The organism is Nocardiopsis sp. KDC1DS13DA1 (genome assembly GCF_055632325.1).
Window position 1 is genome coordinate 1 of the sequence record NZ_JBVMUY010000014.1, and the last position, 445,186, is coordinate 445,186.

A 445,186-nucleotide genomic window follows, 5' to 3' on the forward strand; every position below is an offset into this window, starting at 1 on the left:
CCTCGGCCGTGGGCATCGGTGGCGACCCGATCATCGGGACCACGCACATCGACGCGCTGGCCGCGTTCGAGGCCGACCCCGACACCGACGTGATCGTGATGATCGGTGAGATCGGTGGTGACGCCGAGGAGCGCGCCGCCGACTTCATCAGGGACCACGTGTCCAAGCCGGTGGTGGGTTACGTGGCCGGGTTCACCGCGCCCGAGGGCAAGACGATGGGCCACGCGGGCGCGATCGTGTCGGGTTCCTCCGGCACCGCGGCCGCCAAGAAGGAGGCCCTGGAGGCCGTCGGCGTCAAGGTCGGCAAGACCCCCAGCGAGACCGCCAAGCTGGTACGCGAGCTGTTCTAGGACACCGCGCCGTGACGGCCCCGTCCCCCGTGTGGGGGGCGGGGCCGTCCGCCTATCCGCCCTCGACCTCGCCGCGGCCGCCACCGAGTTCGCGGCGCCGCCTCCTGGCACGGACGCCGCGTCTGGTGGCCACCGTCAGGCCGGGCACGACGACCAGGGCGAAGAAGGCCAGCCAGCCGACGATGGCGTAGACGTTGCCGCTGGCGATCGCGGGCACGCCCCACATCGCGAAGAGGAACCCGCCCCAGATCAGCACCGCGGTCGGCCGGGGTCCCCCGCGCCCGTCGTCGTCGGGGTCCGTGGACTCACCCGGGGTCGGCGCCGCCGGCTCGGCGGGCGCCACGTCGGCCGGCGGTCGTTCCGGGGCCGTGAGCGTGGTGGGGCGCAGGCGCGGGGGGAGGTCGTCGAAGAGCGGGGCCAGGTCGGCGGTGGTGGCCGCGTGCAGGGCCGCGTTCGAACGGGACTCGTGCTCCTCCAGCTCGAGACGCCCCTCCGAGAGGGCCGTCCGTAGCAGGTCCAGGGCCTCGTCGCGTTCGTCGTCGGACAGTCGGTAGTCGCGGTCGGGGCCGCTCATGGATGTTTCCTCCGGAAGGTGTGACGGGGGTGGCCCGCTTCTCACGTTAGGATGCCGCCCGTCGCCGTCGGGTTCCGGTTCGCTTACGCTTCGCCCCGGAGGGCGGGTCACCCGTCCCCGCTGCCTCCCCCGCCTCCGCCGCCTCCGCCGAAACCGCCGCCTCCGTCGCCGTCGAACCAACCACCGCCTCCGCCGTGGTGCCCGCCTCCGCCGCTGTGCCCGCCTCCGGACCGGACCCCGAGCCAGAAGATCACGGCGAAGCTGAGGAACGCGCACAGCATCAGGAACGGCCCCCAGGTGAACATGGCGAACGGGTTCGTGGCACCCACCGCCAGGAAGGCTCCGACCGACAGGAGGAACCCGACGAAGGGCAGCGCGGTGAGCCCCGTCGGCTTCCTCAGGACCGCGGGACGGAAGCGCCGGGGGAGGTCGTCGAAGAGCGGGGCCAGGTCGGTGACGGTGGTCGCACGCAGGAGCGCGTCCCTGCGGGCCTCGTACTGGGTCGTGACCAGCCGCCCGGCCGAGCGTGCCGTGTGCAGCGCTTCCAGGGCCCGGCGGCGTTGGTCTTCGGAGAGGGGGCGCTGCATGGGGCCGTCCTTTGGGGCGTCGGATGTGTCTCGGTTCCCATGATGGGACGGCGTCCCCGGGCGCGCGGTTCGGCTCCGCCCACGACACGCGACGCCGGGATACCCCGGAGCATTCCGGTGCCTGGCAGCATAAGTCGGGTGAGTACGCCAGGATCTCCCCCTGACCGAGGCCGGAAGCGGCCGAGCGGCACACCGGTCGACGCGCCCCGTGACCCCTCACACGGGCCGCGGCCGCTCTACCCGACCGGAGGGATCGCCGCCGCCAGCGCCTCGGGTATCGGCCTCGCCGTGATCGTCACGCTGACCATCGTCGGGTGGGTGGCCGCACCGCACTCGCCCTTCGGTGAGGAGGTCGTCGAACTCCTCCAGGGGGCCGTGCTGGCGTGGCTGGTGAGCCACCACGTGTCCTTCGCGATCGAGGGCGGGCAGTTCGGGCTGCTGCCGATCGGGCTCGTCCTCATCCCGGCCCTGCTCCTGTACCGGTCGGGCCGGTGGTTGGCGCGCAGCTGCGAGATCGGTCGGCTGCGGCACGTCTACCGGGCGGCACTGGCGATCGCCGGGCCCTACGCGGCGATCGCGGGCACGCTCGCCCTGCTGGCGCGCACCGACACCATGGAGCCCAGCATGCCGCGTGCGCTGGTGATGGGCTTCGTCATCGCCTTCCTGTCCGGGGGGCTGGGGGCGCTGCGCCAGATGATGCGGGACCGCGATGTGGCGGTCGGCGCACTGCTGGGTCTCATGCCGGGCCGTGCGCGCTCCCTGCTCGTGGGAATGGCCGCCGCCACCGGTTCACTGCTGCTGGGCGGCCTGCTGCTGTTCCTCGCCGCGCTGGCGGTGAACCTGCCCGAGGCGGTGGACGCGACCCGTGCGCTCGCCCCCGGGCTGGTCGGCGGGGCGCTGCTCCTGCTCGTGCAGATCGCCTATCTGCCCAACGCGGTCGTGTTCGCGGTCTGCTACGCGCTGGGACCGGGCTTCACGATGGGGGAGGCGACCATCGTGGCGCCCACGGGCGTGTCCGTCGGCGCACTGCCGATGTTCCCCATGCTGGCGGCCCTGCCCGCGAACGGCGCCGCGCCCGTGGTGTCGCTCGCGGCGCTGGCCGTCCCGTTCGTGGCGGGCGCGGTCGGCGGGGTGCTGACCCAGCGCAGCGCACCGGACGTGGTCAGCGAGGCGGCGCCGCTGTGGGGGTTCGTGTGCGGGGTGACCACGGGCATGGTCTGCGCGGCCCTGGGGGAGCTCGCGGGCGGTTCCCTGGGCGCGGGGCGGCTCACCGATATCGGCCCCTCGTCCTGGCAGGTGGGCCTGGTCGCCGCTCTGGAGGTCGGGCTGGCCGCGGCGATCGCGGCCTGGATCGCCAACTGGTGGTACACGCGCAGGATGCGCCTGGCCGTCGCGGCGGCCGCCGAGGCCCCGGTGAAGGAGGAGCCCGGGACGGAGACTGAACTGCCCGAGCCCGTGCCGGTGGGCGAGGGCCTGGCGACGGTGACGCCGCTGCGCCCGCGCGAGGACGACGAGGACGGGGCCGAGGAGAGGGAACCCTCCGAGGCCGAGCGCTTCACCGAACGTCAGCGCGTGCGGGAGAAGGCCAGGGAGGCGAAGAGGGCGGAGCGCGTCGCGCGCAAGGAGGCCCGTGCCGAGCTGCGCGCCCAGCGCCGGGAGGAGCGGCGGGCCCTGAAGGCGGAGAAGCGCCGGAGCCGCGGCAAGAGCGGGGACGAGGAGTCCGAGGAGATGTACGGAATCAGCTACGAGGCCGACCCGGAGGATGCCGACGCGCCGAGGTCCTGACCGGGAACCGCGACCCGCCGGGCCGAACCCCGTACACCGCGGGCCCCGCCGTGTGACGGGGCCCGGGAAGGTCAGCCCCTGGCGGCGGGTTTCCGGTCCGGCTCGAAGATCGCGTTGACCAGTTCGGTGCACCACGCCAGCAGTTCCAGGTCGCGCAGCGGCTTGCCGCCGATCCCGCCCGCCTTGGGCACCGGGACGAGCAGCGTCCTCGTCGCCTCCTTGCGCACGGACTTGGGGTACATCCGGCGCAGCCGCAGCTCCTGCGACTCGCGCAGCTCCACGGGGGCGAACCGGATCTGGTTGCCCTGCATGACCACGTCGGACAGACCCGCCGACTTGGCCAGCACCCGGAACCGCGCCACCGCCATGAGGTTGTCCACCGGCTGGGGCGGCGTGCCGTACCGGTCGGTGAGCTCCTCGTAGGCGGCGAGGATGTCCTCCTCGCTGGTGACGCTGGCGATGCGCTTGTAGGACTGCAGGCGCAACCGCTCCCCCGGCACGTAGTCGTGCGGGATGTGCGCGTTGATGGGCAGCTCGACCCTGGTCTCGACCTCCTCGGCGGCGCCCTGGTCGCCCTTGAGTTCGGCGACCGCCTCACCGACCATGCGCACGTACAGGTCGAAGCCGACCCCGGCGATGGTCCCGGACTGCTCGGCGCCCAGGATGTTGCCCGCGCCGCGGATCTCCAGGTCCTTCATCGCCACGTACATGCCCGCGCCGGTCTCGGTGTGCTGGGCGACCGTGGCCAGGCGCTCGTAGGCGGTCTCGGTGAGCGGCCGCTCCGGCGGGTACAGGAAGTAGGCGTAGGCGCGTTCCCGGCCCCGGCCGACCCGGCCGCGCAGCTGGTGCAGCTGGGACAGGCCGTAGGTGTCGGCGCGGTCGATGATGAGGGTGTTGGCGTTGGGCACGTCCAGGCCGGACTCGACGATGGTCGTGGAGACCAGGACGTCGAAGTTCTTCTCCCAGAAGTCGACCATCACCTTCTCCAGCTGCTGCTCGTTCATCTGGCCGTGCGCGTAGGCCACCCTCGCCTCGGGCACCAGCCGCTGGATGGCCGCCGCCACCTTGTCGATCGAGGCCACGCGGTTGTGCACGAAGAACACCTGTCCCTCGCGCATGAGCTCGCGGCGGATCGCGGCGGTGATCTGCTTGTCCTCGTAGGGCCCGACGAAGGTGAGCACCGGGTGGCGCTCCTCCGGCGGGGTGAGGATGGTGGTCATCTCCCGGATGCCGGTCAGCCCCATCTCCAGGGTGCGCGGGATGGGTGTGGCGGACATGGCGAGCACGTCCACCTGGGTGCGCAGCCGCTTGAGCGCCTCCTTGTGCTCCACGCCGAAGCGCTGCTCCTCGTCGATGATGACCAGGCCCAGGTCCTTGAAGCGGGTCTCGGCGGACAGCAGCCGGTGCGTGCCGATGACGACGTCGACCTCGCCGTTGCGCAGCCCCTCCCGGGTCAGCTCCACCTCGGCGTCGGTCTGGAACCGCGACATCGGCCTGACCGTGACCGGGAAGGAGGCGTACCGCTCGGTGAAGGTGGACAGGTGCTGTTGGACCAGCAGGGTGGTGGGCACGAGCAGGGCGACCTGTTTGCCCTCCTGCACCGCCTTGAACGCGGCGCGCACGGCGACCTCGGTCTTGCCGTAGCCGACGTCGCCGCAGATCAGCCGGTCCATCGGGACCGATCGCGACATGTCCTTCTTGACCTCGTCGATCGCGGCGAGCTGGTCGGGCGTCTCGACGTAGGGGAAGGCGTCCTCCAGCTCCCGCTGCCACGGGGTGTCCGCGCCGAACGCGTGGCCGGGGGAGGCCTGGCGGGCGGAGTACAGGCGGATGAGGTCGCCGGCGATCTCGCGGACGACCTTGCGGGCGCGGCTCTTGGCCTTGCTCCACTCGGCACCGCCCATCTTGGACAGCGTCGGTGCCTCGCCGCCGACGTACCGGGTGACCTCGCCCAGTTGCTCGGTGGGCACGAACAGGCGGTCGCCCGGCTGGCCGCGCTTGGAGGGCGCGTACTCGATGAGCAGGTAGTCGCGGGTGGCGCCCTGGACCTGGCGGCTGACCATCTCCAGGTAGCGGCCCACACCGTGCTGTTCGTGCACGACGTAGTCGCCGGGCTTGAGCTGGAGCGGGTCGACCGTGCCCCGCCGCCTGCTGGGCATCCTGCGCATGTCGCGGGTGGAGGACTTCTGCCCGACCAGGTCGGTCTCGGTGAGCACGACCGTGCGGACCGACCGCAGCAGGAAGCCGTGGTCGACCAGGCCGGTGGTCACGGTGGCCACGGCGGGGGCGGGCGGTTCGGTCAGGTCGGCGGCCAGGGCGGCGCCCAGTCCGGCGTCGCGCAGCATGGCCACGAGCCGCTCGGCGGGGCCGTGCCCCTGGGTGACCAGCACGACGCTCCAGTTGTCGTGCAGCCAGCCCTTGACGTCGGCCAGGGCGCGCTCGGTGTCGCCGCGGTAGGACTCGGCGGGGACCGCGCCCACGACGACGGCGTGGTCCTCCTCGGCGGCGCCCGCGCCGTCGGCCCCGAAGGGGGTCAGCCCCCACCAGGGCAGCCCCAGTTCGCCGGCGGTGGCGCGCAGGTCGGCGATGGACATGTAGGCCGACTCGCCCAGGTCGATGGGGGCCTCACCGCCGGAGGCGGCGTTGATCCAGGAGGCGTCCAGGAACTCGGCGCTGGTCGCCTCCAGCTCCAGGGCGCGGGTGCGGATGCGTTCGGGGTCGCAGCCGACCACGAGGGCGCCCTCGGGCAGGTACCGGAAGAACGGTTCCATGCGGTCGGCGAGCACGGGCGCGAACGCCTCCATGCCCTCGACGCTGACGCCGTCGGCGATCTTGGTGAGGATCTCGGCCAGGGAGGGGTGCTCGGCGGCCAGGGCGCGGGCGCGCTCGCGGACGGTGTCGGTGAGCAGCAGTTCCCGGCACGGCGGGGCGAACAGGCCCGAGGCGGCGTCGGCACCCTCGACCGGCTGGATGGAGCGCTGGTCGGCGACCTGGAAGTAGCGGATGTCCTCGACGGTGTCGCCCCAGAACTCCAGCCGCAGCGGGTGTTCCTCGGTGGGCGGGAAGACGTCCAGGATGCCGCCGCGCACCGCCATGTCGCCGCGCTTCTCGACCAGGTCGACCCGCGCGTAGCCGGCCATGGCCAGGTGGTCGACCACACTCTCCAGGGACACCTCGTCGCCGGGCCGGATACGCACCGGCTCCAGGTCGCCCAGGCCGCCGACGAGCGGTTGGAGGACACTGCGCACCGGGGCCACGACCACGCGCAGCGGAGCGGTCAGGGGGTCGGCGGGGTCGGGGTGGGCGAGGCGGCGCAGGACCGCCAGACGCTGGCCGACGGTGTCCGAGCGCGGGGACAGGCGCTCGTGGGGGAGGGTCTCCCAGGCGGGGAAGTGCGCCACCGTGGCGGCGGGCAGCAGGGAGCCCAGGGCGTCGGTGAGGTCGGTGGCCTCCCGCTCGGTGGCGGTGATCGCCAGGACCGGACGCGCGGCGCCCACGGGCGCGTCGGCGGCCAGCGCGCCCACCATGAAGGGGCGCAGCGCCGACGGGGCGATGAGGTCGGTGTGGGGATCGCGGCCGCCGCGGGCGGCCTCGATCGCGCTGTGCAGTGCCGGGTCCTTGCAGACGTCGGCGAGAAGTCCAATGAGGCTCATAGCACCAGAGAGATGGGAGTGGTCCGGATCAGGCGGTGGTCGCGGCCTGCACGGTGGAGAGCGGCCGTGTCGTGGACGGCGGCCCGGTCACCATCAGCCTAGCGACTCCGTCGGCTTCGCGCGGTCGGCTGTGGACGGCGGTGCCGGGCACACGCGCTCTGGACCGCTCAGTGGGAGCGAGACGGTACACAGGGAGTCAAACCCGCGCCGAACTGGTCCTATTCCGGGTCGGGTGGATCGGCGCCGAGGCTGTGACCGGTGCGGGCATACGCTGGACGCGTCGCGGACCGTGCAGCAGGAGAGGGAGCGTGTGGTGAGTGCCAACGGGTGGGGACGCACGCCGGTCGGGGGATCCGACCGGCCGGAGGCACGGGTGTTGACCCCGGCCAGGGACGAGCTCGCACACCTGGAGCTGATCCTCAACGGCGCCTGTCCGCTGCCCGGCTTCATGACCAGCGAACAGGTCGCGTCGGTGGAGCGTGACGGACGGCTGCCCGGCGGAGGGGTCTGGCCGGTTCCGGTCACCCTGACGGTTCCCGAGCACCTGGCCGACGCGGAGCGGCTGGTCCTGGCGGATCCGGAGGGCTTTCCCCTGGCGGAGCTGACGGTGACCGAGCGCTGGGAGTCGTCGGCCCCCGACGGAGGGGCCGGGCGCCGCCACCTGGCCGGTGACGTGGCGCTGACCAATCCGCCCATGGGCGGTGTGCTGCGCAAGCTGCGCGTTTCCCCGGCGCAGGTGCGCGGTCAGCGTGAACTCGGTCCCGACCACCCGCTCCTGGCCGTGGTCACCGACCGCCCGCTGCACCACCGCGCCCTCCACCAGATCCGTGACCGGGCCAAGGCGCTGGGCCACGCCGACGTGCTGGTGATCGTCGACGCCCCGCTGGAGGACGAGGGGCTGGCGCCGGCCGTCCTCGCGGCCGAGCCCCTGCTGTCGGCGCACACGAGGTTCGTCGTGTGCACGCTGCCGCGTTCGGCCGCGCGTGCCGAGGGGGTCCTCGGCGGGCGCTGGGGAGCCCGGGAGGTCGCCATGGCCGGGCACGTGGCCGCCGCCTACGGTGCCACGCACATGATGGTGGAGGCGGGCCCGGCGGGTGCCGACGTCCAGGGTGCCGCGGCCCTGGCACCGCCGGTGGCGCTGGTGGTCCCGGAGCCGTGGAGCTACGACGCGGTCGGCGCGATGTGGCGGCCCTCGGCGGAGGTCCCGGAGGAGGCCCGCCGCGCCGAACCCGACGACGCCGAGGTCGCGGCCGAGCTGGCGCACGGCCGTGAGCTGCCCGCCTGGTTCACCCCGGCCCGGGTGGGCGCGGAGCTGGCCCGGCTGCGTCCGGCGCGGACCCGGCGGGGGCTGACCCTGATGTTCACCGGCCTGTCCGGCTCGGGCAAGTCGACGATCGCTCAGCGCGTGCGGGAGGGCCTCAACCGCGCGGGTCGCACGGTGACGCTGCTCGACGGTGACGTGGTCCGGCTCATGCTGTCCAAGGGGTTGACCTTCTCGCGCGAGGACCGCGAGATGAACGTCCGCCGGATCGGCTACGTCGCCTCCGAGATCACCCGGCACGGAGGGGTCGCCGTGTGCGCCCCGATCGCCCCCTACGCGCGCAGCCGGGCCGAGGTCCGGGCCATGGTGGAGGAGTACGGCGACTTCTTCCTCGTCCACGTGGCCACACCGCTGGAGGTGTGCGAGGCGCGTGACCGCAAGGGCCTGTACGCCAAGGCGCGGGCGGGGGAGATCCCGGAGTTCACCGGGGTCTCGGACCCCTACGAGGAACCGACCGACGCCGACATGGTCATCCACACGGTGAACGAGGACCCGCACGAGTCGGCCGCGCGGGTGCTGGCCGCTCTGCGCGAGGGCGGCTGGCTGCCGGAGAGGGACAGGTAGGAGACGGTGATGCACGAGACCCGTGACGCGGACGGGCAGCGGGAGACGACGGGGGAGGCGCCCGCGCGGGACGCGCGCGCGGTTCCCGGGCACCGGCTGCCGTACCTGGTCGAGGTGATGGCCACCCTGCGCAGGGAGTGCCCGTGGGACCGCGGCCAGACGCACGAGTCGCTGGCCAAGTACCTGATCCAGGAGGCCTACGAGACCCTGGAGACCATCGAGGAGGGCGACCCGTCCCTGCTGCCCGAGGAGCTCGGGGACGTCCTGCTCCAGGTGGTCTTCCACGCGGCGATCGCCGCCGAGCGCCCCGAGGGGGACCCGGCGCGGTTCACCGTGGACGACGTCGCCGACGCGATCATCGACAAGATGACCCGCCGCCACCCGCACGTGTTCGGCGGGGTGGAGGTGTCCGGCGCCGACGAGGTCAAGAGCAACTGGGAGGCGATCAAGGCCGCCGAGCGCAGGGAGAAGGCCAGGGCGCGGGGGCACGACGGCCAGGGGTCGGTCCTGGACGGTGTGCCCTTCGCCCAGCCCGCCGTGCTGCTGTCGGAGGAGTTGCAGCGGCGGGCGGTGCGCAACGGCGTCCCGGCCGACCTGGTCGCCGACGACGGCGGCGCGGGCGGTGAGCTGTTCGCCGCGGTGGCGGCCGAGCGCGAACGGGGCCGCGACGCCGAGGGCGACCTGCGGTCGGCGGCCCGGCGGTTCGACGCCCGTGTGCGCGCGGCCGAGGCGCTGGCCGGGGCGGAGGGCCGGGAGCCCCGGGAGCTGTCCGAGGACGAGTGGCGGCGGTACTGGCGCCGGACCGGCGCCGCCGGGGAGGGGTAGGGGGCCGGAGGGCCGGTCGCCGCGCGGCGGGGCGTGTGTCCGACACACATGTCCCGGCGCAGGAAAGCGGTGGGGACGGGGCTTGACCCGCATGTGACGCATGGCACACAGTGCTCCGGTGTGGGCACACCCCCGGGCCCGGACCCCCCGTTCCCCGGGCCGGGGCGCCCGTCGATGGGAGTGTCATGCGCCGGTTCGGCAACGTCCTCGCCGCGTTCAGCACCCGCTGGGTGCCGGACGCCTTCGTGTTCGCCGTCTTCCTCTCCGTCCTCGTCTTCGGTCTGGCCCTGGGCCTGACCGACCGCACCCCGCTCGAACTGGTCGGTGACTGGTACGGCGGGTTCTGGAACCTCCTCCAGTTCGGCATGCAGATGACCCTGGTGCTGGTCACCGGGTACGCGCTCGCCTCCTCGCCTCCGGCCAGACGGGCGATCGGATGGGTGGCGGGGCGCACACGCGGGCCGCTCTCGGCGGTCGCGGTCACCGCCCTGGGCGCCGCCCTGCTGGGCACGCTGCACTGGGGGCTCGGCCTCATCGCGGGCTCCCTGCTGGCGGTCGAGGTGGCCAGGTCCTGCCGGGAGCGCGGTGTCCGGGTGCACTTCCCGCTGGTGGCGGCGGGCGGCTACGTCGGCCTCATGGTCTGGCACAGCGGCCTGTCCGGGTCGGCCCCGCTACTGGTCAACACCCCGGGGCACTTCCTGGAGGAGGAGATCGGGCTGATCCCGCTCAGCGAGACCGTCCTCCAGCCGTTCAACCTGGTCTTCCTGGCGGCCATGCTGGTCGGGGCGCCGCTGCTCCTGATGAGCATGCACCCGAGGGCGCGGGACAGCGAGGAGATCGGGGACGGCGGTGACGGCGGTGCGTCCGGTTCCGGCGGCGGTACGGGCACCGGAGTCGCGGACGGCGGCGGTACGGCCGGGGCGGGTACCGCGACCGCGCTCCGCGAGCTCTCCCCCGCGCAGCGCCTGACGCACAGCCGCCTGCCCGTCTACCTGGTGGTGGCCGTGGGGTTGGTGTACCTGGTGCCCGCGCTCGTCCGGGACGGTGTCGTGGGCATGGACATCAACCTGCTCAACTTCACCTTCCTCATCGCTGGGCTCGGGCTGCACGGCACACTGGCGGGCTACTCCGCGGCTGCGGCGGAGGGGGCGCGCAACGCCTCCGCGGTGATCGTCCAGTTCCCCTTCTACGCCGGGATCATGGGCATGATGGCGAGCTCCGGGCTGCTGGCGGTCGTCACCGAGGCCTTCGTCTCCTTCGCGACGCCGTTCAGCTACCCGTTCTGGGCCCTGACCAGCGCCGCCCTGGTCAACTTCGCGGTGCCCTCCGGCGGCGGCCAGTGGGCGGTGCAGGGCCCGGTGGTCATCGGTGCCACGGAGTCCCTGGGCCTCGACCCGGGGGTCGGGGTCATGGCGGTGGCGATGGGCGACCAGCTCACCAACGGCATCCAACCGTTCTGGGCGCTGCCCCTGCTCGCCCTGACCGGACTGCGGGCGGGCAGCGTCCTGGGCTACTCGGCCGTGGTGATGCTCTTCGGGTTCGTCGCCGCCTCGCTGTGTATCACGTTCCTCAGCTGACCCGTGAACGCGCCGCGTTTCCCCGCGGACAGCGGCTCACCCCTCGTGACGGCGGGGGCGGCGCGGCACCCGGCGCACGTCGATGACCTCGGTCGCGGGGTCGCCCGGTGCCAGGCCGGCGCTGAAGGTCTCCTGGGGGCGGCGCGCCTGTTCGCTGGTCACCAGCCACAGCCCGACGATCACCCAGTTGGCCATCAGCGCCGATCCGCCCGCGGACAGGAACGGCGTGGTCATCCCGGTGAGCGGGATGACCAGGGTGGCGCCGCCCAGGACGATGAACACGTTGAAGGCGAGGAGGAAGGCGTAACCCAGGGCGGTCAGCTTGAGGAACACGTCCCGGCAGGCCAGCGCGATCCGGAAGCCGCGTTCGGCGAGCAGGAACAGCAGGATCAGGACCGCCATGAGCCCGGTCAGCCCCAGTTTCTCGCCGACCGACACCAGGATGAGGTCGCTGTCGGCGGCGAAGATCTCCTGGGCGAAGCCGCCGTGGAAGCCCGTGCCGAGTACGCCGCCGTTGGCCAGCGCGAACATGCCCTCGACCACCTGGAAGCTGCCGCCGGGCCGCCCGTAGACCTCGGGATCGAAGGCGTTGAGCCAGATCTCCACGCGGTTGCGCACGTGCCCGAACAACAGGTAGGCGACGTAGGCCCCGGCGGAGAAGGCGACGAGCCCGATGGCCACCCACGACTTGCGGCCGGTCGCGGCGTACAGCACGGCGAGGAAGGTGCCGAAGAGCAGCAGCGACGTGCCCAGGTCGCGGGTGCCGACCAGGAGCAGGATCGCCATTCCCCAGCCGACCGCCATGGGGGCCAGGTCCCGGGCGCGGGGGACGCTGAACACCTTGACCCCGGCGACCTTGACGGTGCGGGTCACCAGGGACATCACGGTGCGCTGCCGACCCAGGTAGGAGGCGAGGAAGATGACGAGCAGGACCTTGGCGAACTCCGAGGGCTGCATGGTGAACGGGCCGATCCCGATCCACCGGCGCGCCCCCAGCACCTCGATCCCCAGGGGGGAGAGCGGCAGCAGGAGCAGCAGCAGGGACGTCACGGCGATGACGTAGGTGTACATGGTCAGACGGCGCGGTCGGCGCACCAGGACCACCGTGGCTGCGCACAGCACCGTCCCCACCACGGTCCACAGCAGCTGCCGGTCGGCGTCCCCGTGCGCCGGTTCGGCCTCGGCCATCTGGAGCGCCCAGATCATGGTGAGGCCGATCGCGTTGAGGAGCGTGGCCACCGGCAGGACCACCGGGTCGGCGTAGGGGGCGAGGAGCCGCAGCAGGACGTGCAGTGCGACCGCGCACGCGCTGACCACGACGATGGCGAGGGTGGCGGACGGGTCGACCGTCCCGGTGAGCGCGAGCGATGCCGCGAGCAGCCCGGCCGCGCCGGTCACCAGTGCGGGGACCAGCAGGTACAGCTCCGCCGATCTCTGGCGGACGGGCGGCAGCGCCCGTTCGGAGTCGTTCGTCTCTGTCTGAGGGATGCCCATGTCGTCGTGCCGTCCCGCTGTCCACGTGGGGGGCGGGGTGCCCCGCCGGAGCGCCCGCGCCTGGTCGGAGGAGGGGAGGTTCGCCGTGTTCTCGCACTATAGGCGTACGCGGTGTCGGATGGGCGTAAGGCGTGCCGGAACGGTGGTGAGACGTGTGCCCTCAGGCGGAGGCGGGCGAGGGCGCGTCGAGGTCGATGGCGTTGGCGACCCCGGCGGGTCCCCCGAACGCGGAGAGCCCCGGCGGCACGGGGACGGGGGGCTTCGTGCCCCGTGGCCGGGGTGAACGCCGCGCCGCGCCGCCCGTGGGGGACCTCCTCCGATGGTGTGGAGTAGACCAATCCGGCCGGGTGGGCGCGCGGTGCCGGGGGCGGGGTCGCTACCCTCGTGTCGGGTCCAGAACCAGTGGTCCGACCAACCAAGATACGGAGAGTGACCGTGGCGTCCATCGAGTCAGTACAGGCGCGGGAGATCCTCGACTCCCGGGGCAACCCGACAGTCGAGGTCGAGGTCCTGCTCGACGACGGCACCTTCGCGCGCGCGGGTGTCCCCAGCGGTGCCTCCACCGGGCAGTTCGAGGCCGTCGAACTGCGTGACGGTGGCGAGCGCTACGGCGGCAAGGGAGTGGCCAAGGCCGTCGCCGCCGTCAACGACGAGATCGCCGGTGCGCTGGAGAACATCGACGCCGACGAGCAGCGCCTCATCGACCGGGCCCTCATCGACCTGGACGGCACGCCCGACAAGTCGCGGATCGGCGCCAACGCCATCCTGGGCGTCTCGCTGGCCGTGGCCAGGGCCGCCGCCGACGAGGCCGGGCTGCCCCTGTTCCGCTACATGGGCGGGCCGAACGCCCATGTGCTGCCCGTGCCGATGATGAACATCCTCAACGGTGGCGCGCACGCCGACAGCAACGTCGACATCCAGGAGTTCATGATCGCGCCGATCGGCGCGGCCACCTTCTCCGAGGCCGTGCGCTGGGGCGCGGAGATCTACCACTCCCTCAAGTCGGTCCTCAAGGCCCACGGCCTGGGCACCGGTGTGGGCGACGAGGGCGGCTTCGCTCCGAACCTGGAGAGCAACCGCGCCGCCCTCGACCTGATCGTCGAGGCGATCAGGAAGGCCGGCTACACCCCCGGCGAGGACATCGCGCTCGCCCTGGACGTGGCCGCCACCGAGCTCTACTCGGAGGGCGTGTACACCTTCGAGGGCAAGCCGCGCACCTCCGAGGAGATGGCGTCCTACTACGCCGACCTGGTCGCGGACTACCCGCTCGTCTCGATCGAGGACCCGCTCGACGAGGAGGACTGGGAGGGCTGGAAGAAGCTCACCGCCGAGCTGGGCGACAAGGTCCAGCTGGTCGGCGACGACCTGTTCGTCACCAACCCCGAGCGGCTCAGGCGCGGCATCGACGCCGACACCGCCAACTCGCTGCTGGTGAAGGTCAACCAGATCGGCACCCTGACCGAGACCCTGGACGCGGTCAGCCTCGCCCAGCGCAGCGGCTACACGGCGATGATCAGCCACCGCTCCGGTGAGACCGAGGACACCACCATCGCCGACATCGCGGTGGCCACCAACGCCGGCCAGATCAAGACCGGTGCCCCGGCCCGCAGCGAGCGCGTCGCGAAGTACAACCAGCTGCTGCGGATCGAGGAGGAGCTCGCCGACGCCGCCGTGTACGCGGGCGTGTCGGCCTTCCCGAGGTTCGCCGACCGCGGCTAGTCTGCCCCAGTGTCCCGCGAATCCAAACAGCAGCCCCCAAAGACGACGAAGGCCACCAGAGCCGACGGGTCCACCGGGCGGGCTGCCCGGGACGCGGAGGCACCGGAGACGAGTGGGGGCCGCACCCGCCGGGTGCGGCCCATGCTCACCAGTCGCGCGGCGATCCTGGCCCTGGTCGTGGGCGTGATCGCGCTCAGCCTGGCCTACCCGCTGCGCGAGTACGTCCTGCAGCGCTCGCAGATCGCCGAACTCCAGGAGGAGCGCTCCCGCATGGAGCGGAGCGTGAGTGAACTCCAGGACCGCGAGGACCAGCTCACCCAGGACGAGTACGTGGAGCGCGAGGCGCGCACCCGGCTCCACTACCAGTACCCCGACGAGACCACCTACATCGTCATCAGCCCCGAGGGCGAGGCCGAGGACGGGCGCGAGTCGCCGCCCTCGGAACCGTGGTTCGAGACCCTGTGGCGCTCGGTCGTGGAGGCCGACAGCCCCCAGCCCGACGAGGGGCTCTGAGCGACCGGCCGCGGCGAGACGGGGACCGCGCCGGCGGCGTCGGTCGGGGGCGGCGGTGGGCATAGGCTGGGGCCGTCATGACTTCCGCAGATCAGCCCGCCCCCGGGCACCACGAGGACGCCGCGCGTGAGGGCGCCGAACGGCCCAAGGGCCAGGTCTCCGCGCGCGACGTCGCCGCCGTCGAACGTCAGCTGGGCCGTACACCGCGCGGGGTGCGCGCGGTCGCCCACCGGTGCCCGTGCGGCCTGCCCGACGTGGTCCGCACCGCGCCGCGGCTGGAGAGCGGCGAACCGTTCCCGACGTTGTACTACCTGACCTGCCCGCGCGCCGCCTCCGCCATCGGCCGGCTGGAGAACGAGGGCCGGATGCGCGAGATGCAGGAGCGGCTGGGTGAGGATCCCGCGCTCCGGGCCGCCTACACCAGGGCGCACGAGTCCTACCTGGCCGAACGGGCCGAGCAGGCGCGTGCCGACGGTGTCGAGCCGCTGCCCGAGGGCATGCAGAGTACCGGGGGTATGCCGACCCGGGTCAAGTGTCTGCACGCCCTGGTCGCCCACGAGCTGGCGGTGCCGGGGGCCAACCCCTTCGGCGCCGAGGCCCTGGAGGAGCTCCCGGACTGGTGGGACCGGGGACCGTGTGTGTGCGTGGACGAGGACGCGCCCGAGGGAGAGGACGTTTCATGAGCGGTGTCGCGGCCATCGACTGCGGAACCAACTCGATCCGACTGCTGATCGCCGAGATCGTGTACATGGACGGCGACGAGGTCGAGGTGATCGACGTCGACCGCCGGATGGAGATCGTCCGCCTGGGCGAGGGGGTCGACGAGACGGGGGCCTTCGCGCCCCAGGCCCTGGAGCGCACGTTCGAGGCGCTGCGCGGGTACGCCGAGGCGATCCGGGCGCACGGGATCGAACTCGGGCCGGACACCGTGCGCATGGTGGCCACCAGTGCGACCCGGGACGCCAGCAACCGGCAGGTGTTCGTGGATGGTGTCCGGGAGATCATCGGCGTCGAACCCGAGGTCGTCACCGGGCTGGACGAGGCGGAGCTGTCCTTCGTGGGCGCCACCGCCGAGTTTGAGGCCGAGGCGGAGGAGAACGGCTTCACCCCGCCGTTCCTGGTCGTCGACATCGGCGGCGGGTCGACCGAGTTCGTCCTGGGCGGCGAGGGCGGTCCGGACGGTGCACTCGTCCGGGCGTCGCTGTCGGTGGACGTCGGTTGCGTGCGCATGACCGAGCGGCACCTGCGCGACGACCCGCCCACGGCCGAGCAGGTCGCGGCGGCCACCGCGGACATCGAGGCCGCGCTCGACGAGGTGGAGAAGGTCGTTCCGCTGGGTGAGGCGGGTTCGGTCGTGTGCGTGGCGGGGACGGCGACCACGGTCGCGGGGATCGCCCTCGACCTGCCCGAGTACGACTCCGCGCGGATCCACCACACCCGCGTGGACGTCGCGGACCTGGACCGCATCACCGCCGGACTGCTCGGCTCCACCCACGACGAGCGGGCGGGGATCGGGGTCATGCACCCCGGCCGGGTGGACGTGATCGGCGCGGGTGCCCTGGTGCTGTCCCGGGTGCTGGCGCGCACCGGCGCCGACCACTTCACGGCGAGTGAGCACGACATCCTCGACGGTGTCGCCTGGAGCCTGGTCGGCTAGCCGGACGGGCACGCACGGGTGGGGGCCGCAAGGCCCCTGACCTGCCCCTCCAGGTGAGACGCGTCACCCGGGGGAGGCTTGTGAAAGCGTTCACAACCACTCTGACCTGCGCAAACGTCGTGGGCGTGGGCTGTAAAGTGGTCGGAAGGTGAACGGCTGTGAACCTTCTCTGTCGGTAGGTGCTTGTGAAAGAATGCACAAGCAACAGGGTCGTAACGCCCCAAGGGGCACACCAGGGTTCCTACCGGGTGTTACGGCCGGGCGACCGAAGACCGCGAGACTCTTCGCTGCCCTGGGCAAGGGCGCCACAGAATACCGTTAGGGCGGATATGCGATGACCGAGAGCAGGAACTACCGACTGGTACACGGCGGAGGGGACGAGGCGGAGATCCCGCACGTCCTCATCGTCGGCGGCGGTTACCTCGGGATGTACACCGCGAGGCGGCTGGAGAAGAAGCTGGGTGCCGGTGAGGCCCGTATCACCGTCATCGACCCGAACTCCTACATGACCTACCAGCCGTTCCTGCCCGAGACGGCGGCCGGGAACATCTCCCCGCGCCACGTCGTGGTCCCCCTGCGCAAGGTCTTCGACCGGGTCCGCGTCCTCGGCGGCCGCGTCGTGCGGATCGACCACGCCGAGCGCACCGTCCGCTACGAGCCCAACGTCGGCGAGCCCGAGACCATCCGCTACGACCACATCGTGCTGGCCGCCGGAGCGGTCTCGCGCACGCTGCCCATCCCGGGCCTGGCCGAGTGGGGCATCGGCATCAAGACCGTGGAGGAGGCCGCCTACCTCCGCAACCACGTCCTCAACCAGCTCGCCATCGCCGACTCCACCGACGACGAGGAGATCCGCGCCAAGGCGCTGCGCTTCGTCTTCGTCGGCGGCGGCTTCGCCGGGGCCGAGGCCATCGCCGAGCTGGAGGACCTGGTCCGCGACGCGGTCCGCATGTACAGCTCGATCGGCCTGGAGGACGTCCGGTTCTACCTCATCGAGGCGGCCGACAAGATCCTGCCCGAGGTCGGCCCCGAGGTCGGCACCAAGGCGCTCAACCAGCTCCGCCAGCGCGGCATCGACGTCCGGCTCAAGACCTTCCTGGAGTCGGCCGTCGACCAGCACGTCAAGCTCAGCGACGGCACCGAGTTCGACGCGGGCACGCTCGTGTGGACCGCCGGGGTCAAGCCCAGCCCGGTCGTGGCCGCCAGCGACCTGCCGCTCGGCCCCAAGGGCCACGTCGACACCAGCGAGAACCTCACCGTCAACGGTGTGGAGAACGCCTTCGCCGGCGGCGACAACGCCCAGGTACCCGACGGCAACGGCGGCTACTACCCGCCCAACGCCCAGAACGCCGTCCGCCAGGCGCCGGTGCTCGCCGACAACGTGATCGCCACCCTGCGCGGCGGCAAGCTCAAGCCCTACCGCCACAAGAACCTCGGCGCCGTCGCCGGGCTCGGCCTGCACAAGGGCGCCGCCCAGCTCTTCGGCAGGATCAAGCTCAACGGCCGCCTCGCCTGGTACGCGCACCGCGCCTACCACCTGTACGCGGTCCCGACCTTCAACCGCAAGATGCGGGTGCTGGCCGACTGGACGCTCGCCTTCCTCCTGCGCCGCGACTTCGCCGCGCTCCCGGAGATGGTCGAGCCGCGCCACGCCTTCGAGGAGGCCAGCGAGCCGCAGATCGTCCAGGACGGTCGCCTGCGCCGCGTCAGCTGACGCCGGCCCCCGCCGTACACGCACGAAACGACCGGCTTCCCCCGTGAAGCCGGTCGTTTCGTGTCCCCATCCGGCCAAGCTGAACCAAAGTGGGCAATCACCCCGGCCGGTATGATGGGCTCGCCCTCGTAGCCCAATGGAAGAGGCAGGCCCCCTAAAAGGGTCACAAGTGTCGGTTCGAGTCCGACCGGGGGTACTGCGCTTCCCACGTGCTCTGTGCGGGCTCGGGGCGCGGGGTACCGGGGTGTTCGTCCTCGGCGGCGCCTGTCGCTCGTTCCTCGCTTCGCGGCTGGCCTCGTCCTGCACACCCCGGTGCGCCCCTCGCTGTGTTCATGCGGCCTCGCGGGCTCGGCCGGGGCTCGGGGCGCGGGGTACCGGGGTGTTCGTCGTCGCTTTCGCCTGGCTCGTTCCTCGCTTCGCGGCTGGCCTCGTCCTGCACACCCCGGTGCGCCCCTCGCTGTGCTCATGTGGCCTCGCGGGCTCGGCCGGGGCTCGGGGCGCGGGGTACCGGGGTGTTCGTTCTCGGCTGCGCCTGTCGCTCGTTCCTCGCTGGCGGCTGGCCTCGTCCTGCACACCCCGGTGCGCCCCTCGCCGTGCTCTGTGCGCGCTCGCGTGGGGTGCCCCGGGGGTGAACCGGGCGGTCAGCCGACCGGGCCGTGGTGCTCCATCAGTAGCTGGAGCTGGGTGAACAGCCGCTCGCCAGGGTCGCCCAGATCGACACCGCTCACCGCCGCGGCCCGCCGCACCCGGTACCGCAGCGTGTTCGGGTGGATGTGCAGCCGCTCCGCGGCCGACCGCGCGTCACCGAAGGCCTCCAGGTAGGCCAGGAGCGAGTTCACCAGGTCGGCGCCGCCCGAGCGGTCGTACTCGATCAGACGGCTCACCCGGGGGTCCCGCAACGACGGATCCGCCCGCAGATGGGCGAGGGTCTCGCTGATCAGCACCCGCGAGCGCACGTCGGAGATGGTCGCCACCTCCCAGTCCAGCCCCCGGTCCAGGTCCCGGCCCATCGCGTCCAGCACCCGGTCGGCCTCGGCCCGGGAGTCGGGGACGTCGCCCAACCGCTCCACCAGCGACCCCACCGCGGCCTGGACCTCCAGGTCCAGGGCGGCCCGGGCGGCCGCCACGGTCTTGCGGGTCAGTGCGAGCACGGACTGCTCCACACCGCGCCACCCCTCCCGGCCGCGCACCAGGTCGGGCAGGAGCACGTACACCCGGCCGCCCAACTCCGTCACCAGGGCGCTGCGCCGGTAGGCCGCGGTGTGCACCGACACCAGGTCGATGAGCTGGCGACGGCGCAGTTCCCGCTCGGGCCGGTCGGGCGGCTCGGGCCGCTCGGTGTGCTCCTCGGCCTCCGCGTCCCCGCCCGGGGGCGGCGGCTGGGTGAGGGAGAAGGCCACGACCAGCGCGCCCCGGTCGGTGTGCACCTCCACCGTGTCGGCCAGCGCGCTGGCGTCGATCCGCCCCTCGAGCAGGCTCGAGAGCAGGTCCTCGCGCAGGCGCAGCCCCGCGTTGGCCTGGGTCCGCTGCCGGATCATCTGCAACGCGGTCGTGCGCGCCGCGCCCAGCAGTGCCTCCTCGGCGTGCTCGGCCAGCGGCTCCGATCCCTCCTGGACCCAGATCGACCCCAGCGGCTGGCGCCCGGCGTGGATGCCGACGGCCAGGCGGCGGCGGATACCCAGTTCGGGGTTCTCGTCGATCCGTACGACCTCCTCACCGGAGCGGAGTTTGGTGAACACCCCCCACTCCCGCAGGAGCGCCAGGTACGGCTCCGGCCCCCGGCGGCCCAGGACCGACAGGCGGCGCAGTTCGTCCACCTCGGAGCCGGACGAGTAGGCCAGCACCCGGCTCGCCGAGTCCTCGATGGCCACCAGGCCGTTGGTCAGCCGCGCGATCGTCTGGGCCATGGAGAACAGGTCGCCGGAGGTCTCGCCCAGGTCGTCGGGGTTGCTCGGCCGGGCGTCCTCCACGATGTTCTGGCACACCGACTGCAACTGGTCCCAGCGCACCTCGGGCCGCACCGCGAGCAGCGCGATCCCGGCTTCCTGGGCCTCCGCGCGCAGGACGGACAGCTCGTCCTTGCCCCCGGGACGGTAGGGTCGGCCACCCCGCGCACCGGCGGGCGGCGGCAGCACCTCCTCCGGGGAGCGGCCGCTCGTCTTGACCGCCACGGCCGTCGCGCCCCGCTCGGCGAGCGCCCGCACGAGCCGTCGGGCGGCCCCGCCGCGGGCACCGATCAACAGGACGAGATCACCCGACCGGGCCTCCGTGCGGTCCTCCGGATCGAGGATGACCACGTTGTCCACCTGAACATCCAGACCGGCGGGCGCCGCGGCGACGTCCATGATCGGGTCACCCACGACGAGCAGCAGCCGCCGCAGCGGGATGCCCGCCCCCCGGTCCTCGTCGGCTCCGGGTTGACCAGGCATGACGTCGGGGTGCGCGGCGGGGAGGCGAGGCTCGTCGTCTCCGGGGCGGATCGGTCCGGTGAGTGGGGCGTCTGTGCTCATATACGTACCATTTTGTCCTACCGGACAAATAAGCCTGGCAAAGAGTGGCCTGTCCCACAAGGATCCCACACGTTGGTTCTGAGAGCGTTGAATCAGATCAACCCTGTGCGGAACAGGGACAGACTTTCCAGGGAGGTGCCCATGGACGCCGTGACCAACGTCCCGCTGCCGAAGAACGAGCCCGTTCTGTCGTACGCGCCCGGCAGCGCGGAGCGCGCCGAGCTCGTGGCCAAGCTCGACGAACTCGGCCGGGAGAGCATCGACCTTCCGATGTACATCGCCGGTGAGCGCCGTATGGGCGGCGGTGACCGCATCGACGCCGTGCAGCCGCACCGCCACGCCGCCGTTCTCGGGACCATGGGCAACGCCACCCACGACGACGCCCGCGACGCGATCGCCGCCGCGAAGGCCGCGGCCCCGGCCTGGCGCGCGATGTCCTTCGACGACCGCGCCGCCATCATCCTGCGCGCCGCCGAGCTCCTGGCGGGTCCGTGGCGCGCCACGATCAACGCCGCCACCATGCTGGGCCAGTCCAAGACGGTGCAGCAGGCGGAGATCGACTCGGCCTGCGAGCTCATCGACTTCTGGCGCTTCAACGTCTCCTACGCCCGGCAGCTCATCGAGCAGCAGCCGCTGAGCGTCCCCGGCGTGTGGAACCGCATGGAGCAGCGGCCGCTGGAGGGGTTCGTCTACGCGATCACGCCCTTCAACTTCACCGCCATCGCGGGCAACCTGCCCACCGCCCCGGCCCTCATGGGCAACGTGGTCGTGTGGAAGCCGTCCCCGACCCAGCAGTTCGCCGCCGAGTTCACGATGCGCCTGCTGGAGGAGGCCGGCCTTCCCCCGGGTGTCATCAACATGGTGACCGGCGACGGCCTGGCCGTCTCCGACGTCGCCCTGAACGACCCGGAGCTGGCCGGTGTGCACTTCACCGGTTCGACCCGCACCTTCCAGCACCTGTGGAAGAGCGTCGGCGAGAACATCTCCAACTACCGGAGCTACCCGCGCATCGTCGGTGAGACCGGCGGCAAGGACTTCATCGTCGCGCACTCCTCCGCCGACCCGGAGGTCCTGCGCACCGCGATCGTCCGCGGCTCCTTCGAGTACCAGGGCCAGAAGTGCTCGGCCGCCTCGCGCGCCTTCGTCGCCCGCTCCGTCTGGGAGCAGGTCCGCGACGACCTCGTCGCCGAGGTCGAGGCGATCAGGATGGGTGACGTCACCGACCTGTCGAACTTCGTCGGCGCCGTCATCGACCGCCGCGCCTTCGACAAGCTCGCCAAGGTCCTGGAGGACGCCAAGTCCGACCCGACCCTGTCGATCATCGCGGGCGGCACCGCCGACGACTCCGTGGGCTACTTCGTGAGCCCGACCGTCATCGAGGGCACCGACCCCTCCCACGACGTGTTCCGCACCGAGTACTTCGGCCCGATCGTCGCCGTCCACGTCTACGAGGACGACAAGTTCGACGAGATCCTGGAGACCGTCGACCAGGGTTCCGCCTACGCGCTGACCGGTGCCGTGCTGGCCAAGGACCGCGCCGCGGTCGCCAAGGCCACCGAGGCCCTGCGCTTCGCCGCGGGCAACTTCTACATCAACGACCGGCCGACCGGCTCCATCGTGGGCCAGCAGCCGTTCGGCGGCGGTCGCGCCTCCGGCACCAACGACAAGGCCGGTTCGGCACAGAACCTGTCCCGCTGGGCCAGCCCGCGCGCCATCAAGGAGACCTTCGTCGCTCCGACGACCTCCTCCTACCCGCACATGGACTAGCCGGGTCGATCCCGCACGGTCCGCGTACCGTCCCGCGCCGCCGCCACACCGGCGGCGCGGGACGGCCCACCCCCCGAGGAGTTCACCGGTACGGCCGGTCATCTCCGGCAGTCACCGCAGTCCGCGCCTGCCCACCGGCTCGCGCACGTCTTCTTCGAGGTCTCCATGCTTCGTAAGCCCCTGCTGCTCGCCGCCAGGTCCAAGGCCTGCCGCACGATCGTCGAGCGCACACCCGTCACCCGGGGCCTGGTCTCCCGCTTCGTCGCCGGTGCCACCCTTGACTCGGCGCTGCCCGCAGTCGCCGCCCTGACCAGCGACCGCTACGTCACGCTCGACTACCTGGGCGAGGACACCACCGACCTGGGGCAGGCCACCGCCACGGTGACCGCCTACGAGGACCTGCTGGCCGCACTGGGCGAGGCCGGCCTGGGCGGGCGCGCCGAGGTGTCGGTCAAGCTGTCGGCGGTCGGCCAGTTCCTGAACCAGGACGGCGAGAAGATCGCCCTGGACAACGCCCGGCGGATCGCCGAGGCCGCCGCGGCGATCGGCACCACGGTGACCCTGGACATGGAGGACCACACCACCACCGACTCCACCCTGGGTATCCTGCGCGAGCTGCGCGAGGACTTCCCCTCCGTGGGCGCGGTCCTCCAGGCCTACCTGCACCGCACCGAGGCCGACTGCCGGGACCTCAGCGGCGCCGGTTCGCGCGTGCGCCTGTGCAAGGGCGCCTACGACGAACCCGCCTCCGTCGCCTACCGCGACAAGGCCGAGGTGGACAAGGCGTACGTGCGCGCGCTGCGCATCCTCATGGAGGGTGACGGCTACCCGATGGTGGCCTCGCACGACCCGCGGATGGTCGCCATCGCCGGGGAGCTGGCCAAGACCAACGGCCGCTCCGCGGACGACTACGAGTACCAGATGCTCTACGGCATCCGCGACACCGAGCAGGTCCGCCTGGCGGCCGAGGGCAAACGCGTGCGCGTCTACGTCCCCTACGGCGACGAGTGGTACGGCTACTACATGCGCCGTCTGGCGGAGCGCCCGGCCAACGTCCTGTTCATGGCGCGATCGGTGATCACCCGGAACTGACCGTCCGAACCCGTCTTCCGGGGCCGGTGCCCCTCTCGGGGCTCCGGCCCCGCGTCGTGTCGCAACGGTGACCTGGCGCGGGAACCCGGGGGAGGGCCGGTACGTTACTTTGTGGGCAGCAAACGACGCGTGAAAGGCCATGACGAGACATGAGGTTGCGGAGTTCCAACCCCGTCCTCAAGCGGGCGCTCAAGCAGTCCGGGACCGGCGGCTACGGCCAGCCGGGCTACGGCCAGCCGTACCCGCAGCAGGGCTACCCCCAGCAGGGTTATGGTCAGGCGGGTTACGGGCAGCCGTACCCCCAGGCCGGTTACCCCCAGCAGGGCTACGCACAGCCCGGATACCCGCAGCCCGGGTACCCCCAGGCTCCGGTCCAGGGCGCCGACGCCCAGCCGATGACCATCGACGACGTCGTCGTGCGCACCGGCATGACGCTCGGGGCGGTCGCCCTCCTCGGCGTCGTCAACTACTTCCTCTTCGGCTTCAACCCGGGCCTCGCCCTGCTGCTGACGTTCGTCGGTGTCATCGGCGGCCTCGTCCTGGGCCTGGTCATCGCGTTCAAGCAGAGCACCAACCCCGCCCTGATCCTGACGTACGCGGCCCTGGAGGGGCTGATCGTCGGTGGTCTGTCGGCCCTGCTCGGAGCCCAGCTGGCGATGAGCACCGGCGACGCCGGCGCGAGCGCCTCCCTGGTCTCCCAGGCCGTGGTCGGCACCGTGGCGGTGTTCGGTGTGATGCTGGCGCTGTACAAGTTCCGGATCATCAAGGTGACCGACGGCTTCGTCAAGGCCGTCACCTACGCGGTGCTCGGCGCGGCCGCCCTGATGCTGGTCAACTTCGTGCTGAGCTTCTTCGTCTCCGGCGGCCTCGGCCTGCGTGAGCCCACGCTGCTGGGGCTGGGGGTCAGCCTGGTGTTCGTGGTCATCGCGGCGCTGACGCTCGCGATCGAGTTCCGCGGCATCGAGGAGGGCGTCCAGGCCGGGATCCCGGCGAAGTTCGCCTGGCAGTTCGCCTTCGGCCTGACCGTCTCCCTGGTCTGGCTCTACATCGAGATCCTGCGCCTGCTCTGGATCCTCAAGTCGATGTTCGCCGAGTAGCGGCGTCGCATCGGACGTGGCGAGGGGCCGCCTCCCGGGTTCTTCCCGGGGGTGGCCCCTTCGCCGTCGGACGGGTCAGGTTCCGTCCCGGCGGGGGGCGGGAATGGAGCGGTTGCGGCGACGGCGCTCGTACTCGGTGACGATCGCCTGCGCGTACCAGTGCGGCAGTTCGTACTCGTCGGCGAGCCAGTTCGAACGGTCCGAGCAGCGAAGCAGGCTCGGCCCCCTGTCGAGGGCGTCGAACCATTCGGGGAGTCCGCGGCCGGTCACGGCCGGGACGCGTTCGATGAGCTTGGCGTGGATCTCCGGCGAGTGGGTTAGCGACATGGGCACCTCCGGAGGCGCGTTGGCGTGTGGCACTTACCTGCGACACTGCATCAGGATCACGCTTTGGACAAGCCCCGGTCACCAGCTTTTACCTTGTGGGATGGAGAACGTTGGTCCGCGGGTGCGCCGGCCGCCGCCGGGAACGGCTCCGCCCGGACCCCTGGCAGGAGGTCCGGGCGGAGCGGGTCGCGCGGCGCGGATCAGCTCAGGCGCTCGAAGACGGCCGCCATGCCCTGGCCGCCGCCGACGCACATGGTCTCCAGACCGAACGTCTTGTCGTGGAACTGGAGGCCGTTGAGCAGCGTGCCGGTGATCCGGGCACCGGTGCTGCCGAACGGGTGGCCGACCGCGATGGCTCCGCCGTTGACGTTCAGCTGGGAGTCGATGTCGATGCCCAACTGGTCCGCGGAGGGCAGGACCTGCGCGGCGAAGGCCTCGTTGATCTCGGCCAGGTCGATGTCGCCGATGGCCATGTTGGCGCGGGCGAGCGCCTGCTTGGAGGCCTCCACCGGGCCCAGGCCCATGATCTCCGGGCTCAGGCCGGTCACACCGGTGGACACGATGCGCGCCAGCGGGGTGATGCCCAGCTGGGCGGCGCGGGTGTCACTCATGATGACCAGCGCCGAGGCGCCGTCGTTCAGGGGGCAGGCGTTGCCCGCGGTGATGGTGCCGTCGGGGCGGAACACCGGCTTGAGCTGGCTGACCTTCTCGTAGGTCGTGCCGCGGCGGATGCCGTCGTCGGTGCTGACCACGGTGCCGTCCGGGAGGGTCACCGGGGTGATCTCGCGCTCCCAGAAACCGTTGTCCAGGGACTTCTCGGCGAGGTTCTGCGAACGGACCGCGAACTCGTCCTGCCGCGCACGGGAGACGCCGGTGATCTGGGCGACGTTCTCGGCGGTCTGGCCCATCGCGATGTAGGCGTCGGGCAGGGCGCCGTCCTCGCGCGGGTCGGTCCAGGCCTCGGCGCCGCCCTCGGCGCGCTTCTCGGTGCGGGCCTTGGCGTCGGCGAAGAGCGGGTTCTCGTTCTGCGGGTTGTCGCTGCTGCCGTGGGCGAAGCGGCTGACGGTCTCCACGCCGGCGGAGACGAACACGTCGCCCTCGCCCGCCTTGATGGCGTGGTAGGCCATCCGGGTGGTCTGGAGGGACGAGGAACAGTACCGGGTGACGGTGGTGCCGGGAACGGTGTCGAGCCCGAGCTGGACGGCGACGACGCGGGCCATGTTGAAGCCCTGCTCGCCGCCGGGGAGGCCGCAGCCCAGCATGAGGTCGTCGATGTTCTTGGGGTCGAGCTCGGGCACCTTGGCCAGGGCGGCGCCGACGATCTGGGCGGTCAGGTCGTCGGGGCGGATGTCCTTCAGGGAACCCTTGAAGGCGCGGCCGATCGGTGAGCGCGCGGTGGCGACGATGACTGCTTCGGGCATGTGCTTCGTCCCATTCGGTGTCGGGGTGCTGCGGGGACGCTCCGTCGGGTGGCCGGGCGTGTTCCTCGACCCCACGGCGCGTCTTGTTACTGACCAGTTAACATCTCGGGCCCTCGCCCTCGCCACCCGGGGTCGGCCTTGGCGCACCGTCCCGACCACCGGTTCCCTCCCCGTTGGCCCGACCGGCCGTCTCGACCGCCCGGTCGGCGGCGCCGGTCCGCTCAGTGTCCTCCACCCGGTTCCCGCGCGGGCGGAAGGGGGCCCGGATCAGCGCGGCCCAGCGGCCCCGCCTGCCCGGATGCTCGACGGGGACCCGGGACACCTCGGTGCCCGGGGTCTGCGCGGCCATGACCGCGGCGCGGTCCACCGGCAGGATCCCCTCGGCGCGGCCGATCTCCCCGGCCTCGGGCAGCAGTTCGAGCGCGGTGCACACCGAGGGCAGGACGGCGGAGGCGGCCTGGGCGTACCCGAGGGCTGACGGATGGAACCGGTCGGGCCCGAACATGGAATGCGGATCGGACCGGAAGTCGTCGGCGAGGAGGTCGCTCAACGACACCGTGCGCCCGCCGACCTCGGTGACCGCGATGGTCTGCGCGGCGGCGAGCTGGCGTGAGGCGCGGCGCGCGACCGACCGCAGCGGCCACCCGATCGGCCGGACCGTGCCCAGGTCCGGGCAGGTCGCCACGACCACCTCCGTGCCGTGGTCGACGAGACCGCGGGTGAGGTCGCGCAGCCGCTCGACGGCGTCGTTCGGTCGGACCCTGCGGATGACGTCGTTGGCGCCGATGAAGACGACCGCCACGTCGAAGCGGTCGCCGCCGCCGAACGCCCCGGCCCGCTCCGCCTGGGCGGCCAGGTCGGCGGAGGTGGCGCCGGGGGAGGCGGTGCACCGCAGCAGGACCGGCCGGTCGGCCGCGTTCGCGAGCCCCGACGCCAGCAGCACCCCGGGGGTCTGCGCGGCCTCGGCGACCGCGAACCCGGCCGCGGTGGAGTCGCCCATCATGAGCAACCTCAGCGGCGGTCCGTCGCCGCCGCCGTGGATCCCGTTCACCCTGGGCCGGGCCCAGTCGGTGATGCCGACCGCGCGTCGCGCGAGCCGGGCCTGGAGGTAGAGGAGGGCGACGGTACCCGCGCCCACGAGTGTCACCCCGCCGCCGCCGAACGCCGTGGCGGCGGCGATGCGCCGTGCGCGTGCGGCTCGCAGCATCGGACCACCCCCCGGGGCATCGTCTCCGTCCGCCCTGGGGCGGGCCGGTTCGATCCGAGGCTACAACCGGAGCGGTCGCGGGTCACGTACCCCCGGCGGCACACGATCCGGGCCCTCCGGTGAGCCGGACCGCGCCCGCCCGTGAGGGTCGGCGGTACCGACACCCGGTGTGAACGGCGCGAACGGCGTCGGGACGGATTAGGGTCGGGAGTGTGGTGGGCCAGACCGGCCCACGGCCCCGGAAGGCGCGACCGGGGCGAAGGACCAGGCGGACCGACGGATCCGGCCGCCACGATGTTGAGGGAGCCCACAGTGCGGGTACACGACTCACTGATCGACCTGGTGGGGGACACCCCGCTCGTGCGACTCCGGAAGGTCACCGAAGGGCTCGCGCCGACCATTCTCGCCAAGGTCGAGTACTTCAACCCCGGCGGTTCGGTCAAGGACCGCATCGCCCTGCGCATGGTCGAGGCCGCGGAGAAGAGCGGCGACCTCAGGCCCGGTGGCACGATCGTCGAACCGACCTCCGGCAACACCGGGATCGGGCTGGCGATGGTCGCCCAGGAGAAGGGCTACCGCTGTGTCTTCGTCTGCCCGGACAAGGTGGGCCCGGACAAGCTGTCGGTGCTGCGCGCCTACGGTGCCGAGGTCGTGGTCTGCCCGACCACGGTCGCTCCGGAGCACCCCGACTCCTACTACTCGGTCTCCGACCGGCTCGCCGAGGAGATCCCCGGCGCGTGGAAGCCCAACCAGTACGAGAACCAGAACAACCCCGAGTCCCACTACCACTCCACCGGACCCGAGATCTGGGACCAGACCGAGGGCCGCGTGACGCACTTCGTGGCGGGCATCGGCACCGGCGGGACGATCAGCGGCACCGGCCGCTACCTCAAGGAGGTCTCCGGCGGCCGGGTGAAGGTGATCGGCGCCGACCCCGAGGGCTCGGTGTACTCGGGCGGTTCGGGCCGCCCCTACCTGGTCGAGGGCGTGGGCGAGGACATCTGGCCCGGCACCTACGACACGGGGATCTGCGACGACATCGTGGCCGTGAGCGACAAGGACTCCTTCCTCATGACGCGTCGCCTGGCGCGCGAGGAGGCGCTGCTGGTCGGCGGGTCCTGCGGTCTGGCGGTCGAGGCGGCCCTGCGCGTCGCCCGGGACGCGGGCCCCGACGACGTCATCGTCGTCCTGCTGCCCGACGGCGGCCGCGGCTACCTCGGCAAGATCTTCAACGACGAGTGGATGGCCGACTACGGCTTCCTGTCGGCGGAGACCGAGGAGGCCACCGCGGGCCAGGTGCTCAACGGCAAGGGCGGTGAGATGCCCGACTTCGTGCACACCCACCCGCACGAGTCGATCGGCACCGCGGTGGCGATCATGCGCGAGTACGGCGTCTCCCAGCTGCCGGTGATGAAGGAGGAGCCGCCGGTCATGGCCGCCGAGGTGGTGGGCTCCATCGCCGAGCGCGACGTCCTCGACGCGCTCTTCGACGGTCGCGCCCAGCTGGACGACAGCGTGGAGACGCACATGGGCAAGCCGCTGGCCACGGTCGGCACGGGGACACCGGTCGGCGACTGCGTGCGGCTGCTGCGCGGCTCCGGCGCGCTGGTGGTGCTGCGCGACGGCAGGCCGGTGGGCATTCTCACCCGTCAGGACCTGCTGGCCCACCTGTCCGGCTGACCCGGTCCGCCCGCCGCCCCCGGGAGGGGCGTCCACGGAGCGGTACCCCGCCCGTCCGGCATCCACGGGGCCCCGGACCGCGTTCGACCGAGCGCGGTCCGGGGCCCCGCCGTGTGGCGGCCGGGCGAAGCGTCGCATACTCGGACACTGCTACTCTTCGCGACAACGTTACTGGCAGGTAATACATGGGAGCTCGCGTGTCGCGGCTGTTGTCCTGGATCATCCGCTCCGTCTGGTCCTACGCGCGGAGCAGCGCCGAAATCCGCGCGGACTCCAAGGCCGCGCGGAGGTTCGCGCGCTTCGGCGTGGGTTCCGCGATCGCCTTCCCCACGGCCACCCTCTACGGGGAGCCGTGGATCGAGATCGGCGTGCACACCGTGCTGGGCGGTGACATGACCCTCGCGGCGGGCATGGGACCCGACTACGACCTCGGCCCCGGAACCGTCGTCCGGATCGGCTCGGGCTGCGCGATCGGCCGCGGATCGCACATCGTCGCGCACAGGTCGGTGGACATCGGGGACCACGTCTACACCGGTCCGTACGTCTACATCACGGACCAGAACCACTCCTACGCCAACACCGAGATCCCCGTCGGCCTCCAGTGGCCCGTCGACGACCCGGTGAGTATCGGCGACGGCACCTGGATCGGTGCGAACGCGGTGATCCTGCCCGGAGTCCACCTGGGCCGCAACTGCGTCGTCGCGGCGGGCACGGTGGTCCGTCCCGGCCACTATCCCGACCACAGCGTCGTCGCCGGGGTCCCCGGCAGGGTCGTGCGCACCCACGACCCCGAACTCGGCTGGGACCCGCCGATGCGCGGGACCGGTACGCCCACCCGGGTGCCCACCCCCGCCGCGGGCCTGCCGCCCGAGGCGCCGACCGAGCCGCCCGAGCCGGGGTCGGCCACCAGGTTCCCGCCCGCCTGAGGGCCGCTTCGGTGACGTGGGGTTCCGCCTCACCCCGTCCCGTGTGAAACGTGGGGTTCGTGGGGAGAGCGGCGGCTATTGTGGCCCCATGACGTTCGACGGGTTTGAAACGCTGGCCATCCACGCGGGGCAGGAACCGGACGCCGGTACCGGGGCCGTGGTGGTGCCGATCTACCAGACGAGCACCTACGCCCAGGACGGGGTGGGCGGTCTGCGCCAGGGCTACGAGTACTCGCGCACGGGCAACCCGACGCGCACCGCCCTGGAGGAGTGCCTGGCCGCGCTGGAGTCCGGGGCCCGGGGACTGGCCTTCGCCTCAGGCATGGCCGCCGAGGACACGCTGCTGCGCACGGTCCTCTCGCCGGGCGACCACATCATCATCCCCGGCGACGCCTACGGTGGCACCTTCCGTCTGATCTCCAAGGTCGTCGAGCGCTGGGGCGTGTCCTGGGACGCGGTCGACCAGACCGACCCCGACGCCGTACGCGCGGCGGTGCGCCCCGAGACGAAGGTCGTGTGGACGGAGACGCCCACCAACCCGCTGCTCAACATCACCGACATCGAGGCGGTCGCGGGGATCGCCCGCGACGCGGGCGCGCTGTACGTCGTCGACAACACCTTCGCCTCGCCCTACCTCCAGCAGCCGCTGACCCTGGGCGCGGACGTGGTCGTGCACTCCACGACCAAGTACCTGGGCGGGCACTCCGACGTGGTCGGCGGTGCCCTGGTGGCCGCCGACGCCGAACTGGGCGAGCGGCTGGCCTTCCACCAGAACACCATGGGCGCCGTGCCGGGGCCGTTCGACTCCTGGCTGACGCTGCGGGGGATCAAGACCCTGGGCGTGCGGATGGACCGGCACAGCGCGAACGCCGAGCAGGTGGTCGCCGAGCTGGAGGGCCACCCGGCGGTCCGCAGGGTCTACTACCCCGGGCTGGACGGTCACCCGGGGCACAGGATCGCCGAGCGGCAGATGCGCTCCTTCGGCGGGATGGTCTCCTTCTCCCTGCGGGACGGGGAGAAGGCGGCGCTGCGGCTGTGCGAGCGTACCGAGGTCTTCACCCTGGGGGAGTCACTGGGCGGGGTCGAGTCCCTGATCGAGCACCCCGGGCGGATGACGCACGCCTCCACCGCGGGCTCCCCGCTGGAGGTCCCCGCCGACCTGGTCCGGATCTCCGTCGGCATCGAGTCCGGCGGCGACCTGGTGATGGACCTGCTGCGGGCGCTGGAGGACTAGGCGGTGCCTCCCGGGCCTCCGCTTCGCCTCGGCCCGTGCCCGGGCGCCCGCTCGGTGACTCCCCGCCGTGACCGTTCACACGGGGGTCAGACCGCGCTGGGGGTGTGGTCCGACTCGGTCCTGTGGTCCCGCGCGGGTGGGCGGGTGCCGTTGGCGAAGCGCAGGCCGACGATGAGGCTTCCGGTGCGGGAGAGGGCGCTGTGGTCGCCCTTCTCGCGCAGGGAGCGGTAGCCGCGGCGGCGGTCCTGACGGCGGATCCCGAGGGAGACGGCCAGGAAGAACCCCGTGGCCAGGCCCAGGAGGACGAGGCCGACGAACGCGATGACGAGGGGGATCATGTGTTCTCCTCACGGCTGACGGTGCAGTTCCGCTGACTCCCCTCTCACCTGCCGAGGGGGGAGTCCCGCGTGTGTCACGAGGTCGTTCCGCGGCGGGCGGCGGGGCGGCGACCGGGGGCCCGCTCCGGCTCCGGGGCTGGGGGCCGTGTACTGAGGGTGGCCTTCCTTTAGGATGGGTTCAGGTGACCGGGCTGTACATGTTCTGTTGGTGTTGCGATCACCTTGTTGGTACAAGCGAACGTGTTGGACTGATACCCCCCTGAGGGCGGACTTATGCGGGCAGAGAGCAGATACAGACAGATCGCCCGGGTCTTGCGCCGCGAGATCCAGGAGCGCACCCTTCCTCCCGGTGGCCAACTCCCCTCGGAGAAGCAGTTGGAGGAGCGCTTCGATGCCTCCCGCAACACCGTCCGCCTCGCCCTGGGCATGCTGCGCAACCAGGGGCTCATCCTCAGCAGGCCCGGACGCGGGCACTTCGTCCAGAACGTCGTCCCCGAGACCTTCTACGCCACCCGGCCCACCGAGGGCACGGGCCTCAACGAGTCCGCCCTGGCCGGTCAGACCCTGGAGGAGCTCCAGCTCCTGAGCGCCACCCCGGACGTGGCCAGCCGACTCCGCGTCCCCGAGGGCGACATGACGGTCGTCCGCCGCATGTACCGCTTCTCTGGGGACGTCTCCGGGTCCATCAGCTCGGCCCACTACCCCATGGAGCTCGTCCAGGGCACCGCGCTCATGCTCCCCGAGGACGTGGACAGCGCCCTGGCGGTCCTCATGGAACACGGCCACCGCCAGGCGGGCTGCGTCGACGAGGTGGAGACCCGCATGCCGACGCCCCAGGAGGCGTCCCAGCTCGAACTCCCCCCGGGCGTGCCCGTGCTGAACGTGCACCGCACCGACTACTCCGAGGAACGGCCGATCCGCGTGGTACACACCGTCTACGCGGGGCACAGCATCAGATACCAGTTCGAACACGGCAACCTCAAGGCCTACCACCGGGACTGACACACATGAGCACGTCGAGGAAGACAGTGGTCGCCGATCACCTGCGTGAGGCGCTGGCCAGAGGGGACTACAAGCCCGGTGAGCGGCTCCCCGGCGAGGAGGAGCTCGCCGAGCGGTTCGACGTCTCCCGTGCCACGGCGCGGATGGGGATGCGCATCCTCCAGGACGAGGGGCGCATCGCCATCCGCGCCGGACGCGGGGCCTACGCCGCCGACCACCGCCCCATCGTCCACCTGGCCACGCCGGTCTCCGGCGGCACGGACTCCGAACGCTTCCAGGAGGGGTACCAGCCGCACCTGCGCGACGCCGGGTACCACCACATCGACGAGAAGATCAAGGTCAGCCTCGACACCATGCGTCCGCGCGTGGCCAAGCGGCTGCGCCCCGACTCCGCGGCCTCACACGGCGGTCTCGTGGTCATCCGCTCCTGCGACCGCTTCGTCGAGGGCGGACTCTGGCAGTCCCAGGTCACCTACGTCCCGTTCACCATCGCCAACAACACGCCGCTGATGTCGCCCGAGCGGATCCCCAACGGCGTGGCGGCCCTGCTGCGCGAACTGGGCCACCAGGAGACCTGGAACTGGGACGTCGTGGGCGCCCGCATGCCCTCGCCGGACGAGGCGGAGGCCTTCGGTCTGGGCCCCGGTATCCCGCTGCTCGTCCAGGAGCGCGTCGCCTACGCCGGTGACCTGGCGCTGCGGTTCACCGAGACGATCATGCCCGCCAATCGCCACCAGCTCCTCTACTCCGGCGGCGACGCCCCGGAGGAGCTGCTCGTCCTGGCCTCCGACGTCAACGTCTTCGAGTTCTGACCGCCGTCCCCGCGCCGCTCACCCGCGACGCCCGAGGTACCGGTCGACCACCAGAGGACCCAGGGCCCCGGCGTCGGCGCGCACGACCCGTACCGCCCGCCGCCGGTCCACCTCGGCGGCGAAGTCGCGCAGCCGGGGGTCGTCGGCGAGCAGGAAGAACACCACCTCCGCGCCCTCACGCAGCACCCGGTCCAGCTCCCTCAGGGTGAGTTCGGCGGTCCGCGGGTCGGGCGGCCACGCGAACCGGGCACGGCCGTCCTCGTCCAGGTGGGCGGTGGGCTCTCCGTCGGTGACCGCCAGCACCAGGGGCCGGAGTCCGCGGTGGCGTCGAACGTGCCCCCGGGCCAGGCGCAGCGCGTGGTGCAGGTTGGTACCGGGGGTCCGCCGCCACGCGTGCGCGGCCAGCCGCGCGGGCGTGAGTTCGCGGGCGCTCTGCCCGAAGCCGACCAGCTGGATCCGGTCGTCCGGGTGGCGGGTCCGGACCAGGGAGTGCAGGGCCAGGGCGGTCCGGGTGGCCGCCGCGTGCAGCGCGCGCTCCACCATCGAGTGCGAGAGGTCCACGAGCAGCGACACCGCCGCCGCGCCGGCGGGTTCGGTCTCGGCGACCCGGAGGTCCTCGGTGAGCAGGGGAGACCCGGGGGACGCGGCACGGCGGAGCGCCGCCGCCCGGACGGTGGCCACCGGGTCGACGGGGCGGTCGTCGTCCGCCTCCCGGGGCGCGTGCGTGCCGGTGGGCTCCCCGCCGGAGGTGCCTCCGCCCGGATGCAGGCCGTCGCGTCCCCGTGCCGACCGTTCGATGTCGCGCAGGGCCGTGTCACCGAGCCGCCGCAGCTCACGGGGGGTCAGGCCGTGGCCGCTGCCGTCGGACGGGGCCAGCAGGCCGCCGCTTCGCGTTCCGCCCGCGGGGTGGGCTCCGGCGGCGTCACCGCCGCCGTCGCCGTCAGCGTCGCCCTCCTCCGCCCGCGGCCGCTCCGACGCGGTGACCTCGACCCGCTCCTCCTCCGGCGGCGGCTCCGGGTCGGCCAGCGGGTCCGGCCCCCCGGTGTAGGCCCGGTACTGGAACCTCACGCCCACCCTCCTCACGCGTGTGCGGCGCCCTGGGTCAGAAGCGGTAGACGCCGCCGTCGGGGACGGTGTCCTTGGCCAGGCGCCGCTCCAGGTACAGCCCCTCCAACGCGAACTCGACCACCGCGGCCGCCAGCCCGGGGGTGGGCGGGCCGTCCTCGGCCTCCGGTGCCGCCCGCGCGATCATCGCGGCCAGGCCCGGGACCGTGCCGACCCGGCGCAGCAGTTCGGCGGCCCCGACCAGGTCACCGGTCTCGACGGTGCCGCCTCCGGAGAACCGGTCGCTGAGCGGGGTCAGGTCGGCCTCCCCGAGCCGGGCGCGGAAGGTTCCGGCGACCGCCCGCCGCAGGAGCAGGTGGAGGGTCTCGGCCTCGCGCCCCTCGGCCTCCATCTCGAACTCGACCTTGCCCATCAGGGGCTCCACCGCCGGGGGGAGGTCGCAGACCCGGGCCACGGGGACCTCCTCACCGGTCAGCGCGGCCCGGCGCAGCGCCGACGCGGCCACGGTCTCGGCCGCCGCGACGGAGAACCGCACCGACACCCCGGACCGGCCGTCGACCTTCTTGGAGTCCCGGACCAGTCGGGTGAAGCGCACGACGGACTCCAGCAGGTGCGCGGGGACGACCGTGCCCTCGGGGATCGCCGCCTCCTGGCGCACCAGGGCCAGTTCGTCGTCGAGACCGGGCGGATAGTGGGTGCGCACCTGGGCGCCGAAACGGTCCTTGAGCGGAGTGACGATGCGGCCCCGGTGCGTGTAGTCCTCGGGGTTGGCGCTGGCGACCAGCAGCAGGTCCAGGGGCAGCCGCAGGGTGTACCCGCGCACCTGGAGGTCGCGCTCCTCAAGGACGTTGAACAGCGCCACCTGGGCGCGTGCGGGCAGGTCGGGCAGTTCGTTGACGCAGAACACGCCCCGGTTGGCGCGGGGGACGAGGCCGTAGTGGATGGTCTCGGGGTCGCCCAGCGACCGGCCCTCGGCCAGCCGGGCCGGGTCCACGTCGCCGACCAGTTCGCCGACCCCGGTGTCGGGGGTGGCGAGCTTCTCGCCGTACCGCTCGGTGCGGTGCCGCCAGACCAGGGGGAGGGAGTCGCCCTCGCGGGCCAGCCGCGCGCGGCACCCGGGGCAGACGGGCGCGAACGGGTGGTCGTTGACCGGGCATCCGTCGACGGAGGGGGACCACTCGTCGAGCAGCCCGGCCAGGGTGCGGATCAGCCGTGTCTTGCCCTGGCCGCGCTCGCCCAGGAGGACGATGTCGTGCCCCGCGATCAGGGCCCGTTCGACCTGGGGGAGCACCGTGTCGTCGAAACCGTGCAGCCCGGGGAAGCGGGGGCGGCCCGCGGCCATCCGGTGCAGCAGGTTGTCCCGGACCTCGGCGGCCACCGGACGGTGGACGTGCCCGGACCCGCGCAGCGCGGCCAGGGTGCTCGGGAGGTCCTTCGGCGGTGGAGGAGGAGTGACGGGACTCACCCGACGGAGTCTACGGCGCTGTGGGCCCGCCCCGGACACGCGGGCACCGCGCCACCGGGCGTTCGGACATGGGCGGGCACAGCACGGGCGCGAAACACCCCAGAGCAGGGCGCGGGGTGGAAGAATGGGAGGAGAAGGTGCGGTCCGAGGTCCGGCTGGGGCCGGTGAAGGCGGGGTGGCGGCTGGTGGCACGGTTCGGCGATGCTCTGACGACGGGGGCCGACCTCGTGAACGCGGCCGAACGTGCCGTGCTGACCGCTCTGGAACAGGTGGAGGGGCCGGTCGATCTGCTGTGCTTCTTCGTCAGCGGGGCCGATCCGGACGAGGTCACCCTCGCGGGGAAGCGCGTCATGGAACTCGCGCCGGGCGCCGTCACCCTGGGATGCAGCTCCACCGGTGTCATCGGCGGCGGCCGCGGGGTGGAGGACCAGGGCGCGGTCAGCGTGTGGTGCGCCCGCCTCCCGGGTGTGGAGCTCACCCCGTTCCGGCTGGACACCGTCCTGGACGACGACCACCTCGCCGTGGTCGGGATGCGCGAGCCCGGCCCGCGTGACCGGGTGGCCATCCTGCTCACGAACCCCTACGAGTTCCCCACCCAGGCCTTCGTCCGCGAGTCCACCACGGCTTTGGGCGGTCTGCCGCTGGTCGGCGGGATGGCCGACGGGATGCGCGGCGAGGACTCCGTGCGGCTGTTCCACGAGGGCGAGGCCGTGGACAGCGGTGCCGTCGGCGTGCTGGTCGGCGGTGAGGGGGTGCTCGGGACCGTGGTCAGCCAGGGCTGCCGGCCGGTCGGCCCGAACATGACCGTCACCAAGGCCGAGGGCAACCTCCTGATGGAACTCGCGGGCACGAACGCCTACGAGAAGCTGGAGGAGCTGGTGGACTCGTTGGACGACGAGGACCGCGCGTTGGCCGTCCAGGGGCTGCACGTGGGTATCGCCATGGACGAGTACGCCGAACAGCACGAGCAGGGCGACTTCCTGATCCGGGCGCTCAGCGGCGTCGACCCGGAGATGGGCGCGCTGGCCGTCGGTGACATGGTCGAGGTGGGCCAGACCGTGCGCTTCCAGGTGCGTGACGCGGGTACCGCCGACGAGGACCTGGCCCGCAGGCTGGCCGACTTCGGAGCGGAGCACCAGGTCGGTGCGGGCCTGCTCTTCTCCTGCAACGGGCGGGGCGGGGCCCTGTTCCCGCACGCCGACCACGACGTGCTGGCCGTCCGCCGCATCCTGGGCGTGGAGGCGGTGGCGGGCTTCTTCGCGGCCGGGGAGATCGGTCCGGTCAGCGGCGTCAACCATGTGCACGGCTTCACCGCCTGCCTGTTGGCCTTCGCCGACTGAGGGTTGCCTCAGGGGCCGGACTTTTACCGTCGTATCACCAACACCCGACGCAACCTCCTTGAGCGTGCGCACGCCAGGGCGCTTACTGAGAGTGACCGTATGCTCCTTCTCGGGTGAAGGAAGACGTGATGTCCGATCGACGGTGTCCGACCACCGCGCAGACCCTGGCCGCCTTGGGCGCTCTCGCCCTGATGGTCCCCGCGGCCCCGGCCCACGCGCGCACCGAGTGGATCGCGCAGGACCTGGCCTCGGCGGACCGGGCCGGTCTGCTGTTCGAGGACGGCGTGCTGCGGACCGGCGCCACGGGGACGGCGGACGGCGCCGGAGCCCGCCGGGAGTACGCGGAGACCGACACCGGACTGGCCACCTTTCCCGAACAGGACCTGGGCGCGCGCACCGACACGGTGGACGTACGCGTGCGGGCCGAGGGGGACGGCGGGGACGTGCTGGCCGAGGCGCGCGGTGCGCGCGCCGACGGTCTGTGGACCGAGTGGCACCCCGCGGGGGGCGGTGGCACGGTCACCCTGCCCGAGCACGTCTCCCGCGTGCAGGTACGGGTGGAGCTCGACGGTGACGACACCGCCCTGACCGGTCTGGGCCTGCGCGCGGCCGACCCGGGGGACGGCGGGCGGGGGGAGGACGTGCCGTGGGACCGGCCGGAGGGACACGGCGACCAGGAGGAGCCGGAGGGGGCCGACACGCGGGGCGAGCCGTTCTCGGCCCGTCTCTTCGCCACGCGGATCGGCCTGGTCGGCGGACGCACCGCCAACGGCCACGTCATCCGCCCCGACGACCACTTCGTCGCGCTGCCGTCGCGTCGGGCACTCGCGAACCGGGGCGGAGGGGAGTACACGGTGCGGGTGTGCACGACGGGGGCGCTGGGACCGGTCGCCCCCTCCAGCGCGCCCGAGGACCACGTGCCCCGCTGCGCCTACCTGCCCGTGTGGGACGTGGGCCCGTGGAACATCACCGACGACCACTGGAACGAGTCCCGGCAGTCCTGGCCTGACCTGCTCCACGGCCGTCCCCAGGCGCAGGCGGCCTACAGCGACGGGCACAACGGCGGACTCGACGGGTTCGGGCGCCGTGTCCGCAACCCGGCCGGGATCGACCTGGCCGACGGCGCGTTCCGGGAGGGGCTCCGGTTGCCCACCAACGGATGGGTGCGGGTCGACTACCTGTGGACCGCCGAGTACCGGTCCAAGGCCAGGATCACCACGCAGACCCGCCGCGACCCGGTGGTCGTCCGGGGCGGCCCCGGTACCGACCACGCTCCGGTCGGGCTGGCCGCGCACACGGCGGTCGTGGACGTGGACTGCCAGGCCGTGGGCGAGCAGTCCCGGGGGCCGTTCGGGACGGATGACGCCTGGTACCGGATCGGGGAGGGCAACTACGTGCCGGCGGTGTTCGCCGACGGAGGCGCCGACGCGCCCGCGTGCGAGGTGCTGCCGTGACGGACCCGCCCGTGCCCGGGCACGGGTCCGGAGGGTCGGCGGTGCCCGGAGGGCGGTCGGAGCGCCGGATCAGGTGCGGACCACGACCGTCCCCGCGACCCGGTCGTGCAGGGCCCTGCGCTGGTCGCCGAGTGCGGCCATGGACTCGCCCAGGGAGAACAGGTGCCCCAGGAACGGCAGCGACTGCGGGAGGCCGAACAGCGCGGACCGGCCCAGCGACTGCCCCTGGCTGAGCCTTCCCCCGCCGTCGGCGCTGACCACCCTGATCCCGACGAGCATCTTGCCCAGCGTGCGTCCCCACGCCACCAGGTAGAGCCAGTCGTAGAAGAACAACAGCAGACCCCAGCCGAACACGAACATCAGGGCCCACACCTCGGACTGGGCGTCGCTCGTGTCGCTACCACCGGTCAGTACCGAGACCAGGATGACGACGACGAGGAAGAAGACGACCGCCGCGACCGCCGCGAGGACGTAGTCGACCGCCCGGGCGGCCAGACGGCGGCCGAAACCGGCCAGTTCCGGGCCGCTGGGCCGACCCGGGGCCCCGGGCCCGGCGGATCCCCACGCGGCGGGGCCGTACGGCGGGGTGACGGGGCCCCAACCGGCCTGCCGGGCGGTCGGGGCGCTGTGCGCGGGGTCCTGCGGATTCCAACGGGGGGCGGACATGCGGTTCCTCGGGCGTCGGTCGTCGGGAGCGGGCGGGTGTGCCCTTCACAAGGTACCGACGTGACCGCGGTGGCTGGCGTTCCCCGAGGACCGCGCACCCGGATGGGAGGGTGGAGGGCGGACCGACGCCCCCCACCGGCCTCCGGAGTGTCAGGCCCCGCTGTAGGGCACGGCGTCGATGATCTCCACGCCCAGGCTCCTGCCGTTGGGCAGCTGGTAGCTCACGTTCTCACCGACACGCTTGCCGTTGATGGCCGCGCCGAGCGGGGACTTCGGGGAGTACACGTCGATGGGGGCCCCGCTCTCCTCCCGCGAGGCGAGGAGGAAGGTAACCTCCTCGTCGTCACCCTCGAACCGGATGGTGACCGTCATACCGGGGCCCACCACGCCCTCGGTCCTGGGAGCCTCGCCGACCCGCGCGGTGCGCAGGATCTCGGTGAGCTGGAGGATGCGGGCCTCCATCTTGCCCTGCTCCTCCTTGGCGGCGTGGTAGCCGCCGTTCTCCTTCAGGTCGCCCTCTTCCCGAGCCGCCTCGATCTTCTCCGCGATCTCGACGCGCCCGGGCCCCGTCAGGTGGTCCAGCTCTCCCTTGAGCCGGTCGTACGCCTCCTGGGTGAGCCAGGTGACGTTGTCGTCGCGGGTCTGGGTCACGGGAACTCCTTGGTGTACTCGTAGCAAAGGCCACCAGGCGGCCAGAGCTGAACTCACGAGAATATCACCGGGTGCCGACGCACACGGGTCCCGTGACTCCGCCCTGGTACCGGGCCAGGCAGGGGGAGGGTTCGGTGGATCAGTTCTGCGGGTCTTGTTCCCTGCACGAGGCCACTTCTACCGTGGAAGCCTCTCGAAGCGTGTCAACGCTCGTGGTCACCATCCGGTTCCCCGGCTCGACCGTGACGCTGTCCTGACCGACCTGCACCATCTGGTCGTCCCGTGCCGAGATGAGGCACTGGGCCCCGCCCCGGCTGTTCACCTCGAAGGTGATCCTCGCCTCGTCGGACGAGGGGACCTGGAACGACACCACCTGGTGGTACACCCCGCCGGCCAGCCCGTTGTAGTTCATGACGGAGTACCCCCACCCGATCGCCGTGAGGACGGCGAAGACGGTCCCGAAGAGGAAGAAGAGCGGGCCGTTGCCATGGCGCTTGCGGAGCGCTGGCGCGGCGTCGGCACTGTTCACGGTGGCTTCTTCCGGGGTCGCGGGCATCGGGAATCTCCGAACGAGGGGACGGTGTTGTCTAAGATATCCCCGACCCGACAACCCCCCTACTCGGCCCACACGTGAGTCGTCCATGCCGTGCATTCGGGGTGCCCGGACGGCCCACACGGCGAGCCGTTCACCGAGTCAAGGAGAAGCCTTCGTTGTCCGAGCGCCTGCGCCTCATGGCGGTTCATGCCCACCCCGACGACGAGTCCAGCAAGGGCGCGGCCACCATGGCGCGTTACGTGGAGGAGGGCGTCGACGTGCTCGTCGTCACCATGACCGGTGGCGAACGCGGTGACATCCTCAACCCAGCGATGGAACGTCCCGAGATCAGAGAGAACATCACCCAGGTCCGCCGTGAGGAGATGGAGCGGGCGAGGGAGATCCTCGGCATCCGACAGGAGTTCGCCGGTTTCGTCGACTCCGGCCTTCCGGAGGGCGACCCGCTGCCGCCCCTCCCCGAGGGCAGCTTCGCCACCCTCCCCGTCGAGGACGCCGCCGAACCCCTCGTCGCGTCGATCCGCCGGTTCCGTCCGCACGTCATCCTCACCTACGACGAGAACGGCGGGTACCCGCACCCGGACCACATCATGACCCACAAGGTGTCGATGCGCGCCTTCGACACCGCGGGCGACCCGGACGCCTACCCCGGCTCCGGCGACCCCTGGCAGCCCCTCAAGCTCTACTACTTCGTCTCCTTCCCGCCCGAGCGGTTCGACGCCCTGGCCAAGGTGCTCGCCGAACGCGGTCTGGAGAACCCGTTCGCCGAGTGGGTCGACCGGATCAAGGAGCAGGACCGGCCCCGCTGGGAGATCACCACCCAGGTGCAGGTGAGTGAGTACTTCGAGATCGCCGACGAGGCGCTCAAGGCGCACGCCACCCAGGTGGACCCCGACGGGTTCTGGTTCGCGGTGCCCAACGAGGTGCGGGTCGCGGCCTGGCCGACGGAGGACTACCACCTGGTCCGTTCCCTGGTCGACACGGAGGTCCCGGAGACGGACCTCTTCGCGGGTGTCACGGACGCAGTGAGAGTATGAGTGGTATGAACACGCTTCTGACCTCCGCGGCTGTGCTGGCGGAAGAGGTCCAAATGGACCGGACCCTCGTGACCCCGGGCGTACTCGGCTTCCTCATGGTGTTCGCGGTCGGTGTCGGGCTCTACTTCCTCATGCGCAACATGACCGGGAAGCTCCGGGCCCTGTCCGCCGACGCCGAAGGGGCCGACGAGAGCGGCACGTCCGTGGCCGCCGCCTCCGAGGAGGACGCGGAGAACGGTCGGAACTGACGGTCGGGTCCCCGCCGAGACCCAGCGGGGCCCGCCCGTCACCCTCAACGGACGCCTGCGGCGCGCTTCCTCCCCGGGTGGCAGAGTGGGGGTATGCCCAACCGCCTGAGCGACGCGACCAGCCCGTACCTCCTACAGCACGCCGACAACCCCGTGGAATGGTGGCCCTGGTGCGCGGAGGCGTTCGCCGAGGCGCGCCGTCGCGACGTGCCCGTGCTCGTCTCCGTCGGCTACGCCGCCTGCCACTGGTGCCACGTGATGGCCCACGAGTCCTTCGAGGACCCGGCGACCGCCGAGCGGATGAACGCCCTGTTCGTCAACGTCAAGGTGGACCGCGAGGAGCGCCCCGACGTCGACGCGGTCTACATGGAGGCGACCCAGGCCATGACGGGCCAGGGCGGGTGGCCCATGACCGTGTTCGCCACCCCCGACGGCGCGCCGTTCTACTGCGGGACCTACTTCCCGCGCGACCACTTCCAGCGGCTCCTGGAGGGCGTGGCCACCGCGTGGCGCGACCGGCGCGACGAACTCCTCCACCAGGGAGAACGGGTGGTGACCGCGCTCGGCGGGCCGCGCGCGCTGGCCGCCGGGCCCCCGCCCACGCGGGAGACCCTGGACCTGGCGGTGCAGGCGCTCGTCCGCGACTACGACCACGCCAACGGCGGTTTCGGCGCGGCGCCCAAGTTCCCGCCGTCGATGCTGCTGTCCTTCCTCACCGCGCAGCACGAGCGCACCCTGCCGTCCCAGTCCGCGGCGGAACCGACCCCCGCCGGGCTGATGGCCGGGGGCACGGCCGCGGCGATGGCGCGCGGAGGCATCTACGACCAGCTCGGCGGTGGTTTCGCCCGGTACTCGGTCGACCGGGAGTGGGTGGTGCCCCACTTCGAGAAGATGCTCTACGACAACGCGCTCCTGCTGCGCGCCTACACGAGGATGGGCCGTCGCCCGCCCGGCCCCGGTCCCGCCGAGCGCGACCACCACACCCTCCTGCGCAGGGTCGCCGAGGAGACCGCCGACTGGATGCTCCGGGACCTGCGCACCCCCGAGGGCGGCTTCGCCTCCTCACTCGACGCCGACAGCGAGGGTGAGGAGGGCACGTACTACGTCTGGACGCCCGCCCAACTGCGCGAGGTCCTCGACCCGGAGGACGCCGAGTTCGCCGCGGGCGTGTTCGGGGTCACCGAGGAGGGCACCTTCGAGCGCGGGGCCTCGGTCCTGCGGCTTCCACGGCCTCCGGCCGACGCCTGGCGCCACGAGCGCGTCCGCGCGGCCCTGCTGCGCGCACGCCAGGACCGCGTGGCCCCCGGCCGGGACGACAAGGTGGTGGCCGCCTGGAACGGCCTGGCCGTCGCGGCCCTGGCCGAGGCGGGCGCCCTGCTGGAGCGCCCCGACCTGGTGGACGCCGCCCGGGCCGCGGCCGACCTGGTCCTGGACGTCCACGTCCGTGACGGCCGCCTGATGCGCACCTCGCGCGACGGCCGTGTCGGCACCAGCGCGGGCGTACTGGAGGACTACGCGGACATGGCCGAGGGGCTGCTGGCCCTGCACGGCGTGACGGGGGAGGCCCGCCACGTACACGAGGCCGGTCGTCTGCTGGACGCGGTCCTGGACCACTTCGGTGACGGGGACGGAGGCTTCTTCGACACCGCGGACGACGCCGAGCGCCTGTTCAGCCGACCGCAGGACCCCACCGACAACGCCACCCCCTCGGGCCGGTCGGCCGCCGCCTCGGCCCTGTTGACGTACGCGGCGCTGACCGGGTCGCGGCGGCACCGCGACGCGGCCGAGGGCGCGCTGTCCCCGGTGTCCCTCCTGGCTGAGAAGGCGGCCCGGTTCGCGGGCTGGGGGCTGGCCACCGGCGAGGCCGTCCTGAGCGGTCCCGGGGCGGTCGCGGTCGTCGGTGATCCCGGTGACCCCGCGGTCGACGAACTGGTGCGCACGGCGCTGCGCTGGGCCCCCCTGGGAACGGCGCTCTCGCGCGGGGACGGTCGCGAGGACGGGGGAGTGCCGCTGCTGAGGGGGCGTGCGCCGATCGGCGGCAGTGCCACCGCGTACGTGTGCGAGGGCTTCACGTGCAAGCTGCCCGTGACCTCACCGGAGGAGCTGCGGCGGCAGCTGGAGGGCTGGGTGTACTGACCTGGGAGGTGAGGAACGGGGAGGGCGGGCGGGCGCAGTCCCCGCCTCCCGGGCGCCCGGTCCCGAACGCGGCGGAGGAGCCGGGAGGCACCGCCTAGCGCAGGACGATCGCGCCGATGATCTGGTCCACGAGGTCGGGCCGGTAGTCGGGCTGCCGGATCTCCACGTAGACGGTTCGGGGCTCTCCGGGCTCGTGGACGGCCGCGATGGTGAAGGAGCCGTTGCCCTCGCAGTCCGGCCACTCCCACACGGCGCCCTCCCACGTGTCGTCGTCGACGAGGCGTTCGGCGGGGGCGCCCCCGCACGGATCGGTGTCGGCGATCGAGCCCAGGGGCTGGACCCCCGGCATGATCGTCGCGAAGACCCCGTAGGACGGGGTGTCGGTGGAGTACCAGTTCTCGGTGTCGGTCGCCAGGAGCATGCCCGGCTCCGCGCCCGCCTCCAGTGCTGCGGGCCGGGCCTCCAGGTCGGTGTCGAACTCCTCGATCCAGACCAGGGGGACGCTCATCTCCAGCGCGTGGTCGTCGGACTTGACCTGCTTCAGCTCCATCCCGGGGTGGCCGACGGAGGCGGTGACGCCCATGGTCATCACGGCGAGGACGGCCACGAGGCCGCCCGCCTTGTGCCAGGGCATCCGGTACCGGCGCCACCACGGGTCCGCGGTGGGCAGATCGGGGGCCATACGGATCGTTCTCACCCGGTCGGTGAAGGTTTTGGCGTCCGCTGGACGGCTTTCCCGGTCCACCGAAAGTGCCGACAGGATGAGTTCGTCGAGCGTGGGGGGCAGTCCTGGCCGGATCCGGCCAGGTGCGATCCGCACCGGTGGCCGCGACGGCGGCCGACCGGTGATGAGCTCGTAGGCGACCGCGCCCAGCGAGTACACGTCCGAGCGAACGTCCAGGTCACCACCGGGGATGCTCTGCTCGGGCGACATGTATCCGGGGGTGCCCGCCGCCGCGGTGAACCCCGACGCCTCGTCGATCGACTTCGCGAACCCCAGGTCCGCCACCAGTACCCTCTGCCCCACCGGTGACGACTGGAGCAGCACGTTGGACGGTTTGATGTCGCGGTGGATCGTGCCGTGGTTGTGCAGCACGGTGATGCCCTGGCCGATCTCGGTCAGCAGCCGCAGAGCCTCGTCAAGGGGCAGTTGACCTCGGCGAACGAGGTCCGCGACGCTGCCCTGGTCGGCGTAGGTCATGACCATGTACGGGCGCCCGTCGGGCAGCACGTCGACGTCGTGCACCGCCACCAGCCAGGTGGAGTCGGTCTGGCGCAGGATGCGCGCCTCCTCCAGGAACCGGTGCTGGATGTCCATCTGGTGCGCCCAGTTCTCGGCGAGTACCTTGATGGCCACCGGATAGTTGAGCAGATCGTCCTGTGCCAACCAGACGGTCGCGAAGGAGCCGGAACCCAGGCGCCGGATGACGCGGTAACGTCCGAAGGCCTCCGGTTGGCTCATGTCCGCCTCGGTGTTCGGGGGTGGATACGCGGTCGTTGCCCACTAATACACCATCCAGACCCCCATGCCGCCTTCCGCGGATATGATCCCCACTCCGGACACCTCCGAGCGCCGAGGGGCATGGAAGACCGACCGGACTCCGACGGGGGACGTGTGCACCGAGGGGTGCGATTCTAGGGAGAGACCGACCATGGCCAACAGTGCCCGCCCAGACCGCGAAGAGACGCCCGCGCCCCGGCGCCGGGTGGCGAGCAACGTCGACGAGGAGCTGGAGGACCTCGCACGACGGGCCAGGGACGGCGATGCCGTGGCCCTGGACGAAGTCCTCCGCCGGATCCAGCCCGAGGTGCTGCGCCGCTGCTCCCGCTTCCTGCCCTACCGCCAGGACGCCGAGGAGGCGTGCCAGGACGCGCTGCTGCGGGTGGCCCGCAAGATCGGCAGCTTCAAGGGCGACTCCCTCTTCACCACCTGGCTGTACACGGTGGTGTCCAACTCCGCCCGCCAGACCTACCGCTCCATGAAGCGCCGCTCCGCCGAGTTCCCCACCGAGGCCGAGCGCATGCCCCACCAGAGCGACCCCCGCACCACCAGCGTCATCGCCGGTTCCCGGATCGACCTGCTGGAGGCCCTCGACCAGCTGGAGAAGGACCGCCCCAACCTCGTGGCCCCCCTGGTCCTGCGGGACCTGTGCCAGATGGACTACAACGAGATCGCCTCCGAGCTCAACCTGGCGCTGGGTACGGTCAAGTCGCGTATCCACCAGGGACGCAAGCACGTGCGCAAGTCCCTCGCCGTGACGTAGTCACCGTCGGCGAACTACTCTGGGGACACATCCCTTTCCGGCCGCCGATCCGGTGTGCGCCGGCCCTGCTCCAGCTCTGAGAGGTTTCGCCCATGGGGCTTCGTGACCCCCTGTACTGGTTGTACGAGCGACGTCTCGAACGTCATCTGACCAGCCGGGAGATACCGCGCCACGTCGGTGTGGTGCTGGACGGGAACCGGCGCTGGGCCCGGAGCAGCGGCAAGCAGGCCCTGGTGGACGGTCACCGGGCCGGGGCGGACAAGATCTTCGAGCTGCTGCGCTGGTGCGACGAGCTGGGCGTCCAGGTGGTCACCATCTGGATGCTGTCCACCGACAACCTGAGCCGTGACGACTCCGAGCTCCAGCCGCTCCTGCGCATCATCGAGGACACCGTCGTCCGCCTGCGCTCGGAGGGGTGGAACACCCGGCCCGTCGGGGCCCTCGACGTGCTGCCCGACACCACCGCCCGGGCCCTGAAGGAGGCGGAGGCGGCCACATCGGGCAACCCCGGCCTGGTTGTCAACGTCGCCGTCGGGTATGGGGGTAGACGTGAGATCGCCGACGCGGTTCGGTCCCTCCTCCACGAGGAGTCGGCCAAGGGCACCGGTATCCAGGAGCTGGCCGAGCGCCTGGACATCGAGGACATCGCACGGCATCTCTACACGCGCGGCCAGCCCGACCCCGACCTGCTCATCCGCACGTCGGGGGAGCAGCGTCTGTCCGGTTTCATGCTGTGGCAGAGCGTGCACTCGGAGTTCTACTTCTGCGAGGTCCACTGGCCTGCCTTCCGCAGGGTCGACTTCCTTCGTGCACTGCGCTCGTACGGCGCGCGCAACCGTCGCTTCGGCTCCTGACCCCCATCCCCTCCGCCCGTCGCGGCGAACCCCCTTAACGCGGTGTTCACCGCCTGTCGGGCCGGGGCTCTGGAAAACGGGTCGGTGTGCGCGTAGCGTCGGATCATGCGGGTGGTGTTCGTCCACCCGTTCGGGAGGCCCCAACTCATTGATCTCCTCCGTCACAGCGGAACATCAACGAGGAGGGCCGGACCCGGCCCTCAGGGGTCAGGTCCCGGTCCTCCATGATCCCGTGACAGTAGGGCGCCCTCGCGGTGCCCAAGGGGAGAACGAGTGGCTAGTTCCTCGACCGATCGCCGTGACACCCAGTCCCCCGCCACCCTCCACCCGGAGGTGACCGAGGGCACGCGCGTGTACGTGCTCGACACCAGTGTCCTGCTCGCCGACCCGATGGCGGTCACCCGGTTCGCCGAGCACGAGGTCGTCATCCCCGTGGTGGTGATCACCGAGCTGGAGAGCAAGCGACACCACCCGGAGCTCGGGTACTTCGCGCGTCAGGCGCTGCGCCTCCTGGACGACCTGCGGGTCGCCAACGGTCGGCTGGACGTCCCCGTACCGGTGAACGACCAGGGCGGGACGCTCCGCGTCGAGCTCAACCACAGTGACCCGGAGGTCCTCCCGGCGGGCTTCCGGCTCGGCGACAACGACACCCGGATCCTGACGGTGGCCCGCAACCTCCAGCTCTCGCCGTACGTCCACGAGGGCGCGGACGGGCGGACGGGTGCGGATACCGAGGGTGCCGAGGGCGACGTCGTGCTGGTGAGCAAGGATCTGCCGATGCGGATCAAGGCCTCCTCGATCGGTCTGGCGGCCGACGAGTACCGTGCCGAGCTCGCCATCGAGCACGGGTGGACGGGGATGGCCGAGCTGGACGTGCCCGCCCACCGGATCGGGGAGCTGTTCGACGGCGGCGCCAGCGACATCGAGGAGGCCCGCGACCTGCCGTGCCACACGGGGCTGGTGCTCGTGTCCGAGCGCGGCAAGGCCCTGGGCCGGGTGCGTCCGGACAAGTCGGTGCGGCTGGTGCGCGGCGACCGCGACGTGTTCGGCCTGCACGGACGCAGCGCGGAGCAGCGGATCGCCCTGGACCTGCTCACGGACCCGGAGGTCGGCATCGTCTCGCTGGGCGGGCGCGCGGGTACGGGCAAGTCGGCCCTGGCCCTGTGCGCGGGGCTGGAGTCGGTCCTGGAGCGCCGCCAGCACCGCAAGGTGATGGTGTTCCGTCCGCTCTACGCGGTCGGCGGCCAGGAGCTGGGCTACCTGCCCGGGAGCGAGAACGACAAGATGAACCCCTGGGGGCAGGCGGTGCACGACACCCTGTCCGCGGTGACCAGCGAGGACGTCATCGAGGAGGTCGTGGACCGGGGGATGCTGGAGGTGCTCCCGCTCACCCACATCCGGGGCCGGTCGCTGCACGACGCGTTCGTGATCGTGGACGAGGCCCAGTCCCTGGAGCGCGGTGTCCTGCTCACCGTGCTCTCCCGACTGGGTGAGAACTCGCGGGTGGTGCTCACCCACGACATCGCCCAGCGCGACAACCTGCGGGTGGGCCGACACGACGGGGTGGTCGCGGTGATCGAGAAGCTCAAGGGACACCCCCTGTTCGCGCACGTCACCCTGAACCGTTCCGAGCGGTCCCCGATCGCCGCCCTGGTCACGGAGATGCTGGAGAACTGACGTCGGCCGCGCGCGGCCCGGGGCGGGTCGCGCGCGGTTCCCTCAGCGCATCCCGGACACCAGCGTCCCCACGCGGCGCAGCCGGGCCAGGTTGGACTCGTAGCGCGCACCCACCACGAGCAGGACCGCGCCGACGACGGCGAACGGTACCCAGTTGGGCAGCCGGACCGTGAGGTCCCACAGCGGCGGACCGAAGGCCCGCAGCGACGACAGCAGCAGGGCCGCCGCCCCCAGGGCCAACGCCGCCTGGAGCCGTGCCCGGAGCCCCCACACGGCGACGGCCAGGCCCGCCGCGAGCACGGCGGGCACCCGCCAGAGCATGTCGGAGCCGGCGAGCAGCATCACCACGGACGGCAGGAGCAGCAGCGCGAGGCCGCCCCCGTGCGCCGCCCAGCTTGACGGCGGTGGGACAGTCCTGCGGCTCCACTCCCACCCCACGACCAGCGCGGCCACCGCGGGGACGACGGTGTACGCCTCGGGGACGGTCACGCGCAAGGCCCCCAGCACGGTCCACAGCGCGGCGAGCATGAGCGCCCCGCCGACCACGGCCAGCCACCGGCGGCGCGGGCGGACGGCACTGGCCAGCGCGATGACACCCACGACCGCCAGGGCGAGGCCGACCACCTCTCCGCGCACCCCCGCGGCGGTCGCCACGGCCACCGCGAGCACGGCCCACAGCCCGGCGGGGACCTCCGCCGCCTCCAGCAGGGGGCTCCGCAGCCGGGGGGCGACCGCGGCCACCGCCGCGGCCAGGGCGACGGGCGTGAGCGCGGCGTACTCCACGGGCGCGCCCAGCGCCAGCGGCAACGCCAGCGCGAACGCCCCGGTGGCGGTCGTGGCCGCCGAGGTGGCGGCCACCGCCACGACCGTGGTCCTGGCCAGTGCGGCGGCGACCGCCCACACCACCGCGACGGCCATGAGGGAGGCGGTGAGGGCGTACCGCTCGGGCAGGGACCAGGCCAGCCCCAGGAACAGGGTGAACAGTCCCGAGGCGCCAAGCGCCCAGGCGACCCGGTGGTCCCTCGACAGCGCCGAACCCGCGGTCAGGGCGGCCCCCACCACGAGGGTCCACACGAGCGCCACGGCGAACGGTGCGCCGAGCACCACCGGGACGGGGACCAGCGCGGACGGTGTCACGAGCGCGACCGCGTGCGTCGTCCACCTCCGGGCGACGAGGAGGACCGCCCCCACGGCGAGCGCGCCGGAGAGGACGAGCCCGGACGCCACGGCCAGGGCCGTGCCCGTGCCGGGCTGGGCCGGGAGGCCGAGGACCGCGTACGCGGGCCGGAGCAGGGCCTCCGGGGAGACGGCGGTGAGGAAGGGGATCCGGGCGAACCCGGCCAGCACGGGCGCGCCGCGCGGCCCCGCGAGCAGCGGAACGATGGCGAGCACGGCCAGCCCGACCAGGCTGAACGCCGACGTCTCCGGTCGAGGGTGTCCCACCCCTGGGCGGCGCCGCCCGTGCGGGCGGGCGCGGCCGACCGCCAGCATCGCCGTCCCGACCAGGAGCGCGGACACGGCGAGCAGCCACCGGGGGACCGGGCCTGCCGCGACGACGGCCACCGAGACCAGGCAGACCGTGCCGACGGCGGTGCCCAGCGCGCCCAGTGCCAGTGCCGTCCACCGGCCCCTGGAGATGCGCCCGCTCGGATCCGGGACGGCGTCCCGGGGCAGCAGCAGCGCGTTGGCCAGGGACGCGGCGGCCACCACCACGACCACGAACAGGGTCGCGTGCCGTTCCGGAAGAGCCCACAGCAACCCGAGCAGGAGGGTGAGGGCACCGGTGATCCCGGGGACCCAGCCGGAGCCGTCCGCGATCCGGGACGTGCCCAGGGTGAGCGCGGCGCCGAGCAGCGCCGTCCACGCGACGGCCGCGGAGAAGGGCAGCCCGAGGATCACCGGCAGGGGTACCAGCGCGGTGGGCGCGGCGAGCGCGAGGGCCGTCGCGGTCCACCGGCGGTCGACGAGCCGGGCGACCACGACGACCAGCGCACCCGTCGCGACGACGCCGAGGGCCGTGCCGACGGCCGCGGCGGTGCTCTCCCGGGCCGGTAGCCCCAGCACCGCGTGCGCCGGTTCGAGCAGCGCCGACACCGGCGCCGACCACGGCGGGTGGGGGCGGGACGGGCCGGGGAGGACGGGGGAGGTCTCGGGGCCGGTCAGCAGCGGGGCGACCGGCAGCAGGAGCAGACCGGCGCCGGTGAGCAGCGTCGGGAGGACGGAGTCGTCCCACCCGGGCTTGGTGAAGGGGCTCGGCAGTCGGCCGAACAGCAGGGCGGTCGCGGCGGAGACGAGCACGAGCGCGGCCAGCAGCCAGCCCAGCGGCGCGGTCATCGCCCCGGTCACGCGCGCCCAGGCCAGCAGCGCACCGCCCACGAGCAGCGCGAGCGCCCACAGCACCGCGCCGGTCACGTACAGGGGGCGGGCGGGGCCGTCCGGCTGCCCAGCACCCGTCCGGGCCCGGAGGAGCACGACGACGAACGCTGTCGCCGCCACCAGCAGGGCCGCCGCCACGGTGCCGTGGACCGTCGGCAGCGACCAGCACACGCCCGTGACCACGGTGAGGACCCCCGTGCCCGCGGGCACCCAGCCCAGGTGGCCCGAGCGGGTGAGGGACGTGCCGAGGACGAGCGCCGCACCGCCCAGGACCGCCCAGACGGCCGCGGCGACTGCGGGGAAGCCCAGGAGCGGCGGCACCGCCAGCAGGGCGGCGGGGGCCGCCACGGCGGCCGCGGGCAGGACGAGCCGGGGCACCAGCAGGGCGGTCGCCCCCACGGCCAGGCCGGCGCCGAGGAGGACGGCGACCAGATAGCCCGCGCCGAGCGGGGGCAGCGCCTCCGGTACGGGGATCCCCAGCAGCGCGGCGATCGGGGTCGTGACGGCCGCGTTCCCAGCCGGCCACGGCGCCGCCGGGATCCGGGGCAGGGCGGGCAGGGAGGCGGGACCGGCGGCCAGCGGCAGCGCGCCCAGGGCCGTGAGGGCCGCGCCGGAGAACACGCGGGGCGGCACGTCGGGGCCGGGCAGGGGGCGCCGGGCGAACAGGAGGCCGGTCACCCCGAGCAGGAGGAGGCTCACGGCCACGGCCCACCAGCGCTCCGGCCCGACTCCCGTGTCGCCGCCGAAGAGGACGAGGCCGGACGCCCCGGCGGCGCCCACCCACAGGAGCAGGGCGCACACCAGCAGGGTCCGGACCGGACGCCCGGGACGCGGGTCTTCGAGCCGACGGGCGACGAGCAGGTCGGCCAGAGCGGTGGCGGCGACGGCGGGCAGCAGCCACCACCAGCGGGCTCCGCCCGGAGCGGCCAGTACCGCCAGGACGGCGACCGGTTGGGCCAGCAGGACCGCGATGACACGCGGCCCGGCCAGCGGGACGGCCAGCGGGTACAGCGCCATCAGGGTGACGATCACGGCGAGGGAGCACGCCGCGTATCCCGAGGCGTTGCCGAGGTCGTCGGACAGCAGGAACAGGGCGAGGGCGTCGACCCCGAGCAGGGCCGCCGCCAGGGCGCCGAAGGTCTCGGCGCTCGCGCGCAGTCCGCGCCGGTACAGGGGGTGGGCCACCCCGGCGAACAGCAGTGTGGTGGTGCCGAGCACGGTCGCGCGCGTGCCGGTGCCCATGTCGCTCCACGTCCAGACGGCGAACACCAGCGCCGCGACACCCACGAGGAGCCCGCCCAGGCCGAGGATGACGTTCTGCGCGGAGCGGCGGGTGACCTCTCCCACGCGGCTCGGTGCCGGTCGGGGCGGCCGCGGTCCCTGGGGCGGCGCAGCGGACCCGGACACGTCGAGCGGCACGGGCACGACGGCCCCGGCAGCGGACCACTGGTCTCCCGCGGTGCCGGGCACCTGGACGGGCGCGAGGCGGTCGTCACCGCCGCCGTCGTCACCGCCGCCGTCGTCACCGACGCGGGCGACGACCGGAGCGGCAGGGGGGAGCGGTGCCGGAGCGGCCGGCCGCGCGGCGTGGTGCGACTCCTGTCGAAGCGTGTGCAGGACGGCGGTGCGTTCGGTGCGCAGCGCGCGTTCGCGGTCGGCGAGCCCGGACAGCGCGCTGTCGATCCGCCACAGGTGTGCGGCGGTGGGGCCCACGAGCAGGATCCCGCACCGGGCGCAGGCGCGGGGGCGGTCGCCCAGCGGCGCACGGCAGTCCGGGCACCGCGAACCCGGGACCGCTCGGTGCGGTGGAGGTCCTTGCTGGTTCATGCCGCCATCCTGGTCCGGTCGCGCCCCGACGGCATCCGTACGGGTACTCAGACGGTGTCGTTCCGGGCGTGCCGCCGCCCACCGGAGCGGTTCGGGAGAGACTTCCCACGACCTTCCCGGATTGACCCGCCCTTGACTCTTCGTGTCTCTTTGCTGGTCAGGAGGCCGCAAATACGACACATTCCGTAATGTGACCCAAGGCACAGTAAAAGTGGAGTCACTTTACCGTGACGGTAGTGCAGGCTGAATCCGCTGCACAGAGTGTCCCCGCCCCGCGCGGGACCCCTCGCCGCGGTGGGTCCGAACGGAGCGCTTCCTCCGTCCCCACCGTGCACGGCACGCGCCCCGAGGCCGCGTGTCCCCCCGCGAACGTGCGCGACCGCGCCACCTGTGCAGGCGACCACCCGTCCCACCAGGGATCTCCCTGCCGGACACCCCCTCTTGGGAAAGGCAACCGTGGTACTCAACCGAATGTCGCTGCGGATCGGTGCGGCGGTCGGTGCGGCGGCCCTCGTCGCCGGTGCGACCTTCACCGTCGTCGCCTTCGCCGACGACGACGTGGAACCCGGCGCGGCCGCCAGCGCAGCCGGCGTCGACGGGCCAGGTGCCGAGGCGCCCGCCGCCGACACCGACGCGGAGGACGACTTCTTCGCCTCCGAGGAACTGACCGACGAGGATCTCCAGAGCCGGCGGTCCCAGGCCGAGCAGGAGCGCGACACCGCTCTCGGCGCGGGCGTGCGCACCTCCCGGGCCCAGGGAAACGACATCGTCGAGGAGCCGGAGGAGGAAGAGGAGGACTCGGCCGACGCCCCCGCGTTCACGGGCGACCCCAAGACCATCGCGCTCGACATGGTTCTGGCCCAGGGCTGGGCGGAGAGCGAGTTCAGCGGCTGCCTCGAACCCCTCTGGGAGAAGGAGAGCAACTGGAACCACACGGCGCAGAACGCCAGTTCCGGTGCCTACGGCATCCCCCAGGCCTATCCCGGTGACAGGATGGCCAGCCACGGCGACGACTGGCGGACCAACCCCGCCACCCAGATCGCGTGGGGCATCGACTACATCAAGGGCACCTACGGCACCCCGTGCGAGGCCTGGGCCCACTCCCAGGCCAACGGCTGGTACTGACCGCCGCCTGCCGAGCGGACGCGGGCCGCGCCGCCCGCGTCCGCTCGGCCCCGGGTCACCGCGGGGCCGGGACGAAGGTCTCGACGACCTCCGCGGGGAGGTCGTCGTAGAGGTCGGCGTCGGCCCGCGGGACATTGACGCTCACGAGGTAGAAGAACCGCACGTCCCCGTCCTCGAAGCTGATCGCGACCCGCCAGAACCGCCGCTCGGTGGTGGCCCACTGCTCGTTGGTGAAGTCCGCCGCCACCCGCGCGACATCCCAGTCCTCGTTCCAGGAGTCGGGGAAGTCGCCGCTGTCGACCTGCTCCAGGTCCAGCTGCCGGTAGTCCCTCGTGACGTCGCCCTCCACGATGCTCGTCCCGCCCTCGGTCTCCTCCAGGAACTCCGCGCTGCCGCGGTCGTAGACCTGCTCCGTCCACGCGGCGACCTGGACCTGGTGGTCGTTGCCGGGAGCGGCGAAGAACACGCGGCCCTCGTCGATCTCGCCGTCACGGACCGTCCACCCGGACGGGTAGTCCACGGTGAACCACCGGGAGCTGAAGCCCGTCAGGTCGTCGTAGGACTGCGGGTGGCCGTCGTCGCCGTCGTCCCGACCCCCGGTCGCGGGCGCGCCGCTCCCGGGGGGTTGGGCGACCGCCGACGGATCATCGGTGGGCCGTTCGCCCGAACGGACGACGAGGGCGGCCGCGACCACCACGATGAGCACCACGGCCACACCGGCCGCACCCAGACCGATCAGTAGTTTGCCCGTCGAGCCCGTTCCGGGGCGGCGGCCGCCGTGCCCGCCCGAGGGGACGGGGCCGGTGTCCGAGCGGACGGGACCCGTCGTACCGGCGGGGGCGGGACCGTAGGGGGGACGCGGCGGATAGGCGGGACTGTGCGGAGCGGGTCCGTGCCCCGGGAAGGGCGTCGTCGGACCGTGGCTGTGCTGGGGGCCCGTGTACGGTCCCGCGGGCCCGGTGCCGGGTACCGGGTACCCGCCGCCGGGTGCGTGGTGGGGGGCTCCCGCGCCGGGGCCCGGGCGGGCGCCGCCGGGGTGACCCGCGGAGCCGGGCGCGGCCGCACCCGGACCCGCGGCCGGTGCGGCCCCCGCGCCGCCGACCGCTCCCGAGGGCTGCGCACCGGTGCCCCCGGCACCGCGGTCGCGCAGCAGGGCCAGTGCCCCGTCGGCGCTCAGCCGCCGGTCCGGATCCCGTTCCAGGAGCCCGGAGATGACCGGTTCCAGCCACCCGGCGCGTGTCATCGGCGGCAGCGGCGCGGAGACCACCGCGGCGATCGCGGCCGTGATGCTGTCGCGGCGGAACGGCGAGGCGCCCTCCACGGCCGCGAACAGGGTCACGCCGATGCTCCACAGGTCGCCCCGGTGTTCGGCGGGGCCGCCCTCCAGGCGCTCCGGAGGCATGTACTCGGGCGAGCCGATGAGGGCCCCGGTACGGGTGATGCTCGGTCCGCCCTCCATCGTGGCGATACCGAAGTCCGTGAGGAGGACCCGGCCGTCCGCGGACATCATGATGTTGCCGGGCTTGATGTCGCGGTGCAGGACCCCGGCCTCGTCGGCCGCCCGCACCGCCCGCAGGAGGGACTCGGCGACCGTCGCCACGGTGTCCGTGTCCAGCGGGCCGCGCTCGGCGAGCAGGTTCGCCAGTGATCCGCCCTCGACGAGTTCCATGACCACCCACGGGTCGCCCTCGAAGACGAACACGTCGTGGATGGTGATCACGGTGGGGTGGCGCACACGCGCCGCCGACCGGGCCTCCCGGCGGACCCGCGCGTGCGCGTCCTCGCGCTCCGACGCGGTGAAGTGGTCGGGCAGGAGCACCTGTTTGACGGCGACGACGCGGTCCAGAGACGGGTCGAAGGCCTCCCAGACGACGCCCATCCCGCCGCGTCCGAGTTCGCGGCGGAGGACGTAACGGTCCGCGACGACGCGCTCACGGTCGCTGTTGCTCGACATGTATCGCCCTCTCGGCGGGCTCAGTTCGGGTGCTCTGACACGAATGTCGGACGTCGCCCGAACCGAAAAGGTTCCTGGGAAGGGGAGGGAACCACACCCGGGAGGGCGGTCCCGGACCCAGGACGCGGGGCGCCCCGCCGAGGTGGGGCGCCCCGCCGCCGAGATCCGTGCCTACTGGCGCGCGTTGGTCATCTTCAGGACGTCGAGGGCCGCGTCGAGCTGCTCCTCGGTGAGCTTGCCGTCCTCGACGTAGCCGCGCTCGATGACCACCTGGCGGATGGTCTTGCGCTCGGCCAGCGACTGCTTGGCGACCTTGGCGGCCTCCTCGTAGCCGATGTAGCGGTTGAGCGGGGTGACGATCGAGGGGGAGGACTCCGCGTAGGTGCGGCACTGCTCCTCGTCGGCCTCGATCCCCGCGACGCAGCGGTCCGCGAACACGCGCGAGACGTTGGCCAGCAGGCGGATCGACTCCAGCACGTTGCGGGCGATCATCGGCAGCTGGACGTTGAGCTCGAAGTTGCCGCTCGCGCCGCCGAACGCCACTGCCGCGTCGTTCCCGACGACCTGCGAGGAGACCTGGAGCATGGCCTCGCACAGGACCGGGTTGACCTTGCCCGGCATGATCGACGAACCCGGCTGGAGGTCGGGGAGGCGGACCTCGGACAGGCCGGTGGTCGGGCCCGAACCCATCCAGCGGATGTCGTTGGCGATCTTGCAGTAGGCCACGGCGATCGTCCGCAGCTGGCCGGACAGCTCCACCAGCCCGTCGCGGGCGCCCTGGGCCTCGAAGTGGTCGCGGGCCTCGGTCAGCGGGAGACCGGTGTTCACGGCGATCTCGGCGATGACGCGGGCGGCGAACCCGTCCGGGGTGTTGATGCCGGTGCCGACGGCGGTGCCGCCCAGGGGCAGTTCGGCCACGCGCGGCAGGACGGCCTCCAGGCGCTCGACGCCGTAGCGCACCTGGGCGGCGAACCCGGCGAACTCCTGGCCGAGGGTGACCGGGGTGGCGTCCATGAGGTGGGTGCGGCCGCTCTTGACGACGGACGCGAACTCGATCGACTTGCGGGTGAGCTCGCCCTCCAGGTGCCGCAGCGCCGGGATCAGGTCGTTCTGGACGGCTGAGGTGGCGGCGATGTGGATGGAGGACGGGAAGACGTCGTTGGAGGACTGCGACGCGTTGACGTGGTCGTTGGGGTGCACGTCCAGGCCGGTGCGCTCCCTGGCGAGCGTGGCCACGACCTCGTTGGTGTTCATGTTGCTGGAGGTGCCGGACCCCGTCTGGAAGACGTCGATCGGGAACTCGTCGTTCCACCGGCCCTCGGCGACCTCCAGGGCCGCGTCGCGGATGGCCTTGCCGAATTCGTCGCTGATGACGCCGAGTTCCGCGTTGACCTTGGCCGCGGCGGCCTTGATCTGGCCGAGCGCGGCGACGTGGGCGCCCTCCAGGCCCTGGCCCGAGATCGGGAAGTTCTCGACCGCGCGCTGCGTCTGGGCCCGCCACTTGGCCTCGGCGGGAACCCTGACCTCACCCATCGAGTCGTGCTCGATGCGGAACTCACTCATTGCAACCCATCCCTCCTGGGAAAACCTGTGAGTCACAGACTGCCAGACGCGCGACCGGCCCCGGCCACTCACCCTGAGTTGGCGGTGTTGCGCGCGTCATGTCCGCGTCCGCGCGGGTTCAGGACCCGATTCCGCGCCGCCGGGGACGCCGCCGCCAGCCCAGGAACCGGCGCCTCCTCGGGGCCCGCACCCGGACGGAGCCCAGCAGGCTGAAACCGTCGATCTCCACCACGGGCGGGTGCGACAGGGCCGACGGGCGGGCCGACGTCGTGCGCAGACCGAGGAAGGACCAGCCGCGCAGACGCACCTCGACGCCCTCCGGGACGTCGATCTCGACGCGGCCCAGGACGGCGGTCACCGTCATCCGGTGGTGGTTGCGCAGCAGCAGGGCCTCGCGCATGTCCACGTCGACGCGTCCGGCGAGCGCGGCCACGTGCTCGCCGGGGACCGCGACCCAGCGGCCGCGTCGGCTGAGCGTGCCGAACAGGGCGAGGGCCGGCTGGGGCTCCAGACGGACGGGCTGCTGTTCGGCGGGGAGGAGGTCGGCGGTCAGTCCGGGGAGCTCACCGAGGGTCCGCGCCTCCTGCGCGCGTCCACTGCGCTCCTCGAACTCCTCCAGGTCCAGGCGTCCGTCGGCCGCGGCGTCGCGCAGCACCCCCAGGACCCGTTCCCGGTCGCTGTGGGAGGCGCGCAGCCGGGCTGGGGACACTTCCTCACTCACACCGCCAGACTAGGGGAGACGGGCACCCGGGCGGGACCCCGTCCGCCGGGCCGCCTGGCGGGCGGCACGGCGGACGGAGCGGGCCGGGGCGTGCGCCCTACAGGTGGAGGAGGGCCCGTCGCGGGACGGATCCGTCCGCCAGGGGGCGGACCGCGAGCCGGACCAGGGCGCGGGCGTTGTCGTCCCCCGCCACACGGTTGGCGCTGAGCTCTCCGCAGCGGACGCAGCGGTGGACGAGCAGCCACTCCCCGTCCGGTCGCGCGGCCAGGCTCAGCGCGGCCATCCGTCCCCGGCAGTCGGACCGGCGGTCGCCGGGGACCCGCCCGTCCACGTGCAGACTCGTCAGACAGTGCGGGCAGTGGTTGCGGTGCGCGGTGCCCGGTGCGTCGACCGGGATCTGGAGCCCGCACCCCGTACAGCGGAACGCCCGGGCCCGGCCGGACTCGCCGTGGACGTGCGTCACGGACTTGCGCCGCTGCGGACGGCGCCCGCGCGCGGTGTTGCGCCGGCCCACGGTCACACCTCCCCGAACAGGTCGAGCGGGAAGGGCGGGTCGGCGAGCGGACGCACGGCGATCCGCATGAGCACGAGGTGGTTGTCGTCCGCGCGGACGGTGCTCTCGGACATCTCGTCGCACAGCGTGCAGCGGTGGACGAGCAGCCAGGATCCGCCGCGCGGGACCGCGATCGAGATCGGCGCCATGCGCCCGCCGCAGGGCGGGGCGCCGCCGTCCGCCCGTTCGACGACGTGCCTGGAGCTCAGGCAGCTCGGACAGTGGTCGCGCGGGGTGCCGTCGGGATCGAGGGCGGACACGGTGAGGCCGCAGCGCACACAGGTGAACGCGGAGGCACTGGTGGTGTGGTCGGGTTCGGTGGTGGACACCCGGGAACTCCTTGCTGGGCGGTTCGGGACATCAGCAGGAGGAGCGCCGAGCGGTTCTCGACGGCGGGGCGGGTCGGGTCAGACGGCCGAACGGGGCCGGGGACGCGGACCGCCCGTACGTGTGTGAGGCGCGCTCGGCGCTGTCCGGGTCATACTCACCGTTCCTCGTCCCGCCGGGGCTCGGCCCGCGGGGTCGTCTGTCGTCACCGGGTGTCGATCGTAGGATCCCCGGTCGGCCGGGGCAACGGATTTTCTCCGCTGGCGGCGTGCGGTGGCGGGCGCCGCCCCGGCCGCCCGGCGCTCCGGCCGGGGTTGTCCACAGGCGGGGAAAAGTGCTGGATCTCGGTACCGCCCGATGCCTACGGTTGGCCCATGAGCACATCACTCCCCGGCCGCCGGGCGCCCGGAAGCGCCGCCATGAGCGGCCGGGACGCCCCGGCCGTGCCCGCCCTGCTCCTGCGCGGGGTCGTCAAGCGCTTCGGTTCCCTCACCGCCGTCAACGGCCTCGACCTGGAGGTCCCCCAGGGCATCGTCCTCGGTCTCCTCGGCCCCAACGGGGCGGGCAAGTCGACCACCATGCGGATGCTCACCGCGCAGAGCCTGGCCGACGAGGGCGAGATCCGCATCCTCGGGCACGGGATCCCGGCCGAGTCCAAGTGGGCCCGTGCCCGCATGGGCGTCGTCCCCCAGCACGACAACCTCGACGAGGAGCTCACCGTCGAGCAGAACCTGAGGATGTTCACGTACCTGTACCGGGTCCCGCGTCGGCACCGGGCGGAGTCCGTCTCCCGCGCCCTGCGCCTGGCCCAGCTCGTCGGCCGGGGCGACACCCGGGTCGACGACCTGTCCGGGGGGATGCGCCGCCGCCTGCTCATCGTCCGCGCCCTGCTGCACCGCCCCGAACTCGTCCTCATGGACGAACCCACCGTCGGCCTCGACCCCCAGGTGCGCCAGGACCTGTGGAGCGTCATCTCCGCCCTGCGGGACCAGGGGGTCACGGTCCTGATGTCCACGCACTACATCGAGGAGGCCGAACGCCTCTCCGACGAGGTCGCCCTCATGGCCAGCGGCAGGGTGGTCGAGCGCGGCACCCCCGCGGACCTGGTGGCCAAGTACGCGGGGGCGACCGTGGAGGAGTACACACCCGGGGCGGAGGGTGTCGACGCGCTCGAACGCCTCATCCACGGGCAGGGCTTCACCACCCGCCGTACCGGCACCACCCTGTCCGTGCTGCGCGCGGAGGAGCTGCCCGACTCACTGCGCGACCGGCTCGGCCAGCCCCAGCGCCGGGCCAGCAACCTGGAGGACGTGTTCGTGACCCTGACGGGAGAGACCTTCGAATGACCCTGGAACAGACCCGTGCGGACGCGCGCCCGGAGACGCACGCGCGGCCCGGGCGGTTCGAGATGGACGCGGTCATGGGCGTCGTCGCGCGCGAGTGGATCCTCTTCCGCGAGTCCTGGAGCTCGACCACCTTCGCCGCCGTGGTCGAACCCACCCTGTACCTGCTCGCCTTCGGCTTCGGTATGGGCGCCCTCGTCGGGACGCTCGCCGGCTACGACTACATCGACTTCCTCGGCACCGGCATCGTGGCGGTGTCGGTCATGTTCCAGTCGATGATGCCCGGCGTCATCAACACCTTCATCAAACGGAAGTTCCAGCACACCTACGAGGGGATCCTCGCCGCCCCCGTGGACGTGCGCGAGGTGGTGACCGGTGAGGCCCTGTGGCTGGCGGTGCGCTCCGGGACCTACGGCTGCGTACCGCTGCTCGTGGCGGTCTGCTTCGGGCTCAGGCCGGGCCCCTGGGCGTTGCTCGTGCCGCTCGTCGCCTTCGTCGCGGGCTTCGCCTTCGCCCTCTTCGGGATCTGGATCTCGGCGGTGATCAGGTCGGTGCGGTCGATGGACTACGTGTTCAGCGGGCTGTTCACGCCGCTGTTCCTCATGGCGGGGACGTTCTTCCCGCTCACCGAGCTGCCCGGGTGGGTGCAGGTGGGGGCCATGGCCAACCCGCTGTACCACGCGGTCGAACTCATCCGGGGCGCGGTGTTCGGGGACATCGCCCCGGGTGCCGTGCTCCTGCACGTCGCGGTGATGCTGGTGTTCATCGTGCTCATCTGGTTCCTGGCCGTCCACCAGCTCCGGCGCCGCGTCGTCAGCTGAGGCCCGGCGGGCGGCGCGGTCGGGACCGGGAAGGCCGACGGCGCGGGAGGGGCCCCTCCCGCGCCGTCCGTTCAGCTGCTCCGGCCGGGGGGCTACTCCCCGGCGCTGGGCGACCACCGCAGTTCCAGGCTGCTGCGGCGCCCCTCCTCGGTGACGCTCAGGGCCAGACCCACCGCGCCCCACTGGCCGGGATCGGCGACGTCCTCAGCGGGAACCACCTGTCGCAGGTCGAAGAACCCGGCGAGGACCGCGTCGTCCATGTCCTGCATGGTCTGCTGGAACACCGGGTCGTCGGCCAGCGCGCCCGTCCCGCTGGTGCCGCGCGAGACCAGCACGGTGTCGCCGTCGCTGCTCACACCGGGGGGTGTGGAGTAGGTGTCGGAGAACACCCCGTCGACGAGGTCGCCGAGCACCTGCTCGTCACCGCCCACGGCGCGGTACTCGAACGCGAAGTCCTCACCGGAGCCGCCCCCGTAGGAGGACCCGAAGAAGGAGTCCGGGTCGATGCTGGTGATCCCGAACGCGGTCGACGAACCGAGCAGGCCGCCGAGGCTCTCCGGCAGCGGCACGCCCAGGGAGTTGAACTCGCGGTCGATCTCGGTGCGCTCACCGCTGCTCATCGGCAACTGGTCGTTCTCGTAGGCCTCGGTCAGGGCCTGGTCCAGACCGTCGGCGCCCACCGCGATCACGGTGTCCTCGGGCAGGGTCCCCATGGCCTCCACGGCCGCCCCCGGGGTCTCCGAGAGCCACGACAGGTCGGCCTGCTCGAACTCGAAGTCGAAGAAGTCCGTCCGCGCCTCCAGGTAGTCGCCGTCCACCCGTACGGACGCGGTCATCCGGCCGCTCAGGCTCTCGACGTCCTCGCTGCCGAAGGACGAGCCCATGGCGTACCCCTCGGTGAACGCGTCGATCCGCGTCAGGGCGGCGCCGTCGGCCCAGGCCGCGGCCAGACTGCCGGAGGGCAGGTCGGACATGTCGGAGGAGAACACGTCGTCGCGCTCCAGCGGGCCGAACTCCGCCATCTGGTCCTGGAGGTCGTCCAGGCTGTCCGGGTCGGACAGGAGAGCGAAACCGTCCACGACCTCGTAGGCCATACCGTCCCCGTCCAGGTCGGAGAGGGTCTCCTCGGCCAGCTGCTCGTCGGTCACCGCCAGCGCGAACGCGCCGGAGACGCCTTCGTCGTTGGCGTCCGACGGCCAGACGGCGACCCCCGCCCGCTGGCCGATCCACTCCTCGACCTCGCTCTGGCGGGCGTCGGGGAAGATCTCGGTGAAGCTCTCCGCGAAGGTCTCGGTCATGTCGCCGTCGGGTTCACCCATCTCCTCGGTGATCTCGGCCGGGAGCCGGTCGACGAACCGGAGCAGCTCGATCGCCTGGGAACCGTCGATGGACAGGTCGATCTTGGCGAAGGCCGCCGCGCTCGCGGGCAGGACGGACTCCGGCTGCGGACCGCCGAAGTCGACCAGCGCCACCGTGGCCCAGACCGTGCTCGCCATGACCACGCCCGCCACGGCGATGGCCGAGGGGATCAGCCAGCGGTTCCGCCCGCCGCCCGACGGCGGAATCTGCCCGCCCGAGAAGTTGCCGCCCGGGTACCGCCCTCCGGGCGGCGGACCGCCCGGAGGCGGCCCACCGGGCATACCGCCGCCCGGGTACGGGGGCTGACCGGGTACGCCGCCCTGGGGCGGCGGGAAGCCCGGTGCGGGCTGCCCGGGCCGGGGCGGCTGCCACTGGGGCTGCTGCGGGGGATCGGGGTAGGACATCGGACCTCCGATGAGGGGAAACTCGGTGTGCGGCCGCACTGGGGGATCTGATGCGCGCGCACCCCGTCACGGTTCCCGTCGTCTTCGTGTTTGCTGTGTGACGGTTGCTGTACACAGCGGCGGGCCCGCCCCGAGCGGGGCGGGCCGGTGGCCGGTGCGGCAGCTGTCAGGGGGCGGACGTGAGGTCCACACCGCTGTAGGCGGACAGCTTGCTCAGCCGGTGCTCGCTGAGCACCTGCCGGACCGTACCACTGCGGCCGCGCATGACCAGCGAGTCGGTGATGACGCGGGAGGACTCGTAGCGCACCCCGCCGACGAGCTCTCCGTCGGTGATGCCGGTGGCGGCGAAGAACACGTCGTCGGAGGAGACGAGGTCGTCGGTGAGCAGCACGCGGTCGAGGTCGTGGCCGGCGTCGAGGGCCTTCTGGCGCTCCTGCTCGTCCTTCGGCCACAGGCGCCCCTGGATGACGCCGCCCAGGCACTTCATCGCGCAGGCGGTGATGATGCCCTCCGGGGTGCCGCCGATGCCGAGCAGCAGGTCCACACCGGTTCCGGCGCGGGCCGCCATGATCGCGCCCGCCACGTCACCGTCGCGGATGAACTTGATCCGCGCGCCCGCGTCCCGCACGTCCTGGACGATCTGCTTGTGGCGGGGGCGGTCCAGGATGACCACCGTGACGTCCTGTGGGGCCTTGCCCTTGGCCCGGGCGACGGCGCGGATGTTGTCACCGACCGGGGCGGCGATGTCCACGGCGTCGGCGGCCTCGGGCCCGGCGGCGAGCTTCTCCATGTAGAACACCGCGGACGGGTCGAACATGGTGTTCCGCGGGCTGGCCGCGATCACGGCGATCGCGTTGGGCATGCCCATGGCGGTGAGGGTGGTGCCGTCGATCGGGTCGACCGCGACGTCCCACTCCTGGCCGCCGCCGTCACCGACCCGCTCACCGTTGAAGAGCATGGGGGCCTCGTCCTTCTCGCCCTCGCCGATGACCACGGTCCCGTTCATCGACACGGTGCTGATCATGTGCCGCATGCCGCGCACGGCCGCACCGTCGGCACCGATCTTGTCGCCCTTGCCGACCCAGCGGGCGGCGGCCAGGGCGGCGGTCTCGGTGACGCGGACGAGCTCGAGCGCCAGGTTGCGGTCCGGGGTGGAGGAGGGCGCGGGCGAGCTGCTGGCCTGCGACATGGGATGACACCTTCCATCAGGGATCGGGGCGGGGCTTCGCCCCTTAGGGTAGTCACCCGACGTGATCCCCGGCTGCTGTGGGTGCGCCGCACGTGACCGCCGCTCCCGCGACGCGGCCGGTACCGTCTACCCTGGCGGGATCCGGACGGGAGTGAGGGCATGACAGTGGACAAGACGGACAAGCCCGCGCGGGTGTCCCCCCGCGGAGCCGCCACCCGCAGCGCCCTGCTCAGGGCGGCGTCCCAGGTCTTCCGTACCGTCGGCTTCGCGAAGGCGGGGGTGAGCGAGGTCGTGACCGTCGCGGGTGCCAGCGTCGGCAGCCTGTACCACCACTTCACGGGCAAGGCGGACCTCTACCTCGCGCTGTACGAGGAGTTCCAGCAGCGGCAGCAGGAGCGCACCCACCAGGCGGTCGTCGACGCACGCGCGCAGGGTGAGAGTGATCCCACACGGCTGATGAACCTCGCCGCGCGCGCCTACCTCCTGGGCTGCATCGAGGAGAGGGACACGGCGCGGCTGTTCTTCAGCGGCGACGGCCCGCCCGGTTTCGACTACCAGCTGCGGGCCCGGCTCACGCAGTGGACCGACCGCAACGTGGCGCTGTTCCGCAAGGCCGACGAGCCGGTGGACGAGGCGCTGCTGATCGTGGTGAGCGGCGCGATGCTGCTCGCCGTGGCCGAGGTGGTCCGCCGCGACGACGCGGACGCGCGCCGGCTCGCCGACGACATCACCCGGGTGCTCACCCAGTTGGAGCCGGGGCGCCGGGGATGAGATCCGGCGCACTGGACCCACCCCGGGTCGGAGGGCTCCCGGACCTGCGGCAAGCTTGATGGGGTCATGAGTGAGCACAGCCGGTCCAACGCGACCTTCGTCAACTACGCCATCTCACTGGGGATCGTCGTCGGCATCCTGCTGGTGATGGCGTTCGTGGTCTCCACCCGGTCCGGGGAGCACATCCCGTCGGTGAACTACCGGCCGGACGCCGACGTCCTGCGCGAGGCGGCCGACTATCCGGTGACCCTTCCGGCGGAGGAGCTTCCCGAACAGGGGTGGACGCCGACCAGTTCGACCCTCGACGTGACGGGCCCGGTCGAGTGGAGCGTCGGCTTCGCCACCGCGGCCGACAGCCACGCCCGGTTCATCCAGAGCGACGCCGACCCGGGAGCGGTCGTGCGCGAGCACGTCCGCGGCGCCGAGGAGGTCGGCACGGTCGCCGTGGGCGGACGCGAGTGGGACCACTACGAGTCGCCGGACTGGGGAGCGCTCGTCCTGCGTGAGGAGGGCGTGACCCTGGTCGTGGCGGGCAGCGCCGACCTGGACGAACTCGCCCACCTGGCCGAGGGCCTGGAGACGGACGAGAGCGCCGACACCGGCGTCGGCCCCGAGGACGGGGAGGAGGGCGCCGGGGAGGACGGCGCGGATCAGGATCCGGAGAGCGGAGCCGCTTCCGAGGAGGGCTCAGCGGACGCGTAGGCGCGGGCCCGGTACGCGCCCGCCCGAACACGGCGACGGCCCCCGCCGGATCAGGCGGGGGCCGTCGGTGGTTCCGGGACCTCCTACTCGGCGCGCAGGTCGCGGCGCAGCTCCTTGGGGAGCGAGAAGGTCAGCGTCTCGTCGGCGGTGGTCACCGGGGTCACCGTGCCGTAGCCGTGGCCGGACAGCTTGTCGAGCAGTTCGCGCACCAGGATGTCCGGCACGGACGCGCCGCTGGTCACGCCGACCGTGGTCACACCCTCCAACCAGGCGTCGTCCATGAGCGAGGCGTTGTCGATGAGGTGGGCGGCGTCCGCACCCGCGTCGAGGGCGACCTCGACCAGGCGGACCGAGTTCGACGAGTTGTCGGAGCCGACCACGATGACCAGTTCGCACTCGGGGGCCATGGCCTTGACGGCGTCCTGGCGGTTGGAGGTGGCGTAGCAGATGTCGTCGCTGGGCGGGTCCAGCAGGTTCGGGAACCGCTCGCGCAGCGCGTCCACGGTCTGGGTGGTCTCGTCGACGGACAGGGTGGTCTGCGACAGCCAGGAGACGTTGTCGGGGTCCCGGACCCGGACCTTGCCGACCTCGTCCGGGCTCTCCACGATCTGGATGTGCTCGGGGGCCTCACCGCTGGTCCCCTCGACCTCCTCATGGCCGATGTGGCCGATGAGGATGATGTCCCGGTCCTCGGACGCGAAGCGCTTGGCCTCCTTGTGGACCTTGGTCACGAGCGGGCAGGTGGCGTCGATCGTCTTGAGCTGGCGCCGCTCGGCCTGCTCGTGGACGGCCGGGGACACGCCGTGGGCGGAGAAGACGACGATGGCGCCCTCGGGCACCTCCTCGGTCTCCTCCACGAAGATCGCTCCGCGCTCCTCCAGCGTGCGTACCACGTGGGTGTTGTGCACGATCTGCTTGCGCACGTAGATCGGCGCGCCGTACTGCTCCAGGGCCTTCTCGACGGTGATGACCGCGCGGTCGACACCGGCGCAGTATCCCCGGGGGTTGGCGAGCAGGACACGGCGTTGGGTCGTCGCAGTCGTCGTCGCAGTCATGCACCCCATCCTAGGTGCCCTGTGCGGTCCCCGCGGCGTGTGTGTCCGAAGGCACCGGGGGCCGCGGGACCGGTCCGGGGTGTCACGGGTGCGTGGCGGAGTGTGTCGGGTTCGGCCGCGACGTGGCGAAATCGTTCACTTATCGCCTGCTCATGCTGATCGACCCTCCTCTATCCTGGTTCACCATCGCATCTTGTAGATAGGCGGTTCGCCCCAACTCGGCCTTGCCTGGTTTGCTGGACGCGCGCCGCTGGCCCACCCGCCGAGAGCATCAGGAGCCCCCGTCCTATGTCGAATCCGACCGTCGCCACGAAGCTGCTGACCCTGGTCAAGGGGATCTTCGGGCGCAAGGAGCCCGTGTCCGCCACCGGTTCCCCCCAGGCGGACGAGTCCGCGCAGCCGCGGAGTGCGGCCCCCGAGAAGACCGAGGCCGTCGAGACCACCACCGAGACCGCGGAGGCGGAGAAGGCCGGGGACGCCGAGAAGGCCGAGACCCCTGAGAAGGCCGAGAAGCCGGAGGCCACCGAGACCGCGGAGGCGGAGAAGCCCGAGGCCACCGAGACCGCGGAGGTGGAGAAGGCCGGGGACGCCGAGAAGGCCGAGACCCCTGAGAAGGCCGAGAAGCCGGAGGAGGCCCAACCGGAGTCCGCCGTTCCCGCCACGGTCGACCTCGGGGAGGAGGGCGCGCAGATCGCCGAGGAGATCGCGGTCGCCGAGGCGCACACCGAGGTCGCCAGTGACGCGGTCCTGGAGAAGGTCCGCAAGGACGCCGCCCCCTCGGCGGACGATCTCGCCGTGCCCACCTACGACGACCTCACGCTGCCGTCGATCCGCGCCCGCCTGCGCAAGCTCACCGTGGCCCAGGTGCGCGACCTGCGCGCCTACGAGGTCGCGCACGAGGGCCGGCCGGAGTTCATCCGCATGTACGACAACCGCATCGCCAAGCTGGAGTCCGGCGAGTGACCGACCCCGGTGTCCCGGGGCCGCCCCCTCGGTCCGGCGGCCCCGCCCGGGGCGCGGTCAGGCGCCCGTGATCGCCCTCAGCGCGGCCACATGGGCGCGGTAGGCCGTCCTGCCCTCCTCGGTCAGGGAGAGCCACACGCGCTGCCGCCGGTCCCGGGTGGCGCGGGTCTGGTGCAGGAAGCCCCTGTCCATCAGGACGCTCACGTGCTTGCTGAGGACCGACGCGCTCACCTTCAGCTGTCCCTGGACGGTCGCGAACTCGACCCGCTCGACGGCGTCGAGCATCGCGCAGATCCGCAGCCGCTGGGGGGCGTGGATCGTCGGGTCGAAACCGTCCTGTCCGGTGGTGCTCAAGCGTTCCCGTTCCCGCGGTAGTAGGGGCTGGTGCGGCGGTGGTAGGGCCCGAACAGGGCGACCGCGACGCCCAGGCCCGCCGTCGTGGCGACCCAGGCCCACGGGGTGCCGTGCACCAGGTACAGCCCGATCCCGCCGATGACCGGGAACAGGGACCAGACCGCGATCGGCCGCAACTCCCGGAGGGTCAGCCACCGGAACACCCCCATCTGGTTCACGCCGACCCGCATCAGCACCAGGGTCGCGGTGAGGAACGCGGCCAGGCCGAGCAGGTACGCCGCGAGCCACCACCCGTCGCGGGGGATGACGAACAGCAGTCCGTAGGGGGCGATGACCAGTCCGAGCACCGGGTAGTACCAGGCGGGCACCTTCACGGCCCGGGTCGACTCCCGCGCGGACTCCGCCTCGCGCAGCGCGGCCGCGGCCTCCTCGGGGGTGGGGCGGGGGACGGCAGGTTCAGTTTCCATGATGGAAACATAGCCGTTCACTTTCCATGTCGTCAACTCTGCCTCCGTCGCGTCCGGGGCCGCGTCGTGCCAGGTTGTCGGTGGCCTCCCGTAGGGTCGGTCGGTATGGGGATGGAGAGTTCCGCCGAGGCGCCGCAGCCGGTACGCGTGGTCCTGGGCGCCGTCGGCGGCTGGATCAACCGACTGGGCCGGATCTGGGTCGAGGGTCAGATCGCCGAGCTCAACCGGCGCGGTCGCATGGCGTACATGACGCTGCGCGACCCCGTCGCCAACGTGTCCGTGCGCGTCGTGTGCCAGACCGCGGTCCTGGACGCCCAGAGCCCGCCTCCCGAGGCCGGGGCGCGCGTCGTCGTCCACGCCAAACCCGACTTCTACGAGGTGCGCGGCACCTTCTCGCTGCGGGCGCTGGAGATCCGCCACGTCGGCCTGGGCGAGCTCCTGGCCCGGCTGGACCAGCTGCGCCGCACGCTGTCCGCCGAGGGCCTGTTCTCCGCCGACCGCAAGCGACCGCTGCCGTTCCTGCCCAACACCGTCGGCCTCATCTGCGGCCGTGACTCCGCGGCCGAACGGGACGTGTTGGAGAACGGCCGCCGCCGCTGGCCCGCCGTGCGCTTCGAGGTCCGTCCGGTCGCGGTCCAGGGCGACCGCGCCGTCCGCGAGGTCATGGAGGCGCTGAAGGACCTCGACTCGCACCCGGACGTCGACGTCATCGTCATCGCGCGCGGCGGCGGCTCCCTGGAGGACCTCCTGCCCTTCTCCGACGAGGCGCTGGTCCGGGCGGTCGCCGCCGCGGGCACACCCGTGGTGAGCGCGATCGGACACGAGCAGGACGCGCCCCTGCTCGACCACGTGGCCGACCTGCGCGCCTCCACGCCCACCGACGCCGCCAAGCGGACCGTCCCCGACGTGGGGGAGCAGTTGGAGATCGTGCGCCAGCTGCGCGACCGCGGCCGCCGGGTGATCCGGGGCGGGGTGGAGCGGGAGCTCGCCTGGCTGGCGGCCATCCGCTCGCGCCCCGCGCTGGCCAGCCCCGTGCGGGAGGTGGACCGCCTCACCGAGCAGGTCCTGGAGCTGCGCGACCGCGCGCGCCGGAGCCTGACCGCGTCCCTGGACAGGGAGGGGGACGGCCTCGCGCACACCCGCGCCCGTCTGCACGCCCTGTCCCCGGCCACCACCCTGGCCCGCGGCTACGCCATCGTGCAGCGCGCGGACGGGGCGGTGGTGCGCTCGGCGGGCGAGCCGGACGTGGGGGAGTCCCTGCGTGTGCGCTTCGCCGGGGACAGCCTGACGGCGACCGTGGACGAGGTCCACACCGACGACACCGACCACACCACAGAGGGGGAGTAGCCATGGCGGAACGGGGCAACGACGCGGGCGCCGCGGACACCGGGCCCGAACTCAGCTACGAGGAGAGCCGGGAGGAGCTGAACAGCGTCGTCCGCCGGCTGGAGTCCGGCGGTCTCAGCCTCAAGGACTCCCTCGCGCTGTGGGAGCGCGGCGAGGAGCTGGCCCGCGTGTGCGAGCAGTGGTTGGAAGGGGCCCGCGCGAAGCTGGCCGCCGCCATGGACGAGCGTCGGGGTGAGGCCGCCGAGGACGACGACGCCCCCTTCTAGGGGCCCGTCCCCGGGAGTCCGAGCGTTCCGCCCCGCGTGCCCTAGCGGCGGCCGTTGAGGTCGTCGCCCAGCTCGCGGATGTTGCCGGGCAGCCCCCGGAAGACTCCGATCACCAGGACCAGGGCCGTGCCCAGGAACAGCCAGGGGGCCACCTCGGCCAGGCGCGCGGCCAGTCCCAGCAGGACGACGCGGGCGAAGCCCTCGGTGCCCAGCGCGATCAGGCACTCGGCGACGGTCACGGCGGCGAAGTAGGCGATGGGCGGACTCACCGACAGCGACAGCAGGTCGCCCGGTCGGACCAGGGACGCCGTGACCAGGCACGCCGTGGTGAAGGCCAGGCCCGGGGCCGCCGGGGCGGACGTCCAGTGCGCGATCATGGTCCCGGCGAAGCTGAGTACGCAGATGAGCAGTACGCCGCCCCTGCCGGTCAGGCGGGGCGCTCGCCGGGCGGGTGCCTTCGGTGGTGGATCCGTACGGGTGGACTTCGTGGCGCGAGGGACGTCCCGTCCGCGGCCGCGGGGCCGTACGGAGTGCGGTGCGTGTCCGGGCCTCGGACCGTCCGCCTTCCGCGGGGGCATGACCGTGCGCCTCCCAAGTGTGTTACTCACGGTGTTCAGTGTGTCACTTCACGTGAGACTTCGGTGACTTTTCCTTGGATCGTGTCGTCATTTCGGCTGCTTGCCCCTTCCGCGACGAACACGTCTTCCAGCCCGTTGGACACCGGGTTGGGGCGTGATGGTTCCGCCGTGTTTCGGGACCCGGCTCAGTGCACGGTACCCCCGCGATCCATTTGGGTCCGGTCATGCGTGGCGTTATCCGCGTGCCGAATTCCGTCCACCACGGCGGCCTCCCGCAACATTTCGGAGGACATGTCGGGTTCGGCCAGCTCCGGGGAGGTCATCTCGGGGGCGGCCACGGTGCGGGGGCGCTCCTCCACCCCCGACGGCCGCTCCAGGTCCGTGTCCACCAGTCCGAGGTCGCGGAAGCGGCGGGCGGTCACCAGGACCCGGCTCTCCAGGGAGCCCACCGTCTGGTTGTAGGCGCTCACCGTGCGGGTCAGCGCCCTGCCCAGGCCCTCCACGTGCCCGCCCAGCGTGGACAGCCGGCCGTGCAGCAGCTTGCCGAGTTCGAAGACCTCCCGGGCGTTCTCGCTCAGGGCCTGCTGCTGCCACGCGTACTGCGCGGTCCGCAGCAGGGAGATCAGCGTCGTGGGGGTGGCGATGTGCACCCGCCGCGTCATCGCGTGCTCCAGCAGGCCCGGGTCGTGCTCCAGCGCGGGGGCGAGGAAGGCCTCTCCGGGGACGAACAGCACCACGAACTCGGGCGCGGGCGCGAAGGCCGCCCAGTACGACTTCGCCGCCAGCTGGCCCACGTGCGTGCGCAACTGCCTGGCGTGGGCGCGCAGCCGCTCCGCCGAGACCTCCTCGTCCTCGGTCTCCACCGCGTCCAGGTAGGCCGCCAGCGGCACCTTGGCGTCCACGACGATGTTCTTGCCGCCCGCCAGGCGCACCACCATGTCCGGGCGCAGCGCTCCGTCGCGGGTGCTCGCCTGCTCGTCGAAGTCGCAGCGCGCGGCCATCCCGGCCAGTTCGGCGACCCTGCGCAGCTGCAGCTCGCCCCACCGGCCGCGCGCCTCCGGACGCCGCAGCGCGGTCACCAGGGACCGCGTCTGGTCCCTCAGCCGATCGGAGCCCTCGCGCACCAACTCCACCTGCCTGGCCAGCTCCGCGTGGGCGGCGGCCCGGCCCGCGTCCGCCTCCCGCAGCTGGGTCTCCACCCGGTTCAGCGTGGCGGTCAGGGGCTCCACCATGCGCTCGACCGCGCGGCGTCGCTCGTCCAGGTCGCCTCCGGCCTCGGCGCTGACCGCCCGCAGACGCCCCTCGGCGAGTTCGAGGAAGCGCTGGTTGGTCTGGTCCAGGGCCTGGGCGGACAGTGCGCGGAAGCGGTCGGCCAGCTGTTCCTCGACGTAGGCGGCGCGTTCCCGCGCCGCGCGGGCGTCGGCGCGTTCCTCGGCCGTGCGGCCGCGGGCCAGGGCCCAGCCCACCGCCACACCGACGGCCAGACCGACCAGGAGCACGAGTACGAGAACGAGGGCGTCCATGGCCCTCCATGGTGTCAGTGCGGTGCGGGGTCCGTGGGCGCGCCACGCAGGACATCGGTGAGGAGTCCCATCAGATCCGGCATGTCCACGGAATCCGGATCGTACAGCCACTGGATCTGGAGGCCGTCCATGGCTGCGGTGAGCAGTGCGGCGGCCTGGTCGGGGGTCGCCCCGCCCGGGAGCCGGTCGCCGTGCTCGGCGCGCAGCGTGCCCGCGACCCTCTCCCGTACGCGGGTGTAGCGGTCGCGGACGTAGGCGGCGGCCGGATGGTCGCCGGTCAGGCCCTCGGCGGTGAGCAGCGTGTGCAGCCGGACCACGTCGGGGCGCCGCGTGTTGCGCTCGGCGAGCTCGGTGGGCACGGCGGCCCCGCCGAGTCCGTCCAGTTCGCGGAGGTCGACCTCGTCGCGCCGGTCGAGCACGGCGACCAGCAGGGCCTCCTTGCTGGCGAAGTGGTGGAGCAGGCCCTGCTGGCTCAGTCCGACCCTGCGTGCCACGGCGGCCAGGGACGCCCCCCGGAAGCCGGACTCGGCGAACTCCGCGAGCGCGGCGTCGAGGATCTGGTCCCGGCGCTCCGTGGCGCGCGGGCGTCCGCGCCCCCTGCGCGCGGGTGCGCCCGGGGCCGGGGCGTCCGGTGGGGTGGGTTCCTGCTCGCTCATCGCAGCAAGGCTACGCGGGGGTGCTTCACACGAGATGATTATGCGTTTAACCTGAGGTCAGTGTTTTCCCGAATGACCGGTAGGTCAATTCCTTCCGCGTCCCCCGACCCACCCCTGGGAGCGACATGACCGCACCGACCGACGCCGACCTGGCCCGCGAACGGCGGGTGGACGCCGCCCTGGCCGCCCTCGACCTCGACGCCAAGGTCCGTCTGCTGTCCGGCGACTCCATGTGGGCCATCGCCGCCAACCCCGACATCGGGCTCGGCCGCCTCGTCATGTCCGACGGGCCCGTCGGGGTGCGCGGCGAGCGCTGGACCCCCGACGACCCCTCCGTCCAGCTCCCCAGCCCCACCGCCATCGCCGCCACCTGGGACCGCGACCTCGTCCGCACCGCCGGGCACCTGCTGGCCCAGGAGGCACGCCGCAAGGGCGTCCACGTCCTGCTCGCCCCCGCGGTCAACATGCACCGCTCCCCGCTGGGCGGGCGCCACTTCGAGACCTTCTCCGAGGACCCCTACCTCACCGGTGAGATCGGGGCCGCCTACGTCCTGGGCGTCCAGGAGGGCGGGGTCGGCACCACCGTCAAGCACTTCGTCGCCAACGACTCCGAGACCGACCGCTTCACCGTCGACGTCCGCGCCGAGGAGCGCACCCTGCGCGAGATCTACCTCGCCCCCTTCGAGCGCATCGTCGCCCGGGCGCGCCCCTGGGGCGTCATGGCCGCCTACAACAAGGTCAACGGCACCACCATGACCGAGCACCTCGACCTCAACACGGTGCTGCGCGACGAGTGGGGCTTCGACGGCTTCGTCGTCTCGGACTGGACGGCCGCCCGCGACACCGTCCGCGACTGCCTGGCCGGGCTCGACGTCGCCATGCCCGGTCCCAACACGGTCTACGGACAGCACCTCGTCGACGCGGTCCGCGACGGCCGGGTCCCCGAGGATGCCGTGGACGCCCTCGCCCGGCGGGTGCTGCTGCTCGCCGCCCGCGTGGGCCTGCTGGAGGGCGCCGACCCCGTCGTGGCCCCCGGTGACCGGCCGTCCGGCCTCGACGGGCGCGCCGTCGCGCGGGAGGTCGCCACCCGGTCCTTCGTACTGCTGCGCAACGAGCGCGCCGCCCTGCCCGTCGACCCGGCCCGGACCGGCCGGATCGCGCTCGTCGGGCTGGCCGCCTCCGAGGCCCGGACCAGCGGCGGCGGCAGCGCCAGCGTGTTCGCCGAGCGCACGGTCACCCCGTTGGAGGGGTTGCGCGCCGCCCTGCCCGACGGCGTGGAACTCACCTACGCGGTGGGCGCCGACCCGCGCGCCAACCTGCCCGCCGTCGACGCGGCCATGACCGCCGCCTTCCTGGCCGCCGACGGGCGGGTGCTGGCCACCGAGGCCCTGCCCGACGGCACCGCCCGGTGGATCGGCGAGCTTCCCGACGGCGTGACCAACGCCGGACTGGACCGCGTCGAGGTGGGCGGGACCCTCACCCCGAAGGCGACCGGGGAGCACCTGCTCGGCATCTCGGGTGCCGGGCGCTACGTCCTCAGCGTCGACGGAAAGGTCCTCTTCGACGGCGAGCTCCACTTCGAGGGCGACGACCCGGCCGCGGCGATGTTCGACCCGCCCACGACCACCGTCCCGGTCACGCTCACCGAGGGGCGGGACGTCCGCCTGAGCGTGGTCAAGACCCACCAGGACCTGGGCATGGGGGACTTCGCGTTCATCGGGTTCACCCTCACCCACCGCGGGCCGATGGCCGACGACGACGTGCTCATCGAGGAGGCCGTCGAGGCCGCGCGCGACGCCGACGTGGCCGTCGTCCTGGCGGCCACGACCGCCGAGGTCGAGTCGGAGGGCTTCGACCGCTCCGACCTGCGGCTGCCCGGGCGCCAGGACGAGCTCGTCGCCCGGGTCGCCCAGGTCAACGACCGGACCGTGGTCGTGGTGAACGCCGGTTCCCCCGTGGAGATGCCCTGGCGCGAGGACGTCTCCGCGATCCTGCTCACCTGGTTCGGGGGCCAGGAGCTCGGCGGGGCGCTCGCCGACGTCCTGCTCGGGCACCGCGACCCGTCCGGGCGCCTGCCCACGACCTGGCCGGCCGCGAAGGAGGACGTCCCGGTGCTGGACGTGGTGCCCGAGGACGGCACCCTGGAGTACGCGGAGGGCGTGTTCGTCGGCTACCGGGGCTGGGAGCGCGCGGGGAGGGCCCCGGCGTTCTGCTTCGGGCACGGACTGTCCTACACGCAGTGGCGCTACGACGGTGTCGACGTCCAGCAGGTCGACCCCGGCGCCGACGGGGACACCCTCGCCACGGTGCGGGTCCGCGTGACCAACACCGGGGAGCGCGACGGCGACGAGGTCGTGCAGGTCTACCTGGCCCCGCGCGAGCCGGGGGACCGCCCCGCGCGCGTGCTGGCCGGGTTCGCGACCGTGCGCGCGGCCGCCGGGGCGACCGCCGAGGCCGTCGTCACCGTTCCCCGGGAGGCGATCCGCACGTGGGCGTCCGACGCCGACGAGTGGGAGTACGTCGCCGGTGCCTACGAGCTGCTCGTCGGCCGTTCGTACCGGGACACGCGACTGTCCGCCCCCGTCGAGCTGCGGTAGCCGTTCCCGTGCCCTGCCCTGCCCGACCGGCCGGGCAGGGCACGCCTAGGTCTCCCGCTCCACCAGGACCGGCGTCCACGGGGACAGGTGCACCGCCGTGTGCTCCCGGAGCGCCTCGACGATCCGCCGCGCCGTGGCCCCGGGCTCCTCGGACTCCAGCCGCACGCTGGTGAGCCGGGGCCGGAGCATCCGGCACAGCATGACGTCGTCCGCGCCCACCAGCCCGACCCGCTCGGGCACCCGCACGCCCGCGTCCAGCAGGGCGCCGAGCAGGAGTCCGCTGAACTCGTCGTTGTAGCCGAACACGCCGTCGGGCAGCCCCTCCTCCACCCACGTTCCGACCAGCTCCGCCGCGCTCTCCGGCGTCCAGTCCATCTCGTGGCGCCGTACGGACGCGCCGGACCCGGCCCGCTCCACCGCCGAGCGCACCCCGGCCAGCCGCCCCTCGCCCATCTGGCGCAGGGTGTCCTCGCGCGGTACGACGACGGCGATGTCGCGGTGGCCCCGTCCGAGCAGGTGCTCCCCGGCGCACTCGCCCAGCCCGCGGTGGTCCATCGTCAGCGTGGACACGCCCAGTTCCTTGGCCCGCTCCGGGGGAGTGCCCACCGCGAACACGTGGATGTCGGCCTTGCGCAGCAGCTCCACCCCGGCGGGGGTGAGGCGGTCGTCCCCGGCCACGACGGCGGAGGGCCGCATGGCCGCCCAGGCGCGTGCCGCCTTCACCCCCCGGCTGCGCTCGGCCCCGTACTGGAGGAGTGTGTAGCCCAGCTCGCGCAGGCCGTGTGAGAGGTCGTGCAGGAACCGCGACGCCAGCGGCCCCTGGACCACGTCCATCTGGACGTGCAGGACCAGGTCGCTGGTGCCCGTGCGCAGCGACCGCGCGCTGGCGTGCGGGACGTAGCCCAGTTCGTCGGCCACGGACCGCACCCGCTTGCGCGTCGCCTCCGGGATGCGGGCCCCCGGTGCGTCGTTGAGGACGTACGACACGGTCGCGGTCGACACACCCGCGCGCCTGGCGATGTCGGTGATGGTCGCGGGTCGGGGGCGGATCGAAGTCATGACCCTATCCTGCCTGCCTGTCGGGGCCGGTGCCCAAGGGAGGTCCCGGGCGTGGACCGGCGCGTGTGAACTCCTGATGACGAACCCATTGACAAGGTTAAACGCGTAACCTAGCTTAAACGCGTAACCGATGCCTGAACAGGCGTTTCTCCATCACACAGGTTCACGCCAGGGAGATCACATGTCCGAGCACCCCTCCCCCAGGCCGGACGCTCCGGAAGCAGCCCCAGCCCCAGCCCCAGCCCCAGCCCCCGGCCACGCGCCCACGTCCGGACGGCGCGGTCTCGGCCGCCTCATCCCGCTGCTCGGGGCGGGCAACCTCGCCGTCTACGCCTTCTACCTCGGCATCGGGGCGGTCCTGCTCCCCCTCCAGGTCCAGGGGCTCACCCCCGGCGACGAGGAGGCCGCCGTCGCCAACCTCGGCCTGGTCGCCGGGATCGCCGCCGTCTTCGGTACCGTGTTCAACCCGGTCGGCGGAGCGCTCTCCGACCGCACCCGCACACGCTGGGGCCGCCGCAACCCCTGGCTCATCGGCGGCGCGCTCGCCGCCTTCGCCCTCGTGTTCGTCCTGGGCTACGCCGACTCGCTGCTGATGATGGTGATCGGCTGGTGCCTGGCCCAGGGCGCCATGAACCTGCACCACGCGGCGCTCACCGCGATCATCCCCGACCGCGTGCCCCACGACCGGCGCGGCACCGCGGCCGCCGCCATGGGCATCGCGCTCTCCGCGGCCGGGGTCCTGGGCACCGGCCTGGCCGCCCTCTTCACCGCCCGGCTCCCGCTCGGCTACATCGTGCTCGGCGGCATCGTCGTCGCCGCGGCCGTCCTGGTCGCCGCGACCACCCACGACCCCAGAGGCGACGAGCTGCCCGAGCGCGGCCCCGCCCGGAGGACCCACCCCCTCGCCTCGGCGGGGCGCTTCCTGTCCGCGCTGGCCCACCGCGACTTCGCCCTCGTCTTCACCGGCCGGGCGCTGCTCTTCCTCGGCTACTTCCTCATCTTCGGCTTCCAGCTCTACATCCTCGACTACTTCGTCGCCCTGCCCGAGGGCCTGGAACCCGCCGCCGCCGTCACCGTGCTCACCCTGGTGACCGCCGCGGGCACCGTCCTCACCACCGCCGTGGGCGGACCCCTCTCCGACCGCCTCGACCGCCGCAAGCTCTTCGCCCTGGTCTCCGGGGTCGTCTCCGCGCTGGCGATGCTCATCCCCTTCCTCACGCCGACCTGGACCGGCATGCTCGTGTTCGCCGTGGTCAACGGCAGCGCCTTCGGCTGCTTCATGGCCGTGGACACCGCCCTGGCCACCCTCGTCCTGCCCAGCGACGCCGACGCGGCCCGAGACATGGGCGTCCTCAACATCGCCGCCGCCGGACCGCAGATCGTCGCCCCGTTCATCGCCTCGGCGATCATCCTGCACCTGGGCGGCTACGGATCGCTGTTCCTGGTCGGATCGGCCGTCGGCCTCCTCGGCGCGCTGGCCATCGTCTTCGTCCGCGGTGTCCGCTGACCCCGCCCACCCGCCCGGGCCGACCCCGTTCCCGGTCCGCGCCAGCCCCGCTCCCGACCCACCCCAGAGGAGGACCCCTTGAGACTCGCCACCCACGTGACCGGTGACGGCGACCGGACCGCCCTACTCGTCCACGGCGCCATGTCCGACCACGGCACCTGGCACGCCCTCGCAGCCGACCTGGCCGCCCGCGGCTACCGGGTGGTCGGCGTCGACCTGCGCGGCCACGGGAGCAGCCCCCGCGGCGACTACTCCGTCGCGGCGCTCGGCCAGGACCTCGTCGACACCCTGCCGACCGGCGCGGACCTGGCCGTGGGCCACTCCATGGGCGGCCTCGCCCTCTCCCTGGCCGTCGACCGGCTGCGCCCGGCACGCGCGGTCTACTCCGACCCGGCGTTCCGGTTCGCCGGGGCCTCGGCGGCCGCCCTCGGCGCCATGCGCCGCATGGTCGTCCAGGCCACCGAGGAGAGCGTGCGCGCGATGAACCCGCGCTGGAGCGACGCCGACGTCAGGGCGGAACTCGCCGGCTTCGCCGCCTTCGACCCGGACTTCTTCGACGTCATCGCCGAAGCCTCCGCGAAGGACCGCATGCCCGCGACCGCCGCGGTCCCCTCCCTGGTCCAGCTCGCCGACCCGAGCTTCACCGTGGACGAGGACGGCGCCCGTCTGCTGGCCGGGCGCGGGTTCACCGTCCGCACCGTCGGGGGCGCGGGCCACTGCATCCACCGTGACGACTACCCGGCCTTCCTCGCCTCACTGGAGGGCTGGCTGTGACCGCCGTGATCCGCCGCGCCGCCGCCGTCCTGGCACTGCCGCTGCTCGCCGCCTGCTCCGCTCCCGACACCGCCACCGACGGGACGTCCGACCGAGGCGCGGGCGCGGACTTCGCCCCCGCCACCCTCGACGGTCTGCGGGTGCTCCTGGCCAACGACGACTCCGTGCGGGCCGCCGAGGAGGACGGGTCGGACGGCCTGGGCCTGTACGCACTGCGGTCGGCACTGTGCGCGGCCGGAGCGGACGTGGTGGTCTTCGCCCCGTGGGACTACCAGTCCGGTATGGGCAGCGCCGTCTCGCACAGCGGCTCGTTCGGGCTGGGAAGCCCCTCCGGCCCGCCCGACGAGTACGCCGACGACTGCGCCGACGCCCCCGGCGGGGGAGCGGTCCACGGTGTCTGCGTCGAGGACGGCCCCTGCGGGGAGGACTCGCCCAGCGCCACACCCGTCGACTCCGTCACCTTCGCGCTCCACCACGGCCTGCGGGAGCTGGTCGGCTGGAGCGAGGCACCCGACGTCGTGGTCTCCGGCGTCAACTCGGGTCCCAACGTGGCCACCCAGATCCCCAACTCCGGCACGGTCGGGGCGGCCCTCGCGGGGCAGTTGGCCGGCGTGCCGGCCCTCGCCGTGAGCGCCTCCGTCGACGAGGACCTCGTGGTCACCCCCGAGACCTACTCCGCCACGGCCGCGTTCGCCGCCGACCTGCTCGCGCGCCTGCGCGGGGCCGATCTGCTCACCAGCGAGTACCTGGTCAACGTCAACCACCCGCACTCCGCGGACGGGGAGCCCGCCCCCGACGTCCGGTGGACCGAGGCGGGCACCGGAACCGTCCTGGTCCCCGAGTTCACCGGCGAGGACGGCTACGAACTCGGCGTGACCGTCTGCGGGCCGGACACACCGGGGTGCCTCCCGGAGACCAAGGAGGACGCCGACAGCACGGCACTCCTGGCGGAGGGCGCGGTCTCGGTCAGCGCCCTCACCTCCGACCGCACCTACGCCTCCGGTGAGGACCCGGCCGAGGTGGAGCGCCTGGCCCTGCTGGTGGAGTCCCTCGGCTCCCCCTGACCCGGAACGGCCCCGGGAACCCGCCCCGACCCCCGCCCGCCCCGCGCGGCGCGGGGGTTCAGGCGTCCCGGCGCGCGCCCGGGACACACGCCTCCAGGGCGCCCCGCCACGCGCCGACCGAGCGCCAGAACTCCTCCGGGACCGGGGCGGGGGTGAACATCCACATCCGTTCCCACGCGGGCGAGGCGCGCCCGGCGATCTCCTCGCACGCCTGGTAGGGAGGCGGCCCGCTCACCGGGTACCACGTGTAGCCGAGCGGGTCGAGCAGGGCCATGAGCCGCTCCTCCACCCCCCGGTCCGGGCGCACCTTCACCAGCATCCACGGCCGGTGGCGCCGCAGCACCTCCAGACCGCCCGCGACCACGTCCGGTTCGGTGCCCACGGTGTCCACCTTGACCACGGCCGGCAGGACCGAGGCGTCCTCGCTCCAGTGCGCCAGCGTCGTCACCTCCACCGGGACGTGCGCGAGGTCGGCGCGGGTGGCGTGCACGACCGTGTTGCACATGTCGTTGTGCCGCGCCCGGTGCAGTCGGGCGGTGCCGTTGTGGTTGCTCAGCGCCAGCTCCACGACCGCGAACCCCATCCCGCCGCTCCGGGCCACCGCCCGCGCCGCGGAGGCGATCTCCGGGGTCGGCTCGAAGGCGAACACCGGCCGCTCCGTCCGCGCGGCGGCCAGGATCGCGTAGACGCCCACCCCGGCCCCCACGTCGAGCACGGCGCCGGGCGGGGTGTGGTCCAGCATCGCCAGGAAGCAGGCGAGGCTGTCGGGCTCGTGCCGGGAGAGGCCGGACGCGGCCAGGCGCCGGGGCACGGTGAGGTCGCCGGGCAGCCGCAGCGTGATGCTGTCGGGTCCGGCCGGGGGCGTGTCCGAGTCGAGCCGGGGCAGGACGACGGTCAGGTCGCGGCTCCACGGCGGGACGCGTGCGGGGTCGAGCCCGCCCAGCCGTCTGGGAAGGCGCACACGGATCTGGCGGGTGGCGAAGCGCACCGCGGGATAGCGGCGTACGAACGCTCGTAGCTGGTCGGTGACCACAGTTGACTCCCCCCAGGAACGGGGTCGCGGCGCGGGCTCGGGGGGTGGGCCGCCCGGTGTCCCGTGACACGCGGGCGGCGGCGCGCGGCACCCCGTGTGCCCCCTCGGCTCCAGGACTCCGGTGACTGTGTCGAACCTACTGTGCGTGGTGATCCCTGTGCAGTGTGTTTCGGCGATTGGCCCGGATCCCCGCCGCGGGAGGATCGGCGTACTCGCGGGTCCGCATAGACTCTGACCTTGTGAGTCTGTCTATCGGGATCGTCGGCCTGCCCAACGTCGGCAAGTCCACCCTCTTCAACGCGCTGACCAAGAACGACGCTCTGGCCGCGAACTACCCGTTCGCGACCATCGAGCCCAACGTCGGGGTCGTGGGTGTGCCCGACTCCCGACTCGACACCCTGGCCGGGATCTTCGGCTCGGCGAAGGTCCTGCCCGCGACGGTGGACTTCGTCGACATCGCGGGCATCGTCCGCGGCGCCTCCACGGGTGAGGGCCTGGGCAACAAGTTCCTCGCCAACATCCGCGAGAGCGACGCCATCTGCCAGGTGATCCGGGCCTTCGAGGACCCGGACGTCACACACGTGGACGGCGACGTCGAGCCCTCGCGCGACATCGAGACGATCAACACCGAGCTGATCCTCGCCGACCTCCAGACCCTGGAGAAGGCGATTCCGCGCCTGGAGAAGGACGCCAAGCGCAACGCCAAGGACAAGGCCGCCCAGGAGCTGCTCCAGACGGCGCTGGCCGCCCGCGAGGTCCTGGACGGCGGCACGTCGCTCTACGCGGCCCAGGGCCTGGACACGCACCGGTTGCGCGAGCTGAGCCTGCTCACCGTCAAGCCGTTCATCTACGTGTTCAACCTCGACAGCGGTGAGCTGGCCGACGAGACCCTGCGCGCCAAGCTCCAGGAGCTCGTCGCCCCGGCCGAGGCGATCTTCCTCGACGCCAAGATCGAGGCCGAGCTGGCCGAGCTGGACGAGGAGGAGGCGCAGGAGCTCCTGGAGTCGATGGGGCAGACGGAGTCGGGCCTGGCGCAGCTGGCCCGGGTCGGTTTCGACACCCTGGGCCTCCAGACCTACCTGACCGCAGGGCCCAAGGAGGCCCGCGCGTGGACCGTGCGCAAGGGCGCCACGGCGCCCGAGGCCGCCGGAGTCATCCACACCGACTTCCAGCGCGGCTTCATCAAGGCCGAGGTGGTCTCCTTCGACGACCTGGTCGGCGCGGGCGACATGCAGGCCGCCCGCTCCGCGGGCAAGGTCCGCATGGAGGGCAAGGACTACGTGATGGCCGACGGCGACGTGGTGGAGTTCCGCTTCAACGTGTGACCGGGGACGATCGCTCCCGAGACGCTCGCGCGAAGGCCCGCACCGGAAGAGGGTGCGGGCCTTCGCGCGTCGCCGGGAGCTCAGCCGTGCTCCGGGACCGGGCACCCGTCCGGGCCGCAGGCCTCGGCCCCCTCGGCGGAACCGACCGCGGTGAGGGGCGCGTGGTCGGCCCACGCCCGATCCAGGGCCTGGCGGAACGCCTCGACGGGCTGGGCCCCGGAGACGCCGTAGGCGCGGTCGAGCACGAAGAACGGCACCCCGGTGGCCCCGAGCCGGGCGGCCTCGCGTTCGTCGGCGCGCACCTGGTCGGCGTACCGCTCGGGGTCGGTCAGGACGGCGCGGGCGTCGTCCGGGTCGAGCCCCGCCTCGACGGCCAGCTCCACCAGGCGCTCGACCCCCTCGAAGGCGGAGCGCTCCTCGACGAAGTTGGCCCGGTAGAGCACGTCGATCAGTGCGTTCTGGCGGCCCCGCTCCAGGGCGAGGCGCAGCAGCCGGTGCATGTCGAAGCTGTTGCCGACGTCCCGACCCGCCGTGCGGTACCCCAGCCCCTCGGCGGCGGCGTTGGCGGCGATCCGCTGCTCGGCCTCCTGAGCCTGTGCCTCGGTCATGCCGTACTTCCTCGCGAGCATCGGCAGGACCGGCTCCGTGGTGTCCCGGGGGAACGAGGGGTCCAGTTCGAAGGGGCGGTGGACGACCTCGACCTCGTCGCGGTGCTCGAAGCCGGCGAGCGCCTTCTCGAAGCGTGCCTTGCCCACGTAGCACCAGGGGCAGTTGATGTCGGTCCAGATCTCGACGCGCATGTGACGGCTTCTCTCTCGGGACGGCCCGGTTCGGGGCGCGCTCCCAGGAACGGTGTGGCAGCTTCCGAGGGGCGTCAACACGGGTCGGCCCCCCGGCATTCCGGTCGCGGCGCCGCCACCGATGTGACGTCGGGCCGGTCGCGCGGGAGCACCGGGTTCGGGACCGCCGGGACCGGAGCGGCACCGGGGGAACGAGACTCCGGTTACATCCAGCCAACGGTTTTCTCGTCCCGGGGGCGACAGCGTGCTTTCTGCCAGGTGACTAATCGCTGTCTTGGACAACCGGAATTGCTCTGACCTGCACCGTCGCCATCCTGATTACCTGGGAATTCGCCGTATTCGATGTCTTTCGCGAACTTTGACCGGTGTGCTGGTCCCCGCGTCGACACCGAAACACCGGACGCCCAAGGCCGCTCCCAACCCGCACAATGCCTCACTATAGGGATGGGGTAGACAAGGGCATGGCGGAAGGGCCGTCCGGACCGGACGGCGGAAACTGAGCGCAGGAGGCGGGGATGGCGAAGGCGTCACGGCTCGGTCGGACCGGGCGTGACCAGTCCGACGGCACCGAGGCGGAGTTCGGCGCCGCACGGCCCCGTGCGCCCCGCGCGGGCGCGGGCGGGCGCTGGTGGGTCGGCGTGGGACGCGCCGTGCTGTGGGCGTTCATCGTCGTCGTCGTCGTCAACGGCATCTGGTTCCCCCTGCGCGGCGGATTCGCCCTGCCCAGCGTCGACGAGGAGCCCCCGAGCACCGACGCCGCCACCTACCCCGAGACCGCCTCCGCCGCGTTCGCCCTCCGTTTCGCCGACGTCTACCTCGACACCGAGGACACCGAGGCGCGCCGCGACGAACTCGCCGCGTTCGTCCCCGAGGGTGAGGCCACCGAACTGGACGCCGCGTCCGGCAGCCTCACCGGCGAGAACCTCACGGTCGTCGCCGTGGACGTCCTCGACGACAACAACGCCGTCGTGGTGGTCCGCGCCGACGTCAACGGTGCGCCGATGCGCCTGGACGTGCCCGTCTACGCCGACGGGGACGCCCTCGTGGTCTCCGGGCGCCCGGCCCTGCTGGCCGCGCCCACCCAGGCCGCCCTGCCCCCCGGCGCGTCCTTCGAGACCGACCCGAACGCCGCCGAGCAGCTCGGCGAGGTACTGCCCGGCTTCTTCGAGGCCTACGCCGGAGAGCCGGACTTCCTGGAACGGTTCCTCGAACAGGGCGCCGCCATCACCCCGCTTCCGACGAACACCCTGGAATTCGCCGAACTGTCCGATATCACGGTGCCATCCCAGACGTCGACCGGGGATGATGACGTACGACAGGTGGCGGTCACCGTCCGCTGGAACGTCCCGGCCTCCGATGGCGGAGAGGCGGGCCAACTGGTGCAGGATTACCTGGTCACCGTGGTCAACTCGGGCAACGAGTGGCACGTGCGTGACATCCGGGGCGCCCCGCGTTCGTTCGGCGGCTGACGGGGCCCGTAGGCAAGGAGACGAGAAGGACCATGCGCACACCAGCGACGACACCGGAGGGCGGCGCCTGACATGCTCCCCCTGCTGTCTTCCACGACGGACGCCCTCGCCCAGGCGGGCGGCGCCGACCTCCTCCACCTCGCGGCGGCGGCACCGCCGTCACCGACGCAGGAGGCCCCCGACACGGGCGGCCTCGCTGACTTCCTCCGCGGCTTCTTCGGGCCGCTGTTCCTCGTCATCGTGTCGATCGTGGCGGTGTTCTTCCTGTTCACGCGTGAGATCACGCGGTTCGCGCAGTTCATCATCCTGGCGATCTTCATCGGGATCGTCTTCTACGTCCCCGGCATCATCGAGGTCATCGCGGTGGCGCTCGCGCGAGCGATGGGCGTATCGGCGGAATAGGCGAGGGAGGCCGGGAACGTGGATCTGCCCACGTACACCAATATCTGGCGTATCGAGAAGCGGCTGTACAAGCTCTACGATTTCCGGCTGCCCATGCCGCTCCCGGTGGGGACCTTCGGGGTCGCGCTGGGGGTCTTCGCGATCTGGGTGGTGCTGCTCAGCATCCTCAACGCCCCGTTCACCTTCGGCAACGGCTGGCACCTGGTGCTCTGGGTGGTACCGCCCGGGGTGATCACCGTGCTGGCCACCCGGCCGGTGATCGAGGGCAAACGCCTCACCGAGCTGCTCATCTCCCAGGCCCGCTTCCTCACCGAGGCCCGTGTCTACACCAGGCTCGCACCCGAGTACGAGCCGGACGAGGCCCGGGTGGTGGTGCGCGTGTGGCACCGCCACCCGGACGCCGGGCCGTTGCCCGCGTCCGGACGGCGCCGGGGTGAACGCGCCGAGGCGACGCCGGAGACCGACCGGACCGCGGTCGGGGAGCTCCCGACGCGTCCCTCCCCGGATTCCGCGCCGCCGCTCGTGGGCGTGGCCGCACCCGTTCCCGATCTTCTCTCCGGGCAGGACGCCGGACCCGTCCCCGAGGAGGAGTCCGAGCACACCGTGCCAGGGGCCGCCGCCGGGACGGAGGAGGTCCCGGCCGACACGCGGCCCCCCGAGGACGCCCCCGACACGCGCGGCGTGACCCGCCGTGTCCTGAACTACTTCGGCATCGCCCTCGAACCCGTCGCTCCCGTGCCGTCGCGGGGTCGCGGGGACGGGTCCGACGAGCACGTCCGGGGCTCCGAACGGGACGAACCCGGGCAGGAGCGGGACGGCGAGGAGTGGATCTCCGGTCTGCGCGCGCACTCCGGGCGGCCCCCCGTCGGTCTCAGCTCCAGGGCCGCCCACGAGGTCGGTGACACCGGTGCCCCGAGCCGCGCCGAGGTCGACGAGGCGACCGGTGGGCCCGAGTCCGAGGAGGAGGCTGGGGCACCCGGGGTCGACGAGACGGCGGAGGTGTCCGGGGGGCCCGAACGCGTACGCGAGCGCCGCCGGGCCGAGGAGGTCATGGCCGCGCCCGAACCGGAGGCGGAGGAGTCGGCCCCCGCGCGCCGCCTGCGCGGACGCGTCCAGGGCATCAGGGTCGCCAGGGAACTGGACGAGCGCCGCTCCGAAGGCGTTCGTGAGCGCGCCCCGCAGGACCCGCCGTCCGGGCGGGCCCGGGGCACCGCCCTGCCCGCGGACGAGCCGCCGCGCCCGCCCCGCCGCAGGGGCCGCCCGCACGCCGCCCCCTGGGAGTTGGACGAGCCCCGCCGCGACGGCGGTGCCGTGCCGGAAGCCGAGGACGGGCCCGCGGACCGGGCCGGGCTCGGTGACCTGTCCGACTACGCCGAGCGCTACGCGGCCGCCACCGGCCGTTCCGCCGTGCCGGAGACCCCCTCCACCCCCTGGCTGCCGCCCGCCGCCTCGGCGCCCAAGGACACGGCGGACACCGCCCGCGAGGCCGACCCCGACACCGAGGACGGCGCGGACACCCCGGACACCGCGGTCGCTTCGGGCGGTGCGGCCGCACCGCCCGAACCGGACGTCCCGGACTCCCCGGACTCCCCGGAGCCCCCGACCGGCACCGACCTCAGGCTCCCGGCCGGAGCACCGCCGGAGCTGGACCACGGGACCGGCGAGCAGGAGGCGATGCCGGTCCGCCCGAGCCACGACCACGGCGACCGCGGGACCGGGTGGAACGAGCACATGTCGGTGCTCGACCAGCACCTCAGCAAGGCGGACACCCCCGCGCCGCCGCGGCCCAGGTTCGCCGACGCCCTGCGGGGCGGTGAGCGCGACCCGAAGGCCGCGGACCCGGCGCAGTGGTTCGACGACGGCAAGCGGCGCCACCCCGACCAGCCCAAGGTCGGCGACCGGGGGAACCCGGTGATCCCGGCCAGCGAGCTGCGCGAGGAGAGCGCGGCCGAGAGCGAGGAGTCGGCGGACACCGCCGTCCGGCCGGACGACTCCGGCGGGGCCGACCGGACCCACGGGGGAGCGCCCGCCGAGGTGCCCGAGGCCGAGTCCTCCGAGACCGGGGCGCCGGGTGCCACCGGTGACGTCGGTGACTCCAAGCCGCCCACCCAGCTCGACCACGGAACCGGCGAGCTGGTGAGCTTCGCCGAGGTCAGGGGCGAGGCCAGGGGCGCCGCCGCCGACCGCGCCGCCCCGCGATCCACCGTCGGCTCCCGGGACGCGTCCGACGGGGCGCCCGCTTCCCGCCGCACGACCGCGGACCTGGAGGAGGCCGAGGCCGCCGCGCTGGCCCGACGCCGTGCGGACGCCCGGCGCGACCCCGACCCCGACCCTGACCCCGACCCGGACTCCGGCTCCGGTTCCGGCTCGGACGGGCGTCCGGCCCCGGTCCTCGACCCGCGGGCCAACCGCAGCCTCGCGGACGTGCTCACGGAGGAGGGCACCGCCTCCCCGACCACGCGGGCCGGTGACGACCGGGCCGCGACCGGAGCCGGCTCCCGCACCGGTACCGACTCCTCCGCCGGTACCGATCCGGACGCGTCCGACGGCCACCCGGGCGGCGACCCCCACGACGGTGTCTTCCACCGGGTCGCGCAGAACGCCCGCAGGCTCGGCCACCTCTTCGGCCAGCCCGTTCCCGGGGAGGAACCCGAACCCCCGCGCCGGGAGGAGCCCGAGCCGCCACTGGAGCTCGACCACGGCACCGGCGAGCAGGAGCGGCTCGGCGAGGCCCCGGACGGGGGCCCGGACCCCCGCCCCGTGCCCACGGAGCCCGAACCCCGGGAGGGCGACACCGAGTCCGGCGGTACGCGCGGCTGGCGCCGCCTGGCCAAGGTGGTCACCGGCGGCGCCGCACCGGTCCGCTCCGACCTGCCCGCGAGCGACATCGCCCGGCTGCGCACCCCCCTGCCGGAGCCGCGCAGCCTGGTCGTGCTCGGGTGCACCGGCGGCGCCGGCCAGACCGTCACCTCGCTCATGATCGGGCACACCCTGGCCGCGCACCGCGACGAACCCGTGGTCGCGGTCGACGTCAACCCCGGTCCCAACGGTCTGTCCCGCCGGGTCGGCGCGCAGGCCCCCGAGACCCTCACCGCGCTGCTCGCCAACGCGGACGAGGTCGACGACCACGCGCGGATGCGCGACTACACCAGCCGTGCCAGCACCGGCCTGGAGGTCGTCCAGACCCTCGACGACCCCTACGTCCAGACGCTCGACGACCGCGACTACGGCCAGCTCGCCGAACTGCTCGGCCGCTTCTACGCGGTGACGCTCCTGGACCCGGCGGCCACGGGAGTGGCCCGGGCCCTGCCGGTGGCGGACAGCCTGGTCCTGGTGGCCCCGGCCAACGCCGACGCCGAGCGCGCCGTGTCCATGACCTTCGAGTGGCTGGACGGCAACGGCTACGGCGCCCTGCGGGCGAACTCGGTGCTCGTGGTCAACGGGGTGAGCAAGCGCAGTCTGGCGGACGTGGACGCCGCCGAGCGGGTGGCGCGCGGGCGCTGCCGGGCCATCGTCCGCGTTCCGTGGGACGACCACCTCGGCTCGTCCTACACCAGGATCGACGTCGGGGCCCTGCGCCCCGCGACCAAGCGGGCCCACGGTGCCCTGGGCGGGGTCCTGGTCAACTCCCTCACCCGCTCCTGAACGCGTCGTGCGGGCGGGCACGTGCCCGCCCGCACGGATGCGCCGGGTGGCGGTCGGGGACGGCCGCCCCTCAGCGGCGGCTCAGCGGCCGACCGGGGTGAAGTCGCGCGCGGACAGGAACTCCGGTCGCGGGCTGCTCGCGGCGAACGGCTTCACGCACGCGTTCTCGACGCTGTTGAACACGATGAAGATGTTCGACCGCGGGTAGGGCGTGATGTTGCCGCCCGACCCGTGCATGCAGTTGGAGTCGAACACGGTCGCGTCGCCCGCCGGGCCGGTGAGCACGTCGATGCCGTGCCGCTCGGCCAGCATGGTCAGCGAGCTCTGGTCCGGTGTGCCCACGTGCTGGCTCTGCAGCGACGCCTGGTAGTGGTTGTCCGGGGTCCGGCCGACACACGACACGAACGTCCTGTGCGAGCCGGGCATGATCATCAGGGCGCCGTTGTGCGTGTAGTTCTCCGTCAGCGGGATGGAGATGCTGGCCGCACGCATCCGCGACATGCCGTCCTCGGCGTGCCACGTCTCGAAGTCCGAGTGCCAGTAGAAGGAGCCCCCGCCGAACCCCGGTTTGTAGTTGATCCGGCTCTGGTGCACGTACACGTCCGACCCGAGGATCTGCCGGGCGCGGTCGACGAGCCGGGGATCGTTCACCAGGTCGTGGAAGACCTTGCTGATCCTGTGCACCTCGAAGATCGAGCGGACCTCGTCCGACGTCGGTTCGACGATCACCCGCCGGTCCCCGCGCAGCGCGCGGTCGGAGCTGAGCCGTTCCAGTTCGGCCCGGTAGGCGCTCACCTCCTCGTCCGAGACGAGGGACGGGACCTGCGCGTAGCCGCGCGTGTCGTAGGCACTGATCTCGTCGGCGGTGAAGGGCCCGTCCTCCGCCGGTCCCCAGACGACGGGGTCCTTGCGGTACAGGAGGGCGGGCTCGGTGGCCTTCCGGGTCGGGTACTCGTCCGCGGTCGGAGCATCCATCTGCAGAGTCATGGCCGATCCCCTCGGTGGGGGTTCATCCTCTCTGAGGTCGACGGTCGTCCTTACGACACGCGAACTTAACAAATTTCCGGAGACCTTTATGAGGATGCCCACCGGCAGTGTGTTTAGTAATTATTTGACTGGGTATTACTGTCATACTATATGGGGCGGAGATGGAAGTTGGGCCTCTCTTTTTCCTTCTTTTCCGATCCCCTTTCCCGCTGATGGCGCGCCTCACCTGCGGAGTCGCGCCACGTGTCTTCAGGGTACGCCTCGAATCGATATCTTCCCAGGTCGTCCAGTTGCGGGCATGGTCGTCGCGCAGGGGTGCGCAAGCCCGGACTTTTCCTGTGCGCTAGATCACAGGGATCTGGTACAGCGGTGAGATCGGGGTTTCTGCCGGGACCCGTCTGTGTCACTTCGGATTACGCACGAATTCCCCTGGCGGGACTGGTCCGGAAACCGTTGTCGGCGCACTGTGGTGGGGTCCCTTCCCTCCACCCGCTCCAGAGGAGAGAACGTGCCCACCACCCCCCGCTCCCCGGGCAGAGCCCTGGCGGCCCTGGCCGCCGCCGTCCTGCTCGTCGTCCTCGGCTGGGCCTCCCCCGCCGCCGCCGACCACGTCCTGCCGCCGGGCATCCCCAGCACCGGGACCGCCCAGAGCCAGCTCAACTCCCTCACCGTCGCTCCCAAGGGTCCCCAGAGCGGCTACGACCGCAGCCTCTTCCCGCACTGGGTCGACGTCCAGGGCAACTGCTCGGCGCGCCAGGTCGTCCTCATGCGTGACGGCCACGACGTCGTCACCGACTCCCGCTGCCAGCCCACCTCCGGCAGCTGGTGGAGTGCCTTCGACAGTACGTGGGTCCACGACGACCCGTCCCGGATCAGCGTCGACCACATGGTCCCGCTCAGCGAGGCATGGAAGACCGGCGCGCGCTACTGGAGCACGTCCGAGCGCCGTGCCTTCGCCAACGACGTGAACTCCTCACAGCTGTGGCTGGCCACCCCCTCCAGCAACAGCAGCAAGGGCGACGACGACCCGTCCGAGTGGATGCCGCCCAACACGGCCGTCCACTGCGACTACGTCAAGTCCTGGGTGAACGTGAAGTACCGCTACGACCTCACCGTCACCTCCGCCGAGCGGTCCGCCATCCAGTCCACGATCAACAACCGCTGCTAGAGGTCCCCGCCGACACGCGGGAGGGCCCGTCCCCGGGTCGACGGTCCCCGGGGCGGGTCCTCGTGCGTGTCGGCCGCACGCGGAACCTGCGGACGCTCCGGTCCGTGCCCGAACCGGAGCCGCCCCGGCCCGGACCGGAGGCCCCGCCCCGGGCCGTCCGTCCCGGACCGGACACCCCGGGACAGCCGGACCGACCCGGACGGTTCGGGTCCGGCGATTCGGGCACGCCGGAACACCGTCCACTTCTCTGCCCCCAGACGATGCAGCACTATGGGGGGTGGCACAGGCGGGAGGCCCGGGGGCGGCCCCGGATCGGGCACGCCCCGCCGCGACGCGACCAGAAGGGCAACCAGATGACCGGCACCAGGGGAACCCGGGGCGCGACCCGCCTCGCGGTCCGCTACTTCGACGACCGCGTGCTGTTCAGCGACAGCGAGGCCTGGGCCTACTTCCGCCTGCCGACGGTGTCCTACGAGTTCACCACCCCTGAGGAGCGCCAGGCACTCGCCACCAACATCACCATCGCGCTCGCCGCCATCCGGATGAACGACGCCGAGGTCCACCTCCGCGTCGCCCACCGCACCTACCCGGCCGCCGCCTGGGCCACCCGCCTGGACGGCACCGCCGACTCCGGCCCCGGCTGGTACGACTACCTCGACGAGATGTACCGCCACGTCTGGGCCAAGGACTTCTGGACCAAGGAGGTCTACCTCGGCGTCCGCCTGGGGCCGCGCAACGCCGGGGGCGGCCTCGGCCTCTTCGCCCAGCTCCTGGGCGCCTACCAGCGCACCGAACAGGTCCTCGGCATCACCGACGACGCCGTCGACGACCGGGAGATCGCCCGCTGGACCGATCAGTCCGAACGCCTCGGCCGAGCCCTCGCCGCCAGCTCGCTGCACGCCCGCCACGCCACCTCCGACGAGATCGCCTGGCTCGTCCGCCACGCCGTCAGCGGCACCGTCGAGGAGATCCGCCCCTCCGCGGTCGGGCGCCGCACGTGGGGCCGCGGCGAGATCGAGGCGCTCGTCGACGGAGTCGTGCACAACGGCCGCTCGTCCCTGCGCCTCGAACAGCCCGCGGGGTCCACCCACGTCGCCTACCTGTCCTTCGCCCGCTTCCCGGACCTCATGCCCTTCCCGGACGGCGAACCCTGGATGCACCACGCCGACGCCCTGCCCTTCCCCGTCGAGATGTCCCTGCGGATGAAGCTCATCCCGCCCGCCAAGGCCAGCAAGGACGTCGGCCGCAAGCTGGCGCACGCCCGCGACATGGACGCCCACATCCGCGAGGCCGGGGTCGAGGCCCCCATCGCCCTGGCCGAGCAGATCGACGCCGCCCGGATGCTGGAGCACGGCATCACCAAGGAGCGCCTGCCGTTCGTCTACGGCTGGCACCGGCTCATGGTCTCCGCGCCCACCGAACGCCTCCTCGGCCAGCACGTCGAGGCGGTCATCGAGCACTACCGCGACATCGGCATCGACGTCATCAACTCCACCGGGGACCAGTTCGCCCTGTTCAACGAGGCGCTGCCCGGCGACCGCATCCGCCTGGGCGCCTACGCCCAGCGCCAGCCCCTGCGCACCATCGCGGGCGGCATGCCCACCGCCACCGTCGACGTCGGCGACCGGGTCGACCACTCCGGCGGCGGCTGGGTGGGCCCCTACATCGGCGAGAGCATCGGCCGCGCCCGCTCCATCGTCCACTTCGACCCCATGGTCGCCGCGGCCCGCAACCGCCCCACCGCCATCGCCATCACCGGCGAGCCCGGCGGCGGCAAGACCACCCTCGCCCTCCTGCTCATCTACCAGCTCGCCCTGCGCGGGGTCACCGTCGCCGCCATCGACCCCAAGGGCGACGCCGAGTCCCTCGTCGAACTCCTCCAGCGGCGGGGGCGCAAGGCCCGCGTCATGTCCCTGGGGTCCGCCCAGCCGGGCCTGCTCGACCCCTTCGCGTTCGGCGACGACCTGCCCTCCCGCAAGACCATGGCCACCGAGACCCTCCGCCTCCTCCTGCCGCGCATGAGCGAGGAGCGCGAGTCGGCGATGATCCAGGCCGTGGCGGCCGTCGCCAACCAGCCGCGCCCGTCCCTGGCCAAGGTCGTCGACCACCTCGTCTCCTCGCCGGGCGCCGCCTCCCGCAACCTGGGCGCGGTCCTGCAGTCGATGTCGGAGATGCGCCTGGCCAGCCTGTGCTTCGACCCCCAGGGCGACGCCCGGATCGACACGGAGGGGTGGACGACCGTCTTCACCCTGGGCGGACTCACCCTCCCCGACTCCGGTGTGGGCCGCGACGACTACTCCTACGAGCAGCGCCTGTCCGTCGCGCTGCTCTACCTGGTCTCCCAGTTCGCGCGCCGCCTGATGAACGGTCTGGACCGCCACCTGCCCAAGGCGATCTTCCTCGACGAGGCCTGGGCGGTCACCTCCACCCCGGAGGGCGCCAAGCTCGTCCCGGAGGTCTCCCGCATGGGCCGCTCCCGCAACACCGCCCTCATCCTCGTCTCCCAGAACGCCGGTGACCTGCTCAACGAACAGGTCACCAACTGCCTGTCCTCGGTGTTCGCGTTCCGCTCCAGCGAGCGGTACGAGGTGGAGAGCGTCATGTCCCTGATGGGCGTCGAGCCCACCGAGGACCACCTCGCGGTGCTGCGCAACCTCGGCAACGGCGAGTGCCTGTTCCGGGACCTCGACGGCCGGGCGGGCCGGATCGGCGTCGACCTGGTCTCGGAGAACCTCCTGCGCTGGCTCGACACCAACCCCACCCGACAGCGGCCCGCCGAGGGCGACGACCTCGTGTCCGCCTCCGGCCAGGAGGTGGCGGACCGACGCTGACGGACGTTCCCGCACGTCCACGCTCACCCGGGTGCGTTCGCGGTAGGAACGGACAAGTCGCCGCAAAGGGGATTGGCGGCACCAGGTTCGGGGTCCGTCCGGGGTGGGGATGACCTACTCTGTCGGGTTTTCCCGTCCCGGCGCACCGACTCCGCACCCCGACCGAGACCCACCACTCACGAGGGACCGCCCATGAGTGAGGACGTGCCGCGCCCCGTTGTCGACCCCACCCTCCCCGACGTCCTGCGCGAGCGGATCGCGCGGGAGAGCCGGACCCCGCAGCCGCCCCCGCGCCGCGCCAACGGGGAGATCGTCACCCGCCCCGTCCGCGTGCGCGAGGGCGCCGTCCAGGTGCTCGCCGCCGGATTCACGACCGCCCTCGCGACGGCCGCCGGAGGCTGGCCCCTGGGCCTGGTCATCACCATCGTGATCCTCCTGGCCCAGGTGCTCGTGCTCGTCTGTATCGAGGACACCCACCCCGTGACACGGGTGATGGGCGCGACGGCCGGGGCGGGCACCGTCGTCGCCACCCCCGCCATGGTCATGGCGGCGCCCGACGGGATCGCCGCCGTGCCCTGGCTCGTACTCGGCGTCTTCGTCTCCCTCATCGGGGCCGACGCCGCCACCGCGCGGGTCAGCCGGACCCCCGACGACCACGAGGGCCTGGTCGTCCTCCCCGAGGACGTCGGCGACCACGCCCACGCCCACCTGGCGGCCGTCCAGCGCACCATCGACCGGGTCGCCTCCGCCCGGCGCGAACTCGGCGGCGGAGACTCCCTGGACACCGACCGCGCGCTCGCGGTGCTGCGCGACCAGGAGTGGCGGATCGCCACGCTCCTGGTCCGCCAGCGCGAACTGCGCCGCGCCCACCTGCGCCGCTGGCAGCGCGCGGCCTCCCCCCGCGTCCGGGAGGCCCTCAAACCCCAGCGCGAGCACCTGAACACCGTCGACGCCGCCGTCCGGGCCCGGGTCGAGGAGATCACCGAGTACGGGCGGATGGTCGAGCGCGCGGTCGCCGCGCACCGCGAGTGGGAGCAGTGCCAGGAGGCACTCGACTCCACCGCCGAGTACACCGAGCACCTCGCCTCGGCCGCCTTCCTCGACACCCGTCCCGCCGACCTCGGCGCGCTGACCGCCACCGCCGAGGCCGCCCGGCGCGTCCGCGACGAACGGGTCCGGCTGCTGGCCGGCCACGCCCTCACGGCCGGTGTCGCCCCGGAGTGGCCGGAGCCGGTCGGCCGCGCTCCGGGGGCCGTGACGCGAGTGCCCGCCGAATCTGACAGATTGGGCGCATGAGTGAAGTCTCCCAGCCCCTCGCCGCCGCCCGCCGTGACGCGATCGCCGACGTGGTGTACGGGAGGGGCGGATTCGTCGAGATCTACCGCAGGGCCGTCGAGGACCTCGCCCGCCCCTCCGGGCCGGACACCGGTCAGGAGGGCCCGGAAGCCCCGGAGGAGCCGGGGGCGGCGGTCCGTACCGCACTCGCGGCGGCCATCGACGACGCCATGGCGGAGCACGCCCAGAAGCAGCGCCGCTGGCCCGTCCGTACCGACGGCGATCGGCTCACCCGTGCCTTCCGCGCCCTCGACGAGTCCGGAATCCTCGCCCGCGAGGACTTCACCTGCTGCGGCGGCTGCGCCCGCGACGCGCTCCGCTCGGAGGTCGCCGCCCACGACACGGACGCGGGTTCCGCGATCCGCGGCTACGTCTACTACCACGCCCGGGAGACCGGGCCGGCGGCGGAGAAGGGCGCGCTCCGGCTCGGTTTCACCGCCGTCCACGAGGTCCGCCGCGCCGCCGTCGGCGAGGAGATCGCCGAGACACTCCGCGCGCACGGCCTCACCGTCGCCTGGAACGGTGACTCCGACGACGCGCTCACGGTCGAGATGGACGGCCGCTGGCGCCGCTGGGGACGCCGTGCCGCCCATCCGGGAGCCGACATCCACGGGGAACCGTTGGTCGAGGCCGCCTACACCAACCCGAGCCCCTACGCGACGCCCGCGTGGGTCACCCACTACGAGGGACGGGTGACCGTCCGCGAACTCGCCCGCATGGTGCTGCCCTGGCTGCCCCAGGACTTCACGGTGACGGTGACCAGTGACCGGGGGGAGACGGTCGTGATCGAGCGCGCCTTCGACGTGCTCCGGGTGCGCGAGACCGGACGCGCCCTGCCCCGCGAACGCGTGGAGGAGCCGCTCAGCCGCTGGGCGGTCGGCGGCGTCTGGCCGGAGGAGGACGCCGCGTCGACCGGGGACGGCATGGTCGACGTCAGCTACCAGGACACGTCCCAGGACGGCATCGGCTCGGTCGACGTCGCCGAACCGATGGAGACGGCCGCCGCCCGCGCCCTCGTCCACCAGCTCACCCCCGCCCCGGACAGCTTCGCGGTCTTCGTCGCCCGCGACGACTCGTGCGTGCAGATGATGTGGCACGCCGGGCCGCGGCTGTGGATGGAGACACCCGAGCCCCGGGAGTCCAGGTCCAGAGGTCGGTACGTCAGTGTCTCCGAGGCGGACGAGATGGTGCGGATCCTCGCGGAGGAGGGGCGGATCGCCCTCGACGAACTCGGTGGGCTGACGGTCCTCAACTGGTAGCGGGCGGGCGTGTCCGCGTCCGGGAGTACGGCCGCGCTCAGGACGCGTCGGGGCCGAACCCGAAGAACGCGCGCGCCCTGGGCGGGATCAGCAGCAGCCCGCCGATCACCAGGTTGAACACCAGGATCAGCGCGTACCAGACGAACTGGCCGAGTGCGTAGATCAGCACGTGGAACATCGTGTACGTCAGCAGTACCGACACCACGACCTGCACGATCATCACGGCGCCGTACAGGAGGCGCGACCGCGTCATCAGGCCCGTACCCGCGAACGCCGAGAACACCCCCCAGGCGCCGATCAGCAGCACCGTGCCCCACGCGTAATCCTCCGAGCCGTTGACCGCCTCAGCGGCGAACAGGGCCGTGAGCACCATGAGGTAGAGCGCGTTCAGCCCCAGCATGACCGCGGCGGTGACCACCGACGCGGGCTTGGGCGCGTCGGGCCGGTTCCCGTTCCACGCGGCCCGGCCGGCTCCGACGGGCGGCCGTGCGCCGACCTGCGGCGGCTGGCCGACGAGGCGGCCCGTGTGCGCGACGGGAGCGGATCCGGGACCGAACCGCGCCGTCGCGGCCGTCGGGTCGCCTCCCGGCCCGTGCGCCCCCGGCCGGGGGCCGTCGGGTCCCTGGTGCGCCCACTGCGGGCCGCTGGGCGGCTGGGCGGATGGGTGGCCGGCCGAGGTGGCGGGCGTGTTCGGGCCGGAGGCCCGCTGGACCGGCGCGGACTGGTGCGGCGTGCGCGGGCCCGGGGCGTGCGGACGGGGTGTGTGGTGCTGAGCCTGGCCGCCGGTGTCCGGCCGGTGCGGCCCCGAGGGGGCCTGGGCGGGCTGTCCGCCCGTCGGCCCGTGCACGGGCGCCTGCGGGCCGCTCACGGGGTGCTGGGGGCCGCTCGGGGGAGCCTGGGAACCGTTCACGGGCGGCTGGGGGCCGTCCGCGGGTGCGTGCGCGTCGTCGGTTTCGGCGGCTCGCTCCTCCCGGGCCGCTCTCTCCCGGTCCAGCACGCCGAGTGCCTCGGCGGGAGTGGGACGCTCCGCCGGGTCGCGGTTCAGCAGTGCGGCGATCAACGCGTGCAGCGGCGCGCTCGCGGAGCGGTCACCGGTGTCGGGGGCGGACAGCCGCGGCGGCAGCGGAGCGGTCAGGACGGCGCTGATGATCCCCGTGATGCTGTCCCGCTTGAACGGGGTGCGCCCCTCCAGCAGCGAGTACAGGGTGACGCCCAGGCTCCACAGGTCGGACGCGGGCAGCGCGCGCTCGCCCTCGAACCGCTCGGGGGCCATGTACTCGGGGGAGCCGATGTACACGCCGGTCTGGGTGAGCGCCGTGCTGCCGTCCACGTTCGCGATGCCGAAGTCCGTCAGCACGGTCCGGTCGTCGGCGGTGAGCATGATGTTCGCGGGCTTGATGTCCCGGTGGGTGACGCCCGCGGCGTGGGCCGCGCGCAGTCCGCCCAGGAGCGACCGGGCGACCTCCTCGACCCGGGTCACCGTCATGGGGCCGTGCGCGTCCAGGTGCTGCTGGAGCGAGGACCCGGAGAGCAGTTCCATGACGATCCAGGGGCTCTCGCCGTCGTCGAGCACGTCGTGGACGGCGACCACGGCCGTGCTGTGGATCCGGGCGGTCGCCTGGGCCTCACGCATACTGCGCGCGTGCGCCTCCGCACGGGCGTGCGGGTCCATGCCCTCGGGGAGCAGGACCTCCTTGACGGCCACGTCGCGTTGGAGGGCGGGGTCCCAGGCGCGCCACACCGTTCCCATCCCGCCCGCGCCGAGCCGCTCCCGCAGTTCGTAGCGGCCCACGGAGGAACGACCGTCGGACGACATAGGGGGCATCCCTTCTGGGGGCGGGGGACGATGCGCAGGCCAATCTATCCGAGAAGGGCTCACCGCCCCGGATTACGGCGCGGGTTACCGACATCTGCGTCCATCTCACTGTAAGTCGGGCTGCCCCGGGCGTCTCCGCGGTGCCGGGAGCTGACCGGTTGCGGTCATCGGGGGCGCCGTTGTTCCGGCGGTCACGGGTGGGGACCTCCGGTGATCCGCCCGGCGAGCGCGAGGGCGTCGCCGTCCCCGCCGAACTCCTCGCAGCTCACGGGACCGGGATCGGGCACGCAGTCGTGGCGGGGCGGACCGTCGTCCCCGGAAGCCCCGGAGCCCGCGGAGCCGGGAGCTCCGGAATCGGGGGCCGCCCGGGTGACGACGATGACCTCGCGGCCCTCCTCGTCCTCGTACCCGACCGACACCCTGCCGCTGCGGTGGTCCGCGTAGGCGAAGGTCGGTGCCCAGCCGTCGGCCGCCAGGAGGAGCATCGTGTCCGGATACCCGGAGCGTTCGCCCGCCGACACGTCGAACTCACCCCGCGCCCGCTCGACCTGGAGCCCGCGGTCCATCCCGGCCCGGGCGCTGGTCACCGGGCTCCGTCGGATCGGGGGAGTAGGGCGGTGGGGGTGGCTGCGGCGGCACGGTGGGGTCTCCGGGGTCGGAGGCGGGGGCCGCCCCCCCGGTGGGACGCGCGGCCGGGGCTGGGGGTTTTCGGCCGGGCGGCAATAGGGACTGTGGGTACTTCGGAAGCCGGGCCGAGCAGTGGGCGTCAGTCCGATTGATGGATGTATGTCCACTTTTGCTTGCGAAAGTGGATGTGACGCCGCTCATACTCGTGGCTGGGGTACTAAATTGTGGCCTGGTGGTTTATGGGTGTTCTGGAAGTCCGTTGATGTCTGTTACCTGCGCAAACGCGGGTGTTGTGTTGCTTCGCACCGGCCCGGTGGGGTGGCGTGTCGGTAGGAACCGGAAATCACGACGCGTTGCACTCATCTTCCGAGCCACCGATGAAGCACCATAGAGGATGGGGTAAGGACATGCGGGGGGCTGTGCCCGTGCGCGGTCTCGCTACGGCATGCGCGCGGGCGGAGTCACCGTGTCTGCCATCGACCCTCGGCCCGAACCACGACGCAGGAGCCAGCAGATGACGCATCAGCACGTCCGACGGCGCGGATGGCGACGCCTACTGATGATGTTCCTGCTGATGGTCGGGTTCGTCGTGATTCCGGCGACGACGGCGCAGGCGAACACGCTGTGCCCCGGCGAGCCCGCGCCGCTGCCGGAGGCCGCGGGGAGCGGATCGGACGGTCTGCTGGTTCCGCCCCGATCTCAGTCGGCTATTGAGGGTGCACCGGACGGTCTTCCGCCCGACGCGAGTATGTACGGGCAGTACGGGACGGCCGGAACCCAGTGGCACATGATCACCGAGTCATGCGTTGACGGCATCTCCAACGGGGCCCAGGCCACGCTGGCCAACACGGCGTGGGACCTGTCCAAGACCATCAACCAGTCGACGATCACCGTCTACCAGGCGGCCACCTCGGACGGTCTGCTGGCGAGCTTCAACGAGCTGGTGGAGAACGTCGTCGTCACCCTGCGGGAGGGTATCTGGCGCCCGCTCATCCCGACGGTCGTCATCCTCGGCGCCATCTGGCTCGGGTGGTACGGGCTGGTTCGGAAGCGCGTCACGCTCACCATCGAGTCCACGGTGTGGATGGTGGGCGCGGTCGCGCTCGGCATGTGGATCCTGGTGAACCCGGCGCAGATCATGGGTATGGCCAGCGGACTGGTGAACTCCGGAAGCCAGTTGGTGACCAGCACAGTGGGCCAGGTGCCGTACGGAGGAGGTTCGGGCACATGTCCGGCCGGGGCTGAGGCACCGGAGCGGGCGGAGTGGGAGTCCGAGGCGGACTTCCAGGTCCGTCGGAACGCCGACATGCTGTGGTCGAGCCTGGTCTGCCAGCCGTGGGTGGCGGGGCAGTTCGGCAACGACGGGTTGGCAGAGGATGCCTCCATCGATCATGCCTCCGACCTGATTGTGGCACAGGGAATCAGCCGAATCGAGCAGCAGCAGATCGCTGACGGACAAGTTGACCCAGCGGAACTTGTCTCGGAGAAACAGGAATCCTACGAAGCCATTGCTGCGGACATTGAGTCGACGTACCCAAGTGTTTATCCGCTTTTTTCTGGTGAAGATCAGGGAAGTCGACTGGGTGTTGCTACGCTTGCGCTCTTCGCAGCGTTTTTCGCAGGTGGGTTGATTCTTGCGGGTTCCGTGGCGCTGATCGTGTTGAAGATCGCCTTCCTGCTCCTGTTCCTGCTCGCACCGATCTTCCTGCTCATCGGTATCCACCCCGGTTACGGCCGCATGGTCATGCTGAGGTGGGTGGAACTGATGGTCGGCTTCCTGCTCAAGCAGATCTTCATCGTGCTCCTGATCTCCCTGCTCGTGATGTGCTACGGGATGGTCATGTCGAGCACGCTCGGATGGGGACTGCAGATGATCCTGCTGGCCCTGTTCACCGTCGCTCTCTTCGTCTACCGCAAGCCCTTCGCCTACCTCTTCACCTCAGTCAACGCCAACACCTTCACCTCGCGCATCGTCAACGACGTCGCGCAGAGCCAGGCCCTCAGCAAGAGCGCCGTGGTACTGCCCCCGATGGCCAACCTCAAGGCCCAGGCGTGGGGGCTGCGGAGGGCTCCGCAGATCGCCGCTGCTGCCTCCGGGGTCCCTGCGGGCGGTGGAGCACCTGGTGCGCAGAACGGTGTGGCGGAGGCAGGAACCGGAACCGGGGAGGAAGCCTCCGGCGAGGGGGCTCCGATCCGGGGGGATGGTGTCCGGGCACGCGGAGCCGCGGGCTACGGGCGTGTGCGTGGTGAGCGGACGGCTCCTCCGCTCAACGTGCACAGGTCCGGCTCCGCCTCCTCCGGCGGTGGCCAGCGTCCGGAGAACACCGCGCGGAGCAGTGAGCAGGCACCGAGCCTCAGTGGTGGCGGCTCGATCCCGCCCCGGCCGACCGGCGGCTACACCGGTACCGGAGACAGCGGTTGGTCCTCGGTGTTCGGAACGGACTCCGGTGGCCGAGCTTCCACCGACCGCCGTGACAACGGGGGCGGCGGCTCTCTGTTCGGCGGAGGGGCTCCCGCCGCTGACGGGCGTGCCGCCAGTGCCGAACGACCGGAACCCAGTACGGGACGGGGGATCTTCAACGGCCGGGAGGACACCCCGGCGAAGGGCAGCTTCGGCAGCCGGGGCTCCCGCTGGGGAGCGCCCAGGGAGCGACGGGAACGACCTGCGCCGCAGCGCCCCGCCCGCCCGGCTCCTCAGAGCGGAGGCGGAGGCCGAGGCGACGGGGACGGCGGATGGCTGACCGGCTCCGGCAAGCGCAAGAATGACGCACCCATCACCCCGTTCTGGGGAGAGACCAGTGCCTCCAGGACCAGGGATCGCAAGCGTGACGTCCCCTTCTGGCTGAACGACGACTGACGTACGAAGGCTCCGAGCGATGCCCAACTCTCTGTCCGAACGCGCCCAGCGGCTGGTCTTCATCGGCCTGATCGTGGTCCTGGTCGCGTTCGGCCTCTATCTCACCCTCGGCGGATTCGGCGGAGGTGACGATGACACCGAGGAGCCCGCGGCAGCCCCCGAGGAGGCGCGGTCCGGCGAGAACGGGTCAGGTGACGACTCGTCGCTCGACGGCCTGTCCACGGTCGAGCCGAGCCCGATCACCACGACGGAGGAGGACGACGTCGACGTCCTCACGTGGTTCCCGTTCGAGGAGGACGAACTCCGGGTGGCCGGTGCCACGGCGAGGGAGTTCTCCGAGGCTTACGGAACCATCGACTACTCCCAGTCCCCGGAGACCTACTTCGGTGCCATGGAGGAGCTGGCCACCGACGAGTACGCCGAGGTGCTGGCCGACACCAGCAGGGTCGGTGCCTTCTGGGAGGAGATGTCAGAAGCCGAGGCTGTGGCCGAGGGACGTGCCGAGATCGACCGGATCCGTACCTTCGGAGAGGACTCCGTCACCTTCGTGGTGACGGCGCAGTCCATCACCGAGACCGGTGACGCACAGTTCGACGAGAATCTCGGCGAGTTCGCAGTGACCGTTGTTCGAGAAGGCGGCTCCTGGCTGGTCTTCGACTTCCAACCCGCCGACGTAGGACAGTTCGGGGAGGAGTAGCCCTTGTTCCCCCGTTTCACCCCCACCCCCACGACCACCTCCGACTCAGGCGCTACGGGCATGTGGGTCGGCATGACGGCCGCGATCATGGTCGCCCTCATGATCTTCCTGACCATGTTCATGGTTCCGCTGATCACCAACTCGACACAGCAGATCAGCAGCTACCTGGCGAACGGACTCGCCTGCGGGCCCAACGCCGACGCTGAGCAACCCGGTGCCAGCGGCTACGCCATGGACTCCATTCCGGAGAACTACCTGGAGCTGTACAGGGAGGCCGGAGCGGACCGGGGGATTCCGTGGAACATCCTCGCCGGAGTCGGTCAGGTCGAGTCCCACCACGGCCGGTGGGAGGGGCCGGGAATCACTGAGGGACACAACGACTGGGGTGCGGCGGGTCCCATGCAGTTCGGAGCGTTGGACGGATCCGCCGCCGGTAACAGCTGGGGCGGCGAGCCGATCCAGGCGGTCGGCGACCGGCCGGACGGCGGGTACGGACTCGACGGCAACGGCGACGGCATCGTCAACGTCTATGATCCGGGCGACGCGATCCCGGCGGCCGCCGACTACCTGATCGCACACGGCCTGCAGGACGACGTCCGACAGGCGATCTTCGGCTACAACCACGCCTGGTGGTACGTGGACGACGTGATGGAGTGGGCCGACCGGTACGCCGACGGTGCATTCGACACGTCCAACTCCATTCGCACGGCGGTGCTGTGCGAGCTGGACACCGAGGGACTCCCGATCGGTCGGGCCCCGGACGAGCTGACCCAGGCCGTGATCGACTGGGCGCTCGACCAGCGGGGAAAGCCCTACATCTGGGGTGGCACGGGGCCGACCGGTTACGACTGCTCGGGACTCACGATGAAGGCCTACGAGAGCATCGGGGTCACCATTCCCCGTGTCTCGCAGGACCAGTGGAGTTTCGGCCCGGAGATTCCCATCGGCGAGGAACAACCAGGTGACCTGGTGTTCTTCGACGTGACGCGTGCAGGTGAACCACCGGGGCCCGGTCACATGGGAATGGTGATCGGGGACGGTCTGATGGTGGAGGCCTGGTGCACCAACTGTGGCCCGATCGCTGTGCGCGAGTACGATGACCCCAACCGTTCGGACATCGTGGGTTTCACGCGTCCGTTGCAGCACCCAAACGTGGTCGCTCAGTTGGAGGCAGCCGATAGTCGTGGATGACACGAAGGAGCTAGTTCGGAAGAAGGGCCTACGCGGCTGGCGAGCTGCGGTTGCCGTCTTCGGTTGCGGGACAGTAGCAGCTTTCGGTGTCTTCGGTGCGATCATCAGCGTTCTGAATTTGCTGCTCACCACGGCGGCATCTGGGATCTCCTCTGATGACGAAGAAGTTCCGGTGGCAGTTCAGCCAGCTCAGCCGCGTGAGGATTTGGAATCGGGGGCGCTGGATCTTTGTTCTGATTATCTGATGGAGATATCAGATATTGAAATCCAGAACACTCTGTCTGCGGATCATTCGGATAGTGCTCAGAATCCCGAATATGACAGTGATACCCTTAGGATGGTGACAGGGGAGTGCAGATTTGATGTGACACCGCAGTACGGATCTACCGCACAGTGGGTGTTTGACTTTGATTTCGACGCGGTGATCTACGACCCGGAGCAAGATCGTGATCAGACAGCCACAGAGATTCTGACGCAGCGACTTGGCGCGGTGGAGGATGAGTTGGTGTCAGTTCAGTCCCGGTCTGAGCATGACTGGTCTGATTTCTCTCGCTCAGTTTATGGAGAGGGCGCCAATGGTGCATCAAAATACATTGTAGTTTCTCGAACTCGCAGTGCAGTATATGTCGTGGCGTTCGCGGGAATTCCTGACAGTGTGGAACGGGGAGTCGTTCCAGAATTTGACTTCCAGCGTCAAGCGGAAGCCTTGGTTGGCCGCCTGAATGAAAGATTTTTCAGGGTAATTCCAGAATAGAGGGGACTGGGGTCAGGCGACACCGGCCATGAAGTGGTGGCGGCACAGCGTCGTGTACGACTCGTTGCCCCCGATGTGCACCTGCTCGCCCTCGTAGACCATCACGCCGTCCACGACCCGCGCGTTGTGCGTCGCGCGCTCACCGCACCAGCAGCGCGCGTACACGGGAAGCACCTCTATCTTGTCGGCGAGCTCGACCAGGCGCTTCGAACCCGGGAACAGCCGCCCCTGGAAGTCGGTGAGGATCCCATAGCAGTACACGTCGATGCGCATCCCGTCGACCGCCCCGGCGAGCTGGCCGACCTGCTTGAACGACAGGAACTGAGCCTCGTCGCAGATGACGTACGGGACCTTGCGCTCGGCGATGTCGTCGTACAGGTCCAGGTCGTCGCCGACCTCGACGGCGGGTGACGTCAGGCCCAGGCGCGACGAGATGATGCCCGCCCCGGCGCGGTCCTGCTTCGTGTACAGAACGCCCTCACCACCGCGTGAGTGGTGCTCCTGGAGAGCCATCGTGCTCTTACCCGAGTTCATCGACCCGGTGAAGTACTTCAGCTCCGGCATGCATCTTCCTCGGTCGCGGGCGCTGTCCGACGGCACGGGCTCCCTTGCCGCGGCCAGCTGTGAAGATACCAGCGGCTCCCCGTCCCCCGTGAATCGCTGTTCCCCTCCCGGTCTCCGGTGTGTACCCGAGGGCGGGGTGTGACCGTGTCACTTACGGTCCTCGGTGCCGAGGGGCGAACCCCATCCGAAAACAGGGGTGTGGGATGTCGCACCCAGGTGGCGCTACACCACCGCTGCCCTGAACCGACCGCATCCGCGATCCGGGCTCACTTTCGGTAGAGCGGGAAGTGGCCCAAAGGGCGGGCCGACTCCTTCGCTATATTTGGTCGCTGGCTGCCCGAATGGGGGTGAGATTTACGGAGGGGGCGTGACATTGCGGCGTGATCAGGTCACACGCATGGTGGAGAGTCGGTGGTTCTCCAGCCTGATGCTTCTGGTGATCCTCACGAATGCCGCCGTTTTGGGGTTGGCCACTTACGGAGGTTCCGCCCTGCCGTATCTCCTCGTGGTGGAACGCGTCTTCATCGGGCTCTTCATCATCGAGTTGGCGCTCAAGATCCACGCCTGGCGGGGCCAGTACTTCCGCAGTGCCTGGAACTGGTTCGACTTCCTCGTCGTGGTTGTCTCCGTGGTCCCGGCGACCGGTCCGTTCTCCGTGCTCCGGGTGCTGCGCGTGCTGCGGATCCTGAGGATCATCAGCGCGGTGCCCCAGATGCGGATGATCATCACGGCCCTGTTCCGCTCGGCCCCCGGGATGGGCACCGTGATCGGCCTGCTCCTGGTGATCATCTACTCCGCGGCCGTTCTCGGGCACCAGCTGTTCGGTACGAACGTGCCGGAGTACTTCGGGGACCTGGGGACGACGCTGTACACCCTGTTCCTGGTGATGACCACGGAGAACTGGCCGGACGTCGCCGACGCCGTCCTCACCCACCATCCGATGGGCTGGATGTTCTTCGTCGTCTACATCGTGCTCACGACCTTCATCATCCTGAACCTCGTGATCGGCGTGATCGTCACGTCGATGGAGCAGGAGGTCGACAAGGCCATGTGGGCCGAGGACCAGGAGTTGGAGGAGGTCCAGCACAAGGCGGTGATGGACCGACTCGCCGAGCTGAGCCAGCAGGTCGAACGGCTTGAGCGGTTGGTGCGTGAGCGAGACGAGCAGCCGATGAGCCCACCCGTGAGTGAGAACTAGCGGCCCTGGGCAGCCGAACACCCGGAGGCCGTGAGGGGTGTGGCGTCCGGGTGCTGTGCGTGTGGGGGCCAGGAGGGGGTCAGAGTCGAGCGGTCCTGAGGAAGGAGGACCACTCGCCGGTGGGGAAGGGGAGGTAACCAGCGCTGGGGTGCTTCGAATCGCGGATGGCGGCCCCGCTGGGAAGGTCGCCGACCTCGACGCAGTTGACGTCCCGGCCGCTGTAGCTGCTCTTCCGGAAGTTCGTGGGGATGTGGGCGACCTCGACGCAGTTGACGTCGTGTGCGCTGTAGCTGCTCTTGTGGAAAGCCAACTTCGGGGTTCTCATCTGGTGGTCTCCAAGGTCTTGATCCGGTCAGCGAGGTACTCAGCGGACTCCGACGAAGAGATGGCGGCTCCTTGAACGTCTCCGAAGGTTGCAGTGTAGAGGTTGATGTCATCTGGCTCTTCGAGGTACAGAACGTCTGTCAGTGTGGGAACGCAGATGATCGTCGGATCCAGTGGGTTGGGGAAGTCCAGGATGACGAACGGGCCCGCGAGGCCCGCGTGCGACCCCTTGCTGAAGGGCAGGATCTGGATGTCTATGTGAGGCATCTGAGCCATGTGCAGCAGGTACTTGAGCTGCTGAATCGTCACCTCCGAGGATCCCATGAGGCGATGGAACGCGGCTTCGTCAATCACGGCTCGGTAGATAACCGGGTTGAAACGCGTGAGGATCTCACGGCGAGCCATACGGGCCTCTACACGCCGTTGGATCTCCTCTGGGCTCGTGAAGCGACCACCCCTGAGTAGCGCAGCGGTGTAGTCCGGAGTCTGGAGCAGCCCTGGGATGACCTGAGCCTCGTAAGTTCGTAGGTTGGACGCCTCGGCTTCGAAGTCCGGGAGGGACTCGCTCTTGAAGACGTCCTTGTACTGGGTCCACCAACCTCGGATCTTCGCGTCGCGTGCGAGTTGATGGAGGGCTTCGCGCTTCGAGAGATCCTCGATTTGGTATAGATCAAGCAATTTGTCCAAATCACCCGGCTTTATGGTCTGAATCTCGCCGTTCTCGATCATGCTGAGCTTGCCGGGAGACCATTTGAGTGATTTTGCCGCGTTCTTGCTGGTTAGCGGTATCTCCTGGCGCGCACGGCGCAGTTCTGCTGACAGGCGTCGCCGTCGGATTGAGGGGCTTCTCGGGTGATTTTGTGTGGTCATGTGAGGGTTGCTCCCGAGGAACTTCTCGGAAATTCAGCAGGGCGCTTGACGGGGCTGAATTTCAATCAGAGTATTGAAGTGTAGCCGAAGGGCGCTGGATGACTGTTGGTTCGCGCTGGCCAGGCTACGCCGTGCCCCATCCCGGCGTCCCGGGATTCTCGAACTCATCTGTTGCGGGCACAATTCATCCCTTTTGTCCCTACTCCGACATGTCAAGGAGTGTGCTCGCCATGCCCGTAACCCTTCGGACGGCTGACCTCGGCGAGGTCACCGTGCCGCTCGCGACCCTCATCCAGCCCCGGTGCAGGCACTACTTCTCCGGGCGACCCGAGCGCTCCAACTACCGGGTCCGGCGTTACGACTTCCCCGGCACCCCCGCCGTGATGCCGTTGGTCAGGGCGTTCCTCGACACCTGCGCCGCGAACCGGTCCGAGGACTACCGCTACCTGTTCACCCTCCTCGGGTCGGAGCTGGCGAACAACGCCGTCCGGCACACGTGTTCGGGGCTCCCCGGCGGTACCTACAGCCTGGTGGTCGACCGGTACCGCGACGGCCTGCACCTGGTCTGCCGGGACGGCGGGACCGGCGGCTGCGCCCGGTCCGGAGTCCCCGCCGTGGACCCGAACGGGCTCGACCTCAGCGTCGAGTCAGGCCGGGGCCTCGCCCTGGTGGACGCGTTCGCGACCGACTGGGGAAGCAGGGCGTGCGGTCGGACCAGGCACGTCTGGTGCTACCTCGCCTTCGACCTCGAAGACAGCCTGTGGGACGCGTCCCCCGCGGCCTGATGCCACCACGGGGCGGGGCACGCCTGCCCCCGCGCCCGGCCCCGACCCCGCATCCCCCGCGTGTACGACGACCCGCCCCCACGACCACAGGCAGGACTCGATGACCGTGAACAGCGTCCCCTTCGCCCGCTCCGGTGGCGCCCCGACCTCTCCCGCCTCCGCGACGGTGGCGGCGGCAGCACCCCCTCGCCCCCGGTCGCCCGGGACCGGCCGGACACACGGCCCGGAGTGCGAGCGCTGCGACCACCCGACCTGCCGGGGGATCCGGGCGCGGTCGCTTCCCCTGCGCGGCGGACACCGTGCCGAGTACGCCCGCGAACACGCGAGGGCGGCGGCCGTCCAGGCCAGGTGCCCGCACCTGGTGATGTGGTTCGGCGAGTCGACCCAGACCTACTGGGTGATGACCCCGGACGGGCTGGTGGAGGCCGAGGGCGTCGACGAACTGCTGCTCGTGCTCCGGCCCCACACGGGGCACACCCCAGCCCCGGAACCGCGCCGGGCCACGGCCTCGACCCCGGGTCCGCCCCGGGAACCGACGGCCCCGGCTCCATCCGATCGGCCGGTGGTCCCGCACCCCCGCCGGGAGTCGTACTCCCGCCACCGCACACCCGGCCCCGGCGAAGGAAACCCGACGCTCACGGAGGCGCGGTGGCCCGCATCGGCGGCGATGACCGACCGTCGGACGGATACCGCTCCCGGCCGGAGGCGGCTCCTGATGCGGACGGGGCGCACGTGACCCGTGAGCATCGTTTCGCCTCACCGTGGTCACGCTGCTGACCTGCTCCCTTACGGTCCGCTTATGTCAAGGCGGTACGAAGGGGGCGAGCCTACGAAGTGAGTGAGCGATGTTCGACGACATGATCGATTGGTTCAAGGGCCTCTTCGGAGGGGCTGCGGAGGAGGCGGCACAGGGAGTTTCCGACACCGTGGCCGAGGCCGGCGGCGGGCTGGACGCCGCGCAGGAGACGGCGCAGTCCTTCGGCGAGGACACGATGGGCGCCGCCACCGAGAGCGCCCAGGCCTACGGTGAGGAGGCCTTCGGCGGGGCCGCCGAGACGGTGCAGGGATTCCAGGAACAGGCCGACACCGTCGGCGGCATCGTCGAGGACCCGGGCGGCGCAGCCACAGACGCGGCCACGGACCACTTCTTCGGCGACAACCGCTGACCCTCCGGTCACACGGGACGACTCGCGTGGGGAGGCCCGGAACTCCGGGTCTTCCCACACTGGGGACGACACCGATGCGCGAACCACCGCGCTGGTGTCGTCCCTCTCGGTCACCGCATCCTTCCCGGGAGCACCCCCACCGCCCGCCACAGGTGTGGTGGACAAGCCTTCGGCCGGGCACGCTCCGCGGCGGCTCTGATGGTCGCCGACCCGGCCCCGGACCTGCGCCGCTCCGAAACCGCCCGGGACGGACCGGGCGGACACGCTTGGCCGGACCGGTCCCGCGCCACCGAAGATTCCCCGTCGACCCGGTCCAGGCCGGGGCGAGCACACGGGGCCCAAACCAGCCGACCGGGTGAGTCCGTCTCCGGACCCCAACTGCTGTGCGGCCACCAGGATCTGCCGCCGACCTGCGTGAGCTGCGCGGCCGCCGCCGACGACGGCGGAACACGCACACCTTCGCTCCGGGGTCCTCCCACGGCGAGATCCGGGGCCGCGCCGGTCAGCCGGACGGGGTCCAGTAGCCGACCAGGCGGCCGACCCCGTGCTCCACCTCGTGCCAGGGTCCCTCGAAGGTGAGGAGCGCGACGGAGCTGGCGGGGAAGCCCGAGAGGTTCAGGCGCGCGAGCAGATCGCTGTCGGCCTCGCCGGTGAGGGCGTCGGCGAGCCAGTGCAGGCCGGGGTTGTGGCCGACGATCAGGAGGCCGTCCACGTCGTCGTCGGTCTCGTGGAGCATGCCGACCAGGTCGTTCGGGGCCGCCTCGTAGAGCCGTTCGTCGAAGACGGTCCTGGAGGGCGCGGACAGTTCGGGTTCGGCCAGTCCCCAGGTCTCGCGGCAGCGGGTCGCCGTCGAGCTCAGCACCAGGTCGAAGTCGGGTCCGTTCCGCGCCAGCCAGCGCCCCGAGGCGGGGGCCTGCTCGCGACCGCGGTCGGACAGCGGGCGTTCGTGGTCGACGTCGTGGGACCAACTGGCGGTGGAGTGGCGCAGGAGCGCGACGCGGCGTGTCTTCTCACCCATGGTGGTGATCGTCGCACAGAGTGACCACGCGCGCGGGAGAACCTGGAAAACCTGTCGGGGACCCGGTCGGGGAGGGGCTCAGCCGGTGACGGCCCCGACGAGGCGGTCGCGGTCACCGGACCTCTCCGGGCGCAGGTCCGGGACCAGGCCGACGAGGTTGGTGGGGACGCCGCCCGGTTCCGAGGCCACGCTGACGACGGCACCGTCGTCCAACCGGACGCGCAGCTCGTCCGGGGTGCCCGGTCCCCGGTCCATGAGGACCGTCCCGTCCGACGCCCGGCACCGCACCCCCGGGAAGTCGCAGCCCGCGCGGACACCCTCGTCGTCGGGGTCGATCAGCTCCGAGTCACCCCACGACAGCACGTGGACGGTCGCGCCGCCCGCGTGCCGGTAGGTGAGCCGCAGCCCGCCGTTGACCTCGTGGACCTCCTCCGGGGTCCATTCGGGATGGTCCAGGACGCCGATCGTGTGCTCGAACCCGGTGATCTGCTCCCGCGCGTGTTCGGCGCCCGCCCACGAGCGCATGAGGTCCGACAGCAGGGGGAGCGACACCAGTGCCGTCGCGGCCACGGCCGCGGCGACCAGCGGGCCGGGCGCTGCCGGGGACGGGAACCGCTCCACCAGCAGGCACGAGCCCAGGGCGGCGGTGGTGATCGTCCCGGTCAGGAAGGCGATGTTGACGGTGAGGCCGCCCGGCAGCGGGGTGGCCGCCGGGGCCAGGTAGGCCACGACCACCGGTGTGGCCATGGCGGTCGCGGTCACCAACGCGGCGATCATGGTGGGATGTCGGATACCCGACCCCTCCAGCCAGCGCGCCGCCAGCCACAGCATCAGCAGGATGGCCCCCACGATCACCGGGGCGAGCAGGAGGACCCACTCGACCGCACCGCTCAGCGCCAGCGCCCGGGCGGCCTCCCAGACCCCGACCGGGAACAGCGCCATCAGCGGGGATCCGACCAGACACAGGGTGAGGAGCGCGCCGACCGCGGATCTCCTCGGCCGGCGTGTGGGCGATCGTGTCAGCACACCGTCCATCACAACCCGGATCATCCTCCTGGCGGGGAGGACACGTTACGCCTGTTCAGGCTTGGGCGCCAGATGTCCGGCACAGGGTCCGCGCTTGACGTACGCCCCCGAGGGTCGGGATCCGGTCAACGGCCGGTGTTCGGGCGGGATTGCGCCGGGATATTCCCCGGGGCCGTCGGGAGGGGCGAACTGTTCCTTTCCTGACAGTTCCACCGGGGTCCACGCGACGCGGACCCGTTGCGGGGAACCCGTGGTGCGGGACCCGCCGGCGGGCCCTCTCCCGCGCGCCGGGGGCGGCCCAGCGTCCTAGGACCCCAGCTCGCGCCGGTACTGGCGGCGGAAGGCGTTGAACCAGGCCCACTCGGGGTCCAGTTCGCTGCGGAGCTTGACCTTCCCCTCCGGCCAGTCGACCAACTGGGCCTCGAACTCGGGCAGCACCCCCGACTCCGGGTCCAGGTAGAAGTGGTAGTGGCGCTCGCCGCGCTCGGTCTTCTGGGCGAACAGGGCCCCGTTCTCGCCGAGCACGCCCTCCAGCCGCGCCTCCAGGTCGCCTAGGGCCGCCTCGGATGCCTCGACCGGCCGCTTCTCGGCGTCCATGGCGGCGAACGGTACGACCACCTGCACGTAGAGGGAGAGCGCGGGGAAGTCGCGCCGGGTGAGCGGGTGGCGGACCAGGACGCGCACCGCACCGAACAGCGGGTGCGTGCCCTCCAGGGTCACCCAGCCCCCGGCACCGCCCAGCAGGTCGGCCATCTGCCGGGTGACGGAGGGCATCGACGTGGGCGGCAGCGGGTCGAGCGGCGGCTCGTCCAGGGAGTCGACCCTGCCGATCCACCGCACCATGTCGTCCTCGCCCAGCGCCAGGAGGGTGACGTCCTCGGCCACGCCCTTGCGCACCTCCTCGGGCAGGAACATGTTGTCGGGGTGGTAGACGCCGACCTCGATCTTTCCGGTGGCCTGGTTCACGCGCAGGGACACCGACGTGTGTGACAGGTCCAGCTCGTGGCCGCCCCAGGTCAGCACCGACGACAGGCGTTCGTGGTCGGCCGGGCGGACCGGCTGGAAGCCCCACTGCTCGTCGTCGGGGGCCGAACGGGCCCAGCGCTCGGACATCACGCGGGCGGAGTCGGAGGGGCCGGGGCGGAGCGTCATGGCGTAGGTGGGGCCACCGGTCAGCCTGGACGGGTCGTCCAGCGCGGCGAGCTGCTCCAGGAGCGCGCTCGGATCGACGTCCGGGGACAGGTCCAGGTCCTCGACGCCACCGCCCTTCTGCTCCGGCGGGCGCCCCACCTCCCAGTCGAGGTCGGGATGGATGTCCTTGACCAGGGAGGTGACACGGTCGGAGACCTCGGCTGGAGCCGGCTGGGCGGACTCCACGGCGTTGGCCAGGGCTTCACGCACCTCGGGCCAGGCGTCCCAGAAGGCGGTGACGGCGGTGGTGGAGTCGGCGGGGCGGCGACGACGGAACAGAGCCATACGACGATTTTCGCAGAAGCCCGCGACCACCCTCGCCGCGCACCTGGCGGGTCGGCCGGGAGCGGGGTATTCGCGTGGCCGGGACCCCCGCACGCCGCATACGCTGGACGGCACTATGACTTTGCGTGTACTGGCAGCCATGTCCGGCGGGGTCGACTCCGCGGTCGCCGCGGCCCGGGTGGCCGAGGCGGGCCACGACGTCACCGGCGTCCACCTGGCCCTCTCCAAGAACCCGCAGTCCTACCGCACGGGGGCGCGGGGCTGCTGCACGGTGGAGGACTCCCACGACGCCCGGCGCGCCGCCGACGTCATCGGCATCCCCTTCTACGTGTGGGACATGTCCGAGGAGTTCGACCGCGAGGTGGTGCAGGACTTCGTCGCGGAGTACGAGGCGGGCAACACGCCCAACCCGTGCCTGCGGTGCAACGAGAAGATCAAGTTCGAGGCCGTGCTCGACCGGGCGGTCGCCCTGGGCTTCGACGCCGTGGCCACCGGACACCACGTGCGCAAGCTCGACGGCCGCCTGGTGCGCAGCGTCGACGAGCGCAAGGACCAGTCCTACGTCCTGGGCGTGCTCACCGCCGAGCAGCTCGACCACGCCATGTTCCCGCTGGGCGACTGCACCAAGGACGAGGTGCGCGCCGAGGCCGAGCGCCGGGGCCTGTCGGTCGCGGACAAGCCCGACAGCCACGACATCTGCTTCATCGCCGACGGCGACACGGCCGGGTTCCTCAACCGGAGGATCGGCGCCCGACCGGGGCCGATCCAGGACGAGGACGGCAACGTGGTGGGCACCCACGAGGGGTCGCACACCTTCACGGTGGGCCAGCGCAAGGGCCTGGGGCTCGGCGGGGCGGCGCACCCGCGCTACGTGCTCTCGATCGAGCCGGTGGACAACACGGTCACCGTCGGGCCGCGCGACTCCCTCAGGGTCGACCGGATCACCGGGGTGCGGCCGGTGTGGAGCGGATGCGCGCCGCTGACCGAGCCCACCGACTGCCGGGTGCAGCTGCGCGCCCACGGTGAGGTGTACCCGGCCAACGTCGTGCAGCGCGACGGCGAGGACGGGCCCGAACTGGCGGTGCGGCTGACCGAGCCCGCCACGGGTGTGGCGCCGGGGCAGGCGGTGGTGGTCTACGACGGCGACACCGTGCTCGGGTCGGCGACGATCTCGGCGACCGCGAGGGCGCAGGAGGCCGGAGCGGGCTCCTCCGGGGCCTCCCGCTGACGCCCGGTCCTCGCGCATGACCTGGACTGTTGGGAGGAACACCCTCCGCGGTGCCCGCCCCCTCTTGTCGAAGTTAGGTAAGGCATAGCATAGTTGCGGGCGAGATGAGGGGGCCTGGTCCATGCCTGAGTTCGGTTTCCTGGAGGGACAGCCTTTCTGGATCGTCTACTTCACGCTGCTCGGCGTGATCCTGCTCCGGGTGCAGGCCACCTACTGGATCGGCCGGGGGCTGGGCGAGGGCGTGTCCCGCAGCAGGACCGGCCGGCGGCTGGGGCCCCGCCTGGAGGCCGCGCGCGAGCGCATCGACCGCTACGGCGCCCCCGTCGTGACCCTGAGCTTCCTCACCGTGGGGGTGCAGACCGCCGTCAACCTGTCGGCGGGCGCGATGCGGATGCGGTTCGGCCGCTACCTCGTGGCCATGGCCCTCGGATCGCTGATCTGGGCGGGGCTGTGGTCGGTCGTGTTCTCCGGGGTGGTCGGCGCCTGGTGGGAGCTCTTCCTGAAATCGCCGTGGGTGGCGGTCGGGGTGATGGCCCTGGCGGTGGTGGTCGTCGGGGCGCTCGTCCTGCGGGCGCGGCGCCGGGAGAGTCCGCGGGCCGGGACCAGCGATCGGACCGGTACGGCGACGAGCGGTCGCACGGATGCGGCGGCCGACGCGGGGGCGGACGGATCCGTCGGCGCGGAGGGGACCGGACCGATGGCGGTCCACAGGCCGTCGGGTCCGGGTGGCGGCGGGTAGGGACCGGCGCCCACGCCCGATCACGGGGGCGCCTCGCACCTCCGTCCAGGGCACCCGAAACCCCCGATCCGAGTGTCCCCCGAACGTTCCGGCCCGGCCGGAGCCGTCCCCGCGGCTGCGGACGCGACCGCACCGGGTCCCGGACACGGTGAGCTCCCGGACACGACCGCGCCCGCGGTCCCGCACCCGACCGCCTCCGTTGCCCTAACCTTGGGCAACGTGAGCGAACAGCACCCCTACCCCTGGCCCGACGCCTCCGCGACCGGTGTCGGGTCCTGGCCGGGCGAGGACCCGGACGAGGCCGTACGCACGATCCTCGGCGAACTCCCCGACCTCCCCCACCTGCCCGAACTCCCCGCGCGCGGCGTCGGCGCCGACATGGTCGGCCGCACCGGCGGACTTCTCGTCGACTTCCCCGTCGAGGTCCAGCCCAGCGGGTGGCGGGTCGCCGACAGCCCCGGCCGCGACCTCGCCCGCGCCACCAGCCTCATGTCCTACGACCTGGACGCGCTCACCGAGCACGCGCACGGCTTCACGGGATCGCTCAAGGTCCAGGTGGCCGGTCCCTGGACCCTCGCCGCCTCGGTCGAACTCCGCTCCGGCCAGCGCCTGGTCTCCGACCCCGGCGCCCGCCGCGACCTCGCCGAATCCCACCTCGAAGGCGTCCTGGCCCACGTCGCCGAGGTCCGCAGGCGCGTCCCCGGCGCGCGGCTCCTCGTCCAGGTCGACGAACCCTCCCTGCCCGCGGTCCTCCTCGGCTCCCTCCCCACCGCCAGCGGGTACGGGCGGCTGCCCGCCGTCGACCGCGTCCACGTCGAGGCCGCCCTGCGTGTCCTCTTCGCCGCCCTCGACGACGCCGGGGCCGTCCCCGTCGCCCACTGCTGCGCCGCCGGGGCCCCCATCGACCTCATGCGCCGCAGCGGCGCCCGCGCCCTCAGCCTCAACGCCCTGCTGCTCGACCGCGACCACGACGAGATGCTCGGCACCGCCGTCGAGGCCGGTGTCGGGCTGCTGCTCGGTGTCGTCCCGTCCCTGGACGGCACGCCCGCCGAAGCCCGACCGTCGTCCGCCACCGCCCGGGGGCCGCTGCGCGGAGGGGCCGGGCGCACCCGGCGAACGCCTGCGGCGCGCTCCCCCCGACTGTCCGACCCGGCCGCTACCGTCGATCCCGTACGCGAGCTTTGGAACCGGTTGGGAATCACCCCTGACCTGCTCTCCCGCGCGGTGGTCACCACCCCCACGTGCGGTCTTGCGGGTGCCTCGCCCGGGCACGCGCGGGCCGCCCTCACCGCGGCACGCGCGGGGGCCCGGGTCCTGCGGGACGAGCCCCGCAGGTAGACCCGCCCCGGGGCCGCGACCGCAGCAGGCGAGCATGAGAGCAGCAGAAAGGCAGGACGTGAGCGCGCACGACGACACCATCCACATCCCCGACGAGGCCCGCGCCCGCCACGAGGAGCTGTGCCAGGAGCTGGACGACTACAGCTACCGCTACTACCTCGGCACACCCATCGTCTCGGACGCCGAGTACGACACCCTGATGGAGGAGCTGCGCGGCATCGAGCAGCGCTTCCCCATCCTCGTCACCCAGGACTCACCCACCCAGAAGGTCGGCGCGCCCATCAGCGTCGACTTCACCGAGGTCGAGCACCTGGTCCGGATGGAGAGCCTGGGCAACGCCTTCGACGTCGACGAGCTCAACTCCTGGGCCGACCGGGCCGGTGCCGAGGTTCCCGTCGCCTCCTACCTGTGCGAGCTGAAGATCGACGGCCTGGCCGTGGACCTCGTCTACGAGAGGGGCCGCCTCGTGCGCGCGGCCACCCGCGGCGACGGCCGCGTCGGCGAGGACATCACCCTCAACGTCCGCACCATCGACGTCGTCCCCGAGCGCCTCGACGATTCCGTCCGGCCCGCGCCCGAACTCCTGGAGGTGCGCGGCGAGGTCTTCCTGCCGGTCGAGGCCTTCGAGAAGCTCAACCGGCGCATCACCGACGCGGGCGAGCACCCCTTCGCCAACCCCCGCAACGCCGCCGCCGGATCGCTGCGGCAGAAGGACCCCCGGGTCACCGCCACCCGCCCGCTGTCGATGATCGTGCACGGTGTGGGCGCCTACGAACCGGCGGGCGGCGGGGACGCCCCCGACGGCGTCGCCCTCACCAGCCAGTCCCAGGCCTACACCCTCCTCGGAGAGTGGGGGCTGCCGCTCAGCGACCGCTACGAGGTGGTCGACTCGATGGCGGCGGTCCGCGCGTACGTCGCCCGCTACGAGCGCGACCGGCACGTGCCCGCCTACGAGATCGACGGCATCGTCATCAAGGTCGACGACTTCTCCCTCCAGCGCCGGCTGGGCTCCACCAGCCGCGCCCCCCGCTGGGCGATCGCCTACAAGTACCCGCCCGAGGAGGTGACCACCAAGCTCGTCGACATCAAGGTCGGCGTGGGCCGCACCGGCCGCGTCACCCCCTACGGCGTCATGGAGCCGGTGGTCGTGGCCGGGTCCGAGGTCGAGTTCGCCACCCTCCACAACGCGCAGGAGGTCGCCCGCAAGGGCGTGCTCATCGGCGACACCGTGGTCCTGCGCAAGGCGGGCGACGTCATCCCCGAGATCGTCGGCCCGGTCACCGACCTGCGTGACGGCGGCGAGCACGAGTTCGTCATGCCGGAGAACTGCCCCGAGTGCGGAACCAGGCTCGGCCAGCAGAAGGAGGGCGACGTCGATCTGCGCTGCCCCAACGCCCGCTCCTGCCCGGGCCAGCTGCGCGAACGGGTCGCCTTCATCGCCGGCCGCAAGGCCCTGGACATCGAGGCGCTCGGCTACGTGGCCGCCACCGCGCTCACCCAGCCGCTCGAACCCGCCGAGGCGCCGCTGCGCGACGAGGGCGACCTGTTCGACCTCACCGTCGACCAGCTGCTGCCCATCCGCACCCACGTCCTGGACCCCGACACCACCGAGCCCAAGACCGACCCCAAGACCGGCGATCCCAAGGTGGTGTCCTTCTTCGCCAACAAGCAGGGGGAGCCGAAGAAGACCGTCGAGAAGCTCTTCGAGCAGCTGGAGGAGGCCAAGAAGAAACCGCTCTGGCGGGTCCTGGTGGCCCTCTCGATCCGGCACGTGGGTCCCCGCGCGGCCGAGGACCTGGCCCGCCACTTCCGCTCGCTCGACGCCATCCGCGAGGCGAGCGAGGAGGAGCTGGCCTCCGTCGACGGCATCGGCCCGACCATCGCCACGTCGATCCGCGAGTGGTTCGAGGTCGACTGGCACGCCGAGATCGTCCGCAAGTGGCGCGACGCCGGTGTCCGCATGGAGGACGAGAGGTCCGACGAGTACGAGACGGACGTGCTCAAGGACGTCACCGTCGTGGTGACCGGCGGTCTGGAGGGCTTCACCCGCGACAGCGCCAAGGAGGCGATCGCCGAGCGCGGGGGGCGCGCGACGTCGTCGGTGTCGAAGAAGACCGGCTTCGTGGTGGCGGGGGAGAGCCCCGGCTCCAAGTACGACAAGGCGGTCAAGCTCGGCGTGCCGATCCTCGACGAACAGGGCTTTGGGATCCTGCTCGAATCAGGCCCGGAGGCCGCCGCCGAGGCGCGGATCAACCCGCCCGCCGACGAGGACGGGGGCACGGAGTCCCCCTAGCGCCGCCGCCGGGGTGGGGCGGCCGCCGCCGTCCCACCGAGGGCCGCGGACGACCACGACAGGGCGCTCGCCCTCCACCGTGACGCCCTCGGCCTGGAGGTGCGCGACGACGTCAGCTTCGAGGGGATGCGCTGGGTGACCGTCGGGCCGCCCTCGCAACCGGACGGGGACATCGTGCTGGAACTGCCCGTCGCCGATCCGAACGCCTCGGCGCAGGACCGGCGGTCCATGGCGGAGCTGTTGGCCGAGGGGGTGCCGCGCGGTGTCATCTGCGCCACGGACGACTGCGACGCCACGTTCGAGCGCGTCGGCGCGGCGGGCGCCGAGGTGCTCCGGGAGCCGACGGGCCAGCCCCGCGGCGTCCGCGGCCGCGCCTTCCGCGACCCCTCCGGCACCACGTACGCCGCGCTTCACCCAGCCGCTCGGGTAGCGGGACCGGAACCCGCAGGCGCTGCGACCGCCGTCGTCCCACCCATGTTACGCACCGTGTTTCACGGATAGTTTCTGGCGTGCGACAGTTGGTGATGAAACCGCGTAAGCTGGACATCAAGCGCCCGGATGTGGACACATCCAAATCCCGGATTCGGCTATGAGGGGTGGCCGTCTCGTGGGAACCTCGACACTCAGGAGCGGCGGTGCCACCCGCGCCGTCGTCCTCCGCGTCCCCCTCACGAGGACCACGGATGAAGGACCCCATCAGTACCAGGGACATCGGTCCCCGCGTCGGGACACCACTCTGGCTGTACATGGCGAGCACCATGCTCGCCGGACTGGGCCTGCTCGTCTTCGCCAGCCTCGAACTCGGCCTCGCACAGCTCCAGGCGCTCATGTCCGAACCGCTCCTGTGGGTCCTGCTGTGCATGATCGTCCTCGGCGAGCTCCGGCCGATCTCCATGCCCGGCCAGCCGCCCAACAGCGGCACCCCCACCTCCCTGCCCTTCTCCTTCGCCGTCGTCCTCTTCTTCGGGCTGCCCGTCGCCGCCCTCCTCCAGGCCGTCGCCACCGGGGTCGGCGGCTTCGTCCGGGGCCACGCCGCCCACCGGACCGCGTTCAACGCCGCCCAGTACACCCTCTCCCTGGGCGTCGCCGACGCCGTCCTGCGCCTGGTCCTGCCCGCCGTCCTGGCCGTCCCCTGGATGCCCGGCGGAGGCGAGCTCCTCGCCGTCGCCGCCGCGGGGGCCGCCTACTTCGCGGTCAACCGCGTCCTGGTGATGTGCGCCGTGGCCATGCACGAACGCTCGCCCCTCGCCCAGGTCATGTACAAGGGACTCGGCCAGCAGGTCTACGTCAACGGCGTCCTGCTCAGCCTGGCTCCGCTCGTCGTCACCGCCATGACCCACTCCCTGCTCTACGTGCCGCTGTTCGCCGTGCCCCTCGGCGCCCTGTACACCAGCGCCCAGCTGTCGGTGAAGCGCGACCACCAGGCCAACCACGACGAACTCACCGGCCTGGCCAACCGCAGCCGACTCACCGTCCGCGCCCGCCAGGAGATCGGCCAGGCCCAGCAGCGCGGCCGCAGGGTGGGCCTGCTCCTGCTCGACCTCGACCGGTTCAAGGAGGTCAACGACACCCTCGGCCACCCCACCGGCGACCGCCTCCTCCAGACCGTCGCGCAGCGGCTCACCCACAGCGTGCGCCCCGGCGACCTCGTCGCGCGGCTCGGCGGCGACGAGTTCGCCGTCCTGCTGCCCAAGGTCCGCGACACCGCCTCCGCGAGGGAGGTGGCCGCCCGACTGCGCGACGCCCTCGCCGAGCCCGTCCGGCTCGACGGCATGGACTTCGACCTGGAGGCCAGTATCGGCATCGCGCTCTTCCCCGGCGACGCCCCCGACTTCGAACTGCTCATGCAACGCGCGGACGTGGCCATGTACGTGGCCAAGAGCGGCCGGACCGGCGTCGAGTCCTACGACCCCGGCAAGGACCGCAACTCCACCGCGCGGCTCAGCCTCTTCAGCGAACTCCGGCGCGGCCTGACCGAGGGCGCCCTGGAGATGTACTACCAGCCCAAGGTCTGCCTCGCCGACGGGCGCCCCGTCGGCCTGGAGGCCCTGGCCCGCTGGCGCCACCCCTCCCGGGGCCTGCTCGCCCCGGAGGAGTTCATGCCGGTCGTGCAGCAGTCCAACCTGTTCCGGGCCTTCACCGGCCAGGTCCTCGACACCACCCTCGCCCGCGTCGCGGACTGGCGGGAGGGCGGGATCGACCTGCCCGTCTCCGTGAACCTGAGCATGCGCGAGCTCCTCGACCCGGCGCTGCCCGCCACCGTGGCCGCCGCGCTGCGCGACCACGGCGTCCCGCCCGAGCAGCTCGTCCTGGAGATCGGGGAGCAGGCACTGATCACCGACACCGAGGCCGCCACCGCCGCCGTGCGCGCGCTCCGCCGTCTGGGCGTCGGGCTGGCCCTCGACGACTTCGGCACCGGCCACTTCACCCTCGCCCAGCTCGCCGGCCTCCCCCTGGACGAGGTCAAGATCCACGAGTCCTTCACCACGCGCCTCACCGACGACTCCGACAACGGCCACACCGTCGTGCGCGCCGCCATCGCGCTGGTGCGCGCCCTGGGCATGAACGCCACCGCCGAGGGCGTCCAGACCCGGGAACTCGCCCAGGCCGCCCGCGACACCGGCTGCCACACCGCGCAGGGGCACTACTTCGCCCCCGCGCTCGCCGCCCGCGACGTCACCGGCTGGCTCGGCGGGCGGGGCCGCGGCGTCCCGTCCGGCGCGTCCGGCCGCCAGCCCTCCGCGTGTCACCGCTTCCTTCCCCGGTCGGCACCGGGACCGGTCACGGAGCCATAGGATTGGGGCGGTACACCAAGTCCGCCGAAGAAATGGTTCTGATGACCGCCATCACCCGCGATGAGGTCGCGCACCTCGCCCGGTTGTCGCGGCTGGCGCTCGACGAGGGCGAGCTCGACACACTCGCCGGCCAGCTCGGTGACATCCTCACCGCCGTGGCCAAGGTGCAGGAGGTCGCCAAGGGCGACATCCCGCCCAGCTCGCACGCGCTGCCGCTGACCAACGTCTACCGTCCCGACGAGGCCCGGCCCTGCCTCACGCCCGAGCAGGCCCTGTCCGGGGCCCCCGCGGTGGAGGACCAGCGCTTCCGGGTACCGCGGATCCTCGGGGAGGAGGAGTAGATGAGCCAGGTCGTCAGCCTGACCGCCGCCGAACTCGGCGCGGCCATCCGTTCGGGTGAGGTGTCCTCCGAGGAGGCCACCACGGCCTACCTGGACCGGATCGGCGCCGTCGACGAGGAGATCGGCGCCTTCCTGCACGTGGGCCGCGAGTCCGCGCTCTCCCAGGCCCGCGCGGTGGACGCCCGTCGCGCAGCCGGTGAGGAGATGGGGCCGCTCGCCGGCGTCCCCGTGGCGCACAAGGACGTGTTCACCACCAAGGACATGCCCACCACCGCCGCCTCCAGGATCCTGGAGGGCTGGCAGCCGCCCTACGACGCCACGGTGACCGCGCGCCTGCGCGAGGCCGGGCTCGTCATCCTGGGCAAGACCAACATGGACGAGTTCGCCATGGGCTCGTCCACGGAGAACTCCGCCTACCAGGTCACCCGCAACCCGTGGGACACCGACCGCATCCCCGGCGGCTCCTCCGGGGGCTCCTCCGCGGCCGTGGCCGCCTTCCAGGCGCCCCTGGCCACGGGCACCGACACCGGCGGCTCCATCCGCCAGCCCGCCGCCGTGTGCGGCCTGGTCGGCGCCAAGCCCACCTATGGCGGCTCCTCCCGGTACGGGATGATCGCCTTCGCCTCCTCCCTGGACACCCCCGGCCCGTTCGCGCGCAACGTGCTCGACGCGGCCCTGCTCCAGGACGCGTTCTCCGGCCACGACCCGCACGACTCCACCTCCATCGACGCGCCGGTGCCGCCGATCGTGGACGCCGCCCGCCAGGGCGAGATCGACGGCCTGCGGGTCGGCGTGGTCAAGGAGCTGGACAGCGACGGCTTCCAGGCGGGCGTGCGCCAGCGCTTCCACGAGACCATCGAGCTCCTGGAGTCCCTGGGCGCCAAGGTCGTGGAACTGTCCTGCCCGAGCTTCGACGCGGCGCTGTCGGCGTACTACCTCATCGCCCCCAGCGAGTGCTCCTCGAACCTGGCCCGCTTCGACGCCATGCGCTACGGCCTGCGCGTCGGGGACGACGGCACGCGCAGCGCCGAGGAGGTCATGTCGCTGACCCGCGCCCAGGGTTTCGGCGCCGAGGTCAAGCGCCGCATCATGCTGGGCACCTACGCCCTGTCCAGCGGCTACTACGACGCCTACTACGGCAGCGCCCAGCAGGTGCGCACGCTCATCAAGCGCGACTTCGACGCCGCCTTCGAGAACGTGGACGTGCTGGTCTCCCCGACCACGCCGACCACCGCGTTCCCGATCGGCGAGCGCCTGGACGACCCGATGGCGATGTACCTGGCCGACCTGTGCACGATCCCGTCCAACCTGGCCGGGAACGCGTCGCTGTCGGTGCCGTGCGGCCTGGCGCCCGAGGACGGCCTGCCCGTGGGCTTCCAGATCATGGCTCCGCCCCTGGCCGACGACCGCACCTACCGGGTCGCGGCGGCCGTCGAGCGCGCCCTTTCCGAGCGCGACGGCGCCCTGCTCGCCCGCAGCCCCTACGCGGTCTAGCCCGTCTCCGCTCCGGTCCCGCGGGGGCCGGATCCCGCCTGTGCCCGCCGTGTCCGACACGGCGGGCACACGCGTGTACGGACGGGGCGGCGACCGGCGTCCGCCGCGGGGGGCGTCCGGCTCCGCGACCCGCCGACACGGCTGTCCACACACAGAACGAGGGGCCCGTCCACACGTGGACGGGCCCCTCGCGTGCTCAACCGCTCACCGGCGGTCCCGGGGGCGTCAGCCCTCCAGGGACTCGCTGTCGGCGGCCTTGCGCTTGCGGCTCAGGTAGATCGCACCGGCACCGGCACCCAGGGCCGCGACACCGGCGGCCACCAGACCGGCCAGAGCGCCACCGGTCACCGGCAGGGACGGCGTGTTGTTGTCGTCCGGCGTCGGGGTGGGCTCCGGGGTCGGGGTGGGCTCCGGCGTCGGGGTCGGCGTCGGGGTGGGCTCCGGCGTCGGGGTCGGGCTGGGGCTCGGGCTGGGCGAGGGGGTGGGCTCGTCGGCCGCGACCCACTCGGCGGAGGCGGAGGCGGTCACGTCGACCTCGCCCTCCTCGGCCGTGATGAGGGTCTGGGTCTCGACCTCCTCACCCTTGAACAGGCGGCCGGTCTGCACCGTGGCGGAGGTGGACAGGCTGAAGGAGGCGGAACCGTCCGCGGCGTCCCCGGGGACGGAGAAGCCGACGGTGTCGCCGTTCTCGACGGCCTCCACGGCCTCGCCGCTCTCCAGGTCGACCAGCGCGACGCCCTCGGGGACGCCGGCGCCGAGGTCGACCGGGATCTCACCCTCGACACTGGTCTCGATGAGGAACTCGCCGACGGTCTCGCCCGCCTGGCCGGAGGCCTCGCCCGGCGTGATGCTCAGCGTGGCGTCGGGCTCGGCGGTCTGCGGCAGCTCGACGGCCTCACCGATGAGGTACTCGTAGATCGCCTCGATGTTCGGGTGCGCCTCGGTCAGCTCCGCACCGTTGCTGAAGTGCCAGATGGCCGCCTGGGTGGCGGAGAGCGCCTGCGCGTCGGTGGTCCGGCCGGTGGTACCGGCGGCCTCGGCCAGTTCGTCGGCGCTCGCCGCCGGGTAGCCGTTCTGGAGGACCCAGTGCACCAGCGCGGGCTGGGCGAAGTCACCGCGGCCCGGGTAGTTGGCCCAGGCGTCCTCGCGGTACCAGGCGTCACTGCGGATGCCCGTCTCCAGGTCGATGCAGTAGGTGGTGAGCGTGTCGCCGTTCTCCAACTGGAGGTTGAAGAGGCTCACCCGGGTGCGCTCGCCGTTCATCCCGATGGTCTCGCCGCTCTCGGCGTTGCCGACGTACCGGCCACGGACGGAGCCCTCGTAGGGTTCGGGCTCCGCGGCCGCGGGGGCGGCGGCCAGACCGAAGGCGAGCAGACCCGCCACGGTGGCCGTGAGACCGATCCGGGCGGCGGAACGGGGGAAGTTCAGGTCAGTCAAGTTGTGTCCCGGTGTGTCTAGGGGTTACCGGTGGGCCCGTACGGGTGGAAACGGGAGGTGCAACGGGCACGGCCTCCACGGGCGGCGGGCGGGACGAGTCTGTCGGGGGTCGTCGCAGCCGTCTGGGGCGTTCACCGGACGGTCCGGAAGCGTGGCACCGCGTCCGTGGGGTGGACGCGTCATCGGTGGGGCGCCAACGCGGGAGCGGGCCGCGTTCGTCGTGGAATGTCTGCCGCGCGGACGATACTAGCGACCGGCTCGGCCTCTTCCAACCCACTCCACCGAATTTGTCCGTGAATCGGGCATGGACAAAACCCGTCAGACCGTGTCCCGATCACGGTGCGGGGCGGTACCCGGGTGCGAGCGGCTCAGCTCCGGCGCTTACGCCCCAGAACGAGGATGATCAGGCCGGACACGACCAGCGCACCGGCGATGATCAGCAGCCCCGACAGCCAGGTCCCGGTACCGGCGAGGTCCTCGTCCGCGCCCTCTTCCTCCGGTTCTCCGGAGGGGGAGTCGGAGGGTGTGGTGTCGGGCACCCCGGCCTCAGGAGCGTCCGCGCCGGCGGCCGGGGACCCGGGGTCGGAAGCGGAGGGCGCGGGCGTTCCGGGGGCGGGGCCGGCGATCTCCTCGGGTTCCTCGGAGCGCCAGGTGAGGGTCGCCGCCGCCGAACGCGTCGCCGTCCCGGGCTCGGCCGTGACCAGGGGCTGCGTGCGCACCCCGTCCCGTCCGGTGAACAGGCGGCCGCCGGCGAGCGGCACGTCGTTCCCGCGCGCGTGCAGGGTCACCACCCCGGCCGGGACCGACGGGTCCACGTCGAGGTAGACCGAGTCCCCGTCGCGCACCCGTCGCACCTGGTCGCCGTCCGCGTCGACCAGCCACGACGCCGGAGCCCCACGGACCGAGACCCTGACGGGTTCCGAGCCGGAGCTGGTCACGGTCAGCGGGCCCAGGGGCTCCTCGGGCGCCACCGCCTCCAACTGGGGCGGGGTGATCTCCAGGGACGGCACGCCGGGTTCGTCGGGCGCGTCCGCGCTGCCCGCGATGAGGTACTCGTACAGCGCGGTCACGGTCGCGTCGTTGGCGTCGGGATCGAGCTCCGCCCCGTCCAGGACGTGCCAGAGCGCGGCCTGGGTGCCCGCGATCGCCTGGCGTTCGTCGAGGAAGACCGTCTCCGAGGCCAGGGCCAGGTCCGTGAGCGTCACGTGGGGGTAGGAGTTGGCGACCACCCAGGCCGCCTGGTCCGCGGGGTCCGTCACCGCCTCGGTTTCGGTCCACCGCGGATGGTCATCCCACACTGACTCGACGTAGGCGGCACGCGGACGCACCTCGCCGTCGGCCTCGGCCGTGTAGGCGCTCACCGAGGCGCTGTCGGCCACACGGAGGCTGAACAGGGCGGTGGGCGCCTCGGTCCCGTCGGCGAGGACGACCTCGCCGCCCTGGACGGGGTTGCGGTCCACCCGGGAGAAGTCGTCGGCGAGCGCCGCGGGGACGCCGCTCAGCCCGCTGACGAGGGCGGCCGACGTCAGTACGGCGGTGCACCGACGCAGGATGCTCCACACGCTCACATGCTCCCAGGAAAAGGGCGGCGGACGCGGAGTCCGGCCGACGAAACCACGATCTCGGACCACCCAGACTAACGTCCCGGTACCCTCCGTGACCGCGGGAGGGCCGGACAGCGGCGCAATCGTGTGCTGGCCGTGACATCCGTGTCGCATGGGAGCGGGGTGCTGCGCCGGAGGCGGCCCCTGAGGGTGGTGGAGGGCGACGAAGTGGGGGGTGCTGCGCCGGAGGCGGCCCTTGAGGGTGGTGGAGGGCGACGGGCGGGCTGGTTACCCCCATACCCTCGGTAGGCTGACCTGGAAGGTATGTCCTCTACGGAAACGGGTTTGCGGCGATGGCCCACGCGGTAACTCCCAGCACTGCCCCGAACAGCGGCCCCACTCCGGTGGCCTACGAGCAGGCGCTGGTCAAGTACGAACCCGTACTCGGCCTGGAGACCCACATCGAACTGGGTACCGCCTCCAAGATGTTCTGCTCCTGCCCCACCGCGTTCGGTGCGGAGCCCAACACCCAGGTGTGCCCGGTCTGCCTCGCGCTCCCCGGTTCGCTCCCGGTCGTCAACAGGAAGGCCGTCGAGGGCGCCATCCGGCTGGGGCTGGCGCTCGACTGCTCCATCGCCCCCTGGGGCCGGTTCGCCCGGAAGAACTACTTCTACCCGGACATGCCGAAGAACTACCAGATCTCCCAGTACGACGAGCCGATCTGCGTCGACGGCCACCTCGACGTGACCGTCGACACCCCCGAGGGTCCCCGGGTCTTCCGCGTGGACATCGAGCGCGTCCACATGGAGGAGGACACCGGCAAGACCTCCCACGTGGGCGGTGCCACCGGCCGGATCCACGGCGCCGACTACTCGATCGTCGACTACAACCGCGCGGGCATCCCGCTGCTGGAGATCGTCACCAAGCCCATCACCGGTACCGGCGAGTTGGCGCCGCTGGTCGCCCGCGCCTACGCCGCCGAGCTGCGCGACCTGGTCCGCTCCCTGGGCATCTCCGACGTGCGCATGGAGGAGGGCTCCATGCGCTGCGACGTGAACGTGTCCGTCAACGAGCGCGGCGCCGCCGAGTGGGGCACCCGTAGCGAGACCAAGAACGTCAACTCCCTCCGCTCCGTCGAGCGGGCCGTGCGCTCCGAGATCGAGCGCCAGGCCGGTGTACTCGAGGACGGGCAGAAGGTCGTCCAGGAGACCCGCCACTTCCAGGAGAACACCGGCCGCAGCATCTCCGGCCGTTCCAAGGAGGAGGCCCAGGACTACCGGTACTTCCCGGACCCCGACCTGGTCCCCGTCGCCCCCTCGGAGGAGTGGATCGAGGAGCTGCGGACCACCCTGCCCGAGCTGCCCGCCGCCAAGCGGGCCCGGGTCCGGGCCGAGTGGGAGCTCACCGACACCGAGCTGCGCGACCTGGTCAACGCCGACGCCATCGAACTGGTCGAGGCCACCGTCGCCGCGGGCGCTCCGTCGGCCGAGGCCCGCAAGCTGTGGCTGAACGAGCTGTCCCGCCGCGCCACCGAGCAGGAGGTCGAACTGGCCTCCCTGCCGATCACGCCCGGACAGGTGGCCCGGACCATCGCGCTCGTCGCCGAGGGCACGCTCACCAACAAGCTGGCCCGTCAGGTCGTCGAGGGCGTCCTGGCCGGCGAGGGCGAACCCGACGACGTCGTGGAGGCCCGCGGCCTCAGGGTGGTCAGCGACGACGGCGCGCTCGGCTCGGCCGTCGACGAGGCGATCGCCGCCAACCCCGACGTCGCCGAGAAGGTGCGCGGCGGCAAGGTGGCCGCGGCCGGCGCCCTCGTCGGCGCCGTCATGAAGGCGACACGGGGCCAGGCCGACGCGGGCCGCGCCCGCGAGCTCATCCTGGAGAAGCTCGGCGCGAAGTGACCCGGAGCGGGCGTGCGCCGGGGAAGCCGGGCGCACGCCTGACGGTTACGGAGTGTCATTGCTCTGACGTCAACTCTCTGTCGGTCCTCAATCGCTGTGTGACCTTGGTTGCGTAGGGTGTCCGAACACGGGGGTGTGCGTGCCCTTCGGGGCTGTCGGACGCCGGTCCGCCGCGCGCCCGTGGGGCGTGGACGGCGGGCCGAGGTGTTCGGGTGCCGTGCCGCGCCCGGAGTCGATCGACACGAGGGTGGTGCCCCATGGCCGAGGAGAGAGCCCGACGGTGGCCAGACGCCGCACACTCCGTGTCCCGCACCCGGGGAGGCCGGTGATGGGCGACAGGGCACGTCAGCTGTGGTTGGTCGGGGTGGGGGCGCTGTTCCTGTTCCACGTCTCGCTGACGCTCGTACCCACGCCGGGCGGGACCCTGGCCGCGGCCCTGGGGGAGTGGCCGACGACGCTCGCGGCGGGTGCGGCCGGGGTGTCCCTGCTGTTCGCCTCGCGCCGCTGGGCGGCCACCGGCGCCGACCGGGGCGCGCACGCGGACGGCGCCGACGGCGCGGCCGCGCTCCGCAACCTCGCCTTCGCCGCGTTCGCCTGGTGCCTGGGCGGCCTCACGCACGGGATCACGGGTCTGCTCAGCTCGGGTTCGGTGTTCTCGCTCACGTTGGGTGATCTTTTCGCTCTCACCGCGTTGCCACTCTTCGTAGTCGGATTCACCCGGTTCGCGCCGTGGCCCGGAGGGCTCCGGACCGCCCTGAGGCATATCACCGACAGCTACGTGTGTGCGGCCGCCGTGTTCTCCGTCGTGTGGCTGCTGATCTTCGCGCCGCTCTACCGCGAGCTGGGGGAGGGCGCCGGTTTCCTCGGCTTCGCCCTGGTCTACCCGGTCGCCGACATCGTCGTGCTGTGCCTGCTGGTGCCCCTGGTGTTCATGTCGCCGCACAGCACGCGGCGGGCGGTGCTCTGGGCGATCGGCTCGCTGATCCTCATCGCCGGAGCGGACCTGATCGGCGCGATCACCCGGCTGACCGGCCCGCCCGTGGCCGGGGGGATCGAGTACCCGGTCAAGCTCCTGGGCTTCGCCGCCCTGGGCGCGCTGCCGTGGCTGGTCGAGCACCGCCAGGCCGCGACCCCGCGCCGCATCACCGGCCGGGGACTGTACCGTTTCGCCCCCGAACTCGCGGCCATCGGCGCCCTGCTCGTGGCCACCGTGGTCCTCACCGTGGCCGCGCTCGGGCTGCCCGGGGTCGCCGCGGTACTCCCGCTGGCAGCGGGAACCGCCGTGGTCGTGCTGCTCGTCCGCGTCGTCGGCATGCTGGAGGAGAACTCCACGCTGGCACGCATGGTGCGCAACCGTGAGGGGCACTTCCACGAGCTGGCGCGCAACAGCGGCGACGTCATCCTCATCGTGGACCGCGACGGCGCCGTCCACCACGCCAGCCCGGGCACGGCGGAGGCGTTCGGCTACCGGCTCGACGACGTGCTCGCCGCACCGGTCACCGCGCTCATCCACCCCGAGGACCTGTCACGTACCCAGGCCGTCACCGACCTGTTCACCGGTCACGGTGGCCGGGGGGTCCACCTGCGGCTGCGCGTGCGCGCCGCGGACGGGACGTGGCGGCACACCGAGTCGACGGTCTCGCTGTACGAGCAGCCCGGCGAGCCGGCGCGGCTCCTGGTGACCACCCGGGACATCAGCGCGCAGGTGGCGCTCCAGGACGAGGTGGAGCACCTGACCTTCCACGACGGCGTCACCGGACTGCCCAACCGCGCCTACCTGGAGGAGCGGGCCAGCGACGTGCTCGCGCACCGGGCGATCAGCGACGAGCCCGCCGGGGACGTCGCGGTGATCTTCCTGGACCTGGACGGCTTCACGGCCGTCAACGACTCCGCCGGGCACGTGCGCGGCGACCACCTGTTGGGACAGGCGGCCCGCAGACTCCGCCGCGAGCTGGAGTCCTCCGCGACGCTCGCGCGCTGGGGAGGGGACGAGTTCGCGGTCCTGATCGAGGAGATGCCGCGCGCCCAGCAGGTGGTGGACCTGGCCGAGCGCCTGGGCCGGGCGATCGCGTCCGAACCGTTCCAGGTCGCCGACCGGGACATCGTCCTGACGGCGAGCATCGGCGTGGCCTTCGCCGAGCCCACGATCGACAGCGGGGAGCTGCTGCGCAACGCCGACGTGGCGATGACCCGCGCCAAGGAGCGCGGCACCGGCCACGTGGAGGTGTACGCGGCGCACATGCACGACACGGTCGTCTCCCGCCTGGAGCTCCAGATCCGGTTGCGCGAGGCGCTCGCGCGCGGTGAGTTCTTCCTGGAGTACCAGCCGATCGTGGACCTGGGCTCCTCCCAGGTGACGGCGGTCGAGGCGCTCGTGCGCTGGGACCGCGACGGCGAGGTGGCCGGTCCGGACACCTTCCTGGGGGCGGCCGAGGAGTCGGGGATGATCGTCCCCCTGGGGGAGTGGATCCTGCGGGAGGCCTGCGCGAAGGTCGCCGTGTGGCGGATCTCGGACTGGGAGATCGGTCTGTCGGTGAACCTGTCCGCCAAGCAGGTGCTGTCGCCGCGCTTCGTGCGGACCGTCGAGGAGGTCCTCGCCGAGACGGGCCTGCCCGCGGAGGTGCTCACCCTGGAGGTGGACGAGGACGTCCTGCTGGGTGACAGCGCCGAGGCCGTCGAGCGCCTCGGTGAGCTGCGCGCGCTGGGCGTACGCCTGGCCATCGACGACTACGGCATGGGCTACGCCTCCCTGGCACACCTGCGCGAGCTGAGTGTGGACGCGATCAAGATCGACCCGTCGTTCACCGCGGACCTGGGCCGCGACGACACGGTCACGCTGCTCACCCACACGATCATCCAGCTCGGGCGCGACCTGGGCGTCCAGGTGGTGGCCGAGGGCATCGAGCGCCCCGAGCAGCTCGAACAGCTGCGGGGGATGGGCTGCGACCACGGCCAGGGCTTCCTGGTGGCCCGCCCGATGCCCGCGAGCGGTGTCGAGGCGCTCGTCGGCGGTGAGGCGGGCGCCAGCCTCTAGGCTGTGCTTTCCGGGTCCTGCGCTTGGCTTCGGACCGTGTCCGGCCGCCCGGGGGACGGGGACGGTGCATCCTCGGCCGCGCCTGCCGCTCGTTCCTCGCTCGGCGGCCCGCCCCGTCCCGCGGAACCCGGCCGGAGCCGGGGTGGGCGCGGCGCTGTCGGCGCCGGGTGCGGGACCGGGCCGGTCGGCCGCCGCGACCGAGCCCGGGCTCCGGGGGCGTCGTGCCGCGGGGGCGGAGTCCGCCCAGGGCCTGCTCCTCCGGCCTCCGGGTGGTCCCGTCCACGGTCCGGACGGATCCCCGGGCGTGGGCTCCAGCGTGTTCTGTGTTACATCCACATGGGTGCTTCGCCGGGTTTGCCCTGTTCAACGCCGCAGCGTGTCGCCATGCATGGTCGGATGCTGACATGGGCGTCTCGCATGGTGAGACAATATGTCGATCTTGTTGACGTGTGGCCACTCCTTCGGCCACTGTTGTGACCGTGCAGAACAACTCCCTGATTCTCGTACTTGGTCGGCGCGCAGCCCACTGAGTTACCTCTGCTGCGCGCCACCCCTCGACCGCCACCGGGCGGTGGGGGTTTTTTTATTGCCACACCAGGCGTTGAGTCAGACCCACCAAGCCAGAGCCGCTGTATTGCTCTGGACCCTCGCTGAAGGATCTTGAGATGACCGAGCAGATGACCGGCGCCCAATCGCTGATCAGGTCACTGGAGCACGCCGGCGTTGACACTGTCTTCGGGATTCCCGGTGGCGCCATCCTCCCCGCCTACGACCCCCTCTACGACTCGGCCAAGGTGCGCCACATCCTGATGCGCCACGAGCAGGGAGCGGGCCACGCGGCGGAGGGATACGCCTACGCCACGGGTCGGCCCGGAGTGTGCATGGCGACCAGCGGCCCCGGAGCGACCAACCTCGTGACCCCCCTGGCCGACGCGCACATGGACTCGGTTCCCATGGTCGCGATCACCGGCCAGGTGGCCTCCCCGATGATCGGTACCGACGCCTTCCAGGAAGCCGACATCTGCGGCATCACGATGCCGATCACCAAGCACAACTTCCTGGTCAGCGACGTCCGCGACATCCCGCGCACGGTCGCTGAGGCCTTCCACATCGCCTCCACCGGCCGACCCGGCCCGGTCCTGGTCGACATCGCCAAGGACGCCCTGCAGGCGTCGGCGGACTTCGTCTGGCCCGAGCGCCTCGACCTGCCCGGCTACCGTCCGGTCACCAAGCCGCACGGCAAGCAGGTCCGCGAGGCCGCCCGGATGATCAGCGAGGCCAAGCGCCCCGTCCTGTACGTGGGCGGCGGCGTCCTGCGCGCCGGGGCCTCGGCCGAGCTGCGCGTCCTGGCCGAGCTCACCGGCGTTCCGGTGGTGACCACCCTGATGGCCCGGGGCGTCTTCCCCGACAGCCACCCCCTGTTCGTGGGCATGCCCGGCATGCACGGCGACGTCGCCGCGGTCGGCGCCCTCCAGAAGGCGGACCTCATCGTCGCCCTGGGCGCCCGCTTCGACGACCGCGTCACCGGTCGCCTGGACAGCTTCGCGCCGGACGCCAGGATCGTCCACGCCGACATCGACCCCGCGGAGATCTCCAAGAACCGCCACGCGGACGTGCCCATCGTCGGGGACTGCCGCGAGGTGCTCGCCGACCTGGTGGTCGCCGTGCGCGCCGACCAGGAGAAGGGCCGCGAGGGCGACTACGCCGCCTGGTGGCACCAGCTCAACCGACTGCGCACCACCTACCCCAAGGGCTTCGAGGAGGCCACGGACGGCAGTCTGTCCCCGCAGGCCGTCATCCAGCGGCTGGGCAAGGTCGCCGGTCCGGAGGCCACCTACGTCGCCGGGGTCGGCCAGCACCAGATGTGGGCCGCCCAGTTCATCGACTACGAGCGCCCCGGCGCCTTCGTCAACTCCGGCGGCCTCGGCACCATGGGCTTCTCCGTCCCGGCCGCGCTCGGCGCCAAGGTCGGCGACCCGGACCGCGTGGTGTGGTCGGTCGACGGCGACGGCTGCTTCCAGATGACCAACCAGGAGCTCGCCACCTGCGCGATCGAGGGCATCCCGATCAAGGTCGCCGTCGTCAACAACGGCAACCTGGGCATGGTCCGCCAGTGGCAGACCCTGTTCTACGAGGGGCGCTACTCCAACACCAACCTGCAGACCGCGCCCAAGGACGAGAAGGTGCGGATTCCCGACTTCGTCCGCCTCGCGGAGGCGTACGGTTGTGTCGGCCTGCGTTGCGAGCGCCCCGAGGACATCGACGCCACCATCGAGAAGGCCATGTCGATCAACGACGTCCCGGTCGTCGTGGACTTCACCGTGAACCACGACGCCATGGTCTGGCCGATGGTCGGCCCCGGTGTCAGCAACGACAACATCCAGTACGCGCGCGACATGGCGCCGAACTGGGAACACGAGGACTAGGAGAGGCCCCAACCACCATGAGCAGTCACACGCTTTCCGTTCTGGTGGAGGACACCCCGGGTATCCTCGCACGTGCCTCCTCCCTCTTCTCCCGCCGCGGGTTCAACATCGACTCGCTCAGCGTCAGCACCACCGAGTACGCGGGCCTGTCCCGGATGACGATCGTGGTCAACTGCGACCTCCACCCCTTGGAGCAGGTGACCAAACAGCTCAACAAGCTGGTCAACGTCGTCAAGATCGTGGAGATGGACACCACCGCGTCGGTCCAGCGCGAGCTCCTGCTCGTCAAGGTCAAGGCCGACGCGTCCAGCCGCACCCATGTGCTTCAGACGGCCGAGCTGTTCCGCGCCCACGTCGTGGACGTCAGCCCGGACGTCGTCGTCATCGAGGCCACCGGTGATCCCGAGAAGCTCGATGCCCTGGTCAGGAACCTGGAGCCGTTCGGCATCAGGGAACTCGTCAAGTCCGGTCTGGTCGCCCTGGGCCGCGGGCCCCGGTCGATCACCGACCGTTCCCTCCGCGCGGTCGACCGCAGCGCCTGAGCCCGTACGGGCATCCGGGCCCGCGCGCCGGGCCCGAGACACGAACGTAAGAATCAAGGAGTAACCCCAAGTGGCAGCACAGATGTACTACGACGACGCCGCTGACCTGGAGCTCATCCAGAGCAAGAAGGTCGCCGTGATCGGTTACGGCAGCCAGGGCCACGCGCACGCGCTGTCGCTGCGGGACTCGGGCGTCGACGTGCGGATCGGTCTGGCCGAGGGCTCCAAGAGCCGCGCCAAGGCGGAGGAGGAGGGCCTGCGCGTCCTCACCCCCGCCGAGGCCGCCCGCGAGGCCGACGTCGTCATGATCCTGGTTCCCGACCACATCCACCGGGACCTGTACGCCGACGAGATCGCGCCCAACCTGGAGGCGGGCAACGCGCTCTTCTTCGGTCACGGCTTCAGCATCCGCTACGGCCTCATCACCCCGCCCGAGGGCGTCGACGTGGCCATGGTCGCCCCCAAGGGCCCGGGCCACCTGGTCCGCCGCCAGTACGAGGCCGGGCGCGGCGTGCCCTGCCTGGTCGCGGTCGAGAAGGACGCCAGCGGTCAGGCCTGGGACCTGGCGCTGTCCTGGGCCAAGGGCATCGGCGGCACCAAGGCGGGCGTCATCAAGACGACGTTCACCGAGGAGACCGAGACCGACCTGTTCGGTGAGCAGGCCGTCCTGTGCGGCGGTACGGAGGAGCTGGTCAAGGCCGGTTTCGCCACGCTGGTCGAGGCGGGCTACCAGCCGGAGATCGCCTACTTCGAGTGCCTGCACGAGCTCAAGCTGATCGTTGACCTCATGTACGAGGGCGGCATCTCCAAGATGAACTGGTCGGTGTCCGACAACGCGGAGTACGGCGGCTACACCCGCGGCCCGCGTGTGATCACCGAGCAGACCCGCGAGGAGATGCGCAAGATCCTGCGCGAGATCCAGGACGGCAGCTACGCCAAGGAGCTCATGGACGAGTTCGACGCGGGTCAGCCGACCTTCACCAAGCGTCGCGAGGCCGAGCAGAACGAGCCGATCGAGAAGGTGGGCGCCCAGCTGCGTCCGCTCATGAGCTGGCTCAAGGCCTGACGGATCCGACGCCTCCGGGGCGGGTGCACACCCGCCCCGGTCGCGTACGCGGGGGTGGGGACACCCGGCCGGTGCGGCAACGCGGCCCGTGTTCCCCGACCGGCCAGCGGGCTTCCCTACCTCGGCAGTAGACTTTAGACCGGCCGTCACACCCGATGCGGGCTGATCCCTCCACCCGTTCGGGTAGCACCACCCGAAAAGGAATCGCTGTGCCCAAACCCGCCGTACTCGTCGCGGAAAAACTCTCGCCCGCCGGAATCGCGCTGCTCGAAGAGGACTTCGAGGTGCGCCACGTCGACGGGGCCGACCGCTCCCAGCTGCTCCCCGCCCTCGCCGACGTGGACGCCGTGATCGTGCGCAGCGCGACGCAGATCGACGCCGAGGCCCTGGCCGCGGCCTCCCGCCTCCAGGTGGTGGCCCGCGCCGGTGTCGGTCTGGACAACGTGGACGTGGACGCCGCCACCAAGGCGGGCGTCCTGGTGGTCAACGCCCCGACCTCCAACATCATCAGCGCGGCCGAGCAGGCGATCAACCTGCTCCTGGCCAGCGCCCGCAACACCGCCCCGGCGCACAACGCGCTCGTCAACGGCGAGTGGAAGCGCTCGAAGTACACCGGCGTGGAGCTGTACGAGAAGGTCGTCGGCGTGGTCGGCCTGGGCCGGATCGGCGCCCTGGTCGCGCAGCGGCTGTCGGCCTTCGGCACGAAGGTCATCGCCTACGACCCGTTCGTGCAGCCCGCGCGGGCCGCGCAGATCGGCGTGGAGATGACCACGCTGGACGACCTGCTGGAGCGCAGCGACTTCATCACCATCCACCTGCCCAAGAACAAGGACACGCTGGGCCTGATCGGTGACGAGGCGCTGAGCAAGGTCAAGCCGAGCGTGCGGGTCATCAACGCCGCGCGCGGCGGGATCCTGGACGAGGACGCCCTGTACCGGGCGCTCAAGGACGGCCGGGTGGCCGGCGCCGGTATCGACGTCTTCGCCAAGGAGCCGTGCACGGACAGCCCGCTGTTCGAGTTCGAGAACGTCGTCGTGGCCCCCCACCTGGGCGCCAGCACCGCCGAGGCGCAGGAGAAGGCGGGCACGCAGGTGGCCCGTTCGGTGAAGCTCGCGCTGTCGGGCGAGTTCGTGCCGGACGCGGTGAACGTGCAGGGCACCGGGGTGGCCGAGGAGATCAAGCCGGGCCTGCCGCTCACGGAGAAGCTGGGCCGGGTGTTCACCTCCCTGGCGGGCACGATCGCCAGCCGGATCGACGTCGAGGTGCGCGGGGAGATCGCCGCCCACGACGTGAAGGTGCTGGAGCTGGCCGCGCTCAAGGGCGTGTTCGCCGACGTGGTCGAGGACACGGTGACCTTCGTCAACGCCCCGCTGTTGGCCAAGGAGCGCGGCGTCGAGGTCAACCTCGTGACCAGTGACGACCACAGCGACTGGCGCAACCTCATCTCCGTGCGCGGCGTCCTGGCCGACGGCCAGCGGGTGTCGGTGTCGGGCACCCTGACCGGTCCCCGCCAGGTGGAGAAGCTGGTGGAGATCAACAACTACGGCATGGAGATCAGCCTCAGCGACCACATGGTGTTCCTCTCCTACGAGGACCGCCCGGGCATCGTGGGCAAGGTCGGTGCGCTGCTGGGCGACTCCCAGGTCAACATCGCGGGTATGCAGGTCATCCGGGACCAGGAGGGCGGCAAGGCGCTCATCGCCCTGACCGTGGACTCCGCGGTGCCCGACGAGGTCCTGGCCTCGATCTCCTCGGAGATCCAGGCGGACATCACCCGTCAGGTCGACCTGGAGGACTGAGGGACCCCTCCGGGGCAGGGCCGTCCGCCGGCGTGAACCCTCCCGTGCCCGGTGTGCACCGGGCACGGGAGGGTCGCGGAGCGGGCTCCTCGCGACCCCCCTGGTGTTCGGGGCCGTACCACCGCGCGGTGGTACGGCCCCTTCCGTTTCCCGGCCGCGGTGCCCGCCGCGGCCCCTCACTCCTCGCTTCTTTCGGACCACACCCCCTCTCACCAGCAGCGACACGCGATCGTCTCACATCGTGGGATGTCCTGGTCAAATACTTGGACATCCGATATTCTGTCGTCCTAGGAGTCAGCGGACCGGGCCCGACCGCCCGGCGCCGCCGCCCATCGCCCCGCCCGCCCGAACCGGGCCCGCGTCGGCGACATCCGGCAGTCGATCCCGCCGGGGCGAACCGCTCCTTCTTCCGTGGCCATCGCCGCCCACGTCCGAGGCGCTCCGCGCCCGGAACTCCCGGCCGTCGCGCCCCGTTCCGGGTGGCTCCAGCGCACGCATCCGCAGCCGACTCCGCCGTTCCCGGCGGCCGTCACGCGTCGCATCCGGAGGATCACATGTACGACATGGTCGAGTACCCGTCCACGCCCGACTCCGAGGACGAGGTCCACCGCGCCCTCCAGGGCGCCCTGGACCGCAGGGACGGCGGGGGCCCGCTGGACATGCCCTAGGCTTGTCTCATCCACTGTTCATTCTGATCTCGCCATGTGAGACACGCGTGGTTGGGTCGCGTTCGAGTTAGAGGCAGTCCGTATGGCAGCGCGCACGGTGAAACTGGCCGTCATCCCGGGTGACGGGATCGGACCCGAGGTGGTCGGTGAGGGGCTCAAGGTCCTGGAGGCCGTCGCCCCCCAGCACGGCCTCGCCCTCGAGGCCACCGAGTACGAGCTGGGCGCCAAGCTCTGGCACCGGACCGGCGAGACCCTGCCCGACTCCGTCGAGGCCGAGCTCCGCGAGCACGAGGCGATCCTCCTGGGCGCCGTCGGTGACCCCAGCGTCCCCAGCGGTGTCCTGGAGCGCGGTCTGCTGCTGCGTCTGCGCTTCGACTTCGACCACTACGTCAACCTGCGCCCCGTGCGCCTCTTCCCCGGTGTCGACAGCCCCCTGGCGGGCGTGTCCCCCGAGGACATCGACATGCTGGTCGTGCGCGAGGGCACCGAGGGCCCCTACGCGGGCGCCGGCGGTGTGCTGCGCAAGGGCACCCCGCACGAGATCGCCACCCAGGACAGCGTCAACACCCGCTTCGGGGTCGAGCGCGTGGTCCGCTACGCCTTCGACAGGGCCGCCGCCCGTCCGCGCAGGAAGCTCACCCTGGTCCACAAGGACAACGTCCTGACCTTCGCCGGTGACCTCTGGCAGCGGGTCGTGCGCGCGGTCGGTGCCGAGTATCCGCAGGTCACCGTCGACTACTGCCACGTCGACGCCGCCGCCATGTTCTTCGTCAACCAGCCCGCGCGCTTCGACGTGGTGGTCACCGACAACCTGTTCGGCGACATCATCACCGACATCGGCGCCGCCGTCACCGGCGGCATCGGGCTCGCCGCCAGCGGCAACGTCAACCCGGACAACACCTTCCCCAGCATGTTCGAGCCGGTGCACGGCTCCGCGCCCGACATCGCGGGCCAGGGCAAGGCCGACCCCACCGCCACGGTGCTGTCGGTCGCCACCATGCTGGACCACCTCGGCGTGCCCGAGGCCGCCCGCAGGGTCGAGGACGCGGTCGCCGCGGACCTCAAGACCCGCGCCCAGGGCGGCGCGGCGCGCTCCACCTCCCAGATCGGTGACGACCTCGCCGCGCGAGTAGGCGAGCAGGGCTGACGCCACACCGTCGGCCCTGCCCTCCCCACGGGCGCGGCTGACGGCCACACCACCGACACACGCCGACGGGCGCGCCCGGTACCACCGAGCGCGCCCGTCGCACGTCCACCCTCCGGTCTGGCACCGGGTGCGCTCTTCCGCCAGACTAGATCCCAGGTCGGCGATGCTGCCGACCTGTTGCACCCGAGAGGACCAACCACGACATGAACAACAACACCACCACAAGCGGGTTGACGTTCGACATCCAGCTCTCCGACCAGCGGAAGACCCCGCGGGAACGAGAGGAACTGCTGGAGAGTCCCGGGTTCGGCCAGGTGTTCACCGACCACATGGTGACCATCCGTTACACCGAGGGCAAGGGGTGGCACGACGCCAAACTCGAGCCGTACGGTCCGCTGAGCCTGGACCCGGCGACAGCCGCACTGCACTACGCGCAGGAGATCTTCGAGGGCCTCAAGGCCTACCGCCACCCGGACGGTTCCCTCGCCTCCTTCCGCCCGGAGGCCAACGCGGCGCGGTTCAACAGGAGCGCCGCCCGCATGGCGATGCCGGAACTCCCCGAGGACCTCTTCCTCCGGTCGATCGAGCTCCTCCTCGAGCACGACGGCGACTGGGTCCCGAGCAAGCCCGACTTCAGCCTGTACCTGCGGCCGTTCATGATCGCCACGGACGTCGGCCTGGGGGTGAACCACCCCTCCCGCAGCTACGTCTACCTCCTGATCGCGTCGCCGGTCGGCTCCTACTTCTCCGGCGGCGTCAAGCCGGTGACCGTCTGGCTGTCCAAGGACTACACGCGGGCCGCCCCGGGCGGGACCGGTGCCGCCAAGTTCGCGGGCAACTACGCGGCCAGCTTCCTCGCCCAGGCCCAGGCGGTCGAGAAGGGGTGCGACCAGGTGGTCTGGCTCGACGCCCGGGAGCACCGGTGGGTCGAGGAGATGGGGGGCATGAACCTGTGGTTCGTGTTCGGTACCGGCGAGAACGCCCGCCTGCGCACGCCGCCGCTCACCGGCACCCTCCTGCCGGGCATCACCCGTGAGTCGCTGCTGCGGATGGCGCCCGACCTCGGCTACGAGGCCGAGGAGAAGCCGCTGTCCACCGATGAGTGGCGCGAGGCCGCCGAGTCCGGTGAGATCTCCGAGGTCTTCGCCTGCGGCACCGCCGCCGTGATCACCCCCGTGGGCTTCGTCAAGAGCGACGACGGCGAGTTCCGGATCGGCGACGGGACCCCGGGCCCCGTCACGATGCGCCTGCGCGAGGAGCTCGTGGGGCTCCAGACCGGGCAGCGCGCCGACAAGTACGGGTGGATCACCCGCTTCTAGCGTTCGGGGGCGCGTGCCCCGAGACGGAGCCGAGGCCCCGGCCGTGCGACGGTCGGGGCCTTCGCCGTCGCCCCGGGAACGGAGGTCGCCGTCGTCCGTCGCCGCACCGGGGCGGAACGTCCGGAAAGAGAAATCCCTGTCTCGAAAGGTGAGACAATCGGCCCGTGAACACCGAAGACTCCGGACTCGTGTGGCACACTGGCCTCATGCCGTCTCAGGTTCTCATTATCGTGAGGCGCGCTGGCTGACCGACTGCCCATCCACGCCGGGACAGTCCACACGGACCCTGCCAGCGCGCTGACCTCTCGTGTCCACGAGGGGTCTTTTTTGTTGGCCGGGCCGGTGCCCCGGCGTCCACCTTCGGGAGTACCACCCATGAGGGATGACGGTTTCCACGTCTTCGACACCACGCTGCGCGACGGTGCCCAGCGCGAGGGGATCAATCTGCGGGTCTCCGACAAGCTGGCCATCGCGCAGCTGCTCGACGACTTCGGGGTGGCGTTCATCGAGGGCGGGTGGCCGGGGGCCAACCCCAAGGACACCGAGTTCTTCCAGCGGGCTTCACGAGAGCTCACGCTGAAGCACGCGCAACTCACCGCGTTCGGCGCGACCCGCCGGGCCGGTGTGAGGGCCGCCGACGACCCACAGGTGGCCGCCCTGCGCGACAGCGGCGCACCGGTCGTCACCCTTGTCGCCAAGAGTGACGGCCGGCACGTCGAACGGGCCCTGCGCACCACCCTGTCCGAGAACCTCGCGATGATCGCCGACACCGTTTCCCACCTGCGCGAACACGGTCAGCGGGTGTTCGTGGACTGCGAGCACTTCTTCGACGGCTACCGCCACGACCCGGAGTACGCGCTCCGCGTCGTCGCGACGGCGGTCGAGGCCGGGGCGGACGTGGTCGTGCTGTGCGACACCAACGGCGGCATGCTGCCGGAGGACGTCACCCTCACGGTCGCCGAGGTGCGCGAGGCCACCGGGGCGCGCCTGGGCATCCACGCCCAGGACGACACCGGCTGCGCCGTCGCCAACACCCTCGCCGCGGTCGAGGCCGGTGCCACGCACGTCCAGTGCACGGCCAACGGCTACGGCGAGCGGGTCGGCAACGCCAACCTGTTCTCCGTGGTCGGCGCACTCACCCTCAAGCAGCAGCGCGACGTCCTGCCCGAGGGCTGCCTGGCCGAGATGACCCGGGTGGCGACCGCCATCGCGGAGATCGTCAACCTCACCCCGGACACCCACCAGCCCTACGTCGGGGTGTCGGCGTTCGCGCACAAGGCGGGACTGCACGCCTCCGCGATCAAGGTCGACCCCGACCTGTACCAGCACACCGACCCCGCGCTCGTCGGCAACCGCATGCGCATGCTCGTGTCCGACATGGCCGGTCGCGCCTCGATCGAGCTCAAGGCCCAGGAACTGGGGCTGGACCTGGGCGGTGACCGGGAGCTCTCGGGGCGCGTCGTGGACCGGGTCAAGGGCCTGGAGCTGTCCGGGTACAGCTTCGAGGCGGCCGACGCCTCACTGGAGCTGCTCCTCCGGGAGGAACTCGGCGATCCGGTGCGTTACTTCGACACCGAGTCCTGGCGGGTCATCACCGAGCGGCGTCCCACCACCGGCGCGAGTCCCCTGGACGACCGGTACGAGAGCCTCACCGAGGCCACGGTGAAGCTCGCGGTCAAGGGCGAGCGCGTCATCGCCACGGCCGAGGGCAACGGCCCCGTCAACGCGCTGGACCGCGCGCTGCGCAGCGCGCTGGAGGGCGTGTACACGGCTCTGGCCGGGTTGGAGCTGACCGACTACAAGGTCCGCATCCTGGAGGGCAGCTCCGGCACCAACGCCATCACGCGGATCCTCATCACCTTCGGCGACGGCACGGGGGAGTGGACCACGGTCGGTGTGGGACCGAACGTCGTCGACGCGTCGTGGGTGGCGCTCGAACAGGCCGTCACCTACGGCCTGCTCCGGCAGGGATACCCGCAGAGCTGAGACCCGGAGCGACCGCGAAGGCGTGGCCGGGCGTGCGCGACCCCTGGCTCCCCGCGCGCCCGAACACGGGCCGGGGCGGCGCGCGGACCCGAGGACCACGCGCTCACCCGTTGTCCGGGTACACCCATCCGTTGCGCTCGCAGCCCTGGAGGTCCAGGGTCTGCTGCTGCATCACCGGCGCGGGCTCACCCTCGCCCGGGCAGAACACGTGGCCGTGGCCGAGGGTGTGGCCCACCTCGTGGTTGATCAGGTAGATCCGGTAGGTCTCCAGGTCGCCGTCGAAGTGCTCCACGCCCGACACCCAGCGGTTCTGGTTGATGATGGCGCGGTTGCCGTTGGCGCACGAGACGAACCCGTTGGTGCGCAGCGGGGCGCACAACCGGTCGACGCTGTCCGGGGCGGCCAGGGTCACGCGGACGTCGGCGTCGTCCCCGTCCACCCGCTGGACCGACCGCTCGCCGTCGTCGCCCCAGCTCCGGGGGTCGCCGAGGATCTCCTCCACGGCCGCCGCGAAGTCCCCGTCGTCGCCGGGCAGCCCCTCCTCCACCTCGACGGCGAAGGTCAGCAGCGGGCCCTCGCCCATGACCTCGCTCTCACCCTCCACGGTACGCATCTCGCCGTCGGCGGTGTCGACCTCCTCCTCCACGGACCGGAGCAGGACCGGAAGGTCGTCCTCGTCCTCCTCCGGCGCGCTCCCGTCCGGTGCGGGGTCCTGGGCCGGGGCGAGGGTGGTGGAGTTGACGGAGCCCTCGGGCGCCGAGCGGCGTTCGGAGCCGGTCCCGTCGGCCGTCACCTCCTCCAGGAGCGTGGACGCACCGGTCTCGGCGGGGTCGCCGATGTCGGTCGAGGGTTCGGGCACGGCGACCATGAGCACGACGGAGGCGCCGGAGACCAGGCACAGGCCGAGCGCCAGACCCATCGGGTACCGGCGGCGCCGACGGTGCCGGGCGCGGGATCGCCTGCGCGGAGCGGACGTGGGCACGGGCAGCAACCTCTCGACAACGGACGTCCGTTCCAGCATGCCAGAGTCGGACCCAAAACCGTGCCAACGTGTGACCCGGAAAACCCTGTGTGTGGCGGGATGTCGGTTCACCGGCCTGGTCGCGTGTGCTCGCGGCGCCGCGCGCGGTTACCCTTCAACGGAAGTTGATTCGACGGGGGTGCTGGGAGGCATCAGGTGCGTATCGCGCGTTTCGCGTCCGGTGACGAGGTCGGGTTCGGTCTGGTGGAGACGGACACCGACAGCGGCGAGGACTTCGTCGCCCGGCTCAACGGGCACCCCCTGCTCGGTGACATCACGCCGACCGGCGAGCGCGCCAAGCTCTCCGACGTCCGCCTCCTGTCGCCCGTCCTGCCCACCAAGGTGGTGTGCGTCGGCAAGAACTACGCCGACCACGTCGAGGAGATGCGCGAGGTGACCGGCGGGTCCACCGACGAGCCCGTGGTCTTCCTCAAGCCCTCCACGGCCGTGACCGGTCCGGGGGACCCGATCTTCCATCCGGCGGTGTCCGAGGAGGTCCACTTCGAGGGAGAACTCGCCCTCGTCATCTCCCGGCCGTGCCGCGAGGTGCCCCGTGAACGCGCCAAGGACGTCATCTTCGGGTACACCGTGGCCAACGACGTCACCGCCCGGGACCTCCAAAAGCGCGACAAGCAGTGGACGCGGGCGAAGGGGTTCGACTCCTTCTGCCCCCTCGGCCCCTGGATCACCACGGGGCTGTCCGTGGAGGAGGCCCAGAACCTGGCCCTGACCACCACGGTCGACGGCGAGGTCCGCCAGGACGGGCACACGTCGCGGTTCATCCACGACATCCCAGCCGTCATCGAGTACGTCACCTCCTTCATGACCCTGCTGCCCGGCGACGTCGTCCTCACGGGCACACCGGCGGGCGTGGGGCCGGTGCGGGTCGGCCAGGAGGTCGCCGTGACCGTCGAGCGGCTCGGGACCATCCGCAACCGCGTGGTCGCCCGCGACTGACCCCGCGCCCCGGATCCGACCCCGTGTGTCCGGGGGCCCACCCGGGGTGACCTCCGGGTGGGCCGCGGTTCCACACCGGGAGCCCCGGGGCCCCGGCGGAACCGGGGCCGGCGGTACGCTCTGCCTACTGCCGACCCCCGGGAAACGGGAGGACCCCCGTGGCCGTGCGCCGACGCCCAGTCCCGCTCCTCATCGCCGGAGCGCTGGCCCTCGTGCTCGTCGCGCTGGGCGGGGGGCTCTGGGCCCTCGCCCGGTTCGGATCCGTCGACCGCGAACCCGAGCAGGAGGCACCCGTGCGCGACCCCAGCCGCGTCATGATCGCGGGCGACTCGATGACCCAGGGCGCCAACGGTGACTGGACCTGGCGCTACCACCTGTGGAACCACCTCGCCCCGCACGTCGACGACCTGGACTTCGTCGGCCCCTACACCGACCCCGCGACCCGGGACATGATGTTCCCGGTGCCGACCGACGAGGACGGGGGGACGGGTGCCCCGCAGGAGCGGACCGACCCGTCCGCGGCCGCGTGGCCCGGGGAGGACGGCGACCCCGCCACCGTCGAGTACCGCGACCCCGGCTTCGACCAGGACCACAACGCCCTGTGGGGGCGGACCCTGCTCGACGCGGCCGGCTCCATCCAGGAGGAGGTCCGCGTCCACCAGCCGGACGTGCTGTGCGTCATGATCGGCGTCAACGACCTGCTGTGGCCGGTGGAGACCGGGGACATGGAGCGGCGCCTGCGCGACTACGTGGAGGCCGCCCGGAGGGGCAACCCGAACCTGCGCGTGGTGGTCGCCGAGGTGCTCCCCATCGCCCTCGCCCAGACCGACGAGGGCTTCGCGCTGCGCGTGTACGCCTACAACGAGACCGTCCGCGAGGTGGCCGCGGACCTGTCCACGGCCGCCTCCCCCGTGGTCAGCGTGAACGTGGCCGGAACGGACGGCTGGGATCCCGCGGCGGACGCCTACGACGGCACCCACCCCAACGCCGGCGGCGAACTGAAGATCGCCGCGGCCTTCGCCGACGCCCTCTCGGCCCGGTTCGGCATGGGGCCCCTCTATCCCCGGCCGCTGTCCGCCACCACCTGACCCCGGGCCGGTCGCCCCCTTCGGCCCCGGCCCGCTCCCTCGGGCGCGCTACCCCCACCAGCGATGTTCCGGGAGCGCACGTCCACCCCCGATACGCTGGTGGCCGTGACTGAGACTCCTATTCGCACCCGATTCGCCCCGTCCCCCACGGGCATGTTCCACGTGGGCGGCGCCCGCTCCGCGCTCTTCAACTGGGCCCTGGCACAGCAGGTCCCCGAGGGGCGCATGGTCCTTCGCGTCGAGGACACCGACGCGGCCCGCAACCGCCCGGAGTGGACCGACGGCATCATCCGCGCGCTGGCCTGGCTGGGGATCAGCGACGCCGACCCGCACTTCGAGGGACCCTACTTCCAGTCGGCCTACGCCGAGCAGCACCGGGAGACCGCCCAGCGCCTGCACGCGGACGGTCGCGCCTACTACTGCGACTGCACCCGCGATCAGGTGCAGGAGCGCCGCGACAACCCCAACCTGGGCTACGACGGCTTCTGCCGCGACCGGGGGCTGCAGCCCGGCCCGGGACGCGCCCTGCGGTTCCGCGTCCCCGACGGCGGACCGACGGTGGTCGAGGACCGGATCCGCGGCCGGGTGGAGTTCGACCACGCGGCCATCGAGGACTTCGTGATCGCCCGCGCCGACGGTTCCCCGCTCTTCGTCCTGGCCAACGTGGTCGACGACGTGGAGATGGGCATCACCCACGTCATCCGCGGTGAGGAGCACCTGTCCAACACCCCCAAGCAGCAGCTGCTGTGGGAGGCGCTGGGCCTGACCCCGCCGGTGTGGGCGCACCTGCCCGTGATCGTCAACGAGCAGCGCAAGAAGCTGTCCAAGCGCCGCGACAAGGTCGCCCTGGAGTCCTACCAGGAGGAGGGCTACCTGGCCGAGGCGATGGTCAACTACCTCATGCTGCTGGGCTGGGCTCCGGGCGACGACCGCGAGATCATGCCCTGGTCGCAGATGCAGCCGCTGTTCAGGGTGGCGGACGTCAACAGCTCCAGCGCCTTCTTCGACGAGAAGAAGCTGCGCGCCTTCAACGGCGAGTACATCCGCGCACTGGAGCTGGACGACTTCATCCACCGCTGCCAGCCCTGGCTGTCCGGTGACGCCGCGCCCTGGGACCCCGCCGACTACGACCCCGCCGTGTTCCGGGCGGTCGCCCCGCTCGCGCAGAGCCGTGTGGCCGTGCTCAGCGAGATCGTGCCCAACGTGGACTTCCTCTTCCTCGGGGAGCCCGTCGAGGACGAGAAGAGCTGGAACAAGGCGATGAAGCCGGGCGTGGGCAGGGAGATGCTGGAGGCCGCCCAGGCACGTTTGGCCGACCCGGGCCAGGAGTGGACCGCCGACGCGTTGAAGACCGCCACGGAGGAGACCGGCGCCGCGCTCGGGCTCAAGCTCGGCAAGGCACAGGCGCCCGTGCGTGTCGCGGTGACCGGGCGCACGGTCGGCCTGCCGCTGTTCGAGTCCCTGGAGGTGCTCGGCCGTGACCGCGTCCTGGCCCGGATCGGCGCCGCGCTGGAGCGGCTCCGGGCCCAGGAGAAGGACACCGCGCAGGCGTGAGCGGTCGGGGTGGCCGGGCCCACAGGCCGGCCACCCCGATTTCTGTTCGCGAGCACTCTGAATGTCCGCTAGAGTTAACGACGTCGCCGAGGGGGACAGGGAAGCGAAAGCGACCAGGTCCCACTGAAAGCACTGGGCTATGGTGTAATCGGCAGCACGACTGATTCTGGTTCAGTTAGTCTAGGTTCGAGTCCTGGTAGCCCAGCTCCGGTCTCACGGTCCGCCGTGAGCCGCACGGGTCTTCGACCCAACGTGCGCCCCCGTCGTCTAGTGGCCTAGGACGCCGCCCTCTCAAGGCGGTAACGGCGGTTCGAATCCGCTCGGGGGTACCACAGGGAGAGGCTCCCACACCGTGGGGGCTTTCTTTCTGGTCGGCGCTTGTCGCTGATGTCCGGTTCGAGCGGGTATCGTGGTCTTCACGGTCGCACTCGGATCGTCCTGGCCCCCGTCGTCTAGTGGCCTAGGACGCCGCCCTCTCAAGGCGGTAACGGCGGTTCGAATCCGCTCGGGGGTACACGTCAATGAAGGCCCCGCTCCACGCGAGCGGGGCCTTCGTCGTGTGCCGGGACCGCCGCCGACCCCGCCCGGCCCGGTGCCCTCAGGCCCCCCGGGTGTCGACCAGGGCGGCCATCCTCGCCAACTCCTCCTCCGGCCCGCCCGACGCGGCCATCATCGCGACGAGCTGGTCGAGCAGCCAGTCGGCCAGGGCGTCGGCGGTCATCCCCCGCTCCCGGAGCCAGCGCATCACCGCGGTCTCCACCACCGAGTTCCAGCACCGCAGCGCCATCACCAGCCCGGTGGAGGGGGCCGGGACCCCCACCCGCTCCAGGACCAACAGCACCGTCGCCTCGCGCACACGGTCGATCTCGGCCTCGGTCTCCTCGGTGGCGACCATCGACCCGCCGTTGAGCAGCGCCGCGTACGCCGGCGCGTAGGAGTCGGCGAAGGCGATGAACGCGCGCAGGCCGAACCGCACCTGTTCCAGCGGCGGCATGCCGTGCGGGGGGACCAGCCGCGCGATCAGTTCGTCCATCGCCTTGGCCAGCGCCTCCCGGCGCAGCTCCGCCATGTTGGGGAAGTAGCGGTAGACCAGTGCCCTGGACACGTCCGCCTCCTCCGCGATCTCCTCCGGGGTGACCTCACCGGGCGGGCGCCGCGCGAACACGTGCAGCGCCGTCCGGATCAGGTCCTCCCGGCGTTCCTGTGGCGCCATGCGGCGGGGCCGCCGCCTGGTCCCCGGCGCGGCCGCCGGAGCCTCCGACCGTGGGGTCACCCGCGCCTGGTGACGGTCGGTCCTGTGGGACACCACGGTCGTCGTGACCTCCTGAGAACGTCGTACGCCTTTCCCCGAACCTACCCGCCCGGCCGTGGACCCGGACGCCCGCGGCCGGGGATCTCAGACGTCGAGGACCAACCTCTCGCCCTCCCGGGCCCGGGACACGCACAGCGCGAACTCCCCGCCCCGCGGTGAGCCGCCGGTGGGACGGTCCCGGTGGTCGGGAACTCCCTCCAGCAGGGGCACCCGGCAGGTGCCGCAGAACCCCTGACGGCAGGAGTAGGGCGTCTCGGGCCGCACCCCGCGGACCACGTCCAGCGCCGTCGCGTCGGCCGGGACGGACACCACCGGCCCGTCGCGGCCGAGCCGCAGCTCGAACGGCTCCCCGTCGACGATCGGCGCGGGCGCGAACCGTTCGCAGAAGAACGCCGTTGTGGACGGGACGCGGGCGCGCACGGCGCTGATCAGCGGTGCCGGGCCGCACACGTACACCGCGGTCTCCGGGGTCAGGCCCGCCAGGATCTGCGCGGCGTCGGGCACGCCGTACTCGTCGTCGGGGCGGACGAACACGTCCGCGCCGCCGGGGAGTTCACCGGTGAACGGCATGCTCTCCCGCGACCGGCCGGTGTACACCATCCGGAACGGGGTCCCCGAACGGTGCGCCTCGCGCACCATCGGCAGGATCGGGGTGACGCCGATCCCGCCCGCGACGAACAGGTACCGGTCGGCGCGGGCGAAGGGGAAGGCGTTGCGCGGCCCGCGCAGCCCCAGCGTGTCGCCCTCCTCCAGCGCGTGCACCAGGCCCGACCCGGTGCCGTCCGGGATCCGCCGTACGGCGATCCGGTAGCGGGAGCGGTCGCGGGGGTCGCCGTTGAGCGAGTACTGGCGCACGACGCCGCCGCCCAGGACCACGTCCACGTGGTGTCCGGGCTGCCACGCGGGCAGCGGTGTGCCCGGCCTCTCGTGGACCAGGGTGAGCACGGCCACGTCCGCTGCCGGGCGCTCCACCCGCGCGACCCTGACCGGCAGGTCCCCGGCGGGGGGCGGGGCGGGGTGCCCCGGCGGCAGTGCCGCGGTGATCGGCTCCACCGCGGCGGCCAGCCGTGCGATCCGCCGGATGAAGCGGTCCGGGCCCCCGCCGCGGAACAGGCTCGTCGGGGGCCGGGGCCGCGCGTAGTACTCCGCGCTGTGCTTGACCCTCGGGGTGCCGCGGCCCTCGCGGTCGGCGCCGGTCACCGGGACGCCTCCTGTCCGGCGGCCTCGGCCGCGCGGGCGGCGGGGGAGACGGCCAGGTAGGCGACGGCCTGGCTCGTGGAGCCGTGCTGGGAGGGGTGGTACTTCCGGCGCAGGTACTCGGGTACGGCGCGGACCAGGCGGCCCATGTGCGGGATCAGGCCGCGCCTGCCGTCGCGCAGGGCCCAGGAGGTACGCGGCACGCGGCCGTCGATCCGGCCCCGCAGGTAGGGGTCGTTGCGGACGAGGAACGTCACGCCGCGCACCCACAGGGCGGCGAGCACGGTCGCGGAGATCCCCATGGCCAGGGCGCGGCGGCGGTAGCCCCCGTCCACGTGCATGTACAGGTCGAAGGCGACCGCGCGGTGCTCGACCTCCTCCGCTCCGTGCCATCGCAGCAGGTCGAGCATGGTCTCGTCGGCGCCCGCCCGGTCGAGCTCCTTCGCGTCGAGCACCCACTGGCCGAGGACGGCGGTGTAGTGCTCGATCCCGGCGATGATCGCCAGGCGGGTGCGCAGCCAGGACTCGGCCCGCCGCCCGGTGAGGTCCCGGTCGCCGAGCACGATCCGGAAGAGCCAGGCGATCTGCTCCACGTACGGTGTCGGGTCCAGTCCGTGGGCGTCCATGTGGTCGAGCACGCCCGCGTGCGCCTCGGCGTGCACGGCCTCCTGGCCGATGAATCCGAGGACCTGCTCCCGCAGAAGGTCGTCGGTGACGTACGGGACGGCCTGCTTGAAGACCTCGACGAACCACCGCTCACCCTCGGGCAGCAACAGGTGCAGCACGTTGATGACGTGGGTGGCGAACGGTTCGCCGGGGATCCAGTGCAGGTCCAGGCGGCTCCAGTCGAACTGGACGTCGCGTGCGTGCAGGACCAGGCGGTCGGGTTCGTCCTGACGGAGTTCGGGGTCGGCGGCGGGCTCGACGGCTCCGGCGGCCACGGGTTCGGTGGTCATGGGTGCCTCCAGTGCGGTGCTGGGAGATGGGGGAGGACCGGGTCAGACCGGCGGGGAGAGGCGGGCGACGGCGCGCAGCGTGCCGGGGCTGAGGCGGGACAGCAGCAGACCCGCGTGGGCCTCGCCGGTGACGGGGACGATCTCCGGGTCGCGGTCGAGGGCGTCGGCGATGCGGCGGGCCGCCTTGTCGGGGGTGTATCCGCGCAGCCGGTAGAGCCGGTTGAGCCGCTCCTTGGCGGCGGAGCGCTCGCCCATCCCCGACAGCCGGGCATTGGAGATGATCCCGGTGTTGATCAGGCCGGGGCAGACCGCGGTGACGGTGACACCGCTGTCGGCGAGCTCACCGCGCAGGCTCCGGCTGAGCATCAGGACGGCGGCCTTGGTGGTGGCGTAGGCGCCGTAGACCCGCGAGGGCAGGTAGGAGGCGGCCGAGGCGGTGTTGACGATGCGGCCGCCGCCCCCGGCCTCGACCATCATCGGGGCGAAGGCGCGGCAACCGTGGATCACGCCCCACAGGTTGATGTCCACGACCCGTTCCCAGTCCTGGCGGGTGGTGTCCAGGAACGGCCCGGCCACGCCGATCCCCGCGTTGTTGACCACGAGGTCGGGGACGCCGTACTCGTCGCGGACCCACGCGGCGAGCCTGGCCATGGCGGCGGCGTCGGTGACGTCCGCGCGCCGGGCGCCGGCACCGGGGGTGAGCATGGCGGACAGCTCGGCGGTGCGCTCGGCGGCGGGCCCGTTGACGTCGACGGCGACGATCCGGGCCCCGCGCTCGGCGAGTTCGAAGCACAGGGAGCGGCCGATACCGCTGCCCGCTCCGGTGACCACGGCGACCTGGCCGCTGAAGGCCCCGCCGTGGCGGCGGGCCTGCTGGGCGGTGCGGACGCGGCGCGGCCGGGGGGATCCCGAGCCGATCTCGGTGACGAGGGAGCGCACGCGCGCGGCGACGGCCCCCGGGCGTGAGCGCAGGCTCCAGTGGCCGCCCTGGAAGCGGTGGAACCGCAGGTCCTCGACCCAGCGGGCGGCGTTGGACTGGATCTGGTCGACCATGAACGCGTCCCGGGTGGGCGCCAGGACCTGGACGGGGACGTCGGTGCGGCGCTCGCCGGGGCGGGTGAGGCGGGGGATCATGTTGGCCCGGTAGAGCGCGAGTCCGTTGAGGTAGTCGCGGGTGGCGCGCCGGGCGGGGGTGTGCGGTCCGCCGCCGATCCGTTCGAGCGCGGTCAGGGCGAGGCCGCCGACCCCGGTCAGCCAGGCGGCCTCGGGGATCCCGGGCAGGTGGAAGAAGCCGATGTAACCCGAGCGCACGGACTGGCGCAGCGCGTGGCGCAGGCCGTCGGGGCGGCGGCGCAACCAGTGGCCCGCGTGGTCGAGGTTGGGCCCGGAGACCGCCGTGTAGGAGGCGAAGCGGTGCGCGTGGGCGGGTTCGGTGACCGCGTGCCAGGACTGGATGGCGCCCCAGTCGTGTCCGACGAGGTGGACGGGCGTGTCCGGGCTGACCGCGTCGGCGACGGTGACCACGTCCTCGGCGAGCTGGTCCAGCCGGTAACCGGAGCGGTCGTCGGGGGCGGTGGAGCGCCCGGCGCCGCGCACGTCGTAGGCGACGACGTGGTGGTCGGCGGCCAGGTCCGCGGCCAGGGCGTCCCAGACCGAGGAGTTGTCGGGGTAGCCGTGGACGAGGAGGAGCGTGGGGCGCGCGGGGTCCCCGGCGGTGTGGACGGCCAGGCGCTGGCCGTCGGAGGCGGTCACGTGGCCGTGGGGGCGCAACGGTGAGTTCATCGGGTCACCTCGGTAGCGGTCGGGACGGTGGAGGCCGACGGTTCGGGTGATGCCGCGCCGGAGGCGTCGTCCGTGGGTGTCCCGCCCCGCCGTGCGGCGGTCCCCCGCGCGGTGGAGGCCGGGCGTCTTCGGTCCCAGCGGCGCACGTGGGGCAGGTCGTCGTCGAGCCAGTAGGCGTCGTCCTCGGTGACGACGAGGATCTCCTCGAACTTCACGCCGATGTCGCGGAAGCCGATGTGGGGTTCGACCGCCCACATGCCGGGGGTGGCGGGGTGGGCGGAGATGTCGCCGTCCGCCCACAGGGGCGAGCGGTGGTGCATCCGCTCGACGACGAGGTCGCCGACCAGGGTCTGCAGGGAGCGGACCCCGAAGCCCGCGACGATCGCCCGGGGCAGCCTCGAACGCACCCTCCCGACCTGGTGGGCGATGACGCGGCCGGGATAGACCTGGTGGCGGTTGTCGTAGCCCTGGTCGCGGATGAGGGCGTCGACGGCGCGGTAGACGTCCTGGAGGGTGTCGCCCGCGCGGACCCGCTCGACGATCAGGTCGCGGTGGGCGCGCAGGTCGTCCATGAGGCGGTCGTGCAGGGGGTTCTCGCCGAGGTAGCCGGAGTAGCCGATGTCGGCGACGTACCCGTCGCGGACGGGGGCGCAGTCGAGGATGAACGGCATCCCCTCCTCCAGTCTGCGCCGGGACGGGAAGAACTGGAGGGGGACCCTGAAACCCCGGAAGGCGGTGCGGTCCCCGAACCAGGCGAAGGGGGTGTGGAACCAGTCCTGGACCCCGTGCCCTTCGAGGTGTTCGCGGATACGGCGGGCCGCCTCGCGTTCGGTGACGCCGGGTTCGAGGGTCGCCGCCACGTCGCGCGCGGCCCGGTAGGCGAGTTGTTGGAGCTCGCGGAAGGCGTCGAGCTCGGCCTGAGGGGGTGTGTCCCCGGTCACTCTCGTGTGAGACATGCTGTCATGTTAGACATTGTGTCAATAAGTGTCCACGGTCGGGGTGTCCCCACGGGCACGGAAACGACCGCGCCCGCCGGGGCGGGCGGGCGCGGTCGTCGGCTGGTGTGTTGCGGGCGGGGGCGGGGGCGGGGGCGGTGGTGGCCGGTGTCGCGGGGACTACGGGGCGGTGGGCGTCGGTTGTGGGTGGTGGGTCGGGTTTCGTTTCTTGGGACGGTCACCCCAGGGGGTTGCCGTTCGGGCGTCGGCAGGGTTCTGCAAGACGAGCCGAGCCGCGAGCGAGGAACGAGCGGCAGGCGAAGGCGAGGATGAAGAATCCCTGCCTTCGGGGCGCCCGAACACGGTCCGAAGCGAAGCGGAGGACCAAAGAGGTACGCCCTAGCGGCCCTCGTAGGTGTGCAGCGACTCGCTGATCTTCTCGGCGGCCGACAGGACGGCCTGGGAGTGCATCCGGCCGGGTGAGCGGGTCAGGCGCTCTATCGGGCCGGAGACCGAGACGGCGGCGATCACGCGTCCGCCCGGCCCCGAGACGGGGGCGGACACCGAGGCGACGCCCTGCTCGCGCTCGGCCACGCTCTGGGCCCAGCGGCGGCGGCGCACCTGGGCCAGGCTGGCCGCCGTGAAGCGGGCGCCCACCAGGGAGCGGCGGATGCGGTCGGGGTCCTCCCAGGCGAGCAGCACCTGGGCGGCCGATCCGGCGTTCATCGGGAGTTCGCTGCCGACGGGCACGGTGTCGCGCAGGCCGCTGGTGCGCTCGGAGGCGGCCACGCAGACCCGCAGGTCGCCCTGACGGCGGTAGAGCTGGGCGCTCTCCCCGGTCAGGTCGCGCAGCTGGACGAGCACGGGCGCGGCCACGGCCAGGAGCCGGTCCTCGCCGGTGGCGATGGAGAGCTCGCCCAGTCGCGGGCCCAGCACGAACCGCCCCTGGCTGTCCCGGGACACCATGCGGTGCCGCTCCAGGGCGACGGCCAGGCGGTGCGCGGTGGGCCGGGCCAGGCCGGTGATCTGTACCAGTTGGGCGAGGGACGCCGGGCCCGACTCCAACGCGTCGAGGACCGACATCGTCTTGTCCAGCACACCGACGCCGCTGGATGAGCTAGAGTTGTCCATGACTTGATATTGCCGTCTCGAAATATGGAATGCAAGTCAGCCCGCACGTCCGCGCTGGGTCCACCACGACACGGGCCCGAGACGAAGAACGAGAGAGGCGATCGCCCATGGCACGCACGATGGCCGAGAAGGTCTGGGAGGAGCACGTCGTCCGACGTGCCGACGGCGAGCCGGACCTGCTCTACATCGACCTCCACCTGGTGCACGAGGTGACCAGTCCGCAGGCCTTCGAGGGGCTGCGCCTGGCCGGTCGTTCCGTGCGGCGCCCCGACCTCACGATCGCGACCGAGGACCACAACGTCCCCACCCAGAACCTGCTCGCCCCGATCGCCGACCCCGTCTCCCGCAAGCAGGTCGAGACCCTGCGGAAGAACTGCTCGGACTTCGGGGTGCGCCTGCACCCCATGGGCGACATCGAGCAGGGCGTGGTGCACGTCGTCGGCCCCCAGTTGGGCCTGACCCAGCCCGGCATGACCATCGTGTGCGGTGACAGCCACACCAGTACCCACGGGGCGTTCGGCGCGCTGGCCTTCGGCATCGGCACCAGCCAGGTCGAGCACGTACTGGCCACCCAGACGCTGCCCCTGGCCCCGTTCAGGACCATGGCCGTCACGGTCAACGGCACGCTCGGGCCGGGCGTGTCGGCCAAGGACATCATCCTCGCGGTCATCGCCAAGATCGGCACCGGAGGCGGCCAGGGCTACGTCATCGAGTACCGCGGCGAGGCCATCGAGTCGCTGTCGATGGAGGCCCGCATGACGGTGTGCAACATGTCCATCGAGGCGGGCGCCCGCGCCGGGATGATCGCCCCCGACCAGACCACGTTCGACTACATCCGCGGCCGGGCCCACGCCCCCCGGGGCGAGGACTTCGACGCGGCCGTCGAGCACTGGAAGAGCCTGCGCACCGACGAGGGCGCCGTCTTCGACGCCGAGGTGGTCCTGGACGCCGACGAGCTGAGCCCCTTCGTCACCTGGGGCACCAACCCCGGCCAGGGCGTTCCGCTGGACGCCTCCGTGCCCGACCCCACCTCCTTCGAGGACTCCAGCGCGCGGGCCGCCGCCGAGAAGGCCCTGGCCTACATGGACCTGGCCCCCGGCACGCCGATGCGCGAGGTGAGCGTGGACACGGTCTTCCTGGGTTCGTGCACCAACGGCCGGATCGAGGACCTGCGGACCGCCGCCGAGATCATCCGGGGCCGCAGGGTCGCCGACGGCGTCCGCATGCTGGTCGTCCCGGGCTCGATGCGGGTCAAGGAGCAGGCCAACGAGGAGGGTCTCGGCCGGATCTTCGAGGAGGCCGGTGCCGAGTGGCGCGAGGCCGGGTGCTCGATGTGCCTGGGCATGAACCCGGACCAGCTCAAGCCGGGTGAGCGCAGCGCCTCCACGTCCAACCGCAACTTCGAGGGCCGTCAGGGGCGCGGCGGCCGCACGCACCTGGTGTCCCCCCAGGTGGCCGCCGCCACGGCGGTGCGCGGAACGCTGTCCTCGCCCGCCGACCTGGTGTCCCTGTAGGGCCCCGACCAGCTAGGAGAGAGCTGCCATGGAGAAGATCGACGTCCACACCGGTCGGGCCGTCCCGCTGCGCGCCAGCAACGTCGACACCGACCAGATCATCCCCGCCGTCTACCTCAAGCGCGTGAGCCGCACCGGCTTCGAGGACGGCCTGTTCGCCGAGTGGCGTGGGAGCGACCCGGACTTCGTCCTGAACCGCCCCGAGCACTCCGGTGCGTCCGTGCTGGTGGCCGGCCCGGACTTCGGCACCGGTTCCTCGCGTGAGCACGCCGTGTGGGCCCTGAAGGACTACGGCTTCCGCGCGGTGCTGTCGTCGCGCTTCGCGGACATCTTCCGGGGCAACTCGCTCAAGGGCGGGCTGCTGACCATCCTGCTGCCCCAGGAGGTCATCGAGCGGCTGTGGGACGCGGTCGAGGCCGACCCGACCACCGAGGTGACCGTCGACCTGGTCGACCGCGAGGTCCGCGCCCCGGGCGTCCGGGAGTCCTTCGAGCTGGACGACTACACCCGGTGGCGGCTGATGGAGGGGCTGGACGACATCGCCCTGACGCTGCGTCACACGGAGGGGATCGGGGAGTTCGAGAACACGCGGCGACCCTGGCTGCCCGTGACGCTGTAGGCGCCGGATCGTGCTCAGCGACGGGGTCGGAGGGGGTGTGTGACGCAGCACACCCGCCGGCCCCGAAATATTTTACCTTTACTTGGTGTGACCGGCCGCTTGCGGGGTTTGCGTCCTCAATCGCGTCATGTGACGTGCCCGGAATCCGGTTATACGTAGGCATTTGAGGCTCACACAAGGGCGCAAAAGGGACTCGTGGGACGGCGTACTGCGACTCGGTTCCACTGCCTTCCGTAGCTGGCGCGCAGGTGGGGGAGGGGCCGACACGCCTTCCCCACAGGCGTTTGTATTTGTGTAACGGGCCGAACTTCCCCTAATTTCGTGCGAGCAAGGGGGAACCGGAGGAACCTTATGAACAAGCGTGACCTGATCGACGCGATCTCCGATCGGCTCGGAGACAAGAAGACCGCGACCGAAGCGGTCAACGCTGTGCTCGACACGATTCAGGAGACCGTCGCGAAGGGCGACAAGGTCGCCATCACGGGCTTCGGCGTGTTCGAGAAGTCCGAGCGTGCGGCCCGCACCGCGCGCAACCCCGCCACCGGGGCCACCATCAACGTCCCCGCGACCAAGGTCCCGAAGTTCCGCGCTGGCGCTGACTTCAAGGAACGGGTCAACAAGGGGGCCTAGATCCGCCGCCGCACGGCGAAGGTTCAGCCGCTCCGCCCGGGTTCCCGACAAGGGGCCCGGGCGGAGCGCTGTTCGGGGCGGTGCCGGCCGCCGGGGCGATCCCCTCCTGTCGGGGGGAGGCGGCCGCGGCGGCGTGGTCGCGCATCCGCCCCAGCAGGTCCCGGGTACGCGCCCCCACCCCCAGACGGACCGCCGCGCGCAGGTCCTCCGGGGTGTCCACGTCCCGCCGGACCGAGTCGACGTCCGCGACCACCAGCTCCCGGGCGCCCGACGCCAGGTGCCGGGCGCGGGAGGCCCCCTCGAAGGCGGGCAGGAACGGGGCACCGGGGGCCGAGGCGAGCACGGTCGTGCCCACCCCGGGCGCGTCCGGCAGGAAGGACCGGCGCTGACCGGCCGCCGCCCCCAGGACCCGGCCGAGTTCGTCGGGACGCAGCGCGGGCAGGTCCGCGGACAGGGCGCACACCCCGGACCCCGGCAGGCGCCGCCGTGCGACGGCGGCCCCGTGCCGCAGCGCGGGGTTGAGACCGGTTCCCGGCTCACCGCCGACCACGACCGCGCCCAGGGCGGCGAGCTCGTCACGGGCCCGCTCGTCGTCGGTGACCGCGAAGACCGAGCCGACCTCGGGGCAGGCGAGCGCGGCGGCCACGGTGTCGCAGGCCACGGCCAGCGCGAGGTCGCCCCGGAGCGGTCCGGCGGCACGGGCCAGTCGCGACTTGGCTCGGTCGAGGTGCTTGACTGGGACGATCAGGGACCAGCGCACCCCGGCGCGCGCGGCCCCGTCTCGCTCTCCGAAGCCGGTCACGGTCCCCCCGGGGTCGGTACGGCAAGGGCAGTGACACGAGGGTAGGCGCTCGGGGACGGGCGCGGCGCGGGGCCCGGGCGGATCCCGTGCCGGTGACCTGCCCGGTGACGTGCGTCTCCGGGCTGGAGGAGCGGGTACCGGATCGCCCTAGACTGAACCGGTTGTGCTTCGGGGTCCGGACGGACCGGGAGCGATGGAGTGAGGAGTCCCGTGGCCAAGCAACGAGAATCACGGTGGGTGAAGGTGGTCGTGGCGTGCATCGTGCGCCCCCTCCTCAGGCTGGTGACCAAGCCCGTCTGGTCGGGGACGGAGCACGTTCCCGCCAAGGGCGGGGTGATCATCGCAGCCAACCACCTGTCCACGGTCGACCCGTTGACGGTCGCGCACTTCATGTACGTGGGGGTGCGTCGCTGGCCGACCTTCACCATGAAGGACGCGGTCATGCGGATTCCGGTGGTGCGGTCGGTGGCCAGGAGCACGGGCCAGATCCCCATCAAGCGCGGCAGCACGGACGCCGTCAAGGCCCTGCACGAGGCCGAGCTGGCGCTCACGCGGGACGGCGCCTCGGTGATCTTCTACCCGGAGGGCACCTGCACGCGTGACCCCGGGCTGTGGCCGATGACCGCCAAGACCGGGGTGGCCCGTCTGGCGCTGACCACGGGGGTGCCCGTGGTACCGGTGGCGCACTGGGGCGAGCAGAACCTCCTCCCGTACCAGGGGGAGAAGAAGCTCAGCCTGTTCCCGCCCAAGCGCGTGGAGTTCCGTGCCGGACCGCCGGTGGACCTGGACCGTTTCCGGGGCAAGCCGCTGACCGCCACGATCCTGAACGAGGCCACCGAGGCGATCATGCGCGACATCACCGGGCTCCAGGCCAAGATCCGGGGCGAGGAGCCGCCGGCGGTGCCCTACGACATGAAGCAGGCGCGGGTTCAGGCCCGGGCCGAGAACGACGGCGGGGCGGTCGCCGGGGGACCGGCGGACGGGGCCGCCGCGGCCGAGGACGACAACGGGAAGAACGAGGCGTGACGGGGCTGATGGGCAGCGACAACGTGAGGATCGCCGTGCTCGGCGCCGGTTCCTGGGGAACCGTGTTCGCCAACATCGTCGCGGACGCGGCGGACCGGGCACGGGGGGAGGGTCCGGACGCTCCGGCTGCGGAGGTCGTGCTGTGGGGGCGGCGTGCGTCGGTCGTGGACGCGATCAACGCGACCTCGCAGAACCCGGACTACTTCCCCGGGATCACGCTGAACCCCCGGCTGCGCGCGACCACCGACGTGACGGAGGCGGTCGCCGACGCGGACGTGGTGGTGCTCGCGGTTCCCTCGCAGACGCTGCGGGCCAACCTCGTCCAGTGGCGGGAGCACCTGCGTGAGGACGCGGTGATCGTCAGCCTGATGAAGGGCGTGGAGCTGGGCACGCAGCTGCGGGTCAGCCAGATCGTCGCCGAGGTCCTGGGGTACCCGGAGGAGCGGATCGCCGTGGTCTCGGGACCCAACCTGGCCCGGGAGATCGCCGAGCGCCAGCCCGCCACCGCCGTCGTGGCCTGCCCGCACGAGGAGACTGCCGTCTGGCTCCAAGGGCTGTTCAAGGCGCCGTACTTCCGCCCGTACACCAGCACCGACCTGGTCGGGGTGGAGATCGGCGGCGCGATGAAGAACGTCATCGGGCTCGCCGTGGGCGTCGCCGAGGGGATGGGTTTCGGGGACAACACCAAGGCCTCACTCATCACCCGGGGCCTGGCCGAGACGACACGGCTCGCCGTGACCCTCGGCGCCGACGAGCACACCCTGTCCGGCCTGGCCGGGTTGGGTGACCTTGTGGCGACATGCTCCTCTCCGCTGTCGCGCAACCGAACATTCGGTGAGAAACTGGGCGCGGGCAAGACCCTGGAACAGGTCGTCGCGGAGACCAGCCAGACGGCTGAGGGGGTCAAGTCCTCGGAGTCGATCCTCGAACTGGGCTGGCGGCACGGCGTCGACATGCCGATCACCGAGGCCGTCGTCAAGATGATGCACCACGACCTGAGCCCCGCCGAGGCGCTGGCCGCGTTCATGGCGCGCAGCGCCAAGCCCGAGCGTTACGGGGTCTGAGAGAGAGCAGTATGCCGCACCTACCCGCCCCGGGGCCCGACACGGAGTACACCCTGGCGCAGAACCTCCCGCACGCGCCGGTCCCGGCGGAGCGTCCGATGCGGATGCCCGTCCACCGGGCCACCACCTACGAGTTCCGCACCTCCAGGGAGTACGCCGACGTACTGGCCGGGACCAGGGAGGGCTACTCCTACGCGCGGCTCGACAGCCCGACGGTGGACGCCTTCGCCGAGGGGGTCGCCGTGCTGGAGGGTGCCGGCCTGCGTACGCCGGTGCGGGGGCAGGCGTTCGCGTCGGGCATGGCCGCGATCAGCACGGTGCTCATGGCGCTGACCGGGGCCGGGGCGCACGTCGTCGCCGCGCGGTCCATCTACGGCAACACGTACTCCCTGCTCGACGGGTTGCTGCGGCGGTTCGGCGTGCGGACGGACTTCGTGGACATCACCGACCTGGACGCGGTGCGGGCGGCGGTGCGGCCGGACACCCGGGTGGTGTTCACCGAGACGCTGTCCAACCCCACCATGGCGGTGTCCGACCTGCCCGCGCTGGCACGGATCGCGCGGGAGTCGGGCGCGGCCCTCGTCGTGGACTCCACCTTCGCCTCTCCCGTGGTCTGCCGGCCGCTGGAGCACGGGGCCGACGTCGTCGTGCACTCGGCGACCAAGTCCATCGGCGGGCACAGTGACGCCACGGGCGGCGTGGCGGTGGCCGCGCCCGAACTGGTCGACCGGATCCGCGCGGCCCGGGTCGACCTGGGGGCGTGCCTGGCCCCGGACGAGGCCTACCTGCTGCACCGGGGGCTGGAGACCCTGCCGCTGCGGGTCCAGCGGCAGTGCGAGTCCGCCGCCGCGTTCGCCGCCGCGCTGGAGGGCCACCCGAGGGTGGCGCGGGTCGACCACCCGTCCCTGGCCTCGCACCCCCAGGCGGAGCTGGCGGCCACACTGTTCGACGCCGGCAGGGGCGGCGGCGTCGTGACCGTGCACCACCGGGACGGCTGGGACGCCGGGATGGCCTTCGCCGACCGGCTCCAGCTCGGGACGGTGGCCGCCTCGCTGGGCGGGACGCACACACTGGTGGGGCACGTCGCCTCCACCACGCACCGCCAGATGAGCGAGACCGAACTCGCGGACGCGGGTATCTCACCCGGAGCGGTGCGGTTCTCCATCGGCCTGGAGGATCCCCAGGACCTCATCGACGACGCCCTCGCGGCGCTCGATGCGGACATCTGACATGAACGGGGCGTTTCCCCGGTTCCAGTTCCACCAAAAGGCGAGATAAGGTCAGGCAGCATGTCGTCCGAGCAGCGCAAGATTCGGGTCGCCGTCGTCTTCGGCGGTCGTAGTTCCGAGCATGAGATCTCCTGCGTCACCGCGGGCAGCGTCCTGTCCGTCGTCGACCACGACCGCTACGAGATCGTGCCGGTCGGCATCACCAAGGGCGGCAACTGGGTCCTGGCCCCGGCCGACCCGGAGCGGCTGCGGATCGACGCGCGGACCAAGGCGCTGCCGACCGTCGCCGAGGACGGAACCGACCTGGCCCTGCCGTTCGACGCCGCCGGTCAGCTGATGACCGTCGACCCCGAGCAGGGGGTGGAGCGCCTGGCCGGGGTGGACGTCGTCCTACCGCTCCTGCACGGGCCGTTCGGCGAGGACGGCACCATCCAGGGGCTGTTCGAGATGATGGGCGTGCGCTACGCGGGCGCCGGGGTGTTCTCCAGCGCGGCGGCCATGGACAAGGTGTTCATGAAGGCGATGCTCATCGGGAACGGCATCCCCACCAGTGACTACGTGGCGGTCACCGACCGGCAGTGGCGGGCCGAGCGCAAGAGGGTGCTCGACGACGTCGCCGCACTGGGCGGGACCGTCTTCGTCAAGCCCGCCCGGGCGGGCAGCAGCGTCGGCATCAGCAAGGTGGACGACGCCAAGGACGCCGACGCGGTGGTCGCCGCCGTCGAGGCCGCCCGGGAGCACGACCCCAAGGTGCTGGTGGAGGCCCAGGTCGTCGGCCGCGAGATCGAGTGCGGGGTGCTGGAGGCCGAGGACGGCGGGACCCCCGACGTCTCCCTTCCCGCCGAGGTGCACGTCGCGGACGGGTTCGACTTCTACGACTTCGAGGCCAAGTACCTGTCCACGAGCAGCCTGACCATCCCGGCGCGGATCCCGGAGGAGGCCACCGCCCGACTGCGCGGCATGGCGGCCGAGGTGTTCGAGGCGATGGGCTGCGAGGGTCTGGCGCGGGTCGACTTCTTCTACACCGAGGACGGCGAGATCCTCGTCAACGAACTGAACACCATGCCCGGGTTCACCCCGGCCTCGGCGTTTCCGCAGATGTGGGGGGCGACCGGCGTCGACTACGCCGCGCTCGTCGACCGGATGATCACCACCGCGCTGCGCCGGCGGCCCGGCCTGCGCTAGGGCGGACCGGATCGGGACCCTCGGGCACCCGTTGCGGGAGGCGGGATCCGACCGACCGCGGGACGGGCGGTCCCGCCCGCCCCGCGGCGGTCAGTGTCCGGCCGGGGGGCGTCCCTGACCGTACGGGGACCGCGGCGCTCCGTCGTGCGGGTGGGCTCCGGGGGTCCCCGGTCCGCCCGGGCCCGGCAGCCCCGGCCCGTGCGCGGCGACCGGGTTCCCGCCAGGGCCGTTCCAGCCCCGCCGCTCACCGGCCTCGAACAGGTCCCGGGCCAGGATCGTCCCGCCCGCCGTGGCCGCGGGGAACACCACGATCGCCACGAACGGGATCGCCAGCAGGAAGTACGTGGGAACGGCGTACCCGAGTACGCGCAGCCGCCGGGTGCCCATGTAGCGGCGGCGGTCCCGGACCAGGAGCATGCTCCTGCGGTCGAAGGCCCCGGCCAGGAGTTCGATGGCGAGCAGCCAACCACCGAGCACGGCCGCCAGGACCGCGCCGACGATCTGGCCGACCAGCGGGATGAAACCGATCCCGAACACGACCAGGGTGACCACCAGCGACACCAGGATGATCCCGAGCGACTGGCGGATCGCCCGGACGATGGACGCCATCAGCGGCTCGTCGTTGCCCTCGGGAGGGTTGCCCAACCGCTCCTCGACCAGCTCGCCGATCTTGTCGTAGATGGGCGCGCCCAGTGTCAGCGTCACGGTCGTGAACGTCACGACCATGACCAGGACGGCGCCGATCGCCATGGCGACGGAGACCGCGACGCGCAGGGTGCTCCGCCAGGTGGCGTCCCATCCCTCCGAGAACGGTGTCGCCCACGCCGCCAGGTCGGCGACGTTGACCAGGAGCGTCACGAACAGCGCCAGGAACACCAGCGAGGTGAACAGCGGGGGCAGGGCGCCCAGGAGGAACAGGCGCGGACTGCGCACCATCATGCCGAAGCCGCGTGCGAGAGTGCCCGCACCACCGAGGATTTCGCGAAGAGACTTAACCACGCACGAACCCTAGAGGATGGGTCCGCCGGTGTCAGACGCGCGGGTGACCGGGGCACCGGTCTTTGGCCTGCCGGGGGTATACCCGCGGAACCCCCGGAAGAGGACGTCGCCCCCGTCAGGCCCCGTCGTCGGTCACGTTCCGGAACCACCCCTCCTCCCGGGACAGTTCCGTGAACGTCCCGGACTGGATCACCCTCCCCTCACGCACCACGTAGATCCGGTCGACCCGCTCCAACCCCGTCAGGTCGTGGGTGATGAGCAGGGTCGAGTACCCCTCCGCGGCGTCCAGGAGGTCGTCGACCACCGCGTCCCGCGTGTCCGGATCCAGGTGTGCGGTCGGCTCGTCCAGGACCAGGACCCTCGGGTCCGCCAGCAGCGCGCGGGCCAGGGCCAGCCGCTGCACCATGCCCCCGCTCAACCCCAGACCGTGCGTGCCCACGCGGGTGTCCAGCCCCTCGGGCATCGCGGACACCTCGTCCGCGAGCCGGGCCCTGCGCAGCGCGGCCCACAGCTCGTCGTCCCGCGCGCCGGGCCGCGCCAGCCGCAGGTTCTCCCGCAGCGTCGACGCGAACACGTGCGGGTCCTGCGGTACGCCCGACACCACCGCGCGCACCTCGTCCGCCGGATAGGCGGTCACGTCCGTGCCCCCGAGCTCCACCCGGCCCGCGTCCGGGTCGCGGAACCGCAGCAGGACCGACGCCAGGGTGCTCTTCCCGGCGCCGCTCGGTCCGATCACCGCCACCGTCGCCCCGGCCGGGATGTCCAGGTCCACCCCGTCCAGCGCCCACGGCTGGTCCGGGCCGTACCGCACCCTCAGGTCCCGTACCCGCACCGTCGGATCACCCTCCGGATCCAGTCCGGTGCGGGTGGGCGGCGCGACGGCCGCAGGGGTGTCCAGTACGCCGAACAGCCGCGCCCCGCTCGCCCGGATCGCCCCCAGCCTGGCGGCCACCGCGGGCAGCGGGGCCACGATCTCGAACGCCGCCATCGTCGTCAGCACCAGCACCGCCAGGGACACCGCGTCCAGTGTGCCGCCCTCCACGGCGGCCACACCCAGCAGCAGCGCGGCCCACACGGTCAGGCCGGTGATCAGTGCGGTCGCCCCCGCCCCGAAGCCGAGGACCGCCGCGTCCCGCCGGGCCATCCGGGTGAGTTCCTCGTCGGCGGCGTTCACCCGGTCCACCTGCCGGTCCATCGCCCCGTAGGCCACCAGGTCCGGTGCGCCGTGCAGGGTGTCCACCAGCGCGGTCGACAGCTCGCCCCGCGCCCTGGCCTGCCGTCGGCCGGGGGCCCGGCCGAGCGCGGCGGCCGCGAGCGGCACCGCCAGTCCGGCCAGCAGCAGTCCCGCCGCGAGCAGTGCTCCTCCCGGTAGGTACACCGTGGTCAGGAAGAGCACCGTCGCGCCGCCGGTCACCACCGACACCAACGGCGGTGTCAGTCCGCGCACGAGCAGATCCAGCGTCGCCTCGGTGTCGTTGACCAGCCGCGACACCAGGTCACCCGACCGGAACCGGCCGAACGGCTCGGTGGCCGCGAGCCGTGCGTAGACCCGCACCCGCACCTCGGCCAACGTGCGGAAGGCCGCGTCGTGCGTGACCAGCCGCTCCAGGTACCGGGCCACGCCGCGACCGACCCCCAGCGCCCGTGTGGCCACCACGGCCACGCCCAGCGCCGTGATCGGCGGGTGGTCGGCTGCGGTGGCCAGCATCCACGCGGCCACACCCAGCAGGGCGACCCCGGCCCCGGTCGCGGCGGCACCGAGCAGCACCCCCAGGGCGAACCGCGCACCGCGCGGCCGGGCCAGGGCGATCATCCGGCGCAGCGGGTCCCGGCGGTCGGCGGGCCGGTCCGTTCCGCGCTCCGCGTCGGCCTTCGTGTCGGCACTCATCGCGTCACGCTCCGTTCCAGGCCCGTCAGCGGCAGGGACACCACACGCGGTGCGGTGCCCGGGTCGGCGCCGGCCCACCCGGTGTCGTGGGCGACGATCACGGCGGTCCGGCCCTCCAACAGCCGCGCGACCGCCGTGCGCACCGCCGCCGCGTTCTCCGGGTCCAGGTGTGCGGTGGGCTCGTCCAGCAGGACGAGCGGCGCGTCCCGGCACAGCGCCCGCGCGAGCGCGATCCGCTGGCGCTGTCCCGCCGACAGTCGCGCACCGCGTTCGCCCAGCCGGGTGTCGTAGCCCTCCGGCAGACCGGAGACGAAGGAGTCGATCTCCGCCCGACGCGCCGCCTCCCGCACCTGCTCCATGGACGCGTCGGGGGCACCGAGCCGGATGTTGTCGGCCACCGACACGTCGAACAGGTAGGGACGCTGGGGAACCCACGCGATCCCCCGTCGCCAGTCCTGCGCCGGCACCTCCGCCAGCGGTGTCCACCCCCCACCGGGCGCGCGCACGCTGATCCGCCCCTCGCCCGGCTCGTTCAGCCGCAGCAGCAGCGACAGCAGGGTGCTCTTGCCCGCCCCGCTGGGACCGGTGAGCAGGACGTGCTCTCCGGCGCGGATGTCCAGGTCCAGCTCCGACAGCGCGGGCAGGTCACGCCCGGGGTAGCGCACCCCGACGCCCTCGAACCGGATGTCCCCGGCGGCGGCCGGGGAGGGGCGACCGGTCGGTGGCGGCTGGGGCGGTCGCGCACCGGTGCCGGACGCCCGTCGTGCCGTGCCGCGGTCGAGTTCGGTGAACACCTGCTCGGCGGCGGCCACCCCCTCCATGCTCGCGTGGAAGCGGGCACCCACCTCCCGGAGCGGCAGGTAGGCCTCCGGGGCGAGGATCAGCACGAGCAGGGCGGTCTGGTAGTCCATGTGCCCGCCCAGCAGCCGCAGCCCGATCTCCACCGCCACCAGCGCCACCGCCAGGGTGGCCAGGAGTTCCAGCGCGAACGCCGACAGGAACGCGATCCGCAGGGTGCCCATGGTGGCCCGCCGGTGTTCCTCGCCCACCCGTCGGATGATCGCCGCCTGGGCCTTGGCGCGGCGGAACACGGCCAGGGTCGGCAGGCCCTCCACGACGTCGAGGAAGTGCCCGCCCAGCCGGCTCAGCAGCCGCCACTGCCGATCGGTGCGCGCCTGCGTGTGCATCCCGATCAACGCCATGAAGACCGGGATCAGCGGCAGCGTCACCAGGATGACGATCCCCGAGATCCAGTCGGCCCAGAACACCACGGCCAGAACCGCCAGCGGGACGATCGCGGCCAGGACGAGCTGGGGCAGGTACCGGGCGAAGTAGTCGTCGAGCGCGTCCAGGCCCCGGGTGGCGAGGGTGACCAGTTCACCCGCCCTGGGGGAGCCCGGTTCACCGTCGGCCCCCGGCTCGGCGGTCCACACCCGCCCCGATCCGGTCACGTGCGCGACCAGGCGTCGGCGCAGCTGCGACTTGGTGCGGGCGGCGCTGTGCAGCGCGGAGGTCTCCGCCGCGTACGACAGCAGTGCCCGGACCACGGCGGCCCCCGCGACCGCGGCGACCGCCCATCCCAGGGTGTCCATCCCGGCGCCGCCCGCCGCTCCGGTGATCACGTGGGCGAGGAGCCACGCCTGGAGCAGGATCAGTCCGGTGACGAGCACACCGCTGGCCACCGAGACGGCCAGATGGGTGCGGACCGCGCCGGCGGTCCGCACCAGGCGTGGGTCGAGCGGTTTCAACCAGGTCTCCTTGCCGGGAGTCGGTGCGCGGCCGGAGCGGCCGTCTTCGAGGGACCCTACTCACTCGGACGGCTCGGCGCCTCCCCTCCCGCCCGGCCTGTGGACAACTCCGGAGGAGGGCGCTCACCGCGGGTGCGCCGCGCGCGGAACGCCGGGCGATCCGTACGGGGCGATGCGTACGGGACGCTCCGCGCGCGGTGGTCTACGGGGCCGGGGTCGGCGCGGAGCCGGTCGCGCCGGCGGTCCCCTCCCCGGTGGTCTGCGCACCGGTGACCTGCGCACCGGTGACCTGCGCGCCCGTCACCCTCCTGCGGAACACCCAGTAACTCCATCCCTGGTAGAGGAGGACCAGCGGCAGGAACACCGCGGCCACCCAGGTCATCACGGTCAGCGTGTAGTCGCCCGAGGACGCGTTGGCCACGGTCAGGTGGAACGCCGGGTCGGTCGTCGAGGGGAGGACGTTCGGGAACAGCGACCCGAACAGCGTGGCGGACGCCGCCAGGACGGTCACGGCGGTCAGGGTGAAGGCCACGCCCTCACGCCCGGACCGGGCCGCGGCGACCCCGCCCGCCAGGGCGGCGACGGCCACGGCGACCACCGGCAGGGTCCAGGTCGCGCCGTGGGCCGCCTGGGTCCAGACCAGGAAGGCCGCTCCGGCGGGGACCGCGACGCAGGAGGCGGCCAGGGCGGCCCGCCGGGCGCGGACCCGGACCGGGCCGTCGGTCTTGAGGGTCAGGAACACCGCTCCGTGCAGGGTGAACAGTGACAGCGTGGTCACGCCGCCGAGCAGGCCGTAGGGGTTGAACAGGTCGAGGAGGCCGGCGGTGACGATGTGGTCGGAGTCCATGGCCACGCCCCGCACGACGTTGGCGAAGACCAGGCCCCACAGGAACGCGGGCGCGGTGCTCCCGAAGAAGATCGCCCGGTCCCACCAGGCCCGCCAGCTCGCGCTGTCCCGCTTGCCCCGGTACTCGAAGGCCACGCCCCGCAGGATCAGTGCGACCAGGATGGTGAGCAGCGGCAGGTAGAACCCGCTGAACAGCGACGCGTACCAGGCGGGGAAGGCGGCGAACATCGCACCGCCCGCCGTGAGCAGCCACACCTCGTTGGCGTCCCAGACCGGGCCGATCGCGTTGATCGCGACCCGGCGGTCGACGGAGTCGCGCCGACCCATGAGGGGCAGCAGGGTGCCCACCCCGAAGTCGAAACCCTCCAGGACGAAGTATCCGGTCCACAGGACCGCGATGGCGACGAACCAGACGACGGTCAGTTCCATGGTCCTCGGCTCCTAGTAGCTGAAGTGCGGGATGCGGGCCTCGTCCTCGTCGTCCTCCAGTGCGGGGACGAGGTGCGAGGGCCCGGCCTTGACGTACTTGACCAGCAGGCCGACCTCGACCACGAAGAGGACGCCGTACAGGGCGGTGAAGACGGCCAGGCTCGTGGCGACCGTCGCGAGGCTGACGCCGGGGGAGACACTGGCCGCGGTGAGCAGTTCACCGTGCACGGTCCAGGGCTGGCGGCCCATCTCCGTGAGCACCCAGCCGAGGATGTTCGCCGCCAGCGCGGCGGGCAGCGCGAGCATCCCCAGGAAGTAGAACCACGCCCCGGGCGAACGGTCGCCCCTGGTCAGGAACAGCCCGAGCGCGGCGACCGCGACCCCGGCCAGTCCGAGGCCGATCATCAGGCGGAACGACCAGTACACGACGAACACGTTGGGTGTGTAGTCGCCGGGGCCGTACGCCTCCTCGTAGGCCTCCTGGAGGTCGTTCATGCCGTGCACCTCGCCGTCGAACTCACCGGTGGCCAGGAAGCTGAGCACGTTGGGCACGGTCACGTCGATGGGGTTGTACCGGGCCTCGGTGTCGCCGACGGCGAAGGCGGAGAAGTCGGCGCCCTCCTCGGTGTCCCACAGGGCCTCGGCCGCGGCCAGCTTCATCGGCTCGTACTCGGCGGCGAGCTTGGCCTGGTGGTCTCCGGAGACGACCACGATCATCCCGGCCAGGAGCGTGAAGACCAGGCCGACCTTGAGCGTGCCGCGGAACAGGGCCCGGTCACCCTTGGGCGGGACCACGCCCTCGACCCCGGTGTCGTTGTGCCGGCTGTTGCGCCACAGCTTGTAGCAGCTGACGCACACGACGAACAGCCCGGCGGTGATGAACGCGGCCGACACGGTGTGCAGGTAGGTCGACCAGGCCTGGTCGTTGCTCAGGACGGCCCAGATGTCGGTGAGCCGGGCGCGGCCGGTCTCGGGGTCGACCTCGTAGCCGACCGGGCGGCGCATCCACGCGTTGGCCGCCAGGATGAAGTACGCCGACAGGTTGGTGCCGAGCGCCACCAGCCAGATGCACAGCAGGTGGACGGCGCGCGGCAGCCGGTGCCAGCCGAAGATCCACAGGCCGATGAAGGTGGACTCCAGGAAGAAGGCCAGCAGGGCCTCCATCGCCAGCGGGGCGCCGAAGACGTCCCCGACGAAGCGGGAGTACTCGCTCCAGTTCATGCCGAACTGGAACTCCTGCACGATCCCGGTGACCACGCCCATGGCGAAGTTGATGAGGAACAGCTTCCCGAAGAACTGGGCCGCCTGGAGGTACTCGTGCCGTCCGGTCCGGTACCAGAACGTCTGGAGCACGGCCACGATGAACGACAGGCCGATGGTCAGGGGTACGAACAGGAAGTGGTAGATCGTGGTGACCCCGAACTGCCACCTCGCGAGATCAAGAGCTTCCATACCCGCCTCTCAGATGCCGACTGGCCGTAGTACTACAAACTGTAGTGCAAAGTGGTTGGCGGGAAAACGTGACCCCCGTCTATGTCCTGACCTGCGGAAACAAAAGTCGGCACAAAGTGCCACCGATCGGTTAGCGTTCCTGGTTCGTACTATCCGGGCCAGTCGCTAACCCTCGAACCGCAGGAGTAGTGCGATGCATCACCAGCCCGCCCGAACCCTTGACGTCGAGCCGACGAACCCCGGGACCACCACCAACGACGGCATCCGCGACATGCTCGCGGCCGTCCTGGAGGCCATCGACCTCCCCAACCCGCGCACCGTCGACGACGAACAGGACCGCGACACGCTCCTGGCCGACCGTGTCCGCGCCCTCCTCCCCGAGCTGCGGACCTACCTCCACCACGTGGACCCGATCGACGGATGGTGCGCCGAGCAGATCCGCAGGCACACCGCCGCCCTCCCCGTCACGTACAGGACGCGATAACCGTGGCCACGAGGAACACGAGGAAGAAGACCAAGCCGCGCCGCAACGAGCTGGCCAAGCTCGTCCCCGCCTGGCGGCGCTACCTCAGGACCGCGCGCACGAGGGGAGGGAAGTCGTTCTCGGAGATCACCATGCGCAACTACCTCAGCAGCCTGACGAGCTTCGCCGCCTACCTCGACGCGCACGGGCTGGTCGACGACGAGTCCGGCGCGAGCGGCCCCATCACCTTGGCCGACATCACTACCGACGACCTGCAGATGTGGATCGACGGCATCGCCGACCGCACCAGCGGCAACAACGCCATATTCCACTGGCGGAACATGCGAGCGTTCTGGCGGTGGATCGTGGTGGAGGAGAAGGAGCTGCCCTCCACTGAGGACCCGATGGCGACCATGCCCCGCCCCCTCGGGGAGGAGGTCGACCGTACCCCCTTCTCCGACCGCGACATCAAGGCGATGCTCAAGGTGTGCTCCGGGGCATCCTTCGCCGACCGCAGGGACCACGCGATCATCCGGCTGTTCGACGACACCGGAGTCCGGGTCGGCGGGTTGACGGGGATGCTGTACGACCCCGACTACCCGCACCTGGACAACCAGCGCAAGAACGACGTCTTCCTGGACGAGCCGATCCCGCTGGTCAGGTTCCGGTTGAAGGGCGGCAAGCCGCACTTCGTCGACATCGGATCGAAGACCGCCGTGGCCCTGGACCGGTACCTGCGGGCTCGCGAGCGCCATGACCTGGCGCACTCGCCCTACCTGTGGCTGGGCCAGGACGCCAACGGTGAGCAGCTCCAGGTGCCAGGCGTGGAGCACATGATCCGGCGCCGCGCGAAAGAGGCGAACGTCAAGGGTCGGGCCTTCCCGCACCGGTTCCGGCGCACGACCGCCACCGTGTCGCTGGCCAGTGGGCTGTCGCCTGCCACCGTGCAGGCCCGCCTGGGCTGGGAGCGTACCGAGACGCTGCGCCTGTACATCTCTGCGTCCGCTAAGCAGCTCGCGTGGGAGGAATCCCAGCGGCACGCTGTGGGGGACCGGATCTGACCCTGTGCCAGCGAACGCCCCCACCCGCTCGGGTGGGGGCGTTCCATGTTGCTCGACTACCGGTAGGGGATCAGCAGGCCCGCGCACTCCAAGGTCCGGATCGCTCGGTCGTCCACTGGGGCATCCCCGTGCCCCCAGTAGCCGGTGCCGTCCTCGGGGACCTCATCCCATGAGCGGTATCCCCAGATGGCCAGGGTGAGATCGGCTGGTTCCCCAACCAGCTTGGACCTGTAGCCGCGGATGAGGCGGCCGAAGGTCGATCCGTCCCAGATCCGGATGAGGTAACCGGTGCTCGTGGGGTAGAGCCAGTAGCCCTCTTCGGGCGGGCGGCCGTCGTCCAAGAACATCGACAGGGTGGGGCCGTCTGTAGACGGCCGGTACAGGCGTCGACCAGGAAGGTCTGGCATCGGGAAGTTCGACATCGTCCCTCCCCTGTCAGGCCGTGGCGTAAGGGACGAGGAGTCCGGCGGTTTCCAGACAGCGGATGGCCCGGTAGTCGACCTCGGCTTCTCCAGGGCCCCAGAATCCGGTGCCGTCCTCAGGGATCTCGTCCCATGACCAGAGGCCGTACACCTTCAGGCAGAGGTCGTAGGGCTCACCGTAGGCGGCTCGCTTGCCGCCACGGGTGACGCGCTCCCAAGTGGCGTGCTCCCAGAACCGGATCAGGTATCCGGTGGGGGTCGTGTAGAGCCAGTAGCCCTCTTCGGGCGGGCGGCCGTCGTCGATGATGATCGACAGGGTGGGGTCTTCGGGGGTTGGTTGGTAGATGCGCTGTGGGCGGAAGTCGCCCGGCGCGCGGTTTCCACTGAACTCTGATGGCATTACACATCCCCTTTGACGTGTGCGTTTTGCCAGGTCGAGCGGGGATGATCATGGTAGGCCCAGTGTGTGACGAAATCCACATTTGGGCCTAACCACTTCTTTACTTGTCCGTAGGGTTGCTCTCCGCGTTGCGCTCGGCTCGCTGGCGGCCCTGTTCCTCCAGGAACGCCCGGCCCGCGTGCACCATCACACCGAGCATCTGGTGGGTGAGGCTGTCGCGTTCGTCGGACGCCAGTCCGTCTAGGCCCGGAACGGTTTCCAGGTCGAGGGGGATCATCATCTGTTGTGGTTGCCCGTCGGCTCCGCGCACGCTCAGCCAGAGCTGGAGACCTCCGTGAGGGGTGGAGGTCACATACGCCTGTGGTGCTTCCTCCTCCAGGGGCATCGGCCGGCCCCCGGCGAGGATGGAGTTGATCGACCCCGGGGCCCATCCCAGGGCGTGTTCCAGTGCCGTTCGGGTGGACATCTGGATTGGCGCACTGCCCTTGCGGACGCGCCGGACTGTCTCCGGATGGAGGTCGGCTGCTTCTGCGATGTCGATGAGTTGGAGGTTCTTCCTCTCGGCGCGCTCGTCGATGTACTTCTTCAGTGCGACTCGCTCAGGCGGCTGCGTGTCGGTGGCCATGCCGTCACACTACACGGCATGACCCCACTTGGATCCCCCTTCGGGCCCAATTGGACCCCAATCCTGTAGCTCGGTGCAGTCCGAAGGTCCTCCTCATCTCTGCATATTTCCAGTTCACGGCCGTATGGTTTGCGCGAGAGTCACGGTTACCTGTCCTTCGAGACACAAATAAGCGTGTCCTAAGTGGGGTCATGCGGGGTAAAGTGGGGTCATGAAGCAGCACCAGTCGCAGACGACCCGCCCGACCCGGCGCCGCAGTACGCGCCGCTTCGACCGGGACGCGTTCCGCGAACTGCTCGACGACAAGGGTTACAGCCTCGTCGACTTCGCCAAGGCGACCGGCATCTCCTACTCCGGTCTCCGCAAGATCGCTGTCGGCAGCCGCCAGCCCTCCCCGCACGTGTACCGCCTGATCCTCACCCACCTGCGCCTTGCCGAAGGAGCACTGCGGGTGAAGGACGAGAAGGCCGAGCAGCAGAGGGAGGCAGCGTAGATGGCCGCCAAGGATCCGGAGCGTCGCTCTGCCGCCGCCAAGATCGCGTCCCTGCACTCATGGGCGCGCACACCTGACAGGACCGCCCGCACCCGCAAAGCCCGCAGGGCCGCGTGGGACCGCTGGGAAACCGAGGTCGACCCCGACGGGGTGATGACCCCCGAGAACAGGCGCAAGGCCGCTGACGCTCGCCGACGCGCCCACTTCGTGAAGATGGGCCGCCGCTCCGCAGAGGCCCGCCGCGCCAAGAAGAACGCCGCCTGAGTGACCCGTGACCGTCTGACCCCGGTCATGTGAAAGCCCCCGCCCGCTGTCACCGGGCGAAGGGCTTCCTGTCTCAATCCCTCCTCCAGAGAAGGCACGAGACCGTGAACCACGGTATCAGCGAAGACACCATCACCCACCTCACCCAGCAGGCCGCTGTGTTCTCCGAACACGCCACAGACGCCCGCACTAGGGCATACGACTTGGAGAAGCAGGCCGCTGCCACACGAGTCCACGCCGCACGGCAGGAGAGCCGCGCACAGGAGTGGCGCACTCTCGCCGCACTGGCCACCGGGACGGAGCTTCCGCGACTGGAGCGCTCCGACGCCGACCGGACCGCCGACGTCTTCCGCGTCGGAGCGTCCCTGGTCGCCCAACACCCGGAGCTGCCGCAACCGAACTGGACTCCGAGCCCCGATCACCTCGCCGGGTCCTTCTGGGGCCCCACCGCTGTCGACGACCTGACCCTGTGGGCCGACGCGCTCGGAGCCGAGGTCGTCGACGACCCGATCCTGCCCATCCAGGGACGCGAGGCGTTCAAGGTCACCGCCGAGATCGACGGCATCCACGTGTGGTTGCGCGCCGACCGCCCCCGGGACACCGACACCGTCACCACCCCGGCTTCCGAGAGGAGCGCCGCCTGATGCGCTTCGTCCACGCCAACCGCATCCGCCGAGAACAGCGCCAGTACGCCGAGCAGGCCGAACAGGCCGCGACCGAGGTCGATGAGCACGCCACCGAGGTTCTGTCCGCCACCGACACCGTCCTGGAGCACATCGACCAGACCCTGACCGACGACGCCGACACGGTGAGGGGCACCCGATGATGCCCATCGCCACCCGACAGCAGCCCACCGTGCGCAGCGCCATCAGCCGCCTGCAGGAGAAGTGGCCCGTCGGCACCCCGGTCACCCACACCGTGTCCGGCCTGCGCGGCGTCGTCTCCCTCGACCACCCAGACCGCGTGCCCTGCACGTCCTTGCCGGGCGAGGCATCCGCGTGGTGCCTGCTCCCCTCCATCACCACCACCAACGGGAGCAGGCCCGGCCGTGGAGCCGCCGTCCACGTCGCCTTCCACGCCAACGGCGTCACCTGGACCGCGTGGATCCGCACGGACTACCTCGCACGAGCCAGCGCCCGACGCCGGTCCCGCAAGTCCCGCACACCAAGGAACAGGTGAGGACCGTGGAATACATCGTCATCGACACCACCGAACGCGGCACGTGGATGCGCTACGACCGTGCCCTTGACCTCAAGGCCGAAGTGGGTCCGGAAGGGCCGGACCGGGTGGCGTTGAACGCCCAGTTCGACGCCGCCGCGTGGGTCAACGACGTCGGCCACCTCAAGCCCGAGGACTACCCGCGCAACATCTTCGGGTCGTGTGTGCTCGCCACACTGGGAGCACCGCCCCGTCCCTACGCGGGCCCCATCGTCATCACCGGGTGGGACCGCATCGAGGAGATCACCGACGTCGACGGCCCGCTGATCGAATACGTGATCGACACCGTCCGGTACGCGCTCGGCATCGACCCCGACCCTGAGGGCGTCGTCCACGGGACGGCATGGGCTCAGGACCTGCGCAAACACGCCGAGCACCTGCGTACTGCCCCGGCTCCGACCATCGGGATCATCCCGGGAGGCGAGCCGCTGTGACTGACCGCCGGGCGTCAACGCCACCTGCCGCTGTGGGGGATCCGGCGCGGGGGGTCAAGGCCGTGGAGGAGCCACACGCTCACGCTCCAGCGACACGGCCTGCGCCCGGCGGTCCCACCGGGCCGGAGGCACCGCACCCCTCCGGCCCGGCCAACCTCACCACGCCGACCGGGCAGCTGATCCTGCCCGCCGGGGCCCCGGAGGAGGAATGGCACTCCGTCCGTCGCACCGGCATCGGCGGGTCGGACGTCGCCGCGATCTTGGGTATGGACCGCCGCCGGGGGCCGCTGGCCGTCTACCTGTCCAAGCGCGGCGAGGCGCCGCCCGAGCGCAGCGCCCGCCTGAACCGGTCCGCCCGGCGCGGGCACAGGTTGGAAGGGCTCGTCGCCGAGTTCTTCGCCGAGGAGACCGGCCTGCGGGTCCTCGACACCCCGGGCACCCTGCGGCACGCCGACCGGCCGTGGATGCTCGCCAACCCCGACCGGGTCGTTCTGGCCCCGGGTGACTCCCGTGGTGTCGCCTCCCCGGACGGCCGGGTCCTCGAATGCAAGACCCGCACGTGGCGATCCGCGCAGAGCGAGGACTGGGGCGGGGAGGAACCCCCGGACGGGCCCGCCCTGCAGGCGTACTGGTACCGGGCCGTCACCGGGTACCGAGGCGCGTACGTCGCCGGACTCATCGACGACGACCTGACCGTCTTCGAGCTGGCCGACGATCCCGACCTCATCGACCACCTCGTCACCTACTGCGAACGGTGGTGGCACGACCACGTCGTGGCGGGGGTCCGGCCCTCCCCAGACGGGTCCAAGGCCACCGCCGACCTGCTCGGCCGCCTGTGGGAGGTGCGCCCCGAGGCCGTCACCACCGTCGACGCGGACCGGGTCATCGACCTGGTCGCGCACCGGGACCGGCTCACCGAGGAAGCCGACCGCATCGGCGCGGAGATCACCCGCACCGACAACGAACTGCGGACGCTGCTCGGGGACGCCGAGGTCGGTGCCGACCGGCTTGGCCGCATCCTCCTCACCTGGCGTCAGAACGGCACCTTCGCGCCCGCCAGGTTCACCGACGCCCACCCCGACATCGTCGCCGCCCACCAGCGGCATACCACCGCCCCCGACTGGGACGCCATCAAGACCGACTACCCCGACGAGTACCGGGCCCACCGCGCCCGTGTGCTCCGCATCTCCAAGGACGCCCGCCCATGAGCCTCAGAGACCGGGTGGAGACCGCGACCTCCACCACCCCGGCCCCAGACGCCGACACCGAGCTGTCGGCCTCCCGCGACATCGCCACGCGGGACAGCAAGCTCGACTGGCTGAACGCGCACGGCACCTACTTCACCGACGCCCTGCCCCGCCACGTCGACAAGGCGCACTTCATCGCGACCGCCCGTGCGGTCCTGCCCAAGCTCGCGAAGTGCTCCAACGACTCCATCATCACGGCCCTGCTGGCGTGCGCCCGCTTCGGGCTGGAGCCCGACGGCAAGCAGGCCGCCATCGTCCCGTACAAGAACACGGCGACGTTCCAGGCCATGTACCAGGGCTACGTCGACCTCATGTACCGGTCACGCCTGGTCGACTCGGTCCACTTCAACTGGATCAACGAGGCCGACACCTGGGACTTCGCCCCCAGCGCACCGCCGCCGTCCGACTTCCTGCACCGCCCGGCCGTGCACCTGCCGCGCGCCGAGCGGGGGCGGCCGATCCTCGCCTACGCGTTCGCCTGGATCCGGGGCGGAGGACGCTCGCAGGTCATCCTCCTCAACGAAGAGGACGCCATCCATATCCGGGACGAGTACTCCCGGGCGTACCGCAAAGCGGAGAAGGACGGGACGCGCGACAGCGCCTGGCACACCAACTTCGAGGACATGTGGCTCAAAAGCTGCGTGCTCCGTCTGACCAAGCGCGTGCCCACCTCTCCGGAGATCCGAGAGCTGATCCGGTTCGACGAGGCCGCCGACGGCCGAGGCGAACCGCCCGTCATCGACGTGACCCCACTGCCCGACCCCGGTGACGAGGCACCCACGGACACCGGCACCGATACCGCCGATGACGCGGACTGGTCGCAGACGCCCCAGCCCACGGACGGGGACGCCTCATGATCACGGCCGCCGTCATCCTCGCCGCCGTATTCGCCGCCGGGGTCACCATCGGGTGGACCGTGGCCAGCCGTCGCGCTGACCAGGACGACATCACCTTGATGAGGCTCCGCCGCCACAACTCCGACCTGCGCCGCTCCAACGCGCTCCTGTCCGAGCGCTGCGGGTTCTGCGGCACCTCCCGCACGATGCCCACTGGAGGCCACCGATGAGCCCCTACGACATGTTCCGACGCCTGGCCGCCGCTCACAGCTCCGTCATCATGACCCCGGACGAGTGGACCCCCGAACGCGTCTTGGACATCGTCCGTGAGCAGCGCGCCCGCGAAGCCGCTGAGGGCCACACCGACGAGCACATGGACGGACACGCCCGCGCCATCGCCCACACCATCGTCGACACCACGGCGGTGGACCCCGACGAGGCGGTGACCGCCCTACTGGCTATGGCCAGCCACGTCGGGACCGTCCTCATCACCCATGCTCGGCCTACCGACTCCACGGTGCTGCGCCTGCTGTGGGTGGTCGCTGACGAGATCGACCGATCCCAGCACCAGATCACGGACCCGTACTGCCGACGGTGCGGAGGAACCTGCCAGATCCTGCGCACAGGCCGGGGGCGGTCATGAGCACGCGCCTGCAACGCCTCTGCGTGGATGTGGAGATCGCCGTCCACGAGGCGATGCCCGCGCACCCCGAACGCATCCGCGACCTGGCCCCCGAGTCGCAGGACACCTTCGACGACATCGCCATGGACGTCCTCGACCAGCGGCTGTTCCACCTGCTGACGCGCACGGGGTGGGCACGATGACCGCCCCGAACACTCCGGCCCCGCCCGAGTGGCCCGCTCACATCAAGGTCGGCCACCGAGGGTTCACCTGCGATGGGTGCATGAAGTACACGGGGCTGTCCGCCACCGACGCCGCCGAGCAGGCCCGGTTGCACCTGACGCGCCGACACAGCCACGTCCCCCCTGAGGACCTGGTCGCCGCCGTCGTCGAAGCGGGGCTCGACCCCGCTGCCGCGGCTGCCGTCACCGACCGCCTGCGGCAGCGGTTCCGCATCCTGCGGAGGTCGCCATGACCGTCACCGTGACCGTGTACGGCACCCCCGTGGGGCAGGGAGCGATCTCCTACGGCAAGCACGGCAAGGGCTACCACCGCAACGCGCGCGCCCTCGACTCCTGGCGCGACACGGTACGAGACATCACACTGCAGGCGATCGGCCGCCACCTGCACGCCGCCTGGGGCGGCAACGGCGCCCCGTGCGCCCGCTGCGGAGTCATGGCTCGGCAGCACGCGCTGTTCACCGGGCCGGTCGCCTTGGACGCCGTCGTCACCGTCGCCCCACCGGCCTCCGACCCGAACCGCGCCTGGCCGCTCACCCGCAGCTCCTTCGACTGGGACCACCACGGCCGCGCCCTGTCCGACGCCCTGTCCGGGGTGCTGTGGGTCGACGACTCCCAGATCGTCGACGGCCGGGTCCGCAAGGCCCACCCCGACCGGAGCCCTGACGCCCTGGACCGGCCCGGTGTGCTGTTACGCGCCTGGGAGGTGTCCTGATGCGCCCCCGATCCGACGGCCCCTGTTTTCTGGTCCTCGCTGTGTGGGCGCTGGCGTCCTTCACCCTCACGCTCCTGGCTATCGAGGGGTGCGCCCCCTCCGACGTGCCCGTCATCCACCTTCACCTGGGGAGGCCCTGATGTCCGCACCGCACCCACTCGTCGTCCAACTCATCGAGGAGCGCAAGCGCCGCCAGATCACGCAGGCGGAGCTGATCCACCGCATCGGCTACTCCTCCAGCACCATCCGGTGGTGGGAGACCGGCCGCAGCGTCCCGAACCTGGACGGCTTCACCGACTACGCCGCCGCGCTGGGGTTCACCGTCACCCTGCAGCCAGCCGACGAGGCCCCGCAGCCTGACACCGACCTGCCGCCCACCACCCCCAGCGCCGAAGGGGCCGATGCCGCATGACCCAGCTCAAGATCATCAGCCGCCTGGGAGCCGCGGCCGAGGCCGCCCTGGAACCGCACGTGCCCCGCATGTACGACACCCCGGGCCTGCGCCTGACCGCCATCGTCGAGCTGAAGTCCGACGAGCGCAACCAGCCGTCGCCCGACAGCGAGTCGGGCACCTGGGTCAAGGCCAAGGTCACCCAGATCGAGGTCGCCGACCACGAGCAGGAGGGAGCGGTCCGCGAGGCCCTGCGCGCCCTGTACCTGCAACGCACCGCGCGCGGCACCCTCACCGAGGACGGCCAGGTCGAGCTGTCCGAGCAGACCCTCAACCTGACCGGAGGGCTGCTGCACGCGATCGAGACCGCGCGTCTGCGCGCGGGCTTGGACCACTGGGCCGGGTACATGCGCCGCCTGATCAAGGGCGGTGACCTCACCCTCTCCGAGATGCGGCACGAGCTGGACACCATCTCTGACGGGCTCACCACCCTGTCGCGGCACGCGGGCGACCCCGACGACGAGAGCGAGGAGTGAGCCGTGCGCTGCGCGCACACCGCCGCATAGACCCGTGTCGGGGTGCGGTGAGCCACCGAGCCCGCGCCTCGACACGACCATCCCCGTCCTGAGAGAGGAGGCGCTCATGCCACGGATTCGCTCCGTCAAGCCCGAGATGTGGGATGACCGCAAGCTGGCCCGGTCGGTATCAAGGGACGGCCGCCTGCTCTACATCGCCTTGTGGAACCACGCCGACGAACACGCCCGCGTCCAGGGCGATCCGAGGTTCGTCAAGGGCCGGTGCTTCCCCTACGACGACGACCTGGACGAGGAGGCTATCGCCGACCTCCTGGACGAGCTGGCCGCCGCAGGCCGGGTGATCCGGTACGTCGTCGACGGAGACCCATACCTGTGGCTGCCCAAGCTCGCCAAGCACCAGCGCCTCGAAGCGGCAAAGGTCCCCTCCCGCCTTCCCGCTCCCGAGGACGCCGACCCGACCCCGACCGCGCAAGGTCGCGCAGACGAGTCCGGGCCGCGCGCAGACTCCTCCGCGCGCAGCGAATCGGACACCGAGGACACGCAAGAGGACTCAGAAGGGGACGCGCAGGGCACTGCGGGTGAGGGTGGGCGGGGCTCTGGTACACCCGAGGCACCGTCTGAGGGCTCCTCAGGCACACGCGAGGGCCCTTCTGACTCCGAGGTGAAGTCACCGCAGGTCAACGCCTCTACGCAGACAGGCCCGGACGAGTCCGCGCGCGACGCGGACGAGTCTGCGCGGATTGCCGCTTTAGCAGGTGGCAGGGAGCAGGTGGCAGGGGGCAGGTTGCAGGGGGGTGCGGGGGGTGGTGTCCCCAACCCGGCGCCCGATCCGCCGAAGCCGACCCGGACCGGTACGCGCTTGCCCGACGACTTCGCCGTCACCGCCGAGATGTCCGCGTGGGCACGCGAGAAGGCACCCACCTGCGGGCTCACCGACCACGAGGCGTTCATCGACTACTGGCGAGCCAAGCCCGGCAAGGACGGCCGGAAAACCGACTGGGTCGCCACCTGGCGCAACTGGATGCGCAAGGCCCACGCCGACCATCTCGCACGCGGCCCCCGCCGAGGTCCGGTCGCGTCCCCGGGCTCTGGCGAGACGGTCTTCGACCGTGCCCGCCAGCGCCTGAACACCGCCACACCTGGAGGTGCACCATGACGCCTGACGAGGCCATCACCCTCGCGGAGAAGGCCGCCGCGTGCTGCCCGCAGCAGCGGTTCAACGAGGAGACCCCGGACGCCTGGTTCTCCTTGCTGGCCGACCTGCCCTACGCCGACGCCCTACAAGGGCTGTGGCGGGCCGCCCGGGAGAAGCCCTTCGTGTCCCCGGCCGAGATCCGCCACCACGTGCGGATCATCCGCCGCGAGCGGCTGCGCAACGCCGACCGCGTCCTGCCCGCCGCTGACCCCGACGCCCGCGACTACAGCGCCCAGTTCAAGCGGCACCTGCGGGCCCTCGCCGACGGCAAACAGGTTGGGCTCGCCCTGATGCCTGGGGGGCGCCGCACCACCGCACCCACGGCGGAGTACACGGCCGCACGCGCCGCGTACGCCCCACACGAGGACACGCCCACCCCACCAACCGTGACCCCGGTGTCGTCAACACCGTGGTGCGGGAAGTGCCACGACGACACCCGCACCCGCACCGCGATCCGAGACGGGCACCTGGTGCGCGTGCCCTGCCCTGTGTGCGGGCCCGACACCTCCCCGCCGGACGCGGCATGAGCAGGCACGCCACGGCCCGAGACGAGGCCATCCAGCTCATCGCCACCCGTGTGGCGGACCGCGACACCGCCGCCCGTGATGACCGGGCCGACCCGGAGCCCTTCGCCCAGGCGCTCCTAGCCGAACTCGGCGCACGGGGATGGCGGTACGTCGACGCCCTACGCCCACCCGACCCCACCGACACCGCGCCTCTGACCCCTGCCCAACGCCAGGCGTGGGTCGCCTACACCCGACGCCAGATCACCCACCGTGAGCAGCCATGACCACAGGCCACCAGCACCAGAACCCGTCCACCAGCCACGTGGTCGAGGCGGTCACCGCCGTCAGTGACGCGATGGTCCACCTCGTCGAGGCCCTGCGCACAGGCGACACCTCCCACATGCGGGCCTGCCAGAACGCATTCGACCGCGCCCACGCCCACGTCGACCAGCTTGAGGGGGAGCGGTGACCCACTCAGCCCCAGACCCCTGGTGGGACGAGCCCGACCTGTGGCCCGACGAGGACGACTCCTGGGATGACGGCTTCGACGACCCCGAAGGCGACATCGAGGACTGGGGCGCCGACGTGGACGACGGCCCGCCACCGCGGCCGGTCACCGACATCCACAGGCCGGACCTGTTCGGTGACCTCCCCACCAGGTGGCCGTCCCAGCTCCGGACCTTCGTCGACATCCCCTTGACTCACCACCTCCGCCCCCTGCCCGATACGACCTGTGAGGACCCCCCATGCCCGAACCAACCCTGACCGTCACCCCGGGCCTGGCGTCCGCCGTCCAGGAGATCGAGGACGAACACCAGCGCCAGCGCGCCCGGTGGGGACACCGAACCCACCTTGATGGCACCGGAACCCCCACCGCGCAGGCCGCCGCCGAGCAGGCCCGCTCCGACTGTGACAGCGCCCACGCCCGTGGGCACGACACCTGGGCGCACATCCTCGACGAGCACGTGTGGAAGGTCTACGCCGACTCCGACCCGGCCGCGCTGCGCGCCGACCTCGTCCAGGTCGCGGCCGTGTGCGCGGCATGGATCGCCGACCTCGACACCCGAGGAGACGGGTCATGACCTCCATCGAGTGGACCGAGCAAACCTGGAACCCCACCACCGGATGCGACCGCGTCTCCCCAGGCTGCGACCGTTGCTACGCGCTCACCATGGCCGGACGCCTCAAGGCCATCGGCTCCGCCAAGTACCAGAACGACGGCGACGCCCGCACGAGCGGGCCCGGGTTCGCCCTCACCGTCCACCCCGACACGCTGACCGCGCCCCTGCACTGGACCGCCCCGCGTCTGGTGTTCGTCAACTCCATGAGCGACCTGTTCCACGCTCAGGTGCCGACCGAGTTCATCGCACGGGTGTGGGCGGTCATGGCCGCCACCCCACGGCACACCTACCAGGTGCTGACCAAACGCCACGCCCGGATGCGATCCGTGCTCACCAGCGAACGGTTCATGGTCGGGTACTACGCCGCCTACCGCGCCTACGCGGGCGAGGACCTGTTCCCCCCACCCTGGCCCGCCCCCAACGTGTGGTTGGGGGTGTCCGCCGAGAACCAGAAGTGGGCCGACATCCGCCTGCCCGCGCTCGCCCGAACCCCGGCCGCAGTCCGATTCATCTCCGCCGAACCCCTCATCGGGCCCCTGCGCCTGCATCGAGGCCACGGCCACTGCCCCACCCACGACTTCAGGGGCGGACACTGCTCGGGCCCCTGCCCCGACCTGATCACCCCCGACTGGGTGATCATCGGCGGCGAGTCCGGGCCCGGTGCTCGCCCTCTCAACCCGGAGTGGGCGCGGACCCTTCGCGACCAGGCCCACGCCGCCGGGGCGGCCGTGTTCGTCAAGCAGCTCGGGGCGGTGTGGGCCCGCGCAGCCGGGGCCGGCAGGAAGGGCGGCGACCCGGCCGACTGGCCCGACGACCTCAACGTCCGGCAGATGCCCATCCGGAGGCGGTCATGAGCACCATGAGCCCTCTCGAACGTCGCATCCACAGCAACCGGCAACGGGCTCGGCGTCGCGCTATCGCCGAGGGCCGCCCGACCACCACCAAGGTCGACGCCACCCCGGCCCGCGAGCACGCCGAACGTCTGCGCGCCATCGGGATCAGCACCGCCCGCCTCGCGGAGCTGTCCGAGGTCCCGTTGGCGACGGTGCGGTACATCGTGTTCGGGTCAGGCGGCCACCCTCCGGCGCGCGTCACTGAACAGGACCACCTCGACCGCATCCTCGCGGTCCCCGCCGTCCCGCTCCTGGGAGCCCCTGGCGCATTCATCGACGCCTGCGGGACCGTCCGCCGTCTGCAGGCGCTCATCGCCTCCGGGTGGTCCGTCGCGGAGCTGGCCCGCCGTCTGGGCGTGTTCCCTCCCAACCTCGCGCAAATGCTGCAGCGCCCGCAGGTGAGGGTCACCACCGCCCTGGCGGTCCGCCGCCTCTACGACGAGGTGTGGGACGTCGCACCGCCCCAGGACACCCCCCGGCAGCGCCGGGCCGTCCGCGAGGCCCGCGAGCGCGCCGCCCGCGCCGGATGGCCGACCCCGGCCGGGTGGGATGACGACGACATCGACCTGCCCGAGCCGGACCTGAAGGCCAAGCACGCCGCCCAGGTCGCGGCGATGGACGACACCCAACTGGGTGCCTACAACCGTGCCGCGTACCGGGAGGGCGAACGGTCACCGCTGATCCGGGCCGCCGCTGCGGAGTACTCACGCCGCTGCGACGTGTGCCGCGTCGCGTTCGCCGCCGCCGACCACCCCGGCAGCCAGGCCCACCCGAAACGCGAAACCTCGCTGCAAACCGGCATCCCCTACTACCTGGGCACCAAGGAACGCCCGGCGTTCCTGCCGGTGTGGATCGTCGGGTACGCGTGCCGCCGCATCTGCCGGTGCTGGGAGTGCAACTCCCGCCGCATGCCCTCTCCGATGCCCATGGAGGTCGCCGATCGGGTGATGGCCGAAGTGCACCGGCCCAAGCTCGGACGGCGCACCTTGCAGCCCTTCCGCATGGGACAGGACGAGTGCCTGCACCTGGCCGCCCCGGAATGCGGCCAGTGCCGCGCGGGCTACCACACCTCCTGCACCGGCACGTCGTGGGCGTCCCTGCACGAGACGTGGATCCGTGACAGCGACGGCTCCGACCTGTTCTGGACCGACGGCTCCCACTACCTGGTGTGGACACCTCCCCGCGAGTGCCAGTGCACATGCCGCACCGCGTCGGCACCGCCCACCCAGATATCCGCAGCGAAGACCCCACCACGCAGCACCACAGCGACCCCCCGAAATCGCCGCATCACCACAACCGTCCAGCTGCCACTTTTCGACCTGGAGACACCATGACGGCCGCAGAACTCTACGAACACCTGGGTGCCCTCCTCGATGAGGATCAGGGGCACCGAACCGTCCTGCTCACCGACATCGACGACCAGGGCACCGGCCGCGTGTACGAGCCAGTGGAGGTGGGTCTTCTCCTGGGCGACGACGACGGCGCATGGATCAGCATCGACCTGCGCCTGGCCGACACCTCGAAGGGATGAGCCATGGCCCGCTGCTGCATCTGCCGCCTGCCCAAGGCCGAGCATGGCCCACGTCGGCACCGCCTCGTGTACGCCGACCCCTACGGCTGGCACGGCTTCACCGACGACCCGACCAACCTGACCGGCGCACCGCCACCCAACCGCCCGCGCCGGGCCGCGGCCGTCGCCCGCACCTTCCCGTCCATCCACATGACCGTGCACCTGGTCGACCCGGACGTCCTGGCGCTCTACTTCGGGGCCGACGTGGCCCGCCAGGTCAACCAGGTCCGCACGTCCCCTCTGCTGCCGCGCCGCGTCCCCGGCACGTCCCTGACCACAGCCGCCGCGACGACCGGCACCCAACCGCGCCCCTGGTGGCGCCGACTCCTGGGAGGAAACCGATGACCACCGACCTCACCACCGCAGCCGATACCGCCGAGAGCACCCTCCCGGTACTGCCCGTCTACCACTTCGAGGGGACCTTCGCCCACGTCGGTGCCGACGACCACCTGCGGGTCACCGCCACCGGTTCCCAGACCTTCGTCACCCGCATGGCGGAGGCTGCCGCGTCCGCATTCGAGGAGGAGGCGACCCGCTGATGCACGGCTCCCGGACCCTCGCCTTCGAGGTCGGACGCCTGCTCGACATCTGGCACGTCGTCCCCGATCTCGAAGGGCACTCCTGCACGTCGCGCCCCGGGTGGCGGTGGCACGTCCACCACTGGCGTCTACGTAGCCTGCCCCTGATCAGCCTGCGCCGCCGATTGCTCACCCGGTGCGCCTGGTGCCGTGGCCGCCACCGCCGCACCGACCCCGTCAACCACGGATTCCCCGGGACATCACGAGGCCCGTGGTGGCGGGGTGAGATCCATCTGTTCCACCGCGACTGCATCGGGATCTACGAGGCCCACCAGACCTGTGTGTGCGCCGACCCGCTCACCGAGCACGACGGCTACGGCCGGTGCGCGCTCTGCGGCCGGTTCCGGCCGTTCGGGATCACCCCCGAGCGGATCGACCGGTGCAGGGCGCTGGCGGCGATCCCCACCAGAACCCGCCCCACCCCACCCGAGGAGGTACCCGGTGCCTGAGCTGGACCACAACGGCACCCGGAGACAGGGCGACGTTCTAGACCCGGAGACCGGCAAACCCCGGCTCCTCTCCGAGAAGTGCTCCACCTGCGTGTCCAGGCCAGGCAACCCCATGCACCTGGCACCCGGACACCTCCAGGACCTGATCGAGCACAACCTGGCCGTCGGGGCTGGTCTCACCTGCCACCAGACCCTCTCCTACTCCGGAACCGGCGCGCCGAACGCCTGGTCCCGGGGCTTCTACGACGCCTACGGCGACCGAGTCCTCGCCATCCGCGTCGCCCGGGTACTGCTGGGCGGTGTGACCGAGGTTGACCCGCCCGCCTCAACGAAGGGAGGCCACACGTGAGTGTGTGCGAAGGACCCTGCAACCGCACCTGGAGGAAGGCCCGCCAGGCGTTCGTCGATGCCCTCACCGCATGGGAAGAAGCCGACACCGACCTGCGCGGTGACCGGCCCATCCCACCGGACATCATCCCCACCCCGGGTGAGCCGGTGTGGTGCCGGGGCTGCACCGGCAGCATCCGCCGCGCCCTGGCCGACCTGGACAACCTCGCCCCCCTCGTTGCGGCGACGTCCGACGGGTACCGGACCCGCGCCGACGACTCCGACCGCGTCCGCACCTCCCAGACCGCACCCTCACCCAGCCCGGCCGCGGACATCCTCGACGAGCTGTACGGGTACCTGTCCCAGATCGAGCACCAGTGGCGGGAGGCGCGCGGGTACGGTCCCCGCCCCGAACGCTCCCGGGGAGCACCGGCCCTGACCGTGGTCGTGTCCTGGCTTGGCGCGCACCTGGACGGCATCCTCGCCAACCCGGGCAGCGTCGGGTTCGGGTTGAGCGTCCTGCGGTGGCAGCGCCACCTGCAGGCCCTCGCGAAGGCCCGCCCTGAGGGGAAGAGGAAGCCGTTCCCCTGCCCGCGCTGCGACCGCCGCACCCTCGTGCATGAGGTCGACCGCGACCTGGTCCGCTGCGAAGGCGACCAGTGCGGCCGGGTCATGTCCACTGACGAGTACGACACCTACGTGGTCGACCGAGCTCAGCGGGCCGCCTCATGAGCCGGGCAAAGGAGGTATCGGTCCTCATCGACTCCACCCTGGACGACCGGTCAGTGTCCCGTGACGCCATGCACAGCGTGCGCACATCGCAGTAGTTAACTAGCCGACACCGTGGCTGCATTGCGGGTAGTACGCGCCAGCCTGCCCCCACGGAAGGAACCCGTCCCCAGAGCATGGACCGTGTTTACCGACCAGTCGGGCTGACAAGAGCGAGTCCAGCGCCACAGCCCCGACCCCGCCGGCTCAGCGTCAGCCGTGCCCTCACCACCAGACCGACTGCCTGCGAGCACACGCAGGTAGTCACCGACATCAGCCAATGGGGTGGCGACGTCATTGCAGGCCGTTGCGAGGAAGTGCAGCGAGCAGATGTACCTGTATGCCCCCGGAGGTGTCGGCCGTGATGCAGAATGAGATCACTATGTTCTGCGGACCTGAGGAGGGAAGTTGCTCCAAGTTTTTCTGGATGGCCTCGTCGATGTTATTACAGGTGACCTTTTTATCAGTGCGCTGGGGGGTGCCCTGGGAGGTGGTGTGATCGCTGGTATTGTTAGTTGGGTTCAGACAAGCTATGTCATGAGCAAGGAGCGGTCAGCGGCCAGGGATGAGCGGGAGGCCATACGAGAAGAGGACGCTCTAAACAATCTTCTTAGTGCAATAAAAGACGTTAGATCCAACATTAAGTACTATAGGCATCCTTTTCATGATACGCGCGCCATTCAGGCTACTGATCTTGTTGATACTCGCATCGATTATGGCTTTGAAGTCTGTTTGCCGCGCATTGTAGATACCCCCGTGCGGGAGCGATTTCTAAATCTGAAAGATCTTGTTGCTGAGTACAGGGATGTTAGATTTGAGCATGTTGAGGATTCGTATGGGAATTATCGATATAAGCATCCTGAGCACCAGGATAGAATGGCGGAGGACATCAGGTCCTGGGTGGACTATCTCCGCCAAACCATCGAAGCAAGGTTCACACACACGTCGCCCCCTCCGAAGGCTGTAGTCCTCCCGCTCATGAAGGACGAGGCAGCGTCACCGTGGTCGGCGCCTCCACAAGAAGTTGCCAACGCCCGGGATGCTCGCCGCGCCCCCGTCAGGGCGACGCTAAGCGGGATCATGGCCGTCACTCTCGGTGGGCTGGCCGTGTGGACGTTCACCCTCGGAGGCTGGTGGATCGCCGCCGGTATCGCCTGCGCGCTCATCACCCTGTTCGGGCTCGTCGGCTTCGCCGAAGGGCTACGCCGAAAGCCCTGCCGAGACTAGTAGAGGCCGCTAATGAAGTCCCAGCCGGAAAGTCAGGGACCCTGGGTCATATCAGCGAATCCCGCCATGGTCCGTGCTGTTCGCCGCCCATGTCTGGCGGACGACGCCACGTGACCGACATTAGGCCCGAGTCGCCATGGGCGCGCACGTCGATGATGACCAACGACTCACGCGCTCCGACGATTTGGCCCTGCTCGAAGAAGGGCGTCGTGATAGGGCCCGTGATCCGCACATCATGAGCAGGCTCGTCACTATCGTTGTGCAGCCGGTAGTGACCACTCCTGTCGTTGCGCGAATCCCTCTCAAGTTTCCAGGGGACTCTGTAGCGGTTGGCCTCCTCCTCAGCAAGAGTGGCTTGGCGCTGGTCCGCGTCAGCGGAGCGGCGGGCAGACAGCGCAGAGTCTTCGGCGGCGGTGGCTGAGCGGTGGGCGTGGTAGGCAGCAACAATGGCTACCACGATGGCGATCGCTGAGGAGATCAACGCGATGAGTGGGATCCAGCTCATAGTCGGACCCTACTCAGGTTCGGCAACGCTCGCATGCACTCTGCAAGGTTCGGCGGTGCCACCCGAGGAGGGAGGGTCGCCCTGACGCTCGGTGGCCTCACCGCATGGCTGTTCAGCCTGTGCAGGTGATGAGGGTTCGCTCCTTCGCTAGTGCGCTGTTCTCCGTGTTCGGGCTGGTTGGATTCGTCGAGAGCCTGCAGGAGAAGCGGCGAAATCAGTGGCAGCCCAGGGGGAGCAGGTAGAAGAATGACCACGTGTACGAATACATACCACCCAAGTTGGATCTCTCCGACGCCGCCCTCGCGAACAAGTACTGGCCCAAGGGCGGCCAGAAGTTGTTCCGCGATGACGGCCACTGGACCGAAGTTGCACTGCTCGACGGGGCCAAGACCTGGTTCGGCTACGTCTATTCCTTCCGGAGCGCGGCAACGATGCTCTACGAAGCAGCCTTCGCCCGAGGCGGCATCCCGGGGGACAAGGACGTGGTGTTCATTCCCTTCGCCTTCCTGTGGCGCCACTACGCCGAGCTGGCGTTGAAGGCTGGGATCATCGACCAGTCCAGGTATCTGGGTGAGTCTGTGGACCTCACTGCCCTGTGTGACACGCACAGCCTGAAAGTCCTCTGGGACGAGTTCCAGCCTCTCGACGAACGCGCCCTACCGGACGAGTCGAGTAAGGACAGGAAGTTCGCGGGGAAGACGATCAGCCAACTGCAACAGGTCGACCCCAAGTCCATGCACTTCAGGTACCCGGTGAACAAGGACGGGAAGCCGCACCTGAAGGGAACTGCTCGCGTCGCGATGCAGAACTTCCACGAGCAGATGCTTGGATTCGCGAGCTGGATCGAAGCAGGTCTGGACAAACTCGATGACCTGCAGGACTTGAATTTGGACTACGAGCAGTGGATTTCTGACCAGGCTGATTACGGGTAGTCTCGCCTACTGGCATGAGGAGGCCACTGTGATCGAGCACCCCGACCCGCGCCACCGCTGGTACACCCGGGCCGAGGCCGCCGCCGCAGCCAGAGTGTCCGTCCGCACCATCCAACGGTGGGTCCTCGACCGTCGCCTGGCCGAGCGCCACGGCCACGTCAACGCCGCCGCGCTGTTCGAGGTCGAACGCGAGCGACGCCACGCCCGCACACGCCCCGCGCCCGGTTGCGCAGCGTAGAGGGCGTGGCATAACCTCTGGTCAGAATCGAATACCTGTACCACACGCCCGGAGCGCCCCACGGCTCCGGGCGTTTCTCATGCCCAGGGACGCCCGCTCACACGTGCCCGGCAGGGACGCCGAGGTCTCAACCACACATATCCGCACCCCGCTGGGCACCCATGCTCTGAGGAGGCCGCCGTGCCGCGCGTCACCATCCCCATCACCACCCTGTCGGACGCCGGAGCCGCCGACCCCGCCGAAACCGACGGCGACACCGTCAACCAGCACGCCCTGCCCAACACCGGCCGAACCGTCCTGCGCGTACGCAACAACGACGTGTCCGCCCACGACCTCACCCTCGGCACCCCCATCACCGTTGCAGGCAAGGCCGTCGAGGACACCGTCATCAGCATCCCCGCAGGGGAGACCCGCACCTTCGGATCGCTGTCCACCGCCCTGTACGGCACCTCGGTCCCGGTCGATGTCGCCTCGACCGAGTTGAAGCTGATCGCGTTCGAGCCGTGAACACCGACGCGGTCTACCGCGAACGCGCCGCCCTCGTTGCGTACCTCGCCGCTCTGTACCCGGCCGTGATCGTCCCCGACGGAGCCCCCGCCACGCCCGGCTGGTCGCTCATCTACGTGGACACCCCGCAGGGCCAGATGAGCTGGCACCTGTCCAGTGATGACCTTGACCTGTTCGCGCACGTGCCCACCGTCGACGACGGCCCAACCTGGGACGGGCACTCCACCGAGGAGAAGTACCAGCGCCTCGCCGCGCTCACCGCAGACCAAGCCAACTCCCACCGCGACGCCCAGACCGTGCGCCCTGGCGACACCCTCATCCTGCGTAGCACGGCGCTCATGACCGCCGAGGTGGCCGCGAGGCTCAAGGCCGACGTCGCCCAGCGCATGCCCGGCGTCGACACGGCCATCTTCTGCGGCATCGAGCAGATGGCCGTGTACCGGCCCGACCAGCTCCGGCACGAGTAGGCGAACCTAGCCGTGCCCAGCAGAGCACCCCGCCGATGCAACCGGTGCAGGCAGCTCAAGGACGCCGACGGCCGCTGCTCACCCCAGTGCCGCACCCGAGCCCGCGCACGCAGCCAGCGGGCACGCGGCAGCAGCACCGCCCAGGGATACGGCACCCAGCACCGCACCCGCTTCCGCACGGGCGTCCTCACCCGCGACCCCGTCTGCGTCCGATGCCACGCCGCCCCCGCCACCCACGCCGACCACCACCCCCTGTCACGCAAGCAACTGGTCGCCCAGGGCCTGGACCCCGACGACCCCGAGCACGGCCGTGGCCTGTGCGCCCCCTGCCACTCCACCGAGACCGCCCGCGCGCAGCCGGGCGGGTGGAACCGCAGGTGAACCCACCCCAGGCATGCCCCATGACCCCGATCGCTCAGGGGGAGGGGGTGGGTCGCGGACCTCAGGGGCACGGCCCCCAGAACGCCCCGGTGACTGCGCTTACTCGCTGACAGGTTTTCCGAAACGGGGTCGCCGCTACGCCCCGGCAGAGCCGATTCACAGCGAGGCGAGCAGTTCGGCAGGCTCCATGACCGCGACCCTCTGCCTTCTGGCCTTCTTGATCATGTCCTGGTCGTTGGTCACCAGGGTCAGCCCGTCGTACTGGGCGGTGATGGCCACCAAGGCGTCCTTGTACTTGTTCTTCCCTCGCGTCGCCACCGCGTCCACCGCTTCCTGATCGCCGCCGAGCCGCGCCTCGTCCAAGAGTGAGACGTTGAGGATGAACGCGGCAGTGGTGACCGGTGTGCCCAGCTCCAGCACACGCAGGAGCGACGCGCGCCGTTGGGAGTCGGGTATGTCAGTGATCTCGTCCCGGGTGACGTGCGGGTACAGGATTTCGAGCCTGCCGTCGGTGACCGCAGCCCGCACGGTTTCGTACGCACCCGGTTCGTCGGCGATCGGATCCACGCCGTTCGTGTCGATGAGAATTCGCAGCATGGAGAGGACGCTACTCCTCCCGGTGTCTGCGGTTGTCGCCCTTCTCGTTTCTCAGGAGCCCGCCCATGGCCAAGGCCGCACCGCCCCCACACATCCATCCCGACATCCAGCACCTGGCCGTCTCGGTCGGCGACCTGACGCCCTTCGAGCGCAACCCGCGCCGTGGCAACGTCGACGTGATCGCCACGAGCCTGCAGAGCAACGGCCAGTACCGGCCCATCGTCGTCAACAAGGGCACGCACACCGGCCGGACCAACGAGGTCCTGGCGGGCAACCACACCTACGCCGCGGCGAACCGGCTGGGCTGGAACGAGATCGCCGCTACCTTCGTGGACGTGGACGCCGAGACCGCCGCCAAAATCGTCGTGATGGACAACCGGGCCTCCGACCTGGCGAAGAACGACCCCGACGGGCTCGCCTCCCTGCTGGGGGACCTGTCCGACCTGGAAGGCACCGGATACACCGAGACCGACCTCGCCAAGCTCCTCGGCACCGACGTGACCGACGACGATGACGAGGTGTTCGCCTCCCGCTTCGAGGTCGTGGTGGAGTGCGCAGACGAGTCCGACCAACAGGAGATGTTCGACCGGCTCACCGGCGAGGGGCACACCTGCCGGGTCCTGACCCTGTGAGGACGGTATGCCGACCGCACACGTGACCGTGGCCTCCCCAGTGCCCACGTCGTTCAGGGCCGCCCGGGTGGAGGGCCAGTTCGACATCCCGCACCGCACCGAGCAGTCCCTGACCTTCTCCGCCGACCTCACCAAGTGCGAGGACCAGCCCTGGTCGGTGGGCGCGATCGTCGGCGCGTCCGGCCGCGGCAAGAGCACGCTGGCCCGAGCCCTGTGGCCACGCGAGTACCGGGACGCCGCCTACGACTGGCACGCCGACTGCCTCCTCGACGACTTCCCTGAGGACCTGTCGACCGACGACATCGTGTCCGCGCTGACCGCCGTCGGTTTCTCCTCGCCGCCCGCATGGCTGCGCCCGTACCGGGTGCTGTCCACCGGGCAGAAGCACCGAGCCGACCTGGCGCGTGCTTTGGTCGGCGAGGACCATCTGGTCGTCGTCGACGAGTTCACGTCCGTGGTGGACCGGACCGTGGCCGCGTCGCTGTCGGCCGCCGTCGCCCGGCACGTGCGCCGCGCCGGCCATCAGTTCGTCGCGGTCACCTGCCACCGGGACGTCCTGGAGTGGCTCGAAGTGGACTGGTACTACGACCTGGACGAGGGCCGCACTCACTGGGGGCGTCTTCATCGACCCCGCGTCCGTCTCCAGGTCCGCGAGGGCTCTCGCAAAGCCTGGTCGCGCTTTCGCGGCCACCACTATCTGACCGGTGAGCTTCACAACGCGGCCCGCGTGTTCCTCGCCTACGTGCAGCTCGGCGACGCCCCCGCCGAGCACCTGGTGGGGTTCTTCTCCCTGCTGCCCGTGGCCGGTCACCGGGGCTGGTGGCGTGGCCACCGCACCGTAGTCCTGCCCGACTACCAAGGGCTCGGGATCGGCAACGCCATGATCGAGGCCACCGCCGAACAGCTCTGGAAGCGTGAGAAGAAACGGTTCCGGGCCACCACGAGCGCGCGGAGCCTGATCGCTCACCGGCGCCGCCACCCCGAGATGTGGCGGCTCACCATGGCCCCGAAGATGAAGGCGGCCGTGGGCAAGACGTCCACCATCAAGGGCCTGTCCTCCTCCGTCGGGCGGCTCACCACCACGTGGGTGTACGTGCCCGAGGAGATGCGGCGCTCCGCCTCCACATCAGCCACATCCGGGGAGCGTCACTGAGAGCGCTGCTGTCGGGAGCACCCCACCGCGCGCACGATCACATCAGGGGAACCCCGATCGCCCGTCACGCCCGGACTCACGGGCACGGTTCAGGGAGGTGACCCTCCATGGGGCTCGTCGCAGGGCTGGACCCCGTGCGCGCCGCGCGCCTCTACGGCATCGCGCACGTCATCGACTACGGTCCCGACCGGGAGGGCGACGGGCTACTCATCACCACCGGGGCCGGGCTGCTGCTGTCCGACATGGACCAGCTCCCCACGCTGCGGTGGGCCGTCGACATTGGACCGTCCCGGGGGTATCCACAGGCTGTGGATTGGGCTGCGGTCGCGGCCCGCACCGTCACGCACACCGTGGCGCACCTGTGGATGGCCATCACCGATCCCGCGTGGATGCTCAGCGTCCTGGAGCCGTTCCCCGCTGACCGGCTCGCCGTGTGTTCCCGGCCGCGGCTCGACATCGGCCACCAGGCCGACACCGTCGACGAGCTGGAGACGTGGTGCGAGGCGTTCCGCCACGAACCGGCCGTGGGGTTACGACCGGTCGGGCAGGGCGAGTGCCCTTAGCTTTCGATCGACTCGGTGTCGCCGTCGGTCACGTTGTTGCCGATGTCGGCGCGGCGCCCGGCCTCGCGCCCGGCGGCGAACCCGAGCAGGCTGCTCTGCAGCCCGCGAGTCTTCTGCAGTTCGCCGATGTGCTCGTCCACCCACGCGTTCACTCGGGTGGCACGGTCGACGAGGACAAGCTCGGTGGACGCGCCACCGGTCTCGGCGATGGTCTCGGCGCGCACCCCGGCGAGGCGTTCACGGACGCCGGAGCCGAAGGACATGATGAACTGGCGGCGCGCTTTGAATGCCTTCCAGCCTTTCAGGTGGGTGGAGTACCGGCCGGTGCGCCACCAGGTCTTCATGGCGGACACAGCCTGCAGGCGCAGGGAGGCGATCAGCATCTCGGCGCGCTCGACGTCGGACCGGTGGCCGATCACGTAGACGATGCGCTGGTCCGGGTGCGCGTACCCGGACATGTAGAAGGTGCGCAGTTCGCCGAGCCCGTCGACGATGGAGCTGGTGAAGGCGACGAACGCATCCGAGTAGGTGTCGGTGTAGAGGATGCGCGCGGTGGTGATCTCCTCGGGCTGCTCGCCGGTCATCGCGGCGCGGACGACCGCCTCTTCGATGCCCCACTTGATCATGAGCTTTTCGGCGGCCCGGGTGAACGCTTCGGCCTCGGCCGGGGAGTCGGTGCCCTCGGCCTTGGCGAGGAGCTTGGCGATCTTCTCGCGCTGTTCGTTCTGCGTCTTGGACATCGGGTCTTCCCTTCTGATACTTAACTAGCTTGGCACTAGTTATGTTTTAAGTATCGCGGAGGAGCCGGAACGTCACAAGTAGTAAACGGGTGAAGTTTTCGGAGGTAGCCGTGATGGTGATCGTCGCGACCTGCCAGCGGGGCCGCGCCGCCCTGTACGGGTGCAGCGGCGTCCGCGCCGTCCCCCTGGAGGAGGCCGCTGTCGCCCACGCCGACGCCGTCTGGAGGAGGGCGGGGACCACCGGTCCCGAGGTCGCCGCGGCGCTCAGCCGAGCCAGCACCGTCCGGTGGGTGCACACCGACACGGCCGGAGTCGACGACCTGCCCCTGCCGCAGCTTGCCGAACGCGGCGTGGTCCTCACCAAGACATCGGCGTACACCGACGCCGTCGCCGAGTGGATCGTCAACGCCGTCCTCGTCGCAGCGAAGGGCACCCCGGCCTACGTCGACGCCTCACGGGAGGGTCGGTGGGAGCCCGGGGCCGGAGCCCCTCGGCTCGTCGCGGGGACCCGCGCGCTGGTCATCGGCGACGGCGCGATCGGGCAGGCCGCCGGTTCGGTGCTCGCCGCGATGGGCGTGACCGTGTCAGCGGTCAGTAGCCGGTCGGCCTCAGGCTGGGAGGCGCTGCTGCCCGGCACGGACTGGCTCGTGCTCGCGTGCCCGCTCACCGAGCGCACCCACCACCTCATCAGCGCCGCCGTCTTGGGGGCGCTGCCCGTCGGGGCATGGCTGGTCAACGCCGCGCGCGGAGAGGTCGTCGACGAGCGGGCCCTGGCCACCGCCCTCGACAGCGGCCACCTGGGCGGGGCCGTGCTCGACACGTTCTCTGTCGAGCCGCTGCCCGCCGACTCGCCGCTGTGGGGCAGACCGAACGTGGTCGTCACCCCGCACGACGCGTGGCGGGCCTCGGGGGCGGGCCGCCGCCAGGTCGCCGACTTTCTGGACCAGCTCCACCGCTACCGCACCGGGCGACCGCTCCACCGCACGGTGGACACGGCTGCCGGGTATTAGTCAGTGATCAGATCCGGGGAGCTGTTCGTAGTACTCCTTGCGGAACGCTGCTCGAACCATGACGGCTTCATTCAGGTAGATGGTGTTCGGGAGTTCTTCTCCGCGAAGGTAAGCCCCCAGGGACTCCTGAACTTCCTCGGTCATGATCATTATTTTCATGCGTTTCAGGGATTCAGGGCAAGGGCCACAGCAGTAATCATCCATCAATCGTCCACTACCGAACCGGGTGTCACAGGCGGCTTCGATTGCCTCCCGCAAGTCTTTATTCGGGATGCGTAGCGCTGAGAGTCGGATCGCCCCCAGGCAGTCGCTCATCTGCTCGGTCCACTCGAAGTCTTCACCGGCCTGGCTATGGATCAGCTTCTCCAAGGTCTGCACCTGGGTCGTGATGACGTCAATGGCTGCTTCGGCCATGGTGGCGCGGCGCTCTCTGATGGCATGCCTGGCCTGGTGACGCTGCTGGTAGACGACTCCTAGGAACGCAGCGCCAGCACCGAACAGCGCGCCGCCCAGTCCGACCAGGGCCACCAGGATCTCTGTGCTCAAATGAGTCTTCCTTCTCTGGATCGGAGGAACGGTCTCTCCACCGCACGGTGGACACGGCTGCGGGGTACTGACGGCTCAGTTCTGCACTGGATGATTCGCCGAGAGTAGCCGCTGCCAATGCTTTTGCTTCTCAAGCATCATCCGCAAGCGCCCGTCGAGCGGCTCAAGGGGTTCCCCGCGCAGGTGGGCTCCGAGTCGCCGCTGAATCTCCTCTGCCGTCTCCCTCACGCGGATAGCGGGTCGGTCAGGGATTGAGGGCGAAGCCGCATGGGCGTGCGGAGTCCCCCCGAACAGGTACGAGCACGCTGCCTCGATCGGTTCACGTAGGTCCTTCTGCGGGAGACGCAGAGCTGCCATCCGGATCGTATCCACGCACGCGTCCATCTCCGGTGACCACTCGAATTCCTTGAACGACCATTCTGGCAAAAGCTTCTTGAGGCCCCATGTCTGGGTGATGATCGTGTCGATCGCGTGGTGTGCCATCTCGGCCCGCCGTTCCTCGGCGGCCTGCTCGGCCTGACGATTCTGCTGGTACACCACGCCCGCGAACGTGGCAAAGCCACCGACGAGTGCGCCGCTCAGTGCGCCGCCCGCTCCGATCAGGCCGACCAGTACTTCAGGGGTCATGCGCTCTCCTGTAGCTCCGTCGGCAGGTGCCGAACGATCTCGTCGGGTACCCGCCACAGGCTCAACTTCCCTTTGCACACGATCGGGTCGGACAGCGGGCGAGGGTTGGCGAGCACCCAGTGCCAGTGGTCGGGGACCGCCCACGCGCTCGCGTGGTCGCGGACGCAGTCGACCACGTCCACGACTCCGACGATGGCACCCGGCACGAGGTTCCCCGGGACGGTAAACCCCATGTCCTTGAGGCGCTGGCGGGCACCCGGGGCGGTCGCACTGCCCGCGTGGATGACGAGCGGCCCCCGATGCTCGGTGCGCCATGTGCGGTTCTCGATGTCCTTGCCCACGTGCAGGATCGCCCACGCCCACGGGTGGCGTACCGACAGGGCTCGCAGCGTCATGGGTCGCTCCTCTTCTCCTTGCGGGGCCGCCCGCCTCCGGCACCGCGGCCGGGGCGGTTGGTCGCCCAGGCGTCGACGGTTGTCGGAGCCCATACCGGGGTCCGGCCGAAGTGATGGTCTGGCTCGGGAAAGTCGCCTGGTCGCGGGCAGTTGTCCTTGCGGCGCTTGGTGGCGGCGTCGTGGTAGCTGCGCACCGTCGATTCGGTGAGCGGGTTGTCACTGCGGCCGGTGATGCCGTGCTGCTCGAACAGGTACGCGGGTAGGTCCGCGATGGCCAGATACGTAACTGGTGTCATGCGGGTGATGATACGGGGCTGGCTGTGTGCGAACCGGCGTCGCGCCCAGCCCCGGTGCAGGGGGCTGAGCGCGACGCGCGCTTGCGGGCGGTTCACCTCCGGTCCCTGTCAGCAGGGGCGCACCGGGGATCACCCCGGTGGGCGTGGTGGTGCCATCCCCGGATGTCGGTGATCTCGGAGTAGATGTCCACGGCGGTGAGTGCGCGGCGGATGCCGGTCAGCTCCGCCCAGGTGGTCTGCAGTCCGGGCTCCCAGCCGGTGATGGTGGTGGTCTCGTAGGTTTCGCCGCGTGCGGTCAGGATCTCGTCGATGTTGTGCCAGGCGTCGATGGCGAGTCGGGTGAGCGCGTCGCGTTCGTGTCGGGTGGCCAAGGTTCCTCCCTTGGGGTGTGGTGTCGCCCCCGGGACGGGCGGGGGCGGCACGTCGGGTCACGGGCGGGGCTGGATGGGCACGATCAGGTGGACGTGCTCGGCGTCGAGACTGAGGGGGGTCCCCGAGGGGACGAGCGCGGCGACACGGCGGCCCGGGGAGACGTGCAGCGTCACGGAGTCGCCTCGCATGGTGTGCAGCGCGTCGCAGAGGTAGCGCGCGTTGAACGGGATGGGCGTGAACCGGCCGTGGCCCTCGGCGGCGATCGCGGTGGTGGCGGTCGCGGTCTTCGCGGCGGCGACGGAGAGGCTGTCGACGTCCGGGCGCACGTACACGGTGGCTCCCCGCTGTCCCTTGGCGTCGCGCACTGTGGCGGCACCCCCGAGCAGTGCGGCGAACGCCTTCCGGCGCACGGTCACGGTCGTCTCGGACTCGCGCGGGATGAACGGGGCGAGCTTGGGGAACGTGCCGGGGATCAGTCGCAGGGTCGCGGCGAGCGCGCCACTGTGGACGGTCGCCCACCCTTCGCCGTGCGGGTCAGCGGTCAGACCGATGGCGGCGTGAGGGTAGGTGGTCTTGCCCAGGAGCTTGGCGAGCAGTCTGCCGGGTACGATGCCGTGGGGCTCACGGCCCCGGCACAGGTTGGCGTAGATGTGCGCGCGCGTGCTCACGGCCCGGTACCGGTCGGTGGCCTGCAGGACGATGTCGCTGTCGTTGCTGCGCATGTCGATTCCGGTCAGCAGGGGCAGGGTGTCGTCATGCTCGACGGCGCACGCGGCGGCACGAACGGCACGGGCGAACTCCATCCGGTCGACTCCCCAGTCGGGCGGCACCTGGGCGGGCATGGTGGGCCACTCGTCAACGAGCAGCGTCTCCGTCTCCAGTTCGGCGGTCCAGTCGCCCAGGGTCAAGGTGACGTGGTCCCCGTGGTCGGTGATGGTCGCGGGCACCTCGGTCAGCTTTGCCGTGGGGCCGCGCATGGCCTTGACGAGCTTGGCCAAGGCGAAGTGCCCGACGGTGAACCGCTCGTCGCGGTCGGACGTGGTCCCGGGCAGGGTCACGGTGATGCAGGCGTCGAAGTCGTAGGCGGTCAGGGTCGTGGTGCCTCCGGTGGTCTCGATGAGGATCCCGGCCAGCACGGGCAGGGGCGGTCGGCTGTGGTCGATCAGGGTTGTGGAGGACAGGGCGGAGCGCAGCGCGCCCACGCTGGTGGTGATCATCGGGTCGTCCCTTCGATGCTGTGGCGGACGGAGAGGAGGAGGGAACGGGCGTTGCGGCGCGCGGCCTCTCGGGTGAGTCGGCGCGCGGTGGCGCGCAGACGGGCGTGGGACATGTCGCGGTCGAGGTGGCGGTAGGTCGCCATCGACAGGCGTGCTCGGGATGCGCGCAGGCGGCGCTCGACGGGATGCATCGGGTGCCCCTCTCAGGGGGGTGGGCCCGGCGCGGGGCGGTGGGACGGTCACCGGCCCCGCGCCGGGGGTTTGATCAGCTCGCGAGCATGAACGCGTCGAACGCGGCGGTCTTGAGCTTGCGGACGCTGGACTGGATCAGGACCCGCTCGGCGCGGGTCGTGAGCGCGGTGGCGTCGTCCGCTCCCTGAACGGGGGCGAAGTGGTCGAGGTACTCGGTCACGGCCTGGTACCCGGCCCAGCGCGAGCCCCGGATGTTGGCGTTGGTGTCGGCCTCGGAGTACAGGTGGCGGAGCTGGGCAAGCAACGCGTCGTTGTTCTCCTTGGCGCGCTTCCCGGCGTCGTCGGCGATCGGGAACAGACGCCGGATCTTGTTGGTGAAGTCGACGTCCCTCATGCTCGTCTGCAGCATCTTCTCGGCCTCGCCCTGGAAGGCTTCGAGGTACTTCCAGGTCAGACGCAGCGCCTCGCGCGCTTCGGCGACCCGGCCGGTGACCCCGCTCGTGTGGCGGATCGTGAAGGTGCTGCGTGCCTCTCGCAACGCAGCGGCTTGGGTGTTCGCGCACACGATGCGGACCGGGGACACGATGGCGCGCATGGAGGCGGTGCCGTCGTGCGCGTTCATCGCGGCGATGTAGAGGTCGAGGCTGTCGGTGTCGTCGCCGATGGTCATCGCCTCGGGCATCTTCATGGTGATGAAGACGTGCCTGCCGTCCCGGAGGCTTCCGGCGGTCTCGAAGTGCGCGCCGCTCTCGTCGCTCAGGACGTTGAGGAAGTCGGCCAGCTCTTCGTTCTGGACGGGCTGCCACTGCTCGCCCACGTACCCGAGGACGTCGGGCTCGCCGGTCTTGGGGTGGGTGCGGACGGTGGCGTACGCGCCGGGGACGGTCAGGGTCCGCTCGTCGACGGTGGTGGTCAGCGGGGACTTGCGGACGTTCCACCCGCCCAGGTGGGCGGTGGTCATGGCCTCTTCGGCGGTGAACGTGCTGGGGAGCACGGTGCCGAGGCGGTGCCAGGCGGACAGGCGAGCGGAGACGAAGGCGGCGGAGCCGTCGGCGAAGGTTTCGATCTCGTGAGCCATTGCGCTGTTCCTTTCGGGTTCTGCGTTGGGTTGGGGGTGTGGCCCCGGGCGGTCGCTCCGCCCGGGGGCGCGATCAGCGCGGGTTGCGGGACAGGTGCGCGGTGATCTGGTACTCGGAGCCGTCGGAGAAGGTCACGACGACGCCAGGGTCGGCGGTGAGGACTCCGGCGCGCTCGTAGGTCGCGACGTCGGTCACGTACAGGTCGTCGGCGCCGGTGGTCTCCTCGATGGCGAGCGACAGGTTGTCGCGCAGGGCGTCGGCGAGGGCGGTGGCGAGTTCGTCGGGGGTCATGGCGCTTCCTCTCAGAAACTTAACTAGCTCTGTACTGGTTATGTTTTAAGTATGAGGGGCTCCCCGGCATGGCACAAGATGTTTCCCGGGCCCATTTTCAGGAGTTTTCCCAGGTGAGAGGGGGTGGGGGGAGTGGGTAAGCGCGGCCCCCGGCCGACCCCGACCAACGTGCGGTTGCTGCGCGGCGATCGACGCGACCGCGTCAACACCGACGAGCCGATGCCCGCCGACGGGCTCCCCGAGTGCCCCGACGACACCTCACCCGAGGTGCGCGAGGTCTGGGACTACACCGTCGACCAGCTCGCCGCCATGGGCACCGCCACCCCCGCCGACCGGGACGCCCTACGCGCCTACTGCGAAGCGGTCGTCACCCACCGCAAGGCGTGCGCGCTGCTGGCCAAGTCGGGCATCCTCATCCGCTCGGCGAAGGGCGGCGCGCTCGTGCGCAACCCGGTCGTCCAGGTCCAGCGGGACGCCGCAGCCACCCTGCGCGGCTTCGCTCAGGAGTTCGGGCTGACCCCGTCGGCGCGCAGCGAGATCCGCATGGCGAGGGAGACGGGCCGTGGCCGCGACGCGGACAGGCTCCTCTCCTAAGAGCGGACGCGCGCGTCGGCCGCGGCGGTCGGAGCCGGACCACGACCGGCGGTGGCGGCCCCGGTCACGGCGCGGCGGCGTGTGCGGCTACACGCTCGACGACACGACCTGCACCAAGCGGGGCGCGCACTACTGCGAACCCCGCGCAGATAAGTTCGTGAAGTTCTGCGCGGAGTTGCTGCGACACACCAAGGGCCCCCACGCGAGGAAGCCGTTCGTGCTTCGCCACTGGCAGGAACACGAGATCGCCCGGCCCCTGCTGGGCGAGGTGATCTGGTCCGAGGACCACGGCCGGTACGTGCGCCGGTACCGGATCGCGTACGTCATCGTCGCCAGGAAGAACGGCAAGTCGGAGCTGGCCGCCGCGATCCTCCTCTACCTCCTGGTCGGCGACGACGAGGAGTCGGCGGAGGTCTACGGCGCGGCCAAGGACACCAAGCAGGCCGGGAAGGTGTTCGAGCCCGCCCTGCGGATGGTGCAGCTCTCCCCGCCGCTGTCGCGACGGTTGAAGCACACCAAGAACGCGCGCCGCATCTACGACGAGCGGACCGCCTCCCACTACGAGATCATCACCGCCGACGCGACCGGCGAACTGGGACACAACCCGCACGGGTTCTGCCTCGACGAGGTGCTGTCCCAGCCGGACGGCTCCCTCTGGGAGGCGATGACTACCGCCGTCGGCGCCAGGGCGCAGGAGTTGCTGTTCGCCGCTAGCACCGAGACCAACGACGCCGCCAGCTTCGGCGCGGACCTGATCGACGAGGCCGAGGCCATCCAGGCCGACCCGAAGCGTGCACCACACGTGTTCGCGTTCGTGCGCAAAGCGCCCCGGTCCGAGGATGAACTCGACCGGCTGCGTGCCGCGTTCCCGGGCCACCCGGGCCTGCCGGTGTCGCTGGACCCGTGGGACGAGGCGAACTGGAAGTGGCCCAACCCCGCCCTGGGTGAGTTCAAGAGCATCGAGGCGATGCGCCGCCAGGCGCTGGAGGCCCGCGACTCCCCGGTCAAGGAGAACGGGTTCCGCCAGTTCCAGATGAACCAGCGCGTCCAGCAGACGACCCGCTGGATCACCATGGACCTGTGGGACGCCAACACCGGCGAGATCGCACCCACCCCGGACTGGGTTCTGCCCCAGCTCGCCGGGCGCAAGTGCTGGGCGGGCCTGGATCTGTCCTCCAAGATCGACCTCACCGCATGGGCGTTGCTGTTCGCTGACGGGTCGGTGATCTGGCGGTTCTGGTGTCCCGAGGCGATCGTCCCCAAGTTGGATGAGCACACCGACGGCCGGTTCTCCGAATGGGTGTCGGCCGGGTGGGTGCGCGTCACCGACGGCGACGTTATCGACTACCAGGCCGTGTACGAGGACATCGAGACCGACCACGGCCGGTACGCCATCACCGACGTCACCTACGACCGGTGGTCGGGTGAACCCGTCCGCCAAGAGGTCCAGGCCCGCACTGGCCTGGAGATGGTCGAGTCCGGGACGACCTTCGACAAGATGACCGCCCCGATGACCGAGACCATGCGGATGCTCAAAGCCCACGAGCTGCGCACCTTCGGCAACCCGGTCGCCCGGTGGATGGCCGACAACCTCGTGGCCAAGTCCCCCAGGGACGACCCCGACCGCATCCGCCCGGTCAAGCCCGAACGCCACAAGACCGGCCTCCGGATCGACGGGATGCCCGCCCTGTTCTTCGCCGTGGACGGCCAGCTCGCCAGCGCGGTCGCCGACGCCGACTCCCTGCCTGAGGCCGACATCTTCTAGGAGGCTGCGATGCACCGATGGGCCGCCACAGCCTGCCTGGCCGCCGGGGTCTGGATCCTCGCCGGGCCCGGGTGGGCGCTGCTCGCCCTCGGGGCCCTGGTGTGGATGCTCGCCCCCGCCGGGTCCGGGGAGGTGCGCGCCGACGCGCTGCGTCAGCGCGCGGCCGACGCCGCCGCGGCGGCCCGCGCCGCCTGGGGGTGGGCCCGGTCCGCCCCGCGCCGCTCCATCGCGGTCATGACCATGGTCGTCGGCGCGCTGCTGCTGCCCCTGGGCGTCGGCGTCCTCGCGAGCGCCGTCGTCGGGGTGGCCGCCGGTGCCGGGGCCGGAGCGGTCACCGCCGGGGTGGGGCTCGCGGGCCTGTCCCTCCTCACCGGGTGGAACGCCTGATGGGGTGGCTGAGTGGTCCGCCCGAGGCGAAAGCGGCGGCCGGGGCCGGGGGGCTCGCGCCGACCCTGAACCTGGGGCCCGGCTCGGCCTTCTACCCGGCCTCCGGGTTCCTGTCGGCCGCCGCTCACGGGTTCGGCCGCAACGAGCTGGTGTACGCCTGCCTCATGGAGCTGGCGACCTCCATGCCCGAGGCGACCCTGCGCGTGTACGGGCCCGACGGGCTCGGTGAGTCCAAGGAAGGTCATCCGCTTCGCCGTCTGCTCGCGGACCCGAACCCCATCCTCAGTGAGTTCGAGCTGTTCGAGCTGACCGTCATCCACCTCTACTTGGCCGGGACGGCGTTCTGGGAGATCGTCCGCGATCAGGCGGGCCGCCCCGTCCAGCTCTGGCCGTTGCGCCCCGACCTGGTCCGGTTCTGGCTCCAGCCCAACGGCCGCCTTCGCTTCGGGTTCTGGACCACAGCCGGGACCGTTGACCTGGGCGAGGACGTCATTGCGTTCCGGCTCCCCAACCCCATCGACCCGCTGGTGGGGCAGCCGCCGCTGAGGCCCGCCATTCGCGCTGTCGCCCTAGACAACGAGGCCACCGACTTCGTCAAGGCCCTCCTGCAGAACCGGGCCGTGCCCGGGACGGTCATCACCGTCCAGCAGCGGTTGGACGAGGCGACCGCCGACCGGCTCGTCACCAAGTGGAAGACCAAGTTCGGCGGCAACCGCCGTGGCGAACCCGCCGTGCTGCAGCAGGGAATGGAAGCCAAGGTCCTCGGCCTGGACCTGGACAAGCTGGAGTTCCCCGACCTGCGCACCATCGCCGAATCTCGGATCTGTATGGCGTTCGGGGTGCCGCCCATCCTGATCAGCGCCAAGGTCGGCCTCGACCGGTCCACGTTCGCGAACTACGCGGAAGCGCGTCGGAGCTTCTGGGAAGAGACGATCATGCCGCTCCAGCGCCGGTTCAAGGACGTGATCGTCCGCGCGCTCCTGCCCTTGGTCAACGACGCCTCCTTCGCCGTCCCGCGCAGGGTGGCCGTGCGGTGGGACCGCTCCGAGGTGCTCGCCCTCAAGGAGTCCGAGCAGGCCATCTGGGAGCGCGCGAACTCTGCGCTGCGGGCGGGGGCCATCACCGTCAACGACTTCCGGCGCACCGTCGGCATGCCACTCGTGGACGGCGGCGATGTGTTCCTGCGCCCGGCCGGGGTCCTGCCCACTACCGCCGACGGCACCCCCACCGGCGGCGCTGCCCTCAGCGACGAAACGGAGGAGACCACCGAGGAGGAGGACGCCGGGGCCGAGGAGGACGAGGACACCACCGAGGACGACGACGGCCTGGAGGGGGCGTCGCTGTCCGACGCCGACCTGGCGCGCATGCTCACCGCACTCCCGCCGGGGTGAGCTGAGTGGCTGCCCGCCCCCGAGTGCCCGCCCGGCTCGAACGCGACGCCGTGCGCCGGATGGTCGCCTTCTTCAAGCTGCAGCGCACGGCCATCGTCGAACGGTGGCCCGACCCGAAACAGCACCGGCCCGGCGCCCGCAAGGCCCGCGTGGACGAGCTGTTCAACCTCGGCCGCTGGAACCGGGTCCTCACCCCCGAGATCAACGGCATCGCCCTGGCCGTGTCCCTCGCGGCCGGCACTTCGGTCATGGCGGGCCTGGAGGGGTTCTCCGAGGACGACTACGACGCTGACCTGACCCTGGCCTGGCTCGCCGCCCACGCCGCCGCTGTCGCCGCCGTCATCAACACGACCACCCGAGCCGACCTCGCGACCGCGCTCACCGCCGGGCAGGGCCCCGACGACATCGCTGACCTGTTCACCGGCTACCTCACCCGCCGCGCCCCGCAGATCGCCCGTACCGAGGCCACTGCCGCGGCCGGGTTCGGCACCCGCGAAGCCGGACAGCAGACCGGCCGCCCCATGGTCAAGACCTGGCGGACCGGATCCAACCCGCGTTCCTCCCACGCCCGCGTCGACGGCGAGACCGTCCCCCTGGACGACCTGTTCTCCAACGGGGCCCGCTGGCCGGGCGACTCCCGCCTGGACACCGAGGACCGCGCCAACTGCAACTGCTCCATGGAGATCGACACCGAGTGAGGAGACCATGACCCGACAGACGCTCGTCGTGCCGGTCGAATGGAAGGCCGACGACACCGAGGACGAGAACACCCTGACCGGCTACGCGTCGACCTTCGGCAACGTCGACCTGCAGTACGACACGGTCGCCAAGGGTGCCTTCAAGAACAGCCTCGCCCGCGTGGCCAAGGGCGAGGTGCCCTACCTTGCCGACCACATCGCGTCCGTGCGCAACGTCATCGGCACCCTGACGGAGGCGGAGGAGGACAACCGGGGCCTCAAGATCAAGGTGCGGTTCGCCACCGACGCGGACTCCCAGGCCATCCGGCAGAAGATGATCGACGGCCACGTCCGCAAGATGAGCATCGGCTACGAGCCCCTGCAGTGGCGGTACGAGACCCGAGGCCAGAACCGAGTCCGCGTCCTGGAAGACGTGCGTCTGTGGGAAGTCAGCGCGGTGGTGTTCCCCGCCAATCCCCAAGCCGTCATCCAGACCGTGAAGTCGGCGGTGGCCGAGGCCATCGACACGGTCGTCGCCGGGGCGGTCGCCGCCGGAGGCGACGAGGCCGAGGTCAAGGCGCTGATCGCCTCCTGGGGCGCGCAGGCCCCTAACCCGGCCGGGGACGTCACCCCCGGCGACGGCACCGACCAGTCCGGCGCGAAGCCGGGCGGCGTCGACACCAAGACCACCACTCCCCACCTGGACACCGACGCCGGGGCAGGCGGGGGCGCCGAGTCGACGACGGACCCCAGTCCGGACTCGCTCACGCTCCTGATGCACAAGGCGGACGCCGTGCTCGCAGGCCGGGACCCGGACGCGACCGCCGACCCCGTGAAGCTCGCGGGCGTCGACGCGCGCCTGGACGCGCTGGACACCTTCCTCCAGCGCCACACCCGTGCGGAGGAGCTGGCCGACGAACTGGCCGCCCTGCGCGGGAACCGGTAACGACCACGACACACGAGGGCTCGCCGCTGGCGGGCCGTTTTCGTGTGCGCACGAAAGGAGGGCGGGCCATGGCCCACCCGCTGCTGGTGCGTGCCGCGCAGTGCATCGAAGCCGCGCGCGCACTCAACGATGAGTTCCCCGACAAGGCGGCGATGCCCGCCGAGGTCGCCCAGAAGATGGACGCTCTGCTCGGCGAGGCGTCCAAGTGCAAGGCCCAGGTGGAGCGTGAAGCCAAGCTCACCGACCTGGACAACTACCTGACCGCGCCGCAGTACAAGCACGACATGAACGCCGACGGCAACGGCGGCACCGCAGGGTCCGGCGGCCTGTCTGTCGACCAGATCGGCGGCATCTACACCACCGACACCCAGCGCAAGCAGGCCAAGGCCAAGGCGTTCCTGGAGTTCGTCCGCAAGGGGCAGCACATGTCCCATGAGCGCAAGGCCGACCTGGTCGAGGACACCGAAGGCCAGGTCCTCGTGCCCTCTGACTGGGTCGGCACCATCCTGCGCGAGCTGCCCCGCGAGGCGGTCATCCGTTCCCTGGCGGCCGTGCAGCCCACCACCTCCAACAAGCTCGACATCGGCGTGGTCACTGTCGCCGCCGCCGGGTGGGGCAAGCTGGAGACCGGCACCACCGCCACCGACGGCCTGGCCGCCGACCCGGCCGACAAGGACAGCATCGAGGTCCACGACCTCAACGCCCTGGTCAAGATCGGCGTCGACCAGCTCGAAGACGCCGACGACGACCTGGAAATGATCATCACCCAGGCGCTCACCCTCAAGCTCGCCGAGCAGGAGGACGACGCGTTCGCCAACGGGTCCGGAACCGGTCGGCCGCGCGGCCTCGCGCAGGCCACCACCATCACCCAGGGCGTGGCCGCCGCAGTGGGGGAGACCGTCACCGGCGACGAGCTGAAGCGGACCGTGTTCCAGGTCCCGTCCCAGTTCCGCCGCAAGGCCAACGCCGCCTGGCTCTACCACACGTCCGCCGAGGAGAAGATCGCCCTCCTCAAGGACGCCGACGGCCGGTACCTGCTGCAGCCTTCCCTGTCCCAGGGCGAGCCCGACACCCTGCTCGGGTACCGGGCCTACACCGTCGACGGCCTCCCGGCGATCACCACCACGGTGGACGGCGCCGGAGCGGGCACCGACAAGTCGGTGATGTTCGGCGACCTCCGGCAGGGCTACATGATCGCGGACCGCCGCCGGATCACCGTCACCCGCCTCACCGAGCGGTACGCCGAGGAGGGCAAGATCGGCCTCCTGTTCCGCCACCGGGTGGGCGGCGACGTGATCCGCCCCAAGGCGTTCGCCTGGTACCGCCTCTGACCCTGACCACCCAAGGTGGGGCGTCCCGCACCAGGGCGCCCCACCTGACCTCGAAGGAGGAGCTGTGAGGATTCGCGTCACCGAGCCCGTCACCATCAAGGTCAAGGGCGGCAAGAAGGTCGGCCTGGACGCCCACCACGAGTACTACCTGGACGACACCAAGACGGCCGCCGACCTGGTCCGCCAGGGCAAGGCCGTGGAACTGGACGCCCACGGCCGGGAGGTGAAGCGGCCCGCCCGCCAGGCGGCGAAGACCAAGGAGCCGGGCGGTACCCCGGGCAAGCCCGGCGCCGACCGCACCACCAAGGCCGCGACCGGAGCCCCGGAGAACAAGCAGACCGAGGGGCAGGGGAAGAAGGATGGCTGAGCCGACCGTGTTCGACGAGGACACCGGCGCCTACGTCCACGGCGCGGCGATCCCCGACGTGCCCACCGACGTGTCGGCGGACGCCGCAGCCAACGCCGACGCCATCAATCTCATCCTGGCTGCCCTGCGCTCGCGCGGCATCATCGCCCAGGACTGACCCATGGCCGCGTTCGCCACCCCCGCTGAGGTACGGCTCTTCCTCGACGACGAGACCCTGGACGACACCCGCGTCCAACTTGTCCTGGACGTGATCTCTGACGAGATCCGCTCCGCCGTGGGCTGGTCCGTCACCCAGGAGACCGACGTGGTCGCTGTCCTCGACGGGCCCGGAAACCCGAACCTGTTGCTGCCCACCCTCCACCTGACCACCGTGTCCTCCGTGGTCGAGGACGGCATCCCCCTGACCTCCGGGGCCTTTTTGCCCTACCCCAACGGGGTGGTCAAACGTGCCTCCAACGGGATCGCGATCGCCTGGACCCACCGGCTTCAGGGCATCACCGTCACCTACACCCACGGCTACCCCGACGCCGCCGTCCCCGGGGTGTTCAAGTCGGTCACCCTGGACGTGGTCGGCCGGATCGCTGACAACCCGGCGGGCCTCCTGAAGTCGCGGACCGTCAACAAGGTCTCGGTGTCCTACGCGGACGTCCGGACCCTGGTCGGCCCCATCGACGACCACCGCCTGGACGTGTGGCGGCTCCCTGACGGAGGGCTCGCATGAAGTTCGGTCGAGAGACCCTGACCGTGGTGCGCGGGCCCGGCACCGACCGGCACGGCGACCCGCTCCCTGGAGACCCCGGCGAGACGCCCTCCAACGGCTGGGACGTCCAGCCCGCCGCCACCTCCGAGGACGTCGACGAGGGCGGCGACACCGTGGAAGAGGAGTGGACAGCGATCGGCCCGCCCGGGGCGGACATCACCGCCACCGACCGGGTGCGCTGGCGCGGCGACCTCTACCAGGTGCAGGGGAACCCGGCGTGGTGGCCAGACGAACGGGGACGCGCCCACCACGCCGAGGTGACCCTGCGGCGGGTCCGTGGCTGATCCACGTCGCAGTACGTTACCCCCGACCACCACGCCGCCATGACCGCCGGGCACACCGCCCGCACAACCACACCCCAAAAGCGCCCTTGACCTGCAAAAACGGTGATCCGTCCGGGCCGTATACGACTCATGCTGACCCGGGGTCGCGCCCAGCACGCCCGGTCTGACCGGCGCGCAGCCGCATTTCACACAGTGTGACCCACCCAGGGAGGTGCCATGGCTGACCTCCCGCCGTTCCCGGATATCGAGGACCTGCTGTGCGAGGCTCTCGCCGACCTGGGCAAGACCGGCTCCGAGACCCCCGCCGACCTCCAAGACCACCTGCCGTGGATCCGGCCGACCCGCATCGGCGGGACCGACGACCGGCGCACCGACACCTCCCGCGTGGACGTGGACGTGTTCGCGCCCACCCGCAAGCAGGCATGGCAGGTCGCCCGCGCCGTTCAGCAGCGGCTCATCACCGGCCCCACCCGGGTGCCCGGCGTCGGCGTCATCGACCGGGCCCGCACCGAACTGGGGCCGCGCCGCGCCCCGCACCCCGACCAGACCATCCGCCGGGTGCTCGCCACCTACCGTGTGAGCGCCCGCCGCTAAGGCCCGCCCGCCTTCACCCCGCTGACCTGCGGGGCTTCCGCATGGACTCCCACGAGAGGAGCCGGGCCCGTGGCCGCATGGGAAAGCCTGAAGAACCACCAGAACCAGCTCATCCGGAAGGCGTTGGAGGGCTCGACGTTCATCGCGCCCATCACCTCCAGCGCCATCGCATCCCTGACCGGAGCCGACAAGTCCCTCAACGCCCTCCCGGCCGGGTACAACGACCTCGGGTGGATGTCGGACGACGGCCCGCAGTTCTCCGCCGACGTCACCAGCTCCGACATCACGTCCTGGGGTGCGGTCGAGCCGACCCGCCGCGACATCACCGCCGATGTCACCACCCTGCAGGTCGGCCTCCAGGAGACCAACAAGCACACCCTTGGGCTGTACACCGGGGCGGACATGACCGCCGTCGTCCCCGACCCCACTTCCGGCGAGGTGGCGATCTCCAAGCCCGACCGGCCCCCGCTCCGGTTCTGGCGGGTCCTGACCATCGGCGTGGACCTGTCGGACGCCGGTGAGATCTACATCGCCCGCTTCCTGCCCCGGGCATCGGTCACCGACAAGGACGACCAGGCGTTCCAGTCCTCCGACGACAACCCGCTGGGCTGGCCGGTCACCCTCACCGCCTACATGGACAGCTCCGTGGGCTACTCGGAGCGGTTCTTCTTCGGCGGACCGGGCTGGGAGGCCCTGCTGTCCGCGATGGGCTTCTGACGTGACCGCCCGCCGTGCCGTGCACCTACGGCTGGACCTAGGAACCCCACGCCCTGTCGACGCACTGTGCCCCGACTGCCACCTACCAGCGCTCATGGACGCCGACGTGCTGCTCCTGCACACCGACGGAGCCACCTGTGTGGGAACGCTCACCATCTGCACCACCGACGGCTGCGACACCGCACCGTCCCCCTGACCGCCGTGGCGGCCGGTAAGCCGGGCGGGCGCCGGCCGCCGCGGCTCCACCTTCGCCCGCCCCCGTGAGGAGTGCCATGTCCACGGAGTACGTGTCGCCCGACGGCGCGACCCAGACCACGGACAACCCCGTGGTCGAAGTGCGGCTGCGCGCACGGGGATGGAGGCCACGCCCAGAGCTGGAGTCCGCCGCCGAGCACGACAAGGCCGCCGCCGCACGACTGGAGAAGGCGCACGCTGCACGCGCCGACGCCGACCAGCGCGCCACCGACCGTAGGGCCGCCCTCGACCGGAGCCCTGCCACCGGTGCGGCGCAGGCGCGGACTGCCCGGCCGGACACCCCCCGATCCCGCGCCCGCACCGCCAAGACCAAGAATGACACCACCGAGTAGGAGTGGAGCCCGCCCATGGCCGCACGCAGTAGCCAGCGCCCGCCGCAGCGCAAGTCCCCCGTCCGACCCAAGGACGTGTTCGACCTCGACGCCCTGGAGAAGGACGGCGAGGTCAAGCCATTCGGTGTCCGCCTCGGAGGCAAGGTCTTCACCATCTCCGACCCGTTCGACGAGGACTGGCAGGACACCATCCTCATCGACATGAACGACATCGAGGGCAGCCTGCGCCCGCTGCTGGGCGACCAGTACGAGGACTTCAAGAAGATCCGCATGCCCCTGTGGAAGATGAAGGCCCTCAACGAGGCCATGGAGGCCCACTACGCGCGGTTCTACGGCACCCGGGGGGAAGACAGCGCCTCGTCTGGCTCCTGACCCGTTACCGGGACCAGATCGAGGCTGACCTCGCCCTGATCGGGTGGGACCTCGCCGTGCTGTGGACGAGCAGGCGGTGGCGGTTCCTGCTCAACCTGATCGACCACCTGCCGCGCACCTCCCACCTGGCCGCGGCGATGGCCGACGACGACGAGCTGGCGGAGAACAGCCCCGAGCCCACCGGGTCGAGCGCGCCGCCGCTGACCGAGTGGTCGCCCGAGGTGGAGCGGCTGACCCTGGCCGTCGATCGGCTCGGGGAGCTGGTCGCTGCGTTGATCAACTCGGTAGGCGGCAAGGCCAAACCGCCCAGGCCGCTCAAGCGGCCGGTCACCGCACGGGACCGGGTCAAACGCAGGGACCAACAGCGCAAACGGGACCATCTGCTCGCCGAGCTTGGGCGTGCCCGCCAGGAGCGGCGGCCGTCCATGGCTGACGCCCCCATCGCGCCGGATCCGCTGCACTCCGCCCTGCGCCCGGGACGGACACCCGCACCACCACAACCTGAAGGAGAGGGGTGAGCCATGGCCCTGGTCGATTTCGAGCTGGACACCGACGGCATCGCCGAGGTCCTGAAGTCCCCGGAGATGCGCGACGCCATGAACGGCGCTGCGGTGCGAGTCGCCGCCGCGACCCGGAGTCGTGTGCCCAAGGACGAACGGGTCGTCTACAAGGCGTACACCACCGACCGGCGGGCGGCGTCGGTGACCGTCATGTCGTCCGAGGACCGCAGCGAGGAGCTGTACCAGGCCGCGCGCAGCGCGGGCCTGGAGGTCACCGAAGAGCCGCCTGCATCCGAGTAGAGACGAGGCCCGCCCATGCCCACCGAACCTGAGGTGTTCGACCTCGACGCCGTACCCCCACCCATGCCGCTGGAACCGTTCCCCATCACCTGGGGCGGGAAGCGGTTCGTCCTCGCCCACCTCCAGGGCCTGGACGCCTGGGAACTGATCGAAGCCGCCATCGGTGGCGACACCACCGCCATGACCGGATCCCTGCGCATCGCTCTCGGCGACCAGTACGCCGAGTTCCGCGCGCTCGGGCTGCCTCAGTACAAGGTCCGCCCGCTGTGGAAGGCGTGGATCGACCACTGCAAGCCGCCCGCACTGGACCCCGACGAGGACCCTGGCACCACCTGACCCACTCACCTGTGCACAGCCCGCCCGGCCCGCACATCAGCGACATGACCAGGACCGGACGGGGGGTGGGGTGTGACCAACGTTGGCTATGCCACCCTCCAGGTCATCCCGTCCATGCGCGGGGTGTCCGACGAGCTTCGCCAGCAGCTTGTCCAACCCGCTGGAGACGCAGGCGAGCGCGCCGGTAAGGCTGCCGGGAGCGGGCTCAAGGACAAGATCCGCGCGGGCGCCGCCGCGGCCGGAGTCGTTGCCGGGGCCGTGCTCGTCACGGGGATCACCGACGCCCTTGGACGCATGGACGCGGGCAACCTCCTGCAAGCCCAACTCGGCACCACCGGGCCCGTCGCCGAACGGCACGGGCGGATCGCCGGAGAACTGTACGCCGAAGGCGTCACCGCCACGTTCGAGGACGCGGCGGCGTCCATCCGTGCTGTGGTCCAGTCCGGGCTGGCACCTCCGGACGCCACCAACGCCCAGCTCGAAGAACTCGCCACCAAGGCGTCCGACGTCGCCACGGTGTTCGAGCAGGACTTGGGCGGGGTCACCAACGCCGTGTCCCAGATGCTCCGCACCGGTCTCGCGGGCAGCGCGGACGAGGCGTTCGACCTGATCAACGCTGGCTTCCAGGGTGGGGTCGACAAGGGTGAGGACTTCTTAGAAGTCATCAACGAGTACGGCACCCAGTTTCGCAAGGCGGGTCTGGACGGCGGTACCGCGATCGGCCTGATGAACCAGGCCATCGCCGCTGGTGCCCGCGATGCGGACATCGCCGCTGACGCCATCAAGGAATTTTCCATTCGGGCGGTCGACGGGAGCGACCTCACCCAGTCCGGGTTCGAGGCCCTCGGCCTGTCGGCGTCGGAGATGGCAGCCCAGTTCGGCGAGGGCGGAGCGTCGGCGACCGCAGCCCTGGACACCACCCTGGACCGGCTCCGCGACATCGAGGACCCGGTCGCGCGGGCAGAGGCCGCGACCGCCCTCTTCGGGACCCAGGCTGAGGATCTCGGCGAGGCGTTGTTCGCCATAGACCCGTCCACAGCGGCGTCTGAGTTGGGGGAGTTCGGGGGCACGGCCGAGCAGGTCGGCGAGACCATCCGGCAGGGGCCCGCCCACGAGCTGGAAGTCCTCAAGCGCGGGCTCCAAGGCGATCTGGTCGCCGCCCTGGGCACCGCCGCGACTTGGTTCAACGACGCCGACCCGGCCGCACAGAAGTTCGCCCTGGGGCTCGCCGCCGTGGCGGTCGCCGCCGGGCCGCTGTCGTTCGTCGCCTCGGGCATCACCCGCGTCGGCGGCGCGGCCATCGGCGCAGTCGCCGGAACCGCCCGATTCACCGGCGGCCTCATCCGCGGATCGGCGGCGCTCGGGGAGAACGCCTCCCGGGCATCGCGGGCCGGTGCCGCCGTGCGCACCTTCGGAGGCGCAGCCGGTCGGCAGATCAGCAGCATGGCAGGGTTCGTCCGCTCCCTCGGCCTGCTCGCCGTCGAGTACACCAAGATCGGGCTGAAGGCCGGTGTGGCGCGCGGCCGGATCCTCGCTGTGGCTGCCGCCCAGCGGATCGCCGCAGCAGGCAACCTGGCCCGCACCCTGGCGCTGGCCGCCGTCGAGTACGGGCGGATCGCCGTACGCGCCATCGCGGCGCGCGCCGCCGTCATCGGTCAGGCCATCGCTCAGCGCACGGTCGCTATCGCCACGGGAATCTGGACGGCAGCACAGTGGGCCCTGAATTTGGCGTTGAACGCCAACCCGCTGGGGCTCATCGTCATCGCCATTGTCGCGGTGGTCGCCGCCATTGTTCTCCTGTGGCGAAATTCGGAGACTTTCCGGACGATCGTTACCGCAGCCTTTAATGCGGTCTGGTCGGCCATCAAGTTCGTCTGGTCGTGGGTGAAAGCGAACTGGCCGCTTTTGCTCGCGATCATTACCGGCCCGATCGGGATCGCGATCGGGCTCGTGATCCGCTACTGGGACCAGATCAAGGCGGCCACTCTCGCCGCGTTCGGGTTCGTCAAGTCGGCGATCGCCGCAGCCGTCCAGTTCCTCGTCGGGCTGTTCCTGAACTTCACGCCCGTCGGGCTGATCATCAAGCACTGGGACACCCTGAGGGAGAAGACGACCGCTGCCTGGCAGTGGATCCGCCAGAAGGTGTCCGCGCTCTGGCGGGCCCTCGTCGACTGGACGGTCTCCCGCGCCCTGGCGCTGCGAGACCGGGTCGTCAGCGCGGTGACCGGCCTGCGCGACCGCTCCGTGGCGCTGGTCGCCAAGGCCCGTGACTGGGTCGTCAGCCGGGTAACCGAGCTGCGAGACCGGGCCGTGGCACAGGTGACCGGACTGCGCGATCGGGCCGTGGCGGTCCTGGCCGCGCTCCGAGACCGGGGCGTGGCCATCGCCTCAGCCCTGCGTGACTGGGTGGTCGCTCGTGCCCGGCAGCTCCGCGACCGCGTGGTCGGCGCGGCCGACACGCTGCGTTCCAAGGTGATCTCCGCGTTCGAGCGCGCCCGCGACGGCGTTGACAAAGCCTGGTCGAAACTGCAGGACGTCGCGAAAGCCCCCGTCCGGTTCCTGATCCAGACGGTGTACAACCGTGGAATTGTCGGACTCTGGAACAAGGTGGCCGCGAAAGTCCCGGGCATTAACGAGCTTTCGGAGATGAATCTTCCGCGCGGTTTCCGGAAGGGTGGCATCCTTCCCGGATATTCGACCTGGCGGCAAGGCGACGACCAGGTCATCCGCGCCCGCAAGGGTGAGGGAATCGCCATCAGCGAGGCCATGCGGGTACCCGCGCTCCGGCGTGAACTGCTCACGTGGAACGCGGTCGGCGTGCGTGGTGGTGTCGGCGCACTGCGACGGTACGCCCAGGACCGGCGCGCCCGAGTAGCCTCCTCCCCGCACGCGATCGCTGCGGGGCAGCCGCCCATCGACGGGTTCGCTGTCGGCGGCATTGTGGGCGAGTGGATCGGCAGCGCCTGGGACTCCATCGTCGGCAAGCTCAAGGACTGGGCGACCGCTCCCCTGAACCGCCTGCGCGACCGGATGAAGGACCGCTACGGCGGCGGCCAGGACTTCCCCGGCATCCCCTACCGGATGGTGGTCGGCATCCGCGAGAAGATCCTGAGCCGACTGGGCAGAGCGGACTCCGACTACGCGGCGTCCATGGCTGGAGGAGCCGACGACTGGGTGGGACTGGCGTCCGCGTCGGCCCGCCTGCGCCGCGCGGCCCGGTTCGCTCGCAGCCAGCACGGCGACCCGTATGTGTGGGGCGGCGCAGGCCCGCACGGGTTCGACTGCAGTGGTTTCACGGGGAGCGTGGAGAACCGCATCAGGGGCGTCGGACCCTATTTCAGGCGATACAGCACGCATGCCTTCCAGGGCAACAGCGCCCCGCCCGGATGGGTACGCGGACTCCGCTCCCCGTACCAGGTCGGGATCACCCACAGTGGTGTCGGCCACACGGCGGGCACGCTCATGGGCGTCCACATCGAAAGCCGCGGCGGCCGTGGCGTGATCGTCGGACGGGGAGCACGCGGCGCCAACGACCGGCTGTTCTCGACCACGTACGGGTTCCGCCCCGTGGTGGGCGACTCCAGTGCAGGCGGCGGCAACTCGTTCTTCTACGACAGCGGAGGCTACGCACAGCCCGGAGTCACCGCCCTGATCAACGGCACTCGTAAGCCCGAGCCTGTCCTGACCCACCGGCAGTGGTCGGACATCTCCACTCTCGCTGGGCGGGGAGCCGAGCGGTCGGGTGACACCTACAACCTGTACCCGCGCACCCTCGACATGACGGTGCGCGACCTGGAGGTCCTGCAGCGCCGCCAGGAGGCGCGCGCCCGAGTCGGACGCCCACGGTAGGGAGGTCGAGCTGTGCCGATCATCGCGGGCGACCACTCGGGCGGTGTGGTTCTGCCCGAAGTCGGGTTCGCCACCGCCGTGTACATGGATCCCACCGGACGGGTGTGGCCGCTCACTGACGACCGGCGCGGCTGGTTCACTCTCGCCGACGGGGTGTCGGGCCTGGGGGCGGCACCCTATGACCTGACCACGGACGCTCACCCGCGCGGCGGTGTGCGGCTACGCCATGCCCAGCCACAAGCCCGCACTGTGGTGTGGCCGATCCACGTCTACGGCCAGGACCACACCGAGTTCATCGGCAGGTGGCGGGCGCTGGTGAAGGCGTTCACCGACACCCTGCGGCGCGGCCCCGGCCTGCTGGAGATCGCTCGGCCCGACGGCACCCGCCGCCGCATCGCCGTCTACTACAGCCAGGGCTTCGAGGGGCAGGGTGAGCAGGGCACAGGCATCGTCTCCGACAGCGCGGTCCTGTCCCTGCTATGCGAAGACCCGTACTGGGTGGACGCGGTACCACTGACCGCGCACCGTGAACACGGCGTCGGTGAGGACTTCCTCCAGCCCTACCCGTCGGTGTCCTCCGGCCAGGTGCTCGGCTCCACCACCCTGGCCAACCCGGGTGATGTGGTGGCCTGGCCGCAGTGGACGATCACCGGGCCCGCGTCCCTGGTGACGTTCACCCAGAACGACACTGGGGAGTCCTTCACTGTCGACCCGGCCGCGGTCGGCGGGAGCCTGCTCGCCCATGAGCGGGTGGCGGTGTCTACCGATCCGCCCCGGGTCCGCAAGCTGAGCGTGGAGCAGCAGACCATCAACCTCGGTGCGGCGACTGCCGGGACCATCACCATCAGCGTGTTCGGTGAGACCACCGTGCCCATCGCCTACGACGCCGACGCCGCGACGGTACAGACCGCCCTCGAAGGGCTCGTCGCTGTCGACCCCGACGAGGTCCTGGTGACCGGCGGCCCACTCCCCGCCACCATCACCCTGGCCTTCGTCGGCCGGTACGTGGGCGTGGACCTCGACGAGGTGGTGGTCACCCCCTCCGGGCTGACCGGAGGCACCGTCACCGTCGCCACCACCGTGCAGGGCGGCACCGCCAACTGGGTCGGCGCCCTCGACTGGCCTGGGGCTGAGCTGTGGCCGCTCCAGCCCGGCCCCAACCCGGTCGTGTTCCAGCTCGATGGGTCCGGGCCCGGGTCCGCCGTCGACCTGGCGGCGTCCGCCCGCTACGAGACGGCGTGACCATGACCATCAGCCTGCTCGTCACCGACCAGGACCTGGTCGTTCAAGGCGACCCCATCGACGGGTGGACCAACCTCGACTCGACCTTGCGGTTCAACGAACCCGCCAGCGGCAGCGTGGACCTGCCCGCCCGGCCCGAGGTGATGGCGCAGCTCCAGCCCGGGGCCCGCCTGGTGGTCATCCGTGACCGGGTCGTGTGGTGCGCCGGGCCCTTGGAGATCCCCCAGGACTACGCCTGGTCGGTAGGCGACTCGGCCGAACCCGGCCCCGGCAAGGTCACCGTGAACTTCTCCGACGACCTCGCCCGCGTGGCCGGGTACGTCACCTGGCCCGACCCGGCCTTGGCCTGGTCCGCGCAGCCCACCACTGGCACCTGGCAGGTCACCGCCACCAACGCCGAGACCATCATCCGGCAGGTGGTCGACGCCAATTGCGGGCCGTCCGCGCGCCCGGAACGCCGTATCCCCCACCTGGCCCTGGCACCCGTGGCCGGGGTCGGCACCACCACGACCCTCACCACTCGGTTCGAGGGTCTGCTGGTCGCGGCCCGCCGAGCCGCCCTCAACGGCGGAGCCCTCGGGGTCCGCACCGAGCAGGTCGGCGACCAGATCCTGTTCGAGGTGTACGCGCCGGCCGACCTCACCAAGACCGCCCGGTTCTCGCGGGGGCTCGGCAACCTCCGCTCGGTCCAGTACAAGCAGTCCGCGCCGTCGGTCACCCACGCCCTGGTCGCCGGGGGAGAGGACACCAGCCGCGTGTTCGTGGAGGTCGCAGACACGGCCGCCGCAGCGGAGTGGTGGCGGGTGGAGAAATTCGTTGACCAGTCCAGCACCGCCGATGACACCAACGGCGAGCTGACCGGAGCAGGCACCGAGGAGCTGGCGGGCGGCGCCGCCCCGGTGGAGTTGGCCACCGTCACCGTCGACACCGAAGACCTGCGAGCTGGTCGGGACTTCGGGCTCGGGGACCGGGTGACCGTCGAGCTGCCGACCGGACTGGAGGTGACCGACGTCGTTCGGTCCATCCACCTGCAGGCCACCCCGAACGGAGGCGAGTACGTGTCCTCCCTCATCGGGTCGGCCGAGGCCACCTCCGATCCGCAGACCGTACGTCTCATCCGTGACCTGGGCCGACGGCTCGGACGACTGGAAGCGAGCAGGTGAATCATGGCGCAGAACTCCTGGCCGTCCCCGAACTACAACAGCCGCAACGTCACCGACGCCGAATACGAGGCGTTGGCCGCGCGGTTCTCCGATGACGGCGTGCTTGGGGACCCCGGCGACACCGCTGTGGTCACCGCAGGTACCGGCCTGCAGGTGCTCGTCCGCGCGGACAAGTACGCCAGCCTGCGGGGGCACGCCTGGACGTCGGGCGCTGTCGACGACCCCCTCACCATCAGCGGTAACGCCTCCGGATCCACCCGCACCGACCGTGTAGTGCTCCGCCTGGACCGCTCCACCTGGGACGTGCGCGCCGTCGTCAAGAACGGCACCCCCGGAGCGGGCGCACCCGCGCTCGCCCAGGACCCGGGTGATACCGGGATGTGGGAGATCCCGCTGGCCCGAGTGATCGTCCCTGACAGCGCGTCGTCGGTGACCGTCACTCGCGAGGAACTGTACGTCGGCACTCGCGTGCGACCGGTGGACTCAGCCACCCCCAACCCGTTTCCCGGGCTGGGCGAGATCCAGTACGAGCGCGATACCGGCCGGTGGCGAGGATGGGACGGCAGCGCCCGCCGCACCCTGTACGAGGACAGCGGCGAGGTAGCGCTCGGGTCTGGCTTCTCTACCTGGGAGCCCAGCGCGGACAACGTCGGCCGCCTCCACAACGGCGTAGTGACCCTGCGCATCGCGGTCCGACGCGCCAACAGCACATTCAGCGTCAACGACCCCGACGGCTCCAAACTCGGTACCGTCCCCTCCGCGCTGCGCCCCCTCAGCCGATACCACTACGCCACGGGCCACTTCACCTCCGGTGCAACAGCCCGAGTCGAAGTGCGCACCGACGGCGAAATCTGGGCGCGGTACCCCAGTGAGTCCATTCCTCCAGGTCGCACTCTGGGCCTGACCATGACCTACGTGAGGTGGTGAGATGGCCCGGCACCGGTTCGGCGGTATCGCCGACTACGTGATCACCCTGGGGGCCGACAACGCGGCGACCCTGCAACCCGGAGTCACAGTCACCTGCTGGAACCAGGCGTCGGGGGGCGTTCAGTACACCGACCTGACGGACATCGACCAGCTCACACCCATTCCGGGCGGTGAACTCACCAGCACTGCGGTCGGCTCGGTCCCCGAGTTCTACGGCCCCGACGGTGTCCGCTCCCTCTACCTGGACGCGAACTCGGGGGCCGGGCCGCGGCGGCGCGCCCTGGCCATCGACATCGGAGAAGACCTGACAACCACCGAGACCGGGCTCGCCGACCACGAGAGCCAGGCCAACCCGCACATGACGGCGCTGGCCAATCTGATCGACGCCGCAGCAGACCCGGCGACCGCCGACGTCAAGGGAGGTGGCGTCCTCACCTACGATCTCGACACCGCCTCCTGGAGACCAGACGGATCCACGGCCGCGCTCATGGGCTGGCACGCGGCCTTGGCCGACCGCCACTACGCCCGCGCCAACATCGTGGCCTTGGGCGACAGCATCACCGAGGGGCAGGGTGCAACGGATTTCGCGCACACATGGCCCGCGCGCCTGCGCGACCTGTTGCGCGCTCGGTTCCCTACCGCCGGGGTCACCGGCGGTCGCGGGTTCATCGGCGCAGCCTCCACCGGCACCCTCTCCTACACCTGGCCCGCCACCCTCACAGGCAGCCCATCCCTGGACACCGGATGGGGGCCCAAGAGGTACGCCGCGTTCCTGGACGGTGCGGCACCCGCCGACACCCTCACCTACACCCTGCAGGGCACCTCAGTGGACATCCTGTGGGGTCGCTCCTCCCTCAGCGGCACGTTTCGGTACCGGGTCGACGGCGGGACGTGGACGTCCGTGGACACCTCCGGCTCCGACCAGGACGGGCAACTCACCCGCGTCACCCTCGGGACCTCTGGGCCGTACACCCTGGAGATCGAGGCGGTCACCGCGACCTTCAAGCAGATCATCGCTGGGGTCGTGGAGTACGACGGTGACGAGAGCGCGGGAATCACCGTGCACGACGCCTCCCACTTCGGGTGGGACAGCACCACCTGGGCCACGTCGACCGACGCAGAAAAATGGCCCTCAGCCATCGGCGCTCTCGAACCGGGCTTGGTCGTGGTCATGCTCGGCGCGAACGACCAGTGGGCAGGAACCGACCCAGCGACGTTCCGCACCAACGTCGCGTCCCTCATCTCCGCGCTGCGCGGCGCGACCCTGGCCCCAGTCCCGCACCCACCCATCCTGATCGCGATGCACGCCGCGCGCGGAGACGGCCCCTTCACCCACCCCTGGGCCGACTACGTCGCCGAGGCACACGCACTCGCCCGAACCGACCCCTTGGTCGCCGTCGCCGACCTCACCCTCGGGCCACGCTTCCCCGACCAGGCCGACAGCCCCAACTGGGGCCTGTACGCCGACGCCGTCCATCTGTCCGACCGGGGCCTGTCCTATGTCGCAGACCGGCTCACCGACATCCTGTCCCCTCGGTGAAGAGTTATCCCTAATTCGTCAAGAGCCGTTTTAGGGAATTTGACTTTATTTGGTGAATGAGAAGCCCAAATTTCGTCTACGGACAGTGTCCCGAACGGGGGGGGGGTAGATCAGACAGGCGATCACTGCGCATCGGAAGAAATTTGCTAGTTTCTTGGTTAACTGTATTCCTCGCCGTTTCTAAGCCAAGAATCTGGCAACCCTTTGATCACGTTATTTGACTCTCCAATTGCATCCATAAGGCCCATTGGGGGCTGGTCAGATTGGGCTTCACTGAAGTCTACTTCGCCGCTTATGAAGTGGGCGTTGTTGAAGTTTACCTCGCCATCGATGAAATGGCTACCAAAGGACACTTCACTTCCGTTGAAACGGGCGCCGAAGAAGGATACTTCACTGCCGGTAAATTTTGCATTGTCGAAGTCTACTTCTCCGCTTTTAAAGTGCACATTGCGGAAGTTAATTGTACCACTTCTGAACTCTGCATTTGCGAAAGAAGTATAGTTTCCAGAGAAGACGGATTCGGATAGGTCTCCTCCATCAAAGATGGCGCCATCGAAGTTATAGTCTCTTCCCCTCCAGCGACTTTTCTCGTCTTGTAGGCGTGATCCGATAATGCTGATGATGGTGTGTCGTACCTCGCGGAAAGATTTAAATTCCAAGACACGCCTGTGGTGCGCGGTGATTCGGGCACGGGTAGCATACTTGGGTGCATCACCGGGCGGGGGGGTATAGGGCATACGCAGATAGGCGCACAGTACATCGATGACCATCTGCACAAGGTCATCACGATATTCAGGGGCATCGTCGGCAAGGTGAGCCAAGGCGTATGCTCCGGCCAGGCGGACAGCTGCCTCCTGGTCGCCAAGCTTTTTGCTGGCGCAGTCGAAGCGATCCGTGAAGAGCCTAGTCTCGTCGCGTTTATCACTGTTCTCGGTTGCGCGCTGTCGACGGTATGAAATTACTATCAGGGCAGCCCCACCGATCCCCGCAACAACGGCGAACGAACGTGTGGCGATTACGTTCAGCGTCTCTAGCTCCAATTCTGTGGGCCAGTCAGGTGGTGGGGTGCCAATCATCCAATAAGTAGACAGTATAATAAGGAATGTCAGTGCGATTGCTGAGACGCACGTAACGACGATTAGGGCACCCAGCCAGATGTGTTTGAATCGCCATCTTTCTGGCCATGCTTTGGCGCAGAGGATCGATAGTACCAGGGTTACAAAAATCCAGAAAAATGCAAGTCCGAGAACTTGAACGATGGCCCATAGGGTTACTGTGATGATTATCAGTAGACTGAGAGTCGGTATGGGTTCGTGATTGTTGGCTGGGTTTTGCGTGTGCTGTTTGTGAGTTTCTTGATTATTCATGTCGACAGAGTAGCAAATGAAAGTGACTTTCTGTGCATGACTCGCCGTTGGGGCTTGTTGTGTGGGTCTGTTTTCCGTAGGCTCCCTGGATTGATAAATGCTCACTGGGGTGGCGTCTATTTCTGTCTTGCTCGATTAGGTTGAGTCTATTGCAATTGGCTGGCTATGTTCTTTTCGCCCATGTGAGGAGTTTTGTATGGCCTTGACTTTGATCCTGGCTATCGGAGGCGCTGCGGGTGCTCTCCTCACGATTGGGGCGTTGCTGCGCGCCGCTTGGCGGGCCAACCGACGCATCGTTCGTATCGCGGACGCGGTCAACGAACTGCTCCCCAACGGCAGCAACTCGATCAAGGACCAGGTCACCCGCATCGAAGGTCAGGTCACCACCTTGACCCGCAGGTTCGACGATCACCTTGCCGACCACCGAACCCGAAGGGGCGACCGGTGACCGGGCTGGCAGTGCCGACCTGGATGTGGCTCGTGCCCGTAGGCACGTTCGCCGCTCTGGAGGCGTGGGCGCTGCTGAACCGGTCCGAGCGCGAGGACACCCTGTCCGCCGTCATCCGGCGCCTGGCGGGTATCCGCCCACGCCGCCCCTGGCGGCCGGTCGGCATCGCCGTCATCGCCATGTTCTGCACCTGGCTGGCCGTCCACCTGATCACCGGCCTGATCTGACCACACCCTCATGCGCGCACTCCGAGCGCGTACCCGCCCGCCGTCCAGTGAGGCGGTCTTTTTCATGCCCGAGGAGGGCACCATGCCCGACTACCTGCTCACCGTGTACGGACGTGTCCGCCACCTGCTGCGCTTCCGCCGTAACCCTGCCCTCTACCTGGCCGTCGGCTTGGTCGCCGTGCTCACGGGCTGGAGGGTCGCCAACGGCATGCCCATCGAGGATGTCTTCACTGAGCACTACGTGGAGTCCATGCTGATCCTCGCGACCGGGGTCATCACCCGCCTGCAGGTGTGGTCCCCCGAGTCCGTGGAAGACCTGATCGCGGCCCGCGAGTCCTACTCGGCCCCGGAGGACACCGTCGAGTTCGACCCCCGCCTGGCCACGCCGCCGGACGAGGGCACTCGCGAGGGCTGACCTGTGGACGTCATGCAGCTCCTGGTCGCGCTCACGACCGTCCCGGTGATGCTCGGCCTCGTCATCGAGTCCGCGCCGACCGTGGGCATCCCCAGCGTGATCGGCTCGTCCGGCCGCCCGCGCTCGGGGCGGGTCGTCCACTACAACGGCGGTCCGCTCGCCTGGGGGTCGCACGCCAACTGCCGTGCCCAGGTGCGGCAGATGCACGCCTACCACCGTGCGCGCGGCTGGGCGGGGGTCGGGTACCACCTGCTCATCTGCTGGCACGGCACCGTGCTCACCGGCCGCGGAATCTATCGCGTCGGCGCGCACGCCCCCGGGGCCAACGCCAGCCACGTCGGCGTCCAGTTCATGCTTGGTGGGTCGCAGCGCCCGTCGGCTGCTCAACTCGCCGCGTTCGTCGCCCTGGCTGCCTGGCTGGCCGCGCGCGGTGTCCGGGCTTCGGTGACAGGTCACCGTGACTGGGTGTCCACCTCCTGCCCGGGGGACAACCTGTACCGCCGTGTACGTTCCGGCGACTGGGGCAACGGCGACAGCGGAAACAGCCCGGCGCCCGCACCGACCTTCTCCTACTGGACGGCGGCCGGTGTGCGGGTGCCGACCGGAGATCCGTGGCTCCTGCGAGGGATGACCGGCCCCCCGGTCCTGCACCTGCAGGAGAGTCTGAAGAAGTGGCGGCCATCCCTGCTCCCGAAGTACGGTGCCGACGGATCGTTCGGTCAGGAGACCGAGGACGCGGTCAAATCCCTGCAGCGGGCACGCGGCATCCGCATCGACGGCGTGTACGGGGCCGAGTCGGCGGTCGAGCTGCGCCGAGCCCTGTCCTCGTCGAAGCCGAACCCCTCGGGGCCGGATCCGCTTGTCGTCGACGGGCGTCTGGGAGAGCTGACCGTCAAGGCCGTGCAGCGTGCCCTGGACGTCGAGGACGACGGGGTGTGGGGGCCGGTCACCGTCCGCGCGATGCAGCTCCGATGCGGGCTGCGCGGTCGCGCGGTCGACGGCATCCTTGGTCCGCAGACCACGCGCGCGGTCCAGCACCGGTGCGGGCTCACCGGCCGGTGGGTGGACGGGATCTGGCCTTCCATCCGGTCGGTGTCCAACCGGGGGATCGTCACCTTCAACAGCACAGTGGTCGCCGAGACTACGAAGGCCCTGCAGAGGACGGTGAACAACGGCCGCTTCTGACACTCGATGTACGCAGTGGCAGCGAGGATCTCCCTGAGGGACACATTAGGGTTCCCTGGGGGGACACTGACATACCTTCTTGCTATCCTCGGGGTCAGGACGTGGTCTTCAGGGCGGAGAGCCCTGGGATCGTGATCCGGTGAGCCTTAGGCCCCGCCTTCTCAGGAGGCGGGGTCTTCGTGCATCTACGGGCACCACGTGTTCTGGTGCACGACCTTCGGCTTGATGCGGTCCCAGAGCATCTGGTTTGCGCGCAATGCCCGTTCGTCCATTGTGTGACCCTTCAGCTTCCGGCTTTGCTCTGAGCAGCGTCGACGGTGCAGGAAGGCGATCAGGTCGGCTGCCTGCACAAGGCGGCTTGCCCGGGAAGGAGCGAAGTGCATCGTGTCCACGATGTGAGTGATCTGGGTCGCACGGTAACCCCAAGTCCCCACCTTTTGGTACTCACCTAGCTCACGCCGGTACTGGTCCTGCTCTGAGATCTCGTCAGCGATCAGCAGTGCAAGCTCGTCCTTCCTTGCCGCGTACTCGTTCACCCGCTCGATGAGATGGGTCAGGACTACGGAATGGGGATGATGAGCGTTGGTGTAGCGCCGCTTCAACCTGATCACGTCGACACCTCGAATGACGATCTTCACGTCGTGGTCGGCGATGGCTTGGAACGCGGCGTTGTAGACACCGATTCTCACCCGAGGCTTCTTCTCTAGGTGTGCCCACTCGGCCTTTGCCTGGAAAAGATCATGGCCATGAAGCTCAGCAGTCATGCTGACCTCATGGTCGACGGCAGCTTTGGCGACCACCGCGTCCAGGGCGTCGGTCAAGGAGATGGCCTCCCTCTCGGGCACCATCAGCGCGGCGATGTAGTAGGCATCTGACGAGTAGCTCTCGTCAACGTAGGTCAGCAACACCCTCTTAGGCTACGACGTTCCCTGTGGTAAGTGACCTTTTCCACAGGCTTGTGGATAAGCGACTGCTGCAGGATCTGGTGAACACGGGCCGTTTCTGACCGGTCGGTGCCGACGATTACCTTCGATCCGCCCCGAGGGCGGACGCACGGAGCCCCACCTCCCGAAAGGGGGTGGGGCTCCTTCTTGTTCTGCTTCTTCACCAGGGAGGACTCCCGGGTTTCAGGTCCAGGTGCGGTTCTCGTTCACTGCTTCCTTGTCCCGCAGTGCCTGGCTCAGGTCGATGCCCCCCCGGTTCGCGATCGCGGCGAGGTAGATCAGCACGTCGGCCAGTTCCTCGCTGAGGCCGCCGACCTTGCTGGCGGGGTCCACACTGAGCGCGGCCTGCTTGCGCACGGCCTTGCACACCTCGCCGGTCTCCTCCGCCAGCTTCAGGGTCTGCTCGACCAGGGTGCTGTCGGAGAACCCACGCTCCACCTCCATCTTCGCCACGTACTCCTGGATCTGGGCCAGGGTGAGCGGGCGGTCGGGCAGCGCCTCCATAGCGAAATCCCTTCTCGGGCGTGTGAGCACGGACGCTACCAGCGAGACGTGCGCGAGAGGAGGGGAACGGGTCAGCTCGCGGCCAAGGTGTGATCCAACCCGGCGCGCAGGAGACCGCTCATCCGCTGCGCGGCCGCGCGCACCCGGGGACGCACGTCCGCCGAGGTCGCCCCGGGGACGAGCCGGTGACGCACCCGGCGGCCCTGCTGATCCCACGCCCAGGTCCCGACCACCCGCCCTTCCACGACCACGGTCGGCAGGACTTCGCCGATCTGGTTGAACGCCTTGGCCGCTGGCAGCGGCCCGAGGTAGCGGGTGCGGGTCTCGAAGTAAGCCTTGAGAGCGACGTCTTCGTGTGCCAGCAGGTGCGCACCGCTCTCCTGGGGACGGGCGTGCGCGAACTCCTCGAACCGGTCGGCGCTCATCACCATCGGGTGCGGAGACCACGACGGCCCGGCCACCTTCACCAGCTTCACACCCGCGCGGAGCCACGCCTGCTCCACGTCCCGGCGTGACAACGCCGACCACCAGGTGGCGTCGCGCATGCTGACGGGCCCGTACCGGTCCAGGTAGGCGGCCATCAGCAGTTCAGCGCCCCGCTCTCGGCTCATGGCGGTGTCCAGGCCGGGGTAGGCGCGGGCGGCCACGTCGAAGGTGCGCCGTTCCCGGTTCCACACTCCCGAGGTGTTGGCGTAGGTGAGGACGCCGCGTTCCCATGCGAGCTTGAGCGCCACACGCACCGCAGGGACGGCCCGCCCGCGCGCGGCCAGGTGCTGCTCGATGTCCCGGTGCCCGGTCGGGCCCTGCTCGTTAAGCAGGGCGACCAGGTCCGCAGTCACCGCGGCGACCTCTCCTTCGGGCACTTGGGCGTTGACCATGGCGCGCAGCGCGTCACGTTCACGGAAGTGCCGGGTGGCGGCGTGCGCCGCGGAGGCCAGCGGCAGGGGCAGGGTGTGCAGGGTCTTACGCATGCACCGCACCGTCACCAGGTCGCCCCGACCGGCTGGGGCGAGGAGCCGCAGCACCTGGGAGGAGTCGTCGATCCGCGCGGCGGCGGTCTGGAACGGGGAGGGCAGGCGTGCGGCGTGCAGGCCCAGCGCGAGGTCAGCGGTCTCCTCCACCGAAGCCAGGCGGGCGCGGGGTGCCACCCCTTGGCGGGCCAGCACCCACTGCCACAGCCGGGACGCCTCACCGTCGGACAGATGGTGGGCGTCCACGACCAGGGGTTCGAGTTCGGGGGTCATGGGCGGGAGGCTAACAGCCTCTTCCTCTCCAGGTAGCGGGTACAGGGATCATCCTTGCGGCCCCCATTCGGCTTCGACGAAGGCGCGCAGTTCGGTGTAGGAGCGCTGGGTTTCCTCCCAGTCGGCTTCGGACCCCCACCAGTGGCGGTCGTTGTGGTGGATGTGGAACCTCTCCCAGTCGCCGTCGAAGCCCGGCTGGTGGTGGGTTCCGTGCACCCGGTGCAGCAGGGCGTTGTCGTAGACCTCGGTCCCGGGCAGGGGCACGAACCGGAACAGCGACACCCGGCCCAGGTGGGGGCGCAGTTCGCGCAGCAGCGCGATGGTCTCCCGGGTGGTCTCGGTGTTCTCCCCGGGGTAGCCGTGGATGATGAACGCCTTGGCCTGGATGCCGGAGGCCGCGCTCAGGTGGACGGCGCGCCGGATCTTGTCCTGTGTGGTGTTCTTGCGCATCGCCTTGAGCAGGCGCTCGCTGCCGGACTCGACTCCGTACTTGACCTCGATGCACCCGGCCGCGGCCATCGTCTCCAGCAGCGGCTGGTCCACGGTGTCCACCCGCGAGAGCGCGGACCAGCGCAGGCCCAGGTCAGTGATGTGGGTGCAGATGTCGGCGACCTTGTGCTTGTTGACGATGAAGTTGTCGTCGACGATCGCGAAGCCCTCGATGCCGTAGGCGTCGATCAGGTGCTTCAGCTCGGCTCGGGCCGAGGCGCCGCCCCGGTACTGCATGCGGCGCTGGGCCACCGCGCAGAACGAGCAGGGGAAGGGGCAGCCGCGGGAGAACATGGTGTGGGCCATCCGCACATCGGTCCCGGCCAGCCGGTCGGAGAGCACGAAGTCGTCGGTGGGCAGCAGGTGGCGGGCCGGATCGGGCAGGCGGTCGATGTCGCGCATCAGCACCCGTGGCGCGGTGCGGACCGGTCGGCCCTCGCCCGGGTAGACCACTCCGGCCACACCGGTGAAGTCGCGATCATGGGCGTGGTCCAGCAGTTCCAGGATGGTGTCCTCGGCCTCTCCGATCGCGGCGACGTGCGCGTCGAAGTCGGCCAGAGACTCCTCGGGGTAGAAGTTGGCGTGGACCCCGCCCACCATCACCAGCGCGCCAGGGTCGATGTGCGCTTCGCGGCGCGCCTGGAGCATCAGCCCGTAGGTGGCCGAGGAGGCGAGGCTGAACCCGACCGCGTCGTAGCCGGACAGGTCCAGTCGGGTGAGCCCGTGGGTGACGCGCTCGATGGCGACCTGGTGCCCGGCCTGCTCCACCACGGACGCCAGGTAGAGCACCCCGAACGGAGGGAACTCCTTGCGTCCGTCCTTGAAACGGGCCATGTCGTACACCTCGGGGTAGAGCAGCACCACCTTCATGCCACCCGCCCCCTTCCGCCCTGACGGGTGGTGACCTCCGTGCTGACCTTCTCGGCGAGCTGCGCCGCGACCGCCTCGGGTGCCAGTGCCTCGGTGGAGTGTTCCAGCACGGGCAGGCCAGCGCGCCGGTAGCGCTGCGCGGTCTCAGCGAACAGGGCCCGCTCGCGGTCGGCCGTCGTGGTGTCGGTGTGGTGGAAGCGGCTGTAGTTGTTGCCGCGGCTGCGCGCCCGGTCGGCGCACACCTGGGGCGGGGCGGTCAGGAACACGAACAGGTCGGCGGGGCGCGCGTACCGGTACAGGGAGGTGATGAACTCGGGGTCGGCGCCATCGAGCTGGTCCAGGACGAACGCGGTCGGGGTGTAGCGGTCGCACACCACGATCCGGTCGGCGGCCAGGTGGGGGAGAAGGGTGGTCGTGAGGTGGTGGTAGCGGTCGGCCGCCATCAGGCAGGTGAGCGCCAGGCCGCAGATGGTGTGCGTGCTGTGGCGCGCGAGCTCCCCGATCGGGGAGCTGGAGGGCTGTGCTTCGAGAACCGCACGGTGGCCGGTGGTGTCGAGCAGGTTGCGCAGGTGGCGGGCAGTGGTGGTCTTGCCGACCCCGGAGGGGCCGTCGAGGGAGACGAGGAATCCGCCAGGGGCAGCGGGCGGGGGGGTCAGTTCATGAGGGCGTTCGGTCCTGTCCACGGGGTCCTCCCGAAGCGGGGGTGAGCACGGTCAGTGTGGAAGGTGCCAGAGGGCGGTGACCCCTGGCGTGCCGCCTTCTCATCAGGAGGAGGCGGCCCCGCACGTCCGGACTGGAGGGGCAGTCTGTGTGCCCGGCCGTGTGGGGGTCTCGGGGAGAGGATGTGGTGGGGCCACCGGTTCTCCTCAGTCCGGTGACCCCACCGGGGTCGGTCACGTCTTCCCCTCTCGTGCAGGCGTGACCTCCATGAAGGTCTATGGGGAGTCGGCGAGGTCGGCCGCGTCCAGGACCGCCATCGCCAGAGCACGGTCCGCGCCCGCGATGGTGAGCAGCGCGGAGAGCTGCCGTGCCTGGGCGACACCGAGTGCCAACCGGATCTTCTTGGGGCCGACGGCCGCGGCGGCGACCACCTCGGTGGTCTGCGGGGGGCCGGTCCACGGGTCGTCGCGGAGCAGGCTCACGGTCACTCCCGTGTGGGTGGCCACCTCGCGCTCATGGCGGAACGTCGTGTCCTCGGTGCGGTGGTCGCTCAGGCACCACCGGGGGCACAGGTCGGGCATCGTCGTCGGCTTTCGTTGTCGTTCGGGTGGGACCGCACGCCCGGGGTCACGGGGCGCGGGGGTCTAGTCGTCGGGGTAGCTTCCGGTGGTTCCGCCGAGGGCGGGCAAGTCGGTGCCGATCCCCAGGCGCATGGCACGTGCCCTCTGGTAGTCGGGGTCGGGTTCTGGTGTCTTCGCGGTGTCGTCGGGTTCGTCCATGGGGCTTCTCCTTCGAGGTGGGTGGGGCCCGCGCACCCGGGGGACGGTCACCGGGTACGCGGGAGCCTGTCAGGTGCCCGGGTGGCCCTCGATCACCTCGGCCGCTTCGGTGAGTGCCGACGCCACGTCGCTTTCCGTTCGGGTCGCGGTGAGGAACACGGCCAGAGCCCGAGCCTGGGCAGCGGAGAGCTGGAGATGGACCGTCTCGGGTTCGACCCACGTGGTGACACAGACGCGGGTCCGGCCGGGCGGTCCCGGCACCAGGTCGCTCCGTTCGACGTAGACGGTCACCGGGTGGCTGGTCTCGTCGTGGAGGAGCCGGATGTGGTGAGCGACGCGGGACTCGGGGTCCATGTCGTGGTCGTTCTCGCACCACTTCGGGCAGGAGAGCATAGGCGGGGCCTTCCGGGGGCGGGGGAGCTGTTCGAGCGGGGAAACCCAGCGGACCGGGTGGAGCCGCTCCGGTGCGGTGCGGCAGACCCGCAGGTGCGGGCCGAGCATCGCCCCGTACACCTCACGGCCCTCGATGTCCGAACCCAGGTGGTGGATGTCGACACCGAACTGCTGGGCCCACCGCCTGAGCGCGGAACGGCTCTTGGCCTCATGGACCTCGAACACGGTGCGCCGTTGCGGGCTCATGACCGGCGCACCTCCCGCATCCGGGCTCGACTCAGCTCGGCGGCGGCTTCCACGGCCAGGTCGGCCAGGCGCTCCAGCGCGGCGATGCGCTCGTCCGGGCCGCCCGTGCGGACAACCCTCGGGGTGACGTCGATGTAGCACCCGGCGACCACTAGGGACGTCGCTGACCCGTCGACGAGGTCGCGGGCGAGCCGGACATCGGACTCGGTCAGGTCGGTCACGGTGACCACGGTCGTTGCGTGTGTCATCGGAGGACCTCCCGGAGGACGTTCCGCACGAGCGGGAACACCGTCGTGGCGGAGCCGACCCACATGGCCGACAGCTCGGGGAGGTAGGGGCGGAGCCGTGCGGCGCGGCGGCGCTTCGGCGTCAGGGCGTTCACCTTCCCACCCCCATGTGCTGCCACTGGCGGACGGCGGTGGCCAGTTCCCCGAGGTCGGAGGCCGGGAGCGGAGTGGAGATGTCCCGCAGGACAGCCACACCCAGCCGGTCGCGGTCCTCGGTGCGGCGGCACCGCTCTTCCTCCCAGGCCCGGTAGTAGGGGCGGACCGGGGTCTCGTCGAGGACGGGCGGGCGCCACGTGGGGGCGGAGAGCGGGGCGGTCCACCTCGGGGGGTGGGTGTCGGGGACGCGCCGGGCGGTGCGGCGGTGCGGCTGCGGCCGGGAGTACTGGCGGCCGGGGGCGGGCTGGGTCGGGCGGGCGTGGCGGCCCTGCGGGGGCGGGGCCAGCATGCGCCGCAGCGACGCGAGGAACAGGATCAGGTAGCGCACAGGCGCACCTCCTGGAGCGAAGGCCCATCAGGGCCACTACTGGGTTAGGTATGGTCTATCTAAAACGGTGATTCACCGTTTTTCAAGTCCAACTCATGAAGTCGCTGTGGTGAAGACGTAGAGGTGAATCAGACATTGGCCCCAAAGGGAACACGGCTTTACGATGCACACATGCCAGATCCCAGCGGTGACTACAGCCCAACCATCCGCCGCCGTCGCCTGTCCGAGGAGCTGAAACAACTCCGCGCGGCCAAGGGCTACACCCTGGAACAGGCAGCCGAGAAGCTCGAATGGAGCAGAGCGAAGATCGCCAACATCGAGACGGGCAAACGGCTCCGCCCCTACGTGAGCGACGTCGGTCTCCTCCTCGACATCTACGACGTCACCGACACCGCCCGCCGTGAGGCGATCCTGGAACTGACCAGGCAGTCACGCGCGAAGGGCTGGTGGACGTCCTACGGCGACCTGCTCGCTGGGGCCTACGTCGGCCTGGAGGCCGAGGCATCCTCGATCGCCACATACCAACTCGGCGCCATCCCGGGATTGCTCCAGACCGCCGGCTACGCCGCCGCGTCAGCAAGGGCAGCGCTGAACGCGACCGAAGACGTTACCCGCATCGTGGATGCGCGCATGAGACGTCAGCAGATCCTTACCCGCGACAACCCGCCGCGGCTGTGGGCGATCATCGACGAGGCCACGCTCGCCAGGCCCGCCACCGCCGACGAACCCGAGGTGATGCGCGACCAGATCCGGCACCTGGTCGCTTCCGCCGGGAGCACGAACATCACGATCCAGGTCCTTCCGTTCGCGAAAGGGCTCCATGCCGCGACCAGTGGCCCGTTCGTGCTTCTCGACTTCCCGAACCCCATGGACCGGCCCATCGTGTACCTGGAGACCCGTAACGATGGGCTCTACCTGGAGAAGCGGGAGGAGATCGCCGACTACCGAGACGTCCTGGACCACCTCAAGGGGACCGCGCTGTCCCCGAGCGAATCCATCGCGCACCTGACCCAACTCATCGACTAGGACAACCGTGTACCTGACCCACACCCACCCGTTGAACTTCCGCAAGTCCTCGTACAGCACCACCGCCCAGGAGTGCGTCGAGGTCGCCGACGTGCCGGGCGCGTCGGCCGTCCGGGACTCCACGCAGCCAGAACTCGGCCACCTGGCCTTCCCGTCCACCGAGTGGGAGGCGTTCCTAGAGGCCGCCCAGCGCTGACCTGAGCGCATGAAAAGAGGGGCCCCGGTGGTCACACCGGGGCCCCTCTTAGGTACCTAACCCGCCGCCGAGTCTACCTTCCGCCGGTGGTGCCGACCAGACCCGCGAGGGTCAACCGATTGGCGCAGCCGATGTCGGTTGTTGGGCAGGACCAGGCTCGGCATCCGAGCGTCTGCGTCGAAACGCTTCCTCACTCGTTGATAGTGAGGTTCTGCAGTGTCCACCCCTCGCCGGTCTCGTCGGTGGCGAGGGTGCACGTGTAGGTGGCCCGGACGGGTCCGCTCTCGTCCTCGTAGTCGACGGTGCCGGTTGCCTCGTAGGTCCACGACTCCGCGTCGGCGACCTCGGCCTGGCTGTCGGAGAACTCCACCGGGGTGTTCAGCTCGCGTTCCACGAACTCCTCGCACATCACCTCGGAGTCGGTCACCATCCCCTCCAGGGCGGGGTCGCTGCCACATGCGGTCGCTGCGGCTACCACGAGGGCGACGGAGGACACGAGCAGGGGGCGGGGGATCATGGCGACTCCTTACAGCCGGGGGGTGGAGTGTGATGATCCTCGCACGCCGGTTAGCGGTTTCGCAGCCGGATCGGTGAAGCCTCGCTAGACCTTCGTGTAGTGCGAAGGGTTGCGCTGACTTGTACGTAGCACTATCCATCGCACAGTGTTCGCTGATATGGTGCTGAATCCCCAGGTCGGACAGCGTTGACACGTAGTACTACAAACTGTAGTGCTACGCCGCGTCGTAAAACAGCGCGACCCCGGGGGAACGCCTGGCCGGTGGCCCTCCGGAGGGGTCCGTCGGGGCCGCGGGGGCGTGGGGATGGGTCGCCGGGTGCGGCCGGAATGTCGTGCTCCGGGGTCCTCACCTGCGTCAACGCGAGTGTGGGGGTGGCCGGTCCCCGGCGCCCGGGTGGTCATGGACACGGAATTGTGTGGCGTGCGACACCTGACGTCGGGGAGCGCTCCCACTCCGGACCGGGAACCGGTGCCGTGCTGCGCGGCGGGTGCGGTGGACCGCCGGGCGGTCACGCGTTCGGCGCCGCCGGGGATGCGGTGTCCCAGTCCAGCCCCGCCCCGGTCCGGTGCCCGGAGCGCGTGCGGCTCAGTCCTCCTCGGCGTCCACACCGCGCCGGTCCAGCATGGCCTCCATCGCCTCGATCTCCTTCACCTGGGCGTCGGCCATGCCCTGGGCCAGGTCGGTGACCAGATCCTCGCGGCCGAGTTCCACCTCGACCTCCGCCATGTCGATCCCGCCCTCGTGGTGGGCGATCATCAGCTCCAGGAACAGGATCTCGGCCTCCACGCCCTCGGCGGCCCGGAGGGCGTCCATCTCCTCCGGGGTGGCCAGACCGGGCATGGTCTCCGGAACCACGCCCTCACCGGCGCCGTGGTCGTGCTCCGACCCCTCCATCCAGGTCATCGGGGGCTCGGCGCCGCGCGAGTTCAGCCCCCACATGGTCAGCCACCCCTGCATGATCCCGATCTGGGCCTGCTGCGTGCGGGCGATGTCGATAGCGACGATCCGCAGCTCCGGGTCCTGGGTCTTCTCCATGATGATGAGCGACATGTCCACGGCCTGGGCGTGGTGCGAGCTCATGTCCCGGAGGAACCCGGCGTCGGCGCTGTTGTCCAGCGGGCTGGAGGGGCGCCCCGCGAGGAAGCCGGCCACCAGCGCGATCGTGACCAGTACCACGGTGATGCCGAGGGGTACGGGTCGCACACCCGTGCGGCGCGGCGCGCGCCCGTCGTCGCCGCCCGCGGCCGAACCGTCCTTCTGCGCGGGGGCCGACTCCTCCGACGCGGCGGTTCCGTCAGTGGCTCCGGTGGAGGTATCGCTTGTGTGTCCCATGGACCCATCCTGGTCGAATCGCGCAGCTGTGGTGTCAAAGTAGAGGATAGATAAGTCCCATACGACCGCATGTGTACCAGGAGGCCCAGTGGCCAAGAAGAAGACGGCGGCTGAGCGGCGCCGTAGAGCAGCGGAGATGCGGGAACAACGGCTCAAACTGGAACGGCGTCGCAAGATACTCGGTATCGCGGGAGTCAGCACCGCCGCCGCCCTGGTCCTGGGCCTGCTCGCCTTCGCGGTCTTCATGGAGATCCGGAGTCGCAACATCCAGGGGATGGAGGAGTTCGAGGTCGGTTCCTACGAGCACGTCACCGTGGGCGAGCGGGTCGACTACGAGCAGACGCCCCCGGTCGGCGGCGACCACTGGGCCTACTGGCAGAACTGCGCCGTCTACTCCGAGCCGGTGACGCCCGAGTTCGGCGTGCACTCCCTGGAGCACGGAGCGGTGTGGATCAACTACTCACCCGACCTGGCCCAGGACGAGATCGACGCCCTGGAGGCCATGTACAGCCCCGGCGACTACCTGCTCGTCACCCCCCACGACGGTGAGCTGGACGCTCCCATCGTCGCCTCCAGCTGGGGCCGCCAGGTCACCGCGGAGACCGCCTCCGACGAGGCCCTCCAGCGGTTCGTCGAGCGCTTCGAGCGCGGCACGGACGTCCCCGAGCCCGGTGCCGCCTGCTCGGGCGCCGTGTCGGCCACGGCGCCCGTCGTGGAGGACGGTATCGAGTCGGGGGACATGAGCTTCCTGGGCGGTGAGGCCCCGATGGACGCCCCCGCCGACACCGACTCCGGCGAACAGGACTCCGAGGGTGACGGCGCCGCCGAGGAGGACGAAGCGGACGCCGGGTCCCAGGAGGAGACCCGGAGCGAGGACGCGGAGGCCTCCGACGAGGCCGAGGAGTAGAACGATCCCTCCCATCCACTCTCCCCGGCGGGGAACGGAGGGGCCGCCGGTGCCCGGCGGCCCCTCGCCTGTTGGCCGGCCCTGTCGGGCCGCGCCCAGGCGGTCGTGCCCGCACGGGTCGGACGGATCAGGGGGTCGGCGTCAGAGCTCTCCCGCGGGCAGGGCGGGGATGTGCTCCTCGACGGCCGTGCTCAGGGTCGTCAGTGCGGCGGCCGGAGGACCGTGGGTCGAGGGCACCGTCAGCTCGACGTAGGCGGTGTGGCCCACCGCCACGTACATGGTGGGGTCGTCGGCGGGCACGGGCAGCCAGGGCACCCCGTTGACCTCCTGGAGGACGGAGTCGGGAGCCAGCGCCGAGGGGCGGGGGACACCGCAGCGGACGCCGATCGGCGGGTCTCCCCACGCCGCCGTCACCTCCGACTCGGGCCGTACGGCCACGCGCCCGGTGTCCATCAGGGTGTCGGGAAGTGCGGCCACGAACGCCGCGCAGACCTCCGCGGTCGCGTCGTCGACCTCGGGCGGCTCGACGCGTACGGCCTGCGCGCCGCAGCCCGCGGCGAGCAGCACGGCCGCGGCGGCGGCTCCGGAACGCCGTCCCAACACGTCGGTCACCCCGTTCCGTGAGATCAGATGTTGACGATCGGGCACGTCAGGGTACGGGCGATACCGTCCAGACGCTGAATCCGGGCCACCACCAGGGCGCCCAGCGAGTCGACGTCGTCGGCGCGAGCCTGGACGACCACGTCGTAGGGCCCGGTCACGTCGTGCGCCTCGTCGACGCCCTCGATCTCCCGGATGCGTCCGGCCACCTCGGCGGCCCGCCCGACCTCGGTCTGGATCAGGATGTATGCCTGCACCATGTGAACTCCTTCGTGTGTGCCGGGTGTGAGGTAGAGCGGCCCGGCCGAGCCGACGGTGCGGCCGATGACGAACAGATGACAAACGTGGGTCTAGACCACTGTTCCGGAGCGTCACCGTACCCTGATCCCTGTGTTGAGCACCATTGGGGGTCTTGGCGAGTTCGCTCTGATCACACGCGTGACGAGCAAATTCCCCGCGACGCAAGATGTAATCCTCGGACCCGGCGACGACGCGGCGGTCGTCGCCGCGCCCGACGGCAGGACGGTCGCCACCACGGACGTGCTGGTGGAGGGGCGCCACTTCCGGAGGGAGTGGTCCTCGGGCCGCGACGTCGGGCACCGCGCGGTGGCGCAGAACTTCGCCGACGTCGCGGCCATGGGAGCCCGTCCCACCGGGCTGCTCATCGGCTTCGCTGCCCCGCCCGACCTGCCCGTTTCCTGGGTGGAGGCGTTCGCGTCCGGGGTGCGCGACGAGTGCGCCCTCGCGGGCGGGGCCGTCGTGGGCGGGGACACGGTGGCGTCCGACACACTGACGGTCGCGATCACCGCTCTGGGAGACCTCCAGGGGCGCGCACCGGTGCGCCGCGACGGTGCCCGCCCCGGCGACGTCGTGGCCTACTCCGGCCACCTCGGACTGTCGGCGGCCGGGCTCGCGCTGCTCGAGGCGGGGATTGACGGGCCCGAGGAGTGCCTGTCCGAACACCGGCGCCCGAGCCCGCCCTACGCCGAGGGCGCGGTCGCCGCCGAGGCGGGGGCGACGGCCATGCTCGACGTGAGCGACGGCCTGGCCCAGGACCTCGGGCACGTCTGCCGCGCCAGTGGCGTCCGCGTCGACCTGGACCCCTCCGCCCTGCGACCCGAACCGGCGCTCCTGTCGGCGGTCCGAGCCCTGGGCGCGGACCCCGGGGACGCCGAACGCGCCGCCCGGGAGCTCATGGTCGGCGGCGGGGAGGACCACGCGCTGGTCGCCGCCTTCCCGCCGGACGTCGACCTCCCCGAGCACTGGATCGCGGTGGGCGCCGTCCACGGTCCGGAGTGGGTGCCCGAGGGCGGCGGGAAACCGTCGGACGCACCGGTCACCGTGGGCGGACAGCCCCCGGCGAGGCTCGGATGGGACCATTTCCGGGGGGAGTGAGTGCAGACCGGGATTTGTCCCGTTTGGCGATCGCGCTAGGCTGAGCCAACGCGGCTCGCGCCGCCCGCCCGGGCGGCCCGCCCGTCCTCGTGGAGCGCGAAGAGCCCCGGAACGTTCATGTGCGCCGTCCCCCGGCATGGAAGGTCCGCGATCGGCGACCGCCCGTCGGGGCGGGCGGAGGCGGAGCATCGTCGAGAGGCGGTTTATGGGCCGGCACGTGTCGCGGCACGACTCCCGGCGCGGTGTCCACCGCAGCGAGCGGGAGGACGCCGGCGCGCTCCGGCGGATCGGTGGTTTCCTGGAGAGCACCGTTCCCAAGCGTGTCGAACCGCCGCGGCTGATCAACGTCCTGGTCGTGTCCGGCGTCATCCTGGGCCTGCTGCTGTTCGGCTACAGCACGACCCAGATCTACCTCCAGTTCGGGGGAGGGCCGGGGGTGACGGAGGCCCCCGGGGCGCAGGACGGAGTCCACCCCAGCAACGACGCCTCGCCGGAACAGGGGCACGAGGGTTCCTCCGGTGACCGTGAGCAGGAGGTCCAGGCGGGCGTGGAGCCCACCACGGTCGTCTACGAGATCGTCGACTCCACCGACACGGGGTTCACCGCGAGGGTCACCGTCACCAACACCTCCAGGGTGACGCTGGACGCCTGGGAACTGGCGCTGGCCTTCGACTCCGCCGAGGTCACCGAGGTGCGCGACGCCGACTGGGAGCCGTTCGCGGACGGCATCCTCGCCCGTCAGCCCGGATCCCAGGAGGACCTCGCCCCCGGAAACTCCGCGACGCTCGAACTCGACGCCCTCGGCGCCGTCCAGTCCCCCGTGCGCTGCTCGCTGAACGGACACGTCTGCGCCCTGTGACGCGGGCTCCGCGGGATCACGGGCCATGGCCCGGCCCCGGGTACGGCGAAGGCCCCCCGATGAGATATCGGAGGGCCTTCGTCGAATCCAGAGGGCGGGAACCCTAGCGGGTCACCTTGCCGGCCTTGATGCACGAGGTGCAGGCGTTCACACGCTTGGGCGTGCCGCCCACGCGGGTGCGAACAGTCTGGATGTTGGGGTTCCAGCGGCGGCGGGTGCGACGGTGCGAGTGGGAAACACTGTTACCGAACCCTGGTCCCTTGCCGCAGACGTCGCAGACGGAAGCCACGGTAACTCCATTCAAGCGCTCGGGATCGCGCACGTCGCCGCACGCGAAGGGTCGACCGGCCGGGAACGGCCGGGTGGACAGGCTGGCGCGGACGCCAACCGTGGAAGAGTACACGAAGGACGTGGTGACGCGGATTCGTACCGCAGACCGGTGTCCGTACTCGACGTGGTGGAGACGGTGCGGCCGAAGCCCTCGCACCCCCACCGGGGCATCGCATCCACCACGCGGGCATGGCGAAAAGGCGATGAACTCCGACGAGTATACCCCGGTTGGGAGGGGGCGGGCGCCGCGCCCGACCGCCACCGCCCCCGACGGACGCCCGCGGCGCGGAGCCTCCCGCGTCGCACGCTGCCACTACGGTGACGTTGAGCAGAGCGATCAGGCGGGGGACGGGACACAGTGAGCACCTGGGACGAACCGCTGCGCGTGGCCCTCGGGGGTTCCGCGCGGGCCTTCAAGGACAAACTCGACCTGCACACCCTCGGCGACCTGGTGCGGTACTACCCGCGCCGGTACGACCGCCGGGGAGACCTGACCGACCTCGCCGGGCTGCGCGAGGGCGAGGACGTCACCGTGCAGGCGCGGGTGTCGGACGCCAGACGCCGTACCGTGCCCGCCCGGCAGGGCCGCCGCCGCATGGACATGATGGAGGCGACGGTCACCGACGGCACCGGCCGGCTGCACCTGACCTTCTTCAACAGGGGCGCCTACCACCAGAACTCGCTCGTCCCGGGACGGCTCGCGCTGTTCTCCGGACGGGTCTCCTCCTACCGCGGGCGCCGCCAGCTCGACCACCCCGAGTACCAGCTCATCGACGAGGACGGCAGCGAGGTCGACCGCGCCCGCGCCTATGCCGAGGAGCTCATCCCGATCTACCCGGCGGTGAAGGGGCTGGACTCGTCCCGGATCGCCCTGGGAATGGACCTGGCCCTGGCCCGCGCGGCCGACCTGCCCGATCCGCTCCCGCCCGAGGTGCGCGAACGCCACCACCTGGTCGGCGTGCACGAGGCCCTGGAACGGATCCACCGCCCGTCGGAGTGGTCGGACGTGGCGACCGCCCGCCGCCGACTCAAGTGGGACGAGGCCTTCGTCCTCCAACTGGCCCTGGCCCGGCGCCGCCGCCTGGCAGAGGAGCTGCCCGCCGCCCCGCGCCCGGGTGCCGAGGGCGGCGTCCTCGACGCGTTCGACGCCGAGCTGCCCTTCACGCTCACCGACGGTCAGCGGGAGGTCGGTGAACGCCTCGCACGGCGGTTGGACGCCTCCCACCCCATGCACTGCCTGCTCCAGGGCGACGTCGGCGCCGGCAAGACCCTGGTCGCGCTGCGCGCCATGCTCCGGGTGGTCGACTCCGGCGGTCAGGCCGTGCTGCTGGCGCCCACCGAGGTCCTCGCGCAGCAGCACCACCGGTCGATCAGCGCGATGCTCGGCCCGTTGGCCCGGGCCGGGCAGATCGACGGGGCGGAGAACGCCACCCGTGTGGCACTCCTCACGGGGTCGATGAACACCGCCGCGCGCCGCGCGGCCCTGCTCGACGCGGCCTCCGGCGCGGCCGGGATCGTCGTGGGCACCCACGCGCTCCTGCAGGAGCACGTCTCCTTCGCGGACCTGGGCCTGGTCGTGGTGGACGAGCAGCACCGGTTCGGTGTGGAACAGCGCGACGCGCTGCGGGAGAAGGCGGTCGACGGGCGCCCCCACGTGCTCGTGATGACCGCCACCCCCATTCCGCGCACGGTCGCCATGACCGTCTACGGCGACCTCGACGTGGTCGCGCTCACCCAGTTGCCCACCGGGCGGGCGGGGGTGTCCACGCACGTGGTCCCCGCGAAGGAGAAACCGCACTTCCTGAACCGCGCCTGGGAGCGGATCCGCGAGGAGGCCGCCCGGGGGCGCCAGGCGTTCGTGGTCTGTCCACGGATCGGCGACGACGCCGGGGAGGGCGCGGACGAGGAGGTCGACGCAGGCCCGGACGGAGAGGCCCCCGGCACCCGCCCGCCGCTGGCCGTGCTCGACGTCGCGGCGCACCTGGCCGGAGGGCCGCTGGCGGACCTGTCGGTGGAGGCCCTGCACGGTCGGATGAGTCCGGACGACAAGGACGCGGTCATGCGCCGCTTCTCGGAGGGGCGGACGGACGTGGTGGTCTCCACGACCGTCATCGAGGTGGGCGTCGATGTGCCCAACGCCACCGTGATGGTCATCATGGACGCGGACCGCTTCGGCGTCTCCCAGCTGCACCAGCTGCGCGGCCGGGTGGGGCGCGGCACACTCCCGGGACTGTGCCTGCTGGTCACGGACGCCGACGAGGGATCCCCGGCGCGGGAGCGGCTGGGCGCCGTGGCGGCGACGACGGACGGGTTCGCACTGTCCCGCGTCGACCTGGAGATGCGCAGGGAGGGCGACGTCCTGGGGGAGTCCCAGTCCGGGGCCCGCTCCTCGCTGCGGGTGCTCACCCTGCTCAAGGACGAGGAGCTGATCGGCGAGGCGCGCGAGGAGGCCACCGGCTACGTCGAGGGCGACCCCGAGCTGACCGCCCACCCGCCGCTGGCGGAGGCGTTGGCGGAACTGCTTCCCGAGGAGCGCGCGGAGTACCTCAACAAGGCCTGAGTCGTGTTCATGCGTGCTCACGGGTTCGCACGGTGCTCGGTGCGTGGGGAACGGTGTCCTTCGTCCTCGGCCCGGCCGGTCGCTCGTTCCTCGCTCGCGGCCGGCCTCGTTCTGCAGGACCCCGTACGCCCCTCGCCGGGTGGGTGCGTGCTCACGGGTTCGCACGGTGCTCGGTGCGTGGGGAACGGTGTCCTTCGTCCTCGGCCCGGCCGGTCGCTCGTTCCTCGCTCGCGGTCGGCCTCGTTCTGCAGGACCCCGTACGCCCCTCGCCGGGTGGGTGCGTGCTCACGGGTTCGCACGGGGCCCGGCCGGGCGGCCGTGGTCGGGACACGCCCTAACGTGGATCCATGACCCGCATCATCGCCGGAACGGCCGGCGGACGGCGCATCACCGCGCCCGACGGCCGCACCACCCGCCCCACCAGTGACAGGGCGCGCGAGGCCCTGTTCGCCTCGGCCCAGTCCGACCTCGGCGCCCTGGACGGGCTCCGGGTCATGGACCTGTACGCGGGGTCCGGGGCGATCGGACTGGAGGCGCTGTCCCGGGGCGCCGGGCACGCGCTGCTGGTCGAGGCCGACCGGAGGGCGGCGAGGGCGGTCCAGGACAACATCCGCACGCTGGGACTGCCCGGCGCCCGCCTGGTGGCCGACCGGGTGGAGCGGGTGGTCGGCGCGGCCAACCCGGGAGGGCCCTACGACCTGGTGGTGGCCGACCCGCCCTACGCCGTCGCCGACGAGGAGGTCGCGGCGGTGCTCGCCGACCTCGTACGGAACGGGTGGCTGGCCGGGGACGCGGTGGTCGTGGTCGAACGCTCCAAGCGCGGGGCGGAACCGGCCTGGCCGCCGGGGCTGGAGCGCGACCGCAAACGGGGGTACGGGGAAGCGGTGCTCTGGTACGCCCGCCCGTCGACCTGAGGCCCCAGCGCCGTGGTGCGGGTGCCCTCCCCCAGCGGAGAGCCCCCGGCGTGTCTCACCACGGAGGGGGCGGTTCGGGGGGAAAATCGGAAGGAAATTCCGTTCTGGGGCATATGCGCACGGAGGCGGCAGGTCAACGCCCGTGGTCGCTATGGGGGTGTTGCCCGAATCGCCGCGGGAGGCAACCCCTACGATCGCGGTACCCGAGAGTAACTCCTGAGAGGGGCGATCCACCGTGCGCCGAGTCGTCTGTCCGGGATCCTTCGACCCGGTGACCTTCGGACACATCGACATCATCGGCCGTGCCGCCAAGCAGTACGACGAGGTCGTGGCGGCCGTCCTCAACAACGTCAACAAGCGCGGTCTGTTCACCGTCGCCGAGAAGCTGGACATGCTCAGGGCGACTACCGCCGACCTCGACAACGTCCAGGTCAGTGAGTTCGACGGACTCCTCGTCGACTTCTGCCGCGCCAACGGCATCGAGACCATCGTCCGCAGCCTGCGCTCGGTCAGCGACTTCGACTACGAACTCCAGATCGCGCAGATGAACTTCCAGCTCTCCGGTGTGGAGACCGTGTTCATGACCGCCAACCCGAAGTACTCGTTCCTGTCGTCCAGCCTGGTGCGCGAGATCGCCCAGCACGGCGGCGACGTCTCCAGCCTGGTGACGCCCTACGTCCAGGAGCGCCTCCGGGACAAGTACGGCAGGCGGGCGGACGCCTGAGCGGTGCCCGGCCGGCACATCCGCGGCACACCACCGCCCGAACCGCCCCTGTCCGGGGACTTCACGCCGCCCAGAGGCGGGAGCGGCGGCTGATTTGGGTGGTCGGGCCCATGATAGGTAGAATCTGGGTTTGACCCCGAGCGTCGCCGTCATCGGCGTGCGCGCGGACTGGTCACGCCGCACCCGTCGACTCCTCGACGCGTCCCGCGTGTCCGGCACCTGACGACCTCTCGTGAAAGCGCGATTACCCTGTCTCGTCCAGAACCTCGTGACCCGTTCGTGGTCGACACCCGCCCGCTGGGCCGCCAGCCGGGGTCGATGCGGACCGTCAACCGCATCGTGGCCGCGCCGGAGACCTTCTCCGGGGCGATGGCGAGTGTGCCCGAGGGCAGCGAGGTCGAGCTCGACCTCCGGCTGGAGGCGGTGATGGAGGGCGTCCTGGCCACCGGCACCGTCAGCGGCCAGCTCACCGCCGAGTGCTCGCGCTGCCTCGAACCCCTGTCGGACGACCTCGAGGCCGGTTTCCAGGAGCTGTACCGGTACCCCGACGACGACGGCGGGCCCGTCCCGACCGGCGAGGACACGGACGACGAGGATGAGGACTACTATCTAGAGGGCGATCTGCTCGACCTCGGACCAGTGGTCAGGGACGCCGTCGTGCTCGCGCTCCCGCTCTCACCGCTGTGCGGACCGGACTGCCCCGGCCTGTGCGCGGAGTGCGGCGTCAGACTCGCCGAGGCCGGTCCCGACCACAGCCACGGCGAGCCCGTCGACCCACGCTGGGAGGCTCTCCGCGCCATCGCGGAGGATCCCGGAGAACGATGAGCCCGTGAACCGTCACGGGGTGCCCACCCGGTGCCCCCGTCGAACGGAGCACACCCTCCCCGCCGCAGCGCGCGGGGTGACCAGATAAGCGACCTCCCGCGACCGCGGGGGTGACCCAGGAGGATTGAAGTGGCCGTCCCGAAGCGGAAGATGTCGCGGAGCAACACCCGGACCCGCCGTTCCCAGTGGAAGGCGTCGCGCCCGGTGCTGGTCAACTGCCCGCGCTGCCGTGACCCGAAGCAGCCCCACATCGCGTGCCCGACCTGCGGCACCTACAACAACCGTCAGGTCACCAACCCGGCGTAACGCACTTGTGTCAGGCTTCGGGTCCCATACCCGATTCCCGATTCGCCTCGGGGCGGACCCGCACGTCGGGTCCGCCCCGACGTGTTGTCACAGGGGGGTCGTAGCGTGAGTGACCCGCTCCTGTGTGGGCAGTAGACAACCAGAACCGCACAAGTACCCACCAGTGATCCGGGCTCACTCGGGCTCCCGAGTTCGTGGTGGCTGCCGGGGGAGCACCGCTCCCGCGACGGTCACCTCGTGTTCGAGCGCCCCTGCCGGGCCGGGGATCCACACCCGACCGCAGGTAGCGCGCCCCGCGGGGACGCGTCAGAACAGGGAAGTGAACTCGCGTGGCAAGCCAACTCTCCGTCTCCGAGGCCAGGGCGTTCCACAAGGCGATCGGCGTCGAGGTCGATGCCAAGATCCTGCTCCGTGCCCTGACCCACCGCTCCTACGCCTACGAGAAGGGCGGTCTGCCCACGAACGAGCGACTGGAGTTCCTCGGTGACTCCGTGCTCGGCCTGGTGGTGACCGACACCCTCTTCCGCAAGCACCCCGACCTGCCGGAGGGGCAGCTGGCCAAGCTGCGCGCCGCCGTCGTCAACATGCGCGCCCTCGCGGACGTGGCCCGCGGCCTGGGCATCGGCGCCTACATCCGCCTCGGCCGCGGGGAGGAGGGCACCGGCGGACGCGACAAGTCCTCCATCCTCGCCGACACCCTCGAAGCCATCATCGGCGCCGTGTACCTCGACCGGGGGCTGGACGTGGCCTCCGAGTTCGTGCACCGCCTCTTCGACCCCCTCATCGCCACCGCCTCCGGCCTGGGAGCCGGGCTGGACTGGAAGACCTCCCTCCAGGAGCTGACCGCCGCCGAGCTGCTCGGTGTCCCCGAGTACCACGTGGACGAGAGCGGCCCGGACCACCAGAAGACCTTCCGCGCCACGGTCCGCGTCGCGGGGGAGAGCTACGGCCTGGGCGAGGGGCGCAGCAAGAAGGAGGCCGAGCAGCAGGCCGCCGAGTCCGCGTGGAAGGCGATCCGGGCGCGGGCCGACGCCGCCGCCGAGTCCCAGCCGTCCGCCAAGACCCAGAACCGGAGCTGAGGTGCCCGAACTCCCCGAGGTCGAGGTCGTGCGCCGCGGCCTGGCCACACACGCGCTGGGCCGGACCGTGGGCGCCGTCGAGGTCCTGCATCCGAGATCGGTGCGCCGCCACGTGCCGGGCGCCGCCGACTTCGCGGCCCGCCTGGAGGGGCGCGTCCCGACAGCCGCGCTCCGGCGCGGCAAGTACCTGTGGCTGTCCCTGGACAGCGGCGAGATGCTCCTCACCCACCTGGGCATGAGCGGTCAGATGCTCGTCCAACCGCGGGGGAAGCCCGACGAGAAGCACCTGCGGGTCAGGTTCGCGCTGTCGGACGGTCGGGAGCTGCGGTTCGTCGACCAGCGCACCTTCGGCCACCTGCTGGTGGACGCACCGGGGGTGCGGGCCGACGTCCCGGCCTCGGTCGACCACATCGCGCTGGACCCCCTGGACACCGACTTCGTCCCGGAGGTGTTCGTGCGTGCCCTGCGCACGCGGCGCACGGAGGTCAAGCGGGCCCTGCTCGACCAGTCGCTGATCAGCGGGGTGGGCAACATCTACGCGGACGAGGCGCTCTGGCGCACCCGACTGCACTGGTCCCGCTCCACCAGGGGCCTGTCCTCCGCGCAGGCGACCGAGCTCCTGGGACACGTGCGCGACGTCATGAACGAGGCGCTGGCGGTGGGCGGCACCACCTTCGACGGGCTGTACGTCAACGTCAACGGGCAGAGCGGCTACTTCGAGCGCGGTCTGAACGCCTACGGGCGCCAGGACCGGCCGTGCGGGCGCTGCGGTGCCCCGATCGTCCGCGAGGCGTTCATGAACCGCTCCTCGTTCAGCTGTCCGCGCTGCCAGCCCGCTCCGCGGGTCCGTCACTAGGCCGTGTCCGCCCCGGGCCTTCGCCCGGCTCCTCGGCGGACGTCCGGCGCCGCGCCCTCCTCCCCGGGGCCGAACCGCCCCCTCCGCGGCCGTCACGACGGCAGGGACAGGAATGTTGGGCGTGTTGGTGAGCAAACTGTCTCTGTGAGGTAAGGAAAGGTGTGGCGCGTGGAGAACCACGAGGATCCCGTCCGGCTGACCGCCTGGGTGCGCGGCCGGGTCCAGGGAGTGGGTTTTCGCTGGTGGACGCGGTCTCGGGCGCTCGAACTGGGGTTGAGCGGGGCCGCGACCAACCTCGCCGACGGCCGGGTCGAGGTGGTCGCCGAGGGGGAGCGGAGCGGGTGCGAACGGCTTCTGGAGCACCTGAAGAGTGGCCGAACACCCGGTCATGTGGACTTCGTGGTCGAACGTTGGTCCTCGCCTGGGGGGACGTTCACCGGATTCATCGAGCGGTGAGTATGCTTGTTGCGTAACGCGATTCGGACCACCCGGCGGTGGCCCCGGGAGGAACGCGGTGGGGCGTCGGTCCGCCCCGCGCACGTCTTCGGGGGTGTGGCACCGGGGGTGGGTGCCTCCGGTTCGCGTGACCTCACGTGCCCAGGTCACTCCGGCCTGGCGTGCGGTCGTTACCGACTGTTGTAATCCAATCTTGACCAGCGGCGCGCAGAGTGAGACTCTGGAAGGCACATCGCGCAAATCTTCCACCCGTGGAAACCACTCGGCAGTCGAGTGTCTCCGGGGTGTCGTGTGCGCGTTTCATCACTGGTCACTCAGTGTGGAGGACCCACATCATGGCGAAGGCTCTGTTTGGCCACGTCGGCGGCTCCGACCCTCGTATGGTCCAGGAGATGCGACGGCTTCAGAATCGAGTACGCGACCTCGAGGCCGAGATCAGCCGCCTCCAGGCGCGCAACGACCAGCTCAGCATGGCCGTCTCCGACGTCGCCGTCAGTGCGACGGATCGCGAGCCCGCGCTCGCCTGACCCGCGCCGTCGATGCACCGGGAGTACACCCGGCCGACCGCGTGACACGTGAACCACGGACGGGACGCCGTACGCAACACCTCAGGCGTCCCTGACGGTAGTTCCGCCCAGCCGCTGCGCGGTCCGTTCGACCCAGCGGTCCGACAGTCCCGATCCCTCCGCCGCAGACTCTCTTTCCTTTTCCTTGCGGCATTATTTACCGTTGTACCCGGCGGACACCGTCACAACCCTCCGTGTTCGCCGGAGCTCCCCCGGCACGACCGTGGCCCACCTCATCGGGCCCTTCGGCGCGAACCGCGCACGTCACCCCCGTCTTCGTGGCACCCTTGGGTGATGCCGTGCGGCGTCCCAGGCCATGGCGCGCGTCGACACCGCACGTGAGATGGCCCGTGTGGGCCCGGTGGCCGGTGTGGGAGGTGTGGGTGTACCTGAAGAACCTGACGCTGCGCGGCTTCAAGTCGTTCGCGTCGGCCACCACCCTGCGTTTCGAACCCGGGATCACGTGCGTGGTGGGGCCCAACGGTTCGGGCAAGTCCAACGTCGTCGACGCCCTCTCCTGGGTGATGGGCGAACAGGGCGCCAAGTCCCTGCGCGGCGGCAAGATGGAGGACGTGATCTTCGCGGGCACCTCCACCCGCCAGGCCCTCGGCCGTGCCGAGGTCAGCCTCACCATCGACAACACCGACGGCGCCCTGCCGATCGACTACACCGAGGTCACCATCCGGCGGACGATGTTCCGCAACGGGGGTTCGGAGTACGCGATCAACGGCGACACCTGCCGCCTCCTGGACATCCAGGACCTGCTCAGCGACTCCGGCATCGGTCGCGAGATGCACGTCATCGTCGGCCAGGGGCAGCTCGACACCGTCCTGCACGCCGGGCCCGAGGAACGCCGGGCGCTCATCGAGGAGGCCGCGGGCATCCTCAAGCACCGCAAGCGCAAAGAGAAGGCGATCCGCAAGCTCAACGCGATGCAGGGCAACCTGGACCGGGTCACCGACCTCACCGCGGAGCTGCGCCGCCAGCTCAAGCCCCTCGGGCGCCAGGCCGAGCTGGCCAGGCGCGCCGCCGTCATCCAGGCCGACCTGCGCGACGCCAGGCTCCGCCTCCTCGCCGACGACATCGCCACCCTCACCGACCAACTGGCCAGGGAGGAGGCGGACGAGAAGGAGGTCCGTGAACGCCGGGCCGCCGCCGAGGCCAGCCTCACCCAGGCACAGGAGCGCGAGACCGCCCTGGAGTCCCAGTCCGCGGAGGCCGCCCCGGTCCTGGCCCGCGCCTCGGAGACCTACCACGCGCTCTCCCGCCTGGCGGAACGCCTCGACGCCGTCCGCGGACTGGCCGCCGAGCGCCACCGCAACCTCGTCGCCGTCACCGACGAGCCCGTGAGCCGCCACGACCCCGAGGAACTGGAGACGGAGGCCGAGGAGACCGCCGCCCAGGAGGAGGAGCTGCTCACCCGACTGGAGGAGACCCGGGAGGCCCTGGAGGCCGCCGTCGAGGAGCGGACCTTCGCCGAGGACGCCCTGTACCGCGAGGAGAAGCGGCTGGAGTCCGCCAACCGCGCCTCGGTCGAGCGCCGTGAGGGCATCGTACGGCTGGGCGCGCGCGTGGAGGGCCTGCGCGGTCGGCTCGGTGAGGGGGAGGCCGAGATCGCCCGGCTGGAGGAGGCCGCCCGGCAGGCCGCCGAACGCGCGGCCGAGGCCCAGACCGAGTACGAGATGGCGGCGGAGGAGTCCGCCGGCCTGGACGAGGGCGACGCCGAACTCGACACCGCCCAGGAGCGGTCCGCGCGGCTGCTGTCAGCCGTGGAGGCCGAGCTCAACGAGCTCCGCGACGCCGAACGCGTGGCGGAGCGGGAGCGGTCCGCGCTCGCCGCCCGCAAGGAGGCGCTCGAACTCGGGCTCGCGCACAAGGACGGCGCGGGCACCCTCCTGGAGGCCGCCCCGGACGGCCTGCTCGGCAGCCTGGCCGCGCTCGTCCAGGTCGACCCCGGCCAGGAGACCGCGGTCGCCGCCGCCTTCGGACAGGCGGCCGGGGCCGTGGCCGCGGCGTCCCCGGAGGCGGCCGCGGCCGCCGTCCGCCTGCTCAGGGAGCGGGACGCGGGCCGGGCCGGGATCGTGGTCGCGGGCGCCGTGCCCGCTCCGCCCCGCGAGGACTGGCCCGTCCTGCCGGAGGAAACCCGCTACGCCGTCGACGCGGTGACCGCCCCCGACCCGCTGCGGGGGTCCGTCACCGCCCTGCTCGACCGGACGGTCCTGGCCACCGACGCCGACCACGCCCGGCACCTGGTCGGCACCGTGCCCGGCGTGCGGGCGGTCACACCCGACGGCGACGTCTTCGGCGCGGCGCTCGTCCACGGGGGGTCCGCCGCCGCACCCAGTCTGTTGGAGGTCCAGGCCGCGGTGGACGAGGCGGGCGAGCGTCTGGAGGCGGCCACCGAGACCGGCAAGCGCGCCGCGGCGGACCTGGAGGCCAAGAAGCGCGAACGCGCCGAGCTGGCCGAGGCCGCGGAGGAGCTCACCTCCCGCCGTCGCCACAGCGACCGCAAGCGCAACGAGTCCGCTCAGCGGCTGGGCAAACTCGCCGGTCAGGCCCGGTCCGCCGAGGCGGAGGCCGAGCGCTACGCCGCGGCCGCGGCCAAGGCGGCCGCCTCCCGGGGAGAGGACGCGGACCGGCTCTCCCGTATGGAGGAGGAGCTGGCCGAGGCCGAGGAGATGGCCGCCTCCATCGAGGAGGACGCCCCCGACCCCGAGACGTGCGACGCGCTCTCGGCCCAGGCCTCACGCGCCCGCGCCACCGAGATGGAACGGCGCCTGGCGGTGCGCACCGCCGAGGAGCGCGCGCGCTCCGTCGCCGGACGTGCCGAGGCCCTGCGCGCGCAGGCGGCCGAGGAGCGCCGCGCCGTGCAGCGGGCCGCCGAGCGCAGGCGGACCCGCGCCGCCCAGGCCACCATCGCCGAGGCGGTCGCGGACAGCGCCCGCCTGGCCATGGAGCGGATCCGGGTGTCCCTGGCCGCGGCCGAGACCGAGCGGGCCGCCGCCGAGGCGCGCAAGGAGGAGCGCGACGCCGAGTTGCGCACGGTCCGCGCCCGGGTGCGGGAACTGTCGGTCGAGTGGGAGAAGCTCACCAGTTCGGCGCACAGCGGAGAGGTGGCCCGGGCCGAGCGGCGGATGCGCCTGGAGCAGTGGGAGACCAAGGCGGTCGAGGAGATGGGCGTGGACGTGCCCACGCTCGTGGCCGAGTACGGGCCCAGTGTGCCGGTGCCCCCGCCCGCCGACGCCGGGGAGGAAGCCGAGCCCGCGCCGTACGTGCGCGACGTGCAGGCCAAACGCGCCCGCGCCGCGGAACGCCAGCTCAACCAGCTCGGCAAGATCAACCCGCTGGCGTTGGAGGAGTTCGCCGCCCTGGAGGAGCGGCACGCGTTCCTCCACGCCCAGCTGGAGGACCTGAAGAAGACCCGTCGGGACCTGCTGGAGATCGTGCAGGAGGTGGACGCCAGGGTCCAGGAGGTCTTCTCCTCCGCCTACCTGGACGTGGAGCGCGAGTTCGCCGCGATCTTCGGCCGCCTGTTCCCCGGCGGCGAGGGACGGCTGCTGCTGACCGACCCCGAGGACATGCTGACCACCGGTATCGAGGTGGAGGCCCGTCCCCCCGGCAAGAAGGTCAAGCGGCTGTCGCTGCTGTCGGGCGGTGAGCGGTCGCTGACGGCGGTGGCGTTCCTGGCCGCGATCTTCAAGGCCCGGCCCTCGCCGTTCTACGTGATGGACGAGGTCGAGGCCGCGCTGGACGACACCAACCTCCAGCGGCTGCTGGTGATCTTCGAGGAGCTGCGGGAGTCGTCCCAGCTCATCGTGATCACCCACCAGAAGCGCACCATGGAGGCCGCCGACGCCCTCTACGGCGTCACGATGCAGGGGGACGGCATCTCCCAGGTGATCAGCCAGAAGCTCGACCGTCCCGCCTGACCCGCTCCGGACACGCGGCGGGGCCGTCCCCCGGTGGAGGACGACCCCGGAGGGTCCTCACGCCTGTTCCCGGAACGGTCGCCCCGGGGGGTTCGCCGTTCGGGCGCCGCCGGGGCGCGTCAGGCGTGGCCGGGGATGAGGCATCCCCGTCCGCTCGGGTGCCCGGACACGGTCCGGGGCGAAGCGGAGGACCGCAACACACACTGTCTAACCCCGGTCGATGGTGATGACCGGCGACGTCCAGGTCTCCCAGTGGTCAGGGTTGTCCTCGTCGCCCAGCGCCTTGAGCGCGCGGACCTCCAGGCGGTAGTCACCGTCCCGCACCTCGCGGGCCCGGTGTTCGTCGCTGACCGTCCCGTCCCAGACGTAGGAGAAGAACGCCGTCGACGTCTCGTTGCGTCCGACGTTGGCCACGTCCACCGCCACGTTGCGGCGCGGGTGCACCGGTCGGCCGGTGCGCTCGCTGATGACGCGCATCTCCAACCGCGTCACGTGGTGGTCGAAGTGCGCGATGACGTACGGGTAGTCGGGCAGGCCGTCCACCCAGCTCATGGAGTAGGTCGCTCCGTCCGGCTGGTTGGCGAAGCTGCCGCCGTTGGAGGCGGCGCAGTCCAGGCCGTTGAACACCTCGCACTCGGTGATCCGCGTCAGCCAGGGCAGCTCCTGGACGTTGCCGTCCCCGTCGGTGATCGGGGTCATCGCGTCGATCGCCTGGTAGTCACCGGCGTAGGCCGCGTACGGGACCCGGAAGGTCTCGCCGTCGACCTGGGAAACGGTGACGTATCCGCCGTAGAGCAGCTGGTCGAGCTCGGCGGCGGGCGGGGTGATGGTCACCTCGACCTCCACCGAGTCGCCCGCGCCGACGGTCACCGTGTCGGCGTCGAAGGCCACGTCGGCGAACGCGTCGTTGAAGGAGGGGGTGAAGGTGCTGCCGTGCGTGCCGAGCGCCGCCTCGTGGCTCAGCTCGTAGGTGGCCTCGGCGTCGCCGTCGTTGGTGATGGTGACGGTCTCGGTCACCGCCTCCCGGGTCTCACCCGGAGCCAGCTTGCCCGGTGTGACGGTCGTCGTGGCCAGTACCGCGCCGGGGATGTCCAGCATGCCCGCGCCCTGCCGGTGGACGTTGTCGAGGAAGCCGAGGTCGGGGTTGCCCCACCACGCCTTGGGGTCGGCGCTGTTCTGGAGGATGGCGCGCACCTCGTCGGCCGCCAGGCCCGGGCGGGCCTGGAGGAGCTGCGCCACGGCGCCCGCGACGTGCGGCGAGGACATGGACGTGCCGCTGATGGTGGCGTACCCGCCCTGGTCCATCGGGTAGGTGGAGTTGATCAGGCCTCCGGGCGCGCCGATGTCGGGCTTCAGGTCCAGGTCGGGCGACATGCCGTAGGAGCTGAACGAGCTGATCAGACCGCCGGTCGGGTTGGGCGTGCTGACCGTCTCCTCGGTCCAGGTGAGGGTGACCGGCTCGGAACCCTCCAGGAGCCCGGTCAGGTGGGCGCCCGCCTCGTCGGAGACGCCGATGGCGAACGCGCCCCGGTCGGTGATGCCGCCCCCGGCGAACATGCCGGGCACGTTGTTGTAGACGACGACGCCGGTGGCGCCCGCGTCCAGCGCGGTGTCGTACTTCTCCGCGAAGGTGCAGTTCCCGCGCGCGATCAGCGCGGTCCTACCCGCCGGGTCGCCCTCCAGGGTGTCACCCAGGGACGGGCAGGCGCGGCCGACGTGGACGAGTTCGTCGGTCTCCCCGTCGGCGGGCGGTGCGGCGGCGCTGCCCATCGCCATGAAGGGGAGTGCCTCACCGCTCGGGTTGGCGATCACGGACGCCGCGCTGATGTGGGTGTTGTCGTAGGCGGCCACCCCGATCACGTTCTCGCCCAGGCCGGGGGCTCCGGCCGAGTAGAGACCGGTGTCGCCGGAGTTGCCGATCGAGGCGACGACCACCATGCCCTCGTCGACGAGGTGGTCGGCGGCGACGGCGGTCGGGTAGCCCGGCCAGCTGTGGGAGGAGCCGATGCTCATGTTGAGCACGTCCATGTCGTCGGACAGGGCCCGTTCCATGGCGGCGATCATGATGTCGGCCGTGGTCGACCCCTCGCAGCCGAACACCTTGTAGGCGCCGAACTCCACGTCGGGCGCCACACCGGTGACCTGGCCCTCGGCGCCGATGATCCCCGCCACGTGTGTGCCGTGACCGTTGCAGTCCTGCGGGTCGTCGTCGGGGACGGGGGTGCTGGCGGGGTCGGCGGCGTTGAAGTCGTCACCGACGAAGTCGTGGCCGGTGACGATGCGGCCGTTGGGGAAGCCGCCCGGACCGCCGAGGTCGGGGTGGGTGTAGTCGATGCCCGTGTCCATGACGGCGACGCGCAGACCCTCGCCGGTCAGGCCGAGTTCGCTCTGGCCGATGTCGGCGCCGGTCATGCTCAGCGCGGTGTCCATCTCGGGCTCGGACTGCTCCGGTTCGGGTGCCTCGTGCCGCATGACCGGGTAGATGGCGCTCACACCGGGGATCTCCCGGGCCGCGCCCACCTGGGCGTCGTCCATCTCGACCGAGAAGCCGTTCCACAGTTCGCCGAACGAGTGCCGTTCCTCGTACTCCAGGCCGTACTCCTCGGCCTCGGTGCGGAAGGCGCGCTGTTCGTTCTCGACCGCGGCCTCGGAGTTGCCCTCGGCCCTGGAGGGGCCCTCCAGTTCGATGAACCACAGGCCCTCGGCCTGGTGGGTCATCTCGCCGTTCTCGGCGCTGGGGGCCGGATGGAGGGGGGCGAGTTCCGATCCTTCGTCGGCACTGGCGGGGGCGGCCGTGACGAGGCCCGCTATCAGGGTCAGCCCGGCGACTGACGCCAGGTGCGAGCGGTGGGGTACCACCTTGTCAACACATCCCTTCTCGGTGCGCCGCGGAACACCGGGGGAACGGGCCACCCGAACGGTGACGGGTTCGCGTGTACCGATGGATAGGCCGTGTGGTGTCCGTTATCGGTTTTTCGACGCACATAGCACCGAGATCATTGCCGTGAGTCATAAACGTGTCAATGTTCTCCGAGACTCGATTCGGCCACACAAGGGAATGAATTGAACTAGCAGCATCATGTTGCGCAAAAATCTACAAACCGGACAGACAATGCTTTTATTTGTGAAGCAGACAAAAGGTGCATTGATCGTGCGGGAGGGTGAGAGTGCGCCGGTCGACGCGGCCGTTGCCCGCCCGAGGAAGCCGGAAAGGGGGTGCATCCAGGGCCTGAACAGGGACGAAAGGCTCACGAGTACAGTGGTGGGGTCGGGTCGCCACCAGTGCCCCGACGGTGTGGAGCGAGCGAAGTCCGGTCACACGGCCCTCCGGGCCGCCCAATCCGGCGCTGTCCCGCAACTGTGAGGCCCCGCCCCGAGCGGGGACGAGCCAGGTCGCCTCGCCCGCACCGACGAACCGTCCTCGTGGGAAGGACCGGCCGTCCCTCCCGGGCCGTGCTCCCCTTCCCCCTGCCCGACCAAGGAGCACAGTGCGGATCGCACGCAGACTTCCCCTCGCACTCCTCGGCGCCACGCTCGCCCTCACCGCGTGCGGCGGACCGGCCCCCGAGACCGACCAGGACGCCGCGCCGGCCGGTGACGCCGCCTTCCCGGTCACCCTGACCGACGCGCTCGGCGAGGTCACCCTCGACGCGGCCCCGGAGCGGATCGTCTCCCTGTCGCCCAGCCACACCGAGATGCTCTTCGCCATCGGCGCGGGCGACCTGGTCGAGGCGGCCGACGAGTACTCCGACTACCCGGCCGAGGCGCCCACCACCGACCTCAGCGGGTTCACCCCCAGCGTCGAGGCGATCGTCGAGTACGACCCCGACCTGGTCATCCTGGCCCGCAGCGCCGAGGAGACCGTCCCGCAGCTGGAGGCCGTCGACGTCCCGGTCCTGACGGTGGACGCCGCCACCGACATGGCGGACGTCTACGACCAGATCCGCCTGCTCGGCGACGCCACCGGTAGGTCCGAGGAGGCCGACGCCGAGGCCGAACGCGTCGAGACCGCGTTCAACGAGGTCGTCGAGAACGTGCGAGCCGAGGTCGGCGACACCGGGCTCACCTTCTACCAGGAGCTCGACGACACCCTCTACTCCGCCACCTCCGACACCTTCGTCGGCCAGATCTACTCCTCCTTCGGCCTGGTCAACATCGCCGACGAGGCCGACGACGGTACCGCGGGCGGCTACCCGCAGCTGTCCCAGGAGTTCGTCGTCGAGCAGAACCCGGACCTCATCTTCCTGTCCTACGAGGGCGCGGACGCCGTCGGCGCGGTCGCCGGGCGACCCGCCTTCGACACGGTCACCGCGGTCCGCAACGACGCCGTCATCCAGCTCGACGCGGACGTCGCCTCCCGCTGGGGCCCGCGCGTGGTCGACTTCGCCGAGGCGGTCGGTGCGGCCGTCACCGAGAACGCCGGAGCCTAGGTGGCGGGCGGGGCCGAGCCGGAGGAGACCGCGGGCGGCGGGCGCCGGCCGGGGGCGTCGCACCGCGTCGCGGGGCGGCCCCTCGGGCTCCCGCTCGGCTGGATGGCGGGCGGCCTGGCGCTGCTCGTCGCCTCGGCCCTCCTCGGAGTCACGGCGGGCGCGGCGGACATCTCCGCGCCCGACATCGTCCGCCACCTGCTCAGCCTCGTGTCACCGCAGGCCGAGAGCCCGCTGACCGACCGGCAGGCGGCGCTCCTGGTCGAACTCCGCCTGCCCCGGGTGGTCATGGGCGTCGTCGTCGGCGCGCTCCTGGCCACCGCGGGCGGCGCCTACCAGGGGGTGTTCCGCAACCCGCTGGCCGACCCGTACCTGCTCGGCGCGGCCGCGGGCGCGGGTCTCGGCGCGACGCTCGTCATCGTCTTCGGCCAGGAGCTGACCGACGCGCCCCGGGCACTGGTCCCCGTGGCGGCCTTCGCCGGCGCCCTGCTGGGTGTGGCGGCGGCCTACACGCTCGGGTCGGCCGCGGGCGGCGGCGGGACCGCCTCCCTCGTCCTGGCGGGGGTGGCGGTGTCGTCGTTCCTGTCCGCCGCCCAGACACTCACCCAGCAGATCGGCGGGGACAAGCTGCTGCGGATCTTCTCCTGGCTGCTCGGCGGGCTGGGCCGCGGCGGGTGGGACGACGTCCGTATGGTCGCCCCGTACGCGGTGGTCTCCCTGGTGGTCCTGCTCCTGTGCGGCTACCTGCTGGACATGCTCGCCCTGGGCGACGAGAAGGCGGTGAGCCTGGGGCTCAACCCCGGTGCGGTGCGCGTGGTCGTCATCAGCGCCGCGTCACTGGCCACCGCCGCCGCCGTGGCGGTGAGCGGGCTGATCGGGTTCGTCGGGATCGTCGTCCCGCACGTCGTGCGCCGCCTCGTCGGGTCCAACTACCGGGCGATCCTCCCGGTGACCGTGTTCCTCGGCGGCGCGTTCATGGTCCTGGTCGACATCGTCGCCCGCACCGTGGTGGCCCCCGCGGAGCTGCCCCTGGGCGTGGTCACGGCCTTCCTCGGCGCGCCCTTCTTCCTCGTGATCCTGCGCACCACCCGGCACCGGACCACCTGACGCGCCCCGCCGGAGGGAGGCCCGGCGACCACCGCGGACGCTCTGTAATACTGAGTCCGCTATGGACATCACCTTGCTCGCAATCCTGATCATCGTCGTCGCGCTCCTGGTGGTCGGCGGATCCTTCCTGGTCGCGTCCCGACGCTCGGTCGCGCCGGGCAAGGAGGAGACCAAGCCCGAGGTCACCGGGGAGCCCCCGACGGCGGCTCCCGCGGAGGACCGCGACCGAACCGCCGAGGCGGTCGTCCCGCCCCCGGCACAGGCGCCTCCCGCGGAGGAGGCCGTCAAGTCGGCGGAGCCGGAGCTGGAGACGCCTCCGCCGTCCGCGGGCCGGATGGTGCGCCTGCGCGCCCGGCTCGCCCGCTCGCAGAGCTCCTTCGGCCAGGGGCTGCTCAACCTCCTGTCCTCCGACACCCTCGACGAGGACACCTGGGAGGAGATCGAGGACACGCTCATCACCGCCGACATCGGTGTGACGTCGGCCGCCCAGATCGTCGACCACCTGCGCACACGGGTGAAGGTGCTCGGCACCCGCGACACCGACGAGGTGCGCGCCATGCTCCGCGAGGAGCTGCTCAACCAGATCGGCTCGGACACCGACCGCGCGGTGCGCACCGAGCCGCACGGGGACCGCCCCGCCGTGATCATGGTCGTGGGCGTCAACGGCACCGGTAAGACCACGACCACGGGCAAGCTCGCCCGTGTGCTGGTGGGGGACGGCCGCAGCGTCGTGCTCGGCGCGGCCGACACCTTCCGCGCCGCCGCCACCGAGCAGCTCCAGACCTGGGGCAGCCGGGTGGGCGCCCCCGTCGTGCGCAAGGAGGAGGGGGCGGACCCGGCCAGCGTCGCCTTCGACGCCGTCTCCCGGGGGATCGACGACGGCGCGGACACGGTCATCGTCGACACGGCCGGGCGCCTGCACACCAAGACCGGCCTCATGGACGAGCTCGGCAAGGTCAAGCGGGTGGTCGAGAAGCGGTCCCAGGTGGACGAGGTGCTGCTGGTCCTCGACGCGACCACCGGCCAGAACGGGCTGCGCCAGGCGCGCGTGTTCGCCGAGGTCGTCAACGTCACCGGGATCGCGCTGACCAAGCTGGACGGCACCGCCAAGGGCGGCATCATCGTGCAGGTCCAGCGTGAGCTGGGCGTGCCCGTCAAGCTCGTCGGCCTGGGTGAGGGCCCCGACGACCTCGCCCCCTTCGACCCCGAGGTCTTCGTGGACGCCATCCTCGCCACGGACTGAGCAGTGCCTGGCTCGGGCCTCCGCTGCGCTCGGGCCCGGGTTCGGGCCCCGAACGGCACCTCCCCGGGGTGACCGTTCCCCACTCCGGACGGCCGGGCACCCCGAGCGGGGCCCGGCCGTCGCCGTGCTCGGGGGTGTGACCGGCGTCATACGAAGGAAACCCGGTCGCAACACGGCGGCCGACGACCTGTCGCGGCGTTCGTTATCGTTGTGAGATCGCCCCGATATGTCACCCTGGGTGTCGTACATGTCGCCCAGGGTTGACCTCAGGGCGGCGGGTTCGTGCCGTCACGGGACCGTTCGCGTGGAACGATCCATCGGTTCACGGCTCCTTAACACTTCTGACTGTCCTTTTACACGCGCGCAACATGTCGGCTCAGGGCGAGAAACACCCAGGTCGGACAGTGGCGTCCGTGGTGATCCGCACGGCCCGATGATGCGCTCGCTGACGCCGCCCCTGCACGACCATCCCCCGTCCGTCCTACGGAGGCGACGACATGATTGACTCTGGCAACACCACGTGGCTGCTGGTCAGCGCCGCGCTGGTGATGCTCATGACACCGGGCCTGGCCTTCTTCTACGGAGGCATGTCGCGGGCCAAGAGCGTCCTCAACATGATGCTCATGAGCTTCGCGAGCATCGCGATCGTCAGCGTCCTGTGGGTGCTCGTCGGGCACTCGCTGACCTACGCCGAAGGGCCCGGAGCGCTCAACCAGTTCATCGGCGGCTTCGACTACCTCGGCCTCAGCAGCCTCATCGGTGAGATCGAGCCCGCCGCGGACGACGGCAGCGGCGGTTACCCGCTCCTCGTCGACGCCGGGTTCCAGATGATGTTCGCGGTCATCACCGTCGCGCTCATCAGCGGCGCCATCGCCGACCGCGCCAAGTTCGGCGCCTGGCTGATCTTCGTTCCGCTCTGGGCCCTGCTCGCCTACTTCCCCGTCGCCCACTGGGTCTGGGGCGGCGGCTGGTTCGAGCTGATCGGTATCGGCGACGCGGGCGTCATCGACTTCGCGGGCGGTACCGCCGTCCACATCAACGCCGGTGCCGCCGCCCTGGCCCTGACGGTCGTCCTGGGCCGTCGCAAGGGCTTCGGCGTCGAGTCCATGCGTCCCCACAACCTGCCCTTCGTCCTGCTGGGCGCCGCCCTGCTGTGGTTCGGCTGGTTCGGCTTCAACGCCGGTTCGGCCTACGCCGCCGACGGCACCGCCGCCCTCGCCCTGGTCAACACCCAGGTCGCCACGGCCGCCGCGATCATCGCCTGGATGCTCGTCGAGAAGCTGCGCTACGGCAAGGCCAGCGCGCTCGGGTTCGCCTCCGGCGCCGTCGCGGGCCTGGTCGCGATCACGCCCGCCGCCGCCGACGTCACCCCGATGGGCGCGATCGCGGTCGGCGCGGTGGCCGGTGCCCTGTGCGCCTACGCCATCAGCTGGAAGTTCAAGTTCAAGTACGACGACGCGCTCGACGTGGTCGGCGTCCACCTGGTCGGCGGTGTCATCGGCTCGCTGATGATCGGCCTGGTCGCCTCCTCGGCCGCCAACGGCTCCGACGGTCTGGCCTACGGCGGCGGCGTCGACCTGCTGCTCGTCCAGCTGATCGCCGTGGTCGCCACCATCGTCTACTCCTTCGTCATCACCTGGGTCATCGCCAAGGTCATCGACCTCGTCATGGGCTTCCGCATCCCGGAGGAGGTCGAGACCAACGGCCTCGACCACGAGCTGCACGCCGAGTCGGCCTACGCCTTCGAGGAACTCGACGAGCTCGAAGGAGCGGTCTCCCTGCCGACGCCTCCGGGCGGGGAGACGGCCTCATCGCAGGCCAAGGCCTAGCCTCGACGCTGAGGCCACGGGACTTGCGCCGCTGACGCGGTGAGGTGATGGCAGGGGCCGGCGGGGAGAGATCCCCGCCGGCCCCGTCGTGTCATCCCCGGGGCCGTGCGCCCTCCTGCGGGTGACGCCCGGCCGCGGCTGGCCGAGCCGCGCCCCGCGGTTGGATACCCTTCAAGGCGATGCGGCGGCAGCGCCGGAGGAAACCGTGGCAACCCGCGCCAGGAATGGGGACGGGCCACGGCGACGGCCCCGCACCCCGGACCGGGGTGCGCCGAGTGCAACCGCGGGCCACGGAGCCGCATCCCACGCCGGGGACGGGACACGCGTCGGCGGTCCCCCCTCCCAAGGATCCACGCGTATTCGTAGAGCACCCCGTTCGTCGGGGTCAGGAGGCAAGATGGCGCCGGTCAGTCACAACAGGGGTCGCAGGAGCGGTCGTACCGCGTTCGCCGCGGCGGGCACGGTCGCCGTGCTCGGTCTGACCGGCTGCTCGGCCATCAGCGGCCTCCTGCCGGGCGGCGGTGACGAGGAGCAGCCCAGCCCCGAACCCACGGAGTCGGTGGCCGCGGCGCCCCTCCTGCAGGAGGCCCTCGCGGACCTGACCGACTACCCGGCGCTCACGGCGACCGGACAGGTCGCCGAGAGTGTCGGCGGGGACGTGCTGGACACCTCGCTGACGGTGGCCGACGGAGGAGCGACCAGCGGCACCCTCCGGGCCAACGGCATCGAGGGCCAGGTCGTCGACGTCGACGGCCGCACCTACGTGCGCGCCACGGAGGACTTCTGGCTGGACCGGGGGGTCTTCGGTCCGGACTTCGACGACTTCGAGGACAACTGGGTGCGCGCCTCGGCCGCCCAGGTGGGGATCGAGCCCGGCGCCGTCCTGGCCCCGCCGGTCCTGGCCCAGATCCTGGGCGGGCTGGAGATCGAGGAGGAGGACGCGGTCGAGGAGAACCTCGACGGCACCCTTACCTACCGGATCGACCTCGCGGGCGAGCGCGACCAGGTGTGGATCAACGCCGAGACCAACCAGGTCCAGCGCATCGCCATCGAGGAACTCGTTCCCGAGGACGCCGAGACCGGGCCCCAGGTGCGCCTCGACCTGGCCCGGGCCGACCAGGCCGCGGTCGAGGAGCTCTACACCGGCCTGACCGCCACGGTGGAGGACGAGCTCACCGGATCCCGGGACGCCCGGGTCGAGGTCGCCTGGGAGGGCGAGCCCAACATGACCTGCGACGAGGGGCCCAGCTGCACGTGGTCGGGGACCGCCTACGACGCGGGCGGCGCCGCGGGCGGCAGCGTCGCGGTCCGGATGGACGTCACCTTCACCAACGAGGAGCTCGGCGAGCAGGAGTGCAGCGACTCCGGCACCCTGGAGGCCGGCGGCTCCCTGGAGCTGTCGTGCAGCGCCGACTACAACAACGTCAGCACCTCCGAGCAGGAGCGTTCGGTGGACGGCTCGGCCCAGCTCTCCACCCGCGGCATGACCGGCGAGGAGCAGGAGAGCGTCCTGGCGGCCCTGACCGAGCAGCGTGAGGCGACGCTGTCCGGCGGCGGCGACGAGGAGAGCGGCGAGGCGACGGACGGGGAGTCCGCCGGGGAGGCGGAGGACTCCGCGAACTGAGCCCCGGCCCGGGGTGGCCGAGGGCAGGTAACCTGGGAGACCAATTCCGAGACGAAGGACTGGCCAGACTCGTGTTCGAGACGCTTTCCGACCGGCTGACATCGGTCTTCTCCTCGCTGCGCGGCAAGGGTCGCCTGTCTGAGGAGGACATCAACGCGACCGCGCGGGAGATTCGTCTCGCCCTCCTGGAGGCGGACGTCGCGCTTCCGGTGGTACGCGAGTTCATCGCGCGGATCAAGGAGCGCGCCCGCGGGGAGGAGGTCTCCAAGGCCCTCAACCCGGCGCAACAGGTCATCAGGATCGTCAACGAGGAACTGGTCGAGATCCTCGGCGGCCAGACCCGGCAGATCCGGTTCGCGAAGAACCCGCCCACCGTCATCATGCTCGCGGGTCTCCAGGGTGCCGGTAAGACCACCCTGGCAGGCAAGCTCGCCAAGTGGCTGACCGACGAGCGCAACACCCCCCTGCTGGTCGCCGCCGACCTCCAGCGCCCCAACGCGGTCACCCAGCTCCAGGTGGTCGGTGAGCGGGCCGGGACGGCCGTGTTCGCCCCCGAACCCGGCAACGGGGTCGGTGACCCGGTCCAGGTCGCGCGGGAGTCCGTCGAGCACGCGCGGCGCAACAACCACAACGTGGTCATCATCGACACCGCGGGCCGTCTCGGTGTGGACACGGAGATGATGCAGCAGGCCGCGGACATCCGCGACGCGGTCGAGCCCGACGAGATCCTCTTCGTCGTCGACGCGATGATCGGTCAGGACGCGGTCAACACGGCCCAGGCCTTCCTCGACGGGGTCGGCTACGACGCGGTCGCGCTCACCAAGCTCGACGGTGACGCGCGCGGTGGCGCGGCGCTGTCCATCCGGCACATCACCGGCCGTCCGATCATGTTCGCCTCCACGGGTGAGAAGCTGGAGGACTTCGACCTCTTCCACCCGGACCGGATGGCGTCGCGCATCCTGGACATGGGTGACGTCCTCACCCTCATCGAGCAGGCCCAGCGCACGTTCGACGAGGCCGAGGTCGAGAAGATGGCCTCGACCATCGCCTCGGACGAGGACTTCACGCTGGACGACTTCCTCCAGCAGATGTCGATGGTCCGCAAGCTCGGCCCGATCGGGAACCTGCTCGGCATGATGCCGGGCATGGGACAGATGCGTGAGCAGATCGACAGCATCGACGACAAGGACCTGGACCGCATCCAGGCCGTCATCCAGTCGATGACGCCCGCCGAGCGCGCCAACCCCAAGATGATCAACGGCTCCCGCCGTCTGCGCATCGCCAACGGTTCGGGGACGCAGGTCAGCGACGTCAACGGTCTGGTGACCCGGTTCTTCGAGGCGCAGAAGATGATGCGCAAGATGAAGAACGGTGGCATGCCCGGTATGCCGGGGATGCCGGGCATGGGCGGTGGCAACCGCAAGAAGGCCAAGGCCCAGGCCAAGAAGGCGAAGAAGGGCAAGCAGCGCAGCGGCAACCCGATGAAGGCCCGTCAGCAGGAGGCCGAGCGCGCCGCGCAGCGCCAGCGCCGCCAGGAGGAGGGCGGCCAGACCACGCCGCAGCTGCCTCCGGGGCTCGGCGGCGGTGCGGGCCAGCCGCAGCTCCCGCCCGGTCTCGGGGGTCCCAACATGCCGGACCTGTCGAACTTCAAGCTGCCGAAGAACAAGTAGCCGCGGCCCGCCACGGGATCCGCGCCCGATCCACACGCCTGCGGCCCGTCCCGGGGTTCCGACCCCCGGGACGGGCCGCACCCGCGTCGAGGGTGTGACGATACGCGCCCGGTGTCCTGTGCGAGGAACCCGTCGGAGTCTGGCACAATGAGTAGTCGACTAACGGTGGCTGGCCAGCCCTCTAACTCGCCCGCCGCCCACGTCTGCCCGGGCGTGTGCCACAGCCCCACGTGGTTCGTCGCCGGGCGCCTAACACCGTTAATCGGGAGAAGACCACTCCAGTGGCTGTCAAACTGAAGCTCAAGCGTATGGGCAAGATCCGTACGCCCCAGTACCGCATCATCGTCGCCGACGCCCGCAACAAGCGTGACGGCAAGGCGATCGAGGAGATCGGCAAGTACCACCCCAAGGAGCACCCGAGCCTCATCGAGGTCGACTCCGAGCGGGCCCAGTACTGGCTGTCCGTGGGCGCCCAGCCGTCCGACGCGGTGAAGGTCCTCCTGCGCAAGACCGGTGACTGGCAGAAGTTCAAGGGCCTGCCCGCCCCGGCTCCGCTCCAGGTCGCCGAGGCCAAGGACCCCGAGGCCAAGGAAGCCGCCTTCCAGGCCGCCCTGAAGGAGCTCGTGCTCCCCGGCGGCGAGGCCAAGGGCAAGGCCAGGAAGTCCGAGAAGAAGGCGGACAAGGCGGCCGAGAAGCCCGCCGAGGCCGCTGAGACGGAGAAGTCCGAGGGCGAGGCCTGACGTGCTGGAAGAGGCGCTTGAGCACCTCGTGAAGGGGATCGTTGCGAACTCCGACGATGTCCAGGTGCGGGCCAGGAGGCTCCGCAAGGGCAAAGTCCTGGAGGTCCGGGTCCACCCCGACGACCTTGGCAAGGTGATCGGCCGCAACGGCCGCACCGCCAAGGCCCTGCGGACCGTGATCGGTTCCCTCGCCGGGGGCCGCTACGTCCGTGTGGACCTGCTGGACCTGCACGAGGTGCGCTGACACGCCTCACGGGGCGCCGACCGGACCGGTCGGCGCCCCGCAGTCATGCCCGGGGTACGTCCCCGGGCGCCGTCGTCCCGGCCCAGCGAGGGCCGGATCCCAGAAAGGGACGAAGCTCCATGCAGCTCGTTGTGGGCCGGATCGGCCGCGCGCACGGTGTGCGCGGTGACGTCGCGGTCGACGTGCGCACGGACGACCCCGCGGAACGGTTCGCCGTGGGCTCCGTGCTCACCACCGACCCCGCCGACGCGGGTCCCCTGCGCGTGTCCGCCACCCGTCGCCACAGCGGGAAGCTGCTCGTGCGCTTCGAGGGGGTCGGGGACAGGGACGCCGCCGAGGAGCTGCGCGGGACCACCCTGCTGGTGGACTCCGCCGACGTCGCCCCGATCGACGACCCCGACGAGTTCCACGACCACGAGCTCATCGGCCTGGCCGTGGTGACCACCGGTGGCGACCCCGTCGGCCGGGTGGAGGACGTGCTCCACCACGCGCAGGACGTCCTGGTCGTCACCGCCGGGGACGGTCGGGAGGTCCTCGTGCCGTTCGTGTCCGCCCTGGTCCCCGAGGTCGACGTGGCCGCGGGCCGGATCGTCATCGACCCGCCCGCCGGCCTGCTCGACCTCGCCGAGTGAAGGGGCGCCCATGCGCATCGACATCATCAGTATCTTCCCCGACTACTTCGCCCCCCTGGACCTCTCGCTGATCGGCAAGGCCCGCTCCGCCGCCCTGCTCGACGTCCGCGTACACGACCTGCGGTCCTGGACCCACGACCGGCACAACACCGTCGACGACACCCCCTACGGCGGCGGCCCCGGAATGGTGATGAAGCCCGAGCCGTGGGGCGAGGCGCTCGACGAGGTCGTGGGGGCGGGACCCGCGCGGCTGATCCTGCCGACCCCGAGCGGGCGGCCGTTCCGCCAGGCCGACGCCGAGCGCCTGGCGGGCGAGGAGCGCCTGGTCTTCGGGTGCGGGCGCTACGAGGGGATCGACGCGCGCGTGGCGGTGGAGGCCGCGCGGAGGATGCCGGTCGAGGAGGTGAGCATCGGCGACTACGTCCTCAACGGAGGCGAGTCCGCCACGCTGGTGATGGTCGAGGCGATCACCCGCCTCCTGCCCGGTGTGCTCGGGAACACGGAGTCGGCGGTACAGGACTCGTTCGCCTCGGGCGGGATGGAGCACCTCGTCGAGGGGCCCGTCTACACCAAGCCCGCCGCGTGGCGCGGGCAGGAGGTGCCGCCGGTGCTGCTGTCGGGCAACCACGGGGCCGTCGACCGCTGGCGTCGGGACCAGGCCCTGCGCAAGACCGCGCGCAACCGCCCCGACCTGGTGAGCGCCACCCCCGAGGAGAGTCTGGACCGGCGTGACCGGGAGGTTCTCTCCGAGGAGTCCGTTCGGGACGGCGACCAACCTGTGGCAAACTAGGTGAGTTCCCCCCTGGTGACCGGCCGCATCCGCATGCCGGCGGTACGACGTCGGCCTCTGTGACGGTCACCCGGGCGGTTCGACAGTCAGACCCATGAGGGCCCTCGCCCGCGCACCCCTTCCCGGCCACGGCGCCGGGGACAGGACGCGGAGCGCTACCGATGAGGATTCGCGAGATGCACACCGCCATTCAGGAGCTCGAGAAGGCTCAGCTCCGTACCGACGTTCCGGAGTTCCGCCCCGGCGACACGCTCAACGTTCACGTGCGCGTGACCGAGGGCAACCGTACCCGTGTCCAGGTCTTCAAGGGCGTTGTCATCCGCCGCCAGGGCTCGGGCAACCGCGAGACCTTCACCATCCGCAAGGTGAGCTACGGCGTGGGCGTGGAGCGTACCTTCCCCATCCACACCCCGGCCGTCGAGAAGTACGAGGTCGCCGCCCGCGGCCGCGTGCGTCGCGCCAAGCTCTACTACCTGCGCGACCTGCGCGGGAAGGCCGCCCGCATCCGCGAGCGCCGCGAGCCCGCCGCCAAGTAGTTCCGACCTCCCCGACGCGGCTCTCCCCGTAACCTCACCGCCTCCCGTAGGGCGGCGGTATAGGCTTCGGGCGATGAGCAAAGACGACAGGGACCGCGTCGAGAACGGGGCCCAGGACGAGGATTCCGCCCGACCCGGCCCGGAGGAGCACGGCTCCGACACTGGCTCCCGAGTGCATGAGCACCCGGGAGCCAGTGGCGTCTCCGAGGACGACGGTCCGGAGCAGGAGAAGGGGGCGGACGGCGAGATGGGCAAGTCCGAGAGCACAGAGAAACAGGGGTCGTTCTGGAAGGAACTCCCCATCCTGATCGTCATCGCCATCGTGTTGGCCTTCGTGATCAGGACCTGGGTCATGCAGGCCTTCTACATCCCCTCCGGCTCCATGGAGAACACCCTCCTGGTGGGTGACCGGGTGCTCGTCAACAAGGTCGTCTACGAGCTCCGCGACATCGAGCGCGGCGAGGTGGTCGTCTTCAACGGTGAGGACTCCTGGGACGATCCCAGCACCGTGCAGGTGCCCGAGCCGACCAACCCGGTCTCCGGCGCGTTCACGTGGGTGCAGCAGCAACTGGGGGCGGCTCCGACCGGCAGGGAGTACATCAAGCGGGTGATCGGCCTACCGGGCGATGTGGTCGAGTGCTGCGACGAGCAGAACCGCATCATGGTCAACGGGGTTCCCCTGGAGGAGGACTACCTCTTCCCGGGCAGTGTGGAGAGCCACACCGAGTTCGGTCCGATCGAGGTACCGGAGGGGCACCTGTGGCTGATGGGCGACCATCGCGCGATCTCCGTCGACTCCCGGTCCCACCAGAACGACCCCGGCGGCGGTGCGGTCCCGATCGACCGCGTGGAGGGGCGGGCCTTCGTGATCATCTGGCCGTTCGACCAGTTCGGTGCGCTGAGCGTCCCGGAGACCTTCGAGGAACTCAACGCCGCGAACGACTGACCCGCGCTGCTTGCGGGCAGGACCGGGAGTGACCGGCGGACGGTGGCACGGCGTCCGCCGGGAACCGCTCCGGTGACCGGTGGGTGAAGGAAATCCTCTCGGCGGGGTACACAGGGGCGTTCCGTGGCGCATGATGGGTTGCGGGTCGTCCTCAGTCGCCCGTTCGTGGATCCGCCGCCCCGGCGGGAACAAGCCGGGGGCCGACGGTGTCCATGGGACAGGGGGTCGGAGCGACCGGAGAGTGCGACGAAAGCGAGCGCGTGGATGAGTTCTGAGGACCTGGAGAAGTACGAGGCCGAGATGGAGCTCCAGCTCTATCGCGAGTACCGGGACGTCGTCGGGCTGTTCAGCTACGTGGTGGAGACCGAGCGCCGGTTCTACCTCACCAACCACGTCGACCTCCAGCCGCGTTCCACCGAGAACGGGGAGATGTACTTCGAAGTCGTGATGGAGGACGCCTGGGTCTGGGACATGTACCGGCCCGCCAGGTTCGTCCGCAACGTGCGCGTGGTGACGTTCAAGGACGTCAACGTCGAGGAGATCACCAAGGCCGACCTGGAGGTGCCCCCGACGGAGGGCGGCACGTCCTGAACCCCCGACCGGCGGCGGTCCCGACCGCCACCGGGTTGTCCACAGCCGGACAACGTCCCCTGGCGCGCTGACCGCCGATCACCGACCGTGGTAACGGGAGGTGGTCGGCGATGGACGAGCGGGCCGTGTACCGCCGCGCGCTGGGTGGGCGCGGCGAGGACCTGGCGGTGGCCTTCCTCGAACGGGTCGGGATGCGGGTGCTCGACCGTAACTGGCGGGTACCGGCGGGGGAGATCGACATCGTCGCCCGGGACGGCCGCGCACTGGTCGTCGTCGAGGTCAAGACACGTACCTCCGTCCGGTTCGGCCACCCGGTCGACGCCCTCACCCCGACCAGACGGCACCGTCTGCGCCGACTCGGTGCGGCCTGGGCCGCCCGGCACCGCGTGTCGCCCCGGCCACTGCGCGTCGACGGGGTCGGTGTCCTGGTGACCGGCGGCCGTGTGTTCGTCTCCCACGAACGGGGGATGGGCTGATGTCGTTCGGACGCGCCCACTGCGTCACCCTGGTCGGAGTCCAGGGGCACGTCGTGGAGGTGGAGGTCCACCTGGGCGGCGGCAGCCCCGGGGTGACCCTGGTCGGTCTGCCCGACGCCGCCCTGCGGGAGGCCCGCGACCGTATCCGGGCGGCCGTGGTCAACAGCGGGGAGCGCTGGCCCGGCGGCCAGATCACCGTCAGCCTCTCCCCGGCCAGCCTGCCCAAGTCCGGAAGCCTCTTCGACCTCGCCATCGCCGGGGCCGTCCTGGCCGCCTCGGGCGAGCTGCCGATGGACCGGCTGGTCGACACCGTCCTCATCGCCGAGCTGGGTCTGGACGGGCGCACCCGCCCCGTTCGCGGTCTGCTCCCCGCCGTCGTGGCGGCGGTCGGGCGGGGCCACGACCGCTTCGTCGTCGCACGGGGCAACGCCGACGAGGCCCGCCTCGTGCCCGGGATCGAGGTGCACGGGGCGGACACGCTGGCCGACGTGTGCCACTGGCTGCGCGGCGGTGATCCCCCGGAGGAGCCCGACGAACCGCGCGGGTCGTCCGCGGACGCGGCCGAGGACCCCGGGGCGGACCTGGCCGACGTGCTCGGACAGCCGGTGGCGCGCAGGGCCGTGGAGATCGCGGCCGCCGGAGGGCACAACCTCATGATGCTGGGGCCTCCGGGGACGGGCAAGAGCCTGCTGGCCGAGCGGCTGCCCACGGTGCTGCCCCGGCTGACCCCGGCCGAGGCGCTGGAGGCGACGGCGATCCACTCGGTGGCGGGCAGCCTGCCGCGGGGGGCGCCGCTGGTCACCCGCCCTCCCTTCGCCGCACCGCACCACACGGCCAGCCGCGCGTCGATCATCGGCGGCGGCAGTGGCCACCCCACCCCCGGGTGGGCCTCCAAGGCCCACCACGGCGTGCTCTTCGTGGACGAGGCCCCGCAGTTCAGCAGGGGCGTCCTGGACTCGCTGCGCGAACCGCTGGAACGGGGCGAGGTCGTCCTGGCCCGCGCCTCGGCCACGGTGGTCCTGCCCGCCCGCTTCCAGCTCGTGATGGCGGCCAACCCGTGTCCCTGCGCCAAACCCGGTTCCCTGTGCACCTGTCCGCCGGGTGAGCGGCGCAGGTACATGTCGCGGCTCTCCGGGCCGCTGCTCGACCGGGTCGACCTCAAGGTGGAGCTCCAGCCCGTGGCCCGGGCCGAACTCCTCGCGGACCAGGTGTTCGCCGAGTCGTCCGCCGTGGTGGCCGCGCGGGTACGGAAGGCGCGGGCCCGCGCGGCGGCGCGGCTGTCGCACACGCCGTGGACCACCAACGCACAGATTCCGGGGGCGCGGTTGCGCCGGGAGTTCCCGGTGGATCCGGCCGCGCTGCGGGTCCTCGGCGCTGCCATGGACCGGGGCCGGATCAGCGCCCGCGGTGTCGACCGGGCGCTGCGCGTCGCCTGGACCCTGGCGGATCTGGCCGACCGGGACCGTCCCGGTGAGGAGGAGACCGCCTACGCCTTCGCGCTCTGGTCGGGGCGCGCGTGGTGACGCCGTGTCCGGGGGAAAGGGGAGGGCCCGAACAACGGACGGCCGGGAGGGCGCGGCGGGTGGAGTGCCAAGGACACGACGACGTGCAGGAGGGGATGAGGTGACCGGACGGGACGGTGAGGGGGAGGCGGACGCCCGGGCGCGGGCCTGCCTGACGGCCGTGGTACCGCCGGGGGAGCCGTGGGTGGGGGAGATGCTCGCCGACCACGGCGCGGACCGGGTGTGGGCGCAGCTGACGGCGGGCGCGCCGCCGCCGGAGTCACCGAGCACCGCCGGAGCCGACCCGATCACCCGGGACCGGCTGCGGCGACGCTGGGAGCGGTGGAGCCGCCGGGCCGCGACGGTGGACGCCGACGCGCTGCTGAGCGCGTCGGCCGATGCCGGGGTCCGGCTCGTGGTCCCGGGTGACCCGGAGTGGCCGGGGCGGCTCGACGCCCTGGACCTGCCCGGCGGGAGCCGGTCGCACGGCCTGTGGGTACGCGGCCGGGGCGACCTGCGCAACCTGTGCCTGCGGTCGGTGGCCGTCGTGGGTGCGCGGGCGGCGACCGCCTACGGGGAGCATGTCGCGTCGGAGCTCTCCTACGACCTGGCCGCACGCTCGGTCGTGGTGGTCTCCGGGGGCGCGTACGGCGTCGACGGGGCGGCGCACCGGGCCGCGCACGCGGCGGGCGGCACCGTGGTCGTGCTGGCCTGCGGGCTGGACGTGGACTACCCCAGGGGGCACGCGGGCCTGTTCGCGGACGTGGCCAGGAGCGGTGTCCTGGTGAGCGAGCGGCCGGTGGGAGCCACCCCCCGAGCCCCCGACTTCCTGGTGCGCAACCGGCTGATCGCGGCGCTCACGCCCGGGACCGTGGTCGTGGAGGCCGGGCGGCGCAGCGGGGCGTTGAACACCGCCGCGCACGCGGTGGAGATGCACCGGACACTCATGGCGGTGCCCGGTCCGGTGACGTCGGCGATGTCGGTCGGCTGCCACGTCCTGCTCCGTGACTGGCAGGCGGGGTGTGTCACCTGTGCCGACGACGTCGTCGCCCAGGTGGTGCCGCTGGACGACGCCCCCCGGGGCCCCGGACCGCTGCGGGTGGCGGCCGACCTCGACCCGGAGACGGCGCGGGTGCTGGAGGCCGTGCCACGGGCCGGGGCGGGGACCGCGACGATCGCCGCGCGCGGCGGCGCCACCCTGGAACAGGCCATGCGGTCCCTCGGGCTGCTCGCGGCGGCGGGGTACGTGGAGCGCTGCGCCACCGGGTGGCGGCCCGCGCTCTGAGGGGGGATCGTCCGGTGCCGGGTACGGGGCTGTCGGGTACAGCGCCGGTTCCGCCACGGCGGCGGGGGTACGGTCACTGTCATGGCTTCCACGTACAGCGACGCCCTCCCGGCCGACGGCCCCCTCCTGTTTGTCTCCGGACAGATCCCCCAGGCCCCCGACGGGAGCGTCGCCGGGGACGTGACGGGGCAGACCCGCCAGATCTTCCAGAACATCGAGACCGTCCTCGCCCGGCACGGCGCCGACCTCACCCAGGTGGTGAAGCTCACCTACTACCTGCGCCACATCGGTGACCTCGACGAGTTCCGTTCCGCCCTCCTGACCTGCCTTCCGGGCGACCACCGACCGGCCGCGACCCTGGTGGAGGTCAGCGGGCTGATCAACCCGAGTTACCTGCTGGAGATCGACGCTGTCGCCTGCCTTCCCCGGAGGTGACGGTGCTGGAGCCCTTCGCCGCCCATCTGACCGGTGAACTCGGCCGGTCGCCGCACACGGTGCGCGGCTACCTGGCCGACCTGCGCTCGCTCCTGGCCCACCTGGAGGAGACCGGGTACGAGGTGTCGGAGCTGGACGTGCCGCTGGTACGTGCCTGGCTGTCGCGGGCCCGCGACGCCGGGGCGAGCCGGGCCACGACCGCGCGCCGGGTGGCCGCCGTGCGGGCCTTCACCCGGTTCCTGCACCGCGAGGGCGTTCTGGCCACCGACCCCGGCCCGCGTCTGGCCGGTCCCGCCCAACGCAGGTCGCTGCCGACGGTGCTGGACGAACGCCAGACCGCCGAGGCCCTCTCCGAGGGTCCCGCCGAGTCTCCGGTCGAGCTGCGCCGCCACGCCGTGGTGGAGGTGCTCTACGCCACGGGGGTGCGCGTCGCGGAGCTGTGCGCCCTCGACCTGGACGACGTCGACCGGGAACGGAACACGGTGCGTGTCCTGGGCAAGGGCGACAAGGAGCGCACGGTACCCGTGGGGGCGCCCGCCCTCGACGCGCTGGACGCCTGGCTCACCGGTGGGCGGCCGGAGTGGACCGCCCCGGCCAGCGGAGCGGCGGTGTTCCTCGGTGCCCGAGGCGGCCGCCTCGGGGTACGTCAGGCCAGGGAGGACGTCCACGCCCGCCTGCGCGCCGCCGGGGTGGACAGCGGCCCGCACGGTCTGCGGCACAGCGCCGCCACCCACCTGTTGAACGGGGGCGCCGACCTGCGCAGCGTGCAGGAGTTCCTCGGCCATGCCAGTCCCCGCAGCACCCAGGTGTACACGCACGTGTCCGTGGACCGACTCCGCGACACCTACCGACAGGCCCACCCCCGCGCCTGACTACTCTTCGCCGCCCTTGTGCGCCACGGGCGCGGCGAGTCGTCGATGGAAAACCAGGGCGGTCATCCCGACCGGTCCGGCGATCGCCGTGGGCACCGCCAGGCCGCACGGATCCGCTGGCGTATGTCCCGGTGGTGCCTCCGTCCGTGCGGGAACCGGAGACATGGCGTCCGCCTCATTTCCGGACCATGGTGCTTCCTCGCGTTTCGTGCGTGTTCCTTCAGGTGGAATTCCTGGTACCGGGTCAGGGGATCCCCCGTTTTCTTCGGGATCATGATGCGCCCTCGGTGGTCCTGGAATCCCAGGGCGGCGCCGAGGGGCAGCAGTCGGACCTGTCCGCGTCCGAGCAGGGACAGCGGGTCCAGGTGCGTGCTGCCGTGGAGCAGACCCCAGTGCAGGCAGGGCCGGTCGGCGCAGTGCGTGGGTCGGTCCGGGACGGTGCCGATCACCTGTCCGGCCTCGACCGGGTCGCCCCGGGCGAGCGCGGAGTCCACCGGCAGGTAGGTGGTGCGCAGGTCGCCGTGGGCCACGCTGACCAGTGGTGTTCCCGCGACGGGGCCGGCGAAGTGCACCCGTCCGGGGCCGGCCGCGTACACCTGGTCCCCGGGCTCGGCGGCGAGGTCGACCCCCAGGTGTCCGGGGAGCCAGCGCTGCGCCGGCGGGTCGAATCCGCGCAGCACCACCACCGGATCGTCCAGGGGCCAGTGCCAGGCGGGCCGGACGGCGGTTCGGTCCGGGGCGAGGGGGAAGAGCAGAAGGGAGAAGGCCAGCAGGAGGCGGATGAGGCGGCGAGGACTCATACGTCAAGGCTCGGGCGAACGGGGGTGGTGCACCAGGGGTCGGGGGAGGCTGTGGACAACCCGTCCACAGGGGGTGGCAGCCCCTGGACACAACGCAGGTCCTGTGTATCCCCGACGGACGATAGAATCGTCTGCGGCCCGTCGGGCCGACCACAATTCGCACGTCCACGCGCCTTCCTCCGGGGAGGGGCCGCACCCACGGTCCACACCGCTTCGGCGGAGTGGCGGTACGGCCGGGGCGTCAGGCACAACCGACGGCGGAGGACAACCTCCGCCACCGCAAGGAGGACCAGGTCATGGCCACAGTCGTGACGATCCGCCAGCTCCTGGAGAGCGGCGTTCACTTCGGACACCAGACCCGCCGCTGGAACCCGAAGATGAAGCGCTTCATCTTCACCGAGCGCAACGGCATCTACATCATCGACCTGCAGAAGTCGCTGGCCTACATCGACCGGGCCTACGAGTTCGTCAAGCAGACGGTCGCCCACGGCGGCACCATCCTGTTCGTCGGTACCAAGAAGCAGGCCCAGGAGGCCATCGACGAGCAGGCCCGCCGCGTCGGCATGCCCTTCGTCAACCAGCGCTGGCTGGGCGGCATGCTCACCAACTTCTCCACCGTCCACAAGCGGCTCCAGCGCCTCAAGGAGCTGGAGGAGATCGACTTCGACGACGTCGCCGGCTCCTCGCTCACCAAGAAGGAGCTCCTCAACCTCCGCCGTGAGAAGGAGAAGCTGGAGCGCACCCTCGGTGGTATCCGCGACATGTCCCGCGTGCCCAGCGCCGTGTGGATCGTGGACACCAAGAAGGAGCACATCGCGATCAGCGAGGCCCGGAAGCTGAACATCCCGGTCGTCGCCATCCTGGACACCAACTGCGACCCCGACGAGGTCGACTACCCGATCCCGGGCAACGACGACGCCATCCGCAGCGTCAGCCTGCTCACCCGCGTCGTCGCCGACGCCGTCGCCGACGGTCTGCTGGCCCGCTCGGGTGCCTCCGGCGCCGAGGCCGCCGGTGAGGAGAAGGCCGCCGAGGAGCCCCTGGCCGAGTGGGAGCGCGAGCTCCTGGAGGGCAAGGGCGAGGCCGCCTCCACCGAGGCCGCCGCTCCGGCCGCTGAGGCTCCGGCCGAGACCCCGGCTGAGGCTCCGGCCGAGACCCCGGCTGAGGCTCCGGCCGAGGCCGCCGCCGACACGCCCGCCGAGGAGACCCCGGCCCCCGAGGCCTCCGCCGAGTAGGCACCGGGTCGTCCCACCCCGCCGCCCCACCGACACCGGTGGGGCGGCTCACGCGGGTCCGCGGGTGCCGTCCCGTGGCCCCAGACCACCGACGCTCCACTTCCAAGGGAATCCGAGAACAGTCATGGCGAACTTCACCGCCGCGGACGTCAAGAAGCTGCGCGACATGACCGGCTCCGGCATGATGGCCTGCAAGAAGGCCCTCACCGAGGCCGACGGCGACTTCGACAAGGCCGTCGAGGCCCTGCGCATCAAGGGTGCCAAGAAGCAGGCCGAGCGCGGCGAGCGCACCGCCGCCCAGGGCATGGTCGTCCTCAAGCAGGAGGGCGAGGGCAAGGCCACCCTGATCGAGCTCAACTGCGAGACCGACTTCGTCGCCAAGAACGAGCAGTTCATCGCGCTGGCCAACCAGGTCGCCGACTTCGTCGCCGCCGCTGACAGCGACGAGCTCGTCGCCGTCGCCGCCGCCGAGATCGAGCCGGGCAAGACGCTCCAGACCTTCATCGAGGAGAAGGGCGCGGTCATCGGCGAGAAGCTGGAGCTGCGCCGCGTCGCCAAGTTCGAGGGCGCCTACGTCGCCAGCTACCTGCACAAGTCCGACCCCGACCTGCCGCCCACCATGGGTGTCCTGGTCGAGCTGGACAAGGCCGACGCCGAGGTGGGCAAGGACGTCGCCCAGCAGATCGCCGCTCTGGCCCCGCAGTACGTCGGCAAGGACGACGTTCCGGCCGACGTGGTGGAGAAGGAGCGCAGCATCGCCGAGCAGACCACCCGCGAGGAGGGCAAGCCTGAGCAGGCGATCCCCAAGATCGTGGAGGGTCGCCTGAACGGCTTCTTCAAGGAGGTCACCCTCCTCGGCCAGCCGTTCGTCAAGGAGAACAAGAAGACGGTCCAGAAGGTCGTCGACGAGGCCGGCGTGACCGTCAAGCGCTTCGTTCGCTTCAAGGTCGGCCAGGCCTAGGGATTTTGACATGATGGAGGTGCCGGGGAGAGTGCTCCCCGGCACCTTCGGCGGATATGGGCGGGTTCGGACGCGTGAGCGCCCCGTCCGTCCGCAGCAGGAGCACTCGGGGGACCCTGTGCCGCTCGGGAACAACAAGGGAGGCCACAGGCCGTGTCGGAGAACAAAGCGATGAGCACCGAGACCGCCATGCACGATTCCGGCTGGAAACGTGTGATGCTCAAACTCTCCGGAGAGGCGTTCGCGGGCGGTGGCGGTCTGGGCATCGACCCCGAGGTCGTCCAGTACGTCGCGGAGTCCATCGCCGAGGCCGTCTCCGAGGGCATCCAGGTCGCCGTCGTCGTCGGCGGCGGGAACATGTTCCGCGGAGCGCAGCTCACCGAGGGCGGGATCGAGCGCGGCCGGGCCGACTACATGGGCATGCTCGGCACGGTCATCAACTGCCTCGCCCTCCAGGACTTCCTGGAGCGCCTCGGCGTGGACACGCGCGTGCAGACCGCCATCCACATGAGCCAGGTCGCCGAGGCCTACATCCCGCGCCGCGCCGTCCGCCACCTGGAGAAGGGGCGTGTGGTCATCTTCGGCGCCGGTCTGGGCGCGCCGTTCTTCTCCACCGACACCACCGCAGCCCAGCGCGCGCTGGAGATCGGTGCTCAGGCGGTCCTCAAGGGCACCCAGGTCGACGGGGTCTACGACGCCGACCCGCAGCGCAACCCGGACGCGGTCAAGTTCGACAAGCTCAACTACAACGAGGTCCTCACCCGCGGCCTCAAGGTCATGGACGCCACCGCGGTCAGCCTGTGCATGGACAACGGTCTGCCCATCGTCGTGTTCGATCTGATGAGCCAGGGCAACATCCTGCGCGCCGTCCGCGGTGAGAAGATCGGCACGATCGTCGGACCGGCCCCCGCCTGACGCGGACGCGCCACCCCAGTAAGCCACGAACACCAGAGTCGATTCCGGGAGCGCCAACAATGATCGAAGAGACCCTCCTCGAAACCGAGGAGAAGATGGAGAAGGCCGTCACGGTGGCGAAGGAGGACTTCTCCACCATCCGCACGGGACGTCCCACACCCGCGACCTTCAACAAGATCACCGTGGAGTACTACGGTGCGAGGACGCCGATCAACCAGCTGGCCTCCTTCTCGGTTCCCGAACCGCGCATGGTGGTCATCTCGCCGTTCGACGTCAGCGCGCGGACCGAGATCATCAACGCCATCCGCAACAGCGACCTGGGCGTGAACCCGTCCGATGACGGCCAGGTCATCCGCGTGGTGTTCCCGGACCTGTCCGAGGAGCGCCGCAAGGAGTACGTGAAGGTCGCGCGGACCAAGGCCGAGGACAGCAAGGTCTCGATCCGCAACATCCGCCGCCACGCCAAGGACGCGTTCGAGAAGGCCGTCAAGGCGGGCGAGCTCGGTGAGGACGAGGCGCACCGCGCGCAGGCGGAGTTGGACAAGTTGTCCCACACCTACGTCGCCAGCGTCGACGAGCTGCTCAAGCACAAGGAAGCGGAACTGCTCGAGGTTTAGTGGTGACCACTCCTTCCAGTGGCTCCGGAGGCGACGACCTCTCGCCGGAGCACAGACCCGACGAGGGATCGCCCGCCGACGAGGCCGCCGGGCAGCGCTTCGTGCTGCACAAGCCGGGAGGTGAGCCGGTGAAGACCGGTCGCAACCTCCCGGTGGCCATCGCCAGCGGGTGCGTCCTGGGCGCACTCGTCTTCTTCTCGATCTTCCCCCTGCCCCAGCTGTTCACGATCATCACCTCGCTGGCGGTGCTCATCGGCCTGCGCGAGGTCAACCGGGCGTTCGCCGGGAAGGGCATGGCCCTGGCCCTGGTGCCGATGGCCGTCGGCGGCGTGGCCATGCAGGTCTGCGCGTACTTCGGCGGGACCGACTGGTTGGTGGGGGCGACCGCGCTCACCGCGATCGCCCTGCTCGTGTGGCGGTTGCGGGGCGGAGCGGAGGGGTTCGTCGCCGACGTGTCGGCCAACCTGTTCACACTGCTCTACCTGCCCTTCCTGCTCGGTACGTGGCAACTGCTCATCTCCCATCCGGAGGACGGGCAGTTGCGCCTGGTCACGTTCATCGTGGTCACCATCTCCAGCGACATCGGCGGCTACTTCGCCGGGATCCTGCTGGGACGGCACAAGATGGCGCCCGTGATCAGCCCGAACAAGACGTGGGAGGGCTTTGGCGGTTCGGTCGTCGGCTGTGCGGTGGCCGGTGCCCTGTGCGTCGTCCTGATGCTGGACGGGCCCTGGTGGGTCGGTGTGCTGCTGGGGCTGGCGGTCGTGTTCGCGGCCACGGTGGGGGACCTCATCGAGTCGCTGTTCAAACGCGACCTCGGCGTCAAGGACATGGGCAGTTTCATGCCGGGGCACGGCGGGCTGATGGACCGCCTGGACTCCCTCCTGATCGCCGGTCCCGTGGTGTGGGTGGTACTGGCCCTGCTGCTCTGACGGGGAGCCGTGCCAGGCCGGCCCCGGTCGGCTGTGCCGCCCCGGGGGCGACGTACGCCGGTACCGGGCCGATACGCTCGGTCCGTGGATGAACCGCTGATCGATCGCATGCGCTCCTACGGTGAGACCGTCTTCGCGGAGATGACGCGTCTGGCCGTCGAGACCGAATCCGTCAACCTCGGCCAGGGATTCCCGGACACCGACGGGCCGCGCTCCCTGCTGGAGGCGGCCACCGGGCACATCCTGGGCGGGGTGAACCAGTACCCTCCGGGTCCCGGACGGCCCGAACTGCGCCGGGCGGTGAGCCGTTACCGTGCCCGCCACTACGGCATCGAGCTCGACCCCGACTCCGAGGTCTACGTGACCGTCGGCGCCACCGCCGGGATCGCCGCGTCGCTGCTCGCCCTGGTGGAACGGGGCGACGAGGTGGTCGTCTTCGAGCCGATGTACGACTCCTACGCCGCGATGATCTCCCTGGCCGGAGGCGTGCGCAGGCCGGTGGCCCTGCGACCGGACCCGGAACGGGGCGCGTTCACCTTCGACCCCGGCGAACTGCGTGCCGCGGTGGGGCCGCGCACTCGCGTGATCATCGTCAACACGCCCCACAACCCGACGGGGACCGTGTTCACGGCCGAGGAGCTCGAGACGATCGCCCAGGTGTGCCGTGAGCACGACCTGATCGCCCTCACCGACGAGGTGTACGAGTTCCTCACCTTCGACGGGCTGCCGCACGTGCCCCTGGCGGCCCTGCCGGGAATGCGCGAGCGGACCCTGTCGGTGTCCTCGGTGGGCAAGATGTTCGCCGTCACCGCCTGGAAGACCGGTTGGGTCATGGGCCCCGAGCCGTTGGTGCGCGCCGTGCGCACGGTCAACCAGTTCCTGACCTTCTCCGCCAACGGCGCGCTCCAACTGGCGATCGCCGACGCCATCGACCAGGAGGGGGACTGGATCGAGGCCCAGCGCGCCTCCCTCCAGACCAAGCGCGACCGGCTGGCCGCGGGGCTGGTCCGGGCCGGGTTCGACGTGTACCCGTGTGAGGGCACCTACTTCCTCATGGCCGACATCCGGCCCCTGGGTCACGACGACGGTCTCGCCGTGGCCCGGGCCCTGCCCCGTGCGGCCGGGGTGGCCGCGGTGCCAGCCCAGGTCTTCTACGACCACGAGGAGGAGGGCGCGCACCTGCTGCGGTTCGCCTTCTGCAAGCGGGACGAGGTACTGGACGAGGCCGTGAACCGTCTGGTCGCCTGGCGCGGGGACGACGCCTAGGACGTCGGGGCTCCGCACGGGCCCGGGGCGACGGCGTCCTCCATACGGCGGTCCTCCTCCAGGAACGTCAGGAGCAGGCGGGGGCAGCGGAAGGTCTCGCCGTCGTCGGTGTCGAGCAGGTGCACCGACGCGAGGCGGTCGAGGAGGTCCTCGGTCTCCCGGAGCGGCGTTCCGGCCAGGTCGGCCGCCTCCTCCGTGGCGAAGCCCCGGGGCCCCAGGGTCGAGACCGCGCGCAGGACCCCCGTCTCGGTGTCCGTGGCCAGGCTGAGGGCGGACTCCAGGGAGGCGCGTACGGAGAGGTCACCGAACCGGAGCTCGTCCAGCAGGTCCCGTTCGTCCATGAGCCGGTCGAGCAGCCAGCGCAGGGGACGGTGCTCGGCGGCGGCGAGCCGCGCGCCGACGGTCCGCAGCGCCAGCGGCAGCCCCTCGCACAGGTGGGCGAGGGCGTCGGCCTCCTCCGGTTCGGCCGCCACCCTCCGGGCGCCGATGCTCTCGGCCAGGAAGGCGCGGGAGGCCGACGGGGGCAGCGCTCCCAGGGGGAGGCGGACGGCACCCGCGAGCTCGGCGAGGGCCACCCGGCCGGTGATGATCATGCCGTTGCCCGTTCCGGTGGGCAGCAGCGGTTCCACCCGGTCGGCGGAGGGGACGCCGTCGAGGACGACCAGGACCCGCAGGTCGGCCGTGGCGCGCCGGAAGGACTCGGTCAGTCGTCGGGGGTCGCGGGGGACGTCGTGGTCGGGGACTCCGAGGGAGCGGAGGAACTCGGTGAGGACGTGTTCGGGTGCCGGATTCCCGCCCAGGTCGGCGTAGAGCGTGCCGTCGGGGTAGACGGCGGTGAGTTCGTGCGCGGCGGCCACGGCCAGGGCGGTCTTGCCGGCACCGGGACGTCCCGTGACGCACACGGCCGGGAGCGCGTCCGGTGCGCTGGGGGTGAGCACCTTCCGGATCGTGTCCAGTTCCGACCGGCGCCCGATGAGACGGCACGCCCCGGCGGGTAGGGCGCGCGGTACGTGCCGGGGCCGTGCGGCCGTGCGGCCGAGCTCCGCGTCGTGCCGCATGATGCGCTGGTGGAGTCGCCTGAGGTCGGGGCCGAGGGGGCGGCCGAGGGTGTCCTCGAAGGCCGCGCGGCCGTCGTGGTAGACGTCGACGGCCTCGGTACGCCGGCCCGAGCGGTGGAGGGCGAGGATCAGCTGGCCGCGCAGGCGTTCGTTGAAGGGGTCCTCCCGCACGAGGGGGCCGAGTTCCACGGCGAGCGCGTCGTGCCATCCGAGTCCCAGTTCGACGTCGACGCGCTCCATGACCGCGGCCCTGCGCAGGTCGCCGAGGCGGAGGGCCTCGGTTTCCAGCGTGTCGGTCCGCACGTCCGCCAGCGCGTGGGGGCCGCGCCACATCCGGTCCGCCTGGCGGTAGAGGGTGGCGGCCAGGTGGGGTTCCCCGCGGTCGACGGCGGCTCGGGCCTCCGCCAGGCGCCGTTCGAAGGTCCAGGCGTCCACGTCCGTGGAATCGACACGCACCATGTACCCGGTGCCGACGGTCTCGATGACGTCGCCGAGCTTGGCCAGGCGGCGCCGGAGCCCGCTCACCAGGATCTGGATCTGTTTGCGCGCCGTGCCCACGGGCATGCCGCCCCACACCTCGTTCACGAGGGTGTCGACCTGGACGACCCGACCGGCGTTGACCAGCAGCATCGCGAGGACGACGGCCGAATTGCCCTGGGGGACTCTGATCCACGTGTCGGGGTCCTCGTAACCGAGGGGACCCAGGATCACGAAGGGCACACCAGCCTCCCACGAATAGTCAGAGATCGAATTATGTTACTCAATGTCGTCATATATTTACTATCGGAATGGTATTGGGTGCCAACTTCGGTGTCCATTTTCTCCATGGCCACATCGGGCCAACAGCCACCGGGCAGGGTGCCGCCCAGGGCGACGAAGCCGCTCGGGGCGGTGGGCGATGGTGTGGGGGTGGTGTGCCGGAGGCGTCCGTTGAGGGTGGTGGTGGGCGACGTTGGGAGGGTGGTGCGCCGGAGGCGTCCGTTGAGGGTGGTGGTGGGCGACGGGTGGGCCTAGCCACTCCCCCTCTCCACCCGGGACCGCGCGGCCAGGACGGCCAGGCCGCCGACGACCGCGCAGGCGAGGAGGACGAAGGTCGTGTTCTCCACCGCGGAGATGCTGCTCCGCCACGAGTCGAGGGGGCGGCGGACCAGTTCCGCGGCGACGGCCAGGGCCAGGAGCAGCACCACCGCCCGCCGGGTCCGGGACAGGAGCCCGGTGGTCCCGGCGATCACACCGCCGACCACCGCGACACCGAGCGTCAGCCACAGTGCGGCATCGGCCGCCGGCGGCGCGGTCCCGGCACCGGGTACCGCGTCCGCGTGCAGCCGTCCGTGCACGTCGTGCGTGACGAACGCGGTCGCCATGAAGACCGCTCCCAGCGCGCCCGCCCAGCCGTTCGAGTCGGGTTCCAGCCGACCGAGCGCGAAGGGAACCCAGAACCAGACGACCAGGCTGTTGGCCACCCCGCCCGCGTACTGGGCGGTCGCGCTCCACACCGTGTGGTCGACCAGACCGTCGGGCGCGACCTGGTTGCTCGTCGCCGACAGGAAACCCACGAGGAGGCCGCTCAGGACGGCGGCCGCGAGTGGGATCGCTCGTTCGCGCATGGGCTCCCCGCTCCGTTGGACTCGACCGTGACGGGTGGGCGCCGGGGCCGTCCCACCCCACGGTTCCGGCGCCGGGGGCGGCAGGCGCCCCCGGCGGTGGTCGACGACCGCGGCCTACCGTTCGGGCTCGAACCACACCGCGCCGAGCGGCGGCAGCGTCAGTTCCGCGGAGAACGGCTGGCCGTGCCATCCCCGTTCCTCGGCGGTGACGTGGGCCGGTGCGGGGTGCCCCGAACCGCCGAACCTCGGGTCGTCGGAGTTGAGCACGCAGTTCCACCGTCCTCCGACCGGCAACCCCGCCCGCCAGCCCGGGCGCGGCACCGGCGAGAAGTTCACCGCGCAGGCCAGCACCGACCCGTCCTCGCCGTGGCGCAGGTACGACAGCGTGTTCCCCTCGCGGTCACCGCCGTCCAGCCACCGGAACCCGGCCGGGTCGGTGTCCAGCGACCACAGGGCCGGGCGCGGGCGGTAGGTGTCGTTGAGCGCCCGGACCAGCCGCTGCACCCCCGCGTGGTGGTCGAACTGGAGCAGCCACCACGGCACCCCGGCCTCGTGCGACCACTCGTCCCCCTGGGCGATCTCCCCACCCATGAACAGCAGCTGTTTGCCGGGGTGCGACCACATGTACCCCAGCAGTGCGCGCACGGTCGCCGTCCGCTGCCACTCGTCGCCGGGGGCCTTGTTCAGCAGCGACTGCTTCCCGTGCACGACCTCGTCGTGCGACAGCGGGAGCACGTAGTTCTCGCTGTAGGCGTACACCATCGAGAAGGTGACCTCGTCGTGGTGGTACTGCCGGTGGATCGGCTCCTTCTTGACGTACTCCAGGGTGTCGTGCATCCACCCCATGTTCCACTTGAGCCCGAAGCCGAGCCCTCCGTGGTCCACCGGCCGGGTCACGCCCGTGTAGGCCGTCGACTCCTCCGCGATCATCACCGCACCCGGGTTGCGGCGGTAGACGGTCGTGTTCAGCTCCTTGAGGAAGTCGATCGCCTCCAGGTTCTCCCGACCGCCGAACACGTTGGGCTCCCACCGGTCGGAGTCGCGCGAGTAGTCCAGGTAGATCATCGACGCGACCGCGTCCACCCGCAGCCCGTCGACGTGGAACTCCTCCAGCCAGTACAGCGCGTTGGCGATGAGGAAGTTGCGCACCTCCGTGCGTCCGTAGTTGAAGATCAGGGTCCCCCAGTCGGGGTGCTCGCCCCTGCGCGGGTCCGGGTGCTCGTACAGCGCGCTGCCGTCGAACCGTGCCAGCGCCCACTCGTCCCTGGGGAAGTGCGCGGGGACCCAGTCCAGCAGCACACCCACGCCGGCCCGGTGCAGCGCGTCGACCAGGTACCGGAACTCGTCCGGCGACCCGAAGCGCGGCGTGGGCGCGTAGTAGGAGGTCACCTGGTAACCCCAGGAGCCGTCGAACGGGTATCCCGAGACGGGCATGAACTCCACGTGGGTGAAGCCCATGTCGGTGACGTACCCGACGAGCTGCTCCGCCAGTTCGAGGTAGCCCAGCCCCGGCCGCCACGACCCCAGGTGCACCTCGTACACGCTCATCGGCGCGCGGTGCGGCTCCGTGCCCTTGCGCTCGGCCATCCACGTCTGGTCGCCCCACGTGTGCGAGGACACGGTCACGATCGACGCCGTCGACGGCGGCAGCTCGGTCCGGCGCGCCATCGGGTCGGCCTTGTCGCGCCAGTGTCCGTCGGCGCCCAGCACCTGGAACTTGTACAGGTCGCCGTCGCCCATGCCGGGCACGAACAGCTCCCACACGCCACTGGCCCCCAGGCTCCGCATGGGGTGGCCGACGCCGTTCCAGTGGTTGACGTCCCCGGTCAGGCGGACCCCGCGCGCGTCCGGCGCCCACACCGCGAATCCGGTGCCGGACACCTCGCCCATGCGGGTGTCGACCGTGCGGACATGGGCGCCCAGCGCGCGCCACAGCTCCTCGTGCCGCCCCTCGCCGATCAGGTGCAGGTCGAGGTCGCCCAGGGTGGGGGTGAACCGGTAGGGGTCGGCGGTCACGTGCTCGGGGCCGTCGGCCTCGTAGCGCGCGGCGATCCGGTAGTCGGCCGGGGACCCCAGGGCGGTTTTCGTGACCCTGCCCGCGAACACACCCCGGTGCAGGTGGTCGAGGGCGACACGGGTGCCGTCGGGCAGGACCGCGTGCACCTCCAGCGCGCCCGGGCGCAGGGCTCGCACGACCGTGTTCCGGCCCGTGGTGTGCACCCCCAGCAGCGAGTGCGGGTCGTGGTGGTGCCCGTCCACCACCCGGTCCAGGCCGGCGAGGAGTTCAGGGCCGGGCTTCGCGGTGCGCGGCCGGCGGGCGGTCGTGGGGCCTCGGCCGCCCTCGGCCTGGGCGGTGGTGGTCGGTCGGGTGCGCGGGCGCGGTTGCCTGCGGGGCGTGGTCAAGACGGCTCCGTCGTGGTCGTGGTGGTCGGTCGGGTGGGTGGCACCGCGCGGGGCCGCCACCCCGGAGCGGGGTGGCGGCCGGTCGCCGTGCGGATACCGGTCCCCTTCGGTACGGACACCGAAGGGGCCCGCGCCCGGATCAGCCGGGCACGGGCGGTGCGGCGGCCGCCGCGTCGGCCGAGACGGCCGCGGCGATGGAGTCGAGTGGTACCCGCAGCCAGTCGGGCCGGTTCCGCGCCTCGTACAGCACCTCGTACACGGCCTTGTCGAACTCGAAGGCCCGCAGCGCGGTGAGGTGTTCGTCCGGGTCGAGGCCGCCCGCGTCGGCGTACCCCGCGCAGAACGCGGCCCTGTTGTTCCGGGCCCAGGAGCGGGCGGCCCACTCCAACCCGGGGTCGTCCGGGTGCCGGACGAGCAGGTAGCCGGCGGCGTAGTCGAAGGAGCGGAGCATCCCGGCCACGTCCCGCAGGGGACTGGTCAGCCGCTGGCGCTCCCGCACGGACACCGTGGGTTCGCCCTCGAAGTCCAACAGCACCCATCCGGACGCCGTGCGGATCACCTGCCCCAGGTGGTAGTCGCCGTGGATGCGCTGGACCGGCAGCGGCTCGTCCGACCGGGCGAAGTCGGTGTAGGCCGCCATCACCCGCGGCGCGTACTCCGCCAGTTCCGGTACCTCCCCGCTGGCCACGGCCAGGCGTTCGATCATCGCCTCGGCGAGCTCGGAGACCGAGGTCGCCGACAGCACGTCCGTGGGCAGTGCCCGTGCCAGGGAGCCGTGTACCTCGGCCGTGGTCCGGCCCAACCGCTCGGCCTCCCCGGTGAACGCGTTCTCACCGTCGGCGGGGGAGCCGCCCACCAGTGCCCTGACGTTCCTGGTGGCCAGCACCCAGCCGTCCGTGGCCTGCGGGACGTAGGACTGGAGCATCGCCAGTGTGGTGGGCTCCTGGTGGCCGGGCAGATCCGCCTCGATCCAGCCGCACGTGCGCGCGACGTACGGTGAGCCGGTCAGCGCCATGGTCAGTTCCAGGTCGGGGTTGTGCCCCGGCCAGAGTCGGCGGAAGGTCTTCAGGACGTAGTCCTCCCCGAAGACCAGGGACGTGTTGGACTGCTCACCGGTGAGGACCCGGCCGTGCGCGCCGACCCGGATCGGGGCCCCGGGAAGCGTCCGGAACCGGACCCCGCCCCTGTTTCCGGGACAGGTCGGGGCGGCGAACCGTTCGAGCAGGACCGCGGTCAACTCCCGGTCGTGCGAGGCGTCGTAGACCGCGCGCGGGCGCCCGCCCGTCACGCGGCACACGCCGATGGTCTCGGCGGCCAGTTCCCCGGGCAGGGAGCGCGGCGTCCGTGAGCCCAGCAGCACCTGGTAGCGGGAACGGAGGCCGCGCTGCTCCGCCTCGACGACGACCACGTCCAGGCCGGGGCCGTCTCCGCGTGCGGACACCAGGGTGTGCCTGCTCGCGACGCGCAGGTCGTGGATGGGGACGCCCTTCCCGGAGAACCACCGTTGCCGGGGCAGCCAGGCGGCCAGGAGTTCTTCGAGTTTCGACATGTCAGCTCGGCCTGTTTCCCTTCCCGCCGCCACCCCTGTCGGAGCGCTCCGCGACCGGGTCCGGGGGACCCGTGACGGGGGCGGCGGCCCACGCGGGAGCGTCGGCGGCACCCCCGTGGCGCGCGGAGACACGACCCGCCGGAGTACTGGGCGTCGTGGTGACTGTGGTGTGGTGTCCCGCCCGCCGGTCGGGGACCGTCCGTCCGGCCGGGGCGCCGTCGGTGGCCCGGACACGGATTCCGGCTGCGGGCAGACCGTAGGACGGCACACCGTCGTGGTCTCTCCCGTCCGGCACCGCCGAGGTCTCGGCGGGCAGCTGGAACCAGTAGAAGCCGTGCCCGGGCAGGGTGAGCAGGTACGGGAGCTCCCCGATCTCCGGGAACCGCACGCCGCCGACGCACTCCACCGGGCTGACCCCGGTGTACTGGGACAGGTCCAGCTCCACCGGCTGCGGGAACCGGGAGAGGTTGTTGACGCACAGCATCCGGTCGTCGCCGTGCTCGCGGATGAACGCCAGGATGCTCGGGTTGGTGGCGTTGAGTTCGGTGAACTCACCGGTACCGAACACGGGGTGGCGCTTGCGGATCTGGATCATGCGCCGGGTCCAGTGCAGCAGCGAGCCGGGGTTGTCGCGCTGGGACTCGACGTTGAGCGCCTGGTAGCCGTAGACCGGGTCCATGATCAGCGGCAGGTAGAGCCTGGCGGGGTCACCCCGGGAGAAACCGGCGTTGCGGTCCGAACTCCACTGCATGGGCGTGCGTACCGCGTCGCGGTCGCCGAGCCAGATGTTGTCGCCCATACCGATCTCGTCGCCGTAGTACAGGACGGGCGAGCCGGGCAGCGAGAGCAGCAGGGCGGTGAACAGTTCGATCTGGTCGCGGTCGTTGTCCAGCAGCGGGGCGAGCCGCCTGCGGATCCCCACGTTGGCGCGCATGCGGGGTTCCTTGGCGTACTCGGAGTACATGTAGTCGCGCTCCTCGTCGGTGACCATCTCCAGGGTCAGCTCGTCGTGGTTGCGCAGGAAGATCGCCCACTGGCAGTTGCGTGGGATCGGCGGTGTCTGGGCGAGGATCTCCGAGATCGGGAAGCGCTGCTCCTGGCGCACCGCCATGAACATCCGCGGCATGAGCGGGAAGTGGAAGTTCATGTGGCACTCGTCGCCGCCGGACCCGAAGTCGCCGAAGTAGTCGACGACGTCGGACGGCCACTGGTTGGCCTCGCTCAGCAGGACGCGGTCGGGGTAGAGGCGGTCCACCTCGGAGCGCACCCGTTTGAGGAACTCGTGGGTCTCCTTCAGGTTCTCGCAGTTGGTGCCCTCGCGCTCGTACAGGTAGGGCACCGCGTCCAGGCGGAAGCCGTCGATGCCCAGGTCGAGCCAGTAGCGAAGGACCTCCAGGATCGCCTCCTGGACCGCCGGGTTCTCGAAGTTGAGGTCGGGCTGGTGGGAGAAGAAGCGGTGCCAGTAGTACTGGCCGCGGACCTCGTCGTAGGTCCAGTTGGACGTCTCGGTGTCGACGAAGATGATGCGCGCCTCGTCGTAGCGGTCGTCGGTGTCCGACCACACGTAGAAGTCGCCGTAGGGTCCGTCGGGGTCGGTGCGGGAGGCCTGGAACCACGGGTGCCGGTCGCTGGTGTGGTTCATGACCAGGTCGGTGATGACGCGGATGCCGCGCCGGTGCGCCTCGTCGAGGAGTTCCACGAAGTCGGCCGTGGTGCCGAACTCCGGGAGGATCGTGAAGTAGTCCGAGATGTCGTATCCGCCGTCGCGCAGCGGCGACTGGTACATCGGCAGCAGCCAGACGCAGTCGATGCCGAGCCACTGGAGGTAGTCCAGTTTCTGTACCAGGCCGGCCAGATCTCCGGTCCCGTCGCCGTTGGAGTCGAAGAAACCGCGGGCGAGTACCTCGTAGAAGACGGCGTGCTTGTACCAGTGGGGGTCACCGGTACCGCCCGAGGACATGAGCGGGCCGGTGGCGGCCCCGGTGGCTGGGGCGAGCGGACCGTGCTGGGCGTCTCCGCCGGGTCCGGGCTCGTCTGTGCTCATCAACTGCTCCCCACCAAGAAAGGTTCGACATCTGATCACGGGGCGTTCCGGACCGGGGGCCGGCGCGGCGGCCGACCCCCCTGCGTCCGGGGCCGCTATCTGCCGGTGGTGGTGAAGACGTGCGCGGGGGCGATCGCCGGGTCGAGGCGGACGTAGTTGTCCGCGCCCCAGACGTGGGTGCGGCCGGACAGCGCGTCGGTCACCGTGAGTTCCTCCTCCCAGGTGCGGCCGATGGACGGCAGGTCCAGGTGCACCGTCGCCTCGCGGGTGTGGTGCGGGTCGAGGTTGACGACCGTGACGACCAGGTCGTCGGGGTCTCCGGGGCGCTCACCGGGTCGGTGCTTGGAGAAGCAGAGCAGCTCCGGGCGGTCGACGTGGTGGAAGCGCAGGTTGCGCAGTTCACGCAGGGCCGGGTGCTCGCGGCGGAGCCGGTTGAGTGTGCTGATCAGCCCGCTCAGGGTGGTTCCGGCGGCCTCCGCGGCGGCCCAGTCGCGGGGGCGGTACTGGTACTTCTCCGAGTCCAGGTACTCCTCGCTGCCGGGGGCGGCGGGCGTGTTCTCGCACAGTTCGAACCCGGAGTAGATCCCCCAGGTCGGCGAGAGCAGTGACGCCAGGACCGCGCGGACGGCGAAGGCGGGCCGCCCGCCGTGCTGGAGGTAGGCGTGCAGGATGTCGGGTGTGTTGGCGAAGAGGTTGGGCCGCAGGTAGTGGGCCGTCTCCTGGCTGAGCTCGGTGAGGTAGCCCTGGAGCTCCTCCTTGCCGTTGCGCCAGGTGAAGTAGGTGTAGGACTGGTGGAAGCCCACCTTGGCCAGGGTCCGGAGCATGGCCGGGCGGGTGAAGGCCTCGGCCAGGAAGAGGACGTCGGGGTGCTCGCGGGCGACGTCCGCGAGCAGGCGCTCCCAGAAGGCGACCGGTTTGGTGTGCGGGTTGTCGACCCGGAAGATCCGCACGCCGTGGTCGATCCAGTGCCGCACGACGCGCAGGATCTCGGTGTACAGGCCGTCGGGGTCGGTGTCGAAGCAGAGCGGGTAGATGTCCTGGTACTTCTTGGGCGGGTTCTCGGCGTGGGCGATGGAGCCGTCGGCGCGGTGGGTGAACCACTCGGGGTGCTCGGTGACCCAGGGGTGGTCGGGAGAGCACTGCAACGCCAGGTCCAGGGCGATCTCCATGCCGTGCTCGGCCGCCTCGGCGACGAACGCGTCGAAGTCGGCGAGGGTGCCCAGATCGGGGTGGACGGCGTCGTGCCCTCCGTCGGCCGAACCGACCGCCCAGACCGAACCGGGTTCGCCGGGCTGCGCGGTCAGCGCGTTGTTCGCGCCCTTGCGGTGTGTGCCGCCCACCGGGTGGATCGGCGGCAGGTAGACCACGTCGAAGCCCATGTCGGCGATGGCGGGCAGTCGCTTGGCGGCGCTGGCGAAGGTGCCCGAGCGCTCGTGCCCGGGGGCGGTGTCGACCTGCGCGCCCTCGGACCGGGGGAAGAACTCGTACCAGGAGCCGAAGAGCGCGCGTTCGCGGTGCACGACGACCCGGGTCCGCCTGGAGCGGGTGACGAGTTCGCGGACGGGGTGGTCGGCCATCCAGGCGAGGACCTCGGGTGTCACGGCGGAGGCGAGGCGCTCCAGGGGCGGCAGCGAGGTGTCGCGCAGGACCTTCGCGGCCCTGGCCAGCGCGGGTGTGCGGGGGACGCGGCGGGCGGCGCGGGCGAGGATGCGCGCGCCCTCCTCCAGCACCAGGTCGGTGTCCTGGTCCAGGGGGAGTTTGACCTGGGCCGCCCGGTGCCAGGTGGTGAAGGGCTCGGTCCACGCCTCGACGGAGAAGGCCCAGCCGCCCTCGGTGGGCAGGCTGATCTCGGCCTCGTGGCGATCGGTGCCGGGGGCGTGTTCGCGCATGGGCACGAGTGCCTCGCGGCGGCCCTCGGGTGAGTGGAGGACGACGCCCGCGGCGAGGGAGTCGTGCCCCTCGCGGACGACCGTCGCCGCCACGGTGAAGCGTTCACCTGGAACGGCTTTCACGGGTCCGAGATCGTTGTCCGGAGAGATGTCAAGTATGGGCAGGCGTCCGATCACTGGCTACACCGTAATTGTCGTGGTTCGGGCGTTGTGGACTGCGGGAGGCTGGGTTTGAGATCGAAATAACGTGCAGTTAATACGAGGAAAGGCAGCGTTAACGAAGAGGCCGGGCAAAACTGTCCGGATTGCGGCTTCGGTGCCCTCCGCTGTCTATCGTCTGCCCTCCTGTGGGGTTTGGCGGAGTGTCGGGGCCGGATAATTTCTGTGATCCTCGTCACACTGGTCGTTCGGAGGCATGCCTGGTATTTGGCGGGTTTCACCTGGGCAAACTTCGCAAACAGTGCATAGCGCAACAGTCGATGCAGGGGTCTCTGTGGGTGTTTCGCATGGTTCTCTGGAGAAAAGTCGGAAAACTCCACGGTCGTGTTGCGCTCCGCGTCGTGCTGGGTAGGGATGATCGAATGCGTCCCTGGTTTGTCGGCTCGCATTCCGGACATCCCCAGGAGTCCGGCGTGTCCCCCTGAAAGCGCGTGCATCGGATTCGGTTCGTTCGTGATGCCGGGCCGCTCTGCGCGTGATCTCTCTTGATATCGAGTCTTTTCACTTGTGCTTCCCGGGTGTTGCGGAGATTGCGATGATGTGTCTCTGATGTTCGATATGGGAGCTTTGCCATGGATTGGGGAAGCTTTTCTGGGACACGCCCTGGATGCCGGTCCTCCCTTTGCGGGTCCCTTGGGAGGGTGGTCGGCGCAGTACCCGTCCCCCGCCGAGCGGGGGCGGGCGCCACACGGCGTGAGGGGGCGACGTGACGGGGTCGATCCGGAGGGCAGCATCGCGCGTGGAGGGAGCGCGCGCTCTCGCACGGCTGGTCGGGGTCGCGGTGGTGGCCGGCCTGTTGGTGGCCGCCCTGGTGCTGCCGTGGGTCGGGCCGGCGGGGATCGTCGGTCGCGACACCGCCGCCCTCTTCATGGCGATGCCCGACGACCTGGAGGTGCCCCGTCTGTCGGAGCGGGTCGTGCTCACCGACACCGACGGTCGGCCGTTCGCCGAGATCGCCGAGCGTGAGCGCGAGGTGGTCCCGCTCGACGAGATCAGCCCGTGGGTTCCCGCGGCACTGCTCGCGGTCGAGGACGACCGCTTCCACGAGCACCACGGCTTCGACCCGCAGGGTGTCCTGCGCGCGGCCGTGCTCACCTCCATGGGTCACACGCAGGGCGGCTCCACCATCACCCAGCAGTACGTGAAGAACCTGCTCATCGAGACGGCGGACAACGAGGGGGAGGCCGCCAGGGCGAGCGAGCGGAGCCTCGCCCGCAAGCTGGTCGAGCTCCGGTACGCGATCGGCCTGGAACGGCGGCTGACCAAGGACGAGATCCTGGAGGGCTACCTCAACCTCGCCTACTTCGGCGCCGGCGCGCACGGGATCGAGATGGGCGCGCGGCGGTACTTCTCCGTCCCCGCCGCCGACCTCGACCCGGCGCAGGCCGCGCTGCTGGTCGGGCTGGTGCGGGCACCGTCGTACTACGATCCGCTGACCAACCCCGAGGCCGCCCGGGGGCGGCGCGACCTGGTCCTGGGCCGGATGGTGGCCGTGGGGGAGCTGAGCCGGGAGGAGGCGGACCGGTACGCGGCCCGGGACCTCGGCCTGGATCCGACACCGCGCGGCGGGAGCTGCTACCACAGCGAGTACCCGTTCTTCTGCGACTACGTCATGCGCTGGCTGCGGCGCACGGACGTGCTCGGCGACACCGAGCAGGAACGGCTGCGCGTGCTGCGCCAGGGCGGACTGACCGTCCGGACCACGTTGGACGCGGACATGCAGGAGGCGGCCCAGGAGGCGGTCGACCGCCACGTGCCCCACGACGGGTCCACGCGCTTCGCCGCCCAGGCGCTCGTCGAACCCGGTACCGGGCAGGTGAGGGCGCTCGCCCAGAACCTGCGGTACGGCTTCGACGAGAACGATCCGGGGACGACCGCCATCAACCTCGCGGTCGACCGGCGTGACGGCGGGACCACCGGTTACCAGGCCGGGTCGACGTTCAAGACGTTCACCCTCGCCGCCGCGCTCGACGAGGGCATGGGTTACGGGACCAGTTTTCGGTCGCCCGGAAACAAGACGATCAGCGGTCTGACGAACTGCGACGGCGCCCGGATGGAACCGTGGAGCGTGCGCAACGCGGGCGAGAGCAACTCGGGCACGCACACCATGGTCACCGCGACCCGGGGGTCGGTGAACACCTACTTCGCGCAGCTCCAGCGCCGGGTGGGGCTGTGCGAGACCGCGACGATGGCCGAGCGCGCGGGTGTCCACCGCGCCGACGGGCAGCCGCTGGGGGTGTGGAGTTCGTTCACCCTGGGGGACCAGGAGGTCTCCCCGCTCACCCTGGCCGCCGCCTACGCCACGTTCGCCGCCCGGGGCGTGCACTGCGCCCCGGTACCGGTCGGCGCCGTGGTCGTCGGCCGACCGGGGGAGGAGGGCCACGAGGAGATCCCGGTCGAGGCCGCGTGCGAGCGCACGGTCGGCCAGCGGGTGGCCGACGGGGTGAACCACCTGCTCCAGGAGCCGTTCAACGGAGGCACGGCGGGCGGTCTCGGTATCGGGCGTCCGGCCGCGGGCAAGACGGGCACGACCGACGGGGCCGCCTACGCGTGGTTCGCGGGGTACACGCCGAACCTGGCCGCGGCGGTGGCGGTCGGAGACGTGCGGGGCGGTGAGCGCCACCCGCTCCAGGGGGTGACCATCGGCGGTCGGTACTACGGGATCGTCTACGGCGGAACCGTGCCCGGTCCGATCTGGCGGGACACGATGAGCGGGGCGACGGCGTCGCTCCCGGCGGAGGGGTTCGCGGCCTCGCCCGCGGCGTTCGGCGACCCTGACGCCGAGGCCTCCGGCGACGGGGACGAGGAGGAGGACGGAGAGGACGGTGACGGGTAGGCCGTGGGCTTGGGCCCGTCACGTCCTCAACGGACGCCCGCGGCACGGTACCCGCTGCCGTCGGAGCCGGGAACGCCGTGGCGGCCGGGGATCCGGACGGCCGCCGGAGACGGTGGGTGGGCCCGGCGAGGTCGGCTGACGCCACGAGCCGGGTGGTGCGTGTCACTACCAGGCAGTATGTGTCGCATAATGGTGCACAACCGACAGGGGAGCGCATGAGCGCTGAGAGTGCGGCACCGTCGCCGCAGACCCTTACACACCTGATCTGGGTAATGCCAGCGAAGGAAGTCGTAGGAACCGTCACCGGTGGCGTGTCTCCCGCGCACCGGTGTTCGCACGGTGCGCGCGGCACGCCCGCCGGGACGCTCTTGGCCGCATGGCCCCTCGTCACCCGACGAAGGGACAGGAATGAGCACCGACACCGGCTGGACCGGATACAAGCAGGGCCTCGTCAGCGGGATCCGCGGCTGGCGGACGGTCGACATCGTGGTCGCCGCCGTCATCGGCGTCGCGATCGGCGTCGTCTTCTGGCTGTGGAACATCGTGTGGACCGTCACGACCCCGCTGTTCGTGGGCTTCCCGCCCGGGCAGGCGGTCGTCTACGGCATGTGGCTGATCTCCGGGGTCCTGGGCGGCCTCATCATCCGCAAGCCCGGCGCCGCCCTCCTCACCTCGATCGCCGCCGCCTCCGTCTCGGCCGTGCTGGGCACCCAGTGGGGGATCATGGTCATCCTCGACGGCGCCCTCCAGGGCATCCTGCCCGAGCTGGTCTTCCTGGCCTTCGGCTACCGCCGTTGGGGCATGGGTGTGGCCGTCCTCGCCGCCGCCGTCGCCGGTATCTCCCCCGCCATCCGTGACAACATCACCTACAACGTCGCCTGGCCGATCGAGTTCAAGCTCGCCTACGGCGCCATCGTCATCGTCAGCGCCGCCGTCATCGCCGGAGTCGGCGCCCGCCTGATCACCACCGCGCTCGCCAGGACCGGCGCGCTGGCCCCCTTCCCGTCGGCCAAGGGCTGAGCGGGATGGGTGAGCGCCTCCACCCGGCTGGAGGGCCCGGCGCGCGCGTCGAGCTCTCCGGCTGGGGCTGGCAGCACTCCGGCCGGGACTCCCACGCCCTGCGCGGTGTCGATCTGACCATCGAACCCGGCGAACGCGTCCTCCTCCTGGGCGCCTCCGGGGCGGGCAAGTCGACCCTGCTGCACTCCCTCGCGGGGCTCACCGGCCCCGACAGCGCCATCAGCGGCGACCAGGAGGGCACCCTGCTGGTGGACGGCGAACCCGCCGACCGGCGGCGCGGCCTGGTCGGACTGGTCAGCCAGGACCCCGAGACGCAGCTGGTGATGGCGCGGGCCGGGGACGACGTCGCCTTCGGCCTGGAGAACCTCGGTGTGGACCCCGGCCTGATCTGGCCGCGCGTCGACGCCTCCCTCGACGAGGTGGGCTTCCCCTACGGACGGCGCCACTCGACCGGAGCCCTGTCCGGCGGCGAGAAGCAGCGCCTGGTCATCGCGGGGGCCCTGGCGATGCGCCCGCGACTGCTGCTCCTGGACGAGCCCACCGCCAACCTCGACCCCGACGGCGCCGCGCTGGTGCGCGGTGTCCTCCAGCGGCTCCTGGCCGAGACCGAGGCGACGCTCGTCCTGGTCGAGCACCGGGTGGCCGACGTCGTGGACCTGGTGGACCGGGTCGTGGTCCTGGAGCCGGGCGGCGGGGTGATCGCGGACGGCGAGCCCGGCGAGGTCTTCGCCGAGCACGGCCGATCCCTGGCCGACCAGGGGGTGTGGATCCCCGGTGAGGAGCCCGAACCGGACCTGCCCCCGGGGGCAGGCGGCTCCCCCCTGCTGGAGGCGGTCGGCGTCACCGCGCGCACCCCGTTCGAACTGGGCGCGCGCTCGGCGGCGCCGCGCACGGTGCTGTCGGGGGTCGACCTGTCCGTGACGGCCGGGACCGCCACGGCGCTGACCGGACCCAACGGCGCCGGCAAGTCGACGCTGCTGATGATGCTGGCGGGGCTGAGCAGGCCGTACCGCGGCGCGGTGCTCCCGCGCGGTCCGCTGGCCGAGGCCGACCGGCGTCCGCTGCGGCGCTGGCCCGCCCGCCGCCTGGCACGGCACGTGGGTACGGTCTTCCAGCACGCCGAGGACCAGTTCGTCACGCCCACGGTCCGCGAGGAGCTGCTGTTCGCCCCGCTGCGGGCGGGCATGGAGCGGGGCGCGGCCGACACGTGGGTCGACGAGCTGCTGGAGCGGCTGCGCCTGACCAGGCTCGCCGACGTGCACCCCTACACGCTCTCCGGCGGGGAGAAACGCCGCCTGTCGGTGGCCACCGCGCTCAGCTCCGGTCCCGCGCACGCCCCGGACGTCCTGGCCCTGGACGAGCCGACCTTCGGCCAGGACACGCGGACGTGGACGGAGCTCGTGGAGCTGCTGGGGGCCCTGCGGGCCGAGGGGCGGTCCGTGCTCATGGCCACCCACGACGAACTGCTGCTGCGGCACCTGACCGACACGCGCGTGCTCGTGGCCGGCGGGAGGGTGCGTACCACCGTGTCCGGCGGCCGTCCTCCGGGGACGGACGCGCCGCGGGTCGGTGCCGAACGGGAAGGGGGCAGCGAGTGAGCGCCGGACGTGAGGTCGGCCCTGCGCGCGGCGCGGACGGCGACGCGATGACCCTGGACGTGCCCGAGGACGGCGGCGCCCGGTACTGGATGACGGGACTCAACCCGGCGGCCAAGCTCCTGGCCGCCCTGATCCTCGCCCTGGGGCTGGTGCCCGCCGTGGACGCGGTCACCGGAGGCGTCGTGCTGGCCGTGGTGCTGCTGTCGGTGCCCTTCAGCGGGATCGACCGGCGCACCCTCCTCGTCCTGGGCGGCCCCTTCCTCCTCATGGGCCTGTCCAGCGGGCTGGTCAACTACCTGTACGGCGAGCACGGCGCGGAGGGGGCGGTGGGCGCCGCGGTCCGGCTTTTGGCGATCGCCCTGCCGGGGCTGCTGGCCGCGGCCAGCAGCGACCCCACCGAGATGTCGGACGGACTCGTCCAGCGGCTGCGCCTGCCGGAGCGGCCCGCGATGGGCGTGCTGGCGGCCCTGCGGCTCATCCCGCTGCTCGCCCACCAGTGGCGCACCATCAGCCTGGCGCGGCGGGCGCGCGGACTGGAGGCCGGACGCAATCCGCTCCGGGCGGTTCCGCTGTTCTTCGGTCGGTTGTTCGCGTTGCTGGTGCGTTCGATCCGGACCGGAACGCTGCTGGCCACCGCCATGGACGCGCGCGCGTTCGGTACCGGCCCCCGCTCCCGGGCCAGGACCAGCCACTGGCGCCGCGCGGACACGGCGCTGCTGGTGGCCGCGCCCGCGCTGCTCGTGGCCGCGTACGCGGTCTCCGGATCTCTGGGGACCCTGGTGCTGCTCTTCTCCTGACCCGGGTGATAGGTAGTCCAAGTAACCGCCGGGGCGCCGCGCAGCGGAGCAGGTGTCCGCTGGACGCGCCCCGGCCCCGAGACATCGTCGTCGAACGAATGAGGTGGAACCCGTGGGCGAGTTCGTGCGCGTGGAGACCGACCAGGAGCACCCGGCGGTCGCCGTGATCAGGGTGGACCGGCCCAAGGCGCTCAACGCGCTGAACGCGAAGGTGACCGGCGAGATCGCGGAGGCCGCGGCCGCGGTGTCCACGGACGCCGCCGTGCGCTCCGTGGTGCTCTACGGCGGGGAGCGCGCCTTCGTGGCAGGTGCCGACATCAAGGAGATGGCGCATCTCACCCACGCCCAGATGCTGGAGTACTCGCGCGGCCTCCAGAACGCCCTGACCGCCGTGGCCCGCATCCCCAAGCCGGTCGTGGCGGCCGTGAGCGGTTACGCGCTCGGCGGCGGCTGCGAGCTCGCGCTGGCCGCGGACTTCCGGGTCGCCGGGGCCAAGGCGAAGCTGGGCCTGCCCGAGATCACGCTCGGCGTCATCCCGGGGGCGGGCGGCACCCAGCGCCTGCCGCGCCTGATCGGCCCGGCCAAGGCCAAGGACCTCATCTTCACCGGCCGCCACGTACGGGCCGACGAGGCCCTGGAGATCGGCCTGGTGGACGAGGTCGTCGCGGACGAGGAGGTCTACTCCGCGGCCGTGGCCAGGGTCTCCCGTTACTCCGAGGGCCCGGCGGTGGCCCTGGCCGCCGCCAAGGAGACCGTCGACCGGGGGCTGGAGACCGACCTGGACAGCGGCCTGGAGATCGAGCGCCTGCACTTCGCCGGGTTGTTCGCGACCGAGGACCAGAAGAGCGGCATGCGCAGCTTCATCGAGCGGGGTCCGGGCAAGGCCGAGTTCTCGGGGCGCTGACGGCGCGTCGCCGCCCGTGCCCCGGCGCGCGGGCGGCGGTCACCGGAGCACGTCCGGTGCCGTCGCCCCGGCCGGGGACCGGGGATCGGACGGGAACCGATCGCGCTGATCTTCCGTCATACTCGTGGTGGTCCCCTCCGGCGACGGACCGTGGGGCGGAGCGCCGGAGCCCCCACACCCCGGCGGTAGCGAAAAGACCACACGGGCCCTGGACGGGTCCACGAGCCAACGACGACCCATCCCCCCGACCGATAGGCTGGACGAGGCGGAATGCGGTCTTTTGAGGGGATGAGTTCTCGATGGCAATGTCGGCAGGTTTCCCCACGGGTGAGGAGCTGCCGGAGCGCATCGGCCACTACGTGATCCGTCGCCGCATCGGGCAGGGCGGCATGGGCGTGGTGTACCAGGCCGAGGACCCCCGGACCGATCAGTTCGTCGCGGTGAAGGTTCTCAAGCCCGAGGTCGCGGGTGACCACATCGCCCGCGCCCGCCTCGCGCGCGAGGTCGAGACCATGCGCCGGGTGCAGAGCCCCAACGTGGCCGAGGTCATCGACGCGGACACCCAGGCCGAGCTGCCGTGGGTCGTCACGGAGTACATTCCCGGACCCACACTGGACGCGACGGTCACCGACCACGGTCCGCTGCGCGGCCGGGCGCTGACGCGCTTCGTCGCCGGGCTCGCCCGGGCGATCAAGGACATCCACGCCGTGGACGTGATCCACCGGGACCTCAAGCCCGGCAACGTGATCATCTCCAACGGTGAGCCGATCGTCATCGACTTCGGTATCGCGCACGCGGTCGACGGGGCCAAGCTGACCCAGACCGGCACCTTCGTCGGGACGCCCAGCTACCTGTCGCCCGAGGTCATCGAGGGGACCGACCTGGGCCCGGCCACCGACATCCACGCCTGGGGCGGAACGGTCGCCTTCGCCTCCACCGGGCGGCCGCCCTACGGCGCGGGGTCCTTCGAGGTCATCTTCTTCCGCATCCTCAACGGCGAGATCGACATGGACGGGACGCACGAGGCGCTGCGCCCGCTGGTCGCCGCCGCGGTCTCCCGGGACATGGCCCGCCGTCCCAACGCCGCGGAGCTGGTCGAGCGGACCGGACAGCTCAACCTGGACCTGCCCTGGACCGAGGAGACGGGTGTCGGATCCACCGGTCTGACCGGCAACCACACCGTGTACAACGCGCCCGTGGACGACCTCGGGGACCCGGGCGGCGGCCTGGGCGGAGCCGCGGCGGCCGGTGCGGCGGGTGCCGCTGCCGGAGGGGCCGCGGACTACCTCGCCAACCGCGCGGCCCGGGGCGAGGGCGGGTGGAGTCCCTCGCACACCGTCGGCGGCGGCTCGCAGCCGTCGACCGCGAGTTCCTGGACGGAGCCCGTCGAGCCCGTGCGTGGCCGCGACGACGCCGACGACGCCACGGACGACCTGTCGGGGCCGGCCTCCGCCGGCCGTGAGCCGCATGAGGAGGCCGCGCACGCCTCCGGCGGGGTCCAGGGGACCCAGCGGATCCGGCCCGACGACCTGCCCGATCGCGATGACGTGCAGGGAACGCAGATGCTCGACCCGGTCGCGGGAGACCCGCAGGGGACCATGATGATGCCCCCGCAGGAGCACCGGCCGGTCGAGAACCGCACGACGACCTACGAGGCGCCGGAGAACGACGCGCCGCAGACGCAGTTCTTCAACACGCCCCTGAGCCAGGGCGACTTCGGGGACATCCTGACGCCGGTCGAGCGCGACGGGCGCTCCCACCGCCAGACGCAGGAGTTCGACGGGGACGACTACGGCGACTACGAGGAGGAGCGCGGCGGCCTGCTGGGCCGGTTCCGGAGCGGTCGCAGCGACCGCCTGGGCGACTACTTCCGGGGCGGGGAGGACGAGTACGACGACGAGTACGACGACCACCCCGGATGGCGGATGCACCCGCTGACGCTCATCCCGATCATGGTGGCGCTGGCCGGTGTCGCGCTCTGGTTCCCGTGGTTCGGCTTCGCCCTCGGTGTGGCGGTGATCTCGATCCTGTCGGCGCTGGACGTGGTCAAGGCCGAGCACGCGCGGCGCTTGCAGACACGCGGCCCGCGCGACTCCGACACCATGGTCGTGGCGTTGAGCTTCCCCTGGGCCCTGGGGCGGATGCTCCTGCGCACGGTCGGGTTCTGCCTGATCTACCTGATCGGCGGGATCCTGGTCGGGATGGTCTACGCCCAGTTCTTCGAGACCGAGGGCGCGGGGGCCAACTGGACCGGTGCGTTCGCGGTCTTCGTGATGGTGCTGCTGGGCTACATCATGCCGAGCGGCCGTTCCGCCCGCCACCAGGCGGTGTGGCTGGTCCAGCGCGCGCGGTTCACCAACCTGTACCTCTACATCGGCGTGGTCGTCGCGACGGTCCTGCTGATGATGCTCATCCTGTCCATCGGGCTGACCGCCGCGCCCAGCTGGGCTCCGCTCGGCGGCCCCTCGGACTGGTTCTCCTAGGCCCGGACGGCCCCGGCGCGCCCGCGCCCCGGACGCCCTTCTCCCCGCGGGGGAGGAGGGCGCCGTCGTAGGGGCGGGGCCCTCCACGGGACGCCGGTCGCGGCGGCGCGGAGGCGCCCGCCTATGGTGGGAGGTGGGGGACGGGAGCCAGGCTGTCGGGGCGCCGCGCGGGTACCGCGCCGAGGGCGTCGACCGGGGGTATCGCCGCGAGGGCGGACCTGGTGGAGCCGTGGTTTTCCGGGCCCCCGGGCTCCGCGCTCCCGGTCGGGTGAGGTATTCCTAAGTCGATCCGGGGGGCGCGGGTTGGTTGTGAAGCTACTAGCCAGTAACATATGGGTATAGCACACCGCGGGACGGGGTTGACGTGAACGCCGGACCCGCCGTCGGATGACCGAACGGCATTCGGCATTGTTGGCAGTACGGGGCGCGCCAGCGTCCGCTCCGCCACACGGCGGATCATGGAGTGCAGGGAGGTCGGCCACCGGCCATGAAGATTGTCGTTTTGGTCAAGCAGGTCCCGGACACGGCGACCGAACGGAAGCTCAACGCCGATGACAAGACGCTCGACCGAGCAGCGTCCGACGGCGTCATCAACGAGCTCGACGAGTACGCCATCGAAGAGGCGCTCCTGCTCAAGGAGAAGCACGGCGGCGAGGTCACCATCCTGACGATGGGCCCCGACCAGGCCACGGACTCCATCCGCAAGGCCCTGTCCATGGGCGCGGACAAGGCCGTCTTCGTCAACGACGACGCCATCCACGGCTCGGACGCGCTCCAGACCGCCTACGCGCTCGCGCAGGCCCTGGGCACCATCGAGTACGACCTGGTCGTCCTCGGCTCCGAGTCCACCGACGCGCGCACGGGCGTCATCGGCGCCGCGCTCGCCGAGTACCTCGGCCTGCCGCAGCTCACGCTCGCGGGCAAGGTCGACGTCGACGGCGGCGCCATCAAGATCCAGCGTCAGACCGACTACGGCTACGACGTCGTCGAGGCCCAGCTCCCGGCGGTCGTCTCCGTGGTCGAGAAGATCAACGAGCCGCGCTACCCGTCCTTCAAGCTCATCATGCAGGCGAAGAAGAAGCCGGTCGACAAGAAGTCGGCCGCCGACGCGGGTATCGACACCGGCAGGGTCGGCCTGGCGAACGCCACCACCGAGACCGTCGACTTCGCCGCCGCGCCGCCGCGCGCCGCGGGCACGATCGTCAAGGACGAGGGCGACGGCGGCGCGAAGATCGCCGACTTCCTCGCCGAGAAGAAGTTCGTGTAGGCCAGGCGAGAGACTCAGGAAGGTTCAAGGATTATGGCTGAGGTCCTCGTCCTCGTCGACCACGTCGACGGACAGGTCAAGAAGGTCACCACCGAGCTGCTGACCGCGGCCCGCCGCATCGGCGAGCCCGCGGCGGTGTGGGTCGGTGACGGTGCCGAGTCGGGCAAGGCCGCGCTGGCCGAGTTCGGTGCGGAGAAGGTGTACGTGGCTCCGGCCGAGCTGAACGACTACGTCGTGGCTCCCAAGGCCGAGCTGCTGGCCAAGCTGGCGCAGGAGAAGTCCGCCGCCGCGATCCTGGTCTCGGCCACCGCCGAGAACAAGGAGGTCGCCGGTCGGACCGCCGTGAAGCTGGGGTCGGGCGTCCTCACCGACGTCGTGGACGTCAACGCCGAGCTGGTGGCCGAGCACAGCATCTTCGGTGGCGCCACGGTCACGCACGCCCGGGTGAAGACCGGCGTTCCCGTCATCGCGGTCCGCCCGAACTCCGTCCCGGCCGAGGCCGCGGCCGGTGCCGCCGCCGAGGAGGCGGTCTCCGTGGACGTCTCCGACGCCGCCAGGACCGCCAAGGTCGTCGAGCGCGTCGTGCAGGAGAAGGGTGCCCGCCCGGAGCTCACCGAGGCCGCGATCGTGGTCTCCGGTGGCCGCGGTGTGGGTTCGGACGACTTCTCCGTGGTGGAGGGCCTGGCCGACTCGCTCGGCGCCGCCGTGGGTGCCTCCCGCGCCGCCGTGGACTCGGGCTGGTACCCGAACCAGTTCCAGGTCGGTCAGACCGGTAAGACGGTCAGCCCGAACCTGTACATCGCGCTGGGCATCTCCGGTGCCATCCAGCACCGTGCGGGCATGCAGACCTCGAAGAACATCGTCGCGGTCAACAAGGACCCCGAGGCGCCGATCTTCGAGCTCGCCGACTTCGGTGTCGTGGGCGACCTGCACACGGTCGCCCCGGCGCTGACCGAGGAGATCAACAAGCGCAAGTAGTTCGCGCGCGGTTCCCGAACGCCCGGCCAGGGGGGAGTGCCCCCAGCCGGGCGTTCGTGTGCCTGGAGGGGCGAGCGGGGGGGAGGGGTCAGAGGGTGTCGCGCCTGGTGGTGTCGAGGAAGGCGTGCCACTCGGCGGAGTCGAAGGCGAGGAAGCCGAGGTTGCGGTGCTTCGTGTCGCGCATGGCCGCACCCCAGGCCAGGTCGGCGACTTCGACGCAGGCGGCCTCACCCTGTGAGTGGCTGGACTTCCGGAAGGACACAGGGGACGGCGCGACCTCAACGCAGTTGGTGTTCCTGCCGCTGTAGGAGCTCTTGCGCCAGATGACTTCGTGATGGGATGGCGCGTTCATAGCTGTGGTCCTTGTCCGGAGCCGAGTTCGTGGGCGATGGCCGCAATGAAATCGGATGATTCGTCAGGATTCATCGCAGTTGCTCTCAGGCTATCGATCTCCTCGCGGTAGAAGGCGATCTCCCGCTCATCCTCGAGGAAGAACGTGGAGATCTTGTGCTCCACGTGGACGACGGTCCTTGCCTTGTCGAAGCCCAGGAGCATGAACGACCCATCGAGCCCGCGGTGACCGCCCAGATCGAACGGAAGTACACGTACGGACACGTTGGGCCGTTCAGCGGCTTCGACGATGTGCCGCAGTTGTCTGGACATCCCTTGCACTGGCAGTAGTGGGCGACGAAGTGCGGACTCGTCGACGATGAAGTCCAGAAGGGGTGGTGAATCTCGCGTCAGGAGTGCTTGGCGTGCCATGCGGGCGGAAACCCTGGTTTCGAGATCAGTGTCCGCGACGCCGCATGCCTTCATCAGCGCCCGGATGTAGTCCGGCGTCTGGAGCAGCCCAGGGATGATGATCGGCTCCAGATTGACGATCTCGGTGGCCTCGCTCTCCAATCTGATGAGGGTGCGAGAATCCCGCGACATCGCGTCCTGCTTCTCCCACAGACCAGGTTCGTCGACCTTCTCCGCCGCTTCGATCAGTTGTTCTCGCTCGTTGCCGACGACTCCGTAGGCCACGAGCAGGGCGGAGACATCTGCGGGCGTGATGCCCTGTTTGCCGGTTTCTATCTTGGAGATCTTGGACTGCTGCCACCCGAGCTGCTTCGCGACGGCGGTGCTGCTGAGCTTGCGAGCCACGCGGATTGACCGGAGCTCCGAGCCCAGGTTGCGTCCCGCTACGGTGGGCTGTTTCGATCCCACAAGACCTCCTGCTTCGCGGTGTGATGCGGCGAGCCTAGCGAGGCCCAAGACGCAGGTTCCTTACCTTCCGGCCAGAAGAAGCTGTCTCGTAAGGTCAATCTCGCAGAAGTGCTCGCATGCGATGAGAATAAATGCTTCACTCATTCTATCTGTTGGTGGTCGGCAGGACTGAGGGGGAAGCATGGTGCGTGTGCGCTCTGGAACCGACGAAGTTCGGACGAACGCGTCCAAGAGTGAGCAGGGTGTGGAGAGGTTGGAGTGGGCCAGGTTCGGAGAGCGGGTGCGGGCGGCGCGTGAGAGTGCGGGCCTGTCTCCGGACGACCTGACCCAGCGGGAGGTGTGCTGCGGCGGCACCGTACGGCGTGTCGAGTCGGGCGACTACGTCCCGGCCCGGCACCTGGTCGCCTACCTTGAACGCGCGATCGGCAGCGGCGGCGTGCTGCTGGACGCCTGGGCGCGGGCGGTCATCCAGTCCCACCTGGCCGAGGGCGCGCCGGTCGAAGCGTTCCAGAGCGACGCCGCCCAGATCCGCGAGTTCAACCCGGGGGTCATCCCCGAGTTCTTCCAGACCGAGGACTACACGCGCGCCTTGGGCGAGGCGGCCCGACCGCTGGCGGCCAGTCTCCCCGCCACGGAGGTGGACCGGCTCCGGAGTGTCCGGGTCTCGTCGTACAACTCCTGCATCCAGCCCTACTTCTGCGTGGTCATGAACGAGTCGGCGCTCAGGGCGAACATCGGCACCCCCGGCACCATGCGCGAACAGCGCCAGCACCTGGCCCGCATGGTCAGCCTCGACAACGTGAATCTCCACGTCATCCCGAACGGCACCCGGCTGCACCCCTGCCGCTCCGGACCCTTCCGGGTGCTCTCGTTCAGCCCGCACCGACTGGTCGCGTACGTGCCCGCGCCCTGCGGACCGGGCCAGCTCATCACCGATCCCACCCACACCGCCGAGTACGCGGACCTCTTCGAGGCGCTCAAGGGGGAGGCGCTGTCCCGGACGGAGTCCCTGGAGTTGTTGGAGAGTCTCGTGGGGGAGCCGGACGCGGCATCGGAGTCGGAGCGGGCGTCCGAGGCGACGGGCGCGAGTGGTCGCGTTCACGTCGTCCGCTGAAGCAGGAAAGCCCTGGCGAACGTTGAATGCGCTCCCAGGGCGTGGCCAGCAGAAAAGGAAATACCAGCATGCTCATCGTTCCACAGCCGCGGACCCTGACCTCGCTGCTGCCCGTCGTCCAGGGGCACCGGTGGCCCGCACGTGAGTATCCGGGTGACCTGTCCCAGTGCTCGCGAGTCCGGGCCGACCTGCGCACGGATCTGGCAGAGCTGCCCAACCTGACCGAGACCATCGTCTTGTGCGCCAGCGAGGCCTTCGCCAATGCCGCCGAGCACTCCCGCTCCGGCGAGGACGGTGGTCGGATCCTCCGCGCCCTGTACGCCCCCACTCCGTGGACCCTGCGCTTGGTGGTCGTGGACGACGGGACGAGGGAGAGCAGCCCGAAGATCCCGAGTCAGCGCACGGATCGGGAGTGGGAGGAGGCCGACCGGGGGCGCGGCCTGTTCCTGATCGAGACGCTGTCGTCGGCTTGGGGCACCTACCCGGTCGTCCCCTTCCCCTTCTGCGCGGACCTCGGCACCGCCGTGTGGGCGCAGTTCACACTGACGGAGCCGATCCGATGAGCGCGGCGACGTTGAACCCCCGGATGCGCACCGTCTTCGACGCGCCCCGGGGCCGGAGGTTCGCTCCCGGGGCTGCTGTTCGTAGGAGGGGTGAGGACCCGTGGTTCAGCCCGCGCGGTAGGGCCATGCTGGATCAGATGCGGGGCAACCCCCGGGTCGAGTACCGCCTCGAACACGGTCCCCTGCCACCGTGGATGAACGTCACGGCGGACCGGCCCGACGGGTCGGAGCGTGGCGACGACGGTCGACGCTGTGGGTCACCTGGGCGGCACAGGAAACAGCGTGGGGTGCCATGGTGGCTCGCGGCGTCCTACTGCCTCGCGGTCGTCGTGGGCGTGACGCTCAGTCAGGTCGTCTTCGCGTTGCTGTGACCGCACGGTGCAGAATCGTCAGATATTCTTTTACATCTAGAAATTCTAGGAATACCCTTGAATTGGCCAAGGCTCTCGAACGAGGAGTCCCCTCCCTTGAAGCTGAGCAAGATCACCGATGGGTGCGAGAACAAGAACTGCCCGGCCGTCTATGAGACGGATCGCGGGACCATGATCGTCCAGGGCCACGTCATCACCGACCCCCAAGTGCTGGCACAGCTCGGCCTCTCCGAGGACGAGAGTGCTGTCGAGGTGCCCGCTGACATGCTCAAGGAGGCCCGACTTGTATCTGAGTGACGAGCAGTTCGACGAGCTGTTCGACGGCGCGACCAAGAGCGTGTTCCGGTTGGAGACCCTGCCCGTCTACAACCCGGTCTCGGAAGCCGCGACCCTGGAGTCCTATCTGGCTGGGGATCCCTGCCCGCGGATCGGGGCCACCACCCCGTACATGCAGGAAGTCAAGGACCAGACGGCTCAGGGGATCCGGCGCTATCGAGTCCATGTCGTGCGGAGTCCCCTGACGGACTACCTCCGCTACGAGATGGAGTGGGGGTACACCTTCACCTCTCAGGCGGGGGAAGAGATCTTCGTCCTCGACACCACCGAACATGGCCGCCCTGACGAGCTCGTCGACGAGGACTTCTGGTTCTTCGACGACACCCGTGTGGTGCGGATGGACTACCGAGAGGACGGCGAGTACCTCGGCAAGGAGCTCCTGGAACAGCCGAACCTGGACCACTACCGTGCCCAGCGGGACATCGCGATGGCGAAGGCCGTACCCTTCAACGAGTATTGGAGCGCCCATCCGCAATATCACAGGGACTGATGGCCAGACTTGAATCGTTCGAACGCGACCGTGCGGAGTTGGCGGAGCACCTGCGCCGACTCCGCACGGCTTCTGGCATGTCCGGGGTCGCCGCAGCGGCGCGACTGGGCTGGAGCCAGTCCAAGATCTCCAAAATCGAAACGGGGAAGGCTACTCCATCCGCTGAGGACGTACGGCTGTTGGCCGATCTGTACCGACCTGATGACGACGAACGGCGTGCTCTGGAGGATCGCGCCGAGGAGTTGAACGACCGGTACCGCTCCCTGCGCATGTTGCGTAAGCGAGGACTGGAGCACGAACAGCAGGGCATCAAGCGAATCGAGTCCTCGACCACCCTCCTTCGAGTCTTCGAACCGAGCACGATTCCGGGGCTGCTGCAGACGGCCGAGTACGCCAGGGCGGTGTTCAGCCGACCTTTGTCCTGTGCGGGTGTCGATGCTGTGCGCGCTGCGGCGGCCCGGCTTGACCGTCAATCAGCGCTGTTCCAGCCCGACCGGAACTTCCACTTCGTCGTCACCGAGGCAGCGCTGCGTTGGCGGATGGGCGGTTCTGCGACGATGGCCGCGCAGATGGACCGCCTGGCGAACCTGTCGACTCTGTCGAACGTGCGCCTGGGAGTGCTTCCGTGGCGGGTCGAGGTCCCTGAGATCCCCGTCAACGGCTTCGACATCCGGGATGACCGCGAAGTCGCTGTCGAGAACTTCACCACGCATCGGGTGCTGACCGACCCCAGGGACGTTGACTTCCACCTGCGAATGTTCGAGTGCTTCGCCGACGCCGCGATCTACGACGACGAGGCGCGCGCCTTCCTCGCGGAGCTGACCCGAGAGCACACCTGAGGCGTCCTCGCATCCCCCGTTCCGGACTCTCATCAAGTGAATTTATGACTATTCCTTGACCTGGTCAATTTCCGAGAATAGTCTCTTGCGTGTTGAGGGGATCTCCCTCAGTGACCTCGGAAGGAGTGGACGTGGACGAACGCACCTACGAACCCCCGATGGTGATCGAGCTCGGCGACGCCCGTGAGCTGACGCTCGGCAACGGCGCGCACGACACCGCCGACATGAACACCGCCCGCTACAACTGACCGATCCGCAGGTGCCGCCTCGGCCCCCGGGGCGGCACCACAGTGCAGGAAGGGGAGGGGTATCGCGTTGCGGAGATACTTCGTCGGGTCGTGTCCGGCCGCGCCGCCGTCCCAGCGGACGCGGAAGTGTGTCCGAGGCACCCGTGAACCGCGGCTGCACGGGATCTGGGACGCGGACCGAGTGAGACGGGTCCGCGTGGGGGACCGCGCGGCCACTCTGCTGGGTGAGTGCTTCACGTCCACGGACGATGTTCGTAGGGCTCTGATTGGTGACGGGTCGATCAGCGCCGTCGCCGACCGGTTGGCGAGTCTGCCCGGTTCCTACTGTGTGATCGTCGACCTCGGCGAGGAGCACGCTGTTGCGACGGACCTGGCCGGTCTCCACCGGGTGTGGTTTCAGCAGTCCTCTGAGCGGGTTGAATACGCGTCCAGTCCGCTGGCTCTGACCGGTGTCACGAGCTCCCGTCTGGACCCGGAGTCGCTCGCGTCCCGTCTGTTCTGCCGTGACTTCCACGCAGGACTCCCCGGTGGCTCGCTGTTCTCCGGAGCAGAAGAGGTCCCGCCCGATCGCGTCCTGGTCATGCGGCACGGTTCCGCCGCACTGGTGCCGCGTTCCGCCACCCCGCCACGGAGCACGATCGAGGACGGAGGGCGACTACTCCGCGAGGCCCTGGATATCGGCGTCCGCGCGCGGGTCGTCTCCGCTGAGTCGGTGACCTCGGACTTCTCGGGCGGTATGGACTCCTCGTCCCTGGCGCTGCTGGCCGAGCGCCACCGCGACGACCCGATCCCTGCCCTCACCTACGCCGACCCCTTCGCGGCCAACGACGACGACACGGGGTACGCCGCGCGGCTGGCCACTCGTGAGCGGGGGACGGCGCAGGTCGTCATCGAGGGCAGCGCGGACACACTGCCGTTCACCGACATGGAGTCGGTGCCGTTCACGGACCACCCCAGCCTGGACACGGTGATCTTCGCGCGCGACCGCGCCCGTCTGGAGCCCGCGTCCGGGGCGTCGGTCCACCTGGCCGGAGACGGGGGAGACGTGGTGCTCGGCGCGCCGCTGACCTATCTGGCGTCCCTGGCGAGGTTGGGCGGTCTGCGACGCTTCGTCCACGAGACGCGGGGGTGGGCGAGACTTCGGCACCGACCTGTGCACCGGGTCATGCGCGCGGCCTGGTCAACCCGCCGGACGACCTACGCCGACACACTCAGGGAGATGGCGGGGAACCTGGCGGCGGATCCCACGCATCGCGGCGCCGGGCCGATGCCGCGGATCGAGCGGAACATCGTGTGGTCCCGGTTGGGCGGTGCAGCCCACTGGGGCACCCGGGAGGCTCGCATGGCGGTGGCGGATCGGCTTCTCCAGGCCTCCCAGGGAGGGCACTCCTCGGATGGGGCCGATGGGCATGCTCTACGTGAGATTCGGGCTCACACGGCGGACACCCGCCTGTTCGTGTCCATCGCCGAGCAGCTCGGCGTGATCGTCGCGCTGCCGTTCTTCGACAACCAGGTCCTGTTGGCCTGTCTGGCCGTGCCCGCCGACGAACGTGCTTCGGTCATGCACGTCAAGCCCCTCCTCCGGGCCGCTCTGTCGGATGTGCTTCCGAAGGAGCTGCATGAGCGCAGGACCAAGGGCGACTACGGCGCCTGCGAGTACCAGGGGGTACGCCGCAACGGCGCCGCACTCCGCGCACTGCTCGACGAATCCCGCCTTGGTGCCCTGGGCATCCTCCGACCGAAGCTCGTCCGGGCGGAACTGGAGCGGGCTGTCGGCGGTGAGTATGCCTCGATGGGTGCGCTGGTTGAGGTGTTCGCGGCCGAGGTCTGGCTGCGCAAGCTTGAGCGGGGCAGGGCCGGTGCGCCGTCGGACGAAGCCCCGCTCTCGTTGGAGGAAGCCCGATGACGAGACTCACTCCGGCTCCGGGCGTTCGGTTCGCGGGCGATGACGATGGCGGGATGATCCTGGACCTGTCCAAGGGGAGGTTCCTCGGCCTCAACCCGACCGCCGCCGTCATGTGGCGGTGCATCGCGAAGGGTACGGCGCCGGAGGACGTCGCCCGGGAGTTGTCCGACGAACTGGGGGTGCCCAGTGAACCACTGCTGTCGGATGTCCGTGACCTTGTGGCCGTGCTGTGCCGACATGGGGTGCTCGTCGCTGAGGAGGCCATCCCGTGAGTTCACACATGGCCCTTCCGCCGCTTCCGTCTGCCCGCCTCCGACCACTTCACCGCTGTGCCGGGATGCTCGGTTTCGCCCTGGCGGTGGTGTTGCTGCGGTTCCCGCTCAGGCACAGCGTGGCGTTCGTCGGAACACTCAAGCGCTGGGTGACCCGGCCAGCGACCATGGAGGAGGCCGAGGCCGCTGTGGTCGCGTCCCGTGCCTGCGCACGCTGGTTCCCGGGCAGAGCGGCCTGCCTGGAGAACTCCCTGGCCGCCACGATCACCGCGCTGCTGACGCGCCGCCGTGTCGACTGGTGCATCGGAGCCCGGCTCATGCCGTACGCGGCGCACGCCTGGATCGAGGTCGCCGGGACACCTGCCGGTGAGCCCCGGGCCTCGGACCGCCCCTACCTCCTGCTGCAACGGACCTGACGTCATCTCCGAAAGGACACCAATGGGATACGGCCTCAGTGTCGAATCGGCTCTCGCTGCCGTCGACGAGGACTACTACACCCTGCACCCCGACGGGCGGCTGGTCACCCAGAGCACGGTCGCCGACCTCATCGCCAGGATGCTCGACCAGTTGGACGTGCAACCGGGGATGCGCGCCCTGGAGATCGGTACCGGATCGGGCTTCTCCGGCGCTCTGCTGTCGGAACTGGTCGGGCCCACGGGTTCGGTGGTGTCGATGGACGTCATGGCCGACCTCGGTGAGCGGGCACGCGAGCTGCACAAGGCCCAGGGGCGGACCAACGTCGAACTGGTCACGTGCGATGGCGCGGGTGGAGCACCGGGTGGTGGCCCGTTCGACCGGATCGTGGCCTGGGCGACGCCTGAGGTCGTTCCAGAGGCGTGGGTCGACCAGGCTGTTCCGGGCGCGGTGATCGTCACCCCGGTGGAGGTCACGCCTCGGGTGAAGTCCAGCGCGGTCCTGCGCGCCCGTGTCGACGCCGACGGCCGTTTGCACGGTGAGGAGCTGACGCAGGGGCGCTATGTGGAGATGCACGACGAGGTGTTGGACCAGTGGTTGGTGCCGCCGCGCGGGGTCGACGCTCTGATTCGCGTTGATGGCGGGCGGGCGTGGTGGATCTCGGCCGCTTGGGCGAAGGAGGACACGGAGGCGGCGATTGACGCTCTTCGGGCGCTCTCGGTATCGGATCCCGTCCGTCACCGCGTTCTGGCTGAGGGGGAGTCCGCGGGGGACTTCACGGCCTACCTGTACGCGACTCGGGCGGATGAGTTCGGCGTGGTGGGCATGGGTGACGCCGGGTCGGGTTTCGGCTTCGCGGACGCGACGGGTATCGCGATCCTCGCGCCGGGACCCGGTGGGGAGGCCGTCCACGTCGGGGCGACGGGAGCTGTGGACAGGGTTCGCATGTGGGTGGACGCCTGGAGGGAGGCGGAGTGCCCGGGGCACGAGAGCCTGCGTCCGGTGCTGAGGCGCGTGGAGGGCGGTTGGCGGGTCCGGGCGGAACTCGTGGAAGGGTGATGGTCGCGTCCGGCGGGGGGGAGTGCCCCCGGCCGGGTGTTCGTGTGCCTGGGGACCGGGCCGATCCGATGGCTGTGGATGATCCGCTGTCGCTCGTGGGCGCTTCTTCGGTGACCAGAGGAAGGAAGCGGTGACCCATGGGACTCAGGCGGTGGCTCGGACTCCGGTCCGGCGGGAGCGAGGGGTCCTACATCCCCACGCCAGAGGAGCAGCGCGAGGTGGAGGAGCGGCGCGCGGCGGTGGAGCAGCGGGTACTGGCCGAGATGCAGCGCCAGTGCGACAGGGTCCACGCCGAGTTCCAGGAGCTGGTCTCCCGGCTTCCCGTCGACAAACGGCCCGAGACGCCCGCCGAACCGCCGTGCGGTTCACCGGTGTCGCCGGAGGGCCGGGCGTTCACTGATCGGATGCGTGTGCTGCTGAAGAGGTCCTGAGACCCCCACGTTTCCCCTGGTCGCGGCCCGGGTACGCGAGGCGCACCGGCTCCGATCGGGGAGGGGCGATGGCCGTCGGGATTCGCGCCGGGCGCCGCACCGTGGAGGTGGGCAGGCCGGGCAAGGAACTCTTCGGGTCGGGCGGTCCCACCAAGGAGGACCTGGCCCGGTACCACGCGCTGATCGCTCCGCTGATGCTGCCGCTGGTGCGCGGCCGTCCGGTCGCGCTGGAACGGTTCCCGGACGGGATCGACGGGGAGGGGTTCTTCGTCAAGCACCCCGCCACCCCGGACTGGGTGCGCACGGTGGAGGTCGACTCCGGAACGATGATGGTGTGCGACGACGCCGCCGCACTGGTGTGGTGCGCCGACCAGGGGGCGATCACCCTGCACACGTGGTCGTCGCGGGAGCCGGACCTGGGGAAACCGGACCGGATGGTGCTGGACCTCGACCCGCCGGGGGGCGGCGAGTCGGCCTTCGACGCGTGCCGGTCGGCCGCGTGGGACGCGCGCGGGGTGATGGAGGACCTGGGACTGGCCGCGTACGTCATGACGACGGGCTCTCGGGGCCTGCACGTCCACTCACCGCTGCGCCCCGAAGTCGGCGACCAGGAGGTCCGCGAGTTGGCGCGGGCGGTCGCGGACCGGGTGGTGGGGCTGCGGCCGAAGGAGCTGACGACCAAGGTGCGCAAGGACGCCCGTGGGGGCCGGTTGTTCGTCGACTACCTGCGCAACGGCCGCGACCAGCTCGCGGTCGCCCCCTACGCGGTGCGGGCCAGGCCGGGAGCGCCGGTCGCGACGCCGGTCACCTGGGAGGAGCTGGACGGGCTGGTCTCGGCGCGGGACTTCACCCTCGACCTGCGGCGTGAGGAGTGTCCGTTCACGGGCATGTGGCGGCACGCGCGGTCCCCGAGGAAGGCGCTGCGCGAACTGGGGTGATGGCATACCACCGAGGGCAGCCTGTGGCCCGGCCAGGGAAGCGCCCCGGCCAGGCGTTCGTGAGTCAGCGGTTGGGAGTGCCCTCGGGCCACACACAGGGGGAGGAGGAGCTGATGGAGAGACTGCCCTGGACGCTCGACTGGACGGACATCCTGAAGGAGTCCTCCTCGTGCTCGACGAAGACCGCTAGATCGTCCGGGCGTCCGTCGTCCGTTACCTGGTAGCCGTTGGCGGTCCAGTACTCGTACAGCAGGTCGACGTTGGCTTCGTTGTCCTCAACTGGGAGTTCGCGCAGCCAGTAGGTTCGGCCAACAGAGGCGATACCGCTGGCACCTCCGTCCACGGTGTCGAAGCAGGGGTTGGAGAGGTCGCCTCCCAGGGACGACAGCACCACGGTCTCGGGGAGCACTGCCACGGCGCCAGCGATGTGCTCCTCGGCGCGTTCATAGGCCTCGTCCTGGGTCATGGTCTCTTCCAGCGGAATCCTGCCCCCGCAGGCAGGCAGCGTCAGTACCAGGACTACGGCGCAGACCACGCGTTTGAGACGGATCATGTTCCTGGCTCCTCATTCTGTCCCACGATGACTTCGCCCATGTAGTTCAATGATTTGCTGGGCTGGTCGAAGTACTCGGAGTGGGCGTCATTAAGAGGCCACTGGCCGCCATCGGTCCCTTTGTTGGACTTGAACTCCGTCGCTCCAAATTCGGGGCTGGTCGGGTCGGCGCCGTGAGTGAGCTCCGTGAGGTTGGAAATGTTGTCGTTCTGCGCTGTCGAGACGTGGACGTTCTCAGGCGCGAATCCCAGTTCGGACACGTGGTCGGCGTTCGCGCCGGGGCTGCCCACCAGGACGATCTCGTCGGCGTTGAGCCCACTGGCGCTCTGCGCGGTGTGCCCCACCACGGTGGAGCCGTAACTGTGTCCGATGACGGTGTTGTGTGACGGCGACGCGTTCTCGTGTGTGGCCCGTAGCCCGGCCTGGAAGCTGCTCAGTTCGTCTACCGCACCTTCGGCTCGTCCGGGGCCACCCGCCTCGGCGGAGTTGGGCGCGTCGTATCCGATCCAACTGATCACGGCGTGATCGGAGTCTTCGTCTGCCTGGTGGGCTGATAGTTGGAGGTTGTCTGCCCGATCCATCTGCGTTTCGATACTCTGCCACGTGTTGTTGGTCCCCGGGACGACCGTGCCGACGTTGTCGGCCGTGTCGGGGTTGCCGTTGGACACGATCGCACGGCCGCGGTTCTCGGTGTCGAGGGCGAGCAGATACCTCTCGGTGCTTTCTCCTGTCTCTTCGTCGAGGATGAACTCTTCGTTGAGGTTCTCGCGCAGCGTGAGCAGTGTGTCGAGCTCCTCCTCGAGTTCGGTCAGGTCGTTCCGGGCGCTGTAGGCACCTATTCCTCCGCTGGAGTCATCCAGTGAATCCATGGTGTCGTCGAGGTCCTCCTCCCCCTCCGCGATCTCTTCCTCCAGTCGAGCGATCTCGTCCTCGAGGAGGTCCCGGTTGAGCTCGTCGCGTACGACTGTGGGGATTCCGTCGAGATCGCGGAGGAGCTCGGGATGGTCCTCCATCGCCTGCTGCTGTTCCTCCTCGCTCAGGGACTCCCACCAAGTGTTCACGGACTCGGGGTGGTCCTCCGGGCTCGGTAGTCCCTCGGGGAGCATGCCGGGATAGCTGTCGCCGAAGTAGGAGACTCGGGTGCCGGACAGTAGTCCTGACTCGACCATGCGTTCCAGCGCATTCGCCGAGGGGCCGTTCCTGAGCGAATCGCTGGCTTCCTGGGCCTGGTCCATCAGAGTGTCCCAGTAGCCCCGGTGCTCCTCGAGGAGCAGGTCCCTGAGGAGGTCGAGGGATTCGTCGGCCTGCCGTTCGGCTACGGCGCTGTCGAACCGCTGCTGGACGCTGGTGCGTTTACTGCGATAGTCCTCGATGTCCTGGGCCCACTGCTTCAGTGTGCCGGTCCCGTAGGTCAGGGCCTGAGTTGTGTTCTCCCAGAGCATGAGTTCGTCCGCGGCGGCCGTGCTGATATCCCATGCGATCATGTCGGTGAACTCGCCTGCGGCGTTGCGGAACCGGGCGTCGGTTTCCTCGGTCTGTCCCGTGATGAACAGGCGGAGGTCGTTCAGAGCGTCCGCGCCGGTTCTGATGGCTTCGGGGTCGGCGTCGATGTCACCGGGCAGTCCGAGTACGGGGTCGGAATTCGTGGTCATCGGGGATGCGCTTATCTGATTCGGGGGTCAGAAGTTGACGGGGATGTCGAGGAGGTCGAGACCCTCTTGGAACTCGTCCGCGCTCTCGTGGTCGGCGGCCTCGATCGCCAGATCCGCGCCTTGGACGTTCTGGGCGAGGTTCACGGAGTTCTGCGCGAGTTGGCTGATGTTGACGTACATCCTGTTGTCGAATCCGTACAGGCCGGAGACGACATAGGAGGAGACCGCCGGTTTGAGGTCGTCGATGATCTCCTCGAGCATCGGTGCACCGGAGACGGAACGGATGGCGAGTTCCTCGGCCTGTTCGGCCTCGTTCATCGCTGCGATGGGGTTCACGCCGGTGGACACAGGGGCTCCTGTCGGTACGGGGGAGGGAAGCGAACGGAACGTTACCGTACGTGCCGATCGCATTTCAGGGCGAAACGGTCTTTTCGGGTGTCCGGAAGCGGTCACCGCTGGGACGGGAGGCGGCCACGCCTCACTGCCTGCGCAGCACCAGCAAGCAGATTCCACGTGACGACCTCGCGGAGGAACGGCACGTGGATGATCGTCTTCGTCCAGGTGGGCAGGTAGCGCGCCCGGATGTCGACCACGTCCGCTCGCCGCTGCGGCCGGAGGCCGACGACCAGGAGGTCCGCGTTGGCGCGGGCGATCGCGGACCGGGTGGCCGAGCGGCGGCCGGACGAGCTGACGACGAAGGTGGGCAAGGACGCCCGCGAGGGCCGGTTCTTCGTCGGGAGGAGCTGGACGGGCTGGTCTCGGCGCGGGGCTTCACCCTCGACCTGCGGCGTGAGGAGTGTCCGTTCGCCGGAATGTGGCGGCACGCGCGTTCGCCGGGGAAGGCGCTGCGCGAACTGGGGTGACGGTGCGGGCGCGCCCACGGGGACTCCTGGCAACCGGATCCCCCTGTGCGGAGTCCAAGGGTGTGCACGGGCCGTTCCCCCTCCCGTGCTGGAACGGAGCCCCCACCGTGCGTGACACCTTCCGTCGGATCGCCGCCCTTGCCTGTCTGCTGACCCTCGCCGTGCCCACGGTCGCTCTCGGAGCCTTCCCGCCCCCGGCGCACGCCAGTGGCCAGATCGCCGAGGCCGCCGAGGCGCTGGCGGACGGACCGGGGGTGTGGGCCGCTGACGGCTTCGGGGCCACGCTGACCCCGGAGACGATCGCCCTGGTGGAGGAGGCCTACGCCCGGTCCGAGGTGCCGATCCGGTTGGCGCTGGTCACGGAGGACATCGAGGGTCAGTGGGAGGGCCACCTGACCGCCGGGGCGTTCGCCGCCGCGGTGGGGGAACCGGGCGTCTACCTGGTGCACGGTGAGACCGGTGCGGCTCTGTCCGAACCCGAGGTCGAGCAGTCCTGGGCGGTGATCGGCGACGCGACCACCCCCGAGGCGATCGAGGACCTCTTCTACCTTCACTCCTACGCGGGGGTGCTGACCGGGGTTCCCGACCTGGTCGACGGTGAGGTGAGCTCCGGACTCCGCGCGCTCGCCGACGGTGGTGGCGTGTACGTGGACCCGGTGGTGTCGGCGGTCTTTCCCCAGATCAGCGCCGAGGCGATCGAAACGGCGCTGGAGGGCGCGGGCGACGTCCGCTTCGGTGTGGTCTCCGGTGTGGCCGCCCCGGGAGAGGCGAAGGACCGCGGGGAGTGGTTCGGCGCCATCGAGCGGAGTCTGGCCCTCGACATGCTGGAGGGCGCGCCCGGAGACGCCACGGCGGTCCTGCTCAGCTGGGACGGCGAGGCTTTTCGACCCCTTGCCGCCTCGGGCCCCGACGCCATGGCGGCCGAGGAGGTCGAGGAGCTCCTCGTGTGCTGCGCCGCACCGGACAGCGTGGTACCCGCCGCCCTGACCCTGGGCGCCGTACGGGGACCGGATGTGCTGGAGCAGGCCCGCGCCGCCCTCGCCGAGGACACGCTCTACGTCCATCCGACGGTCGCTGGCGGACTCACCCGGGACGAGCTGCGCCGGGCCGCGGCGGACGTGACCGCCTACCAGGACGACCTGCGGGTCGCGATCCTGCCGGGCGCGGCCGTGCAGCGGGCGATGGGCGGGGACGTCTCCCTGTTCACGGACGAGGTCGCCGCGGTACTGGCCGAGGCCACGGACGGTGATGTCGTCGTGTACTCGGTCGACCCCGCGGGTGCGCTTCCCCCGATGGTGTCGGAGACGGATCCGTTCACCGCCCCCGAGCATTTCCTGGAGGACGGCGACGAAGCCAGGGAGATCCTCGCCTCCTTCGCGGACGAGGGCGGATCCTTCGACGCCGACCGGGAACCGAGGCTGCTGGGACTCCCCGTGTGGGCGGGGTTCGTCCTGATATTCGTGGTCGGGAGTGTGCTCTCCTGCTGCTGGCCGTTGATCCCGATCGGTCTGTACAAGTTGTCCAAGACGAGGAAGAAGCGAGCCGCCGGGGGCCGTGACCGCCCGCGTGGGAACCGGCGGGGCCGACCGGGGGCGGGGGTCAGGTCGGTCGTGCGATCCGCGGTCGGCGCGGCGGCCATGAAGGCGTTGACGCTCCTGGCCGCGGCGGACCGGGCACCGGCGGCCGAGCGGCAGCGGCGGCGCGCGATGGACGGGGAACAGGTCGTCCACGAGGAGGAGCGGTCCGTCCACGAGGAGGAGCGGGCCGCCGACGAGGAGGAGCGGGCCGCCCGCGACGCCGAGCGGGCTGAGCGGATGCGGGCGCGGACCGACGAGATCATCACCGAGCTGGGGGAGGTGCTGGCGTCCGCGCCCAGACCCGAACCGGAGAGGCTGGCCGAGTTCGCGCGGTTGATGGACACCTACACCGAGCTCAAGGGCGCCAGCCGCGGTGCCAGGACACAGGAGGAGGCCAAACGGGTCCGCCGCCGTGCGCAGCGCACCCTGAAGCGGGCGCGGACCCACGCGCAGGACCCGGGGGAGTAGCCCCGCCTCACCTCTTGCGCAGCACCAGCAGCAGGTTCCACGTGACGATCTCGCGCAGGAGGGGCACGTGGACGACCGGCTTGGTCCAGGCGGGCAGGTAGCGCGGCCGGATGTCGACCACGTCCGCGTCGGTGCGCCCCCGCGTCCAGTCGAGCATCTCCCCGGCGTGGGCGGCGTACATCGTGCGTCCGAAGTCGTTCTTGGGCCGCCGCCCGTTCCGGCGGGCGAACCGCTCGGCCGCGTAGGAGCCGCCCAGGTAGTGCCAGGGGGACGTCTCGTGGCCGCCCCACGGGGACAGCCACAGCGTGTACGACAGGTACACGAGCCCGCCCGGCCGGGTGACCCGCACCATCTCGTCGGCCATCCGGGTCCGGTCGGGGACGTGCTCCAGGACGTTGGAGGAGAAGCACACGTCGACCGACCCGTCGCGCAGCGGCAGGTCGAGCGCGCTGCCCTGTACGCCGTGGACGTCGGCGTCGCGCCCGTGCAGCCGCATCTCGTGCGCGTCGGCGTCCACGCACAGGCACCGCGCCCCGGCGGCGCGCAGTTCGTCGGCGAAGTAGCCGGGTCCGCCGCCGACGTCGACCACCACCCGTCCGTCCAGCGGAGTGTACGAGCGCAGCTGGGCGACGGTGTCGCGGGCCAGCAGCCCGTAGAAGAACGCGGGGTCGGTCTGCTCCTTGCGGAACGCGGAGAACAGGGTGACGGACCGGCCGAGCGTCGCGCGGAAGGGGACCGTGCCGTCGGGGCGGGTCATCCGGAGGCCTTTCCGTCCATGGTGATGAAGTGGCGCAGGTGCCGCCAGTGGTCACCGCCCCAGTACTCGTCGGACGCGACGATCCGCCCTCCCGGCACCTGGGCGGCCACCCGGTCGGTGCTCAGGGTGTGCATGCGCATCGGCGCCGGATACCGCAGGACCACCCGCTGGGCCAGGCGGATGAGCGGGAACGGCGCGTACCGGAACACCAGCCCCTTGAACGTGCGGCGCTCGGACTCGGGGACGCCGATCACCATCGCCCCGCCTGGCCGCACCACCCGGGCGAACTCGCGCAGGTAGCCGTCGGCCAGGTCGGGCGGCAGGTGCTGGAGGACCAGGTCGGTGTAGACGAGGTCGAAGGAGTCGTCGTCGAGGGCGGACAGGTCCGGGCGCTCGTTGAGCTCGAAGGAGATCCGCCCCCCGGAGCGGTCCAGCCGACGCGCCTCGGCCAGCATCGGCGCGGAGATGTCCACGCCCACGACGCGGTCGAAGTGCGCGGCCAGCGCGTTGGACAGCCGTCCCGCGCCGCAGCCGAAGTCCAGCACACGGCCGGTGTCGGGGTGGATGCCCAGCTCACGCAGGCGGGCGACGGCCGGGTCGATCTCGGCCGCGCCCGAGGCGAGGAACTCGTCGTCGTCCCACCCTCCGTCGCGCTTGGCCGGATCGACGCACACCGCCCACAGCGGCTCGGCGGAACCCAGCCGGGTCCAGTCACGGCGGACCTGTTCGAGCCCCACCGACATCACCCCCACAGTGCTCTGCTCCCGAACGACCACGCCTTGACTGGATCATGTTCCTGCCGCGATGAGGCAGGTCTTCCAGGTGTGTCCGACTGTTCGAGAGGAAAAGTGGAACGTGTTGTATTCTGGCACCCATTGTGCGGGTTGGCCAACCTAGGCCGGGAGGGTACCCATGCCGCCAGTTTCCCCCACCTCCGGCGCAGGGGACGCCGCGCAGGCGTCGACCCAGGACGGGGCACCCAGCGTACGCCGCGGGGACGAGCCGCCCCGGAGCCGGGCCTCGCCGACCGCGGCGCTGTCGGGAGCGGGCGGGTTAGTCCGCTCCCTGGCGCGCGACCGGCTGGTCCTGGCCGCGGCGGCGGTCATCGCGGTCTCGGTGGCCCTGCGGATCCACGTGCTCGACGCGTCCTACTTCGTCGAGGACGACTTCCTGTTCTTCGCCGCCGCCGACACCACCGACCTCACCCCCGAGTACCTCTTCGGCCTGCACAAGGGCCACTTCATGCCGGGGGCCCTGTTCCTGGTCTACCTCCAGACCGCCTTCTGGCCCTTCGACTGGTGGGTCAGCGCGGGCCTCATGCTCGTCCTCCAGACGCTCTCCGTCGCGGTGTTCCTCCGCATGCTGTGGGAGCTGTTCGGGCGCCGCTGGGCCCTGTTGGTCCCCCTGACCGTGATCGCGCTGGCTCCGCTGACCGTCCCCGTCCTCGGCTGGTGGGCCGCGTCGCTCAACGCCGTCCCGCTCCAGCTGGCGACGGCGTGCGCCCTGCTGTGGACCGTCCGCCACGTGCGCACCGGAGACCAGCGCGCGGGCTGGTTCGCGGCGGGTTCCGTGGTGTTCGGGATGCTGTTCTCCGTCAAGGCGATGTTCCTGCCGCCCCTGCTCCTGGCCGTGTCCGTCGCCTTCCTGTACCCCGGGGGCCTGGCCGACGCGACCCGGCGCGCCTGGGCCGCCCGCCGTCCCTTCCTGGGCGCCATGGCAGCGCTGTTCGCCGGGTACACGCTCCTGTACCTGGCCCGGATGCGTGCGGGCGACGCCGGGGAGGGAGCGGGCGTCCCCGAGGGAGAACCCGCGCTCGCCATGCTGCGCGGCCTGCTCACCGAGGTCTTCCCGGTCGGCGCTGTGGGCGGCCCCCTGGAGTGGGGTCCCATCACCCCGGCCGGCGGGCTCATCGATCCGGACGGGTGGGTCGTGCTGGGTGCCTGGACGGTCCTGGCGGGGATCGTCCTGGCCAGCGTGTGGTGGCGCCGCCGCTCCTGGCGTGCGTGGGCTCTGCTGCTCGGTTACCTGCTGTGCGCCGACATCATCCCGACGATCATCGCGCGCGGCCGTTTCCAGGACGTCGCCGCCGCCGACCCCAGGTACGTCGCGGACGCCGCGCTCGTGTTCGCGCTGTGCCTGGCCCTGGCCTTCCTGCCCACCCGTGAGGAGCGCGACCACGCCTCCTCCGCCCCGGAGGGGGCGGACGCGCCGCCGCACCCCTACCGGGTGCGGCCCGGGGGGTCGGCGCGGGTGGCGGCGGCCCTGGCCACGGTCGTGTACGCGGCCTCGGCCGCGTACTCCGCGCACGCCTACGCCGGAACGCTCAACGGCGACCGGTTGCAGTGGTACCTGGACACGGTCCGCAACTCGGTGGAGTCCGTACCGGAGGAGGGCGGCCTGTACTCGCGGCCCGTCCCCGCCGACGTCGTCCTGGAGTGGAACGGCTCCCGGCGGCTGAGTTCGTGGGTGCTGGCGCCGCTGGCCCCGCCGGAGGTCGCCGAGCGCATGCGCTCCCCCGAGCAGTCCGACACCGCCTACGTGTTCAACGACGCCGGGTACCTGGTCAACGCCCGGCCGGGCGAGAGCGGGTACGTGTTCGGCCCGGGCGGCTCCGACGAGTGCATCGAGACCTGGGGCGGCGGCCTGTCGTGGCCGGTGCGCGTCTACGGCGGCGTCCAGCAGGTGGTCACCATCGGCTACACCGCCGAGGAGGACACCGAGGCGGAGCTCCTGTTGGGGGACGCCTGGCTCGAACTGGACCTGCCCGCGGCCGAGGCGGGCGCCAACTGGTACGTGCCCGTGGACGCCCCCGGGGAGCGCCTGACCCTGCACACCGACCCCGAGGAACTGTGCGTGACCTGGGTGTCGGTGGGCGAGATGGCGCCGTCCGTCGAGGGCAACCCCTGGGAGGCCCAGGACTAGCCTCCGTTTCTCGGCGGGGTCACCTGAGGGGGTTCGCCGTTCGGGCGTCGGCGGGATCGCACGCGAGGAGGCGAGCCGCGAACGGGGAACGGGCGTCAGGCGCGGCCGGGGAGGAGGCATTCCCGCCTCGGGGCACCCGTGCACGGGCCGCAGCGCAGGCCCGAAGAGAACACGGTGCCCCTACCGCGCGAACCCCGGCGCGTGCCTGCGCGACCACCGGCGGCTGGGCTCCTCCACCCACCGGAACGTGGCCCAGGCCAGGAGGACGGTCACCAGGGTCACCGGGAGCGCGTCCAGCCAGAACGAGCCGGTGAAGATCTCCTGCCCGGTGAAGTCCCGCCACAGGTACAGGACCATGAACTGCCACAGGAACACCCCGTAGGAGATCCGGCCGAGGAACTGGCACACCCGGTGCCGCAGCAGCGCGTCCATCCAGCGGCCCCCGGTCCAGGCACGGGGGTCGCGCAGCCGGGGCGGGGCACCCGCGGGCCGGGGCGCGAGCGCGGCGGGGGCCAGGACGAAGAAGGCGAACCCGATCCCCGTCGCGGAGTTCAGCCCCGAACTCCAGATGTCGCCCGCGCCGATGAACCGGCCGCCGGCCGCCGGGGTGGCGTTCAGGACGTAGAAGGCCCCCGCCAGCAGCCAGGACAGTCCGGGAGAGGCGGCGACGGTCCGGCAGAACCGCCGTACGGGACCGTCCCGGCCGGGCTCGCGCCAGGCCCACTCCGACAGCACCGCGAGCGCCATACCCGCGGCGAACAGCCCCAGCGACCGCGGCAGCCACGCGTGCATGTACTCGCGCGCCTGCGGATAGAACTGCGGGACCAGGGCGCCGAAGGCGAGCGCGGTCATCAGCGCCAGTCCGACCATGAGCCGCCGCCCCCGTACGTCGACCGTGCGGCCGCGCCGGGCCCACAGGGACAGGGCGAGCGCGATCAGCGGCAGCAGCAGGTAGAAGCTGACCTCGACGGACAGGCTCCACATCTGCCCGAGCCCGTAGGGGCCGGTGCCGAGCCACGGCGGGTCGGTGTCGAAGGGGAAGGTCAGCGTCAGGACCTCGCCCCAGTACAGCGGGGAGCCCAGTTCCTCCCGTGAGTAGACCAGCAGCGCGGCCACGGCCACCACCCAGTAGGCGGGGAAGACGCGGACCGCGCGCCGCCACAGGTAGGGGCGGGTGCGCGGCCCGCGCTCCCCGTCGAGCACCGCGCGGGCCCAGGGCCGGTACAGCAGCACTCCGGAGAGCGCGAAGAAGAGGGGGACGGCCAGGTCCATGGAGGCCAGGAGCCCGCCCAGCACCCCGGGGGCGAGGGCGTCCCCGGTCTCGGTGGCGACGTGGAAGAGCAGCACCATCACGGCGGCCACGGCGCGGATGCCGTCGAGGGTCTCGTGGCGGCCGTCGACCTGGGGCAGCACGAGCGCGGGGTCGGGGGTCCGGGTGGAGGTCGGGGCGCCCCCGGTGGGGGACCCTGTGGGGTCCTCGGGCGCGGTCGGCGTGGGCGCCATGGGGCCTTCCAGAGCGGGAGTCCGTTGAAACGCGATGCACTAGAACGTGTTATAAAAATTCAGACACGCCCTGGTGACGTTGTTCACTACTGGGCAGTACTCTACCCGGAACTGAAGCTAGTTCCAGTCTGCTTTCGGATCCTGACTCTCATCCGCCCAGGAGGGCACATGCGCCGTATCGCCGCGGTCGTTCTCATCGCGCTGGGGGTCTTCTGCCTCGCCTTCGCCCCCATGATGCGTACGTGGTTGGCGAGCTCCCTGATGAAGACTCCACTGGACTACTACAGCCAAACCGTCAACGTCGGGGAGGTCGACTACTTCAACATCGAGGAGGTGGAGTCCATCGAGGGCGCCACCGTCGAGGCGCACGCCACGATCCGCGCGGACGTGGCCTCCAGCACGGACGACACCGTGGTCTGGGACCAGTTCACCTGGATCACGGACACCGACCGGGACTTCGGCATCTCCTCCAGCAGCCGCCGCGCCGGACACGACCGGGTCACCGGCGAGGCCGTCGACTGCTGTGACGCGATGATCGACGAGGAGTCGGTCGTCCAGGCGGGCCAGCTCTGGAAGTTCCCCTTCATGACCGAGCAGCGGGACTACGACTTCTTCGAGACCACCGTCCAGGAGGTCGTCCCGATGGAGTTCGACGGCGTCGAGGACGTCGAGGGCGTCGAGACCTACCGCTTCGTCCAGACCGTCGAGCCCACCGTCGTCGGCGAGCGCACCATCCCGCGCTCGGTCGCCGGACTGGAGGGCGACGGCGACGTCACCGGTGACGAGGTCTTCTCCATCACCCGCACCTACTGGGTGGAACCGGTCTCGGGTACCCCCGTCAACGTGGTCGAGGACCAGCACCGCGCCGTCGTCGTGGACGGCCAGGAGGTCCTGGTCCTGCTCAGCGGCGAGCTCGCCTTCGACCAGGCGAGCATCGACGGCAAGATCGAGTCGACCGAACAGGCCCGCGCCGTCCTGCCCCTGCTGCGCACCACGCTGCCGATCGGACTCGGCATCCTCGGACTCGGCCTCATCGCCATCGCGGCGGTCCTCCTGGCCACCGGGAACCGCAGTGCAGACACCGGGCTCCGCAGTGCGAACGTCGGCTGACTCCCTGTCTCCGACCGGCCGGTCACCGGCGAGCCCGCCCCCCGGGCGCGCCGGTGACCGGCCGGGCACGTTGGTCGCCCTCGTCCGGGCGTGCCGCCCCCGGCAGTGGCTGAAGAACCTGCTGGTGTTCGCCGCCCCCGGCGCCGCCGGGGCGCTCGACCAGCCTCGGGCACTGCTGGTGTGCGCGATCCTGTTCGCGCTCTTCTGCGTCGCGGCCAGCGGCACCTACCTGCTCAACGATGTCCACGACGCGCCCGCCGACCGCGCCCACGAGCGCAAACGCCACCGCCCGGTGGCCTCCGGCGCCCTGCCCGTCCCCCTGGCCGTCACCGCGGGGATCGTGTTCGGCGCAGCCGCGCCCCTGGCCTCCCTGGTGCTGGGCGACCTGCGCGTCACCGCCCTCCTCGCCGGGTACGTCCTGCTCACCCTCGTCTACACCCGCTTCCTGCGCGACGTCGTCCTGTGCGACCTGATCGTCGTGGCCGGGTGCCACGTCCTGCGCGCCGTCGCCGGGGGCGTCGCCGTCGGCGTCCCCCTGACCTCCTGGTTCGTTCTCGTGCTCTCCCTGGGCGCGCTCCTGGTGGTGGTCGGCAAACGCGAGGCCGAACTGCGCGCCGCCGGATCCGGTACACCGGTCCGCCGCACCCTGGGCGCGTACACCAGGAGCTACCTCACCCAGACCCGCACCATGGCCTCGGGCGCGATGATCGTCACCTACTTCCTGTGGGCACTGGAGCCGGGCGGCAACACGCTCTGGCACACGCTGAGTATCGTTCCGTTCGTCATGTTCGTCCTGCGCTACAACCTGCTCGTCGACCGCGGGGTCGGCGAGGAACCCGAGGAGATCGCCCTGCGCGACCGTCCGATCCAGATCATGCTCGTCGCCCTCGTGGCCCTCGTCGCCGCCGGGATCCACCTTTGACCCCGCCGACGCTGCTCACCGGCTGGGGCCGTACCGCGCCGACCGCGGCCCGCGTCGTTCGGCCCCGGACCGCGCGGCAGGTCGCCGACGCCCTGGCCGGCCCGGGACCGCGCGGTGTCCTCGCCCGCGGGCTCGGCCGCTCCTACGGCGACGCCGCCCAGGCGGCGGGCGGCCTCGTCCTGGACTGCACGGAACTGACCGGTCCGCCCCGCCTCGACCCCGAACGCGGCGAGGTCACCGCGCCCGCGGGCACCAGCATGGGGCGGCTCATCGCCCACCTGCTGCGCAGGGGCCACTTCGTTCCCGTCACCCCCGGAACCCGGCACGTCACCCTGGGCGGGGCGATCGCCGCCGACGTCCACGGCAAGAACCACCACGCCGACTCCTCACTCGGCGCGCACGTCCGCGCCCTCACCCTGGTCACCCCCGACGGCCGAACCCGTCGGCTGACCCCCGACGGCGACGACACCGAGCTGTTCTGGGCGACCGTCGGCGGCATGGGCCTCACCGGTGTGATCACCGAGGCCACCATCGCCGTCCACCCCGTCGAGACCGCCTACGCCCGGGTGGACACCGACCGCACCGGCGGCCTCGACGCCACGCTGGACCTCATGGCGCGCACCGACGGCGACTACCACTACACCGTGTGCTGGCTCGACCTGCTGGCCCGCGGCGCCGCGACCGGTCGGGGCGTGCTCACCCGCGCCCACCACGCGCGGATCACCGACCTCCCGGGCCCCCTGCGCCGCACCCCCCTGCACCACCGCCCCACGGCGCCGGTCGGGGCGCCCCCCTGGGCGCCGCCGCGCCTGCTCAACCGGTGGACCGTGGGCGCGTTCAACGCCGCCTACCACGCGGCCGCGCCCGAGCGCCGCCGCGGCCGGGCCCAGCCCCTGTCCTCCTTCTTCCACCCGCTCGACGCGGTGCGCGGCTGGAACCGGGTGTACGGGCCGCACGGGCTGGTCCAGTACCAGTTCGTCGTGCCCTTCGGGGCCGAGGACACCCTCACCGACATCGTGACCGGCCTGTCGCGCGCGGGGGCGCCGTCCTTCCTCGCCGTCCTCAAACGCATGGGCCGCGCCACCCCCGGCCCGCTGTCCTTCCCGCGCCCCGGGTGGACCCTCGCACTCGACCTGCCCGCGGACCTGCCCGGGCTCGGACGGCTGCTCGACGGGTTCGACGAGCGCCTGCTGGAGGCGGGGGGCCGCCTGTACCTGGCCAAGGACAGCCGCGCCCGCGCCGAGACCGTGCACGCGATGTACCCCGACCTGCCCGCGTGGCGGCGCACCCGGGAGCGGGCCGACCCCGACAGGGTGCTCGTCTCCGACCTCGCGCGCCGCCTGCGCCTGGTCTGACGGCGGACCGGGACACACAGCCCAAGGAGAGGACGACCATGCGCGACTCGGTGGGAACCGTGCGGACGGTACTGCTGCTCGGCGGCCGGAGCGAGATCGGCCTGGCGATCGTCGAACGGCTGGTCAGGGACGGTGCCCGCGAGGTGGTGCTCGCCGCCCGGGGCGGTGTGGACACACCGCCGGGCGTGCTCACCGCGCTCGGCGCCACCGTGCGGTCGGTGGACTTCGACGCGACCCTGCCCGACACCCACACCAAGGTCGTCGACCAGGCCGCGGAACTGGTCGGCGACCTGGACGTGGTCGTGGACGCGTTCGGCGTCCTGGGGGACCAGGCGGAGTTCGAGGCCGACCCGGCCGCCGCCGCCCGCGCCGCGGCGGTCACCTACACGGGCCACGTCTCGGTCGACCTGGCCGTCGCCGCGCGTCTGCGCGCCCAGGGCCACGGCGCGCTGGTCGTGCTCTCGTCCGTGGCCGGGGTGCGGGTGCGCAGGTTCAACCTCGTCTACGGGTCGGCCAAGGCCGGGCTGGACGGCTTCGCGCAGGGCCTGGCCGACTCCCTGCACGGCACGGGCGCGCGCGTGCTGGTGGTGCGCCCCGGCTACGTGGCCACGAGGATGTCGGCGCACGTGGACCCCGCGCCCTTCCCGGCCACGCCGGGGCAGGTGGCCGATGCGGTGGCGGCCGGGCTGCGCTCCGGTGCCACGACCGTGTGGGCCCCGCGCGTACTGGGGCCGGTGTTCGCGGGGATGCGGATGCTGCCCCGGGCCGTGTGGCGGCGGCTGGCCCGCTGACTGTTCTCAGACCGTGGTCGGATGGCGGGCGGCGGCACCCTCACTAGCATGAGCCGGTATGTCCGACCGGAGACCGACCCGACCACGGCACACCGGCGCCGACGTCCGCCTACCCGTGTGGGCCGAGGACGCCGTGCTCGCCGGCGGTGTCACGTCCGCGGGGGCCGCCTTCGCGTTCCCCGACCCCCTGGCCACGGTACTGGGCGTGGCCCTCGGGTCCGCGCTCGCCGCCCGCAGGAGCTTCCCGGTCCTGGCCCTGACCTGGGCGACCGGCGCCGCGGGAGCGCACGCCCTCCTGCTGGCCGGACCCACGGCCGCCGTGGTCGCCGTACCCGTCCTGGTCCACGGCCTCGCCCGGTGGTCCCGGCGGACGCTGGCCCTGGCCGGTCTGGGCGTCGCACTGGCGGGGGCCGTGGCCGGTCCTGCCCGGTGGTTGCTGACCGGGGAGGAGACCGTGGCCGCCGGGGACGTGCTGACGACCGTGGCCGCCCACGCGGGCGTGGTCCTGGTCGCGTACGCCCTCGGACGCCGTGGCCGGGACCGGGCGGACCGGGCCGCCGCCGAGGCGGTGGCCCGGGAGCGCGGCCGGATCGCACGGGAGGTGCACGACATCGTGGCGCACTCGCTGTCCGTGATCGCCGTCCAGGCCGAGGGGGGCCGGGCCGTGGCCGCCCGCGCCCCGGAGCGGACCGGCGAGGTGCTGTCGGTGGTCTCGGGGACCGCCCGCGAGGCGCTGGAGGACATGAGGGAGATGGTCGCGCTGCTGCGGCGGGGCGACACTCCCGGGAACCCGGAGGGAAACCGGCCCCCTCCGGCCCCCTCCGGGCCTCGCCGACCTCGGGGAACTCGTCGGCGGGCTCGGGGGCCGGGCCCGGTTGCGGGTCGACGGGCCGCCCGCGGCGGTCGGGCCGGTGCTCGGCCTGACGGTCTACCGGCTCGTCCAGGAGTCCGCGACCAACTTCCTGCGGCACGCCGGTTCCGGTGCCGTCCTGAACGTGCTGGTGGTGGTCACGGCGGAGGCGGTCGAGGTCCATGTGGGCGACGACGGCCTCGGATCCGCCGCACGCGACGACGGTCGCGGACACGGCCTGCGGGCCATGCGGGAGAGGGTCCGCCTGCACGGGGGGACGATGGTGTGCGGTCCGCGGCCCGGGGGCGGGTTCGAGGTCCACGCGGTGCTGCCGTTGCGGGCGGCCGCGAAGGAGGGGGTGCGACCGTGAGCGTCTCCGTCTTCCTCGTCGACGACCAACGCCTGGTCCGCGACGGTTTCCGGATGATGATCGACGCCCAGGACGACATGGCCGTGGTGGGGGAGGCGGGAGACGGGGCCGCCGCGGTGGAGGCCCTGCGGACGGTCCGCGCGGACGTCGTCCTGATGGACATCCGTATGCCGGTGACGGACGGCGTCGAGGCGACCAGGAGGCTGACCCGGGCGGGGAACCCGGCACGGGTGCTGATCCTGACCACCTTCGACCTCGACGAGTACGTCTTCACGGCGCTCGGGGCCGGTGCGGCGGGGTTCCTGCTCAAGGACGCCCGCCACGAGGAGCTGGTGTCCGCGGTCCGGAGCGTGGCCGACGGCGGCTCCGTCCTGGCGCCGGGGCCGACCCGGCGCCTGCTGGACCGGGTCGCCGACACCCTGCCCGGCGGTTCCGGGAGCAACGCGCACGCCCGACCGCTGTCGACGCTGACGCCGCGTGAGACGGAGGTACTCCGGGAGATCGCCCTCGGCGCGACGAACCGGGAGATCTGCGGCCGCCTGCACATGGCCGAGGGCACCGTCAAGACACACGTGGGACGCCTGCTGGCGAAGCTGGGCCGCCGGGACAGGGTGGGCCTCGTGCTCCTCGCCTTCGAGGCCGGGCTGGTCTCCCCGCACACGGGCCGGGACGGGCCGCAGGGCCGGGGGGCCGCCGTCTGACGGACCGGCAGGACCCGGGACCGCGGTCGCAGGGGGCGGACACGGGTTTCGGACTCCGGGTGGATCCCCTCCGCCGCGGCGATCCGTAGCTTCGGTGGTCCCGTCAGCGTCGCGTCCACCGAGGAGGCTCCCCGTGCCCCTGCCCGAAGTCGTGCTCGTCTGCTCCATCGTCGTCTCGCTGCTCGCGGCCTGGACGCCGTCCCGCGTCCCTGGGCCGCCCGCACGCGTCGCGGCCGTCCTCCTCCTGGCGGCCGGGGCCGGACTGGTGGTGGCGGGTGAACCGCGCTGGCAGTGGCTGCCGATCATCGCGGGGGCGGTCCTCGCCCTGGTGGCCCTCGCATCGCGCCGACGCGGGTCACGGCGGGCCGCCCGGGGCCTCGTCGCGGTCAGTACGGCCGTGGCCCTGGCGGTGACCGCCGTCGGTGCCCTGGCGGCGTGGTCCCTCCCGGTGGTCGACCTCCCTGACCCGACGGGGGAGTACGCGGTCGGCACGACCACCGTGCAGTGGGACGACCCCGGCCGGGAGGAGACGTGGACGGACGACCCGGACGACCACCGGGTCGTCGTCGCCCAGCTGTGGTACCCGGCCGAGGACACCGCCGCTCCGAACGCCCGTGCGCCCTACCTCGGGCGGAGCGCGGGCGAGGCGCGCGTGGTCGCCGACGGCCTGGCGGACGCGTTCGGCGTCCCCGGCTTCCTGCTGGACGACGCCGCCCGCGCCGGGACGCACGCGACCGCGGGCGCCGGGGTGGCACCCGGGCGGTCCCGGTATCCGGTGGTGGTCTTCTCCCCCGGCCTCGGCGGCGTCCGCTCCCAGAACACGGCGTGGGCGCAGGAGCTGGCGAGCCACGGATACGTCGTGGTCGCGGTGGACCACCCCTACGACTCGGCGGTGGTCGTCCTCGAGGACGGGACGGCCGTCCGGGGCCGGGCGGCGGCGACGGGCGACCCGGACGAGGACGAACGGCGCGCCGCGGAGTGGACGTCGATCCGGGCGCAGGACATGCGCTTCGTCCTCGCCCGCCTGCGGGAGGTCGACGACTCCGGGTCGGGGCCGTTCGCGGGCCGGCTCGACCTGCGCCGCGTCGCCGCCGCCGGTCACTCCCTCGGCGGTGCGGCGGCCGTCGCGGCCGCGGTCCGGGACCACGGCTTCACGGCCGTGGTCGACCTCGACGGGTACGTGGGACGGGTGGAGGTGACGGCCTACCCCCAGCCGCTGCTCGCGCTCGTCGCGGGAGCTGGGACGGGGGATCCCGGGGGAGACCGGCGCTACGCGGAGAGCCTGGACGGGGTGCTGGAGGCGAGCGCCGGTCCGAGCTACCGGCTGACGGTCGGCGGGGCCGCGCACCTGAGCTTCACCGACGCACCCCTCTACCTTCCGCCGGTGCCCTCCCTGGTCGGAACGGCCGACCGGACCGAGGTACACCGGATCACCGTCCGTGCCACGCTCGCCTTCCTCGACGTGACGCTGCGCGGCGCGGAGGCGGATCTCGACACGGCGCTGTCGGGGCTCGGGGAGCTGACCGGGCCCGCCGTATGATCGGTCCGCGTCGCCGTCCCGGGCGGGGCGCGCCGGGTGACCCGCCCGGTGGCGCGGGCACCCGGCGACGCTCACGCCCGGCGCGCGTCCACGTCCGCCGCGGTCAGGCGGTAGAAGGCCAGCGGAACCAGGCACGAGAGCATGATGAGGGCGGGCACCAGCGTGCTCCCGACCAGCATGCCCCGCAGCGCCTCGTCGCTCTGGCGCACGACCTCGCCCGCGCCGGACTCCACGTACCCGCTCACGGCCAGGGACAGGGACAACAGACCCGTGCCGACGGCCTGCGCCATCGCCTCGCCGGACGTCCACAGCCCCGACAGGACGCCGCCCTGGCGCCGCCCCGAACCGTCCGGAGCCGCCAGGCAGTCCGCCAGCATGGACGCGGGCAGCAGGGTGGTCCCGGACAGCCCGAGGCCGACCAGCACCGACGACAGCACCGCCCCCGGCACGCCCCAGACCGGGATCAGCAGCAGGCCGAGGCCGCCCAGAGCGAACACCCCGGCCGCGTACCCGGCCGCCGCCCGCTTGTCGACGCGTACCGACAGCCGTTTCCACAGCGGGGCCGAGGCCATCAACGGCACGAGGACGCACACCATGAGGATGCTCGTGTAGGCCGGTTCGCCCATGACGTTGGCGGTCACGTAGGGAACACCCGCCACCATCGTCCCGCTCGCGACCGTCATGAGCAGGAAGGCGGAGAACAGCACGCGGAAGTGTCGATGGCCGAACGCCATCCGCAGTTGGGGCAGCAACCCCTCCGTGCGGTGGCGCAGCCTGGGACGCGGGGCGCGCCGCGTCCCCGCGACGGCGCTGACCATCGCGGTCAGGAGCAGCGCCCCCATGACCAGCCCCATGACCCGGTAGCCCACGGCCCCGTCCTCGAACGACGACTGGATGACCGGCGCGGCGGCCCCGCCGAGCAGCAGGGCCAGGCCCACGAAGGCGGTCCGCCACGTGTTGAACGTGGACCGCTCGTGGTAGTCGTCGGTGATCTCGCCGGGCATCGCCGTGTACGGGACCTGGAACATCGACGCCGCCAGGGCGGCCGCGACGAAGAGCAGCGCCACGTAGACCGCCGCCGCGTCCCCCTGGAGCGGCGGACCCGCGAACACGGCCGCGAACAGGACCGGCAGGGTCAGCGCACCCGCGAGCATCCACGGGCGGCGCGGACCCCACGACGAGCGCGTCCGATCCGACCAGATGCCGATGTACGGGCTGACCAGGAGGTCGACCAACTTGGGCAGGAAGACCACGACCCCCGCCAGCGCGGGGCTCACCGCGAGGGAGTCGGTCAGGTAGATGAGCAGCAGCAGGCCCGGCACGGTGTTGAACACGCTGGTGGCCACGGCGCCACTGCCGTACCAGAAGTGGACCGGGCGCGGCAGGCCGCGCCCGGCCGTACCACCGCCGTCCCCCGGGGCGGGCGGGTCGTCGACGGAGGACGCGGTCACGCCGAACCGTCCGCGCCGGCTCCCTCGACGTGCCCCACCGGGTCGACGTCGTGCGCGACCGGGCAGCTCGCGGGGAACGTTCCGATCCGGTTGACGTCATAGCCCTTGGGGTAGCTGCGCACGTTCGGGTTGTTGTCCGCCCACAGCGGCTCCTCACGCGGCTTCATCCGGCGCACCACCTTGGCGCGCAGCTTCAGGGCGACGTCCGCGCCGCGGCGCCAGGCACGGCTCGGCGGGTCGTAGCGGAAGGCCCGGATCAGGGAGTCGTCGAGGATCGCCATGGAGAACCTGCGCGCCAGACCGGCCACGCGCGGGGGGTAGAAGGTCACCATGAGGTCGAGGGTGGCGTCGGAGACCGCGCGTCCGCCCTCGGTGTAGGCGAAGTGCTCGTCCTCGTAGGCGTCCAGGAGGGTGCGGAACTCCGCGTAGGTCTCGGGGATGTCCTTGATCCCCATGTGTCTGCCGAGCTTGCGGTAGTAGTGCGTGATCGCCGAGACCTCGTGGTCGGACAGCCGCCGCCACCCGTAGCCGTAGTCGTTGAGCCAGCGCACGGGCATGACGACGAACGTGCTGAGGACATAGCGGTAGTCGTCGTTGGTGATGGAGTAGGAGCGGTGCATCTGGTTCATGCGGCGCAGCGCGTCGCGGCCCTGACCGGGCTCGAACCCGTGCCGCATGATGTTGCCCAGGATCAGCGCGGTGTCGTCGTAACGCTTCTGGGTCTGACCGGTGAACTCGTCGGTCCTCCCGAGCAGTTCGCCGATGCTGGGGACCGCGTAGGTGCGGTACAGGGCGATGCCCAGCGCCCGTCCCATGTCCCAGGGGAACTCCAGCGAGGTGAGGATCTGCATGATCCGTACACAGTCGGCCTCGGGGTCCAGGCGGTGGATCTCGTCGCGCAGCTCGAAGCGCGTCATGACACTCCTTCGTCGGGGGTCGTTCGGGGTGGGGAACCGTGGGGGAGGGGGGTGGTGCCGCGGTGGGGGCGCGGCGGAGACTCCGGGCACACCGAGGGCACGGCCGGACGGGGGTGCTGGCCGTGCTCGGGGGCCGCGTCGGTGGGGCGCGCGGGAACGGCGGGAACATGGCCGTGACCGGGGGCGATCAGTGTTCGGTCGGCTCCGCGGGCCGGTTCGCGACGGCCCCGGACGGGGCGGAGGAGGCCTCGGCCCGGGCGGGCGGGGCGCCGGGGGCGAGCTCCTGGCCCGGAGCGGGTACGAGCGCCCCGGTACCGGGCATCTCCACGGTGGCCAGGTCGTGCGGGACCGGGCAGCCCTTGGGGAAGGTGCCGATGCGGGACGGGTCGTAGCCGTTCGGGTAGTTGCGGATGTTCGGGCTCTGCCGGGCCAGGCGCGGTTCCTCGCGCGGCCGCATCCGGCGCACCACCCCGGCCCGCAGGCGGAGGGAGGTGCGGGCGAGCACCCGCCAGGCGCGGGACGGCTCGGGGTAGTCGAAGGCCCGGACCAGGCGGTCGTCCAGGAGGGCCCGGGTGAACGGGCGGATCAGCGGCCGCTGCCAGGCGGGGTAGAAGTCCGCCATCAGCGCGAGGGTGGCGTCGGAGACCGCGCGTCCGCCCTCGGTGTAGGCGAAGTGCTCGCGCTCGTAGGAGTCGAAGAGCTCGTGGAACTCCGCGTAGGTCTGGGGGATGTCCTTGATCCCCATGTGTCTGCCGAGCTTGCGGTAGTAGTTGGTGCTGGCCGCGATCTCGTGGTCGGACAGCCGCCGCCACCCGTACCCGAGGTCGTTGAGCCAGCGCACGGGCATGACGACGAACGTGCTGAGGACGTAGCGGTAGTCGTCGTTGGAGATGTCGTAGGAGCGGTGCATCTGGTTCATGCGGCGCAGCGCGTCGCGCCCGCGCCCCGGACCGAACCCGTGTTCCATGATGTCGTTGAGGATCAGCGCGGTGTCGTCGTACCGGTGCTGGGTCCGGGAGGTGAACTCCTTCGTCCGGGCCAGCAGTTCGCCGATGCTCGGGACGGCGTAGGTGCGGTAGAGGGCCAGGCCCAGGGCCTGTTCGATGTCCCAGGGGAACTCGTGGCTGCCCAGGATGCCGACGATCCGCTCGCAGTCGGCCTCGGCGTCCAGCGCGTGGATTCGGTCGCGCCACTCGAACCGCTTCATGGTGTTCTCCAGTCACCTCGGTGCGGGCCCGACCGCGCCGGGGCAGGGGGCCGTGGACGTGCGGCGCGCGTGTGCGTACGGCGCCCCACGGCCCGAACTTTACCTGCAGGCACCAGATGTAAACGCGCCCAGGACCAGCCGGTCCGGCGCGGCGGGCGGGGGCCGCGGCCGCGCCGGACCGGAACCGGTCAGGCGGCCATCCGCTCGGCGACCCGGTTGACCAGCGTGAGCAGGACGTTCTTGGAGGAGTCGCGGTCGCGCGCGTCGCTGAGCACCACGGGGATGGACGGGTCGAGGCTGAGCGCGTCCCGCACCTCGTTCTCCTCGTACCGGTGCGCCCCCTCGAAGCAGTTCACCGCCACCACGAACGGCACGCCGCGCCGCTCGAAGAAGTCCACGGCGGCGAAGCACGTCTCCAGGCGGCGCGTGTCGGCGATGACGATCGCTCCGAGCGCGCCCTCGGACAGCTCCTCCCACATGAACCAGAAGCGTTCCTGGCCCGGGGTGCCGAACAGGTACAGGACGAGGGTGGGGCTGATGGTGATACGGCCGAAGTCCAGCGCCACGGTCGTGGTCGACTTGGCCTCCACCCCGGACAGGTCGTCGATCCCGTAGCTGGCCTCCGTCATCACCTCCTCGGTGCGCAGCGGGGCGATCTCGCTCACCGAGCCGACCATCGTGGTCTTCCCGGCCCCGAAGCCGCCCGCCACGAGGATCTTCAGCGCGGACGGGACGGGTGCCTGGTCGTCGTTGTCAGAGTCTCTGGATGCCATCGAGTACCGCCTGGAGTACGTCCCGGCTCACCGGGCTCTTCGCTGTGTAGGGGGCGCGGGCCAGGGCCAGGCCGCGGTTGAGCAGGTCGCTGAGCAGGACCTTGACGACGGCGACCGGGATGTCCAGGTGCGCGGACACCTCGGCCACCGACTGGGGGCGGCGGCACAGCTCCAGGATGCGGAGCTGCTCCGGTTCGAGGGCCATCTCGTCCACCTCGGCCCGCTTGGCGGCGATCACGACGCTGATCATGTCCAGCCGCACGGTGTCCGCGTGGTCGCGGCCCTGCGCGATCACGTACGGGCGGACGAGGGGGCCGGCCTCCTGCTGACCGGCGGGCTCCGGCTCGTCGGAACCGAAACCGCCGACCGCGTCGCGGTGCGGGAGGCCGTGCGGTATCTCGCCCGGATCGTGCTCGTTGTGCGCTTGCATAACCGCCCCCTATCGTGTGGCTTCCCCGGTCGTGCCCTCGTTTCTGGGGGCGGCGTCCAGGTAGCGGCCCACCTGCTCGACCAGTACGTTCATCTCGTAGGCGATGAGGCCGACGTCGGCGCTCTCCTCCGCCAGGACCGCCAGGCAGGCGCCGCGTCCGGCACCCGTGACGAACAGGTAGGCGCTCTCCATCTCCACGACGGTCTGGAGGACCTCGCCGCCGCCGAAGTGACGGCCGGTGCCGCGCGCCAGGCTCTGGAAGGCGGACGCCACCGCGGACAGGTGCTCGGCGTCCTCCTTGACCAGGTCGCGGGAGCGGCCGATGAGCAGTCCGTCGGCCGACAGCACGATCGCGTGCCGCGACCCGACCGCGCGGTCGAGCAGCTCGTCCAGGAGCCAGTCGATGTCCTTCTTGCCCGCGCCGTTGCCGAGTTCGGCGCTGTCAGGGGTGCTCGTCACGTTAGGCGTCCTTGTCGGTGTCGTGGGTCTGCTGCTTGCCTTCGCGCCGTCCGCGGTCCGTTCCCTTCTGGAACGCGGACATGTTCCGGCGCAGGCGTGCGAGCCGCTCCGCGCCGTCGATGGAACCGCCCTGGGCCCTGTCGGTGTCGGTGCCGAGTCCCGTCGCGGGCCCGGTCGGCTCTCCGGAGGGGTCGGCCGCGAGCTGCGGGGCCAGGTTCTCCTGCGGGCGCCGCTTGGGGAGCGGCGGGCGGCCGCCCCCGGCCTCGACCAGGTTCGCGGACGTGGTCGGGTCCCCGGTGTCGAACATGTCGGCTCCGGAGGGGCGCTCGGACACCTGGGTGGCGCCGGGCTCGCGGACCGGCAGGGAGGGTCGGGTGTCCGCGGAGGTCGTGGGAGCACCGCCGACCGGACCGCCGCCACGGGTACGGGACGGCAGGGGGCCGTCGCCGTCCACGTGGGAGCTCAGGAGGTCCTCACCCGGTGCGGCAGGGGCCGGGAGCTCCGAAGGCGTCCCGTCCGCCTCCTCCGTGAGCGTGGCACCCGTGTCCGCGCCGTCCGGGACCGTTTCGGCTCCGGAGGCGTCCTCGGCGTCGTCGGTGGTGTCCGGGGCCGGGTCCGGAGCGGCGGCCAGGGCGGGGCCGGAGCGGGGAGCCGGGGCCGGGTCCTCGCCCGTCTCGGTGGCCGGGTCGTCGGACGGGGGCGACGCCACCGGGGTGAGCACCGGCTTGGTGCCGTTGGCGGACGGGGCCTCCGGACGGTCGGTGATCGCACGGACCTCCCAGATGTCCTCGTCCTCGGCGGGCGAGGACTGCGGGCGGGCGCCGGCGATGAGCTCGTGCGGAAGCAGGACGATCGCCTGCACGCCGCCGTAGGGCGACGAACGCAGGTGCACCCGGATGCCGTGCCGGTGCGCCAGGTGCGAGACCACGAACAGGCCGAGGCGCATCTTCTCGTTCAGCCGCATGACGTCGAACTCCGGCGGGTTCGACAGCAGCGCGTTGGCCGCGGAGAGTTCGCCGTCGGTCATGCCCAGACCGCGGTCCTCGATCTCGACGGTCACACCGTTGGGCACGTCCTCACTGCTCAGCCGCACGTGCGTGTGGGGCGGGGAGAACATCGCGGCGTTGTCGACCAGCTCGGCGACCAGGTGGATGACGTCGGCGACGGCCGGGCCGTTGAGGTGTACCCGGGCGATGCGCTCGCGCTTGACACGGGTGTAGTCGCCGGACTCGGAGATCGCGCCGCGCAGCACGTCGATCAGCGGCATCGGCCGGTGCCAGGTCCGGCCGGGCGCCTCCCCGCCGAGGATGAGCAGGTTCTCGGCGTTGCGGCGGGAGCGGGTGGCCAGGTGGTCGAGCTTGAACAGCTGCTCCAGCTGTTCCGGGTCCTCCTGCTCGCGCTCCATCTTGTCCAGCAGGCGCAGCTGGCGGTGGACCAGCGTCTGGCTGCGGTGGGCGATGTTGAGGAAGACCCGGTTGACGCCGTGGCGCAGCTCGGTCTGCTGGACGGCCTCGTCGACGGCCGCGCGCTGGGCCGAGTTGAACGCCCGCGCGACGTCACCGATCTCGTCGTCGGAGGCGGACAGGCCCGGCATGGTCGAGCTGGTGTCCACGCGTTCGCCCTCGTGCAGACGGCGCATGAGGTCGGGCAGCCGCTTCTCGACCAGGTCGATGGAGTCGTCGCGCAGCCTGAGCAGGCGCCGGGTGAGGTTCTGGGAGGACCTGCGGGCCAGGATGGAGGCGGAGCTGATCACGGCGGCGGAGCCGAGGCTGACGGTCACCGCCCAGAACACCCGCGACCAGGCGTCGTCACTGGTGACGTTGGCCGAGTTCAGGGCCTCTTCGGCACCGAGGTCGGTCAGCTCGGAGAGCGTGTGGTCGTAGGCCGCGCGCCACTCCTCCTCGTCCACCGGCATGGTCAGGTCCTGGACGGTCTCCTCCTGCAGGGTGACCGGGTCGGTGACCGTCTCCGTGGGGATCTCCCGGTGGATGATCTCCTCCTGCATCTCCAACAGCGCCGCGTACTCGGGACCGGCCATGAGGGCCTCGTAGCGTCCGAGCTGTCCGGGGCCCTCCAGGTAGTGCGCGTTGGACTCCATGAGGTTCTGGTAGGCACCGACGAGCCGGGTGAACTCGTGCTGGTCCTCGTGGCCGAGCTCGCCGGAGGCGAAGGCGCGCTGGAGCTGGGCGTCGGTGCGCGCGAACGCGTCGACGGTGCGGAACATGTAGACGGCGGTGAAACCGGAGCTGGTGGACTCTCCGGTGTTGCCGTCGCGCCCTTGGGCGTCGAAGACGTCGGCGCCCGCCAGCATCAGGGTGTCGTAGTAGTCGAGGACGGCGGTGCGGGACGCGGACCCGGAGTCGACCGCCGCGCGGATCCGGTTGATCTCGCCGTACTGGCCGTAGAGCTCCTCGATCCGGTCGCCGGAACGGCCCGGGGCCATGTCGACGAAGCCGATGAGGTCCTCGATCACCACGCCGAGGGTGGCGTCGGACTCCTCGCGGGCCTCCCTCATGTGCCGTTCGAGCTCGGCGTCGTCGGGGCGCTCGATGTAGGCGACGGTGGCGGACCGTTCCTCCATCACCTGCACCAGACCCACGGCGGCGGGGGTCACCATCTCGTGGGTCGCCCTGGCACGCAGGAGCTGGAAGACAGCGTCGTATGCCAGGACGAACGTGATGATCAGCCAGAGCGCGACCAGCGCGGCGGTGGGGATCATGACCATGGAGCGGATCCGGGCGGCGATCGTCCGCCCGCGTCGCTTCTGTACTGCTTGCACGGTTCTCCTGTCGATCCGCGTCGACGTCGTCTCGATGCGGTGCCGGGGGTCGGCCCGCCTCCCGGTGCCGTGGGGTCGGCGCCGCGGGGCGTCTCACGAGGGCCCTGCCGCTCCGCTGGTCATGTCCGGCGGCGGCGTGCGGCACGGGGCTTACCGCAGAGTAACGACTTTTGCGCCGATTCGGCGTTTGGGGATGCTATCTCGGTCCGTTCCGGCTGGCGGATCCGGGTGGCCCAGGATGGGGTCGGGCTGGGGGGCAAGCGCACTCGTCAGCTGCTCACACTCGTGTTATCCCTTGTCTGCGTGCGGGTGGTGGGACAAAGGTCACGTAGGGTGCGGGGGGTGTTTCCCCGCGCCAGGCGATCGTCATCGGCGGTATTGGACCGTACCAGGACAAAGAGGTGTTCGGGTCACACGCCTTGCCGGAGCGTACTAGCGTTGCGCCCCGGAGTGAAGAGCCAAGGAAGCGCTCCGCGGAGCGGGCGGCCCGGGCCGGGTGATCGGGAGTACGAGAATGGTGCAGCCTTCCGGCGGGGGACAGCCCGTGGTCGACGTGGCCGTCGTGGCCGTTCCCCTGCTGGTCACAGCCGGGATAGCGCTCGCGCTGGGCGGCCAGCACCGCCGTTACGGCGTGATCCGCGGTTGGAGCGGCCGGCTCACCATGGCGGCCGTGATCACGGGGGCGGGCCTGGCGGCGTACGCGGTCTGGCCGCTGCCCGCCTTCGTCGACGGCCTCTGCTCCCCGTTCACCGGGGCGGTCCCGACGACACCGACGGACCCGGACCACCCCGCCCACGCGCCGCGATCGCTGCTTCTGGGGTGCGCCGTCCTCATACCGGTCGGCCTCCTCGGGCGCCACCGCTTCCGCCTGGGCCTCTGGAGCACGCTGGGGCTCGGCACCGCCCTGACCGCGGCGGTGCACGCCGTGCGCGCCACCGGACTGCTGGGCGTCTACCCGTGTGCCTACGCCCCGACCTCACCGCTGGTCGCCGGGCTGGGCGTGGTCGGGGTACTCGCCGGTTGGTCGGTCGCGCGGTGGCTCGTTCCGCTGCGGCCCGGCGGCCCGGCCCGCGGCTGGCCCTCCGCCGTGGCCGACCGGGCCGCGCCCGCCCTCTCCCGGCGGGTCCTCGGCACCCTGCTCGACCTGGGCCTGTGGTGGTACGGGGCGGCCACGCTCATCGCGCTGGCCCGCCTGGTCGGCCTGCCGGACCCCTGGTCCGGCGAGCGCGCCGCGGTGGCCGTCCCGCTCGGGCTGGCCCTCGTCCTCGGGCTGCTCCTGCCCCTGGCGCGCCGCGACCGCTGCACCCCGGGGCGCGCCGCCCTCCGGCTGGCGCTGGCCGAGCGCTGCCGACCGCGCCCCGCCGCCCGGTGGCGGGTACTGGCGCGCACCCTGCTGCTCCAGGCGCCGGTCGTCGTACTGCTCACCCTCGGCCACTGGTGGATCGCCCTGGCGGTGGTCGCCGTGCACGGCAGCACCGTCGTCGTGCGACGCGACCGGACCGGCCTGGCCGACCTGGTGTGCGGGGTCCGCGTGCGCACCCGGTCCGCGCTCGACGGCGGGCTGCCCGACCGCCTGGTCCGCTACCGCCCGCCCGTGGAGGCGCCTCCGGTCGGGGCGGGCCTCACCCCCACGCCAGGTAGCCCAGCAGGAGACCGCTGAGCACCAGCACCGTTCCCATCGTCCCGAATAGCCCGCGCACCCAGCGGCTCAGCCACGGCGCGGAGATGATCCGGGCCAGCTCGGGGGCGTCCGGGTCGTAGGAGATGGTGACGATCTCCCCGGCGCGCGAGGCCGTCCAGCCGGTGTTCTCGTGCTCGGCGTGCACCTCCTGGCCGTCCTCGGTGCGGAACTGCACGATCATCCGCGAGGAGGACGAGGTCTCGTTGTAGCCGATCACCCGCCCCTTGGCCCGGACACCGTGACGGGCCAGGCGCAGGTCGAGGCGGGCGTCCCGGGTCACGATCCACAGTGTGATCAGCCCCGCGGTGAGGGGGAGCAGGGGATACAGGTCGGCCATCGCGGAGCCCTCTCGTACTTACGTGGACGTCACCGCACGGGCGGGGGCGACGACGGGCCCACGAGCCCCTCCGCCATGTGCGCCAGGGTGGTGTGGATGTCCTCGACCGGGCGGTCCGGCTGGAGTGTGCGCCAGTCGAGGGCCACGGACACCACCATGCCGAACAGCGCCGATCCCGCAAGGGAGGTGTCCAGGTCCGGCCGTGCCAGCCCCTCCCGGACGAGATCGTCGAGGAGTTCGGTGATCACGCCGATCGCCTTGGTGCGGATCTGCCGGACCGTGGTGTACCACGCCCGGTTGGTCCGCCACGCCTCGGCCATCAGCAGGCGGGCCAGCGCCTCGTGCGTCCCGATGAAGACCACGCCGGCGCGCAGCACCTCGGTGAGTGCCCGCCGGGGGCCGACGTTCTGGTCCGCGGGGGGCACCGCCTCCCGCAACGTGTCGGCCAGCCGTGTCACGCCCCATTCCATGAGGGCCGTGTACAGCTCGCTCTTTCCGCCGAAGTTGTAGTAGACGGTGCCCTTGGCGACCCCGGCCCGCTCGGCGATCTCGTCGACCGTCGTCGCCCCGTACCCCTGTTCGGAGATCAGGGCGATCGCCGCGTCGAACAGGCGCTGCCGGGTGGCCTCGCGCCGACCGCTCCGGGGACGCCGGCCTTGGGGAGTGCTCACGCTCATCCGGTCCATTCTGCCCCGGTCGGGGCCGTTCCCGCCATCAGAGCTTCAGGGCGGGGTAGAGGGAGGACATGGTCCAGACGCGCTTGCGCGCCACCGCCAGCCACGTGAGCAGCAGCGGTACGACCAACCACAGGGACATCACGCCGAAGGCCGACCAGACGATCGACATGTCGCCGCCGCCCACCAGTTGGCGCATCGCCGTCACCGCCCAGTGCAGCGGGAGGAAGGGCGCGATCGCCTGGAAGAACCCGTGACTGGTCTCGATCGGGTAGGTGCCGCCCGCCGAGGTCAGCTGGAGCACCAGCAGTACCAGGGCGAGTACGCGTCCCGCCGCGTTGAACTGCACGTTCAGGAACTGCACGGTCGCGGTGAACGCGGCCGAGGTCAGGGCCAGGAACGCGAGCAGCAGGGGCCAGTTCTGCGCGTCCAGTTTCAGGAAGGCGTGCAGTGCGCCCAGCATGACGAGCACCTGTCCGAGGCCGAGCAGGAGCGGCACGATCCGACCCGCGAAGGCCACCCGCCACGACGCGGCCGACGACGCCAGCGCGCGGGAGGACAGCGCGGGCAGCACCATGAACACCATCATGGCGCCCACCCACAGGGACAGCGGCACGAAGAACGGGGCGAAGCCGGTCCCGTAGTTGGGCGCCTCGTTGTCGATGGCGGTGTCGAGCCGGACGGGTCGGCTCATCATGTCGGACGCGCTCGCGCGCCCCTCGTCGGAGTACGTGGGGATCTCCTCGACGCCCTCGGCCAGGCCGTCGGCGAGTTCACCCGAACCGGAGGCGAGTTCGCCCAGCCCCTCGTGGAGGTCTCCGGCGCCGCCGCTGAGGTCGCCCAGGCCGTCGTTCAGGTCGCTCGCGCCACCCGACGCCACGGCCAGGCCGTCACGGAGGTCCTCCGCGCCCTCGGCCAGCGCCTCCAGCCCCTCGGCCAGGTCGTTCACGTCGTCACGCGCGCCTTCGGCCTTGTCCACCATCTCGGGGAGGTCCTGTGAGAGCTCCTCGGCCCTGGCGGCCAGGTCGGCGGCCTCCTGGACGGTCGAGTCGATGTCCTCGCGGTTGTCGTTGACGAACCGGGCCGTGGACAGGGCGGTGTCCATCGCCCCCTGGACGTCGGTGAGGAGGGTGTACAGGTCCGGCTGCTCGGTCTCCAGCTCCGGGTGCTCCTCGACGAAGGCGTCCAGGCGCTGGTCGACGGCTGACAGGTGCTGGGTGTCGATCTCCTCGGGCAGCAGTTCCAGCGCCGTGGCCACACCGTCGGCGACCTCGGCGGCCTGCGAGGCGCGCTCCTGGATGGCCGGGATGTCCTCCTCCAGGCGCGGGAGGTACTCGTCGGCGAACTCGTTGAGGTCCTCGACCTTGGCCGAAACCTCCTCTGAGGCGGTGTTGGCCCCCGACGCCAGGGTCTGGGAACCGGTGTACAGCTCGCCCAGCCCGCTGCTCAGGTCACCGGCACCGGTGTGCGCGGTGTCGATACCGTCGGACAGTTCGCCCGACCCCTCCTCGGCGGTGTCGGCTCCGCCCGCGAGCTCGCCCGCGCCCTCGGCGGCGTCCTCGGTCTTGCCGTGGATCTCGTTGAAGCCCAGGAAGATCTCGTCGAGGTAGTCGCTGATGGCCGAGCCGGTGATCGCGTCGCGCACCTCCTTGAACGCGCTGTTGCCGAGCTGGCGGGCGGTGAAGCCGTTGGAGTCGTTGTAGTCGGCCCGCAGCATCGCCGGGACGGGTTCCTCGCGGTCGCGGGACGGCGAGGTCAGGTTCTCGCTGAAGTCGGCGGGGATGGTGAGGGAGACGTAGTAGGTGCCGTCGCCGAGCCCGCGCGCCGCCTCCTCGGCGTCGACCAGCTGCCAGTCCAGTTCGCCGCCGTCGACGAGGGTCTCGGTGAGCTCGGTGCCCGCGTCGACCTCCTCGTCCCCGACCTGGACCGGGACGTCCTCGTTGACCAGCGCGACCGGCAGGTTGCTCATCCGGCCGAACGGATCCCAGAAGGACCACAGGTACATGCCGGAGTACAGCAGGGGGATGAGCAGGAGCGCGGCCAGGGCCGCGGTGGGCAGCGGAGAGCGCAGGAAGGAGCGCATGGTCAGCAGCCCCAGCCGGGGGACCGCCAGGAGGCGCACGCGCGGGGTGCGCGGGAGTCTACGCCTGGCCACGGTGGTCCTCCTCGTCCTGGTGGTGCCTGTCGCCGAGGAGCTCGCCGATGTGCACGGCGTCGCGGTCGGCCTCCTCGGCCGCGTCGGTTCCGACGGCGGGTTCCCCCTGGTGGATGGGGATCGGGCCCTGGGTGTCGGGGCCGGCGACGGAGCCGAGCTCCTCGTGGTCGGCGCAGGTGGCGATCACCGTCAGTCCTTCCTCTGCCAGGTCCTTGAGCGTGCGCCACATGTCGGCCTGGTGTTCCGGGCTGAGGCCGCCGTCGACGTTGTCGACCGCGAGCAGCCGCGGTTCGGCCAGGAGCGCGAGGGCCAGGCCCAGTCGTCGTCGCTGGAGCATGGTCAGTTCCTTGACCAGGGTGGTGCGGTCGAGATCCGCCAGCCCGACCGCCTCCATGGCCTGGTCGGTGAGCGTGCGCACCCCGGGCCTCAGCCGCAGCAGCATCCCCTCGGAGAGGTGCTCCCTGACCCGGAGCCGGTCGTCCAGCGCGTTGACCTCGTCCATCAGGCCGAGCGCGCTGATCCTGCGGACCTTGCGCGCCTGCTTGGGCAGCGTGTAGCCGTCCACGTGCAGCTCTCCGGAGGAGGGGCGCATCCGCCCGGTCAGGGTGAGCAGAAGGGAGCTGCGGCCGCCGCCGGAGTCCGCCTGGAAGACGGTGAGGGTTCCGGGGCGTGCGGTGAAGTCGACGTCCGTGTAGACGGGCCCCTCGCGGGTGGTGAGTGTGACGCCCTCGGCGTGGACGCGAGCTCCGGTGGCTCGGCGCATCCTTGCGGCCTCCCATTTTTGAACTGACCAGTCAGTGCAAATTCTGTGCTTCCACGGTACTGCCGCTTCCGGCTGGGTCGAGCGTCCGGCACTGTGGGGTGGCGCACAACGCGGCGCACGCGTGCCGCCCGGAATCCGGGCGGAGAATTGGGTTCGGCCTTGCCCGGTTGCGGCCGGGGGAGGGAAGGGCGTCCGGGCGCGGTGCGCGGACACCCCCGAGGCCCGGGGAGAGACCCCGGCTGCCGTTCGGCGGCCCGGGAGCGGTTGGATGGGGCCGGACCGCTGGCGGTCCACTCCGGTGGGCGGACGTGAGGAACGGGGGACGAGGGTGTCGGAGATCGCGGAACGGGTGCGCCGGCTGCTGGACGATCCGGACCTGTGGCCGAGTGAGCCCCGCGAGGCCACCGCGCTGCAGCGGCGCATGGCCGACCGGGTGCGGGTGGAACCCCTGGACCCGGATGCGGTGGAACTGGTCGCGGGCCTGGACGTCAGCTACGCCAGGGACGACTCGGCGCTGTCCGCGGCCGCGGTGGTTCTGGACGCGCGCACGCTGGAGGTCGTCGACTCGGCCGTCATCTCCGCCGAACCGGCGTTCCCGTACGTCTCGGGACTGTTCGGCTTCCGGGAGTTGCCGCCGGTCCTGGAGGCGCTGGGCGGGCTGACCGTCACCCCCGACGTGTACCTGTGCGACGGCTTCGGGCTGGCCCACCCCCGGCGGTTCGGTGTCGCCTGCCACCTGGGCGTGCTGCTCGACCTGCCCGTGGTCGGCTCGGCCAAGTCCGTCCTGTACGGCAAGCACAGCGTTCCGGGGCGGGAACGGGGCGCCTGGACACCGATGGTCGCCGGGCGTTCGGAGGTCGTCGAGGACTCCTCGGCGCTCGCGGCCGAGGGCGCCGAGGTGATCGGGCGCGTGCTGCGCACCCGCGACGGCGTCAAACCCGTCTACGTCTCCGTGGGCCACCGCGTGGACCTGGAGGGTGCGGCCGACCTGGTGCTGAGACTGTCACCGAGGTACCGCGTGCCCGAGCCGGTCCGCCACGCCGACCGGCTGTGCGGCGAGCACCGCAAGGCGACGCTCGCCGCACGCCGGGCCTCCGACTGAGCCCGTGAGGCCGTGAGCGCGGAGAAGGCACGGTCACCAACTGGTCGGCACCGGCCGCCCCTCGTTGTAGCCCGCGGCGCTCTGCACGCCCACGACCGCGCGCTCGTGGAACTCGGCGAGCGAGGTGGCGCCCGCGTACGTCATGGAGCTGCGCACACCGGCGATGATCTGGTCGATGAGGTCCTCCACGCTCGGCCGCTCCGGGTCGAGGTACATGCGGCCGGTGGAGATGCCCTCCTCGAAGAGCGCCTTGCGGGCACGGTCGAACGGGGAGTCGTCGGCGGTGCGGAGCTTGACCGCCCGGGCCGACGCCATGCCGAAGCTCTCCTTGTACTGCCTGCCCTCGGCGTCGCGCATGACGTCGCCGGGGGACTCGTAGGTACCGGCGAACCACGAACCCACCATGACGTTGGACGCGCCGGCGGCCAGGGCGAGCGCGACGTCGCGCGGGTGGCGCACACCGCCGTCCGCCCACACGTGCCTGCCCAGCTCCCGGGCGGCCTCCGCGCACTCCAGCACGGCGGAGAACTGCGGACGGCCGACCGCGGTCATCATGCGGGTCGTGCACATCGCCCCGGGGCCCACACCGACCTTGACGATGTCGGCGCCCGCCTCGATGAGGTCCCGGGTGCCCCGGGCGGTGACGATGTTGCCGGCCACGATCGGGACGGACGGCGACAGCGCGCGCACCTTGGCGATCGCGGAGACCATCTTCTCCTGGTGGCCGTGCGCGGTGTCGATCACCAGCGTGTCCACACCGGCCGAGAGCAGTTCGGCGGCCTTGCCCGCCACGTCGCCGTTGATGCCCACGGCCGCCGCCACGCGCAGGCGGTTCCGGTCGTCGACGGCGGGTGTGTACAGGGTGGAGCGCAGGGCTCCGGTCCGGGTCAGCACACCCACCAGGGCGCCGTCGCCGTCGACCACCGGGGCCAGGCGGTGCCTGTGGTCGTGCAGGATCCCGAACGCGTCCTGGGGCTCGGTGTCCGCCGGGATGGTCACCAGCTCGGTGGACATCACGTCGCGCAGCTGCGCGAAGCGGTCGACACCGGAGCAGTCGGCCTCGGTGACCACGCCGAGCGGGCGCCGCTCGTCGTCGATCACGATGACCGCGTTGTGCGCCCGCTTGGGCAGCAGGTTGAGCGCCTCGCCGACGGTGCTGGCCGGGTTGAGCGTGATGGCGGTGTCGTGGACCAGGTGCCGTTCCTTGGTCCACCTGACCACGTCGGACACCACCTCGATCGGGATGTCCTGCGGGATGACCGCGATACCGCCGCGCCGCGCGACGGTCTCGGCCATCCGGCGTCCGGCGACCGCGGTCATGTTCGCCACGACCAGCGGGATGGTGGTGCCGGTGCCGTCCGGCGACGACAGGTCCACGCTCAGCCGTGAGCCCACGGCGCTGCGGGACGGGACCATGAACACGTCGCTGTAGGTCAGGTCCTGCTGCGGGACCTGGTCGTTGAGAAAACGCAATGCCTCTACCTCGGTCGAGACCGAAGGGGGTGGACCACTCCGCTGCTGCTCGCGCAGGCGGCGCCTGTTGATCCCCCTCTTACCTGTCAAGTATGCCGTCACCGATTAGGCCGCACGACCCCCCGTCTGGCATGATGGGCCGGATTCCCGCTGTCACAGCCCTTCCCGGCCCCACGCCGCGTGCCGGCGGGTCCGCTCATGGGACGGGCGCTTCTGGAGAGCCCGCATGCCGCGTTTCACGCTCGCTCATGTCAAGGCGGAGACCTACAAGGCCAGGGACGCCTGGTGGACGGTCTTCCTCGTCGACCCCCTCGCCGGACGGCTGGTGGTCTGGACGGCCAACCGCACCAACATCACCCCGAACCAGCTGACGCTGGGCGCGGGTGTGCTGGGGCTGCTGTCCGCCGTCTGCTTCGCCGTACCCGCGTGGGCGGGATCGGCGGGTTGGGCCTGGCTGCTGTCGGGGGCCCTGCTCTTCCACCTCAGCTTCGTGCTCGACTGCATGGACGGCAAGATCGCCCGCCTCAAGGGCACCGGTTCGGTGTTCGGTTCGTGGGTCGACTTCGTCTTCGACCGTATTCGTTTCTTCGGCTGCGTGATGGCCCTGCTCGTCGGCCAGTGGGCGGTCACGGGCAGCGTCGCCTACCTCATTGCCGCCCCGGTCGTGGTCTTCTTCGACCTGCTGCGCTACCTCAACGCCTCCCAGGTCGCCAAGACCCGCCGGTCGATGAAGCGCGCCCTGGCCGCCGCGGAGGGGGAGGCCGAGCCCGCGGCCTCCGCCGAGGAGGACCCGGAGAACGACGCCGCCGACGCCCCGGCCGCGGCGGGCGCGCCCGCCCCGACCGGCCTGTACGCCAGGGTCCGCGACCGGCTCCTCCGGCACCGCGTGCGCCCGCACCTGTTCAGCGGTATCGAGTTCGAGATGTTCCTGTGCGTGGTCGCCCCGGTGACCGCGCTGCTCTCGCTCGTGTCGCCGCTGGACAGTCTCATCCTGCCGGTCGCGGTGTTCTCGTGCGCGGCGCTCGGCTTTTTCGAGGCGGTCCTGGTCGCGCGGCTGTGGAAGGAGACGCGCCGTTTCGAGGTCCGCTCCCGTGAGCTCGCCGCCGCCGTGACCGTTCCCCCGAGCGTGGCCAGCGGCAGCTGAACCGTCCGCGTACGCGTGTGGCCCCGGGGTTCGCGCCCCGGGGCCACACGCGTTCCGACCGTCGTCAGGAGCTCCCCGCGCCGGTCCGCTGTCGTTTCCGCCATGCCGTCCCGGTGACGGAGGGGCTGCCGCGGCGGTTCCCGCGGAGCACGGAGTCCTCACGCAGGAGCCACGTCAACTGCGGTTCGACCGCCCACTGCAGGACCGCGCGCACCCACGGGGCGCACAGCACCAGTGTGAGGGTGAGCGCCAGGGCGACGGACGCGGCCATGCCCGGGGGTCCGGACATCACGTCGTACCAGGCGGTGTCCTTGAGCAGCAGGAGCACCACCGAGTGCCCCAGGTAGACGTAGAGCGAGTAGGCGCCCAGCTTCGTCATCCAGGTCTGCCGCTTGGGGGTGAGGGCGAGCACGGACACGCTCATCAGCAGGGCCAGCACCATGAACGCGAGCCGGATGCCCATGCTCGGCAGCAGGGGGTCGATGTCGCGGTCGGTGAGGCTGTCGCGCCAGAACAGCCAGTCCCGGCTCAGGTGGTCCGAGATCGGCAGGGCCAGGACGGCGGTGGTGGTGAGGACCACCACCGAGCAGATCCGCACCCACCACCGGTCGAGGTGCGCGAAGTGCTCCCTGCGCAGGCTCAGGCCCAGGACGAAGAAGGGCAGGAAGCTGAGCACGCGGCCCAGGGACAGGGTGGTGCCGAGGTCGGCGGTGGCGGCGAACACCGAGATGACCACGGAGATCGCGACGGGCCAGCGCAGCCGCTGCCACACGGGCACACTCAGCCGCCACAGGAACAGGGCCACCAGGAACCACAGGGTCCAGGTGGGCTTGAGGAAGGACAGGGACTCGGGGAGCCCCCCGCGCTCCACGGCGTAGATCGTCTGGTGGGCGGTCCAGAAGATGAGGTACGGGACCGCCAGGGACAGGACGAGTTTCTCCACGCGGTTCGACGAGGCGTCGAAGTTCCGCGACAGGTACCCGCTGATCAGGATGAACGCGGGCATGTGGAAGAAGTAGATCCAGTAGTACAGGGCGCCGGCGGGCGCGTAGTCGCTCAGCGGTTCGATCGTGTGACCGATCACCACGAGGGCGACGAGAACGAACTTGGCGTTGTCCAGGCGCGCGTCCCGGCCCGGGGACGCGGGTCTGGCCGGGCCGGAGCCACCGGTCGGCGTGGTGGCGTCCTGCCCCGGGTGATGGTTGCGGGAGGGCGGACTGGTCATGGGTGGGGCCACGGGTGGACTCCGAGTTGACTGGTTCTGGGACGGGTGCACGGTCCCCGGCCGCGCGGGCGACGTCGGCGCCGGGCGGCTGAGGCCGAGCCGATCCGGGTACGTTCCTTGGACCGTCGTGGGTTCGTCGGGTCCGGCGGTCCCGCTGGGCGCGGTCCTCGTGTGCGCGGGACCGCGTCCGGGGGATGGCGCGGGAGGGGTGCCGGAAGACCGGGTGAACCCCCGAATGCAGCGTTACCTTACTGAGACATACTGCGTCACGCCAGGGGTTCGCACAAATCCGCCGCGTTCTCCGGTGCGGCGCGGAGCCGCTGCCGGGCCCCGGGAGGGGGAGGGAGGGCGGGCGCGGCCGCCGCGGGACCGGTGGCCGTACGTGTGCAGACACTAACCCATCCGGCCCCCCGGGCGGACCCTGGGTGACCGCCGCGGTGTGGGGTGGTGACGTACGCGCCGATAGGCTGACCTCCGGCAGTGCCCGCGGGCAGCGCCCACACAGTCGAGAACGAAGAAGGCGGTGGAAACCGTGCCGCACGCGGTGGACCCCGATCGTGCCGCCCAGCACGGGAGCGTGGTCATGCGACTCCTCGACGAGCTGTTCCCGCTCGTGGAGGGGTTCTACGTCGATCTGCACAAGAACCCGGAACTCTCCCACTCCGAACAGCGCACCGCCAGCGGCGTCGCCGAATGGCTCACGCAGACCGGCTACGAGGTGCACACCGGTGTCGGAGGGACCGGCGTGGTCGGCGTCCTCCGCAACGGCCCCGGACCGACCGTCATGCTGCGCGCCGACATGGACGCACTCCCCCTGGAGGAGCGGACCGGCCTGCCCTACGCCAGCACCACGCGCGCCGTGGACGACGACGGCGTCGAGGTCCCGGTCATGCACGCCTGCGGGCACGACGCGCACACCGCCTGCCTGGTCGGCGCGGCCGACCTGCTGTCCGAGACCCGTGAGGAGTGGTCCGGGACGGTGATGATCGTCGCCCAGCCCGCCGAGGAGACGCTCGACGGCGCCCGGGCGATGCTCGACGACGGCCTCTTCGAGCGTTTCGGCCGACCCGACGTCATCCTGGCCCAGCACCTGGGGCCCCAGCCCGCCGGACTCATCTCCCACCGCGCGGGTGTCATCCTGGGCGCCGCGCGCTCCTACCGCGTGCGCGTGTACGGCGAGGGCGGCCACGCTTCCGCGCCGCACACCACGGTCGACCCCGTGCTCATCGCCGCCAACATCGTCACCCGCCTGCAGGGCGTGGTCTCCCGTGAGGTCAGCCCCGGCGAGACGGCCGTGCTCACCGTCGGCCGTGTCCAGGCGGGGACCAAGGCCAACATCATCCCGGACGAGGCCTTCCTGGAGATCAACACCAGGGCGCTCAACGAAAACGTCATCGCGCAGTTGGAGGAGGCCATCGGGCGGATCGTGCGAGCCGAGGCCGCCGCCTCCGGCGCCACCCGCGAGCCGGAGGTCGAGCCCTTCCAGGTGGTCGGCGTCACCCGCAACGACGCCGCCGGTACGCAGGCGGTCGGCGCCGCGCACCTGGCCTACTTCGGCCAGGACTACGTCATCTACCTGCCGGACCCCTCCACCAGCAGCGAGGACTTCGGGTACTTCGGCCTGCCCGACGACCCCCAGCCCATCCCGTACGTGTTCTGGTTCGTCGGCGCCACGCCGCACGACGTGTGGGAGGCCGCCCCCGGCGACAGCCCGTACGAGAAGATGGCCGGCGTCCCCGGCCCGCACTCCCCGTTCTTCGCCCCCGCACGCGAACCCGCCCTCCGGGCCGGGCTCGCCGCGATCACCGTCGCGGCGCTGTCCTATCTGGGCAGCGACGAGCGGCTCCCGGCGGCCCCGTCGGGAGCAGCGGTCCCGGAGGAGGACCCGCTGGCCGGTCCCACCAGCGCGCCTCCGACGGTGGCGGCGGCCGGAGTTCCGGTCGCCCCGCCCGCCGAGGAGACGCCCCCGAGTGGGCTCTCGGCCCCTCCGCCGGACGAGTCGGTCGGGCCGTTCCCCGGCCCGCCGCCGGTGGGCGCGCCCGTGGGCGGCGCCTTCCCCGGCCCGCCGCCGGAGGAGCCGGGCGGTTCGTTCTCCGGTCCGCCGCCGGTGGGCGCGCCCGTGGGCGGCGCCTTCCCCGGTCCGCCGCCGGGGGAGGCCTCACCGCCCAACGCGCCGCGTCCCGGGTACGGGGAGGCGCGCGAGGGCGGTAACGACGCCTACGACAGCGCCTTCCTGGCCTCCTCGTGGGACGACCCCTCCGAGGAGCACCCGGCCCACGCCACGCACGACGCGGACATGCGGTCGGTGATGGACTCCCAGGACGACGAGTGGCGTTCGGAGAAGGCCGGGGAGTCGACCCAGTCCGCCGACATGGCCGCGTTCCTGGACGACGACCCGCGCCAGGGCCCGCCGTCCGGTCCCGCCTTCTCCGGGCCGCCGCCCCGGGGAGGCGCGCACGACGCCCCTCCGCCCCAGGGGCCCGACGACGATCGGCCCGACCCCGACTACCGGCTCTGACCGCGCGTGCGGGGGACACTCCGGCGGTGGGGTGACCCCCGTGTGCGCAGGGCGCTGCGGCACCCCCGGGAGATCCCGCTCCTCGTGATGTGCGGCCTGGTGACGCTGCTCGCCGTCGTGGGCGCGGTCAGTCGCGCCCACGACGGCGACCCGGGCGAACCGCTCCTGCTGCTCAGCGTCCCCGCGCTCGTGTACTTCGTGCGCGGCCAGCTGTTCGCCCGCCAGCGGGTCAACGGCGTCCGCATCACCGAGAAGCAGTTCCCCGACGCCTACCGGATGGTCGTCGAGGCGGCGGACGCCTTCCACATGCGGCGCGTGCCCGAGGCCTACATCGTCCTGGGCAACGGCGTGCTCAACGCGTTCGCGTCGGGGCACGGGCTGCGCAGGTACGTGGCGGTCAACAGCGACCTGTTCGAGGTCGGCGGACGCCTGGCCGACCCCGACGCGCTGCGGTTCGTCATCGGCCACGAGGTCGGCCACATCGCGGCGGGCCACACGTCCTTCTGGCGGCAGTTCTGCGTGTCCGTCGCCCAGGTGATCCCGGCTGTGGGCGCGACCCTCGGCCGCGCCCAGGAGTACACCGCCGACAACTACGCCTACAAGTACTGTCCCGAGGGCATGCACGGGCTGCGCGTGCTGGCCGCGGGCAAGTACCTGTACCAGGCGGTGGACTTCGACGACATCGCCGCGCGCGCCACCACCGACACCGGGTTCTTCGTCCTGCTGGTCAACCTGCTCTCCACCCACCCGGTCAACACGTTCCGGTTCGCCGCGCTGGCCGACCGCAGCAGACCGGGCAGGGTGTTCTGAGTCTTCTTCGGGCCTCCGCCTCGCTTCGGCCCGTGTTCGGGCGCTCTCAGGGCAGGGTTTCCGCATCCTCGTCTGCGCCCGCCGCTCGTTCCCCGCCCGCGGCTCGACTCGCCCTGCACAACCCTGCCGGCACCCGAACGGAAACCACCTGGGACCTACCCTCCGTTGCCCTGGTGCGGGATCCTGGCCGCCACCTGCGGCGGCAGGGGTTCGTGGCGCAGGTACGCGCGGGTGAACACACCCGTGCCGTGGGACAGCGAGCGCAGCTCCACCGCGTACCTCGTGATCTCCAGCTCCGGGACCTCGGCCCGCACGACCGCCCGGCCGCCCGGTGCGGTCTCCGTGCCCACCACGCGGCCGCGCCGTGCGGACAGGTCGCTCATCACGGTCCCCAGATAGGCCTCGTCCATCTCCACGGACACCTCGTCCACCGGTTCCAGCATCGCGAGCCGCCCGGCCTCGGCCGCGTCCCTCAGCGCCAGCCTGCCCGCCTTCTGGAAGGCCATGTCGGAGGAGTCCACCGAGTGCGCCTTGCCGTCGTAGAGCGTGACGCGCAGGTCGACGATCGGGTATCCGGAGTCCACCCCCTCGGCCATCTGGGCGCGCACCCCCTTCTCGACGGAGGGGACGAACTGCCGCGGCACCACACCGCCCACGATCTCGTCGACGAACTCCAGCCCGGCCCCGGACGCCAGGGGCTCCACCCTGATCCTGCAGATCCCGTACTCGCCGTGCCCTCCGCTCTGCTTCACGTTGCGGCCCAGCCCCTGCGCGCGGGCGGCGAAGGTCTCCCGCAGCGGCACCCGCACCTCACCGGTCTCCACCCGGACCCCGTACCTGTGCTCCAGGTGGTCCAGTGCGGCGTCCAGGTGCGCCTCGCCCAGCGTCCACAGGACCATCTGGTGGGTCTCGGGGTTGACCTCGACCCGCAGCGACGGGTCCTCGGCGACCAGCCGGGCGACCGAGTGCGAGAGCTTGTCCTCGTCGGACGAGGACGCGGCCCGGATCGACACGGGATACAGGGGCTGCGGGAAGCGCCACGGCGACACCCGCAGCGGACGGTCCCGGTCGGACAGGGTGTCCCCGGTACGGGCCGCGGGCAGCCTGGCGACCAGGCACAGATCGCCCGCGACGGCCTCGCCCACCGGCCGGTTCTCCCGGCCCAGCGGTACGGACAGCGCCCCCAGCCGCTCGTCCGCACCCGTCCGGTCGTGCTCCTCGGCGCCGGTCATGCCGCTCGGGACCCCGTGCCCGTGCAGGTGGATCTCGGAGTCGGGGCGCAGCGTCCCGGAGAACACCCGCGCCAGGCTCATCCGGCCCACGTACGGATCACTGACGGTGCTGAGCACCTCGGCCACGAGCGGTCCGTCGGGATCGCAGGACAGCCCCTCTACCGGCCGCCCGTCGGGCCGGGCGACCTCGGGGAAGGGGCGGCGCGTCGGGTCGGGGCACGACAGCGGCAGTTCACGCAGGAGTTCGCGTACGCCCACGCCCTTCGTCGGGCTGAGCGCCAGCACCGGGTGGAAGCCGCCCGCGGCCACCGCCTCCTTGAGGTCGGCGATGAGCCGGTCGGGGTCGAGTTCGCCCCCCTCCATGTAGCGCTCCATGAGGTCCTCGTCCTCGCTCTCGGTGATGACCTCCTCCACGAGGGTCTCCCGGAGCGGCCCGGCGGTCTCGCGCAGCCAGTCGGGGACCGGTCGGTCGGCCGCCTCGCCGTCGGAGTAGTCGTGGTAGCGCTCGGACACCAGACCCCAGACGCCGACGAGGCGGCGGGCGTCGCCGCTGCCCTCCACGGCCGGGACGTAGGCGGGGTGCACCCCGCCGCCGAACGCCTCCTGGCACTCGGCGACCACCTGGTCGTAGTCCGCGCGCGGGTGGTCGACCTTGGTGACCGCCACGGCACGGGGCATCCCGACGGCGGCGCACTCCTCCCACAGGACGCGCGTCCTCCCGTCCACGCCGTCCAGGGCGGAGATGACGAAGAGGGCGGCGTCGGCGCCGCGCAGTCCGGCGCGCATCGCGCCGATGAAGTCGGCGTAGCCCGGGGTGTCCAACAGGTTGACCTTGACCTCACCCACCATGATCGGGTTGAGGGTGAGGTTCACGGAGCGTTTCTGTCGGATCTCGACCTCGTCGTGGTCGCTGACCGTCGTGCCCTCCTCCACGCGACCGGGGCGCCCGATCTCCCCGGCGGCCAGGAGAAGGGCCTCCACGAGGCTCGTCTTCCCTGCACCGGCCGGTCCGACCAGCACGACGTTGCGGATGTTCTCGGGCCTGTCGGCCCTGGGTACCGTTCCGGCTCGGTCCACCATCCCTACCACCCAGCCCTTCGGGGTCGACTGTCCGGTCGCGCCAGGGCGGAGGGCACCGTCGCTGGTGTGACCCGTGACACTCTCCACATTCGCCTGTCACGTCCGCCACCACAAGAGGTCATCCGCGCGTGTTACGACATGTCCCCTGTGTCAGGAAGAGACCGTTCCGGTGCCGGTGGTGAAGGTGCGGGGGCGACACGCCGGGGCCGGTCGCCGGTCTCCGGCGGCGATCGGGCACGATGGTCGGGTGTCTGACGCCATCGACCACACGCCCCCGCAGATCCAACGGTTCTGGTTGACCACCTCCGACGGGGTCGGCATCGACGCCGTGCTGCGGCGTGGAGCCGAGCCCCGCACCACGGCCGTGGTTCTGGCCAACGGGTTCACCGGTACCCATCGCAGCCCCCACACCCGCGCGATCGCCGAGGGGCTGCTGCCCGTCGGCGACGTCATGACCTTCGACTTCCGCGGCCACCACGGATCCGGTGGGCTGAGCACCGTCGGCAACGCCGAGATCCACGACCTGGAGGCGGTCGTGGCCCACCTGCGCGCGTCGGGCTACACCTCCGTCGCCACCGTGGGCTTCTCCATGGGCGCCGCGGTGGTGGTCCGCCACGCCGCGATCTACGGCGGTGTCTCGGCCGCTGTGGCCGTGAGCGGCCCCAGCCGCTGGTTCTACCGGGGAACACGGCGGATGCGCCTGCTCCACTTCGGCATCGAGGGCCCCCTCGGCCGGTTCTTCCTCCACCGGGTCCGCAAGGTGCGGGTGACCGACGAGCGGTGGGACCCGCGCCCGGCGGAACCGCGCGAGGTCGCCGGGGACATCGCGCCGGCCCCGCTCCTGGTCGTGCACGGCGACGCCGACGACTACTTCCCCGTGTCCCACGCCACCGCGATCCACGACGCGGCCCGGGAGCCGCGGGAGCTGTGGATCGTTCCGGGGATGGGGCACGCCGAGCGCGCGGTGACGCCGGAACTGACCGCCCGGCTGCGGGACTGGCTCCGGGAGCGGGTCACCGCGGCCCGCGACTGACCGGCCCGACGGGTCCGAATCGCCCGACATCGACAGGGATGACGAGGCGGGATAAAAAGGGCGGATGACCCCATCTCGTTCGTCCTCCTCGGCCTCCCCGGAGACGGAGCGGCCCACCGACGGCCTCCCCGGTCTGCGCGGTCGGGGGTTCGCCCTGCTCATCGCGGCCACGGCGGTCGGAATGACCGGCTTCGCCGCCGTGCTCCCGCTCGTTCCCCTGTGGGCCTCGCGCGGCGGCGCGGGCGAGTTCGGTGCGGGCAGCACCACGACGGCGTTCATGTTCACCACCGTGCTCACCCAGCTGTGCATGCCCTGGCTGCTGGAACGCGGCGGCGGATACCGGTGGGCGTTCCCGGTGGGGGCGCTCGTCATGGGCGCGCCCACCCCGCTCTTCGCGGCGACGACCGACCTGGTGCCGCTCATCGCCGTGTCGGCCGTGCGCGGGATCGGGTTCGGGATGGTCTCGGTCGCCGGAACCGCGCTGGCGGCCCGGTTGGTCCCCGGCGACCAGATGGGCCGGGCGACGGGTTACTACGGTCTCGCGGTCGGCCTGCCGCAGGTCCTCATCCTGCCCGGCGGCGTGGGGGTGGCCCTCAACCTCGGGTTCGACACCGCGTTCTGGATCACCGGGCTGTGCTCGGTGGCGGGCAGCGCGCTGTCCGTGGGTGTCTGGTTCGCCGACGGGGGCCGTAACCGGCGGGCGCTGCGGGGCTCGGGCCGGGGGCGTCGGTCCGCGGCCCCGGCGGAGCGGGTGCCCTTCTCGGCGCTGACCGCCCCTCTGGTCCTCATGCTGTTGACCGCCTTGGTGGGCGGCGCCGTCGTCACCTTCGTGGCGATCCCGCTGGAGGGGGCCGCGTGGCTGGTCAGCGGGGCACTGGCGGCCTACGCGCTGGGCGTCGTCGTCGGCCGGTGGAGCGCCGGGAGCCTGCACGACCGCCTGCGCCGGAGTCTCCTGCTCATGCCCGGGATGGTCGTCGCGGTCGTCGGGACGGCTCTGACGGCCGCCGCCCTGTGGTGGCAGGACGGCGGTGGCCAACCGGCGGCGGGGGTGGCGGTCCTGGCGGTGGGCGGCGCCGCCGTGTTCGGCCTCGGGTTCGGCGCGGTGCAGAACGAGACGGTCACCCTCATGCTCAACCGCGCCGGTCCGGCCGGGTTCGGCCGGGCCAGCGCGGTGTGGAACATCGGCTTCGACGCGGGTGCGGGGGCCGGGGCGATGGGCTTGGGCCTGGTCATCCAACTGCTCGGCTACGGACCGGCCTTCGCGCTCGCGGCGGTGGCGCTCGCGGCGGTCCTCCCGCTGGCCCGCGCCGGGGGATCCGTTCGCGGCGGGTAGAGCGGGTCACCCCGGGAGGTTCGGTTCGGAGCGGAGCGGAGAACCACGACGAACGCCGCTAGTACGAGCTGATGTGCACGTGGTCGTAGTGGTTCTGGGTGTTGTCGCCGCGGTCGTTCATGAACACCCACTGCGGGTTGGACTGCTGCCAGATCCGCTGTCGCCAGATCACGTAGTCCACGCCCCACGCGGCGGCGTTGTCGATCGCGTACTGGGCGATCTGGTCGCCCAGGGCCTGGTTGCCCGACGAGGGCATCGCTCCGCCGGAGCTCATCATGAAGTCGCAGGCGCGGCCGTCGCCGTGGTCGTCCGCGCTGGGCCGCCAGCAGCTCACGGGGTAGGGCGCGCCGTAGGCCATGATGATGTTGTTGCGGATCGCGGCCATGCGCGGCGTGGTGGAGTCCCAGCCGCTGCCCCTGGCGCTGTCGGGGATGGTGCCGTTCCCGGGGGTCTCGGGGACCTGGGACTCCTCGTACTCCCGGATCTGCTCCTCGACCTCGTCGCGCTGTTCCTCCAGGGTCTCGACGAGTTCCTCGGCCTCGGCCAGTTCCCCGTTCAGCTCCTCGGTGACCTCCTGCTGCTCCCGGTGGGTCTCGATGAGGCCGGAGATCTGCTCGGACTGGCTCTCGCTGATGTAGGCGACGGTCGCGGCGTCGGCGTACATCTGCTCGGGATCGCTGGAGAAGACGATCTGCAGGCCCGGAAGGAATCCGCCGGTCTTGTACCGGGAGGCGGCGATCGCGGACACGCCGCTCCGGGAGGAGTCCAGCCGCTCCTCGATCTCCGTCAGGTCGTCCTCGGCCTGTTCGACCCGGTCCCGGATCTCGTTGAACTGGAGCAGTTCGCCGTTGTAGGACTCCTCCAGCGCCTCCGCCCGCTCCGTCAGCTCGTCGATGTCGACCTCGTCCGGTTCGGCCGCGGCGGTCGAGGGCAGGCCGATCAGGAGGGCGGCGGTCATGGCGGCGACCGTGAGGGCGGGGCGCCGGGCGCGCCGCGGGGCGGGTGGGGAGGAGGGTGTCATGGCTGCTCCGGGGACGGTCCACGCGCGGTTCGTCCTCGCCGACGGCGGTGTGGTGGGGATGCCGTGGCGGACGGGGTGGACGGATCGACATGCCTAGTGCGGTGCCCCACGTGACTGTGGGGGAGTGCGGGGCCGTGTCCGAAGATACCCGTTCCCGGAGGGATGTGTCGGTATCACCCGCATCATCGCGGACCGGCGGAACCCGGTGCCGGTCCCGCCGCGGTCTCCGCCCGGAGCGACGGTGCGCGCTCAGCCCCTGCCGCCGAAGGCGCTGGGAAGCGCGCCGCCGGTCGGAGCGGAGGGTGCCGGGGTGGCGGGGAGGAACCAGGACGAGCGACGGATGTCACGCATCGCGCGCTTGCGCTCCTCGGGGTCCAGGCGGTCGATGTAGAGCATGCCGTCCAGATGGTCGGTCTCGTGCTGGAGGCAGCGCGCCATGAGCCCGGTGCCCTCGACGGTGACCGGTTCGTTGCGCAGGTCCACCCCGGTGACGACGGCATGCTGGGCGCGGCGGGTGGGGTACCAGAGCTCGGGGACCGAGAGGCAGCCCTCGTCGCCCTCCTGGACCTCCTCGGACCGCTCCGCGACGCGCGGGTTGATCACGTAGCCGATGCGCCCCTCGACGTTGTAGCTGAACACGCGCAGCCCGACCCCGATCTGGGTGGCGGCCACCCCGGCGCGTCCGGGAGCGTCCACGGTGTCCAGCAGATCCCGGACGAGGGCCTCGGTGTGCTGGTCGAACCGGGTGACGGGGGTGGTTCCGGTGACGAGTACGGGGTCGCCGAACCGGACGATGGGGCGCATGGTCATGTCCCTCAGGGTAGGACATGCCCGGTGGCTCTCCGTCCTGCGGGCGGCGGTCCGTCGAGGGCGGGCTCAGGCGGCCAGGCCGGGGCGCAGCGCGTCGTCCAGGACCATCTCGATGTAGTCCAGGGCGGCTCTGCGCCGGGCGAGCGCGTTCTCGTACAGGGAGGGGACCTGGGCGCCCCGGCGGACTCGCAGGCACTCGTTGAGGATGCGCTGCCACCGCTCGGGGAAGGCGTGCAGAGCATAGGCGCCCGCGCCGGACTTGGAGGTGATCTCCCCGGTCTTGAGTGTGAAGTGCAGGCGGCTGACACTGAGCACGCTCCAGGAGGGGGCCAGGGAGCCGAGGACGGCCAGGCCGCGCGGGGTCACCAGGCGTCCCGCCTTCTCCCGCCAGCGGCGCCACTGCTCGTCGAGTGATCCGAGGGACCAGGCGCGCAGGCTCTCCGGTTCGTCCCACACGTCGAGTTCGAGGGGGTGCGGTCCGCGCACGGTCACACCGCGGTCGGCGAGGATGTGCCAGGTGACGGGGTTGACGTCGTTGCTCGCCCGGCTTCGGAAGCGCCCGGCGGTGACCGAGGCGACGGAGCCGCAGGAGGCGGGGTCGCGCGTCAGGTCGTCCCAGGTGACGTGGATGCCGTTGAACTGGGGGCGGGGGACGTCGGCCCGGGTGAGCGTGTGGGCGCGGCGCAGGACGTCCAGCTCCGGCTGTCCCGGGGTACGCGAGGTGACGATGACGAAGTCGACGTCGCTGGTGTGCGGGCGGAAGTCGCCGAGGGCGACCGAACCGGTCAGATAGAGGCCTTCGACCAGACCCGGGGCGGTCCGGTCCGCGTGGGCGAGGAAGGTCCGGGCCAGCGTCTGCACCCGAGGGTGGACGGCCATGCTTACTCCAGTCTGGATGGTTCGGTGGATCGGTGGGTCGTGCCCTCCCGGGGTGGGGAGGTCGGGAGCGCGGCGACCCGGGGATTCCCGTGGCGGATGTGCTCGGGGAGTCCTCCGTTCGATGTCAAGTGTGGTTGGCATGGAGGGGGTTGGCAAGTGATCACGCCGGACTCGCCCCCTGTCTCCCCACGTCAGGTGGTGTGTGGTTACGGGTCGAAAGGGGAGTGGGCACCCTTGACAGTGGGCCGACCCGTGTGCAAGGCCCCGGCGGGGAACCCGGTCGTGCGGCGTGGTGCGTCCGGCGGCGCGGGAGCGGACGTGCGTGCGCGCCGTGTCCGGGGCGGCCGCCGATCTGCCGCCCGAAACGGTGCGCGCCGAAGGGAGGCGCGTTCGGGATCATGTGCACCTGCCTCGTGCATGTGCATTGGAATTTCTTTGTCCGGGTTTTTCTCTGGAGAACTTTCCCGGCAAATCGTGCGCCTGGTGAGAGTATTCGGTGTGATCCCGCTCGCGTCCAATTCCCCGCCGTGGGGCGGCTGTCGGGCGTCGTGCCTGGGTGTGGTCGTGTCGGGCGGCGGTGGTCTGGCGGCGGTTTCGCGGTGCGGGTTCCGTGCGGTGTAGGCCACTCCGCAAAGATGTGGACACGCCCTGTTTTTTCGGAGATTGTTATGGTTCACCAAGAGAACCTCCGGTGATAACCATCACAGCCATTGTCTGATGTTTTCCCGGGCGTAACACAGGGGCACTCCCCCGAAACTGGGCCGCTTTACGCTCGCGGACGACGGCAGATCTGCACAGCGATTCCAAGGAGCCGCACATGGTCCCCACGATGGTCCTCGTAGCCGATGATTCGCGTGACGCCCACCGGCGGGAGGCCCTGTGCGGCCTGGCCGAGGCGGTGGCCGACCGGGGCGAGGTTCCCGTCGCCGCGGCCTTCGGCAGCCCCGACGAGGTCGCCGCGGCCGTCCGCTCCGTTCCGGGGCCCAAGGTGGTCGTCCCCGCGTTCGTCGCCGGGGGAGACGTGGCCAGCGCGCACCTGTTCTCCCGGCTCGACCTCGCCCACCTGGAGAACTCCTGCCACACCTCGCCCCTGGGCGCGGTGCCCTCCATCGTCGCCGACCTCGCCGGCCGTCTGGCGGACGCGGGCTGGAGCCCCGAGGACGGCGTGGTCCTGGCGGCCGACGGCACCACCGGGAGCGACGAGCGCCAGGTGGTCATGGACGTGGCCCGTATGCTCAGCCGCCGCCTCGGCTCCCCGGTCCAGGTCGGGTACCTGCGGACCTGGGCGCCCTCGGTCTTCGACGCCGTCGACCGACTGCGCCGGGACGGCCGCGAGCGCGTCGCGGTCGCCGCGTGGCGGCTGGTCGACGGCCCCGACTTCGACCTGCTCCGGGGGCTGGACGTCACAGCCCTCACCGCGCCGCTGTGGCCCTCCGACCTGGTCGTGGACACCCTGCTCGCCCAGCACCGCGCCGCGAAGGGCCGCCTGGTCTGAACGCCGGCAACCGTTACTCGGGACGCGCGGATGGGTATGAGGCCAAGGGGCGGGAATTCCCCGCACCCGCGAAGCCACATCCGTTCCGCTCCGGGCGACGCACGGAGCGGGGCGGGTTCGGGTACGACCCCTCACGAGGCCGCGGCCTCCCATGGCCCCGACGTGTCGGCCCCCCGCCGCCGACCCCGGAGCAGGAGGGCCGTCGCCGCGCACGCGACCGCCGAACCGCAGCGGGGGCTCGGTCCCGGTCGGCGTCGACGTGAGCGAACCTAAGGTGGATGTATGAACGACGTCACAGCGCAGTTCGTCGGCGACCGCCAGCGTCGTCGGCTGGAACGGCGCTTCGGCGGCCACGTGGCCGAGTGGCTGTCCGAACTCCCCTCCGTTGTGGAGAAGCTCGCGACGGAGTGGCGGCTCACCGTCGACGGAGGCGCGCCGCACGGCCGCACGGCCGTCGTCGTGTACGTCACCCTGTCCGACGGGCGCGAGGGGGTCCTCAAGCTCTGCCCGGACAGTCGGCTCGCGGTCACCGAGGCCAGCATGCTGCGGATGTGGGCGCCCTCCCACCGGGTGCCCGAGGTGTGGGACCTGGACGCCGAGCGCGGCGCCATCCTCATGGAACGCATCGAGGGCGAGGCGGTCGCCGACATCGGTGTGGTTCCGCCCATGGTGACCATCGGCACCCTGCTCTCCCAGCTCCACGGGGTCGAGGTGCCCCGTAGCCAGCTCCTGGAGCTGCGTCCCCTCATGGCGCGGGTGCAGTTCATCTTCGACCTGTGGAACCGCGAACGCAACGAGGGGCCCGCCGCCAAGGTCATCTCCGCAACCTCCCTGCACCAGGGCTACTGCCGCGCCCGGGCCCTGTCCATCGGCGAGACCGACGTCGTCCCCCTGCACGGCGACCTGCACCCGGGCAACGTGCTCGACGGCGGCCCGCGCGGCCTGGTCGCGCTCGACCCGCGCGCCTGCGTGGGCGACGGCGCGGCCGACGCCGTGGACTGGGCGGTCTGGAAGGCGACGAGCGTCGTCGAGGTGGAGCGGCGCGTCGAGATCCTCTCCCGGACGATGGGGGTGGACGGCGACCGGATGATGGAGTGGGTGCGCGCGTTCGCGCCCTGTTTCGCGGTCGCCAAGGTCAACCGCGCACACAGCCACACCGACGAGTTCGAGACCCTCATGGACCTGATGGCGGGCGACCGCTCGCTGGTCCGGTCCCACCCCAGGTGATCCGGGCTGTGCCCGCCCTGGTCCTGCGCTGCGCTTCGGACCGGGTTCGGGCGCCCCGGAGGCGGTGTGCTTCCTCCTCGGCTTCGCCTGTCGCTCGTTCCTCGCTACGCGGCTCGCCTCGCCCGCCCGTCGCCCGCCACCACCCTCAACGGACGCCTGCGGCGCGGCCCTCATCCATGAGCACCCCGCCGGCGCCCGAACGGTGCCCGCCCTGGTCCTGCGCTGCGCTTGGGACCGGGTTCGGGCGCCGGTGGTGACCGTTCCGCCAGGGGCGGCCGGCCCTAGTCGTCCCCGCCCGGCGTCTCGAAGCGGTACCCCCGGCCGGCCTCGGTGATGAGGTACCGGGGCCGCGCCGGGTCGGGCTCCAGCTTCCTGCGCAGCTGCGCCAGGTACACCCGCAGGTAGTTGGTCTCGCTCTGGTAGGCGGGGCCCCACACGTCGTGCAGCAGCTGGCGCTGGCTGACCAGTTGGCCGGGGCGCCGGGCCAGGATCTCCAGGATGTGCCACTCCGTGGGGGTGAGCCGCACCTCCTCGCCGTCCCGGACCACCCGCTTGGCGCCCAGGTCCACGGTGAAGGACGGCGTGCGCACCACCGGCGCCTCCTCCAGGCGGACCGACCGCCGCTCCGCCGCACGCATCCGCGCCAGCAGCTCGTCCATGCCGAACGGTTTGGTGACGTAGTCGTCCGCGCCCGAGTCCAGGCAGCGCACCTTCTCCCCGGCCGAGTGCCGCGCCGACAGCACGATGATCGGTACCTGGGACCACCCGCGGAGCCGCTGGATCACCTCCATGCCCTCCATGTCGGGCAGCCCGAGGTCCAGCAGGACCACGTCCGGGTGGCGCTCCGCGGCCAGACGCAGCGCCGCGGCCCCGTCGGGAGCGGTGTCCACGTCGTGTCCGCGCGCCCGCAGGTTGATGCGCATCGCACGGATGATCTGCATGTCGTCGTCAACGACCAGGATCCGCATCGGCCTCCCTCTCGTCCTCGCCGTCCGTGTCCGCAGCCCTCAGGTCGAACACCATGGTCAGACCACCGCCCGGGGTGTCCTCGGGGGAGAGCGTCCCGTGCATCGCCTCAACGAAACCACGGGCGACCGCCAGTCCGAGACCGACCCCCGTGCCCTGGGGCGCGTCGCCCAGGCGCTGGAAGGCCTCGAACATCCGCTGCTTCCCCTCGTCCGAGACCCCGGGCCCCCGGTCCACCACACGCAACTGCACGCTCCCGCCGTGCGCGCTCGCGGCGACGAGCACGGGCACGCGCGGGTCGGGGTTGTGCCGCACGGCGTTCGACACCACGTTGGCCACGGCCCGCTCCAACAGCCCCGCGTCGGCCCTGACCCGCGGCAGCCAGTCGGGGACGTCCACCGTGACCGCCTCGTGGGGCAGACCGATCAGGGTGGCCGAGACCACCTCCTCCAGCCCCACGGGGCGGATCTTGGGGCGCACGCTGTCGGTCTGCACCCGGCTCATGTCCAGGAGGTTGTCGATCAGCCGGTTGAGCCGGTCCGCGGACTCCTCCACGGTCTCCATCAGGGCGTCCCGGTCCTCCGGGTCGAGTTCGATGTCGGTCGCCCGCAGACTGGCCATGCTCGCCTTGATCGACGTCAGCGGGGTGCGCAGGTCGTGGGAGACGGCGGCCAGCAGAGCGGTGCGGATGCGGTTGCCCGCCACCTGGCCGCGCGCCTCGGCGGCGTCCCACTCCAGCCGCTTGTGCTCCAGGGCGATCCCGAGGTGGGCGGCGAACGCCCACAACACGCTGCGGTCGGCGGCGGGCAGCACCCGGCCGCGCAGCGCCAGGGCCAGCGAGTCGGAGATCGACACCAGCACGTCCGCCTCGTCCGGCGACTCGCACGCCGGGGCGCCCACACTGTGCACGGCGCTCCACCGGTCGTCCTCCACCCGTTCCAGCAGCGTCGCCGACCGCTGCCCGAAGGTCTTGGAGATCCTCCGCAACAGCGCCTGGAGGGGCTCGTTCCCGGCCAGGACGCTGCCCGCGAGCAGCGCGATCGCGTCGGCCTCCGCACGGCCGCGCGCCGCCTGCGCCGACCGCCGCGCCGCCATCTCCGCCACCACCGCCACCAGCAGGCCCACCAGGACGAACGCGGCGAGCGCCACGGCGTTGTCCAGGGACACCGGCGGCCTGTCGTGGTGCGGCGAGAGCACGAGCGTGAGCAGTACCGCGCTCCACAGCGCCGAGGCCAGGGCGGGCCACAGGCCGCCGACCGCCGCTGTGGCGACCGTGGTCAGCAGCAGGAACATCGCGTCCGAGGACAGCCCCACCCCGGCGAACGGCGGGAGCAGCAGGAGCAGCGACATCAGCGCCGGAGCCGCGGCGGCCAGCACCCACCCGGTCACGCGCCGGTGCTCGCCGACCCCGCGCCCCGGGGCCGGGAGCAGCCACATCCCGCTCCCGACCTCCTCGTGGGTGACGATGTGCACGTCGATGTCCCCGGAGTCACGCGCCACGCTCGCGCCCACCCCCGGACCGAACACGTACTCCCAGCTGCGGCGGCGCGAGGAACCGAGCACGATCTGTGTGGCGTGCACCCCCCGCGCGAACTCCAGCAGTCCCCTGGGTACGTCGGAGCTGATCACCTGGTGGTAGGTGCCGCCCAGCTCCGCGAGCAGCTTGCGCTGGCGGACCAGGTGCTCGGTGAGCGGTCGGCCGACCGCGTCCGACTTCACCACGTGGACGGCCAGCAGGTGGCTGGGCTGGGGGTGCCCCCCGCGCGAGCGCGCCGCGACCCGGGCCGCGCGGCGGATCAGCGTCTCACCCTCCGGGCCGCCGGTGAGCGCGACCACGACGCGCTCGCGCGCCTCCCAGGTGCTGCGGATCTCGTGCTCGCCCCGGTACCGCGCCAGGCCCTCCTCCACCCGGTCGGCGGTCCACAGCAGCGCCAGTTCGCGCAGCGCGGCGAGGTTGCCCTCCCGGTAGTAGGCGGCCATGGCGGCGTCCACGCGTTCGGCCGGGTGGATGTCGCCGTGGGCCATCCTGCGGCGCAGCTCCTGCGGGGTGACGTCCACGAGTTCGACCTCGGCCGCGCGGCGCACCACCTGGTCCGGGACGGTCTGCTCGGGGCGCACACCGGTGATCTGCGTGACGACGTCGTTGAGTGACTCCAGGTGGTGGATCCCCACCGTGCTCACGACGTCGATCCCCGCGTCCAGCAGTTTCTCCACGTCCCGCCAGCGGGCGTAGGTGGGCGCGTCCGGCCCGTTGGCGTGGGCGAGGTCGTCGACGAGCGCCAGTTCGGGGGCGCGCGTGATGACGGCCGCGGTGTCGACCGCGCCGGACGGGTGCTGGGGCACCACCTCCAACCCCGTCAACAGGGCGGACGTGCGTTGTCGGCGGTGCGTGTGGGCGGCGGCCACGACCACGTCGGTGCCGTCCTCGGCCCGCCGTCGGGCCTCGGCCAGCGCGTTGTGGGTCGTGCCCACACCCGGTGCCGACCCCAGGTAGATGCGGAGCTTTCCTCGTGCCACGACTCCATTGTCACGTGTCCGGGCGGGGAACGCGTCCCGCCGTGTCACACGCCGTCGCGGAGCGCGGACATGACGGCGCGGACGGCGGGCGGAATACTGGGGCGTCGTACGGACGCACGAGCCCCACACGGGTGGAGGGGAGCGAACCCCGTCCGTCGTCCCGTGCGACCCAGCGACACCTGTGAGGAGGTGCGGCGTTCGCCCCGCGACGAGCGCGGAGCGTGTCCACGCCGCGACACCGATGACCGGATATCCCCCCAACGACGGATCGTTCCCCGGCAACCCAGGCGAACCGCCGTTCCCCGGGCAGCCGGGGCAGCCGGGGCAGCCTCCGCAGCCCGGCCAGCCCGGACACGGCGGAGGCCAGCCCCGCTTCCAGCCGCCCCCGCCCCCTCCGCCGGGGCGGCCCGGAGCCCCGTACGGCGGTCAGCCCGGGGGGTACCCGCCCGGCTACGGCGCGCCGGGAGGTCCCTACGGCGGACCCGGCGGACCCGGGGGAGTGCCTCCGCGGCAGCCGCCGGTGCCGGGTCAGCCCGGACCGGGCGGTCCGCCGCGCCGCAACGGTCGGCTCGCGCTGATCATCGGCGCGAGTGTGACGGCGGTCGCACTGCTGGCCACGGGCGGGCTGCTGGTCTGGAACCTGTCCGAATCCCGCCCCTACGCGGACCTGCCGAGCTGCCGCCGCCTGCTGCCGAGCGAGCTGCTCGACTCCATGCCCGAGACCGAGGGGCTGAGCGCCGAGGGTGACTACGAGGAGGGCGAGGAGGTGGAGTACCGCGAGGAGGAGCACCTGCTCGGATACCTGTGGTGCGACGTTGATGACGACGGGGAGGACGTGGTGTCGGTCTTCGTCAACCTCGTGGAGTACGAGGACGACGGGGCCGCGGTCGAGGACATACGTGAGGAGACGGCGAACCTCCTGGAGGACCTGGAATCCGGTGACTGGGAGGACGACCTGGGGGCGGATCTGATCGACTGGCGACCGCTGGGGGCGGGCGACGGCGGGGCCTCCGTGCTCTACGAGCCCGACTACCCCGACGAGGAGATCGTGCACGGCTTCGCGTCCTTCACCACGGCCAACCTCGGTGTGACGGTCTTCCGCGTGCTCCGCGGCGAGATCGAGGCCGAGGAGGAGCTCGACCGCCTCGACGACCTGGCCCGCGAGGTCGGGCGGCAGCTCTCCAGGGAGGGTGAGCGGGCCTGACCGGTGGCGGACGCCCCGGCACCGGGGGTGTCCGCTGGGGCCCGCCGCGGTGGCCGCTCCGGCACCCCGGCCGGGGCCGCCACCGCTCGCGGACCGCCCTTCGCTCAGGACGCGTCGGGGATCAGTTTGCCCGGGTTGAGCACGCCCTCGGGGTCCAGCGCCGCCTTGACCGCGCGCAGCACGTCCCCGCCCAGCGGACCGATCTCCGCCGCCATCCACGGCCGGTGGTCGGTGCCCACCGCGTGGTGGTGGGTGATCGTCCCCCGGTGGGCCACGATCGCGTCCGAGGCGGCCCGCTTGGCCCGGTCCCACCGCTCCAGGGGAGCCTCGCCCGCCGCCGTGGCGACCGTGAAGTACAACGAGGCCCCGGTGGGATAGGTGTGCGACACGTGGCACATGACCACGACACCGCCCTCGTCGCCGTCCAGCGCCGTCGTCAGGGCCGCCGAGACCGCCTCATACAGCGGCAGCAGGTCGGTCCAGGTCGCCGCCGTCTCCAGTGTCTCCGCGAGGAACCCCGACGACAGCAGGGTGTCGCGCAGGTACGGGGCGGAGAACCGGTTCTCCCGCCAGTGCGCCACCGGTTCCGCGCCGAGCGGGGTGCCGCCCGCCGCGGTCAGGACCTCCCGGACGGCTGCCGACCGCGCGGCCACGTCCGCCCCGGTCCCCTCGAACCCCAGGACCGCCTGGCACCCCGGAGTGGCCTCCCGGCCGCCGAGCGCCGCGCCGACGAACGTCTCCGACTCGTCCAGGACCCGTGCCATCGTCGGCCGCGTGTCCGACTGCGCGAGCGTGCGCAGCGCGGCCGCGCCCGTCGCGAAGTCCGGGAAGGACCAGGCCTCGTCCAGCACCGTCTCCGGGCGGGGGCGCACCCGCAGGCCGACCTCGGTGATCACCCCCAGGACGCCCTCCGAACCGAGCATCAGCCGCCGCAGGTCCGGCCCGGCGGCCGAGGCGGGCGGTCCGCCCAGTTCCAGGGTCCCGCGCGGGGTGGCCACGCGCAGCGACACCACCATGTCCTCGAACCGGCCGTACCCGGAGGACGCCTGACCGCTGGAACGGGTCGCCGCGTACCCGCCGACGGTCGCGTACTCGTAGCTCTGCGGCATGTGCCCGAGCGTGTACCCGTGCTCGCCGAGCAGGGCCTCGGCGTGCGGAGTGCGCACACCGGCGCCCAGGACCGCCGTCGCGGAGACGGGGTCGAGGGACACCAGGCGGTCCAGTCGCCGCAGGTCCAGCGCGATCACGGCCGGGAACCCGCCGCGCAGGGGGGCGACCCCGCCCACGACGCTGGTGCCGCCGCCGAAGGGGACGACGGCCACGCGGGCGTCGGAGCACACCCGCAGCAGGCGCTCGACCTCGTCGTGGTCGGCGGGGTGGACCACCGCGTCCGGCGCCGGGTCGGCCGCCCCGGCGCGGCGGAGCAGCAGGTCGGGGGTGCTCTTACCGCCGAGGTGGCGCAGGCGCGCGGCGTCGTCCACACGCACGTGCTCGGTGCCGACCACCTCCGCCAGCGCGGCGAGGGTCCCGGCGTCCAGTCGGGAGGCGGGCAGCGCGACCTCGTCCTCGGGAACGGCGGGCCGTTCCCCGGGCTCGGTGCGCAGGACCTGGGCGATCAGGTCGCGCAGCGCGGGGTCGAGTGTCCTGGCCCTGGCCGGGTCACCCCAGCCGAACCAGCTCATCTCGGGTGCGGTGTCGGCCAGCGGGCCGGTGGGGGAGTTCTCGTCAGTCATGCTCTACAGTTTTACACATGGCGTCAAAACGTAACGTAGAGGACCAGATCCTGGACGCGGCCCGCGCCTGTGTCGAGGCCTTCGGGGTGCGCCGCACCACCCTGACCGACGTGGCGCGCCGCGCCGGGGTCAGCCGTCCGACCGTCTACCGCCGGTGGCCCGACGTGACGGCCCTGGTCGCGGACCTGCTCACCCGCGAACTGCGCCGGATGCTCCTGGCCGAGGAGGAGGCCGCGCAACAGGACCTGGCCGGGGAGGGCGTGCGTGCGCGCCTGGTCCGCCACGCCGCCGGAGTCGCGCGCGCCATGCTCGACCACCCCCTGTTCGCCCGCGTGGTCGACACCGAGCCCGAACTCCTGGCCACCTACACGTTCCACCGGCTCGGCACCAGTCACCGCGCCGCCCTGGAGGTGCTGGAGCCCGTCGTCGCCGAGGGCCAGGCCGACGGGTCGGTCCGCCCCGGGGACCCCGCCGTCCTCGCCCGGCTCGTCCTCGTCACCGTCCAGAACACCGTCACCTCCCGCCGCCTGTTCGCCGACGTGCTCGACGAGTCGCACCTGGTCGCCGAGCTCACCGACCTGCTGGACGGCTACCTCGCCCCCCGCGAACCCTGACGGTCCCACCCCGACTCCCACACCCAGGAAAGGACCACCCCATGCGCCCCACCGTTCCCGCGTCCTCGTCCCTGAACGCCGACCGGCGCGCCGCCGACCTGGCGGACCTGCGCGCCCACCCACGGGTGGACCTGCTGGTCGTCGGAGGCGGGGTGACCGGCGCCGGGGTCGCGCTCGACGCCGCCGCCCGCGGGCTCACCACCGTCCTCGTCGAACGCGACGACCTGGCCTTCGGGACGAGCCGCTGGAGCTCCAAGCTCGTCCACGGCGGTCTGCGCTACCTCGCCCGGGGGCAGGTGGGTATCGCCTACGAGAGCGCGCGCGAACGCGACGTCCTCATGCGCGTCACGGCACCCCACCTGGTCAGGCCGCTCCCCATGATCGTCCCGGTGCACCGGGGGTCCGGGCTGGCGCGCCCGCTGCTCGTGCGCGGCGGGATGGGCATGGGCGACGCCCTGCGCGTCCTCGCGGGCACGCCCAGGGGGGTCCTGCCCGGCCCGCGCCTGCTCACCGCCCGCCAGACCCTGCGCCTGATGCCCGGTGTGCGGCCTGAGGGGCTGCGCGGCGGCATCCTGTCCTTCGACGGCCAGCTGGTCGACGACGCCCGCCTCGTGGTCGCCCTCGCCCGCACCGCCGCGCGCGAGGGCGCCCGCGTCATCACGCGCTGTTCGGCCGAGTCCGTGACCGCGGACGGGGTGTGGCTGCGCGACGGGACCACGGGCGAGACGTTCGGCGTGCGGCCCCGGGCCGTGGTCAACGCGACCGGAGTGTACGCCGGAGACCTCGACCCGTCGGTGCGGCTGCGCCCCAGCCGGGGCAGCCACCTGGTCCTGGACGGAGCGGCGCTCGGCCACCCCCGGGCCGCGCTCACCGTGCCGGTCGAGGGCAGCGTCAACCGGTTCGTGTTCGCGCTCCCGCAGGCCGACGGGCGGGTGTTCGCCGGGCTGACCGACGAACCCCTGGACGGCCCCGCCCCGCGCGTGCCCGACGTCCCCGACGACGACGTCGACTTCATCCTCGACCGGCTCAACGTCGCGCTGCGTACGCGCCTCGGGCACGGGGACGTGCTCGGCGCCTTCGCCGGGCTGCGCCCCCTGATCGAGGGGGACGGAGCCAGTTCCGACCTGTCCCGGGAGCACTCCGTCACCGTCTCGCCCACGGGTGCGGTCACCGTGGTCGGCGGCAAGCTCACCACCTACCGGGCGATGGCCCAGGAGGCGGTGGACGCCGCCGTGCGCACCCGGAGGCTGTCCGCCGGGCCCTGCCGGACGCGGTCGCTGCCGCTGGTGGGCGCCGCGTCCCGGGAGGAGCTCGACGCGCTGGACGTCCCACGCCGCCTCGTGCGCCGGTACGGGGCCGAGGCCCCCGACGTCGTCGCCGGGGCCGACGGGGACCGCGCGCTGCTCGAACCGGTGGCGTGCGGCGTCACCGGGGCGGAGCTGCGGTTCGGGGTCCGGCACGAGGGGGCCATGGACGTGGACGACCTGCTGGAGCGGCGTACGCGGATCGGACTGGTCGACACGGACCGGTCGGCCGCGGACGCGGCGGCCCGGGCGGCGCTGGCGGACGGGTAGCAGCGCCTGCCCGGGGCTCCGCGTCGCTTCCCCGCCCGTCGACCGCCCGTCGCCCGCCATCGCCCACAGAGTGCGCTGCGCGCGGCGGGCGGTCCACCACCCCCGACCGACGCCCACGGAGCAGCCCTGTTCCCGGCTCGTTCCCCGCTCGCGGCCCGCCCCGTCGTGCAGCACCCCGGCGGCGCCCCGGCGGAACCCCCTGGGGATCCGGTCAGGGCGCCGGTCCGTGTTCGCGGAACGCGCCACACCGACATCCCCTGTCCCACCGGGCGTCGATCGCGTATGGTCGTAGCCGGTCCGGCGCGCCGCCTCCCTCACGGCCCCGGGCGCTCCCAAGCCTCCCCCTGTCTCGGTTCTCCCGCCCGCTGAACCGCCCCGCCGAAGGAGTCACCCATGCCCACGCTCGTTTCCGTGCCCGCGCCCGCAGAGGACGACGACGTCCTGGCGGGTGTACCGGACGAGTATCGGCACTACTTCAACGGACGGCCGCCCGTGCCCTTCACCAAACGGCACTGGGAGTTCCGGGGGGAGCCCAGGAGCGTGCCCCTGTGCCGTGCCTTCCTGGACACCTGCGCGGCCAGCCGCGACGGCGACTTCCGCTACGTGTTCTCCCTGCTCGGAACGGAGCTGGCCACCAACGCCCTGCGGCACAGCCGTTCGGGGGAGCAGGGCCAGACCTTCGTGCTCAAGGTGACCCGGGGCGCGAACGGACTGACCCTGGTCTGCCGGGACAACGGCAGGCCCGTGAGCGCGGCCCCGGACGGCGGCCGCACCCTGGCCCCCGCCCCGATGGTGGGGGACCGGCTCACCGCGGAGAGCGGGCGGGGCCTGGCCCTGGTCGACAGCTTCGCCACCACCTGGGGGGACAACGGTCACCCCAGCATCCGCAAGGTGTGGTTCCACCTGGCCTACGACATGACCGGAAGCTCCTGGCCCGCCGCCTGAGCGGATCCGCCTACCGGCCCTCCAGGTAGGCGAGTACCGCGCGGACCCGCCGGTGGCCGGTGTCGGAGGGCGCCAGGCCCAGCTTCGCGAAGACGTTGCCGATGTGTTTGTGCACGGCGTTCTCCGTCACGACGAGCCGCTCCGCGATCTGGCCGTTGCCGAGCCCCTCGGCCATCAGCGCCAGGACCTCGCCCTCGCGCGGGGTGAGCGACTCCAGCGGGTCGCGCGGCCGCCGCGCCAGCAGCTGCTGGACCACCGCCGGGTCCATGACCGTGCCCCCGTCCGCGACCCGGTGCAGCGCGTCGACGAACTCGCTCACCCGGCCGACCCGGTCCTTGAGCAGGTAGCCGACCCCGCCCCGGCCGTCCGCCAGCAGTTCGCCGGCGTAGTCGCGCTCCACGTACTGGGACAGCACCAGGACGGGCAGCGCCTCGTGCCTGCGCCGCGCCTCGATGGCGGCGCGCACGCCCTCGTCGCGAAAGTCCGGGGGCAGGCGTACGTCCACGACCGCCAGGTCGGGGCGGTGGCGGTCGACCGCCGCGGCGAAGGCACCGGCGTCGGCGGCCACCTCCGCCACCTCGAACCCGCGCGTGGACAGCAGCAGCTCCAACCCGGCCGACAGCAGGACGTTGTCCTCGGCGATCACGACACGCACGGCAGCTCCACCCCGATCTCGGTCGGCCCGCCCGCCGGGCTGTCCACCCGGACCCGGCCGTCCAGGGCGGCCACCCGGTGGCGGATTCCGGCCACACCGCTACCCCGGGTCTCGTCCACACCGCCCGACCCGTCGTCGCGCACCGCCACCCGCAGCACGCGCTCGTCACGGGTCAGGCGCACGGTGATCGACCCCGCCCCGGAGTGCCGGACGGCGTTGGCGACCGCCTCGGTCACCACGTAGTAGGCGGCGGTCTCCACGGCGACCGGGAGCGGCCCCAGGTCGTCGGCGTCCAGTCGGGTCGGGACGGTCGTGCGGGCCACGAGCGCGGCCAGCGCCCCGTCCAGCCCGCGGTCGGCGAGGATCGGCGGGTAGATGCCGCGGATCACCTCGCGCAGCTCCGCCATCGCCTCCTCCGTCCCCTGGTGCGCGTCCCGCAGGAGCACGGCGACGGCGGGGTCGGCCTCGGCCGCCTCCACGGCCTCCCTGGCGACGCCGAGCTGCATCGCGATGGCGACCAGCCGCGCCTGCGTGCCGTCGTGCAGGTCCCGTTCGATCCGGCGCAGCTCGGCCCCGTGCGCGTCGACCACCCCGGCCCGGGTCCGGCTGAGCTCGTCCACCCGCGCGGCCAGGACCTCGGCCTCCGAGGGGGTCAGCAGGCGCACGGACAGGCGGGCGTGCAGCCGTGCCAGGGGCGGCAGCGCCCAGCGGCCGAGGACGCAGGCGGTCACGAGGTGGACCGCGACCCCGGCCAGAGCCATGCCCCAGCCCTCGACCGGCAGACCGTACACCTGCGGCTCACGGCCCTCGGGGTGGAGCCACCACAACGGCGACTGGACCGCCGCCACGACCGACGCGGTCGCGAACACCGCCACCAACCCGGTCCCGACGCCGCTGAGGCTGAAGAGCGGCATCCACACGAGGAGTCTGCGCGTGCCCGGTGCGCGCAGCAGAGCCCTGACGTCGGGCGGGGGAGCGGACCCGGTCTCCGGGACGGGGACGCCCAGGACCGGGGCCGCGTACCGGAGGTGGATCCGTGACCACGCGTCCAGCACCCGGAACCACCGGGGGAGCACGACCAACCCGATCCCGCCCGCGACCACGGTCAGCGCCACGGCCAGGGTGAACGGGAGCAGGACCAGCGTGACCATGCCCGACACCAGGGCCGCCAGCAGGTACACGTCCGCCCGCCAGGCCCTCCTCCAGAGGTCCTTCATTCCGCAGCCCTTCCCGTTCCGGTCGTCTCGGACACGGACAGTCTGTTGTATCGGGGGCGGGCACGGCACTACAGCCCACCACCCTTTCCGTCGGACTGTCGTTACGGTGTCGGATCATGGCGCCATGACACAGCAGCAACCACTCTCACTCAGCCCCCAGTGGCAGGACTCCGACCGGCCCGAACTCCCCCGATCCGGAACCGAGCGCGAGGTGCTCACCGCCTACCTCGACTGGCACCGCTCCACCCTGGAGGCCAAGTGCGCGGGGCTGACCGCGGCCCAGCTCTCCGACCGCGCGGTGGCCCCCTCGACGCTGAGCCTGCACGGCCTCGTCCGCCACCTGGCGGACGTCGAGCGGTGGTGGCTGCGCATCCAGTTCGCGGGGGAGGACCTGCCCCTGCTCCACTCCTCCGAGGACGACCCTGACCATGACTTCGACGGCCTGGACGGCGACCCCGCCGAGGCGTTCGCGGCGTGGCGCCGGGAGGTGGAGCGGGCGAGGGAGATCGTCGACCGCGCCGCCACCCTCGACGCACTGGCGGCGGCCCCGCGCTCGGGCGGTCCCATCCAGCTCCGGGTCATCCTGGTGAAACTCGTCGCCGAGTACGCACGGCACAACGGGCACGCCGACCTGTTGCGGGAGAGCGCGGACGGGGCCGTCGGCGTCTGAGACCGGACCGAAAACCCGTTGCCGGGCCGAACGGACCACCCCCACAGTGGACCCACTCCGAGGCGCCGACCGAGGGCGCCTCCCCGTCGAGAAGGAGAGCCATGTCCACCCTCCGGGTCACCGCGGAGCGGCTCACGATCCACCCGCACCCCGACGCGGACGCGCTGGAGCTCGCGCAGGTGGGTCTGTTCCGCGCGGTCGTCGCCAGGGGCAGGTACCGCACCGGGGACTGGGCCGTCTACGTTCCCGAGGGGGCCCTGCTGCCGGACGACCTGATCGAGGAGCTCGGTCTGACCGGTCGGCTGGCGGGCGCGGGGAGGAACCGCGTCAAGGCGATCCGGCTGCGCGGCCAGCTCTCCCAGGGCATCGTGTGCGTCCCCGAACGCCTGTCGGGCGTCGACCTGGCCGCCGCGCACGGGGCGGGCAGCGACTTCGCCGGGGAGCTCGGGGTCACCAGGTGGGTGCCGGAGGTCCCCGTGCACATGAGCGGCGAACTCGTCCCCGCGCCGGACCTGATGCCCTGGATCGAGATCGAGAACGTCAAGCGCCACCCCGACGTCTTCGCCGACGGGGAACCGGTCGTGGCCACGGAGAAGATCCACGGGACGGCCTGCCTGTTCACCCTGGTCGCGGACACCGGGGAGGAGTTCGTCTCGTCCAAGGGCTTTGGCTCCAGACGACAGGGGCTGGCGCGCACGGAGGAGAACCTGTACTGGAGGGCCGTGGTCGGCCACGACGTGCCGAAGGCGGCGCGCGTGCTCGCCGAGCGGTTCGGCGCCGCCCGCGTGGGTGTGTTCGGTGAGGTGTTCGGTTCCGGGGTGCAGGACCTGAGGTACGGGGAGACCGCGCGCGGCGAGCGCCCCGGTTACGCGGTGTTCGACGTCGCGGTGGACGTCGGCGGTGCGCGCACGTGGGTGGACGCCGCCGAGCTGCACGAGCTGCTGGCGTCGGTGGGCCTGCCCGCCGTGCCGAGGCTGTTCGACGGAGGATACGACGAGGCGGCCCTCCTGGCGGCGGCGCACGGGACCGAGACGTGGAGCGGGCGCTCGCTGCACATCCGCGAGGGTCTCGTGGTGCGGCCCGCCCGCGAGCGGTACGCCCCGCAGCTCGGCGGCCGGGCCATCGCCAAGTTCGTCTCCGACGCCTACCTCACCCGCAGGGGCGGTACGGAGTACGAGTAGACCGCTGCGGGCGGGCACGACGGGGCCGTGTCCGCCCGCTCCGCGGTGTCCGGTTCCTACAGGGGGGACCCGAGTACCCCTGCGGCGTCCGCCAGGAGAGCGGTCAGGTAGTCCGCGGCGGTGCCGCCGGAGGCGAGGAGGGCGGCCTGACCGGACCACAGGTTGAGCCGGTCGGCACGCCCCAGTTCCGCGGCTCCGGCCCGGATCGGCAGCATGAGGTTGTTCTGCGCCGGATAGGGCGGGACCCGGTCCTCGGCGTCGGCCAGCTCCCGCACCAGGCCGTTGGCGATCCCCCTGGCCGGGCGTCCGGAGAAGAGCCGGGTGAGCACGGTGGTCTCCGCCTGCTCGGAGGCGAGCGCCGCACGGTGGACCGGACTGGCGCCCGACTCCCGTGTCCGGAGGAAACCGGTCCCGACCTGGACACCGTCGGCGCCCAGGGCCAGGGCGGCCGCCACACCGCGTCCGTCGGCGATTCCGCCCGCCGCGACCACCGGTACGGTCACGGCGTCGCTCACCTGGGGAACCAGGGAGAACGTGCCCACGAGCGACTCACGCACGGGGGCCAGGAACGAGCCGCGGTGCCCGCCCGCGTCGCTGCCGGAGGCCACGACCACGTCGCATCCCGCCTCCTGGAGGGCGCGGGCCTCGGCGACCGTGGTGGCCGTGCCGACGAGCGGCGCGCCGATCCGCCGGGCGCCCTCGACCAGCCGCCGGGGCGGCGCGCCCATCACCACGCTGACCACCGGGGGCCGGGCCGCCAGGACCGCGTCCACCTGGGCGTCGAAGTCCACCCGGGCGTTGGCGGCGTCCAGGTCGGGCGGGGTGAGCCCGAACTCGGTGTAGTGGGCGGCGAGGCGGTCGGTGTGCGCGGTCAGTGCCGTCGTGTCCGGGACGGGGCGGTCCTCCTCGGGGCGGGGGATCCACAGGTTGACGGCGAACGGCTCCGAGGTGGCCGCGCGGATGCGGTCCACCAGGGGCTCGATCCGTTCGGGGGCCACGGCGTGCGCACCGTACGATCCCAGACCGCCGGCCTCGGAGACCGCCGCGGTGAGTTCGACCGTGGACAGTCCGCCGCCGAACGGTCCCTGGATGAGGGGACGGCGGATGCCGAGCGCCGCGGTGAGCGCGGCGCCGTGCCGCCGGTCGGGGCTCACGCGGCCACCGCCGCGCGTCCGTGTTCGAACCGCACGGCGACCCGCGCGACGTGGGCGCCCAGGTGTTCGGCCGTGCGCAGGTCGCCGTCGCGGGGTGCCTGGTCGGGGCCCAGGTCGGAGGGCGACTGGGCCATGGCCCCGGTGAAGCCGCCGAGCCGGTTGAGGTCGTCGCGGCCGCCGCTGCTGGAGTACTCGCCGCCCGGGGCCAGACCGAGCGGAACCCAGATCATCCCGTGCTGCGCGGCGAACACCGCGAGGGCGCTGAGCGCCGTGTCCTTGTTGCCGTTGGTCCCGGCGGAGTTGGTGAAGCCGGCCGCGAGCTTGCCCTGCCAGCGGCGCTCCTGCCAGACCGGTGCCGTGGCCTCGGCGAACGTCTGGAAGACGGCGGAGGTGCCGCCCATGTAGGTGGGGGTGCCGAACACGATCGCGTCGGCCCGGTCGAGGGCGGACCACAGGGTGCCGTCGGGGTCGGCGACGTCGTGCAGCGAGGAGTGGGCGCCGTTCGTGTGCGCGGCTCCTCGGGCGACCGCCTCCGCCTGGCGGGCGGTGTGGCCGTAGCCGCTGTGGAAGGCGACGGCGACTCGGACATGGTGCATGGGGGTTCTTCTCTCTCCTGCCGGGGGGCGGGCGTCGGGGCCCGCGGTGGGACCAATATAGACGACCGGTCAACTATTTTTCCACATCCGGGGCGGAAGTGATCCGGTGCGAGTAGTTGACCGGACGTATACCCTCGGCCCATGGGACGGACGAGCGACGCGAGGGAACGCATCCTGGACTCCACGCGCAGACTCATGCGCACCCGTGGCTACACGGCCCTCGGGGTCGCGGAGATCTGCGCCGACGCCGGGGTCAGGAAGGGCAGCTTCTACCACTTCTTCGACTCCAAGCAGGCCCTGACCGTCGAGACGGTCGACGGGCACTGGGCCCAGGAGCGCCGCGCGCTGGAGGCGGCCCTGGCCGAGGCGGTCGGCCCCGTGGAGCGGCTCCGCGCCCTGGTCGAGTGTCTGGTCGGGACCCAGCGCACCGACCACAGGGAGTCGGGGACGATCCACGGATGCCTCTACGGCAACCTCGCCCTGGAGCTGAGCGGCCAGGAGCCGGAGGTGCGCCGCCGTCTGGCCGAGGTGTTCGACGACCAGGTCGGCATGCTCGCCCGCCTGATCGGCGAGGCGCAGGAGGCGGGGCTGGTCGGGCGGGAGACGGGGCCCGACACCCTGGCCAGGTCGATGGTCGCGCAGATCGAGGGCACCGTGCTGCTGGCCCGGGTGCGCAATGACCCGGCCCCGCTGGACGAGGTCTGGCCGAGCGCGGAACGGCTCCTGGGCGTGGCCTGACCGGGCACAGGCCGGGGCGCGCCGCCCCTGCGCGTCCCCGAGCCGGGCGCGGGACCCGTACCGACACCCCCACGAGCGCCCGGGCGCCGTAGTCTGGCTCGCGTGGAGCTACGACAGTTGCGGCACTTCGTCGCGGTGTGCGAGGAACAGCACTTCACTCACGCCGCCGCGTGCCTCGGCATCACCCAGTCCGGCCTGTCCGCGTCGATCCGCGCCCTCGAACGCGACCTGGACACCCAGTTGCTGCTGCGTACCACCCGGCGTGTGACGCCCACCCCGACCGGGCGACTGCTCCTCGCCGAGGCCCAGCGGATCCTCGCCGCCGCCGACGGGCTGCGGGAACTGGTCACCGACGACCGGCGGGTGCGGGGCACGCTGTCGCTGGGCACCGAGCAGTGCATGGGCGTGGTCGAGGCGGTTCCCCTCCTGCACCGCTACCGCGCGCTGCACCCGGAGGTGACCCTCAACCTCCAGCAGGCGGCCACCGAGGACCTGCTCGACCAGGTCCGCTCCGGGCGGCTGGACACCGCGCTGGTGGCGGGCACGCTGCACGACGGCGGGGGTGTGCGGATCCTGCGCATCACGGAGGAGCCGATGATGCTGCTCTCGGCGCCCGACCACCCCCTGGACGAGCGGGACGTGCTGGGCCACCTGGCCAGGGAGGAGTACGTCGACCTGCACCCCGGTTGGGGTGCCCGCGACTGCGCCGACCTGGCCTTCACCGACTTCGGGATCACCCGGCGCGTGGCGCTCCAGGTCAATGACGTCTACACCCTGCTGGACCTGGTGCACCGGGGTATGGGGGTGGCGGTGGTGCCCCGGCCGGTCCTGGACAAGCCGCAGGCCGCGGGGCTGCGCAGCGTGGCACTGCCCGGCGGGGCACGGTGGGCGGTGGGTCTGGCGCTGCCCCGCGACGCCCGTCCCTCCGTCGCCACACGGGCCTTCCTCGACCTCCTGGGCGCCGAGCACCCGATTCATGACTCGGAACACTGAATCCCAGACATCTCACATGTTGGACATGTTCACCCCGGGTGATGCATGGTGATCCCCCGGGCGGCGCGCACCCGCGCGTCGCGCGAAGAGCCACGTGTTGGGAGCGCCTGCCCATGTCGCAACGAGTATCCGGCGTGATCTCCCGAGCCAAGGGAGAACCCGTCGAACTGACCACGATCGTCGTCCCCGACCCCGGGCCGGGCGAGGCCGTGGTCTCCGTCCAGGCCTGCGGGGTGTGCCACACCGACCTGCACTACCGCGAGGGCGGTATCAACGACGAGTTCCCCTTCCTGCTCGGCCACGAGGCCGCGGGCGTGGTGGAGTCCGTCGGCCCGGACGTCACCTCGGTCGCCCCCGGTGACTTCGTGGTCCTGAACTGGCGGGCGGTGTGCGGGAACTGCCGCGCCTGCCGCCGGGGGCGCCCCCAGTACTGCTTCGACACCCACAACGCCACCCAGCCGATGACCCTGGAGGACGGCACCGCGCTCTCCCCCGCCCTGGGTATCGGCGCCTTCGCCGAGAAGACCCTCGTGGCCGCCGGGCAGTGCACCAAGGTGGACCCCGCCGCCTCCCCGGCCGCCGCCGGGCTGCTCGGCTGCGGGATCATGGCGGGCATCGGTGCCGCCATCAACACCGGAGGGGTGGGCCGGGGCGACTCGGTGGCCGTCATCGGCTGCGGCGGCGTGGGCAGCGCGGCGGTGGCCGGCGCCCGCCTGGCCGGAGCCGGTCGGATCATCGCCGTGGACCTGGAGGAGCGCAAGCTCGACTGGGCCCGCGGGTTCGGCGCCACGCACACCGTCAACGCCAACGAGCAGGACCCGGTCGAGGCGATCCGCGCACTCACCGACGGGTTCGGCGCCGACGTGGTCATCGACGCGGTCGGTCGGCCGAACACCTACGAGCAGGCCTTCTACGCCCGCGACCTGGCGGGTACCGTCATCCTGGTCGGAGTACCCACCCCTGACATGCGCCTGGAGCTGCCGCTGCTGGACGTGTTCGGGCGCGGCGGCGCGCTGAAGTCCTCCTGGTACGGCGACTGCCTGCCCTCGCGCGACTTCCCGATGCTCGTGGACCTCTACCGTCAGGGCCGTCTGGACCTGGACGGGTTCGTCACCGAGGAGATCGGCCTGGGCGACGTCGAGGCCGCGTTCGCGCGGATGGAGCGCGGCGAGGTCCTGCGGTCGGTGGTGCGGCTGTGAGCGGCGCACGTGTGGAGCACCTGAGCACCTCGGGGGTGTTCACCCTGGACGGCGGGGCCTGGGAGGTGGACAACAACGTCTGGCTGGTCGGTGACGACGACGAGGTCGTCGTCGTGGACGCCCCGCACGAGGCCGCCCCGATCCTGGCGGCCGTGGCGGGGCGCCGGGTGGTGGCCGTGGTGTGCACGCACGCGCACAACGACCACGTCAACGCGGCCGTGGCGGTGGCGGAGGCCACGGGTGCGCCCGTTCTGCTGCACCCGGACGACCGGGTGCTGTGGGACATGACCCATCCGGACCGCGCACCCGACGGGGACCTGGCCGACGGACAGTCCCTCGCGGTCGCGGGGACGGAGCTGACCGTGCTGCACACGCCGGGCCACGCGCCGGGCGCGGTGTGTTTGTACGCGCCCGAGCTGGGGGCGCTGTTCAGCGGCGACACCCTGTTCCAGGGAGGGCCCGGGGCCACGGGACGGTCCTACTCGGACTTCCCGACCATCGTCGCGTCCATCCGGGACCGGCTGCTGTCCCTGCCGCCGGAGACGCGGGTGCACACCGGGCACGGACCCTCCACCACCGTCGGCGCCGAGGCGCCGCACCTGCAGGAGTGGATCGACCGCGGCCACTGACGGACGCCGAGGGGCTGGTGACGGTGACACCGTGACCAGCCCCCCGACGCGGCCCCGAACACGAAAGGCGCCCCGAAGGGCGCCGTATCGTCTGGACCGGCACCGTGACGGTGCCGCTCCGCGTGCTGTGCCCCCTGCAGGATTCGAACCTGCGCACACGGCTCCGGAGGCCGTTGCTCTATCCCCTGAGCTAAGGGGGCGCGTTGCGTGAACAACTGTAGCAGGGGCGCCGTGCGGTTCGTCCACCCGAGACGACGCGCACCCTTGGGCCGCGCCGATCCGGGCAATCCAGTGGTGCCCCGTCACCCCGCGGCGGTAGTGTCGCGCCCGTGAACGCCCTACCCGCACGGGTTCTCGTCGTCGAGGACGACGAGGTGATCCGGGAACTGATCCGCCTGAACCTCGAACTGGAGGGGTTCGAGGTCTTCACCGCGGTCGACGGGCAGGACTGCCTCGACCGCGTCGGACACATCGACCCGCACGTCGTCACGCTCGACGTCATGATGCCCCGCCTGGACGGCTGGGCGGCGGCCGAGTCCCTGCGCGCCGACGCGCGCACCCGGGACTGCAAGCTCGTCCTGGTCACCGCCCGTGCCCAGGGGGACGACCGCCAGCGCGGAGAGCGGATCGGCGTCGACGCCTACGTCACCAAGCCCTTCGACCCGGACGACCTGGTCGACGTCATCCGGGGCCTGGTCGACGGAGACCGCGCGTGACCCCCCGGGACCTGGAGGCCGTCCTGCGCCGGGCCGCCGTCCGCGCCTTCGACCTGGACCCCGGCGCCGTCCCCCTCGTGTGGCCGCGGGGCGACCACGCGGGCGAGGACGCCGACGCGGCGAGCGCGCTCCCGCCCCGGCTCACGCGCCTGGTCGGCGACGGGAACCGGCGCGCCCGGCCGCCGGGGGTCGCCGGACGCGTCGCCGACCAGCTGCCCCTCATGCGCGACGAGGGCCTGGTCGACTACGCCCGCGTGTTCTCCGACGCGCGCGGGTTCGTCCACGTCACCCTCACGGACGCGCAGCGCCACGACCTGCTGACCGCGGCCGCCGACGGCCCCCGGTTCCTCACCGGCCGCGCCTGGGACGGCCCCGGGGAGTGGCCGACCACGCCGCTGCACGAGGCCGGCCCCGTGGCCCAGGCGCGGCGCCTGGCCAGGGCCGACGCCCGTGAACGCCTGGCCCTCGCGGTCGGGGAGGCCGCTCCTCCGCCGGGGCCCGGCCGCGCCGAGGTGTCCTGGCGCGACCCCTACCTGGACGGGGACAGCGCGGAGCTGATCACCCCCGCGGCGCGGGTCCTGGGCGCCATCGGGGAGGCCAGCGCCCGCGTCGCCTTCTGCCGCTCGATCCCCGAGCGGCCCAGGGAGGCCGAGACGACCGGCCGTGACCTGCCCGTCCTCCCCTCGGCGGACCGTCCCGGGGCCTGGGCCCGCCTCACCGACGCCAACCCCGCCTTCCGCCTGCGCCACGCCCACGCCCACGCGCTCAGCCGGACCCGCTGGGTACGGCAGGGCGCTCCACCGCTCGCGAGCTGCCCCCGGCACGTCGCCGGGGTGCGCCGCGTCCTCTTCGACGGCGTCAGCGCCGTGGACTCGGCCGCGCGCCGAGAGGAACCCCATATCCTGGTCAGATACCTGGAGGCACTGGCCAGTGCCTACGATGAGTGGCGAACGTGCCCCACAGCCGATCCCGAGGGGGCGGAGGGGGCCGCCGCGGACCCGGCGCTGCCAGCCGCCGTCGCCGGAGTCCTGCGCACCGGGCTCTTCCTGCTCGGGGTGTCGGCGCCCACAAGGCTGTAGACATCCCGCCCCGCCCGACGGGCCGACCCAACTCCTTTGTCCCTACCGGGTAAGTGGACAATAGGACCGGGGCCTCCGCCGCCAGCACAGTCGCATCCCAGCCGAAAGCCCATCATGAGCCGCTACGCCCACCCCGCCGGATCACGCCACGCGGAGATCCTGCCGGAGGACAACCCGCCGATGCCGCCCGAGGACCTCAACGGCCTCGACCCCCGGGTGTGGCCCGCCACCGCCCGGCGCGCGGACGGCGAGCTCGCCGTCGGCGGCGTCGGTGTGCGCGAACTCGCCCAGACGTACGGCACCCCCCTCTTCGTCATGGACGAGGAGGACTTCCGGGGCCGCGCCCGCGACTACCGCAACGCCTTCACCGACGCCGACGTCTACTACGCGGGCAAGGCCCTGCTGACCAAGGCCGTCGCGCGCTGGGTGGCCGAGGAGGGGCTCAAGCTCGACGTGTGCTCCGGGGGCGAGCTCGCCGTCGCGCTCGCCGCGGGCGTCCCGGCCGAGCGGGTGGGCATGCACGGCAACAACAAGTCGGCCGCGGAGCTGCGCCGCGCCGTCGAGGCCGGGGTCGGCCGCGTCATCATCGACTCCCTCGACGAGATCGAGCGGCTGGAGGCCGTCGCCGCCGAACTCGACCGCCGCCCCAAGGTCCTCATCCGCGTCACCACCGGCGTCGAGGCCCACACCCACGAGTTCGTCGCCACCGCGCACGACGACCAGAAGTTCGGCTTCGCGCTGAGCACCGGCGCCGCCGCCGAGGCCGTCCGCCGCGTGCTCGACGCGCCCCACCTCGACCTGGTCGGCCTGCACTCGCACATCGGGTCGCAGATCTTCGACACCTCCGGCTTCGAGGTCGCGGCCCGCCGCGTCACCCGCTTCCTCACCGGGATCCACCGGGACCTGGGCGTCACCCTCGCCGAACTCGACCTCGGCGGCGGCCTCGGCATCGCCTACACCTCCGGGGACGACCCGCTCGACCCCAAGAGCATCGCGGAGAGCCTCACCGCGATCGTGCGCCGCGAGTGCGAGGAGGTCGGGCTGCCGGTGCCGCGCATCGCGGTCGAACCGGGCCGGGCCATCGCGGGTCCGGCCGGGATCACCGTCTACGAGGTCGGCACCGTCAAGGACGTCGAGGGCATCCGCACCTACGTGAGCGTCGACGGCGGTATGAGCGACAACATCCGCACCGCCCTCTACGGCTCCGAGTACACCAGCCAACTGGTGTCCCGCGAGAGCGACGCCGAACCCATGCTCTCCCGCCTGGTCGGCAAGCACTGCGAGAGCGGCGACATCATCGTGCACGACCTCTACCTGCCCGCCGACCTCAGGCCGGGCGACCTGGTGGCCGTGGCCGCCACGGGCGCCTACTGCTACTCCATGGCGAGCAACTACAACCACCTGCCCCGTCCCGCCATGGTCGCGGTCCGGGACGGGAAGGCGAGGGTCATCGTACGCAGGGAGACCGAGGAGGACCTCCTCCGCCTCGACGTAGGCTGAACCGGCCGCCGACGCGGCGCGGCCGCGCGACGGTAGGACACGAGAGAAGTGGGAGTCACGCCCAAATGGCGATGAAGGTGGCGCTGCTCGGATGCGGCGTTGTGGGCGCGGAAGTCGTCCGCCTGATCGAGGAGCAGTCCGACGAGCTGGCCGCGCGCGTGGGCACGCCGATCGAGGTCGGCGGCATCGCGGTCCGGCGCATGGACCGGGACCGGGGTGTCGATCCGGCACTGCTGACCACCGACGCCACGGCCCTGGTCACCCGGCCCGACATCGACCTCGTGGTGGAGGTGATCGGCGGGATCGAACCGGCGCGCTCGCTCATCCTCGCCGCGATCAAGGCGGGCAAGTCCGTGGTGACGGCCAACAAGGCGCTGCTGGCCGAGGACGGCCAGACGCTGCACACGGCCGCCCGCGACGCCGGGGTGGACCTGTACTACGAGGCCGCCGTGGCCGGGGCGATCCCGCTGCTGCGCCCGCTGCGCGACTCCCTGGCGGGGGACCGGGTCAACCGGGTGCTCGGCATCGTGAACGGCACCACGAACTACATCCTCGACCGGATGGACTCCCTGGGCGCGGGGTTCACCGAGTCGCTGGAGGAGGCCCAGGCCCTGGGGTACGCCGAGGCCGACCCGACCGCCGACGTCGAGGGCTTCGACGCCGCGGCCAAGGCCGCCATCCTGGCCCGTCTGGCCTTCCACACCCAGCGCGTCACCGCCGCCGACGTCCACCGCGAGGGGATCACGGCGGTGTCGGCCGCCGACATCGCCAGCGCCCGCGCGATGGGCTGCGTCGTCAAACTCCTGGCGATCTGCCAGCGCTCGGAGGACGGGGAGTCCGTGGGCGTGCGCGTCCACCCGGTGATGCTGCCCGTCGAACACCCGCTGGCCAGTGTCAAGGAGGCCTACAACGCGGTGTTCGTCGAGGCCGAGTCCGCCGGAAGGCTCATGTTCTACGGCGCGGGGGCCGGGGGTACGCCCACCGCGAGCGCCGTGCTCGGCGACCTGGTGGCCGTGGCGCGCAACCGCCTCGCCCACACCAGCGTGGCCGAGGGGGCGCACGACACCGGGCTCCCCGTGCATGACATGGGACACACCATCACCAGCTACCACGTCTCCCTGGACGTCGCGGACCGCCCGGGCGTGTTGTCGAAGGTCGCCGAGATCTTCGCCGACCACGGCGTCTCGATCAGGAACGTGCGCCAGGAGGGCAGCGGCGAGGACGCCCAGCTGGTCCTGGTCAGCCACCCGGCCCCCGACTCCGCGCTCCGCAGTACCGTGGAGCGCCTGCACGGCCACGAGCTGGTGCGCGAGGTGGCCAGTGTGATGCGTGTGGAGACCTTCGCCGACTGACACCGCTCCGTGCCCGGTCCCGAACGGTCACCCGAGGGGGTGACCGTTCGGGCGTCGGCAGGGTTCCTCGCGACGGGGTGCGCCACGTCGGGGGAACGCACGCGGCCCGGGTCGGCGAGCGGTGCCTGCGTGTCCGAATAGTGAGACATTCGACCGCGATTCGAGATACTCCGGGCGGGGCCATAGACTCGTAGCTGGTGGCGGCGGCACCGCGACGGAGACCGCCCCGCCGAGTCCATCTGCGCGTCAAGCGAAGCCGCATCCACCCGAGAGGGAACAGTCGTGAGCATGGCACGGGCGTGGCGAGGGGTCGTCGAGGAGTACCGCGACCGCCTCCCCGTCAACGAGAACACCCCCGTCGTCACCCTTCAGGAGGGCGGCACGCCCCTGCTCCCGGCCACGCGCGTGTCCGAGCTGACGGGTTGCGACGTCCACCTCAAGGTCGAGGGGCTCAACCCCACCGGTTCCTTCAAGGACCGCGGTATGACCATGGCCATCACCAAGGCCGCCGAGGACGGCGCCAAGGCCGTGATCTGCGCCTCCACCGGCAACACCAGTGCCAGTGCCGCCGCCTACGCCATCCGCGCCGGCATGACCTGCGCCGTGCTCGTGCCGCAGGGCAAGATCGCCATGGGCAAGCTCGCCCAGGCCCTGGTCCACGGCGCCCGCCTGCTCCAGGTGGACGGCAACTTCGACGACTGCCTCGAACTGGCGCGCAAGCTCAGCGTCGACTACCCGGTCGCCCTGGTGAACTCGGTCAACCCCTACCGCCTCCAGGGGCAGAAGACCGCCGCCTTCGAGATCGTCGACGCCCTGGGCGACGCCCCCGACATCCACTGCATTCCCGTGGGCAACGCGGGCAACATCAGCGCCTACTGGATGGGCTACACCGAGTACGCCGAGGACGGGATCTCCACCCGGCGCCCGCGCATGTTCGGCTTCCAGGCCAGCGGCTCCGCCCCGATCGTCGACGGCGCGCCCGTCACCAGCCCGAGCACCATCGCCACCGCGATCCGCATCGGCAACCCCGCCTCCTGGAAGCTCGCCGAGCAGGCCCGGGACGAGTCGGGCGGCCTCATCGACAAGGTGACCGACCGCGAGATCATGGCCGCCTACAAGCTGCTCGCCGCCGAGGAGGGCGTGTTCGTCGAACTCGCCTCCGCCGCCAGCGTCGCCGGTCTCCTCAAGGCCGCCCGGGCCGGACGGGTCCCCGGCGGCAGCCGCGTGGTGTGCACCGTCACCGGCAACGGACTCAAGGACCCCGACTGGGCCCTGGCCGGAGCCGCCTCCGCCACGACCGTCCCGGTGGACGCCCGAGCCGCCGCCGAGGCGCTCGGACTCGTCTGAGGCTCCGGCCCGTCCCCCTTTCCCGAAGGACCACCACGATGACCGCACCGCGCCCCGCGCGGGTGACCGTGCACGCACCGGCCACCAGCGCCAACCTCGGCCCGGGCTTCGACGCCCTCGGCCTCGCCGTCCAGCTGTACAACCGGTTCGACGCCGCCACGCGCGACGACGGCCGGATCAACGTCGCGGTCACCGGCGAGGGAGCGGGTGAGGTGCCGCTCGACGAGCGGCACCTCGTGGTGCGCGCCATGCGCGAGACCTTCGAGCGGGCCGGGGAGAAACTGCCGGGGATCGACCTGACCTGCGTCAACAACGTTCCGCACGCGCGCGGGCTCGGGTCCTCCTCCTCGGCGATCGTCGGCGGCGTCGCCGCGGCGTCAGCCCTGCTCGGCCGGACCGGTCCGGACGGGGGCCCGGACCGGGACTGGATCTACCGGATCGCCGCCGACATCGAGGGCCACCCGGACAACGTGGCTCCCTGCGTGTACGGCGGCTACACCGTCGCCTACCGCGGTGCGCAGGGGTGGGGCGCGGTCTCCCTCGCCCCGGACGCCCGGATCCTGCCGGTCCTGTGCGTCCCCCCGTGGCGGCTGTCCACCGAACGCGCGCGCGGTCTGCTCCCCGAGCGGGTCACGCACGCCGACGCGTCCTTCAACGCGGGGCGTTGCGCGCTCATGACGGCGGCCGTTTGTGGCCACCCCGAAACCCTGTACACGGCCACCGAGGACCGGCTACACGAGTCCTACCGCGAACCGGCCATGCCGCGTACCCTCGAACTCATCCGTGACCTGCGCGAACAGGAGAGGCTGCCCGCGGTGGTCTCCGGTGCGGGGCCGACGGTGCTCGTCCTGTGCGCCGTGTCGGAGGGCGAGGCGCGCGCGGATTCGCCGGAAATCGCCCACCAGATTGATTCGATCGCTCGGCGGGCGGGTAATGATTGGGACATACGCCCCCTGCGCGTCGAGCCGGCGGGGGTGTGGACCCCATCTCCCCATCCGTAGCACCTGTGTTGAGGAATAGCCGTGGCCTCTGGTGATGTTAGGCTAGGTGAAGCACCAGATGCCCCGTTGCGGGGCGAGTGCTCATCCGCCACAGCGGCTTCCGCGACCCATACTCCGACGGTCCGGTCTGACGACCGTTCGGAGGCGGCGGCCACTGTGTCGAGTCAGCGGTTTCCCCGCGACTGTGCCCACGTCACCAAAGTCAGCACCTCTTCCTCGGATGAGCGTGTCACCACGGCTGACGGGCATCACCACCGAGCCATCCGCCCCGACGTCTGGCTGTACCCAGAGTCCGCCGCGATTGGGTAGGGGACCGTCATCCGCCGGTTTCCAGCATCCACGTGGGGCAAGCCCTACCCGGCCCCTGCCGGATAGCACCACCGGGCCGGCCGATCAAGCAATCCGCTGACGGCCGAGGCCCGCTCCTTGGGAAGGACCCTTAGTGAGCGACACCACCGAACTCCACACGGACGCGGCGGTCGACAGCAAAGCCACCACCGGCGCCTCCGGAGCGGAGGCCGGCAGCGCCGCACCCTCGGGAGCGTCGGCGTCGTCGCGGTCCCGAGCGGCCACGCGCGGGACCGGGCTCGCCGCCCAGAGGCTCCCCGAGCTGCAAAAGCTCGCGTCGAGCATGGGTATCACCGGTGCGGGGCGCATGCGCAAGAGCGACGTCATCGCCGCGATCGAGGCCAAGCAGGGCGGCCCCGTCGCCGCGCCCGCGAAGGCCAAATCCGCGAAGAAGGCCGATGTGGAGCCCACGGCCGGTAAGGTCGAGTCAACCGACGGCCAAGCCAAGACCACGACCTCCGCGACGTCGGACAACGGCGACACCGCACGGACGGGTGCGGGTGAGCGGCCGTCGGGCCAGGCCGTGGCCGAATCCCAGGGTGCTCGGGGCGACAAGCCGTCCCGCAGCCGCCGTTCGTCCCGCAAACGCGGAGACGAGTCCGGTGACCAGCCCCGATCGGCGGACGGCACCGACTCCACTACCTCCGCGAGCAGCGTGACCAAGACATCCAGCACCCCCCAGAAGAACGGCCCCGACACCTCCGAGGACCGTGAGCCGAGGTCCGGGCAGGGTCGCGAGCGCCAGCGCAACCGCCGCAACCGCAACCGCGGCGGGGACGACCAGAACAACACCGGTGCCCAGCAGGGCGGTGGCGGCCAGAACCAGGGCCGCGGCGGTGGTGACGACGACGACTTCGGCGGCGGTGGCCGCAGGCGGGGTCGCCGCCGGGACCGTCGGGACCGCCGGGGACGCGGCAGCGGCCAGGACCAGGAGCCGGTGATCGGCGACGACGACGTCCTGCTGCCGGTCGCGGGCATCCTCGACATCCTGGACAACTACGCGTTCGTCCGGACCACCGGCTACCTGCCCGGGCAGAGCGACGTCTACGTCTCCCTCGCCCAGGTGCGCAAGCACGGCCTGCGCAAGGGCGACCACATCATCGGTGCGGTCCGCCAGCCCCGCGACGGCGAGCGCCGGGAGAAGTTCAACGCCCTGGTGCGGTTGGACTCGGTCAACGGGATGTCCCCGGACCAGGCCAAGGGCCGCCAGGAGTTCTCCAAGCTCGTCCCGCTCTACCCGCAGGAACGACTGCGCCTGGAGACCGAGCCGAACGTTCTCACCACGCGCATCATCGACCTCGTCGCACCCATCGGCAAGGGGCAGCGCGGGCTCATCGTCTCGCCGCCCAAGGCCGGTAAGACGATGGTGATGCAGGCGATCGCCAACGCCATCACCGAGAACAACCCCGAGTGCTACCTCATGGTGATCCTGGTCGACGAGCGGCCCGAGGAAGTCACCGACATGCAGCGCACGGTCAAGGGCGAGGTCATCCACTCGACCTTCGACCGTCCGGCCGAGGACCACACGGTCGTCGCCGACCTGGCCATCGAGCGGGCCAAGCGGCTCGTGGAGATGGGCATGGACGTCGTCGTCCTGCTGGACTCCATCACCCGCCTGGGCCGCGCCTACAACCTGGCCGCCCCGGCCAGCGGGCGCATCATGTCCGGTGGTGTGGACTCCACGGCCCTGTACCCGCCCAAGCGCTTCTTCGGCGCCGCCCGCAACATCGAGGGCGGCGGCTCGCTCACCATCCTGGCGACCGCGCTGGTGGAGACCGGCTCGCGCGCCGACGAGGTGATCTTCGAGGAGTTCAAGGGCACCGGCAACATGGAGCTCAAGCTCAACCGGAGCCTGGCCGACAAGCGGATCTTCCCGGCCGTGGACGTCGACGCCTCCAGCACGCGTAAGGAGGAGATCCTGATGTCGCGCGAGGAGCTCAACGTCGTCTGGAAGCTCCGCCGGGTGCTGCACGCGCTCGACACCCAGCAGGCCATCGAGCTGCTGCTGGAGAAGATGCGCGAGTCCAAGAGCAACGCCGAGTTCCTGCTCCAGGTGCAGAAGACCACCTAGCGCCCGGTCGTGACGCACGGCGGCCCCCACCCGTACGGGAGGGGGCCGTTCGGCTCACACGGGAGCTCCCGCGCCCCCGAGCACGGGAATGGACACTGGTCCCGGGAGCGTTGAGGGTCTGGCAGACTGGTAACCGGGACCGGCCCGTCCCTCCGCGAGGGGCCCGCCACCCGACCACCTGGATCTACGCGGCACCGGTTCGCGCATGACCCACCACGCACGCGCCACCTCCTCGGGTGGTGCGCCTGGCATGCGTCCGGCGGTCGCCCTGAAGAGGAGACGCACATGAAGGCCGACATCCACCCCGAATACGTGGCGACTGAGGTGACCTGCACCTGCGGGGCCCACTTCATCACCCGTAGCACCATCACCGAGGGCAAGCTGCGCGCCGACGTGTGCTCCGAGTGCCACCCGTTCTACACCGGCAAGCAGAAGATCCTGGACACCGGTGGCCGGGTCGCCCGCTTCGAGAAGCGCTTCGGCAAGCGCAAGTAGCGCCGCCCCCGCTCCCGTGGCGCCGCCCCGCGGGGTCGGCGCCGCGGGACGGGTCCATCCCCGCACGGGGAACGGTGAGGCGAGGCGAACGAACAAGACGGGGACGTGGCGGAAGTGAAGCTGGACGACCTTCTGGGGGAGTACTACGAGCTGGAACAGCAGCTCGCTGACCCCGAGGTGCACGCTGACCAGAACCAGGCGCGCACACTGGGCAAGCGATACTCGCAGCTCACCCCGATCATCGAGGCCTACCGGTCGCTCAAGGGGATCGAGAGCGACATCGGGGCCGCGCGCGAGCTCGCCGCCGAGGACCCGTCCTTCGCCGAGGAGGCCGACCGGCTGACCCAGGAGGCCGAGGACCTCACCGAGCGCCTGCGCTACCTGCTCATCCCCCGCGACGCCGCCGACGACAAGAACCTCATCATGGAGGTCAAGGCGGGTGAGGGCGGTGAGGAGTCCGCCCTGTTCGCCGGCGACCTCGTCCGCATGTACCTGCGCTACGCCGAGCGGCAGGGGTGGAAGACCGAGGTCATCGACGCCACCCACTCCGACCTGGGCGGGTACAAGGACATCACGATCGTCTTCAAGAACAGGGGCACCCCCGAGCCCGGCACCGGCGTGTGGCCGATGCTCAAGTTCGAGGGCGGCGTCCACCGCGTCCAGCGCGTGCCGGTCACCGAGTCCCAGGGCCGCATCCACACCTCCGCCGCCGGTGTGCTCGTCGTCCCCGAGGCCGAGGAGATCGAGGTCGACATCCAGGACAAGGACCTGCGGATCGACGTCTACCGCTCCTCGGGTCCCGGCGGCCAGAGCGTCAACACCACCGACTCCGCGGTCCGCATCACCCACATCCCGACCGGCATCGTGGCCTCCTGCCAGAACGAGAAGAGCCAGCTCCAGAACAAGGAGCAGGCCATGCGCATCCTGCGCGCCCGCATCTACGCCGAGGCCCAGGCCAGCGCGGACGCCGAGGCCGCCGCCGAGCGCAAGAGCCAGGTCCGCACCGTCGACCGCTCCGAGCGCGTGCGCACCTACAACTTCCCGGAGAACCGCATCTCCGACCACCGAGTCGGCTACAAGGCCTACAACCTCGACCAGGTCCTCGACGGGGAGCTGGGCGGGGTCGTCCGGGCCCTGGTGGACGCCGACACCAAGGAAAGGCTCGAAGCCGCGCAGTCATGAACTTCCTGCTCGACGAGGTCGCCCGCGCGACACTGAGACTCGCGGAGGCGGGTGTGGCATCGCCTCGCACGGACGCCGAGGAACTCGCGGCGTTCGTGCACGGTGTCCGTCGAGGGGAACTGCACACGGTGCGCGACGCCGACTTCGACGCCCGGTACTGGGAGTGCGTCGCCCGGCGCGAGGCCCGTGAGCCGCTCCAGCACATCACCGGCCGCGCCTACTTCCGCTACCTGGAACTCCAGGTGGGGCCGGGCGTGTTCGTCCCCCGACCGGAGACCGAGATCATGGTCGACTGGGCGATCGAGACCCTGCGCGCCATGGACGTGGCCGACCCGCTCGTCGTCGACCTGGGCACCGGCTCCGGTGCGATCGCGATCTCCATCGCCCAGGAGGTCCCGCGCTCGCGCGTGCACACCGTCGAGATCGACCCCGCGGCCCTGGAGTGGGCCCGCCGCAACATCGACGCGAGCGGACACGCCGACCGGGTCACCTCCCACCTCGGCGACATGCGCACCGCCCTGCCCGAGCTCGACGGCCGCGTCGACCTGCTCATCAGCAACCCGCCGTACGTGCCCACCGACGCGGCGGGCGACATCCCGCCCGAGGTGCGCGACTACGACCCCGCCCCGGCCCTGTGGTCCGGCGAGGACGGCCTCGACATGATTCGCGACCTGGAGGCGGTCGGCCGCCGCCTGCTGCGTCCCGGCGGTGCGATGGCCGTCGAGCACCACGACGGCCAGGGCATCGACATCCCGTGGCTGTTCCCCGAGGACAGGGGATGGCGCGACGTCCTCAACCGCAAGGACATGGCCAGGCGCGACCGCTTCGTGGTCATGCGCCGCGCTGACGAGGACGGCTAGGCTGTGTTCGCTGTGGTCCTCCGCTTCGTTTCGGACCGTGTTCGGGCGCCCGCAAGGCCAGGTGTCGCCATCCTCGGCCGCGCCTGTCGCCCGTTCCTCGCTCGCGGCCTGCCTCGTCTTGCAGACCCCTGGCGGTGCCCGAACGAGACCTCCACCCCCACCCGATCCGCTTGAGAATGAGGTGAACGCTGGTGAGCCGCATCTACGACTGCTCGGACGAGGCCGCCCGCAGGGACGGCATCGCCGACGCCGCGTCCGCGGTACGCCGAGGCGACCTTGTCGTTCTGCCGACCGACACCGTGTACGGCATCGGCACCGACGCCTTCAGCCCGACGGCGGTGGCGGGCCTGCTCGCCACCAAGGGGCGCGGCCGTGACATGCCGCCGCCGGTACTGGTCGGTTCGATGCGCGCCGCCATGGCGCTCGTCGAGGACCTGGGCAACCACGGCCGGGACCTCATGGACGAGTTCTGGCCCGGTCCGCTGACCCTCGTGTGCACCGCGACCCCGAGCCTGAACTGGGACCTGGGCGACACCAAGGGCACCGTGGCCGTCCGCATGCCGATGGACCCGGTCGCCCTGGAGCTGCTCAAGGAGGTCGGGCCGATGGCGGTGAGCAGTGCCAACAAGTCCGGCCGGCCCGCCGCCTCCCGGGTGGAGGAGGCGGTCGAGCAGCTGGGTGAGGAGGACGTGGCCGTCTACCTCGACGGCGGTGTGAGCGACTCGCCGGTCGCCTCCACCATCGTCGACCTCACCTACGCGGTCCCGCGGGTGCTGCGTGCCGGAGCCATCAGCATCGAGCAGCTGCGCGGGGTGTGCGGCACCGTCATCGGTGAGCTGCGCAAGGGGCGGACCAAGCCGAAGGCGGCCGAGGAGGCGACGGCCTCCGAGGAGGCCGGGGACTCCGGTACCCCCGAGGAACCCGGGACCTCCGAGAACGCGAAGGCGCCCGCCGCCGGAGCGGACGAGGGCCCGTCGGACTCCGCGCCCACCGGTTCCGACACCTTCGGCGAGGGCGGTCGGACCGCGGACGGCGACCGCACCGAGAACTAGAGGGGCCCGGACGTGCGGGAGTACGCACTCACCTTCGTCATCGCCGCCGCGGTGACCTATCTCCTCGTTCCGCTGGTGCGCCGCGGCGCGATCTGGTTCGGGGCCACGCCTCCGGTGCGCGACCGCGACGTGCACACTGAGCCCATCCCGCGCCTCGGCGGGATCGCGATCTACGGCGGTTTCGCCGCGGCGCTGCTGATCTCCGCGCAACTGCCGCACCTGCAGAACGTCTTCGTCGCCCACACCTGGCGCGGGCTGCTCCTGGCGGGCGGTCTGATCACCGTCATCGGGATCATCGACGACCGCTGGGGCATGGACGCGCTCAGCAAGCTGGCGGGACAGGTCGCCGCCGCGGGGATCCTCGTGTCGCAGGGGGTGCAGCTGCTGTGGCTGCCGCTGCCCGGCACACAGCTGTCCCTGGGGCCGTGGCTGGGCGCGATGATCTCGGTCCTGCTCATCGTGGTGACCATCAACGCGGTGAACTTCGCCGACGGACTGGACGGGCTCGCGGCGGGCATCGTCGGCATCTCGTCCCTGGCGTTCTTCGCCTACTACTACGTGGTCGCGGTGGACCAGGGGTTCGTCCGCCAGTCGTACCCGGCGATGATCGCGATCATCCTGGCGGGCACGTGCGTGGGCTTCCTCTTCCACAACTTCCATCCGGCCCGGGTGTTCATGGGCGACACCGGGTCGATGCTGCTGGGGCTGCTGCTCACCTCGATCACCATCACGGTGACCGGCCAGTTCGACGCCAACACCGCCCGGGAGGAGTTCAACTCCTCGGGCCTGGTGGTCTTCCTGCCCATCCTGCTTCCACTGCTGGTCATCGCCCTGCCCCTGGCCGACCTGGTACTGGCGGTGCTGCGCCGCACCCTGGCGGGCAAGTCGCCGTTCGCACCGGACCGCGGCCACCTGCACCACCGTCTGCTGGACATGGGGCACAGCCACGTGCGCGCGGTGCTCCTGATGTACCTGTGGGCCGGGATCGTGGCCTTCGCCTCGGTGTCGCTGTCGATCTTCGACTCGCCCGCGATCGTTCTGTCGGTGACCGCCCTCGTCGCCACCTGCGCGGTCGGGCTCATCGCGCTGCCGCGGCTGCGCCGCCGGGGTCTGCTTCCCTGGAACGGCCGCCGCGGGGCCGTCGCGGCCCGGAATCACCATCCGACATCCGATGGATGAAGGAACGGTCACGCGCCGGAACGAGGTTCCCCAAACGCGGTGTCCATGACCTGCGATGTCGGACTTGGGGCGTGGTGTGGTGAAGGTGACATCAGTGCGGGAAAGCGCCCGCACAAGGGCCTTCGTGCGGCGTTAAGGGTGCGTTAAGGAACCCCGGGATTCGGCACCAAAAACCTTGTGATAGCTTTCACGAGCAGGATCCCACTGAACCCCACGGAGCTTTGTCATGCAGGAACACGACGCCCGGATTCTCCGCGGCGCCGCGCTTCCGACTGCCGTCGTCGGCGTGGTCGCGCTTGTCGCCGGTGTCGCTCTGGCCGGGACCCAGGGCCTGTTCGGTGCGCTGTTCGGCGCGGTGCTGGTCATCGGCGCCTTCGCCACCTCGGCCTTCGTCATCTCCTGGACCGGCGGTCGACGACCGGAACTGCTGCTCCCCGTGGCGTTCCTGGTCTACACGACCAAGCTCGGTATCCTGCTGGCCATCCTCCTCCTGTTCAGGGGCACCACGGCCCTGGACACCACCGTCTTCGGGTGGACGGCGCTCGCCTGCGTCATCGCGTGGCTCGCGGCCCAGGCCGTGGCCATCAAGCGCAGCAAGCAGCCGACCATCGTCCCCGAGGGGGAACAGGACGAGGCCACCACCGAGGACAGTGGGGTACACCAGTGAACCCGCGCGGGCGGGGTGGTGTGCGCAGCCCGCTGACCTACTGCTATCTTCCGGAGCGAGATGAACGAGAACCGAAACGGGGACGACGGACCGTCGACCCCCAACGGCACGACTCTCGTCTCGTATCTGCTGGGGGGCCTCGCCTTCTGGGGCGGCGTGGGCTGGGTCGCCGACTGGGCGCTGGGCTTCTCCGCCCTGTTCCTGCCCATCGGGATGGTCATCGGCCTGGTCGGCGGGATCTACCTCATCTACGCCCAGCATGTCCGGTCCTGACCGAACATCGAGGTGCGCCCGCCCGCGCTCGGCGCGGCACCGTACCGAACACAACCCTGAGGATTGAGTTGCGTCACGACGAAAGGGATCGCCGTGGGTGCTGACGTGAGCGTCGTCGCGGCGTCCGAAGAAGGCTGCCACATTTTCAACGACTTCGGCTGCGGGTTCGAGGCTCCGACCACGAGCCTGTTCTTCCCGACGCCGTGGTTGGACTTCGGGCTTCCCGGAACCTCCGGGCTGAACAAGTACTACCTGGTCGCGGTCGTCGCCCTGCTGGTCGCCGCCGCCTTCTGGTACTTCACCACGCGCAGGGCCAAGGTCGTCCCCGGCCGCGGCCAGAGCGTGGCCGAGATGCTGGTCGGCTTCCTGCGCGACCAGGTCACCCGGACCGCCATCGGCAAGGAGGGGGACCGCTACCTCCCCCTGATGGTGACCCTGTTCATCTTCATCTTCAGCATGAACATCATGGGTCTCATCCCCGGCCTCCAGCTGCCGGTGACCTCCAACCTGGCCTTCCCCGCGGTCCTGGCCATCATCGTCTTCCTGCTGTGGAACGTCATCGGCATCCGCCACCACGGGTTCGGCGGCCACTTCAAGGCCCGGCTGGTCCCCAGCGGCGTCCCGGGGTGGATCCTGCCGGTGGTCGTACCGATCGAGGCGCTGTCGAACTTCATCATCCGGCCCGCCACGCACATGATCCGTCTGTTCGCGACCATGTTCGCCGGGCACCTGCTGCTCGCGCTGTTCGCGGCCGCCGGGTTCTACATGTTCAACCCCACCTCCCCGATGGGCCCGCTCTTCGGCGCCATCTCGGTGGGCTACTCCGGTATCGCCCTGGTCGGCTTCCTGGTCTTCACGGCCTTCGAGCTGTTCATCATGGCGGTGCAGGCCTACGTCTTCGTCCTCCTGTCCTCCATCTACATCGGTGAGGCGCTGGAGGGCGCGCACTAGGAGTACGGCCGCACGGCCGGCGTCTCCGCGCACCCCAAGACCCCGTCCGATTCGTCACCCACACCGGCGTCACCATGATCGTCGGCGAGTAGTAAAGGGAAAATCAGCATGGACATCGTGATCTCCGGCAGCCTCAACACCATCGGTTACGGTCTCGCCGCCATCGGCCCCGGCATCGGCGTCGGCCTCGTCTTCGGTCTCGGCGTGCAGGCCATCGCCCGCCAGCCCGAGGCGCGCGGCGTGCTCCAGGGCCAGATGATCTTCGGCTTCGCGGTCATCGAGGCCCTCGCCATTCTGGGCTTCGTCCTCGCCTTCGCGCGCTAGTCCAACCCGGCAATAGAACGCGAAGGGGATGCCAACCGTGATTTTGGCAGCTGAACATGAGAACGTCCTGCGCATTCACTGGGACGAGTTCACCTTCGGTCTCATCGCCTTCCTCGTCATCCTGGCCGTCGTCTACAAGATGTGGCCGAAGCTGACGAAGGCGCTTGACGAGCGTGCCGACCAGATCGAGGGTGGCATCGCTCGCGCTCAGAAGGCCGAGGCCGAGGCGGACGAGATCCGCCAGCAGTACAAGGAGAAGCTCGAGGAGGCGCACCGCGAGTACGCCCAGGAGCTGGAGAAGGCCAAGGAGCAGCGCGCGGCGATCATCGCCGAGGCCCGCGAGGAGGCCCAGGTCGAGGCGCGTCGGATCGTCGAGGCCGCCCAGGCCCAGGTCGAGGCCGACCGCCAGCAGGCCGTCATCCAGCTCCGCGGTGAGATCGGTGCCCTGTCGACCGAGCTCGCGACCCGCATCGTCGGTGAGACCCTCAGCGACGACGCCGCGCGCTCGCGCGTGGTGGACCGGTTCCTGGAGGAGCTGGAGCAGAGCGAGGGCTCGACGCAGGCCGAGGTGCGCTGATGCGTGGTATCAGCCGTACCTCCCTGGCCGAGGTGACCCGGCGCCTGGATGAGAACGTCCTGGCGTCGGCCGACGCCGGTCAGTACGCGGCCTCCCTCGGCGGCGAGCTCTTCGAGGTCGTGGCCCTGCTCGGCGGCGAGCACTCGCTCCGCCGCTGGCTGGCGGACCAGTCCAACCCGGCCGAGAGCAAGACCGCCCTGGTCGGGCAGCTGCTGGAGACCAAGGTGTCGCCGTCCACGCTCATCGTGGTGGGCGACGTCGTCCAGCAGGACTGGTCCTCCGCGGCCGACATGGTCGAGGCCGTCGAGCGCACGGGCGTGTACGCCACGGTCGCCTCCGTCGAGGGCTCGCGCCTGGACGAGCTGGAGGACGAGCTGTTCCGCTTCCAGCGGATCGTCGTCTCCCAGCCGGAGCTGCGCGCGGCGCTCACCCGCGAGGGTGTGGCCGCCGAGCACCTGCGCTCGCTGGTGGAGAACCTGCTCTCGGGCAAGGTGAGCTCCGCGACGCTGACCCTGGTCAGCGAGGCGGTCACCCGTCCGCGGGGACGTACCCTGGAGCAGGCGCTCGAACACTTCGGGCAGTTGGTCGCCGAGCGGGCCCAGCACTACGTGGCCGTGGTCCGTGCCGCACACGTCCTGAGCGAGGCCCAGCAGGAGCGCCTGCGGACCGCGCTCAGCCGCAGGTACGGCCGCGACATCCACCTGAACATCGAGATCGTCCCCGAGGTCCTGGGTGGACTGTCCATCCAGGTGGGCGACGAGGTCATCGACGACACCATCGCCGGGCGCATCGCTGAGGTCCAGCGCCGTCTGGCTCGCTGACACACGCGAACACGCAAGGCAAGCACGCACGGCGCCGGCCCGGCGCCATTTGAGAGCAAGGACAACGCAGAGATGGCGGAGCTGACGATCCGGCCGGATGAGATCCGGGACGCGCTGCAGCGCTTCGTCCAGTCGTACGAGCCTGACGCCACCCGCGCGGAAGAGGTCGGAACCGTCACCTACTCCGGTGACGGCATCGCCCGCGTCGGTGGCCTTCCCTCGGCGATGGCGAACGAGCTGCTGAAGTTCGAGGACGGCACCCTGGGCCTGGCCCAGAACCTGGAGATCGGTGAGATCGGTGCTGTCGTGCTGGGCGACTTCACCAGCATCGAGGAGGGCCAGAAGGTGCGCCGCACCGGCCAGGTCCTCTCGGTGCCGGTGGGCGACAACTTCCTTGGCCGCGTGGTGGACCCCCTGGGTGCCCCCATCGACGGCAAGGGCGAGATCGAGACGACCGAGCGGCGTGAGCTGGAGCTCCAGGCCGCCACGGTGATGGAGCGCAAGCCGGTCCACGAGCCGCTCCAGACCGGTATCAAGGCGATCGACACGATGACCCCGGTCGGCCGCGGTCAGCGCCAGCTGGTCATCGGTGACCGCCAGACCGGTAAGACCGCGGTCTGCATCGACGCGATCATCAACCAGAAGGCCAACTGGGAGACCGGCGACCCCGACAAGCAGGTGCGCTGCATCTACGTCGCGGTCGGCCAGAAGGGCTCCACGATCGCCGGTGTGCGCGGCGCCCTCGAGGAGGCCGGCGCGATGGAGTACACCACCATCGTCGCCGCTCCGGCGTCCGACCCCGCGGGCTTCAAGTACCTGGCCCCCTACACCGGTTCGGCCCTGGGCCAGCACTGGATGTACGAGGGCAAGCACGTCCTCATCGTCTTCGACGACCTGACCAAGCAGGCCGAGGCCTACCGCGCCGTGTCCCTGCTGCTGCGCCGCCCGCCGGGCCGTGAGGCCTACCCGGGTGACGTCTTCTACCTGCACTCCCGTCTCCTGGAGCGCTGCGCGAAGCTCTCCGACGAGATGGGCAGGGGTTCGATGACCGCGCTGCCGATCATCGAGACCAAGGCGGGCGACGTCTCGGCGTACATCCCCACCAACGTCATCTCCATCACCGACGGCCAGGTCTTCCTGGAGAGCGACCTGTTCAACCAGGGTCAGCGCCCGGCCATCAACGTCGGTGTCTCGGTCTCCCGTGTCGGTGGCGCCGCGCAGACCAAGGCGACCAAGGGCGTCTCCGGTACGCTCCGCCTCAGCCTGGCGCAGTACCGCGAGCTGGAGGCGTTCTCCGCCTTCGGTTCCGACCTGGACGCGGTCTCCAAGCAGCAGCTGGAGCGCGGCGCCCGGATGATGGAGCTGCTCAAGCAGGGCCAGTACTCGCCGTTCTCCATGGAGAAGACGGTCGTGTCCATCTGGGCCGGTACCACCGGCAAGCTGGACGACGTCCCGGTCGAGGACGTGCGCCGCTTCGAGGAGGACTTCCTGGCCTACATCGACCGCGAGCACGCGGGCGTCCTGGCCGGTATCCGTGACAGCGGCAAGTTCGAGGACACGGACAAGAAGACCCTCGAGGGCGCGGTCGAGAAGTTCAAGCAGGGCTTCAAGACCTCCGCCGGCACGATGCTGGGCGCCGAGGCGCTCGACGAGGAGAAGGTCGGCCAGGAGACCATCAAGGTCGCCAAGGGCGGGAAGTAACCCATGGGTGCACAGCTTCGCGTCTATCGCCGGAGGATCCGCTCGACCAAGGCGACGGCGAAGATCACCCGCGCGATGGAGCTCATCGCCACGACGCGCATCACCAAGGCGCAGCGTGCGGCGGAGGCTGCCGGACCCTACGCGCGGGAGATCACGCGGGCCGTGTCGGCTCTGACCGCCAGGGTCAGCGACCACCCGCTGCTGGCCGAGTCGGACGAGCCCACCCGTGCCGCCGTGCTCGTCATCACCAGTGACAAGGGCCTTGCCGGGGCCTTCTCGGCGAACGTCCTCAAGGAGGCGGACTCCCTGACCCAGCTCCTCAAGGAGCAGGGCAAGGAGGTCCTGACCTACATGGTGGGGCGCAAGGGTGTGAACTTCTACAGCTTCCGCGACCGTCCGGTCGAGGCCAAGTGGGAGGGCATCACCGAGCGGCCGACCTACGCGCACGCCCAGGAGATCGGCTCCGCTCTGCTGGAGAAGTTCACCACCGACGCGGCCGACGGCGGCGTCGACGAGATCCACGTGATCTCGACGGAGTTCGTCTCCATGCTGACCCAGCGGGCGCACACCGTCCGGACCCTCCCCCTGGAGGTCGAGTCGGTGTCGAAGGAGGAGCTGGAGGCCGAGCAGGGGCCGCTGTCCCTGTACGAGTTCGAGCCGTCCGCGGAGGAGGCCCTGGACCGACTGCTGCCGCAGTACGTCACCAACAGGATCTACTTCTCGCTCCTGGAGTCCTCCGCGTCCCAGCAGGCGTCCCGTCGCGCGGCCATGAAGGCCGCGACCGACAACGCCGAGGAGCTCGCCAAGAACCTGACCCGTCTGGCCAACCAGGCGCGTCAGGCCGAGATCACCAACGAGATCAGTGAGATTGTCGGCGGTGCCGACGCGCTCGCTGCTGCCAGCGCGGGAAGTGAGTAACAAAAGTGACTGCGACTGTTGAAGGGACGGCTGGGGCTGGCACCGCCACCGGCCGCATCGCCCGGGTCACCGGCCCGGTCGTCGACGTGGAGTTCCCCGTCGGCTCCCTCCCTGCCCTCTACAACGCCCTGCACACCGACGTCACCGTCGGTGGCAAGGAGAAGACCGTCACCCTGGAGGTCGCCCAGCACCTGGGTGACAACCTGGTGCGGGCCGTCTCCCTGGCCCCGCAGGACGGCATGGTGCGCGGCGCCGAGGTGCGCGACACCGGCTCCCCGATCAGCGTCCCCGTGGGCGACGTCGTCAAGGGCCACGTGTTCAACACCCTGGGCGAGTCCCTGGACGTGCCCACCTCGGAGCTGAACGTCACCGAGCGCTGGCCGATCCACCGCGAGGCCCCGGCCTTCGACCAGCTCGAGTCCAAGACCGAGATGATGGTCACGGGCATCAAGGTGATCGACCTCCTCACCCCGTACGTGCGCGGTGGCAAGATCGGTCTGTTCGGTGGCGCCGGTGTCGGCAAGACCGTGCTGATCCAGGAGATGATCACCCGTATCGCCCGCAACTTCGGTGGTGTGTCCGTGTTCGCCGGTGTCGGCGAGCGCACCCGTGAGGGTACGGACCTCTTCCTGGAGATGGACGAGATGGAGGTCCTCCAGGACACCGCTCTCGTCTTCGGCCAGATGGACGAGCCCCCGGGCACCCGTCTGCGCGTGGCGCTGTCCGCCCTGACGATGGCGGAGTACTTCCGCGACGTCCAGAAGCAGGACGTGCTCCTGTTCATCGACAACATCTTCCGTTTCACCCAGGCGGGTTCGGAGGTCTCCACGCTGCTGGGCCGCATGCCCTCGGCCGTGGGTTACCAGCCCAACCTGGCGGACGAGATGGGTCAGCTCCAGGAGCGGATCACCTCGACGCGCGGTCACTCGATCACCTCGATGCAGGCGATCTACGTCCCCGCGGACGACTACACCGACCCGGCTCCGGCGACCACCTTCGCCCACCTGGACGCGACGACCGAGCTCTCCCGCCCGATCTCGCAGAAGGGTATCTACCCGGCGGTGGACCCGCTGGCCTCCACCTCGCGCATCCTCGACCCGCAGTACGTGGGCGAGGAGCACTACCAGGTGGCCCAGCGCGTGAAGGAGATCCTGCAGCGCAACAACGACCTGCAGGACCAGATCGCCATTCTCGGTATGGACGAGCTGTCCGAAGAGGACAAGATCATCGTCAACCGGGCGCGGCGCCTGGAGCGCTTCCTCTCGCAGAACATGTTCGTCGCCGAGAAGTTCACCGGCAACCCGGGCGTGTTCGTACCGCTGGAGGAGACCATCGCCTCCTTCAAGGCGCTCTGCGACGGTGAGTACGACCACCTGCCCGAGCAGGCGTTCCTCGACGTCGGCAACATCGAGATGGCCGTCGAGAAGGCCAAGAAGCTGCAGGGCTAGTTTCTTGCGGGCGGGTCGGCTCCGTGACGGGGTCGACCCGCCCGAACTCGCCCGCTAGCCGAGGAGTTTGTGGCAGTGTCGAAGAAGCTTTTCGTCGAGATCGTCTCTCCCGAACGTGAGGTTTGGGCGGGCGAGGGCGACATGGTCATCGCCAAGACCGTCGACGGCGAGATCGGTGTGCAGCCGGGGCACCTGCCCGTGCTCGCGCTCCTGGCCCAGGACGCGGTCGTGCGCGTCACGGGCGCGCGCGAGACCGGCGAGGTGCGGGCGGCCGCACACGGCGGTTTCATGTCGGTCACCGGTGAGGGCCGGGTCTCCATCCTCGCCGAGACCGCCGAGCTGGCGGAGGACGTCGACGTGGACCGTGCGCGCACCGCGCTGTCGAGTGCGACCGAGGAGGGCGACAACGACGCCCTGGGTCGTGCCCGCAGCCGCCTGCGTGCCGCTGGCGAGGACGTCGCCTAGCGAACCTGGGACCGAGGGGGGACATGGAGCAGCCGGAATCCGCTCTGGCGGGAATGGTCTCGTGGCCGGGGTCGACGCAGTGGGTCGTCCTCGTCCTGTTCCTGGTCCTCCTCGCGGTGCTCGCCGGAATCACCCTGCGGCGGTGGTTCCTGGTACGCCGGGGCGGGGCCGTGGAGTGTTATCTGCGTGCCCCCGGTGTACGGGGACGCCGGGGCTCCTGGCGTATCGGTTTCGGCCGGTACGGAACGGAGAGCCTGGGCTGGTTCCCGATCTTCTCGCTCAGACCGCGGCCGACAGCGATGCTGTCGCGCCGCGGTCTCGTCGTTGTGGGGCGTCGGTCCCCCGACGAGCACGACCGCGCCCACCTGCCGGGTGACGTGAGCGTCGTCCAGGTCGCCTGGACGGGTGCGGACGGCGCGGACCCGCTGGAGCCCGAGTTCGAGATCGCGATGGGCGACGCCGCGCTGACCGGGTTCCTGTCCTGGATGGAGTCGATGCCTCCGGGGACGCAGTGGGAGGCGTGAGTGTCGTCCTTCACAGAGGTGCGCCGGGCACCTAGGGTGGCCGCATGATCGTCGCCTTCTCTGTGACCCCGCTCGGCACGGACGAGCACATCGCTCCCGCCGTCGCCCGCGCGGTGAGGGTGGTCCGCGACAGCGGGCTGCCCAACGAGACCACCTCCATGTTCACCAGCGTCGAGGGTGACTGGGACGAGGTGATGGACGTGGTCAGGCGCGCGGTCGAGGCGGCCGGGCAGGGCGCGCACCGCATCAGCCTCACCCTGAAGGCGGACATCCGCGAGGGGGTGGTCGACGGCCTGCACAGCAAGGTGGAGGCCGTCGAACGCGAACTGGCCGAGTAGGCCGTCCGGGCGAGGGACGGGCGGGTCGAGCCGCGAGCGGGGAACGGGCGTCAGGCGGGGAGGAATTGCCGCCTCCGGGGCGCACGCACACGGTCCGAAGCGAGGCGGCAGGCCCACAACAGGCGCGGCTAACGCTCTCCGCCGGGCTTCCACAGGATCTCGTCACCGTCGGAGGCCACGTACCTGCCGAGGATGAACAGCAGGTCCGACAGGCGGTTGAGGTACCGGGCGGTGAGCGGGTTGACGGTGTCGCCGTGCTCCTCGATCGCCGCCCACACGCTGCGTTCGGCCCGGCGGACCACGATGCGCGCCGTGTGCAGCAGCGCGACCGTGGGGGAGCCCCCGGGCAGGATGAAGCTGCGCAGGGTGGGCAGGTCGGCGTTGTAGGTGTCGCAGGCCTCCTCCAGCCGGGTGACGTACTCCGGCAGGACGCGCAGCGGAGGGAACTCCGGGTCGGGCACGATCGGGGTGGACAGGTCGGCCCCGAGGTCGAAGAGTTCGTTCTGCACCCGCGTGAGCAGGTCGCGCACGTCGCCGGGGATCTCACCCATGGCCAGGGCGACGCCGATGGCGGCGTTGGCCTCCTCGGCGTCGGCGTATCCGACCAGCCGCGTGTCGTTCTTGCCGGTCCGGCTCATGTCGCCGAGCGCGGTGGTGCCCTGGTCACCGGTGCGGGTGTAGATCTTCGACAGTACGACCGGTGTGTCCGTGTCCCGTGTGGTCATGGACCCAGCCTATGCCCGGAACGGTCGGCCTCCGGTGCGTCCGGTGCTGGGATGATACGACGGTGATTCCTTGGAAGTCGTGTGACGGAGGATAACTGTTCCGCATCATGGGGTGAAGGTGACCCATGTCACTGGTACCTTGTTGCACACAGGGAGCTACAGAACGTAGTTTCCGCACGGTGTCCGTATCGGCGGTCCCGAGTGGACGAAGATGAGGGGGGCCACCCGGGCACGCCGTGGAGGGGGAGGCACCGTTCGGGGCGGGCGGCGTGGAACCGGGGGGTTCACGCCACCCGCCCCGACCCGTGTGTCGGTGGCGGCGGGTGCCGCCGGTCCGCCTGCTAGCGGACCCAGTCCTCGCCCAGTCGGGCGAAGTCCGGAGCCGCGGCGGTCCGGAACACACCGTTCACCGGCAGGGTGCTCTCCGCGAAGAACTCGACGCCGTGGGCGCCCGCCGCGGACAGCTCGCCCAGGGAGTCACTGTTGACGTTCTCCAACGTGTCCCCGGCCGTGTGGTAGTACGGGTCGAAGGTCTCCCCGGCGGTACCGCCGTACCACTCCGCCTGCTCCTCGGTCTTGACGCCGTCGGCGCCGCTGAACAGGCCGCCGATCGGGACGCCGGCGAGGGCGAACGCCCGGTAGTCGGTGCGCCCGCTCAGCACGCCGGGTTCGCTGACCTGGTCCTGGGAGTCGAAGTACTCCTCGAAGACCTGGGCGATCGCTCCCGAACCGGACGGCGCCGACTCGGAGTCGGCCAGCTCACCGCTGCCGTCCAGGACGAAGCGGGCGTAGTTGCTGGAGCCGATCATGTCGAAGTTGAGGTAGAGCGCGATGTCGTCGAGCTCGCCCTCGTCCAGCCCCTCCACGTACCGGGTCGAGCCGATCAGGCCGCTCTCCTCGGTGCCCCAGAAGGCGAAGCGCACCTTGTTGTTGGTCGGCGCCTGCTCGGCGAGCTGGATGGCGGTCTCCAGGACGAACGCCGAACCGCTGCCGTTGTCGTTGATCCCCGGGCCCTCCTCGACGCTGTCGAGGTGACCGCCCACGACCACGACGTTGTCGTCGCGCCCGTGCCGGGTCTCGGCCAGGATGTTGAAGGACTCGCGGGTCCGGACGGTCGAGTCGACCGCCACCCGCAGTTCCAGGGCGTCCCCGGCGGCCAGCAGGTCGGCGCCCGCGGTGCCGGACACCCCCAGGACCGGGATCTGCGACGGCTCGCTGACGGTGCCCGCGAAGAGCTCGTCGGAGCTGTTGACCACCAGGACCGCCGAGGCCCCGGCGTCGGCCGCGTTCTGGGTCTTCTGGGCGAAGGAACAGGCTCCGCGCATGGTGACCGCGACGGCGCCCGCGGGGAAGCCCGCGAAGTCGTCGGCGGTGCAGCCGCTGTCACCGCTGTCGACGTCCACCGGGACGCCGGGGGCGGTCACGTCGCCCGCCGCCGAGTAGCTCATGGTGAGGTAGTCGGTCCCGCTCACCAGGTCCACCTGGTCGGGGGCGGTCCGGCTGAGGACGGCCTCGGAGTTCTCCTCCCAGGCGGTGTACTCGTAGTGGTCACGGTAGGGCTCGTAACCGGCCCGCTCCAGCTGGTCCTCGACGTACAGCGCGGCGACGTCGTAGCCCGGCGTGCCCGAGGCGCGGTTGCCGCCGTTGTAGTGGGCGATGGTGGAGAGGTTCTCCAGGTGCTGCTCGATCGCCTCCGCGGTCACCGCCTCCGACAGCGGGTGGCCCGCGTGGTCGGGGATGCGGGCGTGGTCGGGCGGGCCCGGCTCCCCGCCGGGGGCGGCGTGGGCGGGTGCCGCCGCGGCGAGGGTTCCGGCGGCCATCAGCACAGCCATGAGTCCGGCCGTCGCCGTGCGCCGGGCCGTGGGGGAGGGGGATGCTCCCCGGCGGTGTCGTCGAACGCGGTCATGGGTCGGTCGCAACGAGCCTCCTCCGTCGTACGGGACCGTCGCGCCGCGGGCGCGGGGGGACGGGTACCCGTGGTGGGTGTAGCGACCGGTGCAGCCTGTCACCGTGCCGAGGCGCCAGGCAAGGAGGTACGGGGAAAATTGCCACAATCAGCCACGGGTCTTACGTCCTGGTGATCACTGTGGTTGGATGGTCTGCCCGATCTGAGCAGAACGTCTGCCCCGGGTGCGGTTCCGCCGTCCACCGTTCCGGGTGGAGCGGGCCCTAGCCGTCGGTCTCGTGCGGGTGCTTGCGCCGCTTGTACCTGACGTCCACGCCGCCCATGACGGCGATCCCGCGGACGTGCACGACCGGCGCGCCGGGGGGCGCCGGTCGACGCTGCCCGCGCCCGCCTCCGAAACCGCCCATGATCGGCAGGCCGTGCACCCGCACCTCGATGTCGTCGGGGGCGATGATGTCGATACCGCCCATGACGCACCCGGCCCAGATGGTGGTCTCGTGCTGGGTGAACCGCGCCTCGCGCAGGTCGAGGTCGACCCCGCCCATGCAGGTCGCGGCGACGAAGTGGTTCGGGACCACCCAGCTCCCGGAGCGGTCGGCGCCGCCCATCACCGCGATCGCCACCCGGCTGGTGGGTTCGGCGTCGGTGACGCGCCGGACGCCGCGCGCGGACCGGGGGGAGCCGACGGGCGTGGCGGGGGCGGCGTCCCCGCTGACTTCGGGCAGGTCCTCGGTGATGGGGACGAGTTCGCCGAGCGTCTTGGCCCGGTAGACCGCCTCCAGGCGCTCGCCGTGCTCCTCGGCGTCGAGTCGGCCCTCGGCGAGGGCTTCGCGGAGTTGGTGCGCGACGGCGTCGCGGTCGGCGTCGGAGGCGCGCATCCTGCCTTCGTCCGAGGGGGTGATCTCGTTCATTCTCTCCACCATGGTTCGATTGTCGCGTCGCCGGCGGCCTCGCCGGATCAGGGACGATCCCTGACCCGCCCCTGATCCGGTGCGCTCAGGAGCCGGAGAGCAGACCGCGTCGGATGGCCTGGCTGACGGCCGCCGTGCGGTCGGCCACCCCCAGTTTGTCGTAGGCGCGCATCAGGTGCGTCTTGACCGTGGTCGCGCTGATGTGCAGGGCCCGGCCGATCTCGGCGTTGGTGCCCCCGTCTGCGGCCAGCCGCAGGACCTCCGTCTCCCGTGGCGACAGCGCGGGTGTCTCCGTGCGCCGCCGGACCCCCGCCATCAGGCGGCCCGTGACCGACGCGGCGAGCACCGTCTCACCCCGGGCGGCCGCGCGGACGGCCTCCGCCAACGCCGCCCGGGGCGTGTCCTTGAGCAGGTACCCGGTGGCCCCGGCCTCCACCGCGCGCAGGATGTCGGTGTCGGTGTCGTAGGTGGTGAGCACCAGGACGTGGCAGCCGGGGTGCTCGGCGCGGATGCGTTCGGTGGCCGCCACCCCGTCACCGCCGGGCATGCGCAGGTCCATCAGGACCACGTCGGGGGAGAGTTCGGCGACCCGGGCCACGGCCTCGGGGCCGCTGGACGCCTCCCCGACGATCTCCAGGTCGGCTTCGGCGGTGAGCATCCCGCGGATGCCCTCCCGCACCACGGGGTGGTCGTCGACCAGCAGCAGGCGGATCATCATGGGGTCCTGTTCCCCTCACATGCGGTGTCGTCGCTGGTGGATCTCGGTGCGGGTACGGGCTCCGCCACCAGGGGAAGCACCAGGCGTACGGTCGTTCCCCGGCCCGGGGCGCTGTCGATCTCCCACCGGCCCCCGATCGCGTCCGCCCGGGCCCGCATCCCGGTCAGCCCGTGGCCGCCCGGGCCGCCCGGGGTGAAGCCGAGCCCGTCGTCGGTGACGGCCAGCTCCACCGACTCCGGCGTGAAGGCCAGGGCCACGTCGGCCCGTTCGGCGCGGGCGTGTTTGCGGACGTTGGCCAGGGCCTCCTGGGTGGTACGCAGCAGGCACACCTGGTGCGTGCCGGGCATCGCGGTCGGGGCTCCGTCCACCCGCAGCCGCGCGGTGATGCCGAGTTCGCGGCCGAACCGCTGGATGATGCGGGACAGCGCCGCCTCCAGGGTCTCGTTCTCCAGTTGGACCGGTTGGCGGGCCGCCACGATGGCGCGCGCCTCGGCCAGGTTCTCGGCGGCGGTCTCGTGCATGAGGCCCAGATGCCGACGGGCCAGGGCGGGGTCGGTGTCCATCTCCGACTCGACCGCCTGGCTGAGGGCGATGATGCTGGTCAGCCCCTGGGCGAGGGTGTCGTGCAGCTCCCGTGCCAACCGCTCGCGCTCGGCGAGCGCTCCGGCCTCCTCCGACAGGCGCACGCTCTCCTCCTGGCTGGCCCGCAGCGCGGCGATCAGCTGGGCGCGCTCACGGCTCTGCGTGACCACCCGCCCGAACCAGCGCGCGAACCACAGGGAGAAGAACATGATCACGAGGAAGATGAGGAGCTGCGGACGGGCCTCCTCCCAGGGCAGGGTGCCGGCCGACGAGCGGATGAGGATCGGACCGGCCAGCAGTGCGCCGGTCGCGGCCGTTCCCCACCAGGCGCCCCCCGTCATGAACACGAGCGGGGCCGAGGCGAACATCGAGAAGGTGGTCGTGGGGTTGAGCAGGTGGGCCGGGACGAGCAGCGCCACCAGGCCGAGCAGGAAGGGGAGGGTGCGCGCGCTGCCGTGGAACTCCTCCGACGGGAGCGGGCGGAGCAGGCGGCGCCCCGCCAGGAAGTACCAGCCGACCGCGCCGCCGATCAGCGCGGCCGAGCCCCAGCCCCGCCAGCCCTGCGCGGTGAGCACGGAGACGACGGCGACCACGGCCATCGCCCCCGCGAAGTAGGCGTCCCACGCCCGCCCCACCCGCCAGGCGTGGGGACCCTCCCGCTCCTCCGCCATCGACCGACTACCCGTCCTTCCTCGTCTTCCACCGGAACGTGGCCAGCGTCAGTACCAGACCGAGCACGCACCACACCCCCAGGGCGGTCGCGACCGCCGGGAGGTCCCACGATCCGGTCGACTCCATGACCGCCGCCCCGTCAGGGTAGAGGGCGGCGCGCATCCCCTGTGCCATCCACTTGAGCGGGAAGAGCGAGGCCGCGTTCACCAGCCACTCGGGCAGGACCGCCACCGGAACGAAGACACCGGAGGTGAACTGCAACGCCAGGAACGGAACGATCACGATGGCCGAGGCCGTGTTGGGACTGCGGGCCAGTGAGCTGAACGCGACCCCCAGCAGGGTGCAGGCGACCGTGCCGAGCACGAACACCCAGGCCATCGTGGCCCACGCCGCCGGTTCGGAGGGCAGCCGGACCCCGTACACCCCGACCGCGATCGCCAGCAGGATCAGGACCTGGCCCAGCGCCAGGACCAGGACGAGCGCGGTCTTGCCGACGAAGTACGCCGCCGGGGGCATCGGTGTGCCCCGCAGCCGCCGCAACGTGCCGTTCTCCCGCTCCAGGGCGATGGAGATGGCCAGGTTCTGGAAGCTGACCGACATCAGCCCCATCGCGACCAGTCCGGGCAGGTAGAACTCGGCCGCGGTCATGTCCGTCCCCGTGGAGCCGTCGAAGATCACCCCGAACAGCAGCAGGATCAGGGACGGAAGCGCGAAGGTGAACACCACCCTCTCCCAGTGCTGGGCGAACTCGCGCAGCTCCAGCCGGGCCCGGGACAGACCCACCCGCACCGGACCGGGCAACGGCCGTTCCACCGTCGTCACCGTGCTCACGCCATCGCCTCCGTCGTCTCCTCGGCCCGCGGGGTGGTCCCGATCAGGTCCAGGTAGGTCTCCTCCAGGGTGGGCCGGTGCACGGTCAGCCCCGGGACCTCACCGGGGTGGGCCTCCATCAGTTCGCGCACCACCCGGGTCGGCTCGTCGGTCTGGACGCTGCGCCGTTCACCCTCGTCCAGCCAGGCCACCGTGGTGCTCGCGCCGGACCGCCCGCCCAGTGAGGCGGGGGTGCCCTCGGCCCGGACCCGGCCGGCCGCGATCACGCACACCCGGTCCGCCAGCGCCTCGGCCTCCTCCAGGTAGTGCGTGGTCAGCACGATCGTGGTGCCGTCCCCCGCCAGGCCCCGGACCATCGCCCAGAAGTCGCGGCGCGCCCCGGGGTCGAAGCCGGTGGTGGGCTCGTCGAGGAAGAGGACCTCGGGGCGGCCGATGATGCCCAGGGCCACGTCCAGGCGCCGCCGCTGTCCGCCGGACAGAGCCGTCACGGAGGCGTCGGCCCGCTCGGTCAGCCCGGCCAGGGCGAGCACCTCGTCCACGTCGCGCGGCCGGGGGTAGTACCCGGCGAAGTGTCGGACCACGGCCGAGACGGCCAGTCGGGGGGCCTCGGTCTCGCTCTGCCACACGATGCCGACGCGTGAGCGCCATCGGCGCCCCGCGCGGCCGGGGTCGGCGCCCAGCACCCGCAGGGTCCCCGCGTCGCGGGTGCGGAAGCCGGTGAGGATCTCCGTGGTGGTGGACTTGCCCGCCCCGTTGGGGCCGAGCAGGGCGAACACCTCGCCACGGGTGATGGTCAGGTCGATGCCGTCGACGGCGGCGCGGCCGTCGTACTCCTTGCGCAGTCCGCGCGCCTCGATGACGGCTTCACGGGGGTCGTACTCCATGCCCCGATCGTGTCCCGCGGACGGCCGGTCCGGTATCCGCCGTCCGGGTCCTCCTCTGTCCTCCGTTCGGAGGACGAGGGTCAGAACAGACGCAGGGTGTCGGGTTCGATCCCGCGCAGTTCGTCGTAGTCGAGCACCACGCACGAGATCCCGCGGTCCTCGGCGAGCACGCGCGCCTGCGGCTTGATCTCCTGGGCCGCGAACACGCCGCGCACGGGGGCCAGTTGCGGGTCCCGGTTGAGCAGTTCCAGGTAGCGGGTCAGCTGCTCGACACCGTCGATGTCGCCGCGCCGCTTCAGCTCCACGGCCACGGTCGCGCTCCGCCCGTCCCGGCACAGGATGTCGACCGGTCCGATCGCGGTCGGGTACTCGCGGCGGATCAGCGTGTAGCCGTCGCCGAGCGTGGTGATGTGCTCGGCCAGCAGCTCCTGGAGGTGCGCCTCGACGCCGTCCTTCTGGAGCCCGGGGTCCTTGCCCAGTTCGTGCGAGGTGTCGTGCATGACCTCCTCCACGGTCAGCACGAGCTTCTCGCCGGACTTGCTGTGCGTGACCGTCCAGACGTCGGGGCCGTCGGTGACGGTCTCCTCGCGGAGCCTGCACGGCGGGTTCATCCAGTTGAGCGGCTTGAACGCCCGGTCGTCGGCATGGATGGACACGCTCCCGTCCGCCTTGATGAGGATCAGGCGGGGAGCCATGGGCAGGTGGGCGGTGAGCCGGCCGACGTAGTCGACGCTGCACCGGGCGATGACGAGACGCACGGCGGCAACGTTACCGCCTTCCGGCAAGCCCGCGGTCCGGAAATCGGGTGACACCGTCCACGCCGGTGCGAAGCGCCGTGTTACTGGAGAGTAACCTGAGGGTCGGCGGCCCTGGCGCCCCCGCCCGCCGACCGTGTGCCTCGGTCGTCGGGCCGTGCACGGGGGTGGCGACGGTGCCGCGGACCAGAAAGTGCGTGGTCCCGCCCCCGTGCCGGACCGCGCGTCCGTCTAAGGTGGGGCGCATGGTGCAGGAATTTGAGAAGGTCGGTGTCGTCGGACTCGGCACGATGGGCGCGGGCATCGCCGAAGTGTTCGCCCGTGCGGGGTTCGACGTCATCGGGGTCGAGATCGACCAGGCCGCCCTCGACCGCGGCCGCGGCCACGTCGACAAGTCCCTCTCCCGGGCCGTGGGCCGGGGCAAGATCACCGAGGAGGAGCGCGCGGCGATCGACGCCCGCCTGACGTTCACCACCTCCCGCGAGGACCTCGCGGACGCCGACTTCGTCGTCGAGGCCGTCCCGGAGAGGATGGACATCAAGCGCGACGTCTTCGGCGACCTGGACCGGATCTGCCCTCCGGGGACGATCCTGGCCACCAACACCTCCTCCCTGTCCGTCACGGAGATCGCCGCGCTCACCGACCGCCCCGAGCGGGTCGTGGGCCTGCACTTCTTCAACCCGGCTCCCGTCATGAAGCTGGCCGAGGTGGTCACGACCGTCTCCACCAGCGAGGAGACCGTCGACATCGTCACCGAGGTCGCCAAGCGCATCGGCAAGACCCCCGTCACGGTCGGCGACCGGGCCGGATTCGTGGCCAACGCTCTCCTGGTCCCCTACATCAACGACGCGATCCGCCTGTACGAGCGCCGCGTGGCCACCCGCGAGGAGATCGACGCCTCCGTCCAGAAGGCCGCCGGGTTCCCCATGGGGCCGCTCACCCTCGCCGACCTCGTCGGCCTGGACGTGTGCCTGGCCGTCATGGACGTGCTGTGGGAGGAGTACCGCGAGCCGCGCTACGTCGCCGCCCCGCTGCTGCGCCGCATGGTGGCCGCCGGTCGCCTGGGCCGCAAGTCCGGGAGGGGCTTCTACACCGGACAGGACGACCCCGCCGAGGCCCAGCCCGCCGGCCGCTTCGCGGAGATGGTCCGCGAGGAGGAGAACCTGGACCTGGGCGAGATGCTCATCGCCCCCCAGATCGACGACGCCCTGCGCATGATCGGCGACGGGTACGCCTCCGCCCGCGACGTCGACACCGCCATGCGGTTCGGTTGCGGCTACCCCAAGGGCCCCACGGAGCTCCTGGAGGAGCGCGGCGCCGAGCACGTCGTCACCACCCTGGTCGCGATGAGCGAGTACAGCCTGACCAGTATCGCGGTGCCCGCTCCGCTCCTGGTGGACCAGTTGCCCGAGATCGAGCACGAGGGCCACGACCACTGACGCGCGGGGGGCCTGCGGGCCTCCGCGGGGCGAGGCGAGCCCTGTGTGAACGTGTGAGCACGTGGAAGGCACGGGCACGGCCGCCGTCACGGGGTGTGGCGGCGGCCACTGCGCGGTCTCTTCTACCCTGGAACGCGTGAGCCCGCGCCGTAACTCCCCCCGTCGTCAGTCCTCCCGGGGTCGCGGCGGTCCCGCAGGACCGCCCGACGAGGACGCCCTGATGCTGCGTGTCACCGGCGGACAGCGCCGGGAGACCGGGCCCGACGGGGAGTGGGTCACGCGCCGGCTCCCCGGGGCGTCCGCCACCAAGGTCTACCGCTGCCCCGGGTGCGCCCAGGAGATCCCCACGGGGATGGCCCACGTCGTCGCCTGGCGCCCCTACGGCGACGGCGACGACCGCAGGCACTGGCACTCCTCCTGCTGGGACCGGCGTGCCCGCAGGTCACCCCGCTACTGAGGCCCGACCCGGATTCGAGGAGCCATGGAGATCCGAGCCACCACGGTGCTTCCCGCCGTACGCAGACCCGTCACCCTGCACACCGCCGACGGCCTGGAACTGGTCGGAGAGCTGGCCACACCGGAGGGCCGCGACCCCGTGGCCACCCTGGTGTGCCTGCACCCGCTGCCCACCGCCGAGGGCATGATGGACAGCCACGTCCTGCGCAAGGCGTCCTTCCGCCTGCCCGCCCTGGCCGACGTCGCGGTGCTGCGGTTCAACACCCGCGGCACCACCTCGCGCCACGGCACCAGCCAGGGCAGTTTCGGCGAGGGTGAGACCGAGCGGCACGACGTCCTCGCCGCCGTCGAGTTCACCGAGTTCGAGGGGCTGCCCGACCCGTGGCTGCTCGGCTGGTCCTTCGGGACCGAGCTGGCGCTCAAGTGGGGCTGCGACCCGCAGGTGACCGGGGCGATCCTGCTGTCCCCGCCGCTGCACCGCGCGGGCGAGGCGGACATGAAGGTGTGGGCGGACTCGGGCAAGCCGGTGGTCGCGCTGGTGCCCGAGCACGATGACTACCTGCGTCCCGACGAGGCCCGGGAGCGGTTCGCCCCGCTCACGCAGGCGGAGGTCATCGGCGTCGACGGCGCCCGGCACCTGTGGGTGGGGGAGCCGTACGTGCGCCGCGTGCTCAACGAGATCGTCCGGCACGTCAACCCGGCCGCCCACCCGCTGCCCACCGAGTGGGACGGACCCCACGAGAGGGACGTCGCCCCCCTGGGCTGAACCCGCCCCACCGACGACGCGCGAGGGGCCCGCGTTCCGGATCACGTCCGGAACGCGGGCCCCTCGCCGTGTTCGTTCGGGGTCGTGCGCTTCGCCCGCCATCATCCTCAACGCAGGACTGGGGCGCGGTACCCGCTCGCGTCGGACGCCCTCAGGGCAGGGGCGCCGCATCCTCGGCCACGCCCGGCGCTCGTTCCCCGCCGCGCGGCCCGACGCGTCGTGCCGCGCCCCGACGGCGCCCGAACGACAGACCCCCTGGGGCGACCTTCCGGGGACCAGGCCCCAGGGGGGTCTTGGCTACTCCTGCCACCAGTCCTCGTCGTCGGAGCCCTTGCCGGAGTGGGCGGGCTGCTTGGCCTCCTCGGCCGGGGCCGGGCTCTCCTGCGGGGCGATCGCCGCGGGGGCGGGCGGAGCCGCCGGAGCGGGGGCCGGGGCGCCACCGCCGCCGAGCAGCTGACGCAGCTGCTGGAGGTGCGACTGGATGCTGTCGCGCTGGGCGTTGAGGTCGTCGACCTCCTTCTTGGCGGCCGTCATGATGCGGTTGGCCTCGGCCTTGGCGTCGGAGAGCTGGTGCTCGGCCTTGGACTTGGCCTCCGACTCGATCTGGGTGGCGTTCTTCTTGGCGTTGCCGACCAGCTGCTTGGCGTGGTTCTCGGCGTCGCGGCGGGTCTGCTCGGCCTGCTGGCTGGCCTTGGTGGCGCGCTGCTCGGCGCTGTTGGCGCGCTCCTCGGCCTCGCTGACCATCTTCTGGGTGGCGGCCTGGGCGGCGGCCAGGCGCTCGGCGTCCTGGCGCTCGGCCTCGGCGCGGCGGTCGGCGAGCTGGAGCTCGAACTGGTCCTCGGCCTCGGTCCGACGCGCCTCGGACTCGGCGGCGGCCCGCTCGGCGTTCTTGCGCAGCTCCTCGGCCTGGCTCTTGGCGGCCTGGATGGTCTCGTCGCGCTCGCGCTTGGCCGCGGCGCGCGCCTGGGCGCACTCGCGCTCGGTGGTGGTGCGCAGCTTGGCGATCTCGCCCTCGAAGGTCGCGCGCTTCTCCGCGATCTCGTGGTCGACGGCGGAGCGCTTCTTCTGGACCTCGCGCTCGGTGGTGGAGGCCAGCTCGTCCGCCTCGCGGCGGGCCGTGGTGGTGATCTCCTCGGCCTCGGACTCGGCGGTCTGGCGCTGCTCGTCGGCCTCGCGCTGGGCGAGGGTGCGCACCTCGGTCGCCTCCGACTCGGCGGCGGCGCGCATCTCGGCGGCTTCGATCTTGGCGGCCGAACGGATGTCGTTGGCGTCGATCTGGGCGCTCTGGACGAGCTCGTTGGCCTGTTCCTCCGCCAGGCGCAGCAGCTCCTCGATCCGCGAGCCCAGCCCGGAGTAGGAGGGGCGCTCGCGCTCCTGGAGCTGGCGGTTCTTGGCGCCCAGCTCGGCCTTGAACTTCTCGATCTTCTTGTTGGACTCCTCCAGCTCGCCGCGCAGGCTGGCCGCGTAGTCATCCACCTGGGTGCGGTCGTAGCCACGCAGCACCACGTCGAATTCGGGCGGGGTGTTGTCCTCGTTGAAGATGTTGTTGAGTTGGGAGTCAATGTTGTTTGACGACATGTGGCGGAATCCTGAACGGGTGCGAGACGGCTAACTTGCTGGCGGCCGGGGGGCGGCGGACGGCGGCCGCGTCGTCCCCGGTGGACGGGAGGCGTCCGGGTGTGCGGCTACCGGACTGCAAGACGTGAACCTCGGCCGGAGGAACACTCCGGCGGCTAAGCGACTTTATCAAGCGCGGAACGCCTGGGAAGAGGGTTTCGGGTAACTTCCGGTGGGCCTGTGGTCAACTCATCCCCCACAGCCCAAGACGTGACGTGTCCGGAACGTCCCCGTGACATTTCTGTCCGGGCGGCCACCTCGGGGGAGGTGCCGTGCGGACGCCCGGACCCGGTCCGGAGCGGACACGGCCACCGTCACCCGGCGCTCTGCACGAGCTCGGTGAGCACGCCTCCGCAGTCCTTCGGGTGCAGGAACACGATGCTCGACCCCGACGTCCCGCGGCGCGGCTCCTCGTCCAGGACGCGTACGTCCCGCCCGCCGACCGCCGCGGCGCTCGCGGCCACGTCGGACGTGCCGAAGGCGACGTGGTGCACGCCCTCGCCGTTGCGCTCCAGGAACTTCGCCACGGGGGAGTCCGGGCGGGTGGGTTCGAGCAGTTGCAGATAGGTGGCGCCGCCGTCGTCCGTGCCGTTGATTCGGAGCATGGCCTCGCGCACGCCCTGCTGCTCGTTCACCTCCTCGTGCTCGACCTCGAAACCGTAGGTGCGGCGGTAGAACTCGACCGAGGCGTCGAGGTCGCGGCAGGCGATGCCGACGTGGTCGAGCCTGGTGAGGCCGGAGAAGGGGGTGGTGGGAGCGGGTGCGTCACTCATGAGCGTGAACCTCTCGGATGTCGCCGAACGCTGTGTGGGTATCGTTGCAGACCAGGTGCGTCACCGATCACATGGAGGCCAGTTACGATGCCCGGTTCCGTCATCGTCGGTGGGGCGCGGACCCCCACCGGCAGACTCCTCGGCTCCCTCGCCGGGTTCTCCGCCGCAGACCTGGGCGGATTCGCGATCAAGGCCGCGCTGGAGCGCGCCGGTGTCAGTGGTGAACAGGTCGGATACGTGGTCATGGGACAGGTCCTCCAGGCCGGCGCCGGGCAGATCCCGTCCCGCCAGGCCGCCGTGAAGGCGGGCATTCCCATGAGCGTGCCCTCCGTCACCATCAACAAGGTGTGCCTGTCCGGCCTGGACGCGATCGCCCTCGCCGACCAGCTCATCACCGCGGGCGAGTTCGACGTCGTGGTCGCGGGCGGCATGGAGTCCATGACCAACGCCCCGCACCTGCTGCCCAAGTCGCGCAAGGGCTTCAAGTACGGTTCCGTCGAGGTCCTGGACGCCACCGCGCACGACGGCCTCACCGACGCCTTCGACAACGAGTCCATGGGCGCCTCGACCGAGCGGCACAACGCCAAGCTCGGCATCGGCCGCGCCGCACAGGACGCCTTCTCCGCCCGCTCCCACCAGCGCGCCGCCGCGGCCACGGCCGAGGGACGGTTCACCGACGAGATCGTCCCCGTGCAGATCCCGCAGCGCAAGGGCGACCCGGTCGTCTTCGAGACCGACGAGGGCGTCCGCCCGGGCACCACGGTCGAGACCCTGGGCAGGCTGCGTCCGGCCTTCGACGCGGACGGCACCATCACCGCCGGGTCCTCCTCGCAGATCTCCGACGGCGCCGCCGCCGTCGTCGTCATGAGCCGGGCCAAGGCCGAGGAGCTCGGCGTGCCCGTCCTCGCCGAGATCGGCGCGCACGGCAACGTCGCCGGTCCGGACAACTCCCTGCACTCGCAGCCCTCCAACGCCATCCAGCACGCGCTGACCAAGGCCGGGCGGACGGTCGAGGACCTGGACCTGATCGAGATCAACGAGGCCTTCGCCGCGGTGGGCATCCAGTCGGTGCAGGACCTGGGCGTCTCCGAGGACATCGTGAACGTCAACGGCGGTGCCATCGCCCTCGGTCACCCGATCGGGGCGTCCGGCGCCCGGATCGCCGTGACCCTGATCCACGAGCTGCGCCGCCGCGGTGGCGGACTCGGTGCCGCGGCCCTGTGCGGTGGCGGCGGCCAGGGCGACGCCCTGCTGTTCACGGTGCCCGCGCAGTAGGCACGACCCGTCGGGTCCCGGCCGGGGCCGAATCCAGGAGGAGTCCCATGAACGCGGCCAGTCTGGCGGAACGGCTTCGGGAGGGTGACCGCAGGGCGCTGGCCCGCGCGGTGACCCTGGTCGAGAACGGGGCGCCGGAGCTGCGCGGGATCATGGCGGCTCTGGCTCCGCACACCGGACGGGCACGGGTGGTCGGCTTCACCGGGGCCCCGGGCGTGGGCAAGTCCACGACGACCAACGCGGTCGTGCGTGTGCTCCGCGCCCGGGGCCTGTCGGTCGCGGTGCTCGCCGTGGACCCCTCCTCGCCGTTCACCGGGGGAGCCCTGCTCGGGGACCGGGTGCGCATGCAGGAGCACGCCACCGACCCCGGCGTCTACATCCGCTCCATGGCCAACCGCGGGCACCTGGGCGGACTGTCCTGGGCGGCGCCGCACGCCCTGCGCGTCCTGGACGCGGCGGGGTTCGACGTGGTCCTGGTGGAGACGGTCGGGGTGGGGCAGGCCGAGGTCGAGATCGCCGGGCTGGCGGACACCACCGTGGTGCTGTGCGCCCCGGGGATGGGCGACTCGGTCCAGGCGGCCAAGGCGGGGGTGCTGGAGGTGGCCGACGTCTTCTCGGTGAACAAGGCCGACCGGGACGGAGCCCGGGTCACCCTGCGCGAACTACGGCAGATGGTCGCGATGGTGGACCGGACCGACGAGGAGTGGAAGCCGCCGATCGTCATGACCGTGGCCGCCGAGGGCGAGGGCACCGAGGAACTGTGGGAGCGGGTGGAGCAGCACCGCTCCCATCTGGAGGCCACGGGTGAGCTCATCTCGCGGCGGCGTCTTCGCGCCCGCGAGGAGGTGCAGGGGATCGCGCTCGACGCGCTGCGCTCGCGCATGGTCGGGGTGGGCGAGGACGGTGGTCTGGACGCCCTGGCCAGGGAGGTCGCGGAGGGGCGGCGCGATCCCTACGCGGCGGCCGACCTCCTGCTCAAGGAACTGGGCGCCGACCCCCGGGAGTGAGGGGACGCCCCCGGACGCGGGAGGGCCCCGAAGACGAGAGGGGCCGACGCGGACCGTCGCACATCGGTCCGCGTCGGCCGGGGCGGCGGTGCTCCCCGGATCAGAGCACCGACGCCCGTCCCGGAACGGAGGGGTCCGTCCGGGAGACCGTGGTCACCGGTTCCCGACCAGTGCCGTGTCGATGGCGGCCATGAGGCTGCCGTCGGCGTCGTCGCCGTCGATCGACCAGACCATGACACCGCCGAGGCCGTTGTCGAGGGCCCACTCGGTCTTCTGGGTCATGGCGGTCTCGTCGTCGTAGGTCCAGAACGTCTCGCCGTCGTAGAGCCAGGCCGTGCCGAGATCGTCGTTCCGGTGCAGGTCGAAGCCCTCCAGCTCGCTGAGGGCCGACCAGCGGGCGTCGCCCCGGGCCGGGCCGGTCGCGTTCTGGAAGAGGCCGTCGCCGTTCGGTCCGGGCTCGACGCCGGTCCAGCCCTGCCCGTAGAAGGGCACTCCCAGGACGATGTCGGCGGGGTCGACACCGCGGTCGACGTAGGCCTGGACCGTGTCCCGGGTGGAGATGACCGGTCCCTCGTCGTCCGGGTCGGCGACCAGGTTGGACTGGTGGTTGGTCGTGCTCTCCCAGGTGCCGTGGTAGTCGTAGCCCTGGACGGTGACGAAGTCGAAGTCGGTCATGAGCTCGTCGAGCTCGTAGCCCAGGTCGATCCGCCAGGTGCCCGCGGGCAGGAACGCGGTCAGCTCGTACTCGCGGTCGGTCTGCGCCTCCAGCGCGTCGAGCTGGTCGCGGAACTCCTGGACGAGGGCGGTGAAGTTCTCGCGGTCCTCGGGGCGCACGGTGTTGTGCGGGTGGCCGGCGCTGCCCGGCCACTCCCAGTCGAGGTCGATGCCGTCGAAGACCCCGTAGGCCGAGCCCTCGCCGCCCGCGCCGTCGAGGACGGGCAGGTCGCCGCGCAGGTAGAGGTCGATGCAGGAGCTGACCATGCGCTCGCGGGACTCGGGGGTGAGCGCGGCGTCGGAGAAGTGTTCGGACCAGGTCCAGCCGCCGAGGGAGATGTTGACCCTCAGGTCGGGGTACATCTCCTTGAGCTTGCGCAGCTGCCCGAAGTTGCCGCGCAGCGCCTGGTCGGGGTCGTCGGCGACGCCGTCGACGCTGTTCGCCGCTCCGGTGGACGTCACGTAGTCGGCGCGGGCCTCGCCCCGGCCCTCCTCGTCGCTCATGAAGCACGCACCGTCGGCGTCCACGTTGCCGAACGCGTAGTTGATGTGCGTGAGCCGTGCGGCGGTGCCGGAGGTGACGAGGTCGCGGACGTGGTAGCCGTTGTCCTCCGCGCCCCACTGGGGAAGGTAGGCGACGCTGAGGCTGTCGTGGTCGGGGCCGGTACCCCCGTCGCACGGGGCGCCGTTGACCAGGCACAGGACGGGGGCGGTCGCGCCGTCCTCGTGCAGGCCGTTGAACCCGAAGCTGTAGCTGCCCCCGGCGGGGATCGCCGCTCCCCAACGCGGCGGGGTGACCGTGTACCAGCCCTCGGACTCCGTCAGCTCCGCGTTCCACATCTGGTGGACGCCGCTGCCGTCGGGGAGGTCGAAGCCGATCGTCCAGTCGCTGACCGGGGAGTCGGAGGCGTTGGTGACCGTGATCTCGCCGCTGTACCCCGTGTTCCAGCGCGCGGACTCCTCGAAGGTGACGGTGAGGTCGGCCGGGTCGGCGGGCGGGGCCTCCTCGGCGGACGCCGCGGGGGCGGCCAGAGCGATCGGGGCCGCCAGCACGGCGGCGGAGATCGCCGCTGACCGGGGTCCGGGTCGTCGTGCTCTCACGTGGGGGTCTCCTGTGTGGGGGTGGGGCGCTCACGCGCGTCGCCCGTGGAGCAGGGGGTGGTGGGTGTCCGTCCGGGGGCGCGGACGGAATTTTTAGGAAACTTAACTAACAATTAGCCGGGCCGTCAATGGTCACTCTGTGACGAATGGTGACTCAGGGTGTGGATGGTGCTCGTGGGGCGAACCTGTCCAGTCCGGGGGCCGGACCAGCGGCCGGAAGGGGATCGTGTCCCCTTCCGGCCACCGCCATCCCTTGACGTCAGCCGCCCGAGGGCGGTCTCCGGGGGTGGGTCAGGACGCCAGCGCCGCGTCGACCGCGTTCATCAGCGTGCCGTTGGCGTCGTCACCGTCGATGGACCAGATCATGACGCCGCCCAGACCCTGGGCCTGCGCCCAGTCGGTCTTCTGGGTCAGCGCGATCTCGTCGTCGTAGGTCCAGAAGGTGTTCCCGTCGTACAGCCAGGCGGCGCCGTGGGTCTCGTCCCGGTGCAGGGTGAAGCCCGGCAGGTCCTTGATCACCTTCCAGTCGTCGATGCCCTGCTCGTAGGTGCCCGGAGCGGGACCCGTCGCGCTCTGGAAGAGGCCGTCCCCGTTCGGTCCGGGGTCGACGCCCGTCCAGCCGCGGCTGTAGAAGGGCAGGCCGAGCACCATGTCGGCGGGGTCGACGCCCCGGCTGATGTACTCCTGGATCGCGATCTCGCTGGAGAACTGCCGCGGGCTCGGGTCGCTCTGGTCGAACACCAGGTTGGACTGGTGGGCCGTGGCGTTCTCCCAGCCGCCGTGGTAGTCGTAGCCCTGGACCGTGACGAAGTCGAAGTCGGTCATCAGCTGGCCCATCTGGAAGCCGGCCTCGACCTTCTCCGGGTCGGCGGGCAGGAACGCGGTCAGCTCGTAGGGCCGACCGGTCTCGGCCGTCAGGGCGTCCAGCTGGGTGCGGAACTCCTGGACGAGGGCGGTGAAGTTCTCGCGGTCCTCGGGGCGCACGGTGTTGTGCTCGTGGCCGGCGCTGCCCGGCCACTCCCAGTCGAGGTCGATGCCGTCGAAGATCCCGGCGGCCGCGCCCGGGCCGCCCGCACCGTCGAACATGGGCAGGTTGCCGCGCAGGAACTGGTCGATGCAGGAGCTGACCATCCGCTGCCGCGACTCGGGGGTCAGGGCGGCGTCGGAGAAGTTCTCCGACCAGGTCCAGCCGCCGAGCGAGATGTTGACCTTCAGGTCGGGGTACATCTCCTTGAGCTTGCGCAGCTGGTTGAAGTTGCCGCGCAGGTCCTGGTTCCAGGTGTCGGCGACGCCGTCGACGCTCTCGTCGGCGCGGAACGAGCGGCCGTAGTCGGCCCAGGCGTCGCCCTGGCCGAGCTGGTTGGCCATGAAGCACTCACCGTTGGCGTTGATGTTGCCGAAGGCGTAGTTGATGTGCGTGAGGTTCGCGGCGGTGCCGGAGGTCTCCAGGTTGCGGACCAGGTAACCCCGGTCGTAGATGCCCCACTGGGTGAAGTAGGCGACGCGGCGCTCGCCCGCCGGGGTGGTGCCGCCGCCCTCCAGGGTGGTGGCGGTGACCGCGGCGCTGTCCGCGCCGCGGTTGTTGGAGGTGTCGTAGGCGCGCACCGTGAAGCTGTACTCGGTCAGGGGCTGCAGGCCGCCGACGGTGGCGGTCAGGGTGTCCCCGCCGACGGAGCGCACGACCTGCCCGCCGGAGACGATCTCGTAGCCCGCGACCGCGACGTTGTCGGTGGCCGCGTCCCAGGACAGGGCGACGGTGTTCGAGCTGACCTCGCCCACGGTCAGGCCGCCGGGGGTGGACGGGGCCTCGGTGTCGGGCTCGCTGGGGCCGCCGGAGCAGGGGGAGCCGTTGACCGTGCAGTTGACCGGGGTGGTGTCACCGCCGCCGTGGGTGCCGTTGAAGCCGATCTGGTACGAGCCGTTCGCGGGAACGGGCGCGCCCCAGGACGGCGGCGTGAGGGTGTGGGTGTTGCCGTTCACGGTGTGGACGGCGTTCCACAGGCTGGTGATCTGGACACCGGAGGGGGTGTCGAAACTGACCGTCCAGTCGGTGAGTGCACTGGAGGTCTCGTTCTGGATGGTGATCTGGCCGCCGTAGCCGCTGTCCCACCGGGACGTCTCGACGTAGGTGACGGTCACCTCGCCGGGCGCCGCGGCGGCCGGCGTCGGGGCCAGGGCCAGGGGGGCGACCAGCAGTGCCGCGGCCAACGCGGCGAGCCGGTTTCTCAGATGGCGTGCTCTCACGGAGGTGTCTCCAGGGTGGGGGGAGGGACTGTGGGCTGACCGCAGGGGAGCGGGCGCTCCGGGCAGCGGAGGAAGTCCTTGCGGAGTGGTGACGAGTCGTATCCGAATGAGGTGCAGGACGGTGGTGAGCGGGCCATAGCGTCTCTGACGTGGGGGAACTAATTTTTAGGAAACTTAACTAATAGTTTCCTCGCGAGTCAATGAGAGTGCGCGGCCTTTTTTCGCCTTCTCCGGAGGCGGCTCGCTCCGACTCCGGGGTGCGGCCGGCTTTTCCGAGTTGGAGAGCCGGACCGGTATCGGGTGCCCCAACTGTCCCCTTGTGGACAGGGTCACATCTTGCCTTCCTCCGGCCTGAGTGGTACCCGATCGCCTCGCAGGGCGGGAGCGCCGGTTGCGCCGCGCCGGTGCCTACTTGTGAGTAGCCGTACGGCACAGGAGCGAGCGGGGGGCCGGGGCGGCACGGTTAGAGTGGCGGAGTGGGAAACCCGTTGAATCTTCCGTTCGACCCGATCGAGCGCGCGCACGACAACTGGACGCGGCGGTGGGGCGCCTCGCCCGCCATGGCCGCCGTCACCTCCGTCATGCGCGCCCAGCAGATCCTGATCGGGGAGCTGGACGGCGCCCTCAAGCCGTTCGGTCTGACCTTCGCCCGCTACGAGGCCCTGGTCCTGCTCACCTTCAGTCACTCCGGCGCACTGCCGCTCGGCAAGATCGGTGAGCGCCTCATGGTGCACCCGACCAGCGTCACCAACACCATCGACCGGTTGGAGGGGCAGGGGCTCGTGCGCCGCCGCCCCAACCCGAGCGACGGTCGCGGGGTCCTGGCCGAGATCACCGACGCCGGGCGCTCGGTCACCGAGGAGGCCACCGGCGCCCTCATGGGCATGGACTTCGCTCTGGGCTGCTACTCCGACGAGGAGCTCTGGCGGATGCACGAGATGTTCACCAAGCTCAGGGTCGACTTCGGGGACTTCCCCGAACCGGTCGCCGCCGAGGGCCGCTGACGCCCGTCCGGCACCGGGAGGGCGCCGAGGGCGCGCCTTCTGTACATCATTATTTGGACGTCCTACTATTTCGGTATGACGGACACCACATCGGGACCCACTCCCAACGGCGGATCCGAGGAGATCGAGTCGGGTCGTGAGCGCTGGCAGCGCCGTTACGACTCCTCCCGCGTGCGCGACGCGGACTTCAGCTCCCTGTCCGGCCGCCCCCTCCGGCCCGTGTACGGGCCGCCCCCCGGTGCCGAGGCGCCCGGGTTCGAGCGGATCGGCTGGCCGGGCGAGTACCCCTACACACGCGGTCTGTACTCCACCGGCTACCGGGGCCGGACCTGGACCATCCGCCAGTTCGCCGGGTTCGGCAACGCACGCCAGACCAACGAGCGCTACCGGATGATCCTCGACTCCGGTGGCGGCGGGCTCTCCGTGGCCTTCGACATGCCCACGCTCATGGGCCACGACTCCGACTCACCGCACGCCCTGGGCGAGGTCGGGCACTGCGGTGTCGCGATCGACTCGGTCGCCGACATGGACCTGCTCTTCGACGGCATCCCGCTCGACGGGACGACCACGTCGATGACGATCAGCGGCCCGGCCGTCCCCGTGTTCTGCATGTACCTCGTCGCCGCCGAGCGCCAGGGCGTCGACGTCGGCACCCTCAACGGGACCCTCCAGACCGACATCTTCAAGGAGTACATCGCACAGAAGGAGTGGCTCTACCCCCCGGCACCCCACCTGCGCCTCATCGGCGACCTCATGGAGTACTGCGCGGAGCACATCCCGGCGTACAAACCGCTCTCGGTGTCCGGGTACCACATCCGCGAGGCCGGGGCGACGGCCGCGCAGGAGCTCGCCTACACCCTCGCCGACGGTTTCGGCTACGTGGAACTCGGCCTGTCGCGCGGCCTGGACGTCGACCGGTTCGCGCCCGGGCTGTCGTTCTTCTTCGACGCCCACATCGACTTCTTCGAGGAGATCGCCAAGTTCCGCGCGGCCCGCCGGATCTGGGCGCGCTGGATGACGGACACCTACGGAGCCACCACGGAGAGGGCGCGGTGGCTGCGGTTCCACACCCAGACCGCCGGGGTGTCGCTCACCGCGCAGCAGCCCTACAACAACGTGGTGCGCACCGCCGTCGAGGCGCTCGCCGCCGTACTCGGCGGCACCAACTCCCTGCACACCAACGCGCTCGACGAGACCCTGGCGCTGCCCACCGAGCAGTCCGCCGAGATCGCGCTGCGCACCCAGCAGGTGCTCATGGAGGAGACCGGGGTCGCCAACGTCGCCGACCCGCTGGGCGGCTCCTGGTACCTGGAGTCGCTCACCGACGAGCTGGAGGCGGAGGCCGAGCGGATCTTCGCGCAGATCCTGCGCATGGGCGGCGGGCGCGACGCCGAGCACCGGATCGGACCGATGACCTCGGGCATCCTCGCGGGCATCGAGAACGGGTACTTCAACTCCGAGATCGCCGAGGCGGCCTTCCAGTACCAGCGGGCGCTGGAGAAGGGCGACAAGCGGATCGTCGGGGTCAACTGCCACACCACCACGGTCTCCGGTGAGCTGGACATCCTCAGGATCAGCCACGAGGTCGAGCGGGAGCAGAAGAGGGAGCTCGCCGAGCGCAGGGAACGCCGCGACGGGGCCGCCGTCGACCGCGCGCTCGCCCGCCTGCTGGAGGGCGTCCGCGCCGAGGGCGGCAACCTCGTCCCGCTCATCATGGACGCCGCCCGTGCCGAGGCCACGCTCGGGGAGATCTGCGCCACGATGGGGGAGGAGTTCGGCACCTACACCGAGGACCCGCGCTTCTGAGCCCCGCGGACCAGGGACAGCCACTCGGAGGCGGGGAAGGAGAGGTGGCCCGCGTCGCGGTTCTGTGTGTCGCGGATGTCTGCCCCGGCGGCGGCCACACGGGCCTCCACACACTGGCCGCCGGTGCTGCTGTAGCTCGACTTGGCCCACTCAGTCGTCACGTGTGCTCAACCCCTTGAGAACCTGCATCGACTGCTCGGAGGGAAGCGCGCTTCCCAGCGCACGTTTCACCAGTTCCTGTAGCCGATCAAATCCGGTCGTTTCGTCGTAGATGACGTTACCGGAGACGTGATCTGAACTTGCCGCCCGGGATCCGTCGACCAGGCGGAACAACAGGAGTGGGGATGTGATCCCGATCAGAGCGGAACATTCTGGAACAAGGTGGATTCGCACTCTTCCACCGCCTGCCAGCGAGAGCAGGTGTGCGGCTTGCCCCCGCTGAACCTGCTCAGGAACACAGGTCAGAGCGGTTTCGGGGAACACTGCGGCGATCTCGGGATCGTTCTTGCTTCGCAGTACCTCGTAGCGGCCAGATCGAATTGCCGTGAGGCGGTCGATCTCGGGGGGTGCCGCGAGAGGTTGACCGTGTTGGAAGACGATACGTGCGTAATCAGGGGATTGGAGAAGTCCGGGAACCAGGACGGGGGAGAGGAACTCGATGTACACCGCCTCTTCCTCCAAACGTCCGATGTCCTGCATCCAGGGTGGGAGTGAGGAGCCGGAGGTCTGTGCCTCCCACACCTTCCGTAAGCGCCCGGAGGCGCTGAGAACTTCGTCCAACCGTTGCGCGTAGTCCCGCTTTGGTACGGTTTGAGCCGACTCCCAGCGGCAGAGAGATGAAGCGGACGTGCCGACTCGTTTGGCTAGCTGTCGTTGGGTCAGGCCTCTGAGCTCGCGCCACTTCGTCAGTTGGGCAGGAAAAGGGGATTGCGGCATGTTTCAGATTGTAGTCAATTGATTGCACGTAGCGCCGTTGCTTTGGGGGTGTATCGCAGTTACTAGCGGGACACGGCGCGGGGTCGAAGCCTGGATGTATGGACAAGGCAGAACTGCGGTACCTCCAGGAAACGCATCCCGACAACTACTTCAGCAACGGCGAGGCCGCCTTGGTCCTCGGCGTCGCCCCCTCCACCCTCCGGGGATGGGCGCGGGACGGAAAAATCGACGGTGTCGACCACTTCCCCCACCCCTTCAACGGGTGGCGCTACTTCCGGGCAGGCGATATCTACGCACTCCGCGATGCCCGTAACGCCGTCGATGCCGAGGCCGGGGAGTGAGAACCTCCCGGCGGTCGGTGGCCGGTCAGGGGAGGGTTCCCGATCCCACCCGGGCCGGTCGTGTGCGAGCCGGGCGGGGAGGCCGCCCGGCTCGTCCTCCACAGCCTCCTCCGGGCGTCACCCGCCCTTCCGCGCATGGGGCAGGATGGACGTATGCAGCCTTCGGACTTTTCACCGAACAGTGCGGTTGACCTCGGGGCGCGCAAGGCGGCCTTGGAACGCGAGGCCAAGCAGCGCGCCGAGGAGTCGGCCGGTCGATCCAACCCGTACGCCGTCAACGTCGACGAGGCCAACTTCCAGGCCGAGGTCCTGGAGCGGTCGATGTCCGCTCCGGTCGTCCTCGCCGTGCTCGCCGGATGGTCGGAGCAGTCCAAGCAGGTCGAGAGCGCCCTCGACCGCCTCTCCTCCTCCTCGGGCGGCAACTGGTTCCTCGCCAAGCTCGACAGCGAGGCCAGCCCGCAGCTCGTGCAGGCCCTGCGCGTGCCCACCACCCCGATGATCATCGTGGCCGTCCAGGGCCAGGTCATGCCCGGTCCCGCCGGTCCGGCCACGGAGGAGCAGCTGAGCGACTGGCTCGGCCAGGTCTTCTCCGCCCTGGCCGAGCAGGGCATGCTGCCCCCGGGCCACCCCGGCACCGTCGAGGGCGAGCCCCCGGCCGAGGCGGAGCAGGGCCGCCAGCCCGAGCAGCCGGCCGTCGACCCGGTCGACGCCGAGGCCCAGGCCGCGCTGGAGCGGGGTGACCTCGCCGCCGCCGAAGCCGTCTACGCCAAGGCGGTGGAGGCCGCCCCGGACGACGTCGAGGCCAAGCTCAAGCTCGCCCAGATCCGTCTGGTCGGCCGCCTCCAGGAGGTGGACGCGGCGGTCGCCCGCCAGGCCGCGGCCGACGCCCCGGACGATGTCGCCGCCCAGTGCACCGCCGCCGACATCGACATGTACGGCGGCAGGTTCGAGGACGCGTTCGACCGCCTGATCGCCACGGTGAAGCGCACCGGCGACGACGACCGGGACCGGGCGCGCACCCACCTGCTCACGCTCTTCGAGCTGTTGCCGCCCGGTGACCCGCGTGTGGGCGCGGCCCGGCGCAAACTCACCTCGGCGCTGTTCTGACGTGCGTCCCGGGATGTCGCAGGGTGTCGGCGTCGGGTGAGAAATTCCGTCGTCGGCACCTGTTGATACCCGGGGCGTCACATAAGTGGACATAACGGTAAATCATCGCTTTCTTCTGCTCCTCTGGGCGGCGGGGTAGTCGATCGCACAGCGGGTACGAACCCGGTGGCGGCGGGTCGCACGGCCCGATGGCGAACCGGTAGGTACCCATGAACGACGACACTCCCGGTGGCGGCGGCCCCGTGGTCACGATCTCGGCGACCTTCGGGACCGGCGGCGGTGTGATCGGCCCCGCCGTCGCCGCCCGGCTCGGGGTCCCCTTCCTCGACAGGGCCGTCCCGGGTACCGTCGCCGCGCACATCGGCTGCTCCCTGGAGGAGGCCCTGCGCCACGACGGCCGCAGCCCCGGAGGGCTCGAACGACTCCTCGCCAGTGCCGCGCGGCTGCCGACGGTCACCCTCGGCGGAGTGGACACCGCGTTGGGCGGTGCCACCGACGACCAGGGCCGGCTGCTGTACGACCACGAGTTCGTCGAGGAGACCGAACGCGTCATCGGTGAGGTCGCCCACTCCGGGGGCGTGGTGCTCGGTCGCGCCGCCGCCGTGGTCCTGGCCGACCACCCCACCGCCCTGCACGTCCGGCTCGACGGCGACCGCAGGGCCCGACTGCGCCGGGCCCTGGAACTCTGGGAGGGCGGGGACCGCGACGAGGCGGGGGGATACGACTGGTGTGAGGTCGCGCCCACGCTCCGCCTGCTCGACGACAACGACCGCGCCCGCGCCGCCTACGTCCGCCGCTTCTACCGTGTCGACTCCGCCTCCCCCGAGCTCTACCACCTGCTCCTGGACGCGACCTCCCTGACCGTTCCCGCGTGCGTGGACGTCGTCGTGTGCGCGGCCCGGGGCCGAAGGCCCGACGACAACGGGGACGGCGGGGCCGCCGACGGCGGAGGCTCCGGGGACGGTCGGGCCCCGTGACGTCGCTCCGGAGTTGCGCTCCAGTCATGGAAAATTGTGGAGTTTTTTACTAAGGGTCGAATTGTCCCCTACTGCTGACGATCCGGCCTTGACTCGGGTAGGGTGAGGCGACCCGGTCGCGCGTACGAATCATCCCCCTGCCGTGACCGTGGTCCACCGCGCGGTGCACCATTGAGGAGACACCGCGCGCAGCGGGCACGCAGGACCACCCACGCTCCGCCGTGCGGACACGCGTGTCGGAACCGCGTCCGGCGCGGGGACGGCGCGCCGCCCGGAACGGACGGATCGCGGGGGCGGGGTCGCCACTCCGGTCCCCGACGGGATCCTGTGCCGCGGGCCTCCGTTGAGGGCGTTCCACTCCGCCGCGAAGCGGCCCTTGGGCGGTGGTGGGCGACGGGCGGGCCCCCGGGCGTCAGCGTCGACGTTCCCGGGACCTACGGGGCCGTCCGTGTAACCCACGGACGCACGACACCAAGCGAGAGCCAAGGAGCAACACGTGGCCAGCCTTCCCAGCGTTTCCTACTCCCTCACCGTCCGGCTCGAACTGGACGCTGGGGGCAGCGCCGTCGGCAGCCTCACCAACGCCGTCGAGCACGTGGGCGGCATGATCACCGCTCTGGACGTGGCCGCGGCCGGGCACGAGCGCATCCGGATCGACGTCACCTGCGCGGCACGCGACACCGACCACGCCCAGGCGATCGTCGACGCCCTGGGCTCGGTCGAGGGCGTCACCGTCCACAAGGTCAGTGACCGCACCTTCCTCATGCACCTCGGCGGCAAGATCGAGATGTCCTCCAAGGTGCCGCTGCGCAACCGCGACGAGCTGTCCATGGCCTACACCCCCGGTGTCGCCCGCGTCTCCCAGGCCATCGCCGCCAACAAGGACGACGCCCGCCGCCTGACCATCAAACGCAACAGCGTCGCCGTGGTCACCGACGGATCGGCCGTCCTCGGCCTGGGCAACATCGGCCCCGAGGCCGCCATGCCGGTCATGGAGGGCAAAGCCGCCCTGTTCAAACGCTTCGCCGACATCGACGCCTGGCCGATCGCCCTGGACACCCAGGACGTCGACGAGATCGTCCGCACCGTCCAGGTCCTGGCCCCCGGTTTCGGCGGTATCAACCTGGAGGACATCTCCGCCCCCCGCTGCTTCGAGGTCGAGGCCCGCCTGCGTGAGCTGCTCGACATCCCCGTCTTCCACGACGACCAGCACGGCACCGCCATCGTCGTGCTCGCCGCCCTGCGCAACGCGCTGCGTGTGGTCGGCAAGGAGCTGGGCCAGGTCCGCATCGCCATGTCGGGTGCGGGCGCGGCGGGTACCGCCATCCTCAAGCTGCTCATGCACGCCGGGGCCAAGGACGTCATCGTCTGCGACGTGCACGGCGCCGTGCACGCGCAGCGCGAGCAGCTCGACGACAACCTGCGCTGGATCGCCGAGCACACCAACCCCGAGGGCTACTCCGGTGACCTCAGGGGCGCCGTGGCCGGGGCCGACGTCTTCATCGGCGTCTCCGCGCCCAACCTTCTCAGCGGTGACGACATCGCCGAGATGAACGACGGCTCGATCATCTTCGCGCTGGCCAACCCCGACCCCGAGGTCGACCCGGAGGTCGCCCACCTGCACGCGGACGTCGTCGCCACCGGTCGCAGCGACTACCCGAACCAGATCAACAACGTGCTCGTCTTCCCGGGCTTCTTCCGCGGCCTGCTCGACGCCCAGAGCCACGAGGTCACCTCGGACATGATGGTCGCCGCCGCCGAGGCCCTGGCCGACGTGGTGACCGAGGACGAGCTCGGCCCGAACTACATCATCCCCAGCGTCTTCCACTCCGACCTGTCCGCGCACGTGGCCACCGCCGTGCGCGAGGTCGCCCAGCGCCGCCGGGGGAACTGACCCCCGGGCGCGTGTCCGCGGAGGAGGGGCGGTGACCGCATCCGCAGGCCCGGCCATGGGCGCGAACCTGGGTAGGGGTGCACCATGGACCAGCCAAGACTGACCGGGCGACTGCTGGTGGCCGCCCCTCTCCTCCAGGAGGACTCCTTCCGCCGCTCGGTGGTGTTCGTCGTGGACGACACCGCCGACGGCACCCTCGGGGTGATCCTCAACCGCCCGCTGGACACCTCCGTGCAGGAGGTCATCAGCCACTGGGGCGCCTACGCGAGCGAGCCCGCGGTGATGTTCTCGGGCGGCCCCGTCGGCGAGGGGTCGGGGATCGCCCTGGGCGCCGCGGGAAGCAGCGATCCGCCCTCGGGCTGGTCCCCGCTGGAGGGGGTCGACCCCGGCCTCGGGCTGGACGGCGTGGGCGTGGTGGACCTGGACGGGTCGCCGCCGCTGCTGGGCGCGGCCCTGAGCGCGTTCCGGGTCTTCGCCGGTTACGCGGGATGGAGCTCGGGTCAGCTGGCCGGTGAGATCGACGAGGGTGCCTGGTACGTCGTCCCGGCGATCGCCGCCGACGTCTTCACCACCGCGCCCGAACGGCTGTGGTCGCGTGTGCTGCGCCGTCAGGGCGGCGATCTGGCGCTGTTGTCCACCTACCCCGAGGACCCCACACTGAACTGAGCGGGGCCGGGCGATCGCCATGGGAGCGGTGCGCGGCACCCTATACCGTGGAACGCAGACGTGGAAAGGGTGAGGAACGATGTCGATGGATGTCGTGAACAAGGTTCTGCCGGAGAGCGAAACCAGGCCGGAGATCTCGCACGACGACGGTGACCGCGAACGCTTCGCGCACTACGTGCAGAAGGACAAGATCACCGAGAGCGCCGTCACGGGCAATCCGGTGATCGCCCTGTGCGGCAAGGTGTGGGTCCCCAACCGGGACCCCAAGAAGTTCCCCGTGTGCCCCGAGTGCAAGAAGGCCTACGAGGAGCTGATGAAGTAGGGCCTTCCCGCGCCCGCCTCACGCACCCTCGGGGAAGGGGTCCCGACACACGCCGTGTGCCGAGGCCCCTTCCGTCATCGGTGGGTCCGTCCCCGGAGCGGGACCGGTCATCGGGGGCACCCGGATCGTGTCCCAGGGGCGGCGAAGGTGACCGTCACCCACACGCCCCGGTTGTGCTCGTCCAGGTCGTGACGGTCGTCGAACACCACGACCGGGCACCGATCCTCGGCGCTGTCGTGGGACGCGCCGCCCTCGCCGAAGGCCCCGGCCAGGTCCGGGACGGTGCAGGGGGTCCCTCCCCCGGGAGGCGTCGGTCGGTTTCCGAGCCTGTCCGGAGAGGAGCGGGCCCGGGGCATGCCGACCCGGGTCCTGGCACAGCGGACCCGGCTGCCCATGCTCGACGAGCCGACCGCCGCGCTCGACATCCGCCACCAGGAACTCGTTCTTTCCGTGTCGCGCGCGCTCACGGACAGCGGTCGGACCGTTATCGTGGTCCTGCACGATTTGGGGCTTGCGGCCGCCTACGCCCATCGTGTGGTGGTGCTGTCCGAAGGACGCGTCGCCGCTCGGGGCGCACCCGCGGACGCGTTCACCGCGTCGCTCCTCAGCGACGTGTACCAGCACCAGGTCGATGTCCTGCCGCATCCGCGTACCGGGGCCCCGCTGGTCGTTCCCCGCAGGTAGGTGTCGGAGCGCCCGAAAGCGTCCACAGGAGTAGGTCCTATTGGTCTCCACAACTGAACGGCACAAGCACGACGATCCCGAGCCCGGTCCCGGGCACGGCCGTCGAGGTTCGGGGGGCAGGCGGCGCAGGCCCCGCACCCCCCGGCACACGCCCGGCGACGTCGTCCGCGCCGTCGTTCGGACCATCGGCGAGGTTCTGCTGACCGCGGGCCTGCTCATGCTCTTCTACGCCTCCTACGAGGTCTACGGAGGACAGTGGGAGACCCAGCGCGAGCAGGAGGAGCTGGCGCAGGGGCTGGAGGATGTCTGGGCCGCGCAGGAGGAAGAGGAGTCCGAGCCCGGACCGGAGTCCGAGCCGCTGCCGGGCAGCGCGGACAGCCGCCTGTACCTGCCCAGCCTCGACCTCGACTGGGTCGTGGTCAACGGGACGACCCCCGAGGACATCCTCAACAGCCCCGGCCACTACACCGAGTACGACACCGGGCCGGGCGAGGCGGGCAACTACGGCGTCGCCGCGCACCGCACCCCCGGGCTGTTCTGGGACATCGACCAGCTGGAGGACGGCGACGTCATGGTCCTGGAGGACGGGGAGAACTTCTACACCTACGAGGTGTTCAAGGAGGAGACGGTCCTGCCCAGCGACGTGTGGGTGATCGAACCGGACCCGTTCGACGACGCCAGCGACGAGGAACCCGAGCGTTCCCTGATCACGCTCACCACGTGTGCCCCCAAGCTCAACAACACCCACCGGCTGATCGTCTGGGCCGAGCTCACCGAGACCACCCCCAAGTCCGAGGGCATGCCGGAGCCGATCGCCCACATGGCGCCGGACGCCGAAGAGGACGAGGAGTAGAAGGCGGATGTACGGACTGATCTGGCGTGTGCTGCCCGGCCCCTGGCCGTCCAAGCTGATCCTGTCGGTGGGCCTGGTGGTGGGTGCCGCCGCGCTGCTGTGGTTCCTCGCCTTCCCGAAACTCTCGCCGCACATGCCGTTCAACGACGGCGCGGTCGAGGTCCAGGGCGCGGACGCCGCCCCCGAGGGGGCCGGCGCACTGCCCGGCGCGGAGGCGTCGCCGTCGGCCTCGGAGTCCCCGTCCGAGGAGCCCTCCTCGTCCGGAGAGTCCTGACCGGGCTCCCGAGGGCCTCCGCCCGGCTTCGCCCCGAACGGTTCCACCGGAGTGGGGTGCCGCGCGCGACCGTGTGTGCGCGGCACCACTGGAGCGGCTCCCGGACCGGTCCCCGGGGGCCGCTAACCTCTACCAGGTGAGTAACGGGGGACGGACAGCATGACGGTGACGCAGACCACCACGGAGGACCGCCTGCGCGGCCTTCGCGCCTGGCAGCGGGAAGCGTTCGAGGAGTACTTCCGCCGGGAACCACGCGACTTCCTGGCCGTGGCGACGCCCGGCGCGGGAAAGACCACCTTCGCCCTCACCCTGGCGAGCGAACTCCTCCGGCGGCACGCGGTCCGCTCGATCACGATCGTGTGCCCGACCGAGCACCTGAAGAAGCAGTGGGCCGAGTCGGCCGCCCGGTTCGGCATCCCCATCGACCCCGAGTTCCGCAACGGCCAGGGCGCCCTGGGTCGTCAGTACATCGGCGCGGCGGTCACCTACGCGCAGGTCGCCGCGCACCCGATGCTGCACCGCAACCGCACCGAGGCGCGCAAGACCCTCGTCATCTTCGACGAGGTCCACCACGCCGGCGACGCGCTCTCCTGGGGCGACGCGGTCCGGGAGGCCTTCGACCCCGCCGCCCGGCGGCTCTCCCTGACCGGAACCCCCTTTCGCTCCGACATCAACCCGATCCCGTTCGTGGACTACGTCCAGGACGGGAACGGGGTGCGCCGCTGCTCGTGGGACTACAGCTACGGGTACGCCCCCGCGTTGGAGGACGGGGTCGTGCGCCCGGTCATCTTCATGGCCTACTCCGGGGAGATGCGCTGGCGCACCCGCGCGGGCGACGAACTCGCCGCACGCCTGGGCGAGCCGCTCACCCAGGACGCGCTCTCCCAGGCATGGCGGGCGGCCCTGGACCCCAAGGGCGACTGGATCAAGAAGGTGCTGCAGGCCGCGGACCGCCGCCTGACCGAGGTGCGCAAGACGCACCCGGACGCGGGCGGCCTGGTCATCGCCAGCGACCACGAGAACGCCCGCGCCTACTCGCGCATCCTGCGGCAGATCACCGGCAAGGGCGCGACCGTGGTCCTGTCCGACGACCCGACGGCCTCCAAGAAGATCTCCCGCTTCTCCGGGAGCGACGACCGGTGGATGGTCGCGGTGCGCATGGTCTCGGAGGGCGTGGACGTGCCCCGCCTCATGGTGGGCGTGTACGCGACCTCCACGAGCACCCCCCTGTTCTTCGCCCAGGCCATCGGCCGCTTCGTGCGCGTGCGCAAGCGCGGCGAGGTCGCCTCCGTGTTCCTGCCCTCGGTCCCCACCCTGTTGGAGTACGCCGGGGAGATGGAGCGTGAGCGCGACCACGTCCTGGACCGGCAGCCCTCGGACGAGGAGTACCCGGAACAGGACCTGATGAAGGAGGCCAACAAGAAGCGGGACACCCCGGAGGCGGGGGAGGAGCTGCCGTTCGAGACGATGGAGTCGGCGGCGGAGTTCGACCGCGCGCTCTTCGACGGCGCCGAGTACGGCAGTGTGCCCGGTTCCACCGAGGAGGAGGACTTCCTCGGCCTCCCCGGTCTGCTCGATCCCGACCAGGTCTCCCAGCTGCTGCGCAAGCGCAAGGCCGACCTGAAGGCCAACGAGGTCAGGACCAGGCGCAAGACCGAGGGCGAGCCGGACGAGGGGCCCACCCACGAGGTCGTCGCCGAGCTGCGGCGCGAGCTCAGCGGACTGGTCGGGGCCTGGCACCACCGCACGGGCAAACCCCACGGGATCATCCACAACGAACTGCGCCGGGCCTGCGGCGGTCCGCCCGTGGCCCAGGCCTCTCCCTCCCAGATCCGCGAACGCATCGCCAAGCTCCGTACCTGGGCGGTCGGGCGCAAGTAGGGGGGCGGGCAAACACTTCGCAAGCTCGCGCACGTCCTGGCATCGAAAAGTGACGATGTCGCTACAGTCCGTTTGATGATGGGACGAAGCTCCAGCGGTGGCGGAACCGCACTGTGGTCAGGACTGGTGTTGTGCGGGGTCGCCCTCGCGGGGGTCATGGCGGGTACGGCGTACCGGCCCGCCGACGCCGGGGCGGCCGGGGCCGACACCGCGACGGCGGCGGCGGTGAACCGGCTCGACGAGTGCGTGTCGGCCATCGACGCCCGGGTGGCCGATCCGAGCCGGTCCACCCTCCTGCCCGAGGGCGGCGACGTCTCCCCGACACAGGCGGCCGAGTACGAGCGGCAGTTGCACGAGGCACTGCGGCCACTGCGCGGCCAGCAGGCCGAGCCGACACGGGTCGTCCCGGTGGTGGTGCACGTCATCTCCGCGTCCGACGGGCGCGGGAACGTCGGAGACTGGCAGGTCCGGCGGCAGATCGACGTGCTCAACCGGGCCTACCGCGGCGGGTACGCCTTCGGTGGAGAGGGTGCCGACACCGGCTTCCGCTTCCGGCTGAGCGAGATCGACCGCACGGTGAACGACGGATGGTTCCGCGACTTCAACAGCCAGCGCGACGAGATCCGCGAGCGTCTCCACCAGGGCGGCTCCGACACGCTCAACCTCTACACGACCAAGCTCGACGGCGGACTGCTCGGTTTCTCCACCTTCCCGCAGGACCAGAAGTCCAAGCCCACCCGGGACGGTGTGGTGATCGCCTACGACACCCTGCCCGGCGGCGACCGCCACCGCTTCAACCAGGGGCACACCGCCACCCACGAGGTCGGCCACTGGCTGGGGCTGTTCCACACGTTCCAGAACGGCTGCGACGAGCCCGGCGACTACGTGGACGACACCGCCTTCGAGCGCGAGGCGGCCGCGGGCTGCCCCCGCGGTCGGGACACCTGCCGCAGGGACCCGGGGGAGGACCCGGTCACGAACTTCATGAACTACTCCGAGGACGCCTGCATGACCCACTTCACGCGGGGGCAGGGCGAGCGCATGGCCGACCACTGGAGGGCCTTCCGCTCCGGAGGCGACGAGGAGGCCGATCCCCGACTCGCGGCCGCCGCGCAGGAGCGGCCGTCCGTGGACGTGCGGGCCACCGTCGGCCCGGACGGCAGGGTCGAGGTCACGACGAGCGTCGACTAGAACCGGACGGACCCGGCCGTCCCGGAGCCCGAACAGCGGGACCGGGACGGCCGCCCCCGGCCCGAAGCACCCGGGCCACGTCCGTCGCCGCCGGTCGGGCGACCGGCGGCGGTGATCCGAACCAGGCGTGCGGGTGCGCGCCGCTAGGCTGGGGCCATGGCAGCGAACACCTACCTGACCGGGATCAAGCCCACCGGTGACTTCCACCTGGGCAACTACGTCGGCGCGATCAAGCCCGCACTCACGGCGGCCCACGAGTACGACACGTACTACTTCATCGCGGACTACCACGCGCTCAACACCGTCAAGGACGCGGAGGAACTGCGGCACAGCATCCGGTCGGGCGCTGCCACCTGGCTCGCGTGCGGCCTCGACCCCGAGCGGACCCACGTCTACCAGCAGTCGCGCGTCCCCGAGACCTTCGAGCTCACCACCATCCTCAGTGCCCTGACCCCCAAGGGCCTGATGAACCGCGCCCACGCCTACAAGGCCGCCCGCGACCGCAACGTCGCGGCCGGGGTCGCCGACCTGGACGCCGGGATCAACATGGGGCTGTTCAACTACCCCATCCTCATGGCCGCCGACATCCTCGTCATGGAGGGCACCCACGTGCCCGTCGGCCGCGACCAGACCCAGCACATCGAGTACACCGCCGACATCGCCGGGTACTTCAACCACCGGTTCGGCGAGTCCTACTCCTTCCCCCTCCCCAAGGGCGTCATCGACGACAGCGACGCGAGCATCCTGCCCGGCGTCGACGGTCGCAAGATGAGCAAGTCCTACGACAACCACATCCCGCTGTTCCTGCCGGAGAACAAGCTCAAGAAGGTCATCCGGCGCATCCCCACCGACTCCACACCGGTCGAGGAGCCCAAGGACCCGGACAGCTCCGTGCCCTTCCAGCTGCTCCAGCACTTCGCCGACGCCGACACGGTCGCCGACGTCCGCAAGCGCCTCCAGGCCGGCGGTATGGGCTGGGGTGAGCTCAAGAACGAGCTGTTCGAGGCGGTCAACGCCGAGATCAGCCCCAAGCGGGAGCGCTACGAGGAGCTCATGGCCCACCCGGAGGAGATCGACACGATCCTGCGCAAGGGCTCCGAACGCGCCCGCGTGCGGGCCCGCGCCACGATCGACAGGGTGCGCACGGCCATCGGCGCCGCCTGACACGGGTGCGCGGCCCGGCGGCCTGCCCGCCGGGCCGCGCACCGTCCGTCCGGGGGGAGCGCGCTCAGCCGACCACCGGCTCGCCCTCCAGCTCCACACCGGCCGTGCGCAGCCGCGCCAGCGCCTCGTCCACCGTCGGTCGCGCGACCCCGGCGGTCAGCCCGAGCAGCACCCGGGTGCGCAGCCCCTCGCGGACCGCGTCCAGGGCCGTGGCACGCACGCAGTGGTCCGTCGCGATGCCCACCACGTCCACCTCGTCCACCCCCTGGCCGCGCAGCCAGTCGGCCAGGGCCGTGCCGTCGTCGCTCCCGGTGCCCTCGAACCCGCTGTAGCCGTCCGCGTACTGCCCCTTGTCGAAGACCACGTCCACCCGGGCCGTGTCGAACGCCGGATGGAAGTCCGCTCCGGGAGTCTCGGCGACGCAGTGCCTGGGCCAGCTGCGCACGTAGTCCGGTTCGTCGGAGAAGTGCGCACCCGGGTCGACGTGCCAGTCCCGGGTGGCCACCACGAAGTCGTACTCGTCGGCGTGCGCGTCCACGTATCCGGTGACCGCTGCCGCGATGCCGGCCCCGCCGCTCACGGCCAGGCTGCCGCCCTCGCAGAAGTCGTTCTGCACGTCCACCACGATGAGTGCCTTCATCGTCGGTTCCCTCTCTTCCCTCGTGACCCGCCTAGTGGAAGACCGTGGGCAGCGCGACGTCGCCGCGCGACATCCGCAGCGCCTCCTCGGGGAGTTCCGCCAGGGTCTCCCGGTGCCGCTGGCGCGCCTCGTGCACGCTCTCGTGCCCGACCACCTCGCCTCCGGCGACCAGCGGACGCAACAGAGGACGCGTGCCCCTGCCTCCCGTCGGCTCGTGGGGGTAGACCTCCTCGCCCACGGCCGTACCCCGGTCGTCCAACCGGCGCACCGCCCACTTGCGGCCGCCCCGGCTCGGCTTGCCCACCGAACGTTTGGCCACCGGCTCCAGGGGAGCCTCCGGGGCCGTGTCGCGGGCCCGGGCCACGAGCTTGTAGACGAGGGAGACCGTGGGCGCGCCCGAACCGGTGACCAGGGCGGTACCCACGCCGTAGCCGTCGACCGGCGCCACCGCCAGCGCCTGGACGGAGTGCTCGTCCAGGTCGCCGGTGACCACGATCCGCGTCTCGTTCGCGCCCAGGGCGTCCAGCTGCGCTCGGACCCGGGCGGCCTCCGCGGCCAGGTCGCCGGAGTCGATCCGTACCGCGCCCAGCTTCGGCCCGGCCAGCTCCACGGCGGTGCGTACGGCCCGCCCCACGTCGAAGGTGTCGACGAGCAGTGTGGTCTCGGCGCCCATCGAGTCCAGTTGGGCCTGGAAGGCGTGCCGCTCGCTGTCGTGCAGGAGGGTGAACGCGTGCGCCGCGGTGCCGCCGGTCGGCACCCCGTAGGCGCGTCCGGCCTCCAGGTTGGAGGAGGTGGCGAACCCGGCCAGGTACGCGGCGCGCGCCGCCGCGACCGCCGACCGCTCGTGCGTGCGGCGCGAGCCCATCTCGATCAGGGGCCGGCCGCCCGCCGCGACCACCATGCGGGAGGCGGCCGAGGCGATCGCGCTGTCGTGGTTGAAGACCGAGAGCGCCAGGGTCTCCAGGATGACGGCCTCCCCGAAGGGCGCCTCCACGACGAGGATCGGGGAACCGGGGAAGTAGGCCTCGCCCTCGCCGTAGCCCCACACGTCCCCGGAGAACCGGTAGTCGGCCAGCCAGTTCAGGGTCCGCTCGTCCACGACGCCCCGGTCGGAGAGGAAGTCCAGTTCGGCCGTGTCGAAGCGGAACCGTTCCAACAGGTCCAGGAACCGCCCGGTCCCGGCCACGACCCCGTACCGGCGCCCCTCCGGAAGCCGGCGCCCGAACATCTCGAACACGGATCGGCGCCCGGCGGCTCCGCTGCGCAGGGCCCCCTGGAGCATCGTCAGTTCGTAGTGGTCGGTGAGCAGCGCGCTGCTGCTGTCCTCGCTCATGCGCACGAGCCTAGTTCTTGCGGGACGGTGGACGGAGGCCGCCCCACCAGCGGTGGGCCGGTCCGGGACACGGTCGGAAACATCAATACCCATCTGGTTGGTAGGGAACGGTGTTTGGGTACCCTGGGACGCATGCTGAGGATTGATCGCTCGATCTACGACCAGATCGTCGCCCACGCCCGCCGTGACCACCCGGACGAGGCGTGCGGTGTCGTGGCCGGTCCCGAGGGCTCCGACCGCCCCGAGCGGTTCATTGAGATGATCAACGCCGAGCGGTCCCCGACCTTCTACCGGTTCGACTCCCTCGAACAGCTGAAGGTCTGGCGTGAGATGGACGACAACGACGAGGAACCCGTCGTGGTCTACCACTCCCACACCGCCACCGAGGCCTACCCCTCGCGCACCGACATCTCCTACGCATCCGAGCCCGGAGCCCACTACGTGCTCGTGTCCACACGCGAGTCCGACACCGTCGAGTTCCGCTCCTACCGGATCGTCGACGGGCAGGTCACCGAGGAGCCGGTGGAGGTCACCGGCGCCGACGCGGACCGGTAGGCCCCCAGGCCCGCCAGCGGGGCCGCCGGTCGGAATGGGAGCGGCCGGGTCCCTGTTGGCAATGAACGCACAACAACGACCGCTAACGGAGACACCTTCATGGCCATCGAGGTCCGCATCCCCACCATCCTGCGCAACCTGACCGGCGACGCCAAGGTCGTCGAGGGCTCCGGCGACACCCTCGGAGCACTCGTCAAGGACCTGGACAGCCGTTACCCCGGCATCGGTGAGAAGCTGGTGGACAACGGCAAGCTCCGCCGCTTCGTCAACGTGTACCTGAACGACGAGGACGTGCGTTTCGTCGGCGGACTGGAGTCCGAGCTGTCCGACGGCGACAGCGTGACCATCCTGCCGGCCGTGGCCGGCGGTAGCCGCTAGGCCGGGCATGCGCTACGACTCCCTGCTCGACTCCCTCGGCGGCACGCCGCTCGTCGGCCTGCCCCGCCTGTCGCCCTCGCCGGACGTCCGGCTGTGGGCGAAGCTGGAGGACCGCAACCCCACCGGCTCGATCAAGGACCGCGCCGCGTTCTTCATGATCGAGCAGGCCGAGAAGGACGGGCTGCTCTCCCCGGGCTGCACCATCCTGGAGCCGACGTCGGGCAACACCGGGATCTCCCTGGCCATGGTCGCCAAGCTGCGCGGCTACCGCATGGTCTGCGTGATGCCGGAGAACACCTCGGCCGAGCGCAAGCAGCTGCTGAGCATGTGGGGGGCCGAGGTCCACTTCTCCGACGCCGCGGGCGGGTCCAACGAGGCCGTGCGCGTCGCCAAGGAGATGGCGAGGGCCAACCCGGACTGGGTGATGCTCTACCAGTACGGCAACCCGGCCAACGCCCGGGCCCACTACGAGACCACCGGCCCCGAGATCCTCGCGGACCTGCCGGAGATCACCCACTTCGTGGCGGGGCTGGGCACCACCGGGACCCTCATGGGGGTGGGCCGGTACCTGCGGGAGAACAAGCCGGACGTACAGGTCGTCGCGGCCGAGCCGCGCTACGGCGAGCTGGTCTACGGCCTGCGCAACCTGGACGAGGGGTTCATCCCCGAGCTCTACGACGAGCGGGTGCTGACCACGCGTTTCTCCGTGCCCTCGGACGCCGCGCTCAAACGGACCAGGGAACTCCTGGACCAGGAGGGCATCTTCGCGGGCATCTCCACCGGCGGCGCCCTGCACGCCGCCCTGGGGATGGCGCGCAAGGCCGAGCGGGCGGGGGAGCGCGCCGACATCGCGTTCGTCATCGCCGACGCCGGGTGGAAGTACCTGTCCACCGGTGCCTACGAGGGAACGCTCGACGAGGCCGAGGAGCGGTTGGAGGGCCAACTCTGGGCCTGAGGTCCGTTCACCGTGACCGCGCCCGGCCGCCGGTGCGCGCCGGTCGGGAGGGCCGGTACCCCGCACGGGGTACCGGCCCTCCGCGTGTCCGGCGGCCACCGCGCCGGAGGCTCCCGCCGGGCCGCCGAACCGGACAGAATTGGTCAGGTCGTGTGAAAAATTCACACGTGACGCACGTCGCCTGAGATGCGGGCCACATTTTGTACCACCCGGGCGGCCATTGGGGTACACCCGTAACAACGGGACATCCGCAGAACCAGCCGCCATCCGCGCCCGGCGTCGACAGAGACGGCGAGGGCGCCACGGACGCCGCGCGGCCCATCGAGAAGGCGACGACGACGTGCGACTCACGATTATCGGGTCCTCCGGGAGCTTCCCGGGGCCGGACAGCCCGGCCTCCTGCTACCTGGTCGAGGCGGAGGGTTTCCGTCTGCTCCTCGACATGGGCAACGGAGCGCTGGGGGCGCTCCAGCGGCATGTCGACATCTACTCCGTGGACGCGGTGTACCTGAGCCACCTGCACGCCGACCACTGCTTCGACCTGTGTTCCTACTGGGTCGCGCGCATGTTCCCGCCCGGCGGCGTCAAGCCGCGCATCCCCGTGTACGGCCCCAAGGGCGTGGCACTGCGCATGGCCGAGGCCTACGGGCTCGACCCCGACCCCGGCATGACCGAGGCCTTCGACTTCCGCGAACTGTCCGTCGGCACGTTCGGAATCGGCCCGTTCACCGCCCGCGTCGACACGGTCAACCACCCCGTGGAGGCGTACGGGATCCGGCTGGAACACGGTGGCCGGACCCTGACCTACTCCGGGGACACCGGGGCCTGCGACTCCCTGACCGAGCTCGCTGCCGACACCGACCTGTTCCTGTGCGAGTCGGCCTTCCAGGACCACCGGGAACACCCCAAGGACATGCACCTCACCGGCAGCGAGGCGGGCGAGCACGCCAGCCGTGCCCGTGCGCGGAAGCTGCTCCTCACCCACCTGGTGCCGTGGAACGACGACGAGGTCACCCTCACCGAGGCGCGGTCCACCTACGACGGCCCGATCGGGTTGGCGCGCAGCGGTGAGACCCACATCGTCGGGGCCTGAGTGCGGGGGAGGCGTTCGGCCCCGCCCGCGGCCGACGGAACGAAGCCGGCGCAAGGGTGGCGAAGGGCACGTCCTTCGCCGAGGCGGACAGTTCGCGACTCCCGCGCGGACGGACACTCCACGGATATACGCTCTTTCCATGGCTCGACCTGACGGACGCGTTCCGACCCAACTCCGACCCGTGACCATCACCCGCAACTGGCTCCGCCAGGCGGAGGGTTCCGCACTCATCGAGTTCGGCGACACCAGAGTCCTGTGCGCGGCCACCGTCGAGGACGGTGTCCCCCGGTGGCGCCGGGGGACCGGCGAGGGCTGGGTCACCGCGGAGTACGCGATGCTCCCCCGCGCCACCGACACCCGGGGCGCCCGTGAGTCCGTCCGCGGCAAGATCGGCGGTCGCACGCACGAGATCTCCCGGCTCATCGGCCGCTCCCTGCGGGCCGTCGTGGACTTCAAGGCGATGGGCGAACACACCATCACCCTGGACTGCGACGTCCTCCAGGCGGACGGCGGGACCCGGACCGCCGCGATCACCGGCGCCTACGTCGCGCTGGCCGACGCGATGAAGTGGCTGCGCAAGCGCCGCAAGCTGAAGAACAACCCGCTCACCGGCTCACTGTCCGCCGTGAGCGTCGGCGTGGTGCAGGGCCAGCCCCGGCTGGACCTGAACTACCTGGAGGACTCGGTCGCCCAGACCGACATGAACGTCGTCGTCACGGGCGAGGGCAAGTTCGTCGAGGTGCAGGGCACCGCGGAGGGCGCCCCCTTCGAGCGGGAACTCCTGGACTCCCTGCTCGACCTGGCGGTCAGCGGCTGCGAGGAACTGAGTGCGATCCAGAAGAAGGCGTTGGCGGAGTGACCACGACGAACACGGCCGACCCCGCGGGTTCGCCGTGGGGCGGTGTCGGCGGGCGAATCGGGGGCGTGCCCGGAGGAGGCGGTGAGGTGCGGATCGTGCTGGCCACCCGCAACGCCAAGAAGGTCCCGGAGATGCGGGCCATCCTGGCCGAGGCGGGCGTCGAGGCCCGGGTGCTGGCGCTCGACTCCTTCCCGGACGCTCCGGAGGTCCCCGAGACCGAACCGACCTTCACCGGCAACGCGCTGCTCAAGGCTCGCGCCATCGCCGCGCACACCGGTCTTCCCGCGGTGGCGGACGACTCCGGGCTGAGCGTGGACGAACTCAAGGGCATGCCCGGGGTGCTCTCGGCGCGGTGGTCGGGGCGGTTCGGAGCCGGTGACCAGGACCGGGCCAACCTGGACCTGGTGCTCGACCAGCTCGCCGACACCCCGGACGAGCGCAGGGGGGCGCGGTTCGTGTGCGCCGCGGCGCTGGTGATGCCGGACGGTATCGAGGTGGTGGCCGAGGGCGTGCTGCGCGGTCGGCTCCTGCGGGAGCGGCGCGGGGAGAACGGGTTCGGTTACGACCCGGTGTTCGTCCCCGAGGGGCACGCCAGGACCACGGCCGAGATGGCCCCGGAGGAGAAGAACGCGATCAGCCATCGGGGGATCGCGTTCGGGAAGCTGGCGCGTGAGCTGGCCGGAATGATCTGAGGCGGCGTCCTCCCCGGGCGGACCGGTGACGGGGCGCGGGGGAGCGGTGCGTGCACCGACGCGGGGTGGCACAGGGGCTGCGGGTTCTCTGGGCCGCCCCGCGTCCGTGTCGTCACCGGGGTGGAGGGTTCCGGTGAGGAATCTGGGAGCTGGGGGTTTGAGCCTGGAGTCGGTGGGGGAGGATGGATCTTGCCTGGACATGGTTCAGGCCACAGACAGCCGGTCCTCGCGAGAGGATCGACTCGCCCGGAGGCGCCGCCAGTCCGTGGACCGGTCGCCAGGATGACGATCGACGCGGGACATCCGGTGAAGTGGGGGTTACCCTCCACCGAACGGATGGAGTTGACGCTTCCGGGCCCATTGTCTAGACTCGCCAAGTCTTCGCGGGACGGTGAGCGGCGATCAGTCGACTCGGAGCCGGGCCGTGACTCACAGACCTCCTCCCGATCGCACCGGTCAGAGCACACGCTCGATGCCGGTAGGATCGGGGAGCAGCTTCACCAGCCCGAATGGTCGAATACGATCATCCGGATGGATGAGGCAAAACGGGCGCTTTACCCCGTTCGGTTGATCCGAAACCGCCGATTTGGCGGGACA

At 71.4% G+C, this 445,186-nt stretch carries 431 protein-coding genes, 5 tRNA genes, 3 pseudogenes and 1 riboswitch; of the genes and pseudogenes, 294 read left to right on the forward strand and 145 right to left on the reverse strand.

Translation table 11 applies throughout. The features are described from left to right. A pseudogene (locus ACTVAJ_RS08185) lies at nt 1-350 on the forward strand (succinate--CoA ligase subunit alpha); the annotation flags it as partial. A 52-nt stretch (nt 351-402) separates the two neighbouring features. Here the strand turns inward: ACTVAJ_RS08185 and ACTVAJ_RS08190 are convergent. Both ACTVAJ_RS08190 and ACTVAJ_RS08195 read right to left on the reverse strand, forming a co-directional pair. Beyond that, the gene (locus ACTVAJ_RS08190) at nt 403-924 is read right to left on the reverse strand and encodes a DUF1707 SHOCT-like domain-containing protein (RefSeq protein ID WP_470387469.1); all 522 of its coding nucleotides are present in this window, start codon (nt 922-924) and stop codon (nt 403-405) included. 107 nt (nt 925-1,031) lie between these two features. Continuing rightward, entirely contained in the window at nt 1,032-1,511 is a 480-nt protein-coding gene (locus ACTVAJ_RS08195; protein WP_470387470.1) for a DUF1707 SHOCT-like domain-containing protein, read from the reverse strand. A 138-nt stretch (nt 1,512-1,649) separates the two neighbouring features. Here ACTVAJ_RS08195 and ACTVAJ_RS08200 point away from each other — a divergent pair, with 138 nt between their 5' ends. Then, entirely contained in the window at nt 1,650-3,296 is a 1,647-nt protein-coding gene (locus tag ACTVAJ_RS08200; protein WP_470387471.1) for a cell division protein PerM, read from the forward strand. Nucleotides 3,297-3,367: 71 nt separating this feature from the next. On the opposite strand, the gene mfd is transcribed toward ACTVAJ_RS08200, so the two are convergent. Beyond that, nucleotides 3,368-6,949, reverse strand: coding sequence for a transcription-repair coupling factor (gene mfd, locus ACTVAJ_RS08205; protein ID WP_470387472.1), 3,582 nt, complete (start codon nt 6,947-6,949; stop codon nt 3,368-3,370). 310 nt (nt 6,950-7,259) lie between these two features. On the opposite strand from mfd, the gene cysC reads away from it, so the two are divergent. The 3 genes from cysC (at nt 7,260) to ACTVAJ_RS08220 (ending at nt 11,236) form a co-directional block, all read left to right on the forward strand. Continuing rightward, nucleotides 7,260-8,834 carry an adenylyl-sulfate kinase gene (cysC, locus tag ACTVAJ_RS08210; RefSeq protein WP_470387473.1) on the forward strand — a complete coding sequence of 525 codons (1,575 nt, stop codon included), beginning with the start codon at nt 7,260-7,262 and terminating at the stop codon, nt 8,832-8,834. 9 nt (nt 8,835-8,843) lie between these two features. Further along, nucleotides 8,844-9,659: a MazG nucleotide pyrophosphohydrolase domain-containing protein gene (locus ACTVAJ_RS08215; protein ID WP_470387474.1), complete on the forward strand. Its 816-nt coding sequence runs from the start codon at nt 8,844-8,846 to the stop codon at nt 9,657-9,659. 185 nt (nt 9,660-9,844) lie between these two features. Then, a complete protein-coding gene (locus ACTVAJ_RS08220) occupies nt 9,845-11,236 on the forward strand; it encodes a short-chain fatty acid transporter (RefSeq protein ID WP_470387475.1) in 1,392 nt (463 codons plus the stop codon). A gap of 36 nt (nt 11,237-11,272) precedes the next feature. Here ACTVAJ_RS08220 and ACTVAJ_RS08225 read toward each other — a convergent pair whose 3' ends face one another. Beyond that, complete coding sequence (locus ACTVAJ_RS08225) at nt 11,273-12,730, reverse strand: FtsW/RodA/SpoVE family cell cycle protein (RefSeq protein WP_470387476.1); 1,458 nt, start codon at nt 12,728-12,730, stop codon at nt 11,273-11,275. 435 nt (nt 12,731-13,165) lie between these two features. Here ACTVAJ_RS08225 and eno point away from each other — a divergent pair, with 435 nt between their 5' ends. The 6 genes from eno (at nt 13,166) to ACTVAJ_RS08255 (ending at nt 18,529) form a co-directional block, all read left to right on the forward strand. Beyond that, the gene (eno, locus tag ACTVAJ_RS08230) at nt 13,166-14,449 is read left to right on the forward strand and encodes a phosphopyruvate hydratase (RefSeq protein ID WP_470387477.1); all 1,284 of its coding nucleotides are present in this window, start codon (nt 13,166-13,168) and stop codon (nt 14,447-14,449) included. A 141-nt stretch (nt 14,450-14,590) separates the two neighbouring features. Continuing rightward, entirely contained in the window at nt 14,591-14,962 is a 372-nt protein-coding gene (locus ACTVAJ_RS08235; protein WP_470387478.1) for an FtsB family cell division protein, read from the forward strand. Between the two features lie 77 nt (nt 14,963-15,039). Continuing rightward, nucleotides 15,040-15,645 (forward strand): DUF501 domain-containing protein, encoded by a 606-nt coding sequence (locus ACTVAJ_RS08240; protein ID WP_470387479.1) that lies wholly within the window; start codon nt 15,040-15,042, stop codon nt 15,643-15,645. Beyond that, nucleotides 15,642-16,619 carry a Ppx/GppA phosphatase family protein gene (locus ACTVAJ_RS08245; protein ID WP_470387480.1) on the forward strand — a complete coding sequence of 326 codons (978 nt, stop codon included), beginning with the start codon at nt 15,642-15,644 and terminating at the stop codon, nt 16,617-16,619. The genes ACTVAJ_RS08240 and ACTVAJ_RS08245 overlap by 4 nt, the downstream gene beginning before the upstream one ends. Nucleotides 16,620-16,953: 334 nt before the next feature. Beyond that, entirely contained in the window at nt 16,954-18,333 is a 1,380-nt protein-coding gene (locus ACTVAJ_RS08250) for an NAD(P)/FAD-dependent oxidoreductase (RefSeq protein ID WP_470387481.1), read from the forward strand. A 122-nt stretch (nt 18,334-18,455) separates the two neighbouring features. Further along, nucleotides 18,456-18,529 (forward strand) — tRNA-Leu (locus ACTVAJ_RS08255). 445 nt (nt 18,530-18,974) lie between these two features. Here ACTVAJ_RS08255 and ACTVAJ_RS08260 read toward each other — a convergent pair. Continuing rightward, nucleotides 18,975-20,762: a helix-turn-helix domain-containing protein gene (locus ACTVAJ_RS08260; protein WP_470387482.1), complete on the reverse strand. Its 1,788-nt coding sequence runs from the start codon at nt 20,760-20,762 to the stop codon at nt 18,975-18,977. A gap of 222 nt (nt 20,763-20,984) precedes the next feature. On the opposite strand from ACTVAJ_RS08260, the gene pruA reads away from it, so the two are divergent. The 3 genes from pruA to ACTVAJ_RS08275 all read left to right on the forward strand — a co-directional run bounded on the left by pruA (nt 20,985) and on the right by ACTVAJ_RS08275 (nt 24,799). Continuing rightward, nucleotides 20,985-22,610: an L-glutamate gamma-semialdehyde dehydrogenase gene (pruA, locus tag ACTVAJ_RS08265; protein WP_470387483.1), complete on the forward strand. Its 1,626-nt coding sequence runs from the start codon at nt 20,985-20,987 to the stop codon at nt 22,608-22,610. A gap of 165 nt (nt 22,611-22,775) precedes the next feature. Next, entirely contained in the window at nt 22,776-23,702 is a 927-nt protein-coding gene (locus ACTVAJ_RS08270) for a proline dehydrogenase family protein (RefSeq protein WP_470387484.1), read from the forward strand. 149 nt (nt 23,703-23,851) lie between these two features. After that, a complete protein-coding gene (locus ACTVAJ_RS08275) occupies nt 23,852-24,799 on the forward strand; it encodes a Bax inhibitor-1/YccA family protein (RefSeq protein ID WP_470387485.1) in 948 nt (315 codons plus the stop codon). Between the two features lie 75 nt (nt 24,800-24,874). Here the strand turns inward: ACTVAJ_RS08275 and ACTVAJ_RS08280 are convergent, their stop codons facing one another. The 3 genes from ACTVAJ_RS08280 to ACTVAJ_RS08290 form a co-directional block, all read right to left on the reverse strand. Further along, nucleotides 24,875-25,126 (reverse strand): DUF4287 domain-containing protein, encoded by a 252-nt coding sequence (locus tag ACTVAJ_RS08280; RefSeq protein WP_470387486.1) that lies wholly within the window; start codon nt 25,124-25,126, stop codon nt 24,875-24,877. A 200-nt stretch (nt 25,127-25,326) separates the two neighbouring features. Next, a complete protein-coding gene (locus ACTVAJ_RS08285; protein WP_470387487.1) occupies nt 25,327-26,547 on the reverse strand; it encodes an acetyl-CoA C-acetyltransferase in 1,221 nt (406 codons plus the stop codon). Between the two features lie 97 nt (nt 26,548-26,644). Then, on the reverse strand, nt 26,645-27,754 hold the full coding sequence (locus tag ACTVAJ_RS08290) for an SGNH/GDSL hydrolase family protein (RefSeq protein WP_470387488.1): 1,110 nt from the start codon (nt 27,752-27,754) through the stop codon (nt 26,645-26,647). Between the two features lie 312 nt (nt 27,755-28,066). On the opposite strand from ACTVAJ_RS08290, the gene ACTVAJ_RS08295 reads away from it, so the two are divergent. From ACTVAJ_RS08295 to ACTVAJ_RS08305, 3 genes are all read left to right on the forward strand, one after another. Continuing rightward, nucleotides 28,067-29,434 carry a cystathionine beta-synthase gene (locus ACTVAJ_RS08295; protein WP_470387489.1) on the forward strand — a complete coding sequence of 456 codons (1,368 nt, stop codon included), beginning with the start codon at nt 28,067-28,069 and terminating at the stop codon, nt 29,432-29,434. Between the two features lie 185 nt (nt 29,435-29,619). Further along, on the forward strand, nt 29,620-30,360 hold the full coding sequence (locus ACTVAJ_RS08300) for an acyltransferase (protein WP_470387490.1): 741 nt from the start codon (nt 29,620-29,622) through the stop codon (nt 30,358-30,360). Between the two features lie 88 nt (nt 30,361-30,448). Beyond that, complete coding sequence (locus tag ACTVAJ_RS08305; RefSeq protein WP_470387491.1) at nt 30,449-31,594, forward strand: cystathionine gamma-synthase; 1,146 nt, start codon at nt 30,449-30,451, stop codon at nt 31,592-31,594. An 86-nt stretch (nt 31,595-31,680) separates the two neighbouring features. Here ACTVAJ_RS08305 and ACTVAJ_RS08310 read toward each other — a convergent pair whose 3' ends face one another. Further along, on the reverse strand, nt 31,681-31,932 hold the full coding sequence (locus ACTVAJ_RS08310; RefSeq protein WP_470387492.1) for a hypothetical protein: 252 nt from the start codon (nt 31,930-31,932) through the stop codon (nt 31,681-31,683). Between the two features lie 273 nt (nt 31,933-32,205). Here ACTVAJ_RS08310 and ACTVAJ_RS08315 point away from each other — a divergent pair, with 273 nt between their 5' ends. Further along, the gene (locus ACTVAJ_RS08315) at nt 32,206-32,934 is read left to right on the forward strand and encodes a GntR family transcriptional regulator (RefSeq protein ID WP_470387493.1); all 729 of its coding nucleotides are present in this window, start codon (nt 32,206-32,208) and stop codon (nt 32,932-32,934) included. Nucleotides 32,935-32,939: 5 nt separating this feature from the next. Next, the gene (locus ACTVAJ_RS08320) at nt 32,940-33,746 is read left to right on the forward strand and encodes a GntR family transcriptional regulator (protein WP_470387494.1); all 807 of its coding nucleotides are present in this window, start codon (nt 32,940-32,942) and stop codon (nt 33,744-33,746) included. Between the two features lie 18 nt (nt 33,747-33,764). On the opposite strand, the gene ACTVAJ_RS08325 is transcribed toward ACTVAJ_RS08320, so the two are convergent. Both ACTVAJ_RS08325 and ACTVAJ_RS08330 read right to left on the reverse strand, forming a co-directional pair. After that, on the reverse strand, nt 33,765-34,814 hold the full coding sequence (locus tag ACTVAJ_RS08325) for a VWA domain-containing protein (RefSeq protein WP_470387495.1): 1,050 nt from the start codon (nt 34,812-34,814) through the stop codon (nt 33,765-33,767). 34 nt (nt 34,815-34,848) lie between these two features. Beyond that, nucleotides 34,849-36,276 carry a sigma 54-interacting transcriptional regulator gene (locus ACTVAJ_RS08330; RefSeq protein WP_470387496.1) on the reverse strand — a complete coding sequence of 476 codons (1,428 nt, stop codon included), beginning with the start codon at nt 36,274-36,276 and terminating at the stop codon, nt 34,849-34,851. 185 nt (nt 36,277-36,461) lie between these two features. Here ACTVAJ_RS08330 and ACTVAJ_RS08335 point away from each other — a divergent pair, with 185 nt between their 5' ends. Beyond that, complete coding sequence (locus tag ACTVAJ_RS08335) at nt 36,462-37,616, forward strand: FIST signal transduction protein (RefSeq protein ID WP_470387865.1); 1,155 nt, start codon at nt 36,462-36,464, stop codon at nt 37,614-37,616. A 128-nt stretch (nt 37,617-37,744) separates the two neighbouring features. Further along, on the forward strand, nt 37,745-39,070 hold the full coding sequence (locus ACTVAJ_RS08340; protein WP_470387497.1) for a hypothetical protein: 1,326 nt from the start codon (nt 37,745-37,747) through the stop codon (nt 39,068-39,070). A 69-nt stretch (nt 39,071-39,139) separates the two neighbouring features. Here ACTVAJ_RS08340 and ACTVAJ_RS08345 read toward each other — a convergent pair whose 3' ends face one another. The 3 genes from ACTVAJ_RS08345 to ACTVAJ_RS08355 all read right to left on the reverse strand — a co-directional run bounded on the left by ACTVAJ_RS08345 (nt 39,140) and on the right by ACTVAJ_RS08355 (nt 40,943). Next, nucleotides 39,140-39,736 (reverse strand): RDD family protein, encoded by a 597-nt coding sequence (locus ACTVAJ_RS08345; RefSeq protein ID WP_470387498.1) that lies wholly within the window; start codon nt 39,734-39,736, stop codon nt 39,140-39,142. Nucleotides 39,737-39,886: 150 nt separating this feature from the next. Next, nucleotides 39,887-40,387, reverse strand: coding sequence for a transcription elongation factor GreA (greA, locus tag ACTVAJ_RS08350; protein WP_470387499.1), 501 nt, complete (start codon nt 40,385-40,387; stop codon nt 39,887-39,889). 139 nt (nt 40,388-40,526) lie between these two features. Beyond that, entirely contained in the window at nt 40,527-40,943 is a 417-nt protein-coding gene (locus tag ACTVAJ_RS08355; protein WP_470387500.1) for a DUF4307 domain-containing protein, read from the reverse strand. Nucleotides 40,944-41,098: 155 nt separating this feature from the next. On the opposite strand from ACTVAJ_RS08355, the gene mca reads away from it, so the two are divergent. The 3 genes from mca to ACTVAJ_RS08370 all read left to right on the forward strand — a co-directional run bounded on the left by mca (nt 41,099) and on the right by ACTVAJ_RS08370 (nt 44,361). Next, entirely contained in the window at nt 41,099-41,977 is an 879-nt protein-coding gene (gene mca / locus ACTVAJ_RS08360) for a mycothiol conjugate amidase Mca (RefSeq protein ID WP_470387501.1), read from the forward strand. A gap of 5 nt (nt 41,978-41,982) precedes the next feature. Further along, nucleotides 41,983-42,225, forward strand: coding sequence for a hypothetical protein (locus ACTVAJ_RS08365; RefSeq protein WP_470387502.1), 243 nt, complete (start codon nt 41,983-41,985; stop codon nt 42,223-42,225). A gap of 93 nt (nt 42,226-42,318) precedes the next feature. Beyond that, on the forward strand, nt 42,319-44,361 hold the full coding sequence (locus tag ACTVAJ_RS08370) for a thioredoxin domain-containing protein (protein ID WP_470387503.1): 2,043 nt from the start codon (nt 42,319-42,321) through the stop codon (nt 44,359-44,361). Between the two features lie 94 nt (nt 44,362-44,455). On the opposite strand, the gene ACTVAJ_RS08375 is transcribed toward ACTVAJ_RS08370, so the two are convergent. Next, nucleotides 44,456-45,823: a serine/threonine-protein kinase gene (locus tag ACTVAJ_RS08375; RefSeq protein WP_470387504.1), complete on the reverse strand. Its 1,368-nt coding sequence runs from the start codon at nt 45,821-45,823 to the stop codon at nt 44,456-44,458. A gap of 190 nt (nt 45,824-46,013) precedes the next feature. On the opposite strand from ACTVAJ_RS08375, the gene ACTVAJ_RS08380 reads away from it, so the two are divergent. From ACTVAJ_RS08380 to ACTVAJ_RS08390, 3 genes are all read left to right on the forward strand, one after another. After that, a complete protein-coding gene (locus tag ACTVAJ_RS08380; protein ID WP_470387505.1) occupies nt 46,014-46,625 on the forward strand; it encodes an RNA polymerase sigma factor in 612 nt (203 codons plus the stop codon). 92 nt (nt 46,626-46,717) lie between these two features. Beyond that, complete coding sequence (locus ACTVAJ_RS08385; RefSeq protein WP_470387506.1) at nt 46,718-47,479, forward strand: isoprenyl transferase; 762 nt, start codon at nt 46,718-46,720, stop codon at nt 47,477-47,479. 273 nt (nt 47,480-47,752) lie between these two features. Continuing rightward, the gene (locus tag ACTVAJ_RS08390) at nt 47,753-49,156 is read left to right on the forward strand and encodes a PhoH family protein (RefSeq protein ID WP_470387507.1); all 1,404 of its coding nucleotides are present in this window, start codon (nt 47,753-47,755) and stop codon (nt 49,154-49,156) included. 42 nt (nt 49,157-49,198) lie between these two features. On the opposite strand, the gene ACTVAJ_RS08395 is transcribed toward ACTVAJ_RS08390, so the two are convergent. Next, nucleotides 49,199-53,359, reverse strand: a complete 4,161-nt coding sequence (locus tag ACTVAJ_RS08395) for an SCO7613 C-terminal domain-containing membrane protein (RefSeq protein ID WP_470387508.1) — start codon at nt 53,357-53,359, stop codon at nt 49,199-49,201. A 471-nt stretch (nt 53,360-53,830) separates the two neighbouring features. On the opposite strand from ACTVAJ_RS08395, the gene ACTVAJ_RS08400 reads away from it, so the two are divergent. After that, nucleotides 53,831-54,484 carry an aggregation-promoting factor C-terminal-like domain-containing protein gene (locus ACTVAJ_RS08400; RefSeq protein ID WP_470387866.1) on the forward strand — a complete coding sequence of 218 codons (654 nt, stop codon included), beginning with the start codon at nt 53,831-53,833 and terminating at the stop codon, nt 54,482-54,484. Nucleotides 54,485-54,539: 55 nt separating this feature from the next. Here the strand turns inward: ACTVAJ_RS08400 and ACTVAJ_RS08405 are convergent, their stop codons facing one another. The 5 genes from ACTVAJ_RS08405 to ACTVAJ_RS08425 all read right to left on the reverse strand — a co-directional run bounded on the left by ACTVAJ_RS08405 (nt 54,540) and on the right by ACTVAJ_RS08425 (nt 59,604). Beyond that, a complete protein-coding gene (locus ACTVAJ_RS08405; protein WP_470387509.1) occupies nt 54,540-56,438 on the reverse strand; it encodes a serine/threonine-protein kinase in 1,899 nt (632 codons plus the stop codon). 171 nt (nt 56,439-56,609) lie between these two features. Further along, nucleotides 56,610-58,001, reverse strand: coding sequence for a class II fumarate hydratase (locus ACTVAJ_RS08410; protein ID WP_470387510.1), 1,392 nt, complete (start codon nt 57,999-58,001; stop codon nt 56,610-56,612). Between the two features lie 118 nt (nt 58,002-58,119). Beyond that, complete coding sequence (locus ACTVAJ_RS08415; RefSeq protein ID WP_470387867.1) at nt 58,120-58,710, reverse strand: DUF1707 SHOCT-like domain-containing protein; 591 nt, start codon at nt 58,708-58,710, stop codon at nt 58,120-58,122. A gap of 109 nt (nt 58,711-58,819) precedes the next feature. Next, nucleotides 58,820-59,242: an RNHCP domain-containing protein gene (locus ACTVAJ_RS08420; RefSeq protein ID WP_470387511.1), complete on the reverse strand. Its 423-nt coding sequence runs from the start codon at nt 59,240-59,242 to the stop codon at nt 58,820-58,822. Then, nucleotides 59,239-59,604: an RNHCP domain-containing protein gene (locus ACTVAJ_RS08425; protein ID WP_470387512.1), complete on the reverse strand. Its 366-nt coding sequence runs from the start codon at nt 59,602-59,604 to the stop codon at nt 59,239-59,241. The genes ACTVAJ_RS08420 and ACTVAJ_RS08425 overlap by 4 nt, the downstream gene beginning before the upstream one ends. Before the next feature lie 417 nt (nt 59,605-60,021). On the opposite strand from ACTVAJ_RS08425, the gene ACTVAJ_RS08430 reads away from it, so the two are divergent. Next, the gene (locus ACTVAJ_RS08430; protein ID WP_470387868.1) at nt 60,022-60,948 is read left to right on the forward strand and encodes an ABC transporter ATP-binding protein; all 927 of its coding nucleotides are present in this window, start codon (nt 60,022-60,024) and stop codon (nt 60,946-60,948) included. After that, entirely contained in the window at nt 60,945-61,766 is an 822-nt protein-coding gene (locus ACTVAJ_RS08435; RefSeq protein ID WP_470387513.1) for an ABC transporter permease, read from the forward strand. The genes ACTVAJ_RS08430 and ACTVAJ_RS08435 overlap by 4 nt, the downstream gene beginning before the upstream one ends. A gap of 92 nt (nt 61,767-61,858) precedes the next feature. Here the strand turns inward: ACTVAJ_RS08435 and ACTVAJ_RS08440 are convergent, their stop codons facing one another. Further along, on the reverse strand, nt 61,859-63,529 hold the full coding sequence (locus ACTVAJ_RS08440; RefSeq protein WP_470387514.1) for a hypothetical protein: 1,671 nt from the start codon (nt 63,527-63,529) through the stop codon (nt 61,859-61,861). A gap of 166 nt (nt 63,530-63,695) precedes the next feature. Further along, nucleotides 63,696-64,718 (reverse strand): class II fructose-bisphosphatase, encoded by a 1,023-nt coding sequence (gene glpX / locus ACTVAJ_RS08445; RefSeq protein ID WP_470387515.1) that lies wholly within the window; start codon nt 64,716-64,718, stop codon nt 63,696-63,698. A gap of 165 nt (nt 64,719-64,883) precedes the next feature. Here glpX and ACTVAJ_RS08450 point away from each other — a divergent pair, with 165 nt between their 5' ends. Continuing rightward, entirely contained in the window at nt 64,884-65,489 is a 606-nt protein-coding gene (locus ACTVAJ_RS08450) for a TetR/AcrR family transcriptional regulator (RefSeq protein ID WP_470387869.1), read from the forward strand. Between the two features lie 66 nt (nt 65,490-65,555). Then, nucleotides 65,556-66,191: a DUF4245 domain-containing protein gene (locus ACTVAJ_RS08455; protein WP_470387516.1), complete on the forward strand. Its 636-nt coding sequence runs from the start codon at nt 65,556-65,558 to the stop codon at nt 66,189-66,191. A gap of 83 nt (nt 66,192-66,274) precedes the next feature. On the opposite strand, the gene ACTVAJ_RS08460 is transcribed toward ACTVAJ_RS08455, so the two are convergent. Then, on the reverse strand, nt 66,275-67,246 hold the full coding sequence (locus ACTVAJ_RS08460) for a 4-hydroxy-3-methylbut-2-enyl diphosphate reductase (RefSeq protein ID WP_470387517.1): 972 nt from the start codon (nt 67,244-67,246) through the stop codon (nt 66,275-66,277). Nucleotides 67,247-67,534: 288 nt separating this feature from the next. On the opposite strand from ACTVAJ_RS08460, the gene ACTVAJ_RS08465 reads away from it, so the two are divergent. After that, nucleotides 67,535-68,209 (forward strand): DUF8129 domain-containing protein, encoded by a 675-nt coding sequence (locus ACTVAJ_RS08465; RefSeq protein ID WP_470387518.1) that lies wholly within the window; start codon nt 67,535-67,537, stop codon nt 68,207-68,209. 57 nt (nt 68,210-68,266) lie between these two features. On the opposite strand, the gene ACTVAJ_RS08470 is transcribed toward ACTVAJ_RS08465, so the two are convergent. Both ACTVAJ_RS08470 and ACTVAJ_RS08475 read right to left on the reverse strand, forming a co-directional pair. Next, nucleotides 68,267-68,563, reverse strand: a complete 297-nt coding sequence (locus tag ACTVAJ_RS08470) for a transcriptional regulator (RefSeq protein ID WP_470387519.1) — start codon at nt 68,561-68,563, stop codon at nt 68,267-68,269. Continuing rightward, nucleotides 68,560-69,030, reverse strand: a complete 471-nt coding sequence (locus ACTVAJ_RS08475) for a hypothetical protein (protein ID WP_470387520.1) — start codon at nt 69,028-69,030, stop codon at nt 68,560-68,562. The genes ACTVAJ_RS08470 and ACTVAJ_RS08475 overlap by 4 nt, the downstream gene beginning before the upstream one ends. A 105-nt stretch (nt 69,031-69,135) precedes the next feature. Between ACTVAJ_RS08475 and xseA the strand changes: the two genes are divergently transcribed. Together xseA and ACTVAJ_RS08485 are read left to right on the forward strand one after the other, a co-directional pair. Then, nucleotides 69,136-70,377, forward strand: coding sequence for an exodeoxyribonuclease VII large subunit (gene xseA, locus ACTVAJ_RS08480; RefSeq protein ID WP_470387521.1), 1,242 nt, complete (start codon nt 69,136-69,138; stop codon nt 70,375-70,377). A gap of 2 nt (nt 70,378-70,379) precedes the next feature. Beyond that, the gene (locus ACTVAJ_RS08485) at nt 70,380-70,643 is read left to right on the forward strand and encodes an exodeoxyribonuclease VII small subunit (RefSeq protein WP_470387522.1); all 264 of its coding nucleotides are present in this window, start codon (nt 70,380-70,382) and stop codon (nt 70,641-70,643) included. Between the two features lie 41 nt (nt 70,644-70,684). Here the strand turns inward: ACTVAJ_RS08485 and ACTVAJ_RS08490 are convergent, their stop codons facing one another. The 3 genes from ACTVAJ_RS08490 to ACTVAJ_RS08500 all read right to left on the reverse strand — a co-directional run bounded on the left by ACTVAJ_RS08490 (nt 70,685) and on the right by ACTVAJ_RS08500 (nt 73,400). Then, nucleotides 70,685-71,221, reverse strand: coding sequence for a DUF6542 domain-containing protein (locus tag ACTVAJ_RS08490; RefSeq protein WP_470387870.1), 537 nt, complete (start codon nt 71,219-71,221; stop codon nt 70,685-70,687). 185 nt (nt 71,222-71,406) lie between these two features. Further along, complete coding sequence (locus ACTVAJ_RS08495) at nt 71,407-72,744, reverse strand: DNA recombination protein RmuC (RefSeq protein WP_470387523.1); 1,338 nt, start codon at nt 72,742-72,744, stop codon at nt 71,407-71,409. Between the two features lie 14 nt (nt 72,745-72,758). Next, complete coding sequence (locus tag ACTVAJ_RS08500; RefSeq protein WP_470387524.1) at nt 72,759-73,400, reverse strand: TetR/AcrR family transcriptional regulator; 642 nt, start codon at nt 73,398-73,400, stop codon at nt 72,759-72,761. Between the two features lie 125 nt (nt 73,401-73,525). Here ACTVAJ_RS08500 and ACTVAJ_RS08505 point away from each other — a divergent pair, with 125 nt between their 5' ends. Further along, on the forward strand, nt 73,526-75,997 hold the full coding sequence (locus ACTVAJ_RS08505) for a beta-glucosidase (RefSeq protein WP_470387525.1): 2,472 nt from the start codon (nt 73,526-73,528) through the stop codon (nt 75,995-75,997). A gap of 45 nt (nt 75,998-76,042) precedes the next feature. Here ACTVAJ_RS08505 and ACTVAJ_RS08510 read toward each other — a convergent pair whose 3' ends face one another. After that, nucleotides 76,043-77,056 (reverse strand): LacI family DNA-binding transcriptional regulator, encoded by a 1,014-nt coding sequence (locus ACTVAJ_RS08510; protein ID WP_470387526.1) that lies wholly within the window; start codon nt 77,054-77,056, stop codon nt 76,043-76,045. Nucleotides 77,057-77,237: 181 nt separating this feature from the next. Between ACTVAJ_RS08510 and ACTVAJ_RS08515 the strand changes: the two genes are divergently transcribed. From ACTVAJ_RS08515 to surE, 3 genes are all read left to right on the forward strand, one after another. Next, entirely contained in the window at nt 77,238-78,563 is a 1,326-nt protein-coding gene (locus ACTVAJ_RS08515) for an MFS transporter (RefSeq protein ID WP_470387527.1), read from the forward strand. Nucleotides 78,564-78,641: 78 nt separating this feature from the next. Further along, a complete protein-coding gene (locus tag ACTVAJ_RS08520) occupies nt 78,642-79,337 on the forward strand; it encodes an alpha/beta fold hydrolase (protein WP_470387528.1) in 696 nt (231 codons plus the stop codon). Further along, complete coding sequence (gene surE / locus ACTVAJ_RS08525) at nt 79,334-80,401, forward strand: 5'/3'-nucleotidase SurE (protein ID WP_470387529.1); 1,068 nt, start codon at nt 79,334-79,336, stop codon at nt 80,399-80,401. The genes ACTVAJ_RS08520 and surE overlap by 4 nt, the downstream gene beginning before the upstream one ends. Before the next feature lie 58 nt (nt 80,402-80,459). On the opposite strand, the gene ACTVAJ_RS08530 is transcribed toward surE, so the two are convergent. Beyond that, nucleotides 80,460-81,434: an FkbM family methyltransferase gene (locus ACTVAJ_RS08530; RefSeq protein WP_470387530.1), complete on the reverse strand. Its 975-nt coding sequence runs from the start codon at nt 81,432-81,434 to the stop codon at nt 80,460-80,462. A gap of 239 nt (nt 81,435-81,673) precedes the next feature. Between ACTVAJ_RS08530 and ychF the strand changes: the two genes are divergently transcribed. After that, nucleotides 81,674-82,759, forward strand: a complete 1,086-nt coding sequence (ychF, locus tag ACTVAJ_RS08535) for a redox-regulated ATPase YchF (protein ID WP_470387531.1) — start codon at nt 81,674-81,676, stop codon at nt 82,757-82,759. Between the two features lie 80 nt (nt 82,760-82,839). Here ychF and ACTVAJ_RS08540 read toward each other — a convergent pair whose 3' ends face one another. After that, nucleotides 82,840-83,559: a DsbA family oxidoreductase gene (locus tag ACTVAJ_RS08540; RefSeq protein ID WP_470387532.1), complete on the reverse strand. Its 720-nt coding sequence runs from the start codon at nt 83,557-83,559 to the stop codon at nt 82,840-82,842. A gap of 515 nt (nt 83,560-84,074) precedes the next feature. Here ACTVAJ_RS08540 and ACTVAJ_RS08545 point away from each other — a divergent pair. From ACTVAJ_RS08545 to ACTVAJ_RS08555, 3 genes are all read left to right on the forward strand, one after another. Further along, on the forward strand, nt 84,075-85,028 hold the full coding sequence (locus ACTVAJ_RS08545; RefSeq protein WP_470387533.1) for a conjugal transfer protein: 954 nt from the start codon (nt 84,075-84,077) through the stop codon (nt 85,026-85,028). A 72-nt stretch (nt 85,029-85,100) separates the two neighbouring features. Further along, nucleotides 85,101-85,430 carry a hypothetical protein gene (locus ACTVAJ_RS08550; RefSeq protein ID WP_470387534.1) on the forward strand — a complete coding sequence of 110 codons (330 nt, stop codon included), beginning with the start codon at nt 85,101-85,103 and terminating at the stop codon, nt 85,428-85,430. Nucleotides 85,431-85,448: 18 nt separating this feature from the next. Next, nucleotides 85,449-89,075, forward strand: coding sequence for a TcpE family conjugal transfer membrane protein (locus ACTVAJ_RS08555; RefSeq protein ID WP_470387535.1), 3,627 nt, complete (start codon nt 85,449-85,451; stop codon nt 89,073-89,075). A gap of 81 nt (nt 89,076-89,156) precedes the next feature. On the opposite strand, the gene thpD is transcribed toward ACTVAJ_RS08555, so the two are convergent. After that, the gene (gene thpD, locus ACTVAJ_RS08560) at nt 89,157-90,062 is read right to left on the reverse strand and encodes an ectoine hydroxylase (RefSeq protein WP_470387536.1); all 906 of its coding nucleotides are present in this window, start codon (nt 90,060-90,062) and stop codon (nt 89,157-89,159) included. Between the two features lie 508 nt (nt 90,063-90,570). On the opposite strand from thpD, the gene ACTVAJ_RS08565 reads away from it, so the two are divergent. The 4 genes from ACTVAJ_RS08565 to ACTVAJ_RS08580 all read left to right on the forward strand — a co-directional run bounded on the left by ACTVAJ_RS08565 (nt 90,571) and on the right by ACTVAJ_RS08580 (nt 96,655). Beyond that, nucleotides 90,571-91,230 (forward strand): HNH endonuclease family protein, encoded by a 660-nt coding sequence (locus tag ACTVAJ_RS08565; RefSeq protein WP_470387537.1) that lies wholly within the window; start codon nt 90,571-90,573, stop codon nt 91,228-91,230. 353 nt (nt 91,231-91,583) lie between these two features. Then, nucleotides 91,584-94,061, forward strand: a complete 2,478-nt coding sequence (locus ACTVAJ_RS08570; RefSeq protein WP_470387538.1) for an ATP-binding protein — start codon at nt 91,584-91,586, stop codon at nt 94,059-94,061. 192 nt (nt 94,062-94,253) lie between these two features. After that, nucleotides 94,254-95,357, forward strand: a complete 1,104-nt coding sequence (locus ACTVAJ_RS08575) for a hypothetical protein (RefSeq protein ID WP_470387539.1) — start codon at nt 94,254-94,256, stop codon at nt 95,355-95,357. Further along, nucleotides 95,354-96,655 carry a DUF6891 domain-containing protein gene (locus ACTVAJ_RS08580; RefSeq protein ID WP_470387540.1) on the forward strand — a complete coding sequence of 434 codons (1,302 nt, stop codon included), beginning with the start codon at nt 95,354-95,356 and terminating at the stop codon, nt 96,653-96,655. The genes ACTVAJ_RS08575 and ACTVAJ_RS08580 overlap by 4 nt, the downstream gene beginning before the upstream one ends. 37 nt (nt 96,656-96,692) lie before the next feature. Here the strand turns inward: ACTVAJ_RS08580 and ACTVAJ_RS08585 are convergent, their stop codons facing one another. Together ACTVAJ_RS08585 and ACTVAJ_RS08590 are read right to left on the reverse strand one after the other, a co-directional pair. Next, on the reverse strand, nt 96,693-98,471 hold the full coding sequence (locus ACTVAJ_RS08585; RefSeq protein ID WP_470387541.1) for a serine/threonine-protein kinase: 1,779 nt from the start codon (nt 98,469-98,471) through the stop codon (nt 96,693-96,695). A 191-nt stretch (nt 98,472-98,662) separates the two neighbouring features. Next, on the reverse strand, nt 98,663-99,058 hold the full coding sequence (locus ACTVAJ_RS08590) for a hypothetical protein (RefSeq protein ID WP_470387542.1): 396 nt from the start codon (nt 99,056-99,058) through the stop codon (nt 98,663-98,665). Nucleotides 99,059-99,612: 554 nt separating this feature from the next. On the opposite strand from ACTVAJ_RS08590, the gene ACTVAJ_RS08595 reads away from it, so the two are divergent. The 4 genes from ACTVAJ_RS08595 to ACTVAJ_RS08610 all read left to right on the forward strand — a co-directional run bounded on the left by ACTVAJ_RS08595 (nt 99,613) and on the right by ACTVAJ_RS08610 (nt 104,597). Then, nucleotides 99,613-101,955: a type IV secretion system protein gene (locus tag ACTVAJ_RS08595; RefSeq protein ID WP_470387543.1), complete on the forward strand. Its 2,343-nt coding sequence runs from the start codon at nt 99,613-99,615 to the stop codon at nt 101,953-101,955. A gap of 19 nt (nt 101,956-101,974) precedes the next feature. Further along, nucleotides 101,975-102,652 (forward strand): hypothetical protein, encoded by a 678-nt coding sequence (locus tag ACTVAJ_RS08600; RefSeq protein ID WP_470387544.1) that lies wholly within the window; start codon nt 101,975-101,977, stop codon nt 102,650-102,652. Between the two features lie 72 nt (nt 102,653-102,724). After that, the gene (locus ACTVAJ_RS08605) at nt 102,725-103,843 is read left to right on the forward strand and encodes a C40 family peptidase (RefSeq protein ID WP_470387871.1); all 1,119 of its coding nucleotides are present in this window, start codon (nt 102,725-102,727) and stop codon (nt 103,841-103,843) included. Beyond that, nucleotides 103,836-104,597: a hypothetical protein gene (locus ACTVAJ_RS08610; RefSeq protein ID WP_470387545.1), complete on the forward strand. Its 762-nt coding sequence runs from the start codon at nt 103,836-103,838 to the stop codon at nt 104,595-104,597. Before ACTVAJ_RS08605 ends, ACTVAJ_RS08610 begins: the two co-directional genes overlap by 8 nt. Nucleotides 104,598-104,609: 12 nt before the next feature. Here ACTVAJ_RS08610 and ACTVAJ_RS08615 read toward each other — a convergent pair whose 3' ends face one another. Beyond that, a complete protein-coding gene (locus ACTVAJ_RS08615) occupies nt 104,610-105,161 on the reverse strand; it encodes a thymidine kinase (RefSeq protein ID WP_470387546.1) in 552 nt (183 codons plus the stop codon). Between the two features lie 397 nt (nt 105,162-105,558). Between ACTVAJ_RS08615 and ACTVAJ_RS08620 the strand changes: the two genes are divergently transcribed. Then, on the forward strand, nt 105,559-106,359 hold the full coding sequence (locus tag ACTVAJ_RS08620) for an ion transporter (protein WP_470387547.1): 801 nt from the start codon (nt 105,559-105,561) through the stop codon (nt 106,357-106,359). A 79-nt stretch (nt 106,360-106,438) separates the two neighbouring features. Here ACTVAJ_RS08620 and ACTVAJ_RS08625 read toward each other — a convergent pair whose 3' ends face one another. Together ACTVAJ_RS08625 and ACTVAJ_RS08630 are read right to left on the reverse strand one after the other, a co-directional pair. Next, the gene (locus ACTVAJ_RS08625) at nt 106,439-106,684 is read right to left on the reverse strand and encodes a DUF397 domain-containing protein (protein WP_470387548.1); all 246 of its coding nucleotides are present in this window, start codon (nt 106,682-106,684) and stop codon (nt 106,439-106,441) included. Then, nucleotides 106,681-107,553 (reverse strand): helix-turn-helix domain-containing protein, encoded by an 873-nt coding sequence (locus tag ACTVAJ_RS08630; protein ID WP_470387549.1) that lies wholly within the window; start codon nt 107,551-107,553, stop codon nt 106,681-106,683. Before ACTVAJ_RS08630 ends, ACTVAJ_RS08625 begins: the two co-directional genes overlap by 4 nt. A gap of 230 nt (nt 107,554-107,783) precedes the next feature. Here ACTVAJ_RS08630 and ACTVAJ_RS08635 point away from each other — a divergent pair, with 230 nt between their 5' ends. The 3 genes from ACTVAJ_RS08635 to ACTVAJ_RS08645 all read left to right on the forward strand — a co-directional run bounded on the left by ACTVAJ_RS08635 (nt 107,784) and on the right by ACTVAJ_RS08645 (nt 109,504). After that, the gene (locus ACTVAJ_RS08635; protein WP_470387550.1) at nt 107,784-108,338 is read left to right on the forward strand and encodes an ATP-binding protein; all 555 of its coding nucleotides are present in this window, start codon (nt 107,784-107,786) and stop codon (nt 108,336-108,338) included. A gap of 100 nt (nt 108,339-108,438) precedes the next feature. Beyond that, entirely contained in the window at nt 108,439-109,074 is a 636-nt protein-coding gene (locus ACTVAJ_RS08640; RefSeq protein ID WP_470387551.1) for a hypothetical protein, read from the forward strand. A gap of 121 nt (nt 109,075-109,195) precedes the next feature. Continuing rightward, on the forward strand, nt 109,196-109,504 hold the full coding sequence (locus tag ACTVAJ_RS08645) for a hypothetical protein (RefSeq protein ID WP_470387552.1): 309 nt from the start codon (nt 109,196-109,198) through the stop codon (nt 109,502-109,504). A gap of 502 nt (nt 109,505-110,006) precedes the next feature. On the opposite strand, the gene ACTVAJ_RS08650 is transcribed toward ACTVAJ_RS08645, so the two are convergent. From ACTVAJ_RS08650 to ACTVAJ_RS08660, 3 genes are all read right to left on the reverse strand, one after another. Beyond that, nucleotides 110,007-110,522, reverse strand: a complete 516-nt coding sequence (locus ACTVAJ_RS08650; protein ID WP_470387553.1) for a SixA phosphatase family protein — start codon at nt 110,520-110,522, stop codon at nt 110,007-110,009. A gap of 78 nt (nt 110,523-110,600) precedes the next feature. Beyond that, nucleotides 110,601-111,464: a hypothetical protein gene (locus ACTVAJ_RS08655; protein ID WP_470387554.1), complete on the reverse strand. Its 864-nt coding sequence runs from the start codon at nt 111,462-111,464 to the stop codon at nt 110,601-110,603. Nucleotides 111,465-111,854: 390 nt separating this feature from the next. Further along, complete coding sequence (locus ACTVAJ_RS08660; protein ID WP_470387555.1) at nt 111,855-113,024, reverse strand: DUF695 domain-containing protein; 1,170 nt, start codon at nt 113,022-113,024, stop codon at nt 111,855-111,857. A gap of 115 nt (nt 113,025-113,139) precedes the next feature. Here ACTVAJ_RS08660 and mnmA point away from each other — a divergent pair, with 115 nt between their 5' ends. The 8 genes from mnmA (at nt 113,140) to gatA (ending at nt 123,252) form a co-directional block, all read left to right on the forward strand. Continuing rightward, on the forward strand, nt 113,140-114,252 hold the full coding sequence (gene mnmA / locus ACTVAJ_RS08665; RefSeq protein WP_470387556.1) for a tRNA 2-thiouridine(34) synthase MnmA: 1,113 nt from the start codon (nt 113,140-113,142) through the stop codon (nt 114,250-114,252). Nucleotides 114,253-114,373: 121 nt separating this feature from the next. Then, entirely contained in the window at nt 114,374-114,991 is a 618-nt protein-coding gene (locus ACTVAJ_RS08670) for a DedA family protein (protein ID WP_470387557.1), read from the forward strand. Nucleotides 114,992-115,210: 219 nt separating this feature from the next. Further along, a complete protein-coding gene (locus ACTVAJ_RS08675; protein ID WP_470387558.1) occupies nt 115,211-116,329 on the forward strand; it encodes a methionine synthase in 1,119 nt (372 codons plus the stop codon). Nucleotides 116,330-116,363: 34 nt separating this feature from the next. Then, complete coding sequence (ligA, locus tag ACTVAJ_RS08680; RefSeq protein ID WP_470387559.1) at nt 116,364-118,622, forward strand: NAD-dependent DNA ligase LigA; 2,259 nt, start codon at nt 116,364-116,366, stop codon at nt 118,620-118,622. Between the two features lie 99 nt (nt 118,623-118,721). Beyond that, entirely contained in the window at nt 118,722-119,123 is a 402-nt protein-coding gene (locus tag ACTVAJ_RS08685) for a VOC family protein (RefSeq protein ID WP_470387560.1), read from the forward strand. Between the two features lie 182 nt (nt 119,124-119,305). After that, nucleotides 119,306-121,417: a putative bifunctional diguanylate cyclase/phosphodiesterase gene (locus ACTVAJ_RS08690; RefSeq protein WP_470387561.1), complete on the forward strand. Its 2,112-nt coding sequence runs from the start codon at nt 119,306-119,308 to the stop codon at nt 121,415-121,417. 41 nt (nt 121,418-121,458) lie between these two features. After that, entirely contained in the window at nt 121,459-121,758 is a 300-nt protein-coding gene (gatC, locus tag ACTVAJ_RS08695) for an Asp-tRNA(Asn)/Glu-tRNA(Gln) amidotransferase subunit GatC (protein WP_470387562.1), read from the forward strand. Next, on the forward strand, nt 121,759-123,252 hold the full coding sequence (gatA, locus tag ACTVAJ_RS08700; RefSeq protein WP_470387563.1) for an Asp-tRNA(Asn)/Glu-tRNA(Gln) amidotransferase subunit GatA: 1,494 nt from the start codon (nt 121,759-121,761) through the stop codon (nt 123,250-123,252). Nucleotides 123,253-123,477: 225 nt separating this feature from the next. On the opposite strand, the gene ACTVAJ_RS08705 is transcribed toward gatA, so the two are convergent. After that, a complete protein-coding gene (locus ACTVAJ_RS08705; protein ID WP_470387564.1) occupies nt 123,478-124,689 on the reverse strand; it encodes a thioester domain-containing protein in 1,212 nt (403 codons plus the stop codon). Nucleotides 124,690-125,057: 368 nt separating this feature from the next. Beyond that, a complete protein-coding gene (locus ACTVAJ_RS08710) occupies nt 125,058-126,251 on the reverse strand; it encodes a thioester domain-containing protein (protein WP_470387565.1) in 1,194 nt (397 codons plus the stop codon). 386 nt (nt 126,252-126,637) lie between these two features. Between ACTVAJ_RS08710 and gatB the strand changes: the two genes are divergently transcribed. From gatB to cimA, 9 genes are all read left to right on the forward strand, one after another. Continuing rightward, entirely contained in the window at nt 126,638-128,134 is a 1,497-nt protein-coding gene (gatB, locus tag ACTVAJ_RS08715) for an Asp-tRNA(Asn)/Glu-tRNA(Gln) amidotransferase subunit GatB (protein ID WP_470387872.1), read from the forward strand. A 328-nt stretch (nt 128,135-128,462) separates the two neighbouring features. Then, complete coding sequence (locus ACTVAJ_RS08720) at nt 128,463-131,168, forward strand: putative bifunctional diguanylate cyclase/phosphodiesterase (protein WP_470387566.1); 2,706 nt, start codon at nt 128,463-128,465, stop codon at nt 131,166-131,168. A 665-nt stretch (nt 131,169-131,833) separates the two neighbouring features. After that, entirely contained in the window at nt 131,834-133,594 is a 1,761-nt protein-coding gene (locus ACTVAJ_RS08725; protein ID WP_470387567.1) for an acetolactate synthase large subunit, read from the forward strand. A gap of 17 nt (nt 133,595-133,611) precedes the next feature. After that, nucleotides 133,612-134,136 carry an acetolactate synthase small subunit gene (gene ilvN, locus ACTVAJ_RS08730; protein ID WP_470387568.1) on the forward strand — a complete coding sequence of 175 codons (525 nt, stop codon included), beginning with the start codon at nt 133,612-133,614 and terminating at the stop codon, nt 134,134-134,136. A gap of 70 nt (nt 134,137-134,206) precedes the next feature. Continuing rightward, complete coding sequence (gene ilvC / locus ACTVAJ_RS08735; RefSeq protein WP_470387569.1) at nt 134,207-135,202, forward strand: ketol-acid reductoisomerase; 996 nt, start codon at nt 134,207-134,209, stop codon at nt 135,200-135,202. 209 nt (nt 135,203-135,411) lie between these two features. After that, the gene (serA, locus tag ACTVAJ_RS08740; RefSeq protein ID WP_470387570.1) at nt 135,412-137,001 is read left to right on the forward strand and encodes a phosphoglycerate dehydrogenase; all 1,590 of its coding nucleotides are present in this window, start codon (nt 135,412-135,414) and stop codon (nt 136,999-137,001) included. 750 nt (nt 137,002-137,751) lie between these two features. Beyond that, on the forward strand, nt 137,752-138,816 hold the full coding sequence (locus ACTVAJ_RS08745; protein WP_470387571.1) for a 3-isopropylmalate dehydrogenase: 1,065 nt from the start codon (nt 137,752-137,754) through the stop codon (nt 138,814-138,816). 203 nt (nt 138,817-139,019) lie between these two features. Next, nucleotides 139,020-140,135 (forward strand): branched-chain amino acid aminotransferase, encoded by a 1,116-nt coding sequence (locus tag ACTVAJ_RS08750; RefSeq protein WP_470387572.1) that lies wholly within the window; start codon nt 139,020-139,022, stop codon nt 140,133-140,135. A 375-nt stretch (nt 140,136-140,510) separates the two neighbouring features. Then, a complete protein-coding gene (gene cimA / locus ACTVAJ_RS08755; protein ID WP_470387573.1) occupies nt 140,511-142,121 on the forward strand; it encodes a citramalate synthase in 1,611 nt (536 codons plus the stop codon). A 103-nt stretch (nt 142,122-142,224) separates the two neighbouring features. Here the strand turns inward: cimA and ACTVAJ_RS08760 are convergent, their stop codons facing one another. Next, nucleotides 142,225-143,040, reverse strand: coding sequence for a DUF3152 domain-containing protein (locus ACTVAJ_RS08760; RefSeq protein WP_470387873.1), 816 nt, complete (start codon nt 143,038-143,040; stop codon nt 142,225-142,227). 258 nt (nt 143,041-143,298) lie between these two features. Between ACTVAJ_RS08760 and ACTVAJ_RS08765 the strand changes: the two genes are divergently transcribed. The 6 genes from ACTVAJ_RS08765 (at nt 143,299) to ACTVAJ_RS08790 (ending at nt 147,255) form a co-directional block, all read left to right on the forward strand. Next, complete coding sequence (locus ACTVAJ_RS08765; protein ID WP_470387574.1) at nt 143,299-144,099, forward strand: fumarylacetoacetate hydrolase family protein; 801 nt, start codon at nt 143,299-143,301, stop codon at nt 144,097-144,099. A gap of 158 nt (nt 144,100-144,257) precedes the next feature. Next, nucleotides 144,258-145,187: a GDSL-type esterase/lipase family protein gene (locus ACTVAJ_RS08770; protein WP_470387575.1), complete on the forward strand. Its 930-nt coding sequence runs from the start codon at nt 144,258-144,260 to the stop codon at nt 145,185-145,187. Nucleotides 145,188-145,292: 105 nt separating this feature from the next. Next, complete coding sequence (gene gltX, locus ACTVAJ_RS08775) at nt 145,293-146,741, forward strand: glutamate--tRNA ligase (RefSeq protein ID WP_470387576.1); 1,449 nt, start codon at nt 145,293-145,295, stop codon at nt 146,739-146,741. A gap of 133 nt (nt 146,742-146,874) precedes the next feature. Continuing rightward, nucleotides 146,875-146,946 (forward strand) — tRNA-Gln (locus ACTVAJ_RS08780). Between the two features lie 51 nt (nt 146,947-146,997). Continuing rightward, a tRNA-Glu gene (locus ACTVAJ_RS08785) sits at nt 146,998-147,073 on the forward strand. Between the two features lie 109 nt (nt 147,074-147,182). After that, nucleotides 147,183-147,255 (forward strand) — tRNA-Glu (locus tag ACTVAJ_RS08790). An 84-nt stretch (nt 147,256-147,339) separates the two neighbouring features. On the opposite strand, the gene ACTVAJ_RS08795 is transcribed toward ACTVAJ_RS08790, so the two are convergent. The 6 genes from ACTVAJ_RS08795 to ACTVAJ_RS08820 form a co-directional block, all read right to left on the reverse strand. After that, on the reverse strand, nt 147,340-147,954 hold the full coding sequence (locus ACTVAJ_RS08795) for a TetR/AcrR family transcriptional regulator (RefSeq protein ID WP_470387577.1): 615 nt from the start codon (nt 147,952-147,954) through the stop codon (nt 147,340-147,342). A 183-nt stretch (nt 147,955-148,137) separates the two neighbouring features. After that, nucleotides 148,138-149,253, reverse strand: a complete 1,116-nt coding sequence (locus ACTVAJ_RS08800; RefSeq protein WP_470387578.1) for a PDR/VanB family oxidoreductase — start codon at nt 149,251-149,253, stop codon at nt 148,138-148,140. Beyond that, nucleotides 149,250-150,206 (reverse strand): metal-dependent hydrolase, encoded by a 957-nt coding sequence (locus ACTVAJ_RS08805; RefSeq protein WP_470387579.1) that lies wholly within the window; start codon nt 150,204-150,206, stop codon nt 149,250-149,252. The genes ACTVAJ_RS08800 and ACTVAJ_RS08805 overlap by 4 nt, the downstream gene beginning before the upstream one ends. A gap of 42 nt (nt 150,207-150,248) precedes the next feature. Continuing rightward, the gene (locus ACTVAJ_RS08810; protein WP_470387580.1) at nt 150,249-151,988 is read right to left on the reverse strand and encodes an SDR family oxidoreductase; all 1,740 of its coding nucleotides are present in this window, start codon (nt 151,986-151,988) and stop codon (nt 150,249-150,251) included. After that, nucleotides 151,985-152,944, reverse strand: coding sequence for a M24 family metallopeptidase (locus ACTVAJ_RS08815; RefSeq protein ID WP_470387581.1), 960 nt, complete (start codon nt 152,942-152,944; stop codon nt 151,985-151,987). Before ACTVAJ_RS08815 ends, ACTVAJ_RS08810 begins: the two co-directional genes overlap by 4 nt. Nucleotides 152,945-153,322: 378 nt before the next feature. Further along, nucleotides 153,323-154,006 (reverse strand): IclR family transcriptional regulator, encoded by a 684-nt coding sequence (locus tag ACTVAJ_RS08820; protein WP_470387874.1) that lies wholly within the window; start codon nt 154,004-154,006, stop codon nt 153,323-153,325. Between the two features lie 155 nt (nt 154,007-154,161). Between ACTVAJ_RS08820 and leuC the strand changes: the two genes are divergently transcribed. The 3 genes from leuC to ACTVAJ_RS08835 all read left to right on the forward strand — a co-directional run bounded on the left by leuC (nt 154,162) and on the right by ACTVAJ_RS08835 (nt 156,817). Further along, a complete protein-coding gene (leuC, locus tag ACTVAJ_RS08825; protein ID WP_470387582.1) occupies nt 154,162-155,568 on the forward strand; it encodes a 3-isopropylmalate dehydratase large subunit in 1,407 nt (468 codons plus the stop codon). A gap of 28 nt (nt 155,569-155,596) precedes the next feature. Then, complete coding sequence (gene leuD / locus ACTVAJ_RS08830; RefSeq protein WP_470387583.1) at nt 155,597-156,187, forward strand: 3-isopropylmalate dehydratase small subunit; 591 nt, start codon at nt 155,597-155,599, stop codon at nt 156,185-156,187. 351 nt (nt 156,188-156,538) lie between these two features. Next, a complete protein-coding gene (locus tag ACTVAJ_RS08835; RefSeq protein ID WP_470387584.1) occupies nt 156,539-156,817 on the forward strand; it encodes an HU family DNA-binding protein in 279 nt (92 codons plus the stop codon). On the opposite strand, the gene cofC is transcribed toward ACTVAJ_RS08835, so the two are convergent. Then, complete coding sequence (gene cofC, locus ACTVAJ_RS08840) at nt 156,801-157,619, reverse strand: 2-phospho-L-lactate guanylyltransferase (protein WP_470387585.1); 819 nt, start codon at nt 157,617-157,619, stop codon at nt 156,801-156,803. The two genes, ACTVAJ_RS08835 and cofC, sit on opposite strands and share 17 nt — an antisense overlap. Before the next feature lie 210 nt (nt 157,620-157,829). On the opposite strand from cofC, the gene ACTVAJ_RS08845 reads away from it, so the two are divergent. From ACTVAJ_RS08845 to ACTVAJ_RS08860, 4 genes are read left to right on the forward strand one after another with little or no spacing between them, the layout of a single operon-like run. Next, complete coding sequence (locus ACTVAJ_RS08845; RefSeq protein WP_470387586.1) at nt 157,830-158,645, forward strand: lysophospholipid acyltransferase family protein; 816 nt, start codon at nt 157,830-157,832, stop codon at nt 158,643-158,645. Nucleotides 158,646-158,653: 8 nt separating this feature from the next. After that, on the forward strand, nt 158,654-159,709 hold the full coding sequence (locus ACTVAJ_RS08850; protein ID WP_470387875.1) for an NAD(P)H-dependent glycerol-3-phosphate dehydrogenase: 1,056 nt from the start codon (nt 158,654-158,656) through the stop codon (nt 159,707-159,709). An 11-nt stretch (nt 159,710-159,720) separates the two neighbouring features. Next, entirely contained in the window at nt 159,721-160,938 is a 1,218-nt protein-coding gene (locus ACTVAJ_RS08855) for a trans-sulfuration enzyme family protein (protein WP_470387587.1), read from the forward strand. Between the two features lie 60 nt (nt 160,939-160,998). Then, nucleotides 160,999-162,123 (forward strand): D-alanine--D-alanine ligase family protein, encoded by a 1,125-nt coding sequence (locus ACTVAJ_RS08860; RefSeq protein ID WP_470387588.1) that lies wholly within the window; start codon nt 160,999-161,001, stop codon nt 162,121-162,123. Between the two features lie 90 nt (nt 162,124-162,213). Here the strand turns inward: ACTVAJ_RS08860 and ACTVAJ_RS08865 are convergent, their stop codons facing one another. The 5 genes from ACTVAJ_RS08865 to ACTVAJ_RS08885 form a co-directional block, all read right to left on the reverse strand. Continuing rightward, on the reverse strand, nt 162,214-163,062 hold the full coding sequence (locus ACTVAJ_RS08865; RefSeq protein WP_470387876.1) for an EI24 domain-containing protein: 849 nt from the start codon (nt 163,060-163,062) through the stop codon (nt 162,214-162,216). 175 nt (nt 163,063-163,237) lie between these two features. Further along, the gene (gene cydC / locus ACTVAJ_RS08870; RefSeq protein ID WP_470387589.1) at nt 163,238-165,010 is read right to left on the reverse strand and encodes a thiol reductant ABC exporter subunit CydC; all 1,773 of its coding nucleotides are present in this window, start codon (nt 165,008-165,010) and stop codon (nt 163,238-163,240) included. Then, nucleotides 165,007-166,758 carry a thiol reductant ABC exporter subunit CydD gene (cydD, locus tag ACTVAJ_RS08875; RefSeq protein WP_470387590.1) on the reverse strand — a complete coding sequence of 584 codons (1,752 nt, stop codon included), beginning with the start codon at nt 166,756-166,758 and terminating at the stop codon, nt 165,007-165,009. Before cydD ends, cydC begins: the two co-directional genes overlap by 4 nt. Nucleotides 166,759-166,960: 202 nt before the next feature. Continuing rightward, the gene (gene cydB / locus ACTVAJ_RS08880) at nt 166,961-168,034 is read right to left on the reverse strand and encodes a cytochrome d ubiquinol oxidase subunit II (RefSeq protein WP_470387591.1); all 1,074 of its coding nucleotides are present in this window, start codon (nt 168,032-168,034) and stop codon (nt 166,961-166,963) included. A gap of 12 nt (nt 168,035-168,046) precedes the next feature. After that, the gene (locus ACTVAJ_RS08885) at nt 168,047-169,486 is read right to left on the reverse strand and encodes a cytochrome ubiquinol oxidase subunit I (RefSeq protein WP_470387592.1); all 1,440 of its coding nucleotides are present in this window, start codon (nt 169,484-169,486) and stop codon (nt 168,047-168,049) included. Between the two features lie 193 nt (nt 169,487-169,679). Between ACTVAJ_RS08885 and ACTVAJ_RS08890 the strand changes: the two genes are divergently transcribed. Then, entirely contained in the window at nt 169,680-169,970 is a 291-nt protein-coding gene (locus tag ACTVAJ_RS08890) for a hypothetical protein (RefSeq protein WP_470387593.1), read from the forward strand. A 2-nt stretch (nt 169,971-169,972) separates the two neighbouring features. Next, nucleotides 169,973-171,010, forward strand: a complete 1,038-nt coding sequence (locus ACTVAJ_RS08895; protein ID WP_470387594.1) for a tyrosine-type recombinase/integrase — start codon at nt 169,973-169,975, stop codon at nt 171,008-171,010. A gap of 56 nt (nt 171,011-171,066) precedes the next feature. On the opposite strand, the gene ACTVAJ_RS08900 is transcribed toward ACTVAJ_RS08895, so the two are convergent. The 3 genes from ACTVAJ_RS08900 to ACTVAJ_RS08910 all read right to left on the reverse strand — a co-directional run bounded on the left by ACTVAJ_RS08900 (nt 171,067) and on the right by ACTVAJ_RS08910 (nt 172,457). Next, on the reverse strand, nt 171,067-171,417 hold the full coding sequence (locus ACTVAJ_RS08900) for a hypothetical protein (protein ID WP_470387595.1): 351 nt from the start codon (nt 171,415-171,417) through the stop codon (nt 171,067-171,069). Nucleotides 171,418-171,445: 28 nt separating this feature from the next. After that, nucleotides 171,446-171,832: a hypothetical protein gene (locus ACTVAJ_RS08905; protein WP_470387596.1), complete on the reverse strand. Its 387-nt coding sequence runs from the start codon at nt 171,830-171,832 to the stop codon at nt 171,446-171,448. 100 nt (nt 171,833-171,932) lie between these two features. Beyond that, nucleotides 171,933-172,457 (reverse strand): hypothetical protein, encoded by a 525-nt coding sequence (locus ACTVAJ_RS08910; RefSeq protein ID WP_470387597.1) that lies wholly within the window; start codon nt 172,455-172,457, stop codon nt 171,933-171,935. 211 nt (nt 172,458-172,668) lie between these two features. On the opposite strand from ACTVAJ_RS08910, the gene ACTVAJ_RS08915 reads away from it, so the two are divergent. From ACTVAJ_RS08915 to ACTVAJ_RS09065, 31 genes are all read left to right on the forward strand, one after another. Beyond that, nucleotides 172,669-172,950, forward strand: coding sequence for a helix-turn-helix domain-containing protein (locus ACTVAJ_RS08915; RefSeq protein WP_470387598.1), 282 nt, complete (start codon nt 172,669-172,671; stop codon nt 172,948-172,950). Next, nucleotides 172,951-173,214 (forward strand): hypothetical protein, encoded by a 264-nt coding sequence (locus ACTVAJ_RS08920; protein WP_470387599.1) that lies wholly within the window; start codon nt 172,951-172,953, stop codon nt 173,212-173,214. It begins immediately after the preceding gene. 104 nt (nt 173,215-173,318) lie between these two features. Next, complete coding sequence (locus tag ACTVAJ_RS08925; RefSeq protein ID WP_470387600.1) at nt 173,319-173,858, forward strand: hypothetical protein; 540 nt, start codon at nt 173,319-173,321, stop codon at nt 173,856-173,858. Next, nucleotides 173,858-174,040 carry a hypothetical protein gene (locus tag ACTVAJ_RS08930; protein WP_470387601.1) on the forward strand — a complete coding sequence of 61 codons (183 nt, stop codon included), beginning with the start codon at nt 173,858-173,860 and terminating at the stop codon, nt 174,038-174,040. Before ACTVAJ_RS08925 ends, ACTVAJ_RS08930 begins: the two co-directional genes overlap by 1 nt. Further along, complete coding sequence (locus ACTVAJ_RS08935) at nt 174,037-174,393, forward strand: hypothetical protein (RefSeq protein WP_470387602.1); 357 nt, start codon at nt 174,037-174,039, stop codon at nt 174,391-174,393. The genes ACTVAJ_RS08930 and ACTVAJ_RS08935 overlap by 4 nt, the downstream gene beginning before the upstream one ends. Further along, complete coding sequence (locus ACTVAJ_RS08940; protein WP_470387603.1) at nt 174,390-174,866, forward strand: hypothetical protein; 477 nt, start codon at nt 174,390-174,392, stop codon at nt 174,864-174,866. Before ACTVAJ_RS08935 ends, ACTVAJ_RS08940 begins: the two co-directional genes overlap by 4 nt. A gap of 62 nt (nt 174,867-174,928) precedes the next feature. Then, a complete protein-coding gene (locus tag ACTVAJ_RS08945; RefSeq protein ID WP_470387604.1) occupies nt 174,929-176,074 on the forward strand; it encodes a YqaJ viral recombinase family nuclease in 1,146 nt (381 codons plus the stop codon). Continuing rightward, entirely contained in the window at nt 176,071-176,970 is a 900-nt protein-coding gene (locus tag ACTVAJ_RS08950) for a recombinase RecT (RefSeq protein ID WP_470387605.1), read from the forward strand. The genes ACTVAJ_RS08945 and ACTVAJ_RS08950 overlap by 4 nt, the downstream gene beginning before the upstream one ends. Next, nucleotides 176,967-177,179 (forward strand): hypothetical protein, encoded by a 213-nt coding sequence (locus tag ACTVAJ_RS08955; RefSeq protein WP_470387606.1) that lies wholly within the window; start codon nt 176,967-176,969, stop codon nt 177,177-177,179. Before ACTVAJ_RS08950 ends, ACTVAJ_RS08955 begins: the two co-directional genes overlap by 4 nt. After that, nucleotides 177,176-177,592 carry a hypothetical protein gene (locus tag ACTVAJ_RS08960; RefSeq protein ID WP_470387607.1) on the forward strand — a complete coding sequence of 139 codons (417 nt, stop codon included), beginning with the start codon at nt 177,176-177,178 and terminating at the stop codon, nt 177,590-177,592. The genes ACTVAJ_RS08955 and ACTVAJ_RS08960 overlap by 4 nt, the downstream gene beginning before the upstream one ends. Further along, entirely contained in the window at nt 177,589-177,774 is a 186-nt protein-coding gene (locus ACTVAJ_RS08965) for a hypothetical protein (RefSeq protein ID WP_470387608.1), read from the forward strand. The genes ACTVAJ_RS08960 and ACTVAJ_RS08965 overlap by 4 nt, the downstream gene beginning before the upstream one ends. A gap of 80 nt (nt 177,775-177,854) precedes the next feature. After that, complete coding sequence (locus ACTVAJ_RS08970) at nt 177,855-178,046, forward strand: hypothetical protein (protein ID WP_470387609.1); 192 nt, start codon at nt 177,855-177,857, stop codon at nt 178,044-178,046. Continuing rightward, nucleotides 178,043-178,525 carry a RusA family crossover junction endodeoxyribonuclease gene (locus ACTVAJ_RS08975; RefSeq protein ID WP_470387610.1) on the forward strand — a complete coding sequence of 161 codons (483 nt, stop codon included), beginning with the start codon at nt 178,043-178,045 and terminating at the stop codon, nt 178,523-178,525. Before ACTVAJ_RS08970 ends, ACTVAJ_RS08975 begins: the two co-directional genes overlap by 4 nt. Then, the gene (locus ACTVAJ_RS08980) at nt 178,525-178,665 is read left to right on the forward strand and encodes a hypothetical protein (protein WP_470387611.1); all 141 of its coding nucleotides are present in this window, start codon (nt 178,525-178,527) and stop codon (nt 178,663-178,665) included. Before ACTVAJ_RS08975 ends, ACTVAJ_RS08980 begins: the two co-directional genes overlap by 1 nt. Next, nucleotides 178,665-178,937 carry a helix-turn-helix transcriptional regulator gene (locus ACTVAJ_RS08985; RefSeq protein ID WP_470387612.1) on the forward strand — a complete coding sequence of 91 codons (273 nt, stop codon included), beginning with the start codon at nt 178,665-178,667 and terminating at the stop codon, nt 178,935-178,937. The genes ACTVAJ_RS08980 and ACTVAJ_RS08985 overlap by 1 nt, the downstream gene beginning before the upstream one ends. Then, complete coding sequence (locus tag ACTVAJ_RS08990) at nt 178,934-179,452, forward strand: hypothetical protein (RefSeq protein WP_470387613.1); 519 nt, start codon at nt 178,934-178,936, stop codon at nt 179,450-179,452. Before ACTVAJ_RS08985 ends, ACTVAJ_RS08990 begins: the two co-directional genes overlap by 4 nt. Before the next feature lie 106 nt (nt 179,453-179,558). Next, nucleotides 179,559-180,608 carry a hypothetical protein gene (locus ACTVAJ_RS08995; protein ID WP_470387614.1) on the forward strand — a complete coding sequence of 350 codons (1,050 nt, stop codon included), beginning with the start codon at nt 179,559-179,561 and terminating at the stop codon, nt 180,606-180,608. Next, nucleotides 180,605-181,174, forward strand: a complete 570-nt coding sequence (locus tag ACTVAJ_RS09000) for a hypothetical protein (protein WP_470387615.1) — start codon at nt 180,605-180,607, stop codon at nt 181,172-181,174. Before ACTVAJ_RS08995 ends, ACTVAJ_RS09000 begins: the two co-directional genes overlap by 4 nt. Next, the gene (locus tag ACTVAJ_RS09005) at nt 181,171-181,437 is read left to right on the forward strand and encodes a hypothetical protein (RefSeq protein WP_470387616.1); all 267 of its coding nucleotides are present in this window, start codon (nt 181,171-181,173) and stop codon (nt 181,435-181,437) included. The genes ACTVAJ_RS09000 and ACTVAJ_RS09005 overlap by 4 nt, the downstream gene beginning before the upstream one ends. Further along, nucleotides 181,434-181,622, forward strand: a complete 189-nt coding sequence (locus ACTVAJ_RS09010) for a hypothetical protein (RefSeq protein WP_470387617.1) — start codon at nt 181,434-181,436, stop codon at nt 181,620-181,622. Before ACTVAJ_RS09005 ends, ACTVAJ_RS09010 begins: the two co-directional genes overlap by 4 nt. Then, entirely contained in the window at nt 181,619-181,918 is a 300-nt protein-coding gene (locus ACTVAJ_RS09015) for a hypothetical protein (RefSeq protein WP_470387618.1), read from the forward strand. The genes ACTVAJ_RS09010 and ACTVAJ_RS09015 overlap by 4 nt, the downstream gene beginning before the upstream one ends. Beyond that, a complete protein-coding gene (locus tag ACTVAJ_RS09020; RefSeq protein ID WP_470387619.1) occupies nt 181,900-182,235 on the forward strand; it encodes a hypothetical protein in 336 nt (111 codons plus the stop codon). The genes ACTVAJ_RS09015 and ACTVAJ_RS09020 overlap by 19 nt, the downstream gene beginning before the upstream one ends. Continuing rightward, nucleotides 182,232-183,128 (forward strand): DUF5131 family protein, encoded by an 897-nt coding sequence (locus ACTVAJ_RS09025; protein ID WP_470387620.1) that lies wholly within the window; start codon nt 182,232-182,234, stop codon nt 183,126-183,128. Before ACTVAJ_RS09020 ends, ACTVAJ_RS09025 begins: the two co-directional genes overlap by 4 nt. Next, nucleotides 183,125-184,501 carry a hypothetical protein gene (locus tag ACTVAJ_RS09030; RefSeq protein ID WP_470387621.1) on the forward strand — a complete coding sequence of 459 codons (1,377 nt, stop codon included), beginning with the start codon at nt 183,125-183,127 and terminating at the stop codon, nt 184,499-184,501. The genes ACTVAJ_RS09025 and ACTVAJ_RS09030 overlap by 4 nt, the downstream gene beginning before the upstream one ends. Next, a complete protein-coding gene (locus tag ACTVAJ_RS09035) occupies nt 184,498-184,698 on the forward strand; it encodes a hypothetical protein (RefSeq protein ID WP_470387622.1) in 201 nt (66 codons plus the stop codon). Before ACTVAJ_RS09030 ends, ACTVAJ_RS09035 begins: the two co-directional genes overlap by 4 nt. 3 nt (nt 184,699-184,701) lie before the next feature. Further along, nucleotides 184,702-185,082 carry a hypothetical protein gene (locus tag ACTVAJ_RS09040; RefSeq protein ID WP_470387623.1) on the forward strand — a complete coding sequence of 127 codons (381 nt, stop codon included), beginning with the start codon at nt 184,702-184,704 and terminating at the stop codon, nt 185,080-185,082. Then, a complete protein-coding gene (locus ACTVAJ_RS09045; RefSeq protein ID WP_470387624.1) occupies nt 185,079-185,276 on the forward strand; it encodes a hypothetical protein in 198 nt (65 codons plus the stop codon). Before ACTVAJ_RS09040 ends, ACTVAJ_RS09045 begins: the two co-directional genes overlap by 4 nt. Further along, complete coding sequence (locus tag ACTVAJ_RS09050) at nt 185,276-185,764, forward strand: hypothetical protein (protein WP_470387625.1); 489 nt, start codon at nt 185,276-185,278, stop codon at nt 185,762-185,764. Before ACTVAJ_RS09045 ends, ACTVAJ_RS09050 begins: the two co-directional genes overlap by 1 nt. Next, the gene (locus ACTVAJ_RS09055; RefSeq protein WP_470387626.1) at nt 185,757-186,113 is read left to right on the forward strand and encodes a hypothetical protein; all 357 of its coding nucleotides are present in this window, start codon (nt 185,757-185,759) and stop codon (nt 186,111-186,113) included. The genes ACTVAJ_RS09050 and ACTVAJ_RS09055 overlap by 8 nt, the downstream gene beginning before the upstream one ends. Next, a complete protein-coding gene (locus ACTVAJ_RS09060) occupies nt 186,110-186,823 on the forward strand; it encodes a hypothetical protein (protein WP_470387627.1) in 714 nt (237 codons plus the stop codon). The genes ACTVAJ_RS09055 and ACTVAJ_RS09060 overlap by 4 nt, the downstream gene beginning before the upstream one ends. Nucleotides 186,824-187,267: 444 nt before the next feature. After that, nucleotides 187,268-188,086, forward strand: coding sequence for a hypothetical protein (locus ACTVAJ_RS09065; RefSeq protein WP_470387628.1), 819 nt, complete (start codon nt 187,268-187,270; stop codon nt 188,084-188,086). 46 nt (nt 188,087-188,132) lie between these two features. On the opposite strand, the gene ACTVAJ_RS09070 is transcribed toward ACTVAJ_RS09065, so the two are convergent. Next, on the reverse strand, nt 188,133-188,591 hold the full coding sequence (locus ACTVAJ_RS09070; RefSeq protein ID WP_470387629.1) for a hypothetical protein: 459 nt from the start codon (nt 188,589-188,591) through the stop codon (nt 188,133-188,135). 254 nt (nt 188,592-188,845) lie between these two features. Here ACTVAJ_RS09070 and ACTVAJ_RS09075 point away from each other — a divergent pair, with 254 nt between their 5' ends. The 5 genes from ACTVAJ_RS09075 to ACTVAJ_RS09095 all read left to right on the forward strand — a co-directional run bounded on the left by ACTVAJ_RS09075 (nt 188,846) and on the right by ACTVAJ_RS09095 (nt 191,116). Next, a complete protein-coding gene (locus tag ACTVAJ_RS09075) occupies nt 188,846-189,523 on the forward strand; it encodes a hypothetical protein (RefSeq protein ID WP_470387630.1) in 678 nt (225 codons plus the stop codon). Nucleotides 189,524-189,551: 28 nt separating this feature from the next. Next, nucleotides 189,552-189,761 carry a hypothetical protein gene (locus ACTVAJ_RS09080; protein WP_470387631.1) on the forward strand — a complete coding sequence of 70 codons (210 nt, stop codon included), beginning with the start codon at nt 189,552-189,554 and terminating at the stop codon, nt 189,759-189,761. A 180-nt stretch (nt 189,762-189,941) separates the two neighbouring features. Further along, the gene (locus ACTVAJ_RS09085; protein ID WP_358570590.1) at nt 189,942-190,268 is read left to right on the forward strand and encodes a hypothetical protein; all 327 of its coding nucleotides are present in this window, start codon (nt 189,942-189,944) and stop codon (nt 190,266-190,268) included. Then, nucleotides 190,265-190,735, forward strand: coding sequence for a WDGH domain-containing protein (locus ACTVAJ_RS09090; protein WP_470387632.1), 471 nt, complete (start codon nt 190,265-190,267; stop codon nt 190,733-190,735). Before ACTVAJ_RS09085 ends, ACTVAJ_RS09090 begins: the two co-directional genes overlap by 4 nt. A 12-nt stretch (nt 190,736-190,747) precedes the next feature. Continuing rightward, nucleotides 190,748-191,116, forward strand: coding sequence for a hypothetical protein (locus tag ACTVAJ_RS09095; RefSeq protein WP_470387633.1), 369 nt, complete (start codon nt 190,748-190,750; stop codon nt 191,114-191,116). Nucleotides 191,117-191,272: 156 nt separating this feature from the next. Here the strand turns inward: ACTVAJ_RS09095 and ACTVAJ_RS09100 are convergent, their stop codons facing one another. Beyond that, a complete protein-coding gene (locus tag ACTVAJ_RS09100) occupies nt 191,273-191,713 on the reverse strand; it encodes a hypothetical protein (RefSeq protein ID WP_470387634.1) in 441 nt (146 codons plus the stop codon). A gap of 65 nt (nt 191,714-191,778) precedes the next feature. On the opposite strand from ACTVAJ_RS09100, the gene ACTVAJ_RS09105 reads away from it, so the two are divergent. The 3 genes from ACTVAJ_RS09105 to ACTVAJ_RS09115 all read left to right on the forward strand — a co-directional run bounded on the left by ACTVAJ_RS09105 (nt 191,779) and on the right by ACTVAJ_RS09115 (nt 194,061). Further along, the gene (locus ACTVAJ_RS09105; protein WP_470387635.1) at nt 191,779-192,345 is read left to right on the forward strand and encodes a ParB/RepB/Spo0J family partition protein; all 567 of its coding nucleotides are present in this window, start codon (nt 191,779-191,781) and stop codon (nt 192,343-192,345) included. Between the two features lie 7 nt (nt 192,346-192,352). Further along, nucleotides 192,353-193,498: a GNAT family N-acetyltransferase gene (locus tag ACTVAJ_RS09110; RefSeq protein WP_470387636.1), complete on the forward strand. Its 1,146-nt coding sequence runs from the start codon at nt 192,353-192,355 to the stop codon at nt 193,496-193,498. 107 nt (nt 193,499-193,605) lie between these two features. Continuing rightward, nucleotides 193,606-194,061, forward strand: coding sequence for a hypothetical protein (locus ACTVAJ_RS09115; protein ID WP_470387637.1), 456 nt, complete (start codon nt 193,606-193,608; stop codon nt 194,059-194,061). Here the strand turns inward: ACTVAJ_RS09115 and ACTVAJ_RS09120 are convergent. Continuing rightward, nucleotides 194,058-194,801, reverse strand: coding sequence for a DUF2786 domain-containing protein (locus ACTVAJ_RS09120; RefSeq protein WP_470387638.1), 744 nt, complete (start codon nt 194,799-194,801; stop codon nt 194,058-194,060). The two genes, ACTVAJ_RS09115 and ACTVAJ_RS09120, sit on opposite strands and share 4 nt — an antisense overlap. Nucleotides 194,802-194,914: 113 nt before the next feature. On the opposite strand from ACTVAJ_RS09120, the gene ACTVAJ_RS09125 reads away from it, so the two are divergent. Further along, entirely contained in the window at nt 194,915-195,811 is an 897-nt protein-coding gene (locus ACTVAJ_RS09125; RefSeq protein ID WP_470387639.1) for an NAD(P)-dependent oxidoreductase, read from the forward strand. Here ACTVAJ_RS09125 and ACTVAJ_RS09130 read toward each other — a convergent pair whose 3' ends face one another. The 9 genes from ACTVAJ_RS09130 to ACTVAJ_RS09170 all read right to left on the reverse strand — a co-directional run bounded on the left by ACTVAJ_RS09130 (nt 195,812) and on the right by ACTVAJ_RS09170 (nt 200,826). Next, on the reverse strand, nt 195,812-196,357 hold the full coding sequence (locus ACTVAJ_RS09130; RefSeq protein ID WP_470387640.1) for a hypothetical protein: 546 nt from the start codon (nt 196,355-196,357) through the stop codon (nt 195,812-195,814). It abuts the gene before it with no gap. Between the two features lie 75 nt (nt 196,358-196,432). Next, complete coding sequence (locus ACTVAJ_RS09135; protein WP_358570616.1) at nt 196,433-196,984, reverse strand: hypothetical protein; 552 nt, start codon at nt 196,982-196,984, stop codon at nt 196,433-196,435. Next, nucleotides 196,981-197,379, reverse strand: coding sequence for an ASCH domain-containing protein (locus ACTVAJ_RS09140; protein ID WP_470387641.1), 399 nt, complete (start codon nt 197,377-197,379; stop codon nt 196,981-196,983). Before ACTVAJ_RS09140 ends, ACTVAJ_RS09135 begins: the two co-directional genes overlap by 4 nt. After that, nucleotides 197,376-197,675, reverse strand: coding sequence for a hypothetical protein (locus tag ACTVAJ_RS09145; protein ID WP_470387642.1), 300 nt, complete (start codon nt 197,673-197,675; stop codon nt 197,376-197,378). The genes ACTVAJ_RS09140 and ACTVAJ_RS09145 overlap by 4 nt, the downstream gene beginning before the upstream one ends. A gap of 92 nt (nt 197,676-197,767) precedes the next feature. Beyond that, nucleotides 197,768-198,046: a hypothetical protein gene (locus ACTVAJ_RS09150; RefSeq protein ID WP_470387643.1), complete on the reverse strand. Its 279-nt coding sequence runs from the start codon at nt 198,044-198,046 to the stop codon at nt 197,768-197,770. A gap of 57 nt (nt 198,047-198,103) precedes the next feature. Then, complete coding sequence (locus ACTVAJ_RS09155) at nt 198,104-199,264, reverse strand: DNA polymerase III subunit beta family protein (protein ID WP_470387644.1); 1,161 nt, start codon at nt 199,262-199,264, stop codon at nt 198,104-198,106. Next, complete coding sequence (locus tag ACTVAJ_RS09160; protein WP_470387645.1) at nt 199,261-199,455, reverse strand: hypothetical protein; 195 nt, start codon at nt 199,453-199,455, stop codon at nt 199,261-199,263. The genes ACTVAJ_RS09155 and ACTVAJ_RS09160 overlap by 4 nt, the downstream gene beginning before the upstream one ends. Before the next feature lie 74 nt (nt 199,456-199,529). Next, nucleotides 199,530-200,534 carry a DUF932 domain-containing protein gene (locus tag ACTVAJ_RS09165; protein WP_470387646.1) on the reverse strand — a complete coding sequence of 335 codons (1,005 nt, stop codon included), beginning with the start codon at nt 200,532-200,534 and terminating at the stop codon, nt 199,530-199,532. A gap of 73 nt (nt 200,535-200,607) precedes the next feature. After that, a complete protein-coding gene (locus ACTVAJ_RS09170) occupies nt 200,608-200,826 on the reverse strand; it encodes a hypothetical protein (RefSeq protein ID WP_470387647.1) in 219 nt (72 codons plus the stop codon). 132 nt (nt 200,827-200,958) lie between these two features. Here ACTVAJ_RS09170 and ACTVAJ_RS09175 point away from each other — a divergent pair, with 132 nt between their 5' ends. From ACTVAJ_RS09175 to ACTVAJ_RS09290, 24 genes are all read left to right on the forward strand, one after another. Beyond that, nucleotides 200,959-201,420, forward strand: a complete 462-nt coding sequence (locus tag ACTVAJ_RS09175) for a phage terminase small subunit P27 family (protein ID WP_470387648.1) — start codon at nt 200,959-200,961, stop codon at nt 201,418-201,420. Between the two features lie 79 nt (nt 201,421-201,499). Next, nucleotides 201,500-203,185, forward strand: a complete 1,686-nt coding sequence (locus tag ACTVAJ_RS09180; RefSeq protein WP_470387649.1) for a terminase large subunit — start codon at nt 201,500-201,502, stop codon at nt 203,183-203,185. A 9-nt stretch (nt 203,186-203,194) separates the two neighbouring features. Then, the gene (locus ACTVAJ_RS09185) at nt 203,195-203,572 is read left to right on the forward strand and encodes a hypothetical protein (RefSeq protein WP_470387650.1); all 378 of its coding nucleotides are present in this window, start codon (nt 203,195-203,197) and stop codon (nt 203,570-203,572) included. Then, nucleotides 203,572-204,963 (forward strand): phage portal protein, encoded by a 1,392-nt coding sequence (locus tag ACTVAJ_RS09190; protein WP_470387651.1) that lies wholly within the window; start codon nt 203,572-203,574, stop codon nt 204,961-204,963. The genes ACTVAJ_RS09185 and ACTVAJ_RS09190 overlap by 1 nt, the downstream gene beginning before the upstream one ends. A 5-nt stretch (nt 204,964-204,968) precedes the next feature. Beyond that, nucleotides 204,969-205,661: a hypothetical protein gene (locus ACTVAJ_RS09195; protein ID WP_470387652.1), complete on the forward strand. Its 693-nt coding sequence runs from the start codon at nt 204,969-204,971 to the stop codon at nt 205,659-205,661. Between the two features lie 7 nt (nt 205,662-205,668). After that, a complete protein-coding gene (locus ACTVAJ_RS09200; protein WP_470387653.1) occupies nt 205,669-206,586 on the forward strand; it encodes an HK97 family phage prohead protease in 918 nt (305 codons plus the stop codon). Between the two features lie 68 nt (nt 206,587-206,654). Continuing rightward, nucleotides 206,655-207,917, forward strand: a complete 1,263-nt coding sequence (locus ACTVAJ_RS09205) for a phage major capsid protein (RefSeq protein WP_470387654.1) — start codon at nt 206,655-206,657, stop codon at nt 207,915-207,917. Between the two features lie 64 nt (nt 207,918-207,981). Beyond that, entirely contained in the window at nt 207,982-208,284 is a 303-nt protein-coding gene (locus tag ACTVAJ_RS09210) for a hypothetical protein (RefSeq protein ID WP_470387655.1), read from the forward strand. Beyond that, entirely contained in the window at nt 208,277-208,441 is a 165-nt protein-coding gene (locus tag ACTVAJ_RS09215) for a hypothetical protein (RefSeq protein WP_470387656.1), read from the forward strand. Before ACTVAJ_RS09210 ends, ACTVAJ_RS09215 begins: the two co-directional genes overlap by 8 nt. Nucleotides 208,442-208,444: 3 nt before the next feature. Continuing rightward, a complete protein-coding gene (locus ACTVAJ_RS09220; RefSeq protein ID WP_470387657.1) occupies nt 208,445-209,005 on the forward strand; it encodes a hypothetical protein in 561 nt (186 codons plus the stop codon). Then, nucleotides 209,002-209,328, forward strand: a complete 327-nt coding sequence (locus tag ACTVAJ_RS09225; protein ID WP_470387658.1) for a hypothetical protein — start codon at nt 209,002-209,004, stop codon at nt 209,326-209,328. Before ACTVAJ_RS09220 ends, ACTVAJ_RS09225 begins: the two co-directional genes overlap by 4 nt. A 216-nt stretch (nt 209,329-209,544) precedes the next feature. Beyond that, nucleotides 209,545-209,922, forward strand: coding sequence for a tail completion protein gp17 (gene gp17, locus ACTVAJ_RS09230; RefSeq protein WP_470387659.1), 378 nt, complete (start codon nt 209,545-209,547; stop codon nt 209,920-209,922). A 69-nt stretch (nt 209,923-209,991) separates the two neighbouring features. Next, on the forward strand, nt 209,992-210,639 hold the full coding sequence (locus ACTVAJ_RS09235; RefSeq protein ID WP_470387660.1) for a phage tail tube protein: 648 nt from the start codon (nt 209,992-209,994) through the stop codon (nt 210,637-210,639). Nucleotide 210,640: 1 nt separating this feature from the next. Then, nucleotides 210,641-210,835: a hypothetical protein gene (locus ACTVAJ_RS09240; RefSeq protein ID WP_470387661.1), complete on the forward strand. Its 195-nt coding sequence runs from the start codon at nt 210,641-210,643 to the stop codon at nt 210,833-210,835. A 76-nt stretch (nt 210,836-210,911) separates the two neighbouring features. After that, a complete protein-coding gene (locus tag ACTVAJ_RS09245) occupies nt 210,912-211,226 on the forward strand; it encodes a hypothetical protein (protein WP_470387662.1) in 315 nt (104 codons plus the stop codon). Between the two features lie 15 nt (nt 211,227-211,241). Further along, complete coding sequence (locus ACTVAJ_RS09250; protein WP_470387663.1) at nt 211,242-211,598, forward strand: hypothetical protein; 357 nt, start codon at nt 211,242-211,244, stop codon at nt 211,596-211,598. Nucleotides 211,599-211,654: 56 nt separating this feature from the next. Next, nucleotides 211,655-212,116 carry a hypothetical protein gene (locus ACTVAJ_RS09255; RefSeq protein ID WP_470387664.1) on the forward strand — a complete coding sequence of 154 codons (462 nt, stop codon included), beginning with the start codon at nt 211,655-211,657 and terminating at the stop codon, nt 212,114-212,116. Nucleotides 212,117-212,119: 3 nt separating this feature from the next. Continuing rightward, on the forward strand, nt 212,120-212,398 hold the full coding sequence (locus ACTVAJ_RS09260) for a hypothetical protein (protein ID WP_470387665.1): 279 nt from the start codon (nt 212,120-212,122) through the stop codon (nt 212,396-212,398). A 15-nt stretch (nt 212,399-212,413) separates the two neighbouring features. Further along, entirely contained in the window at nt 212,414-212,734 is a 321-nt protein-coding gene (locus ACTVAJ_RS09265) for a hypothetical protein (RefSeq protein ID WP_470387666.1), read from the forward strand. Between the two features lie 72 nt (nt 212,735-212,806). Then, nucleotides 212,807-216,583: a phage tail tape measure protein gene (locus ACTVAJ_RS09270; protein ID WP_470387667.1), complete on the forward strand. Its 3,777-nt coding sequence runs from the start codon at nt 212,807-212,809 to the stop codon at nt 216,581-216,583. A gap of 12 nt (nt 216,584-216,595) precedes the next feature. After that, nucleotides 216,596-217,825, forward strand: coding sequence for a phage tail family protein (locus ACTVAJ_RS09275; protein ID WP_470387668.1), 1,230 nt, complete (start codon nt 216,596-216,598; stop codon nt 217,823-217,825). Nucleotides 217,826-217,827: 2 nt separating this feature from the next. Next, complete coding sequence (locus ACTVAJ_RS09280) at nt 217,828-218,988, forward strand: siphovirus ReqiPepy6 Gp37-like family protein (RefSeq protein ID WP_470387877.1); 1,161 nt, start codon at nt 217,828-217,830, stop codon at nt 218,986-218,988. Between the two features lie 3 nt (nt 218,989-218,991). After that, nucleotides 218,992-219,915, forward strand: a complete 924-nt coding sequence (locus tag ACTVAJ_RS09285; protein ID WP_470387669.1) for a hypothetical protein — start codon at nt 218,992-218,994, stop codon at nt 219,913-219,915. A gap of 1 nt (nt 219,916) precedes the next feature. Continuing rightward, the gene (locus ACTVAJ_RS09290; protein WP_470387670.1) at nt 219,917-221,455 is read left to right on the forward strand and encodes a GDSL-type esterase/lipase family protein; all 1,539 of its coding nucleotides are present in this window, start codon (nt 219,917-219,919) and stop codon (nt 221,453-221,455) included. 158 nt (nt 221,456-221,613) lie between these two features. Here the strand turns inward: ACTVAJ_RS09290 and ACTVAJ_RS09295 are convergent, their stop codons facing one another. Next, a complete protein-coding gene (locus ACTVAJ_RS09295) occupies nt 221,614-222,822 on the reverse strand; it encodes a pentapeptide repeat-containing protein (protein ID WP_470387671.1) in 1,209 nt (402 codons plus the stop codon). Nucleotides 222,823-223,018: 196 nt separating this feature from the next. On the opposite strand from ACTVAJ_RS09295, the gene ACTVAJ_RS09300 reads away from it, so the two are divergent. The 4 genes from ACTVAJ_RS09300 (at nt 223,019) to ACTVAJ_RS09315 (ending at nt 225,097) form a co-directional block, all read left to right on the forward strand. Further along, complete coding sequence (locus ACTVAJ_RS09300; RefSeq protein WP_470387672.1) at nt 223,019-223,270, forward strand: hypothetical protein; 252 nt, start codon at nt 223,019-223,021, stop codon at nt 223,268-223,270. After that, a complete protein-coding gene (locus tag ACTVAJ_RS09305) occupies nt 223,267-223,497 on the forward strand; it encodes a hypothetical protein (RefSeq protein ID WP_470387673.1) in 231 nt (76 codons plus the stop codon). The genes ACTVAJ_RS09300 and ACTVAJ_RS09305 overlap by 4 nt, the downstream gene beginning before the upstream one ends. Before the next feature lie 82 nt (nt 223,498-223,579). Further along, the gene (locus ACTVAJ_RS09310; RefSeq protein ID WP_470387674.1) at nt 223,580-223,912 is read left to right on the forward strand and encodes a hypothetical protein; all 333 of its coding nucleotides are present in this window, start codon (nt 223,580-223,582) and stop codon (nt 223,910-223,912) included. 12 nt (nt 223,913-223,924) lie between these two features. Next, nucleotides 223,925-225,097, forward strand: a complete 1,173-nt coding sequence (locus ACTVAJ_RS09315) for a peptidoglycan recognition protein family protein (RefSeq protein ID WP_470387878.1) — start codon at nt 223,925-223,927, stop codon at nt 225,095-225,097. A gap of 185 nt (nt 225,098-225,282) precedes the next feature. On the opposite strand, the gene ACTVAJ_RS09320 is transcribed toward ACTVAJ_RS09315, so the two are convergent. The 11 genes from ACTVAJ_RS09320 to ACTVAJ_RS09370 all read right to left on the reverse strand — a co-directional run bounded on the left by ACTVAJ_RS09320 (nt 225,283) and on the right by ACTVAJ_RS09370 (nt 231,997). Then, the gene (locus ACTVAJ_RS09320; protein ID WP_470387675.1) at nt 225,283-226,005 is read right to left on the reverse strand and encodes a DUF3800 domain-containing protein; all 723 of its coding nucleotides are present in this window, start codon (nt 226,003-226,005) and stop codon (nt 225,283-225,285) included. A gap of 219 nt (nt 226,006-226,224) precedes the next feature. Beyond that, nucleotides 226,225-226,545 (reverse strand): MazG nucleotide pyrophosphohydrolase domain-containing protein, encoded by a 321-nt coding sequence (locus tag ACTVAJ_RS09325; RefSeq protein ID WP_470387676.1) that lies wholly within the window; start codon nt 226,543-226,545, stop codon nt 226,225-226,227. A 71-nt stretch (nt 226,546-226,616) separates the two neighbouring features. Further along, complete coding sequence (locus tag ACTVAJ_RS09330) at nt 226,617-227,789, reverse strand: DNA glycosylase AlkZ-like family protein (RefSeq protein ID WP_470387677.1); 1,173 nt, start codon at nt 227,787-227,789, stop codon at nt 226,617-226,619. 48 nt (nt 227,790-227,837) lie between these two features. Further along, nucleotides 227,838-229,148 carry a B12-binding domain-containing radical SAM protein gene (locus tag ACTVAJ_RS09335; RefSeq protein WP_470387678.1) on the reverse strand — a complete coding sequence of 437 codons (1,311 nt, stop codon included), beginning with the start codon at nt 229,146-229,148 and terminating at the stop codon, nt 227,838-227,840. Then, nucleotides 229,145-229,831 carry a dTMP kinase gene (locus ACTVAJ_RS09340; protein WP_470387679.1) on the reverse strand — a complete coding sequence of 229 codons (687 nt, stop codon included), beginning with the start codon at nt 229,829-229,831 and terminating at the stop codon, nt 229,145-229,147. The genes ACTVAJ_RS09335 and ACTVAJ_RS09340 overlap by 4 nt, the downstream gene beginning before the upstream one ends. A gap of 252 nt (nt 229,832-230,083) precedes the next feature. Beyond that, nucleotides 230,084-230,389 carry a hypothetical protein gene (locus tag ACTVAJ_RS09345; RefSeq protein ID WP_470387680.1) on the reverse strand — a complete coding sequence of 102 codons (306 nt, stop codon included), beginning with the start codon at nt 230,387-230,389 and terminating at the stop codon, nt 230,084-230,086. A 63-nt stretch (nt 230,390-230,452) separates the two neighbouring features. Next, entirely contained in the window at nt 230,453-230,587 is a 135-nt protein-coding gene (locus tag ACTVAJ_RS09350; protein WP_470387681.1) for a hypothetical protein, read from the reverse strand. A gap of 69 nt (nt 230,588-230,656) precedes the next feature. After that, entirely contained in the window at nt 230,657-231,226 is a 570-nt protein-coding gene (locus ACTVAJ_RS09355; RefSeq protein WP_470387682.1) for a hypothetical protein, read from the reverse strand. After that, the gene (locus ACTVAJ_RS09360) at nt 231,223-231,474 is read right to left on the reverse strand and encodes a hypothetical protein (protein WP_470387683.1); all 252 of its coding nucleotides are present in this window, start codon (nt 231,472-231,474) and stop codon (nt 231,223-231,225) included. Before ACTVAJ_RS09360 ends, ACTVAJ_RS09355 begins: the two co-directional genes overlap by 4 nt. Further along, on the reverse strand, nt 231,471-231,608 hold the full coding sequence (locus ACTVAJ_RS09365) for a hypothetical protein (protein ID WP_470387684.1): 138 nt from the start codon (nt 231,606-231,608) through the stop codon (nt 231,471-231,473). The genes ACTVAJ_RS09360 and ACTVAJ_RS09365 overlap by 4 nt, the downstream gene beginning before the upstream one ends. Beyond that, a complete protein-coding gene (locus ACTVAJ_RS09370; RefSeq protein ID WP_470387685.1) occupies nt 231,605-231,997 on the reverse strand; it encodes a hypothetical protein in 393 nt (130 codons plus the stop codon). Before ACTVAJ_RS09370 ends, ACTVAJ_RS09365 begins: the two co-directional genes overlap by 4 nt. A 171-nt stretch (nt 231,998-232,168) precedes the next feature. On the opposite strand from ACTVAJ_RS09370, the gene ACTVAJ_RS09375 reads away from it, so the two are divergent. Both ACTVAJ_RS09375 and ACTVAJ_RS09380 read left to right on the forward strand, forming a co-directional pair. Then, on the forward strand, nt 232,169-233,023 hold the full coding sequence (locus tag ACTVAJ_RS09375) for a helix-turn-helix domain-containing protein (protein ID WP_470387686.1): 855 nt from the start codon (nt 232,169-232,171) through the stop codon (nt 233,021-233,023). 7 nt (nt 233,024-233,030) lie between these two features. After that, on the forward strand, nt 233,031-233,219 hold the full coding sequence (locus ACTVAJ_RS09380) for a DUF397 domain-containing protein (protein WP_470387687.1): 189 nt from the start codon (nt 233,031-233,033) through the stop codon (nt 233,217-233,219). 190 nt (nt 233,220-233,409) lie between these two features. On the opposite strand, the gene ACTVAJ_RS09385 is transcribed toward ACTVAJ_RS09380, so the two are convergent. Together ACTVAJ_RS09385 and ACTVAJ_RS09390 are read right to left on the reverse strand one after the other, a co-directional pair. Then, nucleotides 233,410-233,736, reverse strand: a complete 327-nt coding sequence (locus tag ACTVAJ_RS09385; protein WP_470387688.1) for a hypothetical protein — start codon at nt 233,734-233,736, stop codon at nt 233,410-233,412. A gap of 586 nt (nt 233,737-234,322) precedes the next feature. Continuing rightward, a complete protein-coding gene (locus ACTVAJ_RS09390) occupies nt 234,323-235,069 on the reverse strand; it encodes a DUF305 domain-containing protein (RefSeq protein ID WP_470387689.1) in 747 nt (248 codons plus the stop codon). A gap of 88 nt (nt 235,070-235,157) precedes the next feature. Here ACTVAJ_RS09390 and ACTVAJ_RS09395 point away from each other — a divergent pair, with 88 nt between their 5' ends. After that, nucleotides 235,158-235,976: a DUF3105 domain-containing protein gene (locus ACTVAJ_RS09395; RefSeq protein WP_470387690.1), complete on the forward strand. Its 819-nt coding sequence runs from the start codon at nt 235,158-235,160 to the stop codon at nt 235,974-235,976. 141 nt (nt 235,977-236,117) lie between these two features. Here ACTVAJ_RS09395 and ACTVAJ_RS09400 read toward each other — a convergent pair whose 3' ends face one another. Continuing rightward, nucleotides 236,118-236,579, reverse strand: a complete 462-nt coding sequence (locus tag ACTVAJ_RS09400; RefSeq protein WP_470387879.1) for a DUF3515 domain-containing protein — start codon at nt 236,577-236,579, stop codon at nt 236,118-236,120. 23 nt (nt 236,580-236,602) lie between these two features. Then, complete coding sequence (locus ACTVAJ_RS09405) at nt 236,603-236,836, reverse strand: Lrp/AsnC family transcriptional regulator (RefSeq protein WP_470387691.1); 234 nt, start codon at nt 236,834-236,836, stop codon at nt 236,603-236,605. Nucleotides 236,837-236,966: 130 nt separating this feature from the next. Between ACTVAJ_RS09405 and ACTVAJ_RS09410 the strand changes: the two genes are divergently transcribed. Further along, on the forward strand, nt 236,967-237,971 hold the full coding sequence (locus ACTVAJ_RS09410; protein WP_470387692.1) for a thiamine-phosphate kinase: 1,005 nt from the start codon (nt 236,967-236,969) through the stop codon (nt 237,969-237,971). A 205-nt stretch (nt 237,972-238,176) separates the two neighbouring features. Further along, a complete protein-coding gene (locus tag ACTVAJ_RS09415; protein WP_470387693.1) occupies nt 238,177-238,830 on the forward strand; it encodes a cellulose binding domain-containing protein in 654 nt (217 codons plus the stop codon). Between the two features lie 103 nt (nt 238,831-238,933). On the opposite strand, the gene rpmB is transcribed toward ACTVAJ_RS09415, so the two are convergent. Further along, nucleotides 238,934-239,119: a 50S ribosomal protein L28 gene (rpmB, locus tag ACTVAJ_RS09420; protein ID WP_013151263.1), complete on the reverse strand. Its 186-nt coding sequence runs from the start codon at nt 239,117-239,119 to the stop codon at nt 238,934-238,936. Nucleotides 239,120-239,518: 399 nt separating this feature from the next. On the opposite strand from rpmB, the gene recG reads away from it, so the two are divergent. The 10 genes from recG (at nt 239,519) to smc (ending at nt 251,375) form a co-directional block, all read left to right on the forward strand. Continuing rightward, complete coding sequence (gene recG, locus ACTVAJ_RS09425) at nt 239,519-241,720, forward strand: ATP-dependent DNA helicase RecG (protein ID WP_470387694.1); 2,202 nt, start codon at nt 239,519-239,521, stop codon at nt 241,718-241,720. A gap of 347 nt (nt 241,721-242,067) precedes the next feature. Then, nucleotides 242,068-242,634 (forward strand): 16S rRNA (guanine(966)-N(2))-methyltransferase RsmD, encoded by a 567-nt coding sequence (rsmD, locus tag ACTVAJ_RS09430; protein WP_470387695.1) that lies wholly within the window; start codon nt 242,068-242,070, stop codon nt 242,632-242,634. 235 nt (nt 242,635-242,869) lie between these two features. Further along, entirely contained in the window at nt 242,870-243,358 is a 489-nt protein-coding gene (gene coaD / locus ACTVAJ_RS09435) for a pantetheine-phosphate adenylyltransferase (protein WP_470387696.1), read from the forward strand. Between the two features lie 279 nt (nt 243,359-243,637). Then, nucleotides 243,638-244,183, forward strand: a complete 546-nt coding sequence (locus ACTVAJ_RS09440) for a YceD family protein (protein ID WP_470387697.1) — start codon at nt 243,638-243,640, stop codon at nt 244,181-244,183. 129 nt (nt 244,184-244,312) lie between these two features. Next, nucleotides 244,313-244,489, forward strand: coding sequence for a 50S ribosomal protein L32 (rpmF, locus tag ACTVAJ_RS09445; RefSeq protein ID WP_013151268.1), 177 nt, complete (start codon nt 244,313-244,315; stop codon nt 244,487-244,489). Between the two features lie 329 nt (nt 244,490-244,818). Beyond that, nucleotides 244,819-245,568, forward strand: coding sequence for a ribonuclease III (gene rnc, locus ACTVAJ_RS09450; RefSeq protein WP_470387698.1), 750 nt, complete (start codon nt 244,819-244,821; stop codon nt 245,566-245,568). A 1-nt stretch (nt 245,569) separates the two neighbouring features. Beyond that, entirely contained in the window at nt 245,570-246,424 is an 855-nt protein-coding gene (mutM, locus tag ACTVAJ_RS09455; protein ID WP_470387699.1) for a bifunctional DNA-formamidopyrimidine glycosylase/DNA-(apurinic or apyrimidinic site) lyase, read from the forward strand. A gap of 168 nt (nt 246,425-246,592) precedes the next feature. Next, complete coding sequence (locus ACTVAJ_RS09460; RefSeq protein WP_470387700.1) at nt 246,593-246,880, forward strand: acylphosphatase; 288 nt, start codon at nt 246,593-246,595, stop codon at nt 246,878-246,880. A gap of 335 nt (nt 246,881-247,215) precedes the next feature. Continuing rightward, the gene (locus ACTVAJ_RS09465; RefSeq protein WP_470387701.1) at nt 247,216-247,407 is read left to right on the forward strand and encodes a hypothetical protein; all 192 of its coding nucleotides are present in this window, start codon (nt 247,216-247,218) and stop codon (nt 247,405-247,407) included. 422 nt (nt 247,408-247,829) lie between these two features. Further along, nucleotides 247,830-251,375 carry a chromosome segregation protein SMC gene (gene smc, locus ACTVAJ_RS09470; RefSeq protein ID WP_470387702.1) on the forward strand — a complete coding sequence of 1,182 codons (3,546 nt, stop codon included), beginning with the start codon at nt 247,830-247,832 and terminating at the stop codon, nt 251,373-251,375. 207 nt (nt 251,376-251,582) lie between these two features. Here the strand turns inward: smc and ACTVAJ_RS09475 are convergent, their stop codons facing one another. Next, the gene (locus ACTVAJ_RS09475; RefSeq protein WP_470387703.1) at nt 251,583-254,234 is read right to left on the reverse strand and encodes a S8 family serine peptidase; all 2,652 of its coding nucleotides are present in this window, start codon (nt 254,232-254,234) and stop codon (nt 251,583-251,585) included. A 629-nt stretch (nt 254,235-254,863) separates the two neighbouring features. Between ACTVAJ_RS09475 and ACTVAJ_RS09480 the strand changes: the two genes are divergently transcribed. From ACTVAJ_RS09480 to ACTVAJ_RS09565, 18 genes are all read left to right on the forward strand, one after another. Next, nucleotides 254,864-255,805: an ABC transporter substrate-binding protein gene (locus tag ACTVAJ_RS09480; protein ID WP_470387704.1), complete on the forward strand. Its 942-nt coding sequence runs from the start codon at nt 254,864-254,866 to the stop codon at nt 255,803-255,805. A gap of 102 nt (nt 255,806-255,907) precedes the next feature. Further along, nucleotides 255,908-256,909 carry a FecCD family ABC transporter permease gene (locus tag ACTVAJ_RS09485; protein WP_470387880.1) on the forward strand — a complete coding sequence of 334 codons (1,002 nt, stop codon included), beginning with the start codon at nt 255,908-255,910 and terminating at the stop codon, nt 256,907-256,909. Nucleotides 256,910-256,970: 61 nt separating this feature from the next. Beyond that, nucleotides 256,971-258,152: a signal recognition particle-docking protein FtsY gene (gene ftsY / locus ACTVAJ_RS09490; protein WP_470387705.1), complete on the forward strand. Its 1,182-nt coding sequence runs from the start codon at nt 256,971-256,973 to the stop codon at nt 258,150-258,152. Nucleotides 258,153-258,649: 497 nt separating this feature from the next. Continuing rightward, on the forward strand, nt 258,650-259,981 hold the full coding sequence (locus ACTVAJ_RS09495; RefSeq protein WP_470387706.1) for an ammonium transporter: 1,332 nt from the start codon (nt 258,650-258,652) through the stop codon (nt 259,979-259,981). Nucleotides 259,982-260,378: 397 nt separating this feature from the next. Continuing rightward, a complete protein-coding gene (locus ACTVAJ_RS09500; RefSeq protein WP_470387707.1) occupies nt 260,379-261,605 on the forward strand; it encodes a hypothetical protein in 1,227 nt (408 codons plus the stop codon). A gap of 71 nt (nt 261,606-261,676) precedes the next feature. Further along, the gene (gene ffh, locus ACTVAJ_RS09505; protein WP_470387708.1) at nt 261,677-263,275 is read left to right on the forward strand and encodes a signal recognition particle protein; all 1,599 of its coding nucleotides are present in this window, start codon (nt 261,677-261,679) and stop codon (nt 263,273-263,275) included. 281 nt (nt 263,276-263,556) lie between these two features. Beyond that, nucleotides 263,557-264,015 (forward strand): 30S ribosomal protein S16, encoded by a 459-nt coding sequence (rpsP, locus tag ACTVAJ_RS09510; RefSeq protein WP_470387709.1) that lies wholly within the window; start codon nt 263,557-263,559, stop codon nt 264,013-264,015. A gap of 1 nt (nt 264,016) precedes the next feature. Continuing rightward, nucleotides 264,017-264,259 (forward strand): RNA-binding protein, encoded by a 243-nt coding sequence (locus ACTVAJ_RS09515; RefSeq protein WP_017598215.1) that lies wholly within the window; start codon nt 264,017-264,019, stop codon nt 264,257-264,259. Nucleotides 264,260-264,378: 119 nt separating this feature from the next. Further along, the gene (rimM, locus tag ACTVAJ_RS09520) at nt 264,379-264,891 is read left to right on the forward strand and encodes a ribosome maturation factor RimM (RefSeq protein WP_470387710.1); all 513 of its coding nucleotides are present in this window, start codon (nt 264,379-264,381) and stop codon (nt 264,889-264,891) included. Nucleotides 264,892-264,901: 10 nt separating this feature from the next. Beyond that, complete coding sequence (gene trmD / locus ACTVAJ_RS09525) at nt 264,902-265,681, forward strand: tRNA (guanosine(37)-N1)-methyltransferase TrmD (RefSeq protein WP_470387711.1); 780 nt, start codon at nt 264,902-264,904, stop codon at nt 265,679-265,681. 176 nt (nt 265,682-265,857) lie between these two features. Further along, entirely contained in the window at nt 265,858-266,217 is a 360-nt protein-coding gene (gene rplS, locus ACTVAJ_RS09530; RefSeq protein ID WP_397230306.1) for a 50S ribosomal protein L19, read from the forward strand. A gap of 73 nt (nt 266,218-266,290) precedes the next feature. Continuing rightward, nucleotides 266,291-267,163: a signal peptidase I gene (gene lepB, locus ACTVAJ_RS09535; RefSeq protein WP_470387712.1), complete on the forward strand. Its 873-nt coding sequence runs from the start codon at nt 266,291-266,293 to the stop codon at nt 267,161-267,163. A gap of 264 nt (nt 267,164-267,427) precedes the next feature. Further along, the gene (locus tag ACTVAJ_RS09540) at nt 267,428-267,754 is read left to right on the forward strand and encodes a DUF2469 domain-containing protein (RefSeq protein ID WP_017598220.1); all 327 of its coding nucleotides are present in this window, start codon (nt 267,428-267,430) and stop codon (nt 267,752-267,754) included. Between the two features lie 110 nt (nt 267,755-267,864). Beyond that, nucleotides 267,865-268,230 carry a YraN family protein gene (locus tag ACTVAJ_RS09545; RefSeq protein WP_470387713.1) on the forward strand — a complete coding sequence of 122 codons (366 nt, stop codon included), beginning with the start codon at nt 267,865-267,867 and terminating at the stop codon, nt 268,228-268,230. Continuing rightward, on the forward strand, nt 268,230-269,753 hold the full coding sequence (locus tag ACTVAJ_RS09550; protein ID WP_470387714.1) for a YifB family Mg chelatase-like AAA ATPase: 1,524 nt from the start codon (nt 268,230-268,232) through the stop codon (nt 269,751-269,753). The genes ACTVAJ_RS09545 and ACTVAJ_RS09550 overlap by 1 nt, the downstream gene beginning before the upstream one ends. Before the next feature lie 100 nt (nt 269,754-269,853). Further along, nucleotides 269,854-271,017, forward strand: coding sequence for a DNA-processing protein DprA (locus ACTVAJ_RS09555; RefSeq protein WP_470387715.1), 1,164 nt, complete (start codon nt 269,854-269,856; stop codon nt 271,015-271,017). Nucleotides 271,018-271,098: 81 nt separating this feature from the next. After that, nucleotides 271,099-271,452, forward strand: a complete 354-nt coding sequence (locus tag ACTVAJ_RS09560) for a RidA family protein (protein ID WP_470387716.1) — start codon at nt 271,099-271,101, stop codon at nt 271,450-271,452. After that, on the forward strand, nt 271,449-272,324 hold the full coding sequence (locus tag ACTVAJ_RS09565; RefSeq protein ID WP_470387717.1) for a tyrosine recombinase XerC: 876 nt from the start codon (nt 271,449-271,451) through the stop codon (nt 272,322-272,324). Before ACTVAJ_RS09560 ends, ACTVAJ_RS09565 begins: the two co-directional genes overlap by 4 nt. Before the next feature lie 62 nt (nt 272,325-272,386). On the opposite strand, the gene ACTVAJ_RS09570 is transcribed toward ACTVAJ_RS09565, so the two are convergent. Next, nucleotides 272,387-273,124, reverse strand: a complete 738-nt coding sequence (locus ACTVAJ_RS09570; RefSeq protein ID WP_470387718.1) for a M23 family metallopeptidase — start codon at nt 273,122-273,124, stop codon at nt 272,387-272,389. A 296-nt stretch (nt 273,125-273,420) separates the two neighbouring features. On the opposite strand from ACTVAJ_RS09570, the gene rpsB reads away from it, so the two are divergent. The 6 genes from rpsB (at nt 273,421) to ACTVAJ_RS09600 (ending at nt 279,050) form a co-directional block, all read left to right on the forward strand. Further along, complete coding sequence (gene rpsB / locus ACTVAJ_RS09575; RefSeq protein ID WP_470387719.1) at nt 273,421-274,359, forward strand: 30S ribosomal protein S2; 939 nt, start codon at nt 273,421-273,423, stop codon at nt 274,357-274,359. A 124-nt stretch (nt 274,360-274,483) separates the two neighbouring features. Next, complete coding sequence (gene tsf / locus ACTVAJ_RS09580; RefSeq protein WP_470387720.1) at nt 274,484-275,320, forward strand: translation elongation factor Ts; 837 nt, start codon at nt 274,484-274,486, stop codon at nt 275,318-275,320. Between the two features lie 171 nt (nt 275,321-275,491). Further along, a complete protein-coding gene (gene pyrH / locus ACTVAJ_RS09585; RefSeq protein WP_470387721.1) occupies nt 275,492-276,235 on the forward strand; it encodes a UMP kinase in 744 nt (247 codons plus the stop codon). Between the two features lie 59 nt (nt 276,236-276,294). After that, nucleotides 276,295-276,852: a ribosome recycling factor gene (frr, locus tag ACTVAJ_RS09590; protein ID WP_470387722.1), complete on the forward strand. Its 558-nt coding sequence runs from the start codon at nt 276,295-276,297 to the stop codon at nt 276,850-276,852. Between the two features lie 2 nt (nt 276,853-276,854). Further along, complete coding sequence (locus ACTVAJ_RS09595; RefSeq protein WP_470387723.1) at nt 276,855-277,784, forward strand: phosphatidate cytidylyltransferase; 930 nt, start codon at nt 276,855-276,857, stop codon at nt 277,782-277,784. 84 nt (nt 277,785-277,868) lie between these two features. Continuing rightward, on the forward strand, nt 277,869-279,050 hold the full coding sequence (locus tag ACTVAJ_RS09600) for a pyridoxal phosphate-dependent aminotransferase (protein ID WP_470387724.1): 1,182 nt from the start codon (nt 277,869-277,871) through the stop codon (nt 279,048-279,050). Here ACTVAJ_RS09600 and ACTVAJ_RS09605 read toward each other — a convergent pair. The 6 genes from ACTVAJ_RS09605 to ACTVAJ_RS09630 form a co-directional block, all read right to left on the reverse strand. Beyond that, nucleotides 279,047-280,828: an AfsR/SARP family transcriptional regulator gene (locus ACTVAJ_RS09605; RefSeq protein WP_470387725.1), complete on the reverse strand. Its 1,782-nt coding sequence runs from the start codon at nt 280,826-280,828 to the stop codon at nt 279,047-279,049. The two genes, ACTVAJ_RS09600 and ACTVAJ_RS09605, sit on opposite strands and share 4 nt — an antisense overlap. Nucleotides 280,829-281,118: 290 nt before the next feature. Beyond that, entirely contained in the window at nt 281,119-281,715 is a 597-nt protein-coding gene (locus ACTVAJ_RS09610; protein ID WP_470387726.1) for a hypothetical protein, read from the reverse strand. A 114-nt stretch (nt 281,716-281,829) separates the two neighbouring features. Continuing rightward, nucleotides 281,830-283,986: a 1,4-alpha-glucan branching protein GlgB gene (glgB, locus tag ACTVAJ_RS09615; protein WP_470387881.1), complete on the reverse strand. Its 2,157-nt coding sequence runs from the start codon at nt 283,984-283,986 to the stop codon at nt 281,830-281,832. Nucleotides 283,987-284,257: 271 nt separating this feature from the next. Further along, nucleotides 284,258-285,667 (reverse strand): maltokinase N-terminal cap-like domain-containing protein, encoded by a 1,410-nt coding sequence (locus ACTVAJ_RS09620; protein WP_470387727.1) that lies wholly within the window; start codon nt 285,665-285,667, stop codon nt 284,258-284,260. 1 nt (nt 285,668) lies between these two features. Next, nucleotides 285,669-287,711, reverse strand: a complete 2,043-nt coding sequence (gene treS / locus ACTVAJ_RS09625) for a maltose alpha-D-glucosyltransferase (RefSeq protein ID WP_470387728.1) — start codon at nt 287,709-287,711, stop codon at nt 285,669-285,671. A 95-nt stretch (nt 287,712-287,806) separates the two neighbouring features. Continuing rightward, nucleotides 287,807-289,777 (reverse strand): alpha-1,4-glucan--maltose-1-phosphate maltosyltransferase, encoded by a 1,971-nt coding sequence (locus tag ACTVAJ_RS09630; RefSeq protein ID WP_470387729.1) that lies wholly within the window; start codon nt 289,775-289,777, stop codon nt 287,807-287,809. A 748-nt stretch (nt 289,778-290,525) separates the two neighbouring features. On the opposite strand from ACTVAJ_RS09630, the gene ACTVAJ_RS09635 reads away from it, so the two are divergent. The 8 genes from ACTVAJ_RS09635 to ACTVAJ_RS09670 all read left to right on the forward strand — a co-directional run bounded on the left by ACTVAJ_RS09635 (nt 290,526) and on the right by ACTVAJ_RS09670 (nt 301,702). Further along, complete coding sequence (locus ACTVAJ_RS09635; protein WP_470387730.1) at nt 290,526-292,655, forward strand: transglycosylase domain-containing protein; 2,130 nt, start codon at nt 290,526-290,528, stop codon at nt 292,653-292,655. 195 nt (nt 292,656-292,850) lie between these two features. Continuing rightward, a riboswitch (TPP riboswitch) is annotated at nt 292,851-292,959 on the forward strand. 104 nt (nt 292,960-293,063) lie between these two features. Continuing rightward, on the forward strand, nt 293,064-293,675 hold the full coding sequence (locus ACTVAJ_RS09640; protein WP_470387731.1) for an ECF transporter S component: 612 nt from the start codon (nt 293,064-293,066) through the stop codon (nt 293,673-293,675). A 5-nt stretch (nt 293,676-293,680) separates the two neighbouring features. Then, entirely contained in the window at nt 293,681-295,273 is a 1,593-nt protein-coding gene (locus ACTVAJ_RS09645; RefSeq protein ID WP_470387732.1) for an ABC transporter ATP-binding protein, read from the forward strand. Between the two features lie 47 nt (nt 295,274-295,320). After that, nucleotides 295,321-296,070 carry an energy-coupling factor transporter transmembrane component T family protein gene (locus tag ACTVAJ_RS09650; RefSeq protein WP_470387882.1) on the forward strand — a complete coding sequence of 250 codons (750 nt, stop codon included), beginning with the start codon at nt 295,321-295,323 and terminating at the stop codon, nt 296,068-296,070. Between the two features lie 112 nt (nt 296,071-296,182). Next, nucleotides 296,183-296,974 carry an enoyl-CoA hydratase/isomerase family protein gene (locus ACTVAJ_RS09655; protein WP_470387733.1) on the forward strand — a complete coding sequence of 264 codons (792 nt, stop codon included), beginning with the start codon at nt 296,183-296,185 and terminating at the stop codon, nt 296,972-296,974. Nucleotides 296,975-297,273: 299 nt separating this feature from the next. Next, on the forward strand, nt 297,274-299,457 hold the full coding sequence (locus tag ACTVAJ_RS09660; RefSeq protein ID WP_470387734.1) for a protein kinase domain-containing protein: 2,184 nt from the start codon (nt 297,274-297,276) through the stop codon (nt 299,455-299,457). Nucleotides 299,458-299,944: 487 nt separating this feature from the next. Then, nucleotides 299,945-300,724 (forward strand): electron transfer flavoprotein subunit beta/FixA family protein, encoded by a 780-nt coding sequence (locus ACTVAJ_RS09665; protein ID WP_470387735.1) that lies wholly within the window; start codon nt 299,945-299,947, stop codon nt 300,722-300,724. A 33-nt stretch (nt 300,725-300,757) separates the two neighbouring features. Further along, on the forward strand, nt 300,758-301,702 hold the full coding sequence (locus ACTVAJ_RS09670) for an electron transfer flavoprotein subunit alpha/FixB family protein (protein WP_470387736.1): 945 nt from the start codon (nt 300,758-300,760) through the stop codon (nt 301,700-301,702). An 88-nt stretch (nt 301,703-301,790) separates the two neighbouring features. On the opposite strand, the gene ACTVAJ_RS09675 is transcribed toward ACTVAJ_RS09670, so the two are convergent. Both ACTVAJ_RS09675 and ACTVAJ_RS09680 read right to left on the reverse strand, forming a co-directional pair. Next, nucleotides 301,791-302,054 (reverse strand): DUF397 domain-containing protein, encoded by a 264-nt coding sequence (locus ACTVAJ_RS09675; protein ID WP_470387737.1) that lies wholly within the window; start codon nt 302,052-302,054, stop codon nt 301,791-301,793. Beyond that, nucleotides 302,051-302,911 carry a helix-turn-helix domain-containing protein gene (locus ACTVAJ_RS09680; RefSeq protein ID WP_470387738.1) on the reverse strand — a complete coding sequence of 287 codons (861 nt, stop codon included), beginning with the start codon at nt 302,909-302,911 and terminating at the stop codon, nt 302,051-302,053. The genes ACTVAJ_RS09675 and ACTVAJ_RS09680 overlap by 4 nt, the downstream gene beginning before the upstream one ends. A 190-nt stretch (nt 302,912-303,101) precedes the next feature. Here ACTVAJ_RS09680 and ACTVAJ_RS09685 point away from each other — a divergent pair, with 190 nt between their 5' ends. From ACTVAJ_RS09685 to ligD (ACTVAJ_RS09745), 13 genes are all read left to right on the forward strand, one after another. Then, complete coding sequence (locus tag ACTVAJ_RS09685) at nt 303,102-304,025, forward strand: helix-turn-helix domain-containing protein (RefSeq protein ID WP_470387739.1); 924 nt, start codon at nt 303,102-303,104, stop codon at nt 304,023-304,025. Nucleotides 304,026-304,093: 68 nt separating this feature from the next. Continuing rightward, entirely contained in the window at nt 304,094-304,588 is a 495-nt protein-coding gene (locus ACTVAJ_RS09690; protein ID WP_470387740.1) for an ATP-binding protein, read from the forward strand. Then, a complete protein-coding gene (locus ACTVAJ_RS09695) occupies nt 304,585-304,959 on the forward strand; it encodes a hypothetical protein (RefSeq protein ID WP_470387741.1) in 375 nt (124 codons plus the stop codon). Before ACTVAJ_RS09690 ends, ACTVAJ_RS09695 begins: the two co-directional genes overlap by 4 nt. A gap of 96 nt (nt 304,960-305,055) precedes the next feature. Then, complete coding sequence (locus ACTVAJ_RS09700) at nt 305,056-305,256, forward strand: hypothetical protein (protein ID WP_470387742.1); 201 nt, start codon at nt 305,056-305,058, stop codon at nt 305,254-305,256. Continuing rightward, the gene (locus tag ACTVAJ_RS09705; protein ID WP_470387743.1) at nt 305,243-305,785 is read left to right on the forward strand and encodes a DUF6879 family protein; all 543 of its coding nucleotides are present in this window, start codon (nt 305,243-305,245) and stop codon (nt 305,783-305,785) included. The genes ACTVAJ_RS09700 and ACTVAJ_RS09705 overlap by 14 nt, the downstream gene beginning before the upstream one ends. Continuing rightward, a complete protein-coding gene (locus ACTVAJ_RS09710) occupies nt 305,785-306,624 on the forward strand; it encodes a helix-turn-helix domain-containing protein (protein WP_470387744.1) in 840 nt (279 codons plus the stop codon). The genes ACTVAJ_RS09705 and ACTVAJ_RS09710 overlap by 1 nt, the downstream gene beginning before the upstream one ends. Nucleotides 306,625-306,755: 131 nt before the next feature. Further along, entirely contained in the window at nt 306,756-306,872 is a 117-nt protein-coding gene (locus ACTVAJ_RS09715; protein ID WP_470387745.1) for a lasso RiPP family leader peptide-containing protein, read from the forward strand. A gap of 67 nt (nt 306,873-306,939) precedes the next feature. After that, nucleotides 306,940-308,778: an albusnodin/ikarugamycin family macrolactam cyclase gene (locus tag ACTVAJ_RS09720; RefSeq protein WP_470387746.1), complete on the forward strand. Its 1,839-nt coding sequence runs from the start codon at nt 306,940-306,942 to the stop codon at nt 308,776-308,778. Then, the gene (locus tag ACTVAJ_RS09725) at nt 308,775-309,050 is read left to right on the forward strand and encodes a PqqD family protein (protein ID WP_470387747.1); all 276 of its coding nucleotides are present in this window, start codon (nt 308,775-308,777) and stop codon (nt 309,048-309,050) included. The genes ACTVAJ_RS09720 and ACTVAJ_RS09725 overlap by 4 nt, the downstream gene beginning before the upstream one ends. A 65-nt stretch (nt 309,051-309,115) precedes the next feature. Next, a complete protein-coding gene (locus ACTVAJ_RS09730; RefSeq protein ID WP_470387748.1) occupies nt 309,116-309,466 on the forward strand; it encodes a lasso peptide biosynthesis B2 protein in 351 nt (116 codons plus the stop codon). Nucleotides 309,467-309,488: 22 nt separating this feature from the next. Further along, nucleotides 309,489-310,523, forward strand: a complete 1,035-nt coding sequence (locus ACTVAJ_RS09735) for a protein-L-isoaspartate O-methyltransferase family protein (protein WP_470387749.1) — start codon at nt 309,489-309,491, stop codon at nt 310,521-310,523. 137 nt (nt 310,524-310,660) lie between these two features. Then, entirely contained in the window at nt 310,661-310,954 is a 294-nt protein-coding gene (locus ACTVAJ_RS09740) for a hypothetical protein (RefSeq protein WP_470387750.1), read from the forward strand. A 68-nt stretch (nt 310,955-311,022) separates the two neighbouring features. Further along, a complete protein-coding gene (gene ligD, locus ACTVAJ_RS09745) occupies nt 311,023-311,892 on the forward strand; it encodes a non-homologous end-joining DNA ligase (protein ID WP_470387751.1) in 870 nt (289 codons plus the stop codon). A gap of 64 nt (nt 311,893-311,956) precedes the next feature. Here ligD (ACTVAJ_RS09745) and ACTVAJ_RS09750 read toward each other — a convergent pair whose 3' ends face one another. From ACTVAJ_RS09750 to ACTVAJ_RS09760, 3 genes are read right to left on the reverse strand one after another with little or no spacing between them, the layout of a single operon-like run. Continuing rightward, a complete protein-coding gene (locus ACTVAJ_RS09750; RefSeq protein WP_470387752.1) occupies nt 311,957-312,445 on the reverse strand; it encodes a hypothetical protein in 489 nt (162 codons plus the stop codon). Further along, nucleotides 312,442-314,097: an alpha/beta hydrolase gene (locus tag ACTVAJ_RS09755; RefSeq protein WP_470387753.1), complete on the reverse strand. Its 1,656-nt coding sequence runs from the start codon at nt 314,095-314,097 to the stop codon at nt 312,442-312,444. Before ACTVAJ_RS09755 ends, ACTVAJ_RS09750 begins: the two co-directional genes overlap by 4 nt. 27 nt (nt 314,098-314,124) lie before the next feature. Next, a complete protein-coding gene (locus tag ACTVAJ_RS09760) occupies nt 314,125-314,445 on the reverse strand; it encodes a hypothetical protein (protein WP_470387754.1) in 321 nt (106 codons plus the stop codon). A 242-nt stretch (nt 314,446-314,687) separates the two neighbouring features. Here ACTVAJ_RS09760 and ligD (ACTVAJ_RS09765) point away from each other — a divergent pair. Beyond that, nucleotides 314,688-314,960, forward strand: a pseudogene (ligD, locus tag ACTVAJ_RS09765) (non-homologous end-joining DNA ligase LigD); the annotation flags it as partial. Nucleotides 314,961-315,067: 107 nt separating this feature from the next. After that, nucleotides 315,068-317,005, forward strand: a complete 1,938-nt coding sequence (locus tag ACTVAJ_RS09770; RefSeq protein ID WP_470387755.1) for a hypothetical protein — start codon at nt 315,068-315,070, stop codon at nt 317,003-317,005. A gap of 7 nt (nt 317,006-317,012) precedes the next feature. Here ACTVAJ_RS09770 and ACTVAJ_RS09775 read toward each other — a convergent pair whose 3' ends face one another. Then, complete coding sequence (locus ACTVAJ_RS09775) at nt 317,013-317,762, reverse strand: class I SAM-dependent methyltransferase (RefSeq protein ID WP_470387756.1); 750 nt, start codon at nt 317,760-317,762, stop codon at nt 317,013-317,015. Further along, complete coding sequence (locus ACTVAJ_RS09780) at nt 317,759-318,538, reverse strand: class I SAM-dependent methyltransferase (RefSeq protein ID WP_470387757.1); 780 nt, start codon at nt 318,536-318,538, stop codon at nt 317,759-317,761. The genes ACTVAJ_RS09775 and ACTVAJ_RS09780 overlap by 4 nt, the downstream gene beginning before the upstream one ends. Before the next feature lie 136 nt (nt 318,539-318,674). Between ACTVAJ_RS09780 and ACTVAJ_RS09785 the strand changes: the two genes are divergently transcribed. Beyond that, nucleotides 318,675-320,684 (forward strand): hypothetical protein, encoded by a 2,010-nt coding sequence (locus tag ACTVAJ_RS09785; protein WP_470387758.1) that lies wholly within the window; start codon nt 318,675-318,677, stop codon nt 320,682-320,684. A 180-nt stretch (nt 320,685-320,864) separates the two neighbouring features. Here ACTVAJ_RS09785 and ACTVAJ_RS09790 read toward each other — a convergent pair whose 3' ends face one another. Next, the gene (locus tag ACTVAJ_RS09790) at nt 320,865-322,187 is read right to left on the reverse strand and encodes an acyltransferase family protein (protein ID WP_470387759.1); all 1,323 of its coding nucleotides are present in this window, start codon (nt 322,185-322,187) and stop codon (nt 320,865-320,867) included. Between the two features lie 168 nt (nt 322,188-322,355). Here ACTVAJ_RS09790 and pgfA point away from each other — a divergent pair, with 168 nt between their 5' ends. From pgfA to ACTVAJ_RS09830, 8 genes and pseudogenes are all read left to right on the forward strand, one after another. Further along, the gene (gene pgfA / locus ACTVAJ_RS09795) at nt 322,356-323,297 is read left to right on the forward strand and encodes a cell envelope lipid trafficking protein PgfA (RefSeq protein WP_470387760.1); all 942 of its coding nucleotides are present in this window, start codon (nt 322,356-322,358) and stop codon (nt 323,295-323,297) included. Continuing rightward, nucleotides 323,281-324,219: a decaprenyl-phosphate phosphoribosyltransferase gene (locus ACTVAJ_RS09800; protein ID WP_470387761.1), complete on the forward strand. Its 939-nt coding sequence runs from the start codon at nt 323,281-323,283 to the stop codon at nt 324,217-324,219. The genes pgfA and ACTVAJ_RS09800 overlap by 17 nt, the downstream gene beginning before the upstream one ends. Further along, complete coding sequence (locus tag ACTVAJ_RS09805; RefSeq protein WP_470387762.1) at nt 324,216-325,574, forward strand: FAD-binding oxidoreductase; 1,359 nt, start codon at nt 324,216-324,218, stop codon at nt 325,572-325,574. The genes ACTVAJ_RS09800 and ACTVAJ_RS09805 overlap by 4 nt, the downstream gene beginning before the upstream one ends. A gap of 38 nt (nt 325,575-325,612) precedes the next feature. Continuing rightward, entirely contained in the window at nt 325,613-326,365 is a 753-nt protein-coding gene (locus ACTVAJ_RS09810; protein ID WP_470387763.1) for an SDR family NAD(P)-dependent oxidoreductase, read from the forward strand. Nucleotides 326,366-326,423: 58 nt separating this feature from the next. Then, nucleotides 326,424-327,080, forward strand: a pseudogene (locus ACTVAJ_RS09815) (histidine kinase dimerization/phosphoacceptor domain-containing protein); the annotation flags it as partial. A gap of 196 nt (nt 327,081-327,276) precedes the next feature. Beyond that, complete coding sequence (locus tag ACTVAJ_RS09820; RefSeq protein WP_470387883.1) at nt 327,277-327,585, forward strand: sensor histidine kinase; 309 nt, start codon at nt 327,277-327,279, stop codon at nt 327,583-327,585. Continuing rightward, nucleotides 327,582-328,286, forward strand: a complete 705-nt coding sequence (locus ACTVAJ_RS09825) for a response regulator transcription factor (RefSeq protein WP_470387884.1) — start codon at nt 327,582-327,584, stop codon at nt 328,284-328,286. The genes ACTVAJ_RS09820 and ACTVAJ_RS09825 overlap by 4 nt, the downstream gene beginning before the upstream one ends. A gap of 133 nt (nt 328,287-328,419) precedes the next feature. Then, nucleotides 328,420-329,826 (forward strand): alpha/beta hydrolase family protein, encoded by a 1,407-nt coding sequence (locus tag ACTVAJ_RS09830; RefSeq protein WP_470387764.1) that lies wholly within the window; start codon nt 328,420-328,422, stop codon nt 329,824-329,826. Nucleotides 329,827-329,897: 71 nt separating this feature from the next. Here ACTVAJ_RS09830 and ACTVAJ_RS09835 read toward each other — a convergent pair whose 3' ends face one another. From ACTVAJ_RS09835 to ACTVAJ_RS09865, 7 genes are all read right to left on the reverse strand, one after another. Continuing rightward, nucleotides 329,898-331,277 carry an MFS transporter gene (locus tag ACTVAJ_RS09835; RefSeq protein ID WP_470387765.1) on the reverse strand — a complete coding sequence of 460 codons (1,380 nt, stop codon included), beginning with the start codon at nt 331,275-331,277 and terminating at the stop codon, nt 329,898-329,900. Next, complete coding sequence (locus tag ACTVAJ_RS09840; RefSeq protein ID WP_470387766.1) at nt 331,274-332,194, reverse strand: oxygenase MpaB family protein; 921 nt, start codon at nt 332,192-332,194, stop codon at nt 331,274-331,276. Before ACTVAJ_RS09840 ends, ACTVAJ_RS09835 begins: the two co-directional genes overlap by 4 nt. A 187-nt stretch (nt 332,195-332,381) precedes the next feature. Then, on the reverse strand, nt 332,382-333,401 hold the full coding sequence (locus ACTVAJ_RS09845) for an oxygenase MpaB family protein (RefSeq protein WP_470387767.1): 1,020 nt from the start codon (nt 333,399-333,401) through the stop codon (nt 332,382-332,384). A 188-nt stretch (nt 333,402-333,589) separates the two neighbouring features. Next, entirely contained in the window at nt 333,590-334,174 is a 585-nt protein-coding gene (locus tag ACTVAJ_RS09850) for a GTP-binding protein (protein WP_470387768.1), read from the reverse strand. After that, nucleotides 334,155-334,604, reverse strand: coding sequence for a DUF742 domain-containing protein (locus tag ACTVAJ_RS09855; protein WP_470387769.1), 450 nt, complete (start codon nt 334,602-334,604; stop codon nt 334,155-334,157). The genes ACTVAJ_RS09850 and ACTVAJ_RS09855 overlap by 20 nt, the downstream gene beginning before the upstream one ends. 9 nt (nt 334,605-334,613) lie before the next feature. Next, nucleotides 334,614-335,063, reverse strand: a complete 450-nt coding sequence (locus ACTVAJ_RS09860; RefSeq protein ID WP_470387770.1) for a roadblock/LC7 domain-containing protein — start codon at nt 335,061-335,063, stop codon at nt 334,614-334,616. 1 nt (nt 335,064) lies between these two features. Further along, on the reverse strand, nt 335,065-337,842 hold the full coding sequence (locus tag ACTVAJ_RS09865; RefSeq protein WP_470387771.1) for a sensor histidine kinase: 2,778 nt from the start codon (nt 337,840-337,842) through the stop codon (nt 335,065-335,067). A gap of 514 nt (nt 337,843-338,356) precedes the next feature. Here ACTVAJ_RS09865 and ACTVAJ_RS09870 point away from each other — a divergent pair. Then, nucleotides 338,357-339,502 carry an antibiotic resistance protein VanZ gene (locus ACTVAJ_RS09870; RefSeq protein WP_470387772.1) on the forward strand — a complete coding sequence of 382 codons (1,146 nt, stop codon included), beginning with the start codon at nt 338,357-338,359 and terminating at the stop codon, nt 339,500-339,502. On the opposite strand, the gene ACTVAJ_RS09875 is transcribed toward ACTVAJ_RS09870, so the two are convergent. The 4 genes from ACTVAJ_RS09875 to ACTVAJ_RS09890 are packed head-to-tail and all read right to left on the reverse strand — an operon-like array spanning nt 339,465 to nt 343,452. Further along, a complete protein-coding gene (locus ACTVAJ_RS09875; RefSeq protein ID WP_470387773.1) occupies nt 339,465-339,860 on the reverse strand; it encodes a DUF3592 domain-containing protein in 396 nt (131 codons plus the stop codon). The two genes, ACTVAJ_RS09870 and ACTVAJ_RS09875, sit on opposite strands and share 38 nt — an antisense overlap. A gap of 29 nt (nt 339,861-339,889) precedes the next feature. Further along, nucleotides 339,890-340,537 carry a TetR/AcrR family transcriptional regulator gene (locus ACTVAJ_RS09880; protein WP_470387774.1) on the reverse strand — a complete coding sequence of 216 codons (648 nt, stop codon included), beginning with the start codon at nt 340,535-340,537 and terminating at the stop codon, nt 339,890-339,892. A 37-nt stretch (nt 340,538-340,574) separates the two neighbouring features. Further along, the gene (locus ACTVAJ_RS09885) at nt 340,575-342,617 is read right to left on the reverse strand and encodes a YhgE/Pip family protein (RefSeq protein WP_470387885.1); all 2,043 of its coding nucleotides are present in this window, start codon (nt 342,615-342,617) and stop codon (nt 340,575-340,577) included. A 58-nt stretch (nt 342,618-342,675) separates the two neighbouring features. Next, on the reverse strand, nt 342,676-343,452 hold the full coding sequence (locus tag ACTVAJ_RS09890; protein WP_470387775.1) for an ATP-binding cassette domain-containing protein: 777 nt from the start codon (nt 343,450-343,452) through the stop codon (nt 342,676-342,678). A 328-nt stretch (nt 343,453-343,780) separates the two neighbouring features. Between ACTVAJ_RS09890 and ACTVAJ_RS09895 the strand changes: the two genes are divergently transcribed. Next, a complete protein-coding gene (locus tag ACTVAJ_RS09895) occupies nt 343,781-344,554 on the forward strand; it encodes an endonuclease V (protein ID WP_470387776.1) in 774 nt (257 codons plus the stop codon). Nucleotides 344,555-344,587: 33 nt separating this feature from the next. Here ACTVAJ_RS09895 and ACTVAJ_RS09900 read toward each other — a convergent pair whose 3' ends face one another. Beyond that, nucleotides 344,588-346,027, reverse strand: a complete 1,440-nt coding sequence (locus ACTVAJ_RS09900; protein ID WP_470387777.1) for a GuaB1 family IMP dehydrogenase-related protein — start codon at nt 346,025-346,027, stop codon at nt 344,588-344,590. Between the two features lie 226 nt (nt 346,028-346,253). Between ACTVAJ_RS09900 and ACTVAJ_RS09905 the strand changes: the two genes are divergently transcribed. Further along, nucleotides 346,254-347,171, forward strand: coding sequence for a CDP-alcohol phosphatidyltransferase family protein (locus tag ACTVAJ_RS09905; RefSeq protein ID WP_470387778.1), 918 nt, complete (start codon nt 346,254-346,256; stop codon nt 347,169-347,171). A gap of 64 nt (nt 347,172-347,235) precedes the next feature. Here the strand turns inward: ACTVAJ_RS09905 and ACTVAJ_RS09910 are convergent, their stop codons facing one another. Further along, nucleotides 347,236-348,396: an acyltransferase family protein gene (locus tag ACTVAJ_RS09910; RefSeq protein ID WP_470387886.1), complete on the reverse strand. Its 1,161-nt coding sequence runs from the start codon at nt 348,394-348,396 to the stop codon at nt 347,236-347,238. A gap of 523 nt (nt 348,397-348,919) precedes the next feature. On the opposite strand from ACTVAJ_RS09910, the gene ACTVAJ_RS09915 reads away from it, so the two are divergent. Continuing rightward, nucleotides 348,920-350,914 (forward strand): amidohydrolase, encoded by a 1,995-nt coding sequence (locus ACTVAJ_RS09915; RefSeq protein ID WP_470387779.1) that lies wholly within the window; start codon nt 348,920-348,922, stop codon nt 350,912-350,914. An 87-nt stretch (nt 350,915-351,001) separates the two neighbouring features. After that, a complete protein-coding gene (locus ACTVAJ_RS09920; protein WP_470387887.1) occupies nt 351,002-351,724 on the forward strand; it encodes a M48 family metallopeptidase in 723 nt (240 codons plus the stop codon). Between the two features lie 155 nt (nt 351,725-351,879). On the opposite strand, the gene ACTVAJ_RS09925 is transcribed toward ACTVAJ_RS09920, so the two are convergent. Next, nucleotides 351,880-354,036: an elongation factor G-like protein EF-G2 gene (locus ACTVAJ_RS09925; protein WP_470387780.1), complete on the reverse strand. Its 2,157-nt coding sequence runs from the start codon at nt 354,034-354,036 to the stop codon at nt 351,880-351,882. Nucleotides 354,037-354,283: 247 nt separating this feature from the next. Here ACTVAJ_RS09925 and ACTVAJ_RS09930 point away from each other — a divergent pair, with 247 nt between their 5' ends. Next, nucleotides 354,284-355,069, forward strand: a complete 786-nt coding sequence (locus tag ACTVAJ_RS09930) for an alpha/beta hydrolase (RefSeq protein WP_470387781.1) — start codon at nt 354,284-354,286, stop codon at nt 355,067-355,069. A gap of 64 nt (nt 355,070-355,133) precedes the next feature. Next, entirely contained in the window at nt 355,134-356,402 is a 1,269-nt protein-coding gene (locus ACTVAJ_RS09935) for an MFS transporter (RefSeq protein ID WP_470387782.1), read from the forward strand. Nucleotides 356,403-356,460: 58 nt separating this feature from the next. Here ACTVAJ_RS09935 and ACTVAJ_RS09940 read toward each other — a convergent pair whose 3' ends face one another. The 3 genes from ACTVAJ_RS09940 to ACTVAJ_RS09950 form a co-directional block, all read right to left on the reverse strand. After that, nucleotides 356,461-357,423 (reverse strand): coiled-coil domain-containing protein, encoded by a 963-nt coding sequence (locus tag ACTVAJ_RS09940; protein ID WP_470387783.1) that lies wholly within the window; start codon nt 357,421-357,423, stop codon nt 356,461-356,463. Nucleotides 357,424-357,672: 249 nt separating this feature from the next. After that, nucleotides 357,673-358,233, reverse strand: coding sequence for a peptide deformylase (gene def / locus ACTVAJ_RS09945; RefSeq protein ID WP_470387784.1), 561 nt, complete (start codon nt 358,231-358,233; stop codon nt 357,673-357,675). Nucleotides 358,234-358,299: 66 nt separating this feature from the next. Then, nucleotides 358,300-359,112 carry a nucleotidyltransferase domain-containing protein gene (locus ACTVAJ_RS09950; RefSeq protein WP_470387785.1) on the reverse strand — a complete coding sequence of 271 codons (813 nt, stop codon included), beginning with the start codon at nt 359,110-359,112 and terminating at the stop codon, nt 358,300-358,302. An 817-nt stretch (nt 359,113-359,929) separates the two neighbouring features. Here ACTVAJ_RS09950 and ACTVAJ_RS09955 point away from each other — a divergent pair. Then, entirely contained in the window at nt 359,930-360,607 is a 678-nt protein-coding gene (locus ACTVAJ_RS09955; protein WP_470387786.1) for a sirohydrochlorin chelatase, read from the forward strand. A gap of 282 nt (nt 360,608-360,889) precedes the next feature. Further along, nucleotides 360,890-361,834, forward strand: coding sequence for an aminoglycoside phosphotransferase family protein (locus ACTVAJ_RS09960; protein ID WP_470387787.1), 945 nt, complete (start codon nt 360,890-360,892; stop codon nt 361,832-361,834). Between the two features lie 281 nt (nt 361,835-362,115). Here the strand turns inward: ACTVAJ_RS09960 and ACTVAJ_RS09965 are convergent, their stop codons facing one another. Continuing rightward, nucleotides 362,116-362,802: a response regulator gene (locus ACTVAJ_RS09965; protein WP_470387788.1), complete on the reverse strand. Its 687-nt coding sequence runs from the start codon at nt 362,800-362,802 to the stop codon at nt 362,116-362,118. Continuing rightward, nucleotides 362,783-365,317, reverse strand: coding sequence for a sensor histidine kinase (locus ACTVAJ_RS09970; RefSeq protein ID WP_470387789.1), 2,535 nt, complete (start codon nt 365,315-365,317; stop codon nt 362,783-362,785). Before ACTVAJ_RS09970 ends, ACTVAJ_RS09965 begins: the two co-directional genes overlap by 20 nt. A gap of 520 nt (nt 365,318-365,837) precedes the next feature. Here ACTVAJ_RS09970 and ACTVAJ_RS09975 point away from each other — a divergent pair. Continuing rightward, complete coding sequence (locus tag ACTVAJ_RS09975; RefSeq protein WP_470387790.1) at nt 365,838-366,521, forward strand: hypothetical protein; 684 nt, start codon at nt 365,838-365,840, stop codon at nt 366,519-366,521. Nucleotides 366,522-366,625: 104 nt separating this feature from the next. Here ACTVAJ_RS09975 and ACTVAJ_RS09980 read toward each other — a convergent pair whose 3' ends face one another. Then, nucleotides 366,626-368,254, reverse strand: coding sequence for an FAD-binding oxidoreductase (locus ACTVAJ_RS09980; RefSeq protein ID WP_470387791.1), 1,629 nt, complete (start codon nt 368,252-368,254; stop codon nt 366,626-366,628). Between the two features lie 17 nt (nt 368,255-368,271). On the opposite strand from ACTVAJ_RS09980, the gene ACTVAJ_RS09985 reads away from it, so the two are divergent. The 3 genes from ACTVAJ_RS09985 (at nt 368,272) to ACTVAJ_RS09995 (ending at nt 371,387) form a co-directional block, all read left to right on the forward strand. Continuing rightward, complete coding sequence (locus ACTVAJ_RS09985) at nt 368,272-368,868, forward strand: TetR/AcrR family transcriptional regulator (RefSeq protein WP_470387792.1); 597 nt, start codon at nt 368,272-368,274, stop codon at nt 368,866-368,868. A 41-nt stretch (nt 368,869-368,909) separates the two neighbouring features. Next, on the forward strand, nt 368,910-370,442 hold the full coding sequence (locus tag ACTVAJ_RS09990) for a glycerol-3-phosphate dehydrogenase/oxidase (protein WP_470387793.1): 1,533 nt from the start codon (nt 368,910-368,912) through the stop codon (nt 370,440-370,442). A gap of 393 nt (nt 370,443-370,835) precedes the next feature. Then, nucleotides 370,836-371,387, forward strand: coding sequence for an ATP-binding protein (locus tag ACTVAJ_RS09995; RefSeq protein ID WP_470387794.1), 552 nt, complete (start codon nt 370,836-370,838; stop codon nt 371,385-371,387). 10 nt (nt 371,388-371,397) lie between these two features. On the opposite strand, the gene ACTVAJ_RS10000 is transcribed toward ACTVAJ_RS09995, so the two are convergent. Both ACTVAJ_RS10000 and ACTVAJ_RS10005 read right to left on the reverse strand, forming a co-directional pair. After that, nucleotides 371,398-372,042, reverse strand: coding sequence for a LuxR C-terminal-related transcriptional regulator (locus tag ACTVAJ_RS10000; RefSeq protein WP_470387795.1), 645 nt, complete (start codon nt 372,040-372,042; stop codon nt 371,398-371,400). After that, on the reverse strand, nt 372,030-373,259 hold the full coding sequence (locus ACTVAJ_RS10005) for a sensor histidine kinase (protein WP_470387796.1): 1,230 nt from the start codon (nt 373,257-373,259) through the stop codon (nt 372,030-372,032). The genes ACTVAJ_RS10000 and ACTVAJ_RS10005 overlap by 13 nt, the downstream gene beginning before the upstream one ends. Nucleotides 373,260-373,383: 124 nt before the next feature. Here ACTVAJ_RS10005 and ACTVAJ_RS10010 point away from each other — a divergent pair, with 124 nt between their 5' ends. Both ACTVAJ_RS10010 and ACTVAJ_RS10015 read left to right on the forward strand, forming a co-directional pair. Beyond that, complete coding sequence (locus ACTVAJ_RS10010) at nt 373,384-373,929, forward strand: DinB family protein (protein ID WP_470387797.1); 546 nt, start codon at nt 373,384-373,386, stop codon at nt 373,927-373,929. Nucleotides 373,930-374,030: 101 nt separating this feature from the next. Further along, the gene (locus ACTVAJ_RS10015) at nt 374,031-375,110 is read left to right on the forward strand and encodes an RNA ligase (ATP) (RefSeq protein ID WP_470387798.1); all 1,080 of its coding nucleotides are present in this window, start codon (nt 374,031-374,033) and stop codon (nt 375,108-375,110) included. A gap of 56 nt (nt 375,111-375,166) precedes the next feature. Here the strand turns inward: ACTVAJ_RS10015 and ACTVAJ_RS10020 are convergent, their stop codons facing one another. Both ACTVAJ_RS10020 and ACTVAJ_RS10025 read right to left on the reverse strand, forming a co-directional pair. After that, the gene (locus tag ACTVAJ_RS10020) at nt 375,167-376,264 is read right to left on the reverse strand and encodes an NAD(P)H-dependent flavin oxidoreductase (RefSeq protein ID WP_470387799.1); all 1,098 of its coding nucleotides are present in this window, start codon (nt 376,262-376,264) and stop codon (nt 375,167-375,169) included. Then, on the reverse strand, nt 376,261-376,860 hold the full coding sequence (locus tag ACTVAJ_RS10025; protein WP_470387800.1) for a flavodoxin family protein: 600 nt from the start codon (nt 376,858-376,860) through the stop codon (nt 376,261-376,263). Before ACTVAJ_RS10025 ends, ACTVAJ_RS10020 begins: the two co-directional genes overlap by 4 nt. A 141-nt stretch (nt 376,861-377,001) precedes the next feature. Here ACTVAJ_RS10025 and ACTVAJ_RS10030 point away from each other — a divergent pair, with 141 nt between their 5' ends. The 4 genes from ACTVAJ_RS10030 (at nt 377,002) to ACTVAJ_RS10045 (ending at nt 380,419) form a co-directional block, all read left to right on the forward strand. Continuing rightward, nucleotides 377,002-377,598: a TetR/AcrR family transcriptional regulator gene (locus ACTVAJ_RS10030; protein WP_470387801.1), complete on the forward strand. Its 597-nt coding sequence runs from the start codon at nt 377,002-377,004 to the stop codon at nt 377,596-377,598. A 102-nt stretch (nt 377,599-377,700) separates the two neighbouring features. Continuing rightward, nucleotides 377,701-378,591: a LysR family transcriptional regulator gene (locus ACTVAJ_RS10035; RefSeq protein ID WP_470387802.1), complete on the forward strand. Its 891-nt coding sequence runs from the start codon at nt 377,701-377,703 to the stop codon at nt 378,589-378,591. A 113-nt stretch (nt 378,592-378,704) separates the two neighbouring features. Continuing rightward, on the forward strand, nt 378,705-379,790 hold the full coding sequence (locus ACTVAJ_RS10040; protein ID WP_470387803.1) for an S-(hydroxymethyl)mycothiol dehydrogenase: 1,086 nt from the start codon (nt 378,705-378,707) through the stop codon (nt 379,788-379,790). Next, on the forward strand, nt 379,787-380,419 hold the full coding sequence (locus ACTVAJ_RS10045) for an MBL fold metallo-hydrolase (RefSeq protein WP_470387804.1): 633 nt from the start codon (nt 379,787-379,789) through the stop codon (nt 380,417-380,419). Before ACTVAJ_RS10040 ends, ACTVAJ_RS10045 begins: the two co-directional genes overlap by 4 nt. Nucleotides 380,420-380,547: 128 nt before the next feature. Here the strand turns inward: ACTVAJ_RS10045 and ACTVAJ_RS10050 are convergent. Beyond that, nucleotides 380,548-380,619, reverse strand: a tRNA-Arg gene (locus ACTVAJ_RS10050). 129 nt (nt 380,620-380,748) lie between these two features. Here ACTVAJ_RS10050 and ACTVAJ_RS10055 point away from each other — a divergent pair. The 24 genes from ACTVAJ_RS10055 to ACTVAJ_RS10170 all read left to right on the forward strand — a co-directional run bounded on the left by ACTVAJ_RS10055 (nt 380,749) and on the right by ACTVAJ_RS10170 (nt 403,608). Beyond that, on the forward strand, nt 380,749-381,135 hold the full coding sequence (locus ACTVAJ_RS10055) for a response regulator (RefSeq protein ID WP_470387805.1): 387 nt from the start codon (nt 380,749-380,751) through the stop codon (nt 381,133-381,135). Continuing rightward, nucleotides 381,132-382,214, forward strand: a complete 1,083-nt coding sequence (locus ACTVAJ_RS10060; protein ID WP_470387806.1) for a DALR anticodon-binding domain-containing protein — start codon at nt 381,132-381,134, stop codon at nt 382,212-382,214. The genes ACTVAJ_RS10055 and ACTVAJ_RS10060 overlap by 4 nt, the downstream gene beginning before the upstream one ends. A 114-nt stretch (nt 382,215-382,328) precedes the next feature. Beyond that, nucleotides 382,329-383,714, forward strand: coding sequence for a diaminopimelate decarboxylase (gene lysA, locus ACTVAJ_RS10065; RefSeq protein WP_470387807.1), 1,386 nt, complete (start codon nt 382,329-382,331; stop codon nt 383,712-383,714). Between the two features lie 65 nt (nt 383,715-383,779). Continuing rightward, entirely contained in the window at nt 383,780-385,066 is a 1,287-nt protein-coding gene (locus ACTVAJ_RS10070) for a homoserine dehydrogenase (protein ID WP_470387808.1), read from the forward strand. A gap of 288 nt (nt 385,067-385,354) precedes the next feature. Further along, nucleotides 385,355-386,413, forward strand: a complete 1,059-nt coding sequence (gene thrC / locus ACTVAJ_RS10075) for a threonine synthase (protein ID WP_470387809.1) — start codon at nt 385,355-385,357, stop codon at nt 386,411-386,413. 38 nt (nt 386,414-386,451) lie between these two features. After that, nucleotides 386,452-387,414, forward strand: a complete 963-nt coding sequence (gene thrB, locus ACTVAJ_RS10080) for a homoserine kinase (protein WP_470387810.1) — start codon at nt 386,452-386,454, stop codon at nt 387,412-387,414. A 442-nt stretch (nt 387,415-387,856) separates the two neighbouring features. Beyond that, nucleotides 387,857-389,833 (forward strand): transcription termination factor Rho, encoded by a 1,977-nt coding sequence (gene rho / locus ACTVAJ_RS10085; protein ID WP_470387811.1) that lies wholly within the window; start codon nt 387,857-387,859, stop codon nt 389,831-389,833. A gap of 285 nt (nt 389,834-390,118) precedes the next feature. Next, a complete protein-coding gene (rpmE, locus tag ACTVAJ_RS10090; protein ID WP_017600361.1) occupies nt 390,119-390,328 on the forward strand; it encodes a 50S ribosomal protein L31 in 210 nt (69 codons plus the stop codon). 114 nt (nt 390,329-390,442) lie between these two features. Then, nucleotides 390,443-391,510 (forward strand): peptide chain release factor 1, encoded by a 1,068-nt coding sequence (prfA, locus tag ACTVAJ_RS10095; protein WP_470387888.1) that lies wholly within the window; start codon nt 390,443-390,445, stop codon nt 391,508-391,510. Continuing rightward, nucleotides 391,507-392,370 (forward strand): peptide chain release factor N(5)-glutamine methyltransferase, encoded by an 864-nt coding sequence (prmC, locus tag ACTVAJ_RS10100; RefSeq protein ID WP_470387812.1) that lies wholly within the window; start codon nt 391,507-391,509, stop codon nt 392,368-392,370. The genes prfA and prmC overlap by 4 nt, the downstream gene beginning before the upstream one ends. A gap of 191 nt (nt 392,371-392,561) precedes the next feature. Next, a complete protein-coding gene (locus ACTVAJ_RS10105) occupies nt 392,562-393,422 on the forward strand; it encodes an L-threonylcarbamoyladenylate synthase (RefSeq protein WP_470387813.1) in 861 nt (286 codons plus the stop codon). A gap of 12 nt (nt 393,423-393,434) precedes the next feature. Next, on the forward strand, nt 393,435-394,601 hold the full coding sequence (locus ACTVAJ_RS10110) for an MraY family glycosyltransferase (RefSeq protein WP_470387814.1): 1,167 nt from the start codon (nt 393,435-393,437) through the stop codon (nt 394,599-394,601). Nucleotides 394,602-394,827: 226 nt separating this feature from the next. Continuing rightward, entirely contained in the window at nt 394,828-395,268 is a 441-nt protein-coding gene (locus ACTVAJ_RS10115) for a hypothetical protein (protein ID WP_470387815.1), read from the forward strand. Between the two features lie 60 nt (nt 395,269-395,328). Further along, complete coding sequence (locus ACTVAJ_RS10120; protein WP_470387816.1) at nt 395,329-395,541, forward strand: hypothetical protein; 213 nt, start codon at nt 395,329-395,331, stop codon at nt 395,539-395,541. Between the two features lie 93 nt (nt 395,542-395,634). Then, nucleotides 395,635-396,492 carry a F0F1 ATP synthase subunit A gene (gene atpB, locus ACTVAJ_RS10125; RefSeq protein WP_470387817.1) on the forward strand — a complete coding sequence of 286 codons (858 nt, stop codon included), beginning with the start codon at nt 395,635-395,637 and terminating at the stop codon, nt 396,490-396,492. A 108-nt stretch (nt 396,493-396,600) separates the two neighbouring features. Continuing rightward, nucleotides 396,601-396,816, forward strand: a complete 216-nt coding sequence (gene atpE / locus ACTVAJ_RS10130; RefSeq protein ID WP_470387818.1) for an ATP synthase F0 subunit C — start codon at nt 396,601-396,603, stop codon at nt 396,814-396,816. 28 nt (nt 396,817-396,844) lie between these two features. Next, nucleotides 396,845-397,393 carry a F0F1 ATP synthase subunit B gene (atpF, locus tag ACTVAJ_RS10135; RefSeq protein WP_470387819.1) on the forward strand — a complete coding sequence of 183 codons (549 nt, stop codon included), beginning with the start codon at nt 396,845-396,847 and terminating at the stop codon, nt 397,391-397,393. Beyond that, entirely contained in the window at nt 397,393-398,214 is an 822-nt protein-coding gene (locus ACTVAJ_RS10140; RefSeq protein ID WP_470387820.1) for a F0F1 ATP synthase subunit delta, read from the forward strand. The genes atpF and ACTVAJ_RS10140 overlap by 1 nt, the downstream gene beginning before the upstream one ends. A gap of 72 nt (nt 398,215-398,286) precedes the next feature. Next, nucleotides 398,287-399,915, forward strand: a complete 1,629-nt coding sequence (gene atpA, locus ACTVAJ_RS10145; RefSeq protein WP_470387821.1) for a F0F1 ATP synthase subunit alpha — start codon at nt 398,287-398,289, stop codon at nt 399,913-399,915. 3 nt (nt 399,916-399,918) lie between these two features. Then, entirely contained in the window at nt 399,919-400,833 is a 915-nt protein-coding gene (locus ACTVAJ_RS10150) for a F0F1 ATP synthase subunit gamma (protein ID WP_470387822.1), read from the forward strand. A 5-nt stretch (nt 400,834-400,838) separates the two neighbouring features. Next, nucleotides 400,839-402,281, forward strand: a complete 1,443-nt coding sequence (gene atpD / locus ACTVAJ_RS10155) for a F0F1 ATP synthase subunit beta (protein WP_470387823.1) — start codon at nt 400,839-400,841, stop codon at nt 402,279-402,281. Between the two features lie 75 nt (nt 402,282-402,356). Next, the gene (locus ACTVAJ_RS10160) at nt 402,357-402,746 is read left to right on the forward strand and encodes a F0F1 ATP synthase subunit epsilon (protein ID WP_470387824.1); all 390 of its coding nucleotides are present in this window, start codon (nt 402,357-402,359) and stop codon (nt 402,744-402,746) included. Between the two features lie 23 nt (nt 402,747-402,769). Continuing rightward, nucleotides 402,770-403,270, forward strand: a complete 501-nt coding sequence (locus tag ACTVAJ_RS10165) for a DUF2550 domain-containing protein (protein WP_470387825.1) — start codon at nt 402,770-402,772, stop codon at nt 403,268-403,270. 44 nt (nt 403,271-403,314) lie between these two features. Continuing rightward, on the forward strand, nt 403,315-403,608 hold the full coding sequence (locus ACTVAJ_RS10170) for an MTH1187 family thiamine-binding protein (protein ID WP_470387826.1): 294 nt from the start codon (nt 403,315-403,317) through the stop codon (nt 403,606-403,608). Nucleotides 403,609-403,736: 128 nt separating this feature from the next. Here ACTVAJ_RS10170 and ACTVAJ_RS10175 read toward each other — a convergent pair whose 3' ends face one another. The 8 genes from ACTVAJ_RS10175 to nucS form a co-directional block, all read right to left on the reverse strand. Beyond that, on the reverse strand, nt 403,737-404,333 hold the full coding sequence (locus ACTVAJ_RS10175; protein WP_470387827.1) for a cob(I)yrinic acid a,c-diamide adenosyltransferase: 597 nt from the start codon (nt 404,331-404,333) through the stop codon (nt 403,737-403,739). A gap of 341 nt (nt 404,334-404,674) precedes the next feature. Beyond that, the gene (locus ACTVAJ_RS10180) at nt 404,675-406,165 is read right to left on the reverse strand and encodes a M20/M25/M40 family metallo-hydrolase (protein WP_470387828.1); all 1,491 of its coding nucleotides are present in this window, start codon (nt 406,163-406,165) and stop codon (nt 404,675-404,677) included. A 337-nt stretch (nt 406,166-406,502) separates the two neighbouring features. Further along, complete coding sequence (locus ACTVAJ_RS10185) at nt 406,503-407,162, reverse strand: DUF1707 SHOCT-like domain-containing protein (RefSeq protein WP_470387829.1); 660 nt, start codon at nt 407,160-407,162, stop codon at nt 406,503-406,505. 73 nt (nt 407,163-407,235) lie between these two features. Further along, complete coding sequence (locus ACTVAJ_RS10190) at nt 407,236-407,865, reverse strand: response regulator transcription factor (RefSeq protein WP_470387889.1); 630 nt, start codon at nt 407,863-407,865, stop codon at nt 407,236-407,238. Next, nucleotides 407,865-409,121 carry a sensor histidine kinase gene (locus tag ACTVAJ_RS10195; RefSeq protein ID WP_470387830.1) on the reverse strand — a complete coding sequence of 419 codons (1,257 nt, stop codon included), beginning with the start codon at nt 409,119-409,121 and terminating at the stop codon, nt 407,865-407,867. The genes ACTVAJ_RS10190 and ACTVAJ_RS10195 overlap by 1 nt, the downstream gene beginning before the upstream one ends. Nucleotides 409,122-409,128: 7 nt before the next feature. After that, the gene (locus ACTVAJ_RS10200; protein ID WP_470387831.1) at nt 409,129-409,953 is read right to left on the reverse strand and encodes an ABC transporter permease; all 825 of its coding nucleotides are present in this window, start codon (nt 409,951-409,953) and stop codon (nt 409,129-409,131) included. Then, a complete protein-coding gene (locus tag ACTVAJ_RS10205) occupies nt 409,950-410,837 on the reverse strand; it encodes an ABC transporter ATP-binding protein (RefSeq protein WP_470387832.1) in 888 nt (295 codons plus the stop codon). The genes ACTVAJ_RS10200 and ACTVAJ_RS10205 overlap by 4 nt, the downstream gene beginning before the upstream one ends. Nucleotides 410,838-410,917: 80 nt before the next feature. Continuing rightward, entirely contained in the window at nt 410,918-411,595 is a 678-nt protein-coding gene (gene nucS / locus ACTVAJ_RS10210; RefSeq protein WP_470387833.1) for an endonuclease NucS, read from the reverse strand. 242 nt (nt 411,596-411,837) lie between these two features. Here nucS and ACTVAJ_RS10215 point away from each other — a divergent pair, with 242 nt between their 5' ends. The 3 genes from ACTVAJ_RS10215 (at nt 411,838) to ACTVAJ_RS10225 (ending at nt 414,253) form a co-directional block, all read left to right on the forward strand. Then, nucleotides 411,838-413,031, forward strand: a complete 1,194-nt coding sequence (locus tag ACTVAJ_RS10215; RefSeq protein ID WP_470387834.1) for a 3-hydroxyacyl-CoA dehydrogenase — start codon at nt 411,838-411,840, stop codon at nt 413,029-413,031. Between the two features lie 220 nt (nt 413,032-413,251). Then, nucleotides 413,252-413,488, forward strand: coding sequence for a hypothetical protein (locus tag ACTVAJ_RS10220; protein ID WP_470387835.1), 237 nt, complete (start codon nt 413,252-413,254; stop codon nt 413,486-413,488). A 24-nt stretch (nt 413,489-413,512) separates the two neighbouring features. Then, nucleotides 413,513-414,253, forward strand: a complete 741-nt coding sequence (locus ACTVAJ_RS10225; protein WP_470387836.1) for an alpha/beta hydrolase — start codon at nt 413,513-413,515, stop codon at nt 414,251-414,253. A 297-nt stretch (nt 414,254-414,550) separates the two neighbouring features. Here the strand turns inward: ACTVAJ_RS10225 and ACTVAJ_RS10230 are convergent, their stop codons facing one another. Further along, nucleotides 414,551-415,831, reverse strand: a complete 1,281-nt coding sequence (locus ACTVAJ_RS10230; protein ID WP_470387837.1) for a DivIVA domain-containing protein — start codon at nt 415,829-415,831, stop codon at nt 414,551-414,553. Nucleotides 415,832-416,184: 353 nt separating this feature from the next. Beyond that, nucleotides 416,185-416,643 (reverse strand): methylmalonyl-CoA epimerase, encoded by a 459-nt coding sequence (gene mce, locus ACTVAJ_RS10235; RefSeq protein ID WP_470387838.1) that lies wholly within the window; start codon nt 416,641-416,643, stop codon nt 416,185-416,187. An 87-nt stretch (nt 416,644-416,730) separates the two neighbouring features. Between mce and ACTVAJ_RS10240 the strand changes: the two genes are divergently transcribed. Together ACTVAJ_RS10240 and meaB are read left to right on the forward strand one after the other, a co-directional pair. After that, nucleotides 416,731-417,918 (forward strand): acetyl-CoA C-acetyltransferase, encoded by a 1,188-nt coding sequence (locus ACTVAJ_RS10240; RefSeq protein WP_470387839.1) that lies wholly within the window; start codon nt 416,731-416,733, stop codon nt 417,916-417,918. Between the two features lie 47 nt (nt 417,919-417,965). Further along, nucleotides 417,966-418,925, forward strand: coding sequence for a methylmalonyl Co-A mutase-associated GTPase MeaB (gene meaB / locus ACTVAJ_RS10245; RefSeq protein WP_470387840.1), 960 nt, complete (start codon nt 417,966-417,968; stop codon nt 418,923-418,925). A 153-nt stretch (nt 418,926-419,078) separates the two neighbouring features. Here the strand turns inward: meaB and ACTVAJ_RS10250 are convergent, their stop codons facing one another. Next, a complete protein-coding gene (locus tag ACTVAJ_RS10250) occupies nt 419,079-420,740 on the reverse strand; it encodes a glycosyl hydrolase family 18 protein (RefSeq protein WP_470387841.1) in 1,662 nt (553 codons plus the stop codon). 291 nt (nt 420,741-421,031) lie between these two features. Beyond that, the gene (locus ACTVAJ_RS10255; RefSeq protein ID WP_470387842.1) at nt 421,032-422,984 is read right to left on the reverse strand and encodes a glycosyl hydrolase family 18 protein; all 1,953 of its coding nucleotides are present in this window, start codon (nt 422,982-422,984) and stop codon (nt 421,032-421,034) included. Between the two features lie 488 nt (nt 422,985-423,472). Between ACTVAJ_RS10255 and ACTVAJ_RS10260 the strand changes: the two genes are divergently transcribed. After that, the gene (locus tag ACTVAJ_RS10260) at nt 423,473-423,988 is read left to right on the forward strand and encodes a MarR family winged helix-turn-helix transcriptional regulator (RefSeq protein ID WP_470387890.1); all 516 of its coding nucleotides are present in this window, start codon (nt 423,473-423,475) and stop codon (nt 423,986-423,988) included. A 75-nt stretch (nt 423,989-424,063) separates the two neighbouring features. Continuing rightward, nucleotides 424,064-425,794 carry an acyl-CoA mutase large subunit family protein gene (locus tag ACTVAJ_RS10265; RefSeq protein ID WP_470387843.1) on the forward strand — a complete coding sequence of 577 codons (1,731 nt, stop codon included), beginning with the start codon at nt 424,064-424,066 and terminating at the stop codon, nt 425,792-425,794. Here the strand turns inward: ACTVAJ_RS10265 and ACTVAJ_RS10270 are convergent. Both ACTVAJ_RS10270 and ACTVAJ_RS10275 read right to left on the reverse strand, forming a co-directional pair. After that, on the reverse strand, nt 425,770-425,955 hold the full coding sequence (locus ACTVAJ_RS10270) for a DUF397 domain-containing protein (RefSeq protein WP_470387844.1): 186 nt from the start codon (nt 425,953-425,955) through the stop codon (nt 425,770-425,772). The genes ACTVAJ_RS10265 and ACTVAJ_RS10270 overlap by 25 nt on opposite strands. Beyond that, entirely contained in the window at nt 425,945-426,730 is a 786-nt protein-coding gene (locus ACTVAJ_RS10275; protein WP_470387845.1) for a helix-turn-helix domain-containing protein, read from the reverse strand. Before ACTVAJ_RS10275 ends, ACTVAJ_RS10270 begins: the two co-directional genes overlap by 11 nt. Nucleotides 426,731-426,828: 98 nt before the next feature. Here ACTVAJ_RS10275 and ACTVAJ_RS10280 point away from each other — a divergent pair, with 98 nt between their 5' ends. From ACTVAJ_RS10280 to ACTVAJ_RS10335, 12 genes are all read left to right on the forward strand, one after another. Continuing rightward, nucleotides 426,829-427,071 (forward strand): MerR family transcriptional regulator, encoded by a 243-nt coding sequence (locus ACTVAJ_RS10280; RefSeq protein ID WP_470387846.1) that lies wholly within the window; start codon nt 426,829-426,831, stop codon nt 427,069-427,071. Nucleotides 427,072-427,224: 153 nt separating this feature from the next. Beyond that, nucleotides 427,225-428,178: a co-chaperone YbbN gene (locus ACTVAJ_RS10285; protein ID WP_470387847.1), complete on the forward strand. Its 954-nt coding sequence runs from the start codon at nt 427,225-427,227 to the stop codon at nt 428,176-428,178. 209 nt (nt 428,179-428,387) lie between these two features. Then, nucleotides 428,388-429,155 carry a cytidylate kinase-like family protein gene (locus ACTVAJ_RS10290; RefSeq protein WP_470387848.1) on the forward strand — a complete coding sequence of 256 codons (768 nt, stop codon included), beginning with the start codon at nt 428,388-428,390 and terminating at the stop codon, nt 429,153-429,155. A gap of 496 nt (nt 429,156-429,651) precedes the next feature. After that, nucleotides 429,652-431,049 carry an NAD-dependent malic enzyme gene (locus ACTVAJ_RS10295; RefSeq protein ID WP_470387849.1) on the forward strand — a complete coding sequence of 466 codons (1,398 nt, stop codon included), beginning with the start codon at nt 429,652-429,654 and terminating at the stop codon, nt 431,047-431,049. An 84-nt stretch (nt 431,050-431,133) separates the two neighbouring features. Next, nucleotides 431,134-431,715 carry a YqgE/AlgH family protein gene (locus tag ACTVAJ_RS10300; RefSeq protein ID WP_470387850.1) on the forward strand — a complete coding sequence of 194 codons (582 nt, stop codon included), beginning with the start codon at nt 431,134-431,136 and terminating at the stop codon, nt 431,713-431,715. A gap of 79 nt (nt 431,716-431,794) precedes the next feature. Then, a complete protein-coding gene (locus ACTVAJ_RS10305) occupies nt 431,795-432,037 on the forward strand; it encodes a DUF3039 domain-containing protein (RefSeq protein ID WP_470387851.1) in 243 nt (80 codons plus the stop codon). Nucleotides 432,038-432,391: 354 nt separating this feature from the next. Beyond that, nucleotides 432,392-432,721 carry an ATP-binding cassette domain-containing protein gene (locus ACTVAJ_RS10310; RefSeq protein WP_470387852.1) on the forward strand — a complete coding sequence of 110 codons (330 nt, stop codon included), beginning with the start codon at nt 432,392-432,394 and terminating at the stop codon, nt 432,719-432,721. A 40-nt stretch (nt 432,722-432,761) separates the two neighbouring features. Next, nucleotides 432,762-433,574, forward strand: a complete 813-nt coding sequence (locus ACTVAJ_RS10315) for a class E sortase (protein ID WP_470387853.1) — start codon at nt 432,762-432,764, stop codon at nt 433,572-433,574. A 7-nt stretch (nt 433,575-433,581) separates the two neighbouring features. Next, on the forward strand, nt 433,582-433,848 hold the full coding sequence (locus ACTVAJ_RS10320) for a hypothetical protein (protein ID WP_470387854.1): 267 nt from the start codon (nt 433,582-433,584) through the stop codon (nt 433,846-433,848). Nucleotides 433,849-434,007: 159 nt separating this feature from the next. Next, the gene (locus ACTVAJ_RS10325) at nt 434,008-435,729 is read left to right on the forward strand and encodes a DEAD/DEAH box helicase (RefSeq protein WP_470387855.1); all 1,722 of its coding nucleotides are present in this window, start codon (nt 434,008-434,010) and stop codon (nt 435,727-435,729) included. A gap of 75 nt (nt 435,730-435,804) precedes the next feature. Further along, entirely contained in the window at nt 435,805-436,920 is a 1,116-nt protein-coding gene (locus ACTVAJ_RS10330; protein WP_470387856.1) for a zinc metalloprotease, read from the forward strand. Between the two features lie 156 nt (nt 436,921-437,076). Continuing rightward, the gene (locus ACTVAJ_RS10335; RefSeq protein ID WP_470387857.1) at nt 437,077-438,084 is read left to right on the forward strand and encodes a tryptophan--tRNA ligase; all 1,008 of its coding nucleotides are present in this window, start codon (nt 437,077-437,079) and stop codon (nt 438,082-438,084) included. 64 nt (nt 438,085-438,148) lie between these two features. Here the strand turns inward: ACTVAJ_RS10335 and ACTVAJ_RS10340 are convergent, their stop codons facing one another. Next, nucleotides 438,149-438,724 carry a nicotinamidase gene (locus ACTVAJ_RS10340; RefSeq protein ID WP_470387858.1) on the reverse strand — a complete coding sequence of 192 codons (576 nt, stop codon included), beginning with the start codon at nt 438,722-438,724 and terminating at the stop codon, nt 438,149-438,151. Between the two features lie 31 nt (nt 438,725-438,755). Beyond that, a complete protein-coding gene (locus ACTVAJ_RS10345; RefSeq protein ID WP_470387859.1) occupies nt 438,756-440,057 on the reverse strand; it encodes a nicotinate phosphoribosyltransferase in 1,302 nt (433 codons plus the stop codon). A 132-nt stretch (nt 440,058-440,189) separates the two neighbouring features. On the opposite strand from ACTVAJ_RS10345, the gene ACTVAJ_RS10350 reads away from it, so the two are divergent. The 6 genes from ACTVAJ_RS10350 to rdgB all read left to right on the forward strand — a co-directional run bounded on the left by ACTVAJ_RS10350 (nt 440,190) and on the right by rdgB (nt 444,589). After that, nucleotides 440,190-440,612, forward strand: coding sequence for a M67 family metallopeptidase (locus tag ACTVAJ_RS10350; RefSeq protein WP_470387860.1), 423 nt, complete (start codon nt 440,190-440,192; stop codon nt 440,610-440,612). A gap of 99 nt (nt 440,613-440,711) precedes the next feature. Further along, nucleotides 440,712-440,990 (forward strand): MoaD family protein, encoded by a 279-nt coding sequence (locus ACTVAJ_RS10355; protein WP_470387861.1) that lies wholly within the window; start codon nt 440,712-440,714, stop codon nt 440,988-440,990. Nucleotides 440,991-440,997: 7 nt separating this feature from the next. Beyond that, nucleotides 440,998-441,945, forward strand: a complete 948-nt coding sequence (locus ACTVAJ_RS10360) for a PLP-dependent cysteine synthase family protein (protein ID WP_470387862.1) — start codon at nt 440,998-441,000, stop codon at nt 441,943-441,945. A gap of 340 nt (nt 441,946-442,285) precedes the next feature. Beyond that, complete coding sequence (locus ACTVAJ_RS10365; RefSeq protein ID WP_470387863.1) at nt 442,286-443,038, forward strand: MBL fold metallo-hydrolase; 753 nt, start codon at nt 442,286-442,288, stop codon at nt 443,036-443,038. A gap of 139 nt (nt 443,039-443,177) precedes the next feature. Continuing rightward, nucleotides 443,178-443,897, forward strand: coding sequence for a ribonuclease PH (gene rph, locus ACTVAJ_RS10370; protein WP_470387864.1), 720 nt, complete (start codon nt 443,178-443,180; stop codon nt 443,895-443,897). A gap of 86 nt (nt 443,898-443,983) precedes the next feature. Beyond that, nucleotides 443,984-444,589 carry an RdgB/HAM1 family non-canonical purine NTP pyrophosphatase gene (gene rdgB / locus ACTVAJ_RS10375; RefSeq protein WP_470387891.1) on the forward strand — a complete coding sequence of 202 codons (606 nt, stop codon included), beginning with the start codon at nt 443,984-443,986 and terminating at the stop codon, nt 444,587-444,589. The last annotated feature ends 597 nt before the right edge of the window (nt 444,590-445,186 follow it).

Coding starts and splice junctions, on each gene's coding strand:
- ACTVAJ_RS08300 (WP_470387490.1), top strand. CDS start 29,620: ATGGGAGCTCGCGTGTCGCGGCTGTTGTCCTGGATCATCCGCTCCGTC.
- ACTVAJ_RS08195 (WP_470387470.1), bottom strand. CDS start 1,511: ATGCAGCGCCCCCTCTCCGAAGACCAACGCCGCCGGGCCCTGGAAGCG.
- ACTVAJ_RS08980 (WP_470387611.1), top strand. CDS start 178,525: ATGCGCCCCCGATCCGACGGCCCCTGTTTTCTGGTCCTCGCTGTGTGG.
- ACTVAJ_RS10320 (WP_470387854.1), top strand. CDS start 433,582: ATGTACGGACTGATCTGGCGTGTGCTGCCCGGCCCCTGGCCGTCCAAG.
- ACTVAJ_RS08615 (WP_470387546.1), bottom strand. CDS start 105,161: ATGCCGGAGCTGAAGTACTTCACCGGGTCGATGAACTCGGGTAAGAGC.
- ACTVAJ_RS10005 (WP_470387796.1), bottom strand. CDS start 373,259: ATGAAGGACCTCTGGAGGAGGGCCTGGCGGGCGGACGTGTACCTGCTG.
- ACTVAJ_RS08345 (WP_470387498.1), bottom strand. CDS start 39,736: ATGTCCGCCCCCCGTTGGAATCCGCAGGACCCCGCGCACAGCGCCCCG.
- ACTVAJ_RS08550 (WP_470387534.1), top strand. CDS start 85,101: ATGCTCCCCCTGCTGTCTTCCACGACGGACGCCCTCGCCCAGGCGGGC.
- ACTVAJ_RS09880 (WP_470387774.1), bottom strand. CDS start 340,537: ATGAGCGTGAGCACTCCCCAAGGCCGGCGTCCCCGGAGCGGTCGGCGC.
- ACTVAJ_RS09920 (WP_470387887.1), top strand. CDS start 351,002: ATGTGCGGCCTGGTGACGCTGCTCGCCGTCGTGGGCGCGGTCAGTCGC.
- ACTVAJ_RS09610 (WP_470387726.1), bottom strand. CDS start 281,715: ATGCGCGAACGAGCGATCCCACTCGCGGCCGCCGTCCTGAGCGGCCTC.
- ACTVAJ_RS08260 (WP_470387482.1), bottom strand. CDS start 20,762: ATGCCTGGTCAACCCGGAGCCGACGAGGACCGGGGGGCGGGCATCCCG.
- ACTVAJ_RS09670 (WP_470387736.1), top strand. CDS start 300,758: ATGGCTGAGGTCCTCGTCCTCGTCGACCACGTCGACGGACAGGTCAAG.
- ACTVAJ_RS09985 (WP_470387792.1), top strand. CDS start 368,272: ATGGCGTCAAAACGTAACGTAGAGGACCAGATCCTGGACGCGGCCCGC.
- leuC (WP_470387582.1), top strand. CDS start 154,162: ATGGCACGCACGATGGCCGAGAAGGTCTGGGAGGAGCACGTCGTCCGA.
- ACTVAJ_RS09110 (WP_470387636.1), top strand. CDS start 192,353: ATGCCGACCGCACACGTGACCGTGGCCTCCCCAGTGCCCACGTCGTTC.
- ACTVAJ_RS10300 (WP_470387850.1), top strand. CDS start 431,134: ATGGACCAGCCAAGACTGACCGGGCGACTGCTGGTGGCCGCCCCTCTC.
- mfd (WP_470387472.1), bottom strand. CDS start 6,949: ATGAGCCTCATTGGACTTCTCGCCGACGTCTGCAAGGACCCGGCACTG.
- ACTVAJ_RS10150 (WP_470387822.1), top strand. CDS start 399,919: ATGGGTGCACAGCTTCGCGTCTATCGCCGGAGGATCCGCTCGACCAAG.
- treS (WP_470387728.1), bottom strand. CDS start 287,711: ATGAGCACAGACGAGCCCGGACCCGGCGGAGACGCCCAGCACGGTCCG.
- meaB (WP_470387840.1), top strand. CDS start 417,966: ATGAACGCGGCCAGTCTGGCGGAACGGCTTCGGGAGGGTGACCGCAGG.
- ACTVAJ_RS09375 (WP_470387686.1), top strand. CDS start 232,169: ATGCCAGATCCCAGCGGTGACTACAGCCCAACCATCCGCCGCCGTCGC.
- ACTVAJ_RS08290 (WP_470387488.1), bottom strand. CDS start 27,754: ATGCTGCGAGCCGCACGCGCACGGCGCATCGCCGCCGCCACGGCGTTC.
- rpmE (WP_017600361.1), top strand. CDS start 390,119: ATGAAGGCCGACATCCACCCCGAATACGTGGCGACTGAGGTGACCTGC.
- thrC (WP_470387809.1), top strand. CDS start 385,355: ATGGCACGGGCGTGGCGAGGGGTCGTCGAGGAGTACCGCGACCGCCTC.
- ACTVAJ_RS08935 (WP_470387602.1), top strand. CDS start 174,037: ATGATGCCCATCGCCACCCGACAGCAGCCCACCGTGCGCAGCGCCATC.
- ACTVAJ_RS10240 (WP_470387839.1), top strand. CDS start 416,731: ATGCCCGGTTCCGTCATCGTCGGTGGGGCGCGGACCCCCACCGGCAGA.
- ACTVAJ_RS08505 (WP_470387525.1), top strand. CDS start 73,526: ATGACCGCACCGACCGACGCCGACCTGGCCCGCGAACGGCGGGTGGAC.
- ACTVAJ_RS10280 (WP_470387846.1), top strand. CDS start 426,829: ATGGACAAGGCAGAACTGCGGTACCTCCAGGAAACGCATCCCGACAAC.
- ACTVAJ_RS09730 (WP_470387748.1), top strand. CDS start 309,116: ATGCTCGGTTTCGCCCTGGCGGTGGTGTTGCTGCGGTTCCCGCTCAGG.
- ACTVAJ_RS09330 (WP_470387677.1), bottom strand. CDS start 227,789: ATGACCCCCGAACTCGAACCCCTGGTCGTGGACGCCCACCATCTGTCC.
- trmD (WP_470387711.1), top strand. CDS start 264,902: ATGCGCATCGACATCATCAGTATCTTCCCCGACTACTTCGCCCCCCTG.
- ACTVAJ_RS09790 (WP_470387759.1), bottom strand. CDS start 322,187: ATGGCGCCCACGCCGACCGCGCCCGAGGACCCCACAGGGTCCCCCACC.
- ACTVAJ_RS08900 (WP_470387595.1), bottom strand. CDS start 171,417: ATGCCAGACCTTCCTGGTCGACGCCTGTACCGGCCGTCTACAGACGGC.
- lysA (WP_470387807.1), top strand. CDS start 382,329: ATGAGCCGCTACGCCCACCCCGCCGGATCACGCCACGCGGAGATCCTG.
- ACTVAJ_RS09215 (WP_470387656.1), top strand. CDS start 208,277: ATGGCTGAGCCGACCGTGTTCGACGAGGACACCGGCGCCTACGTCCAC.
- ACTVAJ_RS08310 (WP_470387492.1), bottom strand. CDS start 31,932: ATGATCCCCCTCGTCATCGCGTTCGTCGGCCTCGTCCTCCTGGGCCTG.
- ACTVAJ_RS09540 (WP_017598220.1), top strand. CDS start 267,428: ATGAGTTCTGAGGACCTGGAGAAGTACGAGGCCGAGATGGAGCTCCAG.
- ACTVAJ_RS08670 (WP_470387557.1), top strand. CDS start 114,374: ATGCCTGAGTTCGGTTTCCTGGAGGGACAGCCTTTCTGGATCGTCTAC.
- ACTVAJ_RS08985 (WP_470387612.1), top strand. CDS start 178,665: ATGTCCGCACCGCACCCACTCGTCGTCCAACTCATCGAGGAGCGCAAG.
- mnmA (WP_470387556.1), top strand. CDS start 113,140: ATGACTTTGCGTGTACTGGCAGCCATGTCCGGCGGGGTCGACTCCGCG.
- ftsY (WP_470387705.1), top strand. CDS start 256,971: ATGGACATCACCTTGCTCGCAATCCTGATCATCGTCGTCGCGCTCCTG.
- ACTVAJ_RS08650 (WP_470387553.1), bottom strand. CDS start 110,522: ATGGGTGAGAAGACACGCCGCGTCGCGCTCCTGCGCCACTCCACCGCC.
- ACTVAJ_RS08655 (WP_470387554.1), bottom strand. CDS start 111,464: ATGGCGCTGTTCCCGGTCGGGGTCTGGGAGGCCGCCCGGGCGCTGGCG.
- ACTVAJ_RS10205 (WP_470387832.1), bottom strand. CDS start 410,837: ATGGAGTACGACCCCCGTGAAGCCGTCATCGAGGCGCGCGGACTGCGC.
- ACTVAJ_RS08410 (WP_470387510.1), bottom strand. CDS start 58,001: ATGAGTGAGTTCCGCATCGAGCACGACTCGATGGGTGAGGTCAGGGTT.
- pyrH (WP_470387721.1), top strand. CDS start 275,492: ATGAGCACCGAGACCGCCATGCACGATTCCGGCTGGAAACGTGTGATG.
- ACTVAJ_RS08635 (WP_470387550.1), top strand. CDS start 107,784: ATGCCCGTAACCCTTCGGACGGCTGACCTCGGCGAGGTCACCGTGCCG.
- ACTVAJ_RS08500 (WP_470387524.1), bottom strand. CDS start 73,400: ATGAGCGAGCAGGAACCCACCCCACCGGACGCCCCGGCCCCGGGCGCA.
- rimM (WP_470387710.1), top strand. CDS start 264,379: ATGCAGCTCGTTGTGGGCCGGATCGGCCGCGCGCACGGTGTGCGCGGT.
- ACTVAJ_RS10190 (WP_470387889.1), bottom strand. CDS start 407,865: ATGATCCGCCTGCTGCTGGTCGACGACCACCCCGTGGTGCGGGAGGGC.
- ACTVAJ_RS08275 (WP_470387485.1), top strand. CDS start 23,852: ATGAGGTTGCGGAGTTCCAACCCCGTCCTCAAGCGGGCGCTCAAGCAG.
- ACTVAJ_RS08460 (WP_470387517.1), bottom strand. CDS start 67,246: ATGACTGCGACGACGACTGCGACGACCCAACGCCGTGTCCTGCTCGCC.
- ACTVAJ_RS08270 (WP_470387484.1), top strand. CDS start 22,776: ATGCTTCGTAAGCCCCTGCTGCTCGCCGCCAGGTCCAAGGCCTGCCGC.
- ACTVAJ_RS09995 (WP_470387794.1), top strand. CDS start 370,836: ATGCCCACGCTCGTTTCCGTGCCCGCGCCCGCAGAGGACGACGACGTC.
- ACTVAJ_RS09290 (WP_470387670.1), top strand. CDS start 219,917: ATGGCCCGGCACCGGTTCGGCGGTATCGCCGACTACGTGATCACCCTG.
- ACTVAJ_RS10220 (WP_470387835.1), top strand. CDS start 413,252: ATGCTGCGTGTCACCGGCGGACAGCGCCGGGAGACCGGGCCCGACGGG.
- ACTVAJ_RS08720 (WP_470387566.1), top strand. CDS start 128,463: ATGGGCGACAGGGCACGTCAGCTGTGGTTGGTCGGGGTGGGGGCGCTG.
- ACTVAJ_RS08970 (WP_470387609.1), top strand. CDS start 177,855: ATGAAGTACACGGGGCTGTCCGCCACCGACGCCGCCGAGCAGGCCCGG.
- ACTVAJ_RS08430 (WP_470387868.1), top strand. CDS start 60,022: ATGAGCGGCCGGGACGCCCCGGCCGTGCCCGCCCTGCTCCTGCGCGGG.
- ACTVAJ_RS09545 (WP_470387713.1), top strand. CDS start 267,865: ATGGACGAGCGGGCCGTGTACCGCCGCGCGCTGGGTGGGCGCGGCGAG.
- ACTVAJ_RS08885 (WP_470387592.1), bottom strand. CDS start 169,486: ATGGAAGCTCTTGATCTCGCGAGGTGGCAGTTCGGGGTCACCACGATC.
- ACTVAJ_RS09405 (WP_470387691.1), bottom strand. CDS start 236,836: ATGGTGCAGGCATACATCCTGATCCAGACCGAGGTCGGGCGGGCCGCC.
- ACTVAJ_RS08890 (WP_470387593.1), top strand. CDS start 169,680: ATGCATCACCAGCCCGCCCGAACCCTTGACGTCGAGCCGACGAACCCC.
- ACTVAJ_RS08225 (WP_470387476.1), bottom strand. CDS start 12,730: ATGGGCATCCCTCAGACAGAGACGAACGACTCCGAACGGGCGCTGCCG.
- ACTVAJ_RS10330 (WP_470387856.1), top strand. CDS start 435,805: ATGATGGGACGAAGCTCCAGCGGTGGCGGAACCGCACTGTGGTCAGGA.
- ACTVAJ_RS09245 (WP_470387662.1), top strand. CDS start 210,912: ATGTCCACGGAGTACGTGTCGCCCGACGGCGCGACCCAGACCACGGAC.
- pruA (WP_470387483.1), top strand. CDS start 20,985: ATGGACGCCGTGACCAACGTCCCGCTGCCGAAGAACGAGCCCGTTCTG.
- ACTVAJ_RS08630 (WP_470387549.1), bottom strand. CDS start 107,553: ATGACCACACAAAATCACCCGAGAAGCCCCTCAATCCGACGGCGACGC.
- ACTVAJ_RS09855 (WP_470387769.1), bottom strand. CDS start 334,604: ATGCAAGCGCACAACGAGCACGATCCGGGCGAGATACCGCACGGCCTC.
- ACTVAJ_RS09100 (WP_470387634.1), bottom strand. CDS start 191,713: ATGCTGCGAATTCTCATCGACACGAACGGCGTGGATCCGATCGCCGAC.
- ACTVAJ_RS09170 (WP_470387647.1), bottom strand. CDS start 200,826: ATGACCCCCGACGAACTCGCCACCGCCCTCGCCGACGCCCTGCGCGAC.
- ACTVAJ_RS08485 (WP_470387522.1), top strand. CDS start 70,380: ATGGCGGAACGGGGCAACGACGCGGGCGCCGCGGACACCGGGCCCGAA.
- ACTVAJ_RS08950 (WP_470387605.1), top strand. CDS start 176,071: ATGAGCCTCAGAGACCGGGTGGAGACCGCGACCTCCACCACCCCGGCC.
- ACTVAJ_RS09560 (WP_470387716.1), top strand. CDS start 271,099: ATGGCTTCCACGTACAGCGACGCCCTCCCGGCCGACGGCCCCCTCCTG.
- ACTVAJ_RS09840 (WP_470387766.1), bottom strand. CDS start 332,194: ATGACGCGCTTCGAGCTGCGCGACGAGATCCACCGCCTGGACCCCGAG.
- atpF (WP_470387819.1), top strand. CDS start 396,845: ATGCCAACCGTGATTTTGGCAGCTGAACATGAGAACGTCCTGCGCATT.
- ACTVAJ_RS09870 (WP_470387772.1), top strand. CDS start 338,357: ATGGTGCAGCCTTCCGGCGGGGGACAGCCCGTGGTCGACGTGGCCGTC.
- ACTVAJ_RS08620 (WP_470387547.1), top strand. CDS start 105,559: ATGGTGGAGAGTCGGTGGTTCTCCAGCCTGATGCTTCTGGTGATCCTC.
- ACTVAJ_RS10340 (WP_470387858.1), bottom strand. CDS start 438,724: ATGAAGGCACTCATCGTGGTGGACGTGCAGAACGACTTCTGCGAGGGC.
- ACTVAJ_RS08910 (WP_470387597.1), bottom strand. CDS start 172,457: ATGGCCACCGACACGCAGCCGCCTGAGCGAGTCGCACTGAAGAAGTAC.
- prmC (WP_470387812.1), top strand. CDS start 391,507: ATGAACTTCCTGCTCGACGAGGTCGCCCGCGCGACACTGAGACTCGCG.
- ACTVAJ_RS09485 (WP_470387880.1), top strand. CDS start 255,908: ATGGCGGGCGGCCTGGCGCTGCTCGTCGCCTCGGCCCTCCTCGGAGTC.
- ACTVAJ_RS08380 (WP_470387505.1), top strand. CDS start 46,014: ATGGCCAACAGTGCCCGCCCAGACCGCGAAGAGACGCCCGCGCCCCGG.
- ACTVAJ_RS08510 (WP_470387526.1), bottom strand. CDS start 77,056: ATGACTTCGATCCGCCCCCGACCCGCGACCATCACCGACATCGCCAGG.
- ACTVAJ_RS09335 (WP_470387678.1), bottom strand. CDS start 229,148: ATGAAGGTGGTGCTGCTCTACCCCGAGGTGTACGACATGGCCCGTTTC.
- ACTVAJ_RS09300 (WP_470387672.1), top strand. CDS start 223,019: ATGGCCTTGACTTTGATCCTGGCTATCGGAGGCGCTGCGGGTGCTCTC.
- ACTVAJ_RS08240 (WP_470387479.1), top strand. CDS start 15,040: ATGACTTCCGCAGATCAGCCCGCCCCCGGGCACCACGAGGACGCCGCG.
- ACTVAJ_RS09355 (WP_470387682.1), bottom strand. CDS start 231,226: ATGAGCCCGCAACGGCGCACCGTGTTCGAGGTCCATGAGGCCAAGAGC.
- mce (WP_470387838.1), bottom strand. CDS start 416,643: ATGAGTGACGCACCCGCTCCCACCACCCCCTTCTCCGGCCTCACCAGG.
- ACTVAJ_RS09955 (WP_470387786.1), top strand. CDS start 359,930: ATGGTCCCCACGATGGTCCTCGTAGCCGATGATTCGCGTGACGCCCAC.
- ACTVAJ_RS08370 (WP_470387503.1), top strand. CDS start 42,319: ATGCCCAACCGCCTGAGCGACGCGACCAGCCCGTACCTCCTACAGCAC.
- ACTVAJ_RS08920 (WP_470387599.1), top strand. CDS start 172,951: ATGGCCGCCAAGGATCCGGAGCGTCGCTCTGCCGCCGCCAAGATCGCG.
- ACTVAJ_RS08220 (WP_470387475.1), top strand. CDS start 9,845: ATGCGCCGGTTCGGCAACGTCCTCGCCGCGTTCAGCACCCGCTGGGTG.
- ACTVAJ_RS10275 (WP_470387845.1), bottom strand. CDS start 426,730: ATGCCGCAATCCCCTTTTCCTGCCCAACTGACGAAGTGGCGCGAGCTC.
- ACTVAJ_RS10355 (WP_470387861.1), top strand. CDS start 440,712: ATGGCCATCGAGGTCCGCATCCCCACCATCCTGCGCAACCTGACCGGC.
- ACTVAJ_RS09675 (WP_470387737.1), bottom strand. CDS start 302,054: ATGAACGCGCCATCCCATCACGAAGTCATCTGGCGCAAGAGCTCCTAC.
- ACTVAJ_RS09640 (WP_470387731.1), top strand. CDS start 293,064: ATGAGCACCGACACCGGCTGGACCGGATACAAGCAGGGCCTCGTCAGC.
- ACTVAJ_RS09190 (WP_470387651.1), top strand. CDS start 203,572: ATGGGGTGGCTGAGTGGTCCGCCCGAGGCGAAAGCGGCGGCCGGGGCC.
- ACTVAJ_RS09140 (WP_470387641.1), bottom strand. CDS start 197,379: ATGACGCTGCGAGCCCTGTCGGTACGCCACCCGTGGGCGTGGGCGATC.
- ACTVAJ_RS09935 (WP_470387782.1), top strand. CDS start 355,134: ATGACCCCATCTCGTTCGTCCTCCTCGGCCTCCCCGGAGACGGAGCGG.
- ACTVAJ_RS08585 (WP_470387541.1), bottom strand. CDS start 98,471: ATGTCGTCCGACGGTCGTTCCTCCGTGGGCCGCTACGAACTGCGGGAG.
- ACTVAJ_RS09925 (WP_470387780.1), bottom strand. CDS start 354,036: ATGGTGGACCGAGCCGGAACGGTACCCAGGGCCGACAGGCCCGAGAAC.
- rplS (WP_397230306.1), top strand. CDS start 265,858: ATGCACACCGCCATTCAGGAGCTCGAGAAGGCTCAGCTCCGTACCGAC.
- ACTVAJ_RS09940 (WP_470387783.1), bottom strand. CDS start 357,423: ATGACACCCTCCTCCCCACCCGCCCCGCGGCGCGCCCGGCGCCCCGCC.
- ACTVAJ_RS09500 (WP_470387707.1), top strand. CDS start 260,379: ATGGCGCCGGTCAGTCACAACAGGGGTCGCAGGAGCGGTCGTACCGCG.
- ACTVAJ_RS09265 (WP_470387666.1), top strand. CDS start 212,414: ATGCCCACCGAACCTGAGGTGTTCGACCTCGACGCCGTACCCCCACCC.
- ACTVAJ_RS09285 (WP_470387669.1), top strand. CDS start 218,992: ATGGCGCAGAACTCCTGGCCGTCCCCGAACTACAACAGCCGCAACGTC.
- ACTVAJ_RS09415 (WP_470387693.1), top strand. CDS start 238,177: ATGGGCCGGCACGTGTCGCGGCACGACTCCCGGCGCGGTGTCCACCGC.
- ACTVAJ_RS10140 (WP_470387820.1), top strand. CDS start 397,393: ATGCGTGGTATCAGCCGTACCTCCCTGGCCGAGGTGACCCGGCGCCTG.
- ACTVAJ_RS08595 (WP_470387543.1), top strand. CDS start 99,613: ATGACGCATCAGCACGTCCGACGGCGCGGATGGCGACGCCTACTGATG.
- pgfA (WP_470387760.1), top strand. CDS start 322,356: ATGCGCCGTATCGCCGCGGTCGTTCTCATCGCGCTGGGGGTCTTCTGC.
- ACTVAJ_RS08540 (WP_470387532.1), bottom strand. CDS start 83,559: ATGCGCGTCGAGATCTGGACCGACATCAACTGCCCCTGGTGCTACGTG.
- ACTVAJ_RS10040 (WP_470387803.1), top strand. CDS start 378,705: ATGTCGCAACGAGTATCCGGCGTGATCTCCCGAGCCAAGGGAGAACCC.
- ACTVAJ_RS09220 (WP_470387657.1), top strand. CDS start 208,445: ATGGCCGCGTTCGCCACCCCCGCTGAGGTACGGCTCTTCCTCGACGAC.
- ACTVAJ_RS09725 (WP_470387747.1), top strand. CDS start 308,775: ATGACGAGACTCACTCCGGCTCCGGGCGTTCGGTTCGCGGGCGATGAC.
- ACTVAJ_RS08865 (WP_470387876.1), bottom strand. CDS start 163,062: ATGATGGTGCGCAGTCCGCGCCTGTTCCTCCTGGGCGCCCTGCCCCCG.
- thpD (WP_470387536.1), bottom strand. CDS start 90,062: ATGACTCTGCAGATGGATGCTCCGACCGCGGACGAGTACCCGACCCGG.
- ACTVAJ_RS08605 (WP_470387871.1), top strand. CDS start 102,725: ATGACGGCCGCGATCATGGTCGCCCTCATGATCTTCCTGACCATGTTC.
- ACTVAJ_RS10350 (WP_470387860.1), top strand. CDS start 440,190: ATGCTGAGGATTGATCGCTCGATCTACGACCAGATCGTCGCCCACGCC.
- ACTVAJ_RS10335 (WP_470387857.1), top strand. CDS start 437,077: ATGGCAGCGAACACCTACCTGACCGGGATCAAGCCCACCGGTGACTTC.
- ACTVAJ_RS08570 (WP_470387538.1), top strand. CDS start 91,584: ATGACCGGCACCAGGGGAACCCGGGGCGCGACCCGCCTCGCGGTCCGC.
- gatA (WP_470387563.1), top strand. CDS start 121,759: ATGAGCCAGGTCGTCAGCCTGACCGCCGCCGAACTCGGCGCGGCCATC.
- ACTVAJ_RS09465 (WP_470387701.1), top strand. CDS start 247,216: ATGGCGAAGGCTCTGTTTGGCCACGTCGGCGGCTCCGACCCTCGTATG.
- ACTVAJ_RS09690 (WP_470387740.1), top strand. CDS start 304,094: ATGCTCATCGTTCCACAGCCGCGGACCCTGACCTCGCTGCTGCCCGTC.
- ACTVAJ_RS10010 (WP_470387797.1), top strand. CDS start 373,384: ATGACACAGCAGCAACCACTCTCACTCAGCCCCCAGTGGCAGGACTCC.
- ACTVAJ_RS08725 (WP_470387567.1), top strand. CDS start 131,834: ATGACCGAGCAGATGACCGGCGCCCAATCGCTGATCAGGTCACTGGAG.
- ACTVAJ_RS09225 (WP_470387658.1), top strand. CDS start 209,002: ATGAAGTTCGGTCGAGAGACCCTGACCGTGGTGCGCGGGCCCGGCACC.
- ACTVAJ_RS08750 (WP_470387572.1), top strand. CDS start 139,020: ATGAACAACAACACCACCACAAGCGGGTTGACGTTCGACATCCAGCTC.
- ACTVAJ_RS09905 (WP_470387778.1), top strand. CDS start 346,254: ATGCCGCGTTTCACGCTCGCTCATGTCAAGGCGGAGACCTACAAGGCC.
- ACTVAJ_RS09910 (WP_470387886.1), bottom strand. CDS start 348,396: ATGACCAGTCCGCCCTCCCGCAACCATCACCCGGGGCAGGACGCCACC.
- ACTVAJ_RS09495 (WP_470387706.1), top strand. CDS start 258,650: ATGATTGACTCTGGCAACACCACGTGGCTGCTGGTCAGCGCCGCGCTG.
- cydB (WP_470387591.1), bottom strand. CDS start 168,034: ATGGAACTGACCGTCGTCTGGTTCGTCGCCATCGCGGTCCTGTGGACC.
- ACTVAJ_RS10025 (WP_470387800.1), bottom strand. CDS start 376,860: ATGCACCATGTCCGAGTCGCCGTCGCCTTCCACAGCGGCTACGGCCAC.
- atpA (WP_470387821.1), top strand. CDS start 398,287: ATGGCGGAGCTGACGATCCGGCCGGATGAGATCCGGGACGCGCTGCAG.
- rph (WP_470387864.1), top strand. CDS start 443,178: ATGGCTCGACCTGACGGACGCGTTCCGACCCAACTCCGACCCGTGACC.
- ACTVAJ_RS08395 (WP_470387508.1), bottom strand. CDS start 53,359: ATGAACCAGCAAGGACCTCCACCGCACCGAGCGGTCCCGGGTTCGCGG.
- ACTVAJ_RS08440 (WP_470387514.1), bottom strand. CDS start 63,529: ATGTCCTACCCCGATCCCCCGCAGCAGCCCCAGTGGCAGCCGCCCCGG.
- ACTVAJ_RS09005 (WP_470387616.1), top strand. CDS start 181,171: ATGAGCAGGCACGCCACGGCCCGAGACGAGGCCATCCAGCTCATCGCC.
- ACTVAJ_RS08375 (WP_470387504.1), bottom strand. CDS start 45,823: ATGAGCCAACCGGAGGCCTTCGGACGTTACCGCGTCATCCGGCGCCTG.
- atpE (WP_470387818.1), top strand. CDS start 396,601: ATGGACATCGTGATCTCCGGCAGCCTCAACACCATCGGTTACGGTCTC.
- ACTVAJ_RS08805 (WP_470387579.1), bottom strand. CDS start 150,206: ATGACCACCGAACCCGTGGCCGCCGGAGCCGTCGAGCCCGCCGCCGAC.
- ACTVAJ_RS09025 (WP_470387620.1), top strand. CDS start 182,232: ATGACCTCCATCGAGTGGACCGAGCAAACCTGGAACCCCACCACCGGA.
- ACTVAJ_RS09785 (WP_470387758.1), top strand. CDS start 318,675: ATGCCGCCAGTTTCCCCCACCTCCGGCGCAGGGGACGCCGCGCAGGCG.
- ACTVAJ_RS09155 (WP_470387644.1), bottom strand. CDS start 199,264: ATGATCACCACCAGCGTGGGCGCGCTGCGCTCCGCCCTGTCCTCCACA.
- glpX (WP_470387515.1), bottom strand. CDS start 64,718: ATGTCGCAGGCCAGCAGCTCGCCCGCGCCCTCCTCCACCCCGGACCGC.
- ACTVAJ_RS08905 (WP_470387596.1), bottom strand. CDS start 171,832: ATGCCATCAGAGTTCAGTGGAAACCGCGCGCCGGGCGACTTCCGCCCA.
- ACTVAJ_RS08280 (WP_470387486.1), bottom strand. CDS start 25,126: ATGTCGCTAACCCACTCGCCGGAGATCCACGCCAAGCTCATCGAACGC.
- ACTVAJ_RS10265 (WP_470387843.1), top strand. CDS start 424,064: ATGACGGACACCACATCGGGACCCACTCCCAACGGCGGATCCGAGGAG.
- tsf (WP_470387720.1), top strand. CDS start 274,484: ATGGCGAACTTCACCGCCGCGGACGTCAAGAAGCTGCGCGACATGACC.
- ACTVAJ_RS08645 (WP_470387552.1), top strand. CDS start 109,196: ATGATCGATTGGTTCAAGGGCCTCTTCGGAGGGGCTGCGGAGGAGGCG.
- ACTVAJ_RS10170 (WP_470387826.1), top strand. CDS start 403,315: ATGATCGTCGCCTTCTCTGTGACCCCGCTCGGCACGGACGAGCACATC.
- ACTVAJ_RS10345 (WP_470387859.1), bottom strand. CDS start 440,057: ATGAGCGAGGACAGCAGCAGCGCGCTGCTCACCGACCACTACGAACTG.
- def (WP_470387784.1), bottom strand. CDS start 358,233: ATGACCATGCGCCCCATCGTCCGGTTCGGCGACCCCGTACTCGTCACC.
- ACTVAJ_RS09755 (WP_470387753.1), bottom strand. CDS start 314,097: ATGACCACGAATTCCGACCCCGTACTCGGACTGCCCGGTGACATCGAC.
- ACTVAJ_RS09990 (WP_470387793.1), top strand. CDS start 368,910: ATGCGCCCCACCGTTCCCGCGTCCTCGTCCCTGAACGCCGACCGGCGC.
- ACTVAJ_RS08990 (WP_470387613.1), top strand. CDS start 178,934: ATGACCCAGCTCAAGATCATCAGCCGCCTGGGAGCCGCGGCCGAGGCC.
- ACTVAJ_RS10215 (WP_470387834.1), top strand. CDS start 411,838: ATGGTGCAGGAATTTGAGAAGGTCGGTGTCGTCGGACTCGGCACGATG.
- ilvN (WP_470387568.1), top strand. CDS start 133,612: ATGAGCAGTCACACGCTTTCCGTTCTGGTGGAGGACACCCCGGGTATC.
- ACTVAJ_RS10180 (WP_470387828.1), bottom strand. CDS start 406,165: ATGGCTGTGCTGATGGCCGCCGGAACCCTCGCCGCGGCGGCACCCGCC.
- ACTVAJ_RS09980 (WP_470387791.1), bottom strand. CDS start 368,254: ATGACTGACGAGAACTCCCCCACCGGCCCGCTGGCCGACACCGCACCC.
- ACTVAJ_RS10195 (WP_470387830.1), bottom strand. CDS start 409,121: ATGGCGGAGGAGCGGGAGGGTCCCCACGCCTGGCGGGTGGGGCGGGCG.
- ACTVAJ_RS09045 (WP_470387624.1), top strand. CDS start 185,079: ATGACCACCGACCTCACCACCGCAGCCGATACCGCCGAGAGCACCCTC.
- ACTVAJ_RS08250 (WP_470387481.1), top strand. CDS start 16,954: ATGACCGAGAGCAGGAACTACCGACTGGTACACGGCGGAGGGGACGAG.
- ACTVAJ_RS09660 (WP_470387734.1), top strand. CDS start 297,274: ATGGCAATGTCGGCAGGTTTCCCCACGGGTGAGGAGCTGCCGGAGCGC.
- ACTVAJ_RS09845 (WP_470387767.1), bottom strand. CDS start 333,401: ATGAAGCGGTTCGAGTGGCGCGACCGAATCCACGCGCTGGACGCCGAG.
- ACTVAJ_RS08835 (WP_470387584.1), top strand. CDS start 156,539: ATGAACAAGCGTGACCTGATCGACGCGATCTCCGATCGGCTCGGAGAC.
- ACTVAJ_RS08960 (WP_470387607.1), top strand. CDS start 177,176: ATGAGCCCCTACGACATGTTCCGACGCCTGGCCGCCGCTCACAGCTCC.
- ACTVAJ_RS10165 (WP_470387825.1), top strand. CDS start 402,770: ATGGAGCAGCCGGAATCCGCTCTGGCGGGAATGGTCTCGTGGCCGGGG.
- ACTVAJ_RS09665 (WP_470387735.1), top strand. CDS start 299,945: ATGAAGATTGTCGTTTTGGTCAAGCAGGTCCCGGACACGGCGACCGAA.
- ACTVAJ_RS09710 (WP_470387744.1), top strand. CDS start 305,785: ATGGCCAGACTTGAATCGTTCGAACGCGACCGTGCGGAGTTGGCGGAG.
- ACTVAJ_RS08850 (WP_470387875.1), top strand. CDS start 158,654: ATGGGCAGCGACAACGTGAGGATCGCCGTGCTCGGCGCCGGTTCCTGG.
- ACTVAJ_RS09965 (WP_470387788.1), bottom strand. CDS start 362,802: ATGCGGATCCTGGTCGTTGACGACGACATGCAGATCATCCGTGCGATG.
- gatC (WP_470387562.1), top strand. CDS start 121,459: ATGACCGCCATCACCCGCGATGAGGTCGCGCACCTCGCCCGGTTGTCG.
- ACTVAJ_RS09350 (WP_470387681.1), bottom strand. CDS start 230,587: ATGGACGAACCCGACGACACCGCGAAGACACCAGAACCCGACCCCGAC.
- ACTVAJ_RS10015 (WP_470387798.1), top strand. CDS start 374,031: ATGTCCACCCTCCGGGTCACCGCGGAGCGGCTCACGATCCACCCGCAC.
- ACTVAJ_RS09000 (WP_470387615.1), top strand. CDS start 180,605: ATGACGCCTGACGAGGCCATCACCCTCGCGGAGAAGGCCGCCGCGTGC.
- ACTVAJ_RS10030 (WP_470387801.1), top strand. CDS start 377,002: ATGGGACGGACGAGCGACGCGAGGGAACGCATCCTGGACTCCACGCGC.
- ACTVAJ_RS08795 (WP_470387577.1), bottom strand. CDS start 147,954: ATGGCGCCACAGGAACGCCGGGAGGACCTGATCCGGACGGCGCTGCAC.
- gp17 (WP_470387659.1), top strand. CDS start 209,545: ATGGCTGACCTCCCGCCGTTCCCGGATATCGAGGACCTGCTGTGCGAG.
- rpsB (WP_470387719.1), top strand. CDS start 273,421: ATGGCCACAGTCGTGACGATCCGCCAGCTCCTGGAGAGCGGCGTTCAC.
- ACTVAJ_RS08490 (WP_470387870.1), bottom strand. CDS start 71,221: ATGCCCCCGCGGAAGGCGGACGGTCCGAGGCCCGGACACGCACCGCAC.
- ACTVAJ_RS09950 (WP_470387785.1), bottom strand. CDS start 359,112: ATGGCCGTCCACCCTCGGGTGCAGACGCTGGCCCGGACCTTCCTCGCC.
- ACTVAJ_RS08215 (WP_470387474.1), top strand. CDS start 8,844: ATGCACGAGACCCGTGACGCGGACGGGCAGCGGGAGACGACGGGGGAG.
- ACTVAJ_RS08640 (WP_470387551.1), top strand. CDS start 108,439: ATGACCGTGAACAGCGTCCCCTTCGCCCGCTCCGGTGGCGCCCCGACC.
- ACTVAJ_RS08245 (WP_470387480.1), top strand. CDS start 15,642: ATGAGCGGTGTCGCGGCCATCGACTGCGGAACCAACTCGATCCGACTG.
- ACTVAJ_RS08815 (WP_470387581.1), bottom strand. CDS start 152,944: ATGTCTCACACGAGAGTGACCGGGGACACACCCCCTCAGGCCGAGCTC.
- ACTVAJ_RS08315 (WP_470387493.1), top strand. CDS start 32,206: ATGCGGGCAGAGAGCAGATACAGACAGATCGCCCGGGTCTTGCGCCGC.
- ACTVAJ_RS09570 (WP_470387718.1), bottom strand. CDS start 273,124: ATGAGTCCTCGCCGCCTCATCCGCCTCCTGCTGGCCTTCTCCCTTCTG.
- ACTVAJ_RS10310 (WP_470387852.1), top strand. CDS start 432,392: ATGCCGACCCGGGTCCTGGCACAGCGGACCCGGCTGCCCATGCTCGAC.
- ACTVAJ_RS08515 (WP_470387527.1), top strand. CDS start 77,238: ATGTCCGAGCACCCCTCCCCCAGGCCGGACGCTCCGGAAGCAGCCCCA.
- ACTVAJ_RS08235 (WP_470387478.1), top strand. CDS start 14,591: ATGCTCACCAGTCGCGCGGCGATCCTGGCCCTGGTCGTGGGCGTGATC.
- ACTVAJ_RS10115 (WP_470387815.1), top strand. CDS start 394,828: ATGCAGGAACACGACGCCCGGATTCTCCGCGGCGCCGCGCTTCCGACT.
- ACTVAJ_RS08690 (WP_470387561.1), top strand. CDS start 119,306: ATGAAGGACCCCATCAGTACCAGGGACATCGGTCCCCGCGTCGGGACA.
- cydC (WP_470387589.1), bottom strand. CDS start 165,010: ATGAGTGCCGACACGAAGGCCGACGCGGAGCGCGGAACGGACCGGCCC.
- ACTVAJ_RS08190 (WP_470387469.1), bottom strand. CDS start 924: ATGAGCGGCCCCGACCGCGACTACCGACTGTCCGACGACGAACGCGAC.
- ACTVAJ_RS10325 (WP_470387855.1), top strand. CDS start 434,008: ATGACGGTGACGCAGACCACCACGGAGGACCGCCTGCGCGGCCTTCGC.
- ACTVAJ_RS10175 (WP_470387827.1), bottom strand. CDS start 404,333: ATGACCACACGGGACACGGACACACCGGTCGTACTGTCGAAGATCTAC.
- ACTVAJ_RS10070 (WP_470387808.1), top strand. CDS start 383,780: ATGGCGATGAAGGTGGCGCTGCTCGGATGCGGCGTTGTGGGCGCGGAA.
- ACTVAJ_RS09740 (WP_470387750.1), top strand. CDS start 310,661: ATGGGACTCAGGCGGTGGCTCGGACTCCGGTCCGGCGGGAGCGAGGGG.
- ACTVAJ_RS09200 (WP_470387653.1), top strand. CDS start 205,669: ATGACCCGACAGACGCTCGTCGTGCCGGTCGAATGGAAGGCCGACGAC.
- cimA (WP_470387573.1), top strand. CDS start 140,511: ATGAGGGATGACGGTTTCCACGTCTTCGACACCACGCTGCGCGACGGT.
- ACTVAJ_RS08435 (WP_470387513.1), top strand. CDS start 60,945: ATGACCCTGGAACAGACCCGTGCGGACGCGCGCCCGGAGACGCACGCG.
- frr (WP_470387722.1), top strand. CDS start 276,295: ATGATCGAAGAGACCCTCCTCGAAACCGAGGAGAAGATGGAGAAGGCC.
- ACTVAJ_RS08810 (WP_470387580.1), bottom strand. CDS start 151,988: ATGAACTCACCGTTGCGCCCCCACGGCCACGTGACCGCCTCCGACGGC.
- ACTVAJ_RS08930 (WP_470387601.1), top strand. CDS start 173,858: ATGCGCTTCGTCCACGCCAACCGCATCCGCCGAGAACAGCGCCAGTAC.
- ACTVAJ_RS09295 (WP_470387671.1), bottom strand. CDS start 222,822: ATGAATAATCAAGAAACTCACAAACAGCACACGCAAAACCCAGCCAAC.
- ACTVAJ_RS09620 (WP_470387727.1), bottom strand. CDS start 285,667: ATGTCGAAACTCGAAGAACTCCTGGCCGCCTGGCTGCCCCGGCAACGG.
- ACTVAJ_RS08455 (WP_470387516.1), top strand. CDS start 65,556: ATGAGTGAGCACAGCCGGTCCAACGCGACCTTCGTCAACTACGCCATC.
- ACTVAJ_RS09550 (WP_470387714.1), top strand. CDS start 268,230: ATGTCGTTCGGACGCGCCCACTGCGTCACCCTGGTCGGAGTCCAGGGG.
- ACTVAJ_RS08975 (WP_470387610.1), top strand. CDS start 178,043: ATGACCGTCACCGTGACCGTGTACGGCACCCCCGTGGGGCAGGGAGCG.
- ligA (WP_470387559.1), top strand. CDS start 116,364: ATGAGAGCAGCAGAAAGGCAGGACGTGAGCGCGCACGACGACACCATC.
- ACTVAJ_RS09115 (WP_470387637.1), top strand. CDS start 193,606: ATGGGGCTCGTCGCAGGGCTGGACCCCGTGCGCGCCGCGCGCCTCTAC.
- ACTVAJ_RS10290 (WP_470387848.1), top strand. CDS start 428,388: ATGAACGACGACACTCCCGGTGGCGGCGGCCCCGTGGTCACGATCTCG.
- ACTVAJ_RS09145 (WP_470387642.1), bottom strand. CDS start 197,675: ATGACACCAGTTACGTATCTGGCCATCGCGGACCTACCCGCGTACCTG.
- ACTVAJ_RS09750 (WP_470387752.1), bottom strand. CDS start 312,445: ATGATCCGTCTCAAACGCGTGGTCTGCGCCGTAGTCCTGGTACTGACG.
- ACTVAJ_RS09070 (WP_470387629.1), bottom strand. CDS start 188,591: ATGAGCTGGATCCCACTCATCGCGTTGATCTCCTCAGCGATCGCCATC.
- ACTVAJ_RS08355 (WP_470387500.1), bottom strand. CDS start 40,943: ATGCCCGCGACCCCGGAAGAAGCCACCGTGAACAGTGCCGACGCCGCG.
- ACTVAJ_RS09390 (WP_470387689.1), bottom strand. CDS start 235,069: ATGGGACACACAAGCGATACCTCCACCGGAGCCACTGACGGAACCGCC.
- ACTVAJ_RS10225 (WP_470387836.1), top strand. CDS start 413,513: ATGGAGATCCGAGCCACCACGGTGCTTCCCGCCGTACGCAGACCCGTC.
- ACTVAJ_RS10360 (WP_470387862.1), top strand. CDS start 440,998: ATGCGCTACGACTCCCTGCTCGACTCCCTCGGCGGCACGCCGCTCGTC.
- rsmD (WP_470387695.1), top strand. CDS start 242,068: ATGACCCGCATCATCGCCGGAACGGCCGGCGGACGGCGCATCACCGCG.
- ACTVAJ_RS08285 (WP_470387487.1), bottom strand. CDS start 26,547: ATGCCCGAAGCAGTCATCGTCGCCACCGCGCGCTCACCGATCGGCCGC.
- ACTVAJ_RS08660 (WP_470387555.1), bottom strand. CDS start 113,024: ATGGCTCTGTTCCGTCGTCGCCGCCCCGCCGACTCCACCACCGCCGTC.
- ACTVAJ_RS10305 (WP_470387851.1), top strand. CDS start 431,795: ATGTCGATGGATGTCGTGAACAAGGTTCTGCCGGAGAGCGAAACCAGG.
- thrB (WP_470387810.1), top strand. CDS start 386,452: ATGACCGCACCGCGCCCCGCGCGGGTGACCGTGCACGCACCGGCCACC.
- ACTVAJ_RS08625 (WP_470387548.1), bottom strand. CDS start 106,684: ATGAGAACCCCGAAGTTGGCTTTCCACAAGAGCAGCTACAGCGCACAC.
- ACTVAJ_RS09645 (WP_470387732.1), top strand. CDS start 293,681: ATGGGTGAGCGCCTCCACCCGGCTGGAGGGCCCGGCGCGCGCGTCGAG.
- ACTVAJ_RS08820 (WP_470387874.1), bottom strand. CDS start 154,006: ATGTCGGTCCTCGACGCGTTGGAGTCGGGCCCGGCGTCCCTCGCCCAA.
- ACTVAJ_RS09135 (WP_358570616.1), bottom strand. CDS start 196,984: ATGACCCCTGAAGTACTGGTCGGCCTGATCGGAGCGGGCGGCGCACTG.
- ACTVAJ_RS09695 (WP_470387741.1), top strand. CDS start 304,585: ATGAGCGCGGCGACGTTGAACCCCCGGATGCGCACCGTCTTCGACGCG.
- ACTVAJ_RS08405 (WP_470387509.1), bottom strand. CDS start 56,438: ATGTCGAGCAACAGCGACCGTGAGCGCGTCGTCGCGGACCGTTACGTC.
- ACTVAJ_RS08860 (WP_470387588.1), top strand. CDS start 160,999: ATGTCGTCCGAGCAGCGCAAGATTCGGGTCGCCGTCGTCTTCGGCGGT.
- ACTVAJ_RS09205 (WP_470387654.1), top strand. CDS start 206,655: ATGGCCCACCCGCTGCTGGTGCGTGCCGCGCAGTGCATCGAAGCCGCG.
- ACTVAJ_RS09360 (WP_470387683.1), bottom strand. CDS start 231,474: ATGACACACGCAACGACCGTGGTCACCGTGACCGACCTGACCGAGTCC.
- ACTVAJ_RS09885 (WP_470387885.1), bottom strand. CDS start 342,617: ATGCGCTCCTTCCTGCGCTCTCCGCTGCCCACCGCGGCCCTGGCCGCG.
- ACTVAJ_RS08340 (WP_470387497.1), top strand. CDS start 37,745: ATGTCCGATCGACGGTGTCCGACCACCGCGCAGACCCTGGCCGCCTTG.
- ACTVAJ_RS08955 (WP_470387606.1), top strand. CDS start 176,967: ATGATCACGGCCGCCGTCATCCTCGCCGCCGTATTCGCCGCCGGGGTC.
- ACTVAJ_RS09010 (WP_470387617.1), top strand. CDS start 181,434: ATGACCACAGGCCACCAGCACCAGAACCCGTCCACCAGCCACGTGGTC.
- ACTVAJ_RS09345 (WP_470387680.1), bottom strand. CDS start 230,389: ATGCCCGACCTGTGCCCCCGGTGGTGCCTGAGCGACCACCGCACCGAG.
- ACTVAJ_RS08965 (WP_470387608.1), top strand. CDS start 177,589: ATGAGCACGCGCCTGCAACGCCTCTGCGTGGATGTGGAGATCGCCGTC.
- ACTVAJ_RS08760 (WP_470387873.1), bottom strand. CDS start 143,040: ATGGGTCTGGCGCTCGGCCTGTGCCTGGTCTCCGGCGCCTCCGTCGTG.
- ACTVAJ_RS09650 (WP_470387882.1), top strand. CDS start 295,321: ATGACCCTGGACGTGCCCGAGGACGGCGGCGCCCGGTACTGGATGACG.
- ACTVAJ_RS09185 (WP_470387650.1), top strand. CDS start 203,195: ATGCACCGATGGGCCGCCACAGCCTGCCTGGCCGCCGGGGTCTGGATC.
- ACTVAJ_RS08915 (WP_470387598.1), top strand. CDS start 172,669: ATGAAGCAGCACCAGTCGCAGACGACCCGCCCGACCCGGCGCCGCAGT.
- ACTVAJ_RS09105 (WP_470387635.1), top strand. CDS start 191,779: ATGGCCAAGGCCGCACCGCCCCCACACATCCATCCCGACATCCAGCAC.
- ACTVAJ_RS09260 (WP_470387665.1), top strand. CDS start 212,120: ATGGCCCTGGTCGATTTCGAGCTGGACACCGACGGCATCGCCGAGGTC.
- ACTVAJ_RS08305 (WP_470387491.1), top strand. CDS start 30,449: ATGACGTTCGACGGGTTTGAAACGCTGGCCATCCACGCGGGGCAGGAA.
- ACTVAJ_RS08320 (WP_470387494.1), top strand. CDS start 32,940: ATGAGCACGTCGAGGAAGACAGTGGTCGCCGATCACCTGCGTGAGGCG.
- ACTVAJ_RS09040 (WP_470387623.1), top strand. CDS start 184,702: ATGGCCCGCTGCTGCATCTGCCGCCTGCCCAAGGCCGAGCATGGCCCA.
- ACTVAJ_RS09315 (WP_470387878.1), top strand. CDS start 223,925: ATGCAGCTCCTGGTCGCGCTCACGACCGTCCCGGTGATGCTCGGCCTC.
- ACTVAJ_RS09280 (WP_470387877.1), top strand. CDS start 217,828: ATGACCATCAGCCTGCTCGTCACCGACCAGGACCTGGTCGTTCAAGGC.
- ligD (WP_470387751.1), top strand. CDS start 311,023: ATGGCCGTCGGGATTCGCGCCGGGCGCCGCACCGTGGAGGTGGGCAGG.
- ACTVAJ_RS09875 (WP_470387773.1), bottom strand. CDS start 339,860: ATGGCCGACCTGTATCCCCTGCTCCCCCTCACCGCGGGGCTGATCACA.
- ACTVAJ_RS08745 (WP_470387571.1), top strand. CDS start 137,752: ATGGCAGCGCGCACGGTGAAACTGGCCGTCATCCCGGGTGACGGGATC.
- ACTVAJ_RS09125 (WP_470387639.1), top strand. CDS start 194,915: ATGGTGATCGTCGCGACCTGCCAGCGGGGCCGCGCCGCCCTGTACGGG.
- ACTVAJ_RS08365 (WP_470387502.1), top strand. CDS start 41,983: ATGAACACGCTTCTGACCTCCGCGGCTGTGCTGGCGGAAGAGGTCCAA.
- ACTVAJ_RS09325 (WP_470387676.1), bottom strand. CDS start 226,545: ATGGAGGCGCTGCCCGACCGCCCGCTCACCCTGGCCCAGATCCAGGAG.
- ACTVAJ_RS08495 (WP_470387523.1), bottom strand. CDS start 72,744: ATGGACGCCCTCGTTCTCGTACTCGTGCTCCTGGTCGGTCTGGCCGTC.
- ACTVAJ_RS08400 (WP_470387866.1), top strand. CDS start 53,831: ATGTCGCTGCGGATCGGTGCGGCGGTCGGTGCGGCGGCCCTCGTCGCC.
- lepB (WP_470387712.1), top strand. CDS start 266,291: ATGAGCAAAGACGACAGGGACCGCGTCGAGAACGGGGCCCAGGACGAG.
- ACTVAJ_RS08385 (WP_470387506.1), top strand. CDS start 46,718: ATGGGGCTTCGTGACCCCCTGTACTGGTTGTACGAGCGACGTCTCGAA.
- ACTVAJ_RS09310 (WP_470387674.1), top strand. CDS start 223,580: ATGCCCGACTACCTGCTCACCGTGTACGGACGTGTCCGCCACCTGCTG.
- ACTVAJ_RS09035 (WP_470387622.1), top strand. CDS start 184,498: ATGACGGCCGCAGAACTCTACGAACACCTGGGTGCCCTCCTCGATGAG.
- ACTVAJ_RS08475 (WP_470387520.1), bottom strand. CDS start 69,030: ATGGAAACTGAACCTGCCGTCCCCCGCCCCACCCCCGAGGAGGCCGCG.
- ACTVAJ_RS08575 (WP_470387539.1), top strand. CDS start 94,254: ATGAGTGAGGACGTGCCGCGCCCCGTTGTCGACCCCACCCTCCCCGAC.
- ACTVAJ_RS10185 (WP_470387829.1), bottom strand. CDS start 407,162: ATGGTGGAGAGAATGAACGAGATCACCCCCTCGGACGAAGGCAGGATG.
- ACTVAJ_RS08465 (WP_470387518.1), top strand. CDS start 67,535: ATGTCGAATCCGACCGTCGCCACGAAGCTGCTGACCCTGGTCAAGGGG.
- ACTVAJ_RS10230 (WP_470387837.1), bottom strand. CDS start 415,831: ATGTCGTCAAACAACATTGACTCCCAACTCAACAACATCTTCAACGAG.
- ACTVAJ_RS09775 (WP_470387756.1), bottom strand. CDS start 317,762: ATGACCCGCCCCGACGGCACGGTCCCCTTCCGCGCGACGCTCGGCCGG.
- ACTVAJ_RS09960 (WP_470387787.1), top strand. CDS start 360,890: ATGAACGACGTCACAGCGCAGTTCGTCGGCGACCGCCAGCGTCGTCGG.
- ACTVAJ_RS09890 (WP_470387775.1), bottom strand. CDS start 343,452: ATGCGCCGAGCCACCGGAGCTCGCGTCCACGCCGAGGGCGTCACACTC.
- ACTVAJ_RS09030 (WP_470387621.1), top strand. CDS start 183,125: ATGAGCACCATGAGCCCTCTCGAACGTCGCATCCACAGCAACCGGCAA.
- leuD (WP_470387583.1), top strand. CDS start 155,597: ATGGAGAAGATCGACGTCCACACCGGTCGGGCCGTCCCGCTGCGCGCC.
- xseA (WP_470387521.1), top strand. CDS start 69,136: ATGGGGATGGAGAGTTCCGCCGAGGCGCCGCAGCCGGTACGCGTGGTC.
- ACTVAJ_RS08600 (WP_470387544.1), top strand. CDS start 101,975: ATGCCCAACTCTCTGTCCGAACGCGCCCAGCGGCTGGTCTTCATCGGC.
- ACTVAJ_RS09810 (WP_470387763.1), top strand. CDS start 325,613: ATGCGCGACTCGGTGGGAACCGTGCGGACGGTACTGCTGCTCGGCGGC.
- ACTVAJ_RS09050 (WP_470387625.1), top strand. CDS start 185,276: ATGCACGGCTCCCGGACCCTCGCCTTCGAGGTCGGACGCCTGCTCGAC.
- ACTVAJ_RS09120 (WP_470387638.1), bottom strand. CDS start 194,801: ATGTCCAAGACGCAGAACGAACAGCGCGAGAAGATCGCCAAGCTCCTC.
- ACTVAJ_RS08995 (WP_470387614.1), top strand. CDS start 179,559: ATGCCACGGATTCGCTCCGTCAAGCCCGAGATGTGGGATGACCGCAAG.
- ACTVAJ_RS09735 (WP_470387749.1), top strand. CDS start 309,489: ATGGGATACGGCCTCAGTGTCGAATCGGCTCTCGCTGCCGTCGACGAG.
- ACTVAJ_RS09385 (WP_470387688.1), bottom strand. CDS start 233,736: ATGATCCCCCGCCCCCTGCTCGTGTCCTCCGTCGCCCTCGTGGTAGCC.
- ACTVAJ_RS10120 (WP_470387816.1), top strand. CDS start 395,329: ATGAACGAGAACCGAAACGGGGACGACGGACCGTCGACCCCCAACGGC.
- ACTVAJ_RS09850 (WP_470387768.1), bottom strand. CDS start 334,174: ATGGCATCCAGAGACTCTGACAACGACGACCAGGCACCCGTCCCGTCC.
- ACTVAJ_RS09160 (WP_470387645.1), bottom strand. CDS start 199,455: ATGCATCCCGTCGAGCGCCGCCTGCGCGCATCCCGAGCACGCCTGTCG.
- ACTVAJ_RS09250 (WP_470387663.1), top strand. CDS start 211,242: ATGGCCGCACGCAGTAGCCAGCGCCCGCCGCAGCGCAAGTCCCCCGTC.
- ACTVAJ_RS10285 (WP_470387847.1), top strand. CDS start 427,225: ATGCAGCCTTCGGACTTTTCACCGAACAGTGCGGTTGACCTCGGGGCG.
- ACTVAJ_RS08545 (WP_470387533.1), top strand. CDS start 84,075: ATGGCGAAGGCGTCACGGCTCGGTCGGACCGGGCGTGACCAGTCCGAC.
- ACTVAJ_RS08580 (WP_470387540.1), top strand. CDS start 95,354: ATGAGTGAAGTCTCCCAGCCCCTCGCCGCCGCCCGCCGTGACGCGATC.
- ACTVAJ_RS09020 (WP_470387619.1), top strand. CDS start 181,900: ATGCCCGAACCAACCCTGACCGTCACCCCGGGCCTGGCGTCCGCCGTC.
- ACTVAJ_RS09165 (WP_470387646.1), bottom strand. CDS start 200,534: ATGGCTCACGAGATCGAAACCTTCGCCGACGGCTCCGCCGCCTTCGTC.
- ACTVAJ_RS08855 (WP_470387587.1), top strand. CDS start 159,721: ATGCCGCACCTACCCGCCCCGGGGCCCGACACGGAGTACACCCTGGCG.